The following is a 461,373-nucleotide window of genomic DNA, read 5'->3' as shown; positions in this document are numbered from 1 at the left end:
ACCATCAGCACGCGCGAGAAGCTCTGCAGCTGGATCATCAGTAGCGTGAACACGGCGATTGCCATCAGCGGCATCTGCGCGTTGATCGACGCCTGCGCTTTCGCACTTTCCTCGACCGACCCGCCGATGTTGATCTGATAGCCGACCGGCAGTTGCGCACGCAACGCGTCGAGCTTGCCGTCGATCGCGTGCGTGACGTCGATGCCCTGCGCGCCGGCGCGTACGTCGGACTGCACGGTGATCGTCGGCTGGCGGTCGCGCTCCCACACCACGCCGTATTCGAGCGTCGGCGTGAAGCGGCCGAGCGAGCCGAGCGGCACCGGGCCGTTCGGCGTCGGCAGCGCGAGGCCCGCGAGCTTCGCGGGATCGACGCGGTCGGGGCGCGGCGCGCGCAGATCGACCGCGATCAGTTTGTCGCGTTCGCGATACTGCGTGACGGTCGTGCCCGACAGCGTCATCGCGAGGAAGCTCGACACGTCCTGCGACGTCACGTTCAGCTCGCGCGCCTTCTTCTGATCGAGCTCGAAGCGAACCGAACGCTCGGCCGGCTCGTCCCAGTCGAACTGCACGTTCACCGTGCGCGCGTCGCCGCGCATCGTCGCCGCGACTTGCTCGGCAATCGAGCGCACCTGCGCGATGTCGTCGCCGCTCACGCGGAACTGCACCGGGTAGCCGACCGGCGGCCCGTTCTCGAGGCGCGACAGCCGCCAGCGCACGGCCGGAAACTGGTCGCGCAGCGTGGTTTCGAGCCAGCTCGCGAGTTTCTCGCGATCCTCGACCGATTTCGCGGTGACGACGAACTGCGCGAAGTTCGGCAACTGCAGCTGCTGGTCGAGCGGCAGGTAAAAGCGCGGCGCGCCGCTGCCGACGAAGTTCACTGAATGATCGATCTCCGGCCGCTCGTCGAGCACTTTCTCGAGGCGCTCGGTTTCGCGCAGCGTCGCCGCGAACGACGCGCCCTCCGGCAGCCGCACGTCGACCAGCAGCTCGGGGCGATCGGAACTCGGGAAGAACTGCTGCGGCACGAGCGTGAAGCCCAGCAGCGCGACCACGAACAGCGCGCCGGTGATCAGCAGCACGACGAAGCGCCGCTCGATGCACCAGTCGATCCAGCCGCGCAGCCGCGTGTAGAAGCGCGTGTCGTAGATGTCGTGCTCGTGATCGTCCGGCAGGTGCGCTTCGTGCGCATGCTTCTTGCGCTCGGGCAGCAGGTGATAGCCGAGCAGCGGGATCAGCACGACGGCCGCGAACCACGATGCGATCAGCGCGATCGCCGACACCTCGAAAATCGAGCGCGTGTATTCGCCGGTGCTCGATTTGGCGAGCGCGATCGGCAGGAAACCCGACACCGTGACGAGTGTGCCCGTGAGCATCGGGAACGCAGTGCTCGTGTACGCGAACGCGGCGGCGCGCGCGCGGCTGTAGCCCTGTTCGAGCTTCACGGCCATCATCTCGACCGCGATGATCGCATCGTCGACGAGCAGCCCGAGCGCGAGCACGAGCGTACCGAGCGACACCTTGTGCAGCCCGATGTCGAACAGGTACATGAACAGCGCGGTGACCGCAAGCACGACCGGAATCGAGATCACGACGACCATCCCGGTGCGCAGGCCGAGCGACACCAGGCTCACGACCAGCACGATCGCGACCGCTTCCGCGACGGCTTCGAGGAAGTCGTCGACCGAATGCGACACCGCGTGCGGCATGCTCGACACCTCGGTCAGCTTCAGGCCGGCCGGCAGCTGCGCCTGCAACTCCTTCGATTCGGCATCGAGCGCCTTGCCGAGCCGGATCACGTCGCCGCCCGGCTGCATCGTCACGCCGATGCCGAGCACCGCATGGCCGTTGGCGCGCATCTGCGTGACTTGCGGATCGTCGTAGCCGCGCTTCACGGACGCGAGATCGCCGAGCCGGAACGTGCGGCCGTTGATGCGGATCAGCGTGTCGGCGATCGCATCGACGTTGTCGAACTGGCCGCTGGGCCGCACGAACACGCGATCGTCGGCCGTCGTCAGCACGCCCGCCGACGAGATGTCGTTCTGCGCGTTGATCGCTTGCCCGAGCTGCTGCGGCGAGATGCCGAGCCGCGTGAGCTGCGCGTTGCTCACCTCGATGAAGATCCGCTGATCGGGATCGCCGAAATAGTCGACCTTGCCGACGCCCGGCACGCGCAGCAGCACCGTGCGCAGCTGGTCCGCGTAGTCGTGCAGCTGCGCGGGCGTGAAGCCGTCGCCTTCGAGCGTCCAGATGTTGGTGTAGACGTCGCCGAACTCGTCGTTGAAGAACGGGCCCTGCACGCCCGGCGGCAGCGTATAGCCGATGTCGCCGACCTTCTTGCGGATCTGGTACCAGGTCTCGGGTACGTCCTTCACCGGCGCGGAGTCCTTCATCGTGAAGAAGATCAGCGATTCGCCGGGGCGCGAATAGCTGCGCAGGAAGTCGATGGCCGGCGTTTCCTGGAGCTTGCGGCCGATCCGGTCCGTCACCTGTTCCTGCACCTGCCGCGCGCTCGCGCCGGGCCAGAACGTGCGGATCACCATCACGCGGAACGTGAACGGCGGGTCTTCGGATTGCGCGAGCCGCGTGTACGCCAGGATGCCCGCGAGCGTCGCGAGCGCGATCAGGTAGACGACCAGCGCCTGGTGGCGCAGCGCCCATGCCGACAGGTTGAAGCGGCCTTCTTCGCGGGAGCCGCTCATGACGCGAAATCCTCGCGATGCAGCGGTGCGACCGCGCGCACCTTCTCGCCCGCGCTGACCGTATGCACGCCTTGCAGCACGACGCGCTCGCCCGGCTGCAGCCCGCGCGACACGGTGACGGTGCGTTCGTTGAAGCGCACGACGTCGACGCGGCGCAGTTCCAGCGTGTCGTCCTTCGTGCGCACGACCCACACGGCCGGATGCGGGCCGTCGTGGAACAGCGCGGTCGCGGGCACCGTGATGCTCGGCGCGTTGCCGGCTGACGGCGCGCCGTCGAATGCGACGTTCGCGGTCATCCCGAGACGCACGGCAGGGTCGGGCGCGGCAAGCGTGAGCCGCACGCGCCAGGTGCGGCTTTGCGGATCGGCGGCCGGCGCGATCTCGCGCACTTTCGCGGCGAACTGGCGGCCCGGCAGCGACGGCAGCGTAACGCTTGCCGCGTGACCGGGCTTGAGCGACGCGAGCGCGGTTTCGGGCACGTCGCTGACGACGTCGACGTCGCCCGACCACGCGAGCTGGTAGACGGGCTGGCCGGCCGACACGTTCTGGCCGGTGTCTGCCTGTTCGGCGGTGATCGTGCCCGCGTGATCGGCGACGAGCGTCGCATAGCGCAGCTGGTTCTTCGCGAGCGCGAGCTGCTGCTGCGCCTGGTTGCGCTGCGCGAGCGCCGACGTGTAGCTGTTTTCGGTCTGTTCGAGCTGCGCGGTGGCGATCAGGTTTTCGCGCGCCTGCGCGCGATCGCGGTCGAGCTGCTGTTTCGCGAACGCGAGGCTGTGCGACGCGGCGTCGAACTGCGCCTGCGCGCTGGCGGCGTTCTTTTCGACGTCGGATGGATCGAGCAGTGCGACGACCTGGCCCGCCTTGACGGTATCGCCGAGCCGCACCTTGCGCTCGACGATCTTGCCCGCGATGCGGAACGACAGCGGTGTTGCATAGCGCGGCTGGATCTCGCCGGGCAGCGTGGCCCCGGAGGTGGCGCCGTCGGCGTGCACGGGCAGCGCGACGACCGGACGTGGTGCGGGTGGCGGGGCTTCCTTCGGATGACAGGCGGCGAGGACGAGCGCGGTGCCGACCAGCAGCACGGCGCGGGAACCGGAGCGATTCACGAAACCCCCAGAGCAGGTGAGAGCGGAACGAAGCCGGCAAGCGCGACGGACGCTTGCCACGAGTGGCGCCCGGGGCGCACACGGTCAGCCGAACGAGATTGTTCGGAAACTGTGGCGGATTCTAATACACACCTGTATCTGAATGCAAAGATGAATCTGAAAGGGGGTTGGTGCTAGACTGCGCGCCATGAAACCACAGCGCTTAACTCGCGAGCAGAGCAGGGACCAGACGCGCGAACGTCTGCTGACTGCCGCGCACCGGATTTTTCTGAAGAAAGGCTATGTCGCCGCGAGCGTCGAGGACATCGCGGCGGCGGCCGGCTATACGCGCGGCGCGTTCTATTCGAATTTCCGCAGCAAGTCGGAACTGCTGCTCGAGCTGCTCGAGCGCGACCATGACTCGGTGCGCGCCGATTTCGAGGCGATCTTCGACGAAGGCGGCCCGCGCGAGCAGATGGAGTCGATGGCGCTCGCGTACTACCGGACGCTGTTTCGCGACGACGAATATTCGTTGCTGTGGGGCGAGGCGAAGCTGCAGGCGGCGCGCGACGCGAAATTCCGTGTGCGCTTCAACCAGTTCCTGCACGCGAAGCGGCTGCAAATGGCCGAATTCATCCAGCGCTTTGCCGAGCGCGCGGGCACGCCGCTGCTGCTGCCGCCCGACACGCTCGCGTTCGGGCTGATGTGCCTGTGCGACGGCGTGCAGTCGTACTACACCGCGGATCCGCAGCATGTGTCGGCCGACGCTGCCGAAGCGGTGCTTGCGGGCTTCTTCGCGCGGGTCGTGCTGGGGCGGTCGCCGGACTGAATGCGATCGCCTCGGGCGCGGCGGCCGGTGGACGGACCGGATGCCGTCGCACCGTTCACGGCACGGCCGGCGGCGTGCCGTCGAGCGGACGTCGTGCGTCAGCGCTCGCCGGTCATGCGCCGGTACGCGTCGAGCAGCGACGTCTTGTAGACGACGCCGGCGAGCGTCGGCTCCGCCTCGCTTTCGATCACCGGCAGCCGTTCGCCCTGGAACGCCATGAAACGTTCGAGCGCGGTCGCGAGCGGCATGTCGGGCGTGAGCAGCGGAAACGGCGTATGCGCATAGTGCGCGGCGGTCTTGTCGGTCGTGTCGCGCTTGTCGAGCAGATCGGACGTGATGTCCTTCAGCGCCACGGCGCCGCGGAAGCGGCCGGCATCGTCGGTCACGTACAGATACTTCACCGGATATTCGAGGAACACGCGGGTCATGTCGGCGACGCTCGCGGTGAGCGGCACGACCGTTTGCGCAGGCTGGATCAGCTCGCGCATCTGCGTGGTGCGCAGCCGCAGCCGTTCCTGTGCGTCCTGGAGATGGCGCAGCGTGATCTCGTACATCGACGTCGTGCCGGTCGCCCGCGCGGTGAAATACGCGAACACGCATGACACCAGCAGCGGCAGCACGACCTGGTAGCTGAGCGTCATCTCGAAAATCATCAGGATCGCCATCAGCGGCGCCTGCGTGGCGCCGGCCATGAACGCGCCCATGCCGACCATCGCATACGCGAAGTAGGCCGACGTGTGGCCCGGCCACAGCGCGTTCATCGCGAGCCCGAACAGCGAGCCGAACACCGCGCCGACGAACAGCGTCGGCGTGAACACGCCGCCGACCGCGCCCGAGCCGGCCGTCGCGGCAGTCGCGACGACCTTGAACACCAGGACCGCGACGAGCGCCTGCCAGGTCCACGGCGCATGCAGGATATGGTTCACGACGCTGTAGCCGTTGCCCCACACGTCCGGAATCCATACCGAGATCACGCCGACCACGAGGCCGCCGAGCGCGAGCCGCACCGGCAGCGGCACGGGCAGTCGCTTGAACTGGTTCTTCGACGCATCGAGCAGGTGCAGGAACTGCGGTGCAAGCACGCCGCACAGCGCGCCCAGCACGACGAACAGCAGCACCTCCGGGCCGGTCACGGCCGGGAACACCGGCATTTCGTACGGCGGCCGATAGCCGGCGAATTCGCGCATCACGATGTTCGCGACGACGGACGCGACCACCATCGGCCCGAAGCTCTCCATCGCGATCGTGCCGAGCACGATTTCGGACACGAAGAACGCACCGGCGATCGGCGCGTTGTACGCGGACGTGATGCCGGCAGCCGCGCCGCACGCAACGAGCAGGCGCAGGCGCGGCGGGTCGAAGTGCACGAAGCGGCCGACCAGCGACGCCGCGAGCGCCGCGAGCTGCACCATCGGGCCTTCGCGGCCGATCGAGCCGCCGCTGCCGATCGTCAGCAGCGACGACACGCTGCGCCATAAGCTCTGCCGCACCGGCACGACGCCGTCGCCGAGCGCGACGGCCTCCATGTAGTCGGTATTGCCGGATTTCCTGTCGCCGCGCGTCGCGAGCAGCAGCACGCAGCCGGCGAGAAATCCGCCTGCGGCCGGCATCCAGAAGCGCACGTACCATGGCAGGCTTCGCGCCATCTGCACGAAGCTGCCGCTGTGCCCCGAGATCAGGCGCTGCATCAGGTCGATGCCCTCGCGGAACGTCATGGTCGCGAACGCGCCGCCGACGCCGACGATCGCCGACCAGATCAGCATCGTATGGGCGTCCGACAGGCGAAACAGCGTCTGCGCGCGGGTGCGCAGCTTCAGCAGGAACGAGAGCACGGCTGAAAGTAGATGATGAAGAGGACGAAGGAAAACGACGCGAAGCATAGCACCGCGCCGCGCCCGCGGGACCTTCCCGTCGTGCGCGGCGCGTGTCGCGGCGTGGACGTGCGGCTCAGCCAAGCCAGTGCTGCACGGCCCAGGTGATCGCGTAACCGCCGGCGATCAACCACACGTAAAGGATCAGGCCGGTGACCAGTGCGCGCGGGCCGGCCTCGCGGATCTGCGCGACACGCGTTTCGATGCCCAGCGCGGTCATCGCCATCGTCAGCGCGAAGGTGTCGAGCACGTTCAGCGTATGCGTGACGTCGGTCGGCAGCACGTTCAGCGAATTCACGATCACGAAGCCGAGAAACCCGAGCGCGAACCACGGCACGGCAACCTTGCGCGTGCGGTGCGCACCGTCGGCGCCGGCGTCGGCCGAACGCGCCGAGCGTGCGAGCCACCAGCCGAGCGTCAGCAGCACCGGCACCAGCAGCATCACGCGGGTCATCTTCACGATGGTCGCGACGTGCGTGACTTCGGGGCTGATGTCGCTTGCGGCGCCGACCACCTGCGCGACTTCATGGATCGTGCCGCCGAAGAACAGGCCGAGGCCGGCCGGGTCGAGATTCAGCAGACCGACGTGATACGCGAGCGGGTACAGGAACATCGACAGCGTGCCGAACAGCACCACGCTGCCTACGGCCATCGCGCTCTGGTGCGGCTTCGACTGCAGCGTCGATTCGAACGCGAGCACGGCGGCCGCGCCGCAGATCGCACTGCCGGCGGCGGTCAGCAGTGCCGCGTCGCGATCGAGCTTCATCACCTTCATGCCGACCCAAGTCCCGATCGCCAGCGTGCTGACGACGATCAGCACCGAAACCGTCAGGCCCGGCAAGCCGACCTGCGCGATTTCCTGCAGGCTCACGCGCAGGCCGAAGAACGCGACCGCAATGCGCAGCAGCTTGCGCGCGGAAAAGTTGACGCCGGCCGCCCAGCTCGCGGGCATGCCGTCGCGCAGCGCATTGCCATACAGCGCGCCGGCGACGATCCCGACGATCAGCGGCGACAGGCCGAGCGCGGCGATTGCCGGAAGCTGCGACAGGCTCGTGACGGCGGCGGCGAACAGCGCGACGAACAGCACGCCGTTCAACTGGCCGCGCATCGACGGCGCGGCGTGACTGAGACGGGGACTCGGGGCAGTGGGCATGGGGCACCGTGATCAAGCGGGTTGCGATGGCTTAATCCTAATTTGGATATATCGATATGAAAAATTGTGATTTGTGACGTAAACTATCTGGAAAACCGATAATTCGATGCCATGACCCCGGATCAACTGATAACGTTCGCGGCCGTCGCCGACCACCTGAACATCAGCCATGCGGCCGTCGCGCTGCATCTGTCGCAGCCCGCTGTGTCGGGCCAGCTGCGGCTGCTGCAGGACGAGTTCGGCGAGCCGCTGTACCAGCGCGACGGCCGCGGCATCCGGCTGACGCCGGTGGGCGAACAGCTCGCGCAATACGCGAAAGCGCAGCGCGACTCGTTCGCGCAGGCCCGTGCGTTTCGCGATGCAGTGCGCGGCCTTGACGCGGGCACGCTGCGGATCGGCGCAAGCACGACGCCGGCGAGCTACCTGCTGCCGTATCTGATCGCGGCGTTCCAGCCGCGGGCGCCGCGGGTCGCCATCCACACGATGAGCGGCAACACCGCGGAGGTGGTCGCCGCGCTGGCGTCGCTCGATATCGCGATGATCGAAGGCCCGCCCGGCGAGGCGCTGCCGCCCGGCACCGCCGTACATGCGTGGCATCAGGACGAAATCGTCGCGGTCGTGCCGGCCGGACATCCGCTCGCGGCCGCCGATCACGACACCGGCGTGACGCTCGACATACTTGCCGCGTATCCGCTGGTGCTGCGTGAGGAGGGTTCCGGTGTCCGGCAACTCGTCGAACGCGCCTTCGCGCACGGCGGGGCGCCGATGCGCGTCGCGTTCGAGATCGCAGGCGTCGAGGCCGTGAAGGAGGCGGTGCGCGCGGGGATGGGCGTCGGATTCGTGTCCGCGATGTCGCTGCGTCACGAGGATGCGGCGCTCGTGCCGCGCTCGCTCGCACCGGCGCGGCTGACGCGCCATTTCTCGATCCTCGTGCCGCACGGGGCCGCGCCGTCGCGGGTGGCCGCGCAGTTCCTCGAGATGAGCGTTGCGCACGCGGCCGGATAGGCAACGTGCGCCGCATCGGGTATGCCGGACGCACGGCCACGGGCGCGCGTGCGAGCGTCGGCGCCTGTTAGGGATTTTCTCTATGGCGTGCTCAAGAGGCGAAGCGCACCATCCGTCTCACGTTGATGGAACCGGTTCCATTCCGGTAAAAAAAGGGTAGAAATGGCAGACATCGTGATCGTGGCGAGCGCATTCGGGATGGACCGCGTGCGCCAGCAGGGCCACCGCGCGTTCGTCGCGACCGCCGCGGCATCCGGCGCGAGCGGCTTCGAGGTGCGGCGCGAACTGTTCGCGTCGGAGGACGACGCGACGCCCGGCGCGCTTGCCGCGCTCGGGGCCGAAATCGCCGCGCAGGGTTTGTGGTCGGTCTATTCGACACCCGCGACGCTGTACACGGAGACCGGGTCGCTGGACGCCGGCGCGTTGCGCGACACGCTCGCGCAGGCCGACGCGCTCGGCGCGCGCTTCGTGAAGTTTCAGCTCGGCGGGTTTGCGGGCGACGCCCATGCGGCCGAGATCGTCGCGCTGTCGCGCGGCGCGCGTGCCCGTGTGGTGGTCGAGAACGGGCAGCTGCCGGTCGGCGGTGCGCTCGCGCAGTTCCGCGGGCTGTTCGCGGCACTGAACGCGGCGGGCATGCCGGATGCGCTCGGCATGACGTTCGACATCGGCAACTGGCAGTGGCCGGGCGAAGCGCCGCTCGCGTGCGCGCACGCGCTGGCGCCGCACGTGGAATACATTCATTGCAAGGCCGTCGTTGGCGACGGCGCACGCCGCTTCGCGGTCGCGCCGGCGGCAGACGATCCGCTCGTCGCCGCTGTGCTCGCGGTGCTGCCGCAAGCGGCGCCGCGCGGGATCGAGTTCCCGTTCGATGCGGCGGACCTGGCCGGCGATGCGGGCCGGCGCGTCGCATGGCTTGCCGCCGCGTGATGCCGGAAGGATACGGAGGAGTTCATTCATGAAAGCAGCACTCGATGTCGTGACCTACGGCGAAGCGATGGCGATGTTCGTCGCCGCGGAACCCGGCCACCTCGCGCAGGCCGCGCAATTCACGAAGCGGATCGCCGGCGCGGACCTGAACGTCGCGATCGGCCTGTCGCGGCTCGGCTTTCGGGTCGGCTGGATGAGCCGGGTCGGCCGCGATTCGTTCGGGCGCTACGTGCTCGACACGCTCGCCCGCGAAGGCATCGACGCAGCGTGCGTGAGCGTCGATCCGCGCTATCCGACCGGCTTCCAGCTGAAGTCGCGCAACGACGACGGCAGCGACCCGACCGTCGAATACTTCCGCAAGGGTTCGGCCGCGAGCCACCTTTCGTGCGACGACTACGTGGCCGACTACGTGCTCGGCGCGCGCCATCTGCACCTGACGGGTGTTGCGCCGGCGATCTCGGCGACGTCGTGCGAGCTCGCCTTCAAGCTCGCGCGCGAGATGCGCGCGGCCGGCAAGACGATCTCGTTCGATCCGAACCTGCGCCCGACGCTCTGGCCGTCCGCCGACGCGATGGCGAAGACGCTGAACGCGCTCGCGACTTTCGCCGACTGGGTGCTGCCGGGTCTGGCCGAAGGGCGGCAATTGACCGGGCACGACACGCCTGCCGACATCGCCGGCTTCTACCTGGCCCAGGGTGCGCGCGGGGTCGTGATCAAGCTGGGCGCCGAAGGCGCGTACTTCCGCACGGCAGACGGCTGCGAGGGCACGGTGGCCGGCGAGCGCGTCGCGAACGTGGTCGACACGGTCGGCGCCGGCGACGGCTTCGCGGTCGGCGTGGTCAGCGCGCTGCTGGAAGGCAAGCCGATCGAGCAGGCGGTCGCGCGCGGCAACCGCATCGGCGCGCTCGCGATCCAGGTGATCGGCGATTCGGAAGGCTTGCCGACCCGGGCGGCGCTCGATCGGCTCGAAAACGTCAGCAATCGCGCCGATCGCTTAGAGGAAACCGTCTCCGCGCAATGAGATGCCGGACACGGCACAATCCGCGGACTATTGCGTGCTTCGTGCACGAGTTTGCATGAGGCCGGATTCGGCGCCATTGCGCCGACGCCGGCCGATTCCCAAAGGACGGGAGCGGAGCCGGGCGTTCGACCCGCCCACTCCGATCACCCAAGGAGACATTCAGATGGCAGCCAATCTCGCAGCCCGACGCTGGTGGACGATCATGCCGATCGTCTTCATTACCTACAGCCTCGCTTACCTCGACCGCGCGAACTACGGGTTCGCGGCAGCGGCCGGCATCAATCAGGATCTCGGTATCAGCAAGGGTCTGTCGTCGCTGATCGGCGCGCTGTTTTTCCTCGGCTATTTCTTCTTCCAGATTCCGGGCGCGATCTATGCGGAACGCCGCAGCGTGAAGAAGCTCGTGTTCGCGAGCCTCGTGCTGTGGGGCGCGTGCGCGGCGCTCACCGGCGTGGTCACCAATATCCCGTCGCTGATGGCGATCCGCTTCGTGCTCGGCGTGGTCGAGGCGGCCGTGATGCCGGCGATGCTGATCTACATCAGCAACTGGTTCACGAAGAACGAGCGCTCGCGCGCGAACACATTCCTGATTCTCGGCAACCCGGTGACCGTGCTGTGGATGTCGATCGTGTCGGGCTATCTCGTGCACGAATTCGGCTGGCGCCACATGTTCGTCGCCGAAGGCGTGCCGGCCGTCATCTGGGCCGTGTGCTGGTGGTTCCTCGTGCAGGACAAGCCGGCCGACTCGCCGTGGCTCACCGCACAGGAAAAGCGCGATCTCGACGCCGCGCTCGCGGCCGAACAGGCGGCGATCAAGCCGGTGCGCAACTACGCGGAGGCGTTCCGGTCGCCGGCCGTGATCAAGCTGTGCGCGCAGTACTTCTGCTGGAGCATCGGCGTGTACGGCTTCGTGCTGTGGCTGCCGTCCATCGTCAAGAACGGTTCCGAGCTCGGGATGGTCGCGACCGGCTGGCTGTCCGCATTGCCGTACCTCGCGGCGACGATCGCGATGCTGGCCGCGTCGTGGGCGTCCGACAAGGTCGGCTCGCGTCGCGGCTTCGTGTGGCCGTTCCTGCTGGTCGGCGCGGCCGCGTTCGCCGCCTCGTACGCGCTCGGCTCGTCGCATTTCTGGATCTCGTACGCGCTGCTGGTCGTCGCGGGCGCCGCGATGTACGCACCGTACGGCCCGTTCTTCGCGATCGTGCCGGAACTGCTGCCGAAGAACGTCGCCGGCGGCGCGATGGCGCTGATCAACAGCATGGGCGCGCTCGGCTCGTTCGTCGGCTCGTATTTCGTCGGCTACCTGAACGGGGCGACCGGTTCGCCGCTGGCGTCCTATGCGTTCATGAGCGCCGCGCTGGTGGCCGCGGTGATCCTCACGCTGTCCGTCAAACCCCAGGCCCGCGATGCACACGCGCTCGCGACGCCGTTGCAAGGAAAATGAAAACGATGAAGCTCCGTATCGTCGCGTACAAGCCGCTGCCCGATGACGTCCTCGCGTATCTGCGCGAGCACGCGGAAGTCGTGCAGGCCGACGGCGCCGACGCGCTCGCCGATGCGCTCGGCGACGCCGACGGCGCGATCGGCGCGAGCCTGAAGGTCACGCCGCAGATGCTCGATCGCGCGCCGCGGCTGAAGGCCTGGTCGACGATCTCGGTCGGCTACGACAACTTCGACGTCGCGGATCTCACGCGGCGCGGCATCGTGCTCGCACACACGCCCGACGTGCTGACCGAATCGACGGCCGACACCGTGTTTTCGCTGATCCTCGCGTCCGCGCGGCGCGTGGTCGAGCTGGCGGAGTGGGTGAAGGCGGGGCACTGGCATCGCAGCATCGGCCCCGATCTTTACGGTACCGACGTGCAGGGCAAGACGCTCGGCATCGTCGGGCTCGGGCGGATCGGCGGCGCGGTCGCGCGTCGCGCCGCGCTCGGGTTCCGGATGCGGGTGCTGTACGCGAACCGTTCGGCGCATGCCGAAGCCGAAACGCAGTACGGCGCGCGCCGCGTCACGCTCGACGAACTGCTCGCGCAGTCGGATTTCGTGTGCCTGCAAGTGCCGCTGTCGCCGCAAACGCATCATCTGATCGGCGCGGCCGAACTCGCGAAAATGAAGCGCGGCGCGATCCTGATCAATGCGTCGCGCGGGCCGGTGGTCGACGAGGCCGCGCTGATCGAGGCGCTGCGCGCCGGTACGATCCGCGGCGCGGGCCTCGACGTGTTCGAAAAGGAGCCGCTCGCAGCCGATTCGCCGCTGCTGCGGATGAGCAACGTCGTCGCGTTGCCGCATATCGGCTCGGCAACGCACGAGACGCGCCACGCGATGGCGCGCTGCGCCGCGGAAAACCTGGTCGGCGCGCTCGCCGGCACGCTGCGCACGAACGTGGTCAATCCGGACGCGCTCGTGCACGCATGAACGGCGACTGACGGCGGCGCCGGTTCGCCGGTGCGGTTAGAGTCGACGATCTTGGTGCGGGAGCGCTGGCTGCGTTATGATCGCCCGCTCGTCGCATCGACGAATCGGCCTTGCGGCCGGCGGCCACGGGCATCGATGCCGGCGCTGGCGCCGGGCGGTCTCGGGCGGTCTCAGGCGGCCGGGACGGGCGCGAACGCGCCGGCGCGGGTCGGCTGCGAAGCATGGGGCCGGCGGCGTCCGCCGGGTGGTTTTCGTATCCAACAACAATGGTCCGTCCGCGCGCAAAGCGGCGCGGATCGTACGTCGCGAGGCACCACTTGAGCGATTCGCAACCTTCCACGCAGCGTCCGGCGACGATCAGCGACGTCGCACGCGAAGCCGGCACGGGCAAGACCAGCGTTTCGCGCTATCTGAACGGCGAGACGCACGTGCTGTCCGCCGATCTGCGCCAGCGGATCGAGGCGGCGATCGCGCGCCTGAACTACCGGCCGAACCAGATGGCGCGAGGGCTGAAGCGCGGCCGCAACCGGCTGCTCGGCATGCTCGCGGCCGACCTCACCAACCCGTATACCGTCGAAGTGCTGCAGGGCGTCGAGGCCGCGTGCCACGCGCTCGGCTACATGCCGCTCATCTGCCACGCGGCGAACGAGGTCGAGATGGAGCGGCGCTTCCTGCAGCTGCTCACGACGTACCGCGTCGAAGGGCTGATCGTCAACGCGCTCGGCGCCGACGAAGACGTGCTGCGCCCGCTGCGCGGCGCGGGCATCCCGGCCGTGCTTGTCGACCGCACGGTCGAGGGCTTCGAGGCCGACCTGATCGGGCTCGACAACACCGACGCGATCGAGACGGCGCTCGCGCATCTCGTCGCGCGCGGATTCGATGCAATCCATTTCGTCGTGCAGCCATTCGAGCGCGTCAGTTCGCGGCGCCTGCGCGAAGTCGCGTTCCGTGCGGCGCTCGCCGCGCGGGGCCTGCCGGTGCCGCCGACGATCGTGCTGGACCTCGACGAACCTGCGGCGGCGGCCGCCGCACTGGCCGATCTCGACGTGCGCGTCGACGACGCGCTGCGGCGCGGCGTGCGCGCGGCGCTGTTCGCCGCGAATGCGCCGGTCGCGCTCGCGATCGCGCGTCACCTGCGCGCGCGGTTCGGCGCCGCGTGGCAGGACAAGGCCGCGCTGCTGTCGATCGACGATCCGGAGTGGGCCGAGCTGATCGGGATCACGACGATCCGCCAGCCGACCTACGAAATCGGCTACAAGGCCGTCGAATTCGTGCACGAGCGCATCGACGGCGCGGCCGGCGACGTGCGCGTCGCGATGCTGCCGGGCGAGCTGATCGCGCGCGCGTCGACCGCAAGCTGAGTATCATTCGGGGCACGCAGCGCGTCGGGTGCGCTGCTTCGAACCAAGGAAATACATGACTGTCGCCCCCGTCACGCTGGCGGTGCTGATCGCCGCCACGCTGATCATCGCGCTACTGCCGTTCGTTCTCTTCCGTACCCTGCGCAAGCCGCTTGCACTCGACCGCCGCGACACGATCGTCGGCGTCGCCGTCTTCACGCTGTTCGCGATGATCGTCGAACGCGCATTCCATGGCCTCGTACTGAGCCAGACGCCCGCCGGCGGCTGGCTCACGCGGCCGCTCGCGTTTGTCGCATACAGCGCGCTCGCGACCGCCGTGTTCGAGGAACTCGGCCGCTATCTCGGGATGCGCTTCCTGAAGCGTCGTTACGGCGCACCGGCCGGCGACAGCCGCGGCATCGGTTACGGGCTCGGTCATGCGGGCGCCGAAGCGTGGTTCGTTGGCGTGCTCGTGTGGGGCCAGTGGTCGTATCTCGCGTGGATCGCGAGCCGCGGGCAGCTCGACGCGCAGCTCGCGGACCTGCCGGGCGACACCGTCGTGCGCTTGCACGTGATGCTCGCGACGCTGTCGGCGCAGTCGATGCTGTTGCTGCTGATCGAGCGTTGCGCGTCATTCGCCGTGCAGCTGGCGCTGTCGGTGCTCGTCTGGCGCGGCGTGCGCGCCGGCCGCGCGGGCGTGCTGCCGCTCGCGATCGTGCTGCATGCGCTCGCGGTCGCGCCGGCGCTGCTGTATCAGGTGCGCGTGCTGCCGGCAGGCGCGCTCGAGGCGGTGTATTTCGTGCTGGCCGCGGTCCTTGCCGCCGTGCTGGTGAAGGCGTGCCGGCCGCAGCGTGCGGCGGCCTGACGGAGAGACGGAATGGACGATTATCTGATCGAATGCCAGAGCGTGGAGTTCGATGCGCTCGCGCGCGTGATCTGCGACCTCTTTCCGGAGCAGACGCGCTTCACCGAAAGCAGCGACGAGCGCGGACGGTTCCTGTCCGTGAAATGGCTTGCGATGCGGTTCGGTTCGACGCCGAAGCGGATGACGCTCGACATCCGGATCGTGCCGGCCGCGCTGGCGCGCTATCTGGCGCTGCGGCCGATGCAGCGCGCGCGCAGTCATGCGGTGCTGCATGCATACACCGAAGCAATGCTCGGCTCGCTCGAGGAGCGGCACGCGGCGGGCGAGGCCGTCGAGCGCGATGCGGAACTCGAACTCGACGAAGACTTTGCATGAGCGCTGTTGCCGGCGCGCCGTGTGTTAAGCGTCGCGATAAACCTGCGCGAAGCGCTGCGCCTGTACGACGCCATAGTCGCCGGGCGCATATTGCATGACCCAGTCGCCGGCGACGCCGCGCAGCGTGTCGCCGTTTTCCGAGCGCGCGATCGTGAACGGCTCGTCCATCCGGCGAGCGAGCACGACGGCCGGCCGGTTCCGGTACGCGCCTGCCGTGCCGTGCGCGAGCGCCGGATCGGCGGGCACGTACTTCGCGTCGAAGCGTGCGCGCGACACGACCCAGCGGTCGCCGGTCGACCCGGTGATCAGTGCGTCGCCCGCGACATAGCGGTTCGGGCCTTCCAGGCTCATCAGTTCGCCGTCGGCATCCGCGAATGCGACCGTGACGGTTTCGTCCTTCACGACGCGACGGGCCTGCGGATCGGTACGCAGATCGAGGTGCTTGAGTTCGAGCATGGCGGGGGATGTGCGGGAAAAGCCGGGAGCTTATCCCGAATTCGGCGCGCCGTGTGACGCGCCGAATTCCCGCCGGATGCGCGGCGCCGGTTTTGCCCGTGCGGGCAGCGCGGCGCCGGCGGGGCGGAGGTCAGGGTTGCGCGGGTGCGCTCGCGGCCGGCGCGGCTGCTGCCTTGCCATCCTTTCCGGCTTTGCCCTTGCCGCGGCGTTCGCCGCCGTGGTGCAGCCAGCTGCGGAACGTCGTGTCGGCCAGCGCCTTCTGGTCGGCAGGGAAGCTGTCGTAGAGCGGCGCGAACGCGTCGGCGAGCTTCTTCGCGCCGTCCGCATTCGCTTGCGCGAGTTCCGCGTACTGCTTCATGTCGTCGACTGCGGACACGTTGCGGCTTTCCATCCGCTCGCGATACAGGCGACCCATCGTGTCGCCGTTCGCGCGCATCGTGTCGGCGAACGTCTTCCACTGAGGTTCCTGCGCCGGCGTGATCTTCAACTGGTCGTGCAGGTACTTGATGCGTTGCTCGATGCGCGCTTCGTGGCGCGCGGCGCGTTGTTCGGCGCTCGGTGCCGATGCGGCGGGCGCAGCCTGCGCCGGCGGCGGAGTTTGCGGCTGGGTCTGCGCGAACGCGCCGGCTGTCACGGCGAGCATCGCAAGGGTGAGCGAGATTTTCTTCATGATGGGCTCTCCGGGGGGGTGCCCCTATGTGTTTCGTCAAGCGTTAGGGGCTGACTTGGGTTGGTAAATGGTGCCGTCGCGCAGCATGGCGAACAGAACGTCGCAGCGTCGCCGCGCGAGCGCGATGAGCGCTTGGTTATGACGCTTGCCTTGCTGGATCTTGCGCGAGTAATAGGCCCGTGAGACTGGGTCCCGCAAGGCCGCGAAGGCGGATAGGAACAAGGCGCGCTTGAGCACCTTGTTGCCGCGTCTGGATGGATGTTCACCGCGTATCGATGAACCTGAGCGTCGGGTAACCGGCGCGAGGCCGGCGTAGGCCGCCAGATGCGCAGCCGAAGCGAACGCCTTATGGGCGACCTCGGTCAGGAGTCTGGCGGCGGTCCTGACGCCGACTCCCGGCATGCTGGTCAGGACCGGCCAAAGAGGGTGAGCAAGCACCAGTCGTTCCACTTCGACAGCGACCTCGTCGCGCTGCTGACGCAAGGCTGCAAGCTGCTGGGCTAAACGGGGCATGACGATGGTGGCGGCTTGCGTGCCGGGCACGGTCACGGCTTGTTCGCTCAGTGCCTGAACGATTTCGGCCGCTAGGCCTTTGCCCATGCGCGGAGCGAGCTTGGTCAGGCGATTGGCGAGCGTCTTCTCGCCGGTGCCGGCAAGCGCGGCGGGCGACGGATAGCGCTCAAGCAGATCGAGTACCGCTGGATGGTCAAGGCGCGGTCCGAGAACACGCTCGAGCGCCGGATGGATCTGGGTAAGCAGGCCGCGAATGCGGTTGCTGGTTTGCGTGACCTGAGCGGCGAGGTCGTCATCGAAGCCGCAGAGCATGGTGAGTTCGGCGAGTTGCTCGTCGGCCAGTCGAAGCGAGCGCAGCGTATGCGGCATCGATCGAGCGGCTTCGGCGATGATCGCGGCGTCGCGGGCATCGGTCTTGGCTTCGCCGGCGTGCAAATCAGCGATGCGGCGCATGGCCAGTCCGGGCAGATAGGCGACGAGTACGCCTTCAGCGCGGGCGACGGCTACAGGAAGCGCGCCGATGGTGGAAGGCTGATCGACGACGAACAGCAGTCGACCGTGAGTCTTGAGTTCGGCGATGAGGGCGCGCAGCTTGGCCTCGTCGTTGGGTAGCGCCTTGTTGTACAGGCGCTTACCGTTCCGATCGAGTGCCACGGCGTGATGGTGGCCCTTACCGACATCGACGCCGACAAAGACATCGACGGCGTCACGTTGTTGAGTGTCTTGCATCGAAGTTTATGCAGAGTGAACGGATTGGCCTGCAACAACGGTGGCAAGTCTCGGCATCCACGTTACGGACGGCGTCGGGATATCCCGGCCAAACCCCTATCAGCGATCACCAGCCACCCACCAGGCCCGGTGACAACACCCCCCGGATCATGACTGCGACTGGGGGCGAGAACCATGCCGGGCCTGGCTGGCCATAGCCCCGATTATCGAGGCGTGAAGATAGTAACGGGGCGTGCGAGCGGGCGCGGCGGCGACTGCCACGGGCGCGCATCTCGCGTCGCCGTTATTAGTAGCACGTCGGATGCGGCGCGGCAGCGAAAGCGACACTTGCTTACATCCGATACGAATCGAAATCGAAGCGGTAACGCAGCGGGCAGTCGGCCGAACGCCGGATATTGCACGCGCAAGAGGAGGGCGGCGCGCATGCGCAGCCCGTCACGGCGCGCGATGCGGTTGGGGCGCACCGGCGTTCGGCGCTATCATCGCGTCACGTTCCATTTCGCCGGCGCGCTATACGCCGGCCCAGCCTCATGCGCCCACCTCGCCTCGATCAACTCGACGACCTCGACCGGCAACTCGTCGCACTGCTGCAAGCCGATGCGCGCGCAAGCGTCGCCGATCTCGCGCGGCAGCTCGACGTCGCGCGCACGACGGTCGTCGCGCGCATCGCGCGGCTCGAGCGCACGAACGTGATTGCCGGCTACAGCGTGCGGCTCGGCCAGGATGTACTCGATGCGAGCATCTACGCATACGTCGGCATCATTCTCACGCCGAAGTTCGGCAAGGACGTGCTGAGAAAGCTCGACCGGATGCCCGAAGTGCAGCTGCTATGCGCGGTGAGCGGCGAATACGACTATGTCGCGTGGTTGCGCGCCGATTCGCCGGAACGGCTCAACGACCTGCTCGACCAGATCGGCACGCTCGAAGGCGTCGAGCGCACGACGACGTCGATCATCCTGTCGCGCAAGATCGATCGCGGCACGATCGGCGGATGACGCGGCGCCGGCGGCGCGCGTGATGTCGTGATGTCGCGGCGCGGTTCGATTCGCCGCGTCTGCTTGTTCTTCCTTCGTATTCCGTCGACGCTTGCGCACCCGCGTAGCGTTGCTTCGTACAGCAGCGGCGCGTGCGTCGTTGCGGGGCATTCTTGTCGCATGCGTGCGCCCGAGTCCTTCGCATGCGCCGGTGCCGCTTTCCCGTTTCTTTGTGCCTTCCCGTGCGCGCCCGCCGCAGCCCGTTTTCGATACTCCATATACGCGATTTTTAGATGGTTTGGTCGTATCGACGAAATGCGTGGTCATTTCGTCGATTTCTAAGGTCGTTTCGCATCATTCTTCGTCTTGGAACTGATTTTGAGCGTCCGTAAACTGTGTTCATGGCTCGACGCCGTACACCAACACCAAACCCATCATCAGGAGATAAGCGCATGAAAATCGCCATCGTCGGCGCAGGTCTGATCGGCCACACCATTGCTCACATGCTGCGTGAAACCGGCGACTACGAAGTCGTCGCGTTCGATCGCGATGCGGATGCGCTCGCGAAGCTGTCGCGCGAAGGCATCGCGACGCAACGTGTCGATTCCGCCGATGCCAATGCGATCCGCGAAGCCGTGAAGGGCTTCGATGCGCTCGTCAACGCGCTGCCGTACTACCTCGCCGTCAACGTTGCCGCAGCGGCCAAGGCGGCCGGTGTCCATTACTTCGACCTGACCGAAGACGTGCGTGCGACTCACGCGATCCGCGAACTTGCCGACGGTTCGGACCGTGCATTCATGCCGCAATGCGGCCTTGCGCCGGGTTTCATCGGCATTGCCGCGCATGAGCTCGTGAACGGTTTCAGCGAAGTGCGCGACGTGAAGATGCGTGTCGGCGCGCTGCCCGAATATCCGACCAACGCGTTGAAATACAACCTGACGTGGAGCGTCGACGGCCTGATCAACGAATACTGCCAACCGTGCGAAGCGATTCGCGACGGCCGCAAGCAATGGGTGCAGCCGCTCGAAGGCCTCGAACACTTCTCGCTCGACGGCACCGAATACGAAGCGTTCAATACGTCGGGCGGCCTCGGCACGCTGTGCGAGACGCTGTCGGGCAAGGTCGAGACGCTCGACTACAAGTCGGTGCGCTATCCGGGCCACCGCGAGCTCGTGCAGTTCCTGCTCGAAGATCTGCGTCTGTCGAGCGACCGCGACACGCTGAAGTCGATCATGCGCCGCGCGGTGCCGTCGACGAAGCAGGACGTCGTACTCGTGTTCGTCACGGTGACGGGCGTCAAGGACGGCCAGCTGGTGCAGGACGTGTTCACGCGCAAGATCTTCGCGAAGGACGTGTGCGGAATGCACATGAGCGCGATCCAGATCACGACGGCCGGCGCGATGTGCGCGGTGCTGGATCTGTTCCGCGAGAAGAAGCTGCCGCAGAGCGGTTTCATCCCGCAGGAAAAGGTGTCGCTGAAGGCGTTTCTCGCGAACCGCTTCGGCAAGCTTTACGAAGGCGGCACGATGGAGCGCGTGCACGAAGTCGCCTGACGGATCCTGACGGATCCTGACGGATCCTGACGGATTGACGGCACGAGGGCCGCACGACGCCGGGGGCGCTACAGCGCTTCCGGCGTTGTTTTTTTCGCGCGTGGCGAAGTCAGTGGAAGCAGGGTGCCGGCTCAGGCCGGCAGCGGGGGGACGATCGCGGTTCGCACCGCGGGCGGTGCCGGCGGTGCGATGCGGTACAGCAGCGCATCGATGTCCGCATCGGACGGTGCGGTGTTGTCGAACATCACGATGCCGTCGCATTCGTGGCCGGTCGGCACGAAGCGGCGCTGACGGTATTCGTCCCAGTGCGCGAGCTTGTACGCATCGTTCGGATTGCCGCGCGCGACGATCCGCTGATGCGCGACGTCTTCGGACGTATGGACCCACACGACCGTCAACGCGACGTCCGGCCCGACCCCCAGCCATGCGCGGTCGAGAATGCGCCGGTCGCGCACTTCGCGCGACAGCGGGCCGACCACAAGGACGCCGATACCGAGCGCAAGGTTTTCGCGGGCCGTGTCGAGCAGGCCCTGATATTCGGGATCGCGCAGGTGCTTCAGGTAGAGCGGGCTGTCGCGATCGTTCGGATCCGCAGCAAGCGCGCCCATCGCGGCGGCGCTGTAGCGTCCGTAAAGCGTATCCTTGTCGAGCAGGCAGAAGGCTTGGCCGGTTGCCCGCATCAGCGGCCCGATCAGCCGCTTCGCGAGCGTGGTCTTGCCAGTGCCGGCATGACCGCAGAAGAACACCAGGTGTGTCACGAATATCGGCTCCCCGAGCCCTGGCGCGATGCATCACCGCGCTTGTCGCCGCGCGAGAACACTTCCGCCTCCAGCCACATCGCGTTGATGATGCCGAAGCCGAGCGCCACGCCGATGCCGAGTATCCACGAGAAATACCACATGGGTCTGTCTCCCTGATGGTTGCGCCGCACGGCCGTGCCGTGGGCCTGTCGAAGCGATGCCGTGTGCGTGCAGCGGCGCACGCAGCCCGATCATGACCAATATCGGTCCGTCGTGCAAGCCGGGCCGACCGCGCGTCAAACCGGTAAACTGACGCCGAAACGGCAACCTCACGGACAACATGCTGATCAACTGCGCTGCATACCAGGACGGCCGCAAACTGGCCGACATCGATATCGATGCCATCAGCGACTACGTGTCGAAGCCCGAGTGTTTCGTGTGGGTGGCGCTGAAGGACCCGACGCCGGACGAGATCGACCTGATGGGCGAGGAGTTCGGGCTGCACGAGCTCGCGCTCGAGGATGCCCGCAAGGGCCATCAGCGCCCGAAGATCGAGGAGTACGGCGATTCGCTGTTCGCGGTGCTGCATACGGTCGAGCTCGATGACGACGACGAATTCAAGGTCGGCGAACTGAACCTGTTCGTCGGGCCGAACTACGTGCTGTCGATCCGCAACCATACGGAACAGGATTTCCGCGAGGTGCGCAAGCGATGCGAGCGCGAACCGCATCTGCTGCAGGAAGGCTCCGCGTTCGTGTTTTATGCGTTGATGGATCAGGTCGTCGATCGTTACTTCCCGATTCTGGAGACGCTCGGCGCCGAGCTTGAGGAACTCGAGGACCGCATCTTCACGAAGGCCACGCCCGCGTCGTCGCGCGCGATCATCGAAGATCTGTATTCGCTGAAACGCAGGCTCGTGATGCTGTATCAGCATACGGCGCCGCTGATCGAGCCGCTCGCGAAGCTGACGGGCGGACGCATCCCGCAGGTGTGCAGCGGCATGGATCACTATTTCCGCGACGTGTACGACCATCTGCAGCGGATCGTGAAGACGATCGAAGGGCGGCGCGAGATGGTCGTGACCGCGATCCAGGTGAACCTCGGGATGATCTCGCTTGCCGAGAACGAGGTGACCAAGCGGCTCGGCTCGTTCGCGGCGCTGTTCGCGATTCCGACGATGATCGCGGGCATCTACGGGATGAACTTCGCGAACATGCCCGAGTTGCACCTGAAGTACGGCTTCTACGGCTGCATCGCGGTGATGGCCGTGGCCGACCTCGCGCTGTGGTGGCGGTTCAAGCGGGCAGGGTGGCTGTAGGCCTAGCCCGGTGCATGCTTGCCGACCACGACGCGCCACGGCCGCACACGCCAGGATTTGACGAGGCCGTTCTGAACGTAGGGATCGGCGCGCGCGAACGATTCGGCGGCTTCCGGCGAATCGCCCTCGAACACGAGCACGGCCTGGTCGGCCGGGTCCTGCAGTGCGCCTGCGAGCACGAGCTCGCCGCGTTCGGTCGCCGCGCGGGCGAGCGCGAGGTGCTGCGCGCGGTATTGTTCCCGCCGGGCGAGGTAATCGTCGACGAGTTCGTAGATCAACTGATAGTGCATGGTCGCTCGCTCCTCGAATCGGCCGCCGCGTGATCGCGTGCGGTCGCTTTGGTATCTGGCTCAGTATAGGGCGCGGTACGGGTTTTGTCGGGCGTGGGTCGAGGTGGTCCCGGCGATCTGGCTTGCCGGCCGGTTGAAACCGACGCGCGATCTTCCCGTCTACGCGCCCCTTTTAACGCAACTAACGGTCTAAGAAAAATTCGACTTTGCATTGGTTGGGGTTGTCGCACAGCAATAGACGCAATGAGCGCCTCGAATCTTTGTCTACAGGAACGACAGGATTCGCAAGCGTATTGCTGCGCGGGCTTCATATGCCGACAGTGCGGTTGCCGCGTTGTCGGAAAAACGACTGGTGACGGGTAACGGGCCGCTTTGGTTGGCGCTGCGAGAGGGTATTTCCATCGGTCGAAATGCGACCTATGCTGAACGAATCCGGAGCGAGGTTGGTTCGCTCGATTCGTCGACACGAGGTGCGCCATGTCTGTGTCAGCCACCCTGCAGGATTGCCTGCGCAAGAAGTCATCGCGGTACGAAGTCGTGTATCACCCGTATAGCCATACCAGCATGGAGACGGCCGCCGCCGCGCATATTCCCGGCGACCGCCTGGCGAAAACCGTGCTGCTCGAAGACGACGAAGGCTATGTCGCCGCCGTACTGCCGACGTCGCATGCAGTGCGGCTGTCGGACCTATGGGTCAAGACCGGCCGCCATCTCGTGCTCGCAAAGGAAATGGAGCTGCGCGAGCTGTTCAAGGACTGCGACATGGGCGCTTTGCCGCCGGTATGCATGGCGTACGGAATGAAGACGTTCCTCGAGGAACAGCTCGCCCAACAGCCGGAAGTGTATTTCGAGGCCGGCGACCACGAAGCGCTGATCCACATGACGCAGGACGAATTCCTGTCACTGATGGAAACAGCCGAGCGTGCGCATTTCTCGCACAAAATGCAGGGAATGTGGGTTTCCTGATTGCGTTGGTGCGGTTTGTTTGCCGTAAATGGGACGGCGTCTTATGGGCGCCGTCGCGGAGCATTGCGGCTGGCGATTTTGTGGTTGCGGGCCGTGAAATCGCGGCTGGTGCAGGCGCGGTGGCCGGTGTCGGGTAAGGTGCTGGCCGCAGATCCAAGTTGTTTTCGATCGAATCTTGTATTTGACATAATCATAGTTATCACCGGTCACGATGTAGGTCCCAAGTTCAGATGTCGCGTTTGGGGGTGCGGCGGAATTCTTGGACTATCAGGAGCTAGTCCATGTACTCATACGAAGAACGCATCCGAGCAGTCAAGCTCTACTTGAAGCTTGGAAAGCGCCTTACCGCGACCGTTCGTCAACTTGGCTATCCAACAACGAAATCGCTCGAACGCTGGTATCAGATGTACGAGCGATGTCTGGACTTGCCGAAGAAACGTATCTGCCTGAGGCCGCGCTATTCGGTGGAACAAAAGCAGGCGGCCACGGACCACTTTATGACCCATGGCCAGTGTCTGGCAGCAACGACGAAGGCCTTGGGGTATCCGGGACGCGGGACGCTCGTCACATGGCTTGATGAGCTGCATCCTGAGCGAAAGAAACGCGTCCTCGGTAAGGCTTCGGGTATTCGGCATACACCAGAGCTCAGGCAAACAGCGGTCATCGATCTGTGCACTCGACGAGGAAGCGCAGACGAAGTTGCCAAAAAGATTGGCGTGAGCCGCCCAACGTTGTACAACTGGAGAACTCGGTTACTCGGTCAGGAGGCTGTTTCAACCATGACACGCCGCAACGATTCGCCTCAGAGCTCCGAGAAGGCGACGCTGGAGCAGCAGGTCGAATCACTCCGACGAGACATCCGAAAGCTCCAGATCGAACACGACATCCTGAAGAAGGCCAACGAAATATTAAAAAAAGGCCTGGGCATCAACCCGCAACTCCTGACGAATCGGGAGAAGACAGCGCTGGTTGATGCCCTGAAACAGACCTACACGCTATCGGAGCTTTTTGCCCAATTGGGGCTCGCACGCAGCTCCTACTTCTACCACCGGGCACGGATACAAACTGCCGACAAGTATGCTGGCGTACGCCGTGCCATCGCAGACATCTTTGAGCTGAATCACCGCTGCTACGGATATCGTCGAGTCCGCGCTGCACTGGGCAGGCAGAAGGTCTTCATCTCGGAGAAGGTCGTTCGGCGGTTGATGAAGCAGGAGCAGCTAAGCGCAGCCACAACGAGGCGACGTCGATACGGATCCTATGCCGGGGAAATAGGTCCGGCTCCAGAAAACCTGATCAATCGGGATTTCCGGGCCGCAGCACCGAATGAAAAATGGCTCACAGACATCACGGAGTTCCAGATTCCTGCCGGTAAAGTCTATCTGTCTCCGGTCATTGATTGCTTCGATGGACTGGTGATCAGCTGGTCGATCGGTACGCGCCCCGACGCCGAGCTTGTAAATACGATGCTCGATGCCGCCATCGAAGCAATTGGAAGTAGCAACAGCCGGCCTGTGGTCCATTCAGATCGCGGCGCGCACTATCGCTGGCCAGGTTGGCTTACTCGGATACGCAAGGCCAATCTGACGCGCTCAATGTCGCGCAAGGGGTGCTCGCCCGATAACGCGGCGTGCGAAGGTTTCTTTGGACGGCTGAAGACGGAACTGTTTTACCCTCGAGACTGGCAGACCGTCAGCACCGACCAATTCATTGCGGTCGTTGACTCGTACATTCGCTGGTACAACGAGAAACGGATCAAGATCTCGCTTGGTGCACGCAGTCCGATCGAATACCGAGCAAGCCTCGGGCTGACCACATAAACCAGTCCAAGAATTCCGCCGCACCCCCTTTCCGCTAAATAAAAATGTCGTGTTTTGGCCTGTAGGTTGATCGCCTGCACCCTTGGGAGCGCCGGCGATGAACGCGACTGGGACGATCACCATGACGATGCGTGAAGTGGATCGGCTGAAGGTCATCGAGGCTGTAGCCGAGTGTCGGCTCAAGCCTGGGCAGGCGGCCGAACGGCTGAAGTTGAGCGTGCGGCAGATTGAGCGTCTGGTATTGCGCTATCGCGCGGCCGGCGTGGCCGGATTGGTGTCAGGCAAGCGTGGGCGCCCGAGCAATCATCAGTTGCCGGCTGGAAAGGCGCAGCGGGCGCTGGCATTGATCCGCGAGCGCTACGCCGATTTCGGGCCGACGCCGGCGTGCGAGAAGCTCTGGGAGTGCCACGGCATTCGGCTGGCCAAGGAGACGGTGAGGAAGTCAATGACGGAGGCCGAGTTATGGATTCCGCGTCGGCAACGACCGCCCAAGATCTATCAGCCACGAGCGCGCCGGGCGGTGCCTCGGTGAACTGATTCGAGTCGACGGCAGCGACCATTGGTGGTTCGAGGAACGGGCGCGCCGGTCCCAGGTACCCCCTCGCCGACATCTGCGCGAATCCGGGCGAGCACCGTCGGGACGTCTCTCCTCGTATGGGCTGGATTGTGCGGGTGTTGACCACGTTCGGCGTGAAGGAACGCGCCGCCAGCGCACATGCATGCGGTCACGACCCTGTCCGTTCTGCGCGGGAATGTCAGGTCGGCGCGTTTTCATACTTCCGAGTTTGTATGTAGAACGAGTCTATTGTGATAAGAAAAGTTATCCAGATAACATTGATAAACATCGAAAATGCTCGATCCAAGACCGCGACAACCAGCGCGGCGCGCCTGCGTTCCGGGACGATAAACCGCCCGATTCTGCGCGATTCAGCGCATGCCTCGAACCCGCTCGCCGACCTCATGCGCGGCGCCGTTATCCAGTTTCCACAAGCGCAGTACCGCCACCGCCATTCCGTCGCTTCCCCGATTTGTTCCCGCGACGCAAGAGTGTTGGTCCACGGTGGGTGTTCGAACTCCGGCGCGACGCGCCTAGAGTCTCGTCCATCGGATCCATCGATCCGGGCGGCACTGAAAGCCGAAAACCATTCACCTGTCGAGGCATGTCATGAGCACTTCCAAAGTCATCATCGTTACCGGCGCATCCCAAGGCATCGGCGCGGAAACGGTCAGCGCATTTCGCGCGCACGGCCATCGGATCGTCGCGGTGTCACGTTCGATCGGACCGTCGGACGATCCGGATCTCGTCACCGTCGCGGGCGACATCGGCGATCCGGCCGTCGCCCGGCGCGTGGTCGACACCGCGCTCCAGCGCTTCGGCCGTGTCGACACGCTCGTCAACAACGCGGGCATTTTCATCGCGAAACCATTCACGCAGTACACCGCGGACGACTATGCGGCCGTCACGCGCGTGAACCTGGACGGCTTCTTTCACGTCACGCAGCAGGCCATTGCCGCGATGCAGCGCACCGGCGGCGGACACGTGGTCAGCATCACGACGAGCCTCGTCGATCACGCGAACAGCAGCGTGCCGTCGGTGCTCGCGTCGCTGACGAAAGGCGGGCTCAATGCGGCGACGAAGTCGCTCGCGATCGAGTATGCGAAGGCGGGAATTCGTGTGAACGCCGTGTCGCCCGGCATCATCAAGTCGCCGATGCACGCGCCCGACACGCACGCGACGCTCGCGTCGCTGCATCCGGTGGGCCGGATGGGCGAGATGAGCGACATCGTCGGCGCGATCCTGTATCTCGATTCGGCGCCGTTCGTCACCGGCGAGATCCTGCACGTGGACGGCGGCCAGAGCGCCGGGCACTGAACGACGCGTGGCGAACATGGGCGGGCGCCGGTACCCGAGTCGCCCGCCCTCACCTTTCCCCTGCGCCGCTGCCGGCTTGCCCGAATGTGCGAGCTAGCGCGCGCGCTGCGCCGGCGCCTGCTCCAGCCGTTCGATGAGGAAATCGACGAACACGCGCACGCGCGACGACAGAAAGCGCGCATGCGGATACAGCAGCATGAACGGTCTCGACCGGCCGCCATGGTCGGACAATACTTCCGTGAGCACGCCGTCCCGCAGATCGCGCTCGACAATGAATCGATAGGTCTGGAACAGGCCCGCGCCGCTGCGCGCGAGCGTGACGCCGGCGAGGACGTCGCCCGACGTGCCATAGCCGCCGGTCGTCATGACGTCGATCTCGGCGGCCCCGTCGCTGAACAGCCAAGGGATCGGCCGGCCGCTGCTCGGCAGCTCGAACTGGATGCATTCGTGCGCGTGCAGATCGTCGACGGCGCGTGGCACGCCGGCCCGCTTCAGATAGCCGGGCGTCGCAACGACTACGAGTTCGGCGTCTTCGAGCTTGCGCGCGATCAGGCCCGAATCCGCAGGCGCACGGCCGCGGATCGCGAGGTCGAAGCCCTCTTCCGCGAAGTCGATGTTGCGATTGCTCAGGTGCGTTTCGACGCGTACGTCCGGATATCGCTCGCGAAACGCCGGCAGCAGCGGCAGCACACGATAGTGGCCGTAAGGTGTCGGCATGCTGATGCGCAGCACGCCGGCCGGTGTGGCCTGCTGGCCGGTCGCTTCGCGTTCCGCGTCGACGAGTTGCGCCAGCGCGTCGCGGCATTGTTCGAAGTAGCGCCGCCCGGAATCGGTCAGGCGGATCTGTCGCGTCGTGCGTACGAACAGACGCACGCCCAGCCGCTCCTCGAGTCGCGCGACCGATCGGCTCACCGCGGCCGGCGTGACGCTCGCCGCGTTTGCCGCCAGCGTGAAGCTGCCAAGTTCGGCCGCGAGGCAGAACAGCTCGATGCTGCCGAGCAGCAGGTCGTCGAATTTTCTTTGCATGGGGTGGCTCCTGCCCTCTCGGTGGCGTTCGTCGCGGGCCGCCGAAGCAGCGAGTGTGCATCAATCCCGAACGCGAAGCCAGTGTGCGCGTGCGCGCGGCGAATGGCTCCGCGGGCAGGCATTTGCGCCGCTTCATGTCGCGTGCGATTCGTTACATCGCGTGTCGACTCAATTGCGCGAACGATATTTACCGGCCTGGGCCGCGTCACTACAGTGACTGACGGAGGCCGCGCGAGCGACGCTGGCGCGCGGCGGCCGGTCCATCGAACTTCCGAAAAAGGAACACGTCATGACGATCGAACAAACGCTTGCCGAACTCGGCTTCGCGCTCCCCGAACCGCCGCAACCGCTCGGCAGCTATACGGCCGTCAGCGAAGCCGGCAACCTGTTGTTCGTTTCCGGACAACTGCCGCTCGTCGACGGCAAACTCGCTTATACGGGCCGCGTGGGCGAACGGCTGAGCATAGAGGACGGACGGCACGCGGCGCAGCTCGCTGCGTTGAACGTGCTCGCGCAGATCAGGAAGCATCTCGGCGGGTTCGATCGCCTGCATCACATCGTGCGGGTCGAGGGCCACGTCGCGTCGGCCGACGGCTTCTACGGTCAGCCGGCCGTGCTCGACGGCGCATCCGACCTGCTCGCCGCGGCGCTGGGCGAGCGGGCCGGACACGCACGTTCGGCGTTTTCCCAGCGGCAGTTGCCGGCCGATGCGACCGTGATCCTGGTCGTGATCGCCGAAATCCGCCCGGCCTGAGGATGGCGAATGGCCGCCGCGTCCGATCGGCGGTTACGAGGCCGTAACGGCGGCGGCTGCCCTCTCACCGCCCGGGATTTCGGTTTTCCCCGATTTTCGAATACTAGGGATAGACCGCGTGAGCGCCTTTATGGACAAGGCTGAGGGCGATCCAGATACATTGAAATACAAAATATCGCATGCGATTTAATCGAATGCGCTTGACGCCGCGTCTCGTCGCGACCAAACTGCATCGCATGCGATCGAATCGCATCTGAGAAAAACCTTCCTACATGACGGAGTGAACGATGAGCAAGATCGAAAAAGTGCTGTACACGGGCAAGACGCACACGACTTCCGGTGGTCGCGACGGCGCGGCGCGCAGTTCCGACGGTCGGCTCGACATCCAGCTGTCGTCGCCGGGCAGTGCCGGCACCGGCACGAATCCGGAGCAACTGTTCGCGGCCGGCTGGTCGGCCTGCTTCATCGGCGCGATGCAGCTTGCGGCGCGGGCGGCGAAGGTCACGCTTCCGGCCGATCTCGCGGTCGACGCCGAAGTCGATCTCGGCATGGGCGGCAACGCGTACTTCCTGCAGGCTCGCCTGAATGTGAGCGTGCCGGGCGTCGAGCGCGACGTCGTGCAGCACATCGTCGACACCGCGCATCAGACCTGCCCGTACTCGAAGGCGACGCGCGGCAACATCGACGTCGAGATCCGCATCGTCTGAATGCGGCGTCCGGCGGCCAGCGCCGCCTTCCCGAATGTTCTGTCCATATCCAGCCGAGGTGAATGATGAAAACCCAACTGATCGCCGCCGTTCTCGTTGCCGTGTCCGCTGCTGTTGCCGCGCCGGCTTTTGCCGTTGAAACCGTCGTGACGCGTGCGCAAGTGCATGCGGAGCTCGTCCAGCTCCAGCAAGCCGGATACGTGCCCGGCCGCGCGAACGATCCGCATTATCCGGACGACCTGCAAGCCGCGCTGGCGCGCATTCGCACGACGGGCGCCGTCGCAACCGACACGGCGACGTCCACGGCCGGTTACGGCAACGACGCGGCAGCCGCCACACAATCGGGCAGTCGTCGTGCGACGCACATCGCCGAGCGCTCGATTTACTTCGGTCATTGAACGACGCCGCGATCGGCGCCGATTGCCGGCGTGCAATACACAACCCTGAATGCTCCCCCTTACTGCGAGGTGAATGATGAAAACCCAACTGATCGCTGCTCTTCTCGTTGCCGCATCCGCCGCTGTTGCCGCACCGGCATTCGCAAGCGAAAGCACGGTGACGCGCGCGCAGGTGCGCGCGGAGCTCGCCGCACTCCAGCAAGCCGGCTATCTGCCGAATCGCCCGAACGATCCCAACTATCCGGACAATCTGCAGGCCGCGCTGAAGCGCGTTCGCGATAACGGAACGGCAGTCGCCGATGCCGACGCATCGGGCTACGGCAGCAACGCAGAAGGCACGATGCAGTCCGGCAGCCGCGTGGCGATGCGCACGGCCGAGCGCTCGATCTACTTCGGTCATTGAACGCCGCGTCGAAGCCGTCGGCGCCGCCCATCAAATAAAGCGCATGCGATGTAATCGCGTGCGCTTTTTGTTTGTGTGCCATCGGTATCGACGATTGCGTCCATCCTGCCTGCCCGATAGTGTGCAACCAACGATCGGACGATGCGGGAAGCGGCGACGTCGCACGAAGATGGCGGAGCGCATCCGCTCGCAACGCGATCTGCATGCGCTCGCCGGCGAGCAGCATCGCTTTGCGCTCGGCGACGAACACGCGCGGCGGTTTCCTCCGGCGCTTGCGCCGTTTGCGGGCCGGGCCGGCCGCAGCCCGGCCGCTTTCGACGCGTAGCGTGAACCGATTGACGCATCCGGACCGGCGGCGTCGGTCTCGCCGGACGAGATTGCGGCGCCGCCCCGCTCTTTCGTGGTCTGGCGGGCGATGCGCCACCAGCTGCTCTGGCAGCAAGCGCTCGACGGCGCGCCGGCACGCGCGTTCGAGCATGTGCGGCTCACGGAAGCGACCGTGCCGGAGATGCCTGGACCGATCGCAACGTCGGAACCGCGCCCGTTCGGCCCGCGCACGGTCGAATCCGGCGGCTGGCCATATCGGCGTGCGCCGGCAAGGCCGGCTCGTCACGATGGCCGGCGAGCGGCTGAGAGCCGGCGGCTATACGGAGATCGGCGCTGTTTGCGTGGATGCTGCGTTTCGCGGGTCAGGCGCTCGCGGCAGGACTGATTCGGGCGCTGATCGCGACGGTCCGGGCGCACGGCGAAATGCCGTACCGCACGTGCTCACATCGAAGCACGCCGCGATCGACCTATCGCGCACTCGGTTTCGTGCTGCGCCGCGACATGCATCTGCAGGCGCCGGGCGCGAGGATGCCGGCGCAGACGGGCTGCACGGCGCACCGTGACGGCCACGCCGCCGCTACGCGGTGCTCGTGGCGGCAACAAAGGAGAAAGCAGCCGGGAAAAACGCAGGAAGAACGCGCGGGAGCGGGACCAAATTTGCGGGCCGGCCGCCGACGACCGCGTCGCCGGCCCGAGATCGGCGTTTCGTGTACGGGCTACTCGTCAATCGAATCGATCAAGTTGCCGCGCAGCGTGACGATCGCCTTCTGCATCTTCGCGAATTCGTCGGGCTTGAGCCCGGTGGCCTCGACGAGATTCATGTCGAGCCCCTTCTCGCGCACGCGACGACCGCTTTTCGTCAGACTCACGCGCACCTGGCGCTCGTCCGACGGATCGCGGTGCCGCTCCAGATACCCCATCGCCTCGAGCTTCTTCAGGATCGGCGTCAGCGTGTTCGATTCGAGGAACAGCTTTTCGCCGAGCTGGCCGACCGTCTGGCTGCCCTCCTCCCACAGCGCAATGATCGTGATGTATTGCGTGTACGTAAGGCCGAGCTCCTCGAGGATCGGCTTGTACGCCTTGCCGAACGCGAGGTTCGTCGAGTAGATCGCAAAACACAAAAACTCGGACAGTTTCGGCGTGGCCGGCGATTGAGCTTGGGTCGGTTTCATCAGCATTCCTCCATCGACCCTGGATCGGTCGCAGATGAACGCATTATATATCGCGTGCGATCTTATCGGAAGCATGATTATCGTTTCCGATCAACATGATGCGCCGTCCGATATGACCGCCCGCGCTCAGTCACGACGGGTACCGGCCGCGGCGCTCGCCGTTGCGCTGTCGGCTGACCGTCAGCAGCGAGCATTGCACGGGGTGCGCGATTTCGGTCGCGAGGCCGCCCGCCGCGAACAGCAGGATCATCAGCCAGCGTTTCATGCATCCTCCACGACGGAAAGGCTCGCGCCGTCGGCGACCGACGCGTCGAGTGCGTACGGATCGACGCCGTCGAGGCAGCCGAGATTGACGCGCCAGCACGCCGGATCCTTGCGGGTCTGATGGAACGGATAGATGCCGCACCGGCTGCAGAAATAGTGACAGGCCGTGTGCGTGTTGAAACGGTAGGTCGTCAGCGCGTCCTCGCCCGCGACGATCTTCAGGTCGGCGGCGGCAAACATCGGACTCATCAGTGCGCCGCGACGGCGGCACATGCTGCAATTGCAGCGGGTCGCCGGCGTGAGCGCGGTTCGCACTTCAAATTTGACGGCCCCGCAATGGCAAGATCCGTTGAACCATGTAGCAGACATGTCGTGCTCCTCGAAGGTCATGCCTGCTTTATAGCGGACGCGCGCCGGCTTCACGTATCACACTGTATCCGCACCGTGCGCCGATACCGGGCGTTGCAATTCTTTGGCCGGCGATGTCTGCGGCGCCGGCCCGAATCAGTCCAGCGCGTGCTGCAACCGCGCGATGGCCGCCCGCGTCTCGCGCTCGAGCGTCGCGAACAGTTCGGCGGCCGGCAGCGACCGGACGAGCGGCGCCGCCTGCCCGGCCCATTGGGCCCCATAACCGAACTCGCCTTTCGCCTTCGCGGCCGCATGCAGCGCCTTCCCAGCGTCATACGCGATTGGATAGGCCGGCGTGGCCGGTGCGTGCGGATCGTCGCCGAGCGCGGTCAGCCGGTTCGCAATACCGCGCGCGACGCGGCCCGAGATCGCGGCCGTAAACGTCGTGCGGTGCGCCGCGTCGCCGAGGATCGCGCGGCGGTAGCCGTCGTCGATCGACGTTTCCGGGCACGCGACGAAGGCCGTGCCGAGCTGCGCGGCCTGTGCGCCCAGCGCGAGCGCTGCGGCGATGCCGTCGCCGTCCATGATGCCGCCGGCCGCGATCACCGGAAGCGGGCATTCCCGCACGAGCAGGCGCGTCAGCGCGAAGGTGCCGAGCCGATCGTCGCGCGCCGTCGAATCGAATACGCCGCGGTGGCCGCCGGCTTCGATGCCCTGCGCAACGATTGCATCGATGCCGGCAGCGGCGATCTGCCGCGCTTCGTCGGGATGCGTCGCGGTCGCGAACAGCGTGATGCCCGCGCGCTTGAGCCTCGCGATCGCCTCGTCGGACGGCAACCCGAAATGAAAGCTGACGACGGCCGGCTTTTCATCGATCAGCATCGCAAGCATCGCGTCGTCTTCGACGAAGCTCGTGTAGATCTCCGACAGCGACGCGGGCGGCGTCGCGCCATGCTCGCGGAACGCAGGGGCGAGCCAGTCGAGCCACGCACGTTCGACCGCGGCGTCCGCGCGCGCCGGCTGGTGGCAGAACAGGTTGATGTTGAACGGCCGGTCGGTGAGCGCGCGCGTGTCGCGGATCATCTTGCGCGCGCCTTCGGCATTCGTCGCGCCGACGCCGAGGGAGCCGAGCCCGCCCGCGTTCGACACGGCAGCTGCGAGCGCCGGTGTGCTGACGCCGGCCATCGGCGCCTGGATGATCGGGGTGCGGATGCCGAGCGTGCGCAACAGCGTCCGGTTGTCGGTCGGTCGATTCATGTCGTTGCCTCCTGCAACGTCCGGGATCGGGATGCTGCGACCAGCAAGGCGGCCGCAGGGCGGGGTCGGGTCCGGCGCGCGACGCGTTCGGCAGCGCATCGTTCGAAGCCGGTCACACGGTCACACGGTCGCACTGGCAAACACACCGGCCGGTGACGGCGCTAGTCGGTTGCGCGCGGCGACGGGTTCAAGCGTCGCCGCGCGAGCGGTTCGCCACACGCATTGCCGCCCATGCTACGCCACACCGTCGCCCGCAGGCCAGCGCCCGATCGGCGCTAGCGGCTGCGCACCCTCACGGCGAGCGCCGCGCACGCGGCCAGCAACGCAGCCGTCGCGAAGAACACCGAATGCAGGCCGAGCGCGACGCCGATTTGCCCGCCGATCACGGGACCGAGCACCTGCCCGCCGAACTGCGCGGACTGCAGGTAGCCGAGCATCTGGCCCGTCGCGCGCTCGTCGACCGACTGCCGCACCAGTTTGCCGATCGACGGCAGCAGCCCGGCCAGCGTCATCCCCATCAGTACACGCAGCGCCGCGAGCTGCCACCAGTGCGTGACGAACGCCTGCGGCACCATCGCAAGCGCGGTCAACAGCAGGCAGCCGATGATCACGTTCCAACTGCCGATCCGGTCGGCAAGCGCGCCCAGCCGCGCGGCGGTCAGCATGCTGCCGAGCGCCGAACAGGCCATCACGACGCCGGCGACGCGCGCGAGATGATCGCCGCTTACCTCAAGCCCGCCGATATAGACCGTAATGATCGGCTCGATCGACATGTTCGCGAGCAGCACCATCATTGCCGTCGCCAGAAGCGCCGCGACTGCCGCGCGATCGGTGCGCCGGGTCGCGGACGCCGCGCTTGCGTGCACGCGGCGTGTCTGCGCATCGGCGCCCGCGTCGAAATCCTCCTTCACGACGACGATCGTCAGCAGCGCGGCGACCGCGATCATCGCGCCCCCTGCGAAGAACGTGCCGCGAATGCCGAGCCAGCCCGGCAGCAGCCCGCCGACAAGCGGCCCGACGAGATTGCCGGCGAGCGCGCCGGTCGACAGGATGCCGAGCGCCCAGCCCGCGCGTTCGCGCGGCGCCTGCGTGCCGACCATCACGGTCGAGGCCGACGCATAGCCGCCGACGAGCCCGGCAACGAGGCGCAGCGCAACGAGTTCCTGCACATTGTGTGCAACGCCGATCAGCGACATCACGACGGCCATTCCGAGGGCCGCACGTACGAGCATTGGCTTGCGACCGAAGCGATCCGCGAGCCGGCCCCACAGTGGCGCGGTGACGGCGGTGCCGAGAAACGTCGCGCCGAACGCGATGCCCGACCACTGGATCACCGCCGCCTGCGTGCCGACACCGAGCTGCCGCACGTACAGCGGGAGAAATGGCAGCAGCATGCTGAGACTCATGAGCGTCGTGAACGAACCGAACACGCAGACGGCGAGATTGCGTCGCCAGTAGCGCGCATTGCGCGCCGCGTAGCCGTCAGCCGGGCGGGCCGGGACGACCGTAGCCTGCGGGTGGGCTGCCGTGCTCATCGCGCCCTCGCCGTGGCAACGACGTCGACTGCGAGCGCGGCCAACAACGCGACCGCGCCGACCGCGAACAGCGCTTCGTAACGGCCGCCGCTCGCTGCGAACAGATACGACAAGCCGTAGGCGGCGAGCGCCTGCATGATCGCGAAGCTCGTCGTCGCGCTGCGCCACGCGCGTGTCGCGGCCGACGGATGATGGGCGAGCAATTCGTTCACGCGGCCAAGCGCGAGCGGCACGATGCCGGGCGTGAACGCGCCGACTACCACACTCGACACGATCAACGCCGCCGGCCCCATCCCGACGAGCGGCAGCACGACCGCCACGGCCTCGATTGCAAACGCGATCCGCAATGCGCGGCCGAAACCCGCGCGATCGGCCAGGTGCCCGCATGCAAGCGGACCGACGATCGCGCCGAGGCCGTACAGCACCCAGTACTGCGCACCCGCGTCGACGCCCTTGCCGAGCCCGCGCGCGACGTAGTCGACGAGGAAGATCATGTGCGGGACGAGCCCGATCGCGTTGAGCCCGTATTCGACGTACAGCGGGCGCAGGCTCGCGGCACGCACGCTGCGCGCGTGAACGGCCGGCGCCTCGGTGGCGGCAGGCCGCGCATCGTCGGCCGGCCAGCCGCGCCACGCGACCACAGTCAACAGCAGCGACACGATTGCGAGCCCGAGCCAGGTCGCGGTGAGGCCCTGGCGCAGCAGGACCGGCACGATCGTGCCCGACGCCGCGATGCCGAGGCCGATCCCGGTGAAGATGCCGCCGCTCGCGAAACCGCGGCGCGCCGGCGGCACGTGCGCGAGGATCGCCGGCGCGGCAAGCACCATCAGCGCCCCGCCCGACACGCCCGACGCGAAGCGCCAGACGAAGAACCACAGGAACGACAACGGCGCCGCGCACGCGACGAACGCGAGCGTCGCGACCAGCATCATCGCGCGCAGCACGGCGGTGGAGCCGGCGCGGCGCGCGAGCCAGCCGGCGACAAGCGCGCCGGCCAGATAGCCGCCGAGGTTGGCCGCCCCGAGATAGGCGGCCGTCGACGCGGGAAACCAGTGCGCGCCGACGATCGCGGGCAGCAGCGGCGTGTACGCAAAGCGCGCGAGGCCGATACCGATCAGGCTCGCACTGGCGCCGGATACCGTGCCGCGCCATACGTTGAACGCGGGGGCATGCGGCCGGTCGAGAAGCGCTTGTTGCATGAGGACCTCCATTCGCTCGACGGACGAACGTGCGGCCGTCGCTTGAAGGAAGTCTAGATTGAACCGGCAGTCGGGAGAATTCATGCAACGCGGAAGCCATTCTTCCGCGGCGCGGTTCAATCCCCGTCGGTGATCGCTGCCAGTCGCGCGAAATGCTCGCGCAATCGCGGCGCGGCAAAATCGACGAACGTGCGCACCTTCGGCACCGACAGCCGTCCGTAAGGCGTGACCAGGTGGATCGGCAGCGGCGCATGCTCGCTGTCGCGCAGCACGATTTGCAGCGAGCCATCGCGAATCTGCTCGGCGACGTGGTACGAGAACAGCCGCGTGACGCCGTGCCCGTCGAGCGCCGACGCCAGCGCGCCGCGAATGGTGTTGACGATGAAGCGCGGCACGAACTGGACCACCTGCGGCAGCGCCGAGTGCCCGGACGGCGGGAAGCTCCACGAATCGAGCCCGAAGTGTGTCATCGAAATGATCCGGTGCCGTGCGAGATCGGCCGGCGCGGCAATCGGCGGGTGGGCCGCCAGGTAGCGTGGCGACGCAACGACGACGCGCCGCACCGAGCCCACCGGGATCGCAACGAGCGTCGAATCGGTCAGATGCGCGATCCGCAGCGCGACGTCGATTCCCTCGTCGATCAGGCTGACGGGCCGGTCGAGCAGTTGGAGGCGGACCGACACGGCCGGATGGCGGTCGATGAATTCGTCGATCAGTGCGCGCAGCACGTCCTCGCCCGCGGCGACGGGTGCGGTTACCGTCAGCAAACCGCGCGGCGCCGAGCGCGCGTCGGCGATCAGCATGTCGGCTTCTTCGAGATCCGCGAGAATGCGGCGGCATGCGGCAGCGTAGCGCTCGCCGGCTTCGCTCAGCCGGATCGTCCGGGTGGTCCGGTACAGCAGCGCCGTGCCCGTGTGTTCCTCGAGAAACGCGATCGCGCGGCTGACTGCCGCCGGCGAGCGGCCGAGGCGGCGGCTCGCGCCTGCGAGACTGCCCTCGTCCAGCGTGGCAACGAACACCTTCATCGCATCGATTCGGTCCATGGCGTGTGAGTGGGCGCGAGCGGTCGTGTCGTTGGGGGCGGGAACGCAGCGAGCAGTCTACCGCAGGCGCGCGCCAGCGCACCGATCGGCGGCAGCCGGTCGCGTCGTGAAATACTTCGGGCATGCGCCTTTGCGGAATTCCTCCGATGACTCGTGAAAAGCTTGCCACCCTGCCGTTGCATTGCGTGGTCGCGCGGCGGGGCCTGACGTGGGTTGCCGCGTTGTTGATCGGCGCGCAGCCGAACGCGGGTTCTGCCGCCGATTTGCCGCGTGCGCCGGCAGCACGCGCGCCGCAACGCATCCTGTTCGTCGGCGACAGCCTCACGCACGGCCGCTACGCGCCCGTGCGTTCGTACGGCGCGATGCACACCGGCAGCGGCGCGCGCGGCGACGCCGCGCAGGTCGTCGACGAAAACTTCGGACAGACGGGCGCGCGCGCGGAACGCGAGCCTGGCCCGTGGGGCGGGATTCCGGGCATCTTTGCGCGCTTCGCCGTCGAAGCGGGGCTCGATTACGACGTGCATCTGGAGGCCATGTCGGCGACGAGCCTCGCGAAACACGATCGCGTTGCGGCGGATGTAATCTACCGGCCAGGGTGGGACGCGGTCGTGTTGCAGGAATTGAGCGCAAAGCCGCTGCCGTTCGCGCTCACGCACCGCCGCGACAGCGATCCGGCCGGTTTCTGCGCGAGCGTCGCGACGCTCGCGCGCGGCATTCGTTCGGCGGCGCCGCAAGCGCGCATCTACCTGTATGAGACCTGGCCGAGCGCGGATCGCGCGAAAGCGCTTGCCGGCGAGCCGGGCAGCGATGGATTTCGCGCGCGCTACCTCGAGCGTATCGCCGACATTGCCGCCGCGTATCGCGAAGCGTTCGAACGTGCACGCCGATCCGATCCGTCGATCGTTGCCGTCGCGCCGGTCGGCCGAGCTTGGCTACGGGCGTGGGCGGCCGGCATCGCCGATCCCGATCCGTATGCGCCGTCCGGCGCGCCGCTGCTGTGGTACGGGATGCACGCGCAAGGCGACCCGCCGATCTCGCGGCCCGATTATCTGCATCCGGGCGTGCTCGGCGCCTACCTCGGCGCGCTCGTGCTGTTCCAGCAGATTGCAGGCATCGATGTGCGCACGCTCGGCCCGCACGAGCAGGCAGCGGCGCAACTCGGCATCGCGCCGCAGATGGCCGGGCGATTGCAGGCTGTGGCGTCGGATACGGTTCGCCACGAACATACGCGGGGCGGCGCCGGTTCACGTGGAGCGGCGCCGGCCGGAGATTCCCATCCTTGTGCGCCGCAATGACGGGCGCGTAATTCGTCACGTCGGCCGGCGCACGCTTGCCGACAAGGTACGCCGCTGCCCCGCTCCACCTTGATGGCGGCCGGCAAGACTGGCCGCGAACCGCGCGACACCGCTCTCCCCGATCACCGATCACCGATCACCGATCACGCGCGATATCGCGCTCAGGGTTTTCCGTGCCCGAGGCTCCCGCATCGGCCGAGCATTGTCCGACGCCCGTGCGGCCCGCGTGGCGCAGCCTTTCTGCCCGGGAAAGGATGCTTGAAGCATCCGCAATTATCGCGGCGCGCGAATTCGCCCACCATGTTTCGGACGAGCGGCGCTGCCCTCGCCTGCAGCCGTTTCGCGGGCTTGCGGGGCGCGGCCGTCGCGTCGCGCGACCGGGTTCGTGATGGCGGCCGCGAACGGCCGGGCATCGCGCCACGGCAAATCGATAATCTGGAGACACGATGAACAGCCAATCCCTCGATATGGGCGGCCCTGCGGGCCGGCCCGCGTCAACCTTAGCGGCTTCGGCGCGGCCCGAAGCCGAGCCGCCCTCCGTCGCCGCCGGCGGCGTCACGCTCGGCGAATTCATGGACGACCTGCCGGTCGGCGCGCTGCACCGGTTCGTCGTCTGGGTGATCGGTATCGGGCTGTTCTTCGACATGTACGAGATCTTTCTCGTCAGCACGATCGGCTCCGCGCTGCAGCACGAATACGGGCTGAGCCGGCAAAGCGCCGATTTCAAGCTGCTGCTCGCATCGGCCTTCATCGGGATGTTCGTCGGTGCGATGTGCCTCGGCAGCCTCGCCGACCGGATCGGCCGGCGCAAGGCATTCCTCACGACGCTCGTGTGGTACAGCGCGTTCTCGCTGATCGGCGCTTTCTCCGTGAGCGCCGACATGCTGGTCGCGTGCCGCTTCCTGACGGGCATCGGTGTCGGCGCGATCTATCCGGTTGCCGACAGCTACCTGTCGGAAATCCTGCCGAAAGACAAGCGCGGACGGCTCGCCGCGTGGGCGTACACAACTTCTTACGTCGCGGTGCCGCTCGTCGGCTTCCTCGCGCTGTGGCTCAATCCGCTGCATGTCGCCGGCGTGGCCGGCTGGCGCGTCATTCTCGCGACCGGCAGCCTTGGCGCCGTGTACGTGCTGCTCGTCCAGCACCGGCTGCCGGAAAGCCCGCGCTGGCTGTTCGCGCAGGGCCGCACCGCGGACGCGCATGCCGCCGCGCGGCGCTTCGCCGACAGTGCCGGCGTGCGCGTGCCGGAGCAATTCGCCGCATCGACGGAGCCGCAGCGGCCGCTGGGCGTCAGCGAGCGCTTCGCGCTGCTGCGCCGCCGCCCGTATGGCGTGCGCTACCTGATGCTCGCGGTGTTCCACCTGCTCCAGGGATTCGGCTATTACGGTTTCGGTACGCTCGCGGGCACGGTCGTCAAGAGCCGCGGCTTCGACGTGACGGACAGCACGCTGTTCATCGCGCTGTCGTTCATCGGCTATCCGATTGGTTCGCTGCTGTCGATTCCGCTGCTGAACCGGATCGAGCGTCGCACGCTGGTGATCGCGTCGATCCTGTCGATCGCCGCGTTCGGGCTGTGCTTCGCGTATTCGGGCAATACGCTGCTGATCGTGTGCTTCGGCTTCCTGACGACGTGCGCGTCGAACGTGTTCAGCAACGCTTATCACGTGTATCAGGCGGAAATTTTTCCGGCGCGCGTGCGCTCGACAGCGATCGGCAGCACGTACGCGCTGTCGCGCATCGTCAGCGGTGCGCTGCCGTTCGTGCTGCTGCCGGTGCTCGTCGAACACGGTGCGGGTGCGATGTTCGGCGTGATCTCGGTCGCGCTCGGCATCGTCGCCGTCACGCTGCGCGTGTTCGGGCCGTTGACCACGCGGCGCAGCCAGGACGATATCAATCCGGTGTGAAACTTCGTCCGGGACGGCGCCGCGAACGCGCGCGCCCGGCCGTTCGTGCGCCGCATGCATTCCGTGCATTCGGCGCATGCGGCACGTTCATCGCGCCGACATGAAATCGAACAGCTTCGCGATGTCGGTGGTCAGCGCCGCGCCGGCCTTCACGCCGACCCACAGTGTGCGCGTTGCCCACGCGTCGTCGAGTTTCACGACGCCGAGGCGCGCCGCGCGCTCGCCGGTCACGGCATCGCGCGGCAGCACGCCGATCCCGAGCCCGGCCTCGATCATTCGGCTCACGCCGTCAAAATTCGATACCTGGATGCGCAGCTTCAGCGAGCGCTCGGCGGCGAATGCGGCATCGGTCATCCTCGTGAGCAACGAGCTGCCGTCGCTCAGGCCGACGTAATCTTCATCGAGCGTGTCCGCGAAGCGGATGCTGGCGCGCGCGGCGAAGCGATGGCCGCGCGGCACGAGCAGCACGAGTTCGTCGCGCCGGTACAGCCGGCGTTCGATGCCGGGCGCCGGCACGTTGTCCGCGAATACGCCGAGATCGGCTTTGCCCGACGCAAGCGCATCGACGATCTCGTGGCTCAGCCGCTCCTCGAGACTGATCTTGATGCCCGGATTGCCGGTGAGGAATGCGGCGAGATCGGCGGGCAGGAACTGCACGATCGCCGACGTGTTGGTCCATACGTGAATGTGTCCGCGCACGCCGGCGACGTAATCGCTCATCTCGTGCGCCATCCGGTTGACCTGCTCGACCACTTTCGCCGCATGGTCGAGCAGCGCGCGGCCTGCGGGTGTCAACTCGACGCCGCGCGCATGGCGGACGAACAGCGCGCTGCCGGTCACGCTCTCCAGTTCGGCGATCCGCTTGCTGACCGCCGACAGCGTCAGCTGGCCGTGCTCGGCCGCTTTGGTCAGGCTGCCGTGCTCGGCGACGAGCGCGAACACGCGCAGCGACTGCAGATCGAAATGAAGCGGATTCACCATGATGAAGGTCCTGGGAATGGCCGGGCGGCGACCGAGCGGTGCGGCAGCGGCCTGATGCGGATCATACGCCCGGCCGCTCGATGCAAGTCGTCGCGCCGCCGCACGGTCATCACGGTACGAGCGTGTGCAACGCAGCGAGCATCGCGCTGTCGGGCGTCGCGAGATCGTCGAGCACCGTGAAGTGCCGCATGCCGGGCAGCCACGCGCGCGCGACACGTTCGCCGGCCGCTTCGCACGCGTGCGCGTAGTCGTGCGCATGCCGCACGAGCTCCGGCAACTCGGCGTCGCCTACCGCAATGACGGTCGGCGCGCCGCGGCCGATGTGGCGCAACGGGCTGTAAGCGGCGATCTCGCGCGCGGTGAGCCGAAGCTTGTCGCCGAGCACGCACAGTGCGATCGGCTCGAGGTCGACGAGCGGGCTGATCGCGAGCGCGGACACGACCGCCGGATGCGCGCGATGCACGGCCGTCAGATGGCCGCCCGCCGAATGACCGCTCAGGTGAATCGGGCGGCCAGCGGTGCCGATACCGTCGGGATCGGCCGCGAGATAGTCGAGCAGCGCGCCGATCTCGCCGACGATGTCGGTCATCGATGCGGCCGGTGCAAGCGTGTATTCGGCGAGCACGACGTCGAAGCCGCGCGCGAGCGGTCCGGCGGCAGCGTACGCGAAATCCTCTTTTGCGCAGTGCTGCCAGTAGCCGCCGTGAATGAATACGAACAGCGGTGCATCGGGCCGGCCGCACCGCAACCAGTCGAAGCGCTGCGCGGCATGCGCGCCGTAACGCAGGTCGCGCTGCCCGCGCGTCGCTTCATAGAGCGCCGCACTGCGCGCCTGACAGGACGCGAGCACGGCCGGGAAGTCGGGAATGGCTTTGGTGTTCAGGTAGGCGGCGTCGAGCGCCGCGCGGTCCATGCCGCGATAGAGGATCGTCATGCGGAAAGTGCCCGGTCGGATGGCGGATGCGCGGGACGTGAATGATGCCCCGCCGTGAAGGCGGCGGACGGACCGACGCCGTTGCACCATTATCCGCAGCGTGAGCGCGCCGTGCTATCGGGAATCGGCGGGCGGCGCTTATGTCTGTCCGCTTTCGGCGAAGGACTGTCTTGCCGCCGGAGCGGCCGGACGAACGCGATCGACGCGTTGAAGCGGCACGACGCCAGCCACGCAGCGCGACGCGGCTCAGGCCAGCTCGGAGATCTCGATCAGGTTCAGGTCCGGATCGCGCACGTACACGGACCTGATCTTTTGCGTTGCACCCGTGCGCTCGACGGGCCCGTCGACGATCGGCCACCCGACGCGCTGCAGATGCGCGATCACGTCGTCGAGCGGCACGGACGCGATGAAGCACACATCGAGCGCGCCGGGCACCGGCACGTGCGCCTTCGGCTCGAACTCCGCGCCGCGCACGTGCAGATTGATTTTCTGATTGCCGAAGCGGAACGCGATCCGGCCCGTGCCGAAGGTTTCGAGCTGCATCTGCAGCACTTTCGTATAGAAGTGCGTTGTCCGCTCCGGATCGACGCAGGTCAGCACGAGGTGGTCGAGATGGTCAATCAGCGCCATGCGCTTCGCTCCTGTTCACGAGAAAAGTCCGCTGCGCCGGCCGGTCCCCGGCGTGCGCGCGCGGCGGCGGATGAAGGTCCGATCGGCGCCCGGCCTTCAGAAGCTGGCTCGGCACGTCGTGCCCGATCAGCGCGGGCAGCCGTGCAGCCGCGGCGAGCACGGCCGCGAGATCGACGCCCGTGTCGTAGCCGTCGAGCGCGAGCATGTGCACGAGCTCTTCCGTGCATGCGTTGCCCGTCGCGCCCGGCGCGTACGGGCAGCCGCCGAGGCCGCCGAGCGATGCGTCGAAGCGATCGATGCCGGCGTCGAGCGCGGCAAGCGTGTTGGCAAGCGCCATCCCGCGCGTGTTGTGAAAGTGCAGCGTGAGTTGAAGCGCGCCGAAGCGTTCACGCGCGCGCCTGGCGAGATCGCGCACCTGCGACGGATACGCCATTCCGGTCGTATCGCACAGCGTGAAGCCGTGCACGCCGAGATCCGCGAAACGCTGCATCCACGCGAGCACGGTTTCCGCGCGCACGTCGCCTTCCATCGGGCAACCCATCGCGGTCGACAGCGACACATTGATCGCGATGCCGGTGCCGCGCACCGCGTCGATCACGTCGTGCAGTTGCGCGAACGACTGCTCGCGCGTCATCCGCAGGTTCGCGCGATTGTGGCTCTCGCTCGTCGACATCACGAGGTTGACTTCATCGACGCCGCACGACAGCGCACGCTCGGCACCGCGCACGTTCGGCACGAGCGCCGTATAGACGACCGCCGGAGCACGCACGATGCCGTGCATCACGGCCTCGGCGTCACGCAGCGCCGGAATCGCGTTCGGCGACGTGAACGATGTGACTTCGATCTTCGCGTAGCCGCATGCGCTCAATGCGTCGACGAGCGCGATCTTGTCGTCGGTATCGACGAACGCCGCTTCATTCTGGAATCCGTCGCGCGTCGCGACTTCGTGGATGTAGAGCCGTTTGGTCTGCCGGTTCATGTCGTCGCCTCGGCGAATTCAGATCACGCCGCGCGCACGCCAGTCGGCGCGTGTCGCGGCGTCGATGCCGAGCGATTCGAGCACCGCGCCCGTATCGGCGCCGAGTGCCGGTGCCGGACGCTCGATGGATCCCGGCGTCGCGCCGAGCTTCGGCACGACGCCCGGCACGAGCACGGGCGTGCCGTCGGGCAGCGCGGCGTCGACGATCATGTCGCGCGCGCGGTAATGCGGGTCGGCCGCGATGTCGGCCACGTCGTAGATGCGCCCGGACGGGATGCGCGCGTCGTTCAGCGCGGCCAGTACGTCGTCGAGGTCGCGCCGCGCGCTCCATTCGCCGATCGCCGCATCGATGCGCGCGACCTGCGCGACACGCCCGTCGTTGTGCGCGAGCGCCGGGTCGTTGCCGAGATCGGGGCGCCCGATCACCTCCATCAGGCGCCGGAAGATGCTGTCGCCATTGCCCGCGATCAGCGCGTACCGGCCGTCCCGACACCGGTACGCGTTGCTCGGGGCGATGCCGGGCAGGCTGCTGCCGGCCGCCTGGCGCACCGCGCCGAACGCCGCGTATTCGGGCAGCAGGCTTTCCATCATGTTGAACACCGATTCGTACAGCGCGACGTCGACGACCTGACCGTTGCCGCCCTGCAGATCGCGATGCCGCAGCGCGAGCAGGATGCCGATCACGCCGTGCAGCGCCGACAGCGAATCGCCGAGCGACACGCCGACGCGCACCGGCGTGCGGCCCGGTTCGCCGCTCAGGTGCCGCAGGCCGCCCATTGCCTCCGCGATCACGCCGAAGCCGGGCCGGTCGCGATACGGGCCGGTCTGGCCGAAACCGGACACGCGCAGCATCACCAGGCCGGGGTTGATGTCGGACAGCACGTCCCAGCCGAGCCCCCAGCCCTCCAGCGTGCCCGGGCGGAAATTCTCGATCAGCACGTCCGTTTCGGCGACGAGGCGCCGCACGACGTCCTGCCCTTCGGGCGTGCGCAGGTCGAGCGCGACCGAGCGCTTGTTGCGCGACTGCACAGCCCACCAGACCGACGTGCCGTCGTGCATCAGCCGCCATTTGCGCAGCGGGTCGCCGACGCCGGGCGGCTCGACCTTGATCACGTCCGCGCCGAATTCGGCGAGCATCCGGCCTGCGAACGGCCCGGCGATCAACTGGCCGAGTTCCAGTACGCGGATGCCGTCCAGCGGTCTCGTCATGGCTGTCTCCGATGAAAAAAGCGTGTTGTCGATGACGGCGATCATGACGGCGTTCGGAGCCCGCGAAAATCGATCGATGCTCAACCAGCCTTTCCCGGGCGGAAAGGCATGGCGGTTTCACGCGGTCCGGTCGGTCTGTCGCATCCGGCGCTTACCGCGATGCCGCACGTCGTGCGGGCGACTGACGACGCAATGCGGGCGGCTCGATGTCGTCGCCGGAAGATTTGAGGGGCAGCGGCACGCCGGTACGCAGCGGGTGCAGACATGACGGCGTGCCGACGCGCTGCGGACAGGACGCGAGCCGCGATGGAATGGAGGAAAGCGCGGGAGACAGAGCTGGGGCGATGCGGGAGCGGTGCAGCGCTGCGCACCGATGCGCGAGGCGTGGCCCGCGCGAGCGCGGACGCAGGCCGCGCGCGGGGGCAAATCAGTGGTGAGTGGCCTGCGAGGCGGAGTTCAGTAGGCCGACATCTCGACGCAAGGATCGACCTTGGACGGCGAGCAAATGACCGAGTACTTGGCGCTTTCGCGCATCAGCGCTTCGCCTTCGTGCAACGCAATCTTGATCTCCGGGTGGCGCTCGTACGCAAGGAATGCGGAGCACGCGACCGCCGACATCACGACCAGGGAAAACACAAACTTTTCAAGGGATTGGAAACGTTCAGGCATGATTCGACCTTTCTGCTAGGCCGCCATTATACCCGGGAATAAGGGTTTTCCCTATAACCCCGTTCGCATGCCGGCCATCACCTGTGGTCGCGCCCTTAAATCGCCGCCGGCCGCCCCGCCGCTGCGCTCGGCCTCAAGCCCGCTCGCGCGGTTCCGGCGCATCGACCGCCCGGAACGGAGTCCGGTGCGAGCCCAAGCGACCCGCGCCCACTCCGATCCCGTGGTGTAGCAAGTCGTGCTCGAATCGCTGGAACGATTCGACGATGTGCTTGTGCAGCAGCGCGACGTCCGATGGCTTGATCAGCAGCTTTGGACCAGGTCGTCGCCACGGGCGTCGGCGATCGATTGCCCTTCTCCGCAGCTGGACAGCAAAATCCTCACGATGTCCGCGTAGCGCCTTTGCGCGCTGCAGCAGGCCGATTCCGGACACGCGCAGCAGATAGCGGATCCGGTAGCCCGGCAGCTTCCAGCGGATCGGCTCCGACACGAAATCGGTCGCGCCGGCGTCGAACGCACGGGCGATCGATGCGTCGTCGTCATTCCGCCGTGAGCATGACGATGGGCACGCGGTGCCCCTCCGGCAACGCACGCAGCGCGCGGCAACCGTCGAAGCCGTCGCCGCCGGGCATTTCGCGACATCGGGCAGCACGACCGCGGGGCGATGCCGCAGGAACGCGGCGATGCCTTCGTCCGGCTCCGTCGCTTCCTCGACGCGAAAGCCTTCGGGCTCCAGCGTTTTCCACCACCAGCATGCGCGTCATCGCATCGTCGTCGATGATCCGCATGGATGCGCGGAGCCGGCGAAAAATGCCGCCGGCGACTTTACTGCGGCGTCGACGCGCCGCGGGCCGCACTCCCCGGCCACGCGTTGCCGATCTTGTCGATCAGCGACTTCGCGGCACCGGTCGCGATGGCGGCGTCGACGCCGGACGTTTGCCACGATCCGTCGGCGCCCTGCACGAACGTGAGGTTCGCGCGCGACGGCGCATAGTCGGAATTGCGCCACGTGACCACGACGTCGCACGTGTACGTGCGTTCGCGAGCCTTTCGGCAGTCGCCGTCGGGCTTCGCCGAGATCACATCGGCCGATACGGGCAGCGGCTGGCCGAACAGCGCGTTCAGGCCGCCGTGGTTTTCCGCGTCGAGCGCACGGCGCACGGCGGCGTCGACGTCGCTCGAGCCGGGGCCATCGTGGATCAGGTTGCAGGCGGCGAGCAGCGTGGCGGCACAGCCGAGCGTCAGCAGCGTTTGAAGCTTCATGGAATTCCGTGAATCGGTGAACGTCGGGCGGCATGCGGCGATGCGAGGGCGTGCATTGCCAAGCCGATACGCCGCGTAGTCTGCAACGTCCACGCGCGGTTCGCGGTATCCATTTGTAACCGATTGCACCGCCGGCTACTGCCGCTCCTGTTTCACCCGGCTGACGAGTTGCGTCGGGCTGACGAACTGCAGCGCGATCACGACCCACACGAGCGTGATCGCCATATAGATCATCGCCATCGCGTCGATCGACTGCGGCGCGCGCACGCCGGTCGAGAAGACCGCGTAATACAGCGCGACGACGAGCGTCTGCGTGCTCGGGCCCGCGGTGAAAAACGTTAACTCGAACATCCCGATCGTGCGCACGAGCACGAGCAGCCCCGCAGCGAGCATGCCGGGCACCAGCAACGGCAGCAGGACGTAGCGGAAATAGCGCCACGTGTTCGCGCCGAAGATGCGCGCGGCGGCCTCGAGATTCGGATCGATCTGCTCGATGAACGGCGTCATCACGAGGATCACGAACGGCAGCGCCGGCACGAGGTTTGCCAGGATCACGCCCGGCAGCGTGCCGGCGAGTCCGACCTTGTACATCACGGTCGCCATCGGAATCCCGTAGGTAACGGGCGGCACCATCAGCGGCAGCAGGAACACCAGCAGCGCGAACCGCTTGCCGCGGAACTGCACGCGCGCGAGCGCATACGCGGCCGGCACACCGAGCGCGACCGACAGCAGCACCACCGCGCCGACCACCTCGACCGTCACCCACAGCACGCTCGCAAGCTGGAAGTCTTCCCAGGCCTTCGCATACCAGTGCAGCGTGAAGCCCTGCGGCAGCGGCGTGCCGAACCAGCGCGTCGCGATCGAGTTCACCGCGACGGTCGCAATCAGCAACATCACGTTCAGCAGGAAAAACGCCATCAGCCCCCATACGAGCGCCTTCCACGCACGGCCGGCCAAGTTGCCGCGCATCTTTTGCGGCTTCATCGCGTTGACGGGCTGGGCGCCGGGCGGGCTGTGCTTCGGCGGCCACGCCGGCGCTGCGTGATTGTCGGTCGCCATCAGCCCTTGCCTCCCGTGACCGGACCGGTATAGAAAAAGCGGCGTGCGCCGAGCATCGATGCGACCACCAGCAACTGCACGAAGCCCATCACGATCGCGATCGCCGACGCGAGCGAATAGTCGTAGCTCTCGAACGCGGCTTCGGCGGCTGCGATCGAAATCACGCGCGTCGGCCCGGCCGGCGCGCCGAGCAGTACGGCCGACGGGAACACCGAAAACGACTGCACGAACGACAGGCACGCGGCCATCGTGAGCCCCGGCACGAGCAGCGGCAAGTAAATCCGCCGGAACTGCTGCCATGGATTCGCACCGAGCGTGGCCGCGGCGCGCGCGAGCGTCGGGTCGATGCCGCTGATGTACGACAGCATCAGCAGGAATGCGAACGGAAACCCAGACACGATCAGTGACAACAGCACGCCCCAGTAGTTGTGCGTGAGGCGCACTTCGTCCGTGTACAGATGCAGCCCCTGCAGCGCTTGCGGGAACCAGCCGTTCGGGCCGAAGTACGTGAGCATCCCGTCCGCGACGAGCACCGTGCCAAGCGTGACCGGAATCACGAGCAATGTCGTCACGAACTTCTGGTACGGCGAATTGCGGCGCAGCGCGAACGCGACGGGCACCGAGATCCCGACGTTGATCAGCGTCGCCGGCACCGCGAGCTTCAGCGTGACGAGCACCGTCGGCCACATCGCGGTGTCGGTGAAGAACTGCACGTAGTTCGCTAGCGCGCCGCCGCCGTTCATCGGCTGGAACGACAGCACGAGACCGTATGCGAACGGGTAGATGAACAGCGCGACGATGAACGCGAGCGCGGGCGTGACGAGCCACGCCTTCGCGTCGCGCGGCGCGCCGCCGGTCGCGAGCGTGCTCATGCGGCCTCCGGGCCGTGCGCCGCCGCGCCCGCCGGGTGGCGCGGGCCGGTCATTGCCCGCCTCCCGGATAGACGAGCGTGCGCGCCGGCGCCACGCGCAACCGCAGCGGCTCGCCTGGCGAGAATTCGCCAGCCATGCGCGCCCAGATCGCGCCGAACGGCGCGATCGCACGAACCAGCGAGTCGCGGCCGCCGTACTTCACCGTCTCGACGGTCGCATCGAACGCGTTGTCGGCGCCCGGTGCCGCACGCTCGATGTCGTCGGGGCGCAGCGCGACCAGCACGTCCTTGCCGTCGAAGCCGGCCATCGGCACACCGGCGATACGCACACCGGCCGAACCGACGTTCACGTAGTCGCCGGCCATTCCTTCCAGCGTGAACGGCAGCACGTTGCGATAGCCCATGAAGCGCGCGACGTGCAGGTTGTGCGGGCGCGTATATACGTCCTTCGGCGACGCGACCTGCTGTACGACGCCCTCCTTCATCACGACGATCCGGTCGGCCATCGACAGCGCCTCGTCCTGATCGTGCGTGACGTAGATCGTCGCGCGTTCGAGCTGCGTGTGGATGCGTCGGATCTCCGCGCGCATCTCGATGCGCAGCTTCGTGTCGAGGTTCGACAGCGGCTCGTCCATCAGCACCAGCGGCGGCTCGATGACGATCGCACGCGCGATCGCGACGCGCTGCTGCTGGCCGCCCGACAGTTGCCCGGGCAACTTGCCCTCATGGCCGACGAGCTGCACGAGTTCGAGCGCCTGCTGCGCGCGCCGCCGTGTCTCCTGCTTCGGCACGCCGCGCATCTTCAGGCCGAAGCCGACGTTGTCGAGCACCGACATGTGCGGAAACAGCGCGTAGTTCTGGAACACCATCCCGAAGCCGCGGCGCTCGGGCGGCAGCACGTCGATGCGCGTGTCGTCGAGCCAGATGCCGCCGCTCGTGAGCGGCTGCAGCCCGGCGATGCAGTTCAGCGCGGTCGACTTGCCGCAGCCCGACGGGCCGAGCAGCGCGATGAATTCGCCGCGGTGGATGTCTAGATCGAGTCCGTTCAGTGCGGCGACCTGCGCGCCCTCCGCGTTGGTGAAGCTGCGGCACACGCCATCGAGCCGCAACCGTTCGAAACTGTGCTTCATTACGCGAACTCCGTCGGCGCGGGCGCTCGCGCGCCCGCGGGTTCATCCGTCATTTCGACTTCTGCGAACCGATTTCGCGGTCCCACTTCTGGAATGCGGCGACCATCGCCTGCGCGCTGAGCGGTTGCACGTGCGGACGATCCGCGAGGAGTTTCGCGTACTCGGGGCGGCCGAATTTCCTGATCACTTCCTGGCTGTGCGCGGGCGCCATCTCGAGCGTCACGCCCTTCACTGCCGGGCCCGGGTAGAAATAACCGTCGTCGTAGGTCATCGCCTGCTGTGCCGGTTCGAGCAGGAAATTCATCAGCTTGAACAGCACGTCGAGCTTGTCCTTCGGCACGCCCTTCGGGATCACCATGTAGTGGGCGTCGTTGACCCATGTCATGTTGTCGAACGCCTGGACCCGGAAGTCGGCCGGCACGATGCCGAGCGCCCGCGGGTTCAGGTCCCAGCCGGTGACGGTGACGGTCATGTCGCGCGTGCCTTCGCCGAGCTCCTTCATCACCGCCGACGTGCCGCCCGGGTAGTACGGCACGCATTCGTTCAACTGTTTCAGGAACGCCCAGGTCTTGTCCCAGCCGTTGATCGGATCATGCGGATCCTTGTCGCCGAGCACGTATGGCAGCCCCATCAGGAACGTGCGTCCGGGGCCGGAGTTCGCCGGGCGCGCGTAAATGAGCTTGTTCGGATGCGCCTTGCACCACGCGAGCAGCTGGTCGGGCGTCTTCGGCGGATCGCTGACCTTCGCCGGGTTGTATTCGAGCAGCGGGCCGGCCGGCATGTAGGTCACTTCGAGGCCGAACCCCTGCGCGAGATCCTGCATCTTGCGCGGGCCCGGCGCGTACTTGTCGAGCACGCCGGGAAATGCGCTTGCGTTGTCGGGCAGCAGCTTCAACCACAGGTTCTGTTCGATGCCGGCGGCCAGCGCGTCGGTGCCGGTCAGTACCAGATCGATGTCCGCGCGTCCCGCCGCCTGCATCGCCTTGATCTTGCCCGGCAGCTGCGGCGCGGGCGCGTTCGTGAAAGTGACGTTCGCGACGAGATTCGGGTTCTTTTCCTTGAACGCGTCGATGGCCTTCTGCGTGAGCTGCAGGTTGCCCGCGACGTCGACGACGTTCAGCGACACCGGCGCCGCGACGGCCGCCGCCGACAGCGTCAGGCCCAGCGCCAGCGCGATCCGGCGGGCGCGGCGCGCGATCGTGGTTGTGTTCATGTCTCCTCGCTTCGGTCGGTGGATGGGACCGTTCTTTCAGGAAATCATGACGGCGTTATACGATGTCGGTCAACAAAAAACCGAGCGGCGCGGGGCGGGAATTTCCCTAACAACAACCTTCCGATTGTCGACGGTTTGGACATCGCGCGATCCCATGGCACGTTCAGCCCGTAATGTGTTAGGACGTCGTATATCGGGGTGCGCCGCAATGCAATCGGTTCACGCGGGCGGCGCCGGCAGTCGTCACCTCCGTGCAGCGCAGTGCGCGCCCAGCATCACCGGTGCACCGGGCGCCGCGACGCCCGCACACGCGTGCATGGCGCCATGACACGACGCGTACACGGCCGCGGCCCGTGGCACGTATCGCCGCCGTCTGCAGCAATCACGGGGATCGGCTACAGTTGGCGTTTTCGGCGCGCCCCGCGTGCCTGCCCTCGCGGTCGCCCCGTCCGCGCTGCCGTCCTGGCCGCGGGCAGTATCGCGCGGCGAGCCGGCGGAGCGCGGATTCTTCACATTGACGAGCGAACCTTCATGCCCGATCTGTCCGCCTTCCCGATCACGAAAAAATGGCCGGCCCAGCATCCCGACCGTCTCCAGCTTTATTCGTTGCCGACGCCGAACGGCGTCAAGGTGTCGATCATGCTCGAGGAGACCGGCCTGCCGTACGAGCCGCACCTCGTGCGCTTCGACACGAACGACCAACTGTCGCCCGAATTCCTGTCGCTGAATCCGAACAACAAGATTCCGGCGATCATCGACCCGAACGGTCCCGACGGCCGGCCGCTGCCGCTGTTCGAATCGGGGGCGATCCTCATCTATCTCGCGGACAAGACTGGCCAGTTGATCCCGAAGGATCTGGCGGGCCGCTACGAGACGATCCAGTGGGTGATGTTCCAGATGGGCGGCATCGGCCCGATGTTCGGCCAGGTCGGCTTCTTCCATAAATTCGCGGGCCGCGACTACGAGGACAAGCGTCCGCGCGACCGCTACGTCGCCGAATCGAAGCGGCTGCTCGGCGTGCTCGACGCGCATCTCGCGAACCGCAACTGGGTGATGGGCGATACGTACACGATCGCCGACATCGCGATCTTCCCGTGGGTGCGCAACCTCGTCGGCTTCTACGAGGCGGGCGATCTCGTCGGCTTCAGCGAGTTCCGGCATGTCGCGCGAGCGCTCGACGCGTTCGTCGCGCGTCCGGCCGTTGCGCGCGGGCTCAATATCCCGGCACGCGACTGACGCGCGACTGTTTCGTGCAGCGGGCGCGGCCCGCTGCCTGCGTGCCCGCCGCATGGCCGGTCGGTGCGGGCCACGGGCGTTCGACGTTCATTCCACAGGCGGCCCGCTGCACCGCGCAGCGGGCCGCTTCCTTCCGTTTTCCGCGTTTTCCGCGTTTTCCGCTTCTGGCCGCGCGCTGCGTTCGGCGTGATCAGGCGGCCCGGTCATCTTTCGGTCGTCGCCGACGCCGGTCCCGTCAATCCCGCCAGCAGCTTTTCCAGCAGCGCCGACAGTTGCACCTGTTCGGCTTGCGACAGCGAAGCCAGCATCGCGCGCTGATTGTCGACGTGCGCGACCACCGCATCGTCGATCAGCGCGCGGCCGGCGTCGGTCAGCGCGACCAGCGTGCCGCGACCGTCGTCCGGATTCGGCCGGCGTTCGACCCAGCCCGCCTTCTGCAACCGGTCGATGCGCGCGGTCATGCCGCCCGACGACATCATCAGCGCGTCGTATAGCGACGTCGGCGTCAGCGCGAACGGCGCACCGCTGCGCCGCAGCGTCGCCAGCACGTCGAATTCGCCCGGCTGCATCCCGTAGCGCGCGAACAGCGGATTCAGTCCGTCGCGCGCGATGACGAGCGCGGCCTCCTGCAGCCGTCCGATCACCAGCATCGACGATGCATCCAGATCCGGTCGCTCGACGCGCCATTGTGCGAGCGCATGTGCGGCTCGATCCATTAACCCTCCTCGGCCCGGTAGTTATCTTGACGTCGAGATAAATCGCGATTTATCTTGATGTCGAAATACTTTACCTGAAAACGCACTGCGACCGACGGGATGCCGTGCATCGATATCGAGGGCCACTCCAGATGATCTCCTTCACTTCTCCCGGATGGCGGCTTGCCGCGATTGTGCTGGTCGGGCTGAACCTGCGGCCGGCGCTGGCGGCAGTCGGCCCGCTGCTCGACATGATCCAGCGCGCGACGGGCATTGGCGACAGCGCGGCAAGCCTGCTGACTACCATTCCGATTCTGCTGATGGGACTCGGTGCATTGGGCGCGCGCCGGCTGCAACGGATGACGGGCATCGCAGGGGGTGTGTGGGTCGGCGTCGCGCTGATCGGACTTGCGTGCGTGTCGCGCGCCGGCGCGCAGCACGCGTGGCTGCTGCTTGCGAGCGCGTGCTGCGCGGGCCTCGGCATCGCGATGGTGCAGGCGTTACTGCCCGGCTTCGTGAAAGCGCATTTCGCGGCGCGGATCGGCGGCGCGATGGGGGTGTACTCGACGTCGATCATGGGCGGTGCGGTGCTCGCGAGCGTCGTCGCACCGTTGGTCGCGGCGCGCTGGGGCTGGCAGGTGGCGCTGGCGGGCTGGGCGCTGCCGGCCGCTATTGCGGCGGTTGCATGGTCGTTCGCCGGCCGCGGCGGCGACGCGTCGGCACCTACGGCGAGTTCGGCGCTGGCATCGGCGCCGGTGCCGCAGGGCGGGCCGTCACGCTCGCCGCGCGCATGGCGGCTCGCGCTGTTCTTCGGGATCGCGACCGGCGCGTACACGCTCGTGCTGGCATGGTTGCCGCCGTACTACATGCGGCTTGGCTGGTCCGCGACCGCGGCCGGCAGCCTGCTCGGCGGCGTGACGCTCGCGGAAGTCGTCGCGGGCCTGGCAATCTCGGCGACGATCGATCGCTTCCCCGATCGTCGGCCCGCGTTGCACGCGGCGATCGCATCGCTTCTCGCTGGATTGCTGGTGATGTTGGCCGCGCCGCAGGCGCTCGCGTTGCCGGCCGCGTTGCTGCTCGGAGCCGGCATCGGTGCGCTTTTTCCACTGTCGCTGATCGTCACGGTCGATCATGCGGCGACGCCCGCCGATGCGGCATCGCTGACGGGTTTCGTCCAGGGTGTCGGCTATCTGATCGCGGGACTGTTTCCGTTCGCGGCGGGCGTCGTGCGGCAGCAACTCGCGGATCTGTCGCCCGCCTGGATCGCGATGGCCTGCCTCTGTGTCGTACTGTTCGCACTGGCGGCAGGGTTTGCGCCGACGTTCGCGCGGCGCGTTGCGCGCGCGTAGGCAGCGGGCGTTGCGTCAGGCGCCCGCCGCCTGTGCGCCGCCGGTCGGACAGGCGCCGCGGCACACGTGCGCGACGTCGCCGGCGACACATACGCGGACATACGCAGATCGTCACGCGTTGCCGGTGTTTCTTCAGCGCACCGCCGACACGCGCCGGCCGTTCGCTGCTGACTGAACGGGTGACGCGCAGCTCGCGATGCGCTGCGGGGACTGGCCCGGCGTCAGCGCGGGGATGACGTCAACCCGCCTCGCATCCGGTTCCGTCCGTTCCGTTCGCGATCAGCCGGCGCTCGCATACAGCGTCGAATCCGCGAATCCTTGCGCATCCAGCACGCGCCCGATCAGGATCAGCGCGGTACGCTCGATCTGCGTGCCCTGCACCTTGTCGACGATATCGGCGAGCGTCCCGGTCACGCGTTCCTCATCTGGCCAGCTCGCGCGATAGATCACCGCGACCGGGCACTCGGGCCCGTAATGCGGCAGCACTTCGTCGACGATCCGCGCGAGATGCCGCACGCCGAGATGGACCGCGAGCGTCGCGCGATGCGCGGCGAGCGAACCGAGCGCTTCGCCTTCCGGCATCGTCGTCTTGCCTGCGAAGCGCGTGAGAATCACCGTCTGCGCGATGCCGGGCAGCGTCAGCTCGACGCCGAGCGCCGCCGCGCATGCGGCGGTGGCCGTCACGCCCGGCACGATTTCGTATGGAATCCCGAGCGTCTTGAGCCGGCGGATCTGTTCGCCGATCGCGCCATACAACGACGGGTCGCCCGAGTGCACGCGCGCGACGTCCTGCCCTTTCGCATGCGCGTCGGCGAGCAGTGCGACGATCGCATCGAGGTCGAGCTCGGCCGTATTGACGACCTGCTCCGCCCGATGCCCGTCGAGCACGGCGGGCGGCACGAGCGAACCCGCATACAGGATCACCGGGCACGTGCGCACGAGGCGCTGGCCCTTCACCGTGATCAACTCCGGGTCGCCGGGGCCGGCACCGATGAAATACACCGTCATCGAAAATTCTCCGTGAATTCTGGGGGCGGCCGTTCGCGTCGCATCACGCGCGCGCGGCCGGGTCGAGCGCAGCGAGCAGCTCGGTGGGCGAGTCGAATGTGCGATCGGCGTCGGGCAGCGGCGGCCGTTTCAGCATCACGACCGGCAGCCTGCGCTCGCGCGCGACGTCGAGCTTGGCCTCGGTCGCGGCGCCGCCGCTGTTCTTGCTGACGACGACGTCGATGCCCGCGAGCGCGAACAGCGCGCGTTCGCCGTCGAGCGTGAACGGCCCGCGCGCGGCGACGACTTGCGCACGCGCGTTGCCCGGATGCGAATCGAGGCAGCGCACGAGCCAGAACTGGTGCGGCGGGATCGCGTCGAGATGCGCGAGCGGTTCGCGCCCGAGCGTGAACAGCGGTCGCCGGAACGGCGCAAGCGCGGCCTCGATGCCGGCCCAGTCGTCGACCATTCGCCAGTCGTCGCCTGGGCGCGGCGTCCACGGCGCACGGCGCAGCGCCCACAACGGCACGCCCGCGTCGCGTGAGGCGGCCGCGGCGTTCGCGCTGATCCGGGCCGCGTACGGATGCGTTGCGTCGATCACGAGGCCGATGCCGGCGCTGCGCAGGTACGCGGCGAGCGCTGCCGCTCCGCCGAATCCGCCGACGCGTACGCCACAGCGCAAGTCGTCGGGCACCTTGCCGAGGCCCGCGAGGCTATATACGTCGTGCGGTTCGAGCGCACGCGCGACCTTCAGCGCGTCGCCGGTGCCGCCGAGCAACAGGATGCGCGCGCTCATCGTGCGCGTCCGACGAAACGGCCCTGCCGGTCGATCGCGAACATCTCGATCGCGACCGACGCCGGCACGATGTCGCGCGCGATCCGCAGCGCGTGTGCGCACACGATGTCGCCGAGCGGCACGTTTTCCGCGAGCGCGAGCTTCAGCGCTTCCTGGCTGGTGTTCGCCGCGCGCATCGCTGTCTGCAGCGCATCGTTCGCGCCAGCTTCTCCGGCCCACTGCGCGAGCAGCGGCAGGTCGATGCTCGAATGCCGGCTGTGCAGATCGAGATGCCCGGCCGCGAGCTTGCTCAGCTTGCCGAAGCCGCCGCACATCGATACGCGCCCAATCGGCGCCCGGCGCAGGTGCTTGAGCACCGCACCGGCGAAGTCGCCCATTTCGATCAGCGCGATGTCGGGCAGGCCGTAGTGCGCACGCATCGCATCCTCGCTCGCATTGCCGGTGCACGCGGCGATATGCGCGATGCCGTTCGCGCGCGCGACGTCGATGCCCTGGTGGATCGACGCGATATACGCGGAGCACGAGAACGGGCGCACGATGCCGGTCGTGCCGAGGATAGACAATCCGCCGACGATGCCCAGGCGCGGGTTCATCGTCTTCAACGCGAGCGCCTCGCCGCCGTCGACGCCGATCGTCACGTCGAAGCCGCCGCCATAGCCGCATTCGGCGGCGAGCGCGTCGAGGTGCGTGGTCATCATCTGGCGCGGCACCGGATTGATCGCGGGTTCGCCGACCGGCAGCGTGAGCCCCGCGCGCGTGACGGTGCCGACGCCCGGCCCCGCATGAAAACGCACGCCGGGCGCGGCGGCCAGCGCGACGCGCGCGAAAATCAGCGCGCCGTGCGTGACGTCCGGATCGTCGCCGGCATCCTTGATCGTGCCAGCCTCGGCGCCGCCGGCCGTGGTTCGGCAGAACTCGAGCCGCATCATCACGCGCTGCCCTTTCGGCAGCACGATCTCGACCGCATCGCCGGCGTGCCCCGTTAGCAGCAGGCGCGCAGCGGCGAGCGACGTCGCGGTTGCGCAGCTGCCGGTCGTGTAGCCGAAGCGCAGCGGCGCCGGTTGTTCGGGGCTTTCGTCGCGCATCACGCGAATTCCGCGAAGTCCGCTGCGGTGGAATCGGGCTTGCGCACGTCGTACAGCGTGACGGGCAACGGTTGCCGCCACGTGTCGAAGCGGCCGAGCGGCTCGGCATGCGCGAGCGACACGCGCGTGAGCGTGCCGCCGTGCGCATCGCGCCACGCGGCGAGTGCGAGCTCGCCCTGCAGCGTGACCGCATTCGCGACGAGCCTGCCGCCGGGTTTCAGCGCCGACCAGCATGCGTCTAGCACGCCGGCCGCGGTCGCGCCGCCGCCGATGAAGATCGCGTCGGGCGCGGCGAGGCCCGCGAGCGCATCGGGCGCGCGTCCGGCAACGAGTTGCAGGCCCGGCACGCCCAGCGCGTCGCGATTGTGCTCGATGAAGCGCTGCCGCTCCGCGTGCGATTCGATTGCGATCGCCTGGCACGATGGATGCGCACGCATCCATTCGATGCCGACCGAGCCGCTGCCGGCGCCGACGTCCCACAGCAGTTCGCCGGGTGCGGGCGCGAGCCGCCCGAGCGTCAGTGCGCGCATGTCGCGTTTGGTGAGCTGGCCGTCGTGGCGGTACGCGTCGTCGGGCAAGCCGGGCGTCAGCGCGCGGCGCGGCGCATCGGGGCCGGCCGCGCAGTCGAGCGCGACGAGATTGAGCGCGGCGGTCTCGTCGACGTTCCAGTCCTGCGCGAGGCCGTCGATCCGCCGCTCGAGCGGGCCGCCCAGATGTTCGAACACGCTGATGCGTGTCGGGCCGAAACCGCGTGCGGCGAGTTCGGCCGCGACCGTCGCCGGCGTGCGGCCGTCGGCGCTCAGCACGAACAGACGCCGGCCCGGCAGCAGATGCCGCGCGAGCGTCGCGAGCGGCCGGCCGACGAGCGATACCGCGCCGACGTCCTGCAGCGCCCAGCCGAGCCGCGCGGCCGCCAGCGACAGCGACGACGGTGCGGGCAGCACGCGCCATTCGTCCGGCGCAAGCGCGCGAGCGAGCGTCGCGCCGACGCCGAACAGCATCGGGTCGCCGCTCGCGAGCACGCACACGGGCGCGCCGCGGCGCGCGAGCAGGCCGGACACGTCGAACGGCGACGGCCACGCTTCGCGCTCGGCCCGCAACCGCGCGGGCAGCATGTCGAGGTGCCGGCTCGCGCCGACGACCCGCGTCGCATCGAGCAGCGCACGTCGCGCGCTGCGCCCGAGCCCCGCGTAACCGTCGTCGCCGATGCCCACTACCGTCAGCCACGCCGTCATGCACCGTTCCCCATCGTCCGTTTCCATCGAGTCGCGCGCGCCCGCCGTGCCGTGAAGCCGGCGCGGCGCTCCGCATTGCGAAAGTCGGCATGGTACCGTGTTCCCTCGCGCGTTTCATCTGCGGATCCGCCGCGGCCGAGCGGCGCCCCGCCGCGGTCGCGCTGCCCGTTCGACGGTCGCGGAGCGCCGGTGAAATCGGGTATGATACGGCCGTTCGTTCGCCGGTGCCCTTCGGGGCCGAAGAGGGAACACAGGGCGCGCCGCGCGCCGCTGTGGCTGCCCCCGCAACTGTAGACAGCGAGCCGACTCCCCCTCATGCCACTGGTTTCACCGGGAAGGCCGGGAGCAGGCGTCGACCTGTCAGCCAGGAGACCTGCCGGCCTGAAAGTGCGTGCGTGCCAGTCTGCGTCGGGCGGGGTGTACCGATGCGTTGGCCGCGGCGCGACACTGCCCCGGTATCCCGTTGAGATCCGCCCCCGATTCGAATCCTGCCTCGCCTGTCGTGCGCCCGTCGGCCTGTCCGGGCCTCGTGCGCGTCGTCGCGGCCGCCGACGGCGGGCTGTGCCGGATCAAGCTGCCCGGCGGCAGCGTCGACGCACGGCAGGCACGCGCGATCGCCGAAGCGGCCCGCATGTACGGCTCCGGCGCGATCGACGCGACCAATCGCGCGAATCTCCAGCTGCGCGGCATCCGGAACGGCGCGGCCGATGCGCTGGCCGACGCGTTGCTCGGTGCGGGGCTCGGCCCGCGTCCGGGCGGCGATGGCGCCGCCGCCAGCCGCGCCGCGCTCGCCGCGACCGACGACGTCCGCAACCTGATGCTCAGCCCGCTCGCGGGGCGCGATCCCCACGCACTGCTCGACACGCGGGCGGTCGCCGCGCCGTTGCTCGACATGCTCGCGCGCGAGCCGCGCCGAGGCGAGCTGTCGCCGAAATTCGCGATCCAGCTCGACGGCGGCGAATCGGTCGCCGCGCTCGACCATCCGCACGACATCTGGCTCGCCGCATGGCGCCGCGGCGACGGCGCGCTGCGACTGGCCGCGGGCCTGGCCGGCTGCCCGCCGGTCGCGCAGGGCGACCGGCCCGCTGCGCTGGACGTCGCGCCGGACCAGGCCGTTGCGCTCGTGCGCGCGTTGCTGCTTGCGTTCCTCGATCTGGCGCCGGCCGACGTGACGCGGATGCGCGCGCTGCTCGCGAGCCGCGCCGAACCGGCATTGCGCGAACGCGCGCAGCAGTACGCGCCCTTCCCGCTCGGAGCCGATCCCGCATTGGCAGGCTGGCGACGGCCGCATGCCGACGCCGCGCTGCGCTTCGGCGCGCGTCCGGTGCGCACCGCGGGCCGCTGCAGCGTCGGCGCGCAGTTCGTGCTCGGCCGGCTCGACGCGACGCAGCTTGAACGGCTCGCTGCACTCGCCGAAAGCGACGGCGACGGCACGCTGACGATGACGCCGTGGCAAGGCGTGTTCGTGCACGGCGTGCGGTGCGAACGCGCGCCAGCCGTGCTCGATGCGCTGGCGGCGCTCGGACTCGTGTGCACGCCGTCCGATCCGTTGGCGGCGCTGGTCGCCTGCACCGGCAGCGCCGGGTGCGCGAAGTCGCGCGCCGATACCAAGCGCGATGCGCTCGCACTGGCCGCGCGCGTCGGCCATCCGCTCGACGTGCACGTGACCGGCTGCGAGCGCCACTGCGCGCTGCCGCATCCCGCGACGCACACGCTCGTCGCGGTCGCGCCCGCGCACTACGACCTTTACCGGCGCGACGCCGGCGCGGGCCTCGGCGCCCCGCTCGCGCGCCATCTGACGATTGACCAGGCCGCGGCCCGACTGACCGGCACGCGGCACAGCCAGGACACCACCGATGCTTGACTACATTCGCGACGGGCAGGAAATCTACCGCCAGTCGTTCGCGACGATCCGCGCCGAGGCCGACCTGTCGCGCATTCCGCCCGATCTGGAGAAACTCGCGGTGCGCGTCATCCATGCGTCCGGGATGGTCGACGTCGTGTACGACCTGCGCTTCTCCGCCGGCGCCGGCACGGCGGGCCGCACCGCGCTCGCGGCCGGCGCGTCGATCCTGTGCGACGCGAAAATGGTCGCCGAAGGCATCACGCGCGCGCGGCTGCCGGCCGGCAATCGCGTGATCTGCACGCTTGGCGAACCGGACGTGCCCGACCTCGCCCGGCAACTCGGCAACACGCGCTCGGCCGCGGCGCTCGAACTGTGGCGGCCGTACCTGGCCGGCAGCGTCGTCGTGATCGGCAATGCACCGACCGCGCTGTTCCATCTGCTCGACATGATCGACGCCGGCGCGCCCCGCCCCGCGCTGATCCTCGGCTTCCCGGTCGGCTTCATCGGCGCGGCCGAGTCGAAGGCGATGCTCGACGCCGACAGCCGCGGCGTGCCGTACGTCGCGCTGCTCGGCCGCCGCGGCGGCAGCGCGATGGCCGCCGCCGCCGTCAACGCCCTCGCGACGGAGGTCGAATGAAAGCCGCGCGCGGACGTCTGTTCGGGGTCGGCGTCGGCCCCGGCGATCCAGAGCTGATGACGATCAAGGCTCTGCGCGTGCTGCAGGCGGCCCCGGTCGTCGCATATTTCGTCGCGAAAGGCAAAAAAGGCAATGCGTACGGGATCGTCGAGGCGCACCTGGCGGATACGCAGACGCAACTGCCGCTCGTCTATCCGGTGACGACCGAGGCGCTGGCGCCGCCGCTCTGCTACGAGACGGTGATCGCCGACTTCTACGACACGGCCGCCGAGATCGTCGCGTCGCACCTCGATGCGGGGCGCGACGTCGCGGTGATCTGCGAAGGCGATCCGTTCTTCTACGGGTCGTACATGTACCTGCACGACCGCCTCGCATCGCGCTACGACACCGAAGTGATTCCCGGCGTGTGCGCGATGCTCGGCGGCACCGCCGTGCTCGGTCAGCCGCTCGTCTATCGGAACCAGAGCCTGTCGGTGCTGTCGGGCGTGTTGCCCGAGCGCGAATTGCGCGCACGGCTCGCGCAGGCCGACGCGGCCGTCGTGATGAAGCTCGGCCGCAACTTCGACAAGGTGCGGCGCGTGCTCGACGAGCTCGGGCTCGCGAAGCGCGCGCTGTACGTCGAGCGCGCGACGATGGCGACCCAGCGCATCGTGCCGCTCGACGAAGTCGATCCGATGGCGTCGCCGTATTTCTCGCTGCTCGTCGTGCCGGGGGAAAAATGGCAAGGATGACGACTCCGCCGGCGATCGTGATTCTCGGCGCGAGCGCGCTTGATACCGCGCGGCGCATCCAGGCGCGCTATCCGGGCGCACTGGTGCACGGCCTCGCATCGCGTGTGGACGCCGACGTGCCGTTTGGCGAACTGGGCGCGCATCTGCGCGAACTCTATGCGCGCGGGCTGCCGATCGTCGCGCTGTGCGCGGCAGGGATCGTGATCCGCTGCATCGCACCCGCACTCGCCGACAAGGGTGTCGAGCCGCCGGTGCTCGCAGTCGCGGAAGACGGCTCGGCCGTCGTGCCGCTGCTCGGCGGATTGACTGGCGTGAACGCGATCGCACGTGAAATCGCCGCGTGCCTCGCGGTCGCACCGGCGATCACGACGAGCGGCGAGCTGCGCTTCGGCGCATGCGTGCTGAACCCGCCCGATGGCTATGCGCTCGCCGATCTGCAGCAAGGCAAGCGCTTCGTGTCGGATCTGCTCGCGGGCGCGGCCACGCGGGTCGACGGCGCGGCGCCGTGGCTCGACGACGTCGCGCTGCCGCGTGACGACGCGGCCGCGCACGCGATCCGCGTAACGCCCGACGCGTGGCGCGGCGCGCGCGACGAGCTCGTGATTCATCCGCGCAGCGTCGTGGTCGGCATCGGCGCAAGCAGCGTGTCGGCCGACGCCGAATCATCGCTTGCCGAGCGTATCGGCGCATTGCTCGACGCGCACGGGCTCGCGCGGCTCGCGCTTGCCGCGCTCGTCGCACCGGCCGCGTTGCTCGGCGATCCGCACGTTGAAGCGGCCGCGCTGACGCTCGGCGTGCCGCTGCGGTTCGCCGATTTCGATCGCGATGCAGACGCCGGACACGATCTCGTTGGCGCGTGCGACGCCGCGACGCTGCTCGGCAGCACGTTGCGCATGGCGCACACACTGCACGCAACGTCCGGCGGTCTTGCCTGCGCGGTGGCTGTGCAGCCGGTCGATCCGGCCACGCTTGGCCGCGCGCGCGGCCGCCTGACGGTGCTCGGCATCGGCCCGGGCGATGTCGCGTGGCTCACGCCCGCCGCGCGCAACGCGCTCGCGGACGCCACCGACATCCTCGGCTATACGACCTACGTGACGATGGCCGGCCCGTTCCGCGCCGACCAGCGCGTGCACGGCACCGACAATCGCGAGGAGATGCAGCGTGCGCGTCATGCGTTCGAGCTCGCTGCCGAGGGCCGGCGTGTGGCGGTCGTGTCGTCGGGCGACCCCGGCGTGTTCGCGATGGCCGCGGCCGTGCTGGAGGCGCTCGACGAAGCACGCGATCCGCAGTGGGCGGCGGTCGAGCTGCGCATCGAGCCGGGCGTATCCGCGTCGCTCGCGACGGCCGCGCAGGCTGGCGCGCCGCTCGGCCACGATTTTTGCGCGATCTCGCTGTCGGACAACCTGAAGCCGTGGGACGTGATCGAGACACGGCTGCGGCATGCCGCGCAGGCCGATCTGGTGATGGCGTTCTACAACCCGATTTCGCGTGCACGGCCATGGCAACTCGATCGTGCGCTCGACGTCGTGCGCGCGCATCGCGCGGCCGATACGGTCGTCGTGCTCGGGCGCGACATCGGCCGCCCCGGCGCGACGCTCGCCACGACGACGCTCGGCGCACTGCGCAGCGATCAGGTCGACATGCGCACGATGGTGATCGTCGGTTCGTCGACGACCCGGCGTTTCGCGATCGGTGGCGGCCGAGAGTGGGTGTATACGCCGCGCTGGTATCGCTGAGCGTTATACGGACGAGCGGACCGTCCCGCCTCCGCCGCCGCGCTTCACGGCCCCTGCTGCCCGTGCCCCTGCTCCGTCAGCAACCGCGCTTTCGCATCGACCAGCAGCGCCGCGTGTGCGTCGCAATGCTGACGAATCCGCTCGGCCGGTCCGGCGACCGATAACCCCGTCGAGCGTCAGCGCAACCACGATCTCCGACGCGCAGGCCACGGCCGTAATGTGCTGCGTGATGTCGGCCGGCGCGCATTTCCGAAGGCGATTCCGCCGAGGCCTGGCACACCGCGCCGGCCGGGTCACACCATTTCGTTATCGGCCACGATCGTGCCGCGATCGCGTGGCATCGGCGCGGCAACATGTTGCCGCGCCGATGAATAACGTGCGCATCGTCCGCGCGCTTCGCGGCGCGAACCGTGTCAGCCTTGCGGAATCGTGCCGGGCCGCACGTACGCCAGCATGTGCGGCACGTAGTCGGCCTTGCCGAGTTCGACGCCGTGATGGCGCAGGATCGCGTACGCGGCGATCGAGTGAAAGTAGAACTGCGGCAACGCCCAGTCGCGCGCATACTGCTCGCCGGTCATGTCGAACGCAATGCCGTTCGGCAATTCGAGCGCGATCGGCAACGCGGCGCCGCCATCGAGCGCGTCCGGCGCGAGTTCGCCGAGAAAGGCAATCGTGCCGGCGAGAATGCCTTGCGCGTCGCTCAGCGTGCCGGGCTGCGCATCCGCATGCCAGCCGGCCTCCCGCAACGCGAGCAGCGCATCAGGCAGCGGCTCGCCGCGCAACCGGTGCACGGGCTCCATCGCCTGAAAGCACGAGAACCGCACCTGCGCGGCGAGCGGATACATGTCGGGCGCGAGCTTGAGCATCAGCAGCGCATCGGGCGTGCCGGATGAATCGGACGCGTCGCCCGCGGCCTGCCGATGCGCGACGGCCTTGTCGAGCCACGCGGATTGCGCGCGCAGCATCTGGGTGAAGGTTGGAACGAGAAGTTGGGTCAGCGACATTCATGCCCTCCGATGAGTCGTTCGCACCGCACGATCAATGACGCGGCAGAATCCATATTCTGCCGCAGCAGACGATTCGACGCGAAACCGGTGACGCATCGCCGCGCCGGCCCGCGAGCGCGTCAACGCTTGCCGTGGCGGGCGAGAAACCGGTCGAGCTGCGACGCGAACGCGTTGCCGTCGCGTGCGCTGAACGGCGCCGGGCCGCCCGTGTCGATGCCCGCGCTACGCAGCTGGTCCATCATCGCGCGCGTCGACAGCCGCTCGTCAATGTTCTCGCGGCTGAACCAGTTGCCGCGCGGATCGAGCGCATGCGCGCCCTTGTCGAGCACGGCGGCGGCCAGCGGGATGTCGGCGGTGATCACGAGATCGCCCGCTTCCGCGAGCTCGACGATCCGCGCATCCGCCACGTCGAAGCCGGCCGGCACCTGCACCGCCCTGATGAACGGCGACGGAGGCGTGCGCAGGAACTGGTTCGCGACGAGCGTCACGCAGATCTCGGCACGGCGTGCGGCACGAAACAGCATGTCCTTGATGACCGCGGGACACGCGTCGGCATCAACGAGTATTTGCATGGCAGCGTTCCAGTCGGCAGAAACGGCGATCATAGCGCAGCGCCGGCGCGCGCTCCGCGCAATCGGGCGTTCGATCAGCCGATCAGCCGGCGAGCCCCGCGCACAGCGCCGCCGCCGTCGTCCATTGCGCGCCCCATGCGTCGGCGAGCCGCCTGCCCTGCCCGACCCGCACGGCGGCGTCATCGAAGTCGACGAACACGACGTGATCGGCATCCACCGGCTTCGGCGGCGTTTCGCGCGTGCGGCCATCGGACAGCACCCACAGCCAGCGCTGCTTGCCCGCGGCCGGCGTGCGTCTTGCGTCGCGCGCAAGCATTTGCGCGGCGGCCGCGATGCCGTCAGCAAGCGGCGTGCCGCCGCCGCCGTCGACCGGTTCGAGCCAGCGCGCATTCCACCAACGCGGCACGGCCGGACCGAAGCGCCGCGCGGCGCCGTCGCCGCCGAAACAGATCAGCGCGGTTTCCGTGCGCTCACGCGCAGCCTGATCGAAATACGCGACGATCAGGCCTTTCGCGAGCGCGAGCCGTTCGTGCGACAGCATCGACGCCGAACAGTCGAGCACGAAGCAATGGAGCGCACGCGGCGCACCGGCCCGTTTGCGAAAGCGCAAATGGCTCGCGTGCAGCGGATCCGAGCGCTTCGCGGCGAGCGTCGGCGGCCACGCAATGGCCGTACCTGCGGGCACCGCACCCGGCACACGTGCCGCAGCGCCTGGCTGCCATCGAGGACCGCGAACGGCGTTCGCGGCGGCGCGGGCTCGATGGCTCAGCGTTTTTTTAGCGGCAACGGCACCACGCCTTTCACGTCACGCAGGCCGGCCGGTTCGGGCGGCAGGTAACCCCAGTCGCCTTGCGAGGCCGCCGCACCGTCCGGTGCCGCGCGTGCTCGATCGCCGGAATGCTCGCGTGCTTCCGGCGGCGAACGGCCGTCGCTGGCGCGGCCGCGTTCGCCGTTCGATTGCGACGCGGGCGACGCCTCCGACGACGGCGGCGTGGGCGCACGGCGCCGATGACGCAGTACCGCATCGGCCACGCGTTCGACATGCGCGATCGTCACCGCGTCGGCGTGCTCGAGTGCCGCGAGCGCGCGCGCGGCGCGCAACATCACGAGATCCGCGCGCAGCCCGTCGACAGCGGCGCCGATGCACAGCGCGCTCACGCGTGCATGAACCGCATCGCCGAAATCCAGCGACGCGAGCCGCGCGCGTGCCGCATCGATCCGCTCGCGCAGTTCGGCCTGCGCGGCCGCATGATGCGCGCGGAACGCATCCGGATCGAGATCGAATGCGAGCCGCGCCTTCACGATCCGCTCGCGCTGTGCGGCGTCGAAGCAGTTCTCGAGTTCGACCATCAAACCGAAGCGGTCGAGCAGTTGCGGGCGCAACTCGCCTTCCTCGGGATTCATCGTGCCGACCAGCACGAAGCGCGCGTCGTGCGCGTGCGACACGCCGTCGCGCTCGACCACGTTCACGCCGCTCGCGGCGACGTCGAGCAGCGTATCGACGAGGCCGTCTGCGAGCAGGTTCACCTCGTCGACATACAGCACGCCGCGATGCGCGCGGGCGAGCAGGCCGGGGCGGAAACGCACGCCGTTGTCGGCGAGCGCATGCGCGAGATCGAGCGTACCGGTGACCTGCTCGTCGCTCGCCGACAGCGGCAGCGTGACGAATTCGCCTTCCGGCAGCAGTTCCGCGAGTGCGCGCGCGGCGGTCGATTTCGCGGTGCCGCGCGGCCCGCTGACGAGCACGCCGCCGAGCGACGGGTCGATCGCCGCGAGCAGCAGCGCCTGCTGCAGCGGCTGCTGTGCGACGAGCGCCGCGAACGGAAATACCGCGCGCGCGCGATGCGTTGTCGGATCGGTCATCGCCGCTTTCCTTCCTGGAGTTGTTCGCTGTCGAGCCAGACCGCTTCGATCCGCTCGCGATAGTCGCCCGGCTGCTGCCACAACCCGCGCTGCATCGCTTCGACGAAGCGTTCGCAGATGCCGTGCAACGCGTTCGGATTGTGGCGTTCGAGGAACGCGCGCGTGTCGGCGTCGAACAGGTACGCGTCGGCAACGAGCGCGTACTGATGATCCGACAACACGCGCGCGGTCGCGTCATAGCCGTACAGGTAATCGACGGTCGCGGCCATTTCGGCGGCCCCCTTGTAGCCGTGGCGCTTCACGCCGTCGAGCCATTTCGGATTCACGACGCGCGAGCGGATCACGCGCGCGATTTCCTCGCGCAGCGTGCGCATCCTCGGCGCGGCCGGATTCGCATGGTCGCCGTGATAAACGCTCGGTTGCCGCCCGGACAGATGGCGCACGGCCGCCGTCATGCCGCCCTGGAACTGGTAATAGTCGTTCGAGTCGAGGATGTCGTGCTCGCGGCTGTCCTGGTTCTGCACGACGACGTCGATCGTCGCGAGCCGCGCGCCGAACACGTCGGGCGCCGCGTCGCCCGCACTGTTCTGCGCGTACGCGTAGCCGCCCCATTGGCGGTACGCGCCGGCGAGATCGGCGTCGGTCTGCCAGCGGCGCTGGTCGATCAGCTCCTGCAGGCCTGCGCCGTAGCTGCCGGGCCGCGCACCGAACACGCGCCAGCCGGCGCGGCGCCGCGCTTCGTCGGGCGCAAGACCTTGCTCGATCCATTTGAGGCGCTCGCGCTCGATGCGCGCCCGGATCGGGTTCAGCTCCTCGGGCTCGTCGAGCGCGGCGACGGCCTGCACCGCCGCGTCGAACAGGTGCATCAGGTTAGGGAACGCGTCGCGGAAGAAGCCCGACACACGCAGCGTCACGTCGATGCGCGGCCGGTCGAAAATCTCGATCGGCAAGATCTCGAAGTCGGTCACGCGATGGCTGCCGTGCGCCCACTTCGGCCGCACGCCGAGCAGCGCGAACGCCTGCGCGATATCGTCGCCGCCAGTGCGCATCGTCGCCGTTCCCCACACCGACAGGCCGATTGCACGCGGATAGTCGCCGTGATCCTGCAGATGGCGCTCGATCAGCTGCTGCGCGGATTTCAGCCCGAGCGACCATGCGGCCTGCGTCGGCACCGCGCGCGTGTCCACCGAATAGAAGTTGCGGCCCGTCGGCAGCACGTCGGGACGGCCGCGCGACGGCGAGCCGCTCGGCCCGGGCGGCACGAAGCGGCCGTCGAGCCCGCGCAGCAACTGGCGCAGCTCCTCGCCGCCGCATGCGTCGAGCGCGGGCATCAGCGTCGTACGCACGCGTTCGATCACTGCAAGCGTGTGCGGCCATTCGCCTTCGGGCGCCGCGCCGCTCGCGACGCCGCCGGCACGATCGCCGTCCGACGCGCACAGGCCATCGAGCCACTGCTGCGCGAGCAGTTCGAGCCGCTCGCGAGTATCGCCCGCATGACGCCACGGCGACGCGTCGAGTGCCTGCAACACGGCCGGCCGCGGCCCCGTCCACGGCGCGGCCCAATCTGCCGCGAGCGGATCGAACGCGTCGCCGAGCGCGAGGTCGCGTGCGAGCGCGCCGATCAGCCCCGCGCGATCGTCCTTGCCGTCGCCGACCGGAAAGCGTGCGAGCGCGAGCAACGTATCGCGCCGCTGCCGACCGGCCGGCGATGCGCCGAACACGTGCAGCCCGTCGCGAATCTGTGCTTCCTTCAATTCGCACAGCCATGCGTCGACGCGCGTGAGCAGCGCATCCTCGTCGCCCGCATCGCGCGGCGGCGACACGCTCAGCTCGTCGTGCAACCGATGCTCGGCGATCGTCGCGAGAATCGTCTTGCGCAGCAGCTTCGCGCGCCGCGCATCGACCATCAATGCTTCATAGTATTCGTCGACCTGCCGCTCGAGATCCTGCAGCGGCCCGTAGTTTTCCGCGCGCGTGAGCGGCGGCATCAGGTGGTCGACGATTACCGCCTGTGCGCGGCGCTTCGCCTGGCTGCCCTCGCCCGGATCGTTGACGATGAACGGATACAGATGCGGCAGCGGCCCGAGCGTCAGATCGGGCCAGCACGCGTCCGACAGCGCGACGCTCTTGCCCGGCAGCCATTCGAGATTGCCGTGCTTGCCGAGATGGATGACCGCATCGATGCCGAACGCATCGCGCAGCCAGAAATAGAATGCGAGATACGCATGCGGGGGCACCAGCTCCGCATCGTGGTAGCTCGCATAGTCGTTGTCGTCGCGCGAGCGCGACGGCTGAATGCCGACGAACACGTTCCCCGCGCGCCAGCCGGCAATCGGAAAGCGCCCGTGCCGCAGTGTCGGATCCGCTTCGGGTGCGCCCCAGCGCGCGTTCAGCGCGTCGCGCACGGCAGCCGGCAGCCGCGCGAAATGCGCGACGTAATCGGTCAGCGCGAAACTCTGGAACGCCGGGCGCAGTGCGCGCTCGGCCGGATCGTTCGTCACGCCTTCGGTGAGCCGCGCGATCAGCGCGTCGCCGTCGGCCGGCAGATCGGCCACCGCATAGCCCGCGTCGCGCAGCGCCGCGAGCACGCGCAGCGCGGACGCCGGCGTATCGAGCCCGACGCCGTTGCCGATTCGCCCGTCGCTTTGCGGATAGTTCGCGAGGATCAGCGCGATCCGCTTGTCGGCATTGTCGAGCGTACGCAACCTGCACCAGCCGCGCGCGAGCGCCGCGACGAACGCAATCCGCTCGGCGTCCGGCTGATAGCGCACGACGTCGACTTCGGTGTGCGGGCAGCGATAGGCGAGCCCCTTGAAACTCACCGCGCGCGTGACGATGCGCCCGTCGACTTCCGGCAGCGCGATATGCATCGCGATGTCGCGCGCATGCAGCCCCTGGTTGTCGGCCACCCATGCATCGCGATTGCCGCCGGACAGGATCACCTGAAGCACCGGCGCGTCGCCCGCGAGCACGTCAGGCTCGGGGCTGTCGATCGCTCCGGCCGCGAACGCCGTGGTGTTCAGCACGAGCGCGACGCGCTGCGTGTCGCACAGCTGCGCGATGACTTCTCGGCTCACCGCGTCCTTCAGCGACGTGACGGCGATCGGCAGCGGATTCAGTCCCTCGTGCACGAGTGCATCGGCCAGCGCGTCGAACACGGCCGTATTCGCGGCCTGCCAGTGCGCGCGATAGAACACGATTGCGACGACGGGCGCGCCGGGCGTCCAGCGTGCGCGCCAGTCCTCGACGCTAGCCGGGTCGCGCGCCGGGTGATAGAGCGCGGCGGCCGGCAGCGGCCGCGGCGGCTCGGGTTCGTCGCCGAAGCCGAGCGTATGGAACGCGATGCTTCGCAGCAGCGCTTCCGCGTTGTGCATCCCGCCTTCGCGCAGGTAGCGCCACCACAGCCGGCACAACTGCGGCGCGACCGTGCTCTTCGCGACGAGGTTCGGATCCTCCTGCAGATCGCCCGAGAACATCGCGAGTTGCTGCCTGCGTTGCGACGCGAGCGACACCGCCTGTTCGATCCCGTACGGCCAGTACGCTTCGCCGCCAAGATGATCGATGACGACCGTCTTCGCGTGACGCAGCACGTCGTCGACGTAGAAGTCGACCGACGCCGGCTGCCGCAGAAACGTGACGTTCGCGAGCCGCACGCTCGGGAACCCTCGCGGCAGCTTCGGCACGATGCTCGCGAGCAGCGACAGCGTCGTGTCGGCCGAGCTCAGGATCACGATGTCGGCCGGCTGCTGGTCGATCCGCACGACGCCCTGCGTATCGTCGACGAAGCCGCCCGGCGTGGTGCGCAGCAGGTGCATCGTGCGTCACGCCTGCTGCGTTTGCGCCGCGCACGCGGCGTCGAACGCTCGCTGCAACGCGGCGGCGTCGAGATCTTCGCCGATCAGCACGAAGCGGCTCGCGCGCGGTTCGCCGTCTTGCCAGCGGCGATCGAAATAGCTGTCGAAGCGGCGGCCGACGCCCTGGATCACGAGCCGCATCGGCGCATCGGGCAGCGCGGCGAAGCCTTTCGCACGGTAGATCGTGTGCGTCTCGACCACATGCCGGAGCGCCGCGATCGTCGCATCGCGCGAGCCTGCGTCGCCCGACACCACGACCGAATCGAAATCGTCGTGATGATGGTCGTGATCGCCGTCGTCGGCCGAGCCGTGATGGTCGTGGCGCAGGTGAATCGTTTCCTCCGACGCCGATTCGAGACCGAGCAGCATCGCCAGATCCAGTTCGCCGCGCGTCGCGCGCACGATCTTCACTTGCGGCGGGATCTCGTCGCGGATCGCCGCTTCGATGTCGGCGAATTGCGCGTCGGCGACGAGGTCCGCCTTGTTCACGATCACGAGATCGGCGGACGACAGCTGATCCGCGAACAGCTCGTGCAGCGGCGATTCATGGTCGAGGTTCGGATCGGCGCGACGCTGCGCGTCGACGGCCTGCGGATTCTCCGCGAACTGGCCGCTCGCGGCGGCCGGCCCGTCCACGACGGTCACGACCGCGTCGACCGTGAAGCTGTTGCGGATCGTCGGCCAGTTGAACGCCTGCACGAGCGGCTTCGGCAGCGCGAGGCCCGACGTCTCGATCAGCACGTGATCGATGTCGGCGCGGCGCTCGACGAGCGCTTCCATCACCGGATAGAACTCTTCCTGCACGGTGCAGCACAGGCAGCCGTTTGCGAGTTCGTACAGCTGCCCCGACGCTTCCACCTGCGCGCCGTCCGCGCCCGCGGCGTCGTCGCAGCCGATGCCGCAGCCCTTGAGGATTTCGCCGTCGATGCCGAGTTCGCCGAATTCGTTGACGATCACCGCGATACGGCGGCCTTGCGCGTGCTGGAGGATGTGCCGCATCAGCGTGGTCTTGCCGCTGCCGAGAAAGCCCGTGACGATCGTGACGGGAAGCTTGCGTAGGGTCATGGTAGATCCTGGGTCGAATGAGGGAGTCAGGCCGAGAGCGTCACGTCGATCTCGTCGTAGCGTTTGAGCCGGTAGATCGCGGCCGACACGATCCAGCACGCGACGAACAGGCCGATCACGACGTAGCCGAGCATCCCGAAATGCGATGCGACCATCGTGGAGAACGCCCATATCGGGCCTTCCAGCGACAGCTTGTCGGCGAGCAGCGCGAGCACTTCGATGCCGCCGATCAGCGCGGCGACCAGCACCGACACGAACGTGATCGTCATGTTGTAGTAGATCTTGCGGATCGGCCGCACATACGCCCAGCGATACGCGCCCATCATCAGGATGCCGTCCGTCGTGTCGACGAGCGTCATGCCCGCGGTGAACAGCGCCGGCAGCGCCATCACCGACCAGAACGACATGCCGCCCTGCACCTGCGTCGCCGAAATGCCGAACAGCGCGATTTCGGTCGCGGTATCGAAGCCGAAGCCGAACAGGAAGCCGACCGGATACAGGTGCCAGCTGCGCGACACGAGGCGAAACAGCGGCCGGAACAGGCGCGCGAGCACCCCGCGCCGGTTCATCATCATGTCGAGATCGGCATCGACGATCGCCTCGCCGCGGCGGGCCGCGCGAAACGTCCGGTACACGGAGATCAGGATCAGCAGGTTTGCGGCCGCGAGCACCAGCAGGAAGAATGCCGACACGCTCGTGCTGATCACGCCGCCCCAGGTCTTCATGCTTTCGAAGCGCGCAAGCGACGCCGCAGTCAGCGCAACCGCCACCGACATCACGATCACCACGGTCGAGTGGCCGAGCGAGAAGAACAGGCCCGCGCCGAGCGGGCTGCGGCCTTCCTGCATCAGCTTGCGCGTAACGTTGTCGATCGCGGCGATATGGTCGGCATCGACCGCGTGGCGCAGCCCGAACACGTACGCGAGCAGCGCGGTGCCCAGCAGCACGGGCTGGTCGCGAAACGCGACGAAGGCCCAGATCCACGCGGCGACGTTGAACGTCGCGAGCAGCGCGTAGATCGCGACGATTTTGCCGCGCAGCCCGGACGGGCTGTCGTTGAACAGGCGGAAGAACGAGTCGAGCATGATGCTCCTTTGCGAACGGTCGACATGGTGAATGCCAACACGGCTGCCGCGTGCCCTGCCCGCGCCGCCTGCCGCTCGCCGCGCCGGCCCGCGCATGCATGCTGCTGGCGGATCGGCGGACGAAGCGGGAAACGTTCGGACGTCTGGGCGTACTGCGGCCGTGGACGATGCGCCGCCTCCCCGCGGCGCTGAACCCAACGTCCTGGCCGGTATCCGGGCTGACGAACACGCCGCTTCGCCTTCCCGGATGCGCGGCATCCAGTGGCGGTCGTCCGCATGCGGCAGGCATGCGGCGAAGCGGCGCTGCGTCGCGCTGCGCGCGACGCGTTCGCTTACCGTTGCGGGGGCAGCACAGGTTGGCTCGACTGCGGTGCAGGCAGGCTCCCTGTTTCCCGTTTAACTGCGCACGCCGGAGCGGCACGCGCGAGCACCAAAACGCGTGCGAGTGTAGGCGGCGGTGCGGGGAGCGTCAAGGCGCATCGGGCGCCGGCGCGGCGCCCGGCATGGCAGCCCGCCGCGCCGCGGGCCGGCTGCGACGCCCGCGCGGCGGTTCGCGCGGGCCGGACGCTGTGCTATCGTATGCGCCGCGTTCGGTGCTCGCGCCCGCCCTCCGGCGAGCGCAGTTAAACGGGAAACAGGAGGCGGAAAGCCGCCCGGCCTGTGCTGTCCCCGCAACGGTACGCCGCCCGCGCGCCGCGGTTCCCCCGCACGCGCCCAGGCCGCCCGCGATGCCACTGCCCTCCGGGGCGGGAAGGCTGCGGCCTGGCAAGCGGCCAGCCCGGATACCGGCCGACGCAAGGGGCGCGCCAACGGCGCGCCGAACGCCCTGTCCGCGAGGGACGGACAGGGTGCGCATTCCGCCCGCGCGTGCGCGGGTTTCGCCGATCCGCCATGCCCTGCCTGCCCGCCGGCCGCCGATGTGCCGCTCGCTGTCCCGTTCCCACCGCTACCGCACGGTGCGCGCCGTGCCGCGCCCGATGAGCCGCGCGTGGCTTGTGGGCGCCGGCCCCGGCGACGCCGATCTGCTCACGCTGAAGGCCGTGCGCGCGATCGCCGCGGCCGACGTGCTGCTGGTCGACGATCTCGTGAACCCCGACTTATTGCGCCACGCGCGCGCCGACGCGCGCATCGAACACGTCGGCAAGCGCGGCGGTCATGCGTCGACGCCGCAAGACGCGATCGTCGCCGCGATGCTCGCGCACCTGCGCGCGGGCCGCAGCGTCGCGCGGCTCAAGGGCGGCGACCCGTTCGTGTTCGGCCGCGGCGGCGAAGAATTGCTCGCGCTCGGTGCCGCCGGTTACCCGGTCGAGGTCGTAAACGGCATCACGGCCGGTATCGCCGCACCGGCCGCGCTCGGCATTCCGGTCACGCATCGCGGCGACGCCCAGGGCGTGATCTTCGTCACGGGGCACGGTGCGGGCGCCGACGAACCCGATTGGCGCGCGCTCGCCGCGACGCGAATGACGATCGTGATCTACATGGGCATTCGTCGCCTCGACGCGATCGCGGCGGCGCTGCGCGACGGCGGCATCGCCGGCGACACGCCGTGCGCGGCGATCGAGAATGCGACGCGCGACGGGCAGCGGCACGTGCTCGCGACGCTCGATACGATCGTCGAACGCGTGAGTGCGACCGGCATCGGGTCGCCCGCGATCGTCGTGATCGGCCGCGTTGCCGCGCTCGCCGACGAGCCGGCCGTGCGCGCCGCGCTCGGCGCGCGTGCATGATGCGCGTCGCGCTCGGCATCGGTTTCCGCGCGAACGCGAGTGCCGCGCAACTCGATGCCGCGATTCGCGCGGCGCTCGCGCAGCATCCGGACGTCGAGCCGGCCATCGTCGCGACACTCGCCGACAAGGCGCGCGCCCGGGCGCTGCGCACGCTGTGCGCGCGGCGCGGCTGGCCGCTCGTCGCATTCGACGCGGCGCAGCTCGCGCTGTGCGCGTCACCCGCGTTGAGCCGCCCGTCGGCCGCCGCCGTTGCGCGCTTCGGCGTGACCGGCGTGGCCGAGCCGTGCGCGCAGCTCGCGGCGCCGGCCGGCCGGCTGCTCGGCCCCAAATCCATCGTGGGCGGCGTGACGGTCGCGCTCGCCGGCCCGCTCTGAACTTTTGTTTCGCTTTCGACAGGACGACTCCGATGAAGACCGATGCCGAATCCCATCAGCGGATGACCGAGCGCCGCCGCGCCGGCCATGAAAAAAAACAGGCGGCCGCCACTCAGGAAAAGGGCCTGCTGATCGTCAACACCGGCAACGGCAAGGGCAAGAGCACGGCCGCGTTCGGGATGGCCGTGCGCGTGCTCGGCCACGGGATGCGCCTCGGCGTCGTGCAGTTCATCAAGGGCGCGCTGCACACGTCCGAGCGTGACTTCCTCGGCGCGCTTGCGCAATGCGACTTCGTGACGATGGGCGACGGCTACACGTGGAATACGCAGAACCGCGACGCCGACATCGCGACCGCGCGCAAGGGCTGGGACGAGGCGCGCCGGATGATCGAAAGCGGCGAGTACCGGATGGTGATCCTCGACGAGCTGAACACCGTGCTGAAGTATGAATATCTGCCGCTCGACGAAGTGCTCGCGACGCTGGTCGCGAGACCGGCGTCGGTGCACGTCGTCGTCACCGGCAGGCATGCGCCCGATGCGCTGATCGACGCGGCCGACCTCGTCACCGAGATGCGGCTCGTCAAGCATCCGTACAAGGAACAAGGCGTGAAAGCACAGCCCGGCGTGGAGTTCTGACCGATGCCGGCCTGCCCCGCGCTGTTCGTGAGCGCGCCCGCGTCCGGCCAGGGCAAGACGTCGGTCACGGCCGGCCTCGCGCGGCTGCACCGCCGGCTCGGCCGCCGCGTGCGCGTGTTCAAGACCGGGCCGGACTTTCTCGATCCGATGCTGCTCGAACGCGCAAGCGGCGCGCCCGTGCATGCGCTCGATCTCGGAATGGTCGGTGAAGCCGGCTGCCGCTCGCTCCTTGCCGACGCCGCATACGACGCGGACCTGATCCTGATCGAAGGCGTGATGGGGCTGTTCGACGGCACGCCGAGCAGCGCCGACCTCGCGGTCGCATTCGGCGTGCCGGTCGTCGCGGTCATTTCCGCGAAGGCGATGGCGCAGACGTTCGCGGCGATCGCGTTCGGGCTTGCGCGGTTCCGGCCGGGCCTGCCGTTTCACGGCGTGCTGGCGAACCGCGTCGGCTCGCCGCGGCATGCGCAGCTGTTGCAGCAGGCGTTACCCGGCGACTTGCGCTGGCTCGGGCACGTGCCGGCCGATGCGGGGATCGCGCTGCCGGAACGGCATCTCGGCCTGCACCAGCCGGCCGACATCGCCGACCTCGATGCGCGGCTCGAGCGCGCGGCAGATGTGCTCGCCGGGACGGCGCTCGCCGACTTGCCCCCCGCCGTCACGTTCGCCGAACCGGACGTTGCCGCGCCGCTGCCGCGCGCGCTCGCCGGCAAGCGGATCGCGATCGCGCGGGATGCGGCGTTCTCGTTCATCTATCCGGCGAATCTCGCGCTGCTGGACGCCCTCGGCGCTCGGTTGCAGTTCTTTTCGCCGCTGGCGGACGAGCCCGTGCCCGCCGATTGCGATGCGCTGTTCGTACCCGGCGGGTACCCGGAGCTGCATGCAGCGACGCTCGCGGCGAATGCCGTGACCGCGCGCACGATCCGCGCGCACGCGGCCGCTGGCCGGCCGATCGTCGCGGAATGCGGCGGGATGGTGTACCTGTGCGAATCGCTAGCCGACGCGGATGGCGTGACGACCAAGATGCTCGGGCTGCTGCCGGGCCATGCGACGATGCAGCGCCGGTTCGCGGCGTTGGGGATGCAACAGCTGGAGACGCGCACCGGAACGATGCGCGGTCATACGTTTCATTATTCGCGGCTCGATACGCCGCTGGCGCCGGTGGCGACCGCCGCGCGGCCGGATGGCGAACCGGGCAGCGGCGAAGCCGTATATCGCTCGGGCGCGATCGTCGCGACGTACATGCACATGTACTGGCCGTCGAATCCGCACGCAGCGGCGGCGCTGTTCGGCGGGGACGCGTTCCAGGTTCGGCGCGTCACACCGGAATCGCGAGACCGCTGATGCGTGATCGCTTGACGCGCTGCCAGCGATGACGAATGCCCGCTCGATGCCGATGCGACGATGCGACGATGCGGAACGCGGACCACACGTTCGCCGTCACTCGCCGTCACACCAGAAACGCCTCCGCGAGCTTCACCCAGTACGATGCGCCGGTCGGCAGCGCCGCGTCGTTGAAGTCGTAGCCGGGGTTGTGCACCATGCAGCCGCCCTCCCCGTCGCCGTTGCCGATGATCAGGTAGCAGCCCGGCCGCTTCTCGAGCAGGAACGCGAAATCCTCGCTGCCGGTGAGCGGCACCATCCCGTCGATCAGGTTCGCTTCGCCGGCCCATTCGCGCGCGACGCCGCGGGCGAACTCGGTCATCCGCTCATCGTTGACGAGCACCGGGTAGCGGCGCTGATAGTCGATCGTCGCGGTCGCGCCGAATACCGCCGCCTGCGCATGGACGACTTCCTTGATGCGCGTCTCCAGCAGATCGCGCACGTCCGGCTTCAGCGCGCGAACGGACAGGCGCATCTGCGCGCGATCGGGAATCACGTTCGGTGCATCGCCTGCATGGATCGCGCCGACCGTAACGATCGCCATGTCGAGCGGCGACACGTTGCGCGACACGATCGTCTGCAGCGCGATGACGATCTGCGCGCATACGACGACCGGGTCGATCGCCTTGTGCGGCACCGCACCGTGGCCGCCGCGACCCTGCACGTCGACGATCACGGTGTCCGACGACGCCATGAACGGCCCCGGCAGGAAGCCGAATTTGCCGGTCGGGAAGCCCGGCATGTTGTGCATCGCGAAGATCGCATCGCACGGGAATTGCTCGAACAGCCCGTCGTCGAGCATTTTCTTCGCGCCGCCAAGGCCCTCCTCGGCCGGCTGGAAAATCAGGTTCAGCGTGCCGGAAAAGCATCGCTCGCGCGCAAGGTGCTTCGCGGCGGCGAGCAGCATCGCCGTATGGCCGTCGTGGCCGCACGCGTGCATCTTGCCGGGGATCGTGCTCTGGTACGGAAGACCGGTCGACTCGTGGATCGGCAGCGCGTCCATGTCGGCGCGCAGGCCGAGGCGCCGCGCGCCGTCGCCGACCTTCAACTGCGCGACCACGCCCGTGCCGCCGAGCCCGCGATGCACGCTATAGCCCCACGCTTGCAGTTGCCCGGCAACGAGGTCGCTCGTCGCGAATTCCTCGAAGCCAAGCTCCGGATGGGCATGAATGCGGCGCCGGATCTGGATCATTTCGTCGGCAAGGCCTGCGGGGATCACGCTGTGCGTCACGGTGACGTCTCCTGTTGCGGGGGGATGTGGTGGCAAGGATAGTCCGGCGCGCGGCAACCGGACAGACATAAAGTCGTCGTGGCGACAACCAGGAGTTGCCGGTCGAGCTTGGTCAGGGCGCAAAAGGATTCGCCGCGCACCTGTCGTGCGTCCGGACGAGCGCCGTGCCGGCTCCGCGTGCGTGACACTGTGGGTTCGGTCGCAAATGGGGGACGGAGGAATCGTTGATTGTGGCTATGGAAAACGGAATAGTCGCTTTTCATCAACGGGTTGGGTGAATTTGTTCATTTTTTGACGGTTGTACATTTTTTGTGTACGCTGGCAATAAAGTGAACAAGCGAACCGCTCCGATGCCCGACAACGTCACTCTTCCGATAGCGGAACAGCATGTGCTGGACGAAGCATGCGCCGCGTTCGAACGCGCGACGCGCCGCTTCAACGCACGGCCCGTGCGCGTGCCGGCCGCATACCGGGCGCACGCCGACGCGATGGTCCGTTTCCGTATTGCCGGGCAGACGTTCGAGATGCCGGCGGCCGTGAGCGTCGGCGTCGAATCGGTGCAGGACGCGCGCGCGGCGCTGCGCCGGCACGGCAGTGCACCCGCGCCCGGCGAGCGGCCGCTGATGCTGGTCGCGCCGTACGTGTCGGCCCAACTGGCGGCCCGGCTCGCCGATGAAGGCATCCCGTTCGTCGACACCGCCGGCAACGCGTGCCTGCTCCAGCCGGAAGCCACCGTGATGATCTCCGGCCGGCCGAAACCGGCCCGCATGCCGCGCCGGCAGGCGTCCCGCGCCACGACGCCGAAGGGACTCGCCGTGATGTTCGCGCTCGCGACGCAACCGGGCCTCGTCGCGCAACCGTACCGCGCGATCGCGGCCGCGTCCGGCGTCGCGCTCGGCACGGTCAACCTCGCGATGGACGATCTGATCGCGCGCGGCCTCGTCGCGCAACGGCGCAACGGCGAACGGCTGATGTCCGACTGGCCGCGCTTCGTGCAGGAATGGGCCGCGCTGTACCCGAGCCGACTGCGCGCGAAACTGCCTGCCCGGCGGTTTGCGGCGCTCGCACCCGACTGGTGGCGCGGCTTCGATTTCGCCGCGTTCGATGCACGCCTCGGCGGCGAAGCGGCGGCCGATCTGCTCACGCACGACCTCAAGCCGGCCGCGATCACCGTCTATACGCACGGCGCCGCATCGAACCGCTTGCTGCTCCAGGCGCGCCTGCGCCCGGACGCGCACGGCGACGTCGAATTGCTCGAAGCGTTCTGGCCGGCGTCGCCGGCACTCGACTGGCGCGAGCACGACGTGCCGCTCGTGCCGCCGCTGTTGATCTACGCGGATCTCGTCTCGTCGGGAGACAGCCGCAATCTTGCCGCCGCCGAACGAATCCATGAACGATACCTCGCCCACCCGCCCGCTTGAAATCGACGCGCGCCGGCCGCTCGAGCCGGCGGCGGTCGCGCTGCTGCAGGCGCTCGGCGCGGCGTGCGCACGACTCGACGCGGCATTCGTCGTTGCCGGCGCGACCGCGCGCGACATCCTGATGTGGCACGTCCACGGCATTCGCCCGGTGCGGGCGACGCGGGACGTCGACGTCGCGGTGTGCGCGGTCAGCTGGCCGTTTCATCAACGGCTCGTCGATGCGCTCGTCGCGACCGGGCAATTCACCCGCGCGCCGAAGCATCAGCAAAAACTGCTGTTCGACAGCGGCGCGCCGGGTTTTCGCACCGAACTCGACCTGGTGCCGTTCGGGCCGCTCGAAACGCCGCCCGGCGAAATCGCATGGCCGCCGGGCGGCGAGTTCGTGCTGAACGTGCTGGGGTTTCAGGAAGCGGTCGATACGGCGCTCGCCGTGTCGATCGGCGGCGGCGTCACGGTGCCGGTGGCGAGCCTGCCGGCGCTCGCGCTGCTGAAGCTGCTCGCGTGGAAGGACCGGCGCGCGCGCCAGAACAGCGACGCGTACGACTTGCTGTTCCTGCTCACGCATTTTCACGATGCAGGCAATCGCGAGCGCATCTGGGACGCCGCGCCTGACCTGCTCGAACGACACGACTTCCAGCCGGCACTCGCGGCAGCGGCCCTGCTCGCGCGCGACGCGAAACGGATCGCGTCGCCGCACACGCACGATGCAATACACGCGCTGCTGTCGGACGACGCGACTTACGCAACGCTCGCGCAGGATCTGCAGGCGCGCGCGTTCGCGCTGTTGCCGGGTGAATTCAATGACGACGCCGACCGGTATCTCGATGCGTTCCGCGGCGGCTTCCTCGCGGATCGGCCCGATCGCCGGGAATGACATGCTGCCGCGCGACGGTCGTGCCGTCGCGCATGCGCTCCCTCACGCCAAAGCCGCCCGGTCTTCGACTGGGTGACCGGCGCGGCCCCGGCCGCGATCGCGTGGCCGGCGATCGATGCATCGTTTGCAAGACCGGCGACCGCTCGCGCATGATGAACGAGCAAATGTTCGTATCGAGCTTGCAGCGTGGTCACCGGCCCGGCTCCGTCGGCGCATCGTCTTCTTCGCAGCACAGGTCGAAACGACCGGATTCGACTTCGCGCCCGATCCCGTCAAGGCAACCGGAAAGTGTCGAAGAACGTCTCGCGCTCCATCACCGTGAGCGCCGCGCGTTTGTGCGGGAAATCGAACTCCTTCAGCGTGTAGAACCCGAGCCGGTGCATGTACGCGATATGCCGCACGTGATCGACGCGCGGCTCGCCGACGAGCCGCTGCGTGCGCGGTTCGTCGACGAACATGTAATGCAGCACTCCGCTCCACCACGCGTGCAGCTTGCCCGCGCTCTGGAAGCGCGAGTCGCCGATCAGCAGATGCAGCCCGCGATCGTAGTCGTGCGCGTCGTAGAACGGCGCAAGGCGATCCTCCTTCGCCCAGTAGAATTCGAAATAGCCGAACGGCGTGTCGTCGAAATAGCCGATCATCGGATGCATGTGAGGATCGGCGAGCCGCTCCGCGAGATACGCAGCGTGTTCGTCGAGCGTGCCGCGCTGATCCCAGAAATGCGCGACGCGATCGAGGTTCATCCAGCCGCTGAACAACTGCGCATGCGCGTCGATGTCGACGGTGCGCAGGCTGAACGTCATCCCGACCTGCGGCATGTAGCGCGCATAGATCTCGCCGGCCGGCGACGGCGGCCGCACCGGATGCCGGTGCCCGTTCGTGATCGTGTAGCGCAGCGGCATTCCGCCCGACGCACTCGCCTTCAACCACGGCCGCGGGTTCTGCCAGAACGTCGCGCGCGAGGCGGTGAAGCACAGCCGGTCGCCCGCCACCTGCGCGTCGTCGATCACGCCTTCGCGCACCGCACGCGCGACGTACGCTGCGACGGTTGCCGGATCGGCGTCGCCGAGCGGCACCGACAGCGTCGCCGCATCGTGCCGCGTGTCCGTGTTGAACACTGCGACGAATGGCGCGAGCAGCGCGGCCGGCGGCTCGTCGGGCCGCCATGCGTCCAGCGTGCACTCCGCCACCGACGCCGGCTGCGCGCCGGCGCGCGCCCGTGCGGCGCCGTCGAGCGCCGCGGCCGCGTCGCCCTCGACCCGCTCCGCCGTGGCTGCCTTGCAGGCCGCGGCTGCCGGTTGCGTCAGCGTGTCTTCCATCACAGTGCTCCCGCGTCATGGCGGTCGGCGAGGATATGCAGCCCTCGCTCGAGCGCCGGAAACAGGCTGCGCTGGAAGTTGTTCCAGCGCAGTTCGAGAATCGTGTCGTCCGGCGCGATCGGCGTGTCGAGCACGTCGCAGATCACCTCGCCGGAATCGATGCCGTTGTCGACGTAGTGAAACGATGCGCCCGTCATCGTCACGGGTTCGACGTGCGACGTCGTGCCAGTCGCCCAGTCGACCCGTTCGCCGCGCGCGCCGTGCAGCGCATCGAGCGTCGCCCACGCGCCGCGCCGCTGGTACGGCGAATCGTCGGCGGTGATGCCGGGATGGATGTTCGCGATGCGGCGATGAAAGCGCGCGCCGGGGCGCACGAGCTCGTCGAGGATCACGAGCAGCCCGTCGAGCACGACCACGTCGGCGTCGAGTTCGAGCAGGCGTTCGAGCAGGCGGCGCTCGAACGCCTGCTTGCCCGTCACGCGTTCGCGTGCGTCGCGCGGCAGCCGCCGGTACGTCGATGCGATGGTGCAGAACAGGTCGTCGACCGGCCGGCCCTGCACGGTCAGCCCGGCGGGCAGGATCCACGGGCGGCCCGGCGTGCGCGTGAACCCGTAGTCCGCGACCTTCGCGCGGTCGGCCGGCGAACCTTCGTCGTCGTCGATGATCACGCCCTGCAGCGTATAGCGGTCGCCGAGCGGCGATTCGTTCAGCCGCTCGACGAGGAATTCGAGCGGCGCCTTCATGTAGCGCGTGCCGCCCCGGTAAGCGACCGGCTGGCCGGCGCGATCGGCCGCGCCATTGCGCAGCGACTGGATATAGACGAGATTTTTCTTCGGCATGGAGGCGTCGTGAAAAAAAGCGGACGACGGCGCTGCGGCCCGCCCGCACCGGCCCGGAGGCCGGCCGGCGCGCCGCGGCGCGCGGCGTCACCAGTTGTATTTCGCGGTGGCGATCACCGTGCGGTCGGTCCCGAAAATGCAGACGTTGGTCGACTGGCAACCGCTGATGTAATGGCGGTTGAACAGGTTCGTCGCATTGACCGCAAAGCGCCAGTTGCGCATGTCGTAATGCACGCCTGCGTCGAACAGCGTGTAGCTCGATACCGTCAGCGAGTTGTCGGCCGCGCCGGCCGACGCGCTCTGGTAGCGCACGCCGCCGCCGAGCCCGAAGCCCGCGAGCGGCCCCGTGTGCCACGTCCAGTCGGCCCACAGCGACGCCATCTGCCGCGGCCGCGGAATGTCGACCGGCCAGTTGTTCAGCGACACGTCGTTCGCCTTCACGTTCTTCACGTCCTGATACACGTAAGCGGCGATCAGCGACAGGTTCGGCGTGACCTTGCCGGTCGCGCTCAGCTCGATCCCGCGCGAGCGCACTTCGCCGGTCTGCACCGACTTCGTGCCGGTCGGATCCTGCGTCGGCAGCGCGGTCGTGAGCACGTTGGTCTGGTTGATCTGATAGATCGCCGCGTTCAGCATCAGGTTCTTGCCCGGCGGCTGCCAGCGCAGGCCGGCTTCGATCTGCTTGCCGCGCGTCGGCTGCGGCAGCCCGCCGCCCACCAGATTCACGCCGATCAGCGGATTGAACGACGTCGCATAGCTGACATACGGCGACAGCCCGTAATCGCCCTGATACGTGAGGCCCACACGGCCCGTGAATGCCGTGATGTCGGCCTTCGTCGACGTGCCGGCCGCGCGGTCGTCCTGCCGCATGTTCACCCAGTCCTCGCGGCCGCCGAGCGTCAGCGTCCAGCGGTTCCACTTGACCTGATCCTGCGCGTACAGGCCGAACGTGTTCATCGTCGTGTACGTGTTCGTGCGGAACGTCGAGTTCGGATCGAACACGGCGGTCGTGACCGGCAGGTAGACCGGGTTGTAGATGTTCAGCGACGGCGCCGCGGCCAGCCATTCGCTGTCGGTCGCGGTCTGCCGGTTGTACTGGAAGCCGAGCAGCAGCGTGTGCTCGAACGGGCCGGTGCCGAAGCGGCCCTCCACGTTGTTGTCGATGTCGAAGCGGCTGTAGTTCATCTGGAATACGCCGGCCCAGCGCGACACGTCGGTTGTGCTGTCGCCGTCGAAACCGTTCGCGAACACCGAGCCGTTGTCGAGCGACAGATGCATCCAGCGCGTGTTCTGCCGGAACGTCCACATCGGACTCAGCTTCCGCTCGAACTGGTAGCCGAGCGACCACTGCTTTTTGCGGTAGTAGTTGAAGTTGCCGTCGCCTTCGTAGATGTCCTTCGTGATCTGCCCGTTCGGGTTCGGCAGCACCGTGCCCTGCGCCGGCAGGAAGTTCGACGAGATGTCGCCCCAGTCCTGCAGGTAAGTGGCGGACAGCGTCAGCGACGTATCGGCGTCCGGGCGCCAGCGGAACGACGGCGCGAGCGCCACGCGCTGATCGTTGTTCGGGCCGGTCAGCGCGTTGCCGTCGCGCGCGACGCCGACGAACCGGTACGCGTACTTGCCGTCCGGATCGAGCTTGTCGCCGACGTCGATCATGAACTGCTTGCGTGCGTAGTCGCCGATCTGCACGCCGGCTTCGCGCACGCGCTCGCCGTCGGCGAGCTTCGTGTGCACGTCGACGATCGCGCCGGGGTCGCCGGCGCCGTACAGCACCGACGTCGGCCCGCGCAGCACGCTGATGCTGTCGATCATGTACGGATCGACGCGCCAGCTCGCGAGGTTGATCGTGTTCGGCACCTGCAGCCCGTCCACGTACGCGGTCGGCGTGAAGCCGCGCAGCGCCGCGTACCAGTCGGACCGGTTGTCCGAACCGTACGACGAGAAGCCGGGCACGTAGCGCAGCGCCGCGTTCACGTCGGTCGCGCCGGTCATCTCGATCTGCTGCGCGGTGACGACGTTGATCGTCTGCGGAATTTCATTGATCGCCGTATCGGTCTTGGTGCCGGTGCGGCTGCGCTTCGCGACGAGGCCGACCGTGCCGTCTCCTTCCGCGCCCGCGTTGACGTTGATCGCCGGCAGCGTGCCGGTCGACGTGCCGCCCTGCGCGCCGGCCGCATCCGCCGCCTTGGCTGCCGCGCCCGCCGCGCCGTTCTGCGCACCGCTCGCCGATGCCGCCGCGCCTGCGTTCACGGCCGGCGCCGTCTGGGCGTATGCGTGCCCTGCCGCCATCCCGAACGCCACGCTTGCCGCGGCTGCGATCGCACGCACACGCGTGCCTGTTGCCCACTCCATCTTTTTCTACTCCGCTTGTTTCGATGCGGTCTCCGACCGCGCCTTTGTCAAAGAGCGAAAGCCATGCGGCTCGCGCTCGCCCCGTGTTGATGTCGTTGTTCGTGCGCGGTGCGCCCCGCGCCGTCGTCATGCGCGGCGTCGGCGCCTGCTTCGAGCGACGCGCAGATTTCGTCCGCGCGGCGCGCCAGCACCGACAGCAGCGTGTCGGACAGCCCGTGGCTGTCTTCGCAGCAGCCTTGCAGATAGATGCGCGGCGCGAAGTGCTCGGGCGTCGCGAGCAGGTAATCGCGCGTCACGTCGCCGCGCGTGAGCGCATCGCCCAGGTGCGGCGCGAGCCCCTCGAGCAGCGCCGCATGCGTGTCGCGCCGATAGCCGGTCGCGAGCACCAGTGCGTCGAACCGTTCGACCCGCGTCGCCCCGTTCATCCGGTCGCGCAGCGTCAGCTCGATGCGGCCGTCGCCGCCGCGCACGGCGGCCTCGATCGCGCTGTTCGCGAGCAGCGCGTGGCGCGGCGTGCCGTCGATGCGCTGCAGGTACAGCATTTCGTAGATCTGCTCGATCAGCGGCCGGTCGACCACTGCGTAGTTGGTGTCGCGATAGCGCTCGAGCAACGCACGGCGCGCGTCGTGCGGCTGCGCATAAACGACGTCGGTGAACTCGGGGCTGAAGATCTCGTTGACGAACGGGCTGTCGTCGGCCGGCTTCAGCGCGCCCGCGCGCATCACGAGGCTCGCGTCGACGTGCGGGAAGCGGCGCGCGAGGTCGACGAACACCTCCGCCGCGCTCTGCCCCGCGCCGATTACCGCGACGCGGCGCCGCTCGCCGTCCGGCGCCGCGACCAGCCGGTCGATGTCGGTCAGATACGACGACGAATGGATCACGCGTTCGCGGCCCAGTGCCGCGAACGCGTCCGGCACCGCCGGCGTGCCGCCGACGCCAACCGACAGCGCGCGTGTCACGCGCTGGCGCTCGTGGCCGGCCGCGTCGCGCGACAGCACGCGCAGCGCGTCGATGCGCGCGCCGTCGCCGGACACGGGCTCGATCGCGGTGACGGTCTCGCTGTAATGCACGTGCTCGTCGAACGCATCGGCCACCCAGCTCAGATAATCGTGAAACTCGACGCGGGTCGGGTAGAAGTTCTTCAAATTCACGAATTCGTTCAGTCGGCCGCGCTCGAACAGGTAGTTGATGAACGTGTAGCGGCTCGTCGGATCGCGCATCGTCACGAGATCCTTCAGAAACGAGATCTGCATCCGGCAATCGGCGAGCAGCATCCCGCGGTGCCAGCCGAATTCAGGCTGACGTTCGACGAAGCAATGCGTGAACGGCCGTGCGCCGCCGCGCTCCGCGAGGCGCACGGCCAGCGCCAGGTTCGACGGCCCGAAGCCGACGCCGATCAGGTCGAATACGGTTTCTCTCTGCATGTCTCTCAGCTCCCTTGTCGGTGAAACCGGCGCGTCATACATGACGGCCGGCAAAGAACGTCTCGCGCTGCGTGCACATCCACAGCGGCTGCGCGTCGGCGAGCGCGAGCCGCCGCTGCCGCGTGAAGCCGTGCCGCGCGAGGAGATCGACGACCCGCGTGCGGCCGTCCGGGACCGCGCAGCCGACCGCTTCGGTGCGCGGGTCGTCGAGAAACAGGTGATGCACGACGCACGGCAGCCAGCCGGCCACCCAGTGCGGGCCGCGCCAGCGCGACGCGCCGACCAGCATCCGCAGCCCGCGGTCGTAATCGCGCGCGCCGACGTGCGGTGCAAGCGGGTCTTCCTTCAGCCAGAACGCCTCGACATACGCGAACGGTTCGCCGTCGAAGCAGCCGATGAGCGGCGTGACGTGCGGATCGGCATCGGGCGCCGTGCCGTCTGCGCCGGGCCGCGCCCACGGCCAGCCGTCGCGCACGCGCGGCTTGTCGAACCACTGCGCGATGCGCGCCGCGTCTTCGCCCGGCTGCCAGCCGCGCAGCGTGAAGCGCATGCCGAGCGCCGGCAGGTCGCGCGCATACACGTCGCCGCGCGGCGCAGGCGGCCGGCGCGGATGACGCCGGCCGTCGGTGAACATCGGCAGCGTCGCGCACGGCAAGTGCGTGCCGACGCGCCACAGATCGGCCTGCTGTGCCCAGCCTTCGCGCATGCACAGGCCGCCGTCGGCGAGCACGCCGCTCGCGCGCAGCGCGTCGAGCGCGACCGCCGGCCACGCGGCCGGGTCGAGCCTGATCGCCGCGTGGCGCGCCGCATCGGAAAACGCGGCGGCGAGCGCGGCCAGCAGCGCGCGGCGCTGATCGGCCGGCGCCGCGCGATGGTTGTAGGCGACGACGCGCAGCGCGCCGTCGTCGCCGAGTTGCACGCGCAGCAACTGCGCGCCGATGCCGTCGCCCTGCGCGACGCGGATTTCCGTGCCGTCGCGCACGGCGAACAAGCCGTCGGCGAACGCAAGGCGGTACGTGTCGAGCATCGTGAAACCGTCCGGACGCACTTCAGCGAGCATCGCGCACCTCCTGCTCCGCTTCGGCCGCCGCATCGATACGCGCGGCGAGCGCCGCGAGCGTCGTCGCGGCGAACACGTCGGCCACGGTCAGCGCGTGACCGGCACGGGCGGCCGCGTCGACGAAACGCACGACGTCGAACGAGCTCGTACCGGCTTCGAACAGATCGGCATCGGGCGCGGGCGCGGCCGTCGCGAACGTGTCCGACCACACCGCGGCGAGCGCGGCCGCCGTGTGCGGCGCGTGCGACGCGTCGGCGACACGCGGCGCGTGGCTTGCCGGACCGGCGGGTTCCGCGACGAACAGCGCATCGGGCGCACCGAGCGCCGCTTCCGGGGCGCCCGCGAACTGCGCGACTTCGTCGTGGTAGACGTCGACGAGCGCATCGACGAAACCGCCGTCGAGCAATTCGTCCGCATACGAGAACGCGGCGCTCACGCGGCCGTCCGGATGCTCGACCACGTCGAACTCGAGTGTGAACACGACGCGATGGCGCACGTCGTCGAATTCGTCGAGCGACAGGCCGGCCCAGTCGCGCGCGGCAGCACCCGTCGGACGCAGGTAGTTGAACATCACCTGGAACAGCGGATTGGCGTGCGCGGCACGCGGCGCGCGCAGCGCGGCGACGACGTCCGCGAACGGCACGTCGGCGTGCGCATACGCGGCGAGCGCCGTGTCGCGCACCTGGCCGAGCACGTCGGCGCGGCGGGCCGCCGGGTCGAGCCGCGTGCGCACCACCACCGAGTTGACGAAGAGCCCGAGCGCATCGCGCGCCGCGTCGCCCGTCAGCGCGCGCGTCGATGCGAGCACGCCGACCGGCTGGTCGACCGCGCCGGTCACGCGGAACAGCGCGGTGTTGAGCGCCGCGTGCAGCACCATCGGCAACGTCGCGTGGGCACGCGACGCGGTGTCGCGCGCGGCGCGAATCAGTGCTGCGTCGAACTCGAACGCGATGCGCGTTGCGCGCCATTGCGGGACGGCCGGCGCGTCCGCGCGTTGCGGCAGCACCGATGACGGCAAGTCGGCGAGCGCGTCGCGCCAGTACGCGAGGCGCGACGTGCGGCATGGCGCCGGCAGCACGAGCGACACGCTTTCTGCGGGCGCCGACGACGATGGCGACGACGCGACTTCGCCACGGACCAGCGCGACATAGTGTGCGCGCACCGCATCGAGCCACAGCTCGATCGATTCGCCGTCCGACACGATGTGATGAATCGTCACCGACAGCACGTGATCATGCGCGCCGAGCTTCAGCACGCGCGCACGCCACAGCGGCGCATCGGCGGCGAGATCGAACGGCGCGAGCGCGTCGGCGTCGGTCAGTGCCGCCGCGCGGTCAAGCGCGTCGGACTGCGCGGACAGATCGACGACAGGCAGCGCGACGGCGGCTGAATCGTCGATCCGCTGCCCGGGCAGCGTTCCGTCGCGCAGCACGAGCCGCGTGCGCAGCGCCGGATGCGCGGCTGCCGCAGCCGCGAACGCCGCGCGCAGCGCACCGACGTCGAGCGGGCCGCGCACGCGCAGCGCGACCGGAATGTTGTACGCGGCATTGTCCGGCTGCGCACGCCACAGAAACCACAGGCCCAGCTGCGCGGGCGACAGCGGCCACACGCCGTACGCGTCGGGTTTGAACGCCGCGACGCCGGGCGCCGCCGAGCCGGCGTGCGCGGCGCGCGGCGCATCGGCGACCTGGCGCGCGTACTGCGCGAGCACCGGCGCTTCGAACAGCGCGCGCACCGGCACGTCGCGGCCGAGCCGCTCGGCAACGCGCGTTGCCACGCGCACCGCGGCCAGCGAATGACCGCCGAGCTCGAAGAAGTGATCGCCGCGGCCGACGCGTTCGACGTTCAGCACGTCGCGCCAGATTGCCGCGAGCGCGGCTTCGTCGCCGTCGTGCGGCGCGTCGTAAGCGCGTTCGACGCGCACCGGCGCCGGCAGCCGCGCACGGTCGACCTTGCTGTTCGCGTTGCGCGGCAGCGCGTCCAGCACGATCAGTTGCGCGGGCACCATGTAGTCGGGCAGCGTGCGGCGCAGATGCGCGTCGAGCGTCGCGGCTTCGACCGGCTGCGCGGCGGCCTGCGCGTCGGCGGTCAGTTCGACATACGCGACCAGCTGCGCCTGGGCGCCTTGCCCGTGCACGACCGCGCACGCTTCGCGCACCGCATCGTGCGCTGCCAGTTGCGCCTCGATCTCGCCGAGCTCGATGCGCAGCCCGCGCAGCTTCACCTGATGATCCACGCGGCCGATGAAGTCGAACACGCCGTCCGCGCGGCGCCGCACGAGGTCGCCGGTGCGATACAGGCGTGCGCCCGGTGCGCCGTACGGATCCGGCACGAAGCGCTCGGCCGTCAGCGCCGGGCGATCGAGATAGCCGCGTGCGACGCCGATCCCCTCGCCGCCCAGATACAGTTCGCCGATCACGCCCACCGGCAGCGGATGCAGCCGCGCATCGAGCACGTGCGCGGTGCGCGCGCCGACCAGCGTGCCGATTGGCAGATACGCGGCATCGCCGAGTTTCGCAGGATCGTCGCCGGGGCGGAACATCCACAGCGTCGGCGTGATCACGGTTTCGGTCGGGCCGTAGCCGTTGACGACGCGCACGTTCGGCATCGCGCGGCGCAGCATCGCGAATGCTTCGCGCGACGTCGCTTCGCCGCCGACCGTCAGCGAACGCAGCGTCGGCGGCGCGCCGTGCGCGAGCGCCCACTCGGCAAGCTGCGCGGCGCAGCCGGGCGGCACGTAGGTCATCGTCACGCCGTCGCGGTTCATCATCGCGCAGGTTTGCGCCGGCGGCCACAGCACGTCGGCCGTCACCGACACGGCGGCGCCCGACAGGTATTGCGAAAACCAGCCTTCGTGCGCGCCGTCGAAGTTGACGGACTGGAACAGCAGGAACACGTCGTTCTCGGTTACGCCGTAACGCTGCGCGATCGCCACGCAATGTCGCGCGAACGCCGCATGGTCGACGATCACGCCCTTCGGCTTGCCGGTCGAACCCGACGTGTAGATCGCATACGCGGCGTGACCGGGCAACACGTCGGGCAGCGCGACGTCCGCGGCGTCGCCGAGCGCGTCGACCTGATCCGCACGCCAGATGCGCAGGCCGGGCCCCGCCGGCAGCGATCCGGCGCTCGCGCCGTCGGTCAGCACGTGCGCGATCGCCGCGTCATCGACGATCTGCGCGAGCCGCTCGCGCGGGTGCGCAGGATCGAGCGGTACGAACGCCGCGCCCGACTTCAGCACCGCGATCAGCGCGACCAGCAGGTCGACCGAGCGCTGCAACGCGACGCCGACGCGCATTTCCGGCCGCACGCCGGCCGCGACGAGATTGCGCGCGATGCGGGCCGCACGCGCGTCGACCTCGCCGCGCGTCAGCGCGCGATCGACGTCGGCGACACCGCGCGCGTCGGGGCGCGCGCGCGCATGAGCGGCGATGCGCACATGCACCGGGATGAACGGCTCCGCTTGCGCGGCGCCCGCCGGCGCGTTCCATCCGGCCAATTGCGCACGTTCGTCGGCCGGCAGCCAGTCGAGATCGCCGATCGGCAACCCGGGGCGCGCGAGCGCGTCGCCGAGCAGCGTGACGAAACGCGCGGCAAGCCGCGCGATCGCATCGGCATCGAACAGATCGAGCGCGTAGATGAACGCGGCGTCGAACGTGCCGTCGGGCGTCGCCTCGACGGCGAGCGTCAGGTCGAATTTCGCGGACGGCGTGCCGGACGGCAGCAACGTGGCCGCTGCCGCGCCGAGCGTCGGCAACGCGCGGCGCTCGCCATATGCGGCCATCACCTGGAACAGCGGATGGTGGCTCGCGCTGCGCGGCACGCCGAGCGCGTCGACGACCTGATCGAACGGCACGTCCTGGTGCATCTGCGCATCCACGAGCGCGCGCTGCGTGCGCGCGACCAGCGACGCGAAATCGCCGTGCGCGGGCACGTCGACGTCGATCGCGAGCGTGTTCACGAAGAAGCCGATCAGCCCGGCGGTTTCCGCACGCTCGCGGTTCGCGGCCGGCACGCCGACACAGATCCGCGCATCGCCGGTCGCGCGCGCGAGCAGCGCGTCGAGCGCCGAGAGCAGCACGGCGAACGGCGTCGCGCCCGCCGCGGCCGCGAACGCGCGCAGTTGCGCACCGGTGCGCGCGTCGAGCGAAAACACGTGACGCGCGCCGCGCGCGCTGCGGCGGGCCGGCCGAGCGGCCGCACCGGGCAGCGTGATCACGCCGCGCTGCGGATCGATGCGTTCGCGCCAAAACGCAAGCTGCCGCTCGCGCTCGCCCGCGTCGAGCCAGCGGCGCTGCCACAGTGCGTAGTCCGCGTACTGGATCGGCAACGGCGCGAGCGGCACCGGCTCGCCGGACGCGTAAGCGCGGTAGAACGCCGCGAGTTCGTACAGCATCACGTCCGACGACCAGCCGTCCGACACGATGTGGTGAACGGTCAGCGCGAGCCAGTGGTGCGTCGCGTCGAAGCGGATCAGATGCGCGCGCATGAGCGGCGCGGTGCCGAGATCGAATGCGGCGGCTTCATCCGTCGACGCGACGGTTTCCGCGCGGGCGGTGCGCTGCGCGTCGGGCACCGCGTCGAGATCGGTCTCGCGCCACGGGCAGCGCAGCGGCGGATGAATCGTCTGCGCGACGCCGTCCTCCGCTTCGTCGAACGTCGTGCGCAGCGCCTCATGACGCGCGATCATCGCATCGCATGCGAGCCGCAGCGCGTGCGCGTCGAGCGGGCCAGACAGCGCGAGCCGCTCGGTGATGTGATACGCGGCGGGCGCATCGATCAGCCGCGCATGCAGCCACAGCCGCGTCTGCGCGAACGACGCCGGCACACGGTCGCTACGCGGCGTGCGCGGCGGGATCGGCAGCATGCGAAAGTCGATGCCGGCCGCGCCGAGCTTGTCGAGGAACACCGCGCGCTGCGCGTCGGGCAGTTGCGCGAAACGCGTCGCGAGCGCGAGCCAGTCGGGTTGGGCCTTCGTCATCCGTCGTCCTTATTGGGTTTCCAGTTCGCCGAGCAGCGCGTCGATCGCGCTCGCCGCGTCGGTGTCGCCACGGGCCGCACAGGCCGCATCGATCGCCTGCGCGCAACGCGCGAGCGTGCGGGTGTCGAACAGCGTGCGCAGCGGCAGCGCGAGGCCCCAGTGCAGGTTCGCCTGCGCATGGGCCTGCGTCGCGAGCAGCGAGTGGCCGCCGAGCAGGAAAAAGTCGTCGTCGCGGCCGATCGCATCCACGCGCAACACCCGCTGCCAGATCGCCGCAAGCGTGCGCTCCGTGTCGGTCGCGAGGTCCGCGGCCGCGACTGCGTTCCGTGCCGGTGCGGGCAACGCATGGCGGTCGCACTTGCCGTTCGGCGTGACCGGCAGCGCGTCGAGCTCGATCAGTTGCGACGGCACCATGTACGACGGCAATTGCGCGCGCAGCGCATCCAGCAGTGCGGTGCGATCGAGCGGGCCCGCGTCGCCGCGTGCGACATAGCCGATCAGCCGTTCGTCGCGCACGATCACGACCGCGTCGTGCACGCCCGGCGCCGCACGCAGCAGCGCCTCGATCTCGCCCGGCTCGATCCGCTGCCCGCGCAGCTTCACCTGCGTGTCGACGCGGCCGAGATAGTCGAGCGCACCGTCCGCGCGGCGCCGTGCGAGGTCGCCGGTGCGGTACATGCGCGCACCGGGCATGAACGGATCGGGCACGAAACGCTCGGCGGTCAGCGCCGGGCGGCCGAAGTAGCCGCGCGCGAGGCCCGCGCCCGCGAGATACAGCTCGCCGGTCGCGCCGGCCGGCACCGGCTGCCAGGCCGCGTCGAGCACATGCAACCGCAGGTTTGCGATCGGATGGCCAATCGGCACCGCGACGGCGTTCGCGTCGTCGGGGCCGCAGGTCCAGTGCGACACGTCGATCGCGGCTTCGGTCGGCCCGTACAGGTTCACGAGCGTCGCGTTCGGCAACAGCCGCGCGACCTTCGCGACGAGCTCGGGCGCAAGCGCCTCGCCGCTCGCGACGATCAGGCGCACGCTGTCGCATTGCGCGGCCGCCGAGAAATCGTCGAGATACGCGGCGAACGCGGCGAGCATCGACGGCACGAAGTGCAGCACCGTCACGCCGTGTGCGTGGATCGCGGCCGCGAGACGGGCCGGGTCGCGGTGGTCGCCCGGCGCCGCGATCGCGAGCTTCGCGCCGATCGCGAGCGGCCACACGAATTCCCATACCGACACGTCGAAGCCGAACGGCGTCTTGTGCAGCACGACGTCATCGCGCGTGAGACGGTACGCGTGCTGCATCCATGCGATCCGGTTCGCGAGCGCGCCATGCGAGTTGCCCGCGCCCTTCGGCTTGCCGGTCGACCCCGACGTGTAGATCAGATACGCGAGCTGTGCATCGTCGACGATGTCGGCCGCGCCGTCAGCGGCCGTCGCGGACGCGCCGTCGTCGAGCAGATCGGCGAGCGTCAGCAGTTGCGTCGTCGTTTCATCGCCGAGCGCGGCCGCCACCCGTTCGCGCAGATGCGGTTGCGTGATCGCGACCGCGGGCCGCGCATCGCGCAGCAGATACGCGATGCGCTCGGCCGGATAGTCGGGATCGACCGGCAGATACGCGGCGCCGGCCTTCAGCACGCCGACGAGCGCCGTCACCATCTCGAACGAGCGCTCGACGCACAGGGCAACCGGCGTGTCGGGGCGCACGCCGCGACGGCGCAGTGCTGTCGCCACGCGCGTTGTGTTATCGTCGAGTTCGCGATAGGTCGCGCGCTGTACGTCGCCGTGAACGTCCGCATGCTCGAGCGCGATCGCATCGGGCGTCGCATGCGCGGCTTGCGCGAATTGCAGATGCAGCGGCTGCCGCTGCGCGTCCGGCCACGTCAATGCGGTGTCCTGCGCGCGCGCCAGTGCGTCGCGCGTCGCTGCATCGGCGATCGACAGCGTGCCGAGCAGCGCGTGCGGCGCGCGAGCCAGTGCATCGAGCGCGCATGCAAACGCGCGGTGCCACGTCTCGACCTGGCGCGCATCGACGCGTGCCGCGTCATAGCCGTAGTCGATCGTCAGTTCCGCGCCGCTTTCGATCACGAGCGTCAGCGCGAAATCCGTCGCTTCGATGCTGCGCACGTCGGCAAGCGACAGCGCGCCCGGATCGGCGTCGTGCGCCGTGTCGCCGACCGGATAGTTCTCGAATACGACCAGCGTGTCGAACAATGCGCCGCCGGCGTCGCGCGCCCAGCGCTGGATGTCCGCAAGCGGCGTATGCGCATGTTCGGCCGCCGCCGCGTTCTCGCGCTGCAGCGCCTGCAGCCAGTCGGCCGCCCGTTGCTGAGGCGCGGGGGCGGTGATCACCGGCAGCGTGTTGATGAAGAGGCCGAGCACCGTGTCGACGTCCGCGAGCACATCGGGACGGCCGGCGACGGTCGCGCCGAACGCGATGGCCGGCTGATGCGTCATCCGCTGAAGCGCGAGCGCCCACGCGCCCTGCACCAGCGTGTTGACGGTCAGCTTCAGCGTGCGCGCCGTCTGCGCGACGCGCGCCAACGCTTCCGCGCCGATGGTTGCGCGCCACGTGACCATCTCGGCGTCCGCGCGGTCCGCGTTGCGCTCCGCGATCAGCGTCGGCGCATCGAGGCGCGCGAGCCGTTCGGTCCAGAAGCGCTCGTCCGCGTCGCGGTCGCGCGTAGCGAGCCACGCGATGAAGTCGCGGTAGCGCAGCGCCGGGCGGCTCGCGAACGGCGACGCCGCGTCGGGATCGCGATAATCGCGCAGCACGTCGGCAAGCAGGCGCGCGGTGCTCCAGCCGTCGAGCAATACGTGGTGGCGCGTCCACACGATGCGCCACGCGTCGTCGGTCACGCGAATCAGCGTGAGCCGCATCAGCGGCGGTTCGCGCCAGTCGAAGCCGCGCGCGCGGTCGGCCGCGAGCCACGCATCGAAATCGGCATCCAGGGTGTCGCCGCGCATGCGCCAGTCGAGCTGCTCGACCGGCATTCGCGCATGGCGATGCACGCATTGCAGCGGCGCGGCCTCGTCCGGGATCACGCTGGTGCGCAGGATGTCGTGCCGTGCGATCGATGCGGCGAACGCGGCTGCGAGCCGCTCGGCGTCGAGCGCCGTCGCGGTCGCGACGAGCTGGTTCACGTAGCTCGCGTGACCGGGCGCGAACAGCGCATGGAACAGGATCCCCTGCTGCATCGGCGACAGCGGATACACGTCGTCGATCGCGCGCCAGTCGAGCGGTGCGCGCTCGATCGCGGCCTGCGTGAGGCCGGCCGCCTGCGCGAGCGGAAAATCGCCCGGCGTCGCGCCGCCGCCGCGAAGCGCGATACGCGACGTGCACGCGTCGGCGAGTTCGCGAAGCGCGGTCTCGAAGCGTTGCGCGAACGCGTCGATCGTCGCGCGCTCGAACTGCGGCGCACCGTACACCCAGTGAACCTTCAGCGTGCGCGCACCGTCGCGGTCGGTGTCGAGGTATGCATGGATCGCGAGCGCGTTGCCGAGCGGGCCATGCGGATCGCGTTCGACGCCGGTGCCGCCGAAGCGCGGCACGAGCATCGCGTCGCGCGGTGCGTCGAACTGGCCGAGATAGTTGAACGTGACGCGCGGACGCGGCACGGCGGCCAGCGCCGCACGCGTCGCGGCGTCGCCGTAATGCGCGAGCACGCCGAATCCGAGCCCCTTGTGCGGCACCGCGCGCAGCGCGTCCTTGACCGCGCACAGCGTGTCGCGCGCGGTGCGTTCGACCGGCAACGTGACCGGATAGTGGCTCGTCAGCCAGCCGATCGTGCGGCTCGCGTCCGCATCGTCGAATAGCGGCTCCCGGCCGTGCCCTTCGAGTTCGACGCGGCACGACGCGGCAGCGCCGTTACCGGTCAGTGCCAGCGCGAGCGCCGCGCCGAGCAGTTCGATCGTCTGCGTTCGGTACGCGGCGTGCGCGTCGGTCAGCGCCGCGCGAGTCAACGCCGCATCGATCGTCTGCACGACGACGGCCGCGTCGGCATTCGTCGCCGGGGCATCCGGATGATCGGGCGCGATGTCGTCTCCCTGCGCCATGCCGGCCCAGTACGCGACTTCGCCGGCGAACGGCGATGCCGGTTCGATCGCGGCGCGCGCGAGCCGGGCAGCCCACGCGTCCGCGCGCAGGCCCGGCTGCGACAGGCGCACCGGCGAACCCTCGCATGCGGCGCGATACGCAGCATCGAGATCGTCGAGCAGGATGCGCCACGACACACCATCAACGATCGCGTGATGAATCGCGAGATACAGCCGCGTCGAACCGTCCGGCAGCCGCGCCGCGCACGCACAGGCCAGCGGGCCGCGGCCGAGATCGAGGCGGCGCTGCACTGCGTCGAAGCGTGCGACTGCGTCGGCTTCGTCGCGTGCGGCGACGTCGACGAACGGCAGCGCGTCGTACGGCTTCGCCGCGTCGCTTGCTTGCCAGCAGCCGTCCGCGGCGCGCGCGAAGCGTTGGCGGAACGCGTCGTGATGCGTCAGCACCGCGTCGAACGCACGTACGAATGCATCCGCGTCGAACGTGCCGCGCACGTCGAATGCAACCGACTGGTTCCAGTGGCCCGGATGCGGCACGTCGAGCGCGAAAAAGCGCTGCTGCGCCGGCGTCAGCCGGGCCGCTGCGCTCCCAGCGGGCGCGGACGCAGGCACGGAAGCGGCCGCTGCCGGCGTGGCGGCGGCGACCTCCTCGGTCTTCGCGATGCGTGCGAGTTCGGCAATCGTCGGCCCGTCGAACAACTGCTTCGGCGTAAAGCGCACGCCGCGCTTGCGCGCCCGCGCGATCACCTGCAGCACGAGGATCGAATCGCCGCCGAGTTCGAAGAAGTTGTCGTCGCGGCCGACGCGCGGCGCCTTCAGCACTGCTTGCCACACTTCCGCGAGCGCCGTCTCCACCGGGCCTTGCGGCGCGTCGCCGGCAGTCGCCGCCGCCGGCGCGACGGCCAGCTCGCGCAGCGCCGCACGATCGATCTTGCCGTTCGCCGTGACCGGCAGGCGCGCGAGCACGACGAACTGCGCGGGCACCATGTAATCGGGCAGCGTCGCGCCGAGCGCGATGCGCACACCGGCTTCATCGAAGGCGGCGCCGTCGCGCATGACGACGAACGTCGCGACCCGCAGGCGGCCGTCCGTTTCGATCGCGAGCGTCTCGGCCTGCATGATCGGCCCGGCCGCGCGCACCGCCGCACTGACCTCGCCCGGTTCGACGCGATAGCCGCGGATCTTCACCTGGTCGTCGATACGGCCGACGAACGCAAGACGGCCGTCCGCGCGCAGCCGCACGCGGTCGCCGGTCCGATACAGCCGCGCGCCGCGCGCGAACGGATCGGGCACGAACCGCTCGGCCGTCTGCGCGGGCCGGTTCAGGTAGCCGCGCGCGACGCCCGGCCCGCCGAGGTACAGCTCGCCCGTCGCACCGGCGGGCACGCACGCGCCGAACGCGTCGAGCACCAGTGCGCGCGCATTCGGCAGCGGCCGGCCGAGCGGCACGCCGCTCGCGGCGTCGCGCGCGTCGGCGGCAACCGACGCGGTGTCGCACACGATCGCGCCGACGGTCGCTTCGGTCGGCCCGTAATGGTTGATCACGCGGCAGGCCGGTGCGAGCGCGGCGATGCGCGCGACGAGCGCCCACGTGAGCGTTTCGCCGCCGGTCACGAGCGCATGGCGCGGCAGCACGTCGGCGGGCGCGCGTGCGTCCAGCAGCGCCTGCAGGTGGCTCGGCACGATTTTCAGAACGCCGACGTCGCGCCGACGCATTTCGTCGGCGAACAGGTCCGGATCGAACGCACACGCAGCCGGCAGCAAATGCAGCGTGCGGCCCGCGCAAAGCGCGCCGAACAGCGTCGTGTGGCCAAGGTCGGCCGCCACCGTCGATACCATCGCGAACGACGCGTCCGGTGCGAACGCGAGTTCGTCGAGCATGCCTTGCACATAGTCAGCGAGCGCGCCGTGGGACACGACGACACCCTTCGGCGTGCCCGTCGAACCCGACGTGTAGATCAGATAGGCGCCCTGCTCCGGATGCGGCGCGACGCGCACGCCGGCCGCGTGCGCGAGCGTCGCATCCTGTGCGAGCGCGTCGACGTCGAGCGGCTGCGCATCGCCGGCGGCCGGCCACGCGGCCGCATCCGCGACGAGCGCCCAGCGCGCACCGCAATCGGCGGCAGCGGCCGCAATACGGCCGGCCGGCTGTGCCGGATCGAGCAGAACGGCCAGTACGCCCGCCTTCAGCGCTCCGAGCAGCGCGACGACGAAGCGCGCCGACCGCTCGATGCAGACGATCACGGGCGTTTCGGCCGTCGTGCCGCGCCGTGCCAGCGCATGCGCGATCCGGTTCGACGCATCGTCGAGTTCGGCGAACGTGAGCGACACCGCCGCATCGGCGAGCGCGACGCGATGCGGATATGCAGCCGCCTGCCGCACGAACGCGGCGACGATGTCGGCATGCTCGGCTTGCAGCGCGCGGCCATCGCGCGGCTGGCGCGTGGCCGGCGACGCATCGCAGCGCAGCGCGGCCGTCGGCCGATGCGGCTCGCCTGCGGCGGACGCGACGAGCGCCGCATAGCTGTCGAGCCATGCGCGCGCGGTATCGTCGTCGATGCAGTCGGTTGCATAGGCTGCGACGAGTTCGATTCCGCTCGCATCGTCGGTAAAGTCCAATGCGAAGTCGAAGCGCGCGGCGAGATCGGGGCCGGGCGTCGCGACGGCCGTCGCACCCGGCAACACGCTGTCGTGCCGCGCGTCGAACTGCTGCGCGAACTTCACGCGCAGCCATTCGTCGCCGCGCTTCACGGGGGGCTTCACCGCATCGACGACGCGCTCGAACGGCACGTCCTGGTGCGCGACCGCGCCGAGTGCCGCCGTGCGCGCCGCGTCCACGAGCGCGCAAAACGGCAGCGTCGGCGCGACGCGCACGCGCAATGCAACCGTGTTCAGGAACAGGCCGAGCAGCGCGTGGGTTTCCGCGCGCTGGCGGTGCGCCACCGGCACGGCGACGACGATGTCCGTCTCGCCGGTCGCGCGCGACAGCCATGCGTCGAGTGCGGCAAGCAGCACCGTGAAGACTGTCGCCTGGGCATCGCGGGCGAGACGCCGCACGTCGGCCGCGACGGCGTCGGGCAACCGGAGCGATACGCGTGCACCGCGTAGCGAGCGCGTCGCGCCCGGCTGACGGTCGACCGGCAGCGCAAGCGGGCCGGGCACGTCGCGCAATGCATCGCGCCAATAGTTGAGCTGGCGTTCGCCTTCGCCACCGGCAAGCAGGTCGCGCTGCCAGTCCGCGTAGTCCGCATACTGAATCGGCAGCGCCGGCAGCGACGGCTCGCGCCCTTGCGCATACGCACGGTACGCGGCCGCCAGTTCGTCGAACGCGCAGCGTGAGCTCCAGCCGTCGGTAATCGCGTGATGCGCGGTCAGCAGCAGCCGGTGCCGGGTGTCTCCGAGGACGACGAGTGTCGCGCGAAGCAGCGGCCCGCGCGACAGATCGAACGGCGCGAGCGCATCGCGCTCGGCAATGCGCGCAGCCTGCGCATCGCGTGCGGCCGGCGGCTGGTCGCGCAGGTCGACCGTTGCGATCGCAACCGGCAGCGTCTTGTGGATGCGCTGCATCACGATGCCGTCGTCGTTGTCGACGAGGGTCGTGCGCCACGCCTCGTGCCGTTCGATCACATGATCGAGTGCGCGCTGCAGTGCGGCACGGTCGAGCGCGCCGTCGATCGTCCAGTGTGCGGCGATGTGATACGCGGCGCTCGCATCGCGCGTTTGCGCGAGCACCCAGAAACGTTGCTGCGCGAGCGACGCCGCACGATCGACATGCGGCGCAGTCGACGCAGCGGCATCGGCCGCCGTCCGGCGCGCCGGAATCGCTGCAAGCGGCGCGCCCGTTTCCCGCTCCGCACGATCGACGTGCGCGGCCAGCTCGGCCAGCGCCGGATCGGCGAACAGCGTGTCGAGACGCAGGTTCACGCGCAACGCGGCGCGAATCGCGCCCTGCAGTTGCATCGCCGCGAGCGAATCGGCGCCCAGCGCGAAGAAGCGATCGTCGCGCGCCGGCACCGCATCGAGGCCGAGCAGCGTCTGCCAGAAACCGGCAATCTGCCGTTCGGTCGGCGTGCGCGGCGCATCGCCCGCCGATGATTCATTGTCGCGCGCCGCGGCGATGCGCTCGCACAACGCCGCACGGTCGAGCTTGCCGTTCAGCGTATACGGCAGCGCATCGCAGCGCACGAACCGGTGCGGCTGCCACGCGGCCGGCAACTGCGCGCCCACGTGCGCCTTCAGCACCGCATCGTCGGCCGTCGCACGCAGCGCGATGCATGCGATCAATCGCGTCGGCCCGTTGCCGGTTTCGGCGATCACAGCCGCGTCGGCCACTGCCGGATGCGTGCGCAGGCATGCGGCAATTTCAGCGGGCTCCACACGCACGCCGCGCACCTGGACCTGATCGTCGAGCCGGCCGAGATAATCGAATGCGCCATCGGCGCGCAGCCGTGCGAGGTCGCCGGTGCGGTACACGCGCGCACCGGGCTCGCCGTTCGCATCGGGAATGAAGCGTTCGGCCGTCAACGCCGGGCGGCCGTGATAGCCGCGTGCGATACATGCGCCGCCGAGCAGCAGCTCGCCGGCGTCTGCCGTGTCATCCGCCGCGCGTTGCGCGTCGCGATCGATGCGCGCGACACGCGGACCGATCGCACGGCCGATCGGCAGCGACGCATAGGCGTCGCCCTCGGCGAGCGCAGGCATCTCGCCCGGCTCGACGGGCCACAGCATCGGCGAGATCACGGCTTCGGTCGGCCCGTAGCCGTTGATCAGGCGAACCGACGGGAACGTGCGGCGCACGAATTCGAACGCCTGCTGCGGCAACGCTTCGCCGCCGAACGCGAGCACGCGCAGCGTCGGCGGGACGCCGTCGCGCGCGGCAACCGCCGCGAATTCGCGCAGATACGCGGGCGGGAACGCGGCAACGCTGACCGATTCGCGCAGCATCAGCGCATGCGCGGCGTCCGGCGCGAACGGCTGCGGCGGCGCAATCGTCACGCTCGCGCCCACTGCCAGCGGCGCCAGCCAGCATTCGTGCGCGGCATCGAAGTTGACCGATGCGAAATGCAGCAGTCGATCGCCGCCGTGGATCGGCAGCGCCGCCGCGAGCGCATCGCAATGCGCGGCGAGCGGCCCGTGCTCGACGACCACCGCCTTCGGCGTGCCGGTCGAGCCGGACGTATAGATCATGTAGGCGGCCGCACGCGGATGCACAGGCACGTCTTCATCGTCGGCGCAAGCAGCCGCATCCGCATCGTCACCGTCTGCCCACGTCGCATCGAACGCATGCTCGAACGGCGCGCCGAGCGCCGCGCGACCCGCCGCGTCGGCGATCCCGTGCCGCAACTGCGCATCCCGGACGATCCAGTTCAGACGCGCGGCCGGATGACGCGGATCGAGCGGCACGAACACACCGCCCGCCTTCAGCACGGCCAGCAACGCAACGAACAGCTCGCACGAGCGCTCGACGCACACGCCGACGCGCACTTCCGCGCCGACGCCGGCCGCGCGCAAGCGCCGCGCAAGCTGCGACGCCCGCGCGTCGAGCGCGCCGCGCGACAGGCGCAGGTCGTTCTGGAAAGGCGCGGCGAGCGCGAGTGCGTCGGGCGCAACGCGCGCCAGTTCGCGGATTCGGTGATGCAGCGCAGTCGGGAAACTCGTCATGTGCGTGAAGTCCTTCGGTCCGGCCGCTTAGGCCAAGTCTCGGGGCCGCTTGGGCGGCTTCACTGGTGTGACGAACGGCGCGGCAGATTTTTTACCGTTTTATGCGCAAAGTCCGAACCAGCGCATTCTTTGACGGCAGCGCTAAATATTTGCGCGCGCCGTTCGTCTATCAGGTGGGAAAGCCGCAACCGGGCCTGCCGGTGCACTGCTTTCACGTCAGTTTTGCCGTTTCCGCAGAATTTGCCTGCCCTTCATTTACCGACGTTGCCGATGACCGCCGCTCACGAGCCTTCTTCCCCGCCGTCCCTCGACGCTTCCCCCGGCCGCCCCGCGGCCCGCCTGATCCTCGCGCTGCTGCGCGAAAGCCGCGCGTCGCTCGCGCTCGCGCTCGTCGCGTGCGTGCTCAACGGCATCGCGAGCGTGCTGCTCGTGGCGACGCTGAACCGCGCGCTCGCGACGCCCGGCGCCGCCGACGCGGCGCTCGCGTGGCGGTTCGCGCTGTGCGCGGTGACCGCGCTCGTCACGCGCATCGTCTCGGGCACGCTGTTCGCACGGCTGTCGCAGGACACGATGGCGCGGCTGCGCGTGCATCTCGCGCGCCGCGTCGGCGCGGCCGAGCTGCGCGACATCGAGCGGATCGGCGCCGCGCCGGTGCAGTCGGTGCTGACCGACGACGCGACCAACGTATCGATGCTGTTCTTCGCGCTGCCGAATCTGGTGATGCACGGCTCGATCGTGTTCGGCTGCCTCGGCTATCTCGCATGGCTGTCGTGGCCGGTGTGCGCACTCGCGCTGACCGCGATCGTCGCGGGCTCGCTCGGCTACCACACCGGCGACCGGCGCGCGATCGCATCGCTGGAAGCGGCCGGCCACGCGCAGGACCGCCTGTTCGGCTATCTCGGCTCGCTGTTCTCCGGCGCGAAGGAGCTGAAGCTGCACGACGCGCGCGCGCGCCAGTTCGTCGACGGCCAGCTCGGCGCCGCGATCGGCGAAGTGCGCGATCACCGGCGCCGCGCGTTCAGCGCGTATGCGGTCGGCGTCGGCTGGATCATCTTCCTGTTCTACGTGTTCCTCGGCGCGGCCGCGTTCTGGCCGCAGCTCGGCGTGCATGCGGACGCGCGCACCGCGGCCGGGTACGTCGTCGTGTTCCTGTTCATGCTCGTGCCGCTCGACGGGCTGCTGAACAATCTGCCGACCGTCAACGCGGCGCGCGTGTCGCTCGGACGGATCGAAGGCGTGATGACCGAATTCGGTGCGCTGCGCACCGTGCCGCCGGCGAGCGATGCGCCCGACGTGCCGCCGGCCGGCGCCGTCACGCTGCGCGGCGTCACGCACGCGTATTTCCACGAACGCGACGAACGAATGTTCCGGATCGGGCCGATCGACCTGACGATCCGGCCGGGCGAACTGGTGTTTATCGTCGGCGGCAACGGCAGCGGCAAGACCACGCTCGCGAAGGTGCTGACGGGGCTCTACGAGCCGGAGGAAGGCACGATCGAGGTCGACGGCCGCACGATCGGCTGGCGCGAGCGCGCCGCGTACCGGCAACGCTTCAGCGCCGTGTTCAACGACTTCCACCTGTTCGATGCGCTGCTCGGGATCGTCGATCCGGACGACCCGGCGCGCGCGCAGGCCGACGCGCGCGCGAACGCGCTGCTCGCGAAGCTCGCGCTGGATCACAAGGTGAAGGTCGTCGACGGTGCGTTCTCGAACCGCGCACTGTCGACGGGCCAGCGCAAGCGGCTCGCGCTCGTCGTCGCGTATCTGGAGGACCGGCCGTTCTACCTGTTCGACGAATGGGCAGCCGATCAGGATCCGTCGTTCAAGGCCGTGTTTTACGAGCAGTTGCTGCCCGAGCTGCGCGCGCGCGGCAAGGCCGTGATCGTGATTACGCACGACGACCGTTACTTCGGCCTCGCCGATCGGCTGCTGAAGCTCGACAACGGGCAGATCGTCAGCGACACGGCGCCCGCACGGCCGCACGCACGGGACGGCGCCGACGCGCTGAGCGCGTAAGTACGGATCGGCAACGGCCGCCCGTGCGCCGGAACACGCGGCGCACGAGCGGCCGACGGTATCCGGCTCGAACGGTCGGAGGGAGCCGGAAGAGCCGACGGCGCGCAAGACGTTGCTCGGTCGACTGGCGTGTTCACGACACCTCTGCGATGGCGCGGAAAGAACCTTCGCGCCGCGCCTCCCTGCCCGCGCCAGCGACCACCCGCGCGCTCAGCGCGCGGCCGGCAGCTTCAGTACCGAATCGGTCATCACGTCGGCCAGCTTCAGCGCCGACATCGGCCCGCCGAACCCCCAGATGTTCCGCTCGACGAGCGCGATCCTGTGCTCGCGCAGCGCGGGCACGAAGCGCCACACCGGCGAATCGAGTTTCGACGACAGCGGCACGTCCATCCCCGTTGCAGTGACGAACAGCACCGCGAGATCGCGTTGCGTGAGCAGATCCGCGGACGTCACGTAAAGCGTGCCTTCCCGCGTCGGCTTCTTCGGCCATGGATCGAGCCCCAGCGCGCGCGCAAGCCCCGCCGACGTACTGTTGCCCGTATACGCCCAGTAGCGGTCCGGCAGCCCGAGATCCTGCAGCAACGCGACGCGCTCGCCGCGGCGGCCGGCCGCCTCGAGCCGCGACGCATTGCGTGCGATCCCCGCGTCGAGTTGCGCTTCGACCGCCCGCGCACGCGCGTCGCGCCCGGTCACGTGACCGATCGTCCGGAAGATTTGCCGCATCCAGTCGAGTTGCGTGACGGGCACACCGTCTTCGGAAACGTTCGGGCTGAACTGGAACAGGATCGTCGGCGCGATCCGGTCGAGCGCAGCGAAGATCGGCGCATGGCGAAAGCCGACGCCGACGATCAGATCGGGCTTCACGGCCGCGATCGCCTCGAGCCCCGGCTCCTGCCGCGAGCCGATGTCGGTCACGCGCGCGAGCCGGTCGCTCTCGTAACCGAGCCAACCCGGGTAGAACGCGGTATCGGCCATGCCGGCCGGCACGATGTCGAGCGCGATCGCGCTTTCCGCGAACATGAAATCGAGCGCGACGATGCGCTGCGGCCGCACGGGCATCGTCGCGCTCGCCTGCGAGACGACAGGGTTGCCGGCGAGCGCGCCGCCCGCCGGCGCAACCGCGCTGCGCCCGCCCGCGCGCGGATTGTCGGCGGCTGCGACGCCCGGCGCGACGAACGCGACGCCGAGCGCCGCGAGCGCGCCGAGCGCATGCCGGCGGCCGGCATGCGCGACCGCCGTCAGCGGATCGCGTCCTGCTCGGCGAGTGCCGCGTCGTCCATCGTCAAAAGCAGCGGGCAGCTTCCACACAGTTGCGTTTCTCCTGGAATTTCATAGCGCAGGCAACACACGCGCCGCGCACGAAACGGTGTCGGCAGCAGCCGCGAGCGCGGCACGGCGTCGCGCACGGGCGTGCGCAGCGGGTTCGGCTCGCCGTGCATGCACGCCGAACCGAACAGCCAGTCCGCATCGCGGCCGGGATCGGCTGCGCACGGCAGCGAACGGTAGGTGCCGAGCAGATAATCGAGCAGATTGCCCGCGTTGCTCCACAGCACGCGCGGCGTCACGCGGCCCATCGCGGCGAGCAGTTCGATCACCGCGCCGAGATGCGCGACGAGCGCTGCATAGCGCGGCGCGGGCGCGTCGCACGGCGCGCCGAGCGCGTCGCGCGCGAAATACAGCGCGGCCGGCATTCCGTCGTCGAGTGCGACGAACGTGCGATCGGGCGCCATGTCGAGCGGCCGGCCGAGCGTCAGCGCGGCGACCACGCCCGCGGGCGCCGCGCGGCCGAAGTAGTATTTGCTCCATTGCGACATCAATGCGCGCGCATGCCGCGCCGGATCGCCACCGTAATGGCGGACCATCGCGTCGAGCATCGCGTCGCGATGATCGGGCAGCGCGCCGACCGGCACGACGGTGCGGCCCGGCGCGTGCACGTCGTCCGGCATGCCGAGCCACACGACGTCGAGATGCCCGGCAAACGGCTCGGGCGCGAACGTCGAGAAACGCGTGGCGCGCGCGTCGTCGAGCGCCGGCGTCATCGACCCGCGCGCCGGCCGCGGCGCCCCTCGACGATCAGCAGGCCGAGGAGGTACGGCGCGCCGATCAGCGCAGTCAGCACGCCGGCCGGCACCTCGCGCGGCGCGACGACCGTGCGGGCCGCAAGATCGGCGCAGCCGAGAATCAGCGCGCCGCATGCTGCCGCGAGCCACAAGCGCGTGCGATGCCGGCGCGCACCGAGCATCGTCGCGACGTGCGGCGCCATCAGCCCGATGAAGCCGACCGGCCCGACTGCCGCGACGGCCGCGCACGCGGCGAGCGTCGCGATCGTCAACGCGAGCGGCCGCAGTGCGGCGACCGGCAAGCCGAGTGCGGCGGCCTGGTCGTCGCCGAGCGCGAGCATGTCGAGCGGCCGCGCGAGCCACGCGAACACGGGCACCGCGAGCGCACACCACGGCACGAGCATCGACACCTCGCCCCAGCTGCGGCCGTACGTGCCGCCGACGAGCCACACGACAAAGCGCGCGGGTTGCACGCTCTGCTGCGTGATCAGCCACTGCGCGAGCGTGGTCCACAGCGCGCCGATCACGATGCCGGTCAGCGCGACCGCGAGCGGCGCGTAGCGATGCCGGTGATTCAACGCGAGCGTGATCGCGAGCGACAGCGCACCGCCGAGCAGCGCAGCGGCCGCCAGCGTTGCGTGGCCCATCAGCGGCCACGTCGACAACGCGAGCAGCGTGACGAGCCCCGCGCCCTGCGTGACGCCGAGCACTTCGGGGCCGGCGAGCGGATTGCGCACGACGCTTTGCATCGCGACGCCGCTCACGGCGAGCAGCGCGCCCGCGAGCAGCGCACACAGCAGGCGCGGCATGCGCAGATCGATCAGCATCCGCGCGAGCGCGTCGTGGCCCGACAGCGCGGCGGCCCAGCGCGCGGGCGACAGCCACTCGGGGCCGGCGGATACGCCGACGAACACCGCGAGCGCGCCGGCCGCGACGAACAGTGCGGTGCGCAGCGGCCAGTCGAGCCGCTCCAGCGAGCCGACGATCCGCGTCGAGCCGCTGCCGGCCGCGCGCTCGGCCTGCGCATGCAGCACGCCCGACCACGCGGCGCCGCGCCGGATCATCGCGAGCATCAGCGGCGTGCCGACCAGCGCGATCGCAACGCCGGTCGACAGCGTCGCGTCGAGGCCCGACGCGAGCACCGCGCTGTCGGTGACGAGCACGAGCGCACCGCCCGCGAGCGCCGACAGCGGCACCAGCACGCCGAGCCGCGCCGCACGCGCGCCGCGCACCTGCCGCAGCAGGTTCGGCGCGACGAGCCCGACGTACGACAGCGGGCCCGCGATGCTGACCGCGACGCTCGTGAACGCGACCGCAACGATCGTCGCAGCGAGCCGCGTCGCGTCGACGCGCACGCCGGCCGCGGCCGCCGCATCGTCGCCGAGCGCGAGCGGATTCAGCGGCCGGATCACGAACGGCAACGCGACGAGCGGTACGACGAGCCAGCGCGCGGCGAGCGCGAGCCCGGTCGCGCCGGGTTGATAAAGACTGCCGTTGGTCCACAGCGCGGCGCCCGCGATGTTCTGCTCGAAAAACGCGAGCACGAGCGTCGACAGCGCCGCGAACAGCAACATGCATACACTGCCCGCGAGCACGAGCCGCAGCGGTGTCGCGCGCCAGCCGCCGGCCGCGACGATCGCGAGCGCGGCGGCGATCAGCCCGCTGACGAACAGCAGCGGCACCGACGCGACGCCGGCGAGCGCCGGCACCAGCATCGCTGCGAGCAGGCCGAGCTGTGCGCCGCCCGTCACGCCGAGCAGATCGGGCGACGCGAGCGGATTGCGCGTGAGCGACTGGAACAGCGCGCCGGCGATGCCGAGGCAGCCGCCCGCGACCAGCGCGGCCGCGACGCGCGGCAGATTGAGGTCGAACAGGAACACGCCGGCAAGCGCGGCGGCGTCGCTGCCCGGCGCGGCATTCCACCATACGTGCAGGTCGGGCGCGACGCGCAGCACCGCCAGCGCCGCGATCAGCGCGACGAGGCCGAGCGCGAGCGCGCCCGCGCGACGGCCGCGAACGCTACGCTGCCCGCTCGCCGAGAGCCGCTTGCGCATCGCGAACGTCGTCATACGGCGATGTCCCGGTCGATCGCACGCTCGAACGCGTGCGCGGCGCCCGATGCTTTCGGCCCCGGCGATTCAGCCGGCGGCCCATAAGCCGGCACGCACATCGGCGCGCCGGTCTGCGGGTGCGCGAGCTTCAGCATGTCGACGCCGAACGCCGCGCGCAGCTGCGCGGGCTCGAGCATCGCGTCGGGCGAGCCTTGCGCGACGACGCGGCCAGCGCGCATCAGCACGATGTCGTCGCTGTACGCAGCCGCCTGGTTCAGGTCGTGCAGCACCCAGACGATCGTCAATCCGCGCGCGCGGTTCAGCGCACGCAGCGCGTCGAGGATGTCGAGCTGGTGATGGATGTCGAGATAGGTTGTCGGTTCGTCCAGCAGCACGATCGGCGCCTGCTGCGCGAGCGCCATCGCAATCCAAGCGCGCTGCCGCTCGCCGCCCGACAGCGCGCCGACGTCGCGCTCGGCGTCACCCGCGAGTCCGCTCGTATCGAGCGCCTCCTCAATCGCCGCATGATCGGCGCGCGACAATCCGCGCAGGAAGCCGCCGTATGCATAGCGTCCGTACGCGACGAGTTCGCGCACGGTCAGCCCCGACGGAATCTGGTTGAACTGCGCGAGCATCGTGAGTTCGCGCGCGAGCGCGCGACGGCGAAACGACGCGAGCGGCCTGCCGTTCACGTCGATCTGCCCTGCACGCGCGGGCTGCAGGCCCGCGAGCGTGCGCAGCAGCGTGCTTTTGCCACAGCCGTTCGGGCCGCACAGCGCCGTGACGCGGCCGGCCGCGATCGACAGGTCCAGCCCGTCGATCACGACATGGTCGCGATAACCCACCGTCAACCCGCGCGCGGCAAGCGCGGCGGTACTACGCGTCATCGGTCCTCCGTTCGGCCGCACGCGGCGCCGTGTAACTCTGCGCCATCGCGACGACCACCTTGCGCGGCCCTTCGAACGGGTCGCGCGCATGTGCGCTCAGCATGTTGTCGAGCATCAGCACGTCGCCGGTCTGCCACGGAAACACGATGCGCTGGCGGTCGAGCACGCCGCGTATCTCCGCCAGCGCATCGGCCTCGAGCGGCGCACCGTCGCCGTAATAGACGTTGCGCGGTACGTTCTCGAGCCCGACCGCGTCGACGAGCGCGTCCTGCATGTCCTCGTCGAGCGCGGACAGGTGAAACAGGTTCGCCTGGTTGAACCACACGCGCTCACCCGTGCGCGGATGGCGCGCGACGGCCTGGCAGCGTTCACGCGTGCGCAGCAGCAGTTCGCCGTCGTCGCCGGTGCGCCATGCGCATTCGATCCCGCGCGCCGCGCACATGCGCTCGACTTGCGCCGGCTCGTCGGTGCCGAACGACTGCTGCCATGGCAGATCGAGTCCCTGGCCGAAATTGCGCACGTACAGCAGCTCGCGCTGCTCGAAGCGCGCAACGAGCGCGGGATCGAGCGCCCGATGGACGGCGCGGCTGTCCGCGATCGGCGTTGCGCCGCCCTTCGGCGCCGCGAGCGCGCAGTGGAACCAGATTCGCAGCGGCCATTCGCGCGTATACGACTGCTCGTTGTGCAACGGAATTGCGCGATGCGGCGGGTATTCGGTCGACGTGTAGACCGCGCCTTCGACCTGGCTGCGCGGCGTCGACGCGTATTCATAGCCGATCAGCGGATCGCCGAACGATGCCGCGAACCGCTGGAACGCATCGATCGACGGCACGTGAAAACCGGTAAACAACACACCGCCCGCGCGCTCGAGCGTGTCGGCGGCGATCGCGTGCGCGAGCGGCGCGAGCGCATCGATCGACATCCCGTCGGCGCTGCGCGGCGACACGACGGTGGGCAGTCCCGGCTCGATACGCAGGTCGTCGAGCGTCGGCAACGAAAGCAGGGTCATGCAACGTCCTCTTCAGATGGCGCGCCGCACGGGCGGCGCAGCAGGTCACGACGCGCGTGAAGCGCGCTCGCCGTCCATCGCGCGGCGCAGGCTCGCCGGGCGCATGTCGGTCCAGACCGTTTCGATGTGCGCGAGGCAATCGGCCTTCGGGCCGCTCACGCCAACTTCGCGCCAGCCGGCCGGCACGGGCCGGAACGTCGGCCAGATCGAATACTGTTCTTCGTCGTTGATGACGACCGTGTAGACGATGTCGTCGGTATCGGAAGGCGTCGTGGCTTGCGTCATGATCGGAAAAAGCGGAAGGCGGTTGAAGAAGGCGAAGCGGCGAACCGTCGATTCGGCCGCTCCTGTGTTGAAGACGATTGGCCGGCGCGATTTTTTACCGGCGCCGTGCGCGGCCGCCGAGAAACACCGGGCAAGCGACGCCGCGCTGGCACGCGTCGAGACATTCCACGCAGTGCCGTTCGGCATCGCGCACCATGAAATGCACGAGCGTCTGCGACACGTTCAGCGCGCGCGCCGCGCTCTGCAGCGTCTCCTCGCGCAACCGCACCATCTCGAACGCCGCGCGGCTGCGCGCCGGCAGGTCGTCGAGCGCAGCCCACACGCGACGCAGCGTGTCGCGCGTCACCAGCGCGGCCTCGGGAGTCGGCTCCGGCGACGGAACGTCCAAGCCGTCGTCCTCTTCCGTGTGATAGACGTTTTCAAGACTCTGCCGGCGGCACGCGTCGATCGATGCGTTGCGCACCATCCGCGTCACGTATGCAACCGGCTGGCGCACCGCGTCCTGGTTCGGAAATTCGACGAGCTTCACGAACACGTCGTGCACGACGTCTTCGGCGCGGCTCGCGCATCCGACGAAGCCGCGCGCGACGTTCACAAGCATTGCCCGATGGGCGATCAGCACGTCGAGCAGCGCGCCGTGCGCGCGCGACTCCGCGACTCGGCGCACACGCCGCGCGGGGCGCGACGGCCGCTCCGGACAACCGGCGACGAACGGGTTTGCCGGGGCTGCTGCCGATCGTTCGAGCACTTCCGCCATTGCCATCGATCTGCTCCGTCCAATTTCGAGATAGCGCAATTTAACGTAAACGCAAATCATTCTCAATCCGATTCCCGAATTCCCCTTCGGATCATCCGGATTTGTCTGATCAATCGGAGAGAACGGGTTTCGACGGCGCGCGCGGCGGCGCAGCATCGATTGGCGAGGGAAAGCTTTCTGCATGAAAGAAACATTCCCGCCGTCGGCGCATGGGGAGATTCATTCGCCGAGCCCCACGCCACGGGCCCGCGGCGGCTTCCGCCCATGCTGCGCGCTCCGCACGACGCCTGCGCATTCTTTCATCTGCCCGACAGAATGCGTACGAGCGTCATTTGCGGTAGCAACTTCTTACCGCGTGAAATTTTGGGGGCTCGTACGATGAACGAGCTGTTTCCAACGGAGAACGACATGAAATCCATCGTGTTATCCGCGGTGGTGGCCGGCGCGCTGGCGAGCGTGATGCTCTCCGGCTGCGTGGCCTACCCCGGCCCTGCTCAAGTCACGATCGGCTGGCATGGCGATCGCTACTGGGACGGACATCGCTACTGGGAGCGCCACGACTGGGAAGCGCAGCATCCGCGCGATCGTGACTATGGCCGGGACGAGCGCCGCGACGACCGCCGCGACGATCAGCGCCCGCAGTGGTGATGGCGCCCCTCCCCGTGAACCGATACTGAACGACAGGATCTCAACATGAAGACGCTACTGAAAACCCTGACTGCCGCCGCCGTCGCCGCCGCCGTGCTCGTACCGGCCATTGCCGAAGCGCACCCGCACCGCGTGTGCCATTTCGAGCATCACCATCACCACAAGGTGTGCCGCTGGGTGCGTTGAGCCCCGCGACGCGGGTTCGAAGAAAAACGCCGGCATGCCGGCGTTTTTCGCTGCCGCGCACGCGTGCGCGTCAGTAGATGAACAGCCTGATCGTTGCGCTCGCATCGAAGCGTCCGATCTTCGGCGCCCCGAACGACTTCAGTACCGCGTCCATCAACACGCTTTGATTCATCACGTTCGACGGAAACTGCGCGAGCGTGAACTGCTGGTTGAACGGAATCGCATTGCCGCGGCTGTCCTCGATGCCGATTCCGAAATTGCTGTCTTTCGCCGGGACCAGCAAGCCGTTCTGCACCGGAAAGCTCGTTTCGAAATAGCCGTCGACTCGCACCGCGACGTTGCATTTCTTCGTCAGCGACAGCGAGAACCGCTTGCGCGGCACCGCCGGCATGAACCCGTTGCCGACCGCTTGCACCTGCCCGAAATTCACGATGCCCGGCTCGGGCGTCACCAGCACGTCGACCAGGCACGGCGTCGGCTTCAGGTTGCGCAGGCCGCTCAACCGGTACTGGAAGCTCGGGCTGTACGCGTTCAACCCGAACTCGCCGTCGAACTGGAACACCGTATAGACGTCGCTCGGCGGCTGCACCCAATTGCCCTTCTTGCGCACGACGACCTGATAGTCGATGCTGATCCGCGTCTGCTGACAGCGGCCGCGATCGAAGTCGTACCGGCTGCACGGCGGCACCGCATAGCCGGTGAACACGCCGCCGCCGCGATTGCTGGTCTTGTTGAAATAGTCGATGCCCTTGTAGCGGATACCGATCTCGAGCCCCCACGCGGCCGGATTGGTGCGGTTCGGGTTCGCGTAGAAATAGATGTTGTCGACGACTTTCAGGCTGCCGGCGTCGCCGAGGTCCTTGTAGCAATAGCCGGACGTCGTGCGCACCGGCGACACCCAGATCACGTAGCCGTCCGGTGCGTCGGTCGGATACGACGCCACGCCGCCGATCGGCTCGGTCAGCGACGTCGCGCCGCTGTTCGTCAGGCAGCGTAGCGCCCATGCGGGCTGCGCCGACGCGATCAGCAACGCGAGCATGAGCCATCGCAGCCACGCGGCCGGCGATCGCCGTTCGTGCACGGCTGCGCTCATTTCTTCACGCTCTTGCACGCCAGCGCATCGCACGCATACTCGACCGGCACCTGGCCGCCGTAATCGTCGATGTGCGTGACGAACAGCGTCGACGGCGCCGCGCCTTTGAACGGCACGTCGGCCGTGCTCATCGGACTCACCATCACCGGGTCGATCGGCACCGGCGTCTTCTGCGCGCCCGCCGCCACGTCGACGACCGTCACGTGATACGGCGTCGGATTGTCGAACACGAGCTTGTGCGCGGCCGCGTCCACACGCAGCGTCATCGGCAGCGTCCAGTCCTCGTCGCGTGCCGGCTGCACGCCTTTCGGCCGGTAGAACAGCTTCATCTGCGTATGCAGCGCGATCTGCAGCGTGTTCGGCGTATCGGTCTTCGGCGGCACTTCGCGAATGTTCAGGTAGAACACCGATTCGCGATCGGCCGGCAGCGCGGCACCGGGCAGCTTCGCGATGCGCAACACGTTGCGCTCGTTCGCCTCGACGCGCTGCAGCGGCGGCACGACCATCAGCGGCGACGCGATCTTGTTGCCGTGCGTGTCTTCCAGCCACGACTGCACGAGATACGGGTACGTCGTGCTCTTGTTCGTGATCGTGACGATCGCGGCCTGTTCGCCTTCGTTGAAAATCACGCGCGTGCGGTCCGGCACGATCGCCGCGTGCGCGGCGCCGGCAAGCAACGCACCGGCGGCACTCAGCATGCACGACACGCGTCGTACGCAGGAAAGGGAGAAAGCATGGTTCATCGCTGGGTCCGTGAAATCATCGTTCGGTTCGGCGCGCCGCCGCGTGCGGCCCGCCGGACGGCTGGCACGTCACCGGGATCGGCGTGCCTTCGAGTTGAAGCTGGTTCGGCAACGTGTGCACCGTGCACAGCGTGCGTTCGCCCGCGCGCACCGCGAGCGCGGATTTCGGCTGTACCTGCGTCAGGAACGCGGCGCCGCCCTCGCCGACGATCCCGAGCTCCTTGCCGTTCGCCGCGTCCTGCACCGATGCGCCGAACGGCAGCGGCTCGCCGGCCGCGTCGGTCAGCGTCAGGTACAGGTTGCTGCCGCGCGCGGCGGAGAACTTCGCGAAGCCGATCGCGCCGTCGGTCAGCACCATCCGCTGGATCGGGTTCGACACCTGCACTTCGAGCGGCAGCTTCTCGACGTTGACGGTCGCGTCGTACACGTTGTACGGCGAGATCCCGTCGAGCACCGCGTAGCCGCGCGAATCGGTATGCGTGAGCGTGCCGGACAGCGGCACGCCGGACACGCCGTCGGTCGACACCAGCAGGCGCGTATCGCCGGCGTTGCCGTTCGCGTGCGCGGACACGCCGTACTGCGTCGCGACGAGCGAGCCGTCGAGCTCGAGCGACGCCGCTGCATACGCGTTCGCGAGCGTCGATGCCTGCGCGCTCAGCTGGTACGTCGACGTGCGCTGGCGGAAGCTCGCGTTCGCCGACGCGCGGCCGTCGGTCGCGCCCGCGGCGATCTGATAAGTGCGCCCGGCCGGGTCGTCGTAGATGTAGCCCGCGCTCGCGCTCGTGCTGCCGTTGCCTGTCGTCAGGTTCGACGTGACCGTGTGGCGGCCGCCGATCGGCAGCGTCGCGGTCACCGAGAACTGGTTGCCGCTCGCGCCCGCGCTCTGCGTACGGAACGCCGACAGGCTGACGTTCAGGTTGCGCAGTGCGCCGAGCGAGAACGCGCGCGTCAGCGTAAGGCCCACGCGCTGCTCCGATGCGCGCGCCCAGTAGGTCGTCTGGTCGTACGAGAAATACGTCGACGTGTCGCCGAAGCGTTTCGACAGTGTCGCCGAGTAGCGCTGCTTGCTGTTCGCGAGCCCGTACGCGGTCGGATCTCCCGAGAACTGCGCGAAATTCGTGTAGTCGCGCTCGGAAAACCGATAGCCGAAAAAGCGCACGTCGGCGTCGAGGCCGTCGAAGTGCTTCGAGTAGTTGATGCGGTACGAGTTGCCGTTGCGCGTCGCGCCGGTCCACCACAGCCGTGCGCGCGCATGCGTGACGTCGGCCGACACCGCGCCGAACCGGCCGAAGTCCCGGCCGACGCCGAGCGCGATCGACGTGTAGCCCGATGCGGCAATGAAGCCGCCATACACCGTCACGTCGAACGGCAGCCCGTACGCCGCTTCACCGAAGCCGAAGAACGGCGTGATCCCCGCGCCGCCGAACTGCCGCGGCTTGCCGACGGCGGCCTTGTAGCGCAATTGCCCGGCGCGAGCGAGAAACGGCACGGCGGCCGTCGTCACCTGGAAGCGCTGCACGCTGCCATCCTCTTCCTCGACCGCGACGTCGAGCGTGCCCTGCACGCTCGTGTTGATGTTCTGCAGCGCGAACGCGCCCGGCGACACGCGCGTCACGTAGAGCACGCGGCCGGCCTGCGACACGGTCACGGTCGCGTTGGTGCGCGCGACGCCCGCGATCAGCGGCGCGTAACCGCGCAGCGACGGCGGCAGCATCCGGTCGTCGCTGCGGATCGACGCGCCCGTCAGCGCGAACGTGTCAAAAATGTCCGAGCTCAGGTAGTCGTCGCCGAACGTCACCGTCGACCGGATCGACGGCAGCGCGCGAAACGCGTAAAGGCGGCTGAAGCGGAACGTGCGGTCCGCATACGCGCTGCTGCCCGCGTTCGACTGCGCCTGGTAGTCGCCGCGAAACCGCCATGCACTCCAGTTCGCGCCGATCGTCCCGTATGCCTGGATCGCGTTCGTCTGTTCGCCGCCCGCGCCGAAGCTGCGGTTCGTGTTCGCGATCACGCGATAGTCGAGCATCGCGCCGGCAATCCCGTCGGACCAGCGCTCCGGCGGCAGATACGACGCATCTGTGAATTCGAGCGCCGCCTGCGGAATCGTGATCTTGAGCCGCCCGTCGCTCTTCAGGTAGCGCACGGTCGCACCTTCTATCGCGCCGAGATCGACGCACCGTCCGCCCTGCAGGCGCGGCAAATCCCGCACGAGCGACGGCTTCAGCCCGAACTGCGCGACGAGTTCGGGCGCGACGCACGGCTTGCCCGCGCCGGAGCCGTCGAGCGCGACGAACTGGATCGCCTGCAGCCCGTAGAACAGGTCGTTGACCTGCACGTCGAGCATGTACTCGCCGGGCAGCGTGAAGTCTGGCTGCGAAAACTGCGACAGGTCGACGTTGCTGTTGCCGCCGATGTCGAGGAACGACGAATTGAATTCCGTCGCATGGCTCTGGCTGCCGACGACCAGCACGGAGACGCAAAGGAAGGAATGTCTGATTCGCACGCGGCGCTACCGAAAATCCTGAACGAAGCGGAAAGGGAAGATGGACGGAGAAAGGGTGCGCACACCCCTTCTCCGATTCGGCCGCTTACTGGTAGCGCACCGTGAAGTTAGCGACGCCGTCGGCGGTACCCGGCGTCACGCCGGCTGCCGTCGCTTCGTACATCGCCGCGAAGCGCGCGACGTTCGTGCCGTTCTGCAGCACGGTCGGCGCCTTCTGCTCGGCGCCGTTGTCGAGGTACTCGCCCGATGCGGCTTGCAGGCGGATGCCGACGTTGGTTGCCGAGCCGATCGTCGCGAGCAGTTTCGGCTGGCCGGCGCTCGACGTGCCCGTGAACGTGAAGTACGCGTTCTGCGCGATGCTCGTGTCGCAGTCGGTCAGCTTGATGTCGAAGTTGGCCGGCGTGGACTTGTCGCCGGCCTGCTTGAACGTGTGCGTCGGCACCTTGCCGAGGTTCACGGTCTGGTTGACCGAGCCCGAATCGATGCCGCATGCGCCCGCGACGATCTCGCCGGTGAAGTTGATCGTGCCGGAGCCGTCTGCGAACGCCGACGTGGACAGGGCCGCGAGTGCGACAGCGGTCAGGAGGGATTTTTTCATGACGTTTTCCGTGAGAATTGCGAAGGAAATGAACGACGTGGCGGATACAAAAGGCAGCGTGAGGTTGGCTCCCGTCCGTCACGAGGCGGCATTATCGAGATAGCAATGAAAGTTTTCTGTAAATCATTGTTAAATCCGTCATGACAATGTTCGATTCAGTACCGAACGAACCGAATACTTCCCGCCGATTAATAATCCAGATATTTTTCTTCCGCAGTCCTTTTCTATTTCCCGGAACCGGCTGAAATACAAGACGAATTCCGCCAAACCCCTACGGCAAAGCCTGTCTACGCCAATGACAAAGGCTTTGCGGAATCGCCCCGCGTAAAAGCCAAAATACTGTCCCATTTCGCCATCGTTGCAGTATCGCAACGCGAGCATTCGACGATCTTCAACTGACAGGAAATTAATTTATGGATTCCAAAATCGAAAAACTCTCGCGCAAACGATTGCGATGTGCATCCGAACGATTTATCGCGACACTTTGTCGCCCACATTATTAACGCAGCGAGAATTAATCGATTCGTCAATTCAGGATTTAAAGCGCGATGCGGCGCCGCGCATGATGGCGGATTTTGATGCACGAGTGCGACGACGCGCACGGCGCGATCCGGTTGCGTCGGAGGAAGGCGAAAAGCAGAAAGCGCGGCACGGCCGGCCCGCCGAGTGGCGACGCGACCGGTCGCGGTGATGCGTATCGGGTCGAACGCGGTCGTTCGGCCCGGCAGCCTGGAGAAACACATGCGCGACGGCGATACGCGAATGCGCGCACCGCCGCTCCCGCCGGAGGCCCGTCAGAATCAGAGCCTGTGGAAGACGACGACGACGCGCGGCAATGCGCGGCCGCCGCCGCGATCAACGACTCACGCGGCCGACTGTCCTGGATCGCCCGACGCCCATCCGCCGCCGAGCGCACGATATAGCGCGATCGCGTTCGCGAGTTTGAACTGCTTGAGCCGGATCAGTTCCTGTCCCGACTCGTACGTGCTGCGCTGCGCGTCGAGCAGTTCGAGATATGTCGCGACGCCGCCCGCATAGCGGCGTTCGGCGAGCTTGAGACGCGCGCCGACCGCCGCGTATACGTCCTGCTGCGCCGCCAGCTGGCGCTCGATCCAGTCGCGCGCGGCGAACGCGTCGGCCACCTCGCGGAACGCGGTCTGCACCGCCTTCTCGTATTCGGCCACCGCGATGTGCTTGCGCGCATTCGCGACGTCGAGATTCGCGCGATTGCGCCCGCCCGCGAACAGCGGCAGCGTGATGCGCGGCGCGAACGTCCACACGCTCGTGCCGCCCGCGAACAGGCTCGAGAACGCGTCGCTGACCGAGCTGTAGTCGGTCGTCAGCGCAATGCGCGGAAAGAATGCCGCGCGCGCGGCGCCGATCTGCGCATTCGCGGCCTTGAGACGCGCTTCGGCCTGCCGGATGTCGGGCCGCCGTTCGAGCAGTGCGCTCGGCGCACCGGGCGCGACCGGCGCGATCGCGAGCGCGTCGAGCGCGGCGCCGTCGGCCGGCACGCTGCGCGCGAAGTCGCCGGCGAGCAATTGCAGCGCGCGCACCGACTGCGCGTGCTCGCGCTGCAGCGCGGCCTGCGACGCGCGCGCGGACGCCACCAGCATCTCGGCCGAGCGCAGCTCGATCGCATCGGTCGTGCCGGCTGCATAGCGGCGCTGCGTGAGCGATGCGATGCGTTCGCGCGCGTCGAGCGTGCGCTGCGCGAGCGCCAGTTGCTCGTGCAACGCGCGTTCCGACACGTACGCCGCGGCGACTTCCGCGATGACGCCGATGCGTACCGTGCGCTGCGCGTCGGCGGTCGCGAAATACTCGGCAAGCGCCGCATCGGACAGGCTGCGCACGCGGCCGAACAGATCGAGCTCGTACGCACTGATGCCGACGCCCGCGCGATACAGCCCGCTCACCGCGCTCTCGCGCAGTACGGGATCGTACTGGCGCGTACGCTCGTAACCGACGTTCGCATCGACCGCCGGCATCAGGTCCGCGCGCTGCACGCCGTACAGCGCGCGCGCTTCGTCGAGCCGGCCGGCCGCGATCCGCAGGTCGCGATTGTTCGCGAGCGCCGCATCGATCCACGCCTGCAGCGCGGGATCGGTGAAATACGCACGCCAGTCGTCGAGCAGCGCGGCATCGGGCACCGCAACGGCGGCATCCGCGGCGCCGGCGCGCTGTGCGGCCGCATCATCGGCCGGCGCATAACGTGCGGGCACCGGCGCCGCGGGCCGCTCGTAACGCGGCGCCAGCGAGCAGCCCGCGAGCGCGAACCCGAGCGCGGCGGCCAGCGTGGCCCGCATGCCGGATGCGGCGCGTGCATTCAACGCGAACCTCATTGAGAACCCTCCAGCGTCGCCGGCCGCGCTGCGCCGCGCCGGCGCGGGCCGACGTCGAACAGCCTGCCGACGATCACGAAAAACAGCGGAACGAGAAACACCGCGAGCACCGTCGCCGTGATCACGCCGCCGAGCACGCCGGTGCCGATCGCCATCTGCGCACCGGACGCGGCGCCCGACGCGAACGCGAGCGGCAGCACGCCGACGCCGAATGCAAGCGACGTCATCACGATCGGCCGCAGCCGCAGGCGCGCCGCCTCGAGCGCCGCGTCGACGAGCGACATGCGCTGCGCGACGAGATCTTTCGCGACTTCGACGATCAGAATCGCGTTCTTCGCGGACAAACCGATCGTCGCGATCAGCCCCACCTTGAAATAGATGTCGTTCGGCATCGCGCGCAGCGTGACGCCGAGCACCGCACCGATCACGCCGAGCGGCACCACCAGCATCACCGCGAACGGGATCGACCAGCTTTCGTACAGCGCGGCGAGCGCGAGGAACACGACGAGCACCGACAGCGCGAACAGCATCGGCGCCTGCGCGCCGGACAGCCGCTCCTCGAACGACTGCCCCGACCACGCATGGCCGATGCCGGCCGGCAGCTTCGCGGCGAGCCGCTCGATCGCGCTCATCGCTTCGCCGCTGCTGTGCCCCGGCGCGGCCGAGCCGTTGATCGTGAACGACGGATAGCCGTTATAGCGCGTGAGCTGCGGCGGCCCGAGGGTCCAGTGCAGCGTTGCGAACGCGGCGAGCGGCACCATCTCGCCGCGCGCGTTGCGCACCCGCAGCTTCTTCACGTCGTCCGCATCGAGCCGGTGCCGTCCGTCGGCCTGCACGATCACGCGGCGCACTTGCGTGCCGTGCATGAAGTCGCCGATATAGTCGGAGCCGAACATCACCGCGAGCGTCGTGTTGATCTCGTCCATCGACACGCCAAGCGCCGATGCCTTCGCGCGGTCGATGTCGAGCTTCAGCTGCGGCGCGTCCTGCGTACCCGCGAACATTACGTCGGTAAGCGCCGGATCCTTGCCGGCCGCTGCGATCAGCCGCTCGCGCGCGGCGCTGAATGCAGCGTAGTCGAGGCCGCCGCGGTTCTGCAGCCGGAAGTCGAAACCGCTCGTCGAACCGAGATCGGGCAGCGCCGGCGAGTTCATCGCGAACACCGTCGTGTTCGGCGTGCCCGCGAAGCGCTCGTTGATCCGCGCGACGATCGCCTGCACGTGATCGCGTTCGGCCTTGCGTTCCTTCCAGTTCTTCAGCGTGACGAAGATCATCCCGCCGTTCGGCCCTTCACCGTACAGGTTGAAGCCGCCGAGCGCATACGTATAGGCAGTCGGCTCGTCGCGGCGAATGGCCGATTCCACCGCGCGCACGCTCTGCATCGTTTCGGCAAGCGGCGTGCCCTGCGGCCGGATCACCATCACCATGAAATTGCCCTGATCCTCGTCGGGCAGGAATGCCGTCGGCAGCTGCGCGAGCATCAACACCGCGGCCGCGGTCAGCGCGCCGTACACGACGAGCCAGCGCAGCGGCTTGTTCAGCATCGCGCCGACGCGCGTCGCATAGCGCTGCGTCGAGCGTGCGACGAAACGGTTGAACCAGCCGAAGAAGCCGCGCTTTTCGTGATGGTCGCCGGACGCCGGCTTGAGCAGCGTCGCGCACAGCGCGGGCGTCAGCGACAGCGCGAGGAACGCGGAGAAGCCGATCGACACCGCGAGCGCCAGCGCGAACTGCCGGTAGATGTTGCCCACCGCGCCGCCGAAGAACGCCATCGGCACGAATACCGACGTCAGCACGACCGTGATGCCGACGATCGCGCCGCTGATCTGCTGCATCGCCTTGACCGTTGCGTCGTACGGCGACAGCCCTTCCTCGACCATCAGCCGCTCGACGTTCTCGACGACGACGATCGCATCGTCGACCAGGATGCCGATCGCGAGCACCATCCCGAACATCGTCAGCACGTTGATCGAGAAGCCGGCCGCATACATCACGCCGAACGTGCCCGCCAGCGCGACCGGCACGACGAGCGTCGGAATCAGCGTTGCGCGCAGGTTCTGCATGAACAGGAACATCACGAGGAACACCAGCACGCCGGCCTCGATCAGCGTCGTGACGACCTTGTTCATCGACACGCGCACGAACGACGACGTCTCGTACGGGATCTGGTATTTGACGCCCGGCGGGAAATACGCGGACAGCTCGTCCATCGTCGCGCGCACGCGTTTTTCGGTAGCCACCGCGTTCGAACCGGGCGCGAGCTTGATGCCCATCCCGGTCGCAACCTTGCCGTTCACGTACGACGGATAGTTGTAGTCGTTGCCGCCGAACTCGACGCGCGCAACGTCGCGCAGGTACAGCGCGGATCCGTCCGGCTGCGTGCGCAGCGCGATCGCGCCGAAATCGGCCGGCGTCTTCAGCGGCGCATCGGCGAACACCGTCGCCGCGATCGGCGCGCTGTCCGGCACCGCACCGCGGCCGATGTCGCCGACCGTCGCCCGAGCGTTGTGCGCGCGCACGGCCGACGCGATGTCCGACGCGGTGAGCCCGTGCCCGGCCAGCTTCACCGGGTCGGGCCAGATGCGCATCGCATATTCGGCGCCCCAGAACTGCACGCGGCCGACGCCGTCGACGCGGCGCAACGCCTGCACGACGTTCGCCGACGCATATTCGCCGAGCTGCACGTCGGTCAGCCGGCCGTCGTCCGACGTCAGCGACACGACGAGCTGGATGTTGTCGGCGGCCTTCTCGACCTGGATGCCGTCGCGCCGCACCGGTTCGGGCAGCCGCGCGTCGACCGACTTCAGGCGGTTCTGCACTTCGACGGCCGCGAGGTCGGCGTTGACGCCCTGCCTGAACGTCAGATACAGCGACGCGGCGCCGGCGCTGCTCGTCGCGGACGTATACAACAGCCCCGGCGCGCCGTTCATTTCGCGCTCGATCAGCGCGGTCACCGATTCCTCGACGACCTGCGCCGACGCGCCCGGATACGTTGCGTAGATGCTGACGACGGGCGGCGCGATGTCCGGGTACTGGGCCACCGGCAACGCGCGAATCGCGAACGCGCCGCCGAGCATGATGAAGAGTGCGATCACCCACGCGAAGACGGGGCGATCGATGAAGAAACGTGCCATGTTGGTCGATTGAACCGGTCAGGTTTGACGGGCGGCCGGCTGCGATGCGGCCTGGGCCGGCGCCGGGCGCTCGATGGGCTTCACCGGGGTGTCGGGTGCGAACTGCGCGGCGTTGTCGACGATCACGCGCTCGCCGCCGGCGAGGCCGCGCGTGATGCGCCAGTCGCGGCCGTTCATCTGGTCCGCGACGACCTCGACGTCCTTCACCTTGCCGTTCGCGCCCACCACGCGCACCGACGTGCGATCGGCCGTGCGCACCAGCGCATCGCGCGGCACGAGGATCGCGCGCTGGTCGACGGCCGCATCGAGCGCGATCCGCACGTAAGCGCCCGGCAGCAGTTCGCGCTCCGGATTCGGGAACAGCGCGCGCATCGCGACCGTGTCGGTGGTCGGATCGACCGCGAGATCCCTGAACAGCAGCTTGCCCTTCAGCGGATACGCGCTGCCGTCGGCGCGCAACAGCGTCACCGTCACGTCGTGCTGCGCGATCCCCGTCGCACGCCCGCTTTTTACCGCGCGACGCAGCGCGTCGACGTCGGCCGCCGGCTGCGAAAAGTTCACGTAGATCGGATCGAGCTGCTCGACCGTCGTGAGCGGGGTCGCCTGATCCTGGCCGACCAGCGCGCCTTCGGTGACCAGCGCGCGCCGCGCGCGGCCCGAAATCGGCGCGGTGACGGTCGCATAGTCGAGCTGCAACTGCGCGCGGGCGAGTTCGGCCTTCGCCGAAGCGACGTCGGCCTTCGCCCGCGTATCGTCGGCGATGGCCTCCGTGTGATCGCGCTCGCTGACCGCGCGGTCGCGCACCAGGTCGTCGTAGCGGCGGCGCTTGTCGCTCGCCGCGAGCGCCGCGGCCTGCGCCTTCGCGAGCGCGCCCTGCGCGGCGTCGCGTGCAGCCGTGAGCGGCGCGGGATCGATGCGGAACAGCACCGCGCCCTGCTTCACTTCCTGCCCTTCCTCGTAAGTGCGCGCGGTGACGATGCCCGCGACCCGCGCGCGCACTTCCGCCTGCCGATACGCGTCGAGCCGTCCCGGCAGCTCGATGGTCATCGGCACGGCCGTCGGACGCACCGTGACGACGGTCGCCTTTTGCAGCGTGTCGGGCGCCTTGTCCGGCTCGCCCTTTCCGCATCCGGCCACGGCGAGCAGCGTCGCGAGCGCGAACGGCGCCAGCTGCAGGCGCCACAGGGTGCGTTTGTTGTTCATGTTCTGACCTCGGATCGTTCGCCGCCGATACAATGCGGCGGCTCAGGGTGGCCGATTATAATCAGTCACGACTGATTAAATATGGTCGTTTGCAACCGGATCGTCAGACTGTCTCAATAAAACGACAGCGAACTGTAAGGAAATTCACGCCATGGCCCGCAAGACCCGGGAAGAATCGCTCGCCATCAAGCACCGGATCCTCGATGCCGCCGAACTCGTGCCGCTCGAAAAAGGCGTGGCGCAAACCGCGATGGCCGATCTCGCCGAGGCGGCCGGGATGTCGCGGGGCGCCGTGTACGGCCATTACCGCAACAAGATGGAAGTGTGTCTCGCGATGTGCGACCGCGCGTTCGCGCGCACGTCCGAAGGTTTCGACGCGGTGGACAGCCTGCCCGCGTTCGCGACGCTGCGCCGCGCGGCGTCGCACTACCTGCGGCAATGTAGTGAGCCGGGCGCGATGCAGCGCGTGCTGGTGATCCTCTATACGAAGTGCGAACAGAGCGAGGAGAACGGCGCGCTGCAGCGGCGCCGCATGTTGCTCGAACTGCAGATGCTGCGCATTGCGAAGGCGCTCTTGCGGCGTGCGATCGCCTCCGGCGAACTGGCGGCCGATCTCGACGTCCATCTCGCAGCCGTCTATCTCGTGTCGCTGCTCGAAGGCGTGTTCGCGTCGATGATCTGGACCAACCGGCTGCGCGGCAATCGATGGACCGACGCGGAGGCGATGCTCGACGCCGGTTTCGACGCCGTCAGAACATCCGGGGCCCTCCGCGTGCGCGCGCAAAAATTGCCTGACGGGCGAAACACTGCGCAACAAATGCGGATTTAACCCGATTTACCGCAGTGCGAAACGAATGAGCCGACCCTCTTTAAAATTTTTAACGTTTCGCGGAACATCGGTAGACTGGCGCTGTCATCTTTCTTTAGCGTCTTCGTGATACCGGGTTCGACCCGGAAATTCACGCCGCCGTTCGAAGCGGGCCCGCCCGCAAGTTGGGTCGAACGGGAACGATACAGGCCCCTGGCGGGGCCTGTTTTGTTGCACGCCCGTCGCCTGCCCCCGTCGTCACCCGACGGATGGACCGCCGACGGTCCCTGCCCACACCTCTTTGAACCGCTTTCCTGGATGTGGACACCTTTGGTCAAGCCTGCCGCAACCCCTGATGCTTTCGCGCCCGGCCGCGCGCAGCGCCTCGTGCGCGCGCTCGTGCCGGCCGCCGTGCTCGGCGCCCTTGCCGCCTTCGGTCTCGCCGCCGCGCTGCCTGCCGTTTCGCAACTTCCGGGCGCCGTCGACACCGGCACCGCGGCGCTGCCGCAGCGCGTGCTGTCCGACACGCCGTTTCCCACCGCGCAGCATTTCGTGACGAGCGAACTCGTCCGCACGCTCGGCGAGCGCAACGAATTCGACGAACGCAGCAACCGTAGCGCACAGCCCGGCCTGTTCGCGCCGCTCAGCGCACACCGCAACGACATGCTCGGCTATACGAGCCTGTTCCAGTACGCGGCGCCCGAAAGCGCGCACGGGATGCGCGCGGGCGACATCGAACTCACGCTGTCCGATACGCTGAATCGCCTGGACGTGCCGCCCGAAGTGCGCATCCAGCTCGGCGATCTCGTCAGCGGCAAGGTCGCGATGCGCGCGAGTGCGCAGCGCGGCGACTACTACCGCGTCGCATACGACACGAACAACGGCACGCCGCATCTCAGCGCGGTCGAGCTGCGGGTCGCGGGCCGCACGTTCGGCGCGATCTGGTTCCGCGCGCCGGGCGCCGATCATGGTGCGTACTACGCCCTCGATGGCACGCCGCTCGAAGCGGCGGCATTCACGATGCCGGTCAAGTGGACGCGCATCAGTTCGTTCTTCGGCGAGCGCATCCATCCGCTGTCGCAGGCAATGGCGTTCCATACGGGCGTCGATCTCGCCGCGCCGTCGGGCACGCCCGTCACCGCGGCAGCCGACGGTGTCGTGTCGTTCGTCGGCACCGATCCGGGCGGCTACGGCCGCTACGTGATCGTCGATCACGCGGATGGCTATTCGACGTACTACGCGCACCTGTCCGCGTACGCGCGCGGGCTGAAAGTCGGCGAAACCGTCAAGCAGGGGCAGCGCATCGGTTCGGTCGGGATGACGGGCGCGGCCACCGGCCCGCACCTGCACTTCGAAGTGCGCGTCGCGAACGATCCGGTCGATCCGCTCGTCACGCTTGCGAGCGCGCAGACGGGGCTGTCCGACATGCAGCTCACCGCATTCCGTCAGGAGGCCGCGCAATGGCGCTTCCGCCTGGCATCGATCAGCACGGCGCCGTTCGCATTCGCGCAAAGCGACGGCCCGCTGTGGGGGGACTTCGCGACCGGCCCGTCCACGCTGCGTGCGGTGTTCGATACGCACTACAGCGCGTCCTGACGCGCACGCGAACGCGGTCCGCCGATATTTACGCGACGAAGCCGCCAAGCATCGCAGCACACCGATGGCCGTCGCCGCTCGGTGCAGCGGCGACGTGGCGGCGTTCCCGCCTCATCGCCGCAAATCCGCCGCGTGAATCGCACGCGGCACGCCGTCACCGCGCGGGTTCGGTGCGTTCGCGCGTCGCCTGCGCGATGCGCGCCTCACGCGGACGGCGCGACAGCAACCATCGCGCCGCGCCGTCGAGCGACGTGCACAGCACCAGGTAGATCGCCGCGACGAACAGAAAGACCGGGGCCGGATACACCATCAATCTGTTGTTCACCTGTGTCGCGACGAACGACAGTTCGGGCACCCCGACGATATACGCGAGCGACGTGTCCTTCACCAGCGCGACCCACTGGTTGACGAACGACGGCGTCATGATCCGTATCGCCTGCGGCAGCAGCACGTAGCGCACCGTCTGCCAGCGCGTGAGCCCGAGCGACAATCCCGCCTGCCGCTGTCCGTCGCCGGCTGCGACGATACCCGCGTGCACCGCGTGCGCGAGATACGCGCCGCCGACCAGCGCGAGCGCGCACACGACCGTCGCGAGGCCCGGCACGTCCATGTGCAGCAGCATCGGCATCAGGAAGTACGTCCAGAAGACGAGCATCAGCACCGGAATCGCGCGGAAGAAACCGACGAACGCGAGCAGCAGCACGCGTGACGGCCCGCGCGCGAGCGCCATCGCGACGCCGAGCGCCACGCCGAGCACCGCCGAACCGACGGCCGACGCGATCGCGAGCACGAGCGACAGCGCAGCGCCGCCGAGCGGGCCGTCCGGAAACGCACCGACCAGCAGGTACGGAACGTTGGAGAACAGCAGTGCGAAGTCCATCGTCAACGCCCTGCCCCGAGCCGGTCGCGCCATTGTGTCGCCGTATACGCGCCGGCCTCGATCGCGGCTACCGCCGCAACGTACAGCACGGTCGCCACGCCGAACGCGGCGAACGTCTTGAACGTCTCGGTCTCGACCTGCCGCGACGCATACGACAGCTCGGCGACGCCAATCGCCATCGCGAGCGACGAGTTCTTCACGAGGTTCATGTATTGGCCGAACAGCGGCGGCAGCGCAATGCGAACGGCCTGCGGCAGCACCACGTAGCGCAGTGACTGCAGCGGCGTGAGCCCGAGCGCCGCGGCCGCATCATGTTGCGCGCGGCGCACGCCGCGCAGCCCGGCTTCGCATTCCTTGGCGACGAACGCGGCCGTATATGCGCTCAGCCCGACCCAGCCCGCGACGAATTCGAACGACGGCCACGCGAGCGTGAGCGGCCCCGTGCCGAGCTCATGGCGAGCATTCAGCCATGCGACCCATGGATCGGGCAGCAGCGACGCAACGCCGAAATACCAGAACAGCAACTGCACGAGCAGCGGCGTGTTGCGAAACGCGACGATGTAGCCTGCCGCGAGCGTGCGAAGTGTCCGGGCGCGAGCATGCCGCGCGACGGCCAGCAGCAGCCCGCCGACGCTCGCGGCGAGCGCCGATGCCGCCGCGAGGCCGAGCGTCAACAGGAAGCCGTGCCAGAGCCACGACAGATATTTGGGAGCCAACCCGAGCATGCGATGGTGTGGTCGCGCAGTACACGCCGCGAAAAAGGATGTAGAAAGCGCCGCGATCCATGCGCGCCGGCATTGCCGGCGTCCGATCGCGGCGCGCCCGGTATGCGGCTCAGGTCTTGTCGCCGATGCGGAAGATGCGCGTGAGCGGCGTCTTCGTCGTCGGCCCGAACCATGCGTCGTAGATCCGCGCCGCGCGGCCGTTCGCCTCGAGCCCCTTCAGCGTGTCGTTCACGAAGCCGAGCAGCCGCGTTTCGCCCTTCGGCACGCCGACACCCATGTAGTCGTTCGAGATCGTGAACGGAGGAATTTCGTAGTTCTGCTTGTCGGGCACGTTCGCGAGCAGGCCGATCAGTTTCGGCCCGTCCTGCGTGATCGCCTGCACGTTGCCGGCGCGCAGCGCGGCGAACGCGAACGGCGTGTCGTCGTACGCGACGATCGTCGCCTTCGGGAATTTCTCGCGCAGCGTGATCTCGTTCGTCGTGCCCTTGTCCGCACCCACGCGCAGCGTGTTCAACTGGTCCGCCGACTTCAGCACGCCCTTCTTCGCGAGAAACTGCTGGCCCGACGAGAAATACGGAATACTGAAGTCGACCTGCTTCGCGCGCTCGTCGGTGATCGTGAAGTTCGCGAGCACGAGGTCGACCTTGCCCGACGTCAGGAACGGAATGCGGTTCGCGGGGTTCGTCGGCTGCAGCTGCAGCTTCACGCCGAGCTTGTCGGCGAGCGCCTTCGCATAGTCGACGTCGAGGCCGACGATGTGATTGCTTTTCGCGTCGACATAACCGAACGGCGGGTTGCTGTCGAACGTCGCGACGCGCAGCACGCCGGCCTTCTTGATGTCGTCGAGCCGATCCGCGTGCGCGAGCGTGCCTGCGGTGACGAGCGCGGCCCCGACGAGCCACGTGGCGAGAGTGTGGAATTTCATGAGCACGACCTGATTTGTTATGAAGGCCGCCGCGGATCGCGCGGCGGCCGGTTCGAGGAACATCGCGACGCAGTGTGTGTCGCCGCGAAGCCGCTAACGTATCAGCGCGTTCGGCAATTTCGAACCAACAAATGGTGCTTAGCTCTGCGGGTTTCGTGATGACGCGTGCACGGCTGCGGCGCACTCTGCGCACACGCAAAAAAACGCCCGCTGCACGCAGCGGGCGCGAATCCCAGTCAAGGAGGTGTCACACGAACTACGGGCACAGAATAAAAGCATCGTACGCGGCGAACAACGAAGCGATTTCGATATCGATATCGCGGGTCGCGCGATGAGCTTGCACGCGGCGATGCGAACGCGCCGCACATGAAAAAACGGCGCGCCGCCTGCGTGGCGGCGCGCCGTTTCGGTGCGTCGCACCGGTGCGGGCAGCGTGGCCGCCCAGCCGATCACGGCTCGTGACGCAGATACCCTTCCTTGCTCGGATCGCGCATCCGCCACGACACGATCAGCGAGATCGCGCACAGCGCGGTCACGTACCAGTAGAACGTTTCCTCGCTGCCGATCGACTTGAACCACAGCGCGACGTATTCTGCCGAACCGCCGAAGATCGCGTTCGCGACCGCGTACGACAGGCCGACGCCCATCGCGCGCACTTCGGGCGGGAACATCTCGGCCTTGATGAGGCCGCTGATCGACGTGTAGAAGCTGACGATCGCCAGCGCGACGGTAACGAGCACGAATGCGGCCGTCGGGCTCGTCACGGTCTTCAGCGCGTGCATCAGCGGCACCGTGCCGATCACCGCAAACGTGCCGAACAGGATCATCGACGTGCGGCGGCCGATCTTGTCGGACAGCGCGCCGAACACCGGTTGCATCAGCATGTAGACGAGCAGCGCGACGGTCATCACGTTGCTGGCCGTCTTCGCATGCATGCCGGCGGTGTTGACCAGGTACTTCTGCATGTACGTCGTGAACGTATAGAAGATCAGCGAGCCGCCCGCCGTGAAGCCGACCACCGTGAAGAACGCGCCCTTGTGCTGCCACACGCCGCGGATCGTGCCCGCATCCTTCTTGTCGCGCGACGCGCTCGTCGACGTTTCGTCGAGCGATTTGCGCAGGTACAGCGAGATCAGCGCGGCCGCCGCACCGACGACGAACGGAATGCGCCAGCCCCACGCTTTCAGTTCGCCCGCCGACAGCGTCTGCTGCAGGATCACAAGCACCAGCAGCGCGCACAGCTGCCCGCCGATCAGCGTCACGTACTGGAACGACGCGAAGAAGCCGCGGCGCCCCTTCAGCGCGACTTCACTCATGTAGGTCGCGCTGGTACCGTATTCGCCGCCGACGGACAGCCCCTGGAACAGTCGCGCGACGAGCAGCAGTGCCGGCGCGAGCGCGCCGATCTGCGCATAGGTCGGCAGCACCGCGATCACGAGCGACCCGCCGCACATCATCAGCACCGAGATCATCATCGCCGTGCGCCGGCCGTGGCGGTCGGCGATGCGGCCGAACAGCCAGCCGCCGATCGGACGCATCAGGAAGCCGGCCGCGAACACGCCCGCCGTGTTCAGCAGTTGCGTCGTCGTGTTGCCGCTGGGGAAGAACGCCGGCGCGAAGTACAGCGCGCAAAACGAGTAGATGTAGAAGTCGAACCACTCGACGAGGTTGCCCGACGAGGCGCCGACGATGGCGAACACGCGCCGCCGGGTGTCATGCGCGGACAGCGCAGCTTGGTCGCTCTGGACGTCCATGGGTTGGTCTGTTCCTTTTAGTGCTTTCTGGGCGAGACGGCTCGAGGGCCGCCGCGTGCGGTCGCACGTGGCACCGGTTCCGGCGCACGGTGCTACGGGATTTTAGCGAAATGTAAAGTAACGGGCGCTCCGGGTTCGTCCCGATGTAGAAAAATTTTCTCCGGCAACGCGTTCGTCATATGAAAACGCCAGCGCTGAGGCTGGCGTTTCATGCAAGCTATTCTTCGTCGATCACACGCGCACCTCCGGGGGCACGTACCGGCACTCGTAGCGCTTGCGCACGGTGCCCGCCTCGTCGACGCTCTCCAGGAACACGTCGAACTGCCAGAGCCGCGCCATGTGCTTGAGCACTTCCTCGCTGTCGTTGGACAGATGGCGGTTGTCGGTCATGAAGTGACGCAGCGTGAGGCTGCGGTCGCCGCGCGTGTTCACGGCCCACACCTGGATGTTCGGCTCGCGATGATGGATGTCGTACTGCCGCGACAACGCCTGCCGCACGTACTGGTAACCGGATTCGTCGTGGATCGCCGACACCTCCAGCGAATCGCGCATGTCGTCGTCGAGCACCGAGAACAGTCGCATCTCGCGGATCAGGTTCGGCGACAGGTACTGCGCAATGAAGCTCTCGTCCTTGAAGTTGCGCATCGCATAGTGCATCGCCGGCAGCCACGGCGTGCCCGCGATCTCCGGAAACCACTTGTAGTCTTCCTCCGTCGGCGCTTCGCAAATCCGCCGGATGTCGCTCATCATCGAGAAGCCGAGCGCATACGGATTGATCCCGCTGTAGTACGGCTTCGTGACGGGCGGCTGATACACCACGTTGCTGTGCGAATGCAGGAACTCCATCATGAAGCCGTCTTCCAGCTTGCCCTGGTTGTACAGCGTATTGAGCAGCGTGTAGTGCCAGAACGTCGCCCAGCCTTCGTTCATCACCTGCGTCTGCCGCTGCGGATAGAAGTACTGGCCGATCTTGCGCACGATGCGGATCACTTCCCGCTCCCACGGCTCGAGCAGCGGCGCATTCTTCTCGGCGAAATACAGCAGGTTCTCCTGCGGCTCCGGCGGATAGCGTTCCTCCTGCTCTTCCGCGAGCTCAGGCTTGCGGCCCGGCAGTGTGCGCCACAGCTCGTTGACCTGCGACTGCAGATACGCCTCGCGTTCGCGGCGCAGCGCAGCCTCTTTCGACAGCGAAGGCTTCTGCGGCCGCTTGTAGCGGTCGACGCCGTAGTTCATCAGCGCATGGCACGAATCGAGCAGTTCCTCGACGCGGTCGAGGCCATAACGCTCCTCGCATTCGGCGACGTAGTTCTTCGCGTACACGAGGTAATCGATGATCGCGTGCGCATCGGTCCACAGCCTGAACAGGTAGTTGCCCTTGAAGAACGAATTGTGTCCGTACGCCGCATGCGCGATCACCAGCGCCTGCATCGTCATCGTGTTCTCTTCCATCAGGTACGCGATGCACGGATTCGAGTTGATGACGATTTCGTACGCGAGGCCCATCTGGCCGCGGCGATAGCTTTTCTCGGTCGCGAGGAAATGCTTGCCGAACGACCAGTGGCGATAATTGACCGGCATCCCGACCGACGCATACGCATCCATCATCTGCTCGGCGCTGATCAGTTCGAGCTGGATCGGATAGATGTCGAGTTCGTATTGCTCGGCGACCTGCGCGATGTGCGTGTCGTATTCCTCGAGCAGTTCGAACGTCCAGTCGGACGGACACGGCAACGGCTTGCGTTCGGCAACGTTCATACGCGCTTCCTTTTGCCCGGCGGCGGGCAAGTCGGCGGCCGGCGGCGCCGGTTCGGCCGGGCCGCGTTGCTGCGATGCGGCAGTGCCGGACGTATCGTCGCCGGAAGGGCGCGGCGTGTAGCCGCGCGACTCGTTGTGCAGATGGCGGCTCGTCATGACATTTCCACCTGCTTTTCGAACAATTCGCGAAACACCGGGTAAATATCGGCAGCCGATTCGACTTTCTTCATCGCCAGATGCGGTTGCGACAGCGCGAGCTGCGCGTATTCCAGCCACAGATTCTGCTCTTCCGGCGCGACCTGGATATACGCGAAGTAGCGCGTCTTGGTGAGGATATCCTCTTCGAGGATTTTGCGACACTTCGGCGAATCGTCAGTCCAGTTGTCGCCGTCGGACGCCTGCGCACCGTAAATGTTCCATTCGGTCGGCGAATAGCGCTCGTTCATCACCTTGCGCATCAGTTCGAGTGCGCTCGACACCACGGTGCCGCCGCTTTCGGTCGAATGGAAGAACGTATCCTCGTCGACTTCCTCCGCGCGCGTGTGGTGCCGGATGAACACGACCTCGATACGCTCGTAGTTGCGCTTCAGGAACAGATACAACAGGATGAAGAAGCGCTTCGCGAGATCCTTGCGCTGCTCGTCCATCGAACCCGACACGTCCATCAGGCAGAACATCACGGCCTGGCTCGACGGCTGCGGTTGCTTCACGCGATTGATGTAACGCAGGTCGAACGGATCGATGAACGGAATCCGCCAAATGCGCCCCTTGAGATGATGGATCTCGGCCTCGAGCGTCGCGATTTCCGCGCGGCGGTCTTCCGTGTCGCTCTTCAATGCTTCGAGCTGCGCCTCGAGCTCGCGCAGTTCATTGACGAGCGGCGAGCCGAGCGCGATGCGCCGGCCGAGCGCGCTTCTGAGCGAACGCACGACGTCGATGTTGTTCGGCGTGCCTTCCGCCGACCAGCCCGCGCGCACGTTTTTCCAGCTCGGCACCGTCAGCAGGTGCGTCTTCACGAGGCGCGGCAGTTCGAGGTCGTCGAAGAAGTACTGCATGAACTCGTCGCGGGACAGTTCGAACACGAAGTCGTCCTGCCCTTCGCCCTCGTTGCTCGCCTGACTGCCGCCGCCACCCGAGCCGCCCTGCGGCCGCGGAATCTTGTCGCCGCGCACGTAGTCCTCGTTGCCGGGGTGCACGTACTCGCGACGGCCGCCCGGCGCGTGCCGGAAATTCGGCTCCGCGATGTCCTTGCGCGGGATCGTGATGCTTTGCGTGCTCTGGATATCCTTGATGCTACGGTCGCGCACCGCGTCGGACACGGCACGACGAATGTAGTTCTTGACGCGACGCAGAAAGCGTTCGCGGTTGGCGATGCTCTTGTTCTTGCCGGCCAGCCTGCGGTCGATGATTTGATGAAGCACTCCCGGTCTCCCGCTCGAAAGTCGATATGCCGGGACGCTCGCCGCACATGCCGTCTGCCGTCATGCGGGCGGCGTCTCTGAAGTCGCCCGTGCGGACGAACCGCACGGGCGCGGTACCGCGCGCGTCATGACGACTTGCGCACGCGCAGGTACCAGTCGCAAAGCAGCCTCACCTGCTTTGGCGTATAGCCCTTCGCGACCATTCGGTTCACAAAGTCCTCATGCTTGCGCTGCTCCTCGGCCGAGCCCTTCGCGTTGAACGAAATGACCGGCAACAGTTCCTCGGTATTCGAGAACATCTTCTTCTCGATCACGACCCGCAACTTCTCGTAGCTCGTCCATACGGGATTCTTCCCGGCATTCGCCGCCCGTGCGCGCAACACGAAGTTCACGATCTCGTTGCGGAAATCCTTCGGATTGCTGATCCCGGCCGGCTTCTCGATCTTCTCCAGCTCCGCGTTCAGCGCGGCGCGATCGAAGCTCTCGCCCGTGTCGTGATCGCGGAATTCCTGGTCCTGGATCCAGAAGTCGGCATACGTGACGTAGCGATCGAAGATGTTCTGCCCGTACTCGGAATACGACTCGAGATACGCGGTCTGGATCTCCTTGCCGATGAACTCCGCGTAGCGCGACGCCAGCACGTCCTTCACGAACGACAGATATTTCTGCTCCGTTTCCGGCGGGAACTGCTCGCGTTCGATCTGCTGTTCGAGCACGTACATCAGATGCACGGGGTTCGCCGCGACTTCGCTCGTATCGAAGTTGAACACGCGCGACAGGATCTTGAACGCGAAGCGCGTCGACACACCGGTCATCCCTTCGTCAACGCCTGCGTAGTCGCGATATTCCTGGTACGACTTCGCTTTCGGATCGGTGTCCTTGAGGTTTTCGCCGTCATACACCTGCATCTTCGAGAACAGGCTCGAATTCTCCGGCTCGTGCAGGCGCGACAGCACCGAGAACTGCGACATCATCTTCAGCGTGCCCGGCGCGCACACGGCTTCCGCGAGCGATGAATTGCGGATCAGCTTCTCGTAGATCTTGATCTCTTCCGACACGCGCAGGCAGTACGGCACCTTCACGACGAAGATCCGGTCGAGCAGTGCTTCGTTGTTGCGGTTGTTGCGGAACGCCTTCCACTCCGACTCGTTCGAGTGCGCGAGAATCACGCCGTCGAACGGAATCGCGCCGAATCCTTCGGTGCCCTTGAAGTTGCCTTCCTGCGTTGCAGTGAGCAACGGGTGCAGCACCTTGATCGGCGCCTTGAACATTTCGACGAATTCGAGCAGGCCCTGGTTCGCGAGACACAGGCCGCCCGAGTAGCTGTATGCGTCGGCATCGTCCTGTGCATACTGCTCGAGCTTGCGAATGTCGACCTTGCCGACGAGCGACGAGATGTCCTGATTGTTTTCGTCGCCAGGCTCCGTCTTGGCGATGCCGATCTGCCGCAGGATCGACGGATAGCGGCGCACCACGCGGAACTGGCGGATGTCGCCGTTGTATTCGTGCAGGCGCTTGACCGCCCACGGACTCAGGATGCTCTTCAGGTAACGGCGCGGAATGCCGTACTGCTCTTCGAGGATCGGGCCGTCTTCATCGTAGTCGAACAGCCCGAGCGGCGATTCGTTGACGGGCGAACCCTTCAGCGAATAGAACGGCACGCGCTCCATCAGCTGCTTCAGACGCTCGGCGATCGACGACTTGCCGCCGCCGACCGGGCCGAGCAGGTAGAGGATCTGCTTCTTCTCTTCGAGCCCTTGCGCAGCGTGGCGGAAATACGCGACCACCTGCTCGATCACTTCCTCCATTCCGTAGAACTCACGGAACGCCGGATAGACCTTGATGACCTTGTTCGCGAAGATCCGCGACAGGCGCGGGTCGTTGCGGGTATCGATTTGTTCCGGTTCCCCGATTGCAGCCAGCATGCGTTCGCCAGCCGTGGCGTACGCTGACGGATCGTTCTTGCAGAGCGCGAGATACTCCTCCAGCGAGAACTCTTCCTCTCGCGTTTTTTCGAAGCGGTTCGCGAAGCTGCTGTAAATATCCATGCTACCTCCCTCGCCTGAGTCTGAAGACGTGCCTGCCTTCTATGACTGCGCAGAAGCAAGCGCGTTCGAATTCATCCTAAACCCTTTCTTATTTTTTTTCACGAACTCTTCGTATGAAGTTCGTCATTCTCGACAACCCCGCTTGGACAACGCATTTCGACGCTTTACAATCGTTGCCCCGAGCCGCAGAAACTGCATCCGCCGCGTCTCGTCGAGCATCGAATCGTCTCGTGCGTTGGACACCTCCGGTGTCGCCACCCTCCCTTCTTCCCCCTCTGCATCCCTATACGTTCGAGCGGTCCTCTGCGATGACGCCGCCCGTGCATCGTTACAAATTTTTTTCGCATCTTCCACGATGGCGCGGCACGCGAATGCACAGACGGAACGCGTGACGACGCGCGGCTGTGTCGGCGCGACTGTCACATTCCGCCGGTCGCGAAAACGACGACGCCCGCATGCCGCGGGCGCCGAGCGTTGCCAAATAGGGATAGATGCGCGAGCCTCCGCGAATCAGAACGTCTCCCAGTCGTCGCCGCCAGCGCCGGCCGCAACCGCCGCCTGTGCAGGCGCGGCGGATGTGGCCACGGGTTTGCGAGCAGACGGAGCAATTGCCGTGCGCTGCGCCGCTGCGTCGCGTACGTCGCGCGCATCCCGCTCGTCACGTGCGGGCGCCGGTGCCGGCGCGGCAACCGGCGTGACCGCCGCGCGCGGCTTTTGACGCACCGCAACGGCGGCGGTCGCACTAGCCGCCGGCCGCACCGCGTCGTCGTCGATCCGGAACACCGACGCCGCCTCGCGCAGGCGTGCCGCCTGTTCGTCGAGTGATTGCGCGGCGGCGGCCGCTTCCTCGACGAGCGCCGCGTTCTGCTGCGTGACTTCGTCCATCTGCGCGACCGCACGCGCGACCTGGTCGATACCGCCGCTCTGTTCTTCGGAAGCCGCCGCGATCTCGCCCATGATGTCGGTCACGCGCTGTACCGCGCTGATCACGTCGCTCATCGTGCGCCCGGCTTCATCGACCAGCGTCGAACCCGTGCGAATACGCTCCACCGACGCGTCGATCAGCGCCTTGATTTCCTTGGCCGCGCTCGACGAGCGCTGCGCGAGGCTGCGCACCTCGCCCGCGACCACCGCGAAACCGCGCCCTTCCTCGCCGGCACGCGCGGCTTCGACGGCCGCGTTCAGCGCCAGAATGTTGGTCTGGAACGCGATTCCCTCGATGATCGCGATGATGTCCGCGATCTTCGCGGAGCTGTCGTTGATCTCGCCCATCGTGCCGACCACCTGGCCGACCACCGTATTACCCTTGTTTGCAATTTCCGACGCATTCGCGGCCAGCGAGCTTGCCTGCCGCGCATTGTCCGCGTTCTGCTTCACGGTGCCCGTCAGCTGTTCCATGCTCGAGGCCGTTTCCTGCAACGCGGCGGCCTGCTCCTCCGTGCGCGACGACAGGTCGATGTTGCCGGCCGCGATCTGCCGCGCCGCGGTCGCAATCGACTCGCTGCCGCCGCGCACCGTGCGCACCGTATCGACGAGCCCGCGCTGCATCCTCGCGAGACCGTCGAGGAGCTGACCCATTTCGTCGCGGCGCTGCACGACGATCGTGCGGCGCAGGTCGCCGGCGGCAATCGCGTCGAAATGCGCGAGCGCGTCCGCGATCGGGCGGCCGATCGCGCGCGTGAGCGTCAGCCACGACAGTGCCGCCGCGACGAAGCCGGCCACCAGCGCGGCGATCGACGCCGCGCGCAGCGTTTCATGCACCGATTCCGCGTGATCGAAGCCCCTCTGCGCATCGCTGAACTGGAAGTTGCGCAGCGCTTCGCTCGCGTTCGCGAGCTCGTTGTACAACACCTGGAGCTGCTTCGCGCCTTCGCCGATCCGGTCGTGGTCGCCCGCCGTGACGAGGCTGCCGAACGCGTCGCAGCTGCGCTGCAGCGCCTGCCGCTTCGCGGCGACGTCCTGCGCGAGCCGGTCTTCCTCCGGGCCGCGCGGCAACGCGAGGTACTTTTGCCACCACGCATCGGACTGCGTGCGCATCGCGCGGCTGCGCTCCACTGCCGCGGCGGAGTCCGGCGTACCCGCCAGCAGCGCCGCACGGTCGAGCGCCAGACGCTCGCGCGCAGCATACGTGTCCGCAACGGCTACGTTGACCGCGCTCGGCATCTGGTTCGTGAAGATTTCGCGCGTCGAGTCGTTCGCCGTCGTCATCCCGTAAATGCCGAGTATGCCGATCGCCGCCAGCAGCACCGCAAGAAACGCCATCGTCAGACCGATGCGCGCACGTATGGTCAGGTTTCGGATCACCATCATTCTTCCTGTGTTGCGTCGTCAAGGACGGGCGAGGCCCGTTTTCGAAACAGTGTTTCGCTCTGACTCATTTACGACCGTCTGTTGCGCAACTTGATGGTATTGACAGCAATTTTCCCCGCAATTCCTTAGTTCATTACGAATTCTTGAATGATGGGGACGATACAACGCACGCCTGCGCGAACGGAAGGCGGCGCGGGTGCCGGTGTCGGGAAATCGGGAAGAAACGGCCGGCGGCACGCGCCGGCCGTGACGGACGACCGAGCCTATTCGGCCAGTTCCGCGAGCGTGGGAATCGACGGCTGCGCGCCGGCGCGCGTGACCGACAGTGCCGCCGCGCGTTGCGCGAAGCGAATCGCGGGATCGACGTCGTCGCCGGCCGCGATCCGCGCGGCAAAGCCGCCGATGAACGTATCGCCGGCCGCGGTCGTGTCGAGCGCGCGTACGACCGGCGCCGGATAATGGCGCGCCGCGCCGTCGGCGGTGAGCGCGAGCACGCCGCGCGCGGAGAGCGTGATCAGCACGTTGCGCGCGCCGGCCGCCTGCAACGCGCGGGCGGCCGCTTCCGCATCGGCCGGATCGCGCACCGGCAGCCCGGTCAGCGCGGCCGCCTCGACCTCGTTCGGGATCAGGTAATCGACGAGCGGCAGCCAGCCGTCCGGCAGCGGCGCGACCGCCGGCGCCGGATTCAGCACCACCGTGCGGCCGAGCCGCCGGCCCGCCGACAGCGCCGCATGCACCGCATCAGGCGGCGTCTCGAGCTGGCAGATCAGCACGTCGGTCGCGGCCAGCGCGGCCTCGTGCCGCGCGACCGTATCGGGCGTGACTTCGCCGTTGCCGCCGGCGACGATCACGATCGTGTTCTGGCTCGCATCGTCGACGACGATCAGCGCGACGCCGGTCGACGCCGCCGTGCTGGTGGACAGCCCCGCGCAATCGATTCCTTCCGCTTCGAGGCCGGCCCGCAGCGCGGCGCCGTGCGCGTCCGCACCGACGCAGCCGATCATCGCGACCCGGGCGCCAAGACGCGCGGCCGCGACGGCCTGATTGCCGCCCTTGCCGCCTGCCGCCTGCGCATACGCTCGGCCGGCGAGCGTCTCGCCCGGCACCGGCAGACGCGGTGCGCGCACGACGAGATCCATGTTGAGGCTGCCGACCACCGTCACCCGGCCGGCGCCCGTGCGGCGCGCCGTCATGCGCGATCGCCGGACGCGGCCGGCTCGCGGTAGATCGCCGTCGATTCGCGCAGCACGAGGCGCGGCGACACGACGCGACGCCGGCTCGGCGCGGCCGACGAGCCGCCGCCAATCCGCTCGATTAGCGTCTGCGCGGCCATCTCGCCGAGCGCGCGCACCGACTGGCCCACCGTAGACAGCGCCGGATACGTGTAACGGGAGAATTCGATGTCGTCGAAACCGATGATCGAGCACTCGTCCGGCACGCGCAGCCCGCGCTCGGCCGCCGCGCGCAGCGCGCCGACGCCCATCAGGTCGTTGCCCGCGAAAATCGCGCTCGGACGCACCGACTCGAACAGCCGGGCCGCCGCGTGGTAGCCGCCAAGGCACGAGAAGTCGCTTTCCGCGATCGCACCCGGCACGATGTCGATCCCGCGCTCGGCCATTGCGCGGATGAAGCCGTGCACGCGCATCGCGCTGACGGCCGTGTCGGTCGGGCCGGTGATGCAGCCGATCTTCGCATGCCCGAGTTCGAGCAGGTGGCGCGTCGCGAGGTAAGCGCCGCGCTCGTGATCGATCTGCACGAGGTCGGCGGCGAGCCCCTCGATGTTGCGGTCGACGACGACGAGCGGCGCGTGCGCGTCGGCAAGCGTCTGCGCGAGCACGGCGTCCTCGCCGGCCGACGCGACGATCAGCCCGTCGATGCGCTTTTCCTGGAGCACGCGCAGGTAGTTGCGCTGCTTCACGGGATCGTCGTCCGAGTTGCAGAAGAACACGCAATAGCCGTTCGCCGCGCACTGGTCCTCGATACCGCGCGCCAGCTCCGCGAAGTACGGATTCGTGCTGTTCGGCACGACGAGGCCGATGGTCGCCGTCGCGCGCGCCTTCAACGAACGCGCCACCGCCGACGGCACGTAGTTCAGCTCGCGGATCGCGCCTTCGACCTTCGCACGCACATCCGCGGACACCGGCCGCGAATTGTTCACCACGTGCGAGACGGTCGTAAACGACACGCCCGCCATGGCCGCCACATCCTTGATCGTCGCCATTTCCCGTTTCTCTCTGGTCTGCTTTCTGTGTAGTTCTACCGGGCGCGCGCGCGCCGGCTGCGATACGTATCGAGCACGACCGCCACCACGATCACCGCCCCGGTGATGATCCGTTTGGTCGGCTCGTTCGCGCCGATCTGCGCGAGTCCGGCGGCCAGCACCGAGATGATCAACACGCCGAAGAACGTGCTGATCACCGAGCCGCGCCCGCCCATCAGGCTCGTGCCGCCGATCACGACGGCGGCGATCACCTGCAGTTCGAGGCCTGCGCCCGCATTCGGGTCGGCGGCCTCGAGCCGCGAAATCTGGAACAGCGACGCGAGCCCCGCGAGCGCCCCCATCAATGCGAATACGAGGATTTTATACGGCCGCGGGTTAACCCCGGCAAGCCGCACTGCCTCCTCGTTCGTGCCGATCCCGACCAGATAACGGCCGAACACGGTGCGCGTCAGCACGAACTGCGCGGCAATCATCACCACGACCGCGATCAGGAACGCCGGCGAGATGCCCAGCGCGATCGGGTTCGACAGGAAATCGAACGCGTCGCCGATGTAGGCCGTGCGCGAATTCGTCAGCTGATACGCGACACCGCGCGCGGCCTCCAGCACGCCGAGCGACACGATGAACGACGGAATCCGCCAGCCCACCGTGATCGCGCCCGTCAGCGAGCCCGTCGCGGTCGCGACCGCGATCCCGATCAGCGCGGCCGGCAACGGCCCCCATTGCCATTTCAGCGCGGCCACGCTGACCATCGACGCGGCCAGCGCGAGCACCGAACCCACCGACAGGTCGATGCCGGCGATGATCAGCACGAAGGTCATCCCGACCGACATCACGACGAGATCGGGGATCTGGTTCGCGATCGTACTGAACGTATCGTAGGTCAGGAAATGCGAGCTCAGCGCCGAAAACAGCGCGATCATCGCGACGAGCGCGCCGGCGAGCCCGAGGTAGTTCGACACGCCGAGCCGCGTGCCGGACAGCGTGCGCGCACGGCGCCCGGTTACGTCCTGCTGCGCGCCGGCGTCGCTCGGGGATACGGGGGGCTGGGTCATTGCTGGGATCCTGTCGTCGAAGTGCCGGAAGCCGCGCGCGGCGCCGCTCCCGCGTCCGGATGGCGCACGCCTTCAGGCAGCGCTGCGCGGCCGAAGCCGGCGAACGCCGCCGCCAGCAGCGCATCCTGGGTCCAGTTGCCGCGCTCGAACACGGCGGTCATGCGGCCGGCCGACATCACGCCGATCCGGTCGCAAATCAGCATCAGTTCGCGCAGATCGCTCGATACGACGACCAGCGCACGGCCTTCGCGCGCGAGCGCGCCCATCAGCGTGTAGATCTCGAACTTCGCGCCGACGTCGATTCCGCGGGTCGGCTCGTCGAACAGCAGCACGCCCATGTCGCGTGCGAGCCAGCGGCCGATCACGACCTTTTGCTGGTTGCCGCCCGACAGTTCGCCGACGGCCTGCGCGGCGCCGTGGGTACGGATCCGCAACGCGTCGATCTGCTGCTCGGCGAGCGCCGTCTCGCGCGCCGTATCGACGATGCCGCCGCGCGCGAGCCGGTCGAGCTGGCCGAGCGACACGTTCGACGTGACCGATTGCGTCAGCAGCAGCCCCTCACCCTTGCGATCCTCGGTGATCAGCGCGATGCCGTGCCTGACCGCGTCGACCGGCGACTCGATGCGCACCGGCTTCGGCGGATCGCCGACCGCGATGGTTCCCGCATCCGGCGTATCGGCGCCGTAGATCAGGCGCAGCAATTCGGTGCGCCCGGCGCCGATCAGCCCCGAAATGCCGAAGATTTCGCCGGCGCGCACTTCCAGCGACACGTCGCGCACCGCCGTGCCGCGCGTCATCCCGGACACCGCGAGCCGCGGCGCGCCGAGCCGGCGCACGCCGAGATCGATGTGCTCGCCGATCTCGCGCCCGACCATCAGCGTGACGAGCGCGTCGGACGTCGTCGCGGCCATGTCGCCCACATGCACGAGCCGGCCGTCGCGCAGCACCGCGACGCGCTCGGCGACCCGCGCGAGTTCCTCGAGCCGGTGCGAAATATAGACGATCGCGACGCCGCGCGCCTTCAGCCTGTCGATCTGCTCGAACAGCAGTTCGACTTCGCGCGCGGTCAGCATTGCGGTCGGCTCGTCGAGAATCAGCACGCGACAGTCGCCGATCAGATTGCGCGCAATCTCGACCATCTGCTGGTGGCCGATGCCAAGCGCGCCGACCGGCGTGTCGGGATCGACCGAATCGAGCCCGACCTGCGCCATCGCGGCACGCGCGTCGTCCCGCAGCCGCGCACGGTCGATGATGCCGAAGCGGCGCGGCAGACGGTTCAGAAACAGGTTTTCGGCGACGGTCAGCGTCGGCAGCAGGTTCAGTTCCTGCATCACCATGCGCACGCCGAGCGCCTCGGCCTGCGTGCGGCTCGCCGGCGCATAGGCTTCGCCGCCGAGCAGCATCGTGCCCGCCGTCGGATCGACGAGGCCGCCGATGATCTTCGACAGCGTGCTCTTGCCCGCACCGTTCTCGCCGGTCAGCGCGAGCGCTTCGCCGGCCGCGAGCGTCAGCGTGACGTCGGCGAGCACGGGTTCGGCATAGGTCTTGCCGATGCCGGCGACGGACAGTACGGGAACGGCTGAACGGGAGGGTTGGAAGGTCGGTTCCATCGCGATCCTGGTTGCGGCCGCGCGCGGGGCGCGGATATGACGCTCACAAGTGCAAGTGCATGCAGTGGCCGTGATCGCGCTCACCCCGTATAACGGCCGCCGCCCCGGATTCTTGAGGGAGGCGGCCGCAACGGCGCGGCGTTACTTCGTCACGAGGTCCACCGGCGTCTCGACCACACCGGTCATGTCGGCCTGCTTGCGATGCTCGGCGATCGCCTTGAGCGCCGTGTCGATGCCGAATACTGCCTGCTTCGCGGCGTACTGGTCGGCGGTCGCGAGCACGCGGCCGTCCTTGAGCATCGGCTTGATCGCATTGATGTTGTCGTAGCCGACCACGAACACCTTGCCCTGCTTGCCCGCCGCACGCACGGCCGACACGGCGCCGATCGCCATGTTGTCGTTGCCGCACAGCAGTGCGCGCAGGTTCGGGTATTCGTTGAGCATTGCGGACGCGACCGCGTTGCCCTTGTCGATCTCCCATTCGCCTGACTGCACCGACACGACCTTCATCCCGCCTGCCTTCATCGCGTCCTGGAAACCGGCCGTGCGCTGCTGCGCGTTGGTCGTCGTCGACACGCCTTCGATGATGCCGACCTGGTCGCCGGCCTTCAGCCGCTTCGCGAGGTAGTCGCCGATCTTGCGCGCGCCCTTGCGGTTGTCGGGACCGACGAACGGCACATTCAGATTTTTCGACTTCAGCACGTCGGGATCGAGCCGGTTGTCGATGTTCACGACGATGATCCCCGCATCGACGGCCTTCTTCACGACCGGCACGAGCGCTTTCGAATCCGCCGGCGCAAGCACGATAGCGTCGACCTTCGACACGATCATCTGCTCGACGATGCGGATCTGGTTCGCGGTGTCGGTCTCGTCCTTGATGCCGTTGGTGATCAGGTCGAACTGCGCGGCGTTGTGCTTCTGGTACTCCTTCGCGCCATTCTCCATCGTCAGGAAAAACTCGTTGGCGAGCGACTTCATCACGAGCGCGACCTTCGGCTTGGCCGCAGACTGCGCGTGAACGGCCGCCGGTGCGGCAGCGACCGCGACCGCGGCAAGCGCGGCGGTCAGAAAGCGACGGCGAAACAGGACATTCATACACATCTCCTGGCGACTGGCCCGACGGGCCGGATTGTTATTCGACTGTTGTTTTAATGTGAGCAAACGTTTGCGCCACACTACCCGGGCAATGGCCATCGATGCTGCTTGTCGGTACCAAGGAATGGAGCGAGGCAGACGGCCGACTGCCTGGCGCGTGCTGTCGTCGACGCGCCGCCGCCAGCGGGGACGCCAGCGGAGTGACGGCTATGCTGTACCGTTTCTATGCAACGCGCAACCCGTCTGATCAATATTTAAGGGTTTATTCGGAGCGCATTGTCGTTCGCGTCGGTTGCCGCGTGTTACGGCAGACGGATCACCGCTTCGCGCGGCGCGCACCGCCGGGTGCCGCCGCGCAGCGATGCGATGCAGCGAGCGCGCGCATGCCGCGCCCGCCGTGCATCGGCGGATCAGACTGCTTCGCGCAGCATCCCGGCGATTTCCGCTTCGTTCAGGTGCGGCGCGAACATCTCGATCAGCCGGTACGCATACGCGCGCAGGAACGCGCCCTTGCGCAAGCCGACGCGCGTCGTGCTCGCCTCGAACAAGTGCTGCGTGTCGAGCGCGACGAGCCCCGTGTCGCGCTGCGGATCGAACGCCATTGCGGCGACGACGCCGATCCCCATGCCGAGCTCGACGTAAGTCTTGATCACGTCCGCGTCGATCGCGGTCAGCACGACGTCGGGCACCGCGCCGGCCTGCGCGAACGCCTGGTCGATATGCGAGCGGCCGGTGAAGTCCTGGTCGTACGTGATGATCGGATATTCGGCGATTTCGTCGAGCGTGAGGTTCTCGCGGCCGACGAGCGGATGGCCTTTCGGCACGACGACCGTGTGATGCCACGAATAGCACGGAAACGTGACGATGTCCGGATAGCGATCGAGCGCTTCGGTCGAGATGCCGAGATCGGCTTCGCCGTTCAGGATCATCTGCGCGATCTGCTGCGGGCTGCCCTGGCGCAGCGCAAGATGCACCTTCGGGAACACCTCGGTGAACTGCCGGATCACCTTCGGCAGCGCGTAGCGCGCCTGCGTGTGCGTCGTTGCGACGACGAGGTGGCCGCTGTCCTGGTCCGCGAACTGGCGCGCGACGCGGCGCAGGTTCTCCGCGTCGAGCAGCATCCGCTCGATCAGCTGGTGCACGGCCTTGCCCGGCTCCGTGAGCCCGGTGAGCCGCTTGCCGCGCCGGATGAAGATGTCGACGCCCAGTTCATCCTCGAGATCCTTGATCTGTTTCGACACGCCCGACTGCGACGTGTACAGCACGTTCGCGACTTCCGTCAGGTTCATGTTCTGGCGCACGGCCTCTCGCACGAAACGCAATTGCTGAAAATTCATGGGTATGCCTCTTAGGCTGTCGTTGTTCGAATATCGATTCGATGTCGATCCGGAGCGGTATCCGCCCTCTTCTCGTTGCCGGGTTCAGGCGTCAGTGCGCGGGAAACACGCGAACCGCGCGCGGAACGGCCGTCGCGCCGTCGCCCACCTGCAGTTCGAGCGCACGCCACGCGTCGCGATCGAGCTCCGCCTCCAGCGCGCCGCCCGAGCGCGCCTCGAGCTCGATGCGTACCGAGCCGCCGAGCGGGATCACGCGGCGCACGTCGACCGCAATGCCGTCGCGATGGCCGTCGCCGGCCGGCCACAGCTGCAGATCGTGCGGCCGCACGTATGCGTTCGCGGGGCCCGCGAAATCGGCGTCGACCGCGATCGGCGCAGCCGCGCCGTCGGCGACGAAGCCGCGGCCGGCGACCGTGCCCGGCAGCCGGTTCGCCGCGCCGAGAAACTCGTAGACGAACGCGCTTTGCGGATGATCGTAGACGTCCTGCGGGCTGCCGACCTGCTCGACGCGACCGCGGTTCAGCACGACGATGCGGTCGGCCACTTCCAGCGCCTCCTCCTGGTCGTGCGTGACGAAGATCGTCGAGATGTGCAGGTCGTCGTGCAGGCGACGCAGCCAGCCGCGCAGCTCCTTGCGCACCTTCGCGTCGAGCGCGCCGAACGGCTCGTCGAGCAACAGCACTTTCGGCTCGACCGCGAGCGCGCGCGCCAGCGCGATCCGCTGTCGCTGGCCGCCCGACAGCTCGGACGGATAGCGCTGCGCGAGCCAGTCGAGCTGCACCAGCTTCAGCAGCTCGTGCACCTTGTCGCGAATCACGGCTTCCGACGGCCGCTCGCGGCGCGGCTTCACACGCAGCCCGAACGCGACGTTCTCGAACACGGTCATGTGGCGGAACAGCGCGTAATGCTGGAACACGAAGCCGACCTGGCGATCGCGCGCGCCGACCGATGCGACGTCGAGCCCCTGCAGCACGACCTGGCCGGCGTCCGCGTGCTCGAGGCCCGCGATCACGCGCAGCAGCGTGGTCTTGCCGCAGCCGGACGGTCCGAGCAGCGCGACGAGCTCGCCGGGCGGGAAGTCGAGCGACACGTTGTCGAGCGCGGTGAAATCGCCGAAGCGCTTCTGAAGATGACGGACAGTGATACCCATTCTGGTTGCCTCTTTACGATTTCGACGAAATGGCGGCGGCGGGGCCGGCATGAGCGGGAACGTCATCGCGCGCGCCGGCCAGTTCGGCGGCGAGATGGCGCTCGGCGAGCAGCTTCAGCGCGAGCGTGACGAGCGCGAGCAACGCCAGCACCGACGCCACTGCGAACGCGGCCGCGAAGTTGTATTCGTTGTACAGGATCTCGACGTGCAACGGCATCGTGTCGGTGACGCCGCGGATGTGACCGGATACGACCGACACCGCGCCGAACTCGCCCATCGCACGCGCGTTGCACAGGATCACGCCGTACAGCAGCCCCCATCTCACGTTCGGCAGCGTCACGCGCCGGAAGATCTGCCAGCCCGACGCACCGAGCACGCGCGCGGCCTCTTCCTCGTCGGTGCCCTGCGCCTGCATCAGCGGAATCAGCTCCCGCGCGACGAACGGGAACGTGACGAAGATCGTCGCGAGCACGATGCCCGGCACTGCGAAGATGATCTGCACGTCGTGATCCTGCAGCCACGGGCCGAGCCAGCCCTGCGCGCCGAACAGCAGCACGTAGACGAGCCCCGAGATCACTGGCGACACCGAGAACGGCAGATCGATCAGCGTCGTCAGGAGCGCCTTGCCGCGGAACTCGAACTTCGCGATCGCCCACGATGCACACACGCCGAACACGAGATTCAGCGGCACCGCGATCGCGGCGACGGTCAGCGTCAGCTTGATCGCCGACCACGCGTCGGGATCGGCGAGCGATTCGAGATAGAAGCCGACGCCCTTGCGCAGCGCCTCGAAGAACACCGCGGCGAGCGGCACCACGAGAAAGAACGCGAGGAACGCCAGCGCGATGCCGATCAGCAGCCAGCGCACCGCACGCGGCTCGCTGACGGGATCGAGCTGTTTGGCGGCGCGCGCACGCGCGGCGGACGGATTGTTCAGCACGACAGTGGACTCCCGGCTCATCGCTGGCCTCCGGCGGCGGCCGCCGTACCGGCCGCGGTGGCGGTTGCGGGCGCGGGGCCGCTCGCGCCCTTGCTCGTGCGGCGCTGCAGATACCACTGCAGCGTGTTGATCAGCAGCAGCATCAGGAACGACACGACCAGCATCACGACGGCCAGCGCGGTCGCGCCTGCGTAGTCGTACTGCTCGAGCTTCGTGATGATCAGCAGCGACGTGATCTCGGACTTCATCGGCACGTTGCCGGCGATGAAGATCACCGACCCGTATTCGCCGAGCGCACGCGCGAACGCGAGCGCGAAGCCCGTGAGCAGCGCCGGCAGCACCGCGGGCAGCACGACGCGGCGAAACGTCAGCCAGCGCGACGCGCCCAGGCATGCGGCGGCCTCTTCCTGCTCGCGCTCGAAATCCTCGAGCACCGGCTGCACCGTGCGCACGACGAACGGCAGCCCGATGAAGGTCAGCGCGACCAGGACGCCGACCGGCGTAAACGCGATCTTGATGCCGAACGGCGCGAGATACTGGCCGACCCAGCCGTTCGTCGCATAGACGGCTGCGAGCGAGATGCCGGCGACCGACGTCGGCAGCGCGAACGGCAGGTCGACGATCGCGTCGACGACGCGCTTGAACGGGAACGTGTAGCGGACCAGCACCCACGCGACGAGAAAGCCGAACACGGCGTTGATCAGTGCGCCGCCGAGTGCGGCCGAAAACGTCAGCCGGTACGACGCGAGCACGCGCGGCGACGTGACGGCGGTCACGAACTGGCCCCACGACAGCGTCGCGGTTTTCAGGAATGTGGCGGCGAGCGGGATCAGCACCACGAGGCTCAAATAAGCCACCGTGATGCCGAGCGTCACGCCGAAACCGGGCAGCGCGCTCGGCTTGCGAAAGGTGTACGTCGTCATCGGATGCTCTTGCTGGGGCGATGCTGCTCATGGGCCCGACGCAAACGCCGGCGCGAAGAATGCTCTCTCGCGCCGGCGGCCCGCCGGGGATGCTGCGCGCTGTCGTGGCGCGCCGCTGTCGTTATGGTGTTGCGTGCGTTACTGCGGCTTGTAGATCGAATCGAACACGCCGCCGTCCGCGAAATGCGTCTTCTGCGCATTCGTCCAGCCGCCGAACGTGTCGTCGACCGTGTACAGCTTCAGCTTGGGGAACTGCTTCGTCAGTTCCGCCGGCACGTTCTTCGCGCGCGGACGGTAGTAGTTGCGCGCCGCGATCTCCTGGCCTTGCGGGCTGTACAGGAAATTCAGGTACGCCTCGGCCAGCTTGCGCGTGCCCTTCTTGTCGACCACCTTGTCGACCACCGCGACGGGCGGCTCGGCCAGGATGCTCACCGACGGCACGACGATCTCGAACTTGTCGGTGCCGAATTCCTTGATCGACAGGAACGCCTCGTTTTCCCACGCGATCAGCACATCGCCGATTCCGCGCTGCACGAAGCTCGTCGTCGCGCCGCGCGCGCCCGAATCGAGCACGCCGGCGTTCTTGTACAGCTTCGTCACGAATTCCTTCGCGCTCTGCTCGTTGCCGCCCGGCTTGTGCACCGCATACGCCCACGCGGCCAGATAGTTCCAGCGCGCGCCGCCGGAGGTCTTCGGGTTCGGCGTGACAATCGAGATGCCGGGCTTGGTCAGGTCGTCCCAGTCCTTGATCCCCTTCGGATTGCCCTTGCGCACCAGGAATACGATCGTCGACGTGTACGGCGACGCGTTGTCCGGCAGGCGCTTTTGCCAGTCCTTGTTGACGAGGCCCTTGTTGGCGATCGCGTCGATGTCGTACGCGAGCGCCAGCGTGACGACGTCGGCCTGCAGGCCGTCCAGCACCGAGCGCGCCTGTGCGCCCGAGCCGCCGTGCGACTGTTTGAAGTTGACCGTCTCGCCCGTCTTCGCCTTCCACTCCTTGCCGAACGCCTGGTTGAAATCCTGGTACAGCTCGCGCGTCGGGTCGTACGACACGTTCAGGAAGGTCGTATCGGCCTGCGCGTGGGTCGCGACGCCCAGCGCCGCCGCCGCCCCCAGCGCGAGTGTTGCGATCAGGCGGCCCGCTCCGCCCACCAGCCCCGTATTGCGCTTCGCCATCCTTGGTTCTCCAGTGTTGTCGATGTTGCGATGTCGGGCCAGTCTATCGAACGGGTTACATGATTAAAAATAATCGTTCTTCATTTTTTAATACTCAAAAGTGCTAACGCAGACTGGGCGGACGGTTGCGGCAGACGAACCGGCGTCAGGGCGGCACAAAATGACGCCGGAACCGGCGCGATCGCGGCGAACCTCAAGTAACACTTGAAATTCGCGAAGTACTGTATAAAAATACAGCTCACTGTCTATCCATACAGTTCAGCCATGACCAAACTCACCGCCCGTCAGCAGCAAGTGTTCGACTTGATTCGCCGCGCGATCGAGCGCTCCGGTTTTCCACCCACGCGCGCCGAGATCGCCGCCGAGCTCGGCTTCAGTTCGCCGAACGCGGCCGAGGAGCACCTGCGTGCGTTGGCGCGCAAGGGCGTGATCGAGCTCGCGGCCGGCGCGTCGCGCGGCATCCGGCTGCTCGGCGTCGACGACGTCCCGCATCAGTTCACGCTGCCGCACGCCGGCCTGATGCAACTGTCGCTGCCGCTGGTCGGCCGGGTCGCAGCCGGTAGCCCGATCCTCGCGCAGGAGCACATCTCGCAGCATTACGCGTGCGATCCGGCGCTGTTCACGAGCAAGCCCGACTACCTGCTGAAGGTCCGCGGGCTGTCGATGCGCGACGCCGGCATTCTCGATGGCGACCTCCTCGCGGTGCAGAAGCGCACCGAAGCGAAGGATGGCCAGATCATCGTTGCGCGTCTTGGCGACGACGTCACGGTCAAGCGCCTGATGCGCCGCCCCGGCGGCATCGAGCTGATCGCGGAGAACCCGGATTACGAAAACATCTTCGTCAAGGCCGGCAGCGCGGAGTTCGCGCTGGAAGGCATCGCCGTCGGGCTGATCCGCTCGGGCGAACTCTGACAATCGGTCTCGCTGAGGAGAACACCATGGAACGCCTTTCCCGTCTGCTGCCTTTCCGTCAATTCGGCCGCCTGCGTCATCTGCGCGGCCGCACGCCCTGCGCGCCGCTGTCCGCCGCGGCGCCCGTGGTGAGCCAAGAAGTCGCAGTTGAACGGCAGGCGTCGCTGCTGCCGTCAGCGCTTCCCGCCTTCGCGCGCGTCTCGCTGAATGCCGGCCTCAATCACGCGGAACCGGCGCGCCGGGCGCCGGTGCGCGTCTATCACGGCCGGTCGCGCCTGATCATGGTGGGCACGATCGATGCCGTGTGCCGGATGATCGATCGCTGCATCGCCGAGGAACGATCGGCCACGCACGGCGGTCTCTGATAGCGGAACCCGTCCACCCGGAGGCATCGTGACTGGAGCAACGGGCCGCACGTTGCGGCTCAAACCTCTGCTGATCGTCGTGTTGGCCGTCGCCGTATTCGCGGCGATCGGCTACGCGTACGCTTCCCCGTATATCGCACTCGGTCGCCTGAAATCGGCGGTCGACGCGCGCGATGCGCAAGCGGTCAGTGAATACGTCGATTTCCCGTCGCTGCGCATCAGCTTGAAACAGCAAGTCACGGAAGAATTGATGCGCCGGATCGATGCAGTGAAGAAGGACAACCCGTTCGCGGTGATCGGCGCGCTGATCGGGTCTGCATTGATCGGCCCGTTGGTCGATGCGTATGCGACACCGGAAGGCGTAGCGGCGCTGATGAGCGGGATCCCGCCGCGCGGCAATCCCGGCGAAAGGCCGCCCGATTGGTCGGACGCTGCGCCAGACGGCACGCGTGGCAACGCAGCAGCACCACCAGCGGCAGTGCCTGCGGCCCCAGGCACCGCCGCCAGCGTGCCGCAACCCGGCAGTAGCACGATTACGACTGCGCCGGCCCCGCCTGCGGCAGCGCCCGCACCGGCCCGACCCAGCGACGCAGGCCATCCGCAGCAAACGAGTGCGGGCTATCGGAATATCGATGAATTCGTCGTGACCTACCAGCGCAGCGCCGACGGCACGCGCTATGCAGCGATCTTCCACCGCGTCGGGCTGTTTTCCTGGAAGCTGTCCGCGATCGACCTGCACGCGTGAGCGTGCTTCGAGCGGATGAGATGCCGCCAACGCAGCGCGGCGCGAAACCGGCATGAATGGCGGCACACCGCGCCCGGTCACGCGCTCGCGATATCGGGTGCGGTGTTAAGTGCCGCTCGCGATCGCCGCTTCGCGCTCGCGCGCGATCTCGGCCTTTTGCTCTTCCGCCGAAGAACACGCGACGAGAATGCTGCAATTCACGCGATCCAGCAGTTGCGTGTTGCCCGAGCCCATCCACCATCTCGACAAGCCGCTGCGGCACCGGTGGCCGACGACGACGAGATCGGCGTTGATTTCCGTCGCGAGATTCGCAATTTCGTCGATCGGATAGCCGAACGCGAAATGCCCTTCCGCCTGAACGCCGCGCTCGCGCAGCCAGTTCACGCCTTCCTGCAGGATCTCGCGCGCGGTTTCTTCGAAGCGGCCGCACGCGACGTCGGTGAGCAGCCCGGCACTTTGCGCGATGCTGGAACGCATGTCGACAACCGACAGCAAATGCGTTTCCGCCTTTAGATCCAGCGCGAGATTGGCTCCGCACCGCAGTGCCTTGCGCCCTTCGAGTGTGCCGTCGTAGCAGAGCAGAATCTTGTTGTAGCTAGCCATGAAACCTCCCTATCGCGACTACGTGCGCTATGCACTCATCATGGTGCGCCGCAATTGCGGACGCAAGGGATGGAAAACGCTGATTCGCCACGCGGGGCGGGTCGGCGATGATGCGGTGCATGATCGGCGCGTGCATGCACCGCGCTGCGCGGACATGCCGTGATCGGATGCAACCGATGCACTAAAATGGCCCATTCGTGCCGCCGATGCACGGTCGCGTCGGCCATGCGCGTGTGACACGCATGCGCGCGATCCGTTCGCACGCCGGCAAGCCGGCCCGGCCGGCCGCGATACGCGCCCGCTTACAACGACAAACCCGCCCATGTCCGTTGCACCGATCGATTTCCGGAACGTCGAAAAGCGCTATGGCGACAAGCTCGTCGTCAACGGCCTGTCCTTCCACGTGCAGGCTGGCGAATGCTACGGCCTGCTCGGGCCGAATGGCGCCGGCAAGACCACGACGCTGAAGATGCTGCTTGGCCTTGCGTACCCCGATGCCGGCGCGATTTCACTGTGCGGCGAACCGGTTCCGTCGCGTGCGCGGCATGCGCGCCGCCGCGTCGGCGTCGTCCCGCAGTTCGACAACCTCGATCCTGACTTCACGGTCCGCGAGAACCTGCTCGTATTCAGCCGCTATTTCGGACTGTCCGCAGCGGCTGCACGCGGGCTCGTGCAGCCGCTGCTCGAATTCGCGAAACTGGAAAACAAGGCCGATGCGAAGGTCGGCGAGCTGTCGGGCGGGATGAAGCGGCGGCTGACGCTCGCACGCGCGCTCGTGAACGACCCGGACGTGCTCGTGCTCGACGAGCCGACGACCGGTCTCGATCCGCAGGCGCGGCATCTGATGTGGGAGCGGTTGCGCTCGCTGCTCGCGCGCGGCAAGACGATCCTGATCACCACGCATTTCATGGAGGAAGCCGAGCGGCTGTGCGACCGGCTGTGCGTGATCGAGGACGGTCGCAAAATCGCCGAAGGCGCGCCGCACGCGCTGATCGAATCGGAAATCGGGTGCGACGTTATCGAAGTCTACGGACCGGATCCGGGCACGCTGCGCGACGAGCTGTCGCCGTTCGCGAAACACACCGAAATCAGCGGCGAGACGCTGTTCTGCTACGTGACGGATCCCGAGCCGCTCAGTGCGCGGCTCAAGGGCCGCACGGGCTTGCGCTATCTGCATCGTCCGGCGAATCTTGAAGACGTGTTCCTGCGGCTCACGGGCCGCGACATGCAGGACTGATCGATGATGGACGTACGCAACTATTCCACTGCCGCGCCGTTAGCCCCGCCGCGCGAATCGCGCTTCGCGATTGCGCTGCCCGCGAATGCCACGAACTGGATCGCGGTGTGGCGGCGCAACTATCTCGTGTGGCGCAAGCTCGCGCTTGCGTCGATGTTCGGCAATCTCGCCGATCCGATGATCTATCTGTTCGGGCTGGGATTCGGGCTCGGCCTGATGCTCGGCCACGTCGACGGCGTGTCGTATATCGCATTTCTCGCGGCCGGCACGGTCGGGTCGAGCGTGATGATGTCCGCGAGCTTCGAATCGATGTATTCGGGCTTCTCGCGGATGCACGTGCAGCGGACCTGGGAGGCGATCATGCATACGCCGCTCGCGCTCGGCGACATCGTGCTCGGAGAAATCGTCTGGGGTGCGAGCAAGGCGCTGTTGTCGGGCGTCGCGATCATGCTGGTTGCCGGCCTGCTCGGCTATGCGCGGTTTCCGTCGATGCTCGCGGCCCTGCCCGTGATCGCGCTGGCCGGCCTCGCGTTCGCGAGCACCGCAATGATCGTCACCGCGCTCGCACCGTCCTACGACTTCTTCATGTTCTATCAGACGCTCGTGCTGACGCCGATGCTGCTGCTGTCAGGCGTATTCTTCCCGATCGCGCAGTTGCCGCCGATCGCGCAGCACGCGGCGCACGTGCTGCCGCTCGCGAACGCGGTCGAATTGATCCGGCCCGCGATGCTCGGCCGGCCGGCGGCCGACGTCGGCATGCACCTCGCGGTTCTCGCAGGCTATGCGGTTGGCGGTTTCGTGGTGTCCGCGTGGCTGTTCCGGCGGCGAATGATGCGCTGACAGCCGGCGCGCGTTGCGCCGGCTCGATACGAAGCAATCATGACGACGTTATTCGTCGTCATCGCTCCACGGGATCTCCACGTCGGTCAGGAACGCGACGGTCGCGAGCGGCCCGCCTTCGTGGCGGCCGAGTTTGCCGTCCGCGCGATGCCATTCGACGCGAAACTGCGTACCCGGGTCGTCGGCGACCAGATAAACCGCGCGCAGTTCTTCCGGATCGGCTTCGTCGACCGGGCCGTCGAACGACACCAGCATCTTCTGCGGCCACAGGCCGTTTACCGGATCGTAAATGCGATCGCCTTGCGGAATGTCGATGCTCGCCTCGACGCCGATCGTGGCCGACGCTTCGATGATCATCGTGCCGAGTGCGTTCAGCACGGCAGTCGCCCGCGCGGAATTGGCCTGGCGGATCGCGAGATCGCCGCGCGTCAGCGCCTTTTCGAGTCGAGGATGAATCTTCGGTTGGGTCATGCGTTTTCCTGTTTGCTTCTTGTAAAGGGCGCCGCACGCTCGAAGCGGCGGTGCCGGATGAATACGACGGTCGCACGGCAGGCGCAAGCGGCGTGGCGGACGGCGGCTGTCATGCCGGCTCGTTTGCGGCCAGCCGCGTCTGTCGTGCCTGGCCGGCCGACCGGCGATGCGAACCCGGATGCGTCCGACCGCATCGCCCCGCTCGCGTGCCCGTCGCGCGCGGCCGTCAGAACCCGAACGCGATCGCGAGCAGCCCGCTCGCGATCCCGAATACGACGACGAGGCCCGTCACGATCGCCAGCATGTAAGGCTTGAACGAGCGCGCGAGCATCGCGAGCGACGACACGCTGATCGGCGGCAGCGTCAGCAGCAGCGCAGCAGCCGGGCCGACGCCCATGCCGAGCGACAGCATGGCCTGGATGATCGGCACCTCGCCGGCCGTCGGGATCACGAACAACGTGCCCGCGACCGCGAATGCGATGATCCAGCCGAGATGGTTGCCGATGTCCGGGCCGATGTGCGGAAACAGCCACGCGCGCGCCGCGCCCAGCAGCAGCACGAGCACGATGTACTCGGGCACGAGCCGCACGGCCATCCGCGCAAGCAGCTTGACCCAGCGCACGAACGGGTTGCCCGCGGCAGCCTGTTCGGCCGCCAGCGCCGCGAGCTGTGCATCGTCGATGCTGCGGTCCTCGGGGCGGGCGATCCGGTTCAGCAGATAGCCGATCCCGAACACCATCGCGATGCCGAGCACGAGCCGCAACACGCTCCAGTGCCAGCCGAGCACGAAACCCATGAACACCAGCGCTGCCGGATTCAACACCGTGTTGCCGAGCCAGAACGCGACCGCGCCGCCGGGCGACGCGTGCCGCGCGCGCAATCCCGCGACGACCGGCGCCGCGCAGCACGTGCACATCATGCCCGGCAGCGACAGCAGGCCGCCCGCCGCGACGCTGCCGAAACCGCTGCGACCCAGCACGCGCGCGACCCAGTGCGCGGGCAGCAGCGCCTGCACCGCCGAGCCGAGAAGCAGGCCGAGTACCATCGCCTGCCAGATCGCCTTGCCGTATGCCCATGCATAGTCGAGCGCCGCCTTCAGCGACGGTTCGGGCGCGCTTGCCGACGTGCCCATCAGGATCGACTGACCGATCGAGTGGTGCTCGGCGGCAACGAACGCCTTGTTGTAGTACGGGAACCATTTCACGTAGAAAAGCCCCGCGACCGCGATCAGCAGGAAGGTCATCCAGCCGAGTGCCGGACTGGGTTGAGTGCGTGTGGTCGTCATCGTGTGGTGGTCGGTTGGTTTTTGTCGGTATCGGATCCGGCATGCGCGCCCGCGGCGGGCAGCGCCGGCAGCCCGGCCTGCTCCAGTGCGTCGAGCAGCGCGCGCGCCTGCTGCCGCCCGTCGGCCGCACTCGGCCGGAACGCGAACGTGAGCACGCGGTTCGGGTTGCCGTACGACGAACGGTTGGTGCGTGCGTACGCGGGATCGTAATGCTTGTCGATCAGCGTGCGAAACAGTTCGGCGCGCGCGTTCGCGTCGATCATCGCGTTCCAGCGCGCGACCTCTTCCCGGCTGTGCAGGCCGATCAGCCGGTCAAGCTGCGCCTTGAACGCGGCCGGCTCGTCGAACAGGTTCGCGTAATCGTCGAGCAGGAATGCGATGCGCTCGTCATGCGCGGCCTCGACCTGCACCCACGGCCCCGCGCGAAACGCGTCCAGCAGCGCGAGCGGCAACTGGATAAGCCCGATCTTGCGGCTTTCCGATTCGACGAATACCGGCCACGCGGGGTCGAAACGTTCGAGCGTCTTCACGAGACCCGAGTCGAACGACTTCTGCGTAGGCTGCGGCACGCCCGGCAGTGCGCCGAGCAGCGAGCCGCGATGGCACGCGAGCGCCTCGAGATCGAGCGTCTGCGCGCCTTCGTCGCGCAGCGCGTTCAACAGTCGCGTCTTGCCGCATCCCGTATGGCCGACGAGCGCGATGTAGCGAAAACGCGTCGGCAGCGTGTCGAGCGTCGCGCATACCGCGCGCCGGTACGCCTTGTAGCCGCCCTCGAGCTGGCGCGCCTGCCAGCCGATCAGGTTGAACCAGGTAGTCATCGAGCCGGAACGCTTCCCGCCGCGCCAGCAGTAGATCAGCGGCCGCCAGTTGCGCGGGCGGTCGGCAAACGTGGTGTCGAGATGGCGCGCGATGTTGCGCGCGACCATCGCAGCGCCGACGCGCGTCGCTTCGTACGGCGACACCTGCCGGTACATCGTGCCGACGATCACGCGCTCCTCGTTGCTGAGGACGGGCGCGTTCAGCGCGCCGGGAATGTGGTCCTCGGCGAACTCGAGCGGCGTACGCACGTCGATGATCTCGTCGAACTCGCCGGCGCGATCGAGGGTGACAATCAGGTTCTTCAATTCGGCGTCGAACAGGGGCGATGCGGCTCGGCGAGCCGCACGGGCACGGAAGGCGGATTCGCGATTATCTCACGCCCGGGCGCCCCGGGCCGCGCGCGGCGACCGGCGGCGCCGACGCGGCACGCATTGCGTCGACCAGATGGTCGCGAAACGCGCGCACCGACGCGGGGAGATCGCGCCCCGCCATGGTCTGCACCTGGATGCTCCGTTCGCGCAGTTGCGGGTTCGTGACGGGCACGACGACAAATCCGTCCGCGTCGATGCGGTCGCGCACCGACAACAGGCCCGTGAACATCACCGCGCCCGTACGCTGCGCGTAGCGGTACATCACCGCGGTGTTGTTGCTCGTCAGTTCCGGCTCCAGCATCAGGCCGTCGAGCACGCACGCGATGTCGATCAGCTGACGCACCGTCGTGCCTGCCTCGGGCAGCACGTGCGGGTGGCCGGCGATATCGGCAAGCGACACCGCGTCGCGCGCGGCGAGCGGGTGATCGCGGCGCACCAGCGCGAAGATCGGCGCGCGCTCCGCGTGTTCGACGCGCACGCCCTGCTCCGGTGCGAGGCTGAACGTCAGCGCGATGTCGGCATCGCCGTCGCGCACACGCCGCGTCGCGTCCGCCGGCGACACGACCCACACCGTGAAATCGACGCCCGGGTGGCGCGCCTTGAAGCTCGCGAGCGCGCCCGGCAGGAAATCGATCGCGAACCCTTCCGAGCATGCGATCTTCAGCAGGCTGCCGTGCAGCGCCTCCAGCCCGCCGATCTCCTTCATCACATGCTCGGCTTCCAGCAGACTGCGCTGCGCGAAGCCCAGCAGCCGTTCGCCGGCCTCGGACAGCGCCATCCCGCGCGGGCGCCGCTCGAACAGCGGCGCGCCGAGCTCGCTTTCGAGCTTCGCGATCTGCCGGCTGATCGCCGAAACAGCCACGTGCAATCGCGCGGACGCGTCGCTGATCGACCCGGTGCGCGCCACTTCGACGAAGTACCGCAGCGCAAGACCATGCAGGAAAGCCGTCATCGTGGTGTCTCCGCGGCCGTCGACCGGACCGCTCCGCTTTGCCTTTTCGGCAACGAAAGGTTCGAAATTCGATCATTGTGACAAAAAAAACGGCTTTCTAGAATCGATCGCAACCTGGACCCTGCGCGCCGCACCGGGCTCGCAAAACGACAGAGGAGACCGTCTTGAGCCGCACCGCCGTCCTTCAGCACGCATTGAATCAGTTCGAATCGGGTGCGCTCTTCGCGACCCTGAGCCGCCGTGTCGGTCTGCGCACCGAAAGTCAGGACTGCGCCGCAGGCGCCGCGCTGCGCGCGTATCTGACCGACGAGATCGCACCGGAGGCCGCGCGCCTCGGTTTTACGTCGCGCATCGTCGACAACCCCGTCGACGGCGGCGGCCCGTTTCTGCTGGCGTCCCGCCACGAGGACGACGCGCTGCCGACCGTGCTGATCTACGGCCACGGCGACGTCGTGCGCGGCTACGACGCGCAATGGCGCGCGCCGCTGTCGCCGTGGACGCTGACCGTCGACGGCGATCGCTGGTACGGCCGCGGCAGTGCCGACAACAAAGGCCAGCACACGATCAACCTCGCCGCGCTGGCGAGCGTGCTCGCCGGCCGCGGCGGCAGGCTCGGCTTCAACGCGAAGCTGCTGATCGAGATGGGCGAGGAAACGGGTTCGCCGGGCCTCGACGCACTGTGCCGCCGGGAGCGCGATGCGCTCGCGGCCGACGTGCTGATCGCATCCGACGGCCCGCGGCTGACGGCGGAACGCCCGACCGTGTTCCTCGGCTCGCGCGGTTCGGTCAACTTCAAGCTGAGCCTGCGCGCGCGCGATGGCGCCCATCACTCCGGCAATTGGGGCGGGCTGCTGCGCAATCCGGCGACCGTGCTCGCGAACGCACTCGCAAGCCTCGTCGATGCGCGCGGCGCGATCCGGGTTGCCGGGCTGCGCCCGCCGCCGATTCCGGCCGCCGTGCGCGCCGCGCTTGCCGATCTGTCCGTCGGCGGCGGCCCGGGCGACCCCGCGATCGATGCGGACTGGGGCGAGCCGGGCCTCAGCGCCGCCGAGCGCGTGTTCGGCTGGAATGCGTTCGAGATCCTCGCGTTCAAGGCCGGCAATCCCGAGCATCCGGTCAATGCGATTCCGCCCGTCGCGTATGCGCACTGCCAGTTGCGCTTCGTCGTCGGCACCGACTGGGAAGCGCTGCAGACGCACCTGCGCGCGCATCTCGATGCACACGGTTTCGCCGACATCGAGATCGACGTCGAACGCGGCGCACCGGCGACGCGACTGCCGCCCGACGATCCGTGGGTCCGCTGGGCCGTCGCATCGATTGCACGTACGACCGGCAAGAAGCCGGCGATCCTGCCCAATCTCGGCGGCACGCTGCCAAACGAAGTGTTCGCGGACACGCTCGGACTGCCGACGCTGTGGATTCCGCACTCGTATCCGGCGTGCTCGCAGCACGCGCCCGACGAGCATCTGCTCGCGAGCGTCGTACGCGAGGGGCTGCAGATGATGGCCGGCCTCTTCTGGGATCTCGGCGACGCACCGCCGTCCGCACGCCGCGCGGCGCCGGCCGTGGCCAGCACCGTCCTTTAACGCGTTCGCTCCTTTCTCGGGATCTGCTCATACGATGAATACGACTACCCTGACGTCGCAGGACGCCGCCCGCCCGAGCGCCGCGAAGATCCGGCGCATCATCTTCGCCGCGTCGATCGGCAACGCGCTCGAATGGTTCGATCTGATCGTCTACGGCTTTTTTGCGGTGACGATCGCCAAACTGTTCTTTCCGGCGACGAGCGAAGCGACATCGCTGTTGCTCACGCTCGGCACGTTCGGCCTGTCCTACCTGATCCGGCCGATCGGCGGCTTCGTGCTTGGCGCATACGCGGACCGCGCGGGCCGCAAGGCGTCGTTGCTGCTGTCGATCGCGATGATGATGGCCGGCACGCTGCTGATCGCGCTGATGCCGACCTATGCGTCGATCGGCGTGCTGGCGCCGCTCGGGATCATGCTGTCGCGGCTGATGCAGGGCTTCTCGGCCGGCGGCGAATTCGCGAGCTCGACCGCGTTCCTCGTCGAACACGCGCCGCAGCGGCGGGGCTTCATGTCGAGCTGGCAGTTCGCGAGCCAAGGGCTCGCGACGCTGCTCGCATCGGGCTTCGGTGCGCTGCTGACCGCAACGCTGAGCACCGCGCAACTCGAAAGCTGGGGCTGGCGCGTGCCGTTCCTGTTCGGGCTCGCGATCGGACCGGTCGGGCTCTATATCCGCCGCTACGTCGACGAAGGAATCGAATTCAAGACGCAAGCACGCTCCGCGGCCCCCGTGCGTGAACTGTTCGCCGACCAGAAAATGCGCGTGCTGCTGGCGATCGGCGTGCTCGTGATCTCGACCGCAATCAACTACATGGTGCTGTACATGCCGACGTACGCGATCAAGCAGCTCGGCCTGCCGGCGTCGACGGGCTTCGCGGCGACGCTCGCGACCGGCTTCGTGCTGACGCTGGTCACGCCGCTCGTCGGCCATCTGTCGGATCGCACGGGCCGGATTCGCGTGATGGCGGCCGCTGCCGTGCTGATGCTCGCGACCGTGTGGCCGACGTTCGCGTGGCTCACGCATCACGCATCGTTCGCGACGATGCTCGCCGCGCTGATCTGGATCGGCCTGCTGAAGGCGACGTACTGCGGCGCGCTGCCGGCGCTGATGGCCGAGCTGTTTCCGGCGCAGACGCGCGCGACCGGGCTCGCGGTCAGCTACAACACGGGCGTCACATTGTTCGGCGGCTTCGCGCCGTTCGTCATCACCTGGCTAATCAGCGCGACGGGCAATCGGCTGTCGCCGGCGCTTTACCTGATCGGCTGCGCGGTGCTGAGTCTTGCGGCGCTGCTGGTTGCGCGCACGCGGCTCGGGATGCGGTAACGGCACGTCTGCGCGCGGCGCATCCGCCTATTCATGTACCGCCGGTTTGCGACCGCGAAAGCCGCGAGCGCGCTGGGATGCGCGCGCTGCACGGCCCGCCGCGGCACTCGCGCCGCGCGGGCCGCTCGTCGTCTTACGGTGCCGGATTCGGCTGCAACTCGTGCAACGCGTCGATCTCGGCAAGGATCTCGTCGGACAGTTTCACGTCGATGCTGCCGATGTTCTCCTTCAGCTGCTCGAGCGACGTCGCGCCGATCAGGTTGCTGCGCACGAACGGCCGGCTGTTGACGAACGCAAGCGCGAGCTGCGCGGGCGACAGCCCATGACGTTTTGCGAGCGCGACGTAACGCGACGTCGCTGCGACGGCCTGTGGCTTGCTGTAGCGCTGGAAACGCTCGAACAGCGTGATGCGCGCCCCGGCCGGACGCGCGCCATTCTCGTATTTGCCGCTTAGCCAGCCAAACGCAAGCGGTGAATACGCGAGCAGGCCGATACCGTCACGGTGCGTGAATTCGGACAGACCATTTTCGAACGTGCGATTGAGCAGGCTGTACGGATTCTGGATGCTCGCGATGCGCGGCAGCCCGAGCTTCTCGGCCGCGCGCAGGAACTGCGCGACGCCCCACGGCGTTTCGTTCGACACGCCGATCGCGCGAATCTTGCCGGCCATCACGAACTCCGCGAGCACGCCGAGGGTTTCCTCGATCGGCACCGTGTACGCATCGTCGACCCACGGATACGCGGGCCGGCCGAACGTCGTCGTGCTGCGATCGGGCCAGTGCAGCTGGTACAGGTCGACATAGTCGGTTTGAAGGCGCTTGAGGCTGCCGTCGAGCGCCTCGGTCAGGTTCTTTCGATCGAACTGATTGCCTTCGCCCCGAATATGGCGCGGATTGTGCGGCTGCCGCGCCGGGCCCGCGATTTTCGTCGCGAGCACGATCCGGTCGCGCTGCGCGCGATGCCGAGCAAGCCACGTGCCTATGTACTGCTCCGTGCGGCCCTGGGTATCGGGCTTCGGCGGCACCGGGTACATTTCCGCGGCCTCGATCAGCGTGACGCCCTGCCCGAGCGCGTAATCGATCTGCTCGTGCGCGTCGCGCTCCGAATTCTGCTCGCCCCACGTCATCGTGCCGAGACCGATCAGGCTGACTTCGATGCCCGAATCGCCGAGTGTGCGGTATTCCATGCTGTTCCTGTGGCGTCAGTGGAAAGCAGGAAAGCTATCACATTGACGCGAGCGCTTCAGACAGGCGGTGCGCGCGCTTACAGGCGGCCTTCGATACGCTGGCGGCACTCTGGATGCGCATGAAGGCCGCGTCCCGTTGACCGTCCGCTGCGTTGCCCACTGCAACAGCGTGCAACAGCTCACCCGTGCCCGCGCCGTTACTGCGGCCGTTGAATGAAGCAGGTCGCCGATGCATGCGCGACGATCTTGTCGTCCGGCGTCTTCAACGTCCCTTCCGCGACGCCCAGCGAACGCGACAGGTGAATCACGCGCCCTTCTGCGATCAGATCGACGTCGCGCGGCACGGGGCGCAGCATCTTCACGTGGAGATCGACCGTGCCATAGCCGACGCCCGCATCGAGCATCGAATGCACCGCACAGCCGGTGACCGAATCGAGCACCGTCGCCGCGAACCCGCCGTGCACACCGCCGAGCGGATTCAGGTGCCGCCCGTCCGCGCGCGCGGACATCTTCACGTAACCGAGCTCCACACCGAGCGGCCGCATCGGGATCGTCTCCGAAATCGACGCGAGCGGCACGTCGCCCGCAGCCGCCGCACGCAGCAGTTCGAGACCGGACAGGGAAAGCGGATTCATCGGGTTGTCTCCTGGTTGAACGCGCGTCGGCGCGCTAGTAAGTTCCAAATTGGAACGAATTATTGACAACCGCGCACGGCTTGTCAACGCAACCCGCAGCGATGGCAATCGAGCACGGGTTCTATAATCGAACCCGCTCCTTTACTGAACCGCCGCACGAGACTCGATCATGAAATGGGATGACATCGGCACGCTGAACTGTTCGGTCGCGCGCACGCTCGCCGTGCTCGGCGATCGCTGGACCATGCTGATCCTGCGCAACGCATTTCTCGGCTGCCGCCGCTTCGATGCGTTCCAGACGCAGCTCGGGCTCACGCGCCACGTCCTGGCCGAGCGGCTGGCGCGACTCGTCGACGAAGGCGTGCTGGTCAAGCGCGCGTATCAGGAACGCCCGCCGCGCTTCGAATACCGGTTGACGGAAAAAGGTCTCGACCTCTACCCGGCCCTGCTGGCGCTGATGACATGGGGCGATCGCTGGAAGGACGACGGCAAGGGGCCGCCGATGCAATTGCGCCATCGCAATTGCGGGCAGTTGATGCATGCGGTCGCGGTGTGCTCGGCGTGCGGCGAACCGCTCGATGCGCACGACGTGCAGCCGGAACCCGGGCCCGGCTGGATTGCATGCGAGACTGGGGGGCCGCGCGATACCTGATGTTCGATGCTGCGGGCGTGCCGCACGTCGATCACCGCCGTCGGCCCGCATGCGCGCGTACACGCGCCGCATAGGTTCGAGCATGCCGGCGCCCTCGAGTTGATGCGCCCCACTCGCAGTGTCGGTCGTTCACCCTTACCGCAGCGCGCTAACCGTTGCGATTGCGTGCACGCAAGCCGCCATGCCGCGGCAATCTACACGAGCGCGCATGCGCACGCATTCGCCGCCGAACCCGGGCACCGGCCCGACCATCCGGCCAATGCAAACGAGAGGCGACACGACGCGCCACGCCACGTCGCGCATGCCGCCTGCGCGACTGTGCATCTCGTTCCCACGAAGGCGTGGCTGCGCCGCCGTGTCTGCGTTACACTCACGGCCCGCTGTCTCGAAATCATTCGCTGTCCAAGATGTTGACGCGCCAACGCCTCGCCGCTGCCTGCCTCGCCGCCTCCCTGCTCGCCACACCGTTCGCCGCCTTCGGCAAAACGCATAACGAATCGCTGTTGCAACAGGCGATCGATTTCATCGCGCAGCTGCTGCCGGCTCCGACCCACGAAGCGCCGGCCACGCAGGTCGTCGAATCGGCGTTCTCGCCCGACGGGGGCGCCGAGGCGCTCGTGCTGAAGGCAATCGGCGCCGCGCGCAGTTCGATTCGCGTCGCCGCCTACTCGTTCACGTCGCCGCCCGTCACGCGCGCACTGCTGGCCGCGAAGCGGCGCGGCGTGAATGTTGCGGTCGTCGTCGACGACAAGGGCAATCGCGCGAAGAGCAGCAAACAGGCACTGAACCTGCTCGTCAATGCGGGCATTCCGACACGCACGATCGATGCCTATGCGATCCACCACGACAAGTATCTCGTGATCGACGCCGAGCACGTCGAGACGGGCTCGTTCAACTACAGCGCGTCGGCCGCAAGCCGCAATTCCGAAAACGTCGTCGTGGTGTGGAACAACCCGCAGCTCGCGTCGCGCTACCTCACGCATTGGCAGAGCCGCTTCGACCAGGGCACGCCGTACCGGTCGTCCTATTAACGTACCGCACGCACGCGACCGCCAGCCGGGTGCGTCACGCGGGCGCTCGCCGTTGCCCGCCTTCGCTGCGTGATGTCGTCAATGATCGGCGCACCTCGGCCGCCAATCAATCTGGCCGAATGGCCGGCGCGCCGAGCGTGGCATTGCCGCAGCGAGCTGGATCAGTGGATGCCTGGCGATCGCTCGGAGATTTGCGCGGACGCGACGCAGCTGCGCGCATGCGCGTCGCTTACGGCAGGCTTCGGTCCGTCATGCGCGGCGCCCGGCAACGCCCCGAGTACGCATTCCGTGCTGAAATTCAGCGTGTTCTGGACCATTGGGTACAGCAAGTACAACGCAAACGCGAGATAACCCGCGTACAGAAGACGAACCATGGTGCGATAGGTGAACGATTGATCTCGTCCTGTTTACGGCATCGTCGTGCACGCCTTGAGACGTCAAACAAAAAAATCATGCCTGCGTCATGCATGATGTGCCGGTCGCAGACCATGGCGGCGGCGCTCAGAATCCGCGATACTGTCCCATACGCACTCGATGGCGGCGACAGCAGCGGCGTGAAGACACCCCGCGCGTGCGCAGCCCCGAGCGACACACGATCGATGTCCGGCCTTGTGGCTGGACCAGAGACAAAAGCCCATGCAGATTGCTGCCAAACCGGCCGATGAGGCGGCCCGGCTCGAGACGCTTCATTCGCTATCGATCCTCGACACACCGCCGGAAGAACGGTTCGACCGGCTCACGCGTCTCGCGCGCCGACTGTTCAACGTCCCGATTGCGCTCGTGAGCCTCGTCGACGAGAATCGCCAGTGGTTCAAGAGCCATCCCGGACTCGACGCCGCGCAGACGTCCCGCGACGTCTCGTTCTGCGCGCATGCGCTGCTCGCGAGCGATACGATGGTGATCCAGGATGCGCGCAACGACGATCGTTTTCACGACAACCCGCTCGTCACCGGCCAGCCCGGCATTCGCTTCTATGCGGGCCGGCCGCTTGCAGCGCCGAACGGCGCGCCGGTCGGCACACTGTGCCTGATCGACACGCAGCCGCGCGAGTTCTCCGCGGACGAACGCGCACTGCTTGGCGATCTCGCGCACATGACCGAACGCGAGATCGCGGCACTGCATCTGGCAACCACGGACGAGCTGACGCAACTGACGAACCGGCGCGGCTTCGAGATCCTCGCGCGCCACGTGCTGAGCCTGTGCGAGCGTGTGGGCCGGCACGCGGTATTGCTGTTCTTCGACCTGAACGGCTTCAAGGCGATCAATGACCGGTTCGGCCACGCGGAGGGCGACCGCGCGCTCAAGACATTCGCGGACACGCTGACCGCCGCCCTGCGCGACAGCGACGTGATCGCCCGGCTCGGCGGCGACGAATTCGTCGTGCTGCTGAGCGCCACCGAGGCGGCTGACGTCAGCGAGCCGATCGCGCGCGTCGCCGAGGCGCTCGATCGGCGCAACGCCGCCGACGCACGCGGTTATGCGATCCGGTTCAGTGTCGGCCATGTCGCGTACGATCCCGCGCGGCATCGCACGGTGGCCGACCTGCTCGAATCAGCCGATCGCCGGATGTACGAGGACAAGCAGCGCGGCAAGGCCGACGGCGCGTAGGTGCGACGAGTCGTGCACGCGCACACGCGACCGTGGGCGCTTGCCGCCCGCCGCCGGTCGCCCTCAATCCGGTTGACCGGGCCCGCTCAGCTCCCGCACGGCGGCGCGCTCGCCATCGCTTCCGCGATCTGTTCCGGCGTCAGGTCGCGCTGATGGGTCGCGATCGACCATCGATGGCCGAACGGATCCTCGATCTGTCCATAGCGGTCTCCCCAGAACATGTCCGCGGCCGGCATCCGGACCGTCGCGCCCGCCGCGACGGCCTGTGCGATCGCCGCATCCGTATCCGGCACGAACAGGTGCAGGCAGACCGGCGTACCTTTCAGCGTTTTCGGACCGAGCGCGCCGTGCTCGGGCATTTCATCCACGAGCATCAACGTCGCATCTCCGATTGCGAGGCATGCGTGTGCGAGCTTGCCGTCGGGCGTCGGCAGGCGAAACCGTTCGGTCGCGTTGAACGCGCGTTTGTAGAACTCGATCGCGGCGGCGGCGCCGGCGCAGATCAGGTGCGGCGTCAGCGTGCGCATCCCTTCCGGGATCGGCTTGACGGTGGTGGCCATGGGTGTCGCTCCTTCAGTCGGTTGTCGTGTCGAAAAACGGGCGGACGCACGATGCGTACGCCCCCGACGCTACGACGAACGGGATCGACGCAAATCGACACGCGTGCCGATATTTTTTTCGTTCTCGAAGGCGCGATCTGGCCCGAAGCATCCTCGATGCGGCGAACCGATCCGGGTGACTGACGCGTTCATCGAGCACGCCGAGCTGTCCGCGACATGTTTCGCGCGACACGGCAGACGCCTGGCAAACGAGCCGTTACCAGCGGCCGGCAGGACTACCGGTCATGCGCGACGCCCGCCAATGTATGCGCGTGCGGATCGACATGGCAGCTGGAAACCGTCCGCAGACATGCTTCGCCCGGCGCATCGGCGGCCTCGTCAATTGCATGCGTTGGCCGTACCGTCGGACGTGCACTGATGGACACTCCAGTGACTCTGCCCCGTAAGGTGCGGAGCGAAAGCGATCCCGCGAATGGGCGCCGCTGGTGACGCCGGAACCGCTGTCGATGCGGTCTCGGGCGACGGGTGCACGGGTTCGGTCTGGCAGGCGGCGAGCATCAGACAAGGAGCGGCCGCCAACGACACGATGAGGGATCGGCACATGGCTTCGTCCTCGCTAGGAAGATAGCTGCTTGAGCGATTCGCGGGCGCTCGCGCCCCTCTCCGCTCAGATCTGCGGAAGATCGCGCAACGTGCGCGACTCGTTGGTTGCGTCGATGTCCAGTTCGATGCCTTCCGACGCGTCGCGATACAGCACGCGCTTGAGCCTCGGGCCGACCGCCGTTCCGTCCGTTTCGTCGAACACGGCACGAACTTCGCTGCCGCACGCAAGCGCGCGCGCCACTTCCGCGACCGTCGCCTCGCTCGGCGTCGCGGCCCAAGACCGGTCCGCCGGATTGACGGCCGCCCAGCGAACGTGCGTGACGCGCGCGCTGAGCACATCGATTCGGACACCATTCACCGCGAACATCGACATCGGTCTCTCCTCCGAAAAGGTGGCGGCCGGCAACGGCCGGACGACGAAGCCAAACGGCGGCGTGTCGGCAACACGAATTCGATCGGCACCGGCCGTTGCCCGACGCGTGACGAGCGCTTCGGCCAACCTGATTTTCGATGATACATTGGGACGCTTTGCAACCGTCAACAGACAATCGTGCACGGGAGAAACACATGACCGACGCCTGGGGAACCTTCCCGGCCAGAATGGGCGACCATCAGGCTTTCATCAGCTTCAATCACGGCTTCGCGGAGATCGCGGAAACCGACCCGCGCACGTCGCTGCTCAGCGTGCGCGTCGCGCTTGCCGATCCGACGCCCGAGGGCCTGCCGAGCAGCGACGAGTTCGCCGGTCTCACACAGATCGAGGATCTGCTGGACGCGGCCGTGACCGCGAAAAACGGCGTGCAGGTCGGCCGCATCACAGTCGACGGCAACCAGGATTTCCTTTTCTATGTGCCGTTCGACGAGGAAGCAGCGGCCGAAATCGTCGACTCGCTGGCCGAACGGACGACCTACGCGCTTCAGTACGCCTACCAGGACGATCCGGACAAGGAAACTTACTGGCGTACGCTCTACCCGACCGACGACGACTGGCAACTGATGCGCGACATGCGCGTGCTGGAAGCGCTGCGCCAGAAAGGCGACGTGAGCGACGTGAGCCGGCGCGTGATGCATTGGACGTACTTCGCGGAACCGAGCGATGCGCATCAATTCGCGGACTGGGCCGAGTCGAAAGGTTATCTCGTCGAGTCGGTCGCCCCCACCGAGGATGGCAAATCGGCCGTACGATTCGCGCACGAAGGCACGACGGCGCTCGCCGATATTACCCGCCATACGCTGGAGATCAATGCCGAGGCACGCGCGCTCGGCGGCGAATACGACGGCTGGGAAACCAGCATCGAGCAGGCAGGTTGATCAGGCCGACGCGCGTGCGGCGCACGGAATTCGGCTTGACGGATTCAGTACAAAAAACATCCCGGCAGCGCGACGGCACGCCGCCGGGATCAAGGCGTCGCTGGCCACAGCCGGCGACGGGCCCAAGCAAGCGCTCAGGCACGAGGAAAGCGATTCATGCGGATCAGGCGAACGGATGCCGCGGCGCGAGACGCCGTGTGCCGAACGCCTGTCCCGTTCCGCCGGCGCGGCCTGCATGCGTCGGACGGGCAAAAAGCCCCGCTCCTGCGCGAGCGAGCGGGGAAACGGTTGACCGGGCCGGGGTAGAACGGTCAACCGGTAAGATTGTGACCTCGGCCCGTGCAACGGTATGTGCGGCAACTCACCCTTGCGGCGGGAAAACGTCCGCATGCGACGCGACGCGCGCATCGCGACATCGTCGGCGCGGCACACCGGCGAGCAGCGCAGCGGTCGCGACTCTCTCTGGCGATAAATCGATCGACGGGCCGTTCATATCGGGCGGTTTCGGACAGCGTCGCGGCAGTCGAGATTGCGCATTCCAGCGTCCGGATTTTTCGATTTATACAGGCGATTTTTAATCGTGCGCCGCTCGCCGGCATGTCGTATTCCTTCGCCGAGCGCCGTCATTCCGCTGTTCTCGTATCCGTGATTTTCTATCGGTTTTTTGGCGAAGCGACGTTTCGCGATTGACATCGCCCGCTTGACGGAGAGGCGAGTCCGACGCTATGCCGGACCGTCCGTGAACCATTCGGCAATCATGTCGATCCAGCCGAGATCGCTGGCAATTTCGACGCCGACGTCGCTAATGACTTCCGCGACGGAAGAATCAGTTTCGACTGCGCTAACCGCGCCGATTTCAGCACGGCGCGTGACACCGCCGATCGCCGCCGCGGGTGACGCCGTCATGTCCGGGGGCGTTGCACCGCGTGTGGTCCCCAGCTGGTCGAGCCACTCGACGATATTCGCGCGCGCATCTTCCGGGTGCGCGAAATCGTTGCGCTTCAAGAACCGGTCGAGCAGCGTCCACGCGAACGTCTTGCCTCGCCCGACGGAATCGAGTTGCCAGTCGACCACGGCGACCCGCCCCGTTTCGCGCGTCGCGAGTGTCGCCGTGAAACGGTAATCGAGATAGTCGATCTTTAGTTCCGATGACATGATTTTCGCTGGTCAATAATCCGCACTCGGTTCTCGCAAGCGTTGCAATTGACGGCTTCACGTGTTGCGTGAACCTTCTGTGAATCCGTCGCCGCCCGTCATTCCGACAGAAGGTATCGCGATATTCTCACAGTCTGACGACGTCGCTTGAAAATGCCGGCCGCCTGCGTTTTGCGATCGTCTCCATGCAGCGCTTCCCGGCAGATGATCTCGCCACATCTGGCCGGCGTTTCGGCCGCCTCGCGAGCGCGGCGCCGCTGCTACACTCGCGCCGCAAAGACCGCTTCCCCACTCAAGGAAACAATGACACTCGTTCGGGCACAACATCACGGCGTCGATGTATGGATCGTGCAGCTTCCGGGACACGCCACCTATGCGTACACGCACCTGAAGCGGATATTCGCATCCGACGATTCGCGCCACCGCGTCGTGACCGTCGACCTGACGAAGCTGTTGGTTTGCGCCGACCGCGACACGACCGACTATGTGCTGCCGTCGGTCCAGTACTGGGCGCCCGGCAAAGCCGCCGGCATTCGCGACTTTCTCGACCCTGCCAAAGCGAGGATTCCGGACATGCCGTTCATCACGTTTCGCGAGACGAGAACGCGGACGCTGCTCGGCATCCCGGGCCTGTCGAAGGTCGGCGTCGCGTCGTTCCGCAACGGCCAGCATCGCGCGCGCTATCTCGCATATGCGGGGGCGACGAGTGTGCCGGTCGAAGTGCATGAAACGGAAGCGGATTTGCTCGTCAGGTATTGCGGGGAGTAACGGACACATCGCCTCGCTTTTTGTGGAATGTGCTGCGCCGCGCGTGACGTTCCAGTGGGCTCAGACGCACCGAGCATGAGGTTCGTAATTCATTTGCTGCGGTCCGCGGCGTGTCGCGCGCATTGCACGCGCGCGTTGTCGCGTGGCTGTCCTCTGATTCGTTCGCGGTGCGCGCCGACAAAAAATGTCCCGACGCGTTCCGGGTCGTCGGGACCGAACGAGCCTGCAAAACTGCGGGCACGAGGAAGTCACCACATTACCCAATGCACGCATGTTAAGCATCGGCTGCTGACGCCAAGCCTCTGGCCTATTCCGCCAAATTCTCGCGATGCGTGCCGCGAAACGGGGGCGCCGCTTTGTTGCGCCGACGCGCCAGCGGACGGGAGGCTGCCGCGCGGCGCGAGTGAATGACGACCATCGTCGCTTGGGCACAGTATCGAAACTGCGACGAGCGGCTCGTGCAATACGGATGGATTGATCGTGGGCGGAACGCCGCGGGAGTGACGGGGGGGTGACGCCGGTTGAAGCGATGTAATCGCTCCGAATTTTGCGCGCAAAACAAAACAGGCGCCGAAGCGCCTGTTTTGTTTCAGAATTTTGGGGTGGCTGATGGGACTCGAACCCACGACAACAGGAATCACAATCCTGGACTCTACCAACTGAGCTACAGCCACCACTGATACTGCTTTGTTTCTTCGCTGTTTCGTTTCGTGTTCAGCAGCGAAGAACAAGATTATACGAACACTTTTGAATCTTGCAAAGCATTTTTTTCAAAAATTTCTTCGGCGACGTTCAGATGCGTACGCGCCTCCTCGAACACGGCCAGATCGCCGCGTGCGAGCTTCTTGTTGTCGGACAGCACGCGACGCCAGCCGCGCGCACCGGCGACGCCGCGATACAGCCCGAGCGCATGCCGCACGATCGCGCCGAGATACGTGCCGCGCTTCAGTTCCGCCGCACAGTATTCGATCAGCTTCGCCTCGGCCTCCTCGCGCGTCGGCACCGCCGCGGTCGATCCATAAAAGCGCGCATCGACGCCCGCGAGCACGTACGGGTTGTGATAAGCCTCGCGACCGAGCATCACCCCGTCGACATGCTCGAGATGCTGCGCAACCTCGTCGAGCGTCTTGATCCCGCCATTGATCACGATCTCCAGCGACGGGAAATCCCGCTTCAGCCGGTACGCATAGTCGTACTTGAGCGGCGGGATCTCGCGATTCTCCTTCGGCGACAGCCCCTTCAGGATTGCATTGCGCGCATGCACGACGAACGTCTCGCAGCCGGCTTCCGCCACCTTGCCGACGAAGTCGCGCACGAACGCGTAGTCCTCCACCGCGTCGACGCCGATCCGGTGCTTGACCGTAACCGGCACCGACACCGCGTCGCGCATCGCCTTCACACAGTCGGCCACGAGCTGCGGCTCGTTCATCAGGCACGCACCGAACGCTCCACGCTGCACGCGCTCGGACGGGCAGCCGCAATTCAGGTTGATCTCGTCATAGCCCCACTGCTCGCCCAGCTTCGCGGCACGCGCGAGATCGTCCGGCTCGCTGCCGCCGAGCTGCAGCGCAACCGGCGATTCGCTCGGCGTGAACGCGAGATGCCGCTGCGCGTCGCCGAACAGCAGCGCGCCCGTCGTGATCATTTCCGTATACAGCCACGTGTCGCGCGTCAGCGTGCGATGAAACGACCTGCAATGACGGTCGGTCCAGTCGAGCATGGGCGCCACGGACACACGGCGAGGAGGAAGCGAAGACGAAGCGGACATGAAATTCGGCACGGAAAGCGGCGCGGGAAATAACCCGACATTTTACCGCAACGCCGCCGGACCGGCTGGGCGCCCGGACTAGACCGCTCCGCCACCGCCCAGTTCGGCGTCGACGGCCCGCCGCGCTTCGTCGAGGACGCGCTCGATCACGCGCCGTTCGGTCAGCAGCATCCCGTCGACCTTGACGCGCCGCCAGTCGATCCGCACGGCGTCGCCTTGCAGCACGCGGAAGTGTGCACGCTCACCGTCCCATACCTGCTCGGTCTTCACTTCGATCTCGTAGCCGCGGTACGGCTCGCTGAAGTCGCCGAGATCGCTGCCTCTCGGTTCCATCGTTCGCTCCGTCGCGACGCGGCACCGGGCCGCTTTGGCGGCCGGCGCCGTGCGCTCAATCGTATTCGTTGGACAAAACGGATTTGCCGTCGGCGGTCAGGTCGACGCGGTCCGCGGCCGCCTGGTAAATCAGCCCTTCGTTCAGCAACGCATAGACCACGTCGTCGAACGCAGCGGGAACCGCCCGGCTGTCGCCGAACTGGTCGATCCACTTCAGCGCCTCGATGGCTTCGGGAGAAAGGATGGGGGTCATGCGTTGGCCTCCGGCATCGGTGTCGCTCCATCCTAGCACTTCGTCCGGACGCCGAATACAGAGGCAAACGCGCGGCAAGGCCGCCGGCCGCCGCGCTCCGGTAGTCCGTACGCAGCCCGCCGGCGCCACACAACGGGATCAGAGGCGCGCGATCGACACCTCGGTGGACTTCACCAGCGCGACGACTTCCGCGCCGACCTTCAACTCCAGTTCGTCGACCGAACGCGTGGTGATCACCGACGTGACGATGCCGAACGGCGTCTCGACGTCGACCTCGGACACGACCGGCCCGCGAATGATCTCCTTAACCTTGCCTTTGAACTGGTTGCGCACGTTGATTGCAGTAATGCTCATCGGGTTGATCGCTCCGAAGAAAAAGTCCGAGAACGGGCGGCCGATGCCGCCCGGATTTAAACGGCCCAGCGGATCTGCCCGGCCGGTCGTACGTGATTGGTTTCAGAGGCGACAGGCTGTCCGGCACCGCCGGGCCCACCCGCGAGCACACGCTGCAGCACGCGATCCTCGAGCGCCGCGAATGCGGCCGACGCACGCGCACGCGGCCGGTCCAGCGGCACCGCTTGGTCGAGCGCGACACGTCCCTGCTCGATCAGCAGGATCCGGTCGCCGAGCGCGACGGCTTCCTGCACGTCGTGCGTGACGAGCAGCGCGGTGAACCGGTGTTCTCGCCACAACCGCTCGATCAGCGCATGCATCTCGATGCGGGTCAGCGCGTCGAGCGCACCGAGCGGCTCGTCGAGCAGCAGCAATTGCGGCCGATGTACGAGCGCGCGTGCGAGCGCGACGCGCTGCCGTTGGCCGCCGGACAGCTGCGCGGGCCAGTCGTTCGCACGCTCCAACAGCCCGACTTCGTCGAGTACCGCACGCGCCTGATCGCGTGCGCCGCGGCCAAGGCCGAGCATCACGTTCTGCAGCACGGTCTTCCACGGCAGCAGCCGCGCATCCTGGTACATGATCCGGGTGTCGAGCGCGCCGCCGCCGTCGCCGCGCGTCACGAGCGTGCCGCCGCTCGGTTCCTCGAGCCCCGCGACGAGACGCAACAGCGTGGATTTCCCGCAGCCGCTGCGCCCGACGATCGCGACGAAACTGCCGCGCGCGATGCCGAGCTCGACGTTGTCGAGCACGGTACGCGAACCGAAACGCTTGCTGACGCCCGACAACGTCACCGCGTCGTCCTGCGCCGGGCCGCCCGTGCGCCGCCGGGAGAGCGGCACGATCGATGCGCCACTGTCCCGGTCGACGATTGCCGCATTGCGTGCGTCGTCATCCGCCACGCGCGCCTGCGCCAGCTCCACGTCCAGGTCCGCGCCGGCGAGCGGGCCGTAGGCGGCCGCCGAAGTCGTCGCATTCATGCCTTCGCTCCTGATTGATAAGCGGGGTGCCAGCGCAGCGTCACGCGCTCGATCCATTTCGCGAGCACGTCGGCCAGCTTGCCGAGCACCGCGTACAGCAGGATCCCGACTACCACCACATCGGTTTGCAGGAATTCCCGCGCGTTCATCGTCATGTAGCCGATGCCCGACTGCGCGGAAATCGTTTCCGCGACGATCAGCATCACCCACATCAGCCCGAGCGCGAAGCGCACGCCGACGAGAATCGACGGCAATGCACCGGGAAGAATCACGTCGCGGTACAGCGCGAAGCCGCGCACGCCGTAGCTCTTTGCCATCTCGATCAGGTTTGCGTCGACCGATCGGATCCCGTGATACGTGTTGATGTAGACGGGGAAGAACACACCGAGCGCGACGAGGAACAGCTTCGCCTTCTCGTCGATCCCGAACCACAGGATCACGAGCGGAATCATCGCGAGCGCCGGAATGTTGCGGATCATCTGAATCGTCGAATCGAGCGCAACTTCCGCCGCTTTCGACAAGCCGGTCGCGAGCCCGAGCGCAAGGCCCACGCCGCCGCCGATCGCGAAGCCGAACAGCGCTCGCCAGGTGCTGACCTTCACGTTCGCCCACATCTCGCCCGAACTCACGAGCGACCACGCGGCCCGCACGACCGCAATCGGTTCGGGCAGCACGCGGGTCGACAGCCAGCCGACGCGCGCGCCGACTTCCCATGCAACCAGCAGCGCGAGCGGCACGAGCCATGGCGCGACGCCGCGCCATGCACGTGCGGCCACGGCGCCTGTCGTCGACGTTTTGGTAGTCATTGCAGGCCTCCTTCGTTCAACTCTGGGCCGCCTTCGGCAGGTAGTTGTTGCCGACGATCTCGCCGAACGGCCCCGACAGCGGACCGGAAGCCCGCTTTGCGTCCTTGCCCTTGATCAGCGGAAACACGAGTTCGGCGAAACGGTACGACTCTTCGAGATGCGGATAGCCGGACAGGATGAACGTCTCGATGCCGAGATCCGCGTATTCGCGCATGCGCGCCGCGACCTGCTCCGGATTGCCGACGAGCGCGGTGCCCGCGCCGCCGCGCACGAGCCCGACGCCGGCCCACAGGTTCGGATAGACCTCCAGCGCCTCGCGGCCGCCGCGCTTGCCGCCGTGCAGCGCAGCCATCCGGCGCTGGCCTTCGGAATCCATGTTCGCGAATGCCTTCTGCGCGCGGGCGATCGTGTCGTCGTCGAGTCGGCTGATGAGCCGCTCGGCGTCGCGCCATGCTTCATCCTCGGTCTCACGCACGATCACGTGCAGCCGGATGCCGAACTTGATCTTGCGCCCGCGCGCGTCGGCACGTGCGCGGATGTCGGCGATCTTCTTCGCGACAGCGTCGGGCGGTTCGCCCCAAGTCAGATATGTATCGATGTGATCGGCTGCGATCGCGTGCGCGGCCGGCGACGACCCGCCGAACCACAGCGGCGGGTGCGGCCGCTGCACGGGCGGATACAGCGCCTTGCCGCCCTTCGACTGAAGGTGCTTGCCGATGTAGTCGAACCCGCCGTTCTCGTGCGATGCGGACAGCAGCCCGCGCCAGATGTTCAGGAAGTCGTCGGTAATTTCGTAGCGCGTGTCGTGATCGGCGAACAGGCCGTCGCCTTCGAGCTCGGCCGCATCGCCGCCCGTCACGACGTTGATCAGCAGGCGGCCGCCGGACAGGCGGTCGAAGGTGGCGGCCATCCGCGCCGACAGCCCCGGCGACGCGATCCCGGGACGGATCGCGACGAGGAACTTCAGACGCTGCGTCGCCGGAATCAGGCTCGACGCGACGACCCACGCGTCCTCGCACGAACGCCCGGTCGGCAGCAGCACGCCCTCGTAGCCAAGCGTGTCGGCCGCGACGGCGATCTGCTTGAAATAGTCGTAGTCTGCGGCGCGCGCGCCTTCGGCGGTGCCGAGATAACGGCTGTCGCCATGCGTGGGGATAAACCAGAAAACATTCATCTGCTGCTCCTGCTTCACTGTCCTTGCCGGAATCGGGATAAAACGACGCCCTGCTCGCGTCGCGAGGGCGCGACGCATGCATGGTGTGCGTTCGAATCGGGATGGCTCGCCGGTCACGCCGTGCAGCGGGCGAGTACGCGATTGCACGGCTGTTTCTGGGAAATCAGTCTATGGATCGGTGCAGGGCTTTGGAACGATTTTTTTGAGCTTAGGTTTTCCGCTTTCGTGATTAGCACGACGCTGCAGCGAATATCGTGTCGGCCGGGCCCTATAATGGCGCACCTATCCGAATAACTTCGCGCGGACAGCCCCGGCCGACCGCGCCTGCAATGCACTCATCGATGCAGAAAGTCATCCTGCCGTTTCTGTCCGGCTTCCTGGCCGCCCTCTTCTTCCGCGAAGCGACGCTCGCACTGCTGCACACGGCCGACTTGATCGCGGCAGCCGGGTTTTCCACGCAACCGTTCGCGCCGCTCGGCATTCCTGAATTCGTCGCGAACGCGCTGATCAGCGCATGCTGCGCGATCCCGATGGCGTGGCTGCTGCGCGTGTCGCCGGAACGGGAAGCTCCGTGGATCGGCGCGCTGGTATTCGGCGGGATCGTACTCACCGCCGCGCGCGTGTTCGCGATCGATCCGCTGCGCGGGATCTGGCCGTCCGGCAACATGATGCCGGTGCTCGCGACCGGTTTCGCCGCGAATGCGGTGTGGGGATTCGGCGCGCTCGTGTTCATGCGCGCGTTCATGTCCGACGAGGCCGGCGACGAATGAAGCACACGGCGGCGCCGCGCGCTGCGCGCCGCCCGACCGAACGGCATCCGCCTGCGAAAAGGCCGCCTGCACGAGCATGCAGGCGGCCTTTTTTGTGTGCCGTGTCGATTCGGCCACGCGCCGGCGTCAGTCCTTCAGATTCCGCAGCGGATGCGTATCGGGCGTCCACGGGCTGTCGAACATCGCGAGCACGTCCGTACGGTCGACGTCCGCGGTCGACTTGAAGCGCCACGCCGGTTGATGATCCTTGTCGACGATCAGCGCGCGCACGCCCTCGATCACGTCGCCGCGCGCGAACGTCGAGCGCGTGAGATCGAGATCGCGCCGCAGGCACTCGGCCATCGTCGCGCCCCGGGCCCGCTCGACGAGTTCGAGCGATACGGCCATCGACAGCGGCGACAATTGCGTGCGCATCGCATGCGTCGCCTTCTCGACCCATCCGTCGACGGCCGCGCAGTCCTGCTCGGCGTCGAGCGACGCGAGAATCGCGCCGATATCGGGCCGCGCAAAGTGCCGGTCGATGCCGGAGCGCGCATCGGCCAGCGCCGACGTATCAGGCGTCGGCACGACTTTGTGCGCGGCAGCCGCGTCGGCCACGCAGGCAACGGCCTGCGCACCGCTGTCGATGCGCGCGGTACGCAGCGTGTCGAGCAGCGCCGGCAACGCGGCATCGGGCACGTAGACGTCGGCGAGCTGCGCATACAGCGCGCCGGCCGCATCGAGCGTCGCGCCGGTCACGGCCAGATAGCGGCCGAGCGCGCCGGGCGTGCGCGCGAGGAACCAGCTCATCCCGACGTCCGGGAACAGGCCGATGCGCGTTTCGGGCATCGCCATCTTCGTCGAGTCGGTGACGACGCGCAGCCCGCCCGTATGCCGGGCCGCCTGCGAAATGCCCATGCCGCCGCCCATCACGACGCCGTGCATCAGCGCGATGTACGGTTTCGGATAGGTGAAGATCGTATGGTTGAGCGTGTATTCGTCGATGAAGAACGTGTCGACTGCGGCGCGGTCGCCCCGTCGCCACGCGTCGTGGAAGAAGCGCACGTCGCCGCCCGCGCAGAACGCGCGCGGATGCGGGCTGTGCACAACGACGGCAACAACTTCGGCGTCATCGCGCCACGCGTCGAGCGCCTGCTGCATCAGGCGTATCATTTCAACCGACAGCGCATTCAGCGCCTTCGGCCGGTTCAGTTCGAGATAGCCGATACGGTTCGCGACGTACGCGCGCACGTCGGGCTGGGCGGATTCCGCGGAAGCGGGAGTGGAATCGGTCATGTGAGCCATCCGGCGTAGTGAAAGCGCACGCTCAGTGCGCCTGCATCTTCGAGAACAGGTTCAGCACCACGACGCCCGCGACGATCAGTCCGAGACCGATCACCGCCGGCAGATCCGGCACCTGACGATAGAGCAGCATCGCAACGAGCGTGATCAGCACGATACCGGCGCCCGACCAAACCGCGTAAATGATGCCGACGGGCATCGTGCGCAGCGTGAGCGACAGGCAGTAGAACGCGGTGCCGTAGCCGGCCACGACGAGCACGGACGGCCACAAGCGCGTGAAACCGTCTGCCGCGCGCAGCGCAGACGTGCCGATCACTTCCGCGACAATTGCGATCGCGAGCCATGCATAACCTGGAAGCTGCATCGTTCAGCTCCTCGCGAGCGCCAGCACGGCGTAGTCCTGGCCGAGTTCGGCGCACAGCGCTTCGACGACGAACTCGTGATCCGCGCGCTGCGGCAGCCCAGATGCGGTGATCGAGCCGATCACGCCGGCGCCGGCGACGGTCAGCGGAAAAGAACCGCCGTGCGCGGAATACTCGGAAATCGGCAACCCGTGCTTGTCCGCGAGCGTCGCGCCGGCCTGCTGCATGCGCAGCCCGATCGCATACGAGCTGCGGCGGAAATGCGCGACGACGTTGCGCTTGCGGCGCACCCAGTCGGCGTTGTCGGGGGTCGCGCCGGCGAGCGCCGCATAAAACAGCGGTTGCCCGAACGTGACGATGTCGATTGCGATCGCATGCCCGCGCGACGTGGCGAGCGCATGCATCCGATTGCCGAGCGCCCACGCACGTGCCGGGTCGAAATGGGAAAACACGAGCGCCTGTTCCTGCGCGCCGATCGATTGCAGATCGTGAGCGATGTCCATGAATCAGTCGATGCAGTAGTGAGGGTGACAACGACGCCGGCGCAATGACGCGCGGCCCGCTGCAGGAATGAACGACAAGCAAACCGCTCGATTCTAGCGCACGCGCCCGCCGTACCGGCCCTACAAGGACACCGCTGTCGATCGCAGCACGATTGTCAGAAAGTGCTTGCACGCATTCGCGTTACTCCCTATAATTCAATTCTTCGACGGACGCGGGGTGGAGCAGTCTGGCAGCTCGTCGGGCTCATAACCCGAAGGTCGTAGGTTCAAATCCTACCCCCGCAACCAACGTCCCGATTCGATGCAAAAAGCCCGGCTCCATGCCGGGCTTTTTGTTTTTCCACGCACGGCGGCGCACGTCGCATCGTGGGCTTCGCAGCCTGCGTCACGCACGCGCGCTCGCGTTCGAGAATGCCCCGCCCCGGTGATACACTCGCATCACCTCGTCCCTTCCACTCGACATGAAATTCTGCTCCGTCTGCGGTCACGAAGTCATCGCGCGCATTCCTCCGGGCGACAACCGCGAGCGCTTCATTTGCGATCACTGCGGCACGATCCATTACCAGAATCCGCGCAACGTGGTGGGCACGGTGCCGGTCTGGGGCGATCAGGTGCTGCTGTGCCGCCGCGCGATCGAACCGCGCTACGGGTTCTGGACGCTGCCGGCGGGTTTCATGGAAATGGGCGAAACGACGGCCGAGGCCGCAGCACGGGAAACGCTCGAGGAAGCCGGCGCACGCGTCGAAGTGCAGAACCTGTTCACGTTGCTGAACGTGCCGCACGTGCACCAGGTCCACCTGTTCTACCTGGCGCGTCTGGTCGATCCTGCGTACGAGGCGGGCGAGGAAAGCCTCGAAGTCAAGCTGTTCGACGAAGCCGACATCCCGTGGGACGAAATCGCGTTCCCGACCGTCAGCCAGACGCTGCGCTTCTTCTTCGCCGATCGCGCCGCCGGCGACTACGGCGTCCATACCGGCGATATCTTCCGCTCGCTGCGCAACGGCTGAGCCGCACCCATGGTTCCCTGGCTCGGCCCGGACGATCCGTTCCCGCCCATCGAGCGCGCGCTCGGCGCCGCGACCGGCGCGCCGGGGCTGCTGGCCGCGAGCGCCGACCTGCTGCCGTCACGGCTGATCGACGCGTATCTGCGCGGCATCTTTCCTTGGTATTCCGACGGCCAGCCCGTGCTGTGGTGGAGCCCCGATCCGCGGATGATCCTGGTGCCGGCCGAATTCAAGGTGGCCCCGTCGCTGCGCAAGACGCTCAAGCGCGTGCTGCGCAATCCCGCGTGGGAGGTGCGCGTCGACCACGATTTTCCGGGCGTGATGCGTGCGTGCGCTCAGGCGCCGCGGCGCGGGCAACGCGGCACGTGGATCACGGCCGAGATCATCGACGCCTATACGTCGCTCTATCGTTCCGGCAACGCCCACAGCATCGAGACGTGGCATGACGGGCGCCGCGTCGGCGGTTTGTACGGCGTCGCGTTCGGACGGATGTTCTTCGGCGAATCGATGTATGCCGACGTCACCGACGCGTCGAAGATCGCGCTCGCGACCCTCGTCGCCCACCTTCGCGAGCACGGACTGGAAATGATAGACTGCCAGCAGAATACGTCGCATCTAGCGTCGCTCGGTGGCCGCGAGATCGCACGCAAAGCCTTTGTCGCTCACGTGCGCCGCGCGGTAACCGAACCGCCGATTCCGTGGCAGTTTGACAAGCGCGTGCTCGCCGCGCTGACAGGCCCCGCCGAACCGGCGACTCCCTCCGGGAACGAGCGCTAGCGCGGCACTCCTTCCCTGCATCGAGAGCTGCCCATGACTCACCCGACTGAGCTGCCGCTTTCACCGCTTTCGGCGCTGCAATTCTATGCAACGGCGCCCTATCCGTGCAGCTATCTGGACGGCCGCATCGCGCGCTCGCAAGTCGCGACGCCGAGCCACCTGATCAATTCCGACATCTATACCGAGCTCGTGAAGGCCGGCTTCCGGCGCTCGGGCGTGTTCACTTATCGCCCGTACTGCGACGGCTGCCGCGCGTGCGTGCCCGTGCGCGTGCCCGTCGGCGCATTCAAGCCGTCGCGCACGCAGCGCCGGATGTGGAAGCGCCACCGCGCGCTCGTCGCGACGGTCTCGCCGCTGCACTACGACGAGGAGCATTACGCACTGTACATGCGCTACCAGTCCGCGCGCCACGCGGGCGGCGGGATGGACCGCGACAGTCGCGACCAGTACGAGCAGTTCCTGCTGCAGAGCCGGATCAATTCGCGACTCGTCGAATTCCGCGACCTCGACGCGCCGGCAGGCGAGCCGGGCAAGCTGCGCATGGTCAGCATGATCGACATCCTCGGCGACGGTCTGTCGTCGGTCTATACGTTCTTCGAGCCGGACGACCAGCACACGAGCTACGGCACATACAACATCCTGTGGCAGATCGAGCAGGCGAAGAGCCTCGGCCTGCCGTACGTGTATCTCGGCTACTGGATCCGCGAGAGCCCGAAAATGGCGTACAAGGCGAACTTCCATCCGCTCGAAGGGCTGCTCGACGGGCGCTGGAAAATACTCGATCCGGATCGCATCGACCTGCCGCCGGTCGATGCCGCACTCGCGCGCGCGCCGCTGCCGGGCGGGCATTCCGGGTCCGGTTGACGCGCACGCCACGGGTGCGACCGCACGGCGACAACGTGCCGTCGCCACCGCCCGCGAACCCGCCAGTGCACGGCGCGGCGCAGTACGGCGCACGGTGCAGCCGCGCTACGAACCGAACCGCGCCTTTGCCGTGCAACTCCCGGTAAAATAGCGGGTTGTCATTCATTCCGGCTGTCCGCCCAATTCCCGTGTTCAGTTCCCTCTATCCGCTGGCCCGCGCATCCCTGTTCAAGATGGATGCGGAAGACGCTCACCACCTCACGCTGCGCGCGCTCGGCGCGGCCGGCCGCACCGGCCTCGCCTGTGCGCTGTCGGCCCGCGTGCCCGACGCGCCGCGCACCGTGATGGGGCTCACGTTCCGCAATCCGGTCGGCCTTGCCGCCGGTCTCGACAAGGACGGCGCCGCGATCGACGGCCTCGCGGCGCTCGGCTTCGGCTTCATCGAGGTCGGCACGGTCACGCCGCGCGCGCAGCCGGGCAACCCGCGCCCGCGGATGTTCCGCCTGCCGCAGGCCGACGCACTGATCAACCGGATGGGCTTCAACAACCACGGCGTAGACCAGTTCGTGAAGAACGTGCAGGCAGCCCGCTATCGCGGCATCCTCGGCCTGAACATCGGCAAGAACGCCGACACGCCGATCGAGCGCGCCGCGGAGGATTACCTCTACTGCCTTGAGCGCGTGTACCCGTTCGCGAGCTACGTGACGATCAATATTTCGTCGCCGAACACGAAAAATCTGCGGCAGCTGCAGGGCGCGGGCGAACTCGACGCACTCCTTGCCGCGCTGAAGGACAAGCAGCAGCGCCTCGCCGACCTGCACGGCAAGCTCGTGCCGCTCGCGCTGAAGATCGCGCCGGATCTCGACGACGAACAGGTGAAGGAGATCGGCGACACGCTGCTGCGCCACAAGATCGAAGCGGTCATCGCCACCAACACGACGCTGTCGCGAGCGGCCGTGCAGGGGCTGCCCCATGCGGACGAAGCCGGCGGCCTGTCCGGCCGCCCGGTGTTCGACGCGTCGAACGAAGTGATCCGCAAGCTGCACGCGGAAGTGGGCAGCGCGGTGCCGATCATCGGCGTCGGCGGGATTTTCTCGGGCGAGGACGCGCGCGCGAAGCTCGCGGCCGGCGCATCGCTCGTCCAGCTGTACACGGGCTTCATCTATCGCGGGCCGGCACTCGTCGCCGAATGCGTGAAGGCCATCGCACGCGATCGCGCCGCGTAATATAGTCATAAACAAACGATATTTAGTGGTCGATTGCGATTTTGCTATGATCGGCGCCACATTCAGAATCAAGCGCGCCACTCGCGCAAGGAAATCCACACGATGAAAATCTCGCTGCTGAAGAAGTTGCTCGTCGCCGGCCTGATCGGCACGTCGTTCGCCGCCGCCACTGCGCATGCGGCCGACCTGCTCGACCAGGTGAAGCAACGCGGCACGCTGCGCATCGGCCTCGAAGGCACGTTCCCGCCGTTCAACTCGAAGAATCCGCAAGGCGAACTGGTGGGCTTCGACGTCGACATCGCCAAGGCTGTCGCCGCGAAGCTCGGTGTGAAGCCCGAATTCGTCACGACCGAATGGAGCGGGATCATCGCCGGGCTGCAGGCTGGCAAGTTCGACGTGATCGTCAACCAGGTCGGCATCACCGACAAGCGCAAGGAAACGCTCGACTTCTCGCCGGCGTACACGTACTCGTCGGCGCAGCTGATCCAGCGCAAGGACGACACGCGCGAGTTCAAGTCGCTGGAAGACCTGAAAGGCAAGAAGCTTGGCGTCGCGCTCGGCACGAACTACATGGACATGGCGAAGTCGGTGCCCGGCATCGACGTAAAGACGTACCCCGGCGCGCCCGAATACCTGCGCGACCTCGCGGCCGGCCGTCTCGACGCAGCGCTGAACGACCGCCTGATGCTCGCGTACCTGACGAAGAACTCGCAGCTGCCGCTGCGTCCGGGCGCGAATGTCGGCTCGGCGAATCCGTCGGGCATCCCGTTCAAGAAGGGCAATCCGAAGTTCCAGAAGGCAATCGACGACGCGATGACGCAACTCGAGGCCGACGGCACGTTCACGAAGATTTCGGACAAGTGGTTCGGTATCGACGTGACGAAGCCGATCAAGTAAGCACCCCTCTGTTTCCCGCCCGACGGCGGGCCGGAAAGGGCGGCATCTGCAACGATGCCGCCCTTTGTTTTATCGGTCCGGTTTATGATTGCGCTTTCGCGCACGCATTCGATCCGTATTCCATGTCGACAACGTCCCTGCTCGTCCAATCGCTGCCGGTGCTCGCCCAGGGTGCCGTACTGACCGTCAAGTTCGCCGTGCTGTCGATGGTGTTCGGCCTGCTCGGCGCCGTCGTGCTCGCGATGATGGGCATCCGGCAAGGCGAGACGCTCGAGGGTTTCGAACGCATCTGGGTCAGCGCGCTCGCGTGGCTCGCGCGCGCGTACGTGAGCCTGATGCGCGGCACGCCGCTGCTCGTGCAGATCTTCGTCATCTATTACGGGCTGCCGAGCCTCGGCATCTCGCTCGATCCGACGCCGGCCGGCGTGATCGCGCTGTCGGCGAACGTCGCCGCATACATGTCCGAAAGCATGCGCGGCGCGATCAACGGGATCGCGCGCGGCCAATGGCTGGCCGCCTACAGCCTCGGGCTGTCGTGGTCGCAGACGCTGCGCTACGTGATCGGCCCGCAGGCATTGCGCATCGCGGTGCCGAGCCTGTCGAACAGCCTGATCAGCCTGATCAAGGACGCGTCGCTCGTCTCGGTGATCACCGTGACCGAGCTGCTGCGCAGCGCGCAGGAAGTGATCGCGGCGACCTACCAGCCGCTGCCGCTGTACCTTGCCGCCGCGGCCATTTACTGGGTGCTGTGCCAGATCCTCGAATGGATCCAGCGCTGGTACGAAAAGCGCCTGTCGCTGCCGGCGCGTCATTGAGCACGCGGTTGCATCCGTGGCCGGGCCGCGGCGCGCCCGGCCGCCGCCTTCGTTTCCGCGCTTACTCTCCCGAGTAACGTACGCCGAGCGCCGCGCGCGCCGCATCGGTCATCGCGATCATCCGTCGTGAATGATCGTGCGTCATGATCGGACTCTCGAGTTCGCCCGCGCGCAGCAGGTCGCAGAAATGCGCGATCTCGTAGTTGAGGCCGCCGCCTTCGGCCGGCACATCGAATTCGACGGTGCGCCCGTCCGCATAGCGGATCGTCGCGCGTGCCGGGTTCCACCACTTCTCGTGAATCGTCACGTGACCGCCCGCTGCGGCGATCAGCGCGTCGCCGCGTCCCATCACGTCAAGCCCGCAAAAGAGCTGTGCGATGCCGCCATTCGCGTGACGGCTGTTCAGGCTGGCGAATACGTCGACACCCGTCGCGCCGACACGACCGAGCGTCTGCACGTCGAGCGCGGCGCCGAGCCAGTCGACCGCGAGAAACGCTTCGTAGATCCCGATGTCCAGCAGCGCGCCGCCGGCGCGGTCGAGCCGATACACCGAATGGTCGTCGGGCACCGACGATGACGCACAACCCGCGCGCACGAGCCGGATCTCGCCGATCGGATCGTCATCGAGACGCGCGCGCAGTTGACGGTACAGCGGAAAGAACGGCGGCTTCATCGCCTCCATGAACAGCCGGCCGGACGCGCGCGCCGCGTTCAGCACCGCGTCGAGTTGCGTCGCGTTGAGCGTCGCGGGTTTTTCGCACAGCACGGCCTTGCCGGCGGCCAGCGCGGCCTGCGCGTAGTGCGCATGACTGTCGTGGAGCGTCGCAATATAGACTGCGTCGATATCGGTCGCGAGCAGTGCGTCGAGCGTCGCGGCGGGCGTGCCGCCGCACGCGGCGCAGAATGCGGTGGCCGCGTCCGCGCGGCGTGCCCACACGCCGGCCAGCACGGCACCCGGCACGTGCGCGAGGCTCTGCGCGAAACGCCGTGCGATGCTGCCTGCGCCGACGATGCCGAAGCGCACCGGGCGGTTGTCGAAGTCGTTCATCCGGATCTTCCGTGTCGGTCGTATGGCGGTGGCCGGCACGCTGCCGGCCGGCCGTCATGATAAACGGCTCGCCGGCTTGTGAATCAACGACGCATTCGGATTCAGGCGCGCACGGGTACGTCGACGGAGAAATCGCGCGAGATCTCGTCCGCACTGAAATCGATCAGCGCGAGCGACGCCGCTTCGGCCTCGCGCGGATCGCGCCGCTCGATCGCGTCGACGACGCGCGCGTGTGCATTGACGGCGGTTTCGTGCGCGCCTTCCTTCTGCACGACGCGCGGATTCACGAGCCGGACCGCACCGCGCACGATCGCCGCCATCTGCTGGAAAAACTGGTTGCCGCTCGCCTGCACGATACGCGTGTGCAACAGTTCGTCGGCCGTGTCGTAGCCGGGGTCGCCCGGTTGCAACACCTTGAACGCATCGAACGCCTCGCGAATACCGGCGATGTCGACGGCCGTCGCACGAACCGCCGCCTGCGCGGTCGCACGCGGTTCGATCAGCATCCGGAATTCGATGACGTCGCGCATGAATTGCGGATCGGGTTTCGCACGAAACCGCCAGCTCACGACGTCCTCATCGATCATGCGCCAGTCGCGCATCGGCCGAACGCGCGTCCCGACTTTCGGACGCACGTCGAGCATGTCGCGCGCAAGCAACATCGACAATGCTTCACGCATCACGGTGCGGCTCACGTCGAACTCTTTCGACAGCACGTCCTGCGGCGGCAGAATGCCGCCGTACTTGTCCTCGACGATACCCGTAACAAGCCCATCCATCACTTTGGCGACCAGTGACCGGTCTTTGCCCTGCTCCATGACACCTCCCCGTGCGTCGATTTGCGAACAACTGCTCCGCAGTTCCGCCGGCCCTGGTTACGACTGTTCTTATGATCTATAAGTTGATGAGTTCGGGGATATTTCGCTATCTGGTAAACACCTGACAGGGTTATCCCTCTTTTAAACGGGGTGATTTATACGACTTCAAAAAAAGCCCGGGAAGCGCGCTGCGCTTGCCGGGCCGGGATTTCGACAAAATTTAAACATGCAGTCCATTACGGCATCCTGACGCCATTACGGACTGCTTCTCATTCAGTTTTGATTAACCGGGATAAACGATCGTCTCGACGCCGTTTGCGGTGCCGAGCAGGCACAGATTCGCGCCGCGCTCGGCGAACAGGCCAACCGTCACGACGCCCGGCCACGCATTCACCTGCGCCTCGAAACCGCGCGGATCGGTAATCTGCAGCCCCTTCACGTCGATGATCTCGTTGCCGTTGTCGGTGATGTAGGGCGCGCCGTCCTTCGTCACGCGAAGCACCGGCACGCCGCCGAGCGCCGCCACGCGTCGACCGATCGCTGTACGCGCCATCGGGACGACCTCGATCGGCAACGGGAACGCGCCGAGCACGGGCACGCGCTTGCTGCCGTCCGCGATGCAGACGAACGTGTCGGCCACCGACGCGACGATCTTCTCGCGCGTCAACGCACCGCCGCCGCCCTTGATCATCGCGCCGCTCGCGTCGATCTCGTCCGCGCCGTCGACATACACCTGCAGCGAGTCGACCTCGTTCAGATCGAACACCTTGATGCCGTGCGATTTCAGGCGCTCGGTTGTCGCGACCGAGCTCGACACTGCGCCGCGATAGCGCGACTTGACGGCGGCGAGCGCGTCGATGAAGCAGTTGGCGGTCGAGCCTGTGCCGACGCCGATTACCGCGCCTTCCGGCACGTTCTGGATCACATAATCGGCGGCCGCCTGGCCGACCAGGCGTTTGAGTTCGTCTTGAGTCATGAGAGGTGGGAATACAGCAGGATTGCGGAAAACCGCCAGTTTACCGGACTCCGAAGACGGCCCGGGCTTTTTAGGCGGCGCTGCCGGCAGCGATCGCCGCGGCGGTTACGGCGCGCCGACGGCGGATGCCGTGCCAGCTGCCGGCGTTTCGGGGAAGTACTTGTCGAGTAGCGCCTGCGCGATCGCGTCGGTCTCGGCGTCCGGATTGCCGGCATAGTCGGACGGCCGGAAATGCATCTGAAACGCGGCGAACACACGCCGTGTGCGCGCGTCGAGCACGCCATCGATCGGTACGTCGTAGCCGTAACGCGCGAGCTTCTGCTGCAACCCGCGTACGTCGACGAGCGCGCGCGGATCGCGGCCGGCGAGCCGCGCGGTCACGGTCGCGTCGTCCGGCCACGCGCCCACGCCCGCCTGCGCGAGCGCATGCCACGGGAACAGCGGACCGGGATCGATCTTTCGTTGCGGCGCGATGTCGCTGTGGCCGACCACGCGCGTCGGCGGAATGCGATAGCGCGCGACGATGTCCTTCGACAGCCGGATCAGCGCATCGACCTGGGCGGGCGGATACGGCTGCCACGTAAGGTTTTGCGCATCGAGCGGGCCGCGGTTCACATTCTCGATGCCGATCGACGCCGCATTGAGTTCCGTCGTGCCCTGCCATTCGCTGATGCCCGCATGCCACGCACGCTCCGATTCGGGAACGAGCTGGTAGACGACAGGCATCCCGTGTTCGATGCGCGGTTGCGGCGGCACGACGTAATGCACGCTGACCGAGTCGCCGGTCAGCGTGCGCAGCGAATTCGCTTCGTCGCTTTCGGTGTAGTGCATCACGAGGAAGCGGACCCGCGAATCCGCACCGCGCGCATGCAGGCTCGTATCGGCGTAGTAGGTGCCGCGCCCGACGAGCGACGGCGACGTACAGGCGGCCAGCAGGCCGAGGACGGCGCACGCTGCGCCGAGGCGAAACAGGGTCATGGTTCGCGCGCTGGATGAGCCGCGGGCCGCGCGCGATCGCGGCACGCGTCGTTCGGTCGTTGCGGCGCACGCGCCGCGTGCAGCCGCACCTGCAGGCCTGCGTAGCGGCCGGCCTGTCAGCCCTTCGCGCGCCGCTGGCGCACCGCTTCGTACAGGCATACGCCGCTCGCGACCGACACGTTCAGGCTTTCGACGCTGCCGGCCATCGGGATGCTCATCACGTCGTCGCACGTGTCGCGCGTGAGCCGGCGCATGCCCTCGCCTTCTGCGCCCATCACGATGGCGACCGGGCCGTCGAGCTTCGTGTCGTATAGCGTCCCCGACGCCTCGTCCGACGTGCCGATGATCCACACGCCGGCGTCCTTCAGTTCGCGCAGCGCGCGGGCAAGGTTCGTGACCGTAATGTACGGCACCGTGTCGGCCGCGCCGCTCGCAACCTTCGCCGCGGTTGCGTTCAGGCCCACCGCGCGGTCGCGCGGGGCGATCACCGCATGCGCGCCGGCCGCATCGGCGACTCGCAGGCACGCGCCGAGATTGTGCGGATCGGTGACGCCGTCGAGCACCAGCAGCAGCGCCGGACCTTGGATGCCGTCGAGCAGTTCCGACAGATTCTGAGCGAGCGGGACATCCTCGACACGCGCGACGACGCCCTGGTGGCGCTCGGTGTGCGCGAGGCCCCACAGGCGCGTTTCGTCGGCCGCGATCAGCCGCACGCCCGCTTCCTTCGCGGCGTGCAGGAACTCCTGCATGCGGCGGTCGCGGCGCGTCTGGTCGTACAGCACCTCCGCGACCGTCGACGCGTCGTGCCGCAAACGTGCGGTCACCGCATGAAAACCGTAAAGAACCTTCAGACGTGACATGACTGGAACAACCTTCGATCAAACGTGCGGCCGCGCGATGCGCGCGGCCGCGATCCATGGAAAAGGAAAGCGCCGCGTTGCCGGCGGTGACCGGTAGAACGCGGCGGCTGTCGATACTGCAACGGGCGTGCGCATGCGCCGCCCATACGCTCAATACTTCTTGCGGGCGTGCGCCTTCTTCGCGGCGGTCTTGGCCGCCGCACCGCCCTTTTTCTTTGCCGCGCGTGCGGCACGCGCTTCCTTCACCGCGGCGGTCGGCGCGCTGGCCGCTTTCTTGCGGCGCGGCGCGGCTTCGTCCGCCGGCGGCAGCGAGCGCACGCGCGGGCCGCCGCGCTCGCTGCCCGTGCCGTTACCGGCAACAGCCGGCGCCGGCGCGGGGCGCGGCGCCTTCACCGGCGTGTCGCGCACGAGCCGGAAGTCGATCTTGCGTGCGTCGAGATCGACGCGGCTTACCTGCACGCGCACACGATCGGACAGACGATAGCGGATGCCCGTGCGTTCGCCGCGCAGCTCGTTCTTGATTTCGTCGTACTGGAAGTAGTCGGAGCCGAGTTCCGTCACGTGCACGAGCCCTTCGATGAACAGCGTATCGAGCTGCACGAAGATCCCGAACGACGTGACGCCGTTCACCATCCCGCCGTACTCCTCGCCGAGCTTGTCGCGCATGAAGTAGCACTTGAGCCACGCCTCGACGTCGCGCGACGCTTCGTCGGCACGCCGCTCGTTCGCCGAGCAATGCAGGCCGAGTTCTTCCCAGATCGCGGTGTTCGAACGCGAACGGCCGCGCGTTTCGTCGTCGGCCTGCTGCATCGCGCGGGCGCGCGGCGACAGCGCGGTGTTCAGCTCGAAGCCGTCCGGCGCCTTCGGCGTGTACTTCTTGCCCGACAGGATCGCGTAGATCGCGCGATGCGTGAGCAGGTCGGGATAGCGGCGGATCGGGCTCGTGAAGTGCGCGTACGCCTCGTACGCGAGACCGAAGTGGCCGATGTTGTCCGGGCTGTAGACAGCCTGCTGCATCGAGCGCAGCAGCATCGGCTGCAGCATTTGCGCGTCGGGACGGTCGCGGATTTGCGCCATCAGCGCCGCGTAGTCGCTCGCGTGCGGCTTGTCGCCGCCGCCAAGCGACAGGCCCATGCCGCGCAGGAACGCACGCAGGTTCTCGAGCTTCTCCGGCGTCGGACCGGCGTGCACGCGATACAGGCCCGGGTGCTTGTGACGCTTCAGGAAGTCGGCCGCGCAGACGTTCGCCGCCAGCATGCATTCCTCGATCAGCTTGTGCGCGTCGTTGCGCTGGCGCGGGACGATCTGCTCGATCTTGCCCTGCGAGTTGCAGACGATGTAGGTCTCGGTCGTGTCGAAGTCGATCGCGCCGCGCTTCTGGCGCGCGGCGAACAGCGCCTTGTAGACGCCATACAGGTCCTGCAAGTGCGGCAGCAGCTCGGCGCGGCGCGCGGCCTCCGGCCCCTTGGTGTTCGACAGCACGGCGGCGACTTCGGTGTACGTCAGACGCGCGGCCGAATGGATCACCGCGGGATAGAACTGGTACGCCTTGATCTCGCCGCGTGCGGTAATCACCATGTCACACGCGAGCACGCAACGGTCGACCTGCGGGTTCAGCGAGCACAGCCCGTTGGACAGCTTCTCAGGCAACATCGGGATCACGCGGCGCGGGAAATACACCGACGTGCTGCGCTCGAGCGCGTCGGCATCGAGGCCGCTGCCCGGTTGCACGTAGTGCGACACGTCTGCGATCGCGACGATCAGGCGGAAGCCGTCGCCGCGACCGACCTTGGTCGGCTCGCAATAGACGGCATCGTCGAAGTCACGCGCATCCTCGCCGTCGATCGTCACGAGCGGCACGTCGCGGAGGTCCACGCGGAAGCGCAGATCCGCCGGGCGCACCTTGTCCGGCAGCGCGGCGGCCTCGTCGAGCGCCGGCTGACTGAATTCGTGCGGCACGCCGTACTTGCGCACCGCGATCTCGATTTCCATGCCCGGATCGTCGATGTCGCCGAGCACTTCGACGACGCGGCCGAGCGGTTGCGAATGGCGGCTCGGGAAGTCGGTCAGTTCGACGACGACGACCTGCCCGACCTTCGCCTTCTTCACGTTCTGCGTGATCAGGATGTCGTGGCCGATGCGCTTGTCTTCAGGGGCGACGATCAGCGCGCCGTTCTCATTGAGCAGACGGCCGATCACGCGCTTGTTCGCGCGCTCGGTGACTTCGACGACATGGCCTTCGGGCCGGCCGCGGCGATCGTAGCCGACGATCCGCGCGAGCACGCGATCGTTGTGCATCACCTTCTGCATTTCGCCGTTCGGCAAGAACAGGTCGTCCTGACCGTCATCGCGGATCACGAACCCGTAGCCGTCGCGATGGCCCTGCACGCGACCGGCAACGAAATTCGACGGGTGGGTAAGCTGGTAGTGGCCGCGCTTGTCGAGGCGGATCTGTCCGTCGCGTTCCATCGCGGCGACACGCCGGAAGAACCCTTCGCGCTCCTGGCGTTTGATCGACAGCGCCTCGGCGATGTCGTTGGCGGCCAGCGGCGCGTCGCTCGTACGCAGCACGCCGAGAATTTCTTCACGGCTCGGAATGGGGTACGGATATTTGCTCAAGGGTTTGTCGATGATTGTTCTCGTTGCGTTGACTGATGGTGCACGGCATCAACATAGAAGTGTCCGTCAGACAGTTCTATAGTGACGGCGGCGAACCATTCTATCACCCGCCTTGCGCAGCAAAATGACGCGAACGCCGCGGGCACGCGCGGCTGCGTCGGGTTTGCGGCATATCGCAAAAAAGTGTTGACACGAATAATTGGGGCGCTATAATCTCACTTCTTTGCAGGAAGCAGCTACTGCAAAACGTGCCCAGGTGGCGGAATTGGTAGACGCACTAGGTTCAGGTCCTAGCGGTGGCAACACCGTGGAGGTTCGAGTCCTCTCCTGGGCACCATCTGTTTTTAAAAAGGTCGGCTTCTTAGCCGGCCTTTTTTCATTTCGAGCCCAGGAAGCAAAGCGCCTGCGCGCTTTGCGCGAGGACTCGAAAGGCTGCGCTTGCAAGCGCAGCCGGGGTCGCGCTTGCGTGACCGAGTCCTCTCCTGGGCACCATCTGTTTTTAAAAAGGTCGGCCTCTTAGCCGGCCTTTTTTCATTTTCGGCACTGCATGAGTCATGCGTGCCGCGTCTTATGCCCACCGCTCCGATCGATAGCAGAATTAATCGCTTATCGATTGCCCCCCCGTTGGTACGTTAGCCGCGTCGCTTTCAATGAACCCAACGAGGAAGAGCATCCATGACGTTGATGAACCGCCGCGCATTCACTCGCGCGATGCTGGCCGCCGGCCTGAGCGCCATCGGCATGCGAGCGCACGCGGAGAAAGCAGCCACGACGTTACGCATCGGATACCAGAAATCGTCGACGCTCATTACGCTACTCAAGTCGCGCGGCACGCTGGAGCAGTCGCTCGCGCCGCTCGGCCTGCGCGTATCGTGGCATGAATTCGCGAGCGGCCTGCCGCTGACCGAAGCACTCAACATCGGCGCGGTCGATTTCAGCGCGGACGTGGCCGACACGGTGCCGGTATTCGCGCAGGCCGCGCACGCCCGGTTCGTATATGTCGCGCAGGAAGCGCCGTCGCCAAAGGCGCAGGCCATCGTCGTGAAGCAGGACAGCAGCATCCGCACGCTTGCCGATCTCAAAGGCAAGCGAATCGCGGTCACGAAGGCCGCCGGCAGCCACTACCTGCTGCTTGCCGCGCTCGCACGCGCGAACCTCGCGGTGCGCGACACAGCGGTCCACTACTTGACACCGGCGGACGGTCGCGCGGCATTCGAGCGCGGCAGCGTCGATGCGTGGAGCACGTGGGATCCGTACGTCGCTTCGGTCGAAGCGAATCCCGATGTGCGGATTCTGGCCGACGGCGACGGTCTCGCGTCGTACCAGCGCTATTACCTCGCGTCGAGCAGTTTTGCGGCCGCGCGTCCCGACGCCATCCAGATCGTATTCGATCGGTTGTCGCAGGCCGGTGCGTGGCTGCACGATCATCAGCAGGAAGCCGCCAATACGCTGGCGCCGATCTGGGGACTGGATGCCCGCACGATCGAGCGTGCGAATGCGCGCCGCAGCTATGTGGTCCGCGCGGTTGCCGCGCAGAACTTCGGCGAACAGCAGAAGATCGCCGATACGTTTCTCGCGGCCGGCTTGCTGCCCGCCCGCGTCGACACAAGCGATGCGCTGCGATGGAATTTCACGGCCAAACGGGCAGAGCCGCTTGGCGCATGAGGGCTCGATACGCAGCATCCGATATTTTTATCGCCATCGATCGAATTGTGTTGACAGCGTCTCCAGTAACGCTATAATTTCGTTTCTTTGCAGCAAGCAGGTACTGCAAAACGTGCCCAGGTGGCGGAATTGGTAGACGCACTAGGTTCAGGTCCTAGCGGTGGCAACACCGTGGAGGTTCGAGTCCTCTCCTGGGCACCATCTGTTTTTAAAAAGGTCGGCTTTTTAGCCGGCCTTTTTTCATTTCGAGCCCAGGAAGCAAAGCGCCTGCGCGCTTTGCGCGAGGACTCGAAGGGCTGCGCTTGCAAGCGCAGCCGGGGTCGCGCTTGCGTGACCGAGTCCTCTCCTGGGCACCATCTGTTTTAAAAAGGTTGGCTTTTTAGCCGGCCTTTTTTCATTTTCCGGCGCCCAATCGCGCGCGCACCCACGCGACACCACCCGCTCCGTTCGGCGAACACCTGCCTCCCTCGTCGCACCTCCTCACGCCGAGCAAACAAGCCGCAAAATATTTGCGCCCCAAGACGTCGAATTGTATTGACACAACCTTTAGACGCGCTAAAATAGCGGTCTTCGCATCGCAGCAAGCGAAACGTGCCCAGGTGGCGGAATTGGTAGACGCACTAGGTTCAGGTCCTAGCGGTGGCAACACCGTGGAGGTTCGAGTCCTCTCCTGGGCACCATCTGTTTTTAAAAAGGCCGGCTTCTTAGCCGGCCTTTTTTCATTTCCAGCCCCGCATCGCGCCACCGACGCTGCGCGACGCTCTCCCCACACGAACCGACCGGCCTCGCCGCCCCGGCCGCGCTCCCACGGCTGCTCGTCATTCGGGCCCGGAACCCGCACCCGCTGCCCGTCCGGCACGCCGCCATCCTCGCTCTCGCCGCGCCACCGGGATTTCCCTAGGCTGACACGCCGTCGCTCACACGGTTAAATAAATCAACGTGATTTATTTAATGCGCCGCCATATGGCGCACCATGGAAGGAGACGCCATGCGAAGCCCGCACATCGGCCAGGGCAGCAACTCGGCCAACGTGCGCCGTTACAACGAGCGCCTGCTGCTGAAAACGCTGCGCCGTGCGGGCAGCGCGTCGAAGGCCGATCTCGCCCGGCTCGCGAACATGACGGGCACGGCAGTCGGCAGCATCATCGCGTCGCTCGCCGACGCGAAGCTCATCGAATTCGCCGGGCGTACCGAAGGCCAGCGCGGCCAGCCGGCGTCGCTGATCCGCCTCGATCCGCGTGGCGCATTCGGTATCGGCGTCCATCTCGACCGGATGCGCATCGAAACGGCGCTTGTCAATTTCGCGGGCGACGTGCTCGGCCGCCGCTCGCACGACACGCTGCTCCCTTCGCCCGCCGATGTGCTCGACATCGTCCGGCGCGACATCGACGCGATGCAGGATCTGCTTCCGGCGCACGAGCGAGCGCGCTTGACGGGCGTCGGCGTCGCGCAGCCGTACAACCTCGGCGCATGGATGCGCGAGCTCGGCCTCGCGCCCGACACGTTCCGTGCGTGGGAGGACGTCGACTTCGCGAGCGACCTCGGCCGCACGGTGTCGCTGCCGGTGTTCGGTGAAAACGACGGCAACGCGGCCGCGATCGCCGAACTGTTCTACGGTTACGGCCGGCAGTGCGATGACTTCGTGTACCTGTTCATCGGCCCGGCGATCGGTGGCGGCATCGCAATCGACGGCGACTGCCTGCGCGGCGTGACCGGCAATGCCGGCGACATCGCCGTGATTCCCGTGCCGCCGAGCCGGCTGGCGTCCGCGCCGCCGCCGCGCGGCCCGTGGGACATCCTGCTCGCCCGCGCGTCGCTGCATGCGCTCGTGCGTCACCTGCGCCATCACGGCGAGACGGTCGAGAACCGCGCCGACCTCGAGACATGCATCGCCCGCGGCCTGCCGGCAGTCGACGAATGGATCGACGACTGCGTCGACGCGCTCGCGCCGGCATTGCGTGCGGTGTTGTGCGTCGTCGATGCGCCGGTGGTCGTGCTCGACGCCGATACCGATGCCGGCCTCCTCGATGCGGTCACGACGCGCCTGCGCGCGGCGCTGGTCGCGACCGCACCGGAAGCACGCGGCACACCGACGCTCGTGCGCGGCACGTTCGGCGCCGACGCCGGCGCAATCGGCGCCGCGACGCTGCCCATGTATTTCAATTTCTCCCCGCGGGCCGGCATCCTCAAGGGCGCCCGCACCGATTTGCAGGAGGTCCACCATGTCGCGTTCTGAGTCGCCCCGCCCGCTGCTCGAGATGCGCGGGATCAGCAAGACGTTCCCGGCCGTGCGCGCGCTCGACAACGTCAGCCTGACCGTCTATCCGGGCGAGATCCATTCTCTGATGGGCGAAAACGGCGCCGGCAAGTCGACGCTGATGAAGATCCTGTCGGGTGCGTACCAGGCTGACGCCGGCGGCGAAATCCTGATCGACGGCGCGCGCATCGACGTCGACGGCCCGCTCGCCGCACGCGATGCCGGGGTCGCCGTGATCTACCAGGAACTGTGCCTGGCGCCGAACCTGACCGTCGCCGAAAACATCTACGTCGGCCGCGAACTGCGGCGCGGCAACCGGCGCTGGGGCACCATCGACCGCGCGGCAATGGCGCGCGGCTGCCAGGACGTGCTCGCGCGTCTCGGCGCGCCGTTCGGGCCCGACACACTTGTCGGCACGCTGTCGATCGCCGAACAGCAACTCGTCGAGATCGCGCGCGCCGTGCATACCCGCGCACGCATCCTCGTGATGGACGAACCGACGACGCCGCTGTCGTCGCGCGAAACCGAGCACCTGTTCGGCCTGATCCGCCAGCTGCGCGAGGAAGGCCTCGCGATCATCTACATCAGCCACCGGATGGCGGAGATCTACGAACTGTCCGACCGCGTGTCGGTGCTGCGCGACGGGTCATACGTCGGCACGCTCGAACGCGCATCGCTGTCGGCCGAGCGGCTCGTCGCGATGATGGTCGGCCGCGACATCTCCGGCTTCTACAAGAAGGAACACGCGCCTTACGACCCCGGCCATCTGCTGCTGTCGGTGCGCGACATCGCCGACGGCGACCGCGTGCGCGGCTGCAGCCTCGACCTGCATGCCGGCGAAGTGCTCGGCATCGCCGGACTCGTCGGCGCGGGCCGCACCGAGCTCGCGCGGCTGATTTTCGGCGCGGAGCCGCGCACGCGCGGCGACGTGAAGCTCGGCGACCGCACGTTCGGCGCGCACTCGCCGCGCGACGCAATCGACGCGGGCCTCGTCTACCTGACGGAAGATCGCAAGCGCCAGGGCCTGTTCCTCGACATGAGCGTGCGCGACAACATCAACATCTCCGTGTGCAATCGCGACGCACGGCTCGGTGCGCTCGATCTCGCTCGCGGCGCCGAACGCGCGCGCGACGCGATCGCATCGCTGTCGATTCGCGTGCCGAACGCGAACGTAAACGTCGGTGCGCTGTCGGGCGGCAACCAGCAGAAAGTGCTGCTGTCGCGCCTGCTCGAAACGAAGCCGCGCGTGCTGATCCTCGATGAACCGACACGCGGCGTCGATATCGGCGCGAAATCCGAGATCTACCGGATCATCAACGAACTGGCCCGCGCGGGCGTCGGCGTGATCGTGATCTCCAGCGAATTGCCGGAGATCATCGGCGTCGCCGACCGCGTGCTCGTGATGCGCGAAGGCGAGATCGCGGGCGAACTTGGCGGCCACACGCATACCCCGATCACGCAGGAAGCGATCATCGCGCTCGCGACCGGCTCACAGGCCGAACTCGCCGACGCGCACTGACCACGGCCCCTTCATTTCCCTCTTCATTCAAGGTACCGAAATGATCAACCCGACCAAGCAGCGGAACCTCGCTTCCGCGACGGCCCATCCGGTCGCCAACCGCACGCCGCTGATGCGCGGCGCCGATCATCGCGCGCGCATGCAGTCGCTGATGCGCACCGCCGGCATGCTGCCGGTGCTGCTGGTCCTCTGCATCGGCTTCGGCTTTCTGACCGACGGCTTCTTCACGCTGCAGAATCTGTCGATCGTCACGCAGCAGGCATCGATCAACATCGTGCTGGCTGCGGGCATGACGTTCGTGATCCTGACGGGCGGCATCGACCTGTCGGTCGGCTCGGTGCTCGCCGCATCGGCCGTCGCCGCGCTGATCGCATCGACCATCCCCGGCTGGGGCTGGCTCGGCGTGCCGATCGCGCTCGCCGTCGGTCTCGTGTTCGGCGCGATCAACGGCGGCCTGATCTCGTTCCTGCGCCTGCCGCCGTTCATCGTGACGCTCGGCGCGATGACCGCCGTGCGCGGCGTCGCCCGCCTGATCGGCAACGACACCACCGTCTTCAACCCTCAACTGCCGTTCGCGTTCATCGGCAACGGCTCGGTGCTCGGCGTGCCGTGGCTCGTCATCATCGCGGTCGGGGTGATCGCGCTGTCGTGGTTCATCCTGCGCCGCACGGTGCTAGGGATGCGCATCTATTCGGTCGGCGGCAACCCGGAGGCCGCGCGGCTGTCCGGCATCAACGTGCGTGCGATTCAGCTGTTCGTCTATGCGGCATCCGGCCTGCTTGCCGGCCTCGGCGCGGTGATGTCGGCCGCGCGCCTCTATGCGGCCAACGGGCTGCAGCTCGGCCAGTCGTACGAACTCGACGCGATCGCCGCGGTGATTCTCGGCGGCACGAGCTTCGTCGGCGGTGTCGGCTCGATCGTCGGCACGCTGATCGGCGCGCTGATCATCGCGGTGCTGACCAACGGCCTCGTGCTGCTCGGCGTATCCGACATCTGGCAATACATCATCAAGGGGCTCGTAATCATCGGCGCGGTCGCGCTCGACCGCTACCGGCAGCGCGACTCGGCCCGTACCTGACGCGGACTTGCGCCGTACCGCCCGACGTTCAACCATCGAGGCGCAGTCAGGTCCTCCTGCGCCCATCCGCCAACGGACCATCCGGAGACACAACGACATGTTGAAGAACAAAGCCGCCCTGACCGCCGTCGCCTGCGCACTCGCATTCGGCGCCGCCGCCGCCCATGCCGCCGACAAGCCGCTGAAATCGATCGGCGTCACGGTCGGCTCGCTCGGCAACCCGTACTTCGTCACGATCGTCAAGGGCGCCGAAGCGCGTGCGAAACAGCTCAATCCGAATGCGAAAGTCACCGCGGTGTCGGCCGACTACGATCTGAACAAGCAGTTCACGCAGATCGACAACTTCATCTCCGCGCACGTCGACATGATCCTGTTGAACGCGACCGATCCGAAGGCGATCGAACCGGCGGTGAAGAAGGCGCAGGCAGCCGGCATCACGGTCGTCGCGGTGGACGTCGCGGCCGCCGGCGCGAACGCGACCGTGCAGACCAACAACGTGAAGGCCGGCGAACTCGCATGCGATTACCTCGCGAAGAAGCTCAACGGCAAGGGCAACGTGATCATCGAGAACGGCCCGCAGGTGTCGGCCGTGATCGACCGCGTGAACGGTTGCAAGACCGTGCTTGCGAAGAACCCGGGCATCAAGCTGTTGTCGAGCGACCAGGACGGCAAGGGCTCGCGCGAAGGCGGGATGAACGCGATGCAAGGTTATCTGACGCGCTTTCCAAAGCTCGATGGCGTGTTCACGATCAACGACCCGCAGGCGATCGGCAGCGATCTCGCGGCGAAACAGCTGAATCGCCCGAACATCGTGATCACGTCGGTCGACGGCGCGCCCGACATCGAGGTGGCGCTGAAGTCCAACACGCTCGTGCAGGCGTCGTCGAGCCAGGATCCGTGGGCGATGGCGCAGCAGGCCGTCAACGTCGGCTACGGAATCATGAACGGGCAGAAACCGGCCAATCCGATGATCCTGATCGAGCCGACGCTCGTCACGCGCGAGAACGTGAAGAGCTACAAGGGCTGGAGCAGCCCGCGCTGAGTCCGGCCGCGCGATACGGCGATCCCGGCCGGCGCCGCACCGGGCCCCGTCGCGTCACGCGGCGCCCGGCCGCCCTGCCCGGCCGTTCATCTCAACCGCTGCACTGCCGCGCGACACGCGCGGCACAAGGTTTCGACATGACGACGACGTTCCCCCGCCTGATCGTATTCGGCGAAGCGCTGACCGACTTCATCCGCGACGACGCGCAGCACTGGCGCAGCATCGCCGGCGGCTCGTGCTGGAACGTCGCGCGCGTCGGCGCACGGCTTGGTGTGCCGACTGCCTTCGCCGGCACGGTCAGCCGCGACATCTTCGGCGACGAACTGATGCGCAGGAGCGCCGATGCCGGACTCGACCTGCGCTTCATCCGTCAGGTCGATCGCGCGCCGCTGCTCGCGATGGTCGTGTCGAAACAACCGCCCGAGTATTTCTTCATCGGCGAGAACAGCGCCGACCTCGCATTCGATCCGGCCGATCTGCCGAACGGCGCGCTCGATGCAGCGGAAGTCGTGCATGTAGGTTCGCTCGGCGTCGTGCGCGAACCGCTCGCGTCGCGCCTGATCGAAGCCGCCCAGACCGCGCGCGCGGCCGGCAAGCGAATCTCGTTCGATCCGAACTATCGCGCACCGATGGCCGCGCCGTCGTATCGCCATACGCTGCGCCGGCTCGCCGGTCTCGCCGACTGGATCAAGGTCTCGGATGAAGATCTGCGCGGGCTGTTTCCCGAACTCGACGAAGCGGCCGCGCTCGCGCAATTGCGCGAGTGGGCGCCCGATGCGGCCGTGCTGGTCACGCGCGGCGCGACCGGCATGCAGCTGCTGCATCGCGACACCGCGTTGTTCCAGCCGGCGTTCGCGACCGAAGTCGCCGACACCGTCGGCTGCGGCGACGCCAGCATCGGCGGCTGGCTCGCGAGCCAGCTCGCGCATCCCGACGCCACGGACGCCGATCATTTGCGCTACGCGGCCGCGTGCGCGTCGGTCGCCTGTGCGCATGCGGGCGCGTATGCGCCGACTGCCGACGAGGTAGCGGACGTCATCGCCCGTCGCGCACGCGGCGAGCCGGCCGATACGGCTGTGTCTTACTAGGCGGCGCCGAGCGGCACTGAACCGCAACGCGCCGCACTTCGACGTCCCGGGCAGCGGATGTGCGACCCGTCGTCACGCGCCCCGCGCGTCGCCGGCTCCGGCGCTGCCGCGCGCCAGCAGCAATTGCAGGCTCTCGTCGACACTCAGTTCCGACATCGCATCGTCGCGCAGCGTAGCGTCTGCCGCACGACGCAGCGCATGCAGCGCGTGCTCCTTGAGCCGCACGATCGCGAACTGCAGTCCGCGCGCCGCGCATTCGGCCGCGAACGTGCGCAGCGACTCGATCGTCGTACCGTCGACGTCCGGCGTTTCCTCCAGGCTCAGCATCACGGTATGCGTGTCCGGCGCGGCTTTCAGCAGCCCGCGCACGCGATTGAGCATCCGGTCCGCGTTCGCGAAGAACAACTGCGCCTCCGGCCGCACAATGAGCACGCCGGGGATCGTCTTCGCATCGGCGTGATTCGCGACGTCGACGAAATCGTGCCCGTCGCGCAGCCGGCCCAGCACGCTCACGTTCGGCTCCGAAAGCTTGCGCAGCGTCAGCAAGAGACTCACGCCGATCGCTGCGAGCAGCCCGTGCAACACGCCGAGCACGAGCACCGCAAGCAGTGCGGCAATCACCACGAGCCGGTCGCGATGCCACGCCCAGTACGGCCGGAACACCGACGGATGCAGCGAATGGCTGACCGCGAAAATCACGATCGCCGCGAGCACCGGCTCAGGCGTGCGCGCGAGCTGCGGCAGCAGCAGCCACACGATCAACGCAACTACGCCGGCCGCCCACAGGCCGGCGAAACGCGATTGCGCGCCGGCCGCCTCGTTCGCGGACGTCGCCGAGTAGCCTGCTCCGACCGGCATCCCGTGCAGCAACCCCGATACGAGGTTCGCGCAGCCGAGCGCAACCAGGTCGCGATTCGCCGACACGCTGTCGCCGTGCTTGAGCGCGAAGTTGCGAATCGATCCGTACGACTCCGCATACAGGATCAGCATCAGCGCGAACGCGAGCTCGACCGTCTGCATCCAGGCGTTGCGATCGAGCTGCGGCAGCCCGAAGTCAAGGTGCCGGAAGTCGATGTGTCCGACGATCGCGATCCCGTAGTGCTGCCAGTCGAGCAGATAGCTGGCCGCGATCGACAGCACGATCACGACAAGTGTCGCCGGGACGCGCGAGCGCCGTCCGAGCACGAACAGCAGCGCGAGCGCGGTCGCGCCGAGCGCGACGCTCGCGAGATTCGCCTGCGGCGCACCGGTGACGAGTTCGAGTGCGACATGCGGCGCGTCGCCGTGATGCACGGAAATCGCGAGAATCTTTGGCAACTGCTTGATGACGATCGTCAGCGCCAATCCGAACGTGAAGCCGCGCAGGACCGGACGCGCGACGAAGTCCGACATGCCGCCGAGCCGCGCGGCGCCCGCGAGGATGAACAGCACGCCCGTCATCGCAACGAGCGCGGCGGCCAGTGCGAGCTGCGCGGCCAGCGCCATTCCGGATTCGGCCAGCACGGTCGCCGCGAGCACCGCTGCCGACGACGACGTCGACGCCACGATCGCGAAGCGGCTGCTGCCGGTCAGCGCATAGACGACGAGCCCCGAGAGCAGCGCGATGAGGCCGGCCTGCGGCGGCAGGTTTGCGAGGCCGGCATACGCGACCGCCTCGGGAATCAGCAGCCCGGCGATCGACAGGCCGGCCAGCGCATCGAGGCCAATGCGCCGCGCAGGCGGCGGCGGGGCCGCATCGAGTGCAGCGAAATGCTCGGGATGCTGCGGGCCGGCATCCGGTCGGGTCGGTGCTGTTGTCATGACGTAGAAGCCGACGAGCCCGTGTCAGGGCTTCACGGCGATCACGCCCGACCACCCGGGCAGATAGCGCGCGTCCTGGTCGTGTGCGCGGCTTAGCGCGACGTCGAGCGCCTTCGAGAAGTTCTTGCGGATCTGGTCGAGCGTCACGTGCTGGCGCAGGTAATCGGCCCACAGGAATTCGCTGAACGGCGTCGCGTCCTTCGCATAGCCGCCGGCGGTGCGCAGTTCGCCCGCGAGACTGCGATACGGGTCGTCCGCGAGCCCCGTCAGCGACTTCGGCAATTGCGCGTAGTCGCGGCGCGAGCCGTCCACGCCGAACGGATGCACCCACTGGTTGTGTTCCATCATCCGCCAGAAGATCGTGTCGTCGAGCCAGGATAGATCCTTCAGCAGCATCGCGTTCACGCTCGACTCCCCTTCCTCGATCAGCGCGAGGCCGAGATGGTGATGATCGGTGATGTAGTGCAGCCCGCCCGGGCCGAGGACGGCCGGAAACCAGTGCGATTCGATCGCGGCCTTGCGCGCACGCTTGCCGAGTGTCTTCCAGTGTTTGCGCTTCGCTTTCACTTCACGATAGCCGACCGTCATTTGCGTCGGACGCAGTGCGTCGAGCCGGACGGGAATCAGATGAACGTCGTTGCCGAGTGCCACGGTCGTACCCCATGTTTCGAATTTCCGGCAACGATACTCCTGATCTCGCGCGCCGTTAATACGTCGCGAGACCGATGCGCGCGCGTTTGACGATCCCTGACACCCGGCCGCACCACGTTGCAGCGTCACATTGCCGTGTCACGTGCGCAGGTCGTCGCGTTCGAGGCGATGGCGAATGTACGGAATCCCGTCCTGCACGACACCCACGCGGCGCATCCCGAGCTTGCGCGCGACGTTCAGCGAGCCCGTGTTCGCCTCGGCAATGTCGGCGATCATGCGCGGCAGCCGCACGGTGTCGAACGCGTGACGCACGACGGCCGCGGCGGCCTCGCTCGCGATGCCGCGCCCCCAAGCCGCACGCACGAGCCGCCAGCCGATCTCGACGTCGCGCGCGCCGTTCGCATAATCGGGAATCAGCAGGATCCAGCCGATGAACGCTTCGGGCGCGGCCTTCTCGAAGATCGACCAGTAGCCGAGGCCGGGCGGATACTCGCGTGTGATGCGGTGCGTGACGAAGCGGCGGTGCTCGACCGGGTCGTGCCATGGCCCTGCGATGTGCCGCGTGACTTCCGGATCGCGATCCATCTCGATGCACGCGTCGAGATCGTCCAGCACGCGCTGCCGCAGCCACAACCGCTCGGTCTCGAGGACGGGCAACGTGGCGACGGAAGGTTCGTTCATCGGGGCTCCTGATGCGGGGAAGGCGCGCATCGCGCATTACATAACGGATACAACAAGCCTTCCTGAATGATACAGATGGCTGTCGCTTGTCTGGCACGGCCGCGCTCCCGCTTTCGCAACAGCGCGTTTCGTAGGGATTATTCCCGATTCTCCGTGTCGCGCCCCGCAACGCGCGGCTCGGCCGCCTACACTCCATCCATGCCCCTGCACCGCGCGCGAGCCTGGCCGGCACCCGCGTGCGATACGTGAACGCGCAAGCCAACGAGGAGACCCGGACATGAGCTGGACCCGCGAACAACGCAACGTCACGATCGCCGCCTACCTCGGGTGGACGCTCGACGCATTCGACTTTTTCCTGATGGTGTTCGTGCTGAAGGACATTGCCGCCGAATTCGCGTCGACGATCCCCGCGGTCGCGTTCGCACTCACGCTGACGCTCGCAATGCGCCCGATCGGCGCGCTGATCTTCGGCCGGCTCGCTGACCGCTTCGGTCGCCGCCCGACGCTGATGGTCAACATCGCGTGTTATTCGCTGCTCGAGCTCGCGTCCGGCTTCGCGCCGAGTCTGACCGCGCTGCTGGTACTGCGCGCACTGTTCGGGATCGCGATGGGCGGCGAATGGGGCGTCGGCTCCGCACTGACGATGGAAACCGTGCCGACCCATGCGCGCGGCATCGTGTCGGGATTGCTGCAGGCCGGCTATCCGAGCGGTTACCTGCTCGCGTCCATCGTGTTCGGCCTCCTCTACCAGTACATCGGCTGGCGCGGGATGTTCATGATCGGCGTGCTGCCCGCGCTGCTCGTGCTGTACGTGCGCGCGCACGTGCCCGAATCGCCCGCGTGGAAGCAGATGGAAAAGCGTGCACGGCCGGGTCTCGCCGCAACGTTGCAGCAGAACTGGAAGCTCACGATCTACGCGATCGTGCTGATGACCGCGTTCAACTTCTTCTCGCACGGCACGCAGGATCTCTACCCGACCTTCCTGCGCGAACAGCATCACTTCGATCCGCACACCGTGTCGTGGATCACGATCGTGCTGAACATCGGCGCGATCGTCGGCGGGCTGTCGTTCGGCGCGATTTCCGAGCGCATCGGCCGACGTCGCGCGATTTTCATCGCCGCGCTGATCGCGCTGCCGGTGCTGCCGCTGTGGGCGTTCGCGAGCGGCGCGCTCGCGCTCGCCGCCGGCGCGTTTCTGATGCAGATCTCCGTGCAGGGCGCGTGGGGCGTGATCCCCGTCCACCTGAACGAAATCTCGCCGGATGAAATTCGCGCGACGTTCCCCGGTGTCGTCTATCAACTCGGCAATCTGCTCGCATCGGGCAACGCGACAATGCAGGCTTCGCTCGCGGTTTCGCAAGGCAACAACTACGGGTTTGCGCTCGCGCTCGTCGCCGGCATCGTCGCCGTCGTGATCGCGGTGCTGATCCTGTTCAGCCGGGAACGCCGCGGGATTGATATGACGCAATCGGTCAATACGCGTACTACTGCCGGTTGAGCCCGCGCATTTGCGCAATGCATCATCGCGCGGGCCGCGTCGCCGCGCGATCGCACGCGACGATTGCCGCAGTCGCACATTGAACTAGAGGAATTTTTCGAGATTCCCTGCTTGCCCGCGCCGCCCGCGTTTTTTTATCTTAATGAAAACGGCTGTTTGAATCAGATAATCAAATCACCTGTTCGCGCCCGGGCGACCGGCGTTGGGAGGCGGGACATGGCAGTAAGTCAGGAGGGGCGACCGTCTGCGGGACGGCCGTCCGGGACGCGGTCATCCGGCAATCGGCAGGTCGGCGGAACGAAGGCGCGCATTCTCGATGCCGCCGAGGACCTGTTCATCGAGCATGGCTTCGAAGCGATGTCGATGCGGCAGATCACGTCGCGTGCGGCAGTCAACCTCGCCGCGGTCAACTACCACTTCGGCAGCAAGGAAGCGCTGATTCACGCGATGCTGTCGCGTCGGCTCGATCAGCTCAACCAGGAACGCCTCGGCATCCTCGATCGCTTCGATGCGCAGCTCGGTGCGCACATCACCTGCGAACACGTGCTCGGTGCAATGTTCATTCCGGCGCTCAAGGCATCGCGCGATCCCGATCGCGGCGGCCCCGCGTTCCTGCGGCTGATCGGCCGTGCGTACACCGACCCGTCGCCGTTCGTGCGCAACTTCCTGACCGCGCACTATGCGAGCGTCGCGGGGCGCTTCTTCGATGCGTTCCAGCGCGCGCTCCCGCATCTGCCACGCACCGAACTCGGCTGGCGGCTGCACTTCGCGATCGGCGCGCTGTCAGGCGCGCTGGCCGGTGCAGAAACCGAAAGCCTGATCGACGAATTCTCGCAGGGCCGGACGATGAACGACGTGCAAATGATCGCGCGGCTGTCGTCGCTGATCGTCGCCGCGCTGAAGGCGCCGATGCCTGACAGCGCGCAGTTGTCGATCTTCGCGGCCGTGCTCGACGATGCGGGCGCGAGCGAAGCGTTCGGACTGCCGTCGAGCACGGCGGCCGCCGATACGGCGCCGATGCATTCGGCGAGTTGAGCGCGTCTGGTCGCGCAGACGGGGTATCACGATGGAGCCGGCTTGGGTCGGGGCGCACGCGCCGGCGCGGGCCGGACAAATGCGATGCGGTGAAGGTCCGTATGGCTCTCGGCGATGGAAAACACCGCAGGAGCGAGCGCTGAAGCGCTGATGCTCAACAACCGCGAAGTATAGGCGGGAATAATGCGCCGAAGCGCCGACTCTCGCCGACCGCGAAGCATGGGACGAGAGTAAGGCGCTGAAGCGCCAGCTCTCGCCGACCGCGAAGCATGGGACGAGAGTAAGGCGCTGAAGCGCCAACTCTCGTCGACACGGAGACACGTCATGTCCTCATTCGCAGCAACCGCAGCAACCCAGCTCCCGCCAAACACCGACGGCATCTGGTACGCATCGTACCCGCCCGGCGTGCCGCACGAGATCGACGTCACACAGTACGAATCACTCGTGCAGTTCTTCGACGAATGCACGGCCCGCTTCGCGGACCGCGTCGCCTACGTAAGCGCCGGCGCGTCGATGACGTACCGCACGCTCGCGCAGAAAGTCGACGCGTTCGCATCGTATCTGCAAAGCATCGGCGTCAAGCCAGGCGACCGCGTCGCGATCATGCTGCCGAACACGTTCCAGTACCCGGTCGCACTGTTCGGCACGCTCAAGGCCGGCGCAATCGTGGTCAATGTGAATCCGCTCTACACCGCGCGCGAACTCGCTCATCAGCTGAAAGACAGCGGCGCGCAAACGATCGTCGTGTTCGAGAACTTCGCACGCACGCTGCAGGATGCGTTGCCTGAAACGCAAGTGAAGAACATCGTCGTCACCGCGCTCGGCGATCTCCTCGCCGACGGCTTCAACGCGAAAGGACGCCTGATCAATTTCGTGCTGAAACACGTGAAGAAGCTCGTGCCGGCCTACAACCTGCCACAGGCGGTCCGGCTGCGCTCGGCACTCGCGCTCGGCGCGCGCGGCAAGCCGCAACCGGTGCAAGCCGCGCGCGACGATCTCGCGTTCCTGCAATATACGGGCGGCACGACCGGCGTCGCGAAAGGCGCGATGCTCACGCACGGCAACCTGATCGCCAACCTGCTGCAGGCGAAGGCATGGATCGCCGACCAGGTATCGGGCGACGTCGAAACCGTATTGACGCCGCTGCCGCTCTACCACATCTATTCGCTGACCGTGAACGCGTTCATCTTCATGGGTCTCGGCGGACGCAACATCCTGATCGCGAACCCGCGCGACATGACGATGGTGATGAAGATCATTCGCCACGAAACGTTTACCGGAATCACCGGCATCAACACGCTGTACAACGCATTCCTCGACAACGAGGAATTCCGCAAGCGCGACTTCTCGAAGCTGAAGCTCGCGATGGCGGGCGGCATGGCGATGCAGCGCGCGGTCGCGGAGCGCTTCCAACAGGTTACCGGGCGACCGGTCGTCGAGGGTTACGGGCTTACCGAATGCTCGCCGATCGTCACGATGAACCCGGTCGACCTGAACGACATGGCCGCGTTCAGCGGCTCGATCGGCCTGCCCGCGCCGTCGACGATGGTGCGCTTTCGCCGCGAGGACGGCAGCTGGGCAGGCATCGGCGAGCCGGGCGAGCTGTGCGTGCGCGGGCCGCAAGTGATGCGCGGCTACTGGCAGCGGCCCGACGAGACCGCGAAAGTGATCGACGCCGACGGCTGGCTCGGCACCGGCGACATCGGTGTGATGGACGAGCGCGGCTTCATCAGGCTCATCGACCGCAAGAAGGACATGATCCTCGTGTCGGGCTTCAACGTATATCCGAACGAGATCGAGGAAGTGCTGGTCATGCATCCGGGCATCAGCGAAGCGGCTGCGATCGGCATCCCCGACGACGTGCAGGGGGAACGGATCAAGGTGTTCGTCGTGCGCCGCGACCCCTCGCTTACGGTCGACGACGTGCTCGCGCACTGCCGCAAGAACCTCACCGGCTACAAGATGCCGAAGTTCGTCGAGTTCCGCGACGCGCTGCCGCAGACGAACGTCGGCAAGATCCTGCGCCGTGCGCTGCGCGACGAGGAGCTCGCGAAGATCAACGCGGCGAAGCAAGGTTGATCGCCCCACCGTTCCGAGACACTATCGATGAACGAACGAAAGAAGCGCCGCGCTGCGGCCGTTGCCGCCGCTGCGATCGCAGCCATGCTGCTCCTCGTGCAGCCGAGCCTGCATGCGCAGGAATCGGCCGACACCGCCGGTGCGGCACAAGAGGCCGTGCTGCCGGCGGAGCTGGCGAAGGTAACGCGCGAGCCGGTCGCGCAGCAGGCGCGCTGGCTGCATATGGCCGCGCAACGCGGCACGCTCGCGCAACTCGACGATGCGACGCTCACGGCATTCTTCAAGGCGCTCGACCCGCTCGCGGTGCCGCTCTACATCCGCAACGGGCCGAACGGCTATCCGTCGTACCAGTTCACCATGGTGCGCCAGGAGCGCATCAGCGGGAAATGGTCGGACACGCCCGACCGCATGCTCGTGAAGACCACCCGCGAGCCGCTGCGCATCTATGCGAAATGGCTGCCAGGCGGCGCGCATGCAGGACAGGAAACGATCTACGACGCGACACAGCGCAAGGACGAGATGTACGGCCACCTCGGCGGGCTGCTCGGCAAGATTCCGTTGTGGACCGCGCTCGACGGGGCGCTCGCGCGTGCGCAGTCGAATCACCAGGTAAAGGATCTCGGCACCGAGTTCATCGCAAACTTGTACCTGAGCGAGGGAAAGAAATACCAGGAAGCCGGCGTGCAGCGGCCGACGCAAGTGGAAGCGAAAACGATCGGCGGCGTGCGCGTGGTCGCACTGACGTACGAGACACCGACCGGACGCACGCAGTTCTATGCAAAGAAGGAAATCCTCGGGCTCGATCTGCACGCGCCCTACTTCCGGACCGTCGAATCGTATGACAACGACGGCCGGATTTTCGAGCGGATCGTCATCGAGAAGATCGCCCCGGTGACGCTCGACGAATCCGCATTCGATCCGAAAAACCCGGATTACGCGTTCTGACCGTCACCGCGACGACGCATGCCGCGCTCAATCGTCGTCATCGTCGTGATGCTTGCGCCAGTGCTTGTAATAGTGCTTGCGCCATTTCCGGTCGCGGTCGTCATCGTCACCGTAGTAGCCATATCCGTAACCCGGATAGGCGACCACCGCCGGCTGCGGCGCCACATAGACTGGCGCCGGTTCGACATAGACGGGTGCAACCGGCACGCCGATGCCGACCGAAAGATCCACCTGCGCCATTGCAGTGCCGGACGCGAGCAATGCCGCGCTCCCGATCCACACCGCCCATCCCCTGTTGTTCATGTTTCGGTTCCCCATTTCCCGCCGGCCTGCCCGGCACGCGCGACGAATGTAATCCCGGCCGGCGCGCGCAGGTGCTACGCCGGTGCGAGAGTCGTAACGCGACGTAACGAACGGCATAGCCATTCGACCGAATCGCGAAAACGCGCGGGAACGTCTATAGTGGGTTACGGTTCGACACAATCGCGACCGCGCGCTGGCGGAACGAACAGGGTAAAATCCCGCCAAACACCCGGTGGGCGACCACGCCACACACACGCACAACATATTCTCTGACGCAGGCTCCTGCCGCACCTCAATGGCCAATCCCGCAGAATCCCATCCGCAAAACGACTTCATCAATGCGGCGCGCAAGGAACGTAAGCGCGTTGAAATCTATCTCGTCAACGGCATTCGTCTGACGGGTTGCATCGAGTCGTTCGACCAGTATCTGGTGATGCTGCGCACCCCCGTGGGTCTGCAAGGCATCTACAAGCGTGCAATTTCGACGATCCAGCTCGACACCGGCGGCTCGCGCCCGGGCGGCGGCCCCCGCGGCCCGCGTACCGGCGGCCGGCCGGGCGGCCGCGAAGGCGGCGGCCATAGCCCGTACGGCTCGCACGGCGGCTCCCGCGAGCCGCGCGGCGACGGCGGCTACGGCTCGCGCGAGCCGCGTGAAGGATACGGCTCGCGTGAACCGCGCGAAGGCTATGGCCCGCGCGAACCGCGCGAGGGTTACAGCGCGCCGCGCGAACCGCGTGAAAGCTACGGTGCGCCTCGCGATGCCGGCGATGCATCGGGCAACGCGCCGTCGGACTCGCGCAGCGGCAATGGCCCGGTTATCGTCACCCGCCGCCGGCGCATCGTGCCGGACGGCCAGTAAAACGAAAGGGCAAGCCAACCGGCTTGCCCTTTTTTCTCGTGGGGCGGCGCGGCATGTCGCCGCACCGCCGGACCATGATCGCGCTCAGTGCGCCCTCGACGGCAAACCCGCGTCAGCCTCGCGCTGCAGCGAACGCACCTGCTGCTGCAATGCGCGCAATTGCGACTGAAGTTGCGCCTGTTGCGCCTGCAGCGCCGCCGTTTCGTTGCGTACGCTCTTCTGGCGATCGGCCACCGCCGCCTGCTGTTCGCGAGCGATCGAAATGTCCGCTTGCAGGCGGCGCGCGCGGTCTTGCGTGACCTGGATCTGCCGGTCCATTTGCGCCTTCTGCGCTTCCAGTTTCGCCGCACGCAGCTCGTTTACCGCCAACCGCTCGGCCTGATGCGAAAAATCGCGGTAGATCGCTTCTGCGCGCGCATCGTCGTGCGTCTTGATCACCCGCCAGAACGCCTTCTGCTGGAACAGCGCAACGAAGTACGCACCGTCCTTGACGTTGAACAACAGGCTCGCGCCGTAGCTGCCGTTATAGCTGGTGCGCATTTCCGTCAGCGAATGCGCCTGGATCTGCCGTTGCAGTTCGTCGACCGTGCTGGGCCCCGTCGTCTCGCCGGCCTGCGGCTGCACCGACGGCTGCGCCTGCTGATCGATCGCCGGGATCGCCGCCACCGGCGCCGACGCCTGCTGCACCGCCTGCGCCGCGTCGCCCGCCAATCCCTGCGCGTACGCGCCCTGCATGCCTCCCATCATGGCGAACAAAAGACATGCCCGCCCCAACCTCGTCATATGGCTCATGAATGCTTATTCCCCGCCCGTGTCGTTGTAATTGCACGCGATTTTATCTCATTAATTACTCGCTTTCGCGGGCCTCGGGCTCTTCGTCGAAGATCTGATACTTGCGCATCTTTTCCCACAACACCTTGCGGCTGATGCCGAGCTGTTGCGCCGTGTCCTGGCGACGCCAACCGTTCGCGTCGAGCGCGGCGATCACGCGACTGCGCTCGTTCATGTCCCACTTGCTGCGGTCGACGAACACTTCCGCCGCGCTCTCCGCCGGCACCGGCTGCGCCGAATTGCGTGCGTGCGCGACCAGCCGCTGGAGTCGCGCGGCGTCCCAACCGCCGGTCTGCCGCACCGTCACGCCGACGCGCTCCGCCAGATTGCGCAACTCGCGCACGTTGCCGGGGAAATAGCTGTCCGCGACCGCGTCCGCGAGCCAGTAAGGCAGATCGGACAGTTGTGCGAGCCGCTCCTCGCCCACCACTTCTGCGACGAACGACTTGAACAGCGCGATCTTGTCGACCGCGCCGCGTTCCTCCAGCGACGGAATGTTGAGCTCGATCACCGCGAGGCGATAGTAAAGATCCGCGCGGAACAGGCCGTCCTTCACGAGTTGCGGCAGTTTCTTGTTGCTCGCCGCGACGAGACGGAAATCGACCTTGATCGGCGTCGTCGCGCCAACCCGCAGCACCGCGCCGTCCTCGAGCACGCGCAACAGCTTCACCTGCTGGTATAGCGGCAGGTCGCCCACTTCGTCGAGGAACAGCGTGCCGCCGGCCGCCTGTTCGAAATAGCCTTTATGCGCAACAACCGCACCGGTAAACGAGCCTTTCGCGTGACCGAAGAACAGCGATTCGAACAGACCGTCCGGAATCGCGCCGCAGTTGACCGGCACGAATTCGCCGTGCCGGTAGCGCGAATGCTTTTCGTGCAGCAGTTGCGCGATGCGCTCCTTGCCGACGCCGGTTTCGCCGTGCAGCAGCACGTTGGTATCGCAGTCGGCGAACGTGTCGACTTCGCGCAGCAGCGCCTGCATCGATTCGGAGTGCGCGACGAGTTCGGACGGCTGCAGCGTTTCGGCGGCGTGCGCGCGCAACTGCGTGACGAGCTTGCCGACCATCCCGCGCAGCTCGGCGCACGTGAAGTCGAGCGGCAGGATGTGTGAATAGTCGGGCGGATACTGCGATGCGTCGTGGTCGCGTGCCGCACCGACCCATACGACCGGCATGCCGATGTTCGCCTGCCAGTCGCGCAGGAACGCCGCGCCGGTTTCGATCATCGTCACGCTGATGATCGCGAGCGACGGCCGCAACGCGGCGCGCTCGGGCGAGATCTCCGCGTTGTCGGCGCGGATCACTTCGACGTCGAAGCTCGCCATGCAGCGGGCAACGCGGTCGACGATGTCCGCCTTGCCTTCCCAGACGTACAGGTCGAGTTCTGCGATTGCGGGGGGGGTTCTCATTGTTGATGCTTTCAATGAACGATTTGCGGGGCGTTGCAAGTCAGGCCGTGTTGAATCACGGTTAATTGGCCGATTTGCAATCCTAGTGCCGCCAGCAATGGCGTCACCAGCGTATTGAGCAACGGATTGACGAGCCCGAGCAGCAACGGGATGAGCTGGTCCGTCAGTGGCTGAAGAATCACGGTGAGAATCGACAGATCCAGCCCGAGAATGTCGAGCTTGAACGACTGGAGATTCAATAGATTGGTCAGTTGCACGTTGAGCGAGTTGGTCGCGCTCGACGACGTGCTCCAGTTGGGTCCCGGAGACCATGCAGACGACGAACACGCGCCATTGCTCGGCGTCGTATTGCAGAACGAGTATTGTGAATTGTTCGGATAAAGCGTGCCGGTCCCGGCCAACGACAGATTGGCATTGAGCGCCCCCGGGGTCGACGGCAACGGCGGGCCGCTGTAGACGGGCGCACTGGTGCTGCTCCCGACGTAAGCTACCGGGTTCGACACGGATAAAACCACTTGCAGGAGCGAAAAATTGCCGAGCAGCCCGCCACCGGATATTTTCGCTACGGGAATCGTGCCCGACGCGGACGAGCAACTCGGTGAATTGAGGTTCAAACTTCCCCCGGTATTTTGTCCGGCGCAAATCATCGCCACGCCCGGCAATGCACCGAACGTCGCGGTGCTCGATGCAGGCGTCGTTTGGCAACTCGTGTTGGCTAGCCATGCCCGGCCGGGGCCGCCAAGGATGATATACAGGGGCAAATGCGGCCCCGTCACTTGAAGCGTCAATAGACCAGACAAGCCCAGCGGTTTCGGATCCGACAGCGCCTGCACATCGACGTAAAGCCCGATCTCGGCCTGCGACGCCTGCGTGCGCCAGATGCCGTTTACCTGTCCGGCTTCGCCGATTCCGATCGACGGCGGCGCGAGCACCTGCAATTGCAGGCTATTGACTCGGACCAGTGACGACACCGCCGAAATAAGCGGACAGAATGCACTGCCGGGGCAATTGGCCTGTCCAACCGACAGCGTCAGCGCGCTGTTGTACGCGCCGATCTGTGCTGTGGTCAGCAACAACTGAAGCACGTTGATGCTGGCGTTCGCCGCCGCCTCCGGATTACTGCCCGAGTACTGCAGGAGGCTTCCCAAAGCGATCTTGTTCGCATTGACGTTGGCACCGACGCTGTTCTTCAGCACCGTGAGCACCGCGCCGACCGTGGTATTGCTGCCCACCGCCGTAGCGGCAAGGTTCAGGATATCCGATACGGACAGACTGAGGCCAAGCAACTTCCCGACGCTGGCTGGATTGGACATGCCTGCCGTGCCGAGTTGGGTCGCGACGTTCGCCAATTGACCGAGCGTCACGTTTGCCGCGGCCAACGCCTGGTAATTGGCCAAGCCCACGTTGACATTGGTCGAGGCACCGAGCAACCCGGTCAACAACGGATCGAGTATCGCCGACGAAGAGCTATTCAGGTTCGCAAGCGTCGAACCCACGCTAAATGTATCGATCGCGGCTGCACGTGCGGTCGCCGTCGCGGAGATGATCGCCCGCCGTCCGCTCAACTGGTTGAGCAGCCCCAGGAAGAAGTAGTTCACCTGCCGATACGCCGTCACCTGGGCCGCATTCGCCACGGCCGACGCGGGCGTCACGTAAGCAGTCGACGCATCCCACCTCCCGCAACTGACGGCAATCTGGTCGTTTCCCGCAGTAGGACTTGCCGCCGCCGTGGCGCTTATCAGCGTGAACGCGTAACCCTTGTCGTTGATGGTCGCACTCGTCGTTACGTTGTTCCGGGCATCGGTCAGGCAACCGGTCGGATCGGTCGTCATCGGCTGCACTGCCGCCAACGCGGCCAAGTCCGCGACCCTTTGCAGATCGCGCTTCTGCCAATACAGATTCGCAACGTCGACCACGCCGAGCACCACGATCGCGACCATGACCCAGATCGCTGCCATGACTGCAATAGAGCCACGTTGGCGCCGCTTGCCGAACCAGCGAGCGCCGTGCCGCAAAGACTCATGTGCTTGATCTGCGCGCATCGTCATCTCGCCTACTGCGCACTCTGCCCGCTGCCCGACATCCCGTTCGACGAACTGCCGAGCTGCGTGCTCATCGACACCGGAATCTTGTTCTTGAACGAATCAAGATAGCGCTGGTAGACCAGCGACGCGACGTCGCCGAGCAGCGGTTGTGCCGGGGCCGCAGCACGGTTTTCTCGTTGGATCGAGAGCCACTCTTTCGTCGAACGGTCGACATCGGAGGCGCCTGGCGTCGTTTCCGATTGTTCCTGCGCGACTGCGGTGCCCATCGTCATCGTCATGATCGCGGCGAGAATCACGATGCAGCTCGCACGCGCGTTTCGATAATGTTTGTTGTTCATGTCGATCCCCGCATCCTTGTTCATTGTGCAAATCGCTGCAGCAGCGGCACGGTCTGGTCATAACCGAAATTGTTTGCCATTGGCGTAATGGGCGCATTCGGCACGTGCCGCGACACCACCGGCGGCATCGCGACCGCGCGTTGCTGCGCACGCGCCGCGGCTGCGACCTTCGCGGCATCGCTCGCGATGTCCCGGCGGATATCCGCAGGTAGTCGCTGCTGATTCATCAGCCGCTGCGCGTCTTGTGTGCGCCCGGCGGCAAGCAAATACAAAGCAAGGTTGCTGACGATCTTCGGATTGCGCTGGTCCAGTTCGGCCGCCTTCATCAAGGGCACCCGTGCGCCCACCACGTCGCCGTTACGCAATTTCGCATAGGCGAGATCGGACAGCAACGACGCGTCCGTCGGCGCAAGCTCCGACGCCTGTGTCAGAGCACGTACCGCCTGATCGAAATCCCCGGCCGCGCCGGCGAGCAATCCGAGTCCACGATACCCGCGAGCGGCGAGCGGCGTCTTCAGCAACTGCGTGTAGGCGGCCGCGCTCGCAGCCGGCTGATCTGTCATGCGCAGCGCGTCCGCGCGAAGCAGGATCGTATCTGGTGAAATGCCGTATGCCTTGTCATAAGCGTCGATGTGGGCAAGTGACGCGTAATAGAGACCTTGGGCCTGCATCCGCTGGATCAAGCCGAGATACATCGCCGGTGTGTCCGGCACGGCCTGCTTCTGGTCAGCCGCCTGGATCAGTGCCGCGCGTTCGGTTTGCGCACCGACACCGTATCCGCTTTCCTTGGTCGCGCAAGCGCCAAGCAGCAGCACTGCCGTTGCCATACCTGCGTGCGTTGCCGCTCTGCCGATCCGCTTCATCGTCATTCCTTCCATCTATCAATGATGCGCCGACAGCGCATGCATCACCGCCAGAAATCCGGGCCCCGCGGTCACGATCAGCAGCGCCGGCAACAGCGTCAGGATCATGACTCCCGTCATCTTCACCGTCAGTCGACCGATGCGTTCGCGAAGCATCGCGCGGCGCGTCTCGCGCAGCCTGTCGCCGAACTGCTTGAGCGGCTCCTGCACCGCGCCGCCGTGCTTGTCGACCTGAACCATCAAGCGGACAATCGCGCGCAAATCCTCGTTATCGAATCCGCCGGACAACCTTTGCATCGACTGATCTCGCGTGCGGCCCGCTGCAAATTGGCGCTGCGCGATCCCGACCTCCGACGACAGCACGGGCATCATCCCCCGAAAATCGTTGGTTACGACCTGCAAGCTTTGATCCAGCGATAGTCCGACTCCTTGCAACAGGCGCAGCATGTCGACGAACAGCGGAAGTTCATCGACCACGCTTTGGCGACGCGCCGACGCGCGGCGCCGCAAGAAAATCTTCGGCAGCATGAAGCCGAGCGCGAATGCAGCGAACATCCCGATCGTCCAGTATCCGCCCCTCATTCGCCCGCTGGCGAAAATCGCGAAGATAACCGGCAGACTGATTCCGCACGCGATCCGCGCACTCAGGAACAGTCCGCGGGTGCGGGTGTCGATGTAGCCGCACTGCTCAAGAAGGCGGCGATCTTCTTCCGCGACAATGTGTTTGCCGAAACCGGTATCGAGCCAGCGCATGCCGACCGCCGACACACGAGCCAGTAGACGTTCAAAGCGCTGGCGGTCACGCGTAGCCGGCTGCGTATCTGCACTGCCGTCCGCCGTCGCCCGCACCTTGGCCGCTTCGAGCGCCGCCATGCGCCGATCGAGCGCATCGACCAGTGCGCGTTCGGCGCGCGAGGCTGCGCTCGCACGCAGCAACGCGACCATCCCGAGCAACAGCACGCCGAGCGCGCCGAGTGCCACGGCAACCGATCCGATTTGAGTAGCCGTCATCGCATCACCTGAGCCTAGCCATTCGATACAACCACACGCTGCCGGTCACTTGCGCGAGAAACGCGAACATGAGAAGCATTCGACCGCTTGGATCGTTCCACATCCCTTCCAGATACTTCGGGTTGGTCATCACGACGAAACTGCCGATCGCGATCGGCAGCATCACGAGGACGAAAGCCGACAGTCGCGTCTCCGCCGACATCGCCGCCAGTTCACGCTCGGCCTGCTCCAGGTCGCGCATGAACACGGCCATGCGATCGAGCATGACGTCTGCACGTCCCCCATACTTGACCGACAAACGCAGCACCGATCCAAGAAGCTCGAATTCCTGCGTCCGGTAAATTTTCGCGATATGAAGCATCGCGCGATCGATCTCCACGCCGGTCCGCAACATCCGGGAAACGTGATCGAGACACCCGCGCAAGGGCTCTTCCGTGGTCAGCAACGCAGCCTGAAATGCGGCGGGCACGCTGTTGCCGAGCGTCACCAGACGCACAATTCCGTCGAGAAACGAAGGGATCTGGCGGACAATCTTCAATCGCCGCCGCTGGATGCGTGAAGTGAGCCAGATGCCGAAAATCGCGCTGCCGCACACAAGCGCAGCGAATGCAGCGAGCACACCACCGCGGCTCCCGGCCATCGTCGCGATTGCAATGAGCACGGCAAGCGCGCCGGTGGCCTTGGCAGGCGCTCCGTCGATCCCGGCACGACTCGCGAGGTTGGTCAGATGCTCCTTGGCCTCCCCGTACCATTGCATCCACAACGCGTTCGACGCCGCATTGTGCACGTTGGGCGATGATGGGGCACGCGGCACATTGGACGCCGCCGGCTTCGCGGCCGGAACCGCTGCGCGTGCGCCCGGTTCGAGCCGGCTGTCGATGAAGCGCTTCGCATCGGTACGCACACGCCGGGTTTCCGCATGTCGCCACAGCATCAGGGCCGACGCCGCGCACAGCATCGCGACCGCGAGCACCCAGATCATTGCGCTATACATTGAAGCCCCCGCCGCGGCCGAACCCGCCACCGCCAAAGCCGCCGCCGAACCCGCTGCCACCCGATCCGCTGTTCGTCAGCGTCTGGCGGAAACGCGCGAGCTTCGGCGAATGCGGGTGGATGCCCAACGATTCCCAGTGATCGACTTCCTCGCCTTCGGGCGTCACGCGCGCTTCGTACCGATACAGCTCTTGCGTCGCGATGATGTTGTCGGACAAGCCGGTCACTTCGGTGATCGAAAGAATCCGGCGGCGCCCGTTCGACAGGCGTCCGATCTGCACGATGAAGTCGATCGCGTTCGCGATCTGGCGACGCAGGCTCGACTCGGTCCCCTGGAAGCCGGCAAAGCCGGCGAGCATCTCGAGACGGTACAGACATTCGCGCGGCGAACTTGCGTGCACGGTCCCCATCGAGCCGTCGTGGCCCGTGTTCATCGCCTGCAGCATTTCAAGCACTTCACCGCCTCGCACTTCGCCGACGATGATACGGTCCGGACGCATCCGTAGCGTGTTGCGCAGCAGATCGCGAATCGTCACGACGCCCGTGCCGTCGAAACCGCCCGGCCGGCTTTCGAGCCGCACGACGTGCGGATGGTTCAGGGATAGTTCGGCCGTATCCTCGATCGTCACCACCCGCTCGGCCTCCGGAATGTGGAACGCCAGCGCGTTGAGCAGCGACGTCTTCCCCGAACTCGTGCCGCCGGATACGAGTATGTTGCAGCGCGCCTCGACTGCCGCCTCGAGCAACGCGCCGATCTCTTCGTTGTACGTGCCGTTGCCGAGCAGGTCCGACGGCTTGAGAGGATCTTTGCGGAATTTCCGGATCGACACGATCGGGCCGTCGATCGACAGCGGCTCGATCACGACGTTCACGCGGCCGCCGTCGGGCAATCGCGCATCGACCATCGGATTCGACTCGTCGAGACGGCGTCCGATCGGAGCAAGAATCCGCCGCACGATGCGCAGCAGATGTGCGTTGTCCGTGAAGCGCACCGGCAGCTTTGCCAGGATCCCGTGACGTGACACGTACACGTCGTTGTAGCCGTTGATCAGGATGTCCTCGACCGCCGGATCCGCGAGCAGATCCTCGATCGGACCGAAACCGGCAAGCTCCTTCGTGAGCGCCTCCGCAACGGCACGCACCTCGTTCTCGTTGAGCGGGATACGGCGCAAGCGCACGAAGCTGTCGATCTCCAGGTCGACGAACTGGTTGATCGCCTGACGGGACCACCGGCCGAATTCGGCCCCCAGTTCCTCGATGCGCGTCAGCAAGTGCTCGTGCGCGGCATTCTTGATGTCGTGGAATTGCTGGGTCTGGGAAAACGGCGCTGCGCCGTCGGCGAATTGAATGTCGTGTGCCATCGGTTACGACCGCTTGGACGAGGGTTGAATGAAACGCTTGAGCGCGGACAGGCCGGGCGCGGCCCGCGACGCGCCCGCCATGCCGGATATGCCGGGCAGCCGCGTGGCGAGGGATTCGAGTGCGCGCACGTATGGGTCGCGCTCGGCCGCATCGACAATGAGTTTTCCCTGGTTCGCGGCATGACCGATCGCGACGCGGCGTGCGGGCAACGTGCCGACGAGCGACAGCCCGAGACGCTCGGCGATCTGCGCGGGCATCAGGTCGAGCCCGGGATCGTACTGGTTGACGACCAGTTTGACGCGATCGGTATCGACACCGACATCGCGTAGCCCTGTCAGCAGGTCGGCCGCGGACACGATCGATGCGACACCTTGGTCGCAGACGAGCCACGCCTCGTCGGCCGATGCGGCGATCTGCGTGACGAACTCACGATTCGTGAACCCGCCGAGATCGACGACCTGCTGGTCGAAGAACGCGCGAAACCGGTTCAACAAACCGATGCACGACGCATACGATACGTCGCGCAACGCGCCGAGGTCCGGCGGCAGCGTTGTCAACGCAACACCGCTGTGATGGCGGGTCAACGCAGTGTTCACGAACGTGCGATCGATGCGGCGCAGATTCTGCACGGCATCGATGAAGTGGAATTCGCAGCGCGTGTTCAGGAACAACGCACCGTCTCCGGCGGGCAGCCCGAGGTCGATCAGCGCGGTCTGCCGGCCGGCCGGCGCGCTGCCGTTCGGGTTACGCGTCACCCCCGGCCCGAGTGCGCGCTTCTGCAGCCACACAGCAAGATTCGCGGCGAGCGTGCTGACTCCCATGCCGGCGCGCGCGCCGAGCAATGCGACGACCTTGCCGTGTCGGCTCGCGGGCTCGCTGACGTGCGACAGCATTCCGCGCGTGGTCCGCAGCGCATCCTCGGCGGGACCGGACACGTCGATGAAATCGCGCACGCCCGCACGCAGCGCGGCCAGCGTGCTCTCCGGCTGCGCGAGCGAGCCGAGCGCGACGATCGGCAGGCCCGGATGCGCTGCGCGCACCGCGGCAACCGCGGCGCTCGCCACCTCGCTGCGATCGGAGAAATCGATAAAGACCAGCGCCGGATTCAGCCCCGTGATGCGCTGCGCGAGCATCGCCGGTTCCAGCGACGCCGCCTCCACTGCTCCGGCGGACACCAATGTTTCGGCGAGCCAGCGCACATGTGCTTCCTTTGTCGACGCACAAACGAAATAGTCGATCACGGCGGGTTCACACAATGATTGGGTTCGTGCGTTCATGTCGAACACCCCCGATTAGGCAAGGCGTCGCGACGTATCGCAACGCGCCATGCTTCACATTCATTTGGAAAATCCCGGCGCGGCGTCCGGCGACGCCGCCCCGCCCAGATACGATCGCCACACCGGGCCGTCGCGCTGCTCGGACAGCTCGCCGGGCGTCGCCGGCAGCACCGCGCCCTTCGCAATCGGCGCAACCAGGTGCGGCGTCACGATAATCAGCAATTCCTTGTCGTTCTGCTGGTAATTCAGGTTCTTGAAGAACGTTCCGATGATCGGCAGGTCGCCGAGCAGCGGCACCTTGCTCACATTCGACATGGTCTGGCGATCGATCAGGCCGCCGATCACGAAGCTCTCGCCATCGCCGAGTTCGACCGTCGTATCTGCGCGTCGCGTCGTAATGCCCGGTACCGCAACGCCGCTGATCGTCACGCTGTTGACGAAGTCGAGCTGGCTCGACTCCGGCGCGACCTTCAGCGCGATCCGGTTCGGGCTCAGCACCGTCGGCGTCAGCGACAATCCGACGCCATACTGCTTCCACTGAATCGCGGTCGAGCCGAGCCCTTGCGGCGACGGCACCGGAATCTCCCCGCCGGCAAGAAAGCTCGCGCTCTGACCGGACAACGCAACGAGCGTCGGCTCGGCGAGCACACGCGCCAGATTGTTCGCCTCGAGCAGCGACAAGTCGGCAAAGATGCCGCGGCCCGCCGCGTTCACCACCAGGTTGAATGCCGATGCAACCGGTGCGCCAAGGGTCGGGACGTACCCTCCGGTGCCTGGCCCGCCTCCACCGCCATATGACTGCACGCCGCCCGGCGAGAACGAGCCGAACGAGAAGCCGTTGCTCTGCTTGAAGAAGTTGAACCCGACCTGCTTGAGCACCGAACGACTGAATTCCACCACCCGCACGTCGACTTGCACGACGTTTTTGCCGGCCAGCGTCGAGCGATCGATCACCGTGCCCTTGGGGCTCATGTTTTTCGCAACGGCGGCGGCCCGTTCGTGCGCATCCAGGGAAGTCGCCGTTCCCTGGAGCACCGACGTCCCGCCGAACGCCTTAACCTGCGGCGTCGAACCGTCGAGTACGGCGTGCGCAGCCGCATCGACGACTTCGACGCTCCAGACCGTCGGCTCGTCGCGACCGCGCGCCCACAACATCACGTTCGTTGCACCGGGTGCCTTCGCGGTGAGCAGCACGGAGCCGGAACGACTGCCCTTCATGATCAGCACATCGGCGATCGCCGGATCCCCGACGGCGACCCGTTGCAGCGCACGGCCAGCGGAAAGCTGCCGCTGCGCGCCGACTGCGAGTTCGATCGTGCCGCCCGCGCTCGCAATGGAGGCGAATGTCAGGGTCCAGAGCGCAATCGCGAATGCAATCAGTGTGTTTTTCATTGTTTGTTGGACCGCCGCGCGGCCGTTACTTGTCGTCGCCGATGTCGATGGTCGTCGATGCTGTTCAATATGAGACCGTTTCGGACCGGCCGCCACGAATCACCTCGATGCTGCCCCCGCTTCCGCTTCCGCCCGAGCGCACCGGCGGCGCGAGGCGCGACGGGAGCGGCGGCACGTTCACGTTGGCCACCGCAGTCCTCGGCGTGCCGGACAGCTGTTGCAGCGATACGCCGGCCGCGGCGAGCGCCGACGGAGACAGTTTGTTGTCCGTGCGCACGGCCACGGTCTGCGTCGCGAGTTCATCGTCCCGCGGATTGCGCAGCGCGAGCGTAAGCCGGCCGCTGGATTCGCCGAGCGTCAGCGCGTCGACCTGCGCGGTCGGCACCGCAAGCACCGCAATGCGTGCGTTGCTCGGCTGTCCATTGCTGCCGTTGGCGGTGTTGCCGCTGTCACGTTCGGGCGTCGCGTCGCCGAACGACAGCACGCGAACTTTCGACATCAGCAGCCGAGCTTGTGTCTGCGATACCTCGCCGTCGACCATCGCACTATTCGGTTCGCGCTTCAGATTCACGAATACGTCGACAAAGTTGCCGGGCCGCAAGCGGTTGCCAACGGCGTTGGTCTCGTCGACGCGAACCGCGACCGCACGTTCGCCGGGCTGGATGTCCTCGGCAAGCCCCGATACCAGTGCTTCTGACAAGACCGGCGCTGCTGCCGGAACGTCCCTCGCAGGAATACGGCCGACCAGCGCGGCAGGATCGGCAAATGCACCTGCTGGCGCCGAGGCGGTCGGTTGGACTTTCAATGCATCAGCGCCAATCGGCTGGCCGGCCGGAAGCATACGCGTCGCGACGACGACCGGCACCGGACTCGACGTATTGGTCTGTTGTGCAGGGACGGGGTGCGCCGTGCTTCGCCCAAGCATCCACGCGTAAATTCCGAGCAGAATAGCGATCGCAATCAGCAACCCCGCGACGATTTTTGTCAGATTGTTGGCCATGTTGATATGGGAATGCCGGAATCGGTTCTGGAGCGTGGCGACGGTGAGATGACTGGTTCACGGGGATTCAATTCAAAGCATGCTCGGCAGAACCTGCACGGTCGCGCTACTCTGCAACTGCGGCGCACTGAAAATGAATATCCACGGGATCAACGGATTTGCCGCGTATGAATAGCTCGTCGTCACCATCACGTTGAATGACGACGTCGAAGTCGAAGTGAACGTTCCGCTGCAAGTGACGCCGGGTGTCGTAGCGGGCGCCGGCACCGATGTGGAAACCTGCGCAGCAAAACCGACGTTCTGCGCCCACGGCACGCCGGCCAGCGCTCGCGACACGGCATTTCGGGCATTGACCTGGAGCCGGTCACACGGCGCGGACGTGTAATTCAACGCGGCACGCGCACCTTCGGTCGCCGCGAATGTCAGGCTTTGCTGGATGATGAAAATCATCCCGAAGGTGACGATCGCGTAAAAGATGAGGAAGAACAACGGAAATACAAACGCGAACTCGATAGCCGCCGCTCCCCGTTGACGCCGCCATGCGGGCGACTGGCGTGCTTGCGTCCACCGAGCCATCACACTCCCCTCACGTGCGTAAGATGTAGAAGCCAAACGACGGCCGGCATCACGAGTAACGCTGCGTAAGGCGTCGCTCGGCGGCCCCCAAGCGTCATCGCCGGCGTATCGCGCTTGCATAGCGCCGAAATTGAAGTTCGTGACAAAACCATTACCGACAGCGCATGGAAAGCCGCTGCTACGCTTGCGATGAGCCACAACCACGGCAACGCTTGCACACCGCACCAGGCCCCGAGCACCGCGAATACCTTGACGTCGGCAGCGCCCATTACACGTAATGCAAAAAAAAGGGAGAAGCAGACTAGGCCGACAAACGCGCCGATCATTGACTGACCCATGGTCACCCCGAACGGATTTCCACTGATGGCCGCGCCGGTCAATGCACCGGCCAAACCCGCAATAACGAGCGCATTCGGAATGCGCCGATAGCGAATATCACTGGCCCCGACGAGCGTAGCCCATACCAGGAAAATCCCGGTAAACAATAGATGCGCCATGACCACGAGCGACTGCTAGCGGGTAGGCAGCGCACGGAATGCGTTGGCTGCCTATCCCAACGGATAGCAAGATCAGCTGGCCTTACAGGTAGCAGGTGTGGTTACGCAGCTTGAGATTGTCGAGAACATCGTTCCCAGATTGGTACCGATCGTGGAGACGCTTGCGATGATGGCCACCGCGATCAGCCCCGCAATCAACCCATACTCGATCGCGGTAACCCCGTCTTCTTCCTTCAGGAAGCGCTTGATGAGTGCTTTCATTTTATTCCTCGTGCCTGTATGTACATTCTTTGGCCTTTTATACGTTCTACATCCCCGCATATCCGGCCCTTGCCCCACGTCGTTCGTCACATCAGATGCAACGACAACCGGGTGCGCTTTCTTTATATGTCACCCCGAGGGGTATGTATCAATATTTGATGCAAGTTAACATTCGCGATAGTGAGCCTCCTCGAACGTCTTGTACCACACCGTACATTTGCTTACATCTGCCCCCGGATTCTATATCCGATCCAATTTACTTTCCAACCTCTTTTGAATCGGGACCGAAAAACTTTCCGGGAGCACAACGTATTTGTACGGCGTTTCGGTACGCCTTACACATAGGATTTACGATAGGTTAGATGCGCATACCTAATCCACCAGTAAAACAATCCGCCCGGTCGGCTGTGCGGCGCCCCAACCACGTTACGCCGCACGCGTAACGCCAATGTTGTGACGTTACGTTACGAAACGAGCGAAACCGTTCTCATTTGACGGCTCTTAAACAGTTTCAACAATCTTTCGACTGCCGCAAACTCCTTTTCCGACAAGGAATTGGCGCGTTTAAAACCAATCGCCGAACCAGCGACCGTCGAAATGGCACGACAGTTGCAGAGTAATCCTCGCATCACTCAACACAACATCAGCTTCAATGCGAGGACGAAATGGACATTCAGGTTATCCCTCATGGCACGCTCCGGACGACTATGATCGCGGCCACCGTGGCAGCCATGCTTTCCCTCTCCGCGTGCGGCGGTTCCGGTTCAATCAGCAAGGGTCTCAGCGGCGGCTCGAGCTCCGGCGGCGGCGACTCCATCTCCACGTCGGGCGGCGGTACCTCGGGCGGCACGTCCGGCTCGACGAGCGGCGGCACGTCGGGCAGCACCAGCGGCTCGACGAGCGGGTCGACTAGCGGCAGCACGAGCGGCTCGACGAGTGGAACGTCCAGCGGTACTTCCAGTGGTACTTCCAGCGGCACGAGCGGTACGTCCGGCGTGTCGGCGAATCCCGTGGGTACCGTCATCGCAAAGAGCAGCAATCTCATCACGGATATCGGCGGCACCGTGTCGGGCGTCGGCACCCTGATCGCCGGCCAGTCGCTGCCGGGCGTGAACCCGGGCACGACGCAGGCGGCAGGCGGCATCGTGCAAAGCGTCGGCGGCGCAGTCACGGCACTTGGCAACGGCGTCGGCAGCGGTCTCGGTCAACTCGGCGCGACGAAAGACCCGGTCGGCGTCACCGTCGCCAGCACGGGCGGCGTCGTGAACCAGCTCGGCGGCGCAGTGACGCAGACCGGCAACCTCGTCACGAGCCTCGGCACCGGCCCGCTGTCGCCGCTCGCGCCCGTCACCGGCGCCGTCGGCGGCCTGGTCACCCAGGTCGGCAGCGCGGTATCGAACGGCGGCACCACGCTTTCCAACGTGCTGTCGACCGGCCCGATCCAGCAGGTCACGCAAACGGTCAGCTCGGCAATCACGCCCATTACGACGATGGTCGGTCAGACGACGCAAACGATCGGAACGGCCACCGGTCTCGGCGCTCCGGTCAATACGCTGCTCGGCACGATCGGCAACGGCCTGAACCAGGGCGGCGCGCTCATCGCATCGACGGGTGGCAACCCCGTCACGACCGGCCTCGGCAACACCGTCTCGTCGGCCGGCAATACCGTGAAATCCGTCGGCGGGTTGCTTACCGGCGGCACCGGTGGCGTGACGAATCCGCTCGCGCCGCTCACAGGCCTCCTCGGCACCGTGGGCGGGCTGGGCGGCGTAGCAGGCGGCACGAGCGGCGGCCCGCTCGCCCCCGTCACCGGCCTCGTCTCCACCGTGACCGGCGCACTCGGCGGCGCGGCGGGCGGCACGAGCGGCGGCCCGCTCGCCCCCGTCACCGGCCTCGTCTCCACCGTGACCGGCGCACTCGGCGGCGCGGCAGGCGGCAGCGGCGGCCCGCTCGCCCCCGTCACCGGCCTCGTCTCTACCGTGACCGGCGCACTCGGCGGCGCGGCAGGCGGCAGCGGCGGCCCGCTCGCCCCGGTTACGGGTCTCGTCTCTGCGGTTACCGGCGCACTCGGCAGCGTAACGGGCGGCGGCAATCCGATCGCCGCGCCGATCCCCGCAGGCACCGGCACGGTGGGCGCGCCGGCACTGAGCGGCGGTACGGGCGCCGTGACGAGCTCCGGCTCCGGCACGAACCTGCTCGCGCCTGTCACGTCGCTGATCGGCGGCTTGCTCGGCGGCACGCACAAGTAATCCGACATCCATTCATCGAAAAGACAGCGAGGAGTCCATCATGTCCCAGCGTTCCATCACGACGACCGCCCTGCGCCAATGGCGCGTACCCCTTACCGTGTTGGCGACGGCCTGCCTGCTCGCCGCGTGCGGCGGCAACAGCGTCAGCGCACCGCCGAGCGGCAGCACCAGCGGCACGAGCGGTACCAGTGGCACGAGCGGTACCAGCGGAACGAGCGGCACCAGCGGCTCGACGTCCGGCACCAAAGGCGCCGTCAGCACGCTCGGCCAGACCGCAACCGATCTCGGCAGCACCATCGGCAACGTGAGCCTGCCCGGTCTCGGCGACGGCCTGACGAAGGGCGTCGGCAGCACCGTGTCGAGCACCGGCACGATCATCAACGCGGCCGCCGATGCGCTGAGCAACGGGCTGGGGCAGACCGGCTCGATCAAGGATCCCGTCGGCACGACGGTCGCCGGCCTGGGCAATGTCGTCGGCGCGACGAGCAACACGGTGTCCGGCTTGAGCTCCACGGTCAAGGCGCTCGGCACGGGTCCGCTGGCACCGCTGGCGCCGGTCACGACGCCGGTCGGCACGGTGCTCGACACGGTAGCCAACGGCCTGTCGGCGGCCGGCACGACGGTCGGCTCGACGCTGTCGTCGGGTGCCGTACAACAAGTCACGCAACCGCTCAGCTCCGCGATCACGCCGCTGGTGATCACCGCGGGCCAGCTGACACAGCAGGTCGGCACGACCACCGGCCTCGGCCAGCCCGTGTCGGGCCTGCTGGGCCAGGTCGGCGGCGCGATCAGCTCGGCGGGCAAACAGGTCGCCGGCACGTCGAATCAGCCGCTCGTCGGTGACGTCGGCCAACTCGTCACCGCGGTCGGCAACACCGTGACCAACGCGGGCGGCCTCGTGAATCCGAACGGACCGAATGGCGCGGCGCCGATCCCCGGCCTGATCACGAGCCTCGTCGGCGGCTCGACGGCTACCGTCCAGAATGGTCCGTCGTCGGGTTCCGGTTCGACGAACCCGCTCGGCGGCCTGTTGTCCGGCCTCGGCTCGACGCCGCTCGGTTCGCTCACGGGCGCAGTCGGCGGCGCAACGGGCAGCTCGGGCAGCAATCCGCTCGCCCCCGTCACCGGCCTCGTGTCGACGGTAACCGGTGCGCTCGGCGGCGCAACGGGCGGCGCAGGCGGTGCAAACCCTCTCGCGCCCGTCACCGGTTTGCTGAATACTGTCACGGGCGCAGTCGGCGGCGCAGCGGGTACCGGCGGTTCGTCGAATCCGCTCGCACCGGTCACGTCACTCGTTGGCGGCGCAACCGGTTCGGCGTCGTCTGGAAGTTCGACGGGCCTGCTCGCGCCGGTCACGGGTTTGCTGGGCACGCTGGGTAGCGTTGGCAAGTAAGGAGGACGGTCGCGCCTTTGCAGCCGGAGCAGGACGCGCGGCCGTACAAACACAACCGGCAATGCGGTACGCGGCGCGCGGCACCCTGGTGTCGCGCGCCCGCATTAGAAAGAAGACGAAAAAGCAAGGCCTACGAGGAAGAACAATGAAATCCAGACTCGACAGATGGATGATGCTGCTCGCCATCGCGGCAGCAGGCACGGCACATGGACAAACGCGCGCGGCGGGTAATCCGCTCGACTCCCTTCCCCAGATCAACGCACCGAAAACAGGCCCGAGCGTCACCGTCCAGGTCGCGCCGCAGGCGCCGCAACTTCAGGAACTGCTGTCGCGTCACCTGACGCCGGCGACGTTTCAGGTGGAAGGCGTGAAATCGATACCGTTCGAAGAAATCTCGCGCCGCTTCACGCCGCTCGTCGGCAAGGACATCACGATCGGCGACCTGATCGAAGCCGCGAACGGCGTGACCAAGCTGTACCAGGAGCGCGGCTACGCGCTGTCGTTCGCGTTCATTCCGGCGCAGACGTTCGAGAACGGCGTCGTGCGCGTAACGGTGGTCGAAGGTTACGTGTCGGACGTCAAGGTCACCGGCAAGCCCGGCGCGATGGAGTCGAAGATCCGCGCGATCGCCGCGCACATCACGGCCGATCGGCCGCTACGCCGCGCGACGTTCGAACGCTACGTGAACACGTTCGGCCTCCTGCACGGTGTCACGGTGAAAGCGAACGTGCCGCCGCCGCAGACGACCGACGGCGCGACGACACTCGAACTCGCGGTGGACCGCAAGGCTTTCAACATCAGCACCGGCATCGATTTCAACCACCCCGGCGTGCAAGGCCTCATCACCGCAACCGAAAACGGCCTGACGTCGTTCGGCGAGCAGTTGAGCATTTCCGCGCTGGTGCCGCCCGGGCGCGACAAGCAGACCTACGTCGCGTTCAGCGGCGCGGTACCGGTCGGCAGCAGCGGACTCGTCACACGTCTCGATGCCAGCACCTATCGCGGCAAGCCGACCGACAACCCCGGCCTCCCGTCGTCGGTCGAGCGCACGGTCAAGAACGAGAAGCTTGGTCTTTCGGCCTCCTATCCGTTGTTGCTGAACAATCAGCGCAGCCTGCTCGGCACCGTGTCGGGTTATGCGTCGCACAACGAAGACCGTTACCAGAGCAAGATCAACGGCAACAGCATCGATACGCGCTCGCAAGTGCGCGTGCTGCAAATGCAGCTCGACTACACGAGCGTATCGGACAAGCAGGTGCAGAAGCTGAGCGTCAACGTCGCAAAGGGCTTCAACATTCTCGGCGCATCGAAAGCGCAGGACGTCACGATCAGCTCGAACACGACGTCGGTGGACAGCCCGATCTCGCTGACGTTCGTGCGCACCGGCGCGACGTTCACGCAGACCAACGAATGGCCGTTCAAGATCGGCACGTCGGTCTCGCTGACCGGCCAGTACAGCCCCGACTCGCTGCCGACGTCGGAACAGATTTCGTTCGGTTCGACACGCTATGCGCTCGGCTACCAGCCCGGCGAAACATCGGGCGACTCCGGCTGGGGAATGTCGGTGGAACTCAACCGCGCGTTCACGCCCGGCTGGACGTACATGAAATCCATCACGCCATATATCGCATACGACATGGCGCGTGTGTACTTGCATACCGGCACGCCGTCGCCGAGCCGGCTATCGTCCGTCGGGATCGGCGTACGGTTTTCCGACAGCCGCTACTACAGTCTCGACCTGAACATCGCGAAGCCGGTCGGCGATGCGCCGGTTGAAAGCGCGTCGCGCAGTCCGCGCGTGAATGCCGCGTTTTCCTATCAGCTCAACTGATCGGACACCAAACGGCCCGCGTCTCGCGGGCCGTTTCGATTAGAGTCCCCTCTATCAAACGCGACGAGCGGTTTCACGTATTCTGGCAAAGCTCGCAACAAGCCACCGCCCCATGCAGACGGTCGTGCGGGCACATCGAACACGACATGAAACAAGGAGGAAGACAATGATTCAACTGACTCGCCCGTTGCGCGCATTGGCCGCCGCAAGCGCACTGCTCGCCTGCGCCGCACCCGCCTTCGCCCAGGCCGACAGCCCCGTCGGCATGTGGCAGACGATCGACGACAACACGCATCAGCCCAAGGCGCTCGTGCAGATCGCAGATGACGGCGACGGTACGCTGTCGGGCAAGGTCGTCAAGGGCCTCGGCGCCAACGATACGCCCGACCGCCGCTGCACTGCTTGCACGGACGAGCGCAAGGATCAGCTCATCAAGGGCATGACGATCATCAAGGCGATGAAGAAGGACGGCGATCACTGGGACGGCGGCAATATCCTCGACCCGGAAAACGGCAAGGTCTACAAGTGCAAGATGGCGCTGGAAGATGGCGGCCAGAAGCTGGTCGTGCGCGGTTACATCGGCGTATCGCTGCTCGGCCGCTCTCAGACCTGGGTTCGCGCGCAGTAAGTTCCGCGCCGCACATCGATGCGCACGACGCAATAAAAAAATCGGCCGGCGACGATGTCGTCAGGCCGATTTTGCTTTGATGTCCGCTTGAATGAATCAACGGGCGTCATGCTGCGTGCTTCATCGCACTCGGCGCATAGCTGCCCGGCGCTCGATATACCGGCACGGCAGCGCTTCTCACTTCGGCGGCCTTCGACTGCGCGTGCTTGCGCATCCGCGTCGACAGTTCGTTGCACAGGTTGACGCCGGCATCGCCATACAGTTCGCGCATCACCTGCATCAACGTGCCGGTTTCGTGCCACACCTTGAAGCGGCGATGGCAAGTTTGATACGACGGGTAACGACGCGGCATTGCGGACCACGTCGCGCCGCTATAAATAACCCAGAGCACGCCGTTCAGAACGGCACGCGTGTTGGCCAATGGCCGGCCGCGCAACTCGGTGCGCGGCTGCATTTCGGGCAGAAGCGGTGCGACCGCGCGCCACTCGTGGTCGGTCAGATCTCGATACGGTGTCATGGACATCTCCAGCCTTGGAACCATGACGCAACGATATCGGCTGACCTCACCGGTGAATATAAGACGAGTCCGAAAATACCCCGAGATCGCGGGAATTTGACCGGAATTGAAGATTGAAGCCCGCCGCTTGGCGCGAGCCGTCGATCAGGTCAGCGAAGTATCGACGATGCGACGCGGTGTTTCGAGGTATTCCTTCGATTGCATCTCGACGATACGCGAGACCGTGCGCGCGAATTCGTTCGCCATCGGCCCTTCGACATACAACTGCTCGGCCGGCACCGCCGCCGACATCAGCAGCTTGACCTTGTGGTCGTACAGCACGTCGATGAGCCAAGTGAAGCGACGTGCTTCCGACGCCATCCGCGGCGACATCTGCGGCACTTCCGACAGCACGATCGCGTGGAAGCGGCTGGCCAGCTCCAGATAGTCGTTCTGCGAGCGCGGGCCGCCGCACAGCGTTGCGAAATCGAACCACACGACCCCGTCTGCCTTGCGCAGCGCCTTCAGTTCGCGTTTCTCGATGTGCAGGATCGGGCTTTCGTCCGGCACCGCGGCAAGCTTCGCGAACGCATGACGCAGTTCGCGATCGGCGTCCGCGCCGAGCGGCGTGTGATACATCTGCACCTGCGCGAGCGTACGCTGGCGATAGTCGACACCCGCGTCGACGTTCAGCACGTCGAGCTTCTGTTTGATCAGCGCGATCGCCGGCAGCATGCGGTCGCGATGCAGGCCATCCGGATACAGATCGTCGGGATCGTAGTTGGACGTCATCACGAACTGCACGCCGTTGTTGAACAGGCGATCGAGCAACCGGTACAGGATCATCGCATCCGCGATGTCCGACACGTGGAATTCGTCGAAACAGATCAGCCGGTAACGCTTCGCGATGCGCCGTGCGAGTTCGTCGAGCGGATCGGCCTGCCCTTTCAGCTCCTCGAGTTCGCGGTGCACTTCGCGCATGAATTCGTGGAAGTGCAGGCGTGTCTTGCGCTGCACGGGCACCACCGCGTAGAAGCTGTCCATCAGGAAGCTCTTGCCGCGGCCAACGCCGCCCCACATATAGACGCCGCGCGGCAGATCCGGATGATTGATGAGCTTTTTGAACGCGTTCGAGCGGCGTGCCTTGTAGTCGACCCACTCGTCGAAGCAGCGCTGCAGGCGATCGACGGCCGCGCGCTGGGCGGGATCGGACTGATAGCCGCGCGTGGTCAATTCGCGCGTGTAGTATTCGGTGACGTTCATCGGGACAAACCGGAAAAAACGAAGGCGAGCGGGAACCCCCCGCCCGCCTTCGTCATGAGACGGCTGCGCCGGCCAAAGGCCGGCCGGCGCTATACCGCGCTCAGCTGTTCAGCGAGCGCTTGTCGACCGCGAGCGCCGCTTCGCGCATCACTTCCGACATCGACGGGTGCGGATGGCAGATGCGGGCGATGTCTTCCGACGCCGCCTTGAACTCCATCGCCACAACGGCTTCCGCGATCAGGTCCGACGCGTTCGCGGCGATCACGTGCACGCCGAGCAGTTCGTCGGTCTTCGCATCCGCGATCATCTTCACGAAACCGTCCGGCGCGTTCATGCCGAGTGCACGGCCGTTGATCGAGAACGGGAACTTGCCCGTCTTGATTTCGCGGCCTTCCGCCTTCAGCTGCTGTTCCGTCTTGCCGACCCATGCGATTTCCGGGTACGTGTAGATCACCCACGGAATGCAGTTGTAGTCGATGTGCGGCTTCTGGCCGTCGATCACTTCCGCGACCAGCACGCCTTCGTCTTCCGCCTTGTGCGCGAGCATCGGGCCGCGCACCACGTCGCCGATCGCGTAGACGTTCGGCACGGCCGTACGGCAGTGGTCGTCCACGTCGATGAAGCCGCGCTCGTTCGCCTTCAGGCCGATCGCCTCGAGGCCGAGATTGTCGGTGTTCGGCACGCGGCCAACCGACACGATCAGACGGTCGGCGTCGAGCGTCTGCGCGTTGCCGTCCTTGTCCGTGTACGCGATCGACACGCCGTTCGCGGTCGTCTTCACGTCGCCGATCTTCACGCCGAGATGGATGTCGAGGCCCTGCTTCTTGAACAGCTTCGCCGCTTCCTTCGCGAGCGCTTCGTCGGCTGCGCCGAGGAAAGCCGGCAGCGCTTCGAGCACCGTCACTTCCGCGCCGAGACGACGCCACACCGAGCCGAGCTCGAGGCCGATCACGCCTGCGCCGATCACGGCGAGCTTCTTCGGCACCGAGTCGAACGTCAGCGCGCCTTCGTTATCCGACACGATCTTGTTGTCGACCGGAATGTTCGGCAGGTGGCGCGCCTTCGAACCCGTCGCGATGATCACGTTCTTCGCGGTGACGACTTCGCTTTCGCCCTCGCCGCTCACTTCGATCTGCACGCCGGCGTCGGTCTTGCCGGTGAACTTGCCATGGCCCTTCAGCCACGTGATCTTGTTCTTCTTGAACAGGAACTCGATCCCGCTCGTCATCTTCTCGACGATTGCGTCCTTGCGGCCGAGCATCTTCGCGACGTCGATCTTCACGCCGTCGACCGTGATGCCGTGGTCGGCCAGGTGATGCGACGCGTTCTCGAACTCTTCCGACGACGCGAGCAGCGCCTTCGACGGAATGCAGCCGACGTTCAGGCAGGTGCCGCCGAGCTTGAGCGCGCCGGCCGGGTTCTTCCACTTCTCGATACAGGCAACGGTCTTGCCGAGCTGCGCGGCGCGAATCGCGGCGATATAGCCGCCGGGGCCTGCCCCGATCACGACGACGTCAAATTCCTTGGACATGACAATCCTTTCTACTTGTGCGTCCGCACGTTCGCGCGAGCGCGCGAACGTGCGACAGGGTCAATGCGGTGAGACTCGGCTTACAGGTCGAGCAGCAGGCGTGCCGGATCTTCCAGCGCGTCCTTCATCGCGACGAGCGACAGCACCGCTTCGCGGCCGTCGATGATCCGGTGGTCGTACGACAGTGCCAGGTAGTTGATCGGACGGATCACGATCTGGCCGTTTTCGACGACCGGGCGCTCCTTCGTCGCGTGCACGCCGAGGATGGCCGACTGCGGCGGGTTGATGATCGGGGTCGACAGCATCGAGCCGAACACGCCGCCGTTCGAGATCGAGAACGTACCGCCCGTCATTTCCTCGATCGACAGCTTGCCGTCCTTCGCCTTCTGGCCGAATTCGGCGATCTTCTTCTCGATTTCGGCGAGGCTCAGCTGATCCGCATTGCGCAGGATCGGCACGACGAGGCCGCGCGGCGAACCGACCGCGATACCGATGTCGAAGTAGCCGTGGTAGACGATGTCGTTACCGTCGATCGACGCGTTCACCAGCGGGAACTTCTTCAGCGCGTGCACGGCCGCCTTCACGAAGAACGACATGAAGCCGAGCTTCACGCCATGTTCCTTCTCGAACTTGTCCTTGTACTTCGCGCGCAGGTCCATGACCGGCTGCATGTTGACTTCGTTGAACGTCGTCAGGATCGCGTTGGTTTGCTGCGACTCGAGCAGACGCTCCGCGATACGCGCACGCAGACGCGACATCGGCACGCGTTGTTCCGGACGATCGTTCAGCCACGTGGTGGCCGATGCCGGCACCTTCACTTCCGGCAGCGACGGCTTCGCAGCGGCAGTCTTTGCAGGTGCGGCGGCCGGCGCGGCCTTCGGTGCGCCCGCGGCCAGCGCGTCGCCCTTCGTGACGCGGCCGTCGCGGCCCGAACCAGCAACGTCGCCTGCCGACAGGCCCTTCTCGGCCAGCAGCTTCGCTGCGGCCGGCGATGCGGCTGCCGAGCTCGATGCGGTTGCGGCTGCCGGCTGCACTGCCGGTGCGGCCGCAGCGGGCGCTGCCGCCGGCTTCACTTCCGCGGCGCCTGCCGCTGCTTCGGCGGCACCCGCCTTCGCTTCGGTGTCGATCGTCGCGATGATCTGGTCGGCCACGACCGTGTCACCGTCGTTCTGCAGCACTTGCGCGAGCACGCCCGCGGCCGGCGCCGGCACTTCGAGCACGACCTTGTCGGTCTCGAGTTCGATCAGGATTTCGTCCTGCGCGACTGCTTCGCCCGGCTTCTTCTTCCACTGCAGCATGGTCGCTTCCGAAACCGACTCCGAAAGCTGGGGGACTTTGACTTCTACGATAGCCATGTGATTTTCCTGGATGCTTAATCTGGGGTGTGACGAGGTTCGTGCGACTCCTTCGGCCGATGCGGCGCGCCACGCGCGCGGCAGGCCAAAAGAGACGGGAAAGCGCTGTGCGCCTTCCCGTTTCGCTTGCCGTCGGTTATTTCGCGATCGATGCGCTCTTCAGGCGGCCGAACGCACCTTCGATGAGGGCCTTCTGCTGCTCGTAGTGCTTCGCGTAGTAGCCAACCGCCGGCGAGGCCGAAGCCGGACGGCCGCTGTACGCCAGCTTCTGCCCTTCCTTCATGCCTTCCTTCAGGTGGTGCTCGACGTAGAACCAGGGACCCTGGTTCTGCGGCTCGTCCTGCACCCAGACCACTTCAGTCGCGTTCTCGTACTTCTTCATTTCGGCTTCGAACTGCTTGTGCGCGAACGGATACAGCTGCTCGATACGGATGATCGCGACGTCGTTCGCCTTCGCTTCGCGGCGGTGCGCGACGAGGTCGTAGTACACGCGGCCCGAGCACACCAGCACGCGCTTGACCTTCTTCGCGTCGATGCCGCCGTCGGTCTCGCCCAGCACCGGCTGGAACGAACCCTTCGCGAGTTCCGACAGGTCCGACACCGCTTCCTTGTGACGCAGCAGCGACTTCGGCGTCGCGACGATCAGCGGCTTGCGGAACAGGCGGATCATCTGGCGACGCAGCAGGTGGAAAATCTGCGCCGGCGTCGTCGGCTGGACGACCTGCATGTTGTGATCGGCGCACAGCTGCAGGAAACGCTCGATACGCGTCGACGAGTGTTCCGGACCCTGGCCTTCATAGCCGTGCGGCAGCAGCATCGTGAGACCCGACACGCGGCCCCACTTCACTTCGCCCGACGAGATGAACTGGTCGATCACGACTTGTGCGCCGTTCACGAAGTCGCCGAACTGCGCTTCCCACAGCACGAGCGTGTTCGGCTCGGCGGTCGAGTAACCGTATTCGAAGCCCAGCACCGCTTCTTCCGACAGCACCGAGTCGATCACCGTGAACTTCGCCTGACCGTCGGCAATGTTCTGCAGCGGCACGTACGTGCCGTCGTTCCAGCGCTCGCGGTTCTGGTCGTGCAGCACGGCGTGACGGTGCGTGAACGTGCCGCGGCCCGAGTCCTGGCCCGTCAGGCGCACCGAGTAGCCCGATGCGACGAGCGACGCGAATGCGAGGTGCTCGGCCATGCCCCAGTCGAGCGGCTGGTCGCCGCGCGCCATGTTGCGGCGGTCGTTGATCACGCGCTCCACGAGCGGGTGGACCTTGAAGTTTTCCGGGACCGTCGTGATGCGTTCGCCGAGGCGCTTCAGTTCGGCGAGCGGCACGGCCGTGTCGGCTGCGTCCGTCCACTTGCGGTTCAGGAATGGAACCCAGTCGACCGCGTACTTGCTCTTGTAGTTCGACAGGACCGGATCCACGGTGTGGTGGCCGTCGTCCATCGCCTTGCGGTAAGCCTTCACGTAGTTGTCGGCGTCTTCCGCGGTGATCACGCCCTGCTGCACCAGCTTCTCGGCATACAGCGCACGGGTGCCCGGGTGCTGCGCGATCTTCTTGTACATCAGCGGCTGCGTGACGGCCGGCGTGTCCTGCTCGTTGTGACCCAGCTTGCGGAAGCAGACGATGTCGATCACGACATCCTTGTGGAACTGCATCCGGTAGTCGATCGCGATTTGGATCGCGAGCACGACGGCTTCCGGATCGTCGCCGTTCACGTGCAGCACCGGCGCTTCGATCATCTTGACGACGTCGGTACAGTACAGCGTCGAGCGCGCATCGCGCGGGTCCGACGTCGTGAAGCCGATCTGGTTGTTGATGACGATGTGCAGCGTGCCGTGCGTGCCGTAACCGCGCGTCTGCGCAAGGTTCAGCGTTTCCATCACGACGCCCTGGCCCGCGAAGGCCGCGTCGCCGTGGATCTGCACCGGCAGCACTTGCAGGCCGTCTTCGTCGCCGCGACGGTCCATCCGCGCCTTCGCGGAACCTTCGACGACCGGGTTCACGATTTCGAGGTGCGACGGGTTGAACGCCAGCGACAGGTGGACCGGGCCGCCTTCCGTGGACACGTCGGACGAGAAACCCTTGTGGTACTTCACGTCGCCTGCCGGCAGGTCGTCGACGTGCTTGCCTTCGAATTCGGCGAACAGGTCAGCCGGCATCTTGCCCAGCGTGTTGACGAGCACGTTCAGGCGGCCGCGGTGCGCCATGCCGATGATGATTTCCTGCACGCCGCGCTTGCCCGCGTGCTGGACGACTTCGTCCATCGCCGCGATGAAGCTTTCGCCGCCTTCGAGCGAGAAGCGCTTCTGGCCGACGTACTTGGTGTGCAGATAGCGCTCGAGGCCTTCCGCCGCCGTCAGGCGATTCAGGATGTGCTTCTTCTTGTCGGCCGAGAACGACGGCGTCGCGCGGATCGATTCCAGGCGCTCCTGCCACCAGCGCTTCTGCTCGGGGTCGCTGATGTACATGAACTCGGCGCCGATCGTGCCGCAGTACGTATCGCGCAAGCCCTTGACGATGTCGCGCAGCGAAGCCTGGTCGAAACCGAAATACAGGTTGCTCGCGCTGTAGGTCTGGTCGAGGTCGCCTTCGGAGAAGTCGTAGAAAGCAGGTTCGAGTTCGGGGATGGCGGGACGTTCGCGACGCTTCAGCGGATCCAGATTGGCCCATTGCGAGCCGAGGAAGCGATAGGCGCTGATGAGGGACTGGACGTGAACCTGCTTGCGCGCGGTCGCCAGATTGCTGGTGCTTTCGCGCGGAATGAAGGCATTGGCCTTCGCACGCTCGGCAAACGATTCGACGATCGGGAAGTGAGCGACGTCATTGGCGTTCGAGCCGTCCGTTGCAGGTACGTTCTGCAGCGCGTCGAAATACTCTCGCCAGTTCTCCGGCACCGATGCCGGATTGTTGAGGTATGCATCGTACAGTTCTTCAACGTACGAAGCATTGCCGCCGAACAGATAGGAGTTCAGCTGAAACTGCTTCATTACATCTGACATTTTACGCTCACCTTTCTTCGAGCTTCTCGAGAAATAGCGGGTTACTCAACCTTCCGCGACACGGCCTGACCGTTTAGCGGATTGCGAATCAAGTCTTGCTTGGAAGGACCTAAAACTTGCGTGCGCGCAGCATATCACAGAACCGATACCGAAGCTCACGGCGAAATGCGCGTGAAAGCCCGCGCGGCGGGGTTTTGCCGGATTGCGGGCAGCGGCGGAAACAGTGTTTTGCAACCGTTCCGGCCGCACGTCGCGCGAATGCAAAAAAGGCCGCCCGAAGGCGGCCTTTGCCGTGCTGCACGGGAACGGTCGATGCTTAGTCGACCGCGCCTTCGCGGCTCGCGCGGCGACGCTCGTGCTCCTTCAGGAAGCGCTTGCGCAGACGGATCGACTGCGGCGTCACTTCGACGAGTTCGTCGTCGTCGATGAATTCGACCGCGTATTCGAGCGACATCTGGACCGGCGGCACGAGGCGCACGGCCTCGTCGGTGCCCGACGCGCGCACGTTGGTCAGCTGCTTGCCCTTGATCGGGTTCACGACGAGGTCGTTGTCGCGGCTGTGGATGCCGATGATCATGCCCTCATACAGCGCGTCGCCCGGCTTCACGAACATGCGGCCGCGATCCTGCAGCTTCCACAGTGCGTAGGCCACGGCCGCGCCGTCGTCCTGGGAGATCAGCACGCCGTTGCGGCGCTCGAACACCGAACCGTCCTTGACCGGCGCGTATGAGTCGAAGATGTGGCTCATCAGGCCCGTGCCGCGCGTGAGCGTCAGGAATTCGCTCTGGAAGCCGATCAGCCCGCGTGCCGAGATCCGGTATTCCAGGCGCGTGCGGCCGCGGCCGTCCGACGCCATGTCGAGCATTTCGCCCTTGCGGCGGCCCAGCTCTTCCATCACGCCGCCCTGGTGCTCGTCCTCGACGTCGACCGTCAACAGTTCGTACGGCTCATGCTTCACGCCGTCGATTTCCTGCATCACGACGCGCGGGCGCGATACCGCGAGTTCGTAGCCTTCGCGGCGCATGTTCTCGACGAGAATCGTCAGGTGCAGTTCGCCGCGGCCCGACACTTCGAACACCGTTTCGTCGCCCGTGTCCTTCACGCGCAGCGCGACGTTGTGGTTCAGTTCCTTCATCAGACGGTCGCGGATCTGGCGGCTCGTCACGAACTTGCCTTCGCGGCCGGCGAGCGGCGACGAGTTGACGAGGAAGTTCATCGTCAGCGTCGGCTCGTCGACGGTGATCATCGGCAGCGCTTCCGGCGTGTCGACCGCGCAGATGGTCGCGCCGATGCCGACGTCTTCAATACCGTTGATCAACACGATGTCGCCGGCTTCGGCCGAGTCGACCTGCACGCGCTCCAGGCCCTTGAACGACAGCACCTGGTTGATCTTGCGGTTCAGCACGTCGCCTTCGGGGCCGAAACGCATGACGACCGGCTGGCCCGGCTTGATACGGCCGCGCGTGATGCGGCCGACACCGATCCGGCCGACGTACGTCGAATAATCGAGCGACGTGATCTGCAGCTGCAGCGGCGCGTCCGGATCGGCCGGGCGAACCGGCACGTGCGTGAGGATCGCCTCGAACAGCGGACGCATGTCGCCTTCGCGGGCCGCCGGATCGAGCGACGCGTAGCCGTTCAGGCCCGATGCGTAGACGATCGGGAAGTCAAGCTGCTCTTCGGTCGCGCCGAGCTTGTCGAACAGGTCGAAGGTCTGGTTGATGACCCAGTCGATTCGCGCACCCGGACGGTCGATCTTGTTGATGACGACGATCGGCTTCAGGCCGAGCGCGAGCGCCTTCTTCGTGACGAAGCGGGTCTGCGGCATCGGGCCCTCGACCGCGTCGACGAGCAGCAGCACCGAGTCGACCATCGACAGCACGCGCTCCACCTCGCCACCGAAGTCCGCGTGCCCCGGCGTGTCGACGATGTTGATGTGCGTGCCTTCGTATTCGACCGCGCAGTTCTTCGCGAGAATCGTGATCCCGCGCTCTTTTTCGATGTCGTTCGAGTCCATCACCCGCTCGGCAATCTGCTGGTTCTCGCGGAAGGTGCCGGACTGGCGGAGCAGTTGGTCGACGAGCGTGGTCTTGCCGTGGTCGACGTGAGCGATGATGGCGATATTGCGAAGGGCGCGGGTCATAGAAACCTGAAATCGTTGAACGCGCAAACGCGCACGCTCGTCAGTCACCGGGACACGTGCGCGCGCGTTGCAGCTTGGAAACCGCAAATTATAGCACGTGAGAATGTCGAAAGCCCCGCCGCCTCGTTGCAACGCAACACGCCGGGGCGCCCCGCCCTTGGGTTGGCGGGACCAATCGGGCCCGTGCACGGCCGTGAGAGCGCGAAAACCCTGACGTCCGCGAGGTAATTTTCGGACGCCGAGCGCGGCTCCAGCCGTTCGATTAACATTTGCCGCGGCAAGCAATAGCGCCTACAATGCTGCCTAGTCAACTATTGCAGCTTCAGGGTTTTATGTCGGACTCTTCTTCTCAATCGCCCGTTTCGCCGTTGTCCGCGTATCAGATGAACGACAGCGTCGGTTATCTGATGTCGCGCGTGAAGTCGGTGATGACGAACCTCGTCACCCAGCGCACGCAGGAAGAACTCGGCATCACCGGCACGCAGGCAAGCATGCTGTTCATGATTGCGGTCGGCAGGTGCTCGACGGCGGCCGAACTTGCGCGGGAGTACGGAATCGACGCAAGCGCGGTCACGCGGTTGCTGGATCGCGTCGAAAAGCGCGGCTTGCTGTCCCGCGTGCGCAGCATCGAGGACCGGCGGGTCGTTCGGCTCGAACTGACCGACGAAGGCCGCGCGCTTGCCGAACGGCTGCCGCCGGTATTCCGCAGCGTGCTGGATGAGTTGCTGGACGGCTTTACGCCGGAAGAAGTCGGCTTTCTGAAGAGCATGCTGCGCCGCATTCTCAGCAACTATTGCGAGAACGCCGGCGGTAGCGTCACGTAATAGTTGCCATAACAATTACTTTTGACAGATTAATGTAAGGAAATCCTTGCAGTGTCCATCATTCATTCCGAGTCAGGGAACAGCGCGATGAAATCCTCCCCGTTGTCCGTGCGCGCCGGGTCGTGCCGCGCCGCCGTCGCAGCCGCGGTTGCCGCGCTGGCGCTGGCGGGCTGCGCCAACTATATCGGCATCAAGAGCGACAAGCAGATCGCTCCCCCGTCGCAATTCGAAACCGCTCAGAGCCTGCCCGCCCAAGGCGGCCAGTGGCCGACGCTCGACTGGGCGAGCCAGTTCGGCGACCCGCAGTTGCCGAAGCTGATCGACGAGGCGCTTCAGGGCAATCCGTCGATCGCGCAGGCGCAGGCGCGAATCGCGAAGGCGTCGTCGTACATCGAATCGTCGCGCTCGAACCTGATGCCGAAGGCCGAAGCGAGCTACTCCTGGACGCGCGAGCTGTATTCGTCGAACGCGCTGTTCCCTCCGCCGTACGGCGGCCAGTGGTACAGCGAGAACAACGCGCTCGCGAGCGCGTCCTGGGATCTCGACCTCTGGGGCAAGAACCGCGAGCGGCTGCATACCGCGGTATCGCAGGAAAAGGCCGCCGAAGCCGACATGCAGCAGGCGCGCATTACGCTCGCATCGTCGGTCGCCCGCACCTACAACTCGCTCGCTCAACTCTATGCGCTGCGCGACATTGCGCAACGCGAGATCACCAACCGGCAGACGGTCGGCAAGATCACGGATGGCCGCGTATCCGCCGGGCTCGACACCAACGTCGAACGACAGACCGCGCGCGGCAACATCGCCACCACGCAGGCATCGCTGTCCGACCTCGACGGTCAGATCACGACCGTGCGCTATCAGCTCGCCGCGCTGCTTGGCAAGGGGCCCGACCGCGGGCTGCAGATCGCCGCGCCGGTGATGAATCCGACCGGCGAAATCGCGCTGCCCGGCAACCTTCCCGCCGACCTCGTGTCGCGCCGCCCCGACATCGTTGCCGCGCGCTGGCAGGTCGAGGCCGCGCTGCACGACGTGAAGGAAGCGAAGGCCGAGTTCTTCCCGGATGTGAACCTCGCGGCCGGTTTCGGCTTCGATGCGTTCGGCTGGGGCAAATTCCTGAACTTCGCGAGCCGTCAGGCGCAGTTCGGCCCGGCCATCCACCTGCCGATCTTCGACGCGGGCGCGCTGCGCGCGCAGCTCAAGGGCCGCTATGCGGACTTCGATCTGTCGGTCGCGAACTACAACCAGACGCTGATCAATGCGCTGAACGACGTCGCGACGCAGGTTGCATCGATCCGGGCGGTCGATCGCCAGATGGACGACGCGCAGCGTGCGCTCGACGCGTCGACGCGTGCGTACGATCTCGCCGTGATTCGCTACAAGGCCGGCCTGTCGCCGCAGTTGCAGGTGCTGACCGCGGACAGCAACCGCCTCGCGGCGGAGCAGACCGTGACCAACCTGAAGATGCGCCGGCGCGACATGCAGCTCGCGCTGATCAAGGCGCTCGGCGGCGGGTTCGACGCGACGGGCACGCGGCTCGCCGCTCCCGACGCCGACAAGCAGACCAAACAGGCCGCCAACTGATTCGGCGCCACCACTACGCAGACACTCGAAATAACGGACGGAGAAAATCGCCATGAGCGACCCTCAACAAAACGCTGCCAGCGCACAGCCGCAGAACAACGGAAAGCGCAAGCGGATGATGACGCTGCTGATCGCGGTTATCGTGATCGCCGCCATCGCGTACGGTCTGTACTACTTCCTCGTCGCCCGCTTCCATGAAGAAACGGACGATGCCTACGTGAACGGCAACGTCGTGCAGATCACGCCGCAGGTCACGGGTACCGTGATCGCCGTGAAGGCGGACGACACGCAAACGGTCAAGGCCGGCGATCCGCTCGTCGTGCTCGATCCGGCGGATTCACAGGTCGCGCTTCAGCAGGCCGAAGCGAATCTCGCACAGACGGTGCGCCAGGTGCGCGGCCTGTTCGTCAACGACGACCAGTACCGTGCCCAGGTGGCGCTGCGCCAGTCCGATCTGTCGAAGGCGCAGGACGACCTGCGCCGCCGTTTGGCCGTCGCGCAGACGGGCGCTGTGTCGCAGGAAGAAATTTCCCATGCACGCGACGCGGTGCGCGCCGCGCAAGCGTCGGTCGACGCGGCCCAGCAACAGCTCGCATCGAACCGCGCATTGACTGCGAACACGACGATTGCATCGCACCCGAACGTGATGGCCGCGGCGGCGAAGGTTCGCGACGCCTACCTCGCGAATGCGCGCAACGTGCTGCCGGCGCCGGTCACCGGCTACGTCGCGAAGCGCTCGGTGCAGGTCGGCCAGCGCGTGTCGCCGGGCAACCCGCTGATGTCGGTCGTGCCGCTGAACGCGGTGTGGGTCGACGCGAACTTCAAGGAAGTCCAGCTCAAGCACATGCGCATCGGCCAGCCGGTCGAATTGACGGCTGACATCTACGGCTCGTCGGCCGTCTATCACGGCAAGGTCGTCGGCTTCTCGGCCGGCACGGGCTCGGCGTTCTCGCTGCTGCCGGCGCAGAACGCAACGGGCAACTGGATCAAGGTCGTGCAGCGCCTGCCGGTGCGTATCGAGATCGATCCGAAGGACCTCGAGAAGCACCCGCTGCGCATCGGCCTGTCGATGCAGGTCGACGTCGACATCAAGGACGAGCGCGGCGACCAGCTTGCCAACGCGCAGAACACGGTCTACGAGACCAACGTGTTCGCAAAGTACGGTGATGAAGCCGACGCCGAGATCGCGCGCATCATTGCAGAGAACGCCGGCGGCAACGCGCCGGCGCCGGCCGCGGCGAAGTCGAACACCGCCGCCAAGATGATGTAACGGTTCCGACTCCGGAAATTTACCGACATGGCACAGGCTCCTGTCTCCCACCCGCCGCTGCAAGGCGGGCAACTCGTGCTCGGGACGATCGCGGTATCGCTCGCGGTGTTCATGAACGTGCTCGACACGTCCATCGCGAACGTCGCGATCCCGACCATCTCGGGCGACCTCGGCGTGTCGTCCGACCAGGGCACGTGGGTCATCACGTCGTTCGCGGTCGCGAACGCGATCTCCGTGCCGCTGACGGGCTGGCTGACCGACCGCTTCGGACAGGTGCGCCTGTTCCTCGCGTCGATCATCCTGTTTGTCATCTCGTCGTGGATGTGCGGGCTTGCGCCGAGCTTGCCGTTCCTGCTCGGGTCGCGGGTGCTTCAGGGCGCGGTCGCCGGACCGATGATTCCGCTGTCGCAATCGCTGCTGCTGTCGAGCTATCCACGCGCAAAAGCGCCGATGGCGCTCGCGCTGTGGTCCATGACGACACTGATCGCACCGGTCGCCGGGCCGATTCTCGGCGGCTGGATCTCCGACAACTATTCGTGGCCGTGGATCTTCTACGTGAACATCCCGGTCGGCATCGCCGCCGCACTCGCGACGTGGTCGATCTATCGCTCGCGCGAATCGACCGTACGCCGCGCGCCGATCGACGGCGTCGGCCTCGCACTGCTCGTGCTGTGGGTCGGCTCGCTGCAGATCATGCTCGACAAGGGCAAGGATCTCGACTGGTTCGCGTCGACGACGATCATCGTGCTGGCACTGATCGCGGTCGTGTCGTTCGCGTTCTTCGTGGTCTGGGAACTGACTGCGGAACACCCGGTCGTCGACCTGTCGCTGTTCCGGATGCGCAACTTCACAGGCGGCACGATCGCGCTCGCGGTCGGCTACGGGCTCTACTTCGGCAACCTGGTGCTGCTGCCGCTGTGGCTGCAGACCCAGATCGGCTACACGGCAACCGATGCGGGCCTGGTCATGGCGCCGGTCGGGCTGTTCGCGATCCTGCTGTCGCCGCTGACCGGCAAGTTCCTGCCGCGCACGGATCCGCGCTACATCGCGACCGCCGCGTTTCTGACGTTCGCGCTGTGTTTCTGGATGCGCTCGCGCTACACGACAGGCGTCGACGAGTGGTCCCTGACGCTGCCGACGCTCGTGCAAGGCATCGCGATGGCCGGCTTCTTCATCCCGCTCGTGTCGATCACGTTGTCCGGGCTGCCCGGTCACCGCATTCCCGCGGCATCGGGCCTTTCGAACTTCGTGCGGATCATGTGCGGCGGCATAGGCACGTCGATCTTCCAGACCGCGTGGGATCACCGAAACAACTTCCATCACGCCCAACTGGTCGAACAGGCCAACCCGTACAACCCGACGTTCAACCAGGCCGTCACGCAAATGGGCAACCTCGGACTGACGCGTGACCAGGCGCACGGCCTCATCAACAACATGGCCACGCAGCAGGCTGCGCAACTGGGCGTGAACGATCTGTTCTATATCTCGGCGGCGATCTTCGTGCTGCTGATCGGACTGATCTGGATCACGAAACCGGAACGCGCCGGCGGCGGCGATGCGGGTGCGGCCGCGTCGGCGGCACACTGAGCCGTCACGCTCGTACGCGCGTGCAACAAAAAGCCCGGTCTCGACCGGGCTTTCTTTTTTCTCGTTCGCGACGGCGCCTGTGCGCCGTGCGTCACGCAGCCGTCACCACGAGCCGCTCGGGGGCGAGCACGCCGTTCGCCTTGCGAGCAACGCCGAGCAGTCGCTGTGCGTCGTACACGCGCACGCGCGCGCCGTCGGTCGCGTCGATCGGATCGAGTGCCGACAGCGGCAAGCGCTGGCCATGCAGAAACCGCTTCGCGCTGGCTTCGTCGAGCTGCACGCGCGGAAACGTCGACAGCAACGCGTCGACCGGCTGGAGCCACGCGTCGCGCGCCGCTTCGGCAGCGTCGGACAGCGCATCGAGCGTCACCGCGTGCTCGAGCGTGAGCGCGCCGACGCCCGTCCGGCGCAGCATCGTCAAATGCGCGCCGCAGCCGAGCGCCTCACCGAGATCTTCCGCGAGCGTGCGCACGTAAGTGCCCTTGCTGCACGTCACGCGAAACGTCACATCCGGCAGTTCGCAAGCGACCAGGTCGAGCGCATGGATCGTCACGTTGCGCCCTTCCCGTTCAACCGTCTGGCCGGCGCGCGCATATTCGTACAGCGGCTTGCCGTCGCGCTTGAGCGCCGAATACATCGGCGGCACCTGCACGATCTCGCCGATAAAACGCGCGAGTGCCGCTTCCACGGCCGCGCGATCGCATTGGACGGCGCGCGTGTCGAGCACGTCGCCTTCGGCATCGCCGGTCGCCGTACGCACGCCGAGACGCATCGTCGCTTCGTAGGTCTTGTCCGCTTCCAGCAGGTCCTGCGAGAACTTCGTCGCTTCGCCGAAGCACAGCGGCAACAGTCCCGACGCCAGCGGATCGAGCGTACCGGTATGGCCGGCCTTTTTCGCGAGCAGCAGGCGCTTCGCGCGAATCAATGCGTCATTGCTCGACAGGCCGACCGGCTTGTCGAGCAGGAGAACACCGTCCAGCGCGCGGCGCGGCACGCGCGGGCGCTGGGAAGCTGCAGTCGTCATGGGGTGCGCGCTCAATCGTCCTTCGCGGGTGCGTCGGCTTCGTCGTCGTCCTTCGCGCGCGTCGAGTTGGCTTCCTTGATCAGGCGCGACATTTCGACGGCCTTCTCGATCGTCTGGTCGTAATGGAAATGCAGCGTCGGCACCGTATGGATGTGCAGGCGCTTGAACAGCAGATTGTGCAGGTGACCCGACGCATGATTCAACGCTGCCTGCGTCTTGTCCGGATCGCCGGTGAGCGCGGTGAAATAGACCTTCGCATGCGCGTAGTCCGGCGTCAGCTCGACGCTCTGGATGGTCACGATACCGATGCGCGGGTCTTTGACCTCGCGCATGATGAGTTCGGACAGATCGCGCTGAATCTGATCGGCGATCTGAACGTTGCGATTGGGGGAAGTACGTTTCCTGGACATGATCGATCCGTGATCCGTTTATCAGGATGAAGCGGCGCGCGTCGAGCACGCCACCATGAAAATGGGCGGGACAGGCCCAAGCCTGCCCCGCCCAAGAGCCGATACGCGACGATTACAGCGTACGTGCGACTTCGGTCACTTCGAAGACTTCGAACTGATCGCCTTCGACGATGTCGTTGAAGTTCTTCACCGACATACCGCACTCGAAGCCTTGCTTGACTTCCTTCACGTCGTCCTTGAAGCGCTTCAGCGATTCGAGTTCGCCCGTGAAGATCACGACGTTGTTGCGAAGCACGCGAACCGACGACGAGCGCTTGACGATACCGTCGGTGACCATACAGCCGGCGACCGTACCGATCTTCGGCACCTTGAACACCTGGCGCACTTCGACCATGCCGGTGATCACTTCGCGCTTCTCCGGCGCCAGCATGCCCGACATCGCTGCCTTCACCTCATCCACTGCGTCGTAGATGATGTTGTAGTAACGGATGTCGATACCGTTCGCTTCGGCCAGCTTGCGCGCCTGTGCGTCCGCACGCGTGTTGAAGCCGATGATGACCGCCTTCGAGGCCGTTGCCAGGTTGACGTCGTTTTCGCTGATGCCGCCCACCGCGCTGTGCACGATCTGCACGCGCACTTCGTCGGTCGACAGCTTGAGCAGCGACTGCACGAGCGCTTCCTGCGAGCCCTGCACATCCGCCTTGATGATGAGCGGCAGGTTCTGCACTTCGCCTTCGCCCATCTGCTCGAGCATGCTTTCCAGCTTCGCGGCCTGCTGCTTCGCCAGCTTGACGTCGCGGAACTTGCCCTGACGGAACAGCGCAATTTCGCGCGCCTTGCGCTCGTCCGGCAGCACGATCACTTCCTCGCCCGCACCCGGCACTTCCGACAGACCCTGAATTTCGACCGGGATCGACGGGCCTGCTTCCTTCGTCGGCTTGCCGTTCTCGTCGAGCATCGCACGCACGCGACCGTAAGCCGTGCCTGCGAGCACGATGTCGCCGCGGTTCAGCGTACCGGACTGCACGAGGATCGTCGCGACCGGGCCCTTGCCCTTGTCCAGCTTCGCTTCGATCACGATGCCCTTGGCCGGCGCCTCGACCGGTGCCTTCAGTTCCAGCACTTCGGCTTGCAGCAGCACGTTCTCGAGCAGGTCGTCGATGCCGGCGCCCGTCTTCGCCGATACCGGCACGAACGGCGAATCGCCGCCGTACTCTTCCGGCACGACGCCTTCGGCGACCAGTTCCTGCTTGACGCGATCAGGGTTCGCTTCCGGCTTGTCGATCTTGTTGATCGCCACGACGATCGGCACGCCACCGGCCTTCGCGTGAGCGATTGCCTCCTTCGTCTGCGGCATCACGCCGTCGTCGGCCGCCACCACCAGCACCACGATGTCGGTCGCCTTCGCGCCGCGAGCACGCATTGCCGTGAACGCCTCGTGACCCGGCGTATCGAGGAACGTAATGACGCCGCGCGGCGTCTCGACGTGGTATGCGCCGATATGCTGCGTAATACCGCCCGCTTCGCCTGCTGCAACCTTCGCGCGGCGGATGTGGTCGAGCAGCGAGGTCTTGCCGTGGTCGACGTGACCCATCACCGTGACGACCGGCGGACGCGGCAGTTGCTCCGCATCGGAGCTGGTCTCGCCTTCGACCAGCAGCGCTTCCGGGTCGTCCAGCTTCGCGGCAACCGCGCGGTGGCCCAGTTCCTCGACGACGATCATCGCCGTTTCCTGGTCGAGCACCTGGTTGATCGTGACCATCTGGCCCATCTTCATCATCACCTTGATGACTTCAGAGGCCTTGATCGACATCTTGTGCGCGAGATCGGCAACGGAGATAGTTTCCGGCACGTGCACTTCACGCACGATCGGCTCGGTCGGCGCCTGGAACGTCGACGCGCTGTCCTGGTGACGGCCGCGACCCTTCGGGCCGCCGCGCCAGCCGCGGTCGACGCCGCCGCTCGAATCGCCACGCGTCTTGATACCGCGGCGCTTCGCTGCGTCGTCCTGCCAGCCGCCCTTGCCGCCGCCCGGCTTCTTGTTGCGGTCGCCCGCGCCTGCCGGCGCCTGGGTAGTTGCCGGCGCTGCGCCGGCCGGCTTCTTCACCGCGGGACGCGCCTGCGCAGCCGCGCCGGCCGGCTTGGCCGGCTTGTGCAGCGTGCCCTTCGCTTCGGCCGGCTTCGGCGGCTCCACCGGCTTCGGCGGCTCGACTGCCTTGACCACGGCCTTGCGCGGCGTGTTCATCATTTCGCGAATCGCGCGTGCTTCGGCTTCCGCCGCCGCGCGACGCTTGCTGATCTCTTCCTGCTCGGCGCGCGCCTTGTCCGCCGCCTCGCGGGCCGCATCCTCAGCCTTCTTCGCCGCTTCGCGCTGTGCCGCACGTTCGGCGGCAGCGCGCGCCTCATCCTGCGCGGACTGCGCACTGGCGGTTTCCTGCTGTGCCTCGGCGGCTTGCTGCGCCGCTGCCTGCTTTGCCGCCGCTTCGACTGCTGCACGCTTCGCCGCCGCCTCTTCCTCGGCACGACGGCGCTCGGCTTCGGCCGCTTCCTCGCGGGCGCGGCGTTCGGCTTCCTCGCGCTCGAGGCGCTCCTGGCGCTCGCGCAGTTCCTGCGCCTGCTTTTCCAGCAGCTCGGCCTCGCGGCGCGCCTCTTCCTCGCGACGCTTCAGTTCCGCATCGTCGTCCGCTTCGGCGACCTGCGCCTGACCCTGTTCCGCACCTTCGGCCACGTCGTCGCGCTTGACGAACGTACGCTTCTTGCGGACCTCGACCTGAATGGTGCGAGCCTTGCCCGTCGCGTCAGACTGCTTGATCTCCGACGTATGCTTGCGGGTCAGCGTGATCTTGCGCTTGTCGCCGTCGGTTGCGCCGTGCGACTTGCGCAAATGATCGAGCAGACGCGCCTTGTCCGACTCGGACAGCGCATCGTCTTCACTCGCTTTCTGGACGCCCGCTGCCTGCAGCTGTTCGAGCAGCACACCAGCAGGCATTTTCAGTTCCGCGGCAAATTGGGCTACGTTGTTACTCGCCATTCATTCCTCTTAGTGCAAGGACCGATTCCTTGCGGTTAGCATCGGGTCAGGCCATACGGCCGCCATCAAATCAGTGCGCCATGGTCATTTCTCACTGGAACCAATGTTCACGTGCTTTCATGATCAACGCCTTAGCGGCATCCTCTTCCATCCCGGTCATGTCGACCAGTTCATCCACAGCCAGCTCGGCGAGATCGTCGCGCGTCTGCACGCCGTGCTCGGCCAGCTTCGTGAGCAACTCCGGCGTGATGCCGTCGAGGCTCTTCAGATCCAGCGCTGCGTTTTCGACCTTTTCTTCGTTCGCGATCGCCATCGTCAGCAGCGCGTCGCGTGCGCGGTTGCGCAGCTCGTGCACGGTATCCTCGTCGAACGCCTCAATCTCCAGCATTTCGTTGAGCGGCACGTAAGCGATTTCTTCAAGACTCGTGAAGCCTTCGTCGATCAGGATGTCGGCGACTTCTTCGTCGACGTCGAGACGCGCCATGAACAGCGCACGCAGCCGATCGCGCTCTTCACCCTGCTTCAGGGCGGATTCGTCCGGCGTCATGATGTTGATCTGCCAGCCGGTCAGCTCGCCGGCAAGGCGAACGTTCTGACCGCTGCGGCCGATCGCGACAGCCAGCTCGTTCTCGTCGACGACGACGTCCATCGAATGCTTTTCTTCATCGACGACGATCGACTGGACGGCTGCCGGCGCGAGCGCGCCGATCACGAACTGGGCGGGATCCTCGGACCATAGCACGATGTCGATGTTTTCGCCACCGAGCTCATTGCGCACGGCCTGCACGCGCGAACCGCGGATGCCGACGCACGTGCCGATCGGGTCGATCCGCTTGTCGTAGGCAATCACGCCGATCTTCGCGCGCACGCCCGGATCGCGAGCGGCTGCCTTGATCTCGAGCAGGCCCTGCTCGATTTCCGGCACTTCCATCTCGAACAGCTTCATCAGGAACTCGGGCGCCGTGCGCGAGAGCTCGATCTGCGGGCCGCGGGCGGTGCGGTCGACCTTCGCGATGTATGCACGCACGCGGTCGCCCACGCGCAGGTTTTCCTTCGGAATCAGCTGGTCGCGGCGCAGCAGCGCCTCGACGCGGCCCGATTCGACGATGAAGTTGCCCTTGTCGAGGCGCTTCACCGTGCCCGTCATGATCTTTTCACCGCGCTCGAGGTAGTCGTTCAGGATCTGCTCGCGCTCGGCATCGCGCACCTTCTGCAGGATCACCTGCTTGGCGGCCTGCGCGCCGATACGGCCGAACTCGATCGACGGCACCGGCTCCTCGATGAATTCGCCGACTTCGACGTCGGGCTTCTGCTCACGCGCCTCGAACAGCAGGATCTCGCGATCCGGCTCCTGCAAGCCTGCCTCGTCGGGCACGACGAGCCAGCGACGGAAGGTTTCGTGCTCGCCGCTTTCGCGATCGATATGGACGCGGATTTCGGCGCCTTCGTCGAACAGCTTCTTGGAAGCGGACGCGAGCGCAGCCTCGAGGGCGCCCAGCACCACATCCTTGTCGACGTTTTTCTCGCGCGCCAGCGCATCCACCAGCATCAACACTTCGCGACTCATTATTTGCGGCTCCTAAAGTCAACTTGCGGAATCAGGCGGGCTTTGTCGATATCGGCCAGCGTGAAATCCAGCATGGCGGCCTCGCCCTTCTTCCTCTCAAATTCCAAACCGATCGTTTCGCCGTTCGGCGCGTGCAGAATGCCCCGGAACGTCTTGCGCCCGTCCAGCGGCTTTTTCAAGGTCACGGAAACTTCGCTGCCGGCGAAGCGCTCGAAGTCGGCCAGCTTCTTCAACGGGCGGTCGAGCCCCGGGGACGAGACTTCGAGCCGTTCGTAATCGATGTTTTCGACCGTCAAGACGTGCTGGAGCTGACGTGTGACCTTTTCGCAATCTTCGAGCGAGATGCCGGCAGGCTGATCGATATAGATGCAAAGCATGCCGCGCCCGGTGCGCTCGAGATCCACCAGCTCGTAGCCGAGCCCGGTGACCGTGGTTTCTATCAGTTCCGTCAGTTGCACAGTGTCCTCTCAGGTGTTCGCGCCCGCCGCTCGCGATTCACCCGCGGGCGCGCGCCTTAGCCGGCGCAGGAAGCGCTACCCGAGATGCCTAACCGTTTCAGCAAAAAAAAATGGGCGGAACGCCCATCTTCTTACTGGTGGTCGCACCTGAGCCGCACATTGAATCCGTACGCCCAGCGACTCCGCGATTATAGCGATTTTTGGCGCAAACGCCAAGCCAGCCGGTAAAAGCAGCGTCTATCCGGCCTCTACCGACCAAAAATGCTAACCGGACGGCGCGCCGAAGCGATTCAGTCCGGCAACGCGATATATCCAGCCGAAAGCAAACGACGACAAACAGCCGCAGCGCGAGGCGCCGGCGCAACCGGACCGATGCCGATTTCGCCGGCATCCCGGCACCGGCGGCGTTACGCCGCCGGCCGCGCACGCTCAGCGGCCGCGCGAGCGATTGCGCTGCGGACGCTGGCCGCCGCGCGCGCCGCCATTGCCGCCGCCGTCGGCGCGATTGCCGTTCGGGTTGCGGTTGCCGCCCTTGCCGCCACCGCGCTTGCCGCCGCCCGCGCCTTCGCGCTTCGGACCCGAGCCGTACGACGCGCGATTGCCATCGACATCGCGGCCGCCGCCCGCACGATTGCCATAACCCGACGGCGAAACCGGCAGGCTGCCATAGCCGCTCAGGCCCGGCAGGCCCGCGCCGCCGCGGCGGCCCCCACCGCGACGCGGCTGATCGAGCTGGCCATGCGTGGTCAGCACCGGCTCTCGGCTGATGAAGCCCATCGACGTCTGCATCGGATCCGGCTGGCGGCGCTCGCTTTGCCCGCCGCTACCGCGTTTGCCCTTCTCTTCGGTCGGCGCCTTCAGGCCGACGGTCGCCATCAGCTTGCGCACTTGCGCCTCGTCCAGCTCTTCCCAGCGGCCGCGCTTGAGGCCGCGCGGCAGCGCGATCGGGCCATGGCGCGTACGGATCAGGCGGCTCACCATCAGGCCGGCCGCCTCGAACATCCGGCGCACTTCACGGTTACGGCCTTCGGCCAGCGCGACGTGGTACCAGTGGTTCGTTCCTTCGCCGCCGCCGTCGCGAATGCGCAGGAAGTTCGCCGGACCGTCATCGAGCTCGACGCCATGCAGCAGCTTCTGCCGCATCCCTTCGGACAGCTCGCCGACGACGCGCACCGCATACTCGCGCTCGACGCTGTAGCGCGGGTGCATGAAGCGGTTCGCGAGATCGCCGGACGTCGTCAGCATCAGCAGACCTTCGGTATTGAAGTCGAGGCGCCCGACCGCGAGCCATTTCGCCGTCTTCATCGGCGGCAGGCGGTCGAACACCGACGGACGGCCCTCCGGATCCGCGTGACTGACGATTTCGCCCGTCGGCTTGTGGTACAGCAGCACGCGCGGCGGCTTGTTCGGGAGCTTGCGCTTGACCGGCTTGCCGTTGATGCGAACCTGGTCGGTCGGCATGATGCGCTGGCCGATGTGCGCCGGCTCACCGTTCACCGACACGCGGCCGGCGACGATCAGCTCTTCCATTTCGCGGCGCGAGCCCATGCCGGCTTCAGCGAGCACCTTGTGCAGCTTCGGCGCATCGTCGTCCGGCGACAGCACGCGCTTGTTAGCCGGCTGTGCGCGCCCGCGGCGCAGCATCGGCGCACGCACGCCGCTACCGCCTGCCGAGTTGTCCGCGTCGAATGCCGGCGACGTCACGTACGCGAACAGATCGTCCTGCGACGCCGCGTCGCCGTCCGCCTTCGCCGCGCCGCCATCGGCCTTCGCCGAACCGCCGCGCCGCCCTTGCCCACCCTGCGCACCTTTGGCCGCGCCTTCCCGCTTGCCGGCCGGCTTGCGGCCGCCCCGGGCCGCACCTTCCTTGCGTGGCGCGCGTGCGGGTTGAGCTTCAGCGACCTCGGCCGGCTGCGGATCCGCGCCTTCGCCGCCCTGCGGCTCACCATCGGCGCCTTTCGACTTGGCCGCCGCGCGACGCCGCGCGATCAGGCTGCGCGGGCCGCGCCGCAGGCCGCGGCGGGGACGCTCGTCACCGCCCGCGGCGGGAGCGTCCTGCTCCGGCGTATCGTCGGCACGCGCGGCCTGCACGGCAGGCGCGGACGATTCAATATCGTGGATATCTGTCAAAACAACCTCAAAATGTCAGGTCTCGCGCCCGGCGCGGGCGCGGCAAGAAGTCGGCCGCGATCAGGCGCGGCGCTGTTCGGGTTCTGCTTCGTCGTCCGGCAACGCATCGGCGCCGATGGGCGCACTGGCGCTGCGTACGGCGTCGGCGAGACTGTCCGACGTATCGTCCAGCATCTCGCCGCCGGCGGGACGGGAGCGCAAGGCGCCGGCCTGGCCAGCGTCAGCCGGCATGTCGCCGGCCGCTTCCGCTCCGTCTCCGGCAACCGTGTCGGCGGCCGGCCTGCGATCTTCCTCGTTCCATTCCGCGCGCAGCGGCGCGGGCTGCCCGCCGGCCGGCGCTGCTTCGGCGCCGCCCTGTTCGGTTCGAACGCGATCAGCTTCCAGCGTATCGCGGTTCGGCATTTCCTGCGTTGCCGTCACGCGCGCCGCCGCCTCGCCCTCCACTTCCTCGGGCTGCGGCTGCGGCTCGCCGGCCGCTGCTTCGCCGCCTTCCACGGACGCTTCCGCGTGCGGCGCATCGCCGTCGAAATCCATTGCCTGTTGCGCGAGCAGCGCGGCCTCGATGTTCGCGGCGGGCTCCTCGAGCGCGGGCAGATCGTCGAGCGCCTTCAGGCCCAGATCGTCGAGGAACTGCTTGGTCGTCGCGTACAGCGCCGGGCGCCCCGGCACGTCGCGATGCCCGATCACCTCGATCCAGCCCCGATCCTCGAGCTGCTTGACCACCTGCGTATTGACCGTGACGCCGCGAATCTCTTCGATGTCGCCGCGCGTGACGGGTTGCCGATACGCAATGATCGCGAGCGTTTCGAGCACCGCGCGCGAGTATTTCGGCGGCTTCTCGGGATGCAGTCGATCCAGATAGTGGCGCATCGCCGGCTTGCTCTGAAAGCGCCATCCGGTTGCCAGAGCCACCAGTTCGACGCCGCGGCCGGACCAATCCTGTTTCAGATCTTCGAGCAACGTGCGGACCGTGTCAGCCGACACGCCGTCGGCAAAGAGCTTGCGCAAATCGCCGAGCTTCAGCGGTTCCTGCGCACAGATCAAAGCAGTCTCGAGGACGATCTTCGCCTCTTGGGTATTCATGCAGCTAGGCCAGACCCTGTGGTCAAACGAACCGGATCAACAAACAGACGAAAGGAACGGAAGACGCGCTCGCCCGATTCTGATCGGTCATATTGATGGGAGCACGAACCGGGGGCGGCGAACCAAACTTCAAGCCAGGCCCAAACCGGACGGAACAGCACGGCTCAACGGCGGAACCGCGTGACTGAGCGCCATATTACGCAAAATTGCCCGGTGCGTAAAGATGAGCCGAAAGGCTGATCATCCACGGGGCGCGCCGCTACGCCCGGCCTCGGCCCACGCGCGCCGCGCGGGAAACACGCCCGCACCGCGCCGCGACGGAGCGCACGCGCCGAGTCGGCGCGCGAAGAGTCATCCCGGGCCCGGATGTGCGCTCCTGCGCGACCCAAGGCCCATCTCCCGCCTCGCGCACGAACGCCCTGCCGCACGCGAATCGGCACACTCAGTCGAGATCCTCGGCCCGCGCCGGCATCTGCCGCACCAGTTCCCAGATCGCCTGCGCGGCGGGCGACAGCGACCGATCGCGGCGACGCACCAGCTCGACGGTACGCTCGGTGCGCGGCGTCAACGGTCGCGCGACCAGCGTCGAGCCGGCCGGTAACGGCAGCGACAGCCACGGCTGAACGCTCACGCCGACACCGGCCTCGACGAGCCCGAACACCGTCGCCGAGTGGCCGAGTTCCTGCATGACGGCCGCGTTGACACGATGGGTGGCCAGCGCAGCGTCGATCAATGGCCGGCTGCCGGATGCGTGGTCGAGCAGCACCAGCCGTTCGCCATCGAGCGCCGTCCACGGCACCTCGGTGAGCGCCGCGAGCGGATGATCGGCGCGCGCGACCAGGCAAAAGGAGTCGGTCATCAACGGTTCGCACAAAAGGTCGGCAACGGCGAGCGGCCCGATAACGACGCCGAAATCGACCTCGCTCGACTTCACCTTGCGTAACACGTCGCTCTGCACGTCGTCGCGCAAACCGAGCGTGACGAACGGGAACTGACGTTCGCACGACGCTACGACGCGCGGCATCAGCCGGCACGCGATGGTCGGACTCGCGGCGACGATCACCCGCCCGCGCCGCTGTTCACCGATCTCGCGAATCTCGCGCAGCGTGTCGTCGAGATCGTCGATCAGCCGCGACACGCTCGCGATCAGATTGCCGCCGACGTCGGTCAGCTGTACGTCGCGCGTCGTCCGGTCGATCAGCTTCAGCCCGAGCTCGGCCTCGAGTTCGCGCACGCAGCGGCTGACCGCGGACTGCGTGAGGCCGATTTCGTCGCCTGCGCGACTGAAACTCCGCAACCGCGCTACTTCGATGAAGACGCGAAGCTGGCGCAGCGTAACGTTCATCCGCTCACCTCATCAATTGTCGGTATCGATGCGCGATTCTAATGTGCGAATGCGGGTTCGATGTACGAATCCGGCATCGGGCGGCCATGTTTCGCTGCGGTGCAATATCCCGCCAAACGCACGCGGTGCGGGCGGACTGCACAAGATTGGTGATTGTCCTGATTTGCTGGCGGGTTATTTTGGCGTCTTATACGCCCCTAGCTGACTTAGCCGTTAGCCCGCTGCCAAGCGGCTCTCAAGGGAATCGCCTTCGACGTGGCACGCTTCGTGCATTACCTGACGCACAGGGCGCAGGTCTCGTCGGACGGAAGGCAGAAAGGCCGCTGCCGGCCAACCGGGCGCCCCCACCCGGCACTCGACGCTCGAGTGCCTGAAGAGTGCGCGGCGCAGGGCAGCGCACCGGAGTTAGCTTCGCTGAGGTGAGGACATGATGCTGTTCGACGATTTGAGAGATAACGAGTGGGCGCTGGTCGAGGGTCTGTTTTGCTCGGAACCCGCGCGGAGCGAACGGCGCGGCCGTCCCCGCGTGGAGGCCCGCGCGGTGGTCAACGCGGTGCTCTGGGTACTGTCGACGGGTGAAGGCTGGTCGAAGCTGCCGGGCCGCTATCCGTCACCGCCGACCTGCCGCCGCCGCTTCGACGAATGGCAGGCTGACGGCACGCTCGCCGAAATCGTCAAGCGACTCGGCACGAGCGGCCGGCAGATTTCGCTGCGCGGGCGCATCGGCGCAAGCGCGGCCAAACCGCCCGCACCGCCGAGCCGCGACAGGCTGCGCGGCGCGTTCTGGACCAATCCGGAGTCGTGGCGCGCCCCTGTGAAGATGGCGTGACGCATGCTGATTCGGGCGGCTTCGGTCGCCCGGTTCACTTCGGCATCCCGGCTTTTGCACGGCCCGCGCGCCGCCGCCGGTTATCGCTGTCGTGCGGCGATACATCTATTTACTATTATTTACAGCAACCCTGCACTCCCGCGCTTACCTTAGCGACATATCAACAAGCCGCGCCGACGGCTTGAAGGGAGCCCGCCATGAAAACAATGTCACTGCTCGTCGCATGCGGCATTGTCGGTTCATTGGCGCTGACCGCTCCCGCGCACGCCGACGACCGCTCAAAGCCTCCTCACCGCCAGCAGGATCACCGCAATACGCTGCGTCAGCAACAGCCGGTGGCGCCCTCCAGTCGACAGACCGTGCCGCGCGGCGACTTGCGCGGCGACATCGCGAGCAACGCGCGCGCGCGAATCGGCTCGCAGGCAACGGCAATGCCGCGGCATCCGTAGTCCGGTGATCCGAGCAGCACCACGAAAGAAAATTCCCGGAAGCGGGAACTGCCCGACATGGGGCGAGTCACAACGTTGCCATGAGCACAGCATGGCAACAGCAAAAGTATCCGGTACGCCCGTATCCTCGCGATACGGGCTTTTTTTTGCGTCGCCGGCGGCGGCGCGCGAGGACGGAAGTGCGTCGCTACAGGCGGCTTTCGAGAATCGCTACGGCGCTCGCTTCGCTCAATACGTAGTCGTCCATGCGGCGATCGGTCCAGGACAGTAGTTTCTCGTCGCGCTCGAGGCGTGCACATTCGGCTCGACCGTTATCGGTCAGCACCGCAATGTCGACCGGCGCGTGGAAACCCGGTGCGGGAGCGACGGTCTTCTGCCTGACCGTGTCCATCAGCCCAAGTGACCGGAGATACTCGAACACGCCCGGGCGGCGCGCCCACGGTACCTGGCGGTACTGCACTCGTCTCAATGCGTCGAGCACCGCTTCGTTGGAATACGTGGCCATCTCGATTCTTTCTTAAAGTGCAGCGACAATGCGAAGCGGCGCACCGGGCGGGATCTCCACCCGCCGATACCGCCACCGATTCTGGAGGCCGACGTTCGGCGTCGCGTCAGGGCCGGATCGTCAGCCGTCCATAAAAAGACACCATACCCCAATCAAATTGATTCTGTTCGATTCATTTGTACTTCTCTTCATCTGTTTCATGCTCTGCCGCAAGCGGCGGCGAGTCGTCGCGATTGCCGGCGCGACGCTGTTCTGGCTGATCGCGACGGGGTGGCTCGCCGCGCCGCTCATCGCGTGGACCGAAGCCGGCGTCACGCCGATCGAGCGGCCCGACATGCATGGGCACACCACGCTCATCATCATCGGCGCCGGCACGCGACGCACCGATGCCGGCTTGCAACCGCCGCGCGACGGTGACGCACGCATCCGCAAAACCGCCGCGCTATATCGCATGTGCCGGCAGCAAGCCGCCCGCTGCACCGTCGTGATGTCGGGCGGCGACCCGCAACATCATGGCGATACCGAGGCGTCCGTCTATGGACGCCGCCTGATCGCCGACGGCGTCGCTCCCGGCGACCTCATTCTGGAGCCGAACAGCCGGACGACCCACGAAAATGCGAAATTCACTGCGTCTATACTACGCTCTCAACATGACGACGCGCGCATTCTCGTCACTTCGTCGTACCAGATGCGCCGCGCGTTGCTCAATTTCCGCCGCTTCGGCATCGATCCGCAGCCCGTCTACGCGAATCGCCGACGTGCCGAAACCGGCTGGCTGCCGCGCTGGCACAACCTGGCGGATGCCGACCGCGCGTTGCACGAGCTGATCGGCATCGCGCAATTTCACGTCTACCGATGGCTGGGCTGGTTCTGACCACGACGCCGGAGCGTGAAAGCGCAAACGTTGGCACGACACCGTATGGCATGCGCATGACGGAATACACGGAAGTGTTGCGCGACTTCAACGGGGCCTTGCGCCGCACCGCGTTCCGGTGCACATTGATCCGTCACTTTTGTTACACTCGACACGCACTCGATTGCAGTCGCCAGACAAAACGGCAACATTCGGGTTCATCACCACTTAGCGGAGGTTAAGCAATGAAGAAGACGTCCCTGGCTATTCTGGTCGCGATGTCGGCGCTGACTGGCGCAGCGTATGCGCAAGAGAGCACGCAAATCCAGACCATCACCGACCCGGCGAAGATCGCCGAGATCGAGCAGCGCGCACAAGCACTGCAACAGCAGCAAGCAGCGGAAGCTGCTCAGCCGGCTGCTCAGGAAGAGCACCACCACGGCAAGAAGGCGGCTCACCACAAGGCAGCGAAGAAGGCCGGCAAGAAGGCCGCCAAGGCCGCTCCGGCAGAAGCTGCCAGCCAGTAAGTTCGGCGGCACCGCACACGCGAAAAGCCGAATCCGGGCAACCGGGTTCGGCTTTTTTTGGTTGCGGCGCCTGCGCGCTGTGCTAAAGTCGCGCACCGAAATTTTCCACCCGTGCGCACCCCGGTGCGGAGGACAGCATGAGCAACATTCAACTCGACATCGAGTGGACCGACGCGGCCACTCGCAAGATCAAGCAACTGATGCCGCGCGGCTCGGACGACGCCTTCCTCGCGCTGCCGCCGATCGAGTGCCTGCCGATGGAAGGCGACGTGCTTTTCCTCGGTCCGCAAGGCAAGCAGCAACCATTCATCGTCGCCGAGCGCCAGTATCACCACGACGGCGACGCCGACTGGACGATCATCCTGATTCTCGACGTTCCCAGCGCGTCGCACTGACGCGCCGCAGCGGCCGGGAATGCGCCCGGCCGCGCGCTCTGCGCATATCCGCGCTTCATTGGCGCGAGCTTGCTCGACGTGAGAGCGATCCGCTCTGCCCCCGTTACTATCTTCACGCCTCGATAATCGGGGCTATGGCCAGCCAGGCCCGGCATGGTTCTCGCCCCCAGTCGCAGTCATGATCCGGGGGGTGTTGTCACCGGGCCTGGTGGGTGGCTGGTGATCGCTGATAGGGGTTTGGCCGGGATATCCCGACGCCGTCCGTAACGTGGATGCCGAGACTTGCCACCGTTGTTGCAGGCCAATCCGTTCACTCTGCATAAACTTCGATGCAAGACACTCAACAACGTGACGCCGTCGATGTCTTTGTCGGCGTCGATGTCGGTAAGGGCCACCATCACGCCGTGGCACTCGATCGGAACGGTAAGCGCCTGTACAACAAGGCGCTACCCAACGACGAGGCCAAGCTGCGCGCCCTCATCGCCGAACTCAAGACTCACGGTCGACTGCTGTTCGTCGTCGATCAGCCTTCCACCATCGGCGCGCTTCCTGTAGCCGTCGCCCGCGCTGAAGGCGTACTCGTCGCCTATCTGCCCGGACTGGCCATGCGCCGCATCGCTGATTTGCACGCCGGCGAAGCCAAGACCGATGCCCGCGACGCCGCGATCATCGCCGAAGCCGCTCGATCGATGCCGCATACGCTGCGCTCGCTTCGACTGGCCGACGAGCAACTCGCCGAACTCACCATGCTCTGCGGCTTCGATGACGACCTCGCCGCTCAGGTCACGCAAACCAGCAACCGCATTCGCGGCCTGCTTACCCAGATCCATCCGGCGCTCGAGCGTGTTCTCGGACCGCGCCTTGACCATCCAGCGGTACTCGATCTGCTTGAGCGCTATCCGTCGCCCGCCGCGCTTGCCGGCACCGGCGAGAAGACGCTCGCCAATCGCCTGACCAAGCTCGCTCCGCGCATGGGCAAAGGCCTAGCGGCCGAAATCGTTCAGGCACTGAGCGAACAAGCCGTGACCGTGCCCGGCACGCAAGCCGCCACCATCGTCATGCCCCGTTTAGCCCAGCAGCTTGCAGCCTTGCGTCAGCAGCGCGACGAGGTCGCTGTCGAAGTGGAACGACTGGTGCTTGCTCACCCTCTTTGGCCGGTCCTGACCAGCATGCCGGGAGTCGGCGTCAGGACCGCCGCCAGACTCCTGACCGAGGTCGCCCATAAGGCGTTCGCTTCGGCTGCGCATCTGGCGGCCTACGCCGGCCTCGCGCCGGTTACCCGACGCTCAGGTTCATCGATACGCGGTGAACATCCATCCAGACGCGGCAACAAGGTGCTCAAGCGCGCCTTGTTCCTATCCGCCTTCGCGGCCTTGCGGGACCCAGTCTCACGGGCCTATTACTCGCGCAAGATCCAGCAAGGCAAGCGTCATAACCAAGCGCTCATCGCGCTCGCGCGGCGACGTTCTGTTCGCCATGCTGCGCGACGGCACCATTTACCAACCCAAGTCAGCCCCTAACGCTTGACGAAACACATAGGGGCACCCCCCGCATCGTGAGTCGCCGTGGCCGCGGGCAACATCGCTTGCACCACGTGCGCTATTTCCGTCATTCGCGGCCGCTCCGCGCCACACGAATACGACTACGGCACGACGCAATCGGCACGCCGCTGCATGGTCGCCCACAAAAAAATTGCCCACGCTTCAGAAGAAGCGTGGGCAAAAACCGTCGCCCTACGAGGATAGGCGACGGGGCCATCGAGATCCGCGCGTCGCGCGGATCGTCATCGGTTGCGCCGGTGCTCGCGGCCCGGCATTTGAAGACGCGGATACCGTTGATCGGGGCGCTCGCGACGCCCGCCCGACATCTCGCGCCATCCTCCCTGCCTTAACGATTCGAACTTATAAAGCACTTTGCGTGCCAGACGCGTTTTCAGATGCACACCATTGATTCAAAACGATATTTTTTCCAATCGTGACGATGTAACACCGCGTTGGCCGCCGTAACGCGCGGATGTTACGTAACGTCACGCAGAGCCCCGAACGTCGGGAACGAATCCGCGCAGGCGGACGACGCGAAAAAAAACCCGCCGGGGAGGCGGGTTCTTCCATAAACGGGATCGTTTCGCGATCAGCGGAGTTGATTCACGAGCAGCGCCATGATTTGACGGGCTGGCGACGACGTATCGATCGCACCGGAATCGTCGACGACCGCGACGCGTGTCTGGTCGGGTGTCAACGCCTTGACGTTCACGCGATATTGCTTCGCCTGCTTTTCCTTCTTGCCATGGAACAGCTGGCTCCAGAAGCCCTGCTCAGCCGCGCTCAGATCCTTCGGATCGACATAACGGACGAAATACAGGCCCTTCGTGCGATCGCGATCGTCGACCGTGAAGTTCGCGCGATCGAGCGCGAGGCCGACGTGCAGCCACGAACGGTCGTACGGCTCGCCAAGCGTGACTTCGGACGGCACCGAGGCGGAGTCGACGTCGTTCGCTTGCGAAGACGTACGCGCGACGTTCTGCGCGGCGATTGCCGCAGCCGCAGCCTTCGACGCGTCGGTATCGGCCTTCTTGTCCTTCGGCACCGCGTTGTCCTTGATGTTCGCGATCGGCGGCTCGCCGTTCTTCGCTCGCTGCTCGTTTTGTGCGAGCACCGCCATCAGTCGCTTCAGATACTCTGTTTCGAGCGCTGGATCGTTCGGCTTCGCTTCCCACTTGCTCGAATCGTTGCTGGCGCCGGTGAGCGCCTCCCGCATCCCCTTCTGACTGATGAACACGTAGGTGCCGCCGTTCGGCGCCGTATCGAGACGCGTGCGGTACTTGTTGCGCTCGGCGGTCACATACGAGTTGCCCATCGCCTTCGAGATCACGCTGCGGATCAGGCCGTCGTTGATCTGCGGGTGCGTTTCGTTCCAGTCGGTTTCCATCACGCCCTTGTCGCGCTGGTCGACGACGAGCAGAAAGCCCTGTTCCTGCCAGAAACGGCGAACCTGCGGCCAGATGTCGGCGGGCTTCTTGCCGTCGATCACGAGCCAGCTCTCGGTGCCGTCGCGCTGTATGTGCATGCCGGCCACCGCGGGCGCGACGGTGTCCGTGGCGGGGGCCGCCTGCTGGACTTGCTGAAGCGCGGACAGGGAAGTCGCGCCGCCCTGCGGCGGCAGCGAACGCTGATCGGCCGTTTCGTCGAGCATGTTGGGCGGCACTGCGAGCGACGCTTCCTTCGATTTGGAGTCGCTCTTGTAGTCCACTTTCGTGGGCGACGACGTACCGCAACCGGCAACGAGCGCACCGGTGGCGAGCACTGCAGCGAACCGCATGGTAAGACGAAGATCAGTCATGTTCGGGGAATCCTCTTCCGCTAAATCACGGCGCTTTCCGTGGATCAACCTTGCATTTTACCGGGGCCGCGCCGCGATGTGCAAAAAAGCGACGGGCAAGAAAAAACCCGCGTCAGCTTGAACTGACGCGGGTTCTTGTCTGGTCGGGGCGAGAGGATTTGAACCTCTTCGAACCCACGGTGGAATAAGGCTCTCGGGGCAGTGTGCCGGTCAAAACCGCCATGAAAATTGACACAGTGACATGAAGTCTAGCACGCCTCGCGTTACGGCTCTTGCCCCCGAATGAGATTCTCCGCCATCTTCGTTGCAAGGAAGTCTGCCTGAAGCATAGGCTTGATCGCCCGCCCCCACGCCTTGCGCTCATCTTCTGGCATCGCAATTGATGCACTGATCACACGTCTTTTCTCCCACTCGTCGCAGCGGTCGAACCACTCGCGAATAGTCCGAAACTCTTCACGCGTAAGATGCCCTCGCAACCCCTCCAATGCGATCATCGACGGATAGGTAACGCTGTCTTTCGCCGGCGCCTTGACGATATGGATCAATGCGGACTTCCTAAAATACCCGTCACTAGAAAGAAGCTTTGCAAGCGTCGCTTGATGCCATTCGAGCGCACCAAAACCCGAAGACAATACCAACTGTGCATAGTGATTAGTAATATTCTCCTTATTTTGCTCAGGAATGACATCACTATTTTTCAGCAACATGTCAACAAAATATTCTAAAGAATATAGATATTCGCCACACAATATGGCAACCGTTTCCAAAAGATCGAATTTCTGCTGCACGAGGCACGAGATGATCAATTTTTGAATTCCGGAGAATTCTGGTATGCCGGTCGCCTTGAGAACCTCAATTTCCTGCGGAATATCTATCTTCTTAAATGCATCATACTTGTCGCTGGCGGGCATAATAAATGTGCGAGCAACCCTATTATATCCACCCGTGAGCTTCGTTACCTTCTTAATAATCGCCTCAGGAGTATCATCAGATTGCCCCGTAGATGCCTCCTCGTCCTTACTGGCGAGATATAACTTCGTCTTACCAGTGTTTAACATCAACCCATCCCTGAACAAACGGGTTGTGAGCAAGTTCATCCATCTTTGTGCCGTAATTAAATCGGGCGCGAAGATCCGAAAATCGTCTACATATCTAACAAACCTGACGCCTTCGTCAATCAAATACCTATCGATATCAATGAGCGCAGCTTCCGCAATAATGCGACTAGCAGCATTCCCGACCGGAATACCGTAACTATCCTTCTTTGACCAAAGCAACAACAAACTATTTAGCGTCGAAACGATTTGCCTATCCACACCGATACTGAGCAATGTCGACTCGACGCGGTGTATATTTATTCTGTCGTAAAAAGATGCAATATCACACTGCACAACATACTTGCAAGAACCAGCGTTAGCCAACTCCTTCACGCGCTCACGCCAATCTCCATATCCTATATTCTTATCAAAGATCGCATTCTCATTTGGAGCAAATCGCGCCGAGAATACGATCTTCTCCGAAACCGGAATCCGCGCCCCCTCTATCTGCCGAGCAGCTTGCAGAACAATCGCAGTATATTTTGCAAGACACATAGGATCAATTATCGCAGCCTTTCGGTAGTCAAATACATACCGATTCTTCGGCGTTAAGATATATTGAATCGGCTTAAATCCCATGCCGTTTACATCGCCACTTCTAATTTTAGCCCGAACCTCTGCGATGAGATCGGCCTTGTTGGCAACGATAAGCGCGGTTTCCAAGGACTCACGCGTAATATCGCTCGGCCCGTGTGCCGCCAAATGCTCGATGCTTAGATTGCATGCGTCATCCAAGTTCATAACGTAGCGTGTATCTAGATTTATGTGGATGATCCACGCACCACTTGATGGTACGGGCCTGAGGCAGCATACGGGATGTCTCATCATTTGAGCAACAGCTCGCCTGGCTGTTACGGCCTCCACTAAGGCGAGGTGAGTGGCCGCAAGATGACCCAGCTATTCCCGATCGCTCAGGGCAACCTCGTTAAGTACGCTAGCATGAGCGTCACAGGCGGCCAACAGAACCGCCAGATTATCACCGAGTGAAGCCGCAAACACTGCCGCCATCGAGTCCGCAACGACTTGCGCTGCGCTATTACATCCCTTCGATTCATCCATAATCGGACCCCAAATAAAAAACGCCCGCGTAAATGCGGGCAAGCTATAAGTGAAAACGACTATCGTTCCGCCGCGATTATCCGGGCAATCATCTGGATTTGCTGATTGAGCGGCGCTAGTTGGAGCGCCTTCTTACCCACCTTGTCGAGGTCGCCGTTGAGCGCGTTCGCCGCGATGCTTTCGAGGGTCTCCACGTTTCCTTTCCACGGACCCATGAGGTTCGCGAGCCAGGAGTTCTGGGAGAACTTCGAAGCACCACCCCCGAGCGTCCACCCGAAGTTCGAGTTGAGCACAGGGTCCGTGAGCTTCACTGCGGCGTCCGTGTAGGCCCCCGCCATAGCGAGCAGGCCCGAGCGCTGGATCACGTTGTACGCGACCTGCTGCGGCTCCTGGTCGCCCACGTCCTGCCCCTTGCGGAATGTCGCGATAGCGTTGATAAGGACGCCTGCGGCCAGTGCCGTCCCGAGGGCAGACGCGAACCGCATGTGGTCCCCGGTGACGAACCCGTACTGCACACCAGCGCGGATGAAGTTGTTCGAGAACTGCATTGCCATTGTCTGGAACTGCAAGAACATCTTCCCGTACCATTTGTCCATGAGTAGCGGCTGGTTGCCGTACCCAGAGGTGTACGAGGCCCGCTTCTGCGCCTTGATGAGTGCGGACTCCAGCACGTACTTCATGTGCTCGCCGTCGCGCTCACCGAGCCACTTGGACATCCCAGGAGAGAACAGCCCCTGCCGCATCTCCGAGCCGTGTTTCTCAAACAACTCGTTGAGGCGGCGAGCCTCGGATTCCCCGATGCCCAGTGCGCCCAGTTGAGCGACCTTGCCCTTGTCGAGCGTGCCGTACTGGGAAACCCACTTCCGAATGTTGGACAGTTGGACGAGGCCAGCGGTGCGCCGGATGTTGTCCGACCATCCCTTCAGCAGCGACAGCTTGTTCCCGTAGTCCGCCGCCGTGTTCATAGCGACCTCAATGGAACGCGTGACTTGCCGGGTGCGGCCGGTTCCGAAGCCCATGATGTCTGCGGCCTCCCCGGTGCCCAGGGAACGATCCGATGAATTCAGGTGCGCCCCGGTCTCCAGGGAGCCGAGGATCATCTTGAGTTCCTCTGCATCCTTGTCGCCCTTAGCGGCCTGCTTCAGGATGTACTGGTAGTCCCGTGCGCCCTTGAACGCAATGGCCTTAAGTGCGGACCCTTGGGCTGTGAGCGCAGCTGTAGCAAGGTCCCCGATTGCCGAGAACACAAAGCCACCCATGTAGCGAACGACGCCCATCTGGCGCAGCCGGTCTGCCGCCCACACCAAGCCGTTGTGGTCCTTCACGTCGTACTTGCCGAGGATTCGGTCGTGCGCGTGACGCACATCGTCCAGCGCGGACTTCTTCTCGGCCAGCAGTGCCTGCCGCTCCTTCGGGTCGGCTACGCTGCCGATGTGCGCGTCGTAGTCGTCCTGGATTTCTCGCAGGATGTCCCCGATGTCTCGGCCTTCCAGGGAGCGATGTGCCGCCAGCTGGCCGCCCAAGTCCTTGTAGTAGCCCTGGAACGCGTCGTCGGCATTCCCCGCGAGGAACCCGCCGTCCACGAGCTTCCGGTACTCGTCCATGTTGAACTGGAACTGTCGCTCTTTCAGGCGACCCGAGGTGGGCGACTTGTCGAGCAAGATGCCACGCGGTGCCCGGTCCGTCCCGCGAAGGGAGTTCACCAAGTCATCGACGTACCGCGTGAGCGGGGAGAGTTCTGCGATACCACGGCGGGCCTGGAACGCAACCTTCCGAAGCTGGCTTGCTGCCCGATCTGCTGCCTTCGCAGCGGCCCGAGCCTCCATGCCCGTCTTCTTCATCGTGTCGTATGCGAGACGCCGTGCAGCACGCGCCTCGTCCAGCGTCTGCTTCAACTCCGCAGCAGCAGCCATGTGGTCATCCAACTCCTTGCGCAGTCCAGGAGCCAGCAGTGCGTCGCCCTCGTTGCGGACGATGGTGTTGACCTCCTTCGCTGCGGCGTCGTGCCAACGGCGCACTTCGGCCTGCTGGTTCGCCAGAGCATCGAAATTGCGATTGGCTTCGTGGAGGTCTGCCCGCGCTTCATTGCGCTCGGCCAGTGCCTCGCGGATTTCCTCACGCACCTTCAGAATCTCGGTACGTGCGGCCTGCCGCTGCGCGTGTAGCTCGGCTCGTTGTTGGTTGAGCGGATTCCGTGCGCGTGCGAGTTCGGTGCCTTCGAGGTTTGCGCGGACATCCTTGAGTTCCCCCAGGACATCCCGCTTCGCCGCGAGCAACGTACCGCTCTTGCCCTTCAGCGCATCCACGAGAGCCTTAGCCTCGCCCGTGTCAGCAGCGGCTTTCTGCGCTTCTGCATGACGCGCACGCGCCTTGGCTACTGCTTCACCGGCCTCGTCCAGCGCGTAGCCGCCATCGGTCAGCTGGCGCTGGAGGTCGCCCAGGACAGACTCGTCACCGCCAAGACGGTTGAGTGCAGCCTGCACCTTCTCACTGGCCCGCTGCGCCCGCAGCTGCGCGGACGCGACAGACCGCAGCACGGAGCGGCGCTCGATGTCCCGTGCCGCCGCCCGCATCTCCTTCAGCTTCGCGCCTCGCCAGTCCTTCTCCTGCCCCTTCAGCGTGTCCAGGATGTCAGCGGCGTGATCCTGCGCCTTCAACTGCCGCTGCTGGTAATCAGCGAGTTTCGACTGGAGGTATGCGTTCTGGAAGTCCTGCTGCTCCCCGGCCCACTGACGCAGGACGGAGTTGACCATCGTGTCGTCGCCGGACTGCTTCAGGGCGGCCCAAGACTCCGGGAGTGCCTCGTCACCTTCGACGCGGGGCCGCGCCGGGTCAGCGATGAATCCGTTCTCGCGAAGCCAGTCATCGGTCGGCTTGTCGCCCAGATGCTCCATGAAGAAGCCTTTAAGCTTCTCTGCGTTCGCATCGACGCCGTTGTGCATCCAGCGCTGCGGCATCCCGTACCGGCCCTCCACGAGGTTCTCGGGGTCCAGCAGGCCGTGCTTGATCGCCTCGTCCTTCATGGACTCGTATGCCTCGTGGTAGGTCTTCTCGGCCTCGTACACGCGGCGGTGGACAGCCTTGGCCTGGTCGAGCGAAAGCCCGTCAGCCGTGAGCCGCTCCATGACTGCCTTGGAGATAACCTCGTTCGTCGCCTGCGCGTTCGAGCCGTACTGGATCAGCGCGACAGCATCGTTAAACGCCTTCTGCGAGACGGCGTTGATGTCCTTGGACCCTTGGGTGAGCGTGTTGACCACGTTGCCCACGCCCGTGCGAGCGCCTGATTGGCCTAGGTCAGCATTGGCGGCCTGGTAGATCGAGGAGACCTTGTGCCGCACGTTCTGCATTTGCTGCTCGTAGACCGTCTTCAGGGTCTCGGCTTCGAGGCCCGTGGACTTACCCTCGGCCATCGCACGCGTCAGGAGACCGCCCGTGTCCATCAAGCGGAGCATGGAGTCTCGCGTCAGCGCATTCGAATAGCCACCGAGCCGCTGGAGCGGCGTGTAGCTGCCGAGCTTCGTAGCCCAGTCCACGGCACGGGCAATGGGGTTCTTCGACGTGGCGATGAGCGTATCGGTGTCCGCCGTGGCGCGAGCCGCCCCGATGGAGTCCGCGCCAAACGCGTAGCCTTCATCGGGCAGTTGGCCGATGTGGTGCTCGTTTATGGGAACCGGGTTGTCCAGGTTGTCCGGATGCAGGCCCTCACGGATCGCGGCCATGTTGTCAGGCGTGGCGTGACGGAATACCGCGCCGAGGCCAGCGCCTAGCGACATGCCGACCCCGATGTTCATGAACGTTTCCTCGGCAGTCTGCGGGTCGTTGAGCGCGTACACGCCAGCCTGTTGTGTGCCGATGTCGAGACCGCCGAAAACTGCGCCGCGTGCAGCGCTTGCGGCTAGGCCGGACCCAAGGCGTGCCGTGGTCAGGGCAGCTGCGCCTTCGGCCACGGGAGCCAGCAGGAGCGTCGCGTCGAGCATCGCGACGGGCATGGTCACGACAGTTTGCCAGGTATCAGCAGCAGCCAGAGTTTCGCGGTCCTTGACGTTCTGGCGTTGCGCGGCGGCCCACGACTCGAAAGCGGCGTGTGAGTCCACACTGTTGAACGTGATCGATCCGCCCGTTACCAGCGGCAGGAGGTCCTTATACTGGTCCTTGTTCTGCTCAATGAAGGCGTAGGGATTGAACGAGCGGTCCGATTGCGCCTGGATGTCCGGGTCCCGGTAGTTGTTGATGAGCGACGCGACGCTCGTACTCTGTCGCCACATCGCAGCAGCCACGTCCATCGTGTCCGGGCGCGTCAGGTGCGTGTACTCAACGTCCTCGGGGACGTAGCCCGACTGGGCCGATTTGAGCGGTACGCCAGAGTCGGCGGGGACCGCCTCGACCACATTGGGTGTTAGGTTCGTGCTTGTCATGGTGTGAGAGTGAAATTACGCTTCTGCCAGGCCCGTCTGGGTCTTCCTTGCCTTTGCGCTTGCGCGGAACCTGCCGGATGGTGTCGGGCATGAGGGAGCACGGGTAGTCCATCTCGTAGCAGTCCCCCTGCTTCAGGCCCAGGAGCAATGCGCCAACGTCATAGTCGTAGCCGTAGTAATGGTTCGCGAATCGGCGGGTGGTATCCAGCGCGGCGCGAATCTCCCCATGCTCGCCACGGGTCCATTTGCGACGGGAGATACCTTTGACGTGGTGGAGCCAGTGCCAATCCAGGATCGCGACGCGAACGAATTGCTCGGAGTTCGCCAACGGGACCTCCACATGGTCATCTCTGAACCGCAAGCGGCGGCCATGCGCTTCCCGCTTGATGAAGACCTCGGCCAGTGCCCCTTGCGGGGCTCCGGTTTGCGGGATGATCTCTACGCGGCGCGTGCGTCGCCTGAGCGTCTCCGGCTTCTCAGCAGCGGCCAGCGATGCCAAGGCCGCTGCCCTCTGGGCTTGTGTGAATGCAGGGCGCGGCTTATGCGTGCGCGTCTTCTTGATCGGTTGCGGGGCCATGCGCGGCTCGGCGCGGCTGATGGTCGCCAACGTCATGCAGGTACAGCGTCAGCCGGGAGCGTCGAGCCGACGACTACGGGAGAGTGGTGCCGGTAGGCGGTCTCGTCGGGTTGAGTCGAGCGCACGCCCATGTCGGCCTCGTCTACCAGCAGCATTGCAGTTACCGTGTTGGCGGCGTCGGCCAGAATGATGAAGGGATAGTCCATGTGTTCTATCGTTAGAGCGCCTTGCGACGCGGGTGGTGTTTGGATAGGCCCGTGGTATCGCGGGGCCGCTCGGGCCGTCGCGGGCGGTCCGTAGACGCGACCACGAACGGAGCTATCTCGGGCTTGGCCTCGGCAGGCAAGGCGGCCCACATGCGGCGCATGCGGTCCCGGAAGGCTCCGGGATTCAGGTCGTAGGCTTCTTGGGTGAGCCGGTAAGCGTCGAGCCGCTCCGGGCCGTCCGGGGATGCCATCAGGACGGCATGTGCCAGGTCGTGCCGCTCGGCGGGTTCCGTCGGGTCTGACAGGAACAGGTGCCGCACGGCGGCGGCGTAGGCAGTCATGAGCGACCGTAGAGCGGATTGCGTCCAGTGAGTCGCGTCGCGTCGCGCTGCATCGGCTCGCCTGGGGTGCAACCACGGGCCAACGGAAAGGTGAGATTGTGCGGAACCTTGTCCATGTCAGCCTCAGCGGCGGCCTCCATTGAATCCCATCGGGCAGCACGGGCATAGTCCTCAGCGGCTGCGCTGATGGACGTGGCGGCGTCAGCATCGAAGGGGGCGGCTTCGAGTCGCTTTGCTGCGAAGCGCACCGCTTCAGCGCGGCGCTTCTGAGCAGGGTTGGCTGCGATGGCGTCTGCGACCGCCAGGAGCGCCTTGGCCGGGTTCGGAGAGCGTCGGGCGGCGTGGAGACTCGCGGCAATCTCGGCGTTGCCGGTGATGTTCGCAGGTTTGGTCATAGTGTCGTATTCAGTTGGTTGGGGATGGTCACTTGGCTGCGGCACTACCTTCCGGTGCTGCGACCTGGTAGCCGTACTTGCTCGCCAGGTAGTCGCGGATAGCTGCGGTGTCCTCGGGACTCGGTGCGCTGTAGCTACCGCTCTGGGTGCTATTCTTCGGATCGGCGTAGCGGATCGTCTGGACCGTCTCGACTCGCTCGGCGTGGCTGAGGGTCTCTGGGCCGCTATAGGCGACGCATTGCCCCGATGCATTGCGCAGGGGGACGCCCAAGTGATCGCATTCGATGTAATGCGCCAAGCCTGCCAATTCGTCCTCATGGGTTGCAGGCTGGCCGGTGCGGTGATTGAGGTAGCGGATAACGGTGCTCATGGTTGATGGTTCCTTGTAGGTTGGATCGGAATGGAAAGAGGACGGGGCCTGGGAGCGACTACAGCGCCCTTGAGCGGCTCCAATGGGTTCAGTTGTGGTAAGTAGTCCTACCGACTAATGGGGCAACATGGTACGTCTCAGGCATGCCGCTCATTGATAAACAATAGGCCATCTTTGATGGGGGCCATGTGCGGCTGCATCAGCGACGGCATATGCGAGCCTTGCTGCCTCCACCTCCTAGCTAATCATAGGGACGGCCCCGGTGCTCTCTACCTGTGCTGATTTATTCAGCCACTGGGCCGCCCATGTCGGCAGGGTTTGAGAGGCGCTAGTACGGGCTCGTGAGACACATGATGCCGAAGAGTTGCGCGGGGCATCTCAACAGGGCTGCGGGGCTCTATGCGAGCCGTAGGGGTATCGCGGTTTCGATGTACTTCAGATGAACGCGTCGCACGTAATCGCGCCCCGCCGCCGCCGCTCGGCGGCATCGCGGGCTTTCTTGCGCTCCCGTTGATCCTTTCGAAGCGCTGCACCTGCCTGCGGGTTCGCGGCGTATCGCCCGCGCTTCTCGGCGGTCACGCATTCAATGCAGCGAGCCGCGTAGCGGGAGCGGAGCTTGGGGTTAACGCGCTTATCCTCATAGAATGCCGTGATCGGCAGGAGCCGCCTGCAACAGCGGCACACACGTTGAGCCGGTGGGATAAAGTTGGTCGGTAGATGTCGCATGGTGGATGTCGTTTCAGCAAAAATCAGAGGTGGGCAAGTGCCCGCGTTTGCGAAAAAATGCGCTGAAAAAGAAAAACCCCGCTCAGTGGCGGGGCTTGGTTGGCCGGTTAGGGCTCTTACAATGTGCTGATTTATTCCGCGAACCCGTAGGCATGCGCCAGGTCCGGGTCTAGCGGCGTGAGCATCTCGACCACCAGAGTCTTATGGAAGATTTCCTCGGAGTCCGGGTGGCGCGTGTGGCCCTCGATGCCTGCCGCTGCCAGGATGGCCTCCTGTTGGACCACAAGGGCGGCTCCTGCGGCATGGAGGTCCTGACGCACCGCCTGGACGCCCTCAGCGTTCAGCAGCCGCGCTGCGGTGTCCGCTGCTCGATTGAGGACGGGCACGATATGCGCCGGGATAGCTCGCAGTGCGGCCTGGCGCTTGGCGTTCAATGCTGCCCCTCCCGGCCCAGCTGCCTCAATCATCTCCGCCTCCACGTCGGCGGGAATACGGTAGGCGTGGGCGGCTTGTTGCACGTTCTTTTTCTGCATGGTCTCTGCACATTGTTGATGGTGGTGTTACTGCCGCCCGTCGGCCGCCGTGCTCATCGCTGAATCCAGCGCGGCGTATTGCGTTTCCAGTGCGTCCAATTCCTTAGCGAGTCTCAGCATCTGGTCTTCCATCGAGGCAGCCCAATGGAGCGCAAGTTCGCCAGGTGGCATGCTGGCTATGTCACGGCGAGCAAACGCAAAGGGGGAACTGGACGCTGCCCGTTCATTTTCAGATTTCGCGAGCCACGAATGATCGCCGCTCAAACCGGCGTGAGAAAACGCAATTCGGGCGCGGATCAATTGTGTATGCGGTCCGATCATTTGTCGGCCTCCTCTGGGTTGGCGACACTAGCGGAATTCAATGCGCGGGAGATGGTGGCGAGTCCTACGCCGAAGTGCTCCGCGAGAGATCGCACAGAGCCGCCGTGTTCCGCGTGATACGCCCTGACTTCTGCGTAATCCACGGCGTGCTTCCGCCCCTTGTACTTGCCTTCAGCTTTGGCAACGGCTATCCCTCGCGCCTGCATCTCGCGCCGGTTCAGATAGTCCGCAGCGCCCTGCGCCGCCATGAACGCCAATAGCGCATCGCGAATCCCAAGCCGCAATGGGTCGGTCTCTTGCCCGTCGAACACCATACCGTTGAGCGTGCATTCAACCCGAACACCCTTCTTCATAAGGCGCTGCATGGTCTCGTGGAGTTCGTCGTAGCGCCGCGAGATGCGGTCCAGCCAGCGAACCACCAGGACCCCGCCTTTGCGAAGGTCGCGCTCTACGTGCTGCCACTGTTCACGCTCGGCGGGCGGGACGTGATACCCACTCACCCCCTCGTCTATGAACACATCGTCAGCGGCTATGCCCTGGGCGGCTGCGTCGGCGTATTGGCTCGCAGCCGTTTGCCCGTCGAGCGTGGATACACGTCCGTAGTAGATACGTCTCATGTGCTACGTAACCTCGTTCCGTTGAAGTGGTGTTTCGAATTATCCACTGTTCCGAAAATCTGTCAACTTCAACGGAACGGAAACACATGGCCGTTGCGCGTTCGCTACAGGTATACCTAAACGGAACGGATGGGCAGCAGCATCGACTACGCCAAGACCGCCCTTTTTCTACGCTAAACGTAGAAAACTCACGGGCAACCGCCGACGACTATGCCGCCCTCGTGCCATGGAGCATGCCTGCCACTCCCAACCTCTGATGGGCGTCGTTAAAAGACCGCATACGAAAAACCCAAGTTCAACTTGGGCAATTCGCCCGACACTGCGCGGGCCATGAGTGACATCGGGTCCTCGACGGCCTCCCGTGCCACTTCCTGCGTCATGTACAACCCGTGCTTCCGGATGGACGGAAGGACTTTTGACCTGACCCACTTGCGGAACTCCCGCGCTATCGGTTTGTTAGAACGCATCACGAGCGCGTACAGGCCCGACTCGGAGATCACGGTCGTATTCTGCGGCCCCCCAAGGGTGTGCAAAAGTCGCGCACCCTTTTCGTCAGAATCCAGCGTCCGAACTGCGCTTCCAAGATGCGCGATGCCCACGGCAATACACACGCCCTTCGCAGGGAACCAGAGCTCCCCGTCGATCTCTACGACGCGAAGGTTCATGTTCGGGGCCCGCATGCGCCACGCCGGGATTGCTTCATCCGCGCCATGAGATACCGGAGACCGCATGGGGGAATTTCGGCTCGCGCGGCCGGGACACCTTGTCACGCATTTTTCGGAGAAAAATGAGGGCCATCGCGGATTTCGGTGGAAACCTTCGGAAGAAGTACGGGCGCTCTGCCGTGCCTCGATCAAAATGAGCCCTTGCGCCAGAAACCGAGAGTAGAATAGGCAGACTAAATCGGATGCGTTCGGGGCGTAGCAAGTCATGTCGCAATACCGCGACTGGCTTGGATACGGGGTGCTGGTACACATGCGCAAGGCCGCCATTAGAATCACATGACAAGCATGGAACTATTCAAACACTTATCTGATGTGGTGGCGTTTATTGCCAACGGCTTAACGATCGCAGCCTCTGTAATAGCGCTGTATGTTTTCTTCACAAACAGAAAGAAAATCTCTGCCGCAGTTGACTTACTTCTTAACTACTCGTTTCAAACCACTTTGGGCGAACTCAAAGAAAAAATCGAGCGATTGAATGAGTACAACGCAAATGAGCCAAGCGACGTTCCGGAAATAAAAAACATCCTCCACGAGATTTCCGGACAGATCCAGGGAAACAGTCGCTTATCGGGCGCCATTCCGAATTTAGCGCAGAAAATAGATCGCATGGCAAATGGAAGGAAACTTACCGAACCATCCAAGCGCTCAATCGTTAGTGAGCTGAGAGAAACGTTAAAAAATATCCAGACTTCAAATATTGGATCTATTGCGGGAATCGATGATGAGTAAAATTGTCCAAGCCGTGAATACAATGATTGCACACCAGGATCTTATATCCAATGTGCTCAAGGGCGATAAGGAATACTTCTTCTTGTACAAGGACAAATATAAGTGGTCAATTGTACAAAGGGAAGACGAAACTTTCCTTTGGTATTATCCGGGAACGCTCTCTTTAGAAGACCTCTGCGATATTGAAGAATCCGGGTCCTGGGATGGAATCGACATGGTGAAGTACACCGACCGAGAAATCGGCACGAAGGAGGCCATTGCCTCGTTCGCGGAGCTTTTCACCATCATAAAGGAAAAGGTGTTCGGCCTTGACAAGGTGCTTGATGACATCATCTCTGATGACGATATCTGATATTCATGCAACAAAAAATAGGGACATAGGCGTTAGCGGTTAGGCCAACAATGAAATACATTGCAGTCTGGATACTCGGCAGCGTCCCTCTCGCGGCACTGCCGATTCCCATCTTTGCAACGTGTCAAAACGCAAACCACATGGCATCGGCGCGGTCGCTTTGATGCAGGGCCACGCGCGGATGCCCTTGGCAATGATGACGTCGGCAGCCGGTACCAATCAAGGTGTGCTTGAGTTTACACACCTTCTCGGCGCTTGATAGCCGCATTCACCTTGTGGAGAAGTCGCACTGCCTCATCTACTGACTTCATGCTGCGCCGGGCATCCCGAGCGGCTTCTCGGAGCAAAGCCGCCGCTTTTTGGATCGCGATGAGATCCTCAGTTGCCGTATATCCACCATTGGCAGGCCGCGATGCTGCGGCCCGTCTTTTGTTCGCCCATTGTCGTATGGTCGAAGGAGTTGCCAAGCCATCGGGTATCTCCCCAAGTGCCCCTATGTTATCGACCAGCCATACGGCATCGCGGCGTGCGTTGCGGGCCATGCCGTCAAAACCCACGGACTTTATCCAAGCATAGTAGGCATGGCTCGTGTCGCTGGTGCGTCTCCCGATTGCAAGCGCCCGCCCGATTTCCAGCGTATGCGGTCCACGAACGACGCCCCACAGAGTGAGGTGGCGAAGCGCGTGATGTGTGGTAGCGCTGCCGATCAGCGGAGGTGGGTGGGCATCTTCCAGGGAAGCAGCGCGTCGTAATCATCGGCGGTCTTCGCCAGGGGCAGACGCTGGAACAGCCAGGTGAGGTATCGGTACGGATCGATGCCATTGGCCTTGCAGGTCTCGACGAGCGTATAGAGATTGGCGCTCGCGTTCGCACCGTCGACGGTGTCGGAGAACAACCAGCCGCGGCGCCCGACGCAGAACGGGCGAATCGCGTTTTCGCAGGGATTGTTGCTGATCGGCAGGCTGCCGTTCTCGACGTAGCGGATCAGCTTCGGCCACTGCTCGCGCAGATAGGTCAACCCCTTGCCAAGCAAGCTTTTCGGTACGACGCCGGGAGACTGTTCGAGCATCAGCGCGTGGATGATGTCGAGTACGCGTGCGCTGTATCGTCGTCGCAACCGCTGCCGTCGTTCCGCCGTCCACGCCTCACTCCGGGATTCCGCCGCGAACAGCTTGCCGATCAATTTGATGAAGCGCGTCGCGAGCAGCTCGGGCGAGCGTGCAGCCTTCGGCACGTTCTCTTCCGCCTTGACGAAGTACCGTCTCACGTGAACCCAGCATCCAAGGTGCACGAGTTGGTGACGTTGTGCGATGTCGTTGTAGGGCTCGTAGCCGTCGGTCATCATGACCGCGCCTTCGCGGATCCCGGTGAACAGCTTGTCGGCCAGCTTGGTACCGCGCCCCGGCGTATAGGTGAAGCAGCGGATGGGGACGCCCGAACCGGTCATTTGCGCCCAGAGGTAACTCTTCGTTTGAGGTCGTCGGCCTTCCTCCTTCAGCACCTGGAGCGTCGTCTCGTCGCAGTAGATCAGCGCGGCATCGAGCAACGCATCGCGCATCAGGTTGATCACGGGCTGCGTTGCGAGGCCGACGCGCACCATGCTGGCGGCGATCGTGTTCGAGGAGATGTCGCCGCCGAAGCGCCGCAGCAGACCTGCCTGGCGATACAGCGGCATACCGAACTGATACTTGCCGGTGGCAATCCACGCGAGCGCCGATTCGCTCAACAGTCCGCGCGGGATGATGCGCGGCGGCGCTGGCGTGACCTTGATGCCGAGATCGCAGCACGGACACGCATATTTGACGCGCTGGTGCTGGATCACACGAAGCTGTTCCGGAATCACGTCGAGCTGCTCGCTGATCTCCACGCCAAACTCGACGAGTGCGTGCCCGTCGTGCGCGCAGAAGCGTTCGGCTTCGGGCAGTTCGTGTCGCACAACGTCGCGCGGCAGATTCGGATCGAGCGGCTTGCGATGGCCGCGCTTCTTGCGCGCGTGAGCGGCAACCGTCGTTTCCGGAGTCTCTTCCTGCGCGGGCGTCGCGTTCGTACCGAGCGCCTCGGCTTCGTTGAACAGGCCGAACTGTTCCGAGTCTCGCGCTTCGCTCTTTGCGCCGAACAGCTCGCGACGGTAGGCTCGGAGTCGTTCCTCGGCGAGATCGCGTTCCGCCGTCACGAGACGCAGCACGCCGCGTAGTTCATCTCGCTCTTGCCGAAGTGCTGCGTGCTGCTCGCGTATTGCGAGCAGTTCCTTCAGTTCGTCGGCGGAGAGGGTGACCTGGATCGGCATGCCGGTTAGACTAGCATGCCGATGGCGTGTTCAGCTCACGCGCAGATATTCCTGCTTCGGATGCCGTCGAATCGCAGTGATGTCATCGCCGTCGAGCAACGCGTGTAATACGTCGGTCGTCATCGTCACGACCTCGGCCTTGTTGTCGGGCCAGATGAAGCGGCTCGTCTCCAATCGTTTCATCAGAAGCCAGAAACCACTACCATCCCAGCCAAGGATCTTGATCCGGTCACGACGCCGGTTTCCGAAGATGTAAAGCGACGAGTCCATCGGATTCAGGCGCATCGACTGTTCGACGAGAATCGACAGGCTGTTCATGCCGTAGCGGAAGTCGACAGGATCGCGATGCAGATACACCTTCAGTTTGTCGTCGAACCGGAACACGGCATCCTCCCCAGGATCTGAACCAGGGTCGTCAGTTCGTCGATGGTCGCGATGGCCTTGCCCAGCTCGAGTTCGACACCGTTCGACAAACGCACCTGGAGCGCGAGCGTCATCGACAACCGTGGCGAAGTCGATGCCGGCGGTGACAGGGGCACGGGTGCGGCAGAGGAAACGACCGGCAAGAACGCCGGTGGGGGACTCATATCCACTGGACTTCTGACTCTCGGCCCGGGGGCGTCGATCGAGACGCCATCGATTACCATCAGGTCCGGATCTCTTGACGCCTGCAGCATCTGCTGCTGATAGCGCGAGATCCAGCGACGCAACTGGTTCGGATTGACGTCGTGATCCATGGCCGCTCGGGCAATCGATACGCCAGGCTTCAGGCAAAGCTCGACCAGCTCTTGTACGGCCGCCTCATCAAATTCACGTCGGCCATCCCGTCTGCGGCCAATTACCAGTCTGCTTCGAAGGTCTTGTTTCTCGGTCATCACGGTCTGAGTGCATGTGTCCACGCGGACACTTAGCTTCTGACCTTCTGCCCTTCATTGGAAGGGCGTCGTTCGTGGACCGCATACTTTCCAGCCACCAACGGCGGTGCGTGGCCTGCGATTGTTCGCGTCGCTCCCTTGCTTTCTCTCCCGGCCCACGGGATAAGGCACGGCGTCGCGGGGCGTCCTTTTGAAGATACTCCCAAGCATCCTGCCCGCAGGCTACGACGGGATCCTCCGATCTCTTTGGCTTTGGCGGAGCGATTAGGCTTACCACTTCAGCAGAACCCCGAACGCGGACCTGAAGCTGACGAGCGCAAGCGCTACTGGAACAGCGACCGCGAGCGGCACCCACCACGGCATTCGGGCGAGTCGCCGTGTTTCCGCGAACTGCCGTTCCGCTTCGCCCAATAGCTGCATGGTAAAGGCATCAGACCTCGCGGCGAATTCCTCAGCTTGGCGCGAACGCATACGAGTCCTCAGGCGTAATCATGTTGGTTGCCAATTCTAACGCCCTCCCACTTCGTCGCTCCCAAGTGTCTTGATCTCGTCGCAGACATGCTGACAGTCCGTACGTCCCAGGCTTATGCTTGTGGGCACAACGTCACACGGGGATTACTACGATGGACATGCAGCAATTGACGGCAGCGGCCGCGTCGTTGAAAACGGCAATGGATTTCGGTAGGGCCGCACTGGAACTGAAGAATTACAACGATATGGCTGCAAAGGTTTCCGACCTGAATAGCAAGATTCTCGACGCACAACAGTCACTGTTCGCGCACAACGTACAGCTATCGGAATTGCAAGAGGAACACAGGACGGCTTTACGCGACCTCGAAGCAGCGAAGATCGCCCTAGCCGAGCGCGGCCGCTATTTACTGCACGCAGTAGCCCCGGGCCGCTTCGCGTACCGAGCAGAGGCAACGGCGACAGAGCCGGAGCACTATATCTGCCAGCCGTGCTTCGACGGCCCGGATCGGCGCAAAGCTGTTTTACAGGACCACCCTCCCACGCAGCGGACGGCCGGTTATTTGTCGTGTCCAGTATGTACCGTGAATGTTCGATACGCCAACTCTACCGGTCAAGGTCAACGGTCTGTGGCTGGAGGACGGAATAGCTGGATGGCGCGGTGATCCTGGGCCAGTCGATGCGGTCGAGAGCTTCCAGCATGGTCGGAAGCGACGCGGCGGCGGTGTAGGTTTTGCGCCCTGCGGAACCCTGGGCGCTATGTCCAGTAATGGAATCCATCGTAGCTTCGCCAACATGCTTCTCTGCCAGCGCTGACCGGAGCCAATGGCGGAACTTGTGCGAGCCTTCAAGCGCCCCTTCAGGCAATACTGCATCCTTGCGGAACTGACGGAACCATTGGCCCATGGTGTCACCCGGTCCCCGAGCACGCCCCCACGCAGACGGGAATGCAGGACCGGTACGGCCCAGGATTCCCTGGAGCCACTGGACAAACCAAGGATCGGCCAAGAGGTGCGCGGCCAGCGGTACGACCCGCTCAGACTCCTGAGTCTTGACCGTGCCAGCCTCGCCAGTGATCCGTATTACCGTGATCCCGTTCCGGGTTTGGAAGTCCTCTTTCCGTAGCTGCGCGATTTCGCCAATGCGGGCACCAGTGTGCAGCAGCAACAGCAGCAAAGCGCGACCATCAGACGGCGCTACGTCCTGCCAATGGGGGACGTCGGCCATGCGGGCAGAGAACAGCGAATGACCGAACATGCGCCGCAGTTCATCGTCGGTCCATGGCCCACGTGATTTCGCCCCAATAGTCTTGTCAAACGTGAGGTCAAGCGGATTCCGCTCCAGTAAATCGGCCTTCACTGCGACGTTCGCTAGGGACGTAATGCAGGCAGCATGGTTTGCCGCCGTCTTACGGGACCACCCCCGCGCCGGGTCCAGCAAGAATTCAACGAACGCGGCCCCCTTGGCCTTCGTCAGTTCAGTAAGCGGTACGTTACCCACTGCCTGCTCGAACAACGTCAGCGCCCTCTCCGTGCGTCCAATGGCGTTGTCCTTAGGGGCGTTGCGTGCGATCCAGGACGGTACGACATCGCGTAAGGTCTTGGGCGGCTCGGCGGGCTCGGACGACTCCGCGTGTACCTGCGGCGGCTCCGGTGCAGGCGGGGTATCGATAGGTGCGCCACCCTTCCGCGCCAGCACGTCCTGCCAGGCCGCCATTGACGCCCGCGCGATTTGGAGTAGCCCGCGCATTCCCTCCGGGGATGACCAATCGACCCGGATACCCCAAGCATCAACAGTACGCTCGGCGTAGGCGCGTGCTGACTGAAGGTCACCGCGTTTCATTGCCACCAAGTCCGCAGAGTATGACCGTCTCAGACCCTTCATTCCTAACGCCTTCAGTTCCGGCTCAGGTGTGAGGAACGTCACATTGTCGTCAGCTTGCAAAATCTGGTGGCGTAGCACGTCTGCAATCTGGCGCACCAACGCTGACGTGAGCGTAACAAACGGCGCAGGGGCGGCTTTGGCCCGCAACGCGTCGAATCGATCCCGATACTCTGCTATCAGCTTGAGGGCCTTGGTGATTGCCTCGTCGCGGTTCGAGGTACGCAAGCTCGCCCGATAGGCGTCGGCCTTCGGCTTGCCGGTCTTGGGATTGCGGAAGTGTTGTTGCAGGTCTTTGGGCACGCCGATCCGGAGGTGGAACACGGACGAGCCAGGGCGCAAATAGACGCCAGTGGGAAGGGTTGCCAAGTCAGTCATCTCCGCATTGTTGCACGGCGGAATTGACACACCAAACTGACACACCCGGAAAAAGGAAAGGCCTGGAAAGCTACGCCAGATAAGGAAACCCTTTACTGACAAGCCTTCCAGGCCTTGATTCCTGGTCGGGGCGAGAGGATTTGAACCTCCGACCACCTGCACCCCATGCAGGTACGCTACCAGGCTGCGCTACGCCCCGAAAGAACAAAATTATAACAGACAGTTCCCTGGCTGAGAACGGGTCGCATGCATTTTGTACATCCGCCGGCGTAACTTTTTTGATGGCGCGGTGTGATCGATGCGAACGACCGGCGCGCTCGCGAATACCGCGTCGCGAAGCGAATGGAGCCGGCCGTTCCGTCGCGGAGCGCTAGCGTGCGTGTGCGCTCGTCGCGTGACAACGTCGATGAGCGCGACGCTTCGTCAGATCGCACGCCGATCGACACGCGGCCAATGTCGTTCAATCCGGAAAAGCGGCGCCGGATGCCGACCGCCGCGGTAACCATACCGCAGCACTCGCCCGCCGCTCAGCTGCTGGCGGCATTCGATCAAGTCGTCATGTTCGAGCGCTTGATGATCGCGCAGATCGACAAAACCAAACGAGCGTTTGATCCGACCGCCCCGCGTCCGCGGATCCGTTGTCCCGCCGTGCGCCGCGCCGCCGAGGCCCGGCGCCGACTGTTTGGTTACGCCGCTCTAGCGCGCTATGACACACTGCACGGCATCGACGTCTGCGCCGCGCATTCGCGGTGCGCCGCGTCGATCACGACAAGACATGGAGACAGACGATGCGGAATGCGGTCCGGCGCGGCCATCGCACGCCTTTGGCAATACTCGACAGGATGTCCGGCCTGCGACGCACGGCCGGCCTCGTTTCACTCGGCGCTTCCCGCGTGCTCGGTTGCGCTGCGCTTGCGCTCGGGCTGCTCTGTGCCGGTTGCGCCGAACCGGCCGCGCAGCGGGACGGCAACGCATCGCCCGCGCCGACCCGGATCGAACGCGCCAAAGCGGAACGTCTCGCCCGCGAGCGGCAAATCGCGCGCACCGTGCCGTCGCTCGCGTCGCTCAGCCTCGCGCAACCACGGCCGTACACGCTGCGCGACTCGGGCCAGAGCGGCGCGATGACGTTCCTGCGCGATGTCGATTTCCGCATCGTCGGCAACCTTGGCTTTTTCGTCCATCAATTGTCCGCAACCCTGTTGCCGACCCAGCGCGGCGCGCCGATCGTATTCGACGATCCGACGAGCTTCGAGATCGACGTGCACGAAGGCACCGTCACGCTCGACGACGCGAAGCTGACCGCGCTCTTCAACACGTACATCTTCGGCTATCGCAACGCGCCGCTACGCAAGCTCGCGGTGTCGGCCGGCGACGGCGTGATTCATCTGCGAGGCGAGATGCAGCGCGACGGCTGGGTGCCGTTCTCGCTGACCGGCACGCTCGCGATCCGCGATGGCAGCCAGCTCGTGTTTCATCCGAGCGCCGTCCGCGTGTCCGGCATCGATGCGCAGCCTGTAATGCGCGCGGCCAATGTAAAGATGGCCGATTTGCTGAAGGTGGAGACGCCGATCGCGCGACTCGCCGGCGACGATCTGGTGATGTCGGTCGACAAGCTGATGCCGCCGCCGCGGCTGAAAATCCGGATTGCCGCGCTGCGCGTGACGCCCGCCGGCCTCGACCTGACGCTCGACGACGGCTCGCACGCCGGCTTCGCGCTCCCGGCGAACGCGTCACAACAGGCGATGTACATCCGTGGCGGCGACGTGAAGTTCATGCGGTCGATGCCGATGAACGCCGATATCCTGATCGGCCCGGTCGATCCGGCAAAGCGCGGCCAGAATTTCGTGTTCGACCTCTATCACTATCGCGATCAGGTATCGGCCGGCTACTTCAATTTCGACGAAAACGGCGCGATGGCGATCCGGATGCCGTCATATGCGGATCCGGCCGGCGGCGCCCCGCTCGGCAATGCGGCCGCTCGTCTGAATGACAGCTTCCTCGCCGCGCAGCAGAGCGCGTTGCGCGACGCGCGTCAGCACTGGGAAGCGTTTGCGGTCGCGGACGGCACGCCACGCTTCGGCATGCAGAAAGTGGCGATGCGCCGCACGTCGACGACGCCGTTCAACGAGCGGCACGTGTCGAACCGCAATCCGACGATCCATCTGCACAACGTGCACTTCAACCTGTCGGGCGACATCGGGTTCCATGTCGAGGATCTCGACGTGCAACTGATCGCGAAGCGGGCTGGCGAACCCGTCGACCTGGACGACCCGAACCAGTACGACATCCGCATTCTTGGCGGATCGGTCGTCGAGTCGTGGAAGGCGATGTCGGCGCTCTTCAACGACTACCTGCTCGACTACTCGCCGCGCTCGCTGAACGACCTGCAACTGAGCGCGGACGGCCAGGACCTGCGCGTGCAGGGCGGCATCAAGTTGTGGAATCACGTGCCCGGCGTGTGGCTGCCGACCGACATGAAGGGCTCGCTGACGGTCCTCGACGATCGCCACCTCGCGTTCAAGCCGTCGCAGGTATCGGTGCTCGGCATCCCGCAGGCGAAGCTGCTGCGCTCGCTCGGCATCGAGCTCGCGTCGCTGACGCCGCTGCAGCGCCGCGGCGCGGAATTGCGCGGCGACACGCTCGTGCTCGACCAGTACACCGTCTTCCCGCCGCCGGTGCTGAACGGCAAGCTCGACCACGCAACGGTCGAGCGCGACGGGTTGCGCCTCACGTTCCGGCGCGCCGCCGATGCACCGGTGCCGAAGCGGCCGCAGATCGATGCGCCGAGCTACATGTGGATGGAAGGTGGCGACATGAAAATGTTCAACGTGCTGGAGCTGAACGTCCGTGCGCTGATCCGGAATTCGGCCGAAGCCGGCCCGATGCGTTTCGACCTGTACGACTACCGCCGCCAGGTTGCACAGGGCTCGGTGCGGATGCTGCCGGACGGCACGCTGGTCGTCGACATGGGCAAGCCGAACCCGCTCGCGGCACGCTGATCGCGTCAGCCAGCGGACATGAAAATGCCCGGCGGCGCTACGCCTACCGGGCATTTGCTGTTTCTAGCGTCGTGCTCGTTCGCGTTTTCAGTCGTGCTTCAGCCCGTCGATGACGTCGAGGAGCGCCTGCCGCAGCGCGACCACGTCGACCGCCACCCCGGGCCTGGCCACGCCGCGCACGTCGGCGGCCGGCATGCCGGGATCGGCCGGCTCTGCCGCCGCGCGTTCACCGCCCGGCGAATCGAGCCGGTTGCGCGCGCCGTTGATCGTGAACCCCTGTTCGTACAGCAACTCGCGAATCCGCCGGATCAGCAGCACTTCATGGTGCTGGTAATACCTCCGATTGCCGCGCCGCTTCACCGGCCGCAACTGCGTGAATTCCTGTTCCCAGTAACGCAGCACGTGCGGCTTGACCCCGCACAGTTCGCTGACTTCGCCGATCGTGAAGTAGCGCTTCGCGGGAATCGGAGGCAAGACGACTTTCTCAACCGTAGTGGTCATCGTCGGTTAACCGTCGGTAAAGGGTGCGCGGCGGCCGCGCGGAGACGTCGGCGCGCGGACGTTACTCCGCGCCGTTTTCGACCAGCGCCTTCAGCTTCTGGCTCGCGTGGAAGGTTACCACCCGGCGGGCAGCGATCGGAATCGCCTCGCCCGTCTTCGGATTGCGGCCCGGACGCTGCGGCTTGTCGCGCAGCTGGAAATTGCCGAATCCCGACAGCTTGACGCTTTCACCATTTTCGAGCGCGTCGCGGATCACTTCGAAGAACGCCTCGACCATGTCCTTCGCTTCACGCTTGTTCAGCCCGACGCTGTCGAACAACAGCTCCGCCAGCTCCGCCTTCGTCAGCGTTGGCGTCTCGGCGGACGCCGGCGCCGAAGCGTCGCGGTTCATGGCGCTGCGTTGCGCCGTCAGGAGGGCTTCGAATTCACTCGAGGTCATGTCGTTCATATCTGCCATACAGCGCGTTAAACCAAAACTTACGAGGGGAAAAAGCCGCCCGTGAACGGGCGGCCCCTCTCCTTAGCCGCGCAGGCGCGCACCGGCTCGAGCCATACGCTCGACCAGCGTCTGGATCGCCTGATCGACGACCTCGTCCTGTAGCGTGCCGGCCGCGTCCTGCAGCGTCACGCGGAAGGCAAGGCTCTTCTCGTGTGCGGCAAGACCACCGGAAGTATTTGATTTTGCACGAAATTCGTCGAAGAGTACAACCTTCTGAACGAATCGGCACGCGTCCTCGGCCAGCGCCTTCTTCATTTCGTCGAAAAGTGCCTGAACCTCCACCGCCTGATCGACCACGACGGCGATATCGCGCCGCACCGGCGGGAATTTCGACACGTCGGTCGGTGCCGGCAGTGCGCGCGGAATCAGCGCGTCCGCGTCGATTTCGAACATCACCGGCGCGTGCGGCAGCTCGTACTTCTGCATCAGGCGCGGGTGCAATTCGCCAATCCAGCCGACCGCACGGCCATCGAGTTCGATGCGCGCGCTGCGGCCCGGATGGAGGGCCGGATGCGCTGCCTTCACGAAGCGCGCGGCGGCCGGCGCGAGCAGCGCCTCGAGATCGCCCTTCACGTCGAAGAAATCGACTGCGCGGGTCGCCACCCCCCACTGCTCGTCGACCGCCGGGCCGTATGCGAGCGCGCCGACCCGCTTAGGCTGCCTGTAGCCTTCGACAGTCAGCTCGCCGGCCTTCACCGCAGGATCGGCGAGGAACACGCGGCCGGCCTCGAACACGCGCACGCGGTCCGCCCGGCGATTCAGGTTGTGACGCAGCACCGAGATAAGGCTGCCGAACAGCGTCGTGCGCATCACCGACAGCTGGCTCGCGATCGGGTTCAGCAGGCGGGTCGGTTTGTCGTTGCCGGCGAAATCGAGCTCCCACTCCGCATCGACGAAGCTGAAGTTGACCGTCTCCGCATAGTCGCGCGCCGCGAGCGCATGACGGATGTCGTGGATCGAGCGCTGAGTCTCGTTGGTCGCGCGCATCTCGCTCGTCGCGACGGGCGGACGCGCCGGAATCTTCTCGAAGCCGTAAATGCGCGCCACTTCCTCGATCAGGTCTTCCTCGATCTCGATATCGAAGCGGTGCGACGGCGGCGTGACGAGGAATGCGTCGTCATCGCGCTCGAACGGCAGGCCGAGGCGCGTGAAGATGTTCGCGATTTCGTCGGCGTCGATCTTCACGCCGATGATGCGGTTCGCGCGCGACACGCGCATCTTCACCGGCGCGCGCTGCGGCAGGTTGACCGCCTGATCGTCGACCGGGCCGGCCTTGCCGCCGCAGATCTCGAGAATCAGCTGCGTGATGCGCTCGACGTGCTCGACCGTGGTCGCGTAATCGACGCCGCGCTCGAAGCGATGCGCGGCATCGGTCGAGAAGTTGTACTTGCGCGCGCGGCCGCGGATGCTGTCCGGCCACCAGAACGCGGCTTCCAGATAGATGTTGGTCGTATCGAGCGTGACGGCCGTGCTGTCGCCGCCCATGATGCCCGCGAGGCTTTCGACCTGACGGTCGTCCGCGATCACGCCGACCGTTTCGTCAAGTTCGACCGTGTTGCCGTTCAGCAGCTTCAGCGATTCGCCGCGCTTGCCCCAGCGCACTTCGATACCGCCGTGGATCTTGTCCAGGTCGAACACGTGCGACGGACGACCGAGCTCGAACATGACGTAGTTCGAGATGTCGACGAGCGCCGACACGCTGCGCTGGCCCGCCCGTTCGAGGCGCTCGACCATCCACTGCGGCGTTTTCGCGCGCGCGTTCACGCCGCGGATCACGCGGCCGGAGAAGCGGCCGCAGAGATCCGGCGCGGCGATGCGCACCGGCAGCGTCTCATCGAGTTCGACGCGCACCGGACGGATGTCGACCGGGGTCAGCGGCGCGCCGGTGATCGCGGCCGTCTCGCGTGCGATACCGAACACCGACAGGCAGTCGGCCTTGTTCGGCGTCAGCTTGATTTCGAAGATCGTGTCGTCGAGATTGAGCGTGTCGCGGATGTCCTGACCGACCGGCGTGTCTTCCGGCAGGATCAGCAGGCCGCTGTGGTCTTCCGACAGCTTGAGCTCGCGCGCCGAGCACAGCATCCCCTGGCTCTCCACGCCGCGCAGCTTCGACAGCTTGATCGCGAACGGCTTGCCGCCTTCTTCAGCCGGCGGCAGTTCCGCGCCGACCAGCGCGACCGGCACCTTGATGCCTGGCGCGACGTTCGGTGCACCGCACACGATGTTCAGCGTCGCGCCGGTGCCGGCGTCGACCTGGCAGACATTGAGCTTGTCCGCATCCGGATGCTTGACGACTTCGAGCACGCGGCCCACGACGATCTTCGACGTCGGCGGCGCGGCCTTGCTCAGCGATTCGACTTCGAGCCCCGCCATCGTCAGCGCGTGCGACAGCTCGTCGGTCGTCAGCTGCGGGTCGACAAAGGTTCTCAACCAGGATTCAGGGAATTGCATGGATGTCTACGTTCGAAACAGGTTAGATCGACGCGCAGGCCTCGTCTGATCGTGCGACGGAGCGTGCGCGGGCACGTGTGGGCGCGGCGCGTGCGTTATGCGAACTGGCGCAGGAAACGCAGGTCGTTCTCGAAGAACAGCCGCAGATCCTGCACGCCGTAGCGCAGCATCGTCAGGCGCTCGAGGCCGCTGCCGAACGCGAAGCCGATATAGCGCTCGGGATCGAGGCCCATGTTGCGGATCACGGTCGGATGCACCTGCCCCGAGCCGGAAATCTCGAGCCACTTGCCGGCGTTCTTGCCGTGCTCGAACATCATGTCGATCTCGGCCGACGGTTCCGTGAACGGGAAATACGACGGACGGAAGCGCACGAGGATGTCGTCGCGCTCGAAGAATTTCTTCAGGAAATCGGTGTAGACGCCTTTGAGATCGGCAAAGCTGATGTTCTCGTCGATCCACAGCCCCTCGACCTGATTGAACATCGGCGAGTGCGTCGCATCGCTGTCGACGCGATACGTGCGGCCCGGCGCGATCACCTTGATCGGCGGACGGTTCATGCGCGCATAACGCACCTGCATCGGGCTCGTGTGCGTGCGCAGCAGCAGCTGGCGGCCGTCGGCGTCCTTGCCTTCGACGTAGAAGGTGTCCTGCATCGAACGCGCCGGATGGTTCTCCGGGCTGTTCAGCGACGTGAAGTTGTACCAGTCGGTCTCGATTTCGGGACCGTCGGCCACGTCGAAGCCGATCGAGCGGAAAATCTGTTCGACGCGCTCCCACGTGCGCATCACGGGGTGCAGGCTGCCCGCACCGGCGCCGCGGCCCGGCAGCGTGACGTCGATCGCCTCTGCGGCGAGGCGCTGGTTCAAAAGCGCGTCCGCGAGCGCCTGGCGGCGAGCGGTCAGCGCGGCCTCAACCTGCTGCTTCGCGACGTTGATGCGTGCGCCTTCGGTCTTGCGTGCTTCGGGATCGAGCTTGCCGAGGCCCTTGAGCAACTCGGTCAGCGCACCCGACTTGCCGAGAAATCGTGCTTTCTCGTTTTCGAGCGTGGTGATGTCGGCAGCCTGTTCGAAGGACTGCTGCGCGTCGGCGACAATCTGGTCCAGATCCATAGATCCCATCATTTCCAACGTCATTCGGTCTTGGCGAGCGAATCTGCCCGCCAAACAAAAAAGGGGCTCGGAAGAGCCCCGTTTTCGCTGCAGCGGCCGAAACTACCGGAACATCGCTGCAACTAACCACGCAGTGCTAATTTCGCAATTAGGCTGCAACGGCGGCTTTCACCTGCTTGACGATCGCAGCAAAAGCAGCCTTGTCGAACACCGCCATGTCGGCCAGCACCTTACGGTCGAGTTCGATCGACGCCTTCTTCAGGCCGTTGATGAACACGCTGTAGGTCATGTCGTGCTGGCGAACTGCCGCGTTGATACGCGTGATCCACAATGCGCGGAACACACGCTTCTTGTTGCGGCGATCGCGGTACGCGTACTGACCAGCGCGCATCACCGCTTGCTTGGCGATGCGATAGACGTTATTGCGACGGCCGCGATAACCCTTGGCCAGGTTGATGATCTTCTTGTGACGGGCCCGTGCGGTTACCCCACGTTTGACTCGAGGCATGTTTCTCTCCTTTGAGTATCAGTTGAGGGGTTACGCGAACGGCAGCATCGCGCGGACGGAGTTCAGATCGGAATCATGAACTGCCGTTGCGCCGCGCAGGTGACGCTTGTTCTTCGTGGTTTTCTTGGTCAGGATGTGGCGCTTGAAGGCTTGACCGCGCTTGACGGTACCGCCCGGACGCACCACGAAGCGCTTTGCAGCACTCTTCTTGGTCTTCATCTTAGGCATGACGAACAACTCCAGTTTATTAGATGGCGATGGGTGTGCGGTTGGCTTGCGCCCTTGACCCGCCCTTCGAAACCCAGTCCACTTGTGTACGGCGAACCGCTTGCGCAGCCGCCGTCATTGTTGGCGCGCCGCCCTGACCGGGCAGCGCGCCGAACCACTATCGAACCTGCGCGACCGGCGCGCGGGCCCGTTACTTCTTTTTCTTCGGCGAGAGCACCATGATCATCTGGCGCCCTTCCATCTTCGGCATCTGCTCGACCTGGCCGACTTCCTCGAGATCCGTGCGCAGACGCTCGAGCATCCGCATGCCGATCTCCTGGTGAGCCATCTCGCGGCCGCGGAAACGCAACGTGATCTTCGTCTTGTCGCCCTCTTCGAGGAAGCGCACGAGGTTGCGAAGCTTGACGTTGTAGTCACCGTCATCGGTACCCGGGCGGAATTTGACTTCCTTCACCTGGATGACCTTCTGCTTCAGCTTCGCTTCGTGCTGCTTCTTGGACTCCTGATACTTGAACTTGCCGTAGTCCATCAGACGGCAGACCGGCGGAACGGCCTGCGGCGCGATTTCGACCAGATCAACGTCCAGCTCTTCCGACTTACGGAAAGCATCAGCGAGTTTTACGATACCGAGCGGTTCGTTCTCGATCCCGACCAGACGCACTTCCGGCGCAGTGATTTCACCGTTGATGCGATGCGACGACTTATCAGTAGCGATGTTACGTTTCCTCTAAAAATTAAAAAAACGAGCCGCGCTGCCAGGGCGGTTACTTGAACGAGCGCAGGTCTTCCTGCAGACGCTCAACGAAGGCTTCGACCGGCATAACGCCAAGATCGACGCCGCCACGGGCACGCACGGCTACCGTTTGCGCATCACGCTCCTTATCGCCCACGACGAGGAGATAAGGCACCTTTTCCAGCGTGTGCTCGCGTATTTTATAGCTAATCTTCTCGTTGCGCAAATCCGCCGCCACTCTAACCCCTTGTTTTTGCAACGTTTGGACCAGAGATTGCGCATATTCGGCCTGACTTTCGGCGATATTGAGCACAATTGCCTGGTACGGCGCGAGCCAGGCCGGCATTGCGCCGGCATGGTGCTCGATCAGAATGCCAAGGAATCGCTCCATCGAACCGACGATCGCACGGTGCAGCATCACCGGCCGGCGGCGGCTGTTGTCTTCCGCGACGTACTCGGCGCCAAGGCGCTCCGGCAGCACCATGTCGAGCTGCAGCGTGCCGCACTGCCACGAGCGGCCGAGCGCGTCCTTGATGTGGTACTCGATCTTCGGGCCATAGAACGCACCCTCGCCCGGCAGTTCTTCCCACGACAGGCCGCACGCCGTGAGCGCGTCGCGCAGGCCCTGCTCGGCGCGATCCCACGTTTCGTCGGTGCCCGCACGCTGCTCGGGGCGCAGCGACAGCTTGATGTCGATGTGCTCGAACCCGAAATCCTTGTACACGCTCATCGCGAGCGTATTGAACGCGATCGATTCGGCGATGAACTGCTCTTCGGTACAGAAAATGTGCGCATCGTCCTGCACGAAGCCGCGCACGCGCATCAGGCCGTGCAGCGCGCCCGATGCCTCGTTGCGGTGGCACGAACCGAATTCCGCGTAGCGCAGCGGCAGGTCGCGGTACGAGCGCAGCCCGTGCTTGAACACCTGAACGTGCCCCGGACAGTTCATCGGCTTGATCGCGTAGTCGCGCTTCTCCGACTCCGTCGTGAACATGTTCTCGCGGTAGTTCTGCCAGTGGCCAGACGCCTCCCACAGCGAGCGGTCCATGATCATCGGCGTCTTGATCTCGAGATACCCGGCTTCGTTCACGCGGCGGCGCATGTACTGTTCGACCTGCTGCCACAGCGCCCACCCCTTCGGATGCCAGAACACCATGCCCGGCGACTCTTCCTGCATGTGGAACAGGTCGAGCTGCTTGCCGAGCTTGCGGTGGTCGCGCTTCTCCGCTTCCTCGAGCATGTGCAGGTACTGATCCTGATCTTCCTTCTTCGTCCACGCCGTGCCGTAAATGCGCTGCAGTTGCTCGTTCTTCGAGTCGCCGCGCCAGTATGCGCCCGCGACCTTCATCAGCTTGAAGACCTTCAGCTTGCCGGTGGACGGCACGTGCGGGCCGCGGCACAGGTCGGTGAAGCCGCCGTGCGAGTACAGCTTGATTTCGTCGCTTTGCGGAATCGATTCGATGATCTCGGCCTTGTACTTCTCGCCGATGCTGCGGAAATAGCCGGCCGCCTCGTCGCGCGACACGACCCGGCGCGTGACCGGCTCGTCCTTCTTCGCCAGTTCCTGCATGCGCTTTTCGATCTTTTCCAGATCTTCGGGCGTAAACGGACGGTTGTACGAGAAGTCGTAGTAGAAGCCGTTGTCGATCACCGGGCCGATCGTCACCTGCGCATCCGGGTACAGCTCCTTCACCGCATAGGCGAGCAAGTGCGCGGTCGAGTGACGGATGATGTCGAGGCCGTCCGCATCCTTGTCCGTGACGATCGCCAGCGACGCGTCGCGATCGATGACCGTGGACGTGTCGACGAGCTCGCCGTCGAGCTTGCCGCCAAGCGCAGCCTTCGCGAGACCGGGACCGATCGAGGCCGCGACCTCGGCAACTGTCACCGGATGCTCGTATTGTCGAACTGAGCCGTCAGGCAAGCGTATCGAAACCATAGCAATCTCCGTGATGCCGACAGTGGGCGGCAAACCAAGCACGCGATATCAAAGTCACGCGCGAAAATTTCGCGACAAAAAAAATGCGGCCCCGCTTTCGAGGGGCCGCATTCGATACTTCACTCAAACTGAAAGGGCGAAAACGTTCCTCGACTAGCGTCGCTCCGAAAAGGTTTCGGTCAACGTTCGCGGTGTCATAACCGTATTCGCCTTGTTCGCGTTGAGTTATTTACTGCATCAAACACCCGGAAACCGGGCGTTCTCAATTCGTTGGTAGGCTCGATTGGACTCGAACCAACGACCCCCACCATGTCAAGGTGGTGCTCTAACCAGCTGAGCTACGAGCCTAGTGAAGCCAAAATTATATGGGTTGACTGCGCACTTGGCAAGCGTTTTTATGCGGTCGCAGCAAAACGGCGATATTCCGGCCCCGTTACTGTGGCCTCACCCTTTCCGTCCGGCCCGCACAACGCCCTGCACTTCGCCCAACAATGTACACGCACGCTGCACCTGCGCCGAATTCGACACCTCGACCGTGAACTGCATGAATGCCGCGTTGCGGCGGCTCTGCGTCTTCACGCCGACCACGTTCATCTTCTCCCGCGCGAACACTTCGGAGATATCGCGCAGCAAGCCCTGACGGTCGGTCGCCTCGATCATCAGGTCGACCGGGTACACGGACATGCCGCGCCCGCCGAGCACGTCGGCCGACCAGGTCGTCTGCAGCACGCGCTCCGGCGCGCGCTCGGCCATCCGCCGGAACGTGGGGCAGTCGCTGCGGTGGATCGACATGCCCTTGCCACGCGTCACGAAGCCGCTGATCGGGTCGGGCGGCGCCGGACGGCAGCAGCGTGCAAGCTGGGTCAGCAGCGCGTCGACGCCGACCACCAGCACGCCGGTCGATGCGCCGTGCGCGACGCTGGCCCCGCTGCTGCGTTTTTCGAAATCGGCCGGCGCCTCGGGCGCGTGTTCGGGAGGGGGCGCATCCGACAGCGCCTGCTCGACGTTACGCAGGCTGAACTCTTCCTTGCCGACCACCGAGAACAGCTCATCGGGCGACTTGAAGCCGAGCTTCGCTGCGAGGTGGTCGAGGTTGACCGACGTCTTGCCCTCGCGCTGCAGCGTCTTCTCAACGAGCGCGCGGCCATGCGCGATGTTTTCTTCCTGCTCGATCGAGTTGAACCACGCACGCACTTTCTGGCGCGCACGCGAACTCTTCAGGTAGCCGAGCTGAAGATTCAGCCAGTCGCGCGACGGGCCGCCCTCCTTCACCGCGACAATTTCGACCGTCTGGCCGTTCGCGAGCGGCGTGTTCAGCGGCACCATCACGCCGTCGACGCGCGCCCCGCGGCAGCGGTGGCCAAGCTCGCTGTGCAGGTGATACGCGAAATCGACCGGCGTCGCGCCCTGCGGAAGCGCGATCACGCGCGCCTGCGGCGTGAGCACGTAGATGTGATCGTCGTCGAGCGACGTCTCGCGCAATTGCGCCCATGCTTGGTCGCCCGATACTTCGGCGCCGTCCTCGACGTCGTCCTTCCACGCGAGAAGCTGCCGCAGCCACGCGATCTTCTCGTCGTACTTGTCGCTCGCCGAGAACTGGCCGCCGTAGCCGCGCGCGCCCGCTTCCTTGTAGCGCCAGTGCGCGGCCACGCCGTATTCGGCGAAGCGGTGCATTTCCTGCGTGCGGATCTGCACTTCGAATGCGCGGCCGTCGTCGCCGATCACGACGGTGTGCAGCGACTTGTAGCCGTTCGGTTTCGGACGCGAGATGTAATCGTCGAACTCCTTCGGCACCGGCTGCCACAGGTGATGGACGATGCCGAGCACCGCGTAGCAATCCTTGATGTCCGGCACGATCACGCGGAATGCGCGCACGTCGTACAGCTCGGAGAAGTCGAGTTCCTTGCCGCGCATCTTCCGCCAGATGCTGTAGATGTGCTTCGGCCTGCCGCTCACGTCGGCCGGAATGTGCGCCTCCGCGAGCTCGTGCTGCAGCCGGTCGATCGCCTGCGCGACGTACGCCTCGCGCTCGACGCGCTTTTCGTCGAGCAGTTTCGCGATGCGCTTGTAAGTGACCGGATCCTCGAAGCGGAACGCGAGATCCTCGAGTTCCCACTTCAGTTGCCAGATGCCGAGACGGTTCGCGAGCGGCGCGTAGATTTCGAGCGTCTCGCGCGCGACATCGGGCGGCGGATCGATCTTTGCCGCCGCGTAGTAACGCAGCGACTGCAGCCGCGACGCGAGCCGGATCAGCACGACGCGGATATCCTGCGCGAACGCGAGCAGCATCTTGCGCAGCGCCTCGATCTGCGTGCGCCGCTCCTGCGCGGCGTCGCGCCCTGCGTCGGGCATCGCGTTCTGCGCGCGCAGGCTGACGGTGCCGAGCCGCAGCAGCTTGCGCACGTCGGCGACGAGCCGCGCGACCTCTTCGCCGAACCGTTCGGTCAGCTCGCGCCCGGGATCGCTCAGGTGCGGCGTCAGCACGAACAGCGCGGCCGCCTGCATCGCGTGCGGATCGACGTTCAGCGTGCGCATGATCGACGCGGTGCCGGCCGAGTGGTCGGCGAGCAGCTCGCCCGACGACAGCCGCGCGTCGCCGGCCCGTTCGCGCACGAACGCGAGCACATCGTCGAACGACGGCGTCGCGACGGAGGAAGCGGAAACGGACTCGGTCATCGCACGGCCTGGCGTATTGCGGTCATCGTGATGCTTCGCTCAGCTCCGCTGGGCCGCAACGACGACGATCTCGACGAGCAGCGCCGGATCCGCGAGCTTCGCCTCGACCGTGGCGCGCGGCGGCGTGTTGCCCGGCGCGACCCACGCGTCCCATTCGGCGTTCATGCCCTCGAAGTTCGCGAGATCCGAGATGTAGATCTGCACCGACAGCAGATGCGCCTTGTCGCTGTTCGCTTCGGCAAGCAGGCGGTCGATATGGCCGAGCACTTCGCGCGTCTGGCCGCGGATGTCCTGCGTGGTGTCTTCGGCGATCTGGCCGGCCAGATACACGGTACCGTTGTGGATCGCGGTTTCGGAGAGACGTGCTCCGACGTGGTGACGAATGACTGCCATGGAAATTTCCGGTCGTATGGATGAGTGACGATTCGGCGGTGACGCGGCCCGCGTGCCGCCGAACCGCATATTATGACGCGTTTATGCGTTGCCTTCGACGAAAAACCGGCGCGCGAGCGCGATCTGGTCCGCGCTGACGAACGCCGGCGCGTGGCCGGCACCCGCGATTTCGGCCTGCGTCACGTGACGGCCGCGACGCACCATCTCGGCCGCCGTGTCGCGCGACAACAGGTCGGAGCTTTCACCGCGCACGACCAGCACCGACGCCTCCGTCGTCTCGATCGCGCGCCATAACGCGGCCTCGCCGAGCGCGGCGAGCTCCGGCGTCGTCGCCTTGAACGGCTCGGCAATGCGCGGATCGTAGCGCATCGTCCAGCCGCCGTCGGGCAGCTCGCGCAGCAAGGGCCCGTTGATCTCGCGCCATTCGTCGGCGTTCAACGCGCCGAACGGCAACGACAGCGACGTCAGGTAGTCGACGCCCTCCTGCTCGGTCGCGAAGCGCGGTTGGACACCGAGGTATTCGCCGATGCGCGCGAGCGATTCCGGCTCAATGCGCGGGCCGACGTCGTTGACGATCATCCGGCGCAGCGGCGCACCGCGCAGCCCGGAGAACGCCATGCCAATCAGTCCGCCCATCGACGTGCCAAACCAGTCAACCGATTCGACGTCGAGCCGGGCAATCAGCGTCACCATGTCGGCGACGTATTGCGGAATCGCATACAACCGCGGATCGGCGAGCCAGTCCGACTGGCCGCGCCCGACGACGTCGGGACAAACGACCCGATACGTATCGGACAGCGCGGCGGCCAGCCGGTCGAAATCGCGCCCGGAGCGTGTCAGGCCGTGCACGCAGACCAGCACGCGCGGATTCGCGGGGTCGCCCCATTCGGTATAGGCGACGTGGTGAAGTCCGGCGGCGCTCGCACACTGCACGCGTCGCTGACGGGGAACCGGAAGGGTCGCTGAGGTCGTGGGCATCGTTGGCATCCTGTGGAACGGTGACGGCGCGGCGGGCCGCGCTTGCATCCGACGAGCCGCCTGATGCGAACGATTGTAAACCGCTTCATCACGACGAGGCGTCACGCGGCCGCCGGCCTGCGGCGCATCCCTCGTTCGCAACGGCCCGCGCGTCGCCGCGCTACGAGCCGCGCAACTGCTCGCGCAGGAAATCGACGAACGACCTCACGCGCAACGGCACGTGACGGCTGCCGGGATAGACAGCATGCAGCGGTGCCGCTTGCACCGCGAATGCCGGCAGCACGCGCACGAGCCGGCCGGCATCGAGATCCGCGCCGACGTCCCAGATCGACTTCAGCGCAATGCCCGCCCCCTCGAGCGCGAGCGTGCGCGCGGCACCGCCGTCATTCGTCAGCAGCGCCGCCGTCACGTCGACGGCGACCGTGCCGTCGGCGCCGTCGAACCGCCACTCGGTGCGCGGCTGATCGCCCATCACGATGCACCGGTGCGCACGCAGTTCCGCCGGGTGAGCCGGCTGCCCGTGCGCGGCCACGTAGCCCGGCGCCGCGCACAGCACGCGATGATTCGGCGCGAGCTCGCGCGCGATCATCGACGAATCGGCGAGGCTGCCGATCCGCACGGCGACGTCGATGTCCTGTGCGAGCAGGTCGACGATCGTGTCGGTCAGCATCAGATGCACGACCAATTCCGGATGCCGCCGCTGAAACGCCGCGACGAGCGGCGCGATCCGCAGCCGGCCCAGTTCCCCCGGCGCAGTCACGCGCAGCACGCCGCCGACCGTGCCGCGACGATCGCTCATCAGCGTCTCGGCCCGATCGACCTCGGCCAGGATGCGCAGCACCTGCGCGTGAAACTGCGCACCGTCGTCGGTCAGCGTCTGCTGCCGCGTCGTCCGGTGCAGCAGTCGCACGCCCAGTCGGGACTCGAGATGCGCGAGCCGCTTGCTCACGACGGACAGCGACAGGTCGAGCTCGCGCGCGGCCGCAGACAGGCTGCCGGCCGACACGATTCTCGCGAAGGTGTCGAGGGCGGGGAGATCGTCGATCAGCATCGCGACACTCGGCTCGGCTCACCCTTTCCTTTTTTCGAATAATTCATTCGCTTTTTGCCCGTATTCCGATCAAGAACGGAAACCTACCATACCTGCTCCGCGTCGTCCCACGATGCGTCATACAGGACTCTTCAGCCATGCCGATTCGCCTTTCTTCAGTCGCTCGTCCGCTCGCCCGCGCAATCGCCGCCGCAGCCTGCGTGGCCGCGCTGTCGCCCGTCGCCTCGCACGCCGCCGAACTCGTCGAGCCCCACGGCCTGACCGTCGCGACCGACGTGCCGGCCGCGCAGGCGCGGGCGCAGATTCTCGCCGCGCGCCGTTACGGCACGTTCTGGGATACCGGCGATGCGGCCCTCGCGCGCGCGGCGCTCGCCCCCGACTTCATCGACCGCACGTTGCCGGCAGGGCGCGCGCAGGGCGTATCGGGCCCCATTGCGGCATCCGGAACGATGCGTGCGGCGGTCCCCGACCTGCGTTGCGATATCGAACAGATGATCGTCGCCGGCGACCGCGTCGTCGTGCATCTGCACTTTCGCGGCCATTTCACCGGCACGTTCAATGGCGCGGCCGGCCACGGGCAAACGGTCGACTTCATCGCGACCGACATCTATCGGATCGATCACGGCCGGATCGCGGAAAACTGGCATATCGAGGACAACCTGACGCTGATGCGCCAGCTCGGGCTCGTCGGCTGACGGAGGAAACGATGACCTACATCGACAACGATCCTTCCGCGCCAAAGCCGGCCCGCCGCACGTTTCTCGCGCAAGCCGGCGCAGGGGTGGCCGCGGGTATCGCGATGGCTGCAGGCGCGTCGCACTCGGCTGTCGCCGCGCCGTTACCGGGCGCCGCTGCAACGGACACCGGCCGGTTCTGGCCCGACGACACACGGCTCGCGATTTCGATCTCGATGCAATTCGAGGCTGGCGGCCAACCGCCGAAGGGTGCGGATAGCCCGTTTCCGCCCGTCGAATTCCCGGCGTCGGTGCCGGTCGACCTCGCGTCGGCCACGTGGTTTGCGTACGGCTACCGGGAAGGCATTCCGAGGCTGCTCGATCTGTGGGACCGGCACGGCGTGAAAGTGACGTCGCACATGATCGGCGAAGCCGCCCGGCGGCATCCCGAACTGGCGCGCGAGATCGTGTCGCGCGGCCACGAAGCGGCCGCGCACGGACCCACATGGCGATCGCAATTCGCGATGAACCGCGATGACGAACGGCGCTTTCTCACGGAAGCCCGCGACATGGTCGAAGCGGTGACGGGGCAACGGCCGATCGGCTACAACTGCAACTGGCTGCGGCGCGGACCACACACGCTGCCGCTGCTACAGGAGCTCGGATACGTGTACCACATCGACGACGTCAGCCGCGACGAGCCCTTCATCGAGACCGTCGGCGGTCGCGATTTCGCGGTCGTGCCATACACGCTGCGCAACAACGACATCCTGCTGATCGAAGGCCGCAACTACTCGCCAACGATGTTTCTCGAACAGATCAAGCTCGATTTCGATCAGTTGTACGCGGAAGCCGGGCAGCGCCGCAGATTGATGTCGATCAGCGCGCACGACCGAATCAGCGGCACACCGCAGATGGTGCGCGCATGGGACGCATTCCTGCGCTACGCGCGCTCGCATCCGGGCGTGGCGTTCATGCGCAAGGACGACATCGCGCGCTTTGCATTGCGCAGCCGGTCGACGCTCCGCGAAGCGGAAACGATCTGACCGGATTCCACCTACTTCTTCATTACGGGAGCACCATCATGGACGATCCGCTACATGGAAAGAAAGTACTGGTCATCGGCGGCACCTCGGGTATCGGCGCCGCGGCCGCGACAGCATTCGCACAGCGTGGCGCTGTCGTGACGGTCGCATCGCGCGATCCGGCGAAGGCCGGCGCAGACATCGGTAGATACGGGCAGGTGCGTGCCGAAGCGCTCGACATTACCGATACGGCCGCCGTCGAAGCATTCTGCGCGCGCGCCGGACAGTTCGACCATGTCGTGATCTCGGCCGCGCAGACCGCCACCGGCCCGCTCCGCTCGCTGCCGCTCGCGGACGCGCAGGCTGCGATGGACAGCAAGTTCTGGGGCGCATACCGTATCGCGCGCTCGATCGATATCGCAGCCGGAGGCTCGCTGACGTTCGTATCGGGTTATCTCAGCGTGCGGCCGAGTGCGTCGTCGGTACTGCAAGGCGCGATCAATGCGGCACTGGAAGCGCTTGCACGCGGCCTTGCGCTGGAACTGGCGCCGGTGCGCGTGAATACCGTTTCGCCGGGCCTGATCGCGACGCCGCTGTGGGACAAGCTTGCCCCCGACGCGCGCGACGCGATGTATGCGAACGCTGCACAGCGCCTTCCGGCGCGCCGCGTGGGCCAGCCTGAGGACGTCGCGAATGCGATCGTGTATCTGGCAGCCACGCGTTACGCAACGGGCTCGACGGTGTTGGTCGATGGCGGCGGCGCGATTGCGTGACGCGCGGTCATGGCAAAACGCCCCGCGTTCCGCCAGGAACACGGGGCGTCGGGCGCCGTGCGCAACAGCGTCGCTTACGCGACCGCGCTGAGGTCGAGCGGTGCGCCCGTTTTTGCCTGGATCTCTTCCGCGCTCACGCCGTCGGCGAGCTCGAGCACCTTGAGCCCATCCGGCGTCACTTCGATCACGCCCAGATCGGTGATGATCAGGTCGACCACGCCGACACCCGTCAGCGGCAGATTGCATTCGTCGAGGATCTTGTGCTGGTCGCCCTTCGCGACGTGCTCCATCAGCACGACGACGCGCTTCACGCCCGCGACGAGGTCCATCGCGCCGCCCATCCCCTTGATCATCTTGCCCGGGATCATCCAGTTCGCGAGGTCGCCCTTTTTGCTGACCTGCATCGCGCCGAGGATCGCGAGATTGATGTGGCCGCCGCGAATCATCGCGAACGAATCGGCCGACGAGAAGATCGACGAGCCGGGCAGCGTCGTGACGGTCTGCTTGCCGGCGTTGATCAGGTCGGCGTCGACTTCGTCCTCGGTCGGCGACGGGCCGATGCCGAGCAAACCGTTCTCCGACTGCAGCCACACTTCGACGCCCGCCGGCACGTGGTTGGCAACGAGCGTCGGCAAGCCGATGCCGAGATTCACGTAGAAGCCGTCTTGCAGTTCCTTCGCCGCGCGCGCGGCCATCTGGTCACGATTCCACGCCATGTCAGTCTCCTTTCGCGCGTACGACGCGTTGTTCGATGCGTTTTTCCGGCGTCGCGTTCAGCACGATACGCTGCACGAAGATGCCCGGCGTATGGACCTGGTCCGGATCGAGCTCTCCGTTCTCGACGATCTCCTCGACCTCCGCCACGGTGATCTTGCCGGCCATCGCGCACATCGGGTTGAAGTTGCGTGCGGTGCGGCGATAGATCAGGTTGCCGGACTTGTCGGCCTTCCACGCCTTCACGAGCGCGACGTCGGCCGTCAGCGACGGCTCCAGCACGTAGTGGCGATCGCCGAACTGGCGCGTTTCCTTGCCTTCCGCGATCACGGTGCCGTAGCCGGTGTTCGTGAAGAACGCGGGAATGCCCGCGCCGCCTGCACGCAGCTTCTCGGCGAGTGTGCCCTGCGGCGTGAATTCGAGCTCGAGTTCGCCGGCCAGATACTGGCGCTCGAACTCCTTGTTCTCGCCGACGTACGACGAGATCATCTTCTTGATCTGGCGCGTTTCCAGCAGCAGGCCGAGACCGAAGCCGTCGACGCCCGCGTTGTTGCTGATGCAGGTAATGCCCTTGACGCCGGAATCGCGCAACGCCGCGATCAGCGCCTCGGGAATCCCGCACAGGCCGAAACCGCCCACCGCGAAGGTCTGTCCGTCGCGGACGATCCCTTCCAGCGCGGCGGCCGCGCTTGGATAGACTTTGTTCATCTGTATGTCCCTTCCTCTATGGAAACCAGCGAAACCGGTTCACGCGCCCACTGGGCAGCACGCCCGCCGCATCATTCTATGCATGCGCGGCGATAGCTGCGTCGTAGCGCGCTGTTTTTATATCGCGACAAACCGCCGCGAGATGCCTGAAAGGGTACGATGCGGCGAGGATGCGGCACAATACGCAAAAATACATAAGCGTTTGCCTACGCTTGCCCGCGCCATGCCCGCTCTCGATTACCAGACAGCCTTTCACCTCGCGCCGCTCGGCCTCGTGATGTCGCGCGACCGCGTGATCGAGGATTGCAACGACGCGCTCGCGGCAATCTTCCGCTGCGCGCGGGCCGACCTGATCGGCAAGTCGTACGAGGTGCTCTACCCGTCACCGGACGAATTCCAGCGCATCGGCGAGCGCATCACGCGCGTGATGATCGCGAACGGCACCTATGCCGACGACAGAATCATGAAGCGGGCCGACGGCGAACTGTTCTGGTGCCACGTGACGGGCCGCGCGCTCGATCGCACCGCGCCGCTCGCGGCCGGCGTCTGGACGTTCGAGGATCTGAGTGCGACACGCCGGGTCGCCGTCGAGCTGACGCCGCGCGAACGCGAGATCGCCGCACAGCTCGCGACCGGCAAAACCAGCAAGCAAATCGGACGCGTGCTCGACATCAGCTCGCGCACCGTCGACATCTATCGCGCACGGCTGATGCGCAAGTACGGCACGAACAACACGCCGGAGTTGCTGCAGCGCCTGCTCGGCCAATAAAGGCCGCGCGCAATGACAATCGGCCGCGTGACGCGGCCGATTCCGGAGATCGGGAAATGGCGACTCTCGGGCGCGCGGGCGCCCGGTTCGGCGCGACGGCGCTCAGTCGACCTTCGCCGCGAGCGCGCGCTCGATCGTGTCGCGAAGCAGTTGCGGCAGCGGCACCGACTTGCCGAGCGCATAGTCGACCCACACGCAGCGCGCATTGCCGCGCGCATAGACATGATGCGGGTCGTCCGCACGGGTGAGTTCGAATCCGGTATCGAAACTGCTGCGGCCAGGCTTCGCGGCCGACATTCTCGCGATCACGTCGCCCGGATAGTGCAGCTGCTTCAGGAATTCCATCGACGCCGTGACGATCACGGGCCCCTGCCCCTCGCCGTTGCCGCCCGCGATGCCGAGTTCCTCGAACCACGAAATCCGCGCCTGTTCCATGTAGCGGAAATAGACGGTGTTGTTCACATGGCCGAACGCGTCCATGTCGCCCCAGCGGATCGGCATCGACATTTCAAATACGGGGGAATATTCGCTCATTGCAGTCTTCTTCGTTGCTGAGGGTCAGCCGCTCATGCGAGGCCGAAGCCGTCGTCGGCGGAGATAATCGAGCCATTGATGAACTGCGACTCGTCGGCCGCGAGCAGCAACAACAGCCCGTCGAGATCCTGCGGCTTGCCGACGCGCCGGCGCGGCAGCATCGACTGCAGCTTCTGGCCCTGTTCGGTTTCCCACAGGTAATGATTGATTTCGGTATCGATATAGCCCGGACAGATCGCGTTCACGTTGATCCCGTGGCGGCCCCATTCGAGCGCCATCGCACGCGTCATCTGCACGACCGCCGCCTTGCTCATCGCATACAGCCCGATCTGCGGAAACACGCGCAGGCCGGCGACCGACGCGATGTTGATGATCCGGTACGGCGGCTTGCCGTTGCCGTTCGCGCGCATCATCATCCGTTTCGCGACTTCCTGCGCGACGAAAAACGCACCGCGCGTGTTGGTGTCGAACACGAATTCGAAATCCGCCGGCGTCACGTCGACGAGCTTCTGCATCGTCGACACGCCCGAATTGTTCACGAGGATGTCGATGGTGCCGGCTTCCGTCTCCGCGTGCGCAATGGCCGCCTTGATGCTCTGCACGTCGGTGACGTCGAGCGACACGACGTGCGCGGCGCCGCCCGCCGCCTCGATCTCCGCACGCAGCTCCTTCAGACGCTCGACGCGGCGGCTCGCGAGCACGACTTTCGCGCCTGCCTGTGACAGCACTTGCGCGAAGCGCTGCCCGAGGCCGCTCGAGGCGCCCGTGACCAGCGCGACCTTGCCTTCCAGGTTGATCGATCGACCCATTGCACATCCCCTTTCGATGTCGTTTCGCCGCCGCGGGCACGCAGCCCGTGCAGCATAACCCTAGCACAAAAAATAGAACGATCGTGCTAATCTGTTCGCATGCTGTTGCGGCAAGCGTTTCGTTTCGCAGACAATACGCTCCCGAATAAAAGCATTCTAACGGTTAGAGGAACGCCAATGACCCCCGCAAGCCTCATCGAGCAGTACGGCCCGCGCGAATCGATGGAATACGACGTCGTGATCGTCGGCGGCGGCCCCGCCGGGCTGTCGGCGGCGATCCGGCTCAAGCAGCTGGCCGCCGAGAAAGGCGCCGAGATCGGCGTGTGCGTGCTCGAGAAGGGTTCCGAGATCGGCGCGCACATCCTGTCGGGCGCGGTGATGGACCCGCGCGCGATCACCGAGCTGTTCCCCGACTGGAAGGAACGAGGCGCGCCTTTGAACGTCGAGGTGACGGAAGACCGCTTCCTGTTCCTGTCCGAAAAGAGCGCGGTGCAGACGCCGAACTGGGCGCTGCCCGACAACTTCAAGAATCACGGCAACTACGTGATCTCGCTGGGCAACGTCACGCGCTGGCTCGGGGCGCAGGCCGAAGCGCTCGGCGTGGAGATCTTCCCGGGCTTTCCGGCCGCGGAGATTCTCTACAACGACGACGGCTCGGTGAAGGGCGTCGCCACGGGCAACATGGGCGTGGGCAAGGACGGCGAGCCGACCGAGAACTTCCAGCTCGGCATGGAGCTGCACGCGAAGTACACGCTGTTCGCCGAAGGCTGCCGCGGCCACCTCGGCCGCCAATTGATCTCGAAGTTCAAGCTCGACGCGAACGCCGATCCGCAGGCGTACGGGATCGGCATCAAGGAACTGTGGGAAATCGATCCCGCGAAGCACAAGCCGGGCCTCGTGATCCACACGGCCGGCTGGCCGCTGAAGTCGGACACGTACGGCGGCTCGTTCCTGTACCACATGGACAACAACCAGGTCGTGGTCGGTTTCGTGGTGGGCCTCGGCTACACGAACCCGTACCTGTCGCCGTTCGAGGAATTCCAGCGCTACAAGACGCATCCGTCGATCCGCGCGTTCCTGGAAGGCGGCAAGCGGGTGTCGTACGGCGCGCGCGCGATCACGGCCGGCGGCCTGCTGTCGTTGCCGAAGACGGTGTTCCCGGGCGGCGCGCTGATCGGCGACGACGCCGGTTTCCTGAACGCATCGCGGATCAAGGGCAGCCACGCGGCGATCAAGACCGGCATGCTCGCGGCCGATGCAGCGTTCGACGCGGTGCAGGCCGGCCGCCAGTCGGACGAGCTGAACGCGTATCCCGATGCATTCAAGCAATCGTGGCTGTACACGGAGCTGTACCGCGCGCGCAACTTCAAGCAATGGATGGCGAAGGGCCTGTATCTCGGCACGCTGATGGTCGGGCTCGAGCAGAAGGTGATGGGCGGCAACGTGCCGTGGACGCTGCACCACAAGCATGCAGACTACGAGATGCTGAAGCCGGCGTCGCAGTGCGAGCCGATCGCGTATCCGAAGCCGGACGGCAAGCTGACGTTCGACCGGCTGTCGTCGGTGTTCATCTCGAACACGAACCACGAGGAAAACCAGCCCGCGCATCTGACGCTGAAGGACGCGAGCGTGCCGGTGAACGTGAACCTGCGCACGTACGCGGGGCCGGAGGCGCGCTTCTGCCCGGCGGCGGTGTACGAGTTCGTGAAGAACGACGACGGCAGCGACCGATTGGTGATCAACGCGCAGAACTGCGTGCACTGCAAGACCTGCGACATCAAGGACCCGACGCAGAACATCGTATGGGTCACGCCGGAAGGCGGCGGCGGGCCGAATTATCCGAACATGTAACCTGCCGGAAGACGCCGCCTCGCGCGGCGTTTTTTTTGGGCGGATCGCCTTCGGGCACCCGAGCGTGCGCGCGGCCGATACACCGCGCGCACGGCCCGACCGGCTACCCCGCTACCGGGCTGCGATCCGCCGGCGGAAATGCTCCGTGCCAGCGACGATCTTGTCGAGCACCGCGTCGAGCGCCCAAAACCGCTCGCGCACGTCGTAGTCGATCGCGCGGCAGCGAATCGACGAGAACGTGCCGATCCGCTGGTGATAGATCTTCGCGAGCGCCGGGTAGCCCAGCGCTTCCGACACCGCCGATACGACGAGGAACGTCGACAACTCGTCGGCGAGCGCCGGATCCGAATCGCCGTGCATGCGCAGCCACCGGTACAGATCGGGATGAAAGTTGGTGAACACCCCGTTGAAGCCGGCGGAGCCGGCCTTCATCGCATCCCACGCGATCGCGGCGTTCGCGTTCAGGATCTTCAGCGGCGAGCCCGCGGCGAGCGCCACGCGCCGCTTTACGGTTTCGAGGTCGCAGCTGACGTCCTTGAGCATCACGAAGCGGCCGGTGTCGATGCACGCACGCAGCTCGTCATCGGACAGCAACCGCCGGTAAGGCGCCGGACATTCGTACAGGCCGAGCGGCAGATCGGACGGCAACCGGGCGAGCAGCGCGTGAAGATGGTCGAGAAACGCGGCGCTGCCCTTGCGCTGCGGATCGAGACGGTTCGTCACGAGCACGACGCCCTGCGCACCCGATTCGGCTGCAGCGCGCAGCTCGGCGACCTGCGCATCGAGATCGTCGCTGATGTGCCCGGATGCGACCACCGGCACGCGCCCGGCCACGCGCTCGACGACGAAGCGCGCAAGTTCAGCCCGTTCGGCGAGACTCAGGAATTGCATCTCGCTCGATTGCGCGACAGCGAACAGCGCGTCCGAGCCGTGCGCCAGATACCATTCGATGAGCCGCTCGAGGCCCGCATAATCGATCGCGCCGGCGTCGTCGAACGGCGTCAGCATCACCGGTACGATCCCTTCGATGGTCGCGGTCGACTGCTGATGGTGTTGCATCTTTTTTCTCCTTCCTTCAGTAAATGCGCGGTGTAGCGGCGGCGCTCAGGCCGGCAGCGGTCCGGGCGCGGCGCTCGCGGCCTGCTCGGGAATCGGCTTGCGCACCAGCAGCAGGTAAGCCATCGCACCGGCGAATGCGATTGCCGCCGCCGTCAGCAACGCCGGCACGAACGACCACTTCTGCGCGATGACGCCCGTCAGGATTGGCGCGAGCGCACCGCCGATGAAGCCGCCGAAATTCTGGATCGCGCCGAGCGACGCAACGCGGCTCGGCGGTGCGGCCGCCGTCGCGAGCGCCCACGAACACGCGGATGCCGCATTCGCCAGGAAAATCACCACCGAAATGCAGGCAAGCGCCACGGTGTTGCTCTGCACGAGCGCGGCCGGAATCGTGAACGCGACCATCCCGAGCATCGCGACGACCACCGCATTGCGCCGGCTCACGACCGGCGAGCGGCTGCGTCGCGTGACGAGATCGGACAGCCAGCCGGCGACGAGCGAACCGACGAACCCGCACAGGAACGGCAACGACGCCGCAAACCCGGTGCGAATCAGGCTCATGTGACGCTCCATCGTCAGGTAGCCCGGCAGCCACGTCAGGTAGACCCAGTTCAGATAGACGGACCCGAAGAACCCGATCAGCATGCCCCAGGTCGTGCCATGCGAGAACAGGCTGCGCCAGTCGGCGAAGGTCAGCTTCGGCGTGGCTGCGCTCGTCTGCGCATCGGCATCGAGATACGCGCGTTCGGCCGCACTCAGTTGCGCGCGCGCCGGATCGCGGTACAGCGCGAACCAGACGGCGGCGACGACGAGGCCCAGCGCGCCCGTTACCATGAACGCCCAACGCCAGTCGAGCGACGCGACGAGCACCGACAGCAGCAAAGGCGCAAGCGCGGTGCCTAGCGGCGATGCCGCGTTGAAGATGCCGGTCGGCGTGCCGCGCGCCCGCAGCGGAAACCAGTTGCTCACCACGCGCGCCGCCGACGGAAACTGCGGCGCCTCGCCAATGCCGAGCACGATCCGCGCGACGATGAACCAGCCGAACGTCGACACCATGCCGCCCGCCGCCTGCGCGACCGACCACACGATCAGCCCGATGCCGAGCAGCCGGCGCGGCCCGATGCGATCAACGAGCCCGCCGACCGGAAACTGGCATAGCGCATAGCTCCACGAGAAGGCGGACAGCAGCACGCCCATCTGCGACAGCGACAGCCCGAGATCCGCCCGGATTGCCGAACTCGCGACGGCCAGCGTGCCGCGGTCGAGATAGTTGACGACTCCGCTCACCATCAACAGCGCGAGCGCGATACGTTGCCCGCGCCGGATACGGGGCGGCGCGACGGGAACAGCGAGGGTTTCGTTCATTGCGGTTGTCTCCATGTCCTTGATGGTTGCCGGGTCGCTCGGCCGTTCCGTCGTCGCGGAATTTATGCGGCTGTGCGATCCACTTCGTCGCGGGTCGGAATCGACGTCTGCGCGCCGTGGCGCGTGACGCTGATCGCGGCAGCGCGCTGCCCGAATGCGATTGCATCGTCCATCGACGCACCGCCCGCCCGGGCGGCCGCGAATCCGCCGACGAACGTGTCACCCGCCGCCGTCGTATCGACGGCGGTCACTGCAACGGCCGGGTGGCGGCCGCTCCCTGCACAGCCGCGCCAGCAGACGCCGCGCGCGCCGAGCGTCACCAGCACGTTCGCGACGCCCTTCGCCCGCAATGCATCGGCGGCGCGCACCGCCGATGCGTCGTCGCCGACGACGATGCCGGTCAGCGACTCCGCCTCCGTTTCGTTGACGACGAGGTAATCGATCCGGGCCAGCAACGCGTCGAACAGCGGCCGCGCGGGGGCCGGATTGAGCAGCACCGGCGTGCGATGCGCGATCGCGCAGCCGATCGCACGCGCGACGGTTTCGATCGGCACCTCGAGTTGGCACACCAGCAGTGCAGCGCCGGCAATCGCGTCGCGGGCCGCGTCGATCGATTCCGTATCGAGGCGCGCGTTCGCGCCGGGCACGACGACGATGCTGTTCGCGCCGCGCTCGTCGACCGTGATCGTCGCGACGCCGGTTGCGTCGCCGTCGATCCGGCGCACGTGCGTGACGTCGATGCGTTCCGCCGCGAGCGCGTCGTACAGGCGCGCACCAAACGCGTCGTTGCCGACGCAGCCGATCATCGCGACCGATGCGCCGAGACGTGCGGCCGCTACGGCCTGGTTCGCGCCTTTGCCGCCATGAACCGTCCGGAACGTCGTGCCGAGCAACGTTTCGCCCGGCACCGGGAGGCGCGGTGCGTGCGTGACGAGGTCGACGTTGATGCTGCCGGCCACCGCGATCTTCGGGGGTTTCGTATGATCCTTCATCGAATGTAACCGCTTACATTAGCGATAAACAAAATCGCCGAACAAGACGGCGTCGACAAAAACGGGATGGTGATGCGGCTGGAACGTGCGTCTGACATAATATGGACTGGCATCAGGATAGCGCTTACATTCTCACAGGCAGGACCGTGAATGCAAGCGGGACCACGACGAATCGAGGGTAAACGATGGCGTTGTTGAGAACGCGCGCGGTCCGCGCGACGGTTGCGGCCCGGAGTCACCGATGAGCACGCCCCCATCCAGCGGCGGCGCCGCGCGTGCGCGGCGCGGCAGCGGCCGATCGGTGCTCGGGGACGTCGCGAAACTCGCCGGCGTGTCGACCGCGACCGTTTCGCGTGTGTACAACGATCCCGGCAAGGTGTCGGCCGACGTCCAGCAGCGCGTGCGCGACGCGGCACGCGCGTTGAACTGGATTCCGAATGCAGCCGGTCGCGCGCTCGCGTCCACGCGCACCCACATTACGGGCGCGATCATTCCGACACTCGACGACCAGGTGTTCGCGTCGCAGGTCGCGGGCATGCAGGCGGTCATGGCCGAACATGGCATCACCCTCTTCCTCGGCTGCTCGAACTACGATCCCGCGCAGGCGCTCGCGCAGGTGCGCGCGATGCTGTCGCGCGGCGTCGAAGCCGTGTCGCTGGTCGGCGAAGCCCATCCGCCCGAAGTATTCGAGCTGCTCGATCTGCATCGGGTGCCTTATGTCGTCACTTACGCATACCGCGACGACAGCCCGCATTGCTGCATCGGTTTCGACAACCACGCGGCGTTCGCGCGGCTGACTACGCATCTGCTCGACCTCGGCCATCGCGATTTCGCGATCATCATGCAGCCGTCCGCGAACAACGACCGCGTACAGGCCCGCTTGCGCGGCATTCACGATACGCTGGCCGCGCACGGGCTCGCGGTGCGGCCGCTCCACCAGCACGAGGGCGCGGCCACGATCGCGTTCGGCCGCGCGAGCCTGCGGGCCATTGCCGACAGCGGGCCGACGCGTCCAACGGCCGTGATCTGCGGGAACGACGCTCTTGCGCTCGGCGCGCTGCTCGAGGCGCAGGCGATCGGCGTCGCGGTGCCATCCGAGTTGTCGATCACCGGCTTCGACGATGTCGCGCTTGCACGTGAAATCCGGCCGGCGCTGACGACGATGTGGGTCGACACCGATGCGATCGGCCGCAAGGCCGCCCGCGCGCTGCTCGACGCACTCGAGCACGGCGCAACCGGATCCGGCTGCGCGGTGCTGCCGGAACTGCGCGTGCGCGAATCGGCCGCACCGCCGCCCGTCGCGGCCATATGAGAACGGGGCGCTCCAGGCGCCCCGCTTCGGATCGTATCGGTTGAGCCGGCGGTTGCCGGCCCGCGCGTATCAGGTCGCGCTGCCGGCGATCTTCGGCGTCGACGTTTCGACGTCGCCGCACTGTGCGCGATGGCGCAGCGCATGGTCGATCAGCACCAGCGCGAGCATCGACTCGGCGATCGGCGTCGCGCGAATGCCGACGCACGGATCGTGGCGGCCGAAGGTTTCGACCGTCGCCTCGTCGCCCGTCTTCGTGATCGAACGGCGCGGCGTGCGGATGCTCGACGTCGGCTTGATTGCGATCGACACGGTGATGTCCTGCCCGGTCGAAATCCCGCCGAGCACGCCGCCCGCATGGTTGCCGACGAAGCCGGCCGGCGTCAGCTCGTCGCCGTGCACCGAGCCGCGCTGCGCGACGCTGTCGAAACCTGCGCCGATCTCGACGCCCTTCACCGCGTTGATGCTCATCATCGCCTTCGCGATGTCCGCGTCGAGCCGGTCGAACACCGGTTCGCCCCAGCCGACCGGCACCCCCGACGCGACGACGTCAATGCGTGCGCCGATCGAGTCGCCGTCCTTGCGCAGCGCGTCCATATACGCCTCGAGTTCCGGCACGATCGCCGCGTTCGGCGCGAAGAACGGGTTGTCGCGAACGTGCGACCAGTCGACGAACGGCACGTCGATTTCACCCAGGCCGCTCATGTAGCCCCGCACCTCGACGCCGAAGCGCTCGCGCAGCCACTTCTTCGCGACCGCGCCCGCACCGACGATCGGCGCGGTCAGGCGCGCGGACGAACGGCCGCCGCCACGGTAGTCGCGAATCCCGTACTTCTGCCAGTAGGTGTAGTCGGCATGACCCGGACGAAACGTCTCGACGATGTTGCCGTAGTCCTTGCTGCGCTGGTCGGTGTTGCGGATCAAGAGCGCGATCGGCGTGCCGGTCGTCACGCCTTCGAACACGCCCGACAGAATCTCGACCTCGTCGGCCTCCTGCCGCTGCGTCACATGCCGCGACGTGCCGGGCTTGCGGCGATCGAGTTCGGCCTGGATATCGGCTTCGGTCAACCCCATTCCCGGCGGGCAGCCGTCGATCACGCAGCCGATCGCGGGACCGTGCGATTCGCCGAAGGTCGTGACAGTGAAAAGCGTGCCGAGGGTATTGCCGGACATGATGGAACCGCCCAAAGAGAAATGGACAAACCGATGCGCCGCCGCAGCCGCGGGCAGCGCCGATCGTTTGCCGGTCGAAAGAGGTAAACCGCTATTATGCCAGCCGCGCCGCGCGCGCGGGCCGCGTGAACCGTTCGGACCACACGCGTTAGCCGCGGGGCCGGTGCGCGGCCGCATCGTGCTCGTGCGCGCCGCCGGCGCGTCTGGCGGTTCGCGGCCGGCTGTGCCAAAGCCGCCGCGATGACCGGCAAGCCGCCCTAACCGCCACGGCTACTTGCGCGCGCCGCGCAGTTCGGTCACTGCGGCCTGCAGCGCCTCGGGCGTCGCGAGCGACGCGGGAATCGGCTCGCCGACCGCGAGCGTCAACCGGCTCATCACACCGCGCTTGATCGGCCGCGGCATCCGCGCATCCGCATGGCGGGAGAAATAGCTGCCCCACAGCCCGCGCAGCGCCATCGGGATCACGGGCGCCGCCGTGCGGCTCAGAACCTCCGTGACACCGTGGTGGAACGTGTTGATGTCGCCGGTCTTCGTCAGCTTGCCCTCGGGGAAGATGCACACGAGCTCGCCGTCCTTCAGCGCGGCCTCGCATGCGTCGTACGCGCGCGCGAGCATGTCGGGATCTTCGTGGCGCGGTGCGATCGGAATCGCCTTCGCGTGCCGGAACACCCAGCTCGCGAAGCGCGTCTTGAAAATCCGGTGATCCATCACGAACCGGATCGGCCGCGGGCTTGCAGCGGCCAGCACCAGCGCGTCGACGTAGCTCACGTGGTTGCACACGAGCACGGCAGCGCCGTCTTCGGGAATCCGTTCCGCGTGTACGAGCCGGATCCGGTAGAACGTATGCACCAGCACCCACGCGACGAAGCGCAGCAGGAATTCGGGGACGAGCAGGTAGATGTACGCGGCGACGACGACGTTCAGCAGCGCGGTGACGAGGAACAGTCCCGGGATGCCGACCCCGGCCTTGGTAAGCGCCATCGCCATCAGCGCGGACAGAATCATGAACAGCGCATTCAGGATGTTGTTCGCGGCGATGATGCGCGCGCGGTGGGTCGGCGCGCTGCGGCTCTGGATCAGCGCGTACAGCGGCACGCTGTAGAAGCCGCCGAACATTGCGAGCAGGAACAGATCGGCGAGGATGCGCCAGTGGCGCGCGCCGGCGAGGAACTCGCCGACCGACAGCAGATGGCCCGGCGACGGCAGCGCGCGGCTCGCGAAATACAGCTCGATCGCGAACACGCTGATGCCGATCGAGCCCAACGGCACGAGGCCGATCTCGACACGGCGCTGCGACAGACGCTCGCATAGCAGCGAGCCGAGGCCGATACCGACCGAGAACGTCGCGAGCAGGACCGTGACGACGTCGGGGCTCGCGGACAGCACGTCCTTGGCGAAATTGAAGAACGACGTGAGGAACGTCGCGCCGACGAACCACAGCCACGAAATGCCGAGCAGGCTCAGGAACACGGTGCGGTTCTGCCGCGCGAGCCCGAGGTTGCGCCAGGTTTCGCTGAACGGATTCCAGTTGATCGCGAGATCGGGCTGCGGCGCCGGCGTCGGCGGCACGCGCTGCGCGACGAGCCGCCCCGCGAGCGCGATCACGACGACACTGACCGCCAGCACGCGCTCGCCGCTGCCTTCGATGCCGGCGGCCGCGCCGCCGATGATCGTGCCGATCAGGATCGCGATGAACGTGCCCATCTCGACGAGGCCGTTGCCGCCGACGAGTTCATGATCGCCGAGATGCTGCGGCAGGTACGAATACTTGACGGGGCCGAACAGCGTCGAGTGCATACCCATCATGAACGTGCACAGATACAGCAGCGTCGCACTGTGCGTGACGAAACCGGCCGCGCCGACCAGCATCAGCACGATCTCGAAGCTCTTCACGAAGCGCGTGAGCGTCGCCTTGTCGTACTTGTCGGCGATCTGACCGGACGTGGCCGAGAACAGCACGAACGGCAGAATGAAGATCGCGGAGATCAGGAATGCGGCCGTCTTCGCGTCGACGCCGGAAAAGCGCGCGGTGTGGTACGTGACGAGCGACGTGAAGCCGATCTTGAACACGTTGTCGTTCAGTGCGCCCAGAAACTGCGTCGTGAAGAACGGCGCGAAACGGCGCTGGCGCAGCAGGTCGAACTGCGAAGCGTGGGCGCGCCGTTCGCCGCGCGATGCGGAAGAAACTTGCGTGTGATCGCTCATGCGGAATACGCGCGCGTCGTCTGGGCGAAGCTGCGCGGGCGGTGTGTGGTGGTTGAAAAAACGGCGGCGCAGGCTGAACCTGCGCCGCCGTGCGCCGAATGGCCGAACCCGCGCACAACGGCAACGGGCGCGACGCGTATCACGGCTTCTGCGCTTCGGCTTCCGATTCCGGCCAGTCGCGGATGTAGGCCTTCAGCATCCGGTTCTCGAAGCTCTGCGCCTCGACGACCGTTTTCGCTACGTCGTAGAACGAGATGACGCCCATCAGCACCTTCTTGTCGAGCACCGGCATGTAGCGCGCATGGCGCTCGAGCATCATCCGGCGTACTTCGTTGACATCGGTTTCCGGCGTACAGGTGAGCGGCTCGTCCATCACCTTGCGCACCTGCACGTCGCCGATCGCCCCGCCGTTTTCGCGCAGGCGCAGAATGATCTCGCGGAACGTCAGCATCCCGACGAGATCGCCGTACTCCATCACGACGAGCGAGCCGATGTCGTGTTCGGCCATCGTGTCGACCGCTTCGCGCAGCGGCTTATCGGGCGTCACCGTAAACAGCGTGTTGCCCTTCACTTTCAGAATATCGCTGACGCGCATCGTAGTCCCCTCATGCTTGAATGCAAATCCGCTTTCGATCCTATCGGAAAGCCTGTCAAAAGGAAAGCGCGTGCCCGCGCAGTGCAGCCGCCCCGCTTGCGGATGCCGGCGGCCCGCCGCACAATGGCCGCATGGACGGCGGCCCGAGGAGACGGCCATGGCGCATACGCATTCGGAGCAATTCACCAGCTTCGCGGATTTCTATCCGTACTACCTGAACGAACACCAGAACCTGACGTCGCGGCGGCTGCACTTCATCGGCTCGCTGGGCGTGATCGGCTGCGTCGCGATGGCGATCGCGACCGGCCACTGGCTGTGGCTGCCGGCCGCGGTGGTGTGCGGCTACGGTTTCGCATGGGTCGGGCACTTCTTCTTCGAAAAAAACCGCCCCGCCACGTTCCGCCACCCGATCTACAGCCTGATGGGCGACTGGGTGATGTTCAGGGACATCTGCACCGGCAAGATTCCGCTGTAACGCTTGGCCGGCACCGCATCACGCCGTTTTCGGCGGACGCGCGTGCGGGTCGCGCGCGCCGTCCGGCACGTCGCCGTGCTCAGCCTGCGCCGGACGCGCCCCCGACAGCCGGTGCGCGGCGATCAGCGACGCGAGCGATACGTCGAACCGGTCGTTCGACAGCACCGCGAGCAGCGCCGCGCCTTCGACGTGGCTGCTGCGTCGTTGCAGCTGATAGGTCAGCTCGGTGCGGTCGATCACCAGTACGTCGAACAGCTGCGCCAGCGTCAGCTGTTCCGGATTCGCCAGCAGGATGTAGCGCGGCGCGAGTTCGCCATTGTCCAGCCGAGCGATCCATTCGCGCTCCTCCATCGTCAGCAGCAGCCGCTGTGCGGTTTCCATGTCGCAGCGCAACATGGTCGCGAGCCGCAGCGCGCTGTAGCCGGGCTTGCCAACCGCACGCGCCTCGGCAAGCCGCGCGAGCAGTTCGAGCGCATCGAGCAGGTCGCTGCCCGGATAGTGGATCCGATGGAACTGGCCGACCCGAATCGCCGGCAGCGCGGACGCCACCATCGCGCCGAGGAGTGCGATGAACCAGCTCAGGTACACCCAAAGGAGGAACACCGGCAGCGCCGCGAACGCGCCGTACACGGCCGTATAGGTCGGAATGCGCCGCACGTAATAGCCGAAGCCGCGCTTCGCGAGCTCGAACGCGATCGCCGCGAACAGCCCGCCGATCACCGCGTCGCGCCACGCGACCGTGCAATTCGGCAGGTATACGTACAACAATGTGAACGCGAGCACGGTCAGCGGCAGCGACGCGAACGCGAGCAGCCACTCGACGATCGAGGTGGACGGCGCGGCGCCGGTGAACGCGAGCGACTGCGTGAACAGGTACGACGAGATCGACAGGCTCACGCCGAACAGCAGCGGACCGAGCGTGATCAACGCCCAGTACGCGAGCACGCGCTGCGCGAACGGCCGCGGCTTGCGCACGCGCCAGATCAGGTTGAACGCGGATTCGATCGTCATCATCGTCATCACCGACGTGACGACGAGCACGATCAGGCCCGCGGTCGTCAGCCCCTTCGCCTTCGACGCGAACTGGTTCAGGTACTTGAAGATCTGGACGTTGAACTGCGCGGGCATCAGGTGGTCGGCAAGAAACCCCTGCAGCGAGATCTGGAACGACGCGAACATCGGGAACGCGGTGAACAACGCGAACGCGACCGTCACGAGCGGCACGAGGGCCAGCATCGTCGTGAACGTGAGGCTGCCCGCGACCTGCGGAATGCGATCCTCCGCGCTGCGCCGGGCCGCGAACTGCGCAAGGCGCTTGATGGTGTCGAGATCGACGCTCAACTTCGGCAAACGGCTTCTCCTTCTCGATGCCGCGCACCCGACGGCGCGCCGCCGCCGCGCTGCGCGACGGCTTCAGCCCCTATAATAGCCGCTCGATCCAGCAGGGGCCGACTGCACCGCGCATGCGCACGGCCGCACGCAGCTCCGCCGCCCATGAAAGACATTCTCGTCCTCTATTACAGCCGCCACGGCGCGACGCGCGATCTCGCGCTCGCGATCGCGAACGGCATCGACAGCGTGCCGGGCGTCCAGGCGCGCATCCGCACCGTGCCGCCCGTGTCGACCGTCTGCGAAACCACCGCCCCCGACATCCCCGACGATGGCCCGCCGTACGCCGAACTGCGCGATCTCGAGGAATGCGCGGGCCTCGCGCTCGGTTCGCCGACCCGTTTCGGCAACATGGCCGCGGCGCTCAAGTATTTCCTCGACGGCACGACGCCGCAATGGCTGTCGGGCGCGCTGACCGGCAAGCCGGCATGCGTGTTCACGTCGACCGGCAGCCTGCACGGCGGCCAGGAATCGACGCTGCTGTCGATGATGCTGCCGCTGCTGCATCACGGGATGATGATCGTCGGCATCCCGTACACGGAATCCGCGCTCAGCACGACGCGTACCGGCGGCACGCCGTACGGCGCATCGCACGTGTCGCAGCACGATCGCAGCGCGCCCGCGGGGCTGTCGGCCGACGAAAAAGCGCTTGCCGCCGCGCTCGGCGTGCGCCTCGCCCGCGCGGCGGCGGCGCTGGCCGACGCCCAGGCATCGCGGCCCGCCGGGGCCGCATGAACGCGCCCGGCCGCCCCGCCGTCGCCGCGCGGCCACGCTGCGCGCTCGCCGCCTGCGCGTGTCTGGCCGCGCTGATCGCGCTGTCGCTCGCGTGGGAACTGTGGCTCGCGCCGCTGCGTCCGGGCGGGTCCGCGCTGATGCTCAAGGCCGTGCCGCTCGCGCTCGCACTGCCCGGCGTCTGGCGGCGTAACATCTATACGATGCAGTGGGCGAGCATGCTGATCCTCGTCTATTTCGCCGAAGGCGTCGTGCGCGGCATGTCCGACCGCGGCTTGTCCGCGACGCTCGGCTGGTGCGAGACCGCACTCGCCGTCGGCTTCTTCGTGGCCGCGCTCGCATACGTCGCGCCGTTCAAGCGCGCGGCGAAGCAGCAGCGGGCCGCGCCCCGACCCTTACGCGACCGAACGTGATGATTTCCTCCGACGCATTCGTATCCGCCTGTCGCGACGCGATCGGCGCTGCACACGTGCTGACCGATCCGCACGACACCGAACCGTTCGTCATCGACTGGCGCCGCCGCTACAAGGGCAGCGCGTGCGCGGTGCTGAAACCGGCCGATACGGCGCAAGTCGCCGCGCTGGTCCGGCTCGCGAACGCGCACGGCGTCGCGCTCGTGCCGCAGGGCGGCAATACCGGCCTCGCCGGCGGCGCGACGCCCGATACGAGCGGCGCGCAGGCCGTCTTGAGCCTCGCACGGCTGAACCGCGTGCGTGCGCTCGACCCGCACAACAACACGATTACCGTCGAAGCCGGCGTGATCCTCGCCGACGTGCAGGCGCGCGCCCGCGAAGGCGGCCGGCTGTTCGCGCTGAGCCTGGCGGCCGAAGGCAGCTGCACGATCGGCGGCAACCTGTCGACCAACGCGGGCGGCACCGCGGTGCTGCGCTACGGCAACGCGCGCGAGCTGTGCCTCGGGCTCGAGGTGGTGACGCCGCAGGGCGACGTATGGGACGGCCTGCGCGGGCTGCGCAAGGACAACACCGGATACGACCTGCGCGACCTGTTCATCGGCGCGGAAGGCACGCTCGGCATCATCACGGCTGCGGTGATGAAGCTGCATCCGCTGCCGGCCGCGCAAGTCACAGCGCTGGCCGCGCTCGAGTCGCCCCATGCTGCGCTCGATTTCCTCGCGCTCGCGCAGCGGGCGGCCGGCCCGCTGCTGACCGGCTTCGAGCTGATGTCGGACTTCTGCATGCAACTCGTCGGCAAGCACTATCCGCAACTGCGCTACCCGTTCGACCGCACGCACGCGCAGACGGTGCTGCTGGAGCTGTCGGACAACGAAAGCGAAACGCATGCGCGCGCGCTGTTCGAAAAGCTGATGGAAGAAGCGTTCGACGCCGGGCTCGTGGTCGACGCGGTGGTCGCCGAAAATCTCGCGCAGTCGCGCGCGTTCTGGGATCTCCGCGAGCATATCCCGCTCGCGCAGGCCGACGAGGGTCTCAACATCAAGCACGACATCGCAGTGCCGATCTCGTCGATCGCGCGCTTCATCGACGAAACCGACGCGGCGATCCAGCAGGCTGCGCCGGGTGCACGGATGGTCACGTTCGGCCACCTCGGCGACGGCAACCTGCACTACAACGTTCAGACGCCCGAAGGCGGCGATCCGAAGGCGTTCCTCGCGACGTTCCAGAAGCCGATCAACCGGATCGTGTACGACAACGTGCACCGCCACCACGGCACGATCAGCGCGGAGCACGGGATCGGCCAGCTGAAGATCGACGACGCGCAGCGCTACAAATCGCCGGTCGAAACGGCGCTGATGCGCACGCTGAAGACCGCGCTGGACCCGCGCGGGCTGATGAATCCCGGCAAGGTTCTGCGCTGACACCCCGAAACCGGAGCGATGCCCATGAGAGTTCGCGTGCTGTCCGACCTGCATCTCGAAAGCAACCAGCCCGACACGATCGCGCATGCGGACGCGGACCTCGTCGTGCTCGCCGGCGACATCCACAACCACGCGGAAGGGTTGCGCTGGGCCGCCGAGACGTTCGATCCCGGCGTGCCGGTAATCTACGTGCCGGGCAATCACGAGTATTACGACGGGGAATTCGGCGCGCTCGAAACCGCGATGCGCGACGCCGCGCAGGCGATCGACCACGTGCATTACCTGAACAACGGCGTGTACGTCGATCGCGCACAGCGCTTTCGCGTGCTCGGCACGACGCTGTGGGCCGATTTCTCGCTGTTCGGCGCCGACGATGCGAGCGTCGCGCGCGCGATCGACGCCGGGATGCGCGTAATGCTCGATTTCAAGGGATTGATCCAGGTGACCTGGCCGCACGACGCGGCGCTGCATGCGCGCAACGCGCCGGAGCGCGATTTCACGCCGGCCGACGCGATCGCGCTGCACCGGCAAAGCCGCGCATGGCTGGCGGCGCACCTCGCGACGCCGTTCGCGGGCCGCACGATCGTCGTCACCCATCATGCGCCGCATCTGCGCTCGCTGGCCGAGCGTTATGCGCAGGATCTCGCTTCGGCGGGATTCGTCACAGACCTGACGGAGCTGGTGCGGCCGCCTGTGGATCTGTGGATCCACGGCCACACGCATACGTCATTCGATTACGTGACAGACAGCGGTACGCGCGTGGTGTGCAACCCGCGCGGTTATATCCACCGGCGCACCGGCGAGCGGGAGAACCCGGCGTTCGGCTGGGACAAGGTGATCGAACTCGGCTGAGCGCCGAGCCCACACAACATGGACCGCACGCTGCGGCCCGCGTCGATCTGAATACCGACGCTCAGCGCCCGGTGCGACGGGAACCGTTCGACGACGCGCGTACGCGCACCGGCACCGGCTTCGCCTGCGCCTTCATCGCGCGCAGCAGATCGCGCGTCGCCGCAGCGGCGGCGGCCGCGCCAAGCAGAACTCCAAGGCCGATGATCAGTTGCGTATCCATTGCGACTCCGGTGTGGGCAGATCCAAATCTCTATGTTTGAACAGTATCAAACTGTCTGCGTTCCGATAGTAAAAAAATGTTGCGTGAACGACAAATCTCGTCAGATCGCGCGCGACTGCGCGGTCATGTCGCAGCGGTGAAGTGCGCGAGCGCGGCTTCGTCGGCGCGCAGCGTGGCCGGCAGCTCGTCGCGCAGGAAATCGACCCAGGTCCGGATTTTCGCGTCGAGATACTGGCGCGACGGGTACAGCGCGTAGATGTTCATCACGTGCGACCGGTATTCGGGCATCACGCGCACGATCTGCCCGCTGCGCAGCCCGGCGATCGCCGAATAGAGCGGCAGCCCGCCGATTCCCATTCCTTCCCGCACCGCCACCGCGAGCGCCTCGGCGACGTTCACGCGGAACGGCGGCGCCGTGATCGGAACGACCTCATCGCCGTGCGGCCCCGACAGCGACCACTCGTCGAAGTGAAAACCGGGCGCGACCATCCCGAGACACACGTGCTGCTCCAGATCGGCGGGCGTGCGCGGCGCGCCGTGTGCGTCGACATAGCCGGGCGATGCGCACACGACGCTGTAGCTCTCGCCGAGCCGCTGCGATACGAGCCCCGAATCCGGCAGGTCGCGCCCGACGACGATCGCGACGTCGTATCCCTCGTCAAGCAGGTCGGGCATCCGTTGCGCGAGCGTGAGCTCGACGTGCACGTCCGGATAGCGCTGCCGGTAGCGCGCGATGGCAGGCACCAGGTAGTGCTGTCCGAGGCTCGTGAAGCAATGGACCTTCAACTTGCCCGACGGGCGCGCGTGCGCGTCGCCCGCTTCGGCTTCGGCCTGGTCGACGTACGCGAGGATCTGCTCGCAGCGCTGCAGGTAGCGCTCGCCGGCTTCCGTCAGCGCGATCCGGCGTGTCGTCCGGTTCAGCAGGCGCGTGCGCAGGTGCGCTTCGAGATCCGACACGGCGCGCGATGCGTAGGCGGTAGTCGAATTCATCTGCTGGGCGGCCGCGGTAAAGCTTCCCGCGTCGACCACGCGGACGAATACCCGCATGTTTTGTAGCGTATCCATCCCAATACCCGTTTGAATCCGGAGGGATTGTTGCACAGGAGCGAACAAATATTATCTCAGGATTCGTAAAAATGACTTGCACCGTTGTCCATTTATTCAGGAATTACTGAAAAATATAATCGCATCCGACTCATCTATATCCGAAAGGGAGAAAATCGTGCAGTTTCCGGCAACAAAAGGGACGCTGGCACTGGCGGTTCTTGCAGTCTCATTAATAATGGCCGGTTGCGCGAGCATGGGCGACAACAAGACCCAGTCCACTCGCATCGACGCGAACTCGCTCGATGCCGGCGCCGCGATCCGCGCGGCGGACCGCGACGCGGGCTGGCCCGCATCCGACTGGTGGCGCGCGTACCGCGACCCGCAGCTCGACGCATGGATCGCCGCCGCGCAGGCCGGCAACCCGTCGCTCGCCGCGGCCGAAGCCCGCGTGCGCGAAGCGCAGGCGATGGCGCGCGTCGCCCGTTCGGCCGAGCTGCCGCAAATCAACGGCAACCTGTCGCTGATGCGCCAGCACTGGCCGGACAACGTCTATTACGGCCCGGGACCGCTCGCCGACACCGACACCTGGAACAACAGCGGCACGCTCGGCCTGTCGTACCACCTCGATCTGTGGGGCAAAGACAAAAACGCGACCGAGCGTGCGCTCGACACCGCGCATGCAACCGCGGCCGACGCACGGGCGGCGAAGCTCGAGCTGGAAGTCAACGTCGTGCGCGCGTACGTCGGCATGTCGATGAACTACGCGCTGCTCGACCTCGCGCAGGAGACGTTCGAGCGCCAGCGCGCGCTCGCCGACCTCGCGCGCAAGCGCCTTGAGGCGGGCATCGGCACGCAGCTCGAGGTCAGCCAGGCCGAATCGACGCTGCCCGACTACGAGCGCCAGATCGATACCTATGAAGAAGCGATTCAGCTCGCGCGCCATCAGCTCGCGGCGCTTGCGGGCAAAGGCCCGGGCGCCGGCGACGCGATCAAGCGGCCGAGCCTGTCGCTCGATGCGCCGGCCGGGCTGCCGTCCGCGATGCCGGCCGACCTGCTCGGCCGCCGCCCGGACGTCGTCGCGGCCCGCTGGATGGTCGACGCGCAGGCGCGCGGCATCGACGTCGCGAAAGCGTCGTTCTATCCGAACATCGACCTGCTCGCGACGGTCGGCGGCTTCGGCGTGACCGCGCCGTTCACCGACTTCCTGCGTGCGATGAACGGCGGCTGGACGGCCGGCCCCGCGCTGTCGCTGCCGATCTTCGAGGGCGGCCGCCTGCGCGCGCAACTGGGCGCAGCCAATGCCGGCTACGACCAGGCGGTCGAGCGTTACAACCAGACGGTCGTCGGCGCGCTGAAGGACATTGCCGACCAGGTCGTGCGGATCCGCTCGCTCGACACGCAGAAAAAGGACGCCGCCCGCTCGGTGGCCGCCAACGAGCGCAGCTACCGGCTGTCGCGCGAAGGCTTCCGCCGCGGGCTGACCGATTACGTGAACGTGCTGGTCGCGCAACAGCAATTGCTGCGCGCACAGGAGACCGCTGCCCGCATCGACGCGGAACGCCTGGCCGCGCACGCGCAGCTGATGGCCGCGCTCGGCGGCGGCGTCGAGACGCAGACGGACGACCGCGACGGCCATCCGCCGCGTGGCGAAGCCGCCGCGGATGCAGCCGCGCAGACCGCACCGGCAGCGAAGTCCGCAGGCGCTGCCCGGCGCGCGCAGACCGTGGCGGCCGCGGCGTCCGGTGCGGCCGCGGCGATCGCCACGCCGGTCGCACGGTAACGCGGAGCGCCCTCCATGTCAGCTTCCTCCCCCGCTTCCACGCATGCCGGCGGCCCGCTCGCGGCCTGGCACGCCGCGTTCGCCGACTGGGCGCGCGGCGACGGCGCCGCGTGGCTCTATCTGTTCAAGGCGCTGCTCGCTGCGTTCATCGCGACCGGCGTGTCGATGCGACTCGACCTGCCGGCGCCGAAAACCGCGATGACGACCGTGTTCATCGTGATGCAGCCGCAAAGCGGCGCCGTACTCGCGAAAAGCTTCTACCGCGTCGCCGGCACAATCTTCGGGCTGATCGCGACGCTCGCGTTCGTCGGCCTGTTCCCGCAGCAGCCGCAGTTGTTCCTGCTGGCCGTCGCGCTGTGGGTCGCGCTGTGTACGGCCGGCGCCGCGCGCAACCGCAACTTCCGCAGCTACGGCTTCCTGCTCGCCGGCTACACGACCGCGCTGATCGGGCTGCCCGCGTCGCAACACCCGGACGGCGCGTTCATGAGCGCGATGACGCGGGTCGCGGAAATCATGGTCGGAATCGTGTCGGCAGGCGTCGTCAGCGCGCTGGTGTTTCCGCAGACGACCGGCGAGCAGATGCGCACGACGGTGCGCAAGCGTTTCGGCAGCTTCGTCGACTACGTCGCGGCGGCACTGTCGGGCAAGCTCGACCGCGCGCACATCGAAACGATTCATACGCGTTTCGTCGCGGACGTCGTCGGCTTCGAAGCGGCGCGCAGCATGGCCGTGTTCGAGGATCCGGACACGCGGATGCGCAGCGGCCGCCTCGCGCGGCTGAACAGCGAATTCATGAGCGTATCGAGCCGCTTCCATGCGCTGCACCAGTTGATGAACCGGCTGCGCGCGGCCGGCGCGCAGGCCGCAATCGATGCGATCGAGCCGTATTTCCGCGAAATCGCGCCGCTGCTGACGCGCAACGGCGAGCCGGTGCGCTCGTCGGACGACGCCGCGCTCGCAGCCGAACAGCTGCTCGCCTGGCGCGATGCGCTGCCACGACGCATCCGCGCAACGCGTGCGGCACTCGAAACGCAGCCGGACTTTCCGCTGCTCGACTTCGACACGGCCGCCGAACTGCTGTACCGCTTCATCACGGACCTGCACGAATACGCGGCGACCTACGCGTCGCTTTCCACCGCGACGCACGAGCGCGAGCGCTGGATCGAGCGGTACGAGCCGCGCACCAACGCGACGGCGATGGTGATCGCGGCGATCCGCACCGCGACCGTGATCCTCGTGCTCGGCTGGTTCTGGATCGAGACCGCCTGGCCAAGCGGCGTGACGATGACGCTGACCGCGGCGGCCACCTGCGCGCTCGCGTCGTCGACGCCGCGGCCGACCGCGATGTCCGCGCAGATGGGGATAGGCACGGCTCTGGCCGTCTGCACGGGCTTCCTGCTGACGTTCGGCATCTATCCGCACATCGACGGCTTCCCGCTGCTGTGCGTGGCGCTCACGCCGCTGCTCGCGATCGGCGTCTACATGACGCTGAAGCCGAAGCTCGCCGGCTACGGGATGGGCTATCTGATCTTCTTCTGCTTTCTCGCCGGTCCGGACAACATCACGCACTACGATCCGACGAGCTTCATGAACGATGCGCTCGCGCTGGTGCTGTCGATGCTGGCGTCGGCGATCGCGTTCGCGGTGCTGTTCCCGCCGACCGCGCCGTGGCTGAAGAAACGGCTGTTCGCCGACCTGCGGCATCAGGTGGTCGCGGCGTGCCATGCACGGCTCGCCGGCCTGCGCACGCGCTTCGAAAGCGGCGCGCGCGACCTGATGTACCAGGCGCACACACTGTCGGCCGACCAGCCCGACGTGCAGCGCGACGCGCTGCGCTGGATGTTCGCGGTGCTCGAAACCGGCAACGCGGCGCTCGACCTGCGCGCCGAGCTGGCGACGCTGCCGCCCGATCCGCGCTATGCGCCGGCAACGCCGTGGCGGCGCGCGATCGAGGCGCTGCGCACCGCGCTGTCCGCGCTGTTCACCAAGCCGAATGCGGAACGCTTCGACACGACGCTCGACGCGGTCAACGCCGCGATCGACGCGACCCGGCAGACGCTCGACGCGGTCGCGCCGTCGCGCGACGAGCGCCACAGGCTGCAGCGCATTCTCAGCCATCTGCATTTCGTGCGCACGGCGCTGCTCGATCCGGAATCGCCGCTCGAGCCGCTCAACCGCAACCGCGCCGTGCGCGCCCAACCAGGAGCCTCGTCATGATGCCGCGTGAAATCGCCATTCTCGATGCGTACATGCCCACGGTGGTGCTGATGTTCGTGCTGGGCGGGCTGGCCACCTGGGCCGTCGATCGCCTGCTCGCCCATACCGGGCTCTACCGCCTCGTCTGGCACCCGTCGCTGTTCCGCGCGTGCCTTCTCGTCTGCATTTGCGGCGGACTGAGTCTCGCCGTTTACCGTTGATTCCGAACCATCATGATTCTCAGAAAACTCTTCGGCTTCGTCGCGACCGCCGTCATCCTTCTCGTCGCGATCCTGATCGGGCGCTCGCTGTGGGTGCACTACATGGACGATCCGTGGACGCGCGACGGGCGCGTACGCGCCGAGATCGTCAACGTCGCGCCCGACGTGTCGGGTGCGATCGTCGAGCTGCCGGTGCATGACAACCAGCTCGTGAAAAAGGGCGACCTGATCATGCAGATCGATCCGTCGCACTACCAGATCGCGGTCGAGCAGGCGCAGGCGGCCGTCGCCGCCCGCCGCGCGGAATTGCAGATGCGCCGCGACGACGCGGCGCGCCGCGCGGATCTCGATGCGCTCGTCGTGTCGAAGGAAAACCGCGAGAACGCCGCGCACAGCGCATCGAGCGCCGAGGCGCAGTATCAGCAAGCGCTCGCCGCGCTCGATGCCGCGAAGCTCAACCTCGAACGCACGCGCGTGGTCGCGCCGGTCGACGGCTACATCACGAACCTGCAGACGTTCAAGGGCAACTACGCGGTGGCCGGCCAGGCAAAGCTCGCGATCGTCGACAGCCACTCGTTCTGGGTCTACGGCTACTTCGAGGAAACCAAGCTGCCGCGCGTGAAGATCGGCGCGCCGGCCGAAATGCGGCTGATGAGCGGCGGCGTGATGAAAGGCCACGTCGAAAGCATCTCGCGCGGCATCTACGATCGCGACAACCCGCAAAGCCGCGACCTCGTCGCGGACGTGAACCCGACCTTCAACTGGGTGCGCCTCGCGCAGCGCGTGCCGGTGCGCATCCGGATCGACGAAGTGCCGGCCGACGTGGTGCTGTCGGCCGGCACGACCTGCACGGTCATCATCGATCCGGACAAGCCGAAGAAGTCGTAAGCGCCGGTGGCCGGGCGCGCTTACGCCGCGATGCGGAACCGCCCGACCAGCGCCTTGAGCGCCTGAGCCTGCTCGTCGAGCGCATTGGCGGCGGCCGCCGCCTGCTCGACCAGCGCCGCGTTCTGCTGCGTGCCGGCATCCATTTGCGTGACCGCGCGGCCGATCTCCTCGATGCCGGCGCTCTGCTCGTCTGAGGCCGCCGAAATCTCGCCGATGATGTCGGTCACGCGCTTCACCGCCCGCACCACGTCGTCCATCGTGCGGCCCGCATCATGCGCGAGCGTCGCGCCGTTCGCCACACGTTCGACCGACGCACCGATCAGCTCGCGAATCTCTTTCGCCGCGGTCGCCGAGCGCTGCGCGAGCAGCCGCACTTCGCCCGCCACCACCGAAAAGCCGCGCCCCTGTTCGCCCGCGCGCGCCGCCTCGACCGCCGCGTTCAACGCGAGGATGTTGGTCTGGAACGCGATCCCCTCGATCGTGCCGATGATGTCGCGAATGTTCTTCGCGCTGTCGTCGATCTCGCTCATCGTCGCGACGACGCGCCCGACGACTTCGCCGCCCGCTTCGGCGACGGCCGACGCATTCGCCGCGAGCGCACTCGCCTGCCGCGCGTTTTCGGCGTTCTGCCGGACGGTCGACGTCAGTTCCTCCATGCTCGCCGCGGTCCGCTCGAGTGCGACGGCTTGCTGCTCGGTACGGCGCGACAGGTCGAGGTTGCCGGTCGAGATCTCGCCGGACGCAGCCGCGATCGCCTCGGCGCTGACGGCGATCTCGCCGACCGTCGCCGCGAGTCCGGTCTGCATGTCGGCAAGCGCGCGCACCATGCTGTCGCGATCGTTACGGGCGAGCGGGATCGGGCGCGTCAGGTCGCCGCGCGCGATGTCGGCGGCGATCGCCTTCGCGTCCGCCGGCTCGCCGCCGAGTTGCGACGCGAGGCGGCGCACGACACCCTCCGCGATCGCGATCGCGAGCACGATCAACGCGACCGTCATCGCAGCGATCATCGCGAATGACGACGAGAAGATCGTCGCGGACGCATCGAGCGTCGCCTTCGATTTCGCGCCGCGCGTCTTCACGAGCATCGCAACGAGTTTCTCGAGCTTGCCGGTCTCGACCAGCAGCGACACGTCCTGCGTGCCGACCTGCCAGTTCATCTGCGACAGGTCGAGCGGCTGCGCCTGCACGAGCGCGACGAAATCGCGCAAGTGGGCGCTCCACGTGCCGACCGCCATCGAGAACGCACGCAGCCGCGCGGAATCGTCGGCGTCCGCCGGATCCGCGTAGCGCTGCAGCGTGGCGAGCGCCTGTCCGATCGACGCGAGGCCGGCGCCGACCTCGGCGCCGAGATCGTCGCGCTCCTTCGCGGTGGTCGCGGTCAGCAGCATCTTTTGCGCGCGGCTCGCGCGCAGCACCTCGGCCCGCACCTCCTCCGCGGCCCGGCTCGCGACGTGCCCCTGCTCGTAGACCGACGCGATCGACGCGTTCAGCCGGCTGATCTGCCACAACGAAAACACGCCGATCGCGAGCGTGCCGACCAGCAGGATTGCGAATGCGGCCCGCAACGTCGCCTTGACGGTCCATGGCCGGCGCTCGCGCCGTGCATCGCGCGCGCGGCGGGCGGCAGGCCCGGCGGCCGCGCCGGATGCGGCGATGGTGGTCCCCCGCTGCGGATGCAATGATGCTGCTGCTTTCATCGATATATCCCCGTAGTAATCACGCCGCCGGAAAGGTCGGTCCCGGCGGGCGGCATTCCCGCGGCGGCTGGCCTCCGCCGCGCGGCCCGCGCCGCCCCGGCTCGTGGCCGGTGCTGGCGCGGCGCGCCGATATTGTCATTGCGCCTTTCTACGGCCGCGGTCGGCGCGCCTTGAGTCCGGACAAACACCGACCGGCCCCGCGGCCCGTCGGCGAGCGGCCATGCCGCAGGGTTATACCCGGCCAAAAAGGCGAGCAAAAAGACAAGCGCGAAGCGAATCGTCACACCAATGTCCGAATTGCGACAAAACTTGGCCGGACATTCTCTATACGCCACATTACACTTCTTTGACGCAACAACGATTCAAACGCGCCGATCCCCATCAGAGCGCGTCCCGTCACCTCAACTCGCTCAGCTCACATGGAAACCAGCCTCGATACGGGCGCCGGCAACGCCGCCGCGGCCCAGCCGCCCGTTCCGCCCGCCCCGCGCACCGTGTATCCGGTGCTCGGCGCCATCAGCTTCTCGCACATGCTCAACGACATGATCCAGTCGTTGATCCTCGCGATCTATCCGATGCTCAAGAGCCAGTTCGCGCTGTCGTTCGCGCAGATCGGACTGATCACGCTGACCTACCAGATCACCGCGTCGCTGCTGCAGCCGCTCGTCGGCCTGTACACGGACAAGCGGCCGAAGCCGTATTCGCTGCCGGTCGGGATGGGTTTCACGCTGGCGGGGCTGCTGCTGATGTCGGCCGCGCAGAATTTCCCGATGCTGCTGGCGGCGGCCGCGCTCGTCGGCTGCGGCTCGTCGGTGTTCCATCCGGAATCGTCGCGCGTCGCGCGAATGGCATCGGGCGGCCAGCACGGGCTCGCGCAGTCGCTGTTCCAGGTCGGCGGCAACGCCGGTTCGGCGCTGGGGCCGCTGCTCGCCGCACTGGTCATCATCCCGCACGGCCAGCACAGCATCGCGTGGTTCTCGGCGGCCGCGCTCGTCGCGATGGTCGTGCTCACGCAAATCGGCCATTGGTACAAGAAGCATCCGTCGATGAAGAAGAAGGCAGCGCCTGCCGGCCATCCGACGCTGTCGCAGGGCCGCGTGCTCGCCGCGATCGGCGTGCTGGTGCTGCTGGTGTTCTCGAAATACTTCTATCTCGCGAGCATCAACAGCTATTTCACGTTCTATCTGATCGACAAGTTTCACCTGTCGGTACAGGCCGCGCAGATCCACCTGTTCGTGTTCCTCGCGGCGGTGGCGGCCGGCACGCTGATCGGCGGCCCGGTCGGCGACCGCATCGGCCGCAAGTACGTGATCTGGGTGTCGATTCTCGGGGTCGCGCCGTTCACGCTGCTGCTGCCGTACGCGAACCTGTTCTGGACGAGCGTGCTGAGCGTGATTATCGGCGTCGTGCTGGCGTCGGCGTTCGCGGCGATCCTCGTCTATGCGACGGAACTGATGCCGGGCAAGGTCGGAATGGTCGCGGGCCTGTTCTTCGGCTTCGCGTTCGGCCTCGGTGGCGTGGGTGCGGCCGTGCTCGGCCAGCTCGCGGACGCGACGAGCATCACGTTCGTGTACAAGGTGTGCTCGTTCCTGCCGCTGATCGGCGTGCTGACGGTGTTCCTGCCGAACCTCGAAAGCAGCCGGCGCAAGAGCGCGTGACGATACGGCCGCGGCATGCGCGCCGCGGCCGGCCAATCGTCTGCGAAGGGAAAGTACGGCGGCGGCTTCAGGCCGCCGTCGTTGCATGCAGCGTCAGGAAACGCTTGAGGATGCCGGACGAATAGCTGCTCGCGATCGCCGACAGGAAGTGCGAGAACGACTGCGTCGCGTGATCGTCGGCCGTGTCGGAGATCGTGCGCACGAGTGCGAACGGCACGTCGTGTTCCGCACACACCTGCGCGATCGCCGCGCCTTCCATCTCGACCGCGAGCGCGTCCGGCAGCGCGTCGCGCAGTGCAACGACCTCGCGCTCGCTCGACACGAAGCGGTCGCCGCTGATGATCAGCCCGCCGTGCAGCGTCGCGCCGGCGAGCCCGAAGCGCTCGGCGAACCGCGCGCCCTCTTCGGCAACGAACAGCGTGCACGCGGCCTTCAGGCGCGCGGTCAATTCCGCGTCGGTCGCGAAGTGCGTGATGCCCAGCAGCGGCACCTCGTAGCGCGGAAACAGCGGCGACGCATCGAGATCGTGCTGCAGCAATGTATCGGCGACGACGACGTCGCCCACGCGCACCGTGCGCGACACGCCGCCCGCGACGCCGGTAAACACGACGCCGGACACGCCGAACACGTGGATCAACGCGCTGACGGTCGCGGCCGCCGCGACCTTGCCGACCCGCGCGAGCGTGACGACGCATGCCGCGCCGTGCACCGTGCCAACGTGATAATCGCGGCGGCCGAGCGTGATCGTCTTCATCGCGCCGTCGGCGCGCATCGCGGCGATCAAATCGCCGAGCTCTTCGGGCAGCGCGGCCAGGATTCCGAGCGGGCCCGTGGCCGCCGTTTCAACCATATCGATGCTCATCACTCCACCGCCTGCAGTTTCGCGACGGCGAGCGCGAGCCACTTCTCGCCGTGCCGCTTGAACTTCACTTGCGCCTTCGCATCGGCGCCGTTGCCTTCGAGCGCGGTGACCGTGCCCTCACCGAACTTGGTATGAAACACCTGCTGGCCGACGCGGAAACCGGTGTCGGCCGCGCGCTGCTTGTCGGCGAACGCGGGCAGCGGCGCGAAAACGGCCGCATCGACGATCTGCTCGCGGCTGCCGCCGCCCGGCCGCGCGAACCAGTCACGGCCCCAGCCGGCGTTGTCCGAGCGGCCGCCCCAGCGCGAGCCCGCCTCGACCTTCGGCGTCAGCCACTTCAGCACGTGCTCCGGCAATTCGTCGAAAAAGCGCGAGCGCACGTTGTAACGCGTCTGGCCGTGCAGCATGCGGCTCTGCGCAAACGACAGATAAAGCCGCTCCTTCGCGCGCGTGATCGCGACGTACATCAGCCGGCGCTCCTCCTCGAGGCCGTCCGATTCCAGCACGCTGTTCTCGTGCGGGAACAGCCCTTCCTCGAGGCCGGTGATGAACACCGCCGAGAATTCGAGGCCCTTCGCCGCGTGCACCGTCATCAGCTGGACGGCGTCCTGGCCGGCCTGCGCCTGGTTGTCGCCGGCTTCGAGCGACGCGTGCGACAGGAAGCCGGCGAGCGGCGTCATCGTGTCGGGATTCTGTGCGGGGTCGCCGAGCGGCGCGGGGTCGAGCACGTCGACAGACGGATCGTCTGCATCCACGCCAAGCTCCGGCGCCGCGATCGCCCCCGCGCGCAGCGGAATCGAGCGGGCCGGCGCGTCGAGCCCGTAGCCTTCCTCGCTGACGAACGCGGTGGCAGCGTTCACGAGTTCCTGCAAGTTCTCGAGCCGATCCTGGCCCTCCCGCTCGCCCTGGTAGAAATCGGCGAGGCCGCTCGCACGCACCACGTATTCGACCGTCTCGGGCAGGCTCATCTGCTGCGTCTCGGCACGCATCTTCGCGATCAGCGTCGCGAACGCGCCGAGGCTTGAGCCGGCCTTGCCCGTCACATACGGGATCGCGGCGGCCATCGAGCAATCGTACAGCCGCGCGGCATCCGCGAGCTGCTCGATCGAGCGCGCGCCGATGCCGCGCGTCGGGAAGTTCACCACGCGCGCGAAAGCGGTGTCGTCGTTCGGGTTGTCGATCAGGCGCAGGTACGCGAGCGCGTGCTTCACTTCCTGACGCTCGAAGAAGCGCAGGCCGCCGTACACGCGATACGGGATGCCAGACGTCATCAGCGTGTGCTCGATGGCGCGCGACTGCGCATTGCTGCGATAGAGCACAGCGACTTCGCTGCGCGACATCCCGGTGTTGATCAGCGAGCGGATCTCCTCGACGATCCAGCCGGCTTCCTGCGCATCGGTGCTCGCCTCGTACACGCGCACCGGCTCGCCGTGACCGGCGTCGGTGCGCAGGTTCTTGCCGAGGCGGTGCGAATTGTTCGAGATCAGCTGGTTAGCGGCGTCGAGGATGTTGCCGTGAGACCGGTAGTTCTGCTCGAGCTTGATCAGGTTGCGCACGCGGAATTCGTCTTCGAAGTCGCGCATGTTGCCGACGTTCGCGCCGCGGAACGCATAGATCGACTGGTCGTCGTCGCCGACCGCGAAGATCGCGTTCTGGCCGCCCGCGAGCATCTTGAGCCACGCGTACTGCAGCTTGTTGGTGTCCTGGAACTCGTCGACGAGAATGTGCTTGAAGCGCGCCTGGTAGTGCGCGCGCAGCGGCGCGTTGTACGCGAGCAGCTCGTAGCAGCGCAGCAGCAGCTCGGGGAAGTCGACGACGCCCTCGCGCTGGCACTGCTGGTCGTATGCCTGATACAGCTCGACGAACTTGCGGTTGAAGTTGTCGGACGCGTCGACCTTGTCGGGACGCAGCCCCTGCTCCTTCGCGTTGTTGATGAAGTACTGGACGTTCTTCGGCGGATACTTCTCGTCGTCGACGTTCGCGGCCTTCATCAACCGCTTGATCGCGGACAGCTGGTCGGCCGTGTCGAGGATCTGGAACGTCTGCGGCAGGCCGGCGTCGCGGTAGTGCGCGCGCAGCATCCGGTTGCACAGCCCGTGGAACGTGCCGATCCACATCCCGCGCGTGTCGATCGGCATCATCGCGGACAGTCGCGCCATCATCTCGCGCGCGGCCTTGTTCGTGAACGTGACGGCGAGCACGGTGGCCGGCGATGCATAACCCTGCTGGATCAGCCACGCGATCCGCGTGATCAGCACGCGGGTCTTGCCGCTGCCCGCCCCCGCGAGGATCAGCGCCGGTTCGTTCGGCAGCGTGACGGCGGCGTATTGTTCAGGGTTGAGATTGGCGAGCAGATCGGGCATGGAGCGGCAGCGGACGGGCAAGAAAAATGCGGACCCGCCATTATAAGTCGGCGGCGCGATGCCGTTTCCGCCGCGTTCGACGCACCGCTGCCGCCGCCGCGCTGCGGCGCTTCGCGACAGGCCCGCGCCGGCACGGCGATGGCTGGCCGATGTGCATCCATTTATAATTGCAGGATTCGGCATCCAATTCACGCATTTTTCAGCAAATTTCCAACATGAGCGACAACACGCTGGCGAAGAGTTTCGAGCCCCACACCATCGAGTCCCAATGGGGGCCGGAGTGGGAAAAACGCGGCTACGCCGCGCCGGCATTCGACCCGGCGCGCCCCGATTTCGCGATCCAGTTGCCGCCGCCGAACGTCACCGGCACGCTGCACATGGGCCACGCGTTCAACCAGACGATCATGGACGGCCTCGCCCGCTATCACCGGATGCTCGGCGAGAACACGCTCTGGGTGCCCGGCACGGACCATGCGGGGATCGCGACCCAGATCGTCGTCGAGCGCCAGCTGGATGCGCAGGGCGTGTCGCGGCACGATCTCGGCCGCGAGAAGTTCGTCGAGCGCGTGTGGGAATGGAAGCAGAAGTCCGGTTCGACGATCACGGGCCAGGTGCGCCGCCTCGGCGCATCGACCGACTGGTCGCGCGAATACTTCACGATGGACGACAAGATGTCGGCCGCCGTGCGCGACGTGTTCGTCACGCTGTATGAACAGGGTCTGATCTATCGCGGCAAGCGCCTCGTCAACTGGGATCCGGTGCTGCTCACCGCCGTGTCCGATCTCGAAGTCGTGAGCGAGGAAGAGAACGGCCACCTGTGGCATATCCGTTACCCGCTCGTCGACGGCTCCGGTTCGCTGACCGTCGCGACCACGCGTCCGGAGACGATGCTCGGCGACGTCGCGGTAATGGTCCATCCGGAAGACGAGCGCTACGCGCACCTGATCGGCAAGCACGTCACGCTGCCGCTGACGGGCCGCGAGATCCCGGTGATCGCCGACGACTACGTCGACCGCGAATTCGGCACGGGCGTCGTGAAGGTCACGCCCGCGCACGACTTCAACGATTATCAGGTCGGCCTGCGCCACAACCTCGCGCCGATCGAGATCCTGACGCTCGACGCGAAGATCAACGACAACGGCCCCGAGCAGTATCGCGGTCTCGACCGCTTCGACGCGCGCAAGGCGATCGTCGCCGACCTCGACGCGCAGGGCTTCCTCGACTCGGTGAAGCCGCACAAGCTGATGGTGCCGCGCGGCGACCGCACGGGCGTCGTGATCGAGCCGATGCTGACCGACCAGTGGTTCGTCGCGATGACGAAGCCGGCGCCGGAAGGCACGTTCAATCCGGGCAAGTCGATCACCGAAACGTCGCTCGACGTCGTGCGCAACGGCCAGATCAAGTTCGTGCCGGAAAACTGGACGACCACCTACTACCAGTGGCTCGAAAACATCCAGGACTGGTGCATCTCGCGCCAGTTGTGGTGGGGTCACCAGATTCCCGCGTGGTACGGCGAGAACGGCGAGGTGTTCGTCGCGCGCGACGAGGAAGAAGCCCGTGCGAAAGCCGCGGCGAGCGGCTATGCGGGCGCGCTGAAGCGCGACGAGGACGTGCTCGACACGTGGTTCTCGTCCGCGCTCGTGCCCTTCTCTTCGCTCGGCTGGCCGAACGAAACGCCCGAACTTCAGCACTTCCTGCCGTCGTCGGTGCTCGTCACCGGCTTCGACATCATCTTCTTCTGGGTCGCCCGGATGGTGATGATGACGACGCACTTCACCGGCAAGGTGCCGTTCCACACCGTGTACGTGCACGGCCTCGTGCGCGATGCGGAAGGCCAGAAAATGTCGAAGAGCAAGGGCAACACGCTCGACCCGATCGACATCGTCGACGGCATCGACCTCGACACGCTGGTCGCGAAACGCACGACGGGCCTGATGAACCCGAAGCAGGCCGCCACGATCGAGAAGAAGACGCGCAAGGAATTCCCGGACGGCATTCCTGCGTTCGGCACCGATGCGCTGCGCTTCACGATGGCGTCGATGGCGACGCTCGGCCGCAACGTGAACTTCGACCTCGCGCGCTGCGAAGGCTACCGCAACTTCTGCAACAAGCTGTGGAACGCGACGCGCTTCGTGCTGATGAACTGCGAAGGCCACGACTGCGGCGCCGACAAGCCGGAAGTCTGCGGCGCGGGCGACTGCGGCCCGGGCGGCTATCTCGACTTCTCGGCGGCCGACCGCTGGATCGTGTCGCTGCTGCAACGCACCGAGGCCGACATCGCAAAGGGCTTCGCCGACTACCGCTTCGACAATATCGCGACGAGCATCTACAAGTTCGTCTGGGACGAATACTGCGACTGGTATCTCGAACTCGCGAAGGTGCAAATCCAGAACGGCACGCCGGAACAGCAGCGTGCGACGCGCCGCACGCTGCTGCGTGTGCTCGAAACGGTGCTGCGCCTCGCGCACCCGATCATCCCGTTCATCACCGAGGCGCTCTGGCAGAAAGTCGCACCGCTCGCCGGCCGCTATCCGCAGGGCGAGGCCGAGGGCGCCGCGTCGCTGATGACGCAGGCGTATCCGGTTGCGAACCTGCAGAAAATCGACGAGGCGTCCGAACAATGGGCGGCCGACCTGAAGGCGATCGTCGACGCATGCCGCAACCTGCGCGGCGAAATGAACCTGTCGCCGGCAACCAAGGTGCCGCTGCTCGTGGCTGGCGACGCCGAACGCCTGCGTTCGTTCGCACCGTACGTGCAGGCCCTCGCCCGCTTGTCGGAAGTGCAGATCCTCGCGGATGAAGCGACGCTCGACCGGCAAGCGCACGGCGCGCCGATCGCGATCGTCGGCCCGAACAAGCTCGTGCTGAAGGTGGAGATCGACGTCGCGGCCGAGCGCGAGCGCCTGTCGAAGGAAATCGCGCGCCTGACCGGCGAGATCGCGAAATGCAATGCGAAGCTCGGCAACGAGGCGTTCGTCGCGAAAGCGCCGCCGGCCGTGGTCGAGCAGGAGCAAAAGCGGGTCGCGGAATTCCAGAGCACGCTCGACAAGCTGCGCGCGCAGCTCGATCGGTTGCCTGCGTAACAAACGGTAAGGTCGTTTGCGTTCACTATAATCAGGACGTGAACATAAGCCATCTGACAAGTCGATTACAGGAATAAAGGTTCGATCATGTTGAAAGTCACCAAGGCAGTATTCCCCGTCGCCGGCCTCGGCACGCGGTTCCTGCCGGCAACGAAGGCGAGCCCGAAGGAAATGCTGCCCGTCGTCGACAAGCCGCTGATCCAGTACGCAGTCGAGGAAGCGATCGCCGCAGGCATCACCGAAATGATCTTCGTGACCGGGCGCAGCAAGCGCGCGATCGAAGATCACTTCGACAAGTCGTACGAAGTCGAAGCCGAACTGGAAGCGCGCGGCAAGGAGAAGCTGCTCGAACTCGTGCGCAGCATCAAGCCGAGCCACGTCGATTGCTTCTACGTGCGCCAGCCGGAAGCGCTCGGCCTCGGCCATGCGGTGCTGTGCGCGGAGAAGCTGGTCGCCGACAACCCGTTCGCGGTGATCCTCGCCGACGACCTGCTCGACGGCAACCCGCCGGTGATGAAGCAGATGGTCGACGTGTTCGACCACTATCACAGCTCGGTGATCGGCGTGGAAGAGATTCCGCCGTCGGAGACGAAGTCGTACGGGATCGTCGACGGCAAGGAATGGGAAGAGTCGATCGTGAAGATGTCGGCGATCGTCGAGAAGCCGGCGCCGGAAGTCGCGCCGTCGAACCTCGGCGTGGTTGGCCGCTACATCCTGAAGCCGCGGATCTTCGAGCACCTGCGCGCGCTGAAACCGGGCGCGGGCGGCGAGCTGCAGCTCACCGACGCGATCCAGGCGCTGCTTGCCGACGAGCAGGTGCTCGCGTACAAGTACCAGGGCACGCGCTACGACTGCGGCAGCAAGCTCGGCTACCTGAAGGCGACGGTCGAATTCGCGCTGCGCCATCCGGAAGTCGGCACCGAGTTCGACGCGTACCTGCGTGCGCGCGCGAACGCGCAACCGGCCGGCTGAACGCGGCATGGGCCCGCGCCGCGTGCGCGGCGGGCCCCACACACTTGCCTGTCGGCTCGCGCGTCAGCGCACGGCCGCCGGCTTCACCGAGACGACGCCCGGCATTGCGCCCGCGTCGTCTTTTTTCGTCTTCACGAGCCAGCCGTCGCCAGGCCCGAACGGCAGCTTGGCGAGCACGCTCTTCACGAGCGTCGGCGCGGCCTGCCGCGTGCCCGCGTCGCGATCGCGCAGCGACGCCGACACGCGATAGACGTCGGCGCCCGACTTCGCATCGACGAAGCGCAGCGTCAGCACATGGCGGTACACCGTGCCCGTGAACGGCAGCGCGAGCGGCGCCGGCCCGTCGACGGTCACGCACGCGCTGCTCGCCGCGCCGCACTGCTCGGCCGTGGCCGCGACCGACGCCGGCTGCGTCGCATACGCGATCGACAGCCGGTAACGCGCGGCCTGCGCCGGCTGCGCGTCGAAACCGCGGTGCGCGAGTTCGTCGCGCACGAGCGTCTCGATCTGCCGGTAGTCGGCATCGTCGGCCTGCGCGGCCGTGCGGACGAACGCGTAGCCGTGCACGCCCGACGCAAACGCATCCGGCTGCCCGAGCGCGCTCACGCCGGTCGTGACGCCGGCGCAACCCGGCAACAGCGACACCGCCAGCGCGGCCGCTGCCCATTCCTTTCTCATGACTTCCCCCAAATGCCTGCCGTCGCGCCCGGCCCTGTCAGGCGGACGGCTCGTCGATCGCCGGCAGCGACACCGTCACCGCGGTGCCGACGCCGACTTCGCTGTCGACCGTCACGCTGCCGCCATGGCGCGTGACGACCGTCTTCACGAATGCCATGCCGAGCCCCGAACCCGAGATCTCGGGCCGCTCGCCGGCATGGAACCGCTTGAAACGTTCGAACAGATGCCGCTGATCTTCCGGCGCGATCCCGTAGCCCTGATCGCGGACCGTGCAGAACATCCGTTTCGATGCATGCTCGACCGTCAGCGTACACGTGATCACCGTGTCCGACGGACTGTATTTGACCGCGTTGTTCAGCAGGTTGACGAATGCGCGCGTGATCAGCGAGCGATCGGCACGCGTCCACCCCATGTCGGTACGGATATCGGTATCGATGCGGATGCGCTTGGCCTGCGCCTGCGGCCACACTTCGTCGCTCGCATCGATCAGCACGTCGACGAGGCTCGTCGGCTCGAGCTGGTACGCCTGCGACTCCGCGCGCGCCAGCTGCACGAACTCGTCGGCAAGCGACAGCGCGCGATGCGCATAGCGCTCGATCCGCCCGAGCAGCCCGCGCATCGCATCGGTTTCGACGCGATCCCGCTCGATCTCGACCAGCGCGAGGATCGACGACTGCGGCGAGCGCATGTCGTGCGACAACAGGTGCAGCGCCTCCTCGCGCTGCCGCTCGGCCGCATGCAGCTCGGTCACGTCCACCAGGCCCGCGATCCAGCCGGTCACCCGGCCCTGCGCGTTCGTACATGGCGCGTAGCGTAACAGATGGTCGAGCCCGTCGCGGTCGCGCACCTCGATCCCCCGCGCCATCGCGTCGTGTTCGGCGCCAAGCGTCGGGTCGAGTGCGGCCGGCCAGTGTTCGCGGATCGCGACGTCGTGCTCGGCGTTGCCGTCAACCGTCTTCATGAAGGTCAGCTCGCCGAGCGCCGTGCGCAGCGGCTGCCCTTCCGCCGCCGGCAGCGCGAGCCGCGCGCCGTAGCGCTTTGCCGCATGGTTTGCGATCAGCACGGTGCCGGCCAGGTCGGTCACGAAGATCGGCTCCGGCATGCTGTCGAGGCTGTCCCATACGAAGCGCTTCATGTCCTGCACGCGCTGCGCGGCCTGCGCCATCAGCGCCATTTGCCGCTCGAGCACGTCGCCGCCGACGCTGCGCGTGCGCGGCGCCTCGGGCAGCAGGTGCGGCTCGTCGGCGAGGCGCTGCAGCTCGCGGCGCAGGTACGACATCGTCATCTCGAGGCGCCGCCAGTTCCAGATCGGATACACGGCGATCAGCCCGAAAATCGCAGGCGCGGGCGACAGCCACACGCGCGCCTCGAACAGCAGCGCGACGCTCGCGACGACGGCCAGCGCCGCGAGGCTCAGCGTCAGCAACAGCCCGCGCCACGGCGACAGCATCAGGAAACCGCCGAGCAACACCGCGAGCGGCAACAGCGACGCGGCGAAGAGCCCGACGCGCGGCACCGGCGTGATCGCGCTGCCGGTCGTCAGCATGTCGAGCACGTTCGCATGGATGTACACGCCGGCAAGCGGGCCGAAGTCGCCCGACACCGGCGTCGCGAACCGGTCGTAAAGCCCCGATGCGGTCACGCCGACGACGACGATCTTGCCGCGCAACGCGTCCGGTTTCACGCGGCCTTCGAGCACGTCGTCGAACGACAGGGTCGGATACGCAGGCGTACTGCGACTGAACGGAATCAGGTAACGGCCCTCGCCCGCCGCGTCGCGCGCCAGGTCGTGCGCGTTCGGGCCGGGCGCGCCGCCAACCGGATGCAGGCGGCCGGCCTGGATCGCGCGATAGACCGGCACCATCAGTTGCGGCCAGCGCACGCGCCCGTCGCTTTCGAACAGCGCGACACTGCGCACGATGCCGTCGGGATCGACTTCGAGGTTGATGTGGCCGAGTCCCATCGCGCGTGCCGCGAGTTCGGCCACCGGCGGATCGACGGTACGGGTGCCGTCAGCCTGCTCGGGGCTTAGCAGCACAGGGAGAAACGTCGGCACACGGGCCATCGCGTCGGCGAATGCGCGGTCGTCGGGCGACTGCTCGGTAAACAGCACGTCGTACACGACGGCAGCCGGCTGCGCGCGAGCGAGCGTGTCGAGCAGCCTCGCATGCACGGTCCGCGGCCACGGCCAGCGACCCAGTGCCGCCACGCTCGGGTTGTCGATATCGACGACGACGACATCGGGCGACAGCGGCAGGCTGCGCAGCATCAGCAACCGGTCGTAGATCAACCCGTCGACGCTCGACGACAGCCGGCCGAGCGCGCATGCGAGGATTACCGCGATCCCCAGACAGCCGATCGCGATCCATTCGATGAGGAAGCGGCGGCCGAGGCGCCGCCGCGGGGAAACGGATTCGGGTTTCATGCGCCGCGGGTCAACGCGACAACGTGAACGCGCTGACCGGACTCGTCTTCTGATAGAACTTGCCGCCGTCGAACTCCTCGACCGTCACTGCCCAGTAGTAGTCGCCGGGCGGCAGGTGCGCGACGGAGATCGTGCGCGCCTGCAGGCCGACCTGGTCGACGACGGGCGCACTGAGGTCTTTCGACCGCGACAGCACGAACCGGTAGCGCGCGTCCTTGCCCGCGCCGTTCGGCGACCAGCGGAACTCGTAGCCTTCGGCGCTCGGCGACGCGGTCGCGTCGAGCCCCATCTGGCGCCGCTCGAACGCATAGATGCGCGGCATGCCTTCGAGGCCGTTCGCGTCGATCGCGGCGATTCGCACGAAGTACGTGCCGTTCGGTACGTCGCGGAACACCGCGCGCGACGAATCGGTTCGCGTTTCGCGGAACACGTTCAGCAGGCCCGCGTCGTGCGCGAGCTGCAGGCGGTACGCGCGCGCATCCGCAAGCGGCGCGATGTCGAACGCGATGTCCGGCTCGTCCTGCACCTTGTCGGGATGCACGAGCGCCGGTGCGGACAGCAGCTGCACGGGCGCGCCAACCGCCCCGGACGACGTCGCGACGCTGCCGAAGCTCGCATGCACGAGCGTCGGGTCGGCCGGGCGCCGCGTGCCCGCTACGCCGACGGTGCCGTCGAGCACTTCGACGCGCGTCGCCGCATTGCCGGCCGCGTCGTAGTTCACGCGGAACCGCGTGCCGCGCACGCCGGCCACGACCGACGGCGAGCGGATCTGAAAGCGGTCGTCGCGCTTCTTCAGATGGGTGACTTCGCTGTCGACCGAGCCGCGCGTGAGCTCGAATTCGCGATCGAGCGTGCCGGTCAGCACGGTGCGGCGCAGCGTCTTCAGATCGAGCTGGCTGTCGGGCGGCATGCTCATGTGCGTGCCGTCGGCCAGTTCGAGCGTCACGAAACCGTTCGCGCCGGTGCGCACGCGATCGCCCTCGCCGAGCGTCGCATCGTTCGCGAGCGGCGCATACGCACCGCCGGACGCGCGCTCGGCCGAACCCTGCACAGCGACGACGCGCGCGGTCAGCTTTTCCTTGCGCAAACGCGCAACCGGCAGCTTCAGCGCGATGCCAGGCTGCAGACGCTTCGGTGCGGGCACGCCGTTGATCTGTTGCAGCAATTGCCAGTCGTCCGGCCCCTGCAGATAGCGTGCGGCGACGTCGTACAGCGTGTCGCCGGCATGCGTGCGATAGACGACCGTCTTTCCTGCGGCGGCGGGCGGCTGGGCGGCGGCCTGCTGCGCAGCGCATGCGGACGCGAACGCGACCGCGCACGCCACGCGCAATGCGGCCGTGGGCGGGCCCGCCGTGCGCTGCGCGATTCCCGCGGTCACTCCGGTTCTCCGTGGCCGACCCGCTCGAGCCTGTAGCCGTAACCGTAGATCGGCGCGAGACGATAGCCGTTCTCCGGCCGCAGGCCGAGCTTCGTGCGCAGCATCGAGATGTGCGTATCCATCGTACGCGACGGAATGTCCGTCGCCTGCTTCCACACCAGATCCAGGATGTGCGCACGCGACAGCGGCCGGTCGAGATGCTGGAACAGCAGCAGCGCGAGCTCGAACTCCTTCTGCGTGAGGCTCACGGGCTTGTCGCCGACATACGCCTGCTTCAGGTTCACGTCGAAGCGGAACTGGTCGAATTCGCGTACGGTCGCCTCGGCGTTGACCGGATACGCGCGACGCAGCAGCGAGCCGATGCGCGCGCGCAGGATCGGGCCGGAGACGGGCTTGACCACGTAATCGTCGGCGCCGGCGTTGAGGATCTGCGTGATCCCCGCCTCGTCGTCGCGACTCGTCATGAAGATGATCGGCAGGCCGTGCTCGGTCTGGTTCGCACGCACCCACTTGAGCACTTCCTCGCCGGACATGTCCGGCACGTTCCAGTCGAGCACGAGCAGATCGAACGTCTCCCGTTGCAGACGCTTCTTCAGCGCCTTGCCTTCCTTGAACGCATAGCAAGTGTGGCCGGCGGCCGTCAGCGTTTGACTGACGAAATCCGTCTGGGCCGGATCGTCATCCAGTACAGCAATTCTCATAGCACCCCGCAAATCGAAATCGATTCGTCCAGTTCAGCTTCCGCGCTCACACCGCCGCGCGCCATGCGCGTGCACGGCCCCCGACACCGGCCGGAGAGCCGCCATTTGCGCCCGCGCAAGCTGCGCGGCGCGACGCCCCGGTAAATATCTCAAAAACGGGGCACGGACGAACCGGCGATTTCATCATAGTAGTATGAAATTCGCCGAGAAATTGCGCGGACTACGGTCCTTTGTTCGAATAATCCTTCCCGTCGCGCGCTCACGCGCTTAATCGACACCTGCGACACCTGCGACACCTGCGACGCCTGCGCCGACGGCCGGCTCGGCCCAATCGGCGGCCGACGCGCATCGCAGCCGGTCAGCCGGCAATGCGTCGGCCTGCGGTTGCGTCGGCCGCCGCAGCACGGGTTGCCCCTGCCCCAGCATCCGCTCCAGCTGCCCTCGCACGCGCTCCCAAGCCGTGGCCGCATAGTCCGGCTGGCTCGCCGCCCACGCGTGGGCCAGATCGAACACCCGCTCGACGGTCGCCCCGCAATACGTAACCGTAACGCCCGCGCCGTCGATTTGCGCGGCGTCCCGCAGACGTTCGTCGATCGACTCGGCGAGCCACGGCATCTCGGCCGCCGCCGAATCCGCATACGCCTCCAGCGCGGCACGCGCGTGGCGATCCTGTTGCGGATCGAGTTCGATCCGGCTCAAGCCGACCGCATGGGCGGCCAACGTGCATTCCGCCGCGGACGGACTTCGAATGGTCCCTGGTCTGAAGGACATGTCCTCTCCCCGTTTGTACGACGGTAGCGTCACGCTCGACCCTGGCCTGCGTCGTCCGACGTACCGTGGCCGGTGCATCCATCCGAGACGGACGACCGGCCGGGTCAGTATACGCAGCCCGTCGCAACGCGAGGTTTAAGAATTGTCAGAGGCGCGAAGCCTTCGGTGGCGCGGCACGACCGCAGCGGGACCCTGCCCGGCGACGTGCCGCGAGAGGCGCGTGATGCGGGCCGTCAGCGGCGGCGCATCAGGAACACGAACGTCTTGTCCTGCGTCGTCACTTCGACGATCTCGTTGCCCGTCTGCTTCGCGAACGCGGCGAAATCGCGCTGTGAGCCCGGATCGGTCGCGAGCACCTTGAGGATCTGCCCGCTTTCCATATCGGCGAGCGCTTTCTTCGCGCGCAGGATCGGCAACGGGCAATTGAGCCCGCGCGCGTCCACTTCCTTGTGAATCTGCATCGGCTGTCGACCTTCGAATGACGCGCCCCACGGGCGCGGGAGGAAGCGGCGATTTTACCGCAGCGCGGCCGCGGCTGCCCGCGCTGGCGGCGGCCGCACCGGACCGCTGCGGCGGATGCGCACTGGCCCGTACTTGCCGCTCACGCAGCCTTCAGGCGCCCTTCACACGCTCGAGAAACCGCCGGCGAGCCGCTCCCGCAAATGCCGCACCAGCGCGCGCACCGCGCTTGGCACGACGGCGCTGTACGGCCGGATCGCGAAGATGTGTTCGCCGAACGCGCCCGACGGCCGCCAGCCGTCGAGCAATGCAACAAGCCGGCCGGCGTCGAGATCGCGCCGTGCGCTGAAATCGGGCAGCAGCGCGATGCCGAGCCCGCCGAGCGCGGCCTCGCGCATCGCCTCGCTGTTGTTCGCCGCGAAGCTGCCGCGCACCGGCACGCTCACCCGCTGGCGCCGCCTTCCGTCCGGCTCGAAGCTCCACGCGGCCGGCTCGTTGTCGCGCAGGTAGCACAGGCAGCTGTGCTCGACCAGCTCGCTCGGGTGGCGCGGCGCGCCTCGCGCGTCCAGGTAGTCGCGGCTCGCAACCAGCAGCGAGCGCGTATCGCACAGTTTCCACGCGACGTGCGTCTGCGGCGCGGTGGTCGTGTGGCGGATTGCGAGGTCGAAACCCTCGTGCGTCAGCGAATGCAGCCGGTCGGACAAGTCGAGCTCGATGTGCACGCCCGGATGCTGCCGCAGGAACTCCGGCAGGTGCGGCACGATCTGCTGGCGCCCGAGCGCAACGGGCGCGGTCACGCGCAGCAACCCGCGCGGTTCGCCGGCCAGATCCTTCACGCGCGCGAAGTGCTGGCCGATCGACTCGAACGCGTCGCGCGTGCTGTCGACCAGCGTCTGGCCAGCGTCGGTGAGCCGCACGCTGCGCGTCGTGCGCCGCACGAGCGGCACGCCGGCCGCCTTCTCGAGATCGGCGATGCGCTGGCTCATCGCGGCCTTGCTGATGCCCAGCCGCTGCGCGGCGGCCGTGAAGCTGCCTGCCGCGGCAAGCACCGTCAACGAATGGATATGCGGCCACAGCGCCTGGACATTTTGCTGATTCATCCAGCGATTATTCAGAATTCTGAACAGTGAATCAAGCCGCGCGGCCTTCTCCCGCCTCCCCGCTTTGCCTAGACTAGGTTCCGTCCACCCCCAATCCCGCCAGGAGACACGCATGACCACGGTTCCCGCCTACACGTCCGACGCCGACGTCGGCCACTACATCGACGGCGCGCCCGTTGCCGGCCGCAGCGGCCGCTTCCAGGACGTCTTCAATCCGGCGCTCGGCCGTGCGGTGCGCCGCGTCGCACTCGCAGCCGACGACGAAGTGCAGCGCGCCGTCGCGTCGGCCCGTGCGGCGTTTCCGGCCTGGGCCGACACGCCGCCGATCCGCCGCGCGCGCGTGCTGCACCGCTTCCTGCAGCTGATGAACGAACACCGCGACACGCTTGCGGCGATCATCACTGCCGAGCACGGCAAGGTGTTCTCCGATGCGCAAGGCGAGGTCGCGCGCGGCATCGACATCATCGAATTCGCGTGCGGCGTGCCGCAACTGCTGAAGGGCGACTTCACCGACCAGGTCAGCACCGGGATCGACAACTGGACGATGCGCCAGCCGCTCGGCGTCGTCGCGGGCATCACGCCGTTCAACTTCCCGTGCATGGTGCCGTGCTGGATGTTCCCGGTCGCGCTTGCGACGGGCAACACGTTCGTGCTGAAGCCGAGCGAGCGCGACCCGTCGGCCGCGCTGTTCATCGCCGACCTGCTTGCGCAGGCAGGGCTGCCCGCCGGCGTATTCAACGTCGTGCAGGGCGACAAGGGCGCCGTCGACGCGCTCCTCGATCATCCGGACGTGCAGGCCGTCAGCTTCGTCGGCTCGACGCCGATCGCGGCGTACGTGCAGCAGCGCGCGGTGCAGTCCGGCAAGCGCGTGCAGGCGCTCGGCGGTGCGAAGAACCACCTCGTCGTGATGCCCGACGCGAACATCGAGCAGGCCGTCGACGCGCTGATCGGCGCCGCCTACGGCTCGGCCGGCGAACGTTGCATGGCGATCAGCATCGCGGTGCTGGTTGGCGACGTGGCCGACAAGATCGTGCCGGCGGTCGCCGAGCGCGCACGCAAGCTGGTGATCGGCGACGGGATGTCGCCGGAAGTGGAGATGGGCCCGATCGTCACCGGCGACGCGCTCAAGCGCATCGAAGGCTATATCGAACAAGGGGTCGCCGAAGGCGCGCAGCTGGTGGTCGACGGGCGCGGGTTGCGCGTGCCGGGCCGCGACGCTGGCTTCTTCACCGGCGGCACGCTGTTCGATCACGTGCGCCCCGACATGCGCATCTACAAGGAAGAGATCTTCGGGCCGGTGCTCGGCTGCGTGCGCGTGAAGGACTTCGGCGAAGCCGTCGACCTGATCAATGCGCATGAATTCGGCAACGGCGTTTCATGCTTCACGAGCGACGGCGGCATCGCGCGCGAATTCGCACGACGCATCCAGGTCGGCATGGTCGGCATCAACGTGCCGATTCCGGTGCCGATGGCCTGGCACGGCTTCGGCGGCTGGAAGAAAAGCCTGTTCGGCGACATGCATGCATACGGCGAAGAAGGCGTGCGCTTCTATACGCGCCAGAAATCGGTGATGCAGCGCTGGTCGTCGAGCATCGGCAAGGGCGCCGAATTCGCGATGCCGACCGCGAAGTAAGTGACGAGCCACGCGCCGCCCGCCAACCCAATGCGCGGGCGGCGCGCCAACGGAAGGCCGGTGTCAGCCGGCCTTCGTGCCGTGTGCGCCGTCGGCGGTCGGCAGGTAAGACAGCTCGAGCCGGTACGCGAGCGCCACGAACAGGCTCTGCGCGAGCCCCATCGTCGCGGTCAGCGCGCGAAACCCGAACGTCGCGCTCTCCTGCACCATCAGCGTCACCTCCGCCACCCGCGCGAGCGGGCTCATCCGGCTGTCGGTGATCGCGATCAGCCGCGCGCCGCGCTGCACGGCCTGCTGCGCGACCTGCACCGTCTCTTCGGCGTACGGCATGAACGAGATCACGATCATGACGTCGCCCGCGCGCACCGAGCGGATCTGCCCGAGATGCATGCTGCCCAGCGCGCTGAACAGACCGATACGCTTGTCGGTGTGCTGCAGCGCATAGTCGAGATACACGGCGATCGGAAACGCGCGGCGCGAGCCGGCAATCCAGATCGCCTGCGTGTCGGCGAGTAGATCGACGGCCTGCGCGAGCGCGTGCGGGTCGAGGGTCTGCCGCAGCTGCTGCATCCCGGCAATGCTGCCCTTGATGAATTCATCGGCGATCTGCTCCGGCTGCAGGCTCGACTCGCCCGATTCGATCACGTCGCGCAGCCGCAGGCTGTACGCGCGACCCGGCGCGATCTGCTGGGCCAGCCCCTCGCGGAACAGCCGCTGCATCTCGGAAAAGCCGGAAAAGCCGAAATGCTTCGCGAACCGGACGACGGCCGACGGCTGCACGCCGCACGCCTCCGCAAGCGACTGGATGCCTTCCAGGCCCAGTTGGTCCCGATGCGTTTCCACATGACGCGCAATCACCTTCAGGCGATTGCTGAGGCCGTCGTACTCCTGCGTCAGATGCTGCAGGAACGCCTCGACGGTGGCGGGTGGTTTGTCGGATGAACTCATCGGATAGCGCGAAGTTGACGGCCCGATGCGCGCGCCGCCTGCGCGTGCGCCCGGGACTCACCTGTGGACATGCATGAAGGGCGAATTTAATCACGTTTGCGGCACGGCCTGCGCCGCACCCTCGCTCCCACGCGCTCGATCATCACCTGCACACGCTCCGCGGCCGGAATGGAAACGATTTTCCAACGCGGTTGCGGCGCCGTAAAGATTAGGGCGTCTACCGAGGCCGATGCGCACCGCTACGCCGCGGGCCGCCCGCAGCCACGCCGGAGCGCCGGCCGACGCCGCGCATCGACCGGCGCCGGCTCATCGATAGTCGACCCACACGCCGCCCGCATCGGCGGACCGCACGCAGTTCTCCACCCACCGCACGCCTTCGACGCCTGCGTGGACGTCCGGAAAGCGGATGCGCTTCAACGTCTGCGCGTCGCCGCGATCGGCGGCGTCCATCGCGAGCGCGAAGCGCGCGTACAGATTCGACCACGCCTCGAACAGCCCTTCCGGATGCCCGGCGCCGATGCGGTCTTCGCGCGTCGCGTTCGGATGCAGGTACGGCATCCCGCGATCGAGCACCTGTGCAGGCTGCCCCTGGATCTCGTAGCGCAACTGGTTCGGATGTTCGTCCCACCATTCGACGCTCGCCTTCGACCCGATGACGCGAACCTTCTGCCCGTGCATCGACCCTGCATTCACCGCGCTCGACCACACGTAACCGATCGCGCCCGTGTCGTACTCCATGATCGTGAACGCGTTGTCCTCCAGCGGCGCGCGGCTCTTCACGAAGCTCTGCCGCGAGCACATCAGCCGCTTGATCTTGAGTTCGGGCGCCATCACTTCGGAGATGTACAGCGGGTGGGTGCCGATGTCGCCGAGCACGTAGCTCGGCCCCGCGAACCTAGGGTCGACACGCCAGCGCGCGGCCGCGCTCGCCGCTTCGACGCCGTCGCTATGAAAGCCGTGCGCGAACTGCATCTGCACGATCCGGATGTCGCCGAGATCGCCGCGCGCGATCATTTCCCGCGCCTGCTCGATCATCTGGTGTCCCGAATAGCCGTACGCAACGCCGACGATGCGGTTCTTCTCGACCGACAGCCGTTGCAGCGTCTCGGCCTCCTCGGTCGTGAAGCAAAGCGGCTTCTCGCATACGACGTGCAGCCCCGCGTTCAGCGCCGCTCGGCAAATTTCGAAGTGCGTGTTGTTCGGCGTCGCGATCGACACCGCACGGATGCCGTCGGCGCGCTTCGCCTCGGCGTCGAACATCGTCCGGTAGTCGGGATAGCAGCGGTCCGCGGCAACGCCGAGCTTCACGCCGAACTGCCGCCCGCGTTCGGCATCGATGTCGAAGGCGCCGGCAACGAGCTGGAAGCTGCCGTCGCGCAATGCGGCCGACCGGTGGCTGTAGCCGATCTGGCTGCCAAGCCCGCCGCCGACCATGCCCCAGCGAATCGAATGTCCGAGCAGAATCTGTCCGTCGATCATGATTGTCGTGTTCCTGTCCGTGTTCAGCATTCAGAGTGTGTGCAGACGACCGGGCCGACGCCCGCTTACGCGAAGCCGGCCGATGCGAGAAACGCGCGGCTTGCCGCGACGTCGCGCAGGCTCGTACCGGCGTTGCGCGGATCGCGCTCCTGTTCGATCGTGATGTAGCCCGCATACGCGATGTCGTCGAGCGCGCGGCGGATCGCGCGGTAGTCGAGCACGCCAGCGCCGATCGGGCACATCACGCCGCGCGCGCACGCCGCGAAAAACGCAATGTGCCCACGCATCACCGCGTCGTAGACGGCGCCGTCGATATCCTTGAAATGCACGTAGTCGAGCCGCGCCGCGTGGCGGCGCAGCCATGTCTCGGGATCCATCCCCGAGTAGTACATGTGGCCCGTGTCGAGACAGAGGCCCGCCGTATCGGCCGCGATGTCGGCGATGATCCGGTCGATTTCGTCTGCGAATTCGATGTAGCCGCCCGCATGCGGATGGATCACCGCGCGCACGCCGAATTCGTCGCGCGCGAGCGTCGCGATCTCGCGAATGTGGTCGACCATCCGCGCCCAGCGGTCGGCGGACAGGCGCGGTGCGCGATCGCCATGGCCGGCCGCGTAGTCGCGCTCGTCATGTCCCCAGTCGATCACGACCAGATACGGCGCCGCGTAACGCTGGCCAGGCTGCGTCGGCAGCTTCGGCAACTGCGTGATCAGCGCACAGATCTCGCGCGTCTGGCGCAGCAGGTTCGGCAGGTTCTCCGGCGAAACCAGGTCGTCGAAGATCGTGCCGGCGGTGATGCTCAAATGCTGCCGTTCGAGCTCGGCGCTCACCACGTCGAGCTCGAGCGGGATATAGCCGTACGGGCCGAGCTCGATGCCCGAATAGCCGGCCTGTGCCGCTTCGGCGAGCACGTGCCGCCACGGCGGCAGGTGCGGGTTCTTTACGTCGTCGACGCCCCAGCAGCAGGGCGCGCAGCCAATCTTCATCGTCATGTCGGTCGGTCCGGCAGAGAAGCGGCGCATGGCCGCAAGTGGGCCGCAGGCACGCGCGGCCCGGTGTGAACGTGTTCGGCGGGTTCAGCCGCGATAAAACGCCGGGCGTTCGGCCATCGTGATCGGCTCGACCGCACCGCTGCGCTGCGCGCGCACGCATGCGTCGGCCGCGACCGCCGCCGCATAGCCGTCCCACGCGGACGGGCCGGTCAGCGCCCCTTGTTGCACGCCGTCGATGAATGCCTGCAGTTCGACGTCGTACGAAGCGATGAAACGCTCCTTCCAGTCGGTCATGATCTCGACCGAGCGCCGCGCCGCATGCTTGAGCCCGACCGCGGGCGGATCGGGCAGTTTCGCGATGCCGTTTTCGCCGACCACCTCGCACTGGATGTCGTAGCCATACTGGCAGTTCACGAAGATCTCGACGTCGATGCGCACGCCGCTCGCGGTTTCGAGCAGCACGATCTGCGGATCGGCGAGATGCGCGCTCGCGTGGCGCGTCTTCTTCGGATAGACGACCTGCGCGCTCGTGTAGTCCTCGCCGAGCAGCCAGCGCAGCACGTCGAGCTCGTGGATCAGCGTGTCGGTGATCGCCATGTCGGTCGTATAGCGCTCGCCGACCGACTGGTTGCGATGCGCGCAATGCAGCATCAGCGGCGCACCGATCTCGCCGCCGTCGATCACGCGCTTGAGCGCGCGATAGCCTTCGTCGTACGGACGCATGAAGCCGACCTGCACGAGCCGCTTGCCGTGCGCGAGTTCCGCCTCGACGATGCGCATGCAGCCTTCGGCCGTCACCGCAAGCGGTTTCTCGCAAAACACCGGCTTGCCGAGCGCGATCGCGTCGAGCACGAACGCCTCGTGCGTCGGCCCCCACGACGTGACGAGCACGGCCTGCACGTCGGCGGCGGCGACCACGTCATGGCCGTCGCCGTATATTTCCGCGTCGAGCCCGTACTTCGTCACCGCATCGCGCGCGTGCTGCGCATCGATGTCGTTGACGGCCACCACGCGCGCGCCGGATAGCGTGCGCGTGAGCCTGCGGATATGATCCTGGCCGATCGCGCCGCAGCCGATCACGCCGATTTGCAAGGTCATCCGGGTATCTCCAGTCGTTCGTTCATCAGCAGCGCGGCCCCGTGCCGTGCCGCTCGGCATTAGTCAACAAACAGTCAGCGTGCGGCCGCCCGCTCGAAATGGCGCGCGACGTAGCGCTCGATCGTGTCGCCCATGTAGCGCGACGACGCTTCCGCGCGGTCCTCCCACGCGAACACGCACGACGACATCACGCCGTCGAAGCCGGCGCTGCCGAGCGCACCGAAAAACACGTCCCAGTCGATCTCGCCCTGCCCGATGTCGAGATGCTGGTGCACGCGAATCTGGTTCGAGCCCGGCGGGTTCACGATGTAGCGCAGCTGGCTGCTCTTGCGGTGATCGAAGGTGTCGGCCACGCGCACGTGCGCGAGAACCGGCGCGGCAGCCGCGATCATCGCGGCCATGTCGTCGCCGTAATAGAACGTGTGCGGTGCGATGTACGACAGCTTCAGCGACGGCGATCCGATGTTCGTGACGATGTCGATCGCCGGCTGCAGCTGTTCGATCCAGTCCTCCGGATGCGGCTCGACCGACAGCACGATGCGTTCGCGTTCGAGGATCGGCAGCAGTTCGTCCATCGAGCGGAACCACGCGGCTTCGCACAGCTCCTTCGGATTCGCGCCGGGCCGCTCGCCGACCGAGCGCTCCGGCGACGCACCGCGTCCGAATTCGGACACCATCAACGGGCATTCCATTTCGAGCGCGACCTCGATCGCCTTCTTCCAGCAGCGCACTGCCCATTGCCGCTCGTCGTCGAACGGGCTGGCCCAGCGGTACATCGGCTGCAGCGACGCAAGTCCCACGCCGCTCGCGCGCATCGCTTGGCGGAACGCGGTCATGCGCTCGCGCGTCGCGCGCGGCATGACCCACCAGTCGAGAAAGTCGCTGCGCGGCGACAGCTCGATCTGGTCGTAACCGAGCTCCGCGACCGCGTGCGGCAGGCGGTCGAGCGGCAAATGACGAATCATGTAGGGATCCAGAGCGATCTTCATCTTCTTCCCATAAGGTTGCAGGGGCTGCCGCGACAAGTCAGCGGCGCGATTTCTTGTTGCGATACTGATCGGCGATCACGGCCGCGACGATGATCGCGCCCTTCACCATTTCCTGGTAATACGCATCGATCCGGATGAACGTGAAGCCCGACGTCATCACGCCGAGAATCAGCACGCCGATCACGGTGCCGGTCACGCGGCCAAGGCCGCCCGACAGCGACGTGCCGCCGATCACGACCGCCGCGATCGCATCGAGCTCGTACATGACGCCCATGCCCGACTGCCCGGAGATCGCACGCGCGGCCGTCACGGTGCCGGCGATACCGCTCAACAGGCCCGCAATCGCATAGACGAACACCAGATGGCGCGTCACGTTGATGCCCGACACGACGGCCGCGTGACGGTTCGCGCCAATCGCATACGTGTACTTGCCGAAGCGCGTGTAGCGCAGCACGACGTGGAAGATCGCGGCGACCACGACGAAGATGATCACCGGGTTCGCCCCCGCGCCGATCGCGGCGAACTGGTCGGTCAGCATCGACACCGGCATCCCGTTGGTGAACCACTTCGCGAAGCCGCGCGCGGCGACCATCGTGCCGAGCGTCGCGATGAACGGCGGAATGCCGGTCAGCGCGATCAGCGAACCGTTCAACAAGCCGACCAGCAGCCCGACGCACACGCCGGCCAGCACCGGCCAGATCACCGGCAGGTCGGTCAGGTGAGGAAACACGGCGCGCGGAAAGTCGGACACTTGCGCGAGGCTGGCCGACACGACGGCCGCCGCTGCCACGACCGACCCGGATGACAGGTCGATGCCGCTCGTGATGATCACGAGGTTCACTCCGACCGCGATGATGCCGATCACGGCCATCTGCAGCACGATGATCTCGAGCCGCTCCGCGTTGAACAGGAAGCTCTGCCCGACGACAAGCCAGCCGATCACTTCGAAGAACAGGCTGATGCCGACCAGCACGAGGAAGATGCTCAGTTCGGGCGGCCACTTCGCGTGCCGCGTCTTGATCGTCATGGACTGCGCGTCCGCGACCGGATTCAGGTTGCCCATTTCAATTGTCTCCATGCTTGTTGCGGCTCAGCGCGAGGCCAGGTCCATGATGCGCACCTGGTCGGCGTCCTTGCGTTCGACGATGCCGGTCATCCGGCCTTCATGCATCACCATCACGCGATCGCTCATGCCGAGCACCTCCGGCATCTCCGACGAGATCATCAGCACCGCGACGCCCTTGCCGGCTAGCGCGCTGACGAGCCGGTGGATCTCGGCCTTCGCGCCGACGTCGATGCCGCGGGTCGGCTCGTCGAGGATCAGGATGCGCGGTTGCGTGAGCAGCCATCGGCCGATCAGCACCTTCTGCTGGTTGCCGCCCGACAGGTTCTGGATTTCCTCGTGCAGGCCGGGCGTCTTCACGCGCAGCATCCGGCTCATTTCCTCGCAGTCGCGCTTCAACTGCGCGTGCCGCACGAAATTGAACTTCACGTAGCGGTTGCTGAGCACCGCCGCTTCCATGTTCGCGAGCAGGTCGAGATTCAGGAAGCAGCCGGTGTCCTTGCGGTCCTCGGTGAGGAACGCCATGCCGTGCTTCATCGCCTGCGCGGGCGTCGAAATACGCACCGGCTTGCCGTCGATCAGGATCTCGCCCGACGTGGCCGGCACGACGCCGAACAGCGCCTCCGCGACGTTCGAGCGCCCCGAACCGACGAGACCCGCGACGCCGAGGATCTCGCCCGCGCGCAGCTCGAAGCTGACGTCGCGGAACACGCCGTCGACGCCCAGGTTCTTCACGGCGAGCACGACGTCGCCGATCGGCACGTCCTCCTTCGGGAACATCTGCGTGATTTCGCGGCCGACCATCATCCGGATGATGTCGTCGCGCGTGACGTCGGCCGACGCGTGCGTGCCGATGTACTTGCCGTCGCGGAACACCGAGAACTCGTCGGCGATCTCGAACAGCTCGTTCATCTTGTGGGTGATGTAGACGATGCCCTTGCCCTGCTCGCGCAGCTGTCGAATGATCCGGAACAGGTGCGTGACCTCTTTCTCGGTCAGCGCGGAAGTCGGCTCGTCCATGATCAGCACGTCGGAATCGAACGACACGGCCTTCGCGATCTCGACCATCTGCCGGCTCGCGACCGTCAGCGTCCGCACGTCGGCTTCCGGATCGATGTCGATCGACAGCCGCTCGAACAGCGCGGCGGTGCGGCGGCGCAGCGCAGCGTGGTCGATCAGGCCGAAGCGGTTCTTCGGTTCGCGGCGGATCCAGATGTTCTCCGCGACCGTCATGTACGGCATCAGGTTGAGTTCCTGGTGGATCATCGCGATCCCGCGATCGAGCGCGTCGAGCGGGCCGTGCAGCACGACCGGCTCGCCGTTGATCAGGATCTCGCCCTGGTCCGGCGTGTACACGCCGGCGATGATCTTCATCAGCGTCGACTTGCCGGCGCCGTTCTCCCCCATCAGCGCATGCACGGTGCCGCGGCGCACGCGGAACTGCACGCCGTCGAGCGCGACGACGCCGGGAAACGATTTGCCGACGCCGCGCACTTCGAGCAGGCAATCGGCGGGGGCCGCGCCGGACGAACCGGGCGCAGCGGACGAAGCGGCCGGCGCGCTTTCACTGGCCATCGGGCGCGCCATCCTGGCTGTAAACATGGACGTTCCTCGAAAGTCTCACGCGAGCCCGGCGGCGCCGGGCCCGCGCAGTTCAGCGGAAAAACCGGTCAGTGCTTCGCGTACTGGTTCATGTTCTCCGGCGTGACGAGTTCGAACGGCACGTTCACGTAGCGGTCGACCGGCTGCTTCTTCGCAAGCTTCAGCGCGGTCGCGACGGCCTGCGCGCCCTGCCCGGTCGCGTTCTGATAGACGGACACCTTCAGGTCGCCGCTCTTCATCGCCGCGAGCCCGTCCGGCGTCGCGTCGATGCCCGCGACGACCGTTTTCGGCGTCAGCTTGCGCGCGGCCTTCAGCGCGTTGATCGCGCCGATCGCCATCTCGTCGTTGTTCGAGATGATTGCGTCGAACTTCGTGCCGGAGCTCAGCCAGTTCATCGTGATGTCCTGGCCTTGCGTGCGGCTCCACTTGCCTTCGCGCTTGTCGACGATCTTCATGCCGGCGCAGTCTTTCGTCGCGATCACGTCCTCGATGTCCTTCGTGCGCGTGCGCGCCGACTCGTTCGACAGCTCGCCCATCAGCACGAGGACGTCGCCCTTGCCGCCGAGCAGCTTGCACACCTGGCGCGTCTGCAGCGTGCCCGACTGCTTCTCGTCGGACGCGACCACGGCGACGCCGGCCGGCAGCTTGTCGAAGTCGACCGGCTTGCGGTTCACGTAGACGAGCGGAATCTTCGCGGCGGTCACCATCTTCGTGATCTTCGGCGTCGCGTCGGTATCGACCGGATTCACGATGATCGCGTCGACCTTCTGCGCAATCATGTTCTGGACCTGGCTCAACTGCTTGCCGACGTCGTTGCCGCCGTCCTCGATCTGCACGGTCGCGCCGTCCTTCTTCGCGGAATCGGCGATGCTGTTGCGCAGGATCGTCAGGAACGTGTCGTCGAACGATGCCATCGTCACGCCGATCTTCTCGGCATGCGCGAGCGGCATGGCGAGGATCGCGGCGGCCGCGGCGGCCATCAGCTTGGTCTTCATGATCACTTTGTCTCCTCATCTCCGGGGGCGGAAAACGGCGCGTTGCGCGCCGCCGGCGCCGAGTCCGATACGGACTGAAGCATCCGGATGAAACTGTAGATCACTTCCTCACGAATTTGGAAATTTATTTCTACGTGATTTCACCTAGGGAACTGAATTTCCAAAACTCCTAGACTGCGTTCCGTAGCCCGATTCGTTGCGGCACGCGTTTTTGCGTCGTGCCGCGCGGGTGACGGAGCATCCTCACCCGATCGGCCCCCAATCTGCCGGCAGCGCCGAGCGCCGGCCGCGAGCGTGATACGTGATATGAGCCCGTTGAACTTTCCGACTGACCGCCCCATCGATCTCGCCTGCCTCGGCCGCGTCGCCGTGGACCTCTACGCGCAGCAGTACGGCAGCCGCCTGGAGGACGCGCGCAGTTTCCAGATGTATCTCGGCGGCTCGTCGGGCAACGTCGCCTTCGGCGTCGCCCGGCTCGGGCTGAAAACCGCGATGATCTCGCGCGTCGGCGACGAGCAGATGGGCCGCTTCGTGCGCGAGACGCTCGAGCGCGAAGGCTGCGACACGAGCCAGTTGCAGACCGACCCGGAACGCCAGACCGCGCTCGTGCTGCTCGGGCTGAAGGACCGCGACACGTTCCCGCTGCTGTTCGTGCGCGAGAACTGCGCGGACATGGCCGTGCGCGCCGACGAAATCAGCGAGGACTTCATCGCCGGCTGCCGCGCGCTCGCGATCACCGGCACGCATCTATCGACGCCGGCCACGCGCGAAGCGTCGCTGACCGCGCTCGGCTACGCACGCCGGCACGGCGTCGTGAGGATTCTCGACATCGACTACCGGCCGGTGCTGTGGGGCTTGACCGCGCGCGGCGCGGGCGAGAATCGCTACGTGCCGGATGCGCACGTCACGCGCCAATTGCAACAGGTGCTCGGCGAGTTCGATCTGCTGGTGGGCACCGAGGAGGAATTCCTGATCGCGGGCGGCGTGCCCCACGACCTGATCGCGTCGCTGCAGGCGGTGCGCCGCGCGAGCGACGCGGTGCTGGTGGTCAAGCGCGGCGCGCTTGGCTGCTGCGTGATCGAACGCGATATCCCCGCGCGCATCGAAGATGCGCAGACCTTCCACGGCGAACGCGTCGAGGTGCTGAACGTGCTCGGCGCGGGCGACGCGTTCCTGTCCGGGCTGTTGTCCGGGCTGCTGCGCGGCAGCGACTGGGCGGACGCGACGCGCATTGCGAACGCGTGCGGCGCGATCGTCGTGTCGCGCCACGCATGTTCGGCCGCGATGCCGACGCCGGCAGAGCTCGCGCACTGGTTCGGCGGCCGCCGCAATCCGCAGGTCGACGCCGACCGCACGCTCGCGCATCTGCATCGCGTGACGGTGCCGCGCCGTGAATGGGACGATCTGTGCGTGATGGCGTTCGATCATCGCAGCCAGTTCTACGAACTCGCGGTGCAGGCCGGCGCGGACGAGGCACGGATCAAGACGCTCAAGCGCCTGCTCGTGCGCGCGGCCGAGCAGGTCGAGCGCGATCGCCATATCGAAGGCCACGTCGGCGTGCTGATCGACGGCGGCGCGTACGGCCGCGACGCGCTCGCGTCGGCCACCGGCCGCGGCTGGTGGGTCGGCCGCCCGGTCGAGCTGCCCGGCTCGCGCCCGCTGTGCTTCGACGACACGCGCTCGGTCGGCTCGTCGCTCACCCACTGGCCGACCGAGCAGGTCGTGAAGTGCCTCGTGCACTACCACCCGGACGACGACGTCGACCTGCGCGTCGCGCAGGAGCAGCGTGTGCTGGAGCTGTGGGAAGCGACGCGCGCAAGCGGCAACGAGCTTCTGCTCGAAATCATTCCGCCGCGCGCGGTCACGCCGGCCGGCACCGAGGACGACGCGGTGCTGCGCACGGTCGCGCGCTTCTACAACCTCGGCGTGATGCCGGAATGGTGGAAGCTTCCGCCAATGAGCGCCGACGGCTGGGCGCGGCTCGAGACGCTCGTCGCCGAGCGCGATCCGCACTGCCGCGGCGCGGTGATCCTGGGACTGAACCAGCCGCTGCAGTATCTGGTCGACAGCTTCCGCTCGGCGACGAATCCGATCGTCAAGGGCTTCATGGTCGGGCGCACGCTGTGGGCCGACGCGTCGCTGAAGTGGCTGGCCGGCCGGATCGACGATCAGGCGCTGATCGATGAAGTCGCCGGTAATTTCGCGCAGCTGGTCGACGCGTGGCTCGGCCGCCGCGCGGCCGCGCACGCCGCCGCCGCGGCTTGATGCAGATGCCGATGTCCGATATCCGTGTTCGTGACGACCACCCGACTCTTTCCGATCGACAGACGATGACCACCACCGTGAGATTGACCATCAGCCAGGCGCTCGTGCGCTACCTGGCCGCCCTGCGCGCCGAAGTCGTCCAGCCGGACGGCCGCACCGAAATCCTGCCGTACTGCGGCGGCGTGTTCGCGATCTTCGGCCACGGCAACGTAGCCGGCCTCGGCGAAGCGCTGCACGCGGAGAAGGACCGGCTGCCGACGTTGCGCGCACATAACGAGCAAGGGATGGCGAACGCGGCCGTCGCGTTCGCGAAAGCGCATTTCCGCCAGCGGATGATGGCGGCGACGTCGAGCATCGGCCCCGGTGCGACCAACATGCTGACTTCCGCCGCGCTCGCACACGTCGCCCGGCTGCCGCTGTTGTTGCTGCCCGGCGACGTGTTCGTGTCGCGGCTGCCCGATCCGGTGCTGCAGCAGGTCGAGGATTTCGAACAGGGCGACGTCAGCGCGAACGACTGCTTCCGGCCGGTCACGCGCTACTTCGACCGGATCACGACGCCCGAACAGTTGCTCGTCGCGCTGCCGCGCGCGATCCAGGTGATGACCGATCCGGCGCAATGCGGGCCCGTGTGTCTCGCACTGCCGCAGGACGTGCAGACGTTCGCATACGACTGGCCCGCGGATTTCTTCTCGCCGCCGGTCATCCGGATGCGCCGGCCGCCGGCCGACGCGCTCGAGCTCGCCGATGCGCTCGACGTGCTGAAAGCCGCGAAAAAGCCGCTGATCGTGGCCGGCGGCGGCGTGCTGTACAGCCAGGCATGGGATGCGCTGCGCACGTTCGCCGACACGCACGGCGTGCCGGTCGCCGAATCGCAGGCCGGCAAGGGCAGCCTCGCGTGGGACCACCCGCTGAATCTCGGCTCGATCGGCGTGACGGGTTCGCCCGCCGCGAACCGCGCGGCCGCGCAGGCCGACCTGGTATTCGCGGTCGGCACGCGGCTGCAGGATTTCACGACCGGCTCGCATGCGCTGTTCGGCAACGCGACGCTGCTGAGCCTGAACGTGCAACCGTTCGATGCGGGCAAGAAGCGCGGCCGGCAACTGATCGCCGATGCGCGCACAGGCCTCGGCCAGTTGTCCGCCGCGCTCGCGGGCTGGCAGGCCGATGCAGGATGGACGGCGGCGAATCGCGACCACGCCGTCGCGTGGCACGCACGCGTGACCGAGCTGACCACGCGCGTGCCGAACGACACGCTGCCGTACGACGCGGAAGTCATCGGCGCGGTGCGCGACTCCGCAGCCGACGCCGGGCGCGACAGCGCGCGCGACGATCTCGTCGTATGCGCTGCCGGCACGCTGCCGGCCGAGCTGCACAAGCTGTGGCGCAGCGGCGTGCCGGGCAACTATCACATGGACTACGCATATTCGTGCATGGGCTACGAGGTTGCGGGCGGCCTCGGCGCGAAGCTCGCGCGGCCCGAGCGCGAAGTGATTGTGATCGTCGGCGACGGCTCGTACATGATGCTCAACGCGGAGCTCGCGACGTCCGTGATGCTCGGCCGCAAGATCATCGTCGTGATCCTCGACAACCGCGGCTACGGCTGCATCGAGCGCCTGCAGCTGAACTGCGGCGGCGCGAGCTTCAACAACATGCTCGACGACTGCGTGCCCGAAGGCGGCGAACGCTCGACGATCGATTTCGCGATGCATGCGCGCTCGATGGGCGCCGAAGCCGTGCACGTGCGCGACGTCGCCGAACTGCGCCGCGAGATGAAGCGCGCGCGTGCGGCGAAGACAAGCCAGGTGCTCGTGATCGACACGACGCACGAGCGCACGACGGACGACGGCGGCGCGTGGTGGGAAGTCGCGGTGCCGCAGGTGTCCGAACGTGCGGACGTCGAACGCGCGCATCGCGCGTATCTCGACGAGAAGGCCCGGCAGCGGCGTTGACTGGCCTGCGCTGTCGATACCGCACCGGTAAAACAACATTCGAACCAAGGACGCACGTGATGAGCTGGAACGTTCGCATCGGTATCAACCCCCTGTCGTGGATGAACGACGATCTGCCGTCGCTCGGCGGCGAGACGCCGCTCGAGACGGCGCTGAAGGAAGGCGCCGAGATCGGCTATGCGGGCTTCGAGCTCGGCAACAAGTTTCCAAAGACGGGGCCCGAGCTGAAGGCGAAGCTCGCCGAGTTGGGGCTCGTGTGCGTGTCCGGCTGGTATTCGGGATTCCTGGCGGAAGTGGCGCCGGGCATGAGCGACGCGGATGCGGTCGCCGCCGAGATCGAGCGCTGCCGCGCGCACATGACGAAGCTGCAGTACAACGACGTGAAGGTGGTCGTATACGGCGAATGCGCGGGTACGATCCAGGGCAGCATCGACACGCCGGTCGCGAAGCGGCCGCGCTTCGTCGACGACACGTCGTGGCACCGCTATGCGGCGCGCCTCGACGCGTTCGGTGCGCACCTGCTCGATACATACGGGATCAAGCTCGCCTACCATCACCACATGGGCGCATACGTCGAATCGCCGGCCGATGTCGACCGGCTGATGGCGCTGACGGATCCCGCTAAGGTGTTCCTTCTGTTCGATACCGGCCATGCGTATTTCGGCGGCGCAGCCGATCCGGTCGCACTGTTGAAGAAGCATGTCGCGCGCGTCGTGCACGTGCATTGCAAGGACGTGCGGCCGCAGGTCGTCACGCAGGCGCGCAACGGCGGCTGGAGCTTTCTGAACGGCGTGATCAACGGCACGTTTACGGTGCCGGGCGACGGCGCGCTCGATTACGAAGCGACGCTGCGAACGCTGAAGGATGCCGGCTACGAAGGCTGGCTCGTCGTCGAGGCCGAGCAGGATCCGGCCGTCGCACCGAGCTATCAGTATGCGAAAAAGGGCTACGACGCGCTGCGCGCGATCGTCGACCGGTTGAGCGCCGAGTAGTCGAGCGCCGTCATCTCATCGAGGAGCCTCATTCCATGACGATTTCTCCCCTGCTGGTCAAGGCGTCGCCGGAGCGCGAAATCTGCAACGTCACGCCGGAGTCGGCCGGCTGGAAGCACGTCGGCTTTCGCGCGCTGCGCCTGAAAGCCGGCGATACCGAAACGGTCGATACGGGCGCGCGCGAGCTGTGCGTGGTCGTACTGACGGGCACGGTGCGCGCCAAAGTCGACGGCGAAACCTACGACGCGCTCGGCAAGCGCGACAGCGTATTCGAGGAAGTGTCGCCGGACGCGCTGTACGTGCCGGGCGGCAAGACGGTCACGCTGGTCGCGACGCGCGACGCAGAAGTCGCACTGTGCACCGCGCCGTACGAGAGCGGCGACAAGCGCGTGCAGCGCCTCGACGGCGAACGGATGCGCCGTGCGGTGCGCGGGCAAGGCACCAACACGCGCTACGTGTGCGACATCCTGATGGGCGACAACCCGGCCGCGGACCGGTTGCTGGTCGTCGAAGTGATCACGCCCGCGAGCCATTCGAGCAGCTATCCGCCGCACAAGCACGATCGCGACGCGGCGCCCGACGAGACGTCGCTCGAGGAAACCTATTACCACCGGATCGATCCGCCGCAGGGCTTCGCGTTCCAGCGCGTGTACACCGACGATCGCAGCCTCGACGAAGCGTGCGCGGTCGAGAACCACGACGTCGTGATGGTGCCGCGCGGCTATCACCCGGTGGTCGCACCGCACGGCTACAACCTGTACTACCTGAACGTGATGGCCGGGCCGAGCCGCGCATGGGCGTTCAAGAACGATCCCGCGCACGAATGGATGCTCGACGCGGCGCCGAAGCGCTGACGTACGGAATCGCCCGAGCACTGAATGGAAGACGGGCCCGCGCGGCCCGTGACGATGCGACGCCCGGCACGCGCGTGCGGTGCCGGCCACGCTACGGAGCCGCCATGGTGACGTCACTCTTTCGCGCCGAACCCGACGCCTTCGACGACGATGCGTCGAACCTGCTGCTGCCGCACTTCAATGCGGCCGTCGCCCGTCGAATCGGAGAAATCGCCGTCAATATCGCGTCACGACGCGGGCTGCCGATTGCGGTCGGCATCGTCGGCGACGAGACGCCGCTGTTCTATTGCGCGCTCGACGGCAGCGGAGCGCACGACAGCGACGCGATCCGCCGCCGGCAGAATACGGTGCTGCGTTTCGGCCGAAGTTCGCTCGCGGTCGGCGCGGGCTTTCGCCGTGCCGGCTGGTCGCTGCGGTCGCAGGGTTTGTCGGAAGACGACTACGCGCTCGACGGCGGCGGCGTGCCGTTGCGCGTCGCCGGCGCCGGCATCGTCGGCGCGACCGCCATCGCCGGGCTCGGCTCCGAAGCCAACCACGCGCTCGTCATCGAATGCTTGCGGTGGCACGTCGGCGCGACTGCGCTAGCGATGAGCGCATAACAGCGCGCGGTGCGCGCCGCCGGATGACGGCGCGAACGGCGCACGCGCACCGTTCGCGCGGCAACGCCATCCGGTCAGTTCAACCCGCCGCTCACCACGACGTGTTCGCCGGTCATCCAGCGCGCATCGTCCGATGCAAGGAAGACGGCAACCGACGCGATGTCGTTCGGCTCGCCGAGGCGGCCAAGCGGCGTCTGGCCGAGCACCTGCGCTTCGAGGTCCGAACCGATAATGCCCGCGGTGTGCGTGCCTTCGGTCACGACCATCCCCGGGTTGATCGCGTTCACGCGGATCTTGCGCGGGCCGAGTTCGAGCGCGAGCACGCCGGTGATCGCGTCGACCGCGCCCTTGGTGCCGCTGTACACCGCGCTCGCCGGCGGCGTGATGCTCGTCACGACCGAGCTGATGTTGATGATGCTCGCGCCTTCGCCGAGATGCTTGGCGGCCGCCTGCGTCGTCAGCAGCAGACCGAACACGTTCGTGTCGAACTGACGGCGATAATGCTCTTCGGTGATCGCTTCGAGCGGCGCGAACTCGTACACGCCGGAGTTGTTGACCAGTACGTCGAGACGGCCATAGGTGTCGATCGCGGTGTCGACGATGCGCTGCGCGTCCGCGGCCTTCGACACGTCGCCGCCGACGGCGACCGCGCGGCCGCCCGCTTCGACGATCGCACCGACGACCGCGTCGGCGCCTGCCTTGCTGCTCGCGTAGTTGACGACGACCGACGCGCCTTCGGCGGCCAGCGCCTTTGCAATGGCTGCGCCGATGCCCTTGGATGCGCCCGTGACGATCGCGACCTTGCCTGCCAGCTTGCTCATGATTTCATTCCTCAGTCGGAACACTTCGATGGATGGGTACCGGTCGCGCGTGGTGCGCTGCACCGGCCTTGCTGGCAATCTTCGCGGTTTGCGCCGCGGCGATAAAGCGGCTCGACACGAATTGACTGGCGGAGTTTGACGAACAATCGGCGACGTGCGCGTAGGCGACATGCGCGTAGGCGACGTGCGCGTAGGCGACATGCGCGTCGGCGACCCGGCATCCGCGCACGCTCAGCCGGCGCTCAGCCATGCACCGACGACGTCGCCGCCGAGCCCGTCGAGCGAACCGTCGTAGACGATGCGTCCCCGCCCCATTACCGCGACGCGCTGCGCGAGCCGCGGCGCGAGTTGCAATCGTTGCTCGATCAGCAGGATCGCGACGCCGTCGGCCTGCAGCGCCGCAAGGCACGCGCCGACCTCATCAGCCGCAAGCGGCGCGAGCCCCTCGACCGGTTCGTCGACGATCAGCACGCGCGGACCGCCGGCGAGCGCGCGCACGAGCGCGAGCACCTGCTGTTCGCCGCCCGACAGGCGGCCGGCCTTCACGTCGGCACGGGCGGCCAGCAGCGGAAACCGCGCGAGCAGCCGGTCGAGCGCCACGCGTCCGGCAGCGCCGTTCATGCCGCGCAGCCCGAGCCGCAGGTTGTCGCGCACGGTGAGCAGTGGAAACACGTCGCGGCTTTCGGCAACGTAAGCGACGCCGCGCCGCGCGATCTCGAACGTGCGCGCGCCTGCGCATTCCATCCCGGCGATGCGCACCGAGCCCGCCGTGCGCACGAGCCCCATCACGGCTTTAGCGAGCGTCGAGCGGCCCGAGCCGTTGCGGCCGAGCAGCGCGAGCGTCTCGCCGGGCGCGAGCGCGAGGTCGACGCCGTCGAGCACCGGCTGCATCCCGTACCACGCGCGCAGCCCGCGAATGTCGAGCAGCGCGCTCATGCGTGCCGGCCCAGATATGCGGCGCGCACCGCGGGGTCCGTGCGGATCGCGTCGGGCGCGCCGGTCGCGACGACCGCGCCGCGCACGAGCACCGTGATGCGCTCGGCGAAGCCGAACACCGTCTCCATGTCGTGCTCGATCATCACTACCGTGCGGCCCTGCGTCGTCGCGCGGATCAGCGCGATCATCCGCGCCGCCTGGTCGCGGTTCATGCCGGCCGTCGGTTCGTCGAGCAACAGCGTGCGGGCGCCGCTCGCGAGCGCAATGCCGAGATCGAGCGCGCGCTGTTCCGCATAGCCCAGTTCGCCGGCGAGCACATCGCGACGCGCGCCGAGGCCGATGTCGTGCAGCACGCGCCCGGCCGCGCGATCGACCGATACCGACTCGCGCAGCCGGTTCCACCAGCGGCGCCGCTCGGCCGGCGCGTGCAGCGCCGCGCAGCGCAGGTTGTCGAACACGCTCAGCCGCGCGAACGCGCTCGTCTGCTGGAAACTGCGGCCGATGCCGAGCCGGCTCGCGGCGACCGGCCCCCGCCCGCGCAGCTCGACGCCATGCAGCACGACGCGCCCGCGCGTCGGCCGCGTCGCGCCGGCGATCACGTTGAACAGCGTCGACTTGCCCGCGCCGTTCGGCCCGATCAGTGCATGCCGCTCACCAGCCGACACGCTCAGATCGATTCCGTCGAGCACCGTTTGTGCGCCGAAGCGCTGGACGATTCCGTGCAGCGCGATCGCGTTGCCGTTCATCGCGCATCCCCCTGCCCGCCATGTGCGTGATTCGTCAATCGTGCGCGCCACCCCCACAGCAGCGTGCCGATGCCGGCCGCCGAGCACGCGACGACCCAGCCGGCCGGTGCATCGGCATCGATACCCCACACGCCGAACGCGAGTCCCGCGCCGTCGTCCTGCGCGAAGCGCCACGCATAGCCGAGTTCGGCCGCGCAAACGATCGCGACCGCCCAGAACACGCCCGCGCCGACGCCACACAGTGCGCGCCAGCGCTCGGCGGCAGTCGCGCCGCGGCGCAACGCATGCACGAGCGTATGCGCGACGCCCGCGATGCCGCGCGGCGCGGCGATGACGACCGCGACGAACAGCACGCCGAGATACAACGCCCACGCACGCGACACGCCCGCGACGACGACGCTCAGCGCGGTCAGCACGACGGCGCCGGCCGCCGGACCGAAGAACGCGCCGGTGCCGCCGATTACCGCGGCGATCAGCACGGTCGCCGAGCGCGCCATCGATACGCTGTCTGGCGTCGCGACCTCGACGTCGATCAGCGTGAGCGTGCCCGCAACGCCTGCGAAGAACGACGCGCACGTGACCATCGCGAGCCGCACGCGGCGCGGCTCGGTGCCGAGCGCCGCGACGCGCGCCGGGTTGTCGCGCACCGCGTTCGCAAGCCGTGCGAGCGGCGTGCGCGTGAGCGCGTGCATCGCCAGCGCCGACACGATGCACCACGCGGCGATCACCGCGTAGGCCTGCGCCTGCGCGCCGAAATTCCAGCCGCCCACCGGCGTGCCGCTCGCGCGGTCGATCGGCACGCCGCCGACCCCGCCGAACCACGCGGGCACGCTCCATGCGGCGGCCGCGACGCATTCGCCGAGGCCGAGCGTGATCATCGCGAACACGGTGCCCGCGCGCCGCGTGGCCAGCAGCCCGGCGACGAACCCGAAGCCCGCGCCGGCCATGCCGCCGACGAGCGGCAACAGCGGCAGCGGACCGCCCACATGATTGAACCAGTGCGCGGCGGCGAACGCGCCGAGACCCGCGAACGCGGCATGGCCGAACGACAGCAGCCCGGTCGTGCCGAGCTGCAGGTTGTACGACAGCGCGAGCACGACGAGCGCCGCCGTCTGCGCGAGATAGCCGAGCACCGCGCCATGCGGCCACAGCCACGCAGGCAGCGCGACGCACGCGGCGAACAGCCCCCAGCGCAGCGCGCCGGCCCACTTGCGGCTAGCCATCGACACGCTCGCCGGACAACCCGCGCGGGCGTGCAACCAGCACCGCGACGAGCAGCAGGTACGGCACCAGCGGCGCCAGCTGCGCGATCGACACGGCGGCTACGCTGTCGGGCAGCGCGACACCGGCCCATTGCGCGACGTCGCGCAGCGACGCGTCGCCGGATGCGGCGAAGGTCTGCGCGAAACCGACTGCGAGCGACGCGACGAACGCGCCGCCGAGCGAGCCGAGCCCGCCGATCACGACGACCGCGAACACGACCGAGCCGACGGTCTCGGCCAGTGCCGGTTCGATCACCGCAAGCGGCGCGCCGATTACGCCGGCGAGCGCCGCGAGCGCGGTACCCGCACCGAACAGGCCCGTCATCATGCGCGGCACGTCGTAGCCGAGCGCCTCGACGGCCGCGCGGTGCGTAAGCGCGGCGCGCACGACGAGCCCTATCCGCGACGCACGCAGCAATGCGCCGAGCGCGACCAGCATCGCCGCGGACATCGCCATCATGAACAGCCGATAGCGCGGCAGCGCGACGTCGAACACGGTCACGGGTGCGCCGTCGAGCAGAGGCGGAACCGGGGCCGGCAGCGGCGCGAGGCCCCACACGAGTTTCGCGCCCTCGCCGATCAGGTATGCGAGGCCGAAGGTCAGCAGCAGTTCGCTCGTGTGGCCGCCGCGCGCCTGCACGCGGCGCAGCAGCCAGCGCTCGCAGCCGGCGCCGATCAGCCCCACCGCGAGCGGCGCGACCACGAGCGCGGCCCAGAAGCCGGCGCGGGCTGCGACGCTGTAGCCGATGTAGGCGCCGAGCATGTAGAAGCTCGCATGCGCGAAGTTGAGCACGCCCTGCACGCTGAAGATCAGCGTGAGGCCGGCCGACAGCATGAACAGCAGCAATCCGTAGCTGAGGCCGTTGAACGCCTGGAGCGCGAACACGTGCACCGCCGCGCGGCCGTCAGACGGCGAGCGGCTCGAGCGCCGCGCGCAACGCGTCCGGCAGCGGCACCGGACGGCGCGTGCCGCGATCGACGTACACGTGCACGAAATGCCCTTGCGCGGCCGGAGACGTTTCGCCCGCCGCGAACAGCCCGATCTCGTAGCGCACGCTCGACGTACCGAGCTTCGCGACGCGCAGCCCCGCGTCGACCGACTGCGGAAACACGAGCGGCGCAAAGTAGTTGCACTGCGTTTCCACCACGAGGCCGATCGTCTGCCCGTGCTCGACGTCGAGCACCCCCGCGCGGATCAGGTACTCGTTCACGACGGTATCGAAGTAGCTGTAGTAGACGACGTTGTTCACGTGCCCGTAGACATCGTTGTCCATCCAGCGGGTCGTGATCGGCAGGAAGTGGCGATAGGCGTCGCGGGGACGCGGCTGCGGCTTGTCGGACATGGCGATGGCGCTCAGGGGGACGAAGGGAACGAAGATGCGGCAGACGGCGGCGCAAGCGAACCCGGCGTTGCGTGGACGCCGTGCGGCGCGGCTTGCGGGCGAACGTGCGGATGCTGCGTCGCGGCCGTGCGCGGCGCGGCAAACGACGTGCGGGAAGCGGCGCGACGCGTCACTGCCCCGCTCGGTCGACGAATTCGAAATCGAGGCCGCGCGCGCGCATCCAGTCGGCCAGCGCGTAGCCGGTGCCGGCACGCCAAGGGCGCAACAGCGGCGGATCGACGAGCCGATACTCGAGCAGCTCCGGCGACAGTGCGACGGTGCCCGACGCGCGCACGTGATAAGCGATGATCAGCTCGTTCTTGCGGATGAACTCATACACGCCCACGAGCGTCACCTGCTCGGCCTTCAGCGCGGTTTCCTCGAACACCTCGCGCGCGATGCCGTCTTCGGGCGTCTCGCCGTTTTCGAGGAAGCCGGTAATCAGCGCGAACATCCCTTCCGGCCACGCTGCGTTGCGCGCGAGCAGGATCTTGCCGTCGAGCTCGACGATCGCGGCGACCACCGGCAGCGGATTGTTCCAGTGCACGTAGCCGCACAGCTCGTCCGGGCAGGCCTTGCGGACGCGCCCGCCCTCGTGTTCGGGATCGGCGCGCTCGGTGAGGGGGCGCGCGCAGCGCGGGCAAAAGCGGTAGTCGGCGGTGGTCATCGATGAGGATCTGGCGGGCGTCTCGCGCCGCCGTACGGCCGCGTCGGACGCCCGCTCGGCGCGGGAAAGGCTTCATTCTAGCGAGTTTGACCGCGCCGCAGACGATCCGGCCCCGCCGACGTCAGGGTTGCGGGTGTGCGCGTGGCCCGCGCACGGCGGTCGCCGCGAAGCCGGCGGCGCCGACGAGCAATGCACCCGCTGCGACCCACAACGCCGGCGAGAACGACCCGAACCGCGCAGTGAGCGGCGCCGCGACGAGCGGGCCGAGGATCTGCCCGACACCGTAGGACGCAGTCGCATAGCCCATCAGCCCGGCCGCGCGTTCGCCGTGCAGACGCCGCGCTTCGCGCATCGCGAACAGCGTGATCGCGGTGAACGGCAGGCCGAGCAGCGCGCTGCCGGCCGAGAAGCCGGCCGCGCTCGGCCATACGATTCCCGCGGCGATCCCGAGCGCCTGCGTCGCGCAGCCGGCCGCGAGCAGCAGCCGGTTGTCCCAGTGAGCGGGCAGCCGCGACGCCGCGATCGCGCCGACGATCAGCGCCGCGCCGAACATCGGCCAGAACAGGTCCGGCCACGGCGAGCCGGGCGGCAGCGCGGCGCGCGCGATCACCGGCAGGAATGTCGCGGTGATGATGTAGCCGAAGCCCGGCATCCCGTACAGCGCGACGAGCCACGCGGCATCGCCGCGACGATGGCGCGTCGCGTGCGAAGCCGCAGGAGGAGCCGTCGTGATCGCCGGCGCCGACGATAGAGCCGATGGCCCGACTGTCGATGTCGACGCCGCCGTGCCGCCGAACGTACGCCATATCGCAACCGACAGCCCCGCAGACAACGCCGCGAACCCCAGCCACCCGGGCGCGGCGCGATGACCGGCCAGCGCGCTGCCGATCAATCCGGTCAGCACGATGCCGACACCGGGCCCCGCGTAGATCACGCCGCTCCACTGCGGCGCGTGCAGCTCACTGAGTCGCCGCAACCCCCATTGCGACACGAACACGAACGTCCACGCGCTGACGACGCCCGCGACGAACCGCACCACGAGCCACGCCGACAACACGTGCCCGATGCCCATCGCGGCGGTCAGCAGCACGGTCGCGGCCAGCCCGAAGCGCACCATCCGCGCCGGCGCGACGCGCACGGCCGCGCAACTGACGGCGCCGACGAAATAGCCCGCGTAGTTTGCGGACGCGAGCCAGCTGCCGGCTTTCAAGCCGATCGAGCCGTCGGCGAGCATCAACGGCAGCAACGGCGTGAATGCAAAGCGACCGACGCCGAGCGCGACCGCAAGTCCGGTCATGCAGGCAAGCGCTGCCGCGCGGGCGCGGCGTTGGGCGTCGTCGTGCAGTTGCGCGCCGTCGGCAGCGCCGGAAACCTCGAAACGGGACATGGCGGCATGGGCCGCGCGCGCTGCGCGCCGCCCGAACGGAAATGGGAACGCCTGTATCGTAGCTTGACCTAACGTTCTCGAAAAATGAATAATGAAGAATCCGCATATCTCCAGGAGAGAATCATGGATCTGGCGGCGCTGGCGATTTTCCGGGCCGTCGTGCGCGAGAACGGCGTGACGCGCGCGGCGGCGAAGCTCAATCGCGTGCAGTCGAACGTGACGACGCGCATCAAGCAGCTCGAGGAGGAACTCGGTGCGGCGCTGTTCGTTCGCGACGGGCGACGGCTCGTGCTGACGCCGGCCGGCCACACGCTGCTGCCGTATGCGGAGCGGCTGCTCGCGCTCGCCGCCGAGGCGCGCGACGCGGTGCGCGAGGACTCGCCGCGCGGCCGGTTGCGGCTCGGCACGATGGAGAGCACGGCCGCGAGCCGGCTGCCGGCCGTGCTCGCGCGCTATCACCATGCGTGGCCGGACGTATCGCTGGAGCTCGTGACCGGCACGACCGGCTGGCTGATCGACCGCGTGCGCGACTTCGAGATCGATGCGGCGCTGTTCGCGCGGCCGCCCGCGCCGGATACGCTGCCCGACACGTTCGAAACGGTGCCGGTCTACCGCGAGGAACTGGTGCTGCTGACGCCGCGCGGCCATCCGCCGGTGCGCACGCCGCGCGACGTGATCCTGCCGACGCTGATCGCGTTCGAGCGCGGCTGCGCGTACCGGAAATACGTCGAGCAATGGTATGCGGCGCACGGGATGAAGCCGGCGCGCGCGCTCGAACTCGGCTCGTATCACGCGATCGTCGCGTGCGTCGCGGCCGGGGCGGGTATCGCGGTCGCGCCGCGTTCGGTGCTCGACCTGCAGCCGCAAACCGGCAACGTCGCGATCCACGCGATCGCGGAGCTCGGCACGATCGACACGCTGCTCGCGTGGCGGCGCGGTTACGCGTCCGCGGCACTTGCCGCGCTGCGCGATGCGCTCACCGAAGCGGTGCCGGAGACGAGCGCAGCGGCAAAGGAAAACGCGGCGGTGTCGGTCTGAGTTGGTGAAACCCGCCTGAGTCGGCAGCCCGCGCGGCCGCCGATGCGCGATTCACCGTTCACGCCCGCCAGAAACGCAACGACCCGACCGGCACACGTACCGATCGGGTCGTTTTTTGATGCGCAGCGATGTGGCGCGACGCGGTCAGCCCGACCGCACCGCATCATCAGCGACGCAGATCAAAGACGTTCTTCGATCCAGCCCTTCACGCCCGCGAGCGCGCCCGGCAGATTCGCCGGATCCGTGCCGCCTGCCTGCGCCATGTCCGGGCGGCCGCCGCCCTTGCCGCCGACCTGCTGCGCGACGAAGTTCACGAGCTCGCCGGCCTTGACCTTCTTGCTCGCGTCCGGCGTGACGCCGGCAATCAGGCTGACCTTGCCGCCTTCGACCGCCGCGAGCACGATTGCCGCGTTCTTAAGCTTGTCCTTCAGCTTGTCGACCGTTTCGCGCAGCGTCTTCGCGTCGGCGCCGTCGAGCGTCGCGGCCAGCACGTACACGCCGCCGACTTCGACGGCCTGCTGCGCGAGCTCGTCGCCCTGGCTCGATGCGAGCTTCGACTTCAGCGCGCCGAGCTCCTTCTCGAGCGCCTTCACCTGGTCCTGCACCTGCGCGATGCGCTGAGTGAGTTCCGACGGCTGCGCCTTCAGCGCGGCCGCGGCTTCGTTCACGCGCGCGTCGAGCTCCTGCACGTAGCGCACCGCGTTGTCGCCGGTGATCGCCTCGACGCGGCGGATGCCGGCCGCGACACCGCCCTCCATCACGATCTTGAACAGGCCGATGTCGCCGGTGCGGTGCACGTGCGTGCCCCCGCACAGTTCGCGCGAGAAGCCGAGGTCGAGCACGCGCACTTCATCGCCGTATTTCTCGCCGAACAGCGCCATCGCACCGCCCTTCACCGCTTCGTCGTACGGCATCACGCGCACGATGCCGGGCGCGTTGGCCAGGATCTCGTCGTTGACGATCTGCTCGACGCGACGGATTTCGTCGTCGGTCATCGGCGCGTTGTGCGCAAAGTCGAAGCGGGTCTTTTCCGCGTCGACGAGCGAGCCCTTCTGCTGCACGTGCGAGCCGAGCACTTCGCGCAGCGCCTTGTGCATCAGGTGCGTTGCCGAGTGGTTGCGCTGCGTGCGCGCACGGCGGTGCGCGTCGATCTCCGCGCGCAGCACGTCGCCGACCTTGAGCGCGCCCTGCTCGAGCGTGCCGTGGTGGCCGATCACGTCGGCCTGCACCTTCAGCGTGTCGGCCACCGCAAAGCGCGTCGCGGCGTTCGCGAGCACACCCTGGTCGCCGACCTGGCCGCCCGATTCCGCGTAGAACGGCGTGTGGTCGAGCACGACGACCGCATCCTGGCCGACCTTCACTTCGTCGACGGCCGAACCGTCGACGTACAGCGCGACGACCTTCGCGTCGTCGAACGCGATTTCCTCGTAGCCGTGGAACGTGGTCTTGGCGCCCGAGTATTCGAGCCCCTGCGTCGCCTTGAACTTGCCGGCCGCGCGCGCCTGCTCGCGCTGGCGCGCCATCGCGTCGTCGAACGCCGGCTCGTCGACCGTCATCCCGCGCTCGCGGCAAACGTCCGCCGTGAGGTCGAGCGGGAAGCCGTACGTGTCGTGCAGCTTGAACGCGAGTTCGCCGTCGAGCACCTTGCCGCCCTTCGCTTCGACCTCGGCGAGCGCCGCCTCGAGGATCGACATCCCGTGCTCGATCGTTTCGAAGAAGCGTTCCTCTTCCTGACGCAGCACGTCGGTCACGCGCTGTTCGGCTTCCTTCAGCTCCGGGTACGCCGCGCCCATCTCGGCGACGAGGTCGGCCACCAGCTTGTGGAAGAACGCGCCCTTGCGGCCGAGCTTGTAGCCGTGGCGGATCGCGCGGCGCACGATCCGGCGCAGCACGTAGCCGCGGCCTTCGTTGCCCGGAATCACGCCGTCGACGATCAGGAACGAGCACGCGCGGATGTGGTCGGCGATCACCTTCAGCGAGTTGTTCGTGAGGTCGGTGATCTCGGTCACGCGCGCGGCGGCCTTGATCAGGTTCTGGAACAGGTCGATCTCGTAGTTGCTGTGCACGTGCTGCAGCACCGCGGCGAGACGCTCGAGGCCCATGCCGGTGTCGACCGACTGCTTCGGCAGGCGCGTCATGTTGCCCTGCGCGTCGCGATTGAACTGCATGAACACGAGGTTCCAGATTTCGATGTAGCGGTCGCCGTCTTCTTCAGGCGACCCCGGCGGCCCGCCCCACACCTCCGGGCCGTGGTCGTAGAAGATTTCGGTACACGGGCCGCACGGGCCGGTGTCGCCCATCGTCCAGAAGTTGTCCGACGCGTAGCGCGCGCCCTTGTTGTCGCCGATCCGGATGATCCGCTCGGTCGGTACGCCGACTTCCTTCGCCCAGATGTCGTACGCCTCGTCGTCTTCCTGATAGACGGTGACCCACAGCTTTTCCTTCGGCAGCTTGTAGACCTCGGTCAGCAGCTCCCATGCGAAGCGGATCGCGTCGTGCTTGAAGTAGTCGCCGAACGAGAAGTTGCCGAGCATCTCGAAGAACGTGTGGTGGCGCGCCGTATAGCCGACGTTTTCGAGGTCGTTGTGCTTGCCGCCGGCGCGCACGCTGCGCTGCGCGGTCGTCGCGCGCGAGTACGGGCGCTGGTCCGTGCCGAGGAAGACATCCTTGAACTGGACCATGCCCGAGTTCGTGAACATCAGCGTGGGGTCGTTACCGGGCACGAGGCTCGACGAGCGGACGATCGTGTGGCCCTTCGATTCGAAGAATTTGAGGAATTTCTCGCGGATTTCGGCAGCTTTCATGGCGTGCGGGGAATGTCTGGCTGAGACGGCTTCAAACGCCGGCCGTCCTCGCGGACGCACGGCGGGCAAATATCGTAAACGGTCGATTATACGATACAGATCGGCGCCTCCGACGGCAGCGGCCCGCCGCGCCGGACGACCCGTATGGGCCACCGGTGCGGCCGATTCGCCTTAAGATGCTCGGCATGCCAATCCGCCTTGCTCCGGCCGGGCGAGCCACGAAAGGAGACGATTCGACGATGGGTGCCCTGAGCCATATCCGCGTGCTGGACCTCACCCGCGTGCTCGCGGGTCCGTGGTGTGCGCAGACGCTTGCCGATTTCGGCGCGGACGTGATCAAGATCGAGCGCCCCGGCGCCGGCGACGACACGCGCCACTGGGGGCCGCCGTACCTGAAGGACGCGGCCGGCGCCGATACGGCCGAGGCCGCGTACTACCTCGCGGCGAACCGCAACAAGCGGTCGGTGACGGTCGACATCGCGACGCCCGAAGGCCAGCAGATCGTGCGTGAGCTCGCCGCGCAATGCGACGTCGTGCTGGAGAACTACAAGGTCGGCCAGTTGAAGAAATACGGGCTCGATTACGAGTCGCTGCGCGCGGTTAAGCCGGACCTGGTCTATTGCTCGGTCACGGGTTTCGGCCAGACCGGCCCGTATGCGCACCGCGCGGGCTACGACTTTATCGTGCAGGGAATCGGCGGCTTCATGAGCATCACCGGCGAACGCGACAGCGAGCCGGGCGGCGGACCGCAGAAAGCCGGCGTCGCGATCGCCGATCTGGCGACGGGCCTCTATTCGACGATCGCGGTGCTCGCCGCGCTCGCGCACCGCGATCGCACGGGCGAAGGCCAGTACATCGACATGGCGCTGCTCGACGTGCAGGTTGCGCTGCTCGCGAACATGAACACCAACTTCCTCGCGAGCGGCAAGCCGCCGGTGCGCTGGGGCAACGCGCATCCGAACATCGTGCCGTATCAGACGTTCCAGACGAGCGACGGCTGGATCATCGTCGCGGTCGGCAACGACGGGCAGTTCCGCAAGTTCGTCGAGGCCGGCGGGCAGCCCGGGCTCGCCGACGACGAACGGTTCGCGACCAATCCGGCGCGCGTGCGCCATCGCGACACGCTGGTGCCGATCCTCGCGGAGATGGTGAAGGCGCGCGGCAAGGCCGACTGGATCGGTGCGCTCGAAGCGGCCGGCGTGCCGTGCGGGCCGATCAACGAACTCGACGAGGTGTTCGGCAACGAACAGGTGATCGCGCGCGGGATGCAGGTGTCGCTGCCGCATCCGTGCGGCGCGGACGTGAAGCTCGTGCGCAATCCGATCCGGATGAGCGCAACGCCGCCCGATGCGCGCACGGCCCCGCCGCTGCTCGGCGCGCAGACCGACGACGTGCTGCGCGACATGCTCGGCTACGACGCCGAGCGCATCGCGGCGCTGAAAGCGAAACAGGCGATCTGACGCTCCCGCGGCTGCCCGTGCGACTCGTCAGGCTGCGACCGCCAGCGCGTCGAGCCAGCCGCGCGCTTGCGGCCAGTCGCCGAGCCCGCTGTCCGCGTTGATGTGCCCGCGCGGGCCGAGATCATGGAATGTGCTGCCCCATGCGTTCGCGCAACCGCGCGCGAACGCGAGCGAGCCGTACGGATCGTCGCTGCTCGCGACCACGCAGGTCGGAAACGGGAGCCGCTCGTGCGGCACCGGCCCGAAGCCGTGTGCGTCCGCAGGAAACGCGGGCCCGGCCGGGTCCGGCAATGCGACGAGCAGCGCGCCGCGCACTTTTTCGAGCGCGGCCGGCCGCGCATAGCGGGTCGCCCACCATGCGGCAGTCAGCGTGCCGAGGCTATGCGCGGCGATCGTCACTGGGCCGGGTGCGGCCTCGACCGCCCGGTCGAGCGCGAGACACCAGCCGTTGCGGAACGCACGGTCCCAGTCGGGCATCGCGATCCGCACGAAACGCGGATCGGCCCGCTCCCAGCGGCTTTGCCAGTGGAGCGGGCCGGAGTTGCCGTAGCCCGGCAGCACGAAAACGAGAGAATCGTTCATGAAGGATTCGTCGACGGAGAATGTGGTTATATGACGTCGACGAAGTGTCGCACACCCGCTCCTCCCTGATGGTGCCTGTCGAATCGCGGAATGGATGTGCGGCGAATCAATGGGTCGCGGCGCGTGCCGAACGCCGCCGCGACGCGCCGGCGCTCATGCGCGCCGGCTGCGATCAGCGCACGCCGGCGCCGACCAGGCCGCCGGCCGCCGCGCCGGCAACCGTGCCGATCGGGCCGCCGGTGATCAGATAGCCGAGCGCGCCGCCCGCGGCCGCGCCGATACCGGCATTACGCTGCGTATGGGTCATCGCGCATGCGCCGAGCTGCGACAAGGCGGCGACGATCACCGCGGTACGAACGAGAAAAGTGGTCTTCTTCATCATGATTGTTGGCGTCCTCCCGCCACGCAACAATTGCGTATGGCGGCATTGAATCGGTAAAGCCATCATAGAAAAACACGAACGCAACCGGCAATCCGATTTACGTCGTGTTACAGCCGACACACTATCGAGATATTGCGACGGACATTGCGGTGCGGCGGCCCGCCGTGCCGCGACCCGCGCGGTCCCGACCCCGGTCAGGTAGAATTACGGGATTAAACCGGCGCGACGCGCCGACACAACCTGACGCCAACCGCATGAGCACCGAACGCAACGACGCCCCCGCGGCTTCCAATTTCATTCGCAACATCATCGACGACGACAACCGCACCGGCAAATGGGGCGGCCGCGTCGAAACGCGCTTCCCCCCCGAGCCGAACGGCTATCTGCACATCGGTCACGCGAAGAGCATCTGCCTGAACTTCAGCGTAGCGCGCGACTATGGCGGCGTGTGCCACCTGCGCTTCGACGACACGAACCCGGAAAAGGAAAGCATCGAGTACGTCGATTCGATCGTCGACGCGGTGCGCTGGCTCGGCTTCGACTGGCGCAAGGAAGCGGTCGATCACCAGTACTTCGCGAGCGACTACTACGACAAGCTCTATGAATTCGCGGAGCTGCTGATCAAGCGCGGCAAGGCGTACGTCGACAGCCAGAGCGCGGAAGAAATGCGCGCGAATCGCGGCTCGCTGACCGAAGGCGGCAAGCCGTCGCCGTTCCGCGACCGCTCGCCCGAGGAAAACCTCGACCTGTTCCGCCGGATGAAGGCCGGCGAGTTCAAGGAAGGCGAGCACGTGCTGCGCGCGAAGATCGACATGGCGTCGCCGAACATGAACATGCGCGACCCGGTGATCTACCGGATCCGCTACGCGCATCACTACCGCACCGGCGACGCGTGGTGCGTGTATCCGATGTACGACTACACGCACTGCATTTCGGATGCGCTCGAAGGCATCACGCACTCGCTGTGCACGCTCGAGTTCGAGGACCATCGCCCGCTGTACGACTGGGTGCTGAACGAGCTCGCGGATGCCGGCGTGTTCACGCGTCCGCTGCCGCAACAGATCGAATTTTCGCGCCTGAACCTCACCTATGCGATCACCAGCAAGCGCAAGCTGCTGCAGCTCGTCACCGAAGGGCACGTCGACGGCTGGGACGACCCGCGCATGCCGACGATCGTCGGGATCCGCCGGCGCGGTTTCACGCCCGAGAGCATCCATCTGTTCTGCGAGCGGATCGGCGTGACGAAGGTCGATTCGTGGATCGACATGAGCGTGTTCGAAGGCGCGCTGCGCGACGACCTCGACGACAAGGCGCCGCGTTCGGTCGCCGTGCTGGACCCGCTGAAGCTCGTGATCGACAACTATCCTGAGGACCTCGAGGAAGCGTGCACGGCGCCCGTGCATCCGCACCACCCGGAGCGCGGCGTGCGCACGTTCCCGATCTCGCGCGAGCTGTGGATCGAGCGCGACGACTTCGTCGAGAACCCGCCGAAGGGCTATTTCCGCCTGTTCCCGGGCAACAAGGTGCGCCTGCGCTACGGCTACGTGATCGAGTGCACCGGCTTCGACAAGGACGCCGACGGCAACGTGACGGCCGTGCACTGCAGCTACTTCCCGGACAGCAAGTCGGGCACCGAAGGCGCGAACAACTACAAGGTCAAGGGCAACATCCACTGGGTCAGCGCGAAGCATGCGCAGCCGGCGGAAGTGCGAATCTACGACCGGCTGTTCAAGGAGCCGCACCCGGACGCTGGCGGCGCGAATTTCCTCGACGCGCTGAATCCGGATTCGAAGAAGATCACGCAGGCGTTCGTCGAACCGGGGGCCGGCGACGTCGCGCCGGAAACGCGGCTGCAGTTCGAGCGTCACGGCTATTTCGTTGCCGACCGGGTCGATTCGAAACCGGGCAAGCCCGTGTTCAACCGCATCGTCGGGCTGCGCGACAGCTGGGGCAAGCCGGCCTGACGGCATGAGAACCGGGGCGCGCGTCGTCGACCATCGCGTTCCCGCATGCAAACCGGCGCGAGCCGTGAAGCCGTTCAGTCATGCGCTGAACGGCTTTGTCTTATATGAATTCAATATCTTTAGTACTTTGCGTAGCACGCTTTAGTACTTGACCTATTTCGTTGCTCTGACGCCCTCGCGAAAATATCGGCTGCCATCAACTAATGGAATCGCAACATGCGTGCAGCCAATATTCTGTGCCTCACCCTGATTCTCTTCGTGCCGCTAAAGGGCTGGGCCCTGGAGTGCTTCGAAGACGGAAGCAACGCCGTCACGACGACGACCACACTGCCCGCCGATCTGTACATTCTGGCATCGACGCCCGACAACACGCTCATTTGGCAATCCCCGACTTTTACTCGGACCTTCGGATGCTTTTCCGGCGTGAAAGAGGAGGTCATGATCTGGGTCAATCCGTCGAAGGCAAAGCCCGCCACCGGAGCGGAAGTGGGCCTCGTCGTCAACGGAAAAACCTACACGCAATCGAGTGGAGCGATTCCTACCGGCTATACGGTACCGGCCAACGGGAAAAGCGTTGTCAAGCTCAATTACTCCCTCGTTCTGCTCCGAAAAGGTACTGGCAGCACGTCAGGCTCGACGACGCTGAACAGTTATGGCGTCTTTCAGCTTGATGGCATCGGCGGCGTGAACGCGACGCCCAGCCGAAATTTCCGGCATTTGATCAGCGGCACCGTGAAGTTCACGCGAGGCACGTGCTCGCTGCGCGCCGGCGACGACAACAGAACGGTGCCCCTGCCAAGGGTCGTGACGCAAAAACTCCCGGCCGTCGCGGGCACCGCCGGACGCGTTCCGTTCTCGCTCCAGGTACAGAACTGCGACGTCGGCGTGAAGGGTGCGTCCTTCACGTTCTCGGGCACGCCCGATTCGAACGACACGAACGCATTCGCCAACACCGGGACTGCCCGGGGCATCGCCGTCTATCTGCGCAACGCCGACGGCAACAAGCTCATTCGTCCGACAGGACAGGAAGGCAACGTCGCGCCGGTTTCGGCCAACGTCGGCAAACTCGCGCTCAATGCGGAATACGTGGTGACACGTCCTACCGTAAATCCCGGCACGGTCAGGGCACTGGCAACGTTCGGGATCACGTACCAGTAGCGCACTGCGCCAACCGCCGGCGTCACACGTGCATCAAGCGCCGGTGCAGGTCCGCGAGCGGCAGCGTCGTGCGAAACAGCCGCGCGAGGCTGCGGCTCGCATATGCGTCGACATCGGCAGGCGCCGTCCATCGATACGCGTCCATCTCGGGAATGAGCGAACCGTCGCGGCGGCTCGGGAACAGTGACGTGCACGTGCAGCGGGCGGGATCGATCTCGTCGTCCGCAACCTGCACCGCGAACAGGTGCAGATCCTTGTCGTGACGGTACGCGAAGCGGCCGAGATCGATCAGCCGCGCAGCATCCAGCTCGATGCCGGTTTCCTCGCGCAACTCGCGCAACGCCGCTTCGGCCGGCGTCTCGCCTGGCTCGCCCTGCCCCTTCGGGATGTCCCAGTGCGTGGTGTCGGTCGCATGCGCGAGGAACACGCGACCGGCGCCGTCGAGCATCACGACGCCGCACGACACCGTGCGCGGCGCACCGCTGCGCTTCATCGCACCCGTGCTCAGCGCTTCTGCAGCTGCCACTTGCCCGCGGCGGTCTTGCAATACACCGGCTTGAGCGTCATCGTCTGGCCCTTCGCAGCAATCTCGGTCGCGATCTCGCGGCAGGTCTTGCCGTCGCTGTCGGTCGTCGACGGCGTGAGCTTCGCGTCGATCTGCGTGCCGCTGCGGCTGCTCTGCCACGTCGTGGTCTCGCCGTCCTTGCCTTCGTCGCGCGCCTGCGCGACGGCCTTGGTCAGCGACGCACGATCGGCCTTGCTGAAATAGGTGAGCGGCGTATCGTTCAGAAAGCCCAAATTGCTTTGCGCGTGAACGGGCAGCAGCGCGACTGCGCACGCGGCGCCGGCCAGCACGCGCGTGACGACGGAAAGGGATGCACGCATCGACATGTGTTGTTCTCCTTGGATATTCGATCGAACGGCGCGGCACGCGGCCGGGGAGCCGGCGGCCGGCAATCCGGCGGCCGGCGCTCCGGCGGCCGGCGCTCCGGCACGCGCCACGCCCGTCAGCGAGCGAGCATAGCATGCGTGCCGCAAGGACCGCGCGCTAGTGCGCCGCCGGCGCAGCCGCCGCTTGATATCCGTCGGTCAACGTGTTCAGGAACGCGATCACGTCCTTGATCTCGGCCGCGTTCAGCGCCGGCGCATCGCCGGGCTTGCGGTCGAACGGCGGCTCGCGGTTGATGTTCGGCCAGTAGCGCTTGGGCAAGTCGTCGTAGATCTGCACCTTGCCGTGCACGACCGGGTAGAACTTCTCCGGATGGATGTCGCGCTCGGCGTAGAAGCGCATCACGTCCTCGAGCGAGTGATACACGCCATTGTGGAAGAACGTCTTGCGCAGCGCGACGTTGCGCAGCGACGGCGTGCGGAACAGCCCGCAGAATTCGTCGCGGCCCTTCAGGTCGGTCCGCTCGGGGCCGCACGCGCCGAGATCGTGGAAGCGCGGATCGCGATTGACCGGCAGCGCGCGGTTGCGCGGCACCGCGATCGCGATCAGCCCGAAATCGCTGAACTGCGGCGGGCCGCCCTCGAGCGTGCGCTGGCTCACGTGGCAGCTCGCGCAGTTGCCCTTCTTCTCGTCGTTGAACAGCTGCAGTCCGTGCAGCTCTGCCGGCGTGAGCTGCGCGCGGCCTGCCAGATAGGCGTCGTACTTGCTCGTGTACGGATCGAACAATGCAGGCTGTTGCTGGAATGCGTCGAGCGCGCGCAGCACCGCGCCGAACGTCGCCTGGTCGTCGGCCAGCACCTGATCGCCGAACGCCTTGCGGAATGCGTCGGCATACGGCGCCGCGCGAACCGCCTTCGCCACGCGTGCCGGCGAGCTGCTCATCTCGAACGGCGACGTCAGCGGAATGCGCGCCTGCGCATCGCGCGTGTCGACGCGGCCATCCCAGGTCAGGCCGCCGGTCGGCCCCGCGTCGATGCTTTCGTCGCCTTCGTCAGGCGAATCGTGGAAGTGCTCGCTGAATGGCGGAATGCCGCGCAGATACTTCAACGACGGCACAGCGCGAAAGCCGGTACGGTGCATGTCGTCGCCGCCGAGCTGCACCGATAGCGCGTTCGGCGGCCCGAATGCATGCTCTGCGCTATGGCAAGACGCGCACGCGAGCTTGCCGGAGCCGGACAGCGACGGATCGAAAAACAGCTGCTTGCCGAGTGCCGTCATCTGCTTCACGCCCTCGAACACCTGCGCGCGCGTTTGCGGCTGGCCGGCAGGCGCGACCGCCGGGGCTGCGGGCGCGGCCTGAACCGCCGGCACGACGGACGCAATCGACGCACTCGCGGCAGGCCGGGCATCGCAACCGGCAAGCGCCCCGAGTCCGGCAGCGAGTGCCAGCGTGGCCATGGCCGGGATCAGCGTTCGCGCGGACGCGAAGGGTTTCGGAAGGCTGGGCATCGTCGTTCTTCTTGTAGCGGTGGGCAATCGGCCGGAGCTTATGTCAGTTCCATGACCGTTCAATGACGTTCCACCGACAGTCAATTGAAAGCGCCCCTACACCCGGCTGTCAAATCGGTTCCAGATAATGCGCGCAGCCGGGCGGTACCGCGAGGTTCGCGCGCCGGCCCTCCCGCCACCCGGTTCCCACGCGCGACCAACGACGAATGAGAGAGAACATCGCATGAAGAAGCACGCCTGGATTCGCTACACGCCGGTCGCACTTGCGGCCGCGCTCAGCCTGACCGCCTGCGGCGGCGACGATGTCACGCAGCAGGGCCTGTCGGCCGTCAAGAACGTCGTCGTGATCTACGCGGAAAACCGCAGCTTCGACAACCTGTACGGCAACTTCCCCGGCGCGAACGGCCTGCAGAATGCGACGGCCGCGAACTCTGTGCAGAAGGATCGCGACGGCTCGACGATGGCGACGCTGCCGAAGGTCTGGGGCGGGCTGACCGCGACCGGCATCACGCCGGCGGTGACCGAGGCGATGACGGCGAACCTGCCGAACGCGCCGTTCGCGATCGACGATCCGAACGGCTTCAACCAGTCGATGAGCATCGCGACGCGCGACATCGTGCACCGCTTCTACCAGGACCAGATGCAGATCAACGGCGGCAAGAACGACATGTACGCCGCGTGGACCGATGCGGGCGGACTGACGATGGGCCACTACACGCCGGACCCGTCGAAGCTGCCGCTGTGGAAGATCGCGCAGCAGTACGTGCTCGCCGACAACTTCTTCATGGGCGCGTTCGGCGGGTCGTTCCTGAACCACCAGTACCTGATCTGCGCGTGCGCACCGTACTACCCGAACGCCGACAAGAGCCCGGCGGCCGGCAAGATCGCCGTGCTCAACGCCGACGGCAAGTCGCTTAAGGTCGCGACGAACTCGCCGGCCTCCGCGCTCAGCGGCCCGCCGAAGTTCGTCAACGACGGCGCGCTGACGCCGGACTTCTACGGCGTCAACACGATGCAGCCGGCGTATCAGCCGAGCGGCAACAAGGCGGCCGCAGGCGGCGACCCGCTGCTCGCCGACCCCGCCAACCCGTCGACGATGCCGCCGCAGACGGCGACCAACATCGGCGACCTGATGACCAACGCCGGCGTGTCGTGGGCGTGGTACTCCGGCGCGTGGGGCCAGGCGCTGCAGGCGAGCCAGAACGGCACGTCGAACGTGATCTACGGCGCCGACCTGTCGACGCCGAACTTCCAGCCGCATCATCAGCCGTTCAACTACTTCGCGAACCAGGCGCCGGGCACCGCGAGCCGCGCGCAGCACCTGCTCGACGGCGGCGCGAACGGCGCCGAGTTCATCAAGGCGATCGACGCCGGCACGCTGCCGCAGGTGGCGTTCTACAAGCCGCAGGGCAATCTGAACGAGCACCCGGGCTATACGGACGTGACGTCCGGCGACCAGCACATCGCCGACGTAATCGCGCACCTGCAAGCGAGCCCGCAGTGGAAGAACATGGTCGTCATCGTCACGTACGACGAAAACGGCGGCTTCTGGGATCATGCTGCGCCGCCGACCGCCGATCGCTGGGGTCCGGGCACGCGCATTCCGGCGCTGATCGTGTCGCCGTTCGCGAAGAAGGGTTTCGTCGATCACACGCAGTACGACACGGGCTCGATCCTGCGCTTCATCACGCGCCGCTTCTCGCTGCCGCGCCTGCCCGGCCTGCAGCAACGCGACGACGCGCTGAAGGCGAACGGCGCGCAGCCGATGGGCGACCTGACGAACGCGCTCGCGCTGTCGCCGAACCTGTAATCGCATCATCGCCATCGTCGCGAACGGGCCGGCCACGCCGCCGGCCCGCGCAGACCAGGGCGGCCCCGCAGTTCAGCGGGCCGCCCTTTTTTCATCGCAGTTGCGCGTCGCCGCGCGGCGCAATCACCACCCGTACTTCAGCTCGACGCCGACGTAGTCCGCGTTGTGTCCGCCCGCCTGCCGGATCGCGTCGCCGACCTGGAAATGCACAGCCTCGACCGCGCCGATCAGGTTCGCGGCGATCGTCCAGTCCGCACGCAGCTGCACGTACATGCCCGTCCATAGACCGCCCTTGCCCGCCGTGCCCGGCACCGCGACGTTCGGCTGCTGATATACGGCATCGCCCGTCGTCTCGCGCCACTGGAAACCGAGCGCCGCGAGCAGCGACAGGTTCGCCGACGGCTTCAGCGTCACCGACGGCTTCACGTGAATCAGGTTCGCGTAGCTCGTGTAGCCCGCGAGCGTGAAGTAGTAGCCGTTCGGGAACAGCGGATTGAAGGTGCCGATGCGGCCGTCGTGCGGATGCCGATCGCCCGACGCCGCATCGACCTGCAGCGCGATGCGCGGCAACCACGGTGCGTCGAGCCTGTAGCCGGCGATCGAGCCGACCGCCCACGCGCTGATGGTCGCGTTGCCGACGGTGCCGGTTTGCAGCATCGTTTCGAGATCCCAGTCGAAACGGCCGTGCGTGCCCGTGTAGCGAACGTCCCATACGTCGCGATGCTCGGGGCCGCTCGCATCGAGAAACCGCGCTCGGCTGCGGTTGTAGCGCGACCAGTAGCCGGACAGGTCGCCGGGCCCGACCGACTGCCGCTCGAAGCGCAAGCCGCTGAACGTGAGATCGCGGTTCGACACGTCGTCGAAATCGGACGCATTGCGGTTTTGCACCGGTTGCGTCGCGTAGCCGATGAAGCGCCACTTGCCATATTCGTAGTCGGCCCACACCGCATCGAACGCCTGGCGCACGTTCGGGCCGTCACGCGCGGCGATGAAGCGCTGCAGGTCGAATGCCATCTCCTGCCGGCCGACGCGGAACTTGAACGTGCCGCCGCCGAGCGCGCCCGTGTAGGTCGCGAACGCCTGTTCGAGATCGAGCGGGTTCTTGTCGACCGCCGTGATCGTGTTCTTTCCGAACGCGCGGTCGTCCTGCAACTGTACGAAGAACTGCCAGTGCTGGCCGAGATGCGCATCGGCATGGACCTCGACGCGCTGAATCAGGTACGTATCCGATTGCGCCGAGCCGATGCCGAACAGCGGCGCGTCGTTGGTTTCCAGCCGCTCGCGAAGGTTGACGCCCAGCGATAGGTAGGATGAAGGATCGTTGCCGAGCCGGATGTATTTCAACCCGTCGAGCGGCGCGCGCGCCACGCATGGATTTGCAAGCACCGACCAGTCTTCCTGCCAGCGGTTGAACAGCACCGTCGGCCGCTTGGCGGTGCAGGCGGTGGCGGGTGCGGTGGCGGGTGCGGGTGTGGTGGCGGTTGTGGTGTCGGGTGTCGTTGGCGGCGGCGATGCGGCCGCCGCTTGCGCGAACGCGGCATCACCGGTGAACAGCAGCGCCATGGCGATCGATACGCGTGCGGCCCGCTCGAAGCCGCCAGCGCCGTAGTGCCTGGGCCAGACCACGGTCATGCGCGCTCCTGCGCGGCGGCGCCCGCCGCCTGCGCCGCACCGAGCGCGAGCACCACGAGTGCGCCGACCGGCACGAGCAGCGCCAGAAACCCGGCGTACCGGAACCCGAGCGCGCCGCATGCGGCGCCGAGCGCGAACGCGACGATAGCCGGCAGCATCTTGCCGAAACGGGCTCGCGCGGCCGCTCGGGCGTTTTCCGCGGTACCGGGCGACAGCATGTCGACGACGTCGAGAATCGCCTGCGTCACGTTGCCGGTCATCACCGTGTTCGGCACGCCGCCCGCCCGCGCGATCACGCGCGGATGCGCGTTTTGCACGCCCATCGCGAACGTGCCGACAATGCCGGCCACGAGCGCCGGCAGGCTGTCGGGATGCGTGACGGGCGTCGCCCACACGCCGGCCGCGCAGAATCCGAGCAGCAGCACCGCCTGCACCGTGTGCAGCACGCGCGTGCCCTGCCATGCGGGCCGGCCCGACAGCGATCGCGCGATTACGCTCGCGGCGATCACGCCGCACACGAACGCCGGAAACACGCTCAGTTTCAGCACGACGCCCTGACCGAAGCCCGCGATGCCCGCGCCGATCAGCACGAAGTTGCCCGTCACGTGCGCGGTGAACAGCCCGAACAACGCGACGAAGCTCAACGTGTCGACGAAGCCGGCGACTGCGGCAAGAATCGTGTCCTCGTGCTTCATCGCGCCGCGCCCGCGTGGATCTCGGCGACGTAGCCGCCGGGGAACTGCACGAGCGCCGCATCGCGGCCGTCCGATGCGAACGGCGGCACGAGCACGGTTACGCCGGCCGCTTCGGCCCGCTTCAGCGTCGCCGCGAGATCGGGCACCTCGTAGCCGGTCATCTCGCGGCCGAACGGATACGGCAGGTGACCGTCGGTGACTAGCACGGTCATCTTGCCGAAACCCGATTCGATCCGGATCCGGCGGTACGTATCGTTCGGCCGGCCGATTTCGATGCCGGGCGCCTTCGGGTTGTCGGACACCACTTTGCCCTTCGAGAACTTGACGAAGTCGTGCACGAACTTGCGTACGCTTTGCGGCGACACATAGACGCGATTCTCGGGAATGGTCTGCAGCGCGTCGTAATTCGGCGCCTGCGTGTGCCAGTACAGCTGCATGTTCACGCCGCCCGCCCACATGATGATCGCATCGCGCCCGATCGGATCGGGGAACGTGTCGACGATCACATCGGCACCGTGCTCACGCGCCGACTTCACCGCGACGTCCATGTCGGTGACGAGATAGCCGGTGCGCTCGGAGCAGAACGGGTACGGGATCGGCGTCTTGAAGCCGAACACCGAAATCGTGCCGGCTGGCGTCAGCACGAGCTGCGACATCGTCTGGCTCGGCGTCGGCGTGACCTGGAACACGCCCTGCTTCGATTTCTTGCCGCCGAACGTCGCGACGAAGCTGTCGGTGAAGCGGTCGAAGTCCTCCGGCGCGACGCACACGTGCGTCGTGTCGTACTGCGGACCGACGGCCACCGTCGGCGCGACCGCCGGCGGCACCGGCGGTTTCGCGAACGCCACCGGCACGGCCAGGCCGCCCGCGAGCATCGCGGCGATCAGTATTGAGCGAATGGATTTCATCAACGAATTTCCTGTGGGTTGCATCGTCATCGAATGGAGCGGCCATCATCGGCCGATTGCCGCGCATCGTCGAGTACGGTCGCGAGCACGAGTGCCGCGATCAGCCCGAGATGCTCGAAAAAGCTGTTCAGCGCGATGAAATGATCGACGCCCGAGCGGTTCCAGAAATCGTTCGCCACGATCATCGCGACGAGCGTCAGCATGCCGAGACTGCCGGCGCCGAGCCATGTGAAGCGGCGAAACACCACGCACAGCGAACCGGCGATCTCGACCGCGATCGCCAGCGCCGCCCAAAGCGCGGCTGGATGCAAGCCGAAGTGCGCCTGCTCCGCCACTGCGCCGTTGAAATCGAGCGCCTTCGCGACGCCGCCGAGCAGATAGGCGGACACCAGCGCGAGACGCACGAGCGGCAGCACCCACGGCTGCGACAGCAGTGCGCGAACCCACGCCGGAGTGCCGTAGGCGATACGCGCCGTCATGTCAGACGGCCCAGCACGAACAGCCGAACGCGCCCCAGAAGCCCTTCGCGTCCGACGTCGGCAGCGCGCTTGCCCAAGCGCTCGCGTGCGCATGCTGGTGAACGTTGCATGCATTGGCGCAGCCGCACATCGCGGCGGCCGCCGCGCGTTGCAGCGGTGCACCGTTACGCTGCGTCGCGCCCCAGCCGCCATAGCCGCCGTATGCGCGCACCGGCGACCAGTCCGGCATCGCGGGCGGAATCGGCGCGTCGTGCGGCTCGAACGGCCCCGCACCCCACACGATCTTCCCGCCCACCACCGTCAGCAACGCCGTCGTGCCGGCGATATCGTCCTCCGCACATGTGAAGAAGTCGCGATCCGGGACCATCAGGTCGGCAAGCTGCCCGACCGCGATCCGTCCTTTCTTGCCTTCCTCGTTCGAAAACCACGTGACGTACTCGGTCCACATCCGCAGCGCGGTTTCGCGATCCAGCAGGTTGCGCTGCGGATACATGCGCATCCCGCCGACCGTCTTGCCCGTCACCAGCCATGCAAGCGACACCCACGGGTTGTACGACGCGACGCGCGTCGCGTCGGTGCCGGCCGATACCTTCAGCCCCTTGCCGAGCATCTTCGCGACCGGCGGCGTCGCCTCCGCGGCCTGCGCGCCGTAGCGCTCGACGAAGTACTCGCCCTGGTAGGCCATCCGGTGCTGCACCGCGACGCCGCCGCCGAGCGCGGCGATCCGGTCCATCGACTTCTCGGTGATCGTTTCCGCGTGATCGAAGAACCAGTTCAGCCCTTCAAGCGGGATGTCCTTGTTGACCTTCTCGAACACGTCGAGCGCGCGGCTGATGGTTTCGTCATACGTCGCGTGCATGCGCCACGGCCAGCGGTTTTCCGCGAGCACGCGCACGACGCCTTCCAGATCGTCCTCCATCTGCTCGGGCAGATCCGGACGCGCGACGCGGAAGTCTTCGAAGTCGGCCGCCGAAAACGCCAGCATCTCGCCCGCGCCGTTGTTGCGGAAGTAATCGGTGCCGTCGTGATACTTGACGCTCTTCGTCCAGTTCACGAAGTCTTCCTTCTCCGCGTTCGGCTTCTGCGTGAACAGGTTGTATGCGATCCGGATCGTCATCTCGCCCGCATCGTGCAGCTTGCGGATCACTTCGTAATCGTCGGGGTAATTCTGCGAGCCGCCGCCCGCGTCGATCACGCCGGTCACGCCGAGCCGGTTCAGCTCGCGCATGAAGTGGCGCGTCGAGTTGTACTGATACTCGAACGGCAGCTTCGGACCCTTCGCGAGCGTCGCGTAAAGGATCGTCGCGTTCGGATTCGCGAGCAGCAGGCCGGTCGGGTTGCCTGCGGCATCGCGAAGGATTGTCCCGCCCGGCGGCTCGGGCGTGTCCTTCGTATAGCCGACCACGCGCAGCGCGGCCGCGTTCAGCAGCGCGCGATCGTACAGGTGCAGGATGAACACCGGCGTGTCGGGTGCAACCGCATTGAGCTCGTCGATCGTCGGCAGCCGTTTCTCCACGAACTGATGCTCGGTGAAGCCGCCGACCACGCGCACCCACTGCGGCGCCGGCGTGATCGCGACCTGCTGCTTCAGCATCTCCATCGCGACGGCGAGCGAGGGCACGCCGTCCCAGCGCAGCTCCATGTTGTAGTTCAGGCCGCCGCGAATCACGTGGCAGTGGTTGTCGATCAGACCGGGCAGCACGCCGCGGCCGCCGAGATCGACGACCTTCGTCGCGCGGCCCGCGAGCGGCATCACCTCCGCTTCGCTGCCGACGGCGACGAAGCGCCCGGCGGCAATCGCGACCGCGGTTGCAACGGGGTTCGCGCGGTCGAGCGTCGTGATGCGCCCGTTGTGCAGGATCAGATCCGGTTGAATGTCGGTTGCGCTCATTCGCGTGTCCTCGATGCGGTCAGAAGCCGAGCCAGTGACGCACGGGCCCGACGGCCTGCGCGCCGATCAGCATCCCGGCGAGGCCGATCAGCGCGACCAGCGGCGGCGCTGGCGAGCGCACCTTGATCACGCTGTACACGACACCGATCAGCACGCCGGCAGCCAACGACGATAGATAAGATTCCATAACGATATTTCTCCCGGCCGGATTAGAATGACCCGCATCGCATCGGCCGCATGCTGCGCTTCGCTGCCTTCGCCTTCACTCCGCTTCCCCGTCATTTCGTCCGACCATGCAACACCTTCCTGATCTCGAAGCCTGGGCCATCTTTGCGCGCGTCGCGGAGACCGGATCGTTCGCGAAAGCCGCCGACTCGCTCGGCGTGTCGCAACCGACCGTGTCGAAGGCGATCGGGCGCCTCGAAAAGCGCCTCGGCGCGATGCTGCTGTACCGCACGTCGCGCAAGCTGTCGCTCACGCCGACCGGCGAGTTGCTGCGCGACCGCGCGATCCGCCTGCTCGCCGATGCCGAACTGATCGAGAACGAGGCGTCCGCGCAAGCACTCGAACCGCACGGCCTCGTGCGGGTAAACGCGCCGATGTCGTTCGGGCTGCGCCACCTGTCGCCGGTGCTGCCCGCGTTTCTCGAACGCTATCCGCGCGTCGACATCGATCTCGTGCTGACCGACCACATCGTCGACATCGTATCCGGCGGCTTCGACGTCGCGATCCGCATCGCCGAACTGACCGATTCGTCGCTGCGTTCGCGCCGCCTGTGCGCGGTGCGCCGGCCGCTCGTCGCGTCGCCCGCATATCTCGAGCGGCGCGGCCGCCCCGCGCATCCGCGTGAGCTCGAGCAGCACGTATGCCTCACATACACGAACCTGCCAACGCCCGAACACTGGAGGTTCCGCCATCCGGCATCCGGCGAGGATTTCGGCGCGAACGTGCACGGCCGGGTCCGCACCAATAACGCCGACGTGATCCTCCCCGCGCTCGTCGCCGGTCACGGCCTCGCGCTCCAGCCCGAATTCCTCGTATGGGACGCGCTGCAGCGCGGCGAGCTCGAGGAAGTGATGTGCGACTGGAAGATCGCCGACATCAACGTGAACCTCGTCACGCCGCCCGGCATGCTGCGCGCCGCGCGCGTGACGGTGCTGCTCGATTTCCTCGCCGGACACTTCGCGCGCGCGCCATGGGCGCTGCCGGCGGCCTGAGCGCGTCGCGGGCGGCGCGCAAGCGGCCCGCCCGCGCAATCGCGCACTACGCGGCGCGCCCGTTACTTGGCCGGCACCGGCGCGATCGACTCGTGCGGCGTCGCGGTGCGCGGCGCCGCCTTGTGGACCATCGTGTACGCGTAGTCGACGCCCATCCCGTACGCGCCCGAGTGCTCCTTCACGAGCGTCATCACCGCGTCGTACGTATCGCGGCGCGCCCAGTCGCGCTGCCACTCGAGCGCGACCTGCTGCCACGTCACCGGCACGACCCCCGCCTGCACCATCCGCTGCATCGCGAAATCGTGCGCGGCCTGCGACGTACCGCCCGACGCGTCGGCCACCATGTAGATCTCGTAGCCGCCCTCGAGCATCGCGCACAGCGCGAACGTCGTATTGCAGACTTCGGTCCACAGGCCCGACACGACGACCTTCTTGCGGCCGTTCGCGGCCAGCGCGTCGCGCACCTTCTGGTCGTCCCACGAGTTCATCGACGTGCGTTCGAGCGTCTTCTGGTTCGGGAACACGTCCAGCAGTTCGGGGAACGTGTGGCCGGAGAAGCTCTCGCTCTCGACTGTCGTAATCGTCGTCGGGATGTTGAATGCCCTCGCCGCCTTGGCGAGCCCGACGACGTTGTTCTTCAGCGTCTGACGATCGATCGACTGCACGCCGAACGCCATCTGCGGCTGCTGGTCGATGAAGATCAGCTGGCTGTTCTGCGGAGTCAGTACTTCAAGTTTCGGGTTGCTCATCGCGCATCCAGTCCTGTGAACGGAAAAAGGGAGGCCTGCCTCGACCGGCAAAACGGGAGGCGCCTGAGGTACGTCGCGCCGGATCGCACTCCGGCTTGAAGTATTTAAGCCGCAAACGCGCGGCGCGAACACCCAAGAAACGGAATCGATGCGATTCCCGCCACGACGGCAGTTCATGCTCGCCCGCTCTTTTTTTCTTCACGCAAACCCGATACGCTTTCAAAACTTTGACGGTGCCGTTCCGGTGCCGCTCGGCCATCACGAGGCGCACCACCATGAAACCGTATGTCCTCTCGCTGCTCGCCGGCGTGCTCGCCGGCGTCATCTACGGCGCGATCGGCGTGAACTCGCCCGCGCCGCCGATCATCGCGCTCACCGGCCTGCTCGGCATGCTGGCCGGCGAACAGATCCTGCCGGTCGCGCGGCGCATGCTCGCCGGCCACCGGTTGAACGCCGCATGGCGCGACGCGAAGTGCAGCCAGCACATGTTCGGCGCGCTGCCGGGCGGCAGCACGAACGAACGCAAGCCGTCATGATGCGCCAACGACCGCTGCGCCGCGCATGAGCAACGTCGAGCTGTTCCACTATCTGCTGTTGTTGATCTGCGGCGCCGGCGCCCTCACGTGGCTCGCCGAACGCGCATCGATTCCGCCGGCCGTCGTGCTGCTGCTCGGCGGCTGCGTGGTGGCCGTCGCCGGCAAGCGCGTGCCCGACATGGATCCGGCGCTGCTGCTGGCGGCCGTGTTGCCCCCGCTGCTGATGTCGAGCGGCTTCTACACCGCGTGGAAGGAGTTCAGGCACGAGCTCGCATCGATCGCGTCGCTCGCGCTCGGCGCGGTCGCGTTCACGACGGTCGCGGTCGCGCTCGCCGTGCACGCCGTGAATCCGGCATTGCCTTGGGCCGCGTGCTTCACGCTCGGCGCGATCGTGTCGCCGCCCGACGCGGTCGCCGCGAAAGCGATCCTGCAGCGCCATCCGCTGCCGGCGAGGCTCGTCGCGGTGCTTGAAGGTGAAAGCCTCGTCAACGATGCGTCGGGCCTGCTGTTGTACCAGATGGCAGTGTCGGCCGCGCTCGCGGTCACGATCACGCCCGCGAGTGCGACGGGGCTGTTCTTTTCGCTGACGCTGATCGGCATCGCAGTCGGCCTCGCATGCGGCCATGCGATGTGCTGGGTACTGCAGCGCCTGCGCGAGCCGATGCTCGGCATCGTCGTCACGTTCGCGATGGCGTGGGGCAGCTACGGGATCGCGGAAGCCGTGCACGGCTCGGGCGTGCTGTCGGTGGTCACCTGCGGCCTCGTGCTCGGCGTGCGCCAGCATCGCGTGTTCGACGCCGACATGCGGATCAAGGCGAAGGCGACGTGGGAAGCGATCGTGTTCGTGCTCGACGCGCTCGTGTTCATCCTGATCGGCCTCGCGCTGCATGCGATCCTCGCGGGCGTGAACCAAGAAGGCGCGGTGCTGATGGCCGGCCTGCGCGTCGCACTGCCGGCCACCGCCGCCGCCATTGCCGCGCGGCTCGTGTGGGTGTTCGTCGCGATGTGGCTGCCCGGCCGCCTGCGCGCGCGGCGCGCGGGCCATGCGCCGTGGTCGTGGCGCGAGGCCGTCGTGCTCGGCTGGTCCGGCATGCGCGGCGTCGTCAGCCTCGCGGCCGCGATCGCGCTGCCCGGCACTTTCCCCGGGCGCGACCTGATCCTGTTCAGCACGTTCCTGCTGATCATCGCGACGCTCGTCGTGCAAGGCGGCACGCTCGCACCGCTGATCCGCGTGATGAAGCTTCGCCCGGCAACGCGGCACACGATGTCCGAGCACGCGGTGCGCGCGCATACGTTCGGCGCGGCACTTGCCGAACTCGATGCGCGCGAGCAGCGCGGCGCCGGCCTCGAACGCGCGTCGCTCGACCGGCTGCTGACCGAATACCGGAGCCGCGTCGCATTCAACGAACGGGCGCATCGCGACGGCGCGGAGCCCGCGGACGTGCGCGCGCGGATGCTGCGCGTCGAACTCGAGCTGGTCGGCGTGTCGCGCAGCGCCCTGCTCGACCTGCATCGCGACGGCCGGGTCGACGACGCGGTGCTGCACCGCATAGAATCCGAGCTGGACTTCGAGGAGCTGCGGCTGCAGCGGCTGCTCGAACCGTAATTCGCGGGCATGCGCGGCCCCTGCCGGCCGCGTGCCCCTTCTCTTGCCCAATGGAATTGCCATGAGCGAACTCACCGTCGAAGCGAGCATCGGCTCGGTCGATTACCTCGTCCACTTCACCGACGGCGTCCATCAGTGGCGCGCCGACGAACCGGCTGCGCTCGGCGGCGGCGACACCGCACCGACACCGGTCGCGCTGCTGCTGTCGAGCCTCGGCGCATGCACCGCGATCACGCTGAAGATGTACGCGCAGCGCAAAGGCTGGCCGCTTGCCGAGGTGCACGTGAAGCTCGCGCACGAATCGGGCAGCGCGGGCAGCACGATCGTGCGCCGCATCACGCTGGACGGCGACCTGTCGGACGAGCAGCGCGAGCGCCTGCTCCAGATCGCGAACGCATGCCCGGTGCACAAGATCCTCACGCACCCGATCGCGATCGACACGGCCATCGCGTGACGCATCGCTCCTGACCACGATACAGCCCACCATGTCCGCATCGATCAAGACCCTGCTCACGCCGCGCGAGAGCGACATCGGCAACCTCGTCGTGCGCCGCGTGCTGCCCGCGCGCGCCGCGCGCCTCGTCGGCCCGTTCATTTTCTTCGACGAGATGGGGCCGGCCGTGCTGCCGGCCGGCCGCGGCATCGACGTGCTGCCGCATCCGCACATCGGTCTCGCAACCGTCACCTACCTGTTCGACGGCACGCTGATGCATCACGACAGCCTCGGCTATCGGCAGAAGATCGTGCCCGGCGACGTGAACTGGATGACGGCCGGCCGCGGCATCGTCCATTCGGAGCGATCGCCGGACGAGGATCGCCCGCGCGAGCAGCCCGTCCACGGGATCCAGACCTGGGTCGCGCTGCCGGTCGAGCACGAGGACACCGCCCCTGCGTTCGCGCATCATGCAGCCGATACGCTGCCGTCGTTCACGCGCGACGGTGCGACCGTGCGCGTGATCGCGGGCACGGCGTTCGGGCTCACGTCGCCGGTGGACGTGTTCTCGCCGACGCTCTATGCGTACGCGGAATTCACAGCGGGCGGGCGGCTTGCGCTCGACGCCGAACACGATGAACGCGGCGTGTACCTCGTCGACGGCGACCTCGCGATCGACGGCACGCCGCTCGCAACTTCGACGATGGCCGTGCTCGAACCGGGCGGGACCGTGACGTTCGACAGCGCGCACGGTGCGCGCGTGATGCTGCTTGGCGGCGCGCACCTGCCGGGCGAGCGGTTCATCGAATGGAATTTCGTGTCGAGCGAACGCGCGAAGATCAACGCCGCCCGCAATGCATGGGCTGCGCAGACCTTCGGCAAGGTGCCGGGCGAGGAACATGAATGGACGCGCCAGCCGGAGCGCCGCGCGCAGTAAACCGGTCGGTTCATCGACGCACGACGGCCGGCGCGCACGCCGGCCGTCGTGCGTTTACCGCTTCAATCCCATCAGCTTCGCGAGCACCGGCCAGCGCTCCAGCGATTCGACGAACGCGCGTCGCGCCTGCTCGTCGACATAGCGCGCGGGATCGAGCGCAGGCAGATGCCGCGCAAGGCCGCGCACGTCGTTCGGCTGTGACAGGCGTTCGTCGTCGCCCTCGCCGACGTTGATTACTGTTCGTCGATCCATACGCCATCCGGAGTCTTCACCGCGTAGCCGGTGTTGGTCTGCATCGTCACCGTGCCCTCGTTCTCGCCGACCATCCGCGTGCGCGGCAGGTCGGCCGCGTATTGCGCAAGCGTCACGCCCGGCTTGAACGGGCTGTTCGACACGAGGTTCGACAGCAGTTGCGCGAGCGCGAGGAAGCTGGTCGGCTGGTCGATGACGGTCGCGGTGCCGTGGTTGCCGGCGAAGCCGACGAGCCGCACGCCGACCGGCCCGTGCACGATACGCGGCGTCGGAATCTCGCGCAGGCCGGCCACCTGGTTCTTGTCGCCGCGCAGCGCCGCGCCATGCTCGGGGACGAACACGATCACCGCGCGCCGGCCCGACCGCGCGATCAGGTCGGCGAGCCGGTCAAAGTCGCTCATCAGTTTCGTCGCGCGCTGCGGATACGAATCGATGCTGGTCAGCGAACTGCCCACCACACGGTTGCCGTCGTGCAGGCTGATCGTGTTGTAGTACAGCGCGACGGGTCCCGGCACCGATGCGCGTTGCGCATACCAGTTCGCGAGCGTGCCGTAATCGTCCTTGATCGCCGAACCGTCGAACGCATGCATCGCGACGGGCGCCGCCGCGTTCGACACGATCGGCGCATCGGGCACGCCGATGTTGTCGTGAATCACCTGCAGGAAGTTGTCGAAATGGCCGTCGTGGTTCAGTAGCGACTGCACCGTGTAGCCGGCGGACGCGAGCTGCGAGAACAGATGGCACTGCTGCGGCGCGGGTTTGTACAGGTCCGCATGCGCTTCCTGGCCGCAGCTTGCGCGCAGCACGCGGATCGCGGCCGGCCCGCTGTAGCTTGCGGCCGTGCTGAAGTTCGTGAACAGGTAGTCGAAGTGGCTCAGCATCGGGTGGTTGCGCACCTTCGCGGCGTCGAGATCGTCCCACGACAGCGAGCACACATGCAGCACGATCACGTCGAACTGCGCGGCCGGATCGTTGCCGAGATGGCCGAACGCGACCTGCCGTTGCGACTCCTGCGCGCGGAACGCCGCGAGCGCGGCGTTGTGATCCTCCGGCTGGCCGGAGCGCGCGGTCGCGGCATCGGCCTGCTGTGGCAGCGGCGCGACGACGCGCGCCATCAGGCCGTTGCCGGCCTGCCACAGCGGCATCACGATCAGCACGGCGAGCACGAACGTCGCGACACGCACCCAGCGATTGACGATGAAATAGACGATCAGCACGCCGGCCACCGTCAGCACGAGCACCGGCGGCAGCAGTCTCGGCAGCAGCTCCATCCAGTAGTCGAGCCGGAACGTGCTGACTTCGCGCGCGGCTTCAGCGAGACGCGCGAGCGGCGGCGCGTGCAGCTCGCGCGCGAGCAGCGGCACGGCGATCGCGATCGCGACGAGCTGCCGAACGATGCGCCACACGCGCTGCCGGATCGGCGCGCTCGCCGCGAGTGCGAGCGCGAACGCGAGGTTCGCGAGCCACATCGGCTGCAAATGGCCGGTCGCGAACAGCGCGAACTTCAGGATGAAATACAGATTCCAGAACGTCATCTAAACCACTCCATGATCCGCGCCGCGTCAATCGCGCGCGCGATCGAGTTTCGGCGCGAGCATCGACTGCACGCCGCGCGCCGCCCCCTTCCACATTCGTACGTAACCGTCGAGGCCCACGCGCAGCACCTCCTTCAGCCCGCGCAGCGGCGTATCGGTGCGCGCGGACGCGTGCCAGTCGAGCCATGCGTCCGCCCGGCCGAACGTGCATTGCACAAGCTGGCGCTCCTGCTCGAGCGTCAGCTCGTCGAATCGCACGCCGACGTGGGCCGGCGTTACACGCGTCACGCGCACCGGGAACGGGAACGCGCGGTCGCCGCGCGTCACGCACACCGTCAGCGTGTCGCCTTCCGAGAGCGACAGCCCCGGCACCGCTTCGAGACCGAGGCCGCCGGTCGAGTAGTCGCTCGTGAAGCACGCGGCCGTCGATCCGTCGGCAAGCAGCAGCGTCGCCGGCACGCGCATCGCGATCCGGTGCGTGACGCGCACCTGCTTCGTCTCGCGCGCAACGGCCAGCGCCGCGCCGAGCATCGCGAGGTTGTAGACGGTCCAGCCGAGCGTGATCAGGATCGTCGACGCTTCGTCGCCCTGCTCGGCCACGAGCCGCCACAGCCCCGCCACGATCGCGAGCACGTTCAGCCCGAACAGCACGAGGTAAGGTTTCGACGTCGACCAGTCCACGTAACCTTCGTCGATCTTGCCGCCCTTGTCGGTCACGTTGAACTTGCCGTGCTTCGGGCTGAAGAACGCGACGGTGGTCGGCAGCGCGATGTACCACGCAAGCACCGATTCGTAGACCTCAGCCCAGAACGAATGGCGATAGCGGCCCTGCATCCGCGAGTTCGCGACGTTCGCGAGCACGAGATACGGGATCACGTAGCTGGCGAGCGCGACCGACGATGCGTTGATGAAGTACAGGTGGAAGAACAGGTACGCGAGCGGAATCGTCAGGAACACGAGCCGTGGAATCCCGTAGAAGAAATGCAGCATCGCATTGCCGTAGCAGATCCGCTGGATGAAGCCGAGCCCGCGGCCGAGGAACGGATTGTCGATGCGGAAGATCTGCGCCATCCCGCGCGCCCAGCGCGTGCGCTGCTTCACGTGGCCCGCGAGGCTCTCGGTCGCGAGGCCGGCCGCCTGCACGGTCGGCAGGTACGCCGACGTGTAGCCGCGGCGATGCAGCTTGAGCGCGGTGTGCGCGTCCTCGGTCACGGTCTCGACCGCAACGCCGCCGACTTCCTCGAGCGCGGTGCGCTTGAGCACGGCACACGATCCGCAGAAGAACGTCGCGTTCCACAGGTCGTTGCCCGACTGCACGAGCCCGTAGAACAGGTTGCCCTCGTTCGGAATCTCGCGGAACGTGCCGAGGTTGCGCTCGAACGGATCGGGCGAGAAGAAATGATGCGGCGTCTGCACCAGCGCGCATTTCGGGTCGCGCAGGAACACGCCCATCGTCGTCTGCAGGAACGAGCGCGTCGGCACGTGATCGCAGTCGAAGATCGCGATGTATTCGCCGTGCGTTTTCGGCAGCGCACGGTTGATGTTGCCGGCCTTCGCGTGGCGGTTGTCGTCGCGCGTCAGGTAGCCGATGCCCGCTTCGCGCGCAAACGCCTCGAACTCGGGGCGCCGGCCGTCGTCGAGCAGGTACACGCGGAGCTTGGCCGACGGCCAGTCGATGCTCTGCGACGCGAACACGGTCGGCTTCACGACCGACAGCGGCTCGTTGTAGGTGGGAATATAGATATCGACGCTCGGCCAGGTGTCGGGGTCGTCGGGCAGCGGCACGATCGGCCGGTCGAGCGGCCACGCGGTCTGGACGAAGCCGAGCAGCAGGATCATCCACGTATAGGCTTCGGCCCCGTACAGCAGATAGCCGGCGAATGCCTCGATCGGGCTGCGGAAATCGAGCGTCTGCGTCGTGCGCCACCACACGTAGCGAACCGTCGCGAGCAGCGCGAGCGACGCGAGCGCGAGCGTTGGCAGGTGGCCCGGCAGGCGGCGCAGCGCAAGCGCCAGCACCGCGACGATCGCAAAGAACGCGAACTGCGCGCCGGGCATCAGCGGCGACATCCCGGCCGCCGCCCACATCAGCGCACCGGCGACCAGCAGCACCGGCGCGAGCCAGCGGCGCCGGCCGACGCCGTGCGCGCGCGCGTCGAGCCAGCCGCCCCAGCGGGCCCACGGCAGACGCGCGAGCAACGCGTCGACGCGTGCGCCGAGCGCCCGCACCGCAACGTACACCGGCACGACGAACGTGTCGAACCACGCGAGCGGATCGCGCGCAGGGCGGCCGTCGGCCGCGCGCGGCGCACGCACGATCGCGCGCCACAGCCATTCGCGCACGCTGAGCGGCTGCAGCACGCCCCATTCGCGCGCGAGCCGCAGAAACGCCGCACGCGCCCAGCGGCGCACCGGGTCGGCGCGGCCGGGCGGCGGCGCATGGAAGAAGAGCCGCACGACCCAGTCGAGCAACGTCCGCTCGGCCGGCAGCCCGATTCCGCGCGCGCACCAGTCGCTCACGCGCCGGGCTGCGGCACGCCAGCGCGAGCCGAAAGCGGCCCTCATCGCGCGGCTCCCGCGCGACCGGCCGCCGCCTCGAGCCATGCATCGACCCAGTTCGCGACGCCGTTCAGGTCGTGCGATGCCTGCGAATACGGTGCGTCGTCGAAAATCCAGCTGCCGCGCGCGAGCGATTCGGGCACGGCCGCGTCGACGTGGATGCGCTGCTCGAGCATCGACGCCGGCCCCGCCACCGTGCGCAGCATCGCGACCGCATCGCGCTGCATGTCGCGTGCGGGGTTCAGCCGGTTCACGACGATCTGCAGGTCGCCGCCGCCCGCGCGCAGCGCGTCCAGGCGCACGGCCACCGTCGCGCATGCGGCCGGCTCCGGCGGCACGACGACGAGCGTCAGATCCGCGCGGCGAATCGCCTGTTCGGCCTGCGGCGACGGATAGCGGGCGGTATCAATGAGCACGACGCCGTCGGCCGGCAGTGCGATCTCGTCGAGCGCGCGCGACAGCCACGCCGGATCGGCCGCGAGCCGCGCATCGCACGCGGCGGCGCCCGCTGCGTCGACCTGCCCGTACGGTACGAACAGCACGCCGTCGGCGTTGCGCCACGTATGCGCATGCCATGGCGCAGCGTCCGTCGGGTGGCCGAGCAGGCTCTGCGCGAGCCCGTGCTCGGCCAGCGTGTCGAGGCCCAGCGTCGCGCCCATCAGGTTCTGTGCGTCGAGTTCGAGCGCGACCACGGACCGGCCGCGACGCGCGAGCAGCACCGCGAGCGCGCCGGCAAGCGTCGTGCGGCCCGCGCCGCCCGTCGTCGACGTGATGGCGATCGTCTTCATCGCGCCGCCTCGCCGGTGCGGTCGGCTTCGGGCAGCAGGCGCCCGCGCAGCGCGACCGGCACGAGTTCGCACGGCACCGCGTCGCGCCGGTGCAGCCCGCGCGGCGCATGGAATCCGCGGCCGAGGCCCAGGTGCTGCGCGACGATCCACACCGGCACCGCGATGGCGATCCCCACGATGAATCCGATGACGAGTTCGGCGATCATGCGCCCTCCTGCTTGCGCAACGGCATCGCGCTGCGAATGGCGCCGCGCGCACGCACGGCAGGAAACACGGCGGCGTGCGCGGGCATCTCGGCGCCCGGCGCTGCATCGTCGGCGTGCGCGGGCTGCGATGCCGGATGCGCGGCAGGACTGCCGGCCGCCGTGTAGTCGGCAGCCGGTGGTTCGGCCAGCGCCGCGGCTTCCGCTGCGGATGCACCGTGCACCTCCGCCGCACCGCCGGCGCCTGCCGCGCCTTCCGCACCCGCAACAGCCCCCGCGCCCGCCGGACGCGCCGCCGCGAACAGGTCGCTGTAGTCGGCGATCGGCGCGCGCCGGTTCTCCGCCTTCAGCGCGTCGAGTTCCGTATCGATGCTGCCCTGGCCGAGACACACGACGCGGTCGGACAGCGTATCGACCGGCACGTCGAAGATCCGCGCAAGCGCATCGTCGGCGTCGGCCGGCTCGCACGCGAACAGGAACACGTACAGGTGCGCCGCATCGGCGGTCACGACGTCGCCGGCGCGGCGCGGCCGGCAGTGCCGCAGCGCGTCGACGTGCGACACGCCCGGCAGCAGCGCGATCTTCACGAGCGTGTGCGGCAGCGCGAGCACGGCACCGCGATCGAGCACCGCGCGAATCCGCAGGCAGAACGCGCCGACCGGCAGGTAGCCGAGCACCGAATCGCCGAGCGCAGCCGCGAGCGCCGCACGATAATCGGGCGCGACGGGGCGCGCATACAACTGCCCGCGCAGTGCGCTTACGGCGGCATGCATGCGCGACAGCGGCAGGTCGCGCGCGACGACGCGATTCGCGCCGACGCTCAGCACCAGCATCTCGAACTGCTGGCGCAGCACCACGTCGCGCTCGACTACCGCGATCTTCAGCGCGCCCCCGCACTGCCGGCGCAACGCGTGGACCGCCGCGCACACGCCCTCGAGCTGCGCATGCGAGCGAAACGCCAGCACGGCGGTCGCGGCCTGCGCATGCGAGCAGGCCGCGACGACGGCCGCGTTGTCGTCGACGATTTCCCAGCCGGCAGGCGCGCGCGCGCCGTCGTCGAACACCGCGCGACTCGCGACGACGCGATCCTCGTCGGTCGCAAGCTTCATCCGGCGGGCGGGCTCCGCTGCATCGCCGTCGGCGATTGCCGCGAGGCGGCCGCTCGGCGCAAAGCGCAGCGGCCGCACCTCGCCGGCCGCGAGCGTGTCGCCCGCGCGCCAGAAATCGACAACCCACAGCAGCTCGCCGTGCGTGCGCTGCAACTGCGCAACACCCGTGCATACGCCGTGAAAGCCGCTGCGCGCCGCGCGGCTCGCGTCGCGCACGAGCGGCGGATCGTCGGTGCGCGGGCCGGCGTCCGTACGCGCGATGTCCGGGTCGACGAGCAGCACCAGCGCGATCCGGTGCGTGCGGCACCAGTCCGCGAGCGCCGCCCCTTCTTCCGCGAGTACGGCTGGATCGTCCCAGCTGAACCAGCGCTGCGCGCCTTCGATGAAATACACGGAACGCGCGCGAAAGCCGTAGCGCTTCATTGCGCGCAGGCCGCCGGTGAGCCGTGCGAACGGTCCGGGCGCCACGACGCGCGGCGCATCCGGCTGCGTCGCGGCATCGTCGCCGGCCGCGGCACGCGCGGCCGGCATCGCGAGCACGTTCAGATTGCGCGGCCAGCCGGCCGGCTGCGCGCCGCCCGCGAAACCGCGCGTGTGCAACTGCGAGACGACCTGCGCGGGCTCCCGCGCGAGCACGACCGTCACGTCGCGCGTGCGCGACTGACGCGCGCTCTCCCACACCAGCGCATCGCACGCCGGCGTGCCCGCAGCCGCATACACGGCGTACAGGCCGCCCGCGTCGAGCTGTGTCCACGCATCCGGCAGCCCGTCGATCGCGAGCCGGCTCAACGGGCCGGCGCGGCTGCCGGCCGGCCCGGTGCGCAGCAGCGCGCGCAGGCGGCCCAGCAGGCCGGCGGCGCCGAGCGCGGGACGGGTAGCATCGAGTTCCGTATTCACGCGTTCCCCTAATAGTCCGAATAAAGCCGCACCGGCGTCGGCGTGACGAGCCAGCTGCGCTCCGCGCGTGCGTCGAACGCGTAGCGCAGATAGACGAGCGCCGAACTCGGCGCGTAATCGTGCGAGCGGTCGACGTGCAGTTGCGCGCCGACGCTCAGGTGCGGATTCACGCGATACTCGACGATGCCGTTCACGCCGTACGAGAACGACACGCCGCGCGTCGAACTGCCCGTGTAGACGAATCCGGCCGCCTGCTGCGCGGCGCGCTGGTCCGACAGCGTCGGGTAGAACAACGAATCTTTTTCATAGCTGTTCGAGATCCCGCCGGTGACGGTCAAATCCCACGACAGCGCGTCGCGCCGCCCCGCCCATTCGATCGGGACGCCGAGCGACAGGTAGCGCTGCGGACTGTAGTACCCGCCCTGCCCGTACGTGTAGTAGCGCAGGTTCTGCGCGTAGTGCCACGCATTGCCGACGAGGCCGGTGCTCACCCTCATCGTCGCGCGTTCGTACACCGGCACCGTGAAGCCCGAGCGCAGCGTCACTTCCGCATTGCGCTCGACGTTGCGGCCGGACAGCACGCCCGCGCCGAGTTCCGCGAACAGGTTCACGCGGCCGACGTCGACCGCCGCGCGCAGGTTCACGCCGTCGCGCCGCACGCCGCCCCATACCGCGCCCGTCCACGGGTCGCGCATCCCCGCATACGACAGCACGCTGCTCGTTTCGGGCCGGCGCGATGCATTCACGGTGAAGCTCGCCGGGCCCGCGTCGAAGCGGTAGCGCACGCCGCCGACGAGGTAATGCACCGGAAAGCCAAGCGGCGACGTGCCGAGATCGACGCGCCAAGCGTCGGTCCGATAGCCCGCGCCGAGCGCGACGCCCGTCATCGGCTGGTGCAGGTCGCCCTGCGGATGCGCGATCAGCGCGGCAGCAGCCGGATTCGGCGCGAACGGCGCCGGCAACCCGATCGGCGCATTGAGCGCCGCGTAGGTGCCGAAGGTTTTCAGCGAATACGCGTTCGGGTCGCTCGTATCGAGCGCGCCCGCGTCCAGATGCACGGTGTCGAGCTGCAGGAACGCGTGCCCGTCGTAACGCACCGGCACCTGCATGTAGATCGGCACCTGCTGCGCACGATAAGCGGATATCCCTTCGTCGCCCGACTTGTACGCGGGCAGCCAGCCGATCTCGATCTCGGGGTCGCGCCGTTGCTCGAGATCCGCGAACGCGGCCTGCGCGGGCGTACGGCCGTCACGGCCGGCGCTCACGCCGGTCATGCGCTCTTGCGACAGCGACAGCCGGTACAGCGACGCCGCATCGTCATAGCGGCCCTGCGCCTCGGCCACGCGGCCGGCCGCGACCGTCACGTCGGCGCGCGCCGGATACGCGGCCTGCAACGGCTCGATCACTTGCGCGGCTTCGTCCGCGCGGCGCAGTGCATTCAGCCGCCGCACCACCGACAGGCGCGTATCGACGTCGTCGTCCGGCGTGCGCGCGAGCACCGCCTGCACGCGAGCGAGCGCGGCCGCGCGATGGCCGCTGTCCTCGTCGATGCGCGCGAGCGCGAGCTGCGTATCGGCATCGTCCGGCGTGCGCGCGAGGACCGGCGCGAGCGCGTCGCGCGCCGCGTCGTAGTGGCCCTGCGCACGCTCGAGGTCCGCCAGTTCGAGCGCATAGCGTTTGTCCGCGCGGCCGGCCGGGCTCGCGCGCTCGAGCAGCGTGCGCGCACGCGCATAGTCCTGCTGTGCGATCGCGTCGTCCGTCTGCCGCAGCACGAGCCGCAGCGACTGATCCTCGATGCGCGCGCTCTGGGCCGGCGTCAGCGACGGCTCGCGGCGCAACGCATCGAGCCATGCGGCGAGCGTGTCGTCGCGCCCGGCGCCGCCGAGCAGGTCGCCATAGCGCAGCCGCACGTCGACATCGGCGTCGCGCGGATGCGCGGCGATCCAATCGCGCAACGGCGCGAGCCCGCGATCGGGCTCGCCCGCATCGATCCACTGCGCACCGACTGCGGCCAGCATGTCCGGATCGTCCGGTGCGCTCGCCTGCGCATGCGCGAGCGATGCGGCGAACGCCGCACGATCGCCGCGGCCGAGCGCGCCGCGCGCATCGGCAAGCGCGTGTTCGGCGTCGAGCTTGCGGGCGAGCGCGCGCATGCCGTCCGAGCGGTGCGCATCGTCGACGCCCGAGAGCGCGGCCTGCGCGCCCGCGACGTCGTCGAGCGAATTGCGGTACAGCGCGGTCGCGTAGCGCATCTCGGGCGTATCGCTCGCCGCGAGCCCGTCGTCCATCACCGTGCGGCCGAGTTGCGGCAAGCCCATGTCGCGATACAGCCGGGCAAGCGCGAAACGCGTCCAGGCCGCATCGGGCGCTGCACGCACCGCCGCTTCGTAACGTTGCGCGGCCGCGCCGCGCTCGCCCTTGTCCGCAAGCGTGCGCGCCTGGCTCGCGAGCAGGTCGGCGCGCAGCCCGTCGAGCGCGCGGCGATCGTCGGCGCCGGTCACGCGGCCTTGCAGCGCATCCAGCAGCGGGCCGATGCGATCCGCGCGGCCGGTATTTTCGTACAGCAGCGCAGTGTCGCGCACGGCCGACAGAGTCGGCGTACGTGCGGCCAACAGTTCGCGCAGCAACGGTTCCGCGCGGGCCCAGTCGTGCTGCGCGAGCAACGCATCCGCGAGCTGCAGTTTTGCGTCCTGGCTGTCCGGCTGCATCGCGAGCGCGGCACGCGCCGCACGCTCCGCATCCTGTGCGCGGCCCGCCGACGCGGCCGCGCGGCCCTGCGCGAGCAGCCCCCAGAACTGCGCGGTGCGTGCCAGGCTCTGCCACTTGCCGCGCTGGTCCGTCGACAAAGCCGCGGCCCGCGCGAACAGTGCGCGTGCTTCGTCATGGCGGCCTTCGCGCAAACGCAGCAGGCCCAGCCCGCCGAGCGCGTCGGCGTCACCCGCGCGCGCACGCGCGGCGCGTGCGAGCAGCGGATCGGCGCCGGCCAGGTCGCCACGCGCGAGCGCTTGCAGGCCCCGCTGTTGCGCGATGTAGTCGGGATCCCGTTCGAGCCGCTGCTGCGCATCGCGCTGCTGGTCGAGCGCGGCAACGCGATCGCGGAATTCCGTGTCGTCCGGCACGAGTTCGAGATACGCATGCAGCGCATCGCGATACGCGGGATCGGCGCCGGCGGACTGCAATACGCGTCGCCACACCGCCATTGCTTCGGTGTGGTCGGCGTCGGGGCGCTTCGCGAGCGACCACGCGATCCGGTTCGCTTCCGCGCGCGTGTCGGCGCGCTGGTTCAGCAATCGCGCGAGCGCGAGCGCCGCGCTGGTGTCCTGCGGATCCGCCGCGACCGTGCGGCGCAGCGCGGCGATCGCCGGCTCGCGGCCGCCCGGCGCATTGGACACGATCTGGTAGTACTCGGCGCCGAGCGCACCGGACGGCGCGCCATTCGGAAACAGCGCAACGATGCGCCGTGCCGCTTCGTCGGCGCGGCCGCTGCGGGCGAGCAGGCGGATTTGCGCCATCTCGCCGCGCCCGCTCGTCGCGACGCGGTATTCGTCGGCCGCGCGGCGCGTATCCGGAGCCGCGGGCGCACGCGCCTGCAAGCGCGCGAGCGCGGCCTGCGCGCCGCGCGCGTCGCCGAGCCGCAGCAGCACGCGCATCTGTTCCGCGAGCAGAGCCGGGTCGTCCGGCGCGATCAGCAGCCCCTTGCGCAGCGCATCGCGCGCGAGGTCGTCGCGATGCTTGTCGCCCCACATGCGCGCGGTCGCGAGCTGGCGCCGCGCGTCGGACAGATCGGCCGCGCTCGGCACCGAAGCCGGCGCGGCCTTCGGCGCGACCGTTTCCGGTGCAGCCGCGACGGTGACGGCGGCCGCGGCCGGCGCCGCCGCGCTCAGGGACGACGCGAGCCACGCGAATCCCGCGACGCGCGGCGCGGTGCGTTTCAACGAGCCGCGCATGAACGCCCCTCCCAGTGCGGGTCGAGCGATCCGTCCGCACCGAACCGGTAGCGGCCGTCGCGCCAGCCGAGGCCGAACAACGTCAGCACGCTCGTGTAATAGCCGGGGGCCGACTGGCGCGCAAGTGTGTCGACGCGCGCCGCCTGCGCATCGGCCAGCGCACGCTGGCCGCGTGCGTCGAGAAACGGCACGGCCGCCGCGGAGAATCCGCCGTTGCCGTCGTTCGGGCCGGCCACGCCGGTCGTCGTATCGACCTTCTCCGGCGGCGCACCGTGTGCGGCGATGTAGTCGGCGAACGGCGCAAAGCGCGCGAGCAGCGGCGCGGCAAGCGGATCGGCGCGATCGAGCATGCCGGCCCACAGGTAGACGCGAATCGCGTTGTATGCGCTTTCCGCGCGGGTCTGCGGATCGGGGCCGAATCCGGCGCCCGCGCGATACAGCGCCCAGTCCGGCGCAAATCCCTTCGGCGCGGTGTCGAGCAGCACGCGGCCGGTGCTGGCCGCGAGCGCGGCCCAGCGGCGATCGTCGGGCAGCCGTGCGGCGAGCCCGCGGATCACCTGCGGCGGCGAATAGCTCGGATTCACGCGCCATCGATCGCTGCCGAGCTTGAAGCCGGTCGGCCCCGGCAGCAGCGTGAGGCCAAGGCCCGGCACGCTGGCCGTCTCGGTGTCGAGCACGCGCTTCGCGAGCAACGCGCCGCGCGCGGTGTAGCTGCGCTCGCGCCACAGCCTGCCGGCTTCGACAAGCGTATACGCGATCCACAGGTCCGCATCCGACGCCGCGTTCGCGTCGAGCACACGCCATGCGCCGTCGGGCGCGCGGCCCCACAGCCACGCCGGCAGGTGCGCGCTCAGGTCGCCCTGCGCGAGGTTGTTCTCGGTCCATGCGAGGATCGTGTCGAACGTGCGCCTGTCGTTCGCGACCAGCGCGAAGAACAGTCCATACGCCTGCCCCTCCGATACCGTGCGCGCATCGGCCGAGCCGACGTCGATCACCCGGCCGTCGGCCGACACGAAATCGCGCTTGAACGCGTCCCAGCGCGGCCATGCCGTGCTGCATTGCGCGTCCGCCGCAACGGCCGCGCCGCCTTGCGCCCCCTGCGCCGGCCCGGCCGTTGCCGCTACAGCACCGGCGGCCGCAACGGCCAGCAAGCAGGTTGCGCCGACGCCCCGCGCCGGACGCGTGGCCCATCGCCTTGCGAATGCCCAACCCATCCGTTACATCCCCCGTCGGCGCGCGGCGATTCGCTGCAGCACGCTGAACACGCCGAGCGCGAGCAGCAGCCCCGCGACGACCCCGACCACACCGAGCACGACCGGGTGCCGCGCGGCATGCGTCCACACGCGCGCATACCACGGCACGAAGCCCACCACGTACGGCTCGCCGACGCGCAGGCTGTCGACCTGCCCTGGCCGCACTAGCGCGAGGTCGCCCTGCAATTGCGATACGAGGCCCGGCTTCTCGAACACGTCGAGCAGATCGGCGAGGCGCGCCTGGTCGGTCGCCGTCAGCGCGACGACGCTGCGGCCATGACTGCCCGGCAACTCGAAACCGGCGAGCGCCGCGAGCTGGCCCGTCTGTTCGATATGCGCGCCGCCGTCGGCCATCCCGACGCCGTTGCGCCAGCGTTCCTTCACCGAGAACGCGACGCGCGTCGCGCCGGCGCCGCCCTGCTGGTCGATCGACAGCGGCAGTGCCGTGCGCCAGCGCGACAGCAGCGGCGACGCGGGCGAGCCGTCGATCACGAGCAAGTCCTTGCGCCCCTCGAGCGCGGCGACGTCGCCGGGCCGCGCGACCTGCACGCGCAGCGCCGGGAAGCCGGTCCACTGCCCCATGTGGCCGAGCATCGTCAGGTAGGCTTCGAGCTCCTCCGGCGACGGCCGGTCGGGCACCACCACGGCGGTCTGCGACAGGTCCGCGAAACGCGTGAACGGAAAGCCGCTGTTCGCGAAGAACGCGAGGTTCGGCAATTGCGCGTAGTGGACGAAGTGCGAGAAGTCGATCGTCGAATCCGGGTCGATCGCCGCGCGCTGCGGCTCGGTCGCGGTGCTCGAGCAGAGCCCTGTCTTCTGAGAGTCGAGCGTGAAGCGGAACTGCAGCTGGTTGCCGCTGCCGACGCGGAACGCCGGGATGTCGACGTCGCTCGTCACGCGGCCTTCCGGCACCGCGAGCAGCGGCAGCTGCATGCGGCCGCGCGCGTCTTCCGCATGGGCCGGCCCGAGCCGATACGACTTCACCAGCTGGTCGTTGATCTCGACGGCGAGCGTCGAGTTGTCCTGCACGGTCGGCGCTGTGTAGCGGTAGCGCAGCGTGATCGGCACGCCCGAGCCGTTCCACGAATGCAGATCGGCCGGCACGCGCAGGTTCAGGCGGATCGCATCGGGCGACGTGCCGCGCACTTCGAGTTCGCGCGGGTCCGCCACGAGCTCACGGAACGCGATCGGCCGGTTGACCGGCAGCCAGCGCGGCGCGTCGTACGGCTTGCGCGGCGCGCCGAGATCGACGTGCGCAACCGTCGCCGCCGGGCCCGACAGCGCTGCACGGCCTAGCACGAGCGTCGCGACCGCGTCGTCGACTTCGGCAGCCGTGCGGCCCGTCACGATCAGCAGCTTGCGGCCCGGCGCGGCCGGATTGTCGGTTACGGCGAGCAGCGGGCCGTTGACCGACGGCAGCGCGAGCCCGGCCGGCAGCGTCGCGGCCGTGCCGACGACGACGGCCTGATCGTCCGCCGGGAACGTCGCGGCGACCGGGAAGCGCGCCTGCCGGTAGTCGGCCTGCGCGCCGAACCACGACGCGAGTACGCCTGCGCTGCGCAGCGTCGCCGAGTCGGGCGACGCAGGCAGCACGAACGGCAGCCGCAGCAGTCCGTTATCGCGCCGGTCGAAGAACGGCGCGGGCAGCAGCGCGAGATCGTTCGGCAAGCGCACCGGCGCTTCGTCGAGGATCAGTTCGCTCGTCGGGCTCACGTCGGCCCACAGCGCCGAGTTCGACGGATCCTCGCAATGATCGAGCGTGTAATGCGCGATCAGGCGCAGGCCGATCTGGTTGTAATCGGAGAAGTAGCGCGGATCGATCGGTATGTCCTGCGTGACCATGCGGCCTGCGCGCGGCGCGTCGAACGGAACGGTCGCGACCACCTCGCCGTTCACCGACACCTTCAGATGCGACATCGGGAACACGAGCGACGGCGAATACGCGTAGGTCAGGCGCAACCGCGCGCCGGTAACCACGCGGTCGAGCCGCACGCCCGCATTGATCGTGCGCGCGTCGTCGGCGCCGCGCAGGTGCACCGGATCGAACGCGCCGAGCGACGCGAACGGCAGGCGCACCGTCGTCGCCGGCAGGCCGGCGGCCGGGGCGCTGGCGGCGGCCGGCGCAACCGCGAACGGCGGCACGGACGCGCCGCTGGCGAGCGCCGGTGTAGCCGGTGTAGCCGGTGTAGCCGGTGTAGCCGGTGTAGCCGGTGTGGCCGAAGCGGCGGAGGCCGCGGCGACGGCCGGCACCGGCGCGGCCGATAGCGCGGCCGCATGGAACGCGCCGAACGCGGCGACGGACAGGACGAACAGCGAGGCGGCCGGTCTCATGCGCGGCTCCGCGTGGTCGTTGTCGTTCGGCGATAAAGCGCGCCGCAGCCGGCGCGCGCAAAGCAGCTATGCCCGTGAGTGCACATCCCCACTGCTTCCCCTCAAAGTCTGGCCTGAATGCATTTATCGAAACGATCGGGCGAATTCTTCCGCTACCGGTCGGTCAGACTGCGCTCGCCTGGCACAGGCGCGCGCACATTCGTCACACTATCTCAAAATCGAGACAAAACTCATCCTGATTCGTACGGACGAAGCGAAAAACAACTCAGTTCGGTCGGAAATACGACGCGCGGCGATCGAGTGGCAAAAATTACACCGTTGCTGCAGGCCGGGACGACCGGCATACTGCCGGCGCCGAACCGTCGCCCCGGATAACCGGCCGGATGCCGGCTGCGGCCCGTTGCGAGCCGCCCGGAGCAACGCTGCCGCGTGCGCGGCGCGTATCGTACCGCAAGCCGGCACCGGGCGCCGCGCTTTCTCCATGGAAAACTGACTTGAATCAAATGGTCGACACAGCCACCCCTTCCACCGACACGCTGCTGCGCATCATCGCGGTCCAGACCGAGATCGCGAAACTTGGCCTCGATCTCGGCAGCGTGATGGCCTACGTGACCGAGCAGGTGCCGCAACTCACCGGCGCGAGCGGCGCGGCGGTCGAGTTTGCCGAAGGCGACGACATGGTCTACCGCGCCGCATCGGGCTCCGCTGCCGGAATGCTCGGCCTGCGGCTGCGCCGCTCCGGCAGCCTGTCGGGCCTGTGCGTGACGCGCGGCGAACTGCTGCAGTGCAGCGATTCGGAAACCGACCCGCGCGTCGATCGCGATGCCTGCCGACGGGTCGGGCTGCGCTCGATGCTGGTGATGCCGCTGACCCACGCCGATACGACGATCGGCGTGCTGAAGGTGATGTCGCCGGACGTCGACGCCTTTTCGGCCGCCGACGCCGGCACGCTGCGGCTCACGGCCGACCTGATCGCCGCCGCGATGTTCCACGCGGCGCGCAACGAGGCCAGCGAGCTTTACCTGCGTGCGACGCACGACGCACTGACGGGCTTGCCGAACCGCGCGCTATTCTACGACCGCCTGCGCCAGTCGATGCATACGGCGCTGCGCGCGAACGGGCGGCTCGGCATCCTCAACATCGACATGGACGGGCTCAAGCCGATCAACGACGGCCACGGCCACCGCGCGGGCGACGCCGCGCTGCGCGAGGTCGCGATGCGGATGCTCGGCGCCGTGCGGCGCTCCGATACGGTTGCGCGGGTGGGCGGCGACGAGTTCGCGGTAATTCTGCCGAACGTCGGCAGCCGCGACGACGTCGACGTGCAGCGCGTACGCCTTGCCCGGCAAGTCGGCGAACCGTTCGAGTTCGAAGGGCAACCGCTGCGGCTTGGCGTCAGCATCGGCGCCGCGATGCTGCCCGACGACGGCACCGACATGAACACGCTGATCGAGCGCGCGGACCGGGCAATGTACGAGGTGAAGCGCACGCGGACGCAGCGGGCTGCGCCCACGCTCGCGTAACGCGGCACGCGCGGCGCCCACTCCGTTCAGGCCGCCGCCGCACGCGCCCGATCGGCATGGCCGTGCCGCGCCACCTCGATCGCGCGCCCGACCGCGATTCACCGGACGATCGCGACCGGCGCGCGGGCTGGGCGAATGCCGCTGGCGATAGAGGCGCGTGTCGACGTCGTGCGTGACGAGGCCGGCGCCGCGCGCCGCGCGTGTGCTCATCCGATGTCTCTCGTTTCGTTATTCGAATCTTGCGGCGCCGCCGTCCGGCGCCGGTTCATCCACGGCGATCGACCGCCGTCAGCCGCCCGCTTCCGCGACACCGGCCCGCACGCGCCGCACCGCCGTCACGATCGACAGCACGATCAGCAGACGCCACAGCCACGCGGCGACGCCGCCGACCGGCAAACCGAAGCCAATCCACAACGCGAACGCGCCGAGCGCGAGCGCACGGTCGCTCTTGCCGAACGGGCCGTCGTAACGGCGCGTCGCGCCGGCGAGCGGACCGATCAGCCCCGCGCATTCGACGATGACCGCCGCCAGCGCGAACAGCCACACGTCTGCCGGCGCGAATGCGGGAATCGCGAGGAACGGCAGCACGAGCGCGACATCGGACACGACGTCGCCGAGCTCGTTCAGATATGCGCCGAGCGTGCTCTTCTGCCCGTGTTCGCGCGCGAGCATCCCGTCGATCGCGTTGAGCGCCATCCGCACGAAGAGCCAGATCGGGATCAGCAGGAACAGCACGCGAGCGAACACGCCGAGCCCCGCGAGCGCGCCGACGACGATCGAGCCGCCGGCCGCGAACAACGTGACCTGGTTCGCGGTGACGCCGCGCGCGGCAAGCGAATCCGCGAACGGACGCAGTTTGTTCTGGAATTTCGGTTTGAGTGCGTAGAGGCTCATCGTTTTATTTGGTTCGGCACGTTCGGACGCGTTTGCCGCCGCCATGCCCCGGGCGGCGCGACCGCCAGCGGCGGGCGCCGGCGGGTGGCCGTAATCGTCGCCGACGGGCCCGGATGCGTCAAGCTGCGCCGCGCGCCGCGCAATCTGGCGTTTTCGGCGGAAACTCGCGATAATCCGCTGGCCCGCAAATGCAGCAATCCATTCGAACTGCAAACGGGCGCTCGTGCAACAGCCGAATATCACACCGTCGAACGGCGATACGCCTGCGCGCAACGTGCGCGGCGTATCGTCCGGTGATCTCGGCCCTGCGACAGGCAGCCACGAATTTGAAAAAACTTGAACAATGGCCGTTCGGCGCGCATCCTGCCGCGCCGGCATTCCGGGAATCCGCCCGCCGCACATCCGCGGCCGCGCGGGCATGCACGCAGGAGGCGCCGCGCCGATGAACATCGTCAACGTGTGGCAGCGCGATTTCCTGCTGTCGATCGTGCGGCTCGTCGCCGGCGCGTATCCGATCTGGCATCAGGCGCCCCCTTCGCCAACGCAGAAAATCTACTTCTCGAACCATACGAGCCACATCGACACGCTCGCGATCCTCGCCGCGCTGCCGCGCGACGTGCGCGCCGTGGTGCGGCCCGTCGCGGCGCGCGACTATTGGGACAGCGGCGACCTGAAGCGTCACATCGCGCAGAAGCTGCTGAACGTCGTGCTGATCGACCGTCACCGCGAAAGCGGCGGCGATCCGTTGGACCCGGTGCGCGATGCGCTGCGGCAAGGCCACTCGATCATCATCTTCCCGGAAGGCACGCGCGGCGCCGACGTGTTGCCTCAGCCGTTCAAGAGCGGGCTGTTCCATCTCGCGACCGAATTTCCGGACGTCGCGCTCGCGCCGGTCTACCTCGAAAACTTGCAGCGGATCATGCCGAAGGGCACGATCTGGCCGGTCCCGCTGATCTGCAAGGTGCACTTCGGCGCAAACGAAGCACTCGGCGCCGGCGAAGACAAGCCCACCTTCCTCGCCCGCATGCGCGACGCGATCGTCGCGCTCGCGCCGCCGCAACGGCCGGCCGGCTGAACCCGGCGCCCTCTTCTTTCCTTTTCCGGATCTCTTCATGCGTACTCTCTTCTGGGAACTGGTCGCGGGCGTCACCGGCGTGCTCGCGCTCGCTACCGTGATCGGCGCGATCCTCGGCGCGCGCAGCGGCGGCACCAGCGCGACGATCGTCAACCTCAACCAGCGCATCCGCGCGTGGTGGGCGATGATCGCGATCATGGTCATCGCGATCGGCCTCGGCAACAACGTCACGTATTTCGTGTTCGCGCTGCTGTCGTACCTGACGCTGCGCGAATTCATCACGCTCACGCCCACGACCGCGAGCGACCATACGACGCTGTTCATCGCGTTCTTCATCGCGATTCCGGTGCAATACCTGCTGCTCGCGATCAACTGGTACGGGATGTACTCGATCTTCGTTCCGGTGCACCTGTTCTTCGCGATGTCGCTGGTCTCGGCGCTTACGCAGGACACGCGCGAATTCCTGAGCCGCAACGCGAAGATCAACTGGGCGCTGATGGTGTGCGTGTACGGCCTCAGCCATGCGCCTGCCGTGCTGATTCTCGACATTCCGCGCTACACCGGGCAGAACGCGCTGCTGCTGTTCTTCTTCCTGTTCGTCGTGCAGATCAGCGACGTGTTGCAGTACGTGGTCGGCAAGCTGTTCGGACGCCGCAAGATCGCGCCGCGGCTGTCGCCGTCGAAGACGGTCGAGGGCTTCATCGGCGGCGGGCTGCTCGCGACACTGTGCGGCGCCTCGCTATATCGCGTAACGCCGTTCGGCTTTGGCGCGGCGTTCGGGATCTCGCTCGCGATCGTGATCGCGGGCTTCGTCGGCGGCCTCGTGCTGTCGGCCGTGAAGCGCTCGCTGGGCACGAAGGACTGGGGCTCGATGATCGCGGGCCACGGCGGGATGCTCGATCGCGTCGACTCCGTCTGCTTCGCCGCGCCGGTGTTCTTCCATCTCGTGCGCTATCTGTACCTGTGATGCATGGGCGGCGCTACGCCGCCCGTGGCGTACACGGCCGTCAATCGCCTTCGCGCAGCGCGTTCGGCACGATGCAGCGGCCGCCCATGCGCGCGACCCCGCATCGTGCGGACTGCGCGCTCACGCCCCTGCCGCCTCGGCGACCCGCGGTCGAGCCAGCTTGAATTCGCCGACCATCTCCGCGAGCTGCGCCGCCTGTTCGCGCAGCAGCGCGGCAGCGGCGGCCGATTCCTCGACGAGCGCCGCGTTCTGCTGCGTCGAGTGATCGAGCTGCGACACCGCCTGGTTGACCTGCGCGAGGCCGGTGCTCTGCTCGTTCGCGGCGATCGTCATTTCGGAGATCACGCTGCTGATGCTGCGCACGCCGTCGACGATTTCGTCCATCGTCGCGCCGGCCGTCTGCACGAGCCCAGAGCCGCCCTCGATCTTCTCGACCGACGACTGGATCAGCTGCTTGATTTCCTTGGCCGCCTGCGCGCTGCGCTGCGCGAGCGTGCGCACTTCACCCGCGACCACTGCGAAGCCTCGCCCGTGCTCGTTCGCGCGCGCAGCTTCGACCGCCGCGTTCAGCGCGAGGATGTTGGTCTGGAAAGCGATGCCGTCGATCACGCCAATGATGTTCGAGATTTCGCTCGACGCCTTCGTGATTTCGCCCATCGTCGCGACCACCTGGCTCACGACTTCGCCGCCGCGCAGCGCGACGCCCGACGCGGATTCCGCAAGCCGGTTCACCTGGGTCGCGGAATCGGCCGAATTGCGGGCCGTGCCGGCGATCTCCTCGAGCGCGGCGGCGGTTTCCTGCAGGCTCGATGCCGCATGTTCGGTGCGACTCGACAGATCCTGGTTGCCCTGCGCGATTTCCGCGCTCGCCACGCTCACGGATTCGCTGAAGCCGCGGATCTTCAGCAGGATCGTGCTGATCTTTTCCGCGAACAGATTGAATGCGCGCGCGATCTGCGCGGCTTCGTCGGAGCCGTCGGCCTCGAGCCGCTTCGTCAGGTCGCCGCTTCCGCTCGCCACGTCGGTGAGCGCGTCGCGCACGAGCAGCACGCGCTTGAATGCCGCGTTCGTCAATGCGCCGACGAGCGCGGCCGCCACGCACGCGACGACGAGGATCGCGATGAGCGTCGTCGTCGCGACGGCGCGCATGCCGGCCGTCACGTCCGACCGGTCGAGCGCCATCACCAGCGACCAGTCGGTGCCGGCGATCGCCTGCGCGCGCAGCAGCTTGGTCGCGCCGTCGATGTCGACCGCCACCGGCCCCGGCGCGGCTTGCAGCCCCGCGAGGCGCTCCGGCGTCAGATCGGGCGACAACTGCGTTGCCGGCTTCATGATCAGATCCGTCTTCGCGCCTGCAATCACGCGCCCGCTACGATCGACCAGGAATGCAAAGCTTGCCGGCGTCGGGTGCATCGATGCGACGATCGCACTCGCGCGCTCCATATAGAGGCTCGCGGCCAGCACGCCTTTCAGCGTGCCGGCGCGAATGATCGGTGCGGCAAACGCGAACGCCGGCTTGCCGGTCGACGCGTCGAGGTACAACGCCGTGACGACGAGCCGGCCGGCCTCGACGGCCTGCTTGTACCACGGGCGCGCGGTCGGATCGTAACCTGCGGCAAGCGGCACGTTGGACACCGCCGTGCGATCCGGCTGGCCGAGCGTGAGCACCTGGAAACCGCCCGACTTGCCAAGCAGCGTCAGCGCGGGCAGCGGATCGCCGTCGCCGACCGTCAGCGTATCCGCGAGCGCCTGCGTCTGTTGCGCGCGGCTCGCGATCCATTCGTCGATCGCGATTGCATGGCCAGCCAGCACGGACTTCAGGTTCTGGTCGATGGTTTCGTCGTTGTGCTGCTTCACGACGTAATACACGAGGCCGCCAGTCACGGCGAGGGCCGTGACGACGATGGCGACGCAAGTCGCCAGAATCCGGGCGCGAATCGATGACAGCATGATGACGATGATCTCCGTTGCCGCGTTGTTCGAGTAATCAATGGGTGCTCGCAGTCGTTCTATCGGCCGCCCGCCGTCCAACTTGAGGTTAGACTGGTCAGACCAACGAAAAAAATGTGGGCGCCCCTTGCGGCACATCCATCCCGCTGCCAGATCCTGCGCAGCGATCAAGCCGGAAGCCCCCGCCGATTCCACGCAGACCCGGCCGGTATCGACCTGCCCGACCGCTGCGCGACGGGCCATGCAACCGAACCGCGACGTCGACGCCGCGCGCCGGGCGCGACGGCATCCCGCGATTTACGCGATCACGCGGGCTCCGGCACGTCGATCGCGAGCAGTGCGGCGCTCACCGACTTGCCGTGCGCGTCGAGCGCAAGCGAGCGCGTGACGCCGCCGCCGAGCGCATCGTGCAGCACGAAGTTGAACGCGGCGAGCGCCGGCAGCTCGTAGCGGACGACGTCGCCGTGCACGATCCCGCCGAGCCACGCCTTCACCGCCCGCGCATCGAGATGCGCGCGCAGGTGTTCGTAGTGCCGCGGATCGCGGCAGATGACCGACACGTTCAGCGTATTGCCCTTGTCGCCGGTACGCGCATGCGCCAGTTCACGCAGTTGCATCATGCCTCCACGAATGAAAACGACGGCGTCACGGCCGCGCGCGGCAGCAGCACCGACTGCACCGCGATCACTTCGCGCGCCGCTTTGAACGCGCCGCCGCCGCCCGCCGGCCCGTTCGTATAAAGCGTCTCGACTTCGTTGCCGATGCGCGCGGCCTCGGCCGCAGTCGCCGTCCGGCCCGCGACCCTCACGCGCACCTCGGCCGGCTCGCCGCGCATGGCGGGCGTCGCGTCCCCATACAGCGCATCGACGCCGATCAGATCGAAGCGCAGCTCGGTCGCAGCGACACCGGTGAGCGCGAGCCGCTCGCGGACGATGTCGCGTGCGAGCCGCGCACGCGCCAGCGCACCGGGGCCGCCGTACGAGATCTGGCCTTCGCCGATCCAGCCGTCGACGTAAGCGACCGACACTTTCAGCGTATCGGTACGCGCGCTGCCGCGCCCGCCCCTCACGCGCACGCGGTCCGGCGCTTCTTCGGCGACGCTCACCCGCGTGAAATCCGCGACGACGTCGGGCTGCAGATAGCGCGCCGGATCGTGAATCTCGTACAGCAGCTGTTCCTTGCACGTCGCCGCACTGACGCGGCCGCCCGCATGCGGCACCTTCGTGATCACGACCGAGCCGTCGGCCGCGACCTCGCCGATCGGAAACCCGAGCCGAGCGAGATTCGGCACGTCCTTGTAGCCGGGGTCCGCGAAATAACCGCCCGTCACCTGCCCCGCGCATTCGAGCAGATGGCCTACCACCGTCGCCTGGCCGAGCGCGTTCCAGTCGTCCATCCGCCAGCCGAACGCATGGATCAGCGGCGCGGCGAACAGCGCCGGATCGGCGACGCGCCCGGTCAGCACGACGTCCGCGCCGGCCGCGAGCGCAGCGACGATCGGCGCGGCGCCGAGATATGCATTGGCGGACACGATGCGGTCGCGATACGCGGCGACTTCGTCGCCCGACTCCTCGAAGCGAAACGCGCCGCGCAGCACGACGTCGAGCACGTCGTCGCCTTCGACCGCCGCGATCTTCAGCCCCGCGATGCCGAGCGACTGTGCGATCTGCGCGGTGCGCCGCGCTGCCGCACGCGGATTCGCGGCGCCCATGTTCGACACGATGCGCACGCGTTTCGCCGCCGCCACCGGCAGCACTGCGTGCATGCGCGCGTCGAGCAGCGGATCGTAGCCGAGCGACGGGTCGTTGCGCCGCGTCTGCTGCGCGATCGCGATCGTGCGTTCGGCGAGGCATTCGAAAACCAGATAGTCGAGCTGCCCGTGTTCGGCCAGCTCGACCGCGGGCTCTATCCGGTCGCCCGAGTAACCGGCGCCCGCGCCGATGCGCACGCAACGTTCGTGTAGAGGCTGTGCAGTCATGTCCGTACCGTCATCCGGCGCTCGCGCACCGGGGAAAAATCAGAAAACGCCGAGCGCGACGGACGCGATCGTCATCACGATCGACGCGCCGAACAACAGCGGAAACGTGAACTTCTGGTGCTCGGCGAGCTCGATGCCGCACAGGCCGACGACGAGGAACGTCGCGGGCGTCAGCGGGCTGACCGGGAACCCGGTCGTCATCTGGCCGAGCAACGCCGCCTGCCCGACGTGCACGGCCGGCACGCCGAGCTGGCCGGCCACTTCGGCAATCACCGGCAGCACGCCGAAATAGAACGAATCCGGATCGAACAGCATGCTGAGCGGCATCGACGCGAGGCCGAGCGCAACCGGGATATGGCCGGCCATCGACGGCGGCACGAAGCCGACCGCTGCCTGCGCCATGGCCTTCAGCATCCCGCTGCCCTGCATGATGCCCGTGAACACGCCGGCCGCGAGCAGGATGCCGGCCATCATCAGCGCCGCGCGCGCATGCGCGTCGATGCGCTTTCTCTGCATGTCGACGTCCGGGTAGTTCACCATCAGCGCGATGCACAGCCCGACCATGAACATGATCGCGGGCGGAATCTTCTCGCCCATCACGACCATCGTGCCGAGCACGACGAGCGTCAGCACGAGGTTGAACCAGAACAGGTGCGGCCGGCGCAACGCCCGCTCGTCAGCGCTCAGCTCGCGCGTGGGCAGCGGGATCGACGCATCGTCGCGCGTCAGGCCGAGCCGCTTCTCCTCGCGCCGCCCGAGCCAGTACGCGACGCCGAACACGAACGCGAGCCCGATCGCCTGCACCGGAATCAGCGGATTGAACAGCGCCGACACCGGCACGTGCAGCGACGCCGACGCGCGGATCATCGGGCCCGTCCACGGCAGGAAGTTGATCCCGGCAGCCATCGACACCGCGGCGGCCAGCACGCGACGATCCATCTTCAGCCGGTCGTACAGCGGCAGCACCGCCGGAATCGTCACGAGGAAACACACGGCGCCCGAGCCGTCGAGGTGGATCAGCAGCGCGAGCAGCGTCGTGCCCATCACGATCCGCGTCGGCCGCGTGCCGACCGCGCGCAGGATGCGGTCGATGATTGGATCGAGCGTCCCGGCATCGGTGATCGTCCCGAAATAAAGGATCGCGAACACGAACATCCCGACCACGGGCGCAAGGCCCTTCAGCCCGTCGATCACGAATTTGCTCGTGTGCAGCCCGAAGCCGCCGATCAGCGACGCCGCGATCGGCACGATGATCAGCGCGACGAGCGGCGACATGCGTTTGGACAGGATCGCGGCCAGCAGCACCACGATCGTGCCCAGCCCGAGTAACGGCAGCATCGGTGTCTCCTACCTTGTCTTTTATTGGGCACGAGCGTAAGGTCGGCGCAGCAATAGTACAATTGAAATGATTTGATCGCAGCAATCACGAACGATTATGGATCTCAACCTTCGCGACATTCGCGCATTCGTCACCGTCGCGCACGCCGGCAACTTCACGCGCGCGGCTGCGAGGCTGCATCTGTCGCAGCCGGCGCTGACCGTGCAGATTCGTCGGCTCGAGGAAATCGTCGGTGCGCGGCTGTTCGACCGCAACAGCCGCAGCGTCGCGCTCACGCAGACCGGGCGCGAACTGCTGCCGCTGCTGCAACGCTCGCTCGACGACATGGAGCGCGTGTTGCGCGATGCACGGGCGCTCGGGGAAGGTGCGAGCGGCACCGTGCGGCTCGCGTGCCTGCCGACGTTCGCGTCCAGCCTGCTGCCGGAGTTGATCCAGGCATTCCGCCGCGACGTGCCGCGCGCGGGTTTCGACATTCGCGACGGCGTCGCGAGCCTCGTTACCGCGCTGGTGCGCAACGAGGAGGCCGATCTCGGGCTGACCGGCGGCGATACGTTCGACGCGTCGCTGCACGTGCTGTATGCAGGCGCGGACCGGCTCGTCGCCGTGTGCCCGAAGGATCATCCGCTCGCGCACAAGCGCCGCGTGCGCACCGCCGACGTCGCGGCCGTGCCGCTCGTGTTGACCGCGCGCGGCACGAGCGTGCGCAGCGTCGTCGATCGCGCGCTGGAGACGGCCGGCTGCACGCCCGAGATCGCGTGCGAGCCGACGTACATGATGACGGCCGTCGCGATGGTGCGCGGCGGCCTCGGCGTGACGATCCTGCCCGCGACCGCGCGTGAAGTGCGCGCCGAGCCGGACCTCGTCGCCAAGCCGATCGACGACCCGGCGTTCGTGCGCCCGATCGCGCTCGTCGCGAAACGCGGACGCACGCTGCCGCGCGTCGCCGCGGCATTCGCCGGCGCGATGCTCGCGGCGTTGAAAAAGCGCGGCTGAATCGCGCACTTCGGACGACCGGGCGGTACTGCCGCGTCGCTTACTGCGCGTCCGTCCGATCGGGGTCGACGTGCAGCGATTCGCCGATCGCGTAGAAGTTGCCGCCCGCGATGTAGTGCAGGCTGCGCAGCGCCGGGTCGGCCGATTCGAAATACCAGTGGCCATCGCGGAACACGCGCGTGTCGGACCACGCGCCGATCACTTCGCCGATGAACAGGTCGTAGGTCTGCTGGTTGTGCGGTTCGGGAATCAGCTTGCACGCGAGCCAGCCCGAGCAGCCGGCGACGAACGGCAGGTCGTGCCCTTCGACGTCGAACAGCATGACGCCCGCCTCGCGCAGCTTGTCCGGCTGCTCGGCGAGACTGCGGCTGCCGACCGCATGCGTGAGCCGCAGCTGCGCGGCCGTCGGTATCTGGATCACGAACGCGCCGCTGCGCTCGACGAGTTCGCGCGTCTTCGCGGATTTGTCGAGCACGACGGTCAGCTTCGGCGGCAGGAAATCGAGCGCGCACGCCCACGCGGCGGCCATCACGTTGTCGACGCCGTCGTGGCGTGCCGACACGAGCACGGTCGGACCGTGGTTGAGGAGACGGTAAGCCTTGTTCAGCTCCACCGGTGCGATGTGACTGTCCATATGGGTTCCTGGTAGGCAGCGCGCACGTAAATAGCATATCTGCCACGCCGCGCGCGATCCAATTCCTTCAATAATTAATTGACGAATCGACGACAAACGCGCCGACCGTGCCGTTCAACACGAATTCACGTCGAATTATCTCGAATCCGGCAATACGCGCGCCGCACCATTCCAAAATTCGGCCCGATTGATACACGTCGCTCAATAGTGCGCATCTCTCAATGGAGCTTGTCGCAGCATGCGACTGTCTGCTTTAGGTCACATCGGAGAATTTCATTTTTGCCGTTCGACGACGGCTCGGTAGTCTCCTGCCATTCCGGTTCGGGCAAGCAACCCCGGCCAATCAATACGCAAGGAGATGAAATGAAACGCACGACCTTCTCGCTGATATCGCTTGCAGCAGTCGCGGCGACGCCCGTTGCGCATGCGCAGTCGAGCGTCACGCTGTACGGCGTGATCGACACGTCGCTCACGTACGTGAACCACGCGCAGGGCAAGGACAACGCGTGGATGCTCGGCAACAGCAGCGCGGGCAACCTCGCGGGCAGCCGCTGGGGCGTGAAGGGCACCGAGGATCTCGGCGGCGGGCTGAAGGCGCTGTTCCAGCTCGAGAACGGGTTCGATCCGAGCACCGGCCGGCAGGGCCAGGGCAATCGGCTCTTTGGCCGGCAAGCATTCGTCGGACTCACGAGCGAGCGCTACGGCACGCTCACGTTCGGTCGCCAGTACGATCCGCTCGTCGATCTCGTGCAGGGCATCACCGCCGACAACTATCTCGGCAGCGTGTTCGCGACGGCGGGCGACGTCGACAACTACGACAACAGCTTCCGCGTCGACAATGCGGTGAAGTACACGTCGGCCGTCTATGCGGGCCTGCAGTTCGCGGCGATGTACTCGTTCGGCGGAATCGCCGGCAGCACCGGCGCCGCGCAGTCGTATTCGGCCGCCGTGTCGTACAACAACGGTCCGTTCAGCGTCGCGGGCGGCTACTTCCACGCGACCAACAGCCCTGCGTCGAACGGGCTGCGCAACGGCTGGACCAGTTCGTCGGACGGCACCTTCGACGGTCCGATCAACAACGGGTATGCGAGCGCGCATTCGATCGGCATCGCACGCATCGCGGGACAGTACGTCGCCGGCCCGTTCACGTTCGGCGTCGGTTACAGCAACGCGCAATATCGCCGCGACGCAAGCTCGGCGTTCAGCTCGAACGAGCACTACAACACCGGGCAAGGCTTCGTGAACTACCAGGCGACCAATGCGCTGCTGGTCGGCCTCGGCTACAGCTATACGCGCTCCGGCGGCGATACGTCCGCGACGTATCACCAGGTGTCGGCCGGCGCCGACTACACGCTGTCGAAGCGCACCGACGTGTATCTGACCGCCGCGTACCAGCATGCGAGCGGCCAGACCGGCGACGGCAACGGCGGATCGATGGCCGCGCAGGCGTCGATCGGGTCGTACGGCTATGCGGGCACGAGTTCGCAGACGATGGTCAATCTCGGCCTGCGTCACCGCTTCTGACCGCCATCGGCCGGCTGCGCGCGATATCGCGCGGACGGCCGCGACAGCGCAGCGCGAATTCCCGCTGCCGGAGCGCGCGGCGCGACGCATCGACGTGGCGGCTGCGGCCGCCGCTTTCGTTTTCGCCGCCCGTCACGGGCGCGCGGCGGTCGTCCGGCTTCGGCCATTCTTTTCATTGCTGCATTCGCGGCATAAGTGACGTGTCGCGTCACGTTCACGACAGCAACGCCGCGCGGGGGTTCGCAAAAGCCGCCATTCTTGCTGATTCCATTACGTTGCGCTGCAATAACGCCGCGCGAAAAAATACGCGACAAATGCGGCTGTAATTGCAAAGGAAAGTTTGATGCGAGCCATTTGCCCTTTCGCTATGGCACACTTCGCGTCTGCGTAATTTCCTTGCACCGGGCGGCCGGATCCCGCCCCAACCTGTCATGCCGCGTCAGACTATCCGTTCGATCAGCCACGCCACGCCGAAGCTCGCCGCGACGATCGCGCTGTCGTGCGCGCTGCACGCGCTCGCGCGGGCCGACTGCCTCGACGATGCGGCCACGTTTCAGAAAGTCAGCGTGAGCCTGCTGCGCGGCATCGCGCAGGTCGAATCGGGGATGAATCCGAACGCGGTCAACACCAACACGAACGGCACCGTCGACATCGGCCTGATGCAGATCAACAGCACGTGGCTGCCGACGCTCGCGCGCGAAGGAATCACGCGCGAAAGCCTGTTCGACGCGTGCACGAACGCTTACGTCGGCGCGTGGATTCTGTCGCAGAACATCCGCCAGCTCGGCGCGAACTGGAACGCGATCGGCGCGTACAACTCCTCGTCGCCCGACAAGCGCCTCGCGTATGCCCGCAAGGTCTATGATGCAATCCGGACCTTGCCGGATTCGCCGGATACTCCCATGCCCATCCTGCCGCCCTCCTTCACGCCGCCGCAACAGGTGCAGGCGTACAACCCGTTCGCGAGCCTGAGCGTGTCGGCGCCGCCCGTCGCGCGTGCGCGCTCGCTCGCACCGGCCGCCCCGCCGCCGCAGCCGCAAGGCGGACCTGCCGGTCCGGCCGGCACGTACAACTTCGGCTGGACCATCACCGGTGCAGACCAGGCGAAGCCGACCCAGGTGTTCGACGACGGCGCGCGCATCTACGTGCAGTTCAGCGACATGAAACACGTGCCGGCGATCTTCACCGAAACGTCGTCGGGCCGCGTGCTGATGTCGTGGGAGCTGCAGTTTCCGTATGCCGTCCTGACCCGTCCGGCGCAAACGTTAATCTTCCAGCTTGGGCCGTTCGAAGCGCGTGCGCAGCGCGGCGCCGCCGGGATGACGGCGCAGGCGGGCGCCGGGGCGAGCACGGGAGGACAGCGTTCGGGCGCGATCGCGACACCTGCTGCAAAGCCCGCAGCCGCGAATGCGTCCGCATCCGCACCGGCCAAGCGCACGGCGTCCGCCGATGCGCTGTGGTATCTGAACACGTCATCGACGTCGGGATCGGCATCGACGTCCGGCGCCGCGAACACGGCGCCCGTATCGACCTCGGCGAACGCACCTGCCACATGGCCCACTGCGGTCACGTCGACCACACCGCCGCCGTCCGCACCCACGCCGGCAACCGCTGCGCCGTCCACGCGCACGAGCGCCGACGCGCTCTGGTATATCTCGAAGTAACACGCACGCCGGTTGCGCATGCGCGGCGGGGCAATCATCTTGCCGAGGCCCGCGCGAGTTCGCGCACGTTCATGTTGCTACGCATGGCCGGTCGTCCGAGCAACTCACGCTGAAGTGCGCACGCCGGCAGCGGGACGTCAATCGCCCCGTATTCGTCACGCCCATTGCGCCTGACAGCGGCGCACCGTCGCGCGAATTCCGCGACATCCGCGAATTCACGCCCCGCGCGTCCGTTCGCACGGCCCGATTCTCATCGCGCCGCATGCCGGCCGGCCGCCGCGCTCACCCGCGCCGGACCCAGATCACCTTGCCGTCCCGAATGCCTAGATCGCGGCGCTCCGCGCGGTAATCCATCGTGCCCGGCAACGACTTGCCGTCACGCTCGAGCACGCGCCACAGGCAGCCGTCGAGCAGCTGCGCCGCATCGGCCTCGGTCTTGCCGATCAGCGCGTCGTCCGGGGCGGCATCCGCGCCGCACGTCGCCGCGGCGCCCGACGGCGCGGGACTCGTTACCGCACCGCCTGCGGTGGCGTTCCGGTGCTTCGTGTTCATATCCGCACATCCTGCAAAGGTTGCGCTTGCAACGAGCGCAACGATCATCGCGATCGTGTTCTTCATCGGTTTCTCCGTGGCCCTGCGCAGCCGTTCATGCGACGCATGATGCGGGCTGCCGGTCATTTCGTACGTCATCGGCTGCATGCGGGACGCGAGCCGCCTGCTCGCGGGTGCGGGCAGCGAACGGCGGCGCTTCACGAGGCGGTCCCGCGATTCCGGCGTACGCGTGTCGCAGGACTGGCGACGCGCCGGACCCGCACGCATGTTACCGCACGCGATCCGCCTCAACCGCGGCACTGGCGCATGCGTCCGTCCTGCGCGATGCACGCGTGCGTTCCGTTCAGAACTTGTACGTCACGCCGGCCATCCCGTAGTAATTGCTGCGCGTCTGCACGATCGGGCTGTCGCCATAACGCCCGAGTAGACGAGTGAAGCCGCCGGTCGCGCGCACCGCCCAATGACGCGACACATCCCAGTTCCACGCGAGCGACAGCGTCGCGCTGTCGACGCCGCCGCTCGTCGAATACGGCCTGAAACCGCTTGCCAGCGATTGCGCGTCCGTCACACCGTAGAACGTCTGCATATAGCGCCCCGTGCCTGCGTGTACGCTGCCCGTCGCGACGAGCGCGTGCCGTCCGGCCTCGAATATCGGCACCGCGAGATCGACATGGCCGGACAAGCCGCGCGACGCATGCGTGACCGGCGCGTCGACCGCGATCGTCAGCTCGCCGCCATCCAGCAGCTTCACGCCGGCGCGCAAGCCGAAGAGCACCGATCCCGGAACCCGGCCCATACCCTTCAGGTGGTCCGAGCCCGGCAGGCCGAAGCGGTTTTCGTCGGCGCGGCCCGCGTCGTAACCCAGCGCCGCCGACACGAACGCGCCGTTGGGCAGGCTCAGACGGTAGCCGGCGCCTGCGCCGGTATCGATGAAGAAGCCGTTGCCGAACATCGCCGAAAACGACGGTCCGACGACCGCACGATACTGGTTGCTTCCCTCGTAGCGCGGTGCGAAGCCGCCGCCGAGCGATATCGCATACTGGTTTTCGGCATGAGCGATGGCGGCAAGCGTGAGGCCGGCAAGCGGCATGCAATAGCGCAGGGAGCGGAGGGATGGACGCACGATATCTGGACAGGAAGTGAAGGAGACCGAAGTCTAGGTTCGGCCGCTCGGCCCGACTGTCCGGAATCTGCGGAAAATGTGTGCCCAATTGTGTTCGAGTGTTCCCGATTGTCGTGCGTCTGCCCGCACGTTCCGAACGGCGGATAGAATTCGCGTGCCGCGCGCCGCGCCGCCCGGGAGGGCGACGGACCACGCGTGCATTCCGAGGAGACACATGAACGACAATCCGCTCAAACATCGCGTGCTGCTGATCGAGGACGACGACCGCCTCGCGCGCCTCGTGCGCGAATACCTCGACGGCTACGAGTTCGACGTGACGGTCGTGCGCCGCGGCGATCTCGCCGTCGCCGCGGTACGCGAACACCGGCCCGCACTCGTAATACTCGACCTGATGCTGCCGCATCTCGACGGGATGGAAGTCTGCCGGCGCATGCGCGCGTTCACCAACGTACCGGTGCTGATCCTGACCGCGCGCGCCGACGTCTACGATCAGGTCGCCGGCCTCGAAATCGGCGCCGACGACTACGTGACGAAACCGATCGAGCCGCGCGTGCTGGTGGCGCGGGCCCGCGCACTGCTGCGTCGCGCGCAGCCCACCGTACCGGACCCGCACGCCGACACGCCGGCGCACGAGCTCGTGTTCGGCGAATTGGCGATTTCACCGCCGAACCGCACGGTCACGTGGCGCGGCGAACCCGTCGAGCTGAAAACCACCGAGTTCAATCTGCTGCTGATTCTCGCCCGCGCGGCCGGCACGGTGCTCAGTCGCGACGCGATCCTGAAGCAGCTGCGCGGAATCGAATTCGACGGCATCGACCGCTCGGTCGATTCGGGCATCTCGAAGCTGCGCCGCCGCTTCGAGGACGCTTCGTCGGAGCCGCAACGGATCAAGACGATCTGGGGCCGCGGCTACCTGTTCAGCCCTTCTGCGTGGGATGACTGAATGCTTCGCTCGCTGATCAAGCTGTACCTCATCGTGATTCTGTGCTGCGCGGCCGCAATCATATTCATCCAATGGTCGTTCAACAGGATCTTCTACGAGCGCGTCGCACAGGCGCAGCGCAACGCGCTGACTACGTACGCGTTCGTTCTGAACGACTACCTCGAACGCCATCCTGGCGGGAAGCGCTCTCTTGCGTTGCGTGAACTCGCGCAGCACGGCAACGAACGATTCGGTTTCGTGACGATGGCCTACGCGCGCGCCCGACTCACCGGCGCGCCGCTGCGCGATCTGGACGCCGGCCGGATCGCGATCAGCTACGACCGCAGAAACTACTACATGCCGCTCGCGGACGGCTCGGTGCTGCATGCGCGCCCGATCGCGCCGGCCGACCTCGACATCCAGATCTACGCATACGGGATGACCGCACTCGCGGCACTGTTCGCCGTCGCGCTGTGGATTTCGTATCACTGGCGCGACCTGCGCAAGCTTCAGGCCGCCGCGCATTCGTTCGGCGCGGGCCAGCTGTCGACACGCGTGAAGCTGTCCAGGCGGTCGAACATCTATGAGCTCTCGCAGCAATTCAACGACATGGCCGATCGGATCGAGGCGTCGATCAAGCAACAGCGCGAGATGATGCACGGCATCTCGCACGAGCTGAAGACGCCGCTCGCCCGCCTCGAATTCGGTCTCGCGCTGCTCACCGACGCCGACGACAGCGGCCGGATGCGCGAACGCCGCGACGAACTGCGGCGCGACGTGCGCGAACTCGACGAACTCGTCACCGAGTTGCTGACGATCGGGCGGCTGGAACAAGGCGCGAGCGAACTCGCGCCGATGGACGTCGTCATCGACGCCCTGATCGACAGCGTGGCCGGGAACGTCGCGAACGACATCGCCGATCGCGGTCTCACGCTCGGTGTATCGACAACCGGCGCGCCCGCGACTCACGTTTGCGATCCGAAACTCGTCGCGCGTGCGCTGTTGAACCTGATCCGCAACGCCGCGCGTTATGCGTCGCGCACGGTACTGCTGTCGGCGACGCAAGATGCGTCCGGTGCGCTGGTGCTGAGCGTCGACGACGACGGCCCCGGTATTCCGGCTGCCGACCGCGCGCGCGTGTTCGAGCCGTTCCAGCGGCTCGACTCGAGCCGCGACCGGGAGACCGGCGGGTTCGGCTTGGGGCTCGCGATCGTGCGGCGCGTTGCGCTCGTACATGGCGGTGGCGTGCGGCTCGAGGATTCGCCGCTCGGCGGTGCACGCTTCGTGATGACGCTGCCGTCGCGCACGCTGCCGGCGTTTCGCGACGACGCGCCCGCGTGCTGATGGATGATCTTCAAGATCGCGCGACTACGACCTCACGCGCCTGATGACGGTGCGGCGCGCGACGCTCCGCGGCCTCACAGCCGTCGATCACCGGCGCTCACTCGCCGACCTTGAACGCCGGCAACTGCTGCCCGAGCCGCGCGCCCATTGCCGCGCCGAGCGCTTGCAGCGCATTGAACGGACGGATCATCACCTCGAATTCGACGATCCGGCCGTCGGTGTCGAAACGGATCATGTCGATGCCCTTCAACCGCTTGTCGCCGATCGTCGCGCTGAATTCGAGGACGATGCTCGTGCCGTCGTCATCGGCGAACTGGCGATGGTATTCGAAGTTCTCGAGAATCGTGACGACCGTGCGCAATGCGAGCAGCAGTGCGGGCGCCGGTCCATACGGCTTGAATGCCATCGGCGAGCGGAACACGGCGTCCGGATGGACAATCGTGTGAAGCTCGCCGAAATCCTTGCGCGCGAGCATCGCGTGCCATGCGTCGAGCGATTTGGCGATGGCCGGCGGCAGATTCGATAATGGTTGCATGCTCAACGACTCCGATAACGACACACGAAGAATAATCGACGATCGCGCGCGGCGCGCGACCGGGTCGCACGGCAGCGCCGTCAGGAAGCGGCGCGATCACGCGTCCGGCAGGATCACGACCTTGCCCTTGACCTGCCGGTTCGCCATCCGCGCGATCGCGTCGGCCGCGGCCGACAGCGGCACGCGCTCGGTGATCGCAGGCCGGATCTTGCCGAGCGCGAACCATTGCGCGAGCTGACGCATGTTCGCCGCGTGCTGCGCCGGGTCGCGCCGCACTGCGTCGCCCCAGAACACGCCGAGGATGTCGCGCTCCTTGAGCAGGGCCAGATTCAGCGCGATCTTCGGAATCTCGCCGGCGGCGAACCCGACCACGAGGAACCGGCCGCGCCACGCGGTCGCGCGCAGCGCCGCGTCGGTGTACGCGCCGCCGACCGGATCGTAGACGACATCCGCGCCGCGTCCGCCGGTCAGTTCGTCGACGCGGCGCCGCAGGTCGTCGATCGCGTAGTCGATCGTATCGTCGGCGCCGGCTTCGCGGCACAACGCGAGTTTCTCCGCGCTCGACGCGGCCGCGATCACGCGCGCACCGAGCGCCTTCGCGATCTCGATCGCGGCCAGTCCGACGCCGCCGGCCGCGCCGAGCACCAGCAGCGTCTCGCCGGCCTGCAGGCGCGCGCGCTGCTGCAGCGCATGCAGCGACGTGCCGTACGCGAGCACGAGTGCCGCCCCCTGCTCGAACGTCATTCCCGGCGGCAGCGCCGCGATCTGGTGCACATCGGCCACGCACTGCTGCGCGAAGCCGCCGTGGCCGGTGAACGCGACCACCTCGTCGCCAGGCCGCCAGTCGCTTACGCCTTCGCCGACCGCGTCGATCACGCCGGCAAATTCCGCACCGGGCGAGAACGGCAGTGCCGGCTTCACCTGGTACAGCCCCTGCACGATCAGTGCATCGGGGAAATTGAGCGACGCCGCTTTCACGCGGATTCGTACCTGGCCCGCGGCCGGTTCCGGAAGCGCGACGTCGTCGATACGCAAGCGGTCGATCGGGCCGAATGCCGTGCACAACAAGGCTTTCATGTTCGTCTCTCCTCGCGCGGAACACCCGCGCAGCGATGCGTCAGCGGGACGCGCCCCGCAGCGATCAGGCCGGCTTCCGTGAAGGCACGCACGGCGGTGCTCGACATCGGCAATCGGCAATCGGCAATCGCTAGCGTGCGGTTGCCGTCGAAGTGCAGCGCGTCGCGTTGGCGCGTGCCGCATGCGATGCTGACGGAGCGGATGTCGGACGCTGCCTCGGGTCGAGCACCTGGTCAACCGTCTTGCGGCCGTGCTCCGCATCACGCGACACCGCCGCCGGCGCATCGGCATCGGGCCGTTCGTACAGCAGGAACGCGAACGAGCGCGGGACGTCGCCAAGCTGTCGCGACGGCCGCCGCGCAGCCGACGGTCATCGATGCGCGAACCGTCGACGCGCGGATGCTCGATCAATGCTTGTTCCATTACGGCTGCCAGCTACCGGCGATACAGCTGCACGCCCGTCGACGCCGATTACCGGCGCCGGATGATCGATCGTTGATTGCAGTGCTCGGGGAATTTAGCACGGTCGTTCGAAAGCAGCAATGCTCGGACAAAGCGGCGTGCCGCTGCCCGTGCAGTTTCGAGGTGTCATCGATTCGACGGCTGCCTCCGGCCGGGCAAGGCCGCGCTAAAACTAGTCTGGCTGACGTCGCGCAACGTCGTGGCTAGGTGGGCCGCGTACCGGCACGAATGGAAGAACGCGATGACCCATCCACCGTCAACCAGAACTAGCGGCGCTCGAAAATTTACGTCCCAAACAGCTAAATCTCGTCGGTCATTCAAGTCAGACCATGTTTTGTCGTTATCCCTCATTTCAATAGAGGAAACCGAGCCGCCTATGAATTCGACGCCTGCCGTGCGCGTCAAGGGCACGAAGAAATTGCTAGAAGTTTTCGAATCTGCACTTTCGGCGATAGTGCAAGTGTTTTACACGACGGTTCCGCTTGTCATCCTGTTCATCGTCACTGCGATTTTGGGCGGTGGCGACATGATGTCCGTATTCGGTGGCTCAGAGGCCATGTTCGTCGCGGTGATCGCGTTCATTGACGCGTCTCGAGATTCAATCCGTGCCGTCTACCTTCAATCGGAAAGCAAAGATGCCGAGAAAGTAGATACGATGGCGATTGTTTCGATAATTCTTGTCGTGATGGCTGTAGCAGTACTCATCTTATCGATAGCTATCGATAAGCGTGCAATCGCGATGGTGGGCGACCAAGTCCACGACTTCGAGGTTCTCGTAAAGAATGTTCTCGTGCTTGCGCTAACGATCTCGTGCATCTACAAGTTCCGACTGAAGCGCCTTGAAGACAGTCAGGCAAAGGAACGCGCAAACCAGATGTCAGTTCCAGCTCGGGGCTAATCGCTTCAGATGTCAATTCGTCGAGAACGAACGGCTTCATTTGCATCGACGCCAAGAGTTGACCGATGGAGCGGTGGGCTTTCAGGCCCACCTCCCTCTCAAGAGCGCGCCGCGCTTGCACACGAATCCGCGTCTTGCTGCCGATGAAGAAAGTGAACGCCGCGCCCGCTCGATGAACACCTGGCGCCATCTCGCTCGGGTATGGCCTAAGGCCAATCATTGGACCGTGCGTAGGAGGTCGCACAGGCTGTAGCCAGCGCAACCTCTCCGACCTGTCGAGTATACGATTGCAGTGACGCGGGGAGTCGCGATTGACGAAATCCGGTACACCACGGTTGCGCGAGCGCGAACATGACAGTCGAGACTATAGAGAACTACAGCCAAGCGCTTGATTTGACTGGCCCGCCCTGCAGGATTCGAACCTGCGGCCTACGGCTTAGAAGGCCGTTGCTCTATCCAACTGAGCTAAGGGCGGTCGCGGAGAAAAGACACGGCCACGGGACCCGGACCGCATGTGACATACGAGGCTTCGATCAACGCAAACACGACCGCGACATTCAAAGCCCCGAAACGAAACGGGCCCGGCATGAAGCCGAGCCCAAAATTATACCTGATCATCGCGTCATATCACGCGCGACGCGCGACCGGCGCGGCAGGCTCAAACCGGCTGCGGATGCAGCATGAACCATCCGAGGCAGAACAGCCCCGCAATCACGCAATACACGCCGAACGAAGCGAGCCGACCGCGCCCTTCGAAATAGCGCATCAGGAACCGCACGCTCAGATAAGCGGCGATCGCAGTCAATACGCCGCCCAGCAACGCATCCGCGAGCTGATCCCGCGCATGAAACAGCTTCGGCAATTCGAGCACACCCGCCGCGAAAATGATCGGCGTGCCGAGCAGGAACGAAAACTCCGCCGCCTTCTCGGCCGTCAGCCCGGCCGCGTTGCCCGCAATCATCGTCAGCCCGCTGCGCGAGAAACCCGGAATCAGCGCGCCGATCTGCGCAAGGCCGACGAAGAACGCCTGCTTGAACGTCATCTTCTCCGGCGGCTGATGCGCGCGGCTGCGCTGGATGCGATCGCCGATCCACAGCAGCACGCCGTTCACGATCAGCGCAATCGCGACGATGCGCAGATCGTGGAACACGCGCTCGATGCGCTTTTCGAGCAGCAGCCCGACGATCCCGGTCGGAATCGTGCCGATGATCAGCGCCCACATCAGGTGCCCGTCGTCGTTCTTCCGACCGCCGAGCTGTGCAAAGAAGCCGCCGATCAGCGCGATCCAGCGCGCGCGGAAATACCACAACAGCGCAAGCGCGGTGCCAAGGTGCAGCGCGACGAGGAACGGCAGCAATTGCGGTGCGTGCTTGTCGATGTGCATGCCGAACAGCGCCGGCACGAGCAACGTGTGGCCGAGACTGCTGACGGGGAAGAGTTCGGTAACGCCCTGCAGGACGCTCAGGAATACCAGAAACCAGAGACTCACGCGTCGGTCCTTTTAGTGGTGATCAATCGGGTAAGAAAGCGGACGGCGCCTCGCACGTCCGAAAAACGCGCCCCGATTATGCCGAGCAAGGATTACCGCGCCAAGGCATTTGGCAGCTTATTGCGGCGCTGCACACAAACGCTTGCAATATGTAAGCGCACCGAAAGCAAAAAGCCCGCCATTTGCATGGCGGGCCTTTGGAATCCGGCACAAATTGCAGTCAGCGGCCGAGCTGGTAGAAAAATAGTACCGTGCTGCCGGTAAACATGCCGAACAGTGCGATTCCCATTGCCATTGCCAGATCCATGGCCTCTCCACAAAGTGTCATGACCCGGCAACATCACCGGTTTAAGGCCATTATCCGGACCGTCGGCGATCCGAAAAACTCGCAATTTCCCGAGAAGGGTTTTCCCGGACCGGGTCCCGGCCCGATAATGGAGCGCGCCATCGCGCATCCCGCCCACCTCGTTCATCCCGATTCGCCATGCCGATCTTCCAGCAGCACGACATTCACGAACTTCACGCCGGCCCGTCGCTCGTCCGGGTCGCTCCGCAATTCGGCGGCCGCCTGCTGTCGTGGCACGTCGACGGCGAACCGGTCATCTTCTGGCCGGACACGGCCGACTGGAGCAATCTCGCGCGCGTGCGCGGCGGCAATCCGCTGTTGTTTCCGTTCCTCGGCCGCCATCGCGTCGACGGCGAACTGGGCCGCTGGCGCGACACTGCCGGGGTGATTCGCGACCTGCCGATGCACGGCTTCGCGCGCGACCTGCCGTTCGCAGCGCATGCGTCCGACGACGGCGCCGCCCTGTCGATGACGCTCGATGCGACCGACGCGCTGCGCGACAGCTACCCGTTCGATTTCCGCTTCGAAGCGACGTATCGGCTTGCCGACGCGCACACGCTCGACGTCGCGCTCACCACGACGAACCGCGGCGACACACCGCTGCCGTACTACGCTGGCCACCACTTCTATTTCGCGCTGCCACACGGCGAACGTGCGCAGACCACGCTCGAACTGCCGTCCACGCACCGCTGCATGCAACTCGCCGACGGCGCGATCAGCCCGCCCGAGCCGGGCGAAGCGTCGTACAGCCTCGGCGACCCGGATATCGTCGATCGCTTCCACTGCCTCGACGGGGCGCCGTCTAAGCCGGTGCGCATCGTGATGCCGGGCCGCCGCCGCACGATCGAGATCGCACTCGACGTGCCGGGCTCGGTGCCGTGGTACGCGGTCACGACCTGGACCGAAAAGCCGGAATCGGACTTCTACTGCGTCGAGCCGTGGCTCGGCCTGCCGGACGCGATCCACAACGGCCTCGGCCTGCGCATGCTCGCACCGGGGGCGACCGAAACGGCCACGCTGCAAATTCGCGTTCTCCCGCTCGCCGGCTGACCGCGCACCCTCCGCAGCACGGCATGCCGGCCACGCTCGCGGCCCCAAACTGCGGTGCGCGGGTCGAACCCGTTAAAATCTGACGTTTTGTGTTGCCTGCCGCGTTGCACGCGGCAGGGTTTTGCGAGGTTCAATGTTCGGAACAACAACGAAGCAGCTGGTCGCGGCCGCCTGCGCCGCGCTGCTGGTCGCGTGCGGCTCCGCACCCGTCGGCCCCGGGTTCTACCGCGTCGAACGCGGCGATACGCTGTACAAGATCGCACGCGAGAATCGCACGTCCATGGCGAACATCGTGCGCTGGAACCAGATCGCGAATCCCGATGCGATCGAGGTCGGCCAGGTGCTGCGCGTCGCGCCGCCGGCCGGCACATCGAGCGCATCGACGACCGGTACCGGCACCGCAGGCCGCAGCCGCCCTGCACCGTCCGCACCGGTTGAGTCGGCCGTCAAGCCGGCCACGAGCATTGCGTTGATCTGGCCGGCCGCCGGCAACGTGGTGCGCACCTTCGACGGTTCGAAGTCCAAGGGCATCGACATCGCGAATTCGGCAGGCACGCCCGTGATGGCCGCCGCGCCGGGCACCGTCGTCTATGCGGGCAACGGGCTGCGCGGCTACGGCAATCTGATCATCCTCAAGCACAACGCGGATTACCTGACGGCCTACGCGCACAACCGCGCGTTGCTCGTGAAGGAAGGGCAATCGGTCACGCAGGGGCAAACGATCGCAGAGATGGGCAACAGCGACAGCGATCGCACCGCGCTGCATTTCGAGCTGCGCTACGGCGGGCGCTCGATCGATCCGGCACGCTACCTGCCGGCACGCTGAGCGCGACGATAGACAGGCGACACGCGATGCCGGCATGCATCGCATGTCGTCGCGAAGAAGATCGGAATGGTCGCGTCAGCGCTTGCGCAAACGGGCGGTGAAACGGCCGGACAGCGGATCGACACGGCTGGCGAACGCCACCAGTGCCCCGATTCCGAACAGGCTGAACCCCGCAGCTATCAGAAGCAAATCCATGGTCACATCACTGTTTTGTCGTGATCTTATGCGTCATCGTCGAATCCTGCACTGAGCCGCACCGGTTGCACGAGTCGGAACATTCCCCTATCCACCGGACGCCATTGTGGTTCCGGTCGCGTGAAATGCCGATGTAAGCCATCGCCGCGACGACGATCGACGCCCAGGAGACATTCGATGCTGCCCCCCGCCGACCGCCACGACGACCTGCTCTCCCGCTTCACATGGGACATTCCGGCCCGCTACAACATCGGCGTGGACGTCTGCGACAAATGGGCCGACGGCAGCGGACGCGTCGCGCTGATCCACGAAACCGCGCAAGGCGACGTGTCGCGGATCACGTTCGACGATCTGAAGAATGCTTCTAACCGTTTCGCGAACAGTTTGGCGAGGGCGGGTTTGCAACGCGGCGACCGCATCGCGATCTTCCTCGCACAGGGCCCCGAAACGGCGGTCGCCCATCTCGCCGCATACAAACTCGGCGCGATCGCGGTGCCGCTGTTCACGCTGTTCGGCGCCGACGCGCTCGAGTACCGGCTCGCGAACAGCGAAGCCGCCGCACTCGTCACCGATGCGGCCGGCTACGCGAAGATCGCGCCGCTGCGCGCGCGGCTGCCGGCGTTGCGCACGTGCTACTGCATCGGCGACGCGGCGTCCGACGCGCCGGGCGTAGTGCGCTACGACGACGCCGTCGCGGCCGAATCGCCCGACTTCGTACCGGCGGACACCGCCGCCGACGATCCGGCCGTGATCATCTATACGTCGGGGACGACCGGCAAGCCGAAAGGCACGCTGCATGCGCATCGCGTGCTGCTCGGCCACCTGCCAGGCGTCGAGATGTCGCAGCAGTGCTTTCCGCGCGACGCGCGCCTCTTCTGGACGCCGGCCGACTGGGCATGGATCGGCGGGCTGCTCGACGTGCTGCTGCCGTCTTGGCATCACGGCGTACCCGTGCTCGCACGCCGCTTCGAAAAATTCGACGGCGAGGCCGCGTTCGCGCTGATGGCGCGGCACGGCGTGACCCACGCGTTCCTGCCGCCGACCGCGCTCAAGCTGATGCGCGCGGTCCCGGCGCCGCGCGAGCGCTACACGCTCGCGCTGAAATCCGTCGCGAGCGGCGGCGAATCGCTCGGCACCGAATTGACGTCCTGGGGGCGCGACGCGCTCGGCGTGACGATCAACGAGTTCTACGGGCAGACGGAATGCAACATGGTGCTATCGTCGTGCGCCGCGTTGTTCGACGCGCAGCCCGGCGCAATCGGCAAGGCCGTGCCTGGCCACACGGTCGCGATCGTCGACGCGCACGGCACGCCGCTGCCGCCCGGCGTCGAGGGGCACATCGCGGTACGCCGCCCCGACCCGGTGATGTTCATCGAATACTGGCGCAATCCCGCCGCAACGCGCGACAAGTTCGCGGGCGACTACCTGCTCACCGGCGACACCGGCACGATCGATGCCGACGGTTTCATACGCTTCGTCGGCCGCGACGACGACGTGATCACGAGCGCCGGCTACCGGATCGGGCCGGGGCCGATCGAGGACTGCCTGCTCACGCATCCGGCGGTGCGCATGGCGGCCGTCGTCGGCGTGCCGGACGCGACGCGCACCGAGATCGTCAAGGCGTTCGTCGTGCTGAATCCCGGGCACGTCGGCGACGACGCGCTCGTCCAGGCACTGCAGGCGCACGTTCGCACGCGGCTGGCCGCACACGAATACCCGCGCGCGATCGCGTTCGTCGACGGGCTGCCGATGACCGCGACCGGCAAAATCGTGCGCCGCGCGCTGCGCGACGCGTAAGGCGACCCCCAAACAAGCACGCAGCTAGTCATTCGCGCGGATGGTTTATAGTGGCGCCCACGCAGTCTTTTCAGCACACATCGATGTCCTCCGACCAACACGAATCCGCCGCGGGCGCGTCGCACAGCCCGCTCTACGCCAAGCTCCTCGGCGAAACCGCCAAGATCGACTGGTGCGATCTCGAACGCTTCTTCGCGCAAGGCAAGCTGCTGTCGGTCGCGCGCGATCTCGATCTCGTCAGCGTCGCGGAGGCGATCGCGGGCGACGATGCGCAGCAAGTCACGCGCTGGCTGTCGTCCGGGCTCGTCTCACGCATGTCGGCGGAAACAGCGGCCGACTTCGCCGCGCGCAATCCGGAGCTGTGGGCGGTCGTCGTGTCGCCTTGGGTCTGCGTGCAAGAACGCGCCTGACGCGTTCGCCATGTCCGAATCCGCATTACCGCATGAAGCCGGCACCGGGCCGGCTACCGTCTCGCACCGGCGGGTGCTCGCGCTCGCGTTTCCGATCGTCCTCGCGAACCTGACCCAGCCGATCCTCGGCGCGGTGGACACTGCCGTCGCCGGCCACCTCGACGGCACGCAGTATCTCGGCGGCGTCGCGCTCGGCGGCCTGTTCTTCAATTTCGTGTTCTGGGGCTTCGGCTTCCTGCGCATGGGCACGACGGGCCTCGTCGCGCAGGCGCACGGCGCACGCGACGCCGCCGGCATCCGCCTGAACGTGCTGCGCGCGCTGATCGTCGCATTCGCGCTCGGGGGAGCCGTGCTGGCGCTCCAAGTACCGCTGTTGTCGTTCGCGCTGGCCGCGCTCGGCGGCAGCGACGCCGTGCGCGCCACCGCACTGGCATACGCCCATGCTCGGATCTGGAGCGCGCCGTTCGCGCTCGCGAATTACGTCGTGCTCGGCTACCTCCTCGGCGTGCAGCGCGTGCGGCTCGCCCTCGTCGCGCAGGTCTTCATCAATGCGGTCAACATCGGCGCCGTGCTGCTGTATGTGTACGGTTTCGGCTGGGGTATCGCGGGCATCGGAGCGGCAACGGCGAGCGCAGACGCATGCGGCTTCGCGCTCGGCGCATGGATGCTCTGGCGGCTGCGGCCGCGCGGCCTCGCGCCGCTCGCCGCGCACGCGCTGATGGACCGTGCGGCACTCAAACGGCTGATCGTCCTCAATCGCGACATCTTCCTGCGCACGCTGTGCCTGCTCGGCGCGTTCGGCTGGTTCGCGCACCTCGGCGCGAAACAGGGCGACGCGACGCTCGCGGCGAACGCTTTGCTGTTGAATTTCCAGACGTTCATGGCGTACGGGCTCGACGGTTTCGCGCATGCGGCCGAGGCGCTCGTCGGCGCGGCGGCCGGCGCGCGCGACCGCACCGCATTCCGGCAAGCCGTGCGCGTCACGCTGTTGTGGTCCGCGCTCGGAGCGCTGCTGTTCGCGCTCGTGTACTGGGCCACCGGCGGCTGGATCGTCGCACGGCTGACCGACCAGGCCGAGATCCGCGCGGTTGCGCTGCGCTACCTGCCATGGGCGGCGATCTCGCCGATCGTCTCCGTGTGGGGCTTCCTGCTCGACGGCGTATTCATCGGGGCAACGCAGACGCAATCGCTGAGGCGCGCGATGGTCGCTTCCCTCGTCGTCTTCATTGCCGCAACGCTCGCCGCCGTCGGCCCGTTCGGCAATCACGGGTTGTGGTTCGCGCTGCTGCTGTTCATGGCGGCGCGCGGCGCGACGCTCGCGCGCTACCTCCCGGCGCTCACGCGGCGCATCGGCGCCGATGCACCAGCGGCCGGCGCCTGACGGCCGTACCGCGCCGCCACCCGCAATCGTTATTGCGCAGGCGCAGCTGTCGTCCCCGGCGCGGGTTCGCCAAGCATCGACGGCGGTGTCATGTCGGTCGACACGCCGTGATAGTCGGCCGGATCTTGCGGCGGCCCGCGATGCGCATTGCGGGGATCGCTCGAACAGCCGGCAAGAACGGATGCGGCCAGCACGGCCAGCATGAAACGCATCATCGGGAGGGCTCCGTAAAACGGCGCACCCATCGCGCGCCAGGACCGCGCCGAGTCTAACGGAAATCCGGGTTAGGGGTCGCCTCGGCCATGTCCTACTATGTAGCCATGGCGCTGTGCCGTTGAAAGGAGGCTGCCATGACGTCTGAAGAAATTGCAGGCCTGATCGGCCTGTTCATCGGCCTGATGGTGCTGGTCGCCCTGTCGTACTTCGAGTCGCGCGAATACAAGCGAAGCCACGGCGGCGAAGGAATGATTCATCACTGGATGGCGGAACACCACCTGCTCGACTGGCGGCGCAAGCACTAGCGGACCGCTCCGCCGTTCCAGGGCACGGCTGCACGCACGGCCTGCCCCGAACGTGCGCGCACGCGCACGGTGGCTGCTGCGTGTCGCTCAAATTAACGGGGCCGGATAAACCGCCCTCGTCTCGACGAACAAACGCCGTCGCGAGGCCGATTGCCGCGCGACGGCGTTCGCTCACGTGCGCGCCGTCGCAGGCGCGCCGTGTTCCGGTTCGCTCAGCCCAGGAAATGGCGGGCGTAGCGGGCGTTGATGTCCGACAGTCGGAACAGCGTCAGGAAGTCCGCGCAGTTGAAGTCGGGATCCCACGCCGGCGCCCCGCAAATCTTCGCACCGAGGCGCAAATAGCCCTTGATCAGCGGCGGCGGCGCGACGACGGTGCCCGTCTGCAGTTCGTCGACCGGCAATGCCGTATGCGGGAACGCGCGGTACTCCGGCGCCGTCAGCGAGCTGGCGGGCAGCGACTGGTACAGGTTCGCCGCATAGTGGCCGCCGTCGGCCATCGACACGCTCGCGCAGCCGAGCATCGTCTCGTAGCCGTTCTGCATCATGTACGCGCCGAGACCGCCCCACAGCGCCATGATCACGGCACCGCTGCGATAGTCGCTGTGCACACATGAGCGGCCGACTTCGACCATCTTGCCGCGCAGGTGCGTCAGGCGCGACAGGTCGAACTCGCCTTCCGCATACAGGCGGCCGACACGTGCGGCCTGGTGCGGCGGCAGCACGCGGTACGTGCCGACCACCTTCAGCGTGTCGAGATCGCGCACCAGCAGGTGGTCGCAATACGCATCGAATGGATCGACATCGAGACCGGACGGGCCGCTGACCTGCGCGCCCATTTCTTCGGCGAACACCGTGTAACGAAGGCGCTGGGCCTCACGCAGTTCGTCTTCCGTGCGCGCCCACGCGGCGCGCAGACGGTACTCGGATGTGACGGTTTCAGCAGCGCGCGGCAGGTGACGCCGCGTGGTGTCGAGGGGAAGCGAGGCAAAAGGGAGCGTAGGCGTCGGCAGTTCTCGCATTAGGCTTTCCTGGTCGTAAGGAATAGGACGACATGCCAGCCAATGTAGTAACCGGTCGTTACCGTTATGTGGCACGACCGTGTCCATTCAATGACGTGTCGCCGAATTGACTTTAGCAGAAAGCTTGCGAAACCGTATGATCAATGCCTTCAACCCGCTTCAGACGAGGTCTGGCGTCAGCACCGCGCGCAGCACGGCCTGACGGTTGCCGTCGCGCGTGCGGCTGGCGACCCATACGATGCCGCCCTTCTTGATGCTCCAGCTGTCGCCGTTGCCGACGATCAACCGCGCCGCGACGCTGCCGAGCGTCGGCTGATGCCCGACGATCACGACCGTCGGGGCAATCCCGTCGGGCCAGCCGGCGGCTGTCAGCACGTCGTCGGCGCTGGCGTCGGGCGCGAGTGCGTCGACCGTCCGGTACTGGTCGGTCAGCGCTTCGACGGTCTGTACGGTGCGCGCGGCGGGGCTCGCGAGAATCACGGCGCTCGACTCGAGCCGGCCGCGCAGCCATTTGGCCATTGCCTGTGCTTCCTTGCGCCCGCGCGCCGTCAGCTGGCGTGCGAGGTCGTTTGCCGCGTAGTCTTCGGCTTCGGCGTGACGCCACAGAATCAGGTTCATCATGATGTCTCTCCATGTGTCGGGGCGGACCGTCCGGTCGCGCATACCGCGTGCCGGACGTCATCCTCCGAATTGTCGCCAATCGCGAACAATTCGTGATGACCGATGCAGGATGAATAACGTGATTGACCCGCGTCCCGATCAGGCGATAGAATCTCTGGCTCGTCGGAGCGTAGCGCAGCCTGGTAGCGCATCTGATTTGGGATCAGAGGGTCGAAGGTTCGAATCCTTTCGCTCCGACCAAGGAAATCAAGGGGTTAGCTGATGCTAACCCCTTTTTCTTTGGCACGTCGCCGGGCTATTGCTACCATTTTCCTACCAGCTGTAACGATTTCCATAGAGGAACTGTGAAGATGGCTGACGTCCCCGATCCGCGTCCAGCATCCCGTATTCGTCGCCCGCGTCGGTTGGCGCGACGAAAGCCAATACCCTCGCACCGATCTGCTTGACCCATCCATCTGGTCTTGGGAGTTCCTGGGACGAAGCGACGAGTATGCACAGGAATTCGACCTACTGCACCCGTTCTAGTGCAGGCGAGGTTTGATGGTAATCCTGAAGCGTTGTGAATTGCTCGTCACGGGTTGTCACGAAAACAGGGCCTCGCTACCAATGAAGCAGCAAAGGATAGGACGTCCAGTATCACGATATCGACCCAGTACCGGGAACGGAGAGATACATGACGCCCTTCAATATTCCGTTCGAATCATCAGCTGTTCAGACCTCGACATACGATACCGACTGCGACGCCACCAGCTTCGGCGGCGTCGAACATGCGCACCGACAGAGGTCATCACTCAGCGCCGCCTGTCGACCATCCGGTCCGGCGCTTGAATAACGTGGCCCGTCGCACTCAATCACGCCGAGTGTCTTGCACACTGGGCACCACACCGGATCGTGTTCATACGCTTGTTCGCGGTCGTGCAGAATGTCTTGTCCGTCACCACCCTGCACGATGCCTCCGACTGTCGTCGTGTCACCCTTCACGATGTCGTAGCGTCGCATGTCGCCTCCGCTCAGACTGCGCCCGGCCGCAGTCGCAGGCTGTTCAACAGCGTGTCCCACGTTTGCAGTGCACTAGCCTCATCGACCGGTGACGTTGCCTCCTCAGGCTTCAAATCGCGGCTGCTTGCCCCTAGCAGCAACTGAATAGCGGTATGTGGTTTCGCCAACGTGCTCGGATCGCCCGGCGCGAGCAGGTAGAAACGATAGGACGTGATCTCGCCTTCCTTCAGTGCGAACAGCACTTCCTCAGCGTCCATCCCAGCCACGGTGCGCTTGCCCTGTCGCAGGATACGGTAGCTGCCGCTCGAAACCTGATCCATCTTCGCGCGCAGTTCGGGAAGGGTTTTGCTTAATGGTGATTTCTGGTCCGCGTTCACCGAATCCCGCATCTGGATGACGAGTAGCGCCGGTCGACCCGGCATCAGCGCAAGTGACTGGCTGACCTCCTCGGTAGAAGTCGACGAGACTGTGGCAATCCCACCGTCGAAACAGAACCCCGATTCGGTTGGGACCGACCAGTTATCGCGCGCCTTTATTCGACGATAGATTCCATTATAAATATTCTCGACATCACCCATTGCTGCCGATCCGACGCTACTGGTTGTATGAAACAAGGTATTGTTTTCGTAAATATATCCCTCAGTATCGAAAGGCAGCCCGTTAGCGGAAACCGCATCCTGGAATACGAAAACCCGGGAATCCTTTGTAGGAGAAAATGCCTTCTCTAGCCATACATGATTTGTTTCTTCGTTTCTGCGCCCAGGATTAATGCGTTTTTTTGTACGCAACTCTTTTTCCCGAGCGGCAACTGTTCCATGATACGTTGCAGACGATACGTTGTACCGCGTCTCCAGTTTTTCTCCCTGAAACTCATATCGTTGATTGGTAATTTCGCTTGCCACTGGGCGTTCAAAAACGAAGCGGCCGATGCACCACGGCCGTGGATTGGACAACAAGGGATTCGTCATGATCGGTTCACCGGAAAACGTTATCGAACAGGCGCATATGCCTGTCACTAAAAATAGAAATCGACCAATTCGAGTCAGCATTTCGGCTCCGGGGCATCCTGCGCGATTTGCACGACACTGTAGAGGAGCGCCCAGCGCGTCCACGGATGGTTATAGCTTTCCTGATGCACATAGCCTCCCTGGTCAAACACCATTTGTACGCCGGGGGCTGCACCTCCCTCCGCGCCGCGCGCGGGGGCTTCGGCGGACTGACCTGAGACGTTTCTTGTAGCCATCCGGCAAGTGAGTTCTCTTTTATCCTAGGGACAAGGAAAACTCAATGACGAAGCGATTTACCGACGAGCAGATCATCCGCATCTTCCGCGAGGCCGAGAGCCGGGGTGAGCCGGGGAAGGATCTAGGCAAGCGCCACAACATTTCGGGACAGACGTTCTATCGTTGGCGCAACAAGTTCGGCGGGATGGACGTGGCTGACGCGCGTCGACTCAAGGAACTGGAATCGGAAAACGATCGGCTCAAGCGTCTGATCGCCGAGCAGATGCTGGTAATCGACGGCCTGAAGGAGTTCAGCCGAAAAAATGACCACCCCGACGGGCAGGCCCGAAGCGCTGGAAGTCCTGACTCGGCGGGGGCTGTCGCAACGCAAGGCATGTCGCTACCGGGGACTGAGCCTCGCAGTGGCGACCTATACGCTCAAGCAACCCGAGAAGGATCGGAGTCGAGGCGAGAGGCTGATAGCGGCCGCGCAAGAGGTGCCGCGCGTCGGCTATCGCCGGATGTCGGCCTGGCTGGCGTTGAGCGAATCGCGCGTGCGGCGAATGTGGCGAGCCCTGCAGTTCAACATTCCGCGGTGACGTCCTCGCCGACGTCGTTGCGGCAACGACTTACGCCTGCCAGGCGCCACACAGCCAAATTCGGTTTGGAGCTATGACTGCGTGCACGATCAACTGGTAGATGGCCGGGCCTTGAAGATGCTATGCGTGATCGATGAATACACCCGCGAGTGTCTGGCGATCGAGGTTGGCGCCAGTCTGCGGTCGCAGGACGTGAGCTTGACGCTATCGAGACTCATGCGACTGTACGGCAAGCCCGCGTTTGTTCGGTCGGACAACGGCGCCGAATTTACCGCTGCCAAGGTCATGCATTGGCTGCGAGACGCTGCAATCGGTCAGCCTTCATTGCGCCTGGCAGTCCAGGGCAAAACGGATTCGTCAAAAGCTTCAACGGCAAACTGCGAGACGAATTGCTAAACCGCGAATGGTTCCGCAGCCGCGCCGAGGCCAAAGTGCTCATCGAAGGCTGGCGCCAGTTCTATAACGAGCGCCGGCCCCAGTGCGCTCATCGCTACCAACCTCCGGCCACAATCCGTCGAGCCTGGCTGGATTCCGAGAATATCGACGCGAGACTCACTGCCTGATTGGCTACAAAATCCCGCCGCAGGTCACGATGGCCGTGCCGCGCAATCGGGATGCCACCATCCGTCATCGACGAATCGCCCTCTTCAATGATGTTGGGCGACACGTCGGGATGCCGTGGGCATGACCAGACGATCGCCCTTGCGGGCAACATAGCGGCTATCGAAGCGCATCGAAGTTGACCCTGTTTCGACCGCGCCGCCGTGGTCGATGTCGTCGCCTACCCGAATCAAATTGATCATCTACGCTCCGGGCTATGGGCATGCGTTAACTGTGCCGCACTCAATCCAGCGCTCTATAATCCTTCCGTCTTTCGCGGTATATCTAACCCTCCAAAACTTGAGGTCGTCAGAAATATTCAATAATTCAACCACATCACCTTTTATTATGTAGGATTTTGATTTATTTTTACTGACTGGCTCTGCGTATAGGTACGCTCGATTCGTGGTCACCTGTCTATTCCTGGACGCTCTGCCGTCCTTGGTCAGGTAAACATCGAATGGGCCATAAAAAAAATCGCCATCTGGATTTTTTGTGACCTTCCAGTGTAACTCTCCGTTATTCAATGAAATATCCGAGATTCCATTTCTTGCACCAAAGAACGAGAAGAAGTTGATCGTGGCGCGCAATCCGTCGGGCGATATAGTTCCATCTAAATTGTTGGTTCCGTCTGGGTCGCAATCAATTCTTCGCCCTCCCTCACTGACAAAACAATAACTCCCTACCACTTGATTGCCCGAGGATTTGTGTAATTTAACGACAAAAGTAGAATAAGCCTTCTTGCCTTCGTGGTGCGCAGACACATACCGCCACTCTCCAAGAAGCGGACTCACCTCGGCTTGAGGCACTTGCGCAATCGCCACGTCGAATCCAACGAGAAAGCACAGGCCAATCAAAATACGCATCAATTTATTCATGATTTTACCCGAAGGCAATCATCAACATGACCAAGCCAATCTTTCAAGAAAACGACTTGACTGGAATCATTATCGACCAACCTCTTGCAATATTTTCGGCGAATTTCAGCAATATCCCGGAGCAACCGGCCCTGCTCTTGAACCGCGTTTATCGCTTTGATTGTGTCGGATCCGCGGCCGCCATCTTCGTCTACGCCCGCACCGTATTTTGAATTGAGCATTTTCTGAATTTGCTTCAAGGCACCGCCGGATGTGATTGTCCAATCGTACACCATAATGGCAATAAGGTCGTCACGGAATTGGCAAAATCCTTTTGGCTTCCAGAATCTCTTGAAATAAATTACCTGCGCCTGACTCCCAGTAAGCGCTTTTAGATTTTCGATTGTTGGCTCAATCCCAAGTTCTTCCTTGGCATATTTCTGCCACGTCGGCCAAGCTATCCGTCTATTTGCGAGTCCACTTTTATCATTTTTGTTGTTCACAATGCCGCCCTCGTGATTCAGAATAATTTTAGATATCTTCTTGAAGCGAGCGGCGCAATCGCCACAACCCTCTTCGCTTTTTTGGGCGAAGTTTCCAATCAACCCTATCGGATGGAGGTGCCATGGGTTCGGTTCCTTCGGGAAACCCTTCTGGATTCGTTCCACCGGAGATATATCTGCCATCAGGGTCAGACCTCGCGTCCTCGGCTTATGATTCTCATCTACCGCCAACGAAGCCGAAAATAGCGGGGCACCCGATTCGGGATCAGAGGGTCGAGGGTTCGAATCCTTTCGCTCCGACCACGAGAACCCTTTTTCGTTTTACGCGTCGTTTTAGCCCCGCCTCGCACCGCGCGCACGAATTTTGCGGATCCACGCGATAATGTTCGTGACCAACCCGAAACCGCGCATGAAAAACCACGCTTTCAAGACCGCCCTGCTCGGCGCGCTGTTCGCACTCGGCGCAGCTGGCGCCTCCGGTGCCGCGTCGGCGAAGTCGCTCGACGCCGCGCTCGACTGCCACTCCAACGGCCACAAGTTCGTCGCGCCATTGCTCGCGGCCGGCGACATCCAGTCGGAGCCGATGCACGTCGAAGCGAATTCGGTGAACGCATTCCGCACGAACCATGCGCTAACCGCGTATGGTTTCGGCGTGTACGTCGTGCTCGGCTACCAGGCGAACGACCCGATATTCCAGACGGGCGACGGCACGCCGATCGGCGAATGGGCCTACGGCGTCGTCGTGCGCGGCACGAAAAGCGCGGTCGAACAGGCCGTGCGCAAGGCCGGCAGCGACGCCACCGTCAAGCAGGCGTTCCCGTTCCTGACCGCGATCGTGTGCTCGGACTGAGCCTCTGCTGAAACGGACGCGCCGCGCGTCATGCGCCGGTATAAACCACGCGATATGGAATGCCGACCTTCTCCCACTCGGCCGCTTCCTGGCTGAGGCTGTAGTCGGTCAGCGGATTCTGCTCGACCCACGCGCTCGGCAGACGCACTTCATATCCGCCCTTCTTCATCTGCGACACGGAAATGTCCGGCAGCCCCGCGTCGGTCCGGCGCCGGCACAGCAGCGCCGCGAGCCGCAGGCAGAACAGGAGCGGCCATTCGACGTCGCGCGCCTGCGACAGCTTGCCGAGCTTGCCCGCATGACCGAGCACGAGCGCGGCCAGGCGCGCCTGGTCCGTGCGCGAGAAACCCGGCATGTCGGCATTGCTCGCGATATACGCGGAATGCTTGTGATACGAGCTGTGCGAAATGGACAAGCCGATCTCATGCAATGCGGCAGCCCAGCCAAGGAACATCCTGCCTTCCTCGCGCTCCTCCTCGTCGGACTCGTCGAGCTCGTCGTAGAACCGCACCGCGAGCGCACCGATACGCTCGGCTTGCGCGCGATCGACGCCGTAGCGGCGCGTGAAACCCTCGACCGTCACCGCGCGCATGTCCTCGTGCTGCGTCCGCCCGAGCAGATCGTACAGCACGCCGAGACGCAGCGCGCCGTCGGTCGTGTCGACATAGTCGACGCCGAGCTCCTCGAATACGGCGAGCATGATCGCCAGGCCACCGGCCAGCACCGGCACGCGATCGGGCTTCAGCGCGATCAGCTTCAGCCGGTTCACGTTCTCGGCCTTGATCAGCGCGCGCTTCAGGCGCTCGAGGCCGCCACGCGAAATGCCGTGCGTGATGCCCGCATCGTTGAAGCCGTTCGCCTCGACGAGCTCCGCGAGCGCGCGCGCGGTGCCGGACGACCCGATCGCCTGGTCCCAGCCCGCCTTCTTGTACTCGCTGGAAATGATCTGGATCTCGCGCTTGGCCGCGAGTTCGGCCTGCCGCATCGTGTACTCGTCGACGTTGCCGGCCGGGAAAAACGCACGGCTATGGCTGACGCAGCCGATGTAGAGGCTCTCCATCACGATCGGCGTGTAATGCGCACCGATGATGAATTCGGTCGAGCCGCCGCCGATGTCGACGACGAGCCGCTTGCCGGCACTCGCCGGCACCGAATGCGCGGCGCCCGCATAGATCAGGCGCGCTTCTTCGCGGCCGGCGATCACTTCGATCGGGAAACCGAGTGCCGCTTCGGCCTCGCCGAGAAATTCCCCCGCATTCTTCGCGACACGCAGCGTATTGGTCGCAACCGCGCGCACGTGATCGGGGTGGAAATCGCGCAGGCGCTCGCCAAACCGCTTCAGCGCTTCCCAGCCACGCTCCTGCGACGCGCGATCGAGCATTTTGTCGCTCGACAGGCCGGCGGCCAGCCGAACGGGTTCGCGCAGCGCATCGACGGGATAGATCTGGCTGCCCGCCGGCGTTTCCTCGACGCGCCCGACGATCAGCCGGAAGCTGTTCGAGCCGAGATCGACGGCAGCCAGCAAGTGGGGGGATGTAACCATCAGAAGGAGGCTCCGTGCGCATTCGCCCACGGCGGCCGATCGGGCACCGCCGGACGATCTGTCAAAGGCGACATTTTAAGCGTGGAACGCTTGCGATTGCCACGCTTCACGGGCATGTACCCGAGTAGTTTGTATATGGCCGAAACATATTTATGAGACAAATCGGTTCCGGCGTAGAATTTCCCGATATAAATAGATCATTGTCATCAGCACGTCATCGCACCGTGAGAGTTTCCGAGCGTCCTTTCGAATCATCGCCTGAATTACCGCCTACTCTGCCGATGTCCGCCCGTTATCCGCTTCTCAATCGTGAACTCGGCATCCTCGGTTTCAACGAGCGCGTGCTTGCCCAGGCCGCTGACCCGCAAATCCCGCTACTCGAACGCCTGCGCTTCATCTGCATCACGAGCAGCAACCTCGACGAATTCTTCGAAGTTCGGATGGCGGGCCTTCAGGAACAGATCCGCGACAATCCCGGCGCGCTGACGCCCGACGGCATGTCGCTGCAGCACGCTTACGATCTCGTCGTCGAACGCGCGCAGCGGCTCGTGCACCGCCAGTACACAATGCTGCATGAAACCGTGCTGCCGGCGCTCGAGCAGGAAGGCATCTACTTCCACGCGAGCGACTCGTGGAACGACGAGCAGCTCGAATGGGCGCGCCGCTATTTCCTCGACGAGCTGCTGCCGGTGCTGACGCCGATCGGCCTCGACCCCGCGCACCCGTTCCCGCGCGTGCTGAACAAGAGCCTGAACTTTGTCGTCGAGCTCGAAGGTCGGGACGCGTTCGGCCGCCAGGCGGTGATGGGCATCGTGCAGGCGCCGCGCGCGCTACCGCGCGTCGTGCGCATGCCGCAGGCGCTGTCGGGCTTCGAGCACGGCTTCGTGCTGCTCAGCTCGTTCATGCAGCGCTTCGTCGGCGAGCTGTTCCCGCAGCTCGTCGTGAAGAGCTGCAACCAGTTCCGCATCACGCGCAACAGCGAACTCTTCGTCGATGAAGACGAAATCACGAACCTGCGTGTCGCACTGCAGGGCGAACTGCCGGCGCGCCACCTCGGCAACGCGGTGCGGCTCGAAGTGTCGGCCGACACGCCGCAGCACATCGTGCGGCGGCTTCTCGACGAAAGCCTGCTCGACGACAAGGACTGCTATCGCGTCGCAGGGTCCGTGAATCTCGTGCGGCTGATGCAGATTCCCGATCTCGTCGATCGGCCCGATCTGAAGTTCGCGCCGTTCGTCGCGTCGATTCCGCCCGCGATCGCGGGGGCACCGACGATGTTCGACGCGATCGACGACGGCGACATCCTGCTGCACCACCCGTACGAGAGCTTCCAGCCGGTGCTCGAACTGCTGCAGCAGGCCGCGAAGGATCCGAGCGTCGTCGCGATCAAGCAGACGATCTACCGCACCGGCACCGATTCGCCGCTGATGGACGCGCTGATGGAAGCCGCGCGCAACGGCAAAGAAGTGACCGTCGTCGTCGAGCTGCTCGCACGCTTCGACGAGGAAACCAACATCAACTGGGCGTCCCAGCTGGAGGCGGTAGGCGCGCACGTCGTGTACGGCGTGGTCGGTCACAAGTGCCACGCGAAGATGATGCTGATCGTGCGGCGCGTCGTACACGAGGGCAAGGCGGTGCTGCGGCGCTACGTGCACCTCGGCACCGGCAACTATCATCCGCGCACCGCCCGGCTCTACACCGACTTCGGATTGATGACGGCCGACCAGAAGATCTGCGAAGACGTCCACCACGTGTTCCAGCAGCTGACGGGGATCGGCGGCGAGCTCACGCTGCACGAGCTGTGGCAGTCGCCGTTCACGCTGCATCCGCGCATCATCGAATCGATCAACGCGGAGATCGACAATGCACGCGCCGGCAAGCGCGCGCGCATCGTCGCGAAGATGAACGCGCTGCTCGAGCCGTCGGTGATCGCCGCGTTGTACGAAGCATCGCAGGCCGGCGTGAAGGTCGACCTGATCGTGCGCGGCGTGTGCGCGCTCAAGCCCGGCGTGCCAGGCCTGTCGGAGAACATCACGGTGCGCTCGATCGTCGGGCGCTTCCTCGAACATCACCGCATCTACTATTTCCATGCGGGCGGCGCCGAGGACGTCTATCTGTCGAGCGCCGACTGGATGGACCGCAACCTGTTCCGCCGCGTCGAAGTCGCGTTCCCGATCCGCGAGCGCAAGCTGAAGCGCCGCGTGATCGCCGAAGGGCTGTCGGTCTGCCTCGGCGACAACCAGTCGGCATGGCAGATGCACAGCGACGGCCACTACCGCCGGCGCCGCACGGGCAAGACGGTCCGCAACGCGCAGCTCGGGCTGCTTGCGAAATTCTGTTCGTAACGGGCCGCGCGCACGTATCGCGCGCGGCACGGAAAGCAAAAAGCACAGCCCGCGGGCTGTGCTTTTTCGTTTCAGGGCAAGCGCCGCAGCGCGCCACTCATGTTGCGATGCTCACGCTTCGAACGCGGCCGGCCGGATCGCGATGACCCGCGACGCCGGAAAACGTGCGGTGAACGTGCTGCCGCGCCCTTCTTCGCTCTGCACGTACAGGTGCGAGTCGTGCCGCTGCAGCACATGCTTGACGATCGCGAGGCCGAGCCCGGTGCCGCCCGTATCGCGCGAACGGCTGCGGTCGACGCGGTAGAACCGCTCGGTCAGCCGCGGCAGATCGGCCGCAGGAATGCCGAAACCGCTGTCGGTGACGGAAAACACGCCCTGCCCGCCCTCACGCCGCCACGAGACGACGATCTTGCCGCCGTCCGGCGTATAGCGAATCGCGTTGGTGACAAGATTCGCGAACGCGCTGAACACTTCGGTTTGCGCGCCGGTCACGCCGAGCGTCTCGTCGATCGCGAATGTGATCTTGTGATGCCCGTTCGACAGCGTCTGCGCATCCTCCTTCAGATGGTCGAACACGGCGCGCATGTCGACAGCGTGATCCATCGGCGGCTTGCTTTCGCCCTCGAGCTTCGCGAGCACGAGCAGGTCGGTGACGATGTGACGCATCCGCGATGCCTGCTGCTCCATCATGTCGAGATAGCGCGCGCGGTCTTCATCGTTCAGCGGCAGCTCGCGCATCGTCTCGAGAAAGCCCGACAGCACGGTCAGCGGCGTCTTCAGTTCATGCGAAACGTTCGCGACGAAGTCGCGCCGCATCGCGTCGGTCCGCTCGAGCTCGGTGATGTCCTGCGTGAGCAGCAGTTTGCGGTTCTCGCCGTACGGGAACACCTGCACTTCGAGCACGTTCTGCCGCGAATCGCCCATCCCGCGCATCACGAGCGTCTCTTCGTAATGCTGCGCATTCAGGTAGCGGACGAACTCCGGATGACGCACGAGATTCGTGATGTGTTGGCGCAGGTCGCGCTTTGCATCGAGGCCGAAGTGCACCTCGGCGATCGCGTTGCACCATTCGATCTGGTCATGATCGTCGAGCATCGCGACACCGTTCGGCGACGCCTGGATCGCCTGGATGAAGCGCGAATGCTGCTGCTCGACCTGACGCACCTGCGCGTGCCACTGTTTCGCGAGCTTGTGCAGCCGGTAATAGATCTCGCCCCAGATGCCCGGCGCGCTCGGCACCTCGCCGTACACCGGTGCATCGAGCAGACGCCAAAGACGTTGCGTATGAAAGGTACTGAAGAAGCCCTGCGCGACCAGCATCACGACCGCGAACCCGAGGGCCGCGGGCGGGCCGGCGAACACGCCGACCAATACGCTGATCAGCACGAGCAGCACGAGCGACACGAGAAAGCGCGCCCAGATGATGTTCATGATTCAGCGCCCGAAAGTTTGAACGGCATGCCGTGGCACACGGCATATCCGGATACGTTTACGCGTGCTTCGCGAGCCGGTAGCCGCTGCCGCGCACGGTCTCGATCATCGCATCGCAGCCGGCCGGTTTCAAGGCCGCGCGCAATCGTTTGATGTGCACGTCCACGGTGCGCTCTTCGACGAACACGTGATCGCCCCACACCTGGTCGAGCAGTTGCGTGCGACTGTGCACGCGCTCCGGATGCGTCATGAAGAAATGCAGCAGGCGGAACTCGGTGGGGCCGAGATCGAGCTTGATCTCGCTGCCGTCGCCGTGCGCGGCGACGCGGTGCGTAGCCGGATCGAGGCGCAGCCCGTTGATCGACACGACGTCCTCGGTCAGCTGCGGCGCGCGGCGGCGCAGCACCGCCTTGATGCGGGCCATCAGCTCCTTCGGCGAGAACGGCTTCGTCACGTAGTCGTCCGCGCCGATCTCGAGGCCGAGCACCTTGTCCTGCTCGTCGCCGCGGGCGGTCAGCATGATGATCGGGATGTGTTTGGTCCGTTCGTTGTTGCGCAGGTCGCGCGCGAACGCAATACCGGACTTGCCCGGCAGCATCCAGTCGAGCAGCACGAGATCGGGCAGCACATCGCTGATCAGGTTCTGCGCCTGCTCCGCGTTGTACGCGCGGATCGGGCAGTGGCCGGCATGCTGGAGATTCACCGAGATCAGTTCGGAAATCGCGGGCTCATCTTCAACGACGAGAATGTTGCTGGGCATCGGCACCTCTGTTCTTCCTGTACGGAGTCGATTAACTGTTGGCTTCGCGATCGAGCGTGTCGCGCGGCTGATGCCGCACGTCGGTGCCCTTCACGATGTAGATGATGAATTCGGCGATGTTCTTCGCGTGGTCGCCGATCCGCTCGATTGCCTTCGCGATGAACAGGTACTCGAGGCCGACCGAGATCGTGCGCGGGTCTTCCTGCATGTACGACACGAGCTTGCGCACGAACGCGCGGAATTCCTGGTCGATTTCCTTGTCGTCCTTGACGATCTGCGCGGCCGCAACCGTATCAAGGCGCGCGAACGCGTCGAGCGCGCGACGCAGGATCGTCACGGCCATCTCGCCCGACACCTTGATCTCCGCGATATTGACCGCGCGTGCGGCCGGCTCGTCGATCAGGCGGCGCACGCGCTTCGCGATCTTCTCCGCTTCGTCGCCGGCGCGCTCGAGGTTCGTAATCGTTTTCGAAATCGACATCAGAAGACGCAGGTCGCGCGCGGCCGGCTGCCTCCGCGCGATGATGTTGCCGCACTCCTGGTCGATCTCGACTTCCATCGCGTTCAGCGTTTCCTCGGCCGCGATCACCTTCTCGGCCGTCTCGCGGTCGAATTCGTTCAGCGCGTGCATTGCGCCGACGATCTGCGACTCGACCAGCCCGCCCATTTCCAGCACTTTCGACGACACGGCGTTCAGGTCCGCATCGAACTGGCTCGACAGATGTTTATCCGACATGACTGTTGTTCTCCGTCATCAGCCGAAGCGGCCGGTGATGTAGTCTTCCGTTTCCTTGCGCACCGGCTTGATGAAGATCTTTTCGGTTTCGCCGAATTCGATCAGCTCGCCCAGGTACATGTAGGCCGTGAAGTCCGAGCAGCGCGCGGCCTGCTGCATGTTGTGCGTGACGATCACGACCGTGTAGTCGCTCTTCAGCTCCGCGATCAGCTCTTCGATGCGGCCCGTAGAGATCGGGTCGAGCGCGGAGCACGGTTCGTCGAGCAGCAGCACTTCAGGTCGGATCGCGATGCCGCGTGCGATGCACAGACGCTGCTGCTGGCCGCCTGACAGCCCGTAGCCGCTCTGGTTCAGCTTGTCCTTCACTTCGTTCCACAGTGCGGCCTTCGTCAGCGCCCATTCGACGCGATCGTCCATTTCCGAGCGCGTGAGCTTCTCGAACATCTTCACGCCGAACGCGATGTTGTCGTAGATCGACATCGGGAACGGGGTCGGCTTCTGGAACACCATGCCGATCCGCGCACGCAGCAGCGAGATGTCGCGCTTGGTGGTCAACAGGTTCTCGCCGTCCATCAGGATTTCGCCTTCGGCGCGCTGCTCCGGATAGAGCGCGAACATCTTGTTGAACGTGCGCAGCAGCGTCGACTTGCCGCAGCCCGACGGGCCGATGAACGCCGTCACCTTCCCTTCGGGAATGCGCAGGTTGATGTTCTTCAGCGCGTGAAACTTGTTGTAGAAGAAGTTGAGGTTGTTGACCTCGATCTTCGCGTTCAGCGGCGCCAGCGGACGGCCGTTTGCCGCGTCTTGCGTGCCGGCGGGCGCGACGGTGCGCTCGACGGGATTCAGGTGGCTTTCTGCCATATTCATCGGATTGCTCCGCCGTTACTTTTTCGAGAAGATCGAGCGCGCCAGGATGTTCAGTCCGAGCACCCCGAGCGTGATCAGGAACACGCCCGCCCATGCGAGCGACTGCCATTCGGCGAACGGGCTCATCGCGAACTTGTAGATCGTCACGGGCAGGTTCGCCATCGGCTGGCTCATGTCCCACGAGAAGAACTGGTTCGACAGCGCCGTGAACAGCAGCGGCGCCGTTTCGCCGGCAATCCGCGCGACCGCGAGCAGCACGCCCGTCACGATGCCGCCGACCGACGCGCGCAGCGTGATCTTCAGCACCATGCGCCACTTCGGCGTGCCCAGCGCGACCGCCGCTTCACGCAGCGCGTTCGGCACGAGCTTCAGCATGTTCTCGGTCGTGCGAATCACGATCGGGATCTGCAGCAGCGCGAGCGCAATGACGCCGGCCCAGCCCGAGAAGCGCCCCGACTTCGCGACGACGATCGCGTACACGAACAGGCCGATGACGATCGAAGGCGCCGACAGCAGGATGTCGTTGATGAAGCGGATCGTGCTCGCGAGCAGGTTCTTCTGGCCGTATTCGGCGAGATAGACGCCCGCGAGGATGCCGATCGGCGTGCCGACCAGCGTGCCGAAGCCGCACAGCAGCAGGCTGCCGACGATCGCGTTCGCGAGACCGCCGCCTTCCGTGTTCGGCGCGGGCGTCGATTCGGTGAACAGCTGCACCGACAGGCCGCCTACGCCGAGATGCACGGTCGTGTACAGGATCCACACGAGCCACAGCAGGCCGAATGCCATTGCGGCGAGCGACGCGGTCAGCGCGATCGCGTTGGTCACCTTGCGCTTGCGCTGCAGCCGGTTGCGCATCGCGTCGAGCGCGGCGCCGTTCGGCCCCGGGAAATTCATGACGGGCTCGCTCATTTCTTGCCCTCTCCCTTCTCGAGACGAAGCAGCAACAGTTTGGAGATCGACAGCACGATGAACGTGATCACGAACAGGATCAGGCCCAGCTCCATCAGCGCGGACGTATGCAGGCCCGGCTGCGCTTCCGCGAATTCGTTCGCGAGCGCCGAAGTGATGCTGTTGCCGGGCGCGAACAGCGACACGCTGTCGAGCAGGTTCGTGTTGCCGATCACGAACGTCACGGCCATCGTCTCGCCAAGCGCGCGGCCGAGGCCGAGCATCACGCCGCCGATCACGCCGGTCTTCGTATAGGGCAACACGACCTTCCACATCACTTCCCACGTCGTGCAGCCGATTCCGTACGCCGACTCCTTCAACAGCACGGGCGTGACTTCGAACACGTCGCGCATCACCGATGCGATGTACGGGATGATCATGATCGCGAGGATCACGCCGGCGGCGAGAATGCCGATGCCGATCGGCGCGCCGGACGTCAGCGGACCGATGACCCACACATCCTTGAAGATGCGGCCGATCGGCTTCTGGAAGTATTCGGCGAAAATCGGCGCGAACACGAGCAGGCCCCACATGCCGTACACGATCGACGGAATCGCGGCGAGCAGCTCGATCGCGATGCCGAGCGGGCGGCGCAGCCACACGGGCGACAGTTCGGTGAGAAACAGCGCGATGCCGAAGCTGACGGGCACTGCGATCACGAGCGCGATCAGCGACGTGACGATCGTGCCGTAGATCGGCACGAGCGCGCCGTAGATGTCCGAGTTGGGATCCCACTCGGATTGCCACAGGAAGCCGAGGCCGAACTTCTGGATCGTCGGCATCGACGCAATGATCAGGGAAACGATGATCCCGCCCAGCAGCAGCAGGGTCACGATCGCGGCGAGCCGCGCGAGGCCGCCAAAGAGGACGTCGCCGAGGCGGCCCGGCGCGCGTTGCGACGCGGCGCCGGCGGACCGGGATGACGTATAGGAAATTTCAGACATGGGTGCCTGTCTTGGATCGCCGGGCGCCGTAACGCCCCGCCTTACCGCACACACTGCCCGGCCGGCACGGCCGGGCAGCGAACCGCACTACTGCTTACTCGGCGGCCACCGGCTTGCCCGATGCGTCCGTCACCTTCGTCTTCCACTGCTTGCGGATTTCCGTCTCGACCGACGCCGGCAGCGAGATGTAGTCGAGGCTGTCGGCTGCCTTTTCGCCGTTCTTGAACGCCCAGCTGAAGAACTTCAGCGTTTCCGCGCCCTGCTCCGGCTTGTCCTGCTTCGCGTGCAGCAGCACGAACGTCGCACCGACGACCGGCCATGCTTCCTTGCCCGGCTGGTTCGTCAGGATCTGGTAGAACGACTTCGACCAGTTCGCGCCTGCAGCAGCGGCCTTGAACGTTTCGGTCTTCGGCTCGACCACCGTGCCCGACGAATTCTTCAGCGCCGTGTAGACCATGTTGTTCTTCTTCGCGTACGCCCATTCGACGTAGCCGATCGCGCCCGGCAGGCGCTGCACGAAGGCCGCGACGCCGTCGTTGCCCTTGCCGCCCGTGCCCGTCGGCCAGTTGACCGTCGTGCCTTCGCCGATCTTCGACTTCCACTCGTCGTTGACCTTCGACAGGTAGTTCGTCCAGATGAAGCTCGTGCCCGAACCGTCGGCGCGGCGAACGACCGCGATGTCCGTATCCGGCAGCTTGACCTTCGGGTTCAGCGCGGCGATCGCCGGGTCGTTCCACTTCTTGATCTTGCCGAGGTAGATGTCGCCGAGCACCGGGCCCGACAGCGTCAGTTCGCCGGCCTTCACGCCCGGCACGTTGACGACCGGCACCACGCCGCCGACCACCGTCGGAAACTGGAACAGGCCTTCCTTCGCGAGTTCGTCGTCCTTCAGCGGAGCGTCCGAACCGGCAAAATCGACCGTCTTCGCGACGATCTGCTTCAGGCCGCCCGACGAACCGATACCCTGGTAGTTCACCTTCGCGCCGCCGGACTGCTGGTAGTCGGCAGCCCATTTCGTATAGATCGGCATCGCGAACGTGCTGCCTGCGCCCGTGATGTCGGCAGCTTGCGCGGCGACTGCGAAAAGCGCGCCAGCCAGGCCGGCAATCGCGGTTTGCATCAATTTCATGAGACCTCCAGTGTGTGAGCGGATGACTACGGCACCGCGAAGGTTAGGGGCTGCTCATGACGATAATGTGACAATCGATGAAACTGGCGTGACAGTAACATGACTGGTTGAAAGGGTATATCCGGCCTCGTGCGGACCGCCGCGCGGCCACGTCAGGCGGGAATGACCGGCAAGAATTGCCGGTCGGACGATGCATCCGCCGCACGCGCGGGCGACCGGACGGAACGTATGCAGATGGCAGTTTGCGGGATACCCGCTTGGTGGGGGAATCGGGATCGGCCGCCGCCGGAGGCATCGTTGCCATGGACGAATTTCCACGCCGAACTGCTCCCCAATTGTGCGCGCAAACCTTTGCGTATGAACAATGACGGCGCCCGCAGGCGCCGTCATCTTGATGCGGCGGACGGCCGGCGCGCACGCGGCGGGATCGACGCGCGGGCCGCCTGTCGTGCCGGTCAGGCCGTCGCCACGCGCACCGCTTCGGCAATCGCTTCCGCATGGCGGGTCGCGTCGGCCGCATGCTGCGCCTCGACCATCACGCGCAGCACCGGCTCGGTGCCCGACGCACGGATCAGCACGCGGCCACGGTCGGCGAGCGCGCTTTCGGCTGCGGCGATCGCCGCGCGAATCGACGCATCGCCCTTCCAGTCGGCGCCCGGCTTCATCCGCACGTTGATCAGCTTCTGCGGGAACAGCGTGACGCCGTCGAGCATCTGCGCGAGCGTGCGGCCGCTGCGTTTGAGCGCGGCGAGCACGAGCAGCGCCGACACGATGCCGTCGCCGGTCGAATGGCGGTCGAGCGACAGGATGTGCCCCGACCCTTCCGCGCCGAGCTGCCAGCCGCGCTCGCGCAGCTGTTCGAGCACGTAGCGGTCGCCGACTGCCGCCCGCACGAATTGCACGCCCTCGCGCTGCAGCGCGACTTCGACCGCGAGGTTCGTCATCAGCGTGCCGACAGCACCGTCGACCTTGCCGTCGGTCGCGATCCGGTCCTTCACGAGCACATAGAGCAGCTCGTCGCCGTTGAACAGCCGGCCGGTCGAATCGACGACCTGCAGGCGATCCGCGTCGCCGTCGAGCGCGATGCCCAGATCCGCATGGTTCGCACGCACCGCGCGCATCAACGCATCCGGCGCCGTCGCGCCGACGCCGTCGTTGATGTTGAAGCCGTTCGGCGCGACGCCGATCGGGATCACGTCCGCGCCAAGCTCGTGGAACACGTGCGGCGCGATCTGGTATGCGGCGCCATGCGCGCAGTCGATCACGAGCTTCAGGCCGCGCAGGTCGTACGCGGCCGGGAACGTGCTCTTGCAGAACTCGATGTAGCGGCCGGCCGCGTCGTCGAGGCGGCGGGCCTTGCCGAGTCGGTCCGACGACGCGCATTCGAGCGGCTTGTCGAGCCATGCTTCGATCTCGGCCTCGGTATCGTCAGGCAGCTTGTTGCCGTCGGCGGAGAAGAACTTGATCCCGTTGTCCTGATACGGGTTGTGCGATGCGCTGATCACGACACCAGCCGACAGACGCAGCGCGCGTGTCAGGTACGCGACGCCCGGCGTCGGCATCGGGCCGGCGAGCATCACGTCGACGCCTGCCGCCGAGAAGCCGGCTTCGAGCGCGGCCTCGAGCATGTAGCCGGACACGCGCGTGTCCTTGCCGATCAGCACCGTCGGTCGCGCACCCGGCGCGACGTCGGCGGAGCCGGCCAGTACCTTGCCGGCTGCATAGCCGAGACGCAACACGAAATCAGGCGTGATGGGCGCGTCGCCCACCGTGCCGCGAATGCCGTCCGTGCCGAAATATCGACGTCCCATGGCGAACCTTCCTCCTTCGTCTTTCTGACTTGCTTATCGTTGCCGCGCGGCTTCGCGCACGGCATTCCATACTTTCAGCGCATCGACCGTCGCCGCGACGTCGTGCACACGCACGATCGCGGCGCCCCGCTCGACCGCGCACAGCGCGGCCGCCACGCTCGCGGCGACGCGCTCCAACGGCGGCTTGCCGCCGATCACCGCGCCAAGCATCGACTTGCGCGACATGCCCGCAAGAATCGGATAAGCGCGCCCGTCCGGTCGCACGGGCGCCGTATCCGGCAGCGCGGCCAGCAGCGCGTAATTGTCGTCGACCACCGCCTTGCCGAATCCGAAGCCCGGATCGACGCAAATCCGCTCCGGCGCGACGCCCGCGTCGCACAGCGCCTGCGCACGCGCCGCGAGGAAATCGCGCACGTCGGTTACGACGTCGCCGTAGTCGGGTTCGCCGACCTGCATCGTCTGCGGCTCGCCGAGCATGTGCATCGCGCACAGCCCGCTGTTGCCGTCGCGCACGGCGTCGATCGCGCCCGGCTGACGGAACCCCCAGATGTCGTTGATCAGATCCGCGCCCGCGGCGAGCGCTGCGCGCATCACCGCCGGCTTGTACGTGTCGATCGACAGCGGCACGTTCAGCGGCCGCAGCGCTTCGACGAGCGGAATCACGCGCGCGAGTTCTTCGTCGAGCGGCACGGGCGGCCCACCGGGGCGCGTCGATTCGCCACCGATGTCGATCAGGTCGACGCCTTCGGCAATCATGCGCTCCGCCTGGCGCAGCGCATCGTCGCGCGCGAGGAAGCGGCCGCCATCGGAAAACGAATCGGGCGTTGCGTTGAGGATGCCCATTACGAGCGGGCGTTCGAACGTCAGCGAAAAGCGGCCGCACTGCAGCGGCGCGGGAATGTACGCGGGAACAGCGGAATTGGACACGGGCGGGAGGCGTTGATGAATGCAAAACGGGCCGGTGTGAAGCCACACCAGCCCGTGAACGGTACTACAGCGGAGGTCAGGCCGGCGAAGCGGGCGCCGGCGCGTTGCCGGGCTTCACTTCGGCGGTCGTGCCGCCGCCCGACGAATCGCCGCCGATGGCCGGCGAGCTCTTCGGCGAACGCGGCGGACGCCCTTCCATGATGTCGTTGATCTGATCGGCGTCGATCGTCTCCCACTCCATCAGCGCGGCCGTCATTGCTTCGACCTTGTCGCGGTTCTCTTCGAGCAGTCGGCGTGCAAGGTTGTACTGTTCGTCGAGCACGCGGCGGATCTCGCCGTCGACCTTCTGCTGCGTCGCTTCCGAAATCGTGCGCGTGAAGCCGCGGCCGAACGGACCGTTGTCGCTCTCGTCGTCGACGTAGACCATCGGCCCGAGCGCGTCGGTCATGCCGAAGCGCGCCACCATCGCGCGCGCCGTCTGCGTCGCCTTGTTGAAGTCGTCCGACGCGCCGGTGCTGATCAGGTTCAGGAACAGCTCCTCGGCCACGCGGCCGCCGAACAGGATCGCCAGGCGGTCGAGCAGATAGTCCTTCGAATACGTCTCGTTGTCATGCTCCGGCAACTGCCACGTGACGCCCAGCGCGCGACCGCGCGGGATGATCGTGACCTTGTGCACCGGGTCGGCCTTCGGCAGCAGCTTCGCGATCACCGCGTGGCCCGACTCGTGGTAAGCCGTCGCGCGCTTCGCTTCCTCGCGAATGACTGCCGACTTGCGCTCCGGACCCATGAAGATCTTGTCCTTCGCGTCCTCGAAATCCTGCATCTCGACGATGCGCTTGCCGCGGCGGGCGGCGAACAGCGCCGCTTCGTTCACGAGGTTCGCGAGATCGGCGCCCGAGAAGCCCGGCGTGCCGCGTGCGATGACCGCTGCGTCGACGTCGTTCGCGATCGGCACCTTGCGCAGGTGCACGCGCATGATCTGCTCGCGGCCGCGAATGTCCGGCAGGCCGACGTAGACCTGGCGGTCGAAACGGCCCGGACGCAGCAGCGCTTTGTCGAGCACGTCGGAACGGTTGGTCGCGGCGATCACGATCACGCCCGAGTTCGCTTCGAAGCCGTCCATTTCGACGAGCATCTGGTTCAGCGTCTGCTCGCGCTCGTCGTTGCCGCCACCCATGCCGGCGCCGCGATGGCGGCCGACCGCGTCGATTTCGTCGATGAACACGATGCACGGCGCGTGCTTCTTCGCCTGCTCGAACATGTCGCGCACACGGGCCGCACCGACACCGACGAACATTTCGACGAAGTCCGAACCCGAGATGCTGAAGAACGGCACCTTCGCTTCACCGGCGATCGCGCGGGCGAGCAGCGTCTTGCCGGTACCCGGCGGGCCGACGAGCAGCACGCCGCGCGGAATGCGACCGCCCAGCTTCTGGAATTTCTGCGGGTCGCGCAGGAAGTCGACGAGCTCGGATACCTCTTCCTTCGCTTCGTCGCAGCCGGCGACGTCGGAGAAGTTGACCGCGTTGTTGTTCTCGTCGATCAGCCGCGCGCGCGACTTCCCGAACGAGAATGCGCCGCCTTTGCCGCCTCCCTGCATCTGCCGCATCATGTAGAACCAGAACACGATGATCAGAATCGTCGGCCCCAGGTAGTACAGCGCGGACATCAGCGCGTTCGGCTCGTCATCGGCCTTGCCGCTGACCTGCACGCCGTACTTCATCAGATCGCCGACCATCCAGATGTCGCCCGGCGACACGATCTGGTATTTCTGGCCATCAGCCGGAGTGACGGTGAGGTTGCGCCCCTGCACGACGACGTTCTTGACCTTGCCGTTCTTGGCGTCGTCCATG

At 66.6% G+C, this 461,373-nt stretch carries 400 protein-coding genes, 9 tRNA genes, 6 pseudogenes and 3 riboswitches (2 of these 418 cut by a window edge); of the genes and pseudogenes, 147 read left to right on the top strand and 268 right to left on the bottom strand.

The annotated features are described in order from the left end of the window. Together WK25_RS08485 and WK25_RS08480 are read right to left on the bottom strand one after the other, a co-directional pair. Positions 1–2,699, bottom strand: partial view of an efflux RND transporter permease subunit gene (locus WK25_RS08485; protein WP_069241421.1) — the 5' portion only. 436 nt of this gene lie to the left of the window's left edge; only the first 2,699 of its 3,135 coding nucleotides appear in the window; the start codon lies at positions 2,697–2,699; its stop codon lies off the left edge, out of view. Next, positions 2,696–3,805: an efflux RND transporter periplasmic adaptor subunit gene (locus WK25_RS08480; RefSeq protein WP_040144233.1), complete on the bottom strand. Its 1,110-nt coding sequence runs from the start codon at positions 3,803–3,805 to the stop codon at positions 2,696–2,698. The genes WK25_RS08485 and WK25_RS08480 overlap by 4 nt, the downstream gene beginning before the upstream one ends. A 187-nt stretch (positions 3,806–3,992) precedes the next feature. Between WK25_RS08480 and WK25_RS08475 the strand changes: the two genes are divergently transcribed. After that, positions 3,993–4,613, top strand: coding sequence for a TetR/AcrR family transcriptional regulator (locus WK25_RS08475; protein ID WP_069241420.1), 621 nt, complete (start codon positions 3,993–3,995; stop codon positions 4,611–4,613). 98 nt (positions 4,614–4,711) lie between these two features. Here WK25_RS08475 and WK25_RS08470 read toward each other — a convergent pair whose 3' ends face one another. Together WK25_RS08470 and WK25_RS08465 are read right to left on the bottom strand one after the other, a co-directional pair. Then, positions 4,712–6,445 (bottom strand): ClcB-like voltage-gated chloride channel protein, encoded by a 1,734-nt coding sequence (locus WK25_RS08470; protein WP_040144231.1) that lies wholly within the window; start codon positions 6,443–6,445, stop codon positions 4,712–4,714. A gap of 115 nt (positions 6,446–6,560) precedes the next feature. Continuing rightward, positions 6,561–7,637 carry a YeiH family protein gene (locus WK25_RS08465; protein WP_059544070.1) on the bottom strand — a complete coding sequence of 359 codons (1,077 nt, stop codon included), beginning with the start codon at positions 7,635–7,637 and terminating at the stop codon, positions 6,561–6,563. 111 nt (positions 7,638–7,748) lie between these two features. Between WK25_RS08465 and WK25_RS08460 the strand changes: the two genes are divergently transcribed. The 8 genes from WK25_RS08460 to WK25_RS08425 all read left to right on the top strand — a co-directional run bounded on the left by WK25_RS08460 (position 7,749) and on the right by WK25_RS08425 (position 15,585). Beyond that, positions 7,749–8,642: a LysR family transcriptional regulator gene (locus WK25_RS08460; RefSeq protein ID WP_069241419.1), complete on the top strand. Its 894-nt coding sequence runs from the start codon at positions 7,749–7,751 to the stop codon at positions 8,640–8,642. Between the two features lie 162 nt (positions 8,643–8,804). Then, positions 8,805–9,569 carry a xylose isomerase gene (locus WK25_RS08455; RefSeq protein ID WP_040144228.1) on the top strand — a complete coding sequence of 255 codons (765 nt, stop codon included), beginning with the start codon at positions 8,805–8,807 and terminating at the stop codon, positions 9,567–9,569. Positions 9,570–9,597: 28 nt separating this feature from the next. Next, entirely contained in the window at positions 9,598–10,590 is a 993-nt protein-coding gene (locus tag WK25_RS08450; protein ID WP_059544077.1) for a sugar kinase, read from the top strand. A gap of 163 nt (positions 10,591–10,753) precedes the next feature. After that, positions 10,754–12,034, top strand: a complete 1,281-nt coding sequence (locus WK25_RS08445; RefSeq protein ID WP_069241418.1) for an MFS transporter — start codon at positions 10,754–10,756, stop codon at positions 12,032–12,034. A gap of 5 nt (positions 12,035–12,039) precedes the next feature. Beyond that, a complete protein-coding gene (locus WK25_RS08440) occupies positions 12,040–13,005 on the top strand; it encodes an NAD(P)-dependent oxidoreductase (RefSeq protein ID WP_069241962.1) in 966 nt (321 codons plus the stop codon). Between the two features lie 317 nt (positions 13,006–13,322). Next, positions 13,323–14,366, top strand: a complete 1,044-nt coding sequence (locus WK25_RS08435; protein WP_040144956.1) for a LacI family DNA-binding transcriptional regulator — start codon at positions 13,323–13,325, stop codon at positions 14,364–14,366. A gap of 55 nt (positions 14,367–14,421) precedes the next feature. Then, positions 14,422–15,210 (top strand): YhfC family intramembrane metalloprotease, encoded by a 789-nt coding sequence (locus WK25_RS08430; protein ID WP_069241417.1) that lies wholly within the window; start codon positions 14,422–14,424, stop codon positions 15,208–15,210. A gap of 12 nt (positions 15,211–15,222) precedes the next feature. After that, the gene (locus tag WK25_RS08425) at positions 15,223–15,585 is read left to right on the top strand and encodes a DUF3022 domain-containing protein (protein WP_069241416.1); all 363 of its coding nucleotides are present in this window, start codon (positions 15,223–15,225) and stop codon (positions 15,583–15,585) included. 24 nt (positions 15,586–15,609) lie between these two features. Here WK25_RS08425 and WK25_RS08420 read toward each other — a convergent pair whose 3' ends face one another. The 3 genes from WK25_RS08420 to WK25_RS08410 form a co-directional block, all read right to left on the bottom strand. Next, positions 15,610–16,041: a PGDYG domain-containing protein gene (locus WK25_RS08420; protein WP_040144223.1), complete on the bottom strand. Its 432-nt coding sequence runs from the start codon at positions 16,039–16,041 to the stop codon at positions 15,610–15,612. A 130-nt stretch (positions 16,042–16,171) separates the two neighbouring features. Beyond that, positions 16,172–16,711 (bottom strand): Spy/CpxP family protein refolding chaperone, encoded by a 540-nt coding sequence (locus tag WK25_RS08415; protein WP_040144222.1) that lies wholly within the window; start codon positions 16,709–16,711, stop codon positions 16,172–16,174. 36 nt (positions 16,712–16,747) lie between these two features. Further along, complete coding sequence (locus WK25_RS08410; protein WP_069240966.1) at positions 16,748–17,953, bottom strand: IS110-like element ISBma3 family transposase; 1,206 nt, start codon at positions 17,951–17,953, stop codon at positions 16,748–16,750. Between the two features lie 530 nt (positions 17,954–18,483). On the opposite strand from WK25_RS08410, the gene WK25_RS08405 reads away from it, so the two are divergent. Both WK25_RS08405 and WK25_RS08400 read left to right on the top strand, forming a co-directional pair. Continuing rightward, positions 18,484–18,948: an Lrp/AsnC family transcriptional regulator gene (locus tag WK25_RS08405; protein ID WP_006481526.1), complete on the top strand. Its 465-nt coding sequence runs from the start codon at positions 18,484–18,486 to the stop codon at positions 18,946–18,948. Between the two features lie 431 nt (positions 18,949–19,379). After that, positions 19,380–20,480 carry a saccharopine dehydrogenase family protein gene (locus tag WK25_RS08400; protein ID WP_040144221.1) on the top strand — a complete coding sequence of 367 codons (1,101 nt, stop codon included), beginning with the start codon at positions 19,380–19,382 and terminating at the stop codon, positions 20,478–20,480. A gap of 131 nt (positions 20,481–20,611) precedes the next feature. Here WK25_RS08400 and WK25_RS08395 read toward each other — a convergent pair whose 3' ends face one another. Then, entirely contained in the window at positions 20,612–21,238 is a 627-nt protein-coding gene (locus WK25_RS08395) for an AAA family ATPase (RefSeq protein WP_069241415.1), read from the bottom strand. Next, positions 21,235–21,381, bottom strand: coding sequence for a cytochrome bd-I oxidase subunit CydX (gene cydX, locus WK25_RS08390; RefSeq protein ID WP_040144219.1), 147 nt, complete (start codon positions 21,379–21,381; stop codon positions 21,235–21,237). Before cydX ends, WK25_RS08395 begins: the two co-directional genes overlap by 4 nt. Positions 21,382–21,560: 179 nt before the next feature. Here cydX and corA point away from each other — a divergent pair, with 179 nt between their 5' ends. Next, the gene (corA, locus tag WK25_RS08385) at positions 21,561–22,538 is read left to right on the top strand and encodes a magnesium/cobalt transporter CorA (protein WP_040144218.1); all 978 of its coding nucleotides are present in this window, start codon (positions 21,561–21,563) and stop codon (positions 22,536–22,538) included. A gap of 2 nt (positions 22,539–22,540) precedes the next feature. Here corA and WK25_RS08380 read toward each other — a convergent pair whose 3' ends face one another. After that, positions 22,541–22,828: a YciI-like protein gene (locus tag WK25_RS08380; RefSeq protein WP_040144217.1), complete on the bottom strand. Its 288-nt coding sequence runs from the start codon at positions 22,826–22,828 to the stop codon at positions 22,541–22,543. Between the two features lie 477 nt (positions 22,829–23,305). Here WK25_RS08380 and WK25_RS08375 point away from each other — a divergent pair, with 477 nt between their 5' ends. From WK25_RS08375 to WK25_RS08360, 4 genes and pseudogenes are all read left to right on the top strand, one after another. Next, positions 23,306–23,794, top strand: a complete 489-nt coding sequence (locus WK25_RS08375; protein WP_040144216.1) for an aminoacyl-tRNA deacylase — start codon at positions 23,306–23,308, stop codon at positions 23,792–23,794. Between the two features lie 281 nt (positions 23,795–24,075). Continuing rightward, positions 24,076–25,614: an IS3 family transposase gene (locus WK25_RS08370; protein ID WP_069241414.1), complete on the top strand. Its 1,539-nt coding sequence runs from the start codon at positions 24,076–24,078 to the stop codon at positions 25,612–25,614. 97 nt (positions 25,615–25,711) lie between these two features. After that, positions 25,712–26,195: pseudogene (locus WK25_RS08365) on the top strand (helix-turn-helix domain-containing protein); the annotation flags it as partial. Positions 26,196–26,779: 584 nt separating this feature from the next. Next, on the top strand, positions 26,780–27,487 hold the full coding sequence (locus tag WK25_RS08360; protein WP_069241413.1) for an SDR family NAD(P)-dependent oxidoreductase: 708 nt from the start codon (positions 26,780–26,782) through the stop codon (positions 27,485–27,487). 93 nt (positions 27,488–27,580) lie between these two features. Here the strand turns inward: WK25_RS08360 and WK25_RS08355 are convergent, their stop codons facing one another. Next, the gene (locus WK25_RS08355) at positions 27,581–28,513 is read right to left on the bottom strand and encodes a LysR family transcriptional regulator (RefSeq protein WP_069241412.1); all 933 of its coding nucleotides are present in this window, start codon (positions 28,511–28,513) and stop codon (positions 27,581–27,583) included. A 289-nt stretch (positions 28,514–28,802) separates the two neighbouring features. On the opposite strand from WK25_RS08355, the gene WK25_RS08350 reads away from it, so the two are divergent. The 4 genes from WK25_RS08350 (at position 28,803) to WK25_RS08335 (ending at position 30,775) form a co-directional block, all read left to right on the top strand. Next, positions 28,803–29,267, top strand: coding sequence for a RidA family protein (locus tag WK25_RS08350; protein ID WP_040144213.1), 465 nt, complete (start codon positions 28,803–28,805; stop codon positions 29,265–29,267). A 287-nt stretch (positions 29,268–29,554) separates the two neighbouring features. Beyond that, the gene (locus tag WK25_RS08345) at positions 29,555–29,974 is read left to right on the top strand and encodes an organic hydroperoxide resistance protein (RefSeq protein ID WP_040144212.1); all 420 of its coding nucleotides are present in this window, start codon (positions 29,555–29,557) and stop codon (positions 29,972–29,974) included. A 65-nt stretch (positions 29,975–30,039) separates the two neighbouring features. Next, complete coding sequence (locus WK25_RS08340; RefSeq protein ID WP_069241961.1) at positions 30,040–30,372, top strand: DUF4148 domain-containing protein; 333 nt, start codon at positions 30,040–30,042, stop codon at positions 30,370–30,372. Between the two features lie 73 nt (positions 30,373–30,445). Continuing rightward, positions 30,446–30,775, top strand: a complete 330-nt coding sequence (locus tag WK25_RS08335; RefSeq protein ID WP_069241411.1) for a DUF4148 domain-containing protein — start codon at positions 30,446–30,448, stop codon at positions 30,773–30,775. Between the two features lie 1,043 nt (positions 30,776–31,818). Here WK25_RS08335 and WK25_RS08330 read toward each other — a convergent pair. The 7 genes from WK25_RS08330 to WK25_RS08305 form a co-directional block, all read right to left on the bottom strand. After that, positions 31,819–32,274, bottom strand: a complete 456-nt coding sequence (locus WK25_RS08330; RefSeq protein WP_040144954.1) for a MarR family winged helix-turn-helix transcriptional regulator — start codon at positions 32,272–32,274, stop codon at positions 31,819–31,821. A gap of 130 nt (positions 32,275–32,404) precedes the next feature. After that, positions 32,405–32,539: a hypothetical protein gene (locus WK25_RS32250; RefSeq protein WP_257785753.1), complete on the bottom strand. Its 135-nt coding sequence runs from the start codon at positions 32,537–32,539 to the stop codon at positions 32,405–32,407. Continuing rightward, the gene (locus tag WK25_RS08325) at positions 32,536–32,907 is read right to left on the bottom strand and encodes a GFA family protein (protein ID WP_040144953.1); all 372 of its coding nucleotides are present in this window, start codon (positions 32,905–32,907) and stop codon (positions 32,536–32,538) included. The genes WK25_RS32250 and WK25_RS08325 overlap by 4 nt, the downstream gene beginning before the upstream one ends. Positions 32,908–33,042: 135 nt before the next feature. Beyond that, positions 33,043–34,143: an NAD(P)H-dependent flavin oxidoreductase gene (locus tag WK25_RS08320; protein WP_040144210.1), complete on the bottom strand. Its 1,101-nt coding sequence runs from the start codon at positions 34,141–34,143 to the stop codon at positions 33,043–33,045. Positions 34,144–34,418: 275 nt separating this feature from the next. Beyond that, positions 34,419–35,678 (bottom strand): MFS transporter, encoded by a 1,260-nt coding sequence (locus WK25_RS08315; protein WP_069241410.1) that lies wholly within the window; start codon positions 35,676–35,678, stop codon positions 34,419–34,421. Next, a complete protein-coding gene (locus tag WK25_RS08310; RefSeq protein ID WP_069241960.1) occupies positions 35,675–36,877 on the bottom strand; it encodes a YbfB/YjiJ family MFS transporter in 1,203 nt (400 codons plus the stop codon). The genes WK25_RS08315 and WK25_RS08310 overlap by 4 nt, the downstream gene beginning before the upstream one ends. A 116-nt stretch (positions 36,878–36,993) precedes the next feature. Continuing rightward, on the bottom strand, positions 36,994–37,920 hold the full coding sequence (locus WK25_RS08305) for a LysR family transcriptional regulator (protein ID WP_040144208.1): 927 nt from the start codon (positions 37,918–37,920) through the stop codon (positions 36,994–36,996). A 146-nt stretch (positions 37,921–38,066) separates the two neighbouring features. Here WK25_RS08305 and WK25_RS08300 point away from each other — a divergent pair, with 146 nt between their 5' ends. Beyond that, a complete protein-coding gene (locus tag WK25_RS08300; protein ID WP_069241409.1) occupies positions 38,067–39,215 on the top strand; it encodes a hypothetical protein in 1,149 nt (382 codons plus the stop codon). Between the two features lie 446 nt (positions 39,216–39,661). Further along, a complete protein-coding gene (locus tag WK25_RS08295) occupies positions 39,662–41,119 on the top strand; it encodes an MFS transporter (RefSeq protein WP_069241408.1) in 1,458 nt (485 codons plus the stop codon). A gap of 87 nt (positions 41,120–41,206) precedes the next feature. Here WK25_RS08295 and WK25_RS08290 read toward each other — a convergent pair whose 3' ends face one another. The 12 genes from WK25_RS08290 to WK25_RS08235 form a co-directional block, all read right to left on the bottom strand. Then, positions 41,207–42,100, bottom strand: a complete 894-nt coding sequence (locus WK25_RS08290; protein WP_059544099.1) for a LysR family transcriptional regulator — start codon at positions 42,098–42,100, stop codon at positions 41,207–41,209. A 109-nt stretch (positions 42,101–42,209) separates the two neighbouring features. Continuing rightward, on the bottom strand, positions 42,210–43,034 hold the full coding sequence (locus WK25_RS08285) for an alpha/beta hydrolase (RefSeq protein WP_069241407.1): 825 nt from the start codon (positions 43,032–43,034) through the stop codon (positions 42,210–42,212). Between the two features lie 246 nt (positions 43,035–43,280). Further along, positions 43,281–43,664 (bottom strand): VOC family protein, encoded by a 384-nt coding sequence (locus WK25_RS08280; RefSeq protein WP_040144952.1) that lies wholly within the window; start codon positions 43,662–43,664, stop codon positions 43,281–43,283. Beyond that, complete coding sequence (locus WK25_RS08275) at positions 43,651–44,643, bottom strand: hydroxymethylglutaryl-CoA lyase (protein WP_052111042.1); 993 nt, start codon at positions 44,641–44,643, stop codon at positions 43,651–43,653. Before WK25_RS08275 ends, WK25_RS08280 begins: the two co-directional genes overlap by 14 nt. Before the next feature lie 18 nt (positions 44,644–44,661). Continuing rightward, positions 44,662–45,852 carry a CaiB/BaiF CoA transferase family protein gene (locus tag WK25_RS08270; protein WP_069241959.1) on the bottom strand — a complete coding sequence of 397 codons (1,191 nt, stop codon included), beginning with the start codon at positions 45,850–45,852 and terminating at the stop codon, positions 44,662–44,664. A 456-nt stretch (positions 45,853–46,308) separates the two neighbouring features. Beyond that, on the bottom strand, positions 46,309–46,521 hold the full coding sequence (locus tag WK25_RS08265; RefSeq protein WP_040144202.1) for a hypothetical protein: 213 nt from the start codon (positions 46,519–46,521) through the stop codon (positions 46,309–46,311). Between the two features lie 133 nt (positions 46,522–46,654). Next, a complete protein-coding gene (locus WK25_RS32050; protein WP_069241406.1) occupies positions 46,655–47,170 on the bottom strand; it encodes a hypothetical protein in 516 nt (171 codons plus the stop codon). Between the two features lie 173 nt (positions 47,171–47,343). Further along, positions 47,344–47,781 carry a hypothetical protein gene (locus tag WK25_RS08255; protein ID WP_040144200.1) on the bottom strand — a complete coding sequence of 146 codons (438 nt, stop codon included), beginning with the start codon at positions 47,779–47,781 and terminating at the stop codon, positions 47,344–47,346. A 135-nt stretch (positions 47,782–47,916) separates the two neighbouring features. Further along, on the bottom strand, positions 47,917–48,840 hold the full coding sequence (locus WK25_RS08250) for an ABC transporter permease (RefSeq protein WP_059544105.1): 924 nt from the start codon (positions 48,838–48,840) through the stop codon (positions 47,917–47,919). Next, positions 48,840–49,712, bottom strand: coding sequence for an ABC transporter permease (locus tag WK25_RS08245; protein ID WP_069241405.1), 873 nt, complete (start codon positions 49,710–49,712; stop codon positions 48,840–48,842). Before WK25_RS08245 ends, WK25_RS08250 begins: the two co-directional genes overlap by 1 nt. 49 nt (positions 49,713–49,761) lie before the next feature. After that, positions 49,762–50,841: an ABC transporter ATP-binding protein gene (locus WK25_RS08240; RefSeq protein WP_069241404.1), complete on the bottom strand. Its 1,080-nt coding sequence runs from the start codon at positions 50,839–50,841 to the stop codon at positions 49,762–49,764. A gap of 49 nt (positions 50,842–50,890) precedes the next feature. Next, a complete protein-coding gene (locus WK25_RS08235; protein WP_069241403.1) occupies positions 50,891–52,054 on the bottom strand; it encodes an ABC transporter substrate-binding protein in 1,164 nt (387 codons plus the stop codon). 531 nt (positions 52,055–52,585) lie between these two features. On the opposite strand from WK25_RS08235, the gene WK25_RS08230 reads away from it, so the two are divergent. After that, positions 52,586–53,290 carry a glutathione S-transferase N-terminal domain-containing protein gene (locus WK25_RS08230; protein ID WP_069241402.1) on the top strand — a complete coding sequence of 235 codons (705 nt, stop codon included), beginning with the start codon at positions 52,586–52,588 and terminating at the stop codon, positions 53,288–53,290. Between the two features lie 203 nt (positions 53,291–53,493). Here the strand turns inward: WK25_RS08230 and WK25_RS08225 are convergent, their stop codons facing one another. Next, positions 53,494–54,006, bottom strand: a complete 513-nt coding sequence (locus WK25_RS08225) for a MarR family winged helix-turn-helix transcriptional regulator (protein ID WP_069241401.1) — start codon at positions 54,004–54,006, stop codon at positions 53,494–53,496. 131 nt (positions 54,007–54,137) lie between these two features. Here WK25_RS08225 and WK25_RS08220 point away from each other — a divergent pair, with 131 nt between their 5' ends. Further along, the gene (locus tag WK25_RS08220; RefSeq protein ID WP_069241400.1) at positions 54,138–55,334 is read left to right on the top strand and encodes an MFS transporter; all 1,197 of its coding nucleotides are present in this window, start codon (positions 54,138–54,140) and stop codon (positions 55,332–55,334) included. Positions 55,335–55,613: 279 nt separating this feature from the next. Here the strand turns inward: WK25_RS08220 and cobM are convergent, their stop codons facing one another. The 4 genes from cobM to WK25_RS08200 are packed head-to-tail and all read right to left on the bottom strand — an operon-like array spanning position 55,614 to position 59,437. After that, complete coding sequence (cobM, locus tag WK25_RS08215) at positions 55,614–56,342, bottom strand: precorrin-4 C(11)-methyltransferase (protein WP_069241399.1); 729 nt, start codon at positions 56,340–56,342, stop codon at positions 55,614–55,616. Positions 56,343–56,385: 43 nt separating this feature from the next. Further along, the gene (locus WK25_RS08210; RefSeq protein WP_069241398.1) at positions 56,386–57,117 is read right to left on the bottom strand and encodes a cobalt-precorrin-6A reductase; all 732 of its coding nucleotides are present in this window, start codon (positions 57,115–57,117) and stop codon (positions 56,386–56,388) included. Continuing rightward, positions 57,114–58,202, bottom strand: coding sequence for a cobalt-precorrin-5B (C(1))-methyltransferase (locus WK25_RS08205; RefSeq protein WP_069241397.1), 1,089 nt, complete (start codon positions 58,200–58,202; stop codon positions 57,114–57,116). The genes WK25_RS08210 and WK25_RS08205 overlap by 4 nt, the downstream gene beginning before the upstream one ends. Then, complete coding sequence (locus WK25_RS08200; RefSeq protein ID WP_069241958.1) at positions 58,202–59,437, bottom strand: bifunctional cobalt-precorrin-7 (C(5))-methyltransferase/cobalt-precorrin-6B (C(15))-methyltransferase; 1,236 nt, start codon at positions 59,435–59,437, stop codon at positions 58,202–58,204. Before WK25_RS08200 ends, WK25_RS08205 begins: the two co-directional genes overlap by 1 nt. A gap of 205 nt (positions 59,438–59,642) precedes the next feature. After that, positions 59,643–59,833, top strand: a riboswitch (cobalamin riboswitch). Between the two features lie 106 nt (positions 59,834–59,939). Here WK25_RS08200 and cobG point away from each other — a divergent pair. From cobG to cobJ, 4 genes are read left to right on the top strand one after another with little or no spacing between them, the layout of a single operon-like run. Next, on the top strand, positions 59,940–61,301 hold the full coding sequence (gene cobG, locus WK25_RS08195) for a precorrin-3B synthase (protein ID WP_280902803.1): 1,362 nt from the start codon (positions 59,940–59,942) through the stop codon (positions 61,299–61,301). Then, positions 61,294–61,920 (top strand): precorrin-8X methylmutase, encoded by a 627-nt coding sequence (locus WK25_RS08190; protein WP_069241395.1) that lies wholly within the window; start codon positions 61,294–61,296, stop codon positions 61,918–61,920. Before cobG ends, WK25_RS08190 begins: the two co-directional genes overlap by 8 nt. Continuing rightward, a complete protein-coding gene (locus tag WK25_RS08185) occupies positions 61,917–62,651 on the top strand; it encodes a precorrin-2 C(20)-methyltransferase (protein ID WP_069241394.1) in 735 nt (244 codons plus the stop codon). Before WK25_RS08190 ends, WK25_RS08185 begins: the two co-directional genes overlap by 4 nt. Further along, positions 62,648–64,387: a precorrin-3B C(17)-methyltransferase gene (cobJ, locus tag WK25_RS08180; RefSeq protein WP_069241393.1), complete on the top strand. Its 1,740-nt coding sequence runs from the start codon at positions 62,648–62,650 to the stop codon at positions 64,385–64,387. Before WK25_RS08185 ends, cobJ begins: the two co-directional genes overlap by 4 nt. A gap of 44 nt (positions 64,388–64,431) precedes the next feature. Here the strand turns inward: cobJ and WK25_RS32045 are convergent. The 8 genes and pseudogenes from WK25_RS32045 to WK25_RS08145 form a co-directional block, all read right to left on the bottom strand. Next, positions 64,432–64,554 (bottom strand): annotated as a pseudogene (locus WK25_RS32045) (IclR family transcriptional regulator); the annotation flags it as partial. A 246-nt stretch (positions 64,555–64,800) separates the two neighbouring features. Then, the gene (locus WK25_RS08175; RefSeq protein ID WP_040144185.1) at positions 64,801–65,391 is read right to left on the bottom strand and encodes a DUF1993 domain-containing protein; all 591 of its coding nucleotides are present in this window, start codon (positions 65,389–65,391) and stop codon (positions 64,801–64,803) included. Positions 65,392–65,513: 122 nt separating this feature from the next. After that, positions 65,514–65,966: a YaiI/YqxD family protein gene (locus WK25_RS08170; protein ID WP_040144949.1), complete on the bottom strand. Its 453-nt coding sequence runs from the start codon at positions 65,964–65,966 to the stop codon at positions 65,514–65,516. An 82-nt stretch (positions 65,967–66,048) separates the two neighbouring features. After that, entirely contained in the window at positions 66,049–66,663 is a 615-nt protein-coding gene (locus WK25_RS08165) for a vWA domain-containing protein (protein WP_059544121.1), read from the bottom strand. Between the two features lie 68 nt (positions 66,664–66,731). Further along, positions 66,732–67,829, bottom strand: coding sequence for an ATP-binding protein (locus WK25_RS08160; protein ID WP_040144183.1), 1,098 nt, complete (start codon positions 67,827–67,829; stop codon positions 66,732–66,734). After that, a complete protein-coding gene (gene cobN / locus WK25_RS08155) occupies positions 67,826–71,644 on the bottom strand; it encodes a cobaltochelatase subunit CobN (protein WP_069241392.1) in 3,819 nt (1,272 codons plus the stop codon). The genes WK25_RS08160 and cobN overlap by 4 nt, the downstream gene beginning before the upstream one ends. A gap of 6 nt (positions 71,645–71,650) precedes the next feature. Beyond that, a complete protein-coding gene (gene cobW / locus WK25_RS08150) occupies positions 71,651–72,748 on the bottom strand; it encodes a cobalamin biosynthesis protein CobW (RefSeq protein ID WP_040144181.1) in 1,098 nt (365 codons plus the stop codon). A 26-nt stretch (positions 72,749–72,774) separates the two neighbouring features. After that, a complete protein-coding gene (locus tag WK25_RS08145) occupies positions 72,775–73,833 on the bottom strand; it encodes a HoxN/HupN/NixA family nickel/cobalt transporter (protein ID WP_069241391.1) in 1,059 nt (352 codons plus the stop codon). A gap of 186 nt (positions 73,834–74,019) precedes the next feature. Then, positions 74,020–74,283, bottom strand: a riboswitch (cobalamin riboswitch). A gap of 173 nt (positions 74,284–74,456) precedes the next feature. Further along, positions 74,457–74,621: riboswitch (cobalamin riboswitch) on the top strand. A 189-nt stretch (positions 74,622–74,810) separates the two neighbouring features. Between WK25_RS08145 and cobA the strand changes: the two genes are divergently transcribed. The 4 genes from cobA to WK25_RS08125 are packed head-to-tail and all read left to right on the top strand — an operon-like array spanning position 74,811 to position 77,913. After that, positions 74,811–75,560, top strand: a complete 750-nt coding sequence (cobA, locus tag WK25_RS08140) for a uroporphyrinogen-III C-methyltransferase (protein ID WP_069241957.1) — start codon at positions 74,811–74,813, stop codon at positions 75,558–75,560. Continuing rightward, complete coding sequence (locus tag WK25_RS08135; protein ID WP_069241390.1) at positions 75,557–75,934, top strand: cobalamin biosynthesis protein; 378 nt, start codon at positions 75,557–75,559, stop codon at positions 75,932–75,934. The genes cobA and WK25_RS08135 overlap by 4 nt, the downstream gene beginning before the upstream one ends. Before the next feature lie 32 nt (positions 75,935–75,966). Then, positions 75,967–76,569: a cob(I)yrinic acid a,c-diamide adenosyltransferase gene (gene cobO / locus WK25_RS08130; RefSeq protein WP_040144178.1), complete on the top strand. Its 603-nt coding sequence runs from the start codon at positions 75,967–75,969 to the stop codon at positions 76,567–76,569. A 3-nt stretch (positions 76,570–76,572) separates the two neighbouring features. Beyond that, a complete protein-coding gene (locus WK25_RS08125) occupies positions 76,573–77,913 on the top strand; it encodes a cobyrinate a,c-diamide synthase (protein ID WP_069241389.1) in 1,341 nt (446 codons plus the stop codon). A gap of 106 nt (positions 77,914–78,019) precedes the next feature. On the opposite strand, the gene WK25_RS08120 is transcribed toward WK25_RS08125, so the two are convergent. Further along, positions 78,020–79,183 carry a M20 aminoacylase family protein gene (locus tag WK25_RS08120; protein ID WP_069241388.1) on the bottom strand — a complete coding sequence of 388 codons (1,164 nt, stop codon included), beginning with the start codon at positions 79,181–79,183 and terminating at the stop codon, positions 78,020–78,022. A 350-nt stretch (positions 79,184–79,533) separates the two neighbouring features. Between WK25_RS08120 and WK25_RS08115 the strand changes: the two genes are divergently transcribed. After that, positions 79,534–80,604 carry a type IV toxin-antitoxin system AbiEi family antitoxin gene (locus WK25_RS08115; protein WP_059544305.1) on the top strand — a complete coding sequence of 357 codons (1,071 nt, stop codon included), beginning with the start codon at positions 79,534–79,536 and terminating at the stop codon, positions 80,602–80,604. Continuing rightward, positions 80,573–81,478, top strand: coding sequence for a nucleotidyl transferase AbiEii/AbiGii toxin family protein (locus tag WK25_RS08110; protein WP_069241387.1), 906 nt, complete (start codon positions 80,573–80,575; stop codon positions 81,476–81,478). The genes WK25_RS08115 and WK25_RS08110 overlap by 32 nt, the downstream gene beginning before the upstream one ends. 272 nt (positions 81,479–81,750) lie before the next feature. Here WK25_RS08110 and WK25_RS08105 read toward each other — a convergent pair whose 3' ends face one another. The 7 genes from WK25_RS08105 to WK25_RS08075 all read right to left on the bottom strand — a co-directional run bounded on the left by WK25_RS08105 (position 81,751) and on the right by WK25_RS08075 (position 103,158). Continuing rightward, on the bottom strand, positions 81,751–82,797 hold the full coding sequence (locus WK25_RS08105; RefSeq protein ID WP_069241386.1) for a GNAT family N-acetyltransferase: 1,047 nt from the start codon (positions 82,795–82,797) through the stop codon (positions 81,751–81,753). Beyond that, entirely contained in the window at positions 82,797–83,636 is an 840-nt protein-coding gene (locus tag WK25_RS08100) for a formyltransferase family protein (protein ID WP_069241385.1), read from the bottom strand. Before WK25_RS08100 ends, WK25_RS08105 begins: the two co-directional genes overlap by 1 nt. Positions 83,637–83,723: 87 nt before the next feature. Next, positions 83,724–85,988, bottom strand: a complete 2,265-nt coding sequence (locus WK25_RS08095) for a TonB-dependent siderophore receptor (RefSeq protein ID WP_059544139.1) — start codon at positions 85,986–85,988, stop codon at positions 83,724–83,726. A 47-nt stretch (positions 85,989–86,035) separates the two neighbouring features. Beyond that, positions 86,036–87,412 (bottom strand): lysine N(6)-hydroxylase/L-ornithine N(5)-oxygenase family protein, encoded by a 1,377-nt coding sequence (locus WK25_RS08090; RefSeq protein WP_069241384.1) that lies wholly within the window; start codon positions 87,410–87,412, stop codon positions 86,036–86,038. Positions 87,413–87,446: 34 nt separating this feature from the next. Further along, a complete protein-coding gene (locus WK25_RS08085; RefSeq protein WP_069241383.1) occupies positions 87,447–88,472 on the bottom strand; it encodes a GNAT family N-acetyltransferase in 1,026 nt (341 codons plus the stop codon). After that, complete coding sequence (locus tag WK25_RS08080; RefSeq protein WP_069241382.1) at positions 88,462–93,453, bottom strand: non-ribosomal peptide synthetase; 4,992 nt, start codon at positions 93,451–93,453, stop codon at positions 88,462–88,464. The genes WK25_RS08085 and WK25_RS08080 overlap by 11 nt, the downstream gene beginning before the upstream one ends. Before the next feature lie 9 nt (positions 93,454–93,462). Beyond that, a complete protein-coding gene (locus WK25_RS08075) occupies positions 93,463–103,158 on the bottom strand; it encodes a non-ribosomal peptide synthetase (RefSeq protein WP_069241381.1) in 9,696 nt (3,231 codons plus the stop codon). 270 nt (positions 103,159–103,428) lie between these two features. Between WK25_RS08075 and WK25_RS08070 the strand changes: the two genes are divergently transcribed. Beyond that, a complete protein-coding gene (locus tag WK25_RS08070; RefSeq protein ID WP_040144168.1) occupies positions 103,429–105,174 on the top strand; it encodes a cyclic peptide export ABC transporter in 1,746 nt (581 codons plus the stop codon). A gap of 210 nt (positions 105,175–105,384) precedes the next feature. On the opposite strand, the gene WK25_RS08065 is transcribed toward WK25_RS08070, so the two are convergent. From WK25_RS08065 to WK25_RS08035, 7 genes are all read right to left on the bottom strand, one after another. Continuing rightward, complete coding sequence (locus tag WK25_RS08065; protein ID WP_413464098.1) at positions 105,385–106,482, bottom strand: ABC transporter substrate-binding protein; 1,098 nt, start codon at positions 106,480–106,482, stop codon at positions 105,385–105,387. Continuing rightward, positions 106,413–107,213, bottom strand: a complete 801-nt coding sequence (fhuF, locus tag WK25_RS08060) for a siderophore-iron reductase FhuF (protein WP_069241955.1) — start codon at positions 107,211–107,213, stop codon at positions 106,413–106,415. Before fhuF ends, WK25_RS08065 begins: the two co-directional genes overlap by 70 nt. After that, a complete protein-coding gene (gene fhuB / locus WK25_RS08055; RefSeq protein WP_069241380.1) occupies positions 107,210–109,303 on the bottom strand; it encodes a Fe(3+)-hydroxamate ABC transporter permease FhuB in 2,094 nt (697 codons plus the stop codon). The genes fhuF and fhuB overlap by 4 nt, the downstream gene beginning before the upstream one ends. Continuing rightward, positions 109,300–110,172, bottom strand: coding sequence for an ABC transporter ATP-binding protein (locus WK25_RS08050; RefSeq protein WP_069241379.1), 873 nt, complete (start codon positions 110,170–110,172; stop codon positions 109,300–109,302). The genes fhuB and WK25_RS08050 overlap by 4 nt, the downstream gene beginning before the upstream one ends. Then, a complete protein-coding gene (locus WK25_RS08045) occupies positions 110,162–111,181 on the bottom strand; it encodes a TauD/TfdA family dioxygenase (protein ID WP_059544153.1) in 1,020 nt (339 codons plus the stop codon). Before WK25_RS08045 ends, WK25_RS08050 begins: the two co-directional genes overlap by 11 nt. A gap of 45 nt (positions 111,182–111,226) precedes the next feature. Continuing rightward, positions 111,227–111,466 (bottom strand): MbtH family protein, encoded by a 240-nt coding sequence (locus WK25_RS08040; RefSeq protein WP_040144164.1) that lies wholly within the window; start codon positions 111,464–111,466, stop codon positions 111,227–111,229. Positions 111,467–111,560: 94 nt separating this feature from the next. Continuing rightward, positions 111,561–112,229, bottom strand: coding sequence for an RNA polymerase factor sigma-70 (locus tag WK25_RS08035; RefSeq protein WP_069241378.1), 669 nt, complete (start codon positions 112,227–112,229; stop codon positions 111,561–111,563). Between the two features lie 402 nt (positions 112,230–112,631). Here WK25_RS08035 and WK25_RS08030 point away from each other — a divergent pair, with 402 nt between their 5' ends. Further along, a complete protein-coding gene (locus WK25_RS08030) occupies positions 112,632–112,871 on the top strand; it encodes a hypothetical protein (RefSeq protein ID WP_069241954.1) in 240 nt (79 codons plus the stop codon). 45 nt (positions 112,872–112,916) lie between these two features. Next, on the top strand, positions 112,917–113,057 hold the full coding sequence (locus tag WK25_RS31665; protein ID WP_167432643.1) for an HHHH-motif protein: 141 nt from the start codon (positions 112,917–112,919) through the stop codon (positions 113,055–113,057). Between the two features lie 70 nt (positions 113,058–113,127). Here WK25_RS31665 and WK25_RS08025 read toward each other — a convergent pair whose 3' ends face one another. From WK25_RS08025 to WK25_RS07995, 7 genes are all read right to left on the bottom strand, one after another. Continuing rightward, positions 113,128–114,150: a fimbrial protein gene (locus tag WK25_RS08025; RefSeq protein WP_069241377.1), complete on the bottom strand. Its 1,023-nt coding sequence runs from the start codon at positions 114,148–114,150 to the stop codon at positions 113,128–113,130. Beyond that, complete coding sequence (locus WK25_RS08020; protein ID WP_059544158.1) at positions 114,147–114,893, bottom strand: molecular chaperone; 747 nt, start codon at positions 114,891–114,893, stop codon at positions 114,147–114,149. Before WK25_RS08020 ends, WK25_RS08025 begins: the two co-directional genes overlap by 4 nt. Positions 114,894–114,909: 16 nt before the next feature. Beyond that, positions 114,910–117,363 carry a fimbria/pilus outer membrane usher protein gene (locus WK25_RS08015; RefSeq protein WP_059544159.1) on the bottom strand — a complete coding sequence of 818 codons (2,454 nt, stop codon included), beginning with the start codon at positions 117,361–117,363 and terminating at the stop codon, positions 114,910–114,912. A gap of 118 nt (positions 117,364–117,481) precedes the next feature. Further along, entirely contained in the window at positions 117,482–117,994 is a 513-nt protein-coding gene (locus tag WK25_RS08010; RefSeq protein ID WP_040144159.1) for a fimbrial protein, read from the bottom strand. A gap of 863 nt (positions 117,995–118,857) precedes the next feature. Further along, a complete protein-coding gene (locus tag WK25_RS08005; RefSeq protein ID WP_069241376.1) occupies positions 118,858–120,336 on the bottom strand; it encodes an efflux transporter outer membrane subunit in 1,479 nt (492 codons plus the stop codon). After that, on the bottom strand, positions 120,333–123,470 hold the full coding sequence (locus WK25_RS08000; protein ID WP_069241375.1) for a multidrug efflux RND transporter permease subunit: 3,138 nt from the start codon (positions 123,468–123,470) through the stop codon (positions 120,333–120,335). Before WK25_RS08000 ends, WK25_RS08005 begins: the two co-directional genes overlap by 4 nt. Positions 123,471–123,488: 18 nt before the next feature. Further along, a complete protein-coding gene (locus WK25_RS07995) occupies positions 123,489–124,673 on the bottom strand; it encodes a MexX/AxyX family multidrug efflux RND transporter periplasmic adaptor subunit (protein ID WP_040144156.1) in 1,185 nt (394 codons plus the stop codon). A 151-nt stretch (positions 124,674–124,824) separates the two neighbouring features. Between WK25_RS07995 and WK25_RS07990 the strand changes: the two genes are divergently transcribed. Further along, positions 124,825–125,502, top strand: coding sequence for a TetR family transcriptional regulator (locus WK25_RS07990; protein WP_069241374.1), 678 nt, complete (start codon positions 124,825–124,827; stop codon positions 125,500–125,502). A 297-nt stretch (positions 125,503–125,799) separates the two neighbouring features. Next, complete coding sequence (locus tag WK25_RS07985) at positions 125,800–127,077, top strand: M23 family metallopeptidase (protein ID WP_059544167.1); 1,278 nt, start codon at positions 125,800–125,802, stop codon at positions 127,075–127,077. 154 nt (positions 127,078–127,231) lie between these two features. On the opposite strand, the gene WK25_RS07980 is transcribed toward WK25_RS07985, so the two are convergent. The 18 genes from WK25_RS07980 to WK25_RS07895 form a co-directional block, all read right to left on the bottom strand. Continuing rightward, a complete protein-coding gene (locus tag WK25_RS07980; RefSeq protein ID WP_069241373.1) occupies positions 127,232–127,957 on the bottom strand; it encodes an amino acid ABC transporter permease in 726 nt (241 codons plus the stop codon). 2 nt (positions 127,958–127,959) lie between these two features. Continuing rightward, on the bottom strand, positions 127,960–128,682 hold the full coding sequence (locus WK25_RS07975; RefSeq protein ID WP_069241372.1) for an amino acid ABC transporter permease: 723 nt from the start codon (positions 128,680–128,682) through the stop codon (positions 127,960–127,962). A gap of 109 nt (positions 128,683–128,791) precedes the next feature. After that, positions 128,792–129,607 (bottom strand): ABC transporter substrate-binding protein, encoded by an 816-nt coding sequence (locus tag WK25_RS07970; RefSeq protein ID WP_040144943.1) that lies wholly within the window; start codon positions 129,605–129,607, stop codon positions 128,792–128,794. Between the two features lie 449 nt (positions 129,608–130,056). Further along, complete coding sequence (locus WK25_RS07965) at positions 130,057–131,361, bottom strand: MFS family transporter (protein ID WP_040144151.1); 1,305 nt, start codon at positions 131,359–131,361, stop codon at positions 130,057–130,059. Positions 131,362–131,592: 231 nt separating this feature from the next. Continuing rightward, positions 131,593–133,272 (bottom strand): SpoVR family protein, encoded by a 1,680-nt coding sequence (locus tag WK25_RS07960; RefSeq protein ID WP_040144150.1) that lies wholly within the window; start codon positions 133,270–133,272, stop codon positions 131,593–131,595. Beyond that, complete coding sequence (locus WK25_RS07955; RefSeq protein ID WP_040144149.1) at positions 133,269–134,537, bottom strand: YeaH/YhbH family protein; 1,269 nt, start codon at positions 134,535–134,537, stop codon at positions 133,269–133,271. Before WK25_RS07955 ends, WK25_RS07960 begins: the two co-directional genes overlap by 4 nt. 125 nt (positions 134,538–134,662) lie before the next feature. Then, on the bottom strand, positions 134,663–136,585 hold the full coding sequence (locus WK25_RS07950; protein WP_040144148.1) for a PrkA family serine protein kinase: 1,923 nt from the start codon (positions 136,583–136,585) through the stop codon (positions 134,663–134,665). A 510-nt stretch (positions 136,586–137,095) separates the two neighbouring features. Continuing rightward, positions 137,096–138,892 carry a methyl-accepting chemotaxis protein gene (locus WK25_RS07945; protein ID WP_069241371.1) on the bottom strand — a complete coding sequence of 599 codons (1,797 nt, stop codon included), beginning with the start codon at positions 138,890–138,892 and terminating at the stop codon, positions 137,096–137,098. A 266-nt stretch (positions 138,893–139,158) separates the two neighbouring features. After that, complete coding sequence (rbsK, locus tag WK25_RS07940; RefSeq protein WP_069241370.1) at positions 139,159–140,088, bottom strand: ribokinase; 930 nt, start codon at positions 140,086–140,088, stop codon at positions 139,159–139,161. Beyond that, entirely contained in the window at positions 140,085–141,116 is a 1,032-nt protein-coding gene (locus WK25_RS07935; protein WP_040144146.1) for a LacI family DNA-binding transcriptional regulator, read from the bottom strand. The genes rbsK (WK25_RS07940) and WK25_RS07935 overlap by 4 nt, the downstream gene beginning before the upstream one ends. A gap of 35 nt (positions 141,117–141,151) precedes the next feature. Then, positions 141,152–142,171, bottom strand: a complete 1,020-nt coding sequence (locus WK25_RS07930; protein WP_040144145.1) for an ABC transporter permease — start codon at positions 142,169–142,171, stop codon at positions 141,152–141,154. Beyond that, complete coding sequence (locus WK25_RS07925; RefSeq protein ID WP_069241369.1) at positions 142,168–143,781, bottom strand: sugar ABC transporter ATP-binding protein; 1,614 nt, start codon at positions 143,779–143,781, stop codon at positions 142,168–142,170. The genes WK25_RS07930 and WK25_RS07925 overlap by 4 nt, the downstream gene beginning before the upstream one ends. Before the next feature lie 141 nt (positions 143,782–143,922). Then, entirely contained in the window at positions 143,923–144,876 is a 954-nt protein-coding gene (locus WK25_RS07920; RefSeq protein WP_040144143.1) for a sugar ABC transporter substrate-binding protein, read from the bottom strand. Positions 144,877–145,286: 410 nt separating this feature from the next. Further along, a complete protein-coding gene (locus WK25_RS07915) occupies positions 145,287–146,213 on the bottom strand; it encodes a CysB family HTH-type transcriptional regulator (protein WP_040144142.1) in 927 nt (308 codons plus the stop codon). Positions 146,214–146,304: 91 nt separating this feature from the next. Beyond that, positions 146,305–147,363, bottom strand: a complete 1,059-nt coding sequence (locus tag WK25_RS07910) for a sulfate/molybdate ABC transporter ATP-binding protein (RefSeq protein WP_040144141.1) — start codon at positions 147,361–147,363, stop codon at positions 146,305–146,307. A gap of 13 nt (positions 147,364–147,376) precedes the next feature. After that, the gene (gene cysW / locus WK25_RS07905) at positions 147,377–148,324 is read right to left on the bottom strand and encodes a sulfate ABC transporter permease subunit CysW (RefSeq protein WP_059544178.1); all 948 of its coding nucleotides are present in this window, start codon (positions 148,322–148,324) and stop codon (positions 147,377–147,379) included. Next, positions 148,321–149,226, bottom strand: coding sequence for a sulfate ABC transporter permease subunit CysT (cysT, locus tag WK25_RS07900; protein ID WP_040144139.1), 906 nt, complete (start codon positions 149,224–149,226; stop codon positions 148,321–148,323). The genes cysW and cysT overlap by 4 nt, the downstream gene beginning before the upstream one ends. A 138-nt stretch (positions 149,227–149,364) precedes the next feature. Next, the gene (locus WK25_RS07895) at positions 149,365–150,402 is read right to left on the bottom strand and encodes a sulfate ABC transporter substrate-binding protein (protein WP_040144138.1); all 1,038 of its coding nucleotides are present in this window, start codon (positions 150,400–150,402) and stop codon (positions 149,365–149,367) included. Positions 150,403–150,666: 264 nt separating this feature from the next. Here WK25_RS07895 and lexA point away from each other — a divergent pair, with 264 nt between their 5' ends. The 3 genes from lexA to WK25_RS07880 are packed head-to-tail and all read left to right on the top strand — an operon-like array spanning position 150,667 to position 152,424. Then, positions 150,667–151,314 carry a transcriptional repressor LexA gene (gene lexA / locus WK25_RS07890; RefSeq protein WP_040144137.1) on the top strand — a complete coding sequence of 216 codons (648 nt, stop codon included), beginning with the start codon at positions 150,667–150,669 and terminating at the stop codon, positions 151,312–151,314. 26 nt (positions 151,315–151,340) lie between these two features. Further along, positions 151,341–151,679, top strand: coding sequence for a hypothetical protein (locus WK25_RS07885; protein WP_040144136.1), 339 nt, complete (start codon positions 151,341–151,343; stop codon positions 151,677–151,679). 28 nt (positions 151,680–151,707) lie between these two features. Beyond that, positions 151,708–152,424 carry a DUF2939 domain-containing protein gene (locus WK25_RS07880; RefSeq protein WP_069241368.1) on the top strand — a complete coding sequence of 239 codons (717 nt, stop codon included), beginning with the start codon at positions 151,708–151,710 and terminating at the stop codon, positions 152,422–152,424. Between the two features lie 105 nt (positions 152,425–152,529). Here WK25_RS07880 and WK25_RS07875 read toward each other — a convergent pair whose 3' ends face one another. Beyond that, entirely contained in the window at positions 152,530–153,027 is a 498-nt protein-coding gene (locus WK25_RS07875; RefSeq protein ID WP_040144134.1) for a universal stress protein, read from the bottom strand. Here WK25_RS07875 and WK25_RS31175 point away from each other — a divergent pair. The 3 genes from WK25_RS31175 (at position 153,026) to WK25_RS07865 (ending at position 155,104) form a co-directional block, all read left to right on the top strand. Further along, positions 153,026–153,190 carry a hypothetical protein gene (locus tag WK25_RS31175; protein WP_156432103.1) on the top strand — a complete coding sequence of 55 codons (165 nt, stop codon included), beginning with the start codon at positions 153,026–153,028 and terminating at the stop codon, positions 153,188–153,190. The two genes, WK25_RS07875 and WK25_RS31175, sit on opposite strands and share 2 nt — an antisense overlap. A 159-nt stretch (positions 153,191–153,349) precedes the next feature. Then, a complete protein-coding gene (gene nodI / locus WK25_RS07870) occupies positions 153,350–154,264 on the top strand; it encodes a nodulation factor ABC transporter ATP-binding protein NodI (protein WP_059544182.1) in 915 nt (304 codons plus the stop codon). A gap of 6 nt (positions 154,265–154,270) precedes the next feature. Then, on the top strand, positions 154,271–155,104 hold the full coding sequence (locus tag WK25_RS07865; RefSeq protein ID WP_059544184.1) for an ABC transporter permease: 834 nt from the start codon (positions 154,271–154,273) through the stop codon (positions 155,102–155,104). A gap of 48 nt (positions 155,105–155,152) precedes the next feature. On the opposite strand, the gene WK25_RS07860 is transcribed toward WK25_RS07865, so the two are convergent. The 4 genes from WK25_RS07860 to WK25_RS07845 form a co-directional block, all read right to left on the bottom strand. Continuing rightward, positions 155,153–155,575 (bottom strand): hypothetical protein, encoded by a 423-nt coding sequence (locus tag WK25_RS07860; protein WP_040144131.1) that lies wholly within the window; start codon positions 155,573–155,575, stop codon positions 155,153–155,155. Between the two features lie 226 nt (positions 155,576–155,801). Further along, the gene (locus tag WK25_RS07855) at positions 155,802–156,860 is read right to left on the bottom strand and encodes a permease (protein ID WP_069241367.1); all 1,059 of its coding nucleotides are present in this window, start codon (positions 156,858–156,860) and stop codon (positions 155,802–155,804) included. After that, on the bottom strand, positions 156,857–157,984 hold the full coding sequence (gene mnmH, locus WK25_RS07850) for a tRNA 2-selenouridine(34) synthase MnmH (RefSeq protein ID WP_069241366.1): 1,128 nt from the start codon (positions 157,982–157,984) through the stop codon (positions 156,857–156,859). Before mnmH ends, WK25_RS07855 begins: the two co-directional genes overlap by 4 nt. Positions 157,985–158,048: 64 nt before the next feature. Next, entirely contained in the window at positions 158,049–159,002 is a 954-nt protein-coding gene (locus WK25_RS07845) for a LysR substrate-binding domain-containing protein (protein WP_069241365.1), read from the bottom strand. A 164-nt stretch (positions 159,003–159,166) separates the two neighbouring features. Between WK25_RS07845 and WK25_RS07840 the strand changes: the two genes are divergently transcribed. Next, positions 159,167–160,588, top strand: a complete 1,422-nt coding sequence (locus WK25_RS07840) for a M20 family metallopeptidase (RefSeq protein WP_069241364.1) — start codon at positions 159,167–159,169, stop codon at positions 160,586–160,588. A 34-nt stretch (positions 160,589–160,622) separates the two neighbouring features. Continuing rightward, positions 160,623–161,909 (top strand): MFS transporter, encoded by a 1,287-nt coding sequence (locus tag WK25_RS07835; protein WP_069241363.1) that lies wholly within the window; start codon positions 160,623–160,625, stop codon positions 161,907–161,909. A 133-nt stretch (positions 161,910–162,042) separates the two neighbouring features. Here the strand turns inward: WK25_RS07835 and WK25_RS07830 are convergent, their stop codons facing one another. After that, positions 162,043–163,095 (bottom strand): NADP(H)-dependent aldo-keto reductase, encoded by a 1,053-nt coding sequence (locus WK25_RS07830; RefSeq protein WP_069241362.1) that lies wholly within the window; start codon positions 163,093–163,095, stop codon positions 162,043–162,045. 197 nt (positions 163,096–163,292) lie between these two features. Beyond that, a complete protein-coding gene (locus tag WK25_RS07825; RefSeq protein WP_040144124.1) occupies positions 163,293–163,730 on the bottom strand; it encodes a PaaI family thioesterase in 438 nt (145 codons plus the stop codon). Positions 163,731–163,899: 169 nt separating this feature from the next. Here WK25_RS07825 and WK25_RS07820 point away from each other — a divergent pair, with 169 nt between their 5' ends. Both WK25_RS07820 and WK25_RS07815 read left to right on the top strand, forming a co-directional pair. Then, on the top strand, positions 163,900–164,382 hold the full coding sequence (locus WK25_RS07820; RefSeq protein WP_040144123.1) for a winged helix-turn-helix transcriptional regulator: 483 nt from the start codon (positions 163,900–163,902) through the stop codon (positions 164,380–164,382). A gap of 407 nt (positions 164,383–164,789) precedes the next feature. After that, positions 164,790–165,413, top strand: a complete 624-nt coding sequence (locus WK25_RS07815) for a phospholipase D family protein (protein WP_069241361.1) — start codon at positions 164,790–164,792, stop codon at positions 165,411–165,413. Positions 165,414–165,574: 161 nt separating this feature from the next. Here the strand turns inward: WK25_RS07815 and WK25_RS32040 are convergent, their stop codons facing one another. Next, the gene (locus WK25_RS32040) at positions 165,575–165,787 is read right to left on the bottom strand and encodes a hypothetical protein (protein WP_059544199.1); all 213 of its coding nucleotides are present in this window, start codon (positions 165,785–165,787) and stop codon (positions 165,575–165,577) included. 262 nt (positions 165,788–166,049) lie between these two features. On the opposite strand from WK25_RS32040, the gene WK25_RS07805 reads away from it, so the two are divergent. After that, positions 166,050–167,021 (top strand): sensor domain-containing diguanylate cyclase, encoded by a 972-nt coding sequence (locus tag WK25_RS07805; protein ID WP_040144119.1) that lies wholly within the window; start codon positions 166,050–166,052, stop codon positions 167,019–167,021. Between the two features lie 86 nt (positions 167,022–167,107). Here the strand turns inward: WK25_RS07805 and WK25_RS07800 are convergent, their stop codons facing one another. The 3 genes from WK25_RS07800 to WK25_RS07795 form a co-directional block, all read right to left on the bottom strand. After that, positions 167,108–167,581: a VOC family protein gene (locus tag WK25_RS07800; protein WP_040144118.1), complete on the bottom strand. Its 474-nt coding sequence runs from the start codon at positions 167,579–167,581 to the stop codon at positions 167,108–167,110. A gap of 378 nt (positions 167,582–167,959) precedes the next feature. After that, on the bottom strand, positions 167,960–168,184 hold the full coding sequence (locus WK25_RS32320) for a hypothetical protein (protein ID WP_080294580.1): 225 nt from the start codon (positions 168,182–168,184) through the stop codon (positions 167,960–167,962). A 64-nt stretch (positions 168,185–168,248) separates the two neighbouring features. Next, positions 168,249–168,557 carry a hypothetical protein gene (locus tag WK25_RS07795; RefSeq protein WP_040144117.1) on the bottom strand — a complete coding sequence of 103 codons (309 nt, stop codon included), beginning with the start codon at positions 168,555–168,557 and terminating at the stop codon, positions 168,249–168,251. A 194-nt stretch (positions 168,558–168,751) separates the two neighbouring features. On the opposite strand from WK25_RS07795, the gene WK25_RS07790 reads away from it, so the two are divergent. Beyond that, positions 168,752–169,495 carry a DUF695 domain-containing protein gene (locus WK25_RS07790; protein ID WP_069241360.1) on the top strand — a complete coding sequence of 248 codons (744 nt, stop codon included), beginning with the start codon at positions 168,752–168,754 and terminating at the stop codon, positions 169,493–169,495. Between the two features lie 351 nt (positions 169,496–169,846). Further along, the gene (locus WK25_RS31170) at positions 169,847–170,185 is read left to right on the top strand and encodes a hypothetical protein (RefSeq protein WP_156789020.1); all 339 of its coding nucleotides are present in this window, start codon (positions 169,847–169,849) and stop codon (positions 170,183–170,185) included. Positions 170,186–170,218: 33 nt separating this feature from the next. Here WK25_RS31170 and WK25_RS07785 read toward each other — a convergent pair whose 3' ends face one another. Next, positions 170,219–170,650 (bottom strand): hypothetical protein, encoded by a 432-nt coding sequence (locus WK25_RS07785; protein WP_069241359.1) that lies wholly within the window; start codon positions 170,648–170,650, stop codon positions 170,219–170,221. Positions 170,651–170,953: 303 nt separating this feature from the next. Between WK25_RS07785 and WK25_RS07780 the strand changes: the two genes are divergently transcribed. Beyond that, positions 170,954–171,418 (top strand): plasmid fertility inhibition factor family protein, encoded by a 465-nt coding sequence (locus WK25_RS07780; protein WP_040144114.1) that lies wholly within the window; start codon positions 170,954–170,956, stop codon positions 171,416–171,418. 598 nt (positions 171,419–172,016) lie between these two features. Here the strand turns inward: WK25_RS07780 and WK25_RS07775 are convergent. From WK25_RS07775 to ssuD, 8 genes are all read right to left on the bottom strand, one after another. After that, positions 172,017–172,092, bottom strand: a tRNA-His gene (locus WK25_RS07775). 59 nt (positions 172,093–172,151) lie between these two features. After that, positions 172,152–173,138, bottom strand: coding sequence for a tRNA dihydrouridine(20/20a) synthase DusA (gene dusA, locus WK25_RS07770; protein WP_069241358.1), 987 nt, complete (start codon positions 173,136–173,138; stop codon positions 172,152–172,154). Between the two features lie 126 nt (positions 173,139–173,264). Beyond that, entirely contained in the window at positions 173,265–173,519 is a 255-nt protein-coding gene (locus WK25_RS07765; RefSeq protein WP_069241357.1) for a hypothetical protein, read from the bottom strand. A gap of 55 nt (positions 173,520–173,574) precedes the next feature. After that, entirely contained in the window at positions 173,575–173,772 is a 198-nt protein-coding gene (locus WK25_RS07760; RefSeq protein WP_006758004.1) for a hypothetical protein, read from the bottom strand. Between the two features lie 138 nt (positions 173,773–173,910). After that, complete coding sequence (locus WK25_RS07755) at positions 173,911–174,126, bottom strand: TOBE domain-containing protein (RefSeq protein ID WP_006400187.1); 216 nt, start codon at positions 174,124–174,126, stop codon at positions 173,911–173,913. A 56-nt stretch (positions 174,127–174,182) separates the two neighbouring features. Further along, positions 174,183–175,142 (bottom strand): ATP-binding cassette domain-containing protein, encoded by a 960-nt coding sequence (locus WK25_RS07750; protein ID WP_040144105.1) that lies wholly within the window; start codon positions 175,140–175,142, stop codon positions 174,183–174,185. Next, the gene (gene ssuC, locus WK25_RS07745; protein WP_040144104.1) at positions 175,139–175,948 is read right to left on the bottom strand and encodes an aliphatic sulfonate ABC transporter permease SsuC; all 810 of its coding nucleotides are present in this window, start codon (positions 175,946–175,948) and stop codon (positions 175,139–175,141) included. Before ssuC ends, WK25_RS07750 begins: the two co-directional genes overlap by 4 nt. 16 nt (positions 175,949–175,964) lie before the next feature. Beyond that, positions 175,965–177,122, bottom strand: a complete 1,158-nt coding sequence (gene ssuD, locus WK25_RS07740) for an FMNH2-dependent alkanesulfonate monooxygenase (protein ID WP_069241953.1) — start codon at positions 177,120–177,122, stop codon at positions 175,965–175,967. Positions 177,123–177,463: 341 nt separating this feature from the next. On the opposite strand from ssuD, the gene WK25_RS07735 reads away from it, so the two are divergent. Continuing rightward, complete coding sequence (locus WK25_RS07735) at positions 177,464–177,892, top strand: hypothetical protein (protein ID WP_040144938.1); 429 nt, start codon at positions 177,464–177,466, stop codon at positions 177,890–177,892. A 126-nt stretch (positions 177,893–178,018) separates the two neighbouring features. On the opposite strand, the gene WK25_RS07730 is transcribed toward WK25_RS07735, so the two are convergent. Genes WK25_RS07730 through WK25_RS07720 form a run of 3 tightly spaced genes read right to left on the bottom strand, consistent with a single transcriptional unit; the run spans position 178,019 to position 180,038 of the window. Continuing rightward, positions 178,019–179,167, bottom strand: a complete 1,149-nt coding sequence (locus tag WK25_RS07730) for an enoyl-CoA hydratase/isomerase family protein (RefSeq protein ID WP_040144103.1) — start codon at positions 179,165–179,167, stop codon at positions 178,019–178,021. A gap of 31 nt (positions 179,168–179,198) precedes the next feature. Continuing rightward, complete coding sequence (locus tag WK25_RS07725) at positions 179,199–179,537, bottom strand: DMT family transporter (RefSeq protein WP_040144102.1); 339 nt, start codon at positions 179,535–179,537, stop codon at positions 179,199–179,201. Between the two features lie 3 nt (positions 179,538–179,540). After that, a complete protein-coding gene (locus WK25_RS07720; RefSeq protein ID WP_040144101.1) occupies positions 179,541–180,038 on the bottom strand; it encodes a heme-degrading domain-containing protein in 498 nt (165 codons plus the stop codon). A 211-nt stretch (positions 180,039–180,249) separates the two neighbouring features. On the opposite strand from WK25_RS07720, the gene WK25_RS07715 reads away from it, so the two are divergent. From WK25_RS07715 to WK25_RS07685, 7 genes are all read left to right on the top strand, one after another. After that, positions 180,250–180,326 (top strand) — tRNA-Met (locus WK25_RS07715). A gap of 173 nt (positions 180,327–180,499) precedes the next feature. Then, positions 180,500–181,045, top strand: coding sequence for an NUDIX hydrolase (locus tag WK25_RS07710; protein ID WP_040144100.1), 546 nt, complete (start codon positions 180,500–180,502; stop codon positions 181,043–181,045). A gap of 9 nt (positions 181,046–181,054) precedes the next feature. Then, complete coding sequence (aat, locus tag WK25_RS07705) at positions 181,055–181,819, top strand: leucyl/phenylalanyl-tRNA--protein transferase (RefSeq protein WP_040144099.1); 765 nt, start codon at positions 181,055–181,057, stop codon at positions 181,817–181,819. Positions 181,820–181,852: 33 nt separating this feature from the next. After that, entirely contained in the window at positions 181,853–182,683 is an 831-nt protein-coding gene (locus WK25_RS07700) for an arginyltransferase (protein WP_040144098.1), read from the top strand. Between the two features lie 188 nt (positions 182,684–182,871). Next, entirely contained in the window at positions 182,872–183,909 is a 1,038-nt protein-coding gene (locus WK25_RS07695) for a quinone-dependent dihydroorotate dehydrogenase (protein ID WP_040144097.1), read from the top strand. Between the two features lie 102 nt (positions 183,910–184,011). Further along, positions 184,012–184,806, top strand: coding sequence for a cystine ABC transporter substrate-binding protein (locus WK25_RS07690; protein ID WP_040144096.1), 795 nt, complete (start codon positions 184,012–184,014; stop codon positions 184,804–184,806). A 122-nt stretch (positions 184,807–184,928) separates the two neighbouring features. Further along, entirely contained in the window at positions 184,929–185,621 is a 693-nt protein-coding gene (locus tag WK25_RS07685; RefSeq protein ID WP_069241356.1) for an amino acid ABC transporter permease, read from the top strand. Between the two features lie 61 nt (positions 185,622–185,682). Here the strand turns inward: WK25_RS07685 and WK25_RS07680 are convergent, their stop codons facing one another. The 6 genes from WK25_RS07680 to rnr form a co-directional block, all read right to left on the bottom strand. Further along, entirely contained in the window at positions 185,683–186,669 is a 987-nt protein-coding gene (locus WK25_RS07680) for a Gfo/Idh/MocA family protein (RefSeq protein WP_069241355.1), read from the bottom strand. 101 nt (positions 186,670–186,770) lie between these two features. Beyond that, on the bottom strand, positions 186,771–187,487 hold the full coding sequence (locus WK25_RS07675; RefSeq protein ID WP_040144093.1) for a FadR/GntR family transcriptional regulator: 717 nt from the start codon (positions 187,485–187,487) through the stop codon (positions 186,771–186,773). A 283-nt stretch (positions 187,488–187,770) separates the two neighbouring features. Beyond that, positions 187,771–188,463 carry a ribose-5-phosphate isomerase RpiA gene (gene rpiA, locus WK25_RS07670; protein WP_040144092.1) on the bottom strand — a complete coding sequence of 231 codons (693 nt, stop codon included), beginning with the start codon at positions 188,461–188,463 and terminating at the stop codon, positions 187,771–187,773. Positions 188,464–188,568: 105 nt separating this feature from the next. Beyond that, a complete protein-coding gene (locus WK25_RS07665; RefSeq protein WP_069241354.1) occupies positions 188,569–189,441 on the bottom strand; it encodes an N-acetylmuramoyl-L-alanine amidase in 873 nt (290 codons plus the stop codon). A gap of 116 nt (positions 189,442–189,557) precedes the next feature. Further along, the gene (gene rlmB, locus WK25_RS07660; protein ID WP_040144090.1) at positions 189,558–190,301 is read right to left on the bottom strand and encodes a 23S rRNA (guanosine(2251)-2'-O)-methyltransferase RlmB; all 744 of its coding nucleotides are present in this window, start codon (positions 190,299–190,301) and stop codon (positions 189,558–189,560) included. A 150-nt stretch (positions 190,302–190,451) separates the two neighbouring features. Continuing rightward, positions 190,452–192,920 (bottom strand): ribonuclease R, encoded by a 2,469-nt coding sequence (rnr, locus tag WK25_RS07655; protein WP_069241353.1) that lies wholly within the window; start codon positions 192,918–192,920, stop codon positions 190,452–190,454. Positions 192,921–193,170: 250 nt separating this feature from the next. Between rnr and WK25_RS07650 the strand changes: the two genes are divergently transcribed. From WK25_RS07650 to WK25_RS07610, 9 genes are all read left to right on the top strand, one after another. Then, positions 193,171–193,257, top strand: a tRNA-Leu gene (locus WK25_RS07650). A gap of 338 nt (positions 193,258–193,595) precedes the next feature. Continuing rightward, positions 193,596–194,585: an aliphatic sulfonate ABC transporter substrate-binding protein gene (locus tag WK25_RS07645; RefSeq protein WP_069241352.1), complete on the top strand. Its 990-nt coding sequence runs from the start codon at positions 193,596–193,598 to the stop codon at positions 194,583–194,585. 114 nt (positions 194,586–194,699) lie between these two features. Beyond that, positions 194,700–194,786: transfer RNA gene (locus WK25_RS07640), tRNA-Leu, on the top strand. Between the two features lie 392 nt (positions 194,787–195,178). Next, positions 195,179–195,265: transfer RNA gene (locus WK25_RS07635), tRNA-Leu, on the top strand. Between the two features lie 308 nt (positions 195,266–195,573). Further along, a complete protein-coding gene (locus WK25_RS07630) occupies positions 195,574–196,821 on the top strand; it encodes an ROK family protein (protein WP_069241952.1) in 1,248 nt (415 codons plus the stop codon). Further along, positions 196,808–198,361: a sugar ABC transporter ATP-binding protein gene (locus tag WK25_RS07625; RefSeq protein ID WP_069241351.1), complete on the top strand. Its 1,554-nt coding sequence runs from the start codon at positions 196,808–196,810 to the stop codon at positions 198,359–198,361. Before WK25_RS07630 ends, WK25_RS07625 begins: the two co-directional genes overlap by 14 nt. A gap of 40 nt (positions 198,362–198,401) precedes the next feature. Next, on the top strand, positions 198,402–199,439 hold the full coding sequence (locus tag WK25_RS07620) for an ABC transporter permease subunit (protein WP_069241350.1): 1,038 nt from the start codon (positions 198,402–198,404) through the stop codon (positions 199,437–199,439). 97 nt (positions 199,440–199,536) lie between these two features. Next, positions 199,537–200,481: an ABC transporter substrate-binding protein gene (locus WK25_RS07615; protein WP_040144085.1), complete on the top strand. Its 945-nt coding sequence runs from the start codon at positions 199,537–199,539 to the stop codon at positions 200,479–200,481. 137 nt (positions 200,482–200,618) lie between these two features. Beyond that, positions 200,619–201,569, top strand: a complete 951-nt coding sequence (locus WK25_RS07610; RefSeq protein ID WP_059544233.1) for a carbohydrate kinase family protein — start codon at positions 200,619–200,621, stop codon at positions 201,567–201,569. A gap of 72 nt (positions 201,570–201,641) precedes the next feature. Here WK25_RS07610 and WK25_RS07605 read toward each other — a convergent pair whose 3' ends face one another. From WK25_RS07605 to WK25_RS07595, 3 genes are all read right to left on the bottom strand, one after another. Then, positions 201,642–203,369 (bottom strand): SulP family inorganic anion transporter, encoded by a 1,728-nt coding sequence (locus tag WK25_RS07605; RefSeq protein ID WP_069241349.1) that lies wholly within the window; start codon positions 203,367–203,369, stop codon positions 201,642–201,644. Between the two features lie 24 nt (positions 203,370–203,393). Further along, positions 203,394–204,020, bottom strand: coding sequence for a ParB-like protein (locus WK25_RS07600; protein ID WP_040144082.1), 627 nt, complete (start codon positions 204,018–204,020; stop codon positions 203,394–203,396). A 138-nt stretch (positions 204,021–204,158) separates the two neighbouring features. Beyond that, on the bottom strand, positions 204,159–204,701 hold the full coding sequence (locus tag WK25_RS07595) for a GNAT family N-acetyltransferase (protein ID WP_040144081.1): 543 nt from the start codon (positions 204,699–204,701) through the stop codon (positions 204,159–204,161). 277 nt (positions 204,702–204,978) lie between these two features. On the opposite strand from WK25_RS07595, the gene WK25_RS07590 reads away from it, so the two are divergent. The 4 genes from WK25_RS07590 (at position 204,979) to WK25_RS07575 (ending at position 210,258) form a co-directional block, all read left to right on the top strand. After that, complete coding sequence (locus WK25_RS07590) at positions 204,979–206,199, top strand: MFS transporter (RefSeq protein WP_069241348.1); 1,221 nt, start codon at positions 204,979–204,981, stop codon at positions 206,197–206,199. A gap of 216 nt (positions 206,200–206,415) precedes the next feature. Beyond that, positions 206,416–207,234 carry a TetR/AcrR family transcriptional regulator gene (locus WK25_RS07585; RefSeq protein ID WP_069241347.1) on the top strand — a complete coding sequence of 273 codons (819 nt, stop codon included), beginning with the start codon at positions 206,416–206,418 and terminating at the stop codon, positions 207,232–207,234. A gap of 324 nt (positions 207,235–207,558) precedes the next feature. After that, on the top strand, positions 207,559–209,313 hold the full coding sequence (locus WK25_RS07580; RefSeq protein ID WP_040144078.1) for an AMP-binding protein: 1,755 nt from the start codon (positions 207,559–207,561) through the stop codon (positions 209,311–209,313). Positions 209,314–209,340: 27 nt separating this feature from the next. After that, the gene (locus WK25_RS07575; RefSeq protein WP_069241346.1) at positions 209,341–210,258 is read left to right on the top strand and encodes a DUF1571 domain-containing protein; all 918 of its coding nucleotides are present in this window, start codon (positions 209,341–209,343) and stop codon (positions 210,256–210,258) included. A 27-nt stretch (positions 210,259–210,285) separates the two neighbouring features. Here the strand turns inward: WK25_RS07575 and WK25_RS07570 are convergent, their stop codons facing one another. Further along, complete coding sequence (locus tag WK25_RS07570; protein ID WP_069241951.1) at positions 210,286–210,561, bottom strand: PXPV repeat protein; 276 nt, start codon at positions 210,559–210,561, stop codon at positions 210,286–210,288. 295 nt (positions 210,562–210,856) lie between these two features. Between WK25_RS07570 and hfq the strand changes: the two genes are divergently transcribed. Then, the gene (hfq, locus tag WK25_RS07565; protein WP_069241345.1) at positions 210,857–211,420 is read left to right on the top strand and encodes an RNA chaperone Hfq; all 564 of its coding nucleotides are present in this window, start codon (positions 210,857–210,859) and stop codon (positions 211,418–211,420) included. 84 nt (positions 211,421–211,504) lie between these two features. Here the strand turns inward: hfq and WK25_RS07560 are convergent, their stop codons facing one another. The 14 genes from WK25_RS07560 to WK25_RS07495 form a co-directional block, all read right to left on the bottom strand. Continuing rightward, positions 211,505–212,212 carry a DUF2968 domain-containing protein gene (locus WK25_RS07560; protein ID WP_059544241.1) on the bottom strand — a complete coding sequence of 236 codons (708 nt, stop codon included), beginning with the start codon at positions 212,210–212,212 and terminating at the stop codon, positions 211,505–211,507. Between the two features lie 55 nt (positions 212,213–212,267). Beyond that, entirely contained in the window at positions 212,268–213,659 is a 1,392-nt protein-coding gene (locus WK25_RS07555; RefSeq protein ID WP_040144074.1) for a sigma 54-interacting transcriptional regulator, read from the bottom strand. Between the two features lie 11 nt (positions 213,660–213,670). Next, positions 213,671–215,701 (bottom strand): pilus assembly protein TadG-related protein, encoded by a 2,031-nt coding sequence (locus tag WK25_RS07550; protein ID WP_167432642.1) that lies wholly within the window; start codon positions 215,699–215,701, stop codon positions 213,671–213,673. Positions 215,702–215,712: 11 nt separating this feature from the next. Further along, the gene (locus tag WK25_RS07545; protein ID WP_069241950.1) at positions 215,713–216,042 is read right to left on the bottom strand and encodes a DUF3613 domain-containing protein; all 330 of its coding nucleotides are present in this window, start codon (positions 216,040–216,042) and stop codon (positions 215,713–215,715) included. Between the two features lie 20 nt (positions 216,043–216,062). Further along, complete coding sequence (locus tag WK25_RS07540; protein ID WP_069241949.1) at positions 216,063–216,905, bottom strand: tetratricopeptide repeat protein; 843 nt, start codon at positions 216,903–216,905, stop codon at positions 216,063–216,065. Positions 216,906–216,923: 18 nt separating this feature from the next. Further along, complete coding sequence (locus tag WK25_RS07535) at positions 216,924–217,916, bottom strand: type II secretion system F family protein (RefSeq protein ID WP_069241343.1); 993 nt, start codon at positions 217,914–217,916, stop codon at positions 216,924–216,926. Between the two features lie 4 nt (positions 217,917–217,920). After that, on the bottom strand, positions 217,921–218,910 hold the full coding sequence (locus tag WK25_RS07530; RefSeq protein WP_069241342.1) for a type II secretion system F family protein: 990 nt from the start codon (positions 218,908–218,910) through the stop codon (positions 217,921–217,923). Continuing rightward, entirely contained in the window at positions 218,903–220,270 is a 1,368-nt protein-coding gene (locus tag WK25_RS07525; RefSeq protein ID WP_040144070.1) for a CpaF family protein, read from the bottom strand. The genes WK25_RS07530 and WK25_RS07525 overlap by 8 nt, the downstream gene beginning before the upstream one ends. Positions 220,271–220,273: 3 nt before the next feature. Continuing rightward, entirely contained in the window at positions 220,274–221,548 is a 1,275-nt protein-coding gene (locus tag WK25_RS07520; protein ID WP_040144933.1) for a fimbrial protein, read from the bottom strand. A 60-nt stretch (positions 221,549–221,608) separates the two neighbouring features. Next, complete coding sequence (locus WK25_RS07515; protein WP_069241341.1) at positions 221,609–222,940, bottom strand: type II and III secretion system protein family protein; 1,332 nt, start codon at positions 222,938–222,940, stop codon at positions 221,609–221,611. Positions 222,941–223,004: 64 nt separating this feature from the next. Beyond that, entirely contained in the window at positions 223,005–223,940 is a 936-nt protein-coding gene (gene cpaB / locus WK25_RS07510) for a Flp pilus assembly protein CpaB (protein ID WP_040144068.1), read from the bottom strand. A 72-nt stretch (positions 223,941–224,012) separates the two neighbouring features. Beyond that, positions 224,013–224,516 carry a TadE/TadG family type IV pilus assembly protein gene (locus tag WK25_RS07505; protein WP_040144067.1) on the bottom strand — a complete coding sequence of 168 codons (504 nt, stop codon included), beginning with the start codon at positions 224,514–224,516 and terminating at the stop codon, positions 224,013–224,015. Next, positions 224,516–225,013: an A24 family peptidase gene (locus tag WK25_RS07500; RefSeq protein WP_069241340.1), complete on the bottom strand. Its 498-nt coding sequence runs from the start codon at positions 225,011–225,013 to the stop codon at positions 224,516–224,518. The genes WK25_RS07505 and WK25_RS07500 overlap by 1 nt, the downstream gene beginning before the upstream one ends. Positions 225,014–225,085: 72 nt before the next feature. After that, entirely contained in the window at positions 225,086–225,274 is a 189-nt protein-coding gene (locus WK25_RS07495) for a Flp family type IVb pilin (RefSeq protein ID WP_040144065.1), read from the bottom strand. Positions 225,275–225,939: 665 nt separating this feature from the next. Here WK25_RS07495 and WK25_RS07490 point away from each other — a divergent pair. From WK25_RS07490 to WK25_RS07475, 4 genes are all read left to right on the top strand, one after another. Beyond that, entirely contained in the window at positions 225,940–227,523 is a 1,584-nt protein-coding gene (locus WK25_RS07490; RefSeq protein ID WP_069241339.1) for a collagen-like triple helix repeat-containing protein, read from the top strand. Positions 227,524–227,560: 37 nt separating this feature from the next. Further along, positions 227,561–228,916 (top strand): collagen-like triple helix repeat-containing protein, encoded by a 1,356-nt coding sequence (locus WK25_RS07485; RefSeq protein WP_156432109.1) that lies wholly within the window; start codon positions 227,561–227,563, stop codon positions 228,914–228,916. 145 nt (positions 228,917–229,061) lie between these two features. Continuing rightward, positions 229,062–230,747: a ShlB/FhaC/HecB family hemolysin secretion/activation protein gene (locus WK25_RS07480; protein ID WP_069241338.1), complete on the top strand. Its 1,686-nt coding sequence runs from the start codon at positions 229,062–229,064 to the stop codon at positions 230,745–230,747. Positions 230,748–230,913: 166 nt separating this feature from the next. Next, a complete protein-coding gene (locus WK25_RS07475; RefSeq protein WP_040144061.1) occupies positions 230,914–231,375 on the top strand; it encodes a DUF2147 domain-containing protein in 462 nt (153 codons plus the stop codon). Between the two features lie 106 nt (positions 231,376–231,481). On the opposite strand, the gene WK25_RS07470 is transcribed toward WK25_RS07475, so the two are convergent. From WK25_RS07470 to typA, 6 genes are all read right to left on the bottom strand, one after another. Further along, the gene (locus WK25_RS07470; protein ID WP_040144060.1) at positions 231,482–231,892 is read right to left on the bottom strand and encodes a transposase; all 411 of its coding nucleotides are present in this window, start codon (positions 231,890–231,892) and stop codon (positions 231,482–231,484) included. A gap of 144 nt (positions 231,893–232,036) precedes the next feature. Beyond that, on the bottom strand, positions 232,037–233,134 hold the full coding sequence (gene zapE / locus WK25_RS07465; protein WP_040144059.1) for a cell division protein ZapE: 1,098 nt from the start codon (positions 233,132–233,134) through the stop codon (positions 232,037–232,039). A 100-nt stretch (positions 233,135–233,234) separates the two neighbouring features. Then, positions 233,235–234,665 carry a dihydrolipoyl dehydrogenase gene (gene lpdA / locus WK25_RS07460; RefSeq protein ID WP_069241337.1) on the bottom strand — a complete coding sequence of 477 codons (1,431 nt, stop codon included), beginning with the start codon at positions 234,663–234,665 and terminating at the stop codon, positions 233,235–233,237. A gap of 80 nt (positions 234,666–234,745) precedes the next feature. Further along, positions 234,746–236,020, bottom strand: coding sequence for a 2-oxoglutarate dehydrogenase complex dihydrolipoyllysine-residue succinyltransferase (gene odhB, locus WK25_RS07455; RefSeq protein WP_069241336.1), 1,275 nt, complete (start codon positions 236,018–236,020; stop codon positions 234,746–234,748). 136 nt (positions 236,021–236,156) lie between these two features. Further along, complete coding sequence (locus tag WK25_RS07450; RefSeq protein WP_059544268.1) at positions 236,157–239,021, bottom strand: 2-oxoglutarate dehydrogenase E1 component; 2,865 nt, start codon at positions 239,019–239,021, stop codon at positions 236,157–236,159. Positions 239,022–239,337: 316 nt separating this feature from the next. Then, positions 239,338–241,164, bottom strand: coding sequence for a translational GTPase TypA (gene typA / locus WK25_RS07445; RefSeq protein ID WP_040144055.1), 1,827 nt, complete (start codon positions 241,162–241,164; stop codon positions 239,338–239,340). 332 nt (positions 241,165–241,496) lie between these two features. Between typA and WK25_RS07440 the strand changes: the two genes are divergently transcribed. The 4 genes from WK25_RS07440 to WK25_RS07425 all read left to right on the top strand — a co-directional run bounded on the left by WK25_RS07440 (position 241,497) and on the right by WK25_RS07425 (position 246,429). After that, entirely contained in the window at positions 241,497–241,988 is a 492-nt protein-coding gene (locus WK25_RS07440; RefSeq protein ID WP_040144054.1) for a MarR family winged helix-turn-helix transcriptional regulator, read from the top strand. A gap of 87 nt (positions 241,989–242,075) precedes the next feature. Then, on the top strand, positions 242,076–243,572 hold the full coding sequence (locus tag WK25_RS07435; protein WP_040144053.1) for an efflux transporter outer membrane subunit: 1,497 nt from the start codon (positions 242,076–242,078) through the stop codon (positions 243,570–243,572). Between the two features lie 52 nt (positions 243,573–243,624). Then, positions 243,625–244,842: an efflux RND transporter periplasmic adaptor subunit gene (locus tag WK25_RS07430; RefSeq protein WP_040144052.1), complete on the top strand. Its 1,218-nt coding sequence runs from the start codon at positions 243,625–243,627 to the stop codon at positions 244,840–244,842. Positions 244,843–244,869: 27 nt separating this feature from the next. Then, positions 244,870–246,429: a DHA2 family efflux MFS transporter permease subunit gene (locus tag WK25_RS07425; protein WP_040144051.1), complete on the top strand. Its 1,560-nt coding sequence runs from the start codon at positions 244,870–244,872 to the stop codon at positions 246,427–246,429. Between the two features lie 91 nt (positions 246,430–246,520). On the opposite strand, the gene truB is transcribed toward WK25_RS07425, so the two are convergent. From truB to WK25_RS07385, 8 genes are all read right to left on the bottom strand, one after another. Beyond that, a complete protein-coding gene (truB, locus tag WK25_RS07420) occupies positions 246,521–247,453 on the bottom strand; it encodes a tRNA pseudouridine(55) synthase TruB (protein WP_069241335.1) in 933 nt (310 codons plus the stop codon). A gap of 11 nt (positions 247,454–247,464) precedes the next feature. Then, positions 247,465–247,863, bottom strand: coding sequence for a 30S ribosome-binding factor RbfA (rbfA, locus tag WK25_RS07415; RefSeq protein WP_069241334.1), 399 nt, complete (start codon positions 247,861–247,863; stop codon positions 247,465–247,467). 112 nt (positions 247,864–247,975) lie between these two features. Continuing rightward, on the bottom strand, positions 247,976–250,894 hold the full coding sequence (gene infB / locus WK25_RS07410) for a translation initiation factor IF-2 (protein ID WP_040144049.1): 2,919 nt from the start codon (positions 250,892–250,894) through the stop codon (positions 247,976–247,978). 91 nt (positions 250,895–250,985) lie between these two features. Further along, entirely contained in the window at positions 250,986–252,461 is a 1,476-nt protein-coding gene (gene nusA / locus WK25_RS07405; RefSeq protein WP_040144048.1) for a transcription termination factor NusA, read from the bottom strand. Continuing rightward, a complete protein-coding gene (gene rimP / locus WK25_RS07400) occupies positions 252,461–252,919 on the bottom strand; it encodes a ribosome maturation factor RimP (RefSeq protein WP_040144047.1) in 459 nt (152 codons plus the stop codon). The genes nusA and rimP overlap by 1 nt, the downstream gene beginning before the upstream one ends. A gap of 429 nt (positions 252,920–253,348) precedes the next feature. Beyond that, a complete protein-coding gene (gene rluB, locus WK25_RS07395; RefSeq protein ID WP_059544269.1) occupies positions 253,349–255,049 on the bottom strand; it encodes a 23S rRNA pseudouridine(2605) synthase RluB in 1,701 nt (566 codons plus the stop codon). Between the two features lie 60 nt (positions 255,050–255,109). Then, positions 255,110–256,132 carry an SMC-Scp complex subunit ScpB gene (scpB, locus tag WK25_RS07390; protein WP_069241333.1) on the bottom strand — a complete coding sequence of 341 codons (1,023 nt, stop codon included), beginning with the start codon at positions 256,130–256,132 and terminating at the stop codon, positions 255,110–255,112. A gap of 442 nt (positions 256,133–256,574) precedes the next feature. Further along, complete coding sequence (locus tag WK25_RS07385) at positions 256,575–257,477, bottom strand: LysR family transcriptional regulator (RefSeq protein WP_069241332.1); 903 nt, start codon at positions 257,475–257,477, stop codon at positions 256,575–256,577. Between the two features lie 430 nt (positions 257,478–257,907). On the opposite strand from WK25_RS07385, the pseudogene WK25_RS07380 reads away from it, so the two are divergent. Beyond that, positions 257,908–258,303, top strand: a pseudogene (locus tag WK25_RS07380) (transposase); the annotation flags it as partial. A 200-nt stretch (positions 258,304–258,503) separates the two neighbouring features. Then, complete coding sequence (locus WK25_RS07375) at positions 258,504–258,755, top strand: hypothetical protein (RefSeq protein WP_040144042.1); 252 nt, start codon at positions 258,504–258,506, stop codon at positions 258,753–258,755. Between the two features lie 187 nt (positions 258,756–258,942). On the opposite strand, the gene WK25_RS07370 is transcribed toward WK25_RS07375, so the two are convergent. Next, on the bottom strand, positions 258,943–259,260 hold the full coding sequence (locus WK25_RS07370; protein ID WP_040144041.1) for a hypothetical protein: 318 nt from the start codon (positions 259,258–259,260) through the stop codon (positions 258,943–258,945). Between the two features lie 157 nt (positions 259,261–259,417). Between WK25_RS07370 and WK25_RS07365 the strand changes: the two genes are divergently transcribed. From WK25_RS07365 to WK25_RS07350, 4 genes and pseudogenes are all read left to right on the top strand, one after another. Further along, complete coding sequence (locus WK25_RS07365; RefSeq protein WP_069241331.1) at positions 259,418–260,134, top strand: YdcF family protein; 717 nt, start codon at positions 259,418–259,420, stop codon at positions 260,132–260,134. A 224-nt stretch (positions 260,135–260,358) separates the two neighbouring features. Beyond that, positions 260,359–260,640, top strand: coding sequence for a hypothetical protein (locus WK25_RS07360; RefSeq protein WP_040144039.1), 282 nt, complete (start codon positions 260,359–260,361; stop codon positions 260,638–260,640). A 137-nt stretch (positions 260,641–260,777) separates the two neighbouring features. Further along, entirely contained in the window at positions 260,778–261,035 is a 258-nt protein-coding gene (locus WK25_RS07355; RefSeq protein WP_009691224.1) for a hypothetical protein, read from the top strand. Positions 261,036–261,364: 329 nt separating this feature from the next. Further along, positions 261,365–262,562 (top strand): annotated as a pseudogene (locus WK25_RS07350) (IS110 family transposase). A 603-nt stretch (positions 262,563–263,165) separates the two neighbouring features. Here WK25_RS07350 and bamC read toward each other — a convergent pair. The 12 genes from bamC to WK25_RS31650 all read right to left on the bottom strand — a co-directional run bounded on the left by bamC (position 263,166) and on the right by WK25_RS31650 (position 275,696). Then, positions 263,166–264,374, bottom strand: a complete 1,209-nt coding sequence (gene bamC, locus WK25_RS07345; protein WP_040144038.1) for an outer membrane protein assembly factor BamC — start codon at positions 264,372–264,374, stop codon at positions 263,166–263,168. Positions 264,375–264,637: 263 nt separating this feature from the next. After that, positions 264,638–266,212 carry an RNA-directed DNA polymerase gene (locus WK25_RS07340; RefSeq protein ID WP_069241330.1) on the bottom strand — a complete coding sequence of 525 codons (1,575 nt, stop codon included), beginning with the start codon at positions 266,210–266,212 and terminating at the stop codon, positions 264,638–264,640. Between the two features lie 377 nt (positions 266,213–266,589). Continuing rightward, positions 266,590–270,945 carry a hypothetical protein gene (locus WK25_RS07335; RefSeq protein ID WP_069241329.1) on the bottom strand — a complete coding sequence of 1,452 codons (4,356 nt, stop codon included), beginning with the start codon at positions 270,943–270,945 and terminating at the stop codon, positions 266,590–266,592. Beyond that, positions 270,842–271,558, bottom strand: a complete 717-nt coding sequence (locus tag WK25_RS31165) for a hypothetical protein (protein ID WP_156789019.1) — start codon at positions 271,556–271,558, stop codon at positions 270,842–270,844. Before WK25_RS31165 ends, WK25_RS07335 begins: the two co-directional genes overlap by 104 nt. Beyond that, entirely contained in the window at positions 271,555–271,728 is a 174-nt protein-coding gene (locus tag WK25_RS31160) for a hypothetical protein (protein WP_156789018.1), read from the bottom strand. The genes WK25_RS31165 and WK25_RS31160 overlap by 4 nt, the downstream gene beginning before the upstream one ends. A gap of 11 nt (positions 271,729–271,739) precedes the next feature. Then, positions 271,740–272,069: a hypothetical protein gene (locus WK25_RS07330; RefSeq protein WP_069241328.1), complete on the bottom strand. Its 330-nt coding sequence runs from the start codon at positions 272,067–272,069 to the stop codon at positions 271,740–271,742. Further along, positions 272,066–272,464 (bottom strand): hypothetical protein, encoded by a 399-nt coding sequence (locus WK25_RS07325; RefSeq protein ID WP_069241327.1) that lies wholly within the window; start codon positions 272,462–272,464, stop codon positions 272,066–272,068. The genes WK25_RS07330 and WK25_RS07325 overlap by 4 nt, the downstream gene beginning before the upstream one ends. Before the next feature lie 28 nt (positions 272,465–272,492). After that, complete coding sequence (locus WK25_RS07320; RefSeq protein WP_069241326.1) at positions 272,493–272,834, bottom strand: hypothetical protein; 342 nt, start codon at positions 272,832–272,834, stop codon at positions 272,493–272,495. 857 nt (positions 272,835–273,691) lie between these two features. Continuing rightward, entirely contained in the window at positions 273,692–274,093 is a 402-nt protein-coding gene (locus WK25_RS07315; protein WP_069241325.1) for a hypothetical protein, read from the bottom strand. A gap of 27 nt (positions 274,094–274,120) precedes the next feature. Continuing rightward, positions 274,121–274,414, bottom strand: coding sequence for a hypothetical protein (locus WK25_RS07310; protein ID WP_069241324.1), 294 nt, complete (start codon positions 274,412–274,414; stop codon positions 274,121–274,123). Continuing rightward, positions 274,411–275,031: a recombinase family protein gene (locus tag WK25_RS07305; RefSeq protein WP_069241323.1), complete on the bottom strand. Its 621-nt coding sequence runs from the start codon at positions 275,029–275,031 to the stop codon at positions 274,411–274,413. The genes WK25_RS07310 and WK25_RS07305 overlap by 4 nt, the downstream gene beginning before the upstream one ends. A gap of 266 nt (positions 275,032–275,297) precedes the next feature. Beyond that, entirely contained in the window at positions 275,298–275,696 is a 399-nt protein-coding gene (locus WK25_RS31650; RefSeq protein ID WP_167432641.1) for a Bro-N domain-containing protein, read from the bottom strand. 345 nt (positions 275,697–276,041) lie between these two features. Between WK25_RS31650 and WK25_RS31155 the strand changes: the two genes are divergently transcribed. Then, positions 276,042–276,485: a hypothetical protein gene (locus tag WK25_RS31155; protein ID WP_155740164.1), complete on the top strand. Its 444-nt coding sequence runs from the start codon at positions 276,042–276,044 to the stop codon at positions 276,483–276,485. Continuing rightward, a complete protein-coding gene (locus WK25_RS07295) occupies positions 276,478–276,837 on the top strand; it encodes a hypothetical protein (RefSeq protein ID WP_063549556.1) in 360 nt (119 codons plus the stop codon). The genes WK25_RS31155 and WK25_RS07295 overlap by 8 nt, the downstream gene beginning before the upstream one ends. A gap of 706 nt (positions 276,838–277,543) precedes the next feature. Here WK25_RS07295 and tnpC read toward each other — a convergent pair. The 3 genes from tnpC to WK25_RS30105 are packed head-to-tail and all read right to left on the bottom strand — an operon-like array spanning position 277,544 to position 279,999. Continuing rightward, the gene (tnpC, locus tag WK25_RS07290; RefSeq protein WP_069240766.1) at positions 277,544–279,124 is read right to left on the bottom strand and encodes an IS66 family transposase; all 1,581 of its coding nucleotides are present in this window, start codon (positions 279,122–279,124) and stop codon (positions 277,544–277,546) included. A 30-nt stretch (positions 279,125–279,154) separates the two neighbouring features. Beyond that, complete coding sequence (gene tnpB, locus WK25_RS07285) at positions 279,155–279,508, bottom strand: IS66 family insertion sequence element accessory protein TnpB (RefSeq protein ID WP_059760883.1); 354 nt, start codon at positions 279,506–279,508, stop codon at positions 279,155–279,157. Next, positions 279,484–279,999 (bottom strand): transposase, encoded by a 516-nt coding sequence (locus WK25_RS30105; RefSeq protein ID WP_083252996.1) that lies wholly within the window; start codon positions 279,997–279,999, stop codon positions 279,484–279,486. Before WK25_RS30105 ends, tnpB begins: the two co-directional genes overlap by 25 nt. Positions 280,000–280,622: 623 nt before the next feature. On the opposite strand from WK25_RS30105, the gene WK25_RS31150 reads away from it, so the two are divergent. Beyond that, on the top strand, positions 280,623–281,132 hold the full coding sequence (locus tag WK25_RS31150; protein ID WP_156789017.1) for a hypothetical protein: 510 nt from the start codon (positions 280,623–280,625) through the stop codon (positions 281,130–281,132). On the opposite strand, the gene WK25_RS07270 is transcribed toward WK25_RS31150, so the two are convergent. Together WK25_RS07270 and WK25_RS07265 are read right to left on the bottom strand one after the other, a co-directional pair. Next, positions 281,074–282,717 (bottom strand): DUF6538 domain-containing protein, encoded by a 1,644-nt coding sequence (locus tag WK25_RS07270; protein WP_226209473.1) that lies wholly within the window; start codon positions 282,715–282,717, stop codon positions 281,074–281,076. The two genes, WK25_RS31150 and WK25_RS07270, sit on opposite strands and share 59 nt — an antisense overlap. A gap of 131 nt (positions 282,718–282,848) precedes the next feature. Continuing rightward, positions 282,849–282,925, bottom strand: a tRNA-Pro gene (locus WK25_RS07265). Positions 282,926–283,514: 589 nt separating this feature from the next. Between WK25_RS07265 and WK25_RS07260 the strand changes: the two genes are divergently transcribed. After that, positions 283,515–285,725, top strand: a complete 2,211-nt coding sequence (locus WK25_RS07260; RefSeq protein ID WP_069241948.1) for a hypothetical protein — start codon at positions 283,515–283,517, stop codon at positions 285,723–285,725. An 87-nt stretch (positions 285,726–285,812) separates the two neighbouring features. Here WK25_RS07260 and WK25_RS07255 read toward each other — a convergent pair whose 3' ends face one another. From WK25_RS07255 to WK25_RS07195, 13 genes are all read right to left on the bottom strand, one after another. Next, positions 285,813–286,226, bottom strand: a complete 414-nt coding sequence (locus WK25_RS07255) for a MerR family transcriptional regulator (protein WP_040144037.1) — start codon at positions 286,224–286,226, stop codon at positions 285,813–285,815. 61 nt (positions 286,227–286,287) lie between these two features. Next, the gene (locus tag WK25_RS07250; RefSeq protein ID WP_040144036.1) at positions 286,288–286,674 is read right to left on the bottom strand and encodes an integration host factor subunit alpha; all 387 of its coding nucleotides are present in this window, start codon (positions 286,672–286,674) and stop codon (positions 286,288–286,290) included. Positions 286,675–286,746: 72 nt separating this feature from the next. After that, positions 286,747–289,176 carry a phenylalanine--tRNA ligase subunit beta gene (pheT, locus tag WK25_RS07245; protein WP_069241319.1) on the bottom strand — a complete coding sequence of 810 codons (2,430 nt, stop codon included), beginning with the start codon at positions 289,174–289,176 and terminating at the stop codon, positions 286,747–286,749. A 95-nt stretch (positions 289,177–289,271) separates the two neighbouring features. Next, a complete protein-coding gene (gene pheS / locus WK25_RS07240; RefSeq protein WP_006753318.1) occupies positions 289,272–290,285 on the bottom strand; it encodes a phenylalanine--tRNA ligase subunit alpha in 1,014 nt (337 codons plus the stop codon). 148 nt (positions 290,286–290,433) lie between these two features. Beyond that, positions 290,434–290,793 carry a 50S ribosomal protein L20 gene (gene rplT / locus WK25_RS07235; protein ID WP_004192938.1) on the bottom strand — a complete coding sequence of 120 codons (360 nt, stop codon included), beginning with the start codon at positions 290,791–290,793 and terminating at the stop codon, positions 290,434–290,436. 30 nt (positions 290,794–290,823) lie between these two features. Beyond that, entirely contained in the window at positions 290,824–291,021 is a 198-nt protein-coding gene (gene rpmI, locus WK25_RS07230) for a 50S ribosomal protein L35 (RefSeq protein WP_004191477.1), read from the bottom strand. Positions 291,022–291,211: 190 nt separating this feature from the next. Continuing rightward, complete coding sequence (gene infC / locus WK25_RS07225) at positions 291,212–291,736, bottom strand: translation initiation factor IF-3 (RefSeq protein WP_071734130.1); 525 nt, start codon at positions 291,734–291,736, stop codon at positions 291,212–291,214. 49 nt (positions 291,737–291,785) lie between these two features. Continuing rightward, on the bottom strand, positions 291,786–293,693 hold the full coding sequence (gene thrS, locus WK25_RS07220; RefSeq protein WP_069241318.1) for a threonine--tRNA ligase: 1,908 nt from the start codon (positions 293,691–293,693) through the stop codon (positions 291,786–291,788). Positions 293,694–293,964: 271 nt separating this feature from the next. After that, positions 293,965–294,041, bottom strand: a tRNA-Val gene (locus WK25_RS07215). A gap of 96 nt (positions 294,042–294,137) precedes the next feature. Then, complete coding sequence (locus WK25_RS07210) at positions 294,138–296,369, bottom strand: RelA/SpoT family protein (protein ID WP_040144033.1); 2,232 nt, start codon at positions 296,367–296,369, stop codon at positions 294,138–294,140. A gap of 39 nt (positions 296,370–296,408) precedes the next feature. Further along, a complete protein-coding gene (locus tag WK25_RS07205) occupies positions 296,409–296,762 on the bottom strand; it encodes a RidA family protein (RefSeq protein WP_006486103.1) in 354 nt (117 codons plus the stop codon). Positions 296,763–296,843: 81 nt separating this feature from the next. Then, positions 296,844–297,740 (bottom strand): alpha/beta fold hydrolase, encoded by an 897-nt coding sequence (locus WK25_RS07200; RefSeq protein WP_069241317.1) that lies wholly within the window; start codon positions 297,738–297,740, stop codon positions 296,844–296,846. A gap of 160 nt (positions 297,741–297,900) precedes the next feature. Further along, on the bottom strand, positions 297,901–298,791 hold the full coding sequence (locus WK25_RS07195) for a LysR family transcriptional regulator (protein ID WP_040144031.1): 891 nt from the start codon (positions 298,789–298,791) through the stop codon (positions 297,901–297,903). Positions 298,792–298,928: 137 nt separating this feature from the next. Here WK25_RS07195 and WK25_RS07190 point away from each other — a divergent pair, with 137 nt between their 5' ends. The 3 genes from WK25_RS07190 to WK25_RS07180 are packed head-to-tail and all read left to right on the top strand — an operon-like array spanning position 298,929 to position 301,263. Continuing rightward, the gene (locus WK25_RS07190; RefSeq protein WP_040144030.1) at positions 298,929–299,486 is read left to right on the top strand and encodes an ester cyclase; all 558 of its coding nucleotides are present in this window, start codon (positions 298,929–298,931) and stop codon (positions 299,484–299,486) included. An 11-nt stretch (positions 299,487–299,497) separates the two neighbouring features. Continuing rightward, positions 299,498–300,511, top strand: a complete 1,014-nt coding sequence (locus WK25_RS07185) for a polysaccharide deacetylase family protein (RefSeq protein ID WP_040144029.1) — start codon at positions 299,498–299,500, stop codon at positions 300,509–300,511. A 38-nt stretch (positions 300,512–300,549) separates the two neighbouring features. Continuing rightward, positions 300,550–301,263 carry an SDR family oxidoreductase gene (locus tag WK25_RS07180; protein ID WP_069241316.1) on the top strand — a complete coding sequence of 238 codons (714 nt, stop codon included), beginning with the start codon at positions 300,550–300,552 and terminating at the stop codon, positions 301,261–301,263. A gap of 74 nt (positions 301,264–301,337) precedes the next feature. Here WK25_RS07180 and WK25_RS07175 read toward each other — a convergent pair whose 3' ends face one another. Both WK25_RS07175 and WK25_RS07170 read right to left on the bottom strand, forming a co-directional pair. Next, a complete protein-coding gene (locus WK25_RS07175; protein WP_040144027.1) occupies positions 301,338–301,979 on the bottom strand; it encodes a CoA transferase subunit B in 642 nt (213 codons plus the stop codon). A gap of 1 nt (position 301,980) precedes the next feature. Further along, positions 301,981–302,685, bottom strand: a complete 705-nt coding sequence (locus tag WK25_RS07170; RefSeq protein WP_040144026.1) for a CoA transferase subunit A — start codon at positions 302,683–302,685, stop codon at positions 301,981–301,983. A gap of 223 nt (positions 302,686–302,908) precedes the next feature. Here WK25_RS07170 and WK25_RS07165 point away from each other — a divergent pair, with 223 nt between their 5' ends. Continuing rightward, positions 302,909–303,454 carry a LuxR C-terminal-related transcriptional regulator gene (locus tag WK25_RS07165; protein WP_040144025.1) on the top strand — a complete coding sequence of 182 codons (546 nt, stop codon included), beginning with the start codon at positions 302,909–302,911 and terminating at the stop codon, positions 303,452–303,454. Between the two features lie 102 nt (positions 303,455–303,556). Here WK25_RS07165 and WK25_RS07160 read toward each other — a convergent pair whose 3' ends face one another. Together WK25_RS07160 and WK25_RS07155 are read right to left on the bottom strand one after the other, a co-directional pair. Beyond that, entirely contained in the window at positions 303,557–303,988 is a 432-nt protein-coding gene (locus WK25_RS07160) for an acyl-CoA thioesterase (protein ID WP_040144024.1), read from the bottom strand. 32 nt (positions 303,989–304,020) lie between these two features. Further along, positions 304,021–304,797, bottom strand: coding sequence for an SDR family oxidoreductase (locus WK25_RS07155; protein WP_040144023.1), 777 nt, complete (start codon positions 304,795–304,797; stop codon positions 304,021–304,023). A 177-nt stretch (positions 304,798–304,974) separates the two neighbouring features. Between WK25_RS07155 and WK25_RS07150 the strand changes: the two genes are divergently transcribed. Next, positions 304,975–306,648 carry an electron transfer flavoprotein-ubiquinone oxidoreductase gene (locus WK25_RS07150; protein ID WP_069241315.1) on the top strand — a complete coding sequence of 558 codons (1,674 nt, stop codon included), beginning with the start codon at positions 304,975–304,977 and terminating at the stop codon, positions 306,646–306,648. 111 nt (positions 306,649–306,759) lie between these two features. On the opposite strand, the gene WK25_RS07145 is transcribed toward WK25_RS07150, so the two are convergent. The 3 genes from WK25_RS07145 to rbsK (WK25_RS07135) form a co-directional block, all read right to left on the bottom strand. Further along, positions 306,760–307,707 (bottom strand): dihydrodipicolinate synthase family protein, encoded by a 948-nt coding sequence (locus tag WK25_RS07145; protein WP_069241314.1) that lies wholly within the window; start codon positions 307,705–307,707, stop codon positions 306,760–306,762. A gap of 45 nt (positions 307,708–307,752) precedes the next feature. Further along, positions 307,753–309,072 carry an MFS transporter gene (locus WK25_RS07140; RefSeq protein WP_069241313.1) on the bottom strand — a complete coding sequence of 440 codons (1,320 nt, stop codon included), beginning with the start codon at positions 309,070–309,072 and terminating at the stop codon, positions 307,753–307,755. Between the two features lie 62 nt (positions 309,073–309,134). Next, positions 309,135–310,064: a ribokinase gene (rbsK, locus tag WK25_RS07135; protein ID WP_069241312.1), complete on the bottom strand. Its 930-nt coding sequence runs from the start codon at positions 310,062–310,064 to the stop codon at positions 309,135–309,137. A gap of 241 nt (positions 310,065–310,305) precedes the next feature. Here rbsK (WK25_RS07135) and WK25_RS07130 point away from each other — a divergent pair, with 241 nt between their 5' ends. Continuing rightward, a complete protein-coding gene (locus WK25_RS07130) occupies positions 310,306–311,376 on the top strand; it encodes a LacI family DNA-binding transcriptional regulator (RefSeq protein WP_059547557.1) in 1,071 nt (356 codons plus the stop codon). A 69-nt stretch (positions 311,377–311,445) separates the two neighbouring features. Here the strand turns inward: WK25_RS07130 and aroC are convergent, their stop codons facing one another. The 3 genes from aroC to WK25_RS07115 all read right to left on the bottom strand — a co-directional run bounded on the left by aroC (position 311,446) and on the right by WK25_RS07115 (position 315,346). After that, entirely contained in the window at positions 311,446–312,546 is a 1,101-nt protein-coding gene (gene aroC, locus WK25_RS07125) for a chorismate synthase (RefSeq protein WP_069241311.1), read from the bottom strand. Between the two features lie 270 nt (positions 312,547–312,816). Beyond that, positions 312,817–314,751 (bottom strand): MFS transporter, encoded by a 1,935-nt coding sequence (locus WK25_RS07120; protein WP_069241310.1) that lies wholly within the window; start codon positions 314,749–314,751, stop codon positions 312,817–312,819. A gap of 139 nt (positions 314,752–314,890) precedes the next feature. Continuing rightward, positions 314,891–315,346 (bottom strand): CBS domain-containing protein, encoded by a 456-nt coding sequence (locus WK25_RS07115; protein ID WP_040144015.1) that lies wholly within the window; start codon positions 315,344–315,346, stop codon positions 314,891–314,893. 157 nt (positions 315,347–315,503) lie between these two features. Here WK25_RS07115 and WK25_RS07110 point away from each other — a divergent pair, with 157 nt between their 5' ends. After that, positions 315,504–315,821, top strand: a complete 318-nt coding sequence (locus tag WK25_RS07110) for an Mpo1-like protein (protein WP_069241309.1) — start codon at positions 315,504–315,506, stop codon at positions 315,819–315,821. A gap of 18 nt (positions 315,822–315,839) precedes the next feature. On the opposite strand, the gene WK25_RS07105 is transcribed toward WK25_RS07110, so the two are convergent. Next, positions 315,840–317,171, bottom strand: coding sequence for a YihY family inner membrane protein (locus tag WK25_RS07105; RefSeq protein WP_040144013.1), 1,332 nt, complete (start codon positions 317,169–317,171; stop codon positions 315,840–315,842). Between the two features lie 144 nt (positions 317,172–317,315). Here WK25_RS07105 and wrbA point away from each other — a divergent pair, with 144 nt between their 5' ends. Genes wrbA through WK25_RS07085 form a run of 4 tightly spaced genes read left to right on the top strand, consistent with a single transcriptional unit; the run spans position 317,316 to position 320,628 of the window. Further along, positions 317,316–317,945 (top strand): NAD(P)H:quinone oxidoreductase, encoded by a 630-nt coding sequence (gene wrbA / locus WK25_RS07100; RefSeq protein WP_040144012.1) that lies wholly within the window; start codon positions 317,316–317,318, stop codon positions 317,943–317,945. Beyond that, positions 317,942–318,355 (top strand): DUF2069 domain-containing protein, encoded by a 414-nt coding sequence (locus tag WK25_RS07095; RefSeq protein WP_040144011.1) that lies wholly within the window; start codon positions 317,942–317,944, stop codon positions 318,353–318,355. The genes wrbA and WK25_RS07095 overlap by 4 nt, the downstream gene beginning before the upstream one ends. Further along, positions 318,355–319,776 carry an FAD-binding oxidoreductase gene (locus WK25_RS07090; protein ID WP_069241308.1) on the top strand — a complete coding sequence of 474 codons (1,422 nt, stop codon included), beginning with the start codon at positions 318,355–318,357 and terminating at the stop codon, positions 319,774–319,776. Before WK25_RS07095 ends, WK25_RS07090 begins: the two co-directional genes overlap by 1 nt. 24 nt (positions 319,777–319,800) lie before the next feature. Next, positions 319,801–320,628: a metallophosphoesterase gene (locus WK25_RS07085; RefSeq protein ID WP_069241307.1), complete on the top strand. Its 828-nt coding sequence runs from the start codon at positions 319,801–319,803 to the stop codon at positions 320,626–320,628. 61 nt (positions 320,629–320,689) lie between these two features. On the opposite strand, the gene WK25_RS31645 is transcribed toward WK25_RS07085, so the two are convergent. After that, positions 320,690–320,848, bottom strand: coding sequence for a hypothetical protein (locus WK25_RS31645; RefSeq protein ID WP_167432640.1), 159 nt, complete (start codon positions 320,846–320,848; stop codon positions 320,690–320,692). 123 nt (positions 320,849–320,971) lie between these two features. Further along, positions 320,972–321,913 (bottom strand): LysR family transcriptional regulator, encoded by a 942-nt coding sequence (locus tag WK25_RS07080; RefSeq protein WP_069241306.1) that lies wholly within the window; start codon positions 321,911–321,913, stop codon positions 320,972–320,974. Between the two features lie 157 nt (positions 321,914–322,070). Between WK25_RS07080 and WK25_RS07075 the strand changes: the two genes are divergently transcribed. The 4 genes from WK25_RS07075 to WK25_RS07060 are packed head-to-tail and all read left to right on the top strand — an operon-like array spanning position 322,071 to position 326,980. Next, positions 322,071–323,675 (top strand): efflux transporter outer membrane subunit, encoded by a 1,605-nt coding sequence (locus tag WK25_RS07075; RefSeq protein ID WP_069241305.1) that lies wholly within the window; start codon positions 322,071–322,073, stop codon positions 323,673–323,675. A 15-nt stretch (positions 323,676–323,690) separates the two neighbouring features. Then, positions 323,691–325,892, top strand: coding sequence for an FUSC family protein (locus WK25_RS07070; RefSeq protein ID WP_040144006.1), 2,202 nt, complete (start codon positions 323,691–323,693; stop codon positions 325,890–325,892). Further along, positions 325,889–326,092, top strand: a complete 204-nt coding sequence (locus tag WK25_RS07065; protein WP_040144005.1) for a DUF1656 domain-containing protein — start codon at positions 325,889–325,891, stop codon at positions 326,090–326,092. Before WK25_RS07070 ends, WK25_RS07065 begins: the two co-directional genes overlap by 4 nt. Before the next feature lie 12 nt (positions 326,093–326,104). Continuing rightward, the gene (locus tag WK25_RS07060) at positions 326,105–326,980 is read left to right on the top strand and encodes an HlyD family secretion protein (RefSeq protein ID WP_040144004.1); all 876 of its coding nucleotides are present in this window, start codon (positions 326,105–326,107) and stop codon (positions 326,978–326,980) included. 20 nt (positions 326,981–327,000) lie between these two features. Here WK25_RS07060 and WK25_RS07055 read toward each other — a convergent pair whose 3' ends face one another. Continuing rightward, on the bottom strand, positions 327,001–328,677 hold the full coding sequence (locus WK25_RS07055; protein WP_069241304.1) for a methyl-accepting chemotaxis protein: 1,677 nt from the start codon (positions 328,675–328,677) through the stop codon (positions 327,001–327,003). 419 nt (positions 328,678–329,096) lie between these two features. Between WK25_RS07055 and WK25_RS07050 the strand changes: the two genes are divergently transcribed. Further along, positions 329,097–330,335, top strand: coding sequence for an MFS transporter (locus WK25_RS07050; protein ID WP_069241303.1), 1,239 nt, complete (start codon positions 329,097–329,099; stop codon positions 330,333–330,335). Positions 330,336–330,402: 67 nt separating this feature from the next. On the opposite strand, the gene WK25_RS07045 is transcribed toward WK25_RS07050, so the two are convergent. Next, positions 330,403–331,197 carry a 5'-methylthioadenosine/adenosylhomocysteine nucleosidase gene (locus tag WK25_RS07045; RefSeq protein WP_156789016.1) on the bottom strand — a complete coding sequence of 265 codons (795 nt, stop codon included), beginning with the start codon at positions 331,195–331,197 and terminating at the stop codon, positions 330,403–330,405. Then, a complete protein-coding gene (locus WK25_RS07040; protein ID WP_069241301.1) occupies positions 331,197–333,560 on the bottom strand; it encodes a UvrD-helicase domain-containing protein in 2,364 nt (787 codons plus the stop codon). Before WK25_RS07040 ends, WK25_RS07045 begins: the two co-directional genes overlap by 1 nt. 215 nt (positions 333,561–333,775) lie before the next feature. Between WK25_RS07040 and WK25_RS07035 the strand changes: the two genes are divergently transcribed. Continuing rightward, a complete protein-coding gene (locus WK25_RS07035; protein ID WP_040143999.1) occupies positions 333,776–336,643 on the top strand; it encodes a valine--tRNA ligase in 2,868 nt (955 codons plus the stop codon). Between the two features lie 87 nt (positions 336,644–336,730). Next, complete coding sequence (galU, locus tag WK25_RS07030) at positions 336,731–337,615, top strand: UTP--glucose-1-phosphate uridylyltransferase GalU (protein ID WP_040143998.1); 885 nt, start codon at positions 336,731–336,733, stop codon at positions 337,613–337,615. Between the two features lie 63 nt (positions 337,616–337,678). Here the strand turns inward: galU and WK25_RS07025 are convergent, their stop codons facing one another. From WK25_RS07025 to WK25_RS06995, 7 genes are all read right to left on the bottom strand, one after another. Continuing rightward, the gene (locus WK25_RS07025; RefSeq protein WP_040143997.1) at positions 337,679–338,293 is read right to left on the bottom strand and encodes a DUF4136 domain-containing protein; all 615 of its coding nucleotides are present in this window, start codon (positions 338,291–338,293) and stop codon (positions 337,679–337,681) included. A 37-nt stretch (positions 338,294–338,330) separates the two neighbouring features. After that, on the bottom strand, positions 338,331–340,718 hold the full coding sequence (locus WK25_RS07020) for a CHASE2 domain-containing protein (RefSeq protein WP_040143996.1): 2,388 nt from the start codon (positions 340,716–340,718) through the stop codon (positions 338,331–338,333). Between the two features lie 10 nt (positions 340,719–340,728). Then, complete coding sequence (locus tag WK25_RS07015) at positions 340,729–342,096, bottom strand: FecR family protein (protein WP_069241300.1); 1,368 nt, start codon at positions 342,094–342,096, stop codon at positions 340,729–340,731. After that, positions 342,093–342,797: a response regulator transcription factor gene (locus WK25_RS07010; protein ID WP_069241299.1), complete on the bottom strand. Its 705-nt coding sequence runs from the start codon at positions 342,795–342,797 to the stop codon at positions 342,093–342,095. The genes WK25_RS07015 and WK25_RS07010 overlap by 4 nt, the downstream gene beginning before the upstream one ends. 267 nt (positions 342,798–343,064) lie before the next feature. Further along, positions 343,065–343,568 carry a peptidase gene (locus WK25_RS07005; protein ID WP_069241298.1) on the bottom strand — a complete coding sequence of 168 codons (504 nt, stop codon included), beginning with the start codon at positions 343,566–343,568 and terminating at the stop codon, positions 343,065–343,067. A gap of 233 nt (positions 343,569–343,801) precedes the next feature. Continuing rightward, positions 343,802–344,029, bottom strand: coding sequence for a sulfurtransferase TusA family protein (locus tag WK25_RS07000; RefSeq protein WP_006753156.1), 228 nt, complete (start codon positions 344,027–344,029; stop codon positions 343,802–343,804). 162 nt (positions 344,030–344,191) lie between these two features. Then, complete coding sequence (locus WK25_RS06995) at positions 344,192–345,127, bottom strand: LysR family transcriptional regulator (protein ID WP_069241297.1); 936 nt, start codon at positions 345,125–345,127, stop codon at positions 344,192–344,194. 112 nt (positions 345,128–345,239) lie between these two features. Here WK25_RS06995 and WK25_RS06990 point away from each other — a divergent pair, with 112 nt between their 5' ends. Next, the gene (locus WK25_RS06990; RefSeq protein WP_040143991.1) at positions 345,240–346,760 is read left to right on the top strand and encodes a CoA-acylating methylmalonate-semialdehyde dehydrogenase; all 1,521 of its coding nucleotides are present in this window, start codon (positions 345,240–345,242) and stop codon (positions 346,758–346,760) included. Between the two features lie 63 nt (positions 346,761–346,823). Here the strand turns inward: WK25_RS06990 and WK25_RS06985 are convergent, their stop codons facing one another. From WK25_RS06985 to WK25_RS06950, 8 genes are all read right to left on the bottom strand, one after another. Next, on the bottom strand, positions 346,824–347,708 hold the full coding sequence (locus WK25_RS06985; RefSeq protein WP_040143990.1) for a MurR/RpiR family transcriptional regulator: 885 nt from the start codon (positions 347,706–347,708) through the stop codon (positions 346,824–346,826). Positions 347,709–348,014: 306 nt separating this feature from the next. Then, complete coding sequence (locus WK25_RS06980; RefSeq protein WP_069241947.1) at positions 348,015–349,187, bottom strand: Gfo/Idh/MocA family protein; 1,173 nt, start codon at positions 349,185–349,187, stop codon at positions 348,015–348,017. Between the two features lie 65 nt (positions 349,188–349,252). Beyond that, complete coding sequence (locus tag WK25_RS06975) at positions 349,253–350,179, bottom strand: TIM barrel protein (protein WP_069241296.1); 927 nt, start codon at positions 350,177–350,179, stop codon at positions 349,253–349,255. Positions 350,180–350,263: 84 nt separating this feature from the next. Continuing rightward, a complete protein-coding gene (locus WK25_RS06970) occupies positions 350,264–351,277 on the bottom strand; it encodes a Gfo/Idh/MocA family protein (RefSeq protein WP_069241295.1) in 1,014 nt (337 codons plus the stop codon). Between the two features lie 74 nt (positions 351,278–351,351). Continuing rightward, positions 351,352–352,266: a sugar phosphate isomerase/epimerase family protein gene (locus tag WK25_RS06965; protein ID WP_069241946.1), complete on the bottom strand. Its 915-nt coding sequence runs from the start codon at positions 352,264–352,266 to the stop codon at positions 351,352–351,354. A 37-nt stretch (positions 352,267–352,303) separates the two neighbouring features. Next, positions 352,304–353,329: an ABC transporter permease gene (locus WK25_RS06960; RefSeq protein WP_040143986.1), complete on the bottom strand. Its 1,026-nt coding sequence runs from the start codon at positions 353,327–353,329 to the stop codon at positions 352,304–352,306. A gap of 27 nt (positions 353,330–353,356) precedes the next feature. After that, positions 353,357–354,931, bottom strand: coding sequence for a sugar ABC transporter ATP-binding protein (locus WK25_RS06955; RefSeq protein ID WP_069241294.1), 1,575 nt, complete (start codon positions 354,929–354,931; stop codon positions 353,357–353,359). Positions 354,932–354,999: 68 nt separating this feature from the next. Beyond that, positions 355,000–355,926 carry a sugar ABC transporter substrate-binding protein gene (locus WK25_RS06950; RefSeq protein ID WP_040143984.1) on the bottom strand — a complete coding sequence of 309 codons (927 nt, stop codon included), beginning with the start codon at positions 355,924–355,926 and terminating at the stop codon, positions 355,000–355,002. 306 nt (positions 355,927–356,232) lie between these two features. Here WK25_RS06950 and WK25_RS06945 point away from each other — a divergent pair, with 306 nt between their 5' ends. From WK25_RS06945 to WK25_RS06925, 5 genes are all read left to right on the top strand, one after another. Continuing rightward, positions 356,233–358,191: a bifunctional 5-dehydro-2-deoxygluconokinase/5-dehydro-2-deoxyphosphogluconate aldolase gene (locus WK25_RS06945; protein ID WP_069241293.1), complete on the top strand. Its 1,959-nt coding sequence runs from the start codon at positions 356,233–356,235 to the stop codon at positions 358,189–358,191. A gap of 65 nt (positions 358,192–358,256) precedes the next feature. After that, the gene (gene iolD, locus WK25_RS06940; protein ID WP_069241945.1) at positions 358,257–360,140 is read left to right on the top strand and encodes a 3D-(3,5/4)-trihydroxycyclohexane-1,2-dione acylhydrolase (decyclizing); all 1,884 of its coding nucleotides are present in this window, start codon (positions 358,257–358,259) and stop codon (positions 360,138–360,140) included. Positions 360,141–360,199: 59 nt separating this feature from the next. Next, positions 360,200–361,132, top strand: coding sequence for a myo-inosose-2 dehydratase (iolE, locus tag WK25_RS06935; protein WP_069241292.1), 933 nt, complete (start codon positions 360,200–360,202; stop codon positions 361,130–361,132). A gap of 35 nt (positions 361,133–361,167) precedes the next feature. Beyond that, positions 361,168–361,986 carry a 5-deoxy-glucuronate isomerase gene (gene iolB, locus WK25_RS06930; RefSeq protein ID WP_069241291.1) on the top strand — a complete coding sequence of 273 codons (819 nt, stop codon included), beginning with the start codon at positions 361,168–361,170 and terminating at the stop codon, positions 361,984–361,986. Positions 361,987–362,090: 104 nt separating this feature from the next. Continuing rightward, on the top strand, positions 362,091–362,585 hold the full coding sequence (locus WK25_RS06925) for a heme-degrading domain-containing protein (RefSeq protein WP_040143980.1): 495 nt from the start codon (positions 362,091–362,093) through the stop codon (positions 362,583–362,585). A gap of 74 nt (positions 362,586–362,659) precedes the next feature. Here the strand turns inward: WK25_RS06925 and WK25_RS06920 are convergent, their stop codons facing one another. From WK25_RS06920 to WK25_RS06880, 8 genes are all read right to left on the bottom strand, one after another. Beyond that, entirely contained in the window at positions 362,660–363,406 is a 747-nt protein-coding gene (locus WK25_RS06920) for a glucose 1-dehydrogenase (protein ID WP_040143979.1), read from the bottom strand. 231 nt (positions 363,407–363,637) lie between these two features. Then, positions 363,638–364,342 (bottom strand): ABC transporter ATP-binding protein, encoded by a 705-nt coding sequence (locus tag WK25_RS06910; RefSeq protein ID WP_040143978.1) that lies wholly within the window; start codon positions 364,340–364,342, stop codon positions 363,638–363,640. Next, a complete protein-coding gene (locus WK25_RS06905; RefSeq protein ID WP_040143977.1) occupies positions 364,339–365,088 on the bottom strand; it encodes an ABC transporter ATP-binding protein in 750 nt (249 codons plus the stop codon). Before WK25_RS06905 ends, WK25_RS06910 begins: the two co-directional genes overlap by 4 nt. Beyond that, a complete protein-coding gene (locus WK25_RS06900; RefSeq protein ID WP_059547508.1) occupies positions 365,085–366,311 on the bottom strand; it encodes a branched-chain amino acid ABC transporter permease in 1,227 nt (408 codons plus the stop codon). The genes WK25_RS06905 and WK25_RS06900 overlap by 4 nt, the downstream gene beginning before the upstream one ends. Next, entirely contained in the window at positions 366,304–367,242 is a 939-nt protein-coding gene (locus WK25_RS06895) for a branched-chain amino acid ABC transporter permease (RefSeq protein ID WP_069241289.1), read from the bottom strand. Before WK25_RS06895 ends, WK25_RS06900 begins: the two co-directional genes overlap by 8 nt. 13 nt (positions 367,243–367,255) lie before the next feature. After that, positions 367,256–367,693, bottom strand: coding sequence for an acyl-CoA thioesterase (locus WK25_RS06890; RefSeq protein WP_040143974.1), 438 nt, complete (start codon positions 367,691–367,693; stop codon positions 367,256–367,258). Positions 367,694–367,862: 169 nt separating this feature from the next. Then, positions 367,863–368,399, bottom strand: a complete 537-nt coding sequence (locus WK25_RS06885) for an NUDIX domain-containing protein (RefSeq protein ID WP_040143973.1) — start codon at positions 368,397–368,399, stop codon at positions 367,863–367,865. Positions 368,400–368,520: 121 nt separating this feature from the next. After that, entirely contained in the window at positions 368,521–369,786 is a 1,266-nt protein-coding gene (locus tag WK25_RS06880; RefSeq protein WP_052111038.1) for a YbfB/YjiJ family MFS transporter, read from the bottom strand. Between the two features lie 123 nt (positions 369,787–369,909). Between WK25_RS06880 and WK25_RS06875 the strand changes: the two genes are divergently transcribed. After that, positions 369,910–370,824: a LysR family transcriptional regulator gene (locus tag WK25_RS06875; protein ID WP_069241288.1), complete on the top strand. Its 915-nt coding sequence runs from the start codon at positions 369,910–369,912 to the stop codon at positions 370,822–370,824. Positions 370,825–371,003: 179 nt separating this feature from the next. On the opposite strand, the gene alaS is transcribed toward WK25_RS06875, so the two are convergent. After that, positions 371,004–373,628, bottom strand: coding sequence for an alanine--tRNA ligase (alaS, locus tag WK25_RS06870; protein ID WP_069241287.1), 2,625 nt, complete (start codon positions 373,626–373,628; stop codon positions 371,004–371,006). Positions 373,629–373,867: 239 nt separating this feature from the next. Here alaS and WK25_RS06865 point away from each other — a divergent pair, with 239 nt between their 5' ends. Next, positions 373,868–375,088, top strand: coding sequence for a CaiB/BaiF CoA transferase family protein (locus WK25_RS06865; RefSeq protein WP_040143970.1), 1,221 nt, complete (start codon positions 373,868–373,870; stop codon positions 375,086–375,088). Between the two features lie 27 nt (positions 375,089–375,115). On the opposite strand, the gene WK25_RS06860 is transcribed toward WK25_RS06865, so the two are convergent. Beyond that, positions 375,116–375,670 (bottom strand): RBBP9/YdeN family alpha/beta hydrolase, encoded by a 555-nt coding sequence (locus tag WK25_RS06860; protein WP_040143969.1) that lies wholly within the window; start codon positions 375,668–375,670, stop codon positions 375,116–375,118. A gap of 172 nt (positions 375,671–375,842) precedes the next feature. Further along, positions 375,843–376,052: an ornithine acetyltransferase gene (locus tag WK25_RS06855; RefSeq protein ID WP_006476248.1), complete on the bottom strand. Its 210-nt coding sequence runs from the start codon at positions 376,050–376,052 to the stop codon at positions 375,843–375,845. Positions 376,053–376,306: 254 nt separating this feature from the next. On the opposite strand from WK25_RS06855, the gene WK25_RS06850 reads away from it, so the two are divergent. Next, a complete protein-coding gene (locus tag WK25_RS06850) occupies positions 376,307–378,016 on the top strand; it encodes a glutamine--tRNA ligase/YqeY domain fusion protein (protein ID WP_069241286.1) in 1,710 nt (569 codons plus the stop codon). 216 nt (positions 378,017–378,232) lie between these two features. Further along, positions 378,233–379,174: a fimbrial protein gene (locus WK25_RS06845; RefSeq protein WP_069241285.1), complete on the top strand. Its 942-nt coding sequence runs from the start codon at positions 378,233–378,235 to the stop codon at positions 379,172–379,174. 22 nt (positions 379,175–379,196) lie between these two features. Here the strand turns inward: WK25_RS06845 and WK25_RS06840 are convergent, their stop codons facing one another. The 3 genes from WK25_RS06840 to WK25_RS06830 all read right to left on the bottom strand — a co-directional run bounded on the left by WK25_RS06840 (position 379,197) and on the right by WK25_RS06830 (position 381,572). Next, a complete protein-coding gene (locus WK25_RS06840; protein WP_059547560.1) occupies positions 379,197–379,667 on the bottom strand; it encodes an NUDIX hydrolase in 471 nt (156 codons plus the stop codon). An 11-nt stretch (positions 379,668–379,678) separates the two neighbouring features. Beyond that, positions 379,679–380,065: an RT0821/Lpp0805 family surface protein gene (locus WK25_RS06835; protein WP_059547493.1), complete on the bottom strand. Its 387-nt coding sequence runs from the start codon at positions 380,063–380,065 to the stop codon at positions 379,679–379,681. 157 nt (positions 380,066–380,222) lie between these two features. Next, positions 380,223–381,572, bottom strand: coding sequence for a cytochrome-c peroxidase (locus WK25_RS06830; RefSeq protein WP_069241284.1), 1,350 nt, complete (start codon positions 381,570–381,572; stop codon positions 380,223–380,225). 223 nt (positions 381,573–381,795) lie between these two features. On the opposite strand from WK25_RS06830, the gene WK25_RS06825 reads away from it, so the two are divergent. Further along, complete coding sequence (locus WK25_RS06825) at positions 381,796–383,382, top strand: acid phosphatase (RefSeq protein ID WP_040143964.1); 1,587 nt, start codon at positions 381,796–381,798, stop codon at positions 383,380–383,382. Between the two features lie 123 nt (positions 383,383–383,505). Here WK25_RS06825 and WK25_RS06820 read toward each other — a convergent pair whose 3' ends face one another. Genes WK25_RS06820 through WK25_RS06795 form a run of 6 tightly spaced genes read right to left on the bottom strand, consistent with a single transcriptional unit; the run spans position 383,506 to position 389,174 of the window. Beyond that, positions 383,506–385,014: an alginate export family protein gene (locus tag WK25_RS06820; protein WP_069241283.1), complete on the bottom strand. Its 1,509-nt coding sequence runs from the start codon at positions 385,012–385,014 to the stop codon at positions 383,506–383,508. Then, positions 385,011–385,709 (bottom strand): YoaK family protein, encoded by a 699-nt coding sequence (locus tag WK25_RS06815; protein ID WP_059547487.1) that lies wholly within the window; start codon positions 385,707–385,709, stop codon positions 385,011–385,013. Before WK25_RS06815 ends, WK25_RS06820 begins: the two co-directional genes overlap by 4 nt. Beyond that, positions 385,706–386,617: a VOC family protein gene (locus tag WK25_RS06810; RefSeq protein ID WP_069241282.1), complete on the bottom strand. Its 912-nt coding sequence runs from the start codon at positions 386,615–386,617 to the stop codon at positions 385,706–385,708. Before WK25_RS06810 ends, WK25_RS06815 begins: the two co-directional genes overlap by 4 nt. Before the next feature lie 26 nt (positions 386,618–386,643). Then, positions 386,644–387,096 carry a DoxX family protein gene (locus tag WK25_RS06805; protein WP_069241281.1) on the bottom strand — a complete coding sequence of 151 codons (453 nt, stop codon included), beginning with the start codon at positions 387,094–387,096 and terminating at the stop codon, positions 386,644–386,646. A 1-nt stretch (position 387,097) separates the two neighbouring features. After that, positions 387,098–388,987 (bottom strand): amidohydrolase, encoded by a 1,890-nt coding sequence (locus WK25_RS06800; protein WP_069241280.1) that lies wholly within the window; start codon positions 388,985–388,987, stop codon positions 387,098–387,100. 19 nt (positions 388,988–389,006) lie between these two features. Further along, entirely contained in the window at positions 389,007–389,174 is a 168-nt protein-coding gene (locus tag WK25_RS06795; RefSeq protein ID WP_040143958.1) for a DUF1427 family protein, read from the bottom strand. Positions 389,175–389,280: 106 nt separating this feature from the next. On the opposite strand from WK25_RS06795, the gene WK25_RS06790 reads away from it, so the two are divergent. Continuing rightward, on the top strand, positions 389,281–390,204 hold the full coding sequence (locus WK25_RS06790) for a LysR family transcriptional regulator (protein ID WP_040143957.1): 924 nt from the start codon (positions 389,281–389,283) through the stop codon (positions 390,202–390,204). A 62-nt stretch (positions 390,205–390,266) separates the two neighbouring features. Here the strand turns inward: WK25_RS06790 and WK25_RS06785 are convergent, their stop codons facing one another. Both WK25_RS06785 and WK25_RS31145 read right to left on the bottom strand, forming a co-directional pair. Further along, on the bottom strand, positions 390,267–390,953 hold the full coding sequence (locus WK25_RS06785) for a hydrolase (RefSeq protein ID WP_040143956.1): 687 nt from the start codon (positions 390,951–390,953) through the stop codon (positions 390,267–390,269). After that, the gene (locus WK25_RS31145; RefSeq protein WP_156432090.1) at positions 390,934–391,230 is read right to left on the bottom strand and encodes a hypothetical protein; all 297 of its coding nucleotides are present in this window, start codon (positions 391,228–391,230) and stop codon (positions 390,934–390,936) included. Before WK25_RS31145 ends, WK25_RS06785 begins: the two co-directional genes overlap by 20 nt. Here WK25_RS31145 and WK25_RS06780 point away from each other — a divergent pair. From WK25_RS06780 to WK25_RS06765, 4 genes are all read left to right on the top strand, one after another. Further along, positions 391,229–391,489, top strand: coding sequence for a XapX domain-containing protein (locus tag WK25_RS06780; protein WP_040143955.1), 261 nt, complete (start codon positions 391,229–391,231; stop codon positions 391,487–391,489). The genes WK25_RS31145 and WK25_RS06780 overlap by 2 nt on opposite strands. 25 nt (positions 391,490–391,514) lie before the next feature. Further along, positions 391,515–393,095 carry a Na+/H+ antiporter gene (locus tag WK25_RS06775; protein WP_040143954.1) on the top strand — a complete coding sequence of 527 codons (1,581 nt, stop codon included), beginning with the start codon at positions 391,515–391,517 and terminating at the stop codon, positions 393,093–393,095. Between the two features lie 61 nt (positions 393,096–393,156). After that, positions 393,157–393,549: an OsmC family protein gene (locus tag WK25_RS06770; protein ID WP_040143953.1), complete on the top strand. Its 393-nt coding sequence runs from the start codon at positions 393,157–393,159 to the stop codon at positions 393,547–393,549. A gap of 31 nt (positions 393,550–393,580) precedes the next feature. Then, a complete protein-coding gene (locus WK25_RS06765; RefSeq protein ID WP_069241279.1) occupies positions 393,581–394,465 on the top strand; it encodes a pirin family protein in 885 nt (294 codons plus the stop codon). Positions 394,466–394,519: 54 nt separating this feature from the next. Here the strand turns inward: WK25_RS06765 and WK25_RS06760 are convergent, their stop codons facing one another. The 9 genes from WK25_RS06760 to bcsB are packed head-to-tail and all read right to left on the bottom strand — an operon-like array spanning position 394,520 to position 409,339. After that, positions 394,520–394,717, bottom strand: a complete 198-nt coding sequence (locus WK25_RS06760) for a hypothetical protein (protein ID WP_040143951.1) — start codon at positions 394,715–394,717, stop codon at positions 394,520–394,522. Further along, positions 394,699–396,252 carry a cellulose biosynthesis protein BcsG gene (bcsG, locus tag WK25_RS06755; RefSeq protein WP_069241278.1) on the bottom strand — a complete coding sequence of 518 codons (1,554 nt, stop codon included), beginning with the start codon at positions 396,250–396,252 and terminating at the stop codon, positions 394,699–394,701. The genes WK25_RS06760 and bcsG overlap by 19 nt, the downstream gene beginning before the upstream one ends. 27 nt (positions 396,253–396,279) lie before the next feature. After that, positions 396,280–398,817 carry a UDP-forming cellulose synthase catalytic subunit gene (gene bcsA / locus WK25_RS06750; protein WP_069241944.1) on the bottom strand — a complete coding sequence of 846 codons (2,538 nt, stop codon included), beginning with the start codon at positions 398,815–398,817 and terminating at the stop codon, positions 396,280–396,282. Next, positions 398,814–399,599, bottom strand: coding sequence for a cellulose biosynthesis protein BcsQ (bcsQ, locus tag WK25_RS06745; protein ID WP_069241277.1), 786 nt, complete (start codon positions 399,597–399,599; stop codon positions 398,814–398,816). The genes bcsA and bcsQ overlap by 4 nt, the downstream gene beginning before the upstream one ends. Beyond that, entirely contained in the window at positions 399,596–399,805 is a 210-nt protein-coding gene (locus WK25_RS06740; RefSeq protein WP_040143948.1) for a hypothetical protein, read from the bottom strand. Before WK25_RS06740 ends, bcsQ begins: the two co-directional genes overlap by 4 nt. After that, positions 399,802–401,808, bottom strand: a complete 2,007-nt coding sequence (gene bcsE, locus WK25_RS06735; RefSeq protein ID WP_069241276.1) for a cellulose biosynthesis protein BcsE — start codon at positions 401,806–401,808, stop codon at positions 399,802–399,804. The genes WK25_RS06740 and bcsE overlap by 4 nt, the downstream gene beginning before the upstream one ends. Positions 401,809–401,816: 8 nt before the next feature. Further along, positions 401,817–405,755 (bottom strand): cellulose synthase subunit BcsC-related outer membrane protein, encoded by a 3,939-nt coding sequence (locus tag WK25_RS06730; protein WP_069241275.1) that lies wholly within the window; start codon positions 405,753–405,755, stop codon positions 401,817–401,819. Beyond that, positions 405,740–406,969, bottom strand: a complete 1,230-nt coding sequence (gene bcsZ / locus WK25_RS06725; RefSeq protein ID WP_069241274.1) for a cellulose synthase complex periplasmic endoglucanase BcsZ — start codon at positions 406,967–406,969, stop codon at positions 405,740–405,742. The genes WK25_RS06730 and bcsZ overlap by 16 nt, the downstream gene beginning before the upstream one ends. 3 nt (positions 406,970–406,972) lie before the next feature. Then, the gene (bcsB, locus tag WK25_RS06720) at positions 406,973–409,339 is read right to left on the bottom strand and encodes a cellulose biosynthesis cyclic di-GMP-binding regulatory protein BcsB (RefSeq protein ID WP_069241273.1); all 2,367 of its coding nucleotides are present in this window, start codon (positions 409,337–409,339) and stop codon (positions 406,973–406,975) included. Between the two features lie 503 nt (positions 409,340–409,842). Here bcsB and WK25_RS06715 point away from each other — a divergent pair. Further along, complete coding sequence (locus tag WK25_RS06715) at positions 409,843–410,862, top strand: sensor domain-containing diguanylate cyclase (protein ID WP_226208939.1); 1,020 nt, start codon at positions 409,843–409,845, stop codon at positions 410,860–410,862. A gap of 288 nt (positions 410,863–411,150) precedes the next feature. Here WK25_RS06715 and WK25_RS06710 read toward each other — a convergent pair whose 3' ends face one another. Next, complete coding sequence (locus tag WK25_RS06710; protein WP_069241943.1) at positions 411,151–411,756, bottom strand: CDP-alcohol phosphatidyltransferase family protein; 606 nt, start codon at positions 411,754–411,756, stop codon at positions 411,151–411,153. Between the two features lie 442 nt (positions 411,757–412,198). Between WK25_RS06710 and WK25_RS06705 the strand changes: the two genes are divergently transcribed. Together WK25_RS06705 and WK25_RS06700 are read left to right on the top strand one after the other, a co-directional pair. Beyond that, entirely contained in the window at positions 412,199–412,831 is a 633-nt protein-coding gene (locus WK25_RS06705; protein ID WP_040144924.1) for a lysophospholipid acyltransferase family protein, read from the top strand. A 37-nt stretch (positions 412,832–412,868) separates the two neighbouring features. Continuing rightward, positions 412,869–413,798, top strand: coding sequence for a phosphatidate cytidylyltransferase (locus WK25_RS06700; protein WP_069241271.1), 930 nt, complete (start codon positions 412,869–412,871; stop codon positions 413,796–413,798). A gap of 120 nt (positions 413,799–413,918) precedes the next feature. Here WK25_RS06700 and WK25_RS06695 read toward each other — a convergent pair whose 3' ends face one another. From WK25_RS06695 to WK25_RS06680, 4 genes are all read right to left on the bottom strand, one after another. Beyond that, positions 413,919–415,748 carry a methyl-accepting chemotaxis protein gene (locus WK25_RS06695; protein ID WP_040143941.1) on the bottom strand — a complete coding sequence of 610 codons (1,830 nt, stop codon included), beginning with the start codon at positions 415,746–415,748 and terminating at the stop codon, positions 413,919–413,921. 305 nt (positions 415,749–416,053) lie between these two features. Next, positions 416,054–416,365, bottom strand: coding sequence for a hypothetical protein (locus WK25_RS06690; RefSeq protein ID WP_069241942.1), 312 nt, complete (start codon positions 416,363–416,365; stop codon positions 416,054–416,056). After that, complete coding sequence (locus WK25_RS06685) at positions 416,365–417,726, bottom strand: acyclic terpene utilization AtuA family protein (protein WP_069241270.1); 1,362 nt, start codon at positions 417,724–417,726, stop codon at positions 416,365–416,367. Before WK25_RS06685 ends, WK25_RS06690 begins: the two co-directional genes overlap by 1 nt. A gap of 39 nt (positions 417,727–417,765) precedes the next feature. Beyond that, positions 417,766–419,064 (bottom strand): CitMHS family transporter, encoded by a 1,299-nt coding sequence (locus tag WK25_RS06680; RefSeq protein ID WP_040143939.1) that lies wholly within the window; start codon positions 419,062–419,064, stop codon positions 417,766–417,768. A gap of 97 nt (positions 419,065–419,161) precedes the next feature. Between WK25_RS06680 and WK25_RS06675 the strand changes: the two genes are divergently transcribed. Continuing rightward, entirely contained in the window at positions 419,162–420,058 is an 897-nt protein-coding gene (locus WK25_RS06675; protein WP_069241269.1) for a LysR family transcriptional regulator, read from the top strand. Positions 420,059–420,098: 40 nt separating this feature from the next. On the opposite strand, the gene WK25_RS06670 is transcribed toward WK25_RS06675, so the two are convergent. Continuing rightward, on the bottom strand, positions 420,099–420,692 hold the full coding sequence (locus tag WK25_RS06670; RefSeq protein ID WP_040143937.1) for a flavin reductase family protein: 594 nt from the start codon (positions 420,690–420,692) through the stop codon (positions 420,099–420,101). Positions 420,693–421,055: 363 nt separating this feature from the next. On the opposite strand from WK25_RS06670, the gene WK25_RS06665 reads away from it, so the two are divergent. Further along, the gene (locus WK25_RS06665) at positions 421,056–422,216 is read left to right on the top strand and encodes a porin (RefSeq protein WP_069241268.1); all 1,161 of its coding nucleotides are present in this window, start codon (positions 421,056–421,058) and stop codon (positions 422,214–422,216) included. Between the two features lie 431 nt (positions 422,217–422,647). After that, on the top strand, positions 422,648–423,880 hold the full coding sequence (locus tag WK25_RS06660; protein WP_069241267.1) for a transglycosylase SLT domain-containing protein: 1,233 nt from the start codon (positions 422,648–422,650) through the stop codon (positions 423,878–423,880). 282 nt (positions 423,881–424,162) lie between these two features. On the opposite strand, the gene WK25_RS06655 is transcribed toward WK25_RS06660, so the two are convergent. Together WK25_RS06655 and WK25_RS06650 are read right to left on the bottom strand one after the other, a co-directional pair. Next, positions 424,163–424,498: a hypothetical protein gene (locus tag WK25_RS06655; protein ID WP_040144922.1), complete on the bottom strand. Its 336-nt coding sequence runs from the start codon at positions 424,496–424,498 to the stop codon at positions 424,163–424,165. A 277-nt stretch (positions 424,499–424,775) separates the two neighbouring features. Further along, positions 424,776–425,522 (bottom strand): MipA/OmpV family protein, encoded by a 747-nt coding sequence (locus WK25_RS06650; RefSeq protein WP_069241266.1) that lies wholly within the window; start codon positions 425,520–425,522, stop codon positions 424,776–424,778. Between the two features lie 247 nt (positions 425,523–425,769). Between WK25_RS06650 and WK25_RS06645 the strand changes: the two genes are divergently transcribed. Both WK25_RS06645 and WK25_RS06640 read left to right on the top strand, forming a co-directional pair. Further along, the gene (locus WK25_RS06645; protein WP_069241265.1) at positions 425,770–426,498 is read left to right on the top strand and encodes a response regulator; all 729 of its coding nucleotides are present in this window, start codon (positions 425,770–425,772) and stop codon (positions 426,496–426,498) included. Next, complete coding sequence (locus WK25_RS06640; protein ID WP_052111036.1) at positions 426,499–427,821, top strand: ATP-binding protein; 1,323 nt, start codon at positions 426,499–426,501, stop codon at positions 427,819–427,821. A 97-nt stretch (positions 427,822–427,918) separates the two neighbouring features. Here WK25_RS06640 and WK25_RS06635 read toward each other — a convergent pair whose 3' ends face one another. Both WK25_RS06635 and WK25_RS06630 read right to left on the bottom strand, forming a co-directional pair. Continuing rightward, positions 427,919–428,356, bottom strand: coding sequence for a nuclear transport factor 2 family protein (locus WK25_RS06635; protein WP_069241264.1), 438 nt, complete (start codon positions 428,354–428,356; stop codon positions 427,919–427,921). A 96-nt stretch (positions 428,357–428,452) separates the two neighbouring features. Then, a complete protein-coding gene (locus WK25_RS06630) occupies positions 428,453–429,433 on the bottom strand; it encodes an NADPH:quinone oxidoreductase family protein (protein ID WP_040143931.1) in 981 nt (326 codons plus the stop codon). Between the two features lie 838 nt (positions 429,434–430,271). Between WK25_RS06630 and WK25_RS06620 the strand changes: the two genes are divergently transcribed. Continuing rightward, on the top strand, positions 430,272–430,793 hold the full coding sequence (locus WK25_RS06620) for a hypothetical protein (RefSeq protein WP_069241263.1): 522 nt from the start codon (positions 430,272–430,274) through the stop codon (positions 430,791–430,793). A 398-nt stretch (positions 430,794–431,191) separates the two neighbouring features. Here the strand turns inward: WK25_RS06620 and WK25_RS06615 are convergent. Together WK25_RS06615 and WK25_RS06610 are read right to left on the bottom strand one after the other, a co-directional pair. Then, positions 431,192–431,268, bottom strand: a tRNA-Arg gene (locus WK25_RS06615). Between the two features lie 183 nt (positions 431,269–431,451). Continuing rightward, entirely contained in the window at positions 431,452–432,282 is an 831-nt protein-coding gene (locus WK25_RS06610; protein WP_040143926.1) for an undecaprenyl-diphosphate phosphatase, read from the bottom strand. A gap of 484 nt (positions 432,283–432,766) precedes the next feature. Here WK25_RS06610 and WK25_RS06605 point away from each other — a divergent pair, with 484 nt between their 5' ends. From WK25_RS06605 to WK25_RS06585, 5 genes are all read left to right on the top strand, one after another. Then, positions 432,767–433,678, top strand: coding sequence for an aldose epimerase (locus WK25_RS06605; RefSeq protein WP_059543634.1), 912 nt, complete (start codon positions 432,767–432,769; stop codon positions 433,676–433,678). Between the two features lie 133 nt (positions 433,679–433,811). Beyond that, a complete protein-coding gene (locus tag WK25_RS06600) occupies positions 433,812–434,504 on the top strand; it encodes a peptidoglycan DD-metalloendopeptidase family protein (protein WP_069241262.1) in 693 nt (230 codons plus the stop codon). A 372-nt stretch (positions 434,505–434,876) separates the two neighbouring features. After that, complete coding sequence (locus WK25_RS06595; RefSeq protein WP_069241261.1) at positions 434,877–436,496, top strand: acyl-CoA synthetase; 1,620 nt, start codon at positions 434,877–434,879, stop codon at positions 436,494–436,496. A gap of 83 nt (positions 436,497–436,579) precedes the next feature. Beyond that, positions 436,580–436,906: a DUF2288 domain-containing protein gene (locus tag WK25_RS06590; RefSeq protein ID WP_040143922.1), complete on the top strand. Its 327-nt coding sequence runs from the start codon at positions 436,580–436,582 to the stop codon at positions 436,904–436,906. A 10-nt stretch (positions 436,907–436,916) separates the two neighbouring features. Then, entirely contained in the window at positions 436,917–438,287 is a 1,371-nt protein-coding gene (locus WK25_RS06585) for an MATE family efflux transporter (RefSeq protein ID WP_069241260.1), read from the top strand. Between the two features lie 29 nt (positions 438,288–438,316). Here the strand turns inward: WK25_RS06585 and WK25_RS06580 are convergent, their stop codons facing one another. Continuing rightward, positions 438,317–438,502 carry a hypothetical protein gene (locus WK25_RS06580; RefSeq protein ID WP_069241259.1) on the bottom strand — a complete coding sequence of 62 codons (186 nt, stop codon included), beginning with the start codon at positions 438,500–438,502 and terminating at the stop codon, positions 438,317–438,319. Between the two features lie 135 nt (positions 438,503–438,637). Here WK25_RS06580 and WK25_RS31640 point away from each other — a divergent pair, with 135 nt between their 5' ends. Continuing rightward, positions 438,638–438,808, top strand: coding sequence for a hypothetical protein (locus tag WK25_RS31640; RefSeq protein ID WP_167357983.1), 171 nt, complete (start codon positions 438,638–438,640; stop codon positions 438,806–438,808). A gap of 212 nt (positions 438,809–439,020) precedes the next feature. Here WK25_RS31640 and WK25_RS06575 read toward each other — a convergent pair whose 3' ends face one another. Both WK25_RS06575 and sixA read right to left on the bottom strand, forming a co-directional pair. Further along, the gene (locus WK25_RS06575; RefSeq protein WP_040143919.1) at positions 439,021–439,827 is read right to left on the bottom strand and encodes a GNAT family N-acetyltransferase; all 807 of its coding nucleotides are present in this window, start codon (positions 439,825–439,827) and stop codon (positions 439,021–439,023) included. 159 nt (positions 439,828–439,986) lie between these two features. Next, complete coding sequence (sixA, locus tag WK25_RS06570) at positions 439,987–440,448, bottom strand: phosphohistidine phosphatase SixA (protein ID WP_040144919.1); 462 nt, start codon at positions 440,446–440,448, stop codon at positions 439,987–439,989. A gap of 163 nt (positions 440,449–440,611) precedes the next feature. Between sixA and WK25_RS06565 the strand changes: the two genes are divergently transcribed. Next, a tRNA-Pro gene (locus WK25_RS06565) sits at positions 440,612–440,688 on the top strand. A gap of 114 nt (positions 440,689–440,802) precedes the next feature. After that, positions 440,803–440,973 carry a transcriptional regulator domain-containing protein gene (locus tag WK25_RS32390; protein ID WP_413169288.1) on the top strand — a complete coding sequence of 57 codons (171 nt, stop codon included), beginning with the start codon at positions 440,803–440,805 and terminating at the stop codon, positions 440,971–440,973. Between the two features lie 186 nt (positions 440,974–441,159). Here WK25_RS32390 and WK25_RS30080 read toward each other — a convergent pair whose 3' ends face one another. Continuing rightward, positions 441,160–441,447, bottom strand: a complete 288-nt coding sequence (locus WK25_RS30080) for a PAAR domain-containing protein (protein WP_080294573.1) — start codon at positions 441,445–441,447, stop codon at positions 441,160–441,162. Positions 441,448–441,458: 11 nt separating this feature from the next. Beyond that, the gene (locus WK25_RS31635; protein WP_069241258.1) at positions 441,459–442,496 is read right to left on the bottom strand and encodes a T6SS immunity protein Tli4 family protein; all 1,038 of its coding nucleotides are present in this window, start codon (positions 442,494–442,496) and stop codon (positions 441,459–441,461) included. A gap of 238 nt (positions 442,497–442,734) precedes the next feature. On the opposite strand from WK25_RS31635, the pseudogene WK25_RS31140 reads away from it, so the two are divergent. Continuing rightward, a pseudogene (locus tag WK25_RS31140) lies at positions 442,735–443,832 on the top strand (IS3 family transposase). Here the strand turns inward: WK25_RS31140 and WK25_RS30045 are convergent. From WK25_RS30045 to WK25_RS30035, 3 genes and pseudogenes are all read right to left on the bottom strand, one after another. Then, positions 443,760–444,072 (bottom strand): annotated as a pseudogene (locus WK25_RS30045) (PAAR domain-containing protein). The pseudogenes WK25_RS31140 and WK25_RS30045 sit on opposite strands and share 73 nt — an antisense overlap. Before the next feature lie 12 nt (positions 444,073–444,084). Then, complete coding sequence (locus WK25_RS30040; RefSeq protein WP_083252966.1) at positions 444,085–444,747, bottom strand: hypothetical protein; 663 nt, start codon at positions 444,745–444,747, stop codon at positions 444,085–444,087. Beyond that, positions 444,744–445,394, bottom strand: a complete 651-nt coding sequence (locus WK25_RS30035; RefSeq protein WP_226208932.1) for a glycosyl hydrolase 108 family protein — start codon at positions 445,392–445,394, stop codon at positions 444,744–444,746. Before WK25_RS30035 ends, WK25_RS30040 begins: the two co-directional genes overlap by 4 nt. 244 nt (positions 445,395–445,638) lie before the next feature. Here WK25_RS30035 and WK25_RS06545 point away from each other — a divergent pair, with 244 nt between their 5' ends. Further along, the gene (locus WK25_RS06545) at positions 445,639–446,079 is read left to right on the top strand and encodes a hypothetical protein (protein ID WP_059544021.1); all 441 of its coding nucleotides are present in this window, start codon (positions 445,639–445,641) and stop codon (positions 446,077–446,079) included. A gap of 28 nt (positions 446,080–446,107) precedes the next feature. On the opposite strand, the gene ppx is transcribed toward WK25_RS06545, so the two are convergent. Then, complete coding sequence (ppx, locus tag WK25_RS06540; RefSeq protein WP_059543640.1) at positions 446,108–447,622, bottom strand: exopolyphosphatase; 1,515 nt, start codon at positions 447,620–447,622, stop codon at positions 446,108–446,110. Positions 447,623–447,903: 281 nt separating this feature from the next. Between ppx and ppk1 the strand changes: the two genes are divergently transcribed. Further along, a complete protein-coding gene (gene ppk1 / locus WK25_RS06535; RefSeq protein WP_040143915.1) occupies positions 447,904–449,967 on the top strand; it encodes a polyphosphate kinase 1 in 2,064 nt (687 codons plus the stop codon). Positions 449,968–450,078: 111 nt separating this feature from the next. On the opposite strand, the gene phoR is transcribed toward ppk1, so the two are convergent. The 10 genes from phoR to ftsH all read right to left on the bottom strand — a co-directional run. Further along, positions 450,079–451,398, bottom strand: coding sequence for a phosphate regulon sensor histidine kinase PhoR (phoR, locus tag WK25_RS06530; protein WP_069241256.1), 1,320 nt, complete (start codon positions 451,396–451,398; stop codon positions 450,079–450,081). Between the two features lie 58 nt (positions 451,399–451,456). Beyond that, on the bottom strand, positions 451,457–452,158 hold the full coding sequence (phoB, locus tag WK25_RS06525; RefSeq protein ID WP_006750313.1) for a phosphate regulon transcriptional regulator PhoB: 702 nt from the start codon (positions 452,156–452,158) through the stop codon (positions 451,457–451,459). Between the two features lie 31 nt (positions 452,159–452,189). Beyond that, positions 452,190–452,894, bottom strand: coding sequence for a phosphate signaling complex protein PhoU (gene phoU / locus WK25_RS06520; RefSeq protein ID WP_059543642.1), 705 nt, complete (start codon positions 452,892–452,894; stop codon positions 452,190–452,192). Between the two features lie 18 nt (positions 452,895–452,912). After that, positions 452,913–453,761, bottom strand: coding sequence for a phosphate ABC transporter ATP-binding protein PstB (gene pstB, locus WK25_RS06515; RefSeq protein ID WP_040143912.1), 849 nt, complete (start codon positions 453,759–453,761; stop codon positions 452,913–452,915). A gap of 15 nt (positions 453,762–453,776) precedes the next feature. Then, positions 453,777–454,670, bottom strand: coding sequence for a phosphate ABC transporter permease PstA (gene pstA, locus WK25_RS06510; RefSeq protein ID WP_040143911.1), 894 nt, complete (start codon positions 454,668–454,670; stop codon positions 453,777–453,779). Beyond that, complete coding sequence (gene pstC / locus WK25_RS06505; protein ID WP_040143910.1) at positions 454,667–455,653, bottom strand: phosphate ABC transporter permease PstC; 987 nt, start codon at positions 455,651–455,653, stop codon at positions 454,667–454,669. Before pstC ends, pstA begins: the two co-directional genes overlap by 4 nt. Positions 455,654–455,747: 94 nt before the next feature. After that, positions 455,748–456,782, bottom strand: coding sequence for a phosphate ABC transporter substrate-binding protein PstS (gene pstS / locus WK25_RS06500; protein ID WP_040143909.1), 1,035 nt, complete (start codon positions 456,780–456,782; stop codon positions 455,748–455,750). 455 nt (positions 456,783–457,237) lie between these two features. Then, positions 457,238–458,593 (bottom strand): phosphoglucosamine mutase, encoded by a 1,356-nt coding sequence (gene glmM / locus WK25_RS06495; protein WP_059543646.1) that lies wholly within the window; start codon positions 458,591–458,593, stop codon positions 457,238–457,240. Between the two features lie 33 nt (positions 458,594–458,626). Further along, entirely contained in the window at positions 458,627–459,568 is a 942-nt protein-coding gene (gene folP, locus WK25_RS06490; protein ID WP_069241255.1) for a dihydropteroate synthase, read from the bottom strand. A gap of 28 nt (positions 459,569–459,596) precedes the next feature. Further along, positions 459,597–461,373 carry the 3' portion of an ATP-dependent zinc metalloprotease FtsH gene (gene ftsH, locus WK25_RS06485; RefSeq protein WP_040143906.1) on the bottom strand. 119 nt of this gene lie beyond the right edge of the window, so only the last 1,777 of its 1,896 coding nucleotides appear in the window; the start codon falls outside the window, past its right edge — the gene reads right to left on this strand; it ends in the stop codon at positions 459,597–459,599.

The sequence above is a fragment of the Burkholderia latens genome, assembly GCF_001718795.1.
GTDB classification, from domain to species: domain Bacteria; phylum Pseudomonadota; class Gammaproteobacteria; order Burkholderiales; family Burkholderiaceae; genus Burkholderia; species Burkholderia latens_A.
This window is presented reverse-complemented; position numbering and strand designations above follow the sequence as displayed.

Coding starts and splice junctions, on each gene's coding strand:
- WK25_RS08475 (WP_069241420.1), top strand. CDS start 3,993: ATGAAACCACAGCGCTTAACTCGCGAGCAGAGCAGGGACCAGACGCGC.
- WK25_RS08465 (WP_059544070.1), bottom strand. CDS start 7,637: ATGCCCACTGCCCCGAGTCCCCGTCTCAGTCACGCCGCGCCGTCGATG.
- WK25_RS08460 (WP_069241419.1), top strand. CDS start 7,749: ATGACCCCGGATCAACTGATAACGTTCGCGGCCGTCGCCGACCACCTG.
- WK25_RS08455 (WP_040144228.1), top strand. CDS start 8,805: ATGGCAGACATCGTGATCGTGGCGAGCGCATTCGGGATGGACCGCGTG.
- WK25_RS08450 (WP_059544077.1), top strand. CDS start 9,598: ATGAAAGCAGCACTCGATGTCGTGACCTACGGCGAAGCGATGGCGATG.
- WK25_RS08445 (WP_069241418.1), top strand. CDS start 10,754: ATGGCAGCCAATCTCGCAGCCCGACGCTGGTGGACGATCATGCCGATC.
- WK25_RS08440 (WP_069241962.1), top strand. CDS start 12,040: ATGAAGCTCCGTATCGTCGCGTACAAGCCGCTGCCCGATGACGTCCTC.
- WK25_RS08430 (WP_069241417.1), top strand. CDS start 14,422: ATGACTGTCGCCCCCGTCACGCTGGCGGTGCTGATCGCCGCCACGCTG.
- WK25_RS08425 (WP_069241416.1), top strand. CDS start 15,223: ATGGACGATTATCTGATCGAATGCCAGAGCGTGGAGTTCGATGCGCTC.
- WK25_RS08420 (WP_040144223.1), bottom strand. CDS start 16,041: ATGCTCGAACTCAAGCACCTCGATCTGCGTACCGATCCGCAGGCCCGT.
- WK25_RS08415 (WP_040144222.1), bottom strand. CDS start 16,711: ATGAAGAAAATCTCGCTCACCCTTGCGATGCTCGCCGTGACAGCCGGC.
- WK25_RS08410 (WP_069240966.1), bottom strand. CDS start 17,953: ATGCAAGACACTCAACAACGTGACGCCGTCGATGTCTTTGTCGGCGTC.
- WK25_RS08405 (WP_006481526.1), top strand. CDS start 18,484: ATGCGCCCACCTCGCCTCGATCAACTCGACGACCTCGACCGGCAACTC.
- WK25_RS08400 (WP_040144221.1), top strand. CDS start 19,380: ATGAAAATCGCCATCGTCGGCGCAGGTCTGATCGGCCACACCATTGCT.
- cydX (WP_040144219.1), bottom strand. CDS start 21,381: ATGTGGTATTTCTCGTGGATACTCGGCATCGGCGTGGCGCTCGGCTTC.
- corA (WP_040144218.1), top strand. CDS start 21,561: ATGCTGATCAACTGCGCTGCATACCAGGACGGCCGCAAACTGGCCGAC.
- WK25_RS08380 (WP_040144217.1), bottom strand. CDS start 22,828: ATGCACTATCAGTTGATCTACGAACTCGTCGACGATTACCTCGCCCGG.
- WK25_RS08375 (WP_040144216.1), top strand. CDS start 23,306: ATGTCTGTGTCAGCCACCCTGCAGGATTGCCTGCGCAAGAAGTCATCG.
- WK25_RS08370 (WP_069241414.1), top strand. CDS start 24,076: ATGTACTCATACGAAGAACGCATCCGAGCAGTCAAGCTCTACTTGAAG.
- WK25_RS08360 (WP_069241413.1), top strand. CDS start 26,780: ATGAGCACTTCCAAAGTCATCATCGTTACCGGCGCATCCCAAGGCATC.
- WK25_RS08355 (WP_069241412.1), bottom strand. CDS start 28,513: ATGCAAAGAAAATTCGACGACCTGCTGCTCGGCAGCATCGAGCTGTTC.
- WK25_RS08350 (WP_040144213.1), top strand. CDS start 28,803: ATGACGATCGAACAAACGCTTGCCGAACTCGGCTTCGCGCTCCCCGAA.
- WK25_RS08345 (WP_040144212.1), top strand. CDS start 29,555: ATGAGCAAGATCGAAAAAGTGCTGTACACGGGCAAGACGCACACGACT.
- WK25_RS08340 (WP_069241961.1), top strand. CDS start 30,040: ATGAAAACCCAACTGATCGCCGCCGTTCTCGTTGCCGTGTCCGCTGCT.
- WK25_RS08335 (WP_069241411.1), top strand. CDS start 30,446: ATGATGAAAACCCAACTGATCGCTGCTCTTCTCGTTGCCGCATCCGCC.
- WK25_RS08330 (WP_040144954.1), bottom strand. CDS start 32,274: ATGAAACCGACCCAAGCTCAATCGCCGGCCACGCCGAAACTGTCCGAG.
- WK25_RS32250 (WP_257785753.1), bottom strand. CDS start 32,539: ATGAAACGCTGGCTGATGATCCTGCTGTTCGCGGCGGGCGGCCTCGCG.
- WK25_RS08325 (WP_040144953.1), bottom strand. CDS start 32,907: ATGTCTGCTACATGGTTCAACGGATCTTGCCATTGCGGGGCCGTCAAA.
- WK25_RS08320 (WP_040144210.1), bottom strand. CDS start 34,143: ATGAATCGACCGACCGACAACCGGACGCTGTTGCGCACGCTCGGCATC.
- WK25_RS08315 (WP_069241410.1), bottom strand. CDS start 35,678: ATGAGCACGGCAGCCCACCCGCAGGCTACGGTCGTCCCGGCCCGCCCG.
- WK25_RS08310 (WP_069241960.1), bottom strand. CDS start 36,877: ATGCAACAAGCGCTTCTCGACCGGCCGCATGCCCCCGCGTTCAACGTA.
- WK25_RS08305 (WP_040144208.1), bottom strand. CDS start 37,920: ATGGACCGAATCGATGCGATGAAGGTGTTCGTTGCCACGCTGGACGAG.
- WK25_RS08300 (WP_069241409.1), top strand. CDS start 38,067: ATGACTCGTGAAAAGCTTGCCACCCTGCCGTTGCATTGCGTGGTCGCG.
- WK25_RS08295 (WP_069241408.1), top strand. CDS start 39,662: ATGAACAGCCAATCCCTCGATATGGGCGGCCCTGCGGGCCGGCCCGCG.
- WK25_RS08290 (WP_059544099.1), bottom strand. CDS start 42,100: ATGGTGAATCCGCTTCATTTCGATCTGCAGTCGCTGCGCGTGTTCGCG.
- WK25_RS08285 (WP_069241407.1), bottom strand. CDS start 43,034: ATGACGATCCTCTATCGCGGCATGGACCGCGCGGCGCTCGACGCCGCC.
- WK25_RS08280 (WP_040144952.1), bottom strand. CDS start 43,664: ATGGCGCTGATTGACCATCTCGACCACCTCGTGCTGACCTGCGTCGAT.
- WK25_RS08275 (WP_052111042.1), bottom strand. CDS start 44,643: ATGAACCGGCAGACCAAACGGCTCTACATCCACGAAGTCGCGACGCGC.
- WK25_RS08270 (WP_069241959.1), bottom strand. CDS start 45,852: ATGACGAGACCGCTGGACGGCATCCGCGTACTGGAACTCGGCCAGTTG.
- WK25_RS08265 (WP_040144202.1), bottom strand. CDS start 46,521: ATGCCTGAACGTTTCCAATCCCTTGAAAAGTTTGTGTTTTCCCTGGTC.
- WK25_RS08255 (WP_040144200.1), bottom strand. CDS start 47,781: ATGAAGCTTCAAACGCTGCTGACGCTCGGCTGTGCCGCCACGCTGCTC.
- WK25_RS08250 (WP_059544105.1), bottom strand. CDS start 48,840: ATGGCGACCGACAATCACGCAGCGCCGGCGTGGCCGCCGAAGCACAGC.
- WK25_RS08245 (WP_069241405.1), bottom strand. CDS start 49,712: ATGAGCACGCTCGCGACCGGCGGCGCGCCGCGCGACGCGAAGGCGTGG.
- WK25_RS08240 (WP_069241404.1), bottom strand. CDS start 50,841: ATGAAGCACAGTTTCGAACGGTTGCGGCTCGATGGCGTGTGCCGCAGC.
- WK25_RS08235 (WP_069241403.1), bottom strand. CDS start 52,054: ATGAACACAACCACGATCGCGCGCCGCGCCCGCCGGATCGCGCTGGCG.
- WK25_RS08230 (WP_069241402.1), top strand. CDS start 52,586: ATGCCCGATCTGTCCGCCTTCCCGATCACGAAAAAATGGCCGGCCCAG.
- WK25_RS08225 (WP_069241401.1), bottom strand. CDS start 54,006: ATGGATCGAGCCGCACATGCGCTCGCACAATGGCGCGTCGAGCGACCG.
- WK25_RS08220 (WP_069241400.1), top strand. CDS start 54,138: ATGATCTCCTTCACTTCTCCCGGATGGCGGCTTGCCGCGATTGTGCTG.
- cobM (WP_069241399.1), bottom strand. CDS start 56,342: ATGACGGTGTATTTCATCGGTGCCGGCCCCGGCGACCCGGAGTTGATC.
- WK25_RS08210 (WP_069241398.1), bottom strand. CDS start 57,117: ATGAGCGCGCGCATCCTGTTGCTCGGCGGCACCGGCGACGCGCTGAAG.
- WK25_RS08205 (WP_069241397.1), bottom strand. CDS start 58,202: ATGCGCGACGAAAGCCCCGAACAACCGGCGCCGCTGCGCTTCGGCTAC.
- WK25_RS08200 (WP_069241958.1), bottom strand. CDS start 59,437: ATGACGGCGTGGCTGACGGTAGTGGGCATCGGCGACGACGGTTACGCG.
- WK25_RS08190 (WP_069241395.1), top strand. CDS start 61,294: ATGCTTGACTACATTCGCGACGGGCAGGAAATCTACCGCCAGTCGTTC.
- WK25_RS08185 (WP_069241394.1), top strand. CDS start 61,917: ATGAAAGCCGCGCGCGGACGTCTGTTCGGGGTCGGCGTCGGCCCCGGC.
- cobJ (WP_069241393.1), top strand. CDS start 62,648: ATGACGACTCCGCCGGCGATCGTGATTCTCGGCGCGAGCGCGCTTGAT.
- WK25_RS08175 (WP_040144185.1), bottom strand. CDS start 65,391: ATGTCGCTGACCCAACTTCTCGTTCCAACCTTCACCCAGATGCTGCGC.
- WK25_RS08170 (WP_040144949.1), bottom strand. CDS start 65,966: ATGCAAATACTCGTTGATGCCGACGCGTGTCCCGCGGTCATCAAGGAC.
- WK25_RS08160 (WP_040144183.1), bottom strand. CDS start 67,829: ATGACCGATCCGACAACGCATCGCGCGCGCGCGGTATTTCCGTTCGCG.
- cobN (WP_069241392.1), bottom strand. CDS start 71,644: ATGCACCTGCTGCGCACCACGCCGGGCGGCTTCGTCGACGATACGCAG.
- cobW (WP_040144181.1), bottom strand. CDS start 72,748: ATGACCCTACGCAAGCTTCCCGTCACGATCGTCACGGGCTTTCTCGGC.
- WK25_RS08145 (WP_069241391.1), bottom strand. CDS start 73,833: ATGCTCGACTCGTTCTTCCGCCTGTTCAACGACAGCCCGTCCGGGCTG.
- cobA (WP_069241957.1), top strand. CDS start 74,811: ATGAGCCGCGCGTGGCTTGTGGGCGCCGGCCCCGGCGACGCCGATCTG.
- WK25_RS08135 (WP_069241390.1), top strand. CDS start 75,557: ATGATGCGCGTCGCGCTCGGCATCGGTTTCCGCGCGAACGCGAGTGCC.
- cobO (WP_040144178.1), top strand. CDS start 75,967: ATGAAGACCGATGCCGAATCCCATCAGCGGATGACCGAGCGCCGCCGC.
- WK25_RS08125 (WP_069241389.1), top strand. CDS start 76,573: ATGCCGGCCTGCCCCGCGCTGTTCGTGAGCGCGCCCGCGTCCGGCCAG.
- WK25_RS08115 (WP_059544305.1), top strand. CDS start 79,534: ATGCCCGACAACGTCACTCTTCCGATAGCGGAACAGCATGTGCTGGAC.
- WK25_RS08110 (WP_069241387.1), top strand. CDS start 80,573: ATGAACGATACCTCGCCCACCCGCCCGCTTGAAATCGACGCGCGCCGG.
- WK25_RS08105 (WP_069241386.1), bottom strand. CDS start 82,797: ATGGAAGACACGCTGACGCAACCGGCAGCCGCGGCCTGCAAGGCAGCC.
- WK25_RS08100 (WP_069241385.1), bottom strand. CDS start 83,636: ATGCCGAAGAAAAATCTCGTCTATATCCAGTCGCTGCGCAATGGCGCG.
- WK25_RS08095 (WP_059544139.1), bottom strand. CDS start 85,988: ATGGAGTGGGCAACAGGCACGCGTGTGCGTGCGATCGCAGCCGCGGCA.
- WK25_RS08090 (WP_069241384.1), bottom strand. CDS start 87,412: ATGCAGAGAGAAACCGTATTCGACCTGATCGGCGTCGGCTTCGGGCCG.
- WK25_RS08085 (WP_069241383.1), bottom strand. CDS start 88,472: ATGCTCGCTGAAGTGCGTCCGGACGGTTTCACGATGCTCGACACGTAC.
- WK25_RS08080 (WP_069241382.1), bottom strand. CDS start 93,453: ATGACGAAGGCCCAACCCGACTGGCTCGCGCTCGCGACGCGTTTCGCG.
- WK25_RS08075 (WP_069241381.1), bottom strand. CDS start 103,158: ATGACGAGTTTCCCGACTGCGCTGCATCACCGAATCCGCGAACTGGCG.
- WK25_RS08070 (WP_040144168.1), top strand. CDS start 103,429: ATGACCGCCGCTCACGAGCCTTCTTCCCCGCCGTCCCTCGACGCTTCC.
- fhuF (WP_069241955.1), bottom strand. CDS start 107,213: ATGACGCCGGCGCTCGACGACGCGCGCGCCACGCGTTTCTCGACGTTC.
- fhuB (WP_069241380.1), bottom strand. CDS start 109,303: ATGACGACGTTCGCGATGCGCAAGCGGCTCTCGGCGAGCGGGCAGCGT.
- WK25_RS08050 (WP_069241379.1), bottom strand. CDS start 110,172: ATGACGCGTAGTACCGCCGCGCTTGCCGCGCGCGGGTTGACGGTGGGT.
- WK25_RS08045 (WP_059544153.1), bottom strand. CDS start 111,181: ATGACCCTGCTTTCGTTGCCGACGCTCGACGACCTGCGTATCGAGCCG.
- WK25_RS08040 (WP_040144164.1), bottom strand. CDS start 111,466: ATGACGCAAGCCACGACGCCTTCCGATACCGACGACATCGTCTACACG.
- WK25_RS08035 (WP_069241378.1), bottom strand. CDS start 112,229: ATGGCAATGGCGGAAGTGCTCGAACGATCGGCAGCAGCCCCGGCAAAC.
- WK25_RS08030 (WP_069241954.1), top strand. CDS start 112,632: ATGAAATCCATCGTGTTATCCGCGGTGGTGGCCGGCGCGCTGGCGAGC.
- WK25_RS31665 (WP_167432643.1), top strand. CDS start 112,917: ATGAAGACGCTACTGAAAACCCTGACTGCCGCCGCCGTCGCCGCCGCC.
- WK25_RS08025 (WP_069241377.1), bottom strand. CDS start 114,150: ATGAGCGCAGCCGTGCACGAACGGCGATCGCCGGCCGCGTGGCTGCGA.
- WK25_RS08020 (WP_059544158.1), bottom strand. CDS start 114,893: ATGAACCATGCTTTCTCCCTTTCCTGCGTACGACGCGTGTCGTGCATG.
- WK25_RS08010 (WP_040144159.1), bottom strand. CDS start 117,994: ATGAAAAAATCCCTCCTGACCGCTGTCGCACTCGCGGCCCTGTCCACG.
- WK25_RS08005 (WP_069241376.1), bottom strand. CDS start 120,336: ATGAGGTTCGCGTTGAATGCACGCGCCGCATCCGGCATGCGGGCCACG.
- WK25_RS08000 (WP_069241375.1), bottom strand. CDS start 123,470: ATGGCACGTTTCTTCATCGATCGCCCCGTCTTCGCGTGGGTGATCGCA.
- WK25_RS07995 (WP_040144156.1), bottom strand. CDS start 124,673: ATGAACAACAAACGCACCCTGTGGCGCCTGCAGCTGGCGCCGTTCGCG.
- WK25_RS07990 (WP_069241374.1), top strand. CDS start 124,825: ATGGCCCGCAAGACCCGGGAAGAATCGCTCGCCATCAAGCACCGGATC.
- WK25_RS07985 (WP_059544167.1), top strand. CDS start 125,800: ATGTGGACACCTTTGGTCAAGCCTGCCGCAACCCCTGATGCTTTCGCG.
- WK25_RS07980 (WP_069241373.1), bottom strand. CDS start 127,957: ATGGACTTCGCACTGCTGTTCTCCAACGTTCCGTACCTGCTGGTCGGT.
- WK25_RS07975 (WP_069241372.1), bottom strand. CDS start 128,682: ATGCTCGGGTTGGCTCCCAAATATCTGTCGTGGCTCTGGCACGGCTTC.
- WK25_RS07970 (WP_040144943.1), bottom strand. CDS start 129,607: ATGAAATTCCACACTCTCGCCACGTGGCTCGTCGGGGCCGCGCTCGTC.
- WK25_RS07965 (WP_040144151.1), bottom strand. CDS start 131,361: ATGGACGTCCAGAGCGACCAAGCTGCGCTGTCCGCGCATGACACCCGG.
- WK25_RS07960 (WP_040144150.1), bottom strand. CDS start 133,272: ATGACGAGCCGCCATCTGCACAACGAGTCGCGCGGCTACACGCCGCGC.
- WK25_RS07950 (WP_040144148.1), bottom strand. CDS start 136,585: ATGGATATTTACAGCAGCTTCGCGAACCGCTTCGAAAAAACGCGAGAG.
- WK25_RS07945 (WP_069241371.1), bottom strand. CDS start 138,892: ATGGTGATCCGAAACCTGACCATACGTGCGCGCATCGGTCTGACGATG.
- rbsK (WP_069241370.1), bottom strand. CDS start 140,088: ATGACGGCGCGCCGCACGGGCGCCGGCCGGGTGACGGTGGTCGGCAGC.
- WK25_RS07935 (WP_040144146.1), bottom strand. CDS start 141,116: ATGGCGACGATCAAGGATGTGGCGGCCATGGCGGGCGTGTCGTTTACG.
- WK25_RS07930 (WP_040144145.1), bottom strand. CDS start 142,171: ATGACCCAGCCCCCCGTATCCCCGAGCGACGCCGGCGCGCAGCAGGAC.
- WK25_RS07925 (WP_069241369.1), bottom strand. CDS start 143,781: ATGGAACCGACCTTCCAACCCTCCCGTTCAGCCGTTCCCGTACTGTCC.
- WK25_RS07920 (WP_040144143.1), bottom strand. CDS start 144,876: ATGAATGTCCTGTTTCGCCGTCGCTTTCTGACCGCCGCGCTTGCCGCG.
- WK25_RS07915 (WP_040144142.1), bottom strand. CDS start 146,213: ATGAATTTTCAGCAATTGCGTTTCGTGCGAGAGGCCGTGCGCCAGAAC.
- WK25_RS07910 (WP_040144141.1), bottom strand. CDS start 147,363: ATGGGTATCACTGTCCGTCATCTTCAGAAGCGCTTCGGCGATTTCACC.
- cysW (WP_059544178.1), bottom strand. CDS start 148,324: ATGAGCCGGGAGTCCACTGTCGTGCTGAACAATCCGTCCGCCGCGCGT.
- cysT (WP_040144139.1), bottom strand. CDS start 149,226: ATGACGACGTACACCTTTCGCAAGCCGAGCGCGCTGCCCGGTTTCGGC.
- WK25_RS07895 (WP_040144138.1), bottom strand. CDS start 150,402: ATGGCGAAGCGCAATACGGGGCTGGTGGGCGGAGCGGGCCGCCTGATC.
- lexA (WP_040144137.1), top strand. CDS start 150,667: ATGACCAAACTCACCGCCCGTCAGCAGCAAGTGTTCGACTTGATTCGC.
- WK25_RS07885 (WP_040144136.1), top strand. CDS start 151,341: ATGGAACGCCTTTCCCGTCTGCTGCCTTTCCGTCAATTCGGCCGCCTG.
- WK25_RS31175 (WP_156432103.1), top strand. CDS start 153,026: ATGAAACCTCCCTATCGCGACTACGTGCGCTATGCACTCATCATGGTG.
- WK25_RS07875 (WP_040144134.1), bottom strand. CDS start 153,027: ATGGCTAGCTACAACAAGATTCTGCTCTGCTACGACGGCACACTCGAA.
- nodI (WP_059544182.1), top strand. CDS start 153,350: ATGTCCGTTGCACCGATCGATTTCCGGAACGTCGAAAAGCGCTATGGC.
- WK25_RS07865 (WP_059544184.1), top strand. CDS start 154,271: ATGGACGTACGCAACTATTCCACTGCCGCGCCGTTAGCCCCGCCGCGC.
- WK25_RS07860 (WP_040144131.1), bottom strand. CDS start 155,575: ATGACCCAACCGAAGATTCATCCTCGACTCGAAAAGGCGCTGACGCGC.
- WK25_RS07855 (WP_069241367.1), bottom strand. CDS start 156,860: ATGACGACCACACGCACTCAACCCAGTCCGGCACTCGGCTGGATGACC.
- WK25_RS07845 (WP_069241365.1), bottom strand. CDS start 159,002: ATGACGGCTTTCCTGCATGGTCTTGCGCTGCGGTACTTCGTCGAAGTG.
- WK25_RS07835 (WP_069241363.1), top strand. CDS start 160,623: ATGAATACGACTACCCTGACGTCGCAGGACGCCGCCCGCCCGAGCGCC.
- WK25_RS07830 (WP_069241362.1), bottom strand. CDS start 163,095: ATGGAATACCGCACACTCGGCGATTCGGGCATCGAAGTCAGCCTGATC.
- WK25_RS07825 (WP_040144124.1), bottom strand. CDS start 163,730: ATGAATCCGCTTTCCCTGTCCGGTCTCGAACTGCTGCGTGCGGCGGCT.
- WK25_RS07820 (WP_040144123.1), top strand. CDS start 163,900: ATGAAATGGGATGACATCGGCACGCTGAACTGTTCGGTCGCGCGCACG.
- WK25_RS07815 (WP_069241361.1), top strand. CDS start 164,790: ATGTTGACGCGCCAACGCCTCGCCGCTGCCTGCCTCGCCGCCTCCCTG.
- WK25_RS32040 (WP_059544199.1), bottom strand. CDS start 165,787: ATGGTTCGTCTTCTGTACGCGGGTTATCTCGCGTTTGCGTTGTACTTG.
- WK25_RS07805 (WP_040144119.1), top strand. CDS start 166,050: ATGCAGATTGCTGCCAAACCGGCCGATGAGGCGGCCCGGCTCGAGACG.
- WK25_RS07800 (WP_040144118.1), bottom strand. CDS start 167,581: ATGGCCACCACCGTCAAGCCGATCCCGGAAGGGATGCGCACGCTGACG.
- WK25_RS32320 (WP_080294580.1), bottom strand. CDS start 168,184: ATGTGCCGATCCCTCATCGTGTCGTTGGCGGCCGCTCCTTGTCTGATG.
- WK25_RS07795 (WP_040144117.1), bottom strand. CDS start 168,557: ATGTCGATGTTCGCGGTGAATGGTGTCCGAATCGATGTGCTCAGCGCG.
- WK25_RS07790 (WP_069241360.1), top strand. CDS start 168,752: ATGACCGACGCCTGGGGAACCTTCCCGGCCAGAATGGGCGACCATCAG.
- WK25_RS07785 (WP_069241359.1), bottom strand. CDS start 170,650: ATGTCATCGGAACTAAAGATCGACTATCTCGATTACCGTTTCACGGCG.
- WK25_RS07780 (WP_040144114.1), top strand. CDS start 170,954: ATGACACTCGTTCGGGCACAACATCACGGCGTCGATGTATGGATCGTG.
- dusA (WP_069241358.1), bottom strand. CDS start 173,138: ATGCTCGACTGGACCGACCGTCATTGCAGGTCGTTTCATCGCACGCTG.
- WK25_RS07765 (WP_069241357.1), bottom strand. CDS start 173,519: ATGGAACCGAGAGGCAGCGATCTCGGCGACTTCAGCGAGCCGTACCGC.
- WK25_RS07760 (WP_006758004.1), bottom strand. CDS start 173,772: ATGACCCCCATCCTTTCTCCCGAAGCCATCGAGGCGCTGAAGTGGATC.
- WK25_RS07755 (WP_006400187.1), bottom strand. CDS start 174,126: ATGAGCATTACTGCAATCAACGTGCGCAACCAGTTCAAAGGCAAGGTT.
- WK25_RS07750 (WP_040144105.1), bottom strand. CDS start 175,142: ATGAATGCGACGACTTCGGCGGCCGCCTACGGCCCGCTCGCCGGCGCG.
- ssuC (WP_040144104.1), bottom strand. CDS start 175,948: ATGACTACCAAAACGTCGACGACAGGCGCCGTGGCCGCACGTGCATGG.
- ssuD (WP_069241953.1), bottom strand. CDS start 177,122: ATGAATGTTTTCTGGTTTATCCCCACGCATGGCGACAGCCGTTATCTC.
- WK25_RS07735 (WP_040144938.1), top strand. CDS start 177,464: ATGCAGAAAGTCATCCTGCCGTTTCTGTCCGGCTTCCTGGCCGCCCTC.
- WK25_RS07730 (WP_040144103.1), bottom strand. CDS start 179,167: ATGACCGATTCCACTCCCGCTTCCGCGGAATCCGCCCAGCCCGACGTG.
- WK25_RS07725 (WP_040144102.1), bottom strand. CDS start 179,537: ATGCAGCTTCCAGGTTATGCATGGCTCGCGATCGCAATTGTCGCGGAA.
- WK25_RS07720 (WP_040144101.1), bottom strand. CDS start 180,038: ATGGACATCGCTCACGATCTGCAATCGATCGGCGCGCAGGAACAGGCG.
- WK25_RS07710 (WP_040144100.1), top strand. CDS start 180,500: ATGAAATTCTGCTCCGTCTGCGGTCACGAAGTCATCGCGCGCATTCCT.
- aat (WP_040144099.1), top strand. CDS start 181,055: ATGGTTCCCTGGCTCGGCCCGGACGATCCGTTCCCGCCCATCGAGCGC.
- WK25_RS07700 (WP_040144098.1), top strand. CDS start 181,853: ATGACTCACCCGACTGAGCTGCCGCTTTCACCGCTTTCGGCGCTGCAA.
- WK25_RS07690 (WP_040144096.1), top strand. CDS start 184,012: ATGAAAATCTCGCTGCTGAAGAAGTTGCTCGTCGCCGGCCTGATCGGC.
- WK25_RS07685 (WP_069241356.1), top strand. CDS start 184,929: ATGTCGACAACGTCCCTGCTCGTCCAATCGCTGCCGGTGCTCGCCCAG.
- WK25_RS07680 (WP_069241355.1), bottom strand. CDS start 186,669: ATGAACGACTTCGACAACCGCCCGGTGCGCTTCGGCATCGTCGGCGCA.
- WK25_RS07675 (WP_040144093.1), bottom strand. CDS start 187,487: ATGGAGCAGGGCAAAGACCGGTCACTGGTCGCCAAAGTGATGGATGGG.
- rpiA (WP_040144092.1), bottom strand. CDS start 188,463: ATGACTCAAGACGAACTCAAACGCCTGGTCGGCCAGGCGGCCGCCGAT.
- WK25_RS07665 (WP_069241354.1), bottom strand. CDS start 189,441: ATGACCCTGTTTCGCCTCGGCGCAGCGTGCGCCGTCCTCGGCCTGCTG.
- rlmB (WP_040144090.1), bottom strand. CDS start 190,301: ATGTCACGTCTGAAGGTTCTTTACGGTTTTCATGCGGTGACCGCACGT.
- WK25_RS07645 (WP_069241352.1), top strand. CDS start 193,596: ATGACGTTGATGAACCGCCGCGCATTCACTCGCGCGATGCTGGCCGCC.
- WK25_RS07630 (WP_069241952.1), top strand. CDS start 195,574: ATGCGAAGCCCGCACATCGGCCAGGGCAGCAACTCGGCCAACGTGCGC.
- WK25_RS07625 (WP_069241351.1), top strand. CDS start 196,808: ATGTCGCGTTCTGAGTCGCCCCGCCCGCTGCTCGAGATGCGCGGGATC.
- WK25_RS07620 (WP_069241350.1), top strand. CDS start 198,402: ATGATCAACCCGACCAAGCAGCGGAACCTCGCTTCCGCGACGGCCCAT.
- WK25_RS07615 (WP_040144085.1), top strand. CDS start 199,537: ATGTTGAAGAACAAAGCCGCCCTGACCGCCGTCGCCTGCGCACTCGCA.
- WK25_RS07610 (WP_059544233.1), top strand. CDS start 200,619: ATGACGACGACGTTCCCCCGCCTGATCGTATTCGGCGAAGCGCTGACC.
- WK25_RS07605 (WP_069241349.1), bottom strand. CDS start 203,369: ATGACAACAGCACCGACCCGACCGGATGCCGGCCCGCAGCATCCCGAG.
- WK25_RS07595 (WP_040144081.1), bottom strand. CDS start 204,701: ATGAACGAACCTTCCGTCGCCACGTTGCCCGTCCTCGAGACCGAGCGG.
- WK25_RS07590 (WP_069241348.1), top strand. CDS start 204,979: ATGAGCTGGACCCGCGAACAACGCAACGTCACGATCGCCGCCTACCTC.
- WK25_RS07585 (WP_069241347.1), top strand. CDS start 206,416: ATGGCAGTAAGTCAGGAGGGGCGACCGTCTGCGGGACGGCCGTCCGGG.
- WK25_RS07580 (WP_040144078.1), top strand. CDS start 207,559: ATGTCCTCATTCGCAGCAACCGCAGCAACCCAGCTCCCGCCAAACACC.
- WK25_RS07575 (WP_069241346.1), top strand. CDS start 209,341: ATGAACGAACGAAAGAAGCGCCGCGCTGCGGCCGTTGCCGCCGCTGCG.
- WK25_RS07570 (WP_069241951.1), bottom strand. CDS start 210,561: ATGAACAACAGGGGATGGGCGGTGTGGATCGGGAGCGCGGCATTGCTC.
- hfq (WP_069241345.1), top strand. CDS start 210,857: ATGGCCAATCCCGCAGAATCCCATCCGCAAAACGACTTCATCAATGCG.
- WK25_RS07560 (WP_059544241.1), bottom strand. CDS start 212,212: ATGAGCCATATGACGAGGTTGGGGCGGGCATGTCTTTTGTTCGCCATG.
- WK25_RS07555 (WP_040144074.1), bottom strand. CDS start 213,659: ATGAGAACCCCCCCCGCAATCGCAGAACTCGACCTGTACGTCTGGGAA.
- WK25_RS07550 (WP_167432642.1), bottom strand. CDS start 215,701: ATGCGCGCAGATCAAGCACATGAGTCTTTGCGGCACGGCGCTCGCTGG.
- WK25_RS07545 (WP_069241950.1), bottom strand. CDS start 216,042: ATGAACAACAAACATTATCGAAACGCGCGTGCGAGCTGCATCGTGATT.
- WK25_RS07540 (WP_069241949.1), bottom strand. CDS start 216,905: ATGAAGCGGATCGGCAGAGCGGCAACGCACGCAGGTATGGCAACGGCA.
- WK25_RS07535 (WP_069241343.1), bottom strand. CDS start 217,916: ATGACGGCTACTCAAATCGGATCGGTTGCCGTGGCACTCGGCGCGCTC.
- WK25_RS07530 (WP_069241342.1), bottom strand. CDS start 218,910: ATGTATAGCGCAATGATCTGGGTGCTCGCGGTCGCGATGCTGTGCGCG.
- WK25_RS07525 (WP_040144070.1), bottom strand. CDS start 220,270: ATGGCACACGACATTCAATTCGCCGACGGCGCAGCGCCGTTTTCCCAG.
- WK25_RS07520 (WP_040144933.1), bottom strand. CDS start 221,548: ATGAACGCACGAACCCAATCATTGTGTGAACCCGCCGTGATCGACTAT.
- WK25_RS07515 (WP_069241341.1), bottom strand. CDS start 222,940: ATGAAAAACACACTGATTGCATTCGCGATTGCGCTCTGGACCCTGACA.
- cpaB (WP_040144068.1), bottom strand. CDS start 223,940: ATGGCCAACAATCTGACAAAAATCGTCGCGGGGTTGCTGATTGCGATC.
- WK25_RS07505 (WP_040144067.1), bottom strand. CDS start 224,516: ATGGCTCGGTGGACGCAAGCACGCCAGTCGCCCGCATGGCGGCGTCAA.
- WK25_RS07500 (WP_069241340.1), bottom strand. CDS start 225,013: ATGGCGCATCTATTGTTTACCGGGATTTTCCTGGTATGGGCTACGCTC.
- WK25_RS07495 (WP_040144065.1), bottom strand. CDS start 225,274: ATGAAAGCACTCATCAAGCGCTTCCTGAAGGAAGAAGACGGGGTTACC.
- WK25_RS07490 (WP_069241339.1), top strand. CDS start 225,940: ATGGACATTCAGGTTATCCCTCATGGCACGCTCCGGACGACTATGATC.
- WK25_RS07480 (WP_069241338.1), top strand. CDS start 229,062: ATGAAATCCAGACTCGACAGATGGATGATGCTGCTCGCCATCGCGGCA.
- WK25_RS07475 (WP_040144061.1), top strand. CDS start 230,914: ATGATTCAACTGACTCGCCCGTTGCGCGCATTGGCCGCCGCAAGCGCA.
- WK25_RS07470 (WP_040144060.1), bottom strand. CDS start 231,892: ATGACACCGTATCGAGATCTGACCGACCACGAGTGGCGCGCGGTCGCA.
- zapE (WP_040144059.1), bottom strand. CDS start 233,134: ATGAACGTCACCGAATACTACACGCGCGAATTGACCACGCGCGGCTAT.
- lpdA (WP_069241337.1), bottom strand. CDS start 234,665: ATGTCCAAGGAATTTGACGTCGTCGTGATCGGGGCAGGCCCCGGCGGC.
- odhB (WP_069241336.1), bottom strand. CDS start 236,020: ATGGCTATCGTAGAAGTCAAAGTCCCCCAGCTTTCGGAGTCGGTTTCG.
- WK25_RS07450 (WP_059544268.1), bottom strand. CDS start 239,021: ATGTCAGATGTAATGAAGCAGTTTCAGCTGAACTCCTATCTGTTCGGC.
- typA (WP_040144055.1), bottom strand. CDS start 241,164: ATGACCCGCGCCCTTCGCAATATCGCCATCATCGCTCACGTCGACCAC.
- WK25_RS07440 (WP_040144054.1), top strand. CDS start 241,497: ATGTCGGACTCTTCTTCTCAATCGCCCGTTTCGCCGTTGTCCGCGTAT.
- WK25_RS07435 (WP_040144053.1), top strand. CDS start 242,076: ATGAAATCCTCCCCGTTGTCCGTGCGCGCCGGGTCGTGCCGCGCCGCC.
- WK25_RS07430 (WP_040144052.1), top strand. CDS start 243,625: ATGAGCGACCCTCAACAAAACGCTGCCAGCGCACAGCCGCAGAACAAC.
- WK25_RS07425 (WP_040144051.1), top strand. CDS start 244,870: ATGGCACAGGCTCCTGTCTCCCACCCGCCGCTGCAAGGCGGGCAACTC.
- truB (WP_069241335.1), bottom strand. CDS start 247,453: ATGACGACTGCAGCTTCCCAGCGCCCGCGCGTGCCGCGCCGCGCGCTG.
- rbfA (WP_069241334.1), bottom strand. CDS start 247,863: ATGTCCAGGAAACGTACTTCCCCCAATCGCAACGTTCAGATCGCCGAT.
- infB (WP_040144049.1), bottom strand. CDS start 250,894: ATGGCGAGTAACAACGTAGCCCAATTTGCCGCGGAACTGAAAATGCCT.
- nusA (WP_040144048.1), bottom strand. CDS start 252,461: ATGAGTCGCGAAGTGTTGATGCTGGTGGATGCGCTGGCGCGCGAGAAA.
- scpB (WP_069241333.1), bottom strand. CDS start 256,132: ATGAATACCCAAGAGGCGAAGATCGTCCTCGAGACTGCTTTGATCTGT.
- WK25_RS07385 (WP_069241332.1), bottom strand. CDS start 257,477: ATGAACGTTACGCTGCGCCAGCTTCGCGTCTTCATCGAAGTAGCGCGG.
- WK25_RS07375 (WP_040144042.1), top strand. CDS start 258,504: ATGAAAACAATGTCACTGCTCGTCGCATGCGGCATTGTCGGTTCATTG.
- WK25_RS07370 (WP_040144041.1), bottom strand. CDS start 259,260: ATGGCCACGTATTCCAACGAAGCGGTGCTCGACGCATTGAGACGAGTG.
- WK25_RS07360 (WP_040144039.1), top strand. CDS start 260,359: ATGAAGAAGACGTCCCTGGCTATTCTGGTCGCGATGTCGGCGCTGACT.
- WK25_RS07355 (WP_009691224.1), top strand. CDS start 260,778: ATGAGCAACATTCAACTCGACATCGAGTGGACCGACGCGGCCACTCGC.
- bamC (WP_040144038.1), bottom strand. CDS start 264,374: ATGACTGATCTTCGTCTTACCATGCGGTTCGCTGCAGTGCTCGCCACC.
- WK25_RS07340 (WP_069241330.1), bottom strand. CDS start 266,212: ATGAACTTGGATGACGCATGCAATCTAAGCATCGAGCATTTGGCGGCA.
- WK25_RS07335 (WP_069241329.1), bottom strand. CDS start 270,945: ATGACAAGCACGAACCTAACACCCAATGTGGTCGAGGCGGTCCCCGCC.
- WK25_RS31165 (WP_156789019.1), bottom strand. CDS start 271,558: ATGACGTTGGCGACCATCAGCCGCGCCGAGCCGCGCATGGCCCCGCAA.
- WK25_RS31160 (WP_156789018.1), bottom strand. CDS start 271,728: ATGGACTATCCCTTCATCATTCTGGCCGACGCCGCCAACACGGTAACT.
- WK25_RS07330 (WP_069241328.1), bottom strand. CDS start 272,069: ATGACTGCCTACGCCGCCGCCGTGCGGCACCTGTTCCTGTCAGACCCG.
- WK25_RS07325 (WP_069241327.1), bottom strand. CDS start 272,464: ATGACCAAACCTGCGAACATCACCGGCAACGCCGAGATTGCCGCGAGT.
- WK25_RS07320 (WP_069241326.1), bottom strand. CDS start 272,834: ATGAGCACCGTTATCCGCTACCTCAATCACCGCACCGGCCAGCCTGCA.
- WK25_RS07315 (WP_069241325.1), bottom strand. CDS start 274,093: ATGCAGAAAAAGAACGTGCAACAAGCCGCCCACGCCTACCGTATTCCC.
- WK25_RS07310 (WP_069241324.1), bottom strand. CDS start 274,414: ATGATCGGACCGCATACACAATTGATCCGCGCCCGAATTGCGTTTTCT.
- WK25_RS07305 (WP_069241323.1), bottom strand. CDS start 275,031: ATGAGACGTATCTACTACGGACGTGTATCCACGCTCGACGGGCAAACG.
- WK25_RS31650 (WP_167432641.1), bottom strand. CDS start 275,696: ATGAACCTTCGCGTCGTAGAGATCGACGGGGAGCTCTGGTTCCCTGCG.
- WK25_RS31155 (WP_155740164.1), top strand. CDS start 276,042: ATGGAACTATTCAAACACTTATCTGATGTGGTGGCGTTTATTGCCAAC.
- WK25_RS07295 (WP_063549556.1), top strand. CDS start 276,478: ATGAGTAAAATTGTCCAAGCCGTGAATACAATGATTGCACACCAGGAT.
- tnpC (WP_069240766.1), bottom strand. CDS start 279,124: ATGCCGATCCAGGTCACCCTCTCCGCCGACGAACTGAAGGAACTGCTC.
- WK25_RS30105 (WP_083252996.1), bottom strand. CDS start 279,999: ATGACCGAGAAACAAGACCTTCGAAGCAGACTGGTAATTGGCCGCAGA.
- WK25_RS31150 (WP_156789017.1), top strand. CDS start 280,623: ATGGACATGCAGCAATTGACGGCAGCGGCCGCGTCGTTGAAAACGGCA.
- WK25_RS07260 (WP_069241948.1), top strand. CDS start 283,515: ATGCGGAATGCGGTCCGGCGCGGCCATCGCACGCCTTTGGCAATACTC.
- WK25_RS07255 (WP_040144037.1), bottom strand. CDS start 286,226: ATGACCACTACGGTTGAGAAAGTCGTCTTGCCTCCGATTCCCGCGAAG.
- WK25_RS07250 (WP_040144036.1), bottom strand. CDS start 286,674: ATGAACGACATGACCTCGAGTGAATTCGAAGCCCTCCTGACGGCGCAA.
- pheT (WP_069241319.1), bottom strand. CDS start 289,176: ATGCAATTCCCTGAATCCTGGTTGAGAACCTTTGTCGACCCGCAGCTG.
- pheS (WP_006753318.1), bottom strand. CDS start 290,285: ATGGATCTGGACCAGATTGTCGCCGACGCGCAGCAGTCCTTCGAACAG.
- rplT (WP_004192938.1), bottom strand. CDS start 290,793: ATGCCTCGAGTCAAACGTGGGGTAACCGCACGGGCCCGTCACAAGAAG.
- rpmI (WP_004191477.1), bottom strand. CDS start 291,021: ATGCCTAAGATGAAGACCAAGAAGAGTGCTGCAAAGCGCTTCGTGGTG.
- thrS (WP_069241318.1), bottom strand. CDS start 293,693: ATGGTTTCGATACGCTTGCCTGACGGCTCAGTTCGACAATACGAGCAT.
- WK25_RS07210 (WP_040144033.1), bottom strand. CDS start 296,369: ATGACCGAGTCCGTTTCCGCTTCCTCCGTCGCGACGCCGTCGTTCGAC.
- WK25_RS07205 (WP_006486103.1), bottom strand. CDS start 296,762: ATGGCAGTCATTCGTCACCACGTCGGAGCACGTCTCTCCGAAACCGCG.
- WK25_RS07200 (WP_069241317.1), bottom strand. CDS start 297,740: ATGCCCACGACCTCAGCGACCCTTCCGGTTCCCCGTCAGCGACGCGTG.
- WK25_RS07195 (WP_040144031.1), bottom strand. CDS start 298,791: ATGCTGATCGACGATCTCCCCGCCCTCGACACCTTCGCGAGAATCGTG.
- WK25_RS07190 (WP_040144030.1), top strand. CDS start 298,929: ATGCCGATTCGCCTTTCTTCAGTCGCTCGTCCGCTCGCCCGCGCAATC.
- WK25_RS07185 (WP_040144029.1), top strand. CDS start 299,498: ATGACCTACATCGACAACGATCCTTCCGCGCCAAAGCCGGCCCGCCGC.
- WK25_RS07180 (WP_069241316.1), top strand. CDS start 300,550: ATGGACGATCCGCTACATGGAAAGAAAGTACTGGTCATCGGCGGCACC.
- WK25_RS07175 (WP_040144027.1), bottom strand. CDS start 301,979: ATGGCGTGGAATCGTGACCAGATGGCCGCGCGCGCGGCGAAGGAACTG.
- WK25_RS07170 (WP_040144026.1), bottom strand. CDS start 302,685: ATGAACAAAGTCTATCCAAGCGCGGCCGCCGCGCTGGAAGGGATCGTC.
- WK25_RS07165 (WP_040144025.1), top strand. CDS start 302,909: ATGCCCGCTCTCGATTACCAGACAGCCTTTCACCTCGCGCCGCTCGGC.
- WK25_RS07160 (WP_040144024.1), bottom strand. CDS start 303,988: ATGAGCGAATATTCCCCCGTATTTGAAATGTCGATGCCGATCCGCTGG.
- WK25_RS07155 (WP_040144023.1), bottom strand. CDS start 304,797: ATGGGTCGATCGATCAACCTGGAAGGCAAGGTCGCGCTGGTCACGGGC.
- WK25_RS07150 (WP_069241315.1), top strand. CDS start 304,975: ATGACCCCCGCAAGCCTCATCGAGCAGTACGGCCCGCGCGAATCGATG.
- WK25_RS07145 (WP_069241314.1), bottom strand. CDS start 307,707: ATGCAACACCATCAGCAGTCGACCGCGACCATCGAAGGGATCGTACCG.
- WK25_RS07140 (WP_069241313.1), bottom strand. CDS start 309,072: ATGAACGAAACCCTCGCTGTTCCCGTCGCGCCGCCCCGTATCCGGCGC.
- rbsK (WP_069241312.1), bottom strand. CDS start 310,064: ATGAAGGATCATACGAAACCCCCGAAGATCGCGGTGGCCGGCAGCATC.
- WK25_RS07130 (WP_059547557.1), top strand. CDS start 310,306: ATGAGCACGCCCCCATCCAGCGGCGGCGCCGCGCGTGCGCGGCGCGGC.
- aroC (WP_069241311.1), bottom strand. CDS start 312,546: ATGTCCGGCAATACCCTCGGCACGCTTTTCACTGTCACGACCTTCGGC.
- WK25_RS07120 (WP_069241310.1), bottom strand. CDS start 314,751: ATGAGCGATCACACGCAAGTTTCTTCCGCATCGCGCGGCGAACGGCGC.
- WK25_RS07115 (WP_040144015.1), bottom strand. CDS start 315,346: ATGCGCGTCAGCGATATTCTGAAAGTGAAGGGCAACACGCTGTTTACG.
- WK25_RS07110 (WP_069241309.1), top strand. CDS start 315,504: ATGGCGCATACGCATTCGGAGCAATTCACCAGCTTCGCGGATTTCTAT.
- wrbA (WP_040144012.1), top strand. CDS start 317,316: ATGAAAGACATTCTCGTCCTCTATTACAGCCGCCACGGCGCGACGCGC.
- WK25_RS07095 (WP_040144011.1), top strand. CDS start 317,942: ATGAACGCGCCCGGCCGCCCCGCCGTCGCCGCGCGGCCACGCTGCGCG.
- WK25_RS07090 (WP_069241308.1), top strand. CDS start 318,355: ATGATTTCCTCCGACGCATTCGTATCCGCCTGTCGCGACGCGATCGGC.
- WK25_RS07085 (WP_069241307.1), top strand. CDS start 319,801: ATGAGAGTTCGCGTGCTGTCCGACCTGCATCTCGAAAGCAACCAGCCC.
- WK25_RS31645 (WP_167432640.1), bottom strand. CDS start 320,848: ATGGATACGCAACTGATCATCGGCCTTGGAGTTCTGCTTGGCGCGGCC.
- WK25_RS07080 (WP_069241306.1), bottom strand. CDS start 321,913: ATGGATACGCTACAAAACATGCGGGTATTCGTCCGCGTGGTCGACGCG.
- WK25_RS07070 (WP_040144006.1), top strand. CDS start 323,691: ATGTCAGCTTCCTCCCCCGCTTCCACGCATGCCGGCGGCCCGCTCGCG.
- WK25_RS07065 (WP_040144005.1), top strand. CDS start 325,889: ATGATGCCGCGTGAAATCGCCATTCTCGATGCGTACATGCCCACGGTG.
- WK25_RS07060 (WP_040144004.1), top strand. CDS start 326,105: ATGATTCTCAGAAAACTCTTCGGCTTCGTCGCGACCGCCGTCATCCTT.
- WK25_RS07055 (WP_069241304.1), bottom strand. CDS start 328,677: ATGAAAGCAGCAGCATCATTGCATCCGCAGCGGGGGACCACCATCGCC.
- WK25_RS07050 (WP_069241303.1), top strand. CDS start 329,097: ATGGAAACCAGCCTCGATACGGGCGCCGGCAACGCCGCCGCGGCCCAG.
- WK25_RS07045 (WP_156789016.1), bottom strand. CDS start 331,197: ATGAGCATCGATATGGTTGAAACGGCGGCCACGGGCCCGCTCGGAATC.
- WK25_RS07040 (WP_069241301.1), bottom strand. CDS start 333,560: ATGCCCGATCTGCTCGCCAATCTCAACCCTGAACAATACGCCGCCGTC.
- WK25_RS07035 (WP_040143999.1), top strand. CDS start 333,776: ATGAGCGACAACACGCTGGCGAAGAGTTTCGAGCCCCACACCATCGAG.
- galU (WP_040143998.1), top strand. CDS start 336,731: ATGTTGAAAGTCACCAAGGCAGTATTCCCCGTCGCCGGCCTCGGCACG.
- WK25_RS07025 (WP_040143997.1), bottom strand. CDS start 338,293: ATGAGAAAGGAATGGGCAGCGGCCGCGCTGGCGGTGTCGCTGTTGCCG.
- WK25_RS07020 (WP_040143996.1), bottom strand. CDS start 340,718: ATGAAACCCGAATCCGTTTCCCCGCGGCGGCGCCTCGGCCGCCGCTTC.
- WK25_RS07010 (WP_069241299.1), bottom strand. CDS start 342,797: ATGAGAATTGCTGTACTGGATGACGATCCGGCCCAGACGGATTTCGTC.
- WK25_RS07005 (WP_069241298.1), bottom strand. CDS start 343,568: ATGTCCTTCAGACCAGGGACCATTCGAAGTCCGTCCGCGGCGGAATGC.
- WK25_RS07000 (WP_006753156.1), bottom strand. CDS start 344,029: ATGCAGATTCACAAGGAAGTGGACGCGCGCGGGCTCAATTGCCCGTTG.
- WK25_RS06995 (WP_069241297.1), bottom strand. CDS start 345,127: ATGAATCAGCAAAATGTCCAGGCGCTGTGGCCGCATATCCATTCGTTG.
- WK25_RS06990 (WP_040143991.1), top strand. CDS start 345,240: ATGACCACGGTTCCCGCCTACACGTCCGACGCCGACGTCGGCCACTAC.
- WK25_RS06985 (WP_040143990.1), bottom strand. CDS start 347,708: ATGAGTTCATCCGACAAACCACCCGCCACCGTCGAGGCGTTCCTGCAG.
- WK25_RS06980 (WP_069241947.1), bottom strand. CDS start 349,187: ATGATCGACGGACAGATTCTGCTCGGACATTCGATTCGCTGGGGCATG.
- WK25_RS06975 (WP_069241296.1), bottom strand. CDS start 350,179: ATGACGATGAAGATTGGCTGCGCGCCCTGCTGCTGGGGCGTCGACGAC.
- WK25_RS06970 (WP_069241295.1), bottom strand. CDS start 351,277: ATGACCTTGCAAATCGGCGTGATCGGCTGCGGCGCGATCGGCCAGGAT.
- WK25_RS06965 (WP_069241946.1), bottom strand. CDS start 352,266: ATGAAGATCGCTCTGGATCCCTACATGATTCGTCATTTGCCGCTCGAC.
- WK25_RS06960 (WP_040143986.1), bottom strand. CDS start 353,329: ATGGGCAACCTGAATCCGGTCGCGGACGCGCAGTCCATGACGATCAAG.
- WK25_RS06955 (WP_069241294.1), bottom strand. CDS start 354,931: ATGTTTACAGCCAGGATGGCGCGCCCGATGGCCAGTGAAAGCGCGCCG.
- WK25_RS06950 (WP_040143984.1), bottom strand. CDS start 355,926: ATGAAGACCAAGCTGATGGCCGCCGCGGCCGCCGCGATCCTCGCCATG.
- WK25_RS06945 (WP_069241293.1), top strand. CDS start 356,233: ATGAGCCCGTTGAACTTTCCGACTGACCGCCCCATCGATCTCGCCTGC.
- iolD (WP_069241945.1), top strand. CDS start 358,257: ATGACCACCACCGTGAGATTGACCATCAGCCAGGCGCTCGTGCGCTAC.
- iolE (WP_069241292.1), top strand. CDS start 360,200: ATGAGCTGGAACGTTCGCATCGGTATCAACCCCCTGTCGTGGATGAAC.
- iolB (WP_069241291.1), top strand. CDS start 361,168: ATGACGATTTCTCCCCTGCTGGTCAAGGCGTCGCCGGAGCGCGAAATC.
- WK25_RS06925 (WP_040143980.1), top strand. CDS start 362,091: ATGGTGACGTCACTCTTTCGCGCCGAACCCGACGCCTTCGACGACGAT.
- WK25_RS06920 (WP_040143979.1), bottom strand. CDS start 363,406: ATGAGCAAGCTGGCAGGCAAGGTCGCGATCGTCACGGGCGCATCCAAG.
- WK25_RS06910 (WP_040143978.1), bottom strand. CDS start 364,342: ATGAGCGCGCTGCTCGACATTCGCGGGCTGCGCGCGTGGTACGGGATG.
- WK25_RS06905 (WP_040143977.1), bottom strand. CDS start 365,088: ATGAACGGCAACGCGATCGCGCTGCACGGAATCGTCCAGCGCTTCGGC.
- WK25_RS06900 (WP_059547508.1), bottom strand. CDS start 366,311: ATGGCTAGCCGCAAGTGGGCCGGCGCGCTGCGCTGGGGGCTGTTCGCC.
- WK25_RS06890 (WP_040143974.1), bottom strand. CDS start 367,693: ATGTCCGACAAGCCGCAGCCGCGTCCCCGCGACGCCTATCGCCACTTC.
- WK25_RS06885 (WP_040143973.1), bottom strand. CDS start 368,399: ATGACCACCGCCGACTACCGCTTTTGCCCGCGCTGCGCGCGCCCCCTC.
- WK25_RS06880 (WP_052111038.1), bottom strand. CDS start 369,786: ATGTCCCGTTTCGAGGTTTCCGGCGCTGCCGACGGCGCGCAACTGCAC.
- WK25_RS06875 (WP_069241288.1), top strand. CDS start 369,910: ATGGATCTGGCGGCGCTGGCGATTTTCCGGGCCGTCGTGCGCGAGAAC.
- alaS (WP_069241287.1), bottom strand. CDS start 373,628: ATGAAAGCTGCCGAAATCCGCGAGAAATTCCTCAAATTCTTCGAATCG.
- WK25_RS06865 (WP_040143970.1), top strand. CDS start 373,868: ATGGGTGCCCTGAGCCATATCCGCGTGCTGGACCTCACCCGCGTGCTC.
- WK25_RS06860 (WP_040143969.1), bottom strand. CDS start 375,670: ATGAACGATTCTCTCGTTTTCGTGCTGCCGGGCTACGGCAACTCCGGC.
- WK25_RS06855 (WP_006476248.1), bottom strand. CDS start 376,052: ATGATGAAGAAGACCACTTTTCTCGTTCGTACCGCGGTGATCGTCGCC.
- WK25_RS06850 (WP_069241286.1), top strand. CDS start 376,307: ATGAGCACCGAACGCAACGACGCCCCCGCGGCTTCCAATTTCATTCGC.
- WK25_RS06845 (WP_069241285.1), top strand. CDS start 378,233: ATGCGTGCAGCCAATATTCTGTGCCTCACCCTGATTCTCTTCGTGCCG.
- WK25_RS06840 (WP_059547560.1), bottom strand. CDS start 379,667: ATGAAGCGCAGCGGTGCGCCGCGCACGGTGTCGTGCGGCGTCGTGATG.
- WK25_RS06835 (WP_059547493.1), bottom strand. CDS start 380,065: ATGTCGATGCGTGCATCCCTTTCCGTCGTCACGCGCGTGCTGGCCGGC.
- WK25_RS06830 (WP_069241284.1), bottom strand. CDS start 381,572: ATGCCCAGCCTTCCGAAACCCTTCGCGTCCGCGCGAACGCTGATCCCG.
- WK25_RS06825 (WP_040143964.1), top strand. CDS start 381,796: ATGAAGAAGCACGCCTGGATTCGCTACACGCCGGTCGCACTTGCGGCC.
- WK25_RS06820 (WP_069241283.1), bottom strand. CDS start 385,014: ATGACCGTGGTCTGGCCCAGGCACTACGGCGCTGGCGGCTTCGAGCGG.
- WK25_RS06815 (WP_059547487.1), bottom strand. CDS start 385,709: ATGAAGCACGAGGACACGATTCTTGCCGCAGTCGCCGGCTTCGTCGAC.
- WK25_RS06810 (WP_069241282.1), bottom strand. CDS start 386,617: ATGAAATCCATTCGCTCAATACTGATCGCCGCGATGCTCGCGGGCGGC.
- WK25_RS06805 (WP_069241281.1), bottom strand. CDS start 387,096: ATGACGGCGCGTATCGCCTACGGCACTCCGGCGTGGGTTCGCGCACTG.
- WK25_RS06800 (WP_069241280.1), bottom strand. CDS start 388,987: ATGAGCGCAACCGACATTCAACCGGATCTGATCCTGCACAACGGGCGC.
- WK25_RS06795 (WP_040143958.1), bottom strand. CDS start 389,174: ATGGAATCTTATCTATCGTCGTTGGCTGCCGGCGTGCTGATCGGTGTC.
- WK25_RS06790 (WP_040143957.1), top strand. CDS start 389,281: ATGCAACACCTTCCTGATCTCGAAGCCTGGGCCATCTTTGCGCGCGTC.
- WK25_RS06785 (WP_040143956.1), bottom strand. CDS start 390,953: ATGAGCAACCCGAAACTTGAAGTACTGACTCCGCAGAACAGCCAGCTG.
- WK25_RS06780 (WP_040143955.1), top strand. CDS start 391,229: ATGAAACCGTATGTCCTCTCGCTGCTCGCCGGCGTGCTCGCCGGCGTC.
- WK25_RS31145 (WP_156432090.1), bottom strand. CDS start 391,230: ATGGTGGTGCGCCTCGTGATGGCCGAGCGGCACCGGAACGGCACCGTC.
- WK25_RS06775 (WP_040143954.1), top strand. CDS start 391,515: ATGAGCAACGTCGAGCTGTTCCACTATCTGCTGTTGTTGATCTGCGGC.
- WK25_RS06770 (WP_040143953.1), top strand. CDS start 393,157: ATGAGCGAACTCACCGTCGAAGCGAGCATCGGCTCGGTCGATTACCTC.
- WK25_RS06765 (WP_069241279.1), top strand. CDS start 393,581: ATGTCCGCATCGATCAAGACCCTGCTCACGCCGCGCGAGAGCGACATC.
- WK25_RS06760 (WP_040143951.1), bottom strand. CDS start 394,717: ATGGATCGACGAACAGTAATCAACGTCGGCGAGGGCGACGACGAACGC.
- bcsG (WP_069241278.1), bottom strand. CDS start 396,252: ATGACGTTCTGGAATCTGTATTTCATCCTGAAGTTCGCGCTGTTCGCG.
- bcsA (WP_069241944.1), bottom strand. CDS start 398,817: ATGAGGGCCGCTTTCGGCTCGCGCTGGCGTGCCGCAGCCCGGCGCGTG.
- bcsQ (WP_069241277.1), bottom strand. CDS start 399,599: ATGAAGACGATCGCCATCACGTCGACGACGGGCGGCGCGGGCCGCACG.
- WK25_RS06740 (WP_040143948.1), bottom strand. CDS start 399,805: ATGATCGCCGAACTCGTCATCGGATTCATCGTGGGGATCGCCATCGCG.
- WK25_RS06730 (WP_069241275.1), bottom strand. CDS start 405,755: ATGCGCGGCTCGTTGAAACGCACCGCGCCGCGCGTCGCGGGATTCGCG.
- bcsZ (WP_069241274.1), bottom strand. CDS start 406,969: ATGGGTTGGGCATTCGCAAGGCGATGGGCCACGCGTCCGGCGCGGGGC.
- bcsB (WP_069241273.1), bottom strand. CDS start 409,339: ATGAGACCGGCCGCCTCGCTGTTCGTCCTGTCCGTCGCCGCGTTCGGC.
- WK25_RS06715 (WP_226208939.1), top strand. CDS start 409,843: ATGGTCGACACAGCCACCCCTTCCACCGACACGCTGCTGCGCATCATC.
- WK25_RS06710 (WP_069241943.1), bottom strand. CDS start 411,756: ATGAGCCTCTACGCACTCAAACCGAAATTCCAGAACAAACTGCGTCCG.
- WK25_RS06705 (WP_040144924.1), top strand. CDS start 412,199: ATGAACATCGTCAACGTGTGGCAGCGCGATTTCCTGCTGTCGATCGTG.
- WK25_RS06700 (WP_069241271.1), top strand. CDS start 412,869: ATGCGTACTCTCTTCTGGGAACTGGTCGCGGGCGTCACCGGCGTGCTC.
- WK25_RS06695 (WP_040143941.1), bottom strand. CDS start 415,748: ATGCTGTCATCGATTCGCGCCCGGATTCTGGCGACTTGCGTCGCCATC.
- WK25_RS06690 (WP_069241942.1), bottom strand. CDS start 416,365: ATGCAACTGCGTGAACTGGCGCATGCGCGTACCGGCGACAAGGGCAAT.
- WK25_RS06685 (WP_069241270.1), bottom strand. CDS start 417,726: ATGACTGCACAGCCTCTACACGAACGTTGCGTGCGCATCGGCGCGGGC.
- WK25_RS06680 (WP_040143939.1), bottom strand. CDS start 419,064: ATGCTGCCGTTACTCGGGCTGGGCACGATCGTGGTGCTGCTGGCCGCG.
- WK25_RS06675 (WP_069241269.1), top strand. CDS start 419,162: ATGGATCTCAACCTTCGCGACATTCGCGCATTCGTCACCGTCGCGCAC.
- WK25_RS06670 (WP_040143937.1), bottom strand. CDS start 420,692: ATGGACAGTCACATCGCACCGGTGGAGCTGAACAAGGCTTACCGTCTC.
- WK25_RS06665 (WP_069241268.1), top strand. CDS start 421,056: ATGAAACGCACGACCTTCTCGCTGATATCGCTTGCAGCAGTCGCGGCG.
- WK25_RS06660 (WP_069241267.1), top strand. CDS start 422,648: ATGCCGCGTCAGACTATCCGTTCGATCAGCCACGCCACGCCGAAGCTC.
- WK25_RS06655 (WP_040144922.1), bottom strand. CDS start 424,498: ATGAAGAACACGATCGCGATGATCGTTGCGCTCGTTGCAAGCGCAACC.
- WK25_RS06650 (WP_069241266.1), bottom strand. CDS start 425,522: ATGCCGCTTGCCGGCCTCACGCTTGCCGCCATCGCTCATGCCGAAAAC.
- WK25_RS06645 (WP_069241265.1), top strand. CDS start 425,770: ATGAACGACAATCCGCTCAAACATCGCGTGCTGCTGATCGAGGACGAC.
- WK25_RS06640 (WP_052111036.1), top strand. CDS start 426,499: ATGCTTCGCTCGCTGATCAAGCTGTACCTCATCGTGATTCTGTGCTGC.
- WK25_RS06635 (WP_069241264.1), bottom strand. CDS start 428,356: ATGCAACCATTATCGAATCTGCCGCCGGCCATCGCCAAATCGCTCGAC.
- WK25_RS06630 (WP_040143931.1), bottom strand. CDS start 429,433: ATGAAAGCCTTGTTGTGCACGGCATTCGGCCCGATCGACCGCTTGCGT.
- WK25_RS06620 (WP_069241263.1), top strand. CDS start 430,272: ATGAATTCGACGCCTGCCGTGCGCGTCAAGGGCACGAAGAAATTGCTA.
- WK25_RS06605 (WP_059543634.1), top strand. CDS start 432,767: ATGCCGATCTTCCAGCAGCACGACATTCACGAACTTCACGCCGGCCCG.
- WK25_RS06600 (WP_069241262.1), top strand. CDS start 433,812: ATGTTCGGAACAACAACGAAGCAGCTGGTCGCGGCCGCCTGCGCCGCG.
- WK25_RS06595 (WP_069241261.1), top strand. CDS start 434,877: ATGCTGCCCCCCGCCGACCGCCACGACGACCTGCTCTCCCGCTTCACA.
- WK25_RS06590 (WP_040143922.1), top strand. CDS start 436,580: ATGTCCTCCGACCAACACGAATCCGCCGCGGGCGCGTCGCACAGCCCG.
- WK25_RS06585 (WP_069241260.1), top strand. CDS start 436,917: ATGTCCGAATCCGCATTACCGCATGAAGCCGGCACCGGGCCGGCTACC.
- WK25_RS06580 (WP_069241259.1), bottom strand. CDS start 438,502: ATGATGCGTTTCATGCTGGCCGTGCTGGCCGCATCCGTTCTTGCCGGC.
- WK25_RS31640 (WP_167357983.1), top strand. CDS start 438,638: ATGACGTCTGAAGAAATTGCAGGCCTGATCGGCCTGTTCATCGGCCTG.
- WK25_RS06575 (WP_040143919.1), bottom strand. CDS start 439,827: ATGCGAGAACTGCCGACGCCTACGCTCCCTTTTGCCTCGCTTCCCCTC.
- sixA (WP_040144919.1), bottom strand. CDS start 440,448: ATGATGAACCTGATTCTGTGGCGTCACGCCGAAGCCGAAGACTACGCG.
- WK25_RS30080 (WP_080294573.1), bottom strand. CDS start 441,447: ATGCGACGCTACGACATCGTGAAGGGTGACACGACGACAGTCGGAGGC.
- WK25_RS31635 (WP_069241258.1), bottom strand. CDS start 442,496: ATGCTGACTCGAATTGGTCGATTTCTATTTTTAGTGACAGGCATATGC.
- WK25_RS30040 (WP_083252966.1), bottom strand. CDS start 444,747: ATGAATAAATTGATGCGTATTTTGATTGGCCTGTGCTTTCTCGTTGGA.
- WK25_RS06545 (WP_059544021.1), top strand. CDS start 445,639: ATGAAAAACCACGCTTTCAAGACCGCCCTGCTCGGCGCGCTGTTCGCA.
- ppx (WP_059543640.1), bottom strand. CDS start 447,622: ATGGTTACATCCCCCCACTTGCTGGCTGCCGTCGATCTCGGCTCGAAC.
- ppk1 (WP_040143915.1), top strand. CDS start 447,904: ATGTCCGCCCGTTATCCGCTTCTCAATCGTGAACTCGGCATCCTCGGT.
- phoR (WP_069241256.1), bottom strand. CDS start 451,398: ATGAACATCATCTGGGCGCGCTTTCTCGTGTCGCTCGTGCTGCTCGTG.
- phoB (WP_006750313.1), bottom strand. CDS start 452,158: ATGCCCAGCAACATTCTCGTCGTTGAAGATGAGCCCGCGATTTCCGAA.
- phoU (WP_059543642.1), bottom strand. CDS start 452,894: ATGTCGGATAAACATCTGTCGAGCCAGTTCGATGCGGACCTGAACGCC.
- pstB (WP_040143912.1), bottom strand. CDS start 453,761: ATGAATATGGCAGAAAGCCACCTGAATCCCGTCGAGCGCACCGTCGCG.
- pstA (WP_040143911.1), bottom strand. CDS start 454,670: ATGAGCGAGCCCGTCATGAATTTCCCGGGGCCGAACGGCGCCGCGCTC.
- pstC (WP_040143910.1), bottom strand. CDS start 455,653: ATGTCTGAAATTTCCTATACGTCATCCCGGTCCGCCGGCGCCGCGTCG.
- pstS (WP_040143909.1), bottom strand. CDS start 456,782: ATGAAATTGATGCAAACCGCGATTGCCGGCCTGGCTGGCGCGCTTTTC.
- glmM (WP_059543646.1), bottom strand. CDS start 458,593: ATGGGACGTCGATATTTCGGCACGGACGGCATTCGCGGCACGGTGGGC.